We start from the raw sequence: 360,917 nt of genomic DNA, 5'->3' as shown, positions 1-360,917 counted from the left end.
TCCCAGTGTGGCCGATCACCCTCTCAGGTCGGCTACGCATCGTTGCCTTGGTGAGCCGTTACCTCACCAACTAGCTAATGCGACGCGGGTCCATCCATAAGTGACAGCCGAAGCCGCCTTTCAATTTCGAACCATGCGGTTCAAAATGTTATCCGGTATTAGCCCCGGTTTCCCGGAGTTATCCCAGTCTTATGGGCAGGTTACCCACGTGTTACTCACCCGTCCGCCGCTAACTTCATAAGAGCAAGCTCTTAATCCATTCGCTCGACTTGCATGTATTAGGCACGCCGCCAGCGTTCATCCTGAGCCAGGATCAAACTCTCCAATAAAGTTAGTTTGTCTAGCATCTAAAATAAAAATTGACGTTTCACGTTGTTTGTTTCGTTTAGTTTTCAAAGTTCAATATCGCGTTTCAGCGACTTTTATAATATATCATAGTATATTATTTTCGTCAACAAGTTTTTTCGATAAGTTGTATCTCTCATTTGCTGACTCTGCCTATTATATAGGCTTTCTCTTCCCTATGCAAGTATTATTATAAAAAAATAAAGAGAGGGAAAATCCCCTCTCTTATTCTTCTGAAGAAACCTCTTCACTCGTTTCTTCCTCTTCATCTTTTTGTGCTTTTGCTACCGTCGCTACCTCTTGGTCTTCCTCTAATCGAATTAGACGAACACCTTGTGTATTACGTCCCATTTGAGAGATTTGATCAACTGGCATACGAATAATAACGCCTGCCGCTGTAATTAACATAATATCTTCTTCACCTGTAACAGACTTAACAGCTACTAATTTACCGTTCTTATCTGTAATGTTACAAGTTTTCAGACCTTTACCACCGCGACTTTGCAGACGGTATTCATCAATCGGCGTACGCTTTCCGTAACCATTTTTCGTTACAATTAGAACATTTACATCCTCTTCGACAATTTCCATACCTACAACTTGGTCTTCATCGCCCAACGTAATAGCTTTAACACCTGCAGCATTACGTCCCATAGAACGAACATCTTGTTCATTGAAACGAATTAGCATACCGTTACTTGTCCCGACAATAATATCCTTATCACCCGATGTTAAACGTACAGATATTACTTCATCCTCTTCACGAAGAGAAATTGCAATTAAACCATTTGTACGTATATTTGCAAATGATGAAAGTGGTGTTCTCTTAGAAACCCCTTGTTTTGTCGTAAAGAATAAGAACTGATCGTCACCAAATTCACGAATCGGAATAATAGCGTTAATCCACTCACCCTTATCTACCCCTAATAGGTTAATAATTGGTAGTCCTTTTGCAGTACGACTATACTCTGGAATTTCATATCCTTTCGTACGGTATACTTTACCCTTGTTTGTAAAGAATAAAATATGATCATGAGTAGACGTTGTTAATAAATGTTCAACAAAGTCATCATCATTCGTACCCATTCCTTGCACACCACGTCCCCCACGGTTCTGTGTTTTGTACGTAGAAGCCGGTAACCTCTTAATATAACCGTTATGAGTTAACGTAATCGCAATGTTTTGTTCAGGAATTAAATCTTCATCTTCAATAAATTCCATACCGCCAATTGTAATTTCTGTTCGTCTCTTATCATTGAAACGCTCTTTTACTTCTGTTAATTCTTCACGAATAATCTCAAGAACTTTTTCTTCATCTGCTAAAATCGCTTTTAATTCAGCAATTAACTTCATTAAGTCTTGATATTCTTGCTCAATTTTTTCACGTTCTAATCCAGTTAAGCGTTGCAGACGCATATCTAAAATCGCTTGCGCTTGTTTCTCACTTAAACCAAAACGTTCCATTAAGCCTTGCTTTGCAATATCTGCCGTTTTTGAACTACGAATTAACGTAATAACTTCATCAAGATGATCTAAAGCAATTCGTAATCCTTCTAAAATATGAGCACGTGCTTCTGCTTTTTCTAATTCATAAGCAGTACGTCTACGAATTACTACCTTCTGATGCTCTAAATAATGATATAGATTTTGTTTTAAATTTAGTACTTGTGGCTCCCCATTTACAAGAGACAACATATTAATACCGAAACTTGTTTGAAGCGCTGTATGTTTATATAGATTGTTTAATAGTACGTTTGCATTAGCATCACGACGTACTTCCATGACAATACGCATACCATTACGATCTGATTCATCACGTAAATCTGTAATACCTTCAATTTTCTTATCGCGAACTAATTCTGCGATTTTTTCAATTAATCGTGCCTTATTAACTTGATAAGGTAGTTCAGTTACGATAATAGATTGTTTACCGTTTGACTTCTCTTCAATTTCAACCTTAGCACGAAGCATAATGGAACCGCGACCTGTTTCATAAGCTCTTCGAATTCCACTTCTTCCTAAAATTAAACCTGCCGTCGGAAAGTCTGGACCTGGAATGTATTCCATTAATTCCGCGATAGTAATATCAGGATTATGACTTAATGCCAGCACACCATCAATTACTTCGCCAAGCTGATGCGGCGGTATATTTGTTGCCATACCAACAGCAATACCTGTTGTACCGTTTACTAATAAATTAGGGAAACGCGCTGGTAGTACTATCGGTTCTCTTTCGGAACCATCATAGTTATCTTGATAATCAATTGTATTTTTTGAAATATCACGTATTAATTCCATAGAAATCTTAGACATTCTTGCCTCTGTATAACGCATTGCAGCTGCTGAATCTCCATCTACAGAACCGAAGTTACCATGCCCATCTACAAGCATATAACGTTGACTAAAATCTTGCGCCATACGTACCATTGTTTCATAAACGGCTGAATCACCATGAGGGTGATACTTACCGATTACTTCACCGACAATACGTGCTGATTTCTTATACGCTTTATCAGCTGTAATTCCTAAATCATTCATCGCATATAAAACCCTACGATGCACAGGTTTTAATCCATCACGAACATCTGGTAATGCACGAGATACGATAACACTCATTGCGTAATCTAAAAATGAGGTACGCATTTCATGACTAATATTAATTTCTCGAATTCGTGCTTGTTGTTGATTGTCTGACATCAACGAGCACCTCCTCTTACATTTCCGTTACACATACATTGATTTATATGTAGAAGACAGGAATACTTAGATTCCTGTCATTACTCATTTAAATATCAAGGTTCTTCACGTATTTTGCATTCTCTTGGATAAAGTTACGACGTGGCTCTACTTTATCTCCCATTAAAATTTCAAATGTTTCGTCTGCTTCAATTGCATCTTGAAGGGAAACTTGAAGTAATGAACGTACTTCTGGATCCATTGTCGTCTCCCATAGCTGAGTTGGATTCATCTCCCCAAGACCTTTATAACGTTGAATTCCTGGTTTCGGCTGGGCTGGTAGCTCAGCTAAGATTTTTTCAAGTTCCTTATCGTTGTAAGCATATTGAATTTTTTTACCTTGTTGTATTTTAAACAATGGCGGCTGTGCAATATAGATATAACCACACTCAATTATTTGACGCATATAACGATAGAAGAACGTTAATAATAGGGTACGAATATGTGCACCATCAACATCGGCATCGGTCATAATAATAACTTTATGATAGCGTGCTTTTTCAATATCGAAGTCTCCACCAATATTTGTACCGATTGCCGTAATAATTGTACGAACTTCATCATTTGATAAAATCTTATCTAAGCGCGCCTTTTCCACATTAATAATTTTACCCTTCAGCGGTAAAATTGCTTGGAAATGACGATCGCGTCCTTGTTTTGCAGATCCACCCGCAGAGTCACCCTCTACGATGTAAATTTCACTAATTGCTGGATCTTTCGAAGAGCAATCAGCTAATTTACCAGGTAAACTTGAAACTTCTAACGCACTCTTTCGACGTGTCAATTCACGCGCTTTTTTCGCAGCTACACGTGCACGTGCAGCCATCGTACCTTTTTCTACAATTTTTCGCGCTACATTAGGATTTTCTAGTAAGAACTTTTCAAATGCCTCTGAGAATACAGACTCTGTAATTGTTCTCGCTTCACTATTCCCAAGTTTTGTCTTCGTTTGTCCTTCAAATTGTGGATTTGGATGCTTGATTGATACAATTGCTGTTAAACCTTCACGAACATCCTCACCAGTTAAATTACTGTCCGCATCTTTTAAAATGCTATTTTTACGACCATAGTCGTTGATTACACGAGTTAAAGCTGTTTTAAAACCTACCTCATGTGTACCACCTTCATACGTATGGATGTTATTCGTAAATGAGTAAATATTATTTGTGTATCCTTCGTTATATTGAAGAGAAACCTCAACCTGAATACCATCTTTTGAACCTTCTACGTACACAGGCTCTTCATGAATCGGTTGTTTTGAGCGATTTAAATGCTCAACGTATGATTTAATTCCACCTTCGTAATGGAATTCTTTCTTTTGCTTATGTTCACGTTTATCTTCAATTGTTAATTTAATATTACGATTTAAAAACGCTAATTCACGCATACGAGTTGCTAGCGTATCAAAATCGTATACTGTTGTTTCTTGGAAAATTTCCGGATCTGGTTTAAATCGAGTTATTGTTCCTGTTTGATCTGTGTCACCAATGACTTTTAAATCCGCAACCGGAATACCTCTTTCATATTTTTGGTAATGGATTTTACCTTCACGATGTACAAATACTTCTAATTCTGTTGATAGAGCATTTACAACCGATGCCCCAACACCATGTAAACCACCAGAAACTTTATAACCGCCACCGCCAAATTTACCACCGGCGTGGAGAACAGTCATAATAACTTCTACAGCTGGACGTCCCATTTTTTCTTGTATACCAACCGGAATACCACGCCCATTATCCGTTACACGAATACTATTATCTTCTTCGATACTAACATTAATTTCATCACAATAACCTGCAAGTGCTTCATCAATACTATTATCTACGATTTCCCAAACAAGATGGTGAAGCCCTTTTCCACTTGTAGATCCAATATACATACCAGGGCGTTTCCGAACTGCCTCTAGTCCTTCAAGCACCTGTATCTGACTTTCATCATATGCATTTTCTTGCATTTGCTTTTGTTCCATTGACACAAAGATCACCTACTTTTCCATTTAAACAGGGGTTATTCCCTATCTATTTCACAATCTACAGTGCCGTTCGTTACATGAATTGTTTTCGCTTCTTTTAATGTTTCGTGTTCAATTCCGTCGACACTCGTCGTTGTAACAAATGTTTGCACTTTTCCTTGAATTGTATTTAAAAGATGTGATTGACGATAATCATCTAATTCTGATAAAACATCATCCAACAAAAGGATTGGATATTCTTTAACCTCTGAATAAATCAATTCAATTTCAGCTAATTTTAGGGATAGTGCGGTCGTTCGTTGTTGTCCTTGCGAACCAAAGACTTGAACATTTTTACTATTAACGAAGAATTGTAAATCGTCACGATGAGGACCAATCAAAGTCGTACCACGGAAAATTTCACGTTGTTTCACAGATTGAAAACTTTCATAGTATACTTCTTTTATTTTCGACAAATCCATTGATTCTGATACATCTACACTTGGTTTATAGACAATTTCTAACTCTTCTAATCCACGGCTTATACCTCGATGAATTGGAGCTGCCCATTCCTGTAGCAAATGCAAAAATTCAAAACGTTTTTGCAGTATTTTCGCACCATGCTCAATTAGTTGAAGTGTAAATACATCCAACATCGTTTCCTCATTCTTACTATTCCCTTGCATTTTTTTCAACAAGTGATTTCGTTGCGTGAGCACCTTTTGATATTGACTTAATTCATACAAATATACAGGAGCTATTTGTCCTAATTCCATATCTAAAAAGCGTCTTCTTACTTGAGGGCTTCCTTTTACAAGATTTAAATCTTCTGGGGCAAACATGACAACGTTCATCACGCCAATATATTGACTTAACTTTTGTTGTTCAAGTTGATTTAATTTTGCCTTTTTACCTTTTTTCGAAATATTTAATTCCAAAGACAAAGAACTGTTTCTTTTTTGTAATTTCCCTTTTATTTGACCAAAATCTTCATCCCAGCGGATAAGTTCGCGATCATTAGAGGTTCTATGAGATTTCGCCATCGCTAAAACATAAATAGCTTCCATCAAATTTGTTTTCCCTTGCGCATTTTCGCCGATAATTACATTTACCTTATCTTCAAAGGAAAGCTCTAATTTTTCATAATTGCGATAGTTTTTTAATTGTATTTCTGAAATAAACAAAGGGCTCCCCCTTTATGCCTGAACTTGGAAAGTTCCGCTTCCTGGAATTTCAATAACATCATTCGCATATAGTTTGCGACCTCTTCTATTTTCAAGTTCGTTGTTCACGTACACTTCATATTCTTGTAAAAACCATTTTACAGCGCCACCTGTATCAATTACATCAGCTAACTTTAAAAATTGTCCTAGTGTAATATACTCTGTTGAAATTTTAATACGTTTCATAAAATCGCTCACTTTCTGAAAGTGTTCATTCTTTCATTGTACTAAATAAACTAGCATTAGGAAAGTAATACCCAAAAATCAAATAAGGGCCACTAGCATCTTTAAACTAGCAACCCTTATTCCTTACCTAGTAAGTACGAACCGGTAAAATTAATTGAATAATTGAATCATCATTTACTGTACGAATTAAGAACGGTCTCATCGCCCCAGTAAAGCTAACTTTAATCTCTGTACTATCCAAAGCTTTCAATGCATCCATCATATATTTTGCACTAAAAGATATTTTTAACTCTTCTCCATCTACTTTTTCGCATTGTACTTCTTCGACAACTTTTCCGATTTCTGGTGAATTCGAAGAAATCTCTAGCATTTCTTGCTCTAAAGTTGATAATTTAACAACGTTATTGCGGCCATCTCTTGCTAATAGTGAAGCACGATCAATTGCTTGTAGGAATTCTTTTGTATTCACAAAAATATCCGTTTTACTCTCTGCCGGAATTAAACGTGTCGTATCAGGATAATTCCCTTCTAACAATCTTGAGAAGAATAATAAATGTTTTGTACGGAATAATACTTGATACTCCGTAATAACGATATCTACCATTTCTTCAGACTCATCTAAAATTTTACTTAATTCATTTAAGCTCTTACCTGGAATAACAACATTAGCTTGGAATTCATCTGCAATATTATGTCCTTCAATTTTTGCTTTTCGAAGTGCCAGCCTATGACTATCTGTTGCAATACAAGTTAACTCGCTGTTATATACCTTCCAGTTTACACCTGTCAAGATTGGTCTTGTTTCAGAAGTAGAAACTGCAAATACAGTTTGTCTGATCATATGTTTAAGTAAATCTGTTGGTATCTTAAATACATGATGTTCTTCAATCTGTGGCAATAACGGATATTCTGCAGAATCTAAACCATTTAAGTTAAACTCTGATTTTCCAGATTTTATTTTTGTCATAAAATGATTTTCTACAGAAATTTCGACAGTGTCTTTAGGTAGTTTTTTTACAATCTCACTAAAATATTTTGCCTGTAAAACAATGCTTCCTGATTGAGCTATTTCTACAATTTCTTTTCCATCTTCTTCGACTGGAATAAACGATTCAATAGAAATATCAGCATCGCTTCCTGTTAATGTAACTCCTTCTTCAGTCGCTACAACTTTAATTCCCGTAAGAATTGGGATTGTTGTACGAGAAGAAACTGCCTTCATTACATCTTGTACACCTCTTACAAGATAGTCTTTTTGTATTGTAAAACGCATAAAGAAAAACCTCCGGTAAGTATAAGATTTTATTTAATTAATAAAGATAAAAAGTAGTAGTAATAGTAATAGGGCTTGTGGATATGTGGATAACTCCGCTAAAGGATGTAAAAACAGTCTATCTACATGTGGATAGACTGTGCGTAAAACAAGGTAAGTTATTCACACTATTCAGCTACTACTTTAAAATACCATTAATTTCTTCAACTTGCTTTTGTAATTGCGTATCGGTTTTTAGTAGTTTAGAGATTTTTTCATGGGCATGGATAACTGTTGTATGATCACGTCCACCAAATTCTTCACCTATTTTTGGTAAAGAGGAATCTGTAAGCTCGCGCGATAAATACATTGCAATTTGGCGAGGAAACGCAACTGATTTTGTACGTTTTTTCGCTTTAAAATCTTCTAATTTCACTTGATAAACGTCCCCGACAGCTTTTTGAATATCATAAATAGAGATAATTTTCGGCTTAGAATTTGGAATAATATCTTTAAGTGCTTCAGCTGCTAAATCAGCATTAATATCTTTATTAATTAAAGATGAATAAGCTACAACTCGGATAAGTGCACCTTCTAATTCACGAATATTTGAATCAATTTGATTTGCGATATAAAGCATAACTTCATTTGGTATATCAAGCCCTTCAGCTTTTGCTTTTTTGCGTAAAATCGCAATTCGTGTCTCTAAATCTGGCGGCGTAATGTCTGTAATAAGTCCCCATTCAAAGCGGGAACGAAGACGATCTTCTAAAGTTGGAATTTCTTTTGGTGGTCGGTCACTAGAAATTACAATTTGTTTACTTTCTTCGTGTAATGCATTAAATGTATGGAAAAACTCTTCTTGAGTCTGTTCTTTTCCAGCAAGAAATTGAATATCATCTATCAATAAAACATCTACGTTGCGATATTTATTACGAAAATCAACAGCTTTATTATCACGAATAGAGTTAATAAATTCATTTGTAAATTTTTCTGATGATAAATATACAACTTTTGCATTTGGATTATGTTCAATTACATAATGACCAATTGCGTGCATTAAATGTGTCTTTCCAAGTCCAACTCCTCCGTAAATAAAGAGTGGATTATACGCTTTAGCTGGCGCCTCAGCTACAGCTAATGAAGCTGCATGGGCAAAACGGTTACCAGAGCCAATAACAAATGTATCGAATGTATATTTTGGATTTAACATGCTCTGTGGTAAATGAGCTGAATCATCTTGTGCTGGATTCGGCTTAACTGGAGGCAGATCAATGTCCTCTTCAGCTTGACTTTGGGGAATAATAAAGCGAATTGCTAATTTTGCCCCTGTTAAATCGTATAGTGTTTCTGAAATTAGTTCGGAGTAATGAGATTCTAGCCAGTCACGAGCAAATTCATTCGGAGCTGTAATCGTTAATACGTCTTTCTTCAAGTTATGAGCCGTTGTGGATTTTAACCATGTCTCATAACTAGGCTTGCTTACCTTTTTTTCTAATTCTTTTAAGGCACTATTCCATAAATCAGAGATATTTTCCAAAGGTGTCCCTCCTTTACTAAGTTGGTAAAAGAATAAGGTTGTGCAACAAATGTACAACCTAATAAATATAAAATGTATATTTATACGAAACGTATTTTAAAACCTAAAAACGTCGTTTGTATATGAGATAGGGTTTTCGACAAAAAAAGCAAATGTGGACAACTATTTACCCACATGTGATTAAAACTGTCCACATGTTATACACAAATTGTGGATAAGGTAAAGATGTGGAAAACTTATTCAAAGTGAAAACACAACTATAATATCAAAAAAAAGTGGCTATAGCAATGAATTTAAGAAAGTTATCCACAAAATCAATACCTTGTGGAATAAACTTGTCCACAACACGATATACTGTGTAAAAGTGTGAAAAAAGTTTGTGGATATAAAAAACGCGAAAAAATATTTATCCACAAGGAAATATAGGTGCTGTGAAAAAGTATGTGAATAGGTTCAAAATGAATATTTGATGAAAATTTCTAGAACCATTGACATTTTCCTAGTTAATTAACTATAATTTATAGGACTGTCTTTAACAGATATTCCTCAGGGAGGTGTCATATAATGAAAAGAACTTACCAACCAAATAAACGTAAGCGCAGCAAAGTACATGGTTTCCGCAGCCGTATGAGCACAGCGAACGGACGTAAAGTGCTAGCAGCTCGTCGTCGTAAAGGAAGAAAAGTATTATCTGCGTAGACCACTGATCGTTCAGTGGTCTTTTTTTCTAATAATAGTGAATTTCCGCTGATGAAATACAGGAGTGTCAATTGATATGAAGAAAAAACATCGTATAAAGAAGAATGATGAATTCCAGGCGGTTTTTCAAAAAGGAAAATCAAATGCAAATCGTCAGTTTGTTGTATACCAATTAGATAAAGAAGAACAGCCAAACTTTCGCATCGGCCTTTCTGTTAGCAAGAAAATAGGAAATGCAGTAGTTCGTAATCGAATTAAGCGCATGGTCCGTCAGGCTATTACAGAGTTAAAAGATGAGATAGATTCTGGAAAAGATTTTGTTATAATAGCAAGGAAGCCTTGTGCAGAGATGACATATGAAGAAGTAAAGAAAAGCTTAATTCATGTCTTTAAACGCTCTGGTATGAAAAGAATAAAAAAGTAGCGTAAGGAAATGAATTACACTATATACATACCGATACAAGGAGGAGTAGGCTTTGAAAAAGAAATTAGGTTTACTAGCCATGGTCGTTGCATTAATGGCGATTGCCACCGGTTGTAGTGAAACGGGTCAGCCGATTACATCGAAAAGTACTGGGATTTGGAATGAATATTTCGTATATCCGCTTTCTCAGTTAATCACGTATTTTGCCGACTTATTTAACAGTAATTACGGTTTAGCAATTGTTATTACAACTCTTATCATTCGTTTTGCATTATTACCATTAATGATTAAACAAACAAAGAGTACAAAGGCAATGCAAGCGTTACAACCAGAAATGGTGAAGTTAAAAGAGAAATATAGTTCTAAAGATCAAGCAACACAGCAAAAACTACAACAAGAAATGATGCAGTTATATCAAAAGAATGGTGTAAATCCATTGGCAGGATGTTTACCGATATTTGTTCAGATGCCTATTTTATTCGCGTTTTATCATGCGATTATGAGAACAGCTGAAATTAAACAACATAGTTTCTTATGGTTCGATTTAGGACATGCAGACCCGTTCTATATCTTACCAGTCGTTGCAGCAATTACGACATTTATTCAGCAAAAGCTTGCAATGGCAGGAACAGCTGGTCAAAATCCACAAATGGCAATGATGCTTTGGCTTATGCCGATTATGATTTTAATCTTTGCAATTAACTTCCCAGCTGCATTATCACTTTACTGGGTTGTTGGTAATATCTTTGGTATTGCTCAAATGTACTTTATTAAAGGGCCAGAGATTAAGGCTAGTAAGGCTGGTAAAGCTGGAGGCTCAAGCAAGTGAGTGTAATTACTGCTAAAGGACAAACAGTCGAGCTGGCAGTAGAGGATGCTTTAAGGCAATTAAATACATCAAAAGATCGAGTAGATATAAATATTGTCGATGAGGGTAAAAGGGGATTCTTAGGTTTATTTGGGAATCGCCCTGCAGTAGTAGAAGTTGTATTGAAGAAAGATCCAATTCAAGAATGTGAAGAATATTTAAGAAATGTTATTCACGATATGGGTGTGGAAGTCGAGATTAGTAAAATTGTAAAAGGACGCGAAATCGAATTCACAATTTCTGGTGATAATGTAGGTGTTTTAATTGGGAAAAGAGGTAATACATTGAACTCTTTACAGTATTTAACAAAACTTGTCGCCAATCGTAACACGAAGCAGTATATCGGTATTACACTAGATGCTGAAAATTATCGTAGTAAAAGAAAAAGTACGTTAGAATCACTTTCTTATCGATTAGCGAAACAAGTATTTAATACGAAAAAAAGAGTTATTTTAGAACCGATGCCATCTTTTGAACGAAAAATTATTCATCAGGCATTATCAAATCATCAAGGTATCAATACAACTTCTGAAGGAAATGAACCACATCGGCATGTTGTAATATCTCCTAAATGACCGGTTGCTCAAATGAGTGCCGGTTTTTTTGAGCGGAAAATAGATGTGGATAACTAAAAAACACTAAACTTATCCACTGTGAATAAGTTTAGTGTTTTTTACATGGGGATATAATAAAATGAGTTATTCTTCTTTTGTAGATAGGTTCGTTATGGTATCCTAATAATTTAGTGAAAGAAATAATCATGTTGAAATAGAGATAAATAAGCAAGTGAGGTGAAAGGACATGGAATTTGATACAATTGCTGCGATTTCCACAGCGCTTGGAGAGGGTGCAATTGCCATTGTTCGAGTAAGTGGGGATGATGCGGTTGAGAAAGTTGATCGTATTTTTAAGGGGAAGGATTTAACAGAGGTTCCTTCTCACACTATTCATTATGGTCATATTGTTGATTTAGATACAAATCAAGTTATTGAAGAAGTTATGGTGTCTATTATGCGCGCACCAAGGACTTTTACACGTGAAAATATAGTGGAAATTAACTGTCACGGTGGACTTGTTTCAGTAAATAAAGTATTGCAACTTATTCTAGCACAAGGAGTACGATTGGCAGAACCGGGCGAATTTACAAAACGTGCTTTTTTAAATGGACGTATCGACTTATCACAAGCAGAAGCTGTTATGGATTTGATTCGAGCAAAAACAGATCGTGCGATGAATGTAGCAATTAATCAAATGGAAGGGCGATTATCTAAATTAATTGGTCTTTTGCGTCAAGAAATATTAGAAACATTAGCTCATGTTGAGGTAAATATAGATTATCCAGAATACGATGATGTAGAAGAGATGACACATAATATTTTAATTGAGAAAGCGACGCATGTTCGTTCGGAAATCGAAAAAATATTAGAAACATCAAAACAAGGGAAAATTTTACGTGAAGGTATTGCTACAGCAATTATCGGTAGACCTAACGTTGGGAAATCATCGTTATTAAATAGTCTTGTTCAGGAGAAAAAGGCAATTGTAACTGATATTGCAGGAACAACTCGTGATGTTATTGAAGAGTACGTTAACGTGCGTGGTGTACCTCTTAAACTTATAGATACAGCCGGTATTCGGGAGACAGAAGATGTTGTTGAACGAATTGGTGTGGAACGTTCAAAAGAAATGATGAGCCAAGCGGATTTAGTATTAGTTGTTGTCAACTATAGCGAGGCTTTGACAAATGAGGATGAAGATCTATTCCGTGCGGTACAAGGAAAAGACTTTATTGTTATTGTGAATAAGACTGATTTACCGCAAGCGATTGATATGGAACGTGTTACAGAGTTAGCCGCGGGAAATCGTGTTATTACAACATCCTTAATTGAGGAACAAGGAATAGATGAACTCGAAAAGGCAATAGCTGATTTATTCTTTGAAGGAACAATCGATTCTGCAGATATGACATATGTTTCTAATGCGAGACATATTGGATTATTAACACAAGCAGGAAAAACAATCGGTGATGCAGTTGAGGCGATTGAAAATGGTGTACCAATTGATATGGTACAAATTGATTTAACAAGAACGTGGGAAATACTTGGTGAAATTACTGGGGACACAGTGCATGAAAGCTTAATTGACCAGTTGTTCTCTCAATTTTGTTTAGGAAAATAATATAGTGAAGTTGTAGAAAGATAGAGATTATTAGGAGGAATAAACAATGGGATACAATGCCGGTTCATACGATGTCATAGTAATCGGTGCAGGTCATGCAGGATGTGAAGCTGGTCTTGCGGCAGCACGAATGGGCTCAAAAACATTAATGTTAACAATTAATTTGGATATGGTAGCATTCATGCCATGTAACCCTTCTGTTGGTGGACCAGCAAAAGGGATTGTTGTTCGTGAAATTGATGCATTAGGCGGAGAAATGGGACGTAATATTGATAAAACTCATATTCAAATGCGTATGCTAAATACAGGTAAGGGACCAGCCGTACGTGCACTTCGAGCGCAAGCTGATAAATTCGCTTACCAACATGAATTAAAGAAAACAATTGAAGAAACACCAAACTTAACGTTGTTCCAAGGAATGGTAGAGCGTTTAATCGTTGAAAAAGGTGTATGTAAAGGGGTAGTTACACAAGCTGGTGCAGAATATACAGCAAAAACCGTTGTAATTACAACTGGAACATTTTTACGCGGCGAGATTATCATGGGCGACTTAAAATATTCAAGCGGTCCAAATAATCAGCAACCGTCTATTACATTATCTGAGCATTTAGAAGAACTTGGATTTGATCTTGTTAGATTTAAAACAGGGACACCTCCGCGTGTAAACAGTAATACAATTGACTACAGTAAAACAGAAATTCAACCAGGTGATGATAAGCCACGTGCGTTCTCTTTTGAAACAACGAAATTTATTATGGATCAAATTCCATGTTGGTTGACATATACAAGTACAGAAACACACCGTTTAATAGATGAAAATTTACATCGTTCAGCTATGTATTCTGGTATGATTAAAGGAACAGGCCCTAGATACTGTCCTTCTATTGAAGACAAAGTAGTAAGATTTAATGATAAACCACGTCATCAAATTTTCTTAGAGCCAGAAGGGCGTAATACACAAGAAGTATATGTACAAGGTTTATCCACAAGCTTACCAGAAGATGTACAACGTGACATGCTTAGAACAATTCCAGGCCTAGAAAATGTTGAAATGATGCGTACAGGTTATGCAATTGAATATGATGCAATTGTGCCAACACAACTATGGCCAACACTTGAAACGAAAAAGATTAAAAATTTATATACAGCAGGACAAATTAATGGAACTTCTGGTTACGAAGAGGCGGCCGGACAAGGGCTTATGGCTGGAATTAATGCAGCATGCCGTTCTTTAGGTAAAAAAGAAGTTGTTTTAGGTCGCGAGGATGCTTATATTGGCGTCTTAATTGATGATCTTGTAACGAAAGGTACAAATGAACCATATCGTTTATTAACGTCTCGTGCAGAATACCGTCTATTATTACGCCACGATAATGCTGATCTTCGTTTAACTGAAGTTGGTCGTGAAATTGGACTAATTAAAGAAGAGCGCTATGAGCGATTTACAAATAAAAAATTACAAATTGAACAGGAAAAGGAACGTTTAAGCAGCATTATTATTAAACCACGTCCTGAAGTTCAAGAATTAATTCGCAATATTGGCGGAAGTGAATTGAAAGATGGAATACGTGCAAGTGACTTATTACGTCGTCCAGAGATGACATATGAGCATATTCATCTTTTAGTACCAAGTGAAGTAGAATTAAGTGATGAAGTTAAAGAACAAGTTGAAATTCAGATTAAGTATGAAGGGTATATTGAAAAATCTTTACAGCAAGTAGAGCGTATGAAGAAAATGGAGAGTAAAAAAATCCCTGTAGATATTGATTATGATGCGATTTCTAGCCTTGCTTCAGAAGCTAGACAGAAATTGAAAGATGTTCGTCCACTTTCAATGGGGCAGGCTTCACGTATTTCTGGCGTAAATCCAGCGGATATTTCCATTTTACTTGTGTATATAGAACAAGGAAAAATTGCACGCGTATCGAACCAATAAATAGTAAGGAGATATTGCTAGATGAACATAGAACAATTTCAATCTATGCTAGAAGAGAAGGGAATCACCCTCTCTTCTAGACAGTTAGAGCAGTTCAAAATCTACTTTGAAACATTAGTAGAGTGGAATGAAAAAATGAACTTAACGGCTATTACAGAAAAAGAAGAAGTATATTTAAAACACTTTTTTGATTCCATTACAGCTGCTTTTTATTATGATTTTTCAAAACCATTCTCAATTTGTGATGTTGGTGCAGGGGCTGGATTCCCAAGTATTCCTTTAAAAATCTGTTTCCCGCACTTAAAAGTAACAATTGTAGATTCATTGCAAAAACGTATTAATTTCTTAAATCACTTAGCCCAAAAGTTAGAATTAAGTGATGTTGCATTTTGTCACGATCGTGCTGAAACATTTGGGAAAAAAGAAGGTGTACGTGAATCATACGATATTGTAATGGCACGTGCAGTTGCGCGTCTTTCTGTATTAAGTGAGCTATGTTTACCACTTGTAAAAGTTGGAGGAACATTCATTGCAATGAAAGGTGCAGCAGCAAACGAAGAAATTGAAAATGGCAAGTATGCTTTAGAGGTGCTAGGCGGAGAGTTGAAAGAGATGTCTACTTTCCAATTACCATTTGAAGAGAGTGAACGTAATATTTTATTAATCGAGAAAAAGCGCAAGACACCAAAGAAATATCCACGCAAACCGGGAACACCCAATAAATTACCTATTGAAAAATAAATCTTATTAGACGTAAGATTAAATTATATAAATGAAAACGTAAATGTTTCATAGGAAACATTTTATGGAGAATAGTCAATAGGCCTAAAAGGTGGTGGAATATGTATGAAAAATACGTTTTCTCGTTTATTTGGCTTTGGAGATAAAGAGAGCGAATTCGAATTACAAGACGAAAGCCATGAAGAGATAGATAAAAAGGTATATGAAGAAATACAAGAAATTCCGATAGTAAATATTACCCCTAACCGTTATCAACCAAGAACAGTTTTTGATGATGCGCGTATTGATGAGTTAGCATTAACAATTCGTACACATGGACTTATTCAACCGATTGTTGTAAGGCAATATGAGGATGATAAGTACGAGATTATTGCTGGAGAAAGACGTTTTCGCGCGGCAACAAAGTTAGGTTGGGAAAAGGTTCCTGCAATTATAAAGAATTTAAATGATACAGAGACAGCTTCTGTAGCTTTAATTGAAAACTTGCAACGTGAGGAACTAACGGCAATCGAGGAAGCTGTGGCATATCAAAAGCTGATTGAGTTACATAATTTAACACAAGAAGCATTGGCACAACGACTTGGAAAAGGACAATCTACAATCGCAAATAAGTTGCGCTTGTTAAAGTTGCCTGAAGAAATAAAAAGTGCATTATTAGAAAAAAGCATTACAGAACGTCATGCCCGCGCTCTCATTCCTTTAAAAAATGAGGAATTACAACTGAAGGTTTTACAGGAAATTGTGGAGAAACAACTAAATGTAAAGCAAACAGAAGAACGAATTGCGAAGTTACTAGAGGAAGCGAAACCGAAGCGTAAGGCAAAGCAAAAAGCAGTAAGTCGAGATACGAGGATTGCTATGAATACAATTAGACAATCTTTACAAATGGTTACTGAAAGTGGTTTGAATGTTAATTCTGAGGAAAAAGAATTTGATGAGTACTATCAAATTACAATTAAAATTCCAAAGAAAAAATAATAATGACGTGCTAGAGACCTTATCCTATTGGAGAGGTCTCTTTTACTATATTTTCTTGTTAAATGAAGAAGGAGTTTAGAAATAAATTTTGAAGTTTAATAAAGGACGTAAAAGAAAAAGTTTTATTTCATGTTACAATAAACGTAATTGTTACTAGAATAAGATAGAAAGGTTGAAAGTAGGTGACATCATGGGAAAAATCATTGCTATTGCTAATCAAAAAGGCGGTGTTGGAAAAACAACAACATCTGTTAATTTAGGGGCTGGATTGGCGCAAGTAGGTAAAAAAGTCCTTCTTGTAGATATTGATGCTCAAGGAAATGCAACGACTGGTGTGGGAATTGAAAAATCTGAATTAGATCAATGTATTTACAACGTTCTTGTGGAAGATGCAGATGTTCAAGGGGTTATACAGAAAACCGCAACTGAAAACTTAGATGTTCTACCCGCTACAATTCAATTGGCTGGTGCTGAAATTGAATTGGTACCGACTATTTCCCGGGAAGTACGTTTGCAAAGAGCATTACAGCCAGTTCGTGATGAATATGACTATATTATTATCGACTGTCCCCCATCTTTAGGGTTATTAACGATTAATGCATTAACAGCAGCAGATTCTGTTATTATTCCTGTACAGTGTGAATATTACGCACTAGAAGGGTTAAGTCAGCTATTAAATACAGTTCGACTTGTACAAAAACATTTAAATAAAAATTTAGCAATTCAAGGTGTATTGTTAACAATGTTGGATGCCCGTACAAATTTAGGGATTCAAGTTATAGATGAAGTGAAAAAGTATTTTAGGGATAAAGTATATCGCTCGATTATTCCGCGTAATGTACGCTTGAGCGAGGCTCCAAGTCATGGGAAACCTATTATGCAGTATGACGCTAAATCAAGAGGAGCAGAAGTGTATATAGATTTAGCAGAGGAAGTGATTGCAGGTGGCTAAAGGATTAGGAAGAGGAATTAATGTGTTTTTTCCTGATTTAGATGTGAAAGAAGAGGAAACAATTCAGGAGATTCTTGTAACTGAATTAAGGCCGAATCCATATCAACCGCGTAAACACTTTAATAAAGAGGCGATTCAGGAATTAGCAATTTCGATTAAGGAACACGGTATTCTACAACCATTAATTGCTAGGAAGAGTATTAAAGGATATGAAATTGTTGCAGGTGAAAGACGGTTTCGTGCTGCAAAAGAGGCTGGTTTAGAAAAAGTACCTGCGGTTGTAAGACAATTAACTGAACAGCAAATGATGGAATTTGCTTTGTTAGAAAACTTACAACGAGAAGATTTAAATCCTATGGAAGAGGCAATGGCATACCAGATGTTAATGAATGAGCTAAATGTAACGCAAGAACAATTAGCGAAACGTCTTGGTAAAAGCAGACCTTACATTGCAAATTATACTCGGTTATTAAGCCTACCTTCTTTCGTACAAGATATGATTGCAAATGGTCAACTTTCAATGGCTCATGGGAGAACTTTACTTACGATAAAAGATGAAGAACAATTGAAGTCCTTATTGAAACGCATTGAAAAAGAAGGATTAAATGTTCGTCAATTAGAGAAAATCGTCCAAGAGATTAATCAACACGTTTCACGTGAAACAAAAAAAGTGAAAAAAGAGCGAAATATATTTTTCGTAGAACGTGAAACGTTCTTAAGAGAAAAGTTTGGCACAGATGTGAAAATTAAAGAGACGAAAAAAGAAAAAGGTAAAATCGAAATTGAATTTTTTAATAAAGAAGATTTAAATCGTATTTTAGAACTATTAGCACAGAAAAATTAAAAAGCAAACCATCTTATTATTTATAGATGGTTTGCTTTTTTTAATGCGGATAATTTTTGATCCGTCTCTTTTATACTTTTTGCGATTACATCAGCCATTTTCATGACTAAACTTAACCTTGTATTTTGAAGAACGAAAAACTCCATAAACCCATTTAGATTGACGATACCGTGTATGTGCAAATCACCAACTGCAGGTAATTTCTTATTCATAGCAGCTCCAGGTTTACTAGGTCCCTTTCCAGTAGTGATTGATCCGATATTTTGGGACTTTCCTAAACATGCATCAACAGCAATTATAAATGCAGTAGGATATTCTTTCTGTATATTCTGAATTTTCTCTTCTAAATTTAGCGCATGTACTGGCTCATCTAGTGTACCGAATACTTGGAGGTTTTGGATGTCTATTTGTTCAAGTTTTGTACCAACTAATGGGCCGAGTGCGTCACCTGTAGAGCGATCTGTGCCGATACAAACGAGAATGAGTGGTATATTAGTTTTAATAGGAATATGGGTAAGTAAGAAATTACTGATTATCTCAGAGGCTTCTAGATCTTGGTGCATAACGTTTTGAGTTTCTTTCTCAAAAAATGGTAAGCGAAAACTTCCAATATTCATGAAGCACCCATCCTTTTAATAAATTTTCAATATATGTTATATGGTGAGGAAAATGGAAAGTTATAAGTGCGTAATTTTTGCAAAATGTGAATGAAAACGGAAATAATAGTACTAGTATATATATATTCGTTCCATTTTATACCTGGATGTCGGGGATAAAATAGGATTAAAATCATAAAATTTTTTCAGCAATTAGGGGACTTCTGATACAATAATAAGGGTAACTAAAAAGAAATTTTAGCTAGAGAGGTAGAGGTACATGGATTTATTAGCGAAGTGGTTTAATTCTATGAAACAGTATTTATTAGATGCTGATCGTTGGGCTCATATTGGAGTTGCGACATTAAAAATATGTATTATTTTAACAATTGGTGCAGTTGTTGTGCGAATTGCAAGGGCGGTTGTACGAAATGCGTTTCGTATGGGGAGTCGTTCTCCAATTCAAATTTCAGAACGTCGTACAGTTACAGTAGCGAAATTACTTGAAAATATTGTAGCGTACGTTGTTATGTTCATTATGCTAATTGCGATTTTAGGTGTGTTTGATATTAATGCATCAGGTTTATTAGCGGGTGCTGGGGTAATTGGTTTAGCAGTCGGATTTGGTGCTCAAAGTTTAGTGAAAGACGTTATTACAGGTTTATTTATTTTGTTAGAAGATCAGTTTTCAGTTGGCGATTATGTTAAAATCGGTCAATTTGAAGGAGTCGTTTTAGAAATTGGACTTCGTACAACGAAAGTAAAGAGTTGGACAGGTGAAATTCATACTTTACCAAATGGAAGTATTATTCAAGTTACTAACTACTCAGTTAGTAATAGTGTAGCGTTTGTTGATGTATCTATTTCATATGAGGCTGATATTGCGAAAGCAGAGCAAGTTATTGAAGATTTATTAGTAGAATTACCTTCAAAGTACGAAAAAATGGTAACAACGCCTCAATTATTAGGTGTGCAAACATTAGCAGCATCAGAAGTTATATTACGTGTTATTGCTGAAGTAGAACCGATGCAACATGCAGTTATTGCAAGGGCACTTCGTAAAGAGATTAAAAATCGTCTTGATTTACATGGAATTGAAATTCCATATCCACGTATGGTTTTATATAATCGTGAAGAATTAGTTAGTAGAAAAGCAATTTAGTATGGAGAGGAGTTTGGAGAATGGAGCAAAAGGAATATAACTTGTATGATGTTGTGGAAATGAAGAAAGCCCATCCATGTGGCGAGAATCGTTGGAAAATTATTCGTATGGGAATGGATATCCGCATTAAGTGCGAGGGGTGTGACCATTCAGTAATGATTCCTCGAAGAGAGTTTGATCGTAAGGTGAAAAAAATACTTGTGAAGCACGAAGAATAGAGGGAGAGTAACAGTTACAGTAGGTAACTGTTACTTTTTTTCGTTTGGCGGAAACTTGTCATTTTTTTCGTTACTATCTATAATGATGAAAGATTGAGACATAGGAGTGAAAAATATGGGATTAACGGCTGGGATTGTTGGATTACCTAACGTAGGGAAGTCCACTTTATTTAATGCAATTACACAAGCAGGAGCAGAATCTGCGAACTATCCATTCTGTACAATTGATCCAAACGTAGGGATTGTAGAAGTACCAGATGAGCGTTTAAATAAATTAACGGAATTAGTAGAACCGAAAAAGACTGTTCCGACTGTATTCGAGTTTACTGATATTGCAGGTATCGTAAAAGGTGCTAGTAAAGGTGAAGGTTTAGGAAATAAATTCTTATCTCACATTCGTCAAGTAGATGCAATTTGCCAAGTTGTTCGTTGTTTTGAAGACGAAAATATTACGCACGTTTCAGGGAAAGTAGATCCAATTGATGATATTGAAACAATCAATTTAGAGCTAATTTTAGCGGACTTAGAGTCTGTTGATAAGCGTATCGAGCGTGTTGCGAAATTAGCAAGACAAAAAGATAAAGAAGCGGTATATGAGCATGAAATTTTAGTTCGTTTAAAAGAAGCTTTTGAAGAGGGAAAACCAGCTCGTACTGTTGAATTTACAGAAGAGCAGATGAAGATTGTTAAAGGCCTTCATTTACTTACAACAAAAGAAATGTTATACGTAGCGAATGTAAGTGAAGACGATATTATCGATCCTTCGGAAAATAAATACGTACAAATGGTAAAAGAATTTGCAGCAAATGAAAATTCTCAAGTAATCGTTGTATGTGCAAAAATCGAATCAGAAATCGCTGAATTAGACGAAGAAGAGAAAAAAGTATTCCTTGAAGAATTAGGAATTGAAGAGTCTGGTTTAGATCAATTAATTCGTGCAGCATATGACCTATTAGGACTTGCTACTTACTTTACAGCTGGCGTTCAAGAAGTACGTGCTTGGACATTTAAACAAGGAATGAAGGCACCACAATGTGCTGGTGTTATTCATACAGACTTTGAGCGTGGATTTATTCGTGCAGAAACAGTTTCTTACGATGACTTAATGACAAACGGTTCTATGACAGCTGCAAAAGAAGCTGGAAAAGTACGTTTAGAAGGAAAAGAATATATCGTAAAAGACGGAGATGTTATGCACTTCCGTTTTAACGTTTAATTTAATATTTCCTAGGAAAAATAAAGATATGAGCTTGGCAAATATATTATATGTTTGCCAAGTTTTTTATGTATTGGTGAGTTGATTCATATAACTTACTATGATATAATCTAAACTCGTGAGTAATTACTATAAATTAATTGCTCCTTGCCCATTACGGGCCGTTTAGACCAAAAGGAGGTGAAAGTGTAATGAGAAAGTACGAAATTATGTACATCATTCGTCCTGGCGTTGAAGAAGAAGCTCAAAAGGCTTTAGTTGAACGTTTTGCAGGTGTTTTAACAAACAATGGTGCAGAAATCATTAACACGAAAGAGTGGGGTAAGCGTCGTTTAGCTTACGAAATCAACGACTTACGTGAAGGTTTCTACATGATCTTAAACGTGAAATCTAACGCAGAAGCGATTAACGAATTCGACCGTTTAGCTAAGATCAACGAAGACATCCTTCGTCATATCGTTGTTAAAGAAGAAGAAAAATAATTGATATATAAGGGAGAGTGGTTCGATTGATGAATCGTGTTATCCTCGTTGGTCGTTTAACTAAGGACCCTGACTTACGTTACACGCCCAATGGTGTCGCAGTAGCTACTTTTACGTTAGCTGTGAATCGCGCATTTGCCAATCAGCAAGGTGAGCGTGAAGCTGACTTTATTAATTGTGTAATATGGCGTAAACAAGCAGAAAACGTAGCAAATTATTTGAAAAAAGGTAGCTTAGCAGGCGTAGATGGACGTCTTCAAACTCGTAATTACGAGGGACAAGATGGTAAACGTGTATACGTAACAGAAGTTCTTGCGGAAAGCGTGCAATTTTTAGAGCCGCGTAATGGCGGTGGGGAGCAACGTGGTTCATTTAATCAGCAACCATCAGGAGCTGGTTTCGGTAACCAAGGCTCTAACCCATTTGGTCAATCTAGTAATTCAGGTAACCAAGGTAACTCTGGATTTACGAAGAATGACGATCCATTTTCAAATGTAGGTCAACCGATCGACATTTCCGACGACGATTTACCGTTCTAATACAGTAAATTTGTTAGTTTTAACAAAGAATGGAGGGAAATAGACATGGCAGGACGCAAAGGTGGACGTGCGAAACGTCGTAAGGTGTGTTTCTTCACAGCTAACGGCATCACTCGCATTGACTATAAAGATGTTGATTTATTAAAACGTTTCGTTTCTGAACGTGGTAAAATTTTACCTCGTCGTGTAACAGGAACAAGCGCGAAATACCAACGCAAACTTACAGTTGCAATTAAACGTGCTCGTCAAATGGCACTTTTACCATATGTTGGTGAATAATAGCGTATGAAATGCACAGTAGAGTGGGACTCTACTGTGCATTTTGCTATGCTTTTCTTTTTGAAAGAGAGGTTAAAATGTGAAACAAACAAAGTTTATTACAGAAGGTGCAGCATTATTAGCTATATATGCAATTTTATTGCTTATATCTATGTATGTTCCGATTTTGGGTACAGTTGTAACTTTTGCGTTGCCGTTACCATTTATACTATTAATGATAAGACATAAACTATCTAATGTGCTCGTGGTTTTTGTAGCAGCACTTTTTGTTACTATTATTGTGAGTCAACCGCTGAATTTAGTGAAGACAATTATGTTTGGATTGATAGGGATTGTTTTAGGATATATGTATAAAACAAGAAAAAAGCCAGTGGAAATCTTAATAGCGGGGACGCTTGCATACTTAATTGGTTTTGTACTTATTTATGTTGCGAGTATAAAGTTTTTCAACATAGATATAATGAAGCAAATGCAAAGTATGTTTAGTGAAAGTATGGCGAAAAGCGAAAAGATAGTAAGTGCTACTGGCATGCCGATTAGTAAGGAACAAAAAGAGTTACTCGCACAAATGAATGATATATTACAATCGTTACTTCCAAGTATACTTGTGCTAGTTTCAGTATGTTTTTCTTGGATTACAGTGATAATATCAGGTAGTGTTTTGAAAAAGTTAAAACATGAAGTTATATCTTGGCCTAAATTTAAAGATATACAATTACCAAAGAGTATCATTTGGTATTACGTTATATTTATTTTGTTAGCAACTTTTATAAAAGTAGAACCAACATCATATTTACATATGGTATTTTCTAACCTAAATGTCATATTTGCACTATTGCTTGTACTGCAAGGTCTGACATTTATCGCCTTTTTAGCGTATAGAAAAGGTTTTACTAAAGGGGTTCCTATTATTAGTTTTATTGCATGCATGTTTATTCCGATGCTGTTTCCTCTTGTGACAATCTTAGGTATAATTGACTTAGGGATTTCATTGCGTTCTAAAATAGGGGGATAAAATAATATTCCTTATACTATTTTAATCTGTTTAACTAACTGGAAGGTAAGTTAGTTTTACTTTATAGGAGTTGTATACATGCCTGAATTTGATAAGAAACAGTGGTTTTTATATCCTGTTTATGTATTGGCATTTTTTGTTTTTGTGCTCATTTTAATTCTCTGTTATTTTCATTTAATTATGGGTATAGCTGCTTTTGTCATTTTTTGTATCGTATTCTTTATCGTTATACGATTTGAACTTAATTTTCAAAGGAATTTCGAAAAGCATACGACAGATATGATTACAAGAGTAAAGAAAGTAAGTAATGAAGCATTTAACCAAATGCCGATTGGTATTTTGTTATACAATAAGGATTATGGGATTGATTGGGCAAATCCTTATTTATCTTCATGTCTGGGACAGCACGCATTAGCTGGATGGCACCTTTACGATGTATCAGAAACATTACTTCTTTTCATTAAAGGAGAAACTTCTGATGATATAGTCTCTTTAAATAATCGAAAGTTTCGCGTTTTTGTAAGGAAAGAAGAAAAGTTAATTTATTTCTTTGATGTAACGGAACAAACAGAAATCGAAAAGATGTACGAGGATCAAAGGACTGTTTTAGCTGTCATCTATTTGGATAATTATGATGAAGTTACACAAGGATTAGATGATCAATTACGTACGAATATAACAAGTCTTGTGACATCGCGACTAAATGAATGGGCACTTAAGTATGGTGCTTATTTAAAACGTGCATCTTCAGAAAGATTCTTCGTTGTGCTAAATGAAAGTATTTTGACGCAGATGGAGAAAGGGAAATTTAGCATTTTAGATCAGGTGCGTGAAGAAACATCTAAAAGGAATATACCACTTACATTAAGTGTGGGTGTCGGATCAGGTGATTTACCTTTATCAGAGCTTGGAGCAATGGCTCAATCTGGTTTAGATCTTGCGCTTGGGCGCGGGGGAGACCAAGTAGCTATTAAACAAGCGACAGGTAAAGTTAAGTTCTATGGAGGTAAGACAAATCCGGTTGAAAAACGTACCCGTGTACGTGCCAGGGTCATTTCGCATGCGTTAAAGGATTTAGTATTAGAAAGTAGTAATGTCATTATTATGGGGCATAGGGCTCCCGATATGGACGCAATTGGTGCTGCGATTGGTATTTTAAAAGTGGCTCAATTAAATGAGCGTAAAGGATATATTGTGTTAGATGAAAATGATTCCGATAAAGGAATTAAGCGTTTGATGGACAAAGTGAAACAAAATGAGGAGTTATGGTCTCATTTTATTACTCCAGAGCAAGCGATGGAATTTGCAAACGATGAGTCGTTACTTGTTGTTGTCGATACGCATAAACCTTCTATGGTGATGGAGCAAAAACTGTTACATAAAATTGAAAATGTGGTAGTTATTGATCATCATCGCCGTGGAGAAGATTTTATTGAAGACCCATTGCTAGTTTATATGGAACCATATGCTTCTTCAACAGCAGAATTGGTTACAGAATTACTTGAGTATCAACCTAAAAATTTAAAGATGACAATGTTAGAAGCGACGGCATTGTTAGCGGGTATTATTGTCGACACGAAAAGTTTCACATTCCGGACAGGGGCTCGTACATTTGATGCTGCTTCTTATTTACGCTCACATGGTGCAGATACTGTACTTGTACAAGAACTTTTAAAGGAAGATATGGATCAGTATTTACGGGTTGCAAAAGCTATAAAAAATGCGTACATTTATAAAAATGGAATTGCGATTGCTAAAGTTGATAGTGATGATTACTACGATCAAGTGCTTATTGCGCAATCGGCAGACACGTTATTAACGATGACAGGGATTATTGCATCATTTGTTGTTGCGAAACGTGGCGAGAACCTCATTGGAATTAGCAGCAGGTCTTTAGGTGAAGTGAATGTGCAGCTAATTATGGAAAACTTAGGCGGTGGCGGGCATTTGACGAATGCAGCCACACAGATGAAAAATGTTACAGTAGATGAAGCTGAGGAGAAGCTTCGATTTGTTATTGATGACTATTTACAGGGAGGCACACAATCATGAAAGTAATTTTTCTAAAAGACGTAAAAGGTAAAGGTAAAAAAGGAGAAGTAAAAAACGTACCAGATGGCTATGCAAATAACTTCTTACTGAAACAAGGATTAGCTGCTGAAGCAACAAATAGCAGTATGAAAACTTTAGAAGCTCAAAAGCGTAAAGAAGAAAAAGATGCAGCAGCAGAGCTTGAAAATGCAAAAGAGTTAAAAGAGACTTTAGAGAAATTAACTGTAGAATTAAAGGCGAAATCTGGAGAAGGTGGCCGTTTATTTGGTTCTATCACAAGCAAACAAATCGTAGATGCAATGCAAAAATCACACAAGATTAAACTTGATAAACGTAAATTTGAAATGGACGATGCAATCCGCGCGTTAGGTTATACAAACGTTACTGTGAAATTGCATCCACAAGTAACAGCAACAGTAAAAGTTCATGTTAGTGAACAATAAAAATAAATTAAGCAAGGAGGATTGCGTATGAGTGATGTACTTGCTGATCGTACCCCTCCGCATAATATAGAGGCTGAGCAGGCGGTTTTAGGGGCCATATTGATTGATCAAGATGCGTTAACTTCAGCATCAGAGTTATTGGTACCTGATTCGTTCTATCGAACGAAACATCAAAAGATTTTTGAAGTCATGCTTGGGCTATCTGATAAGGGAGAGCCGATTGACTTAGTAATGATGACATCAGCAATGGCTGATCAAGGATTACTAGAAGAGGTTGGTGGGGTTTCTTACTTAGCAGAGTTAGCAGAAGTTGTGCCAACTGCAGCTAACGTAGAATATTACGCACGCATCATCGCTGAAAAGGCGCTTTTACGTCGTTTAATTCGCACGGCGACTCATATTGTATCGGATGGATACGAGAGAGAAGATGATGTGGATGGTCTTTTAAACGAGGCTGAGAAAAAAATATTAGAAGTATCCCATCAAACGAATGCAAAAGCATTCCAAAACATTAAAGATGTTCTTGTAGATGCTTATGACAAAATTGAACTTTTGCATAATCAAAAGGGTGAAGTTACTGGGATACCAACTGGGTTTACTGAATTAGATAAGATGACAGCAGGCTTCCAACGAAATGATTTAATTATCGTGGCAGCACGTCCATCAGTAGGGAAAACGGCATTTTCATTAAATATTGCACAAAACGTAGCGACGAAAACGGATGAAAATGTAGCGATTTTTAGTTTGGAGATGGGTGCTGATCAGCTTGTTATGCGTATGCTTTGTGCAGAAGGGAATATTGATGCACAAAGACTTCGTACTGGTTCATTAACTTCCGATGATTGGGCAAAATTAACAATGGCAATGGGGAGTCTCTCAAATGCTGGTATATATATTGATGATACGCCAGGTATTAAAGTAAATGAGATTCGAGCAAAATGTCGTAGATTAAAGCAAGAACAAGGTCTTGGTATGATTTTGATTGACTATTTGCAGCTTATTCAAGGAAGTGGGAAATCAGGTGAGAACCGTCAGCAGGAAGTATCTGAGATTTCTCGTACCTTAAAAGGGATTGCGCGTGAATTGCAAGTGCCTGTTATTGCTTTATCACAGTTATCTCGTGGTGTAGAATCTCGTCAAGATAAACGCCCGATGATGTCTGATATTCGTGAATCTGGAAGTATTGAGCAGGATGCTGATATTGTAGCTTTCCTATATCGTGAAGACTACTATGATCGAGAAACGGAAAACAAAAATACAATTGAAATTATTATTGCAAAACAACGTAACGGTCCAGTAGGTTCAGTGGAACTTGCATTCGTCAAAGAGTTCAATAAGTTCGTTAACTTAGAACGTCGTTTTGAGGATGGACATGCTCCACCGGCATAAAGGCAGTATAAAAAAGAAACACATTTCTTATAATAAGATGTGTTTCTTTTTTTTTATAAGAAAGATAAGGCTTTCATAAGTTAAATATATAATTCTTACGAACGAAAATGTTTTTTTGTGAAAAAATGTTCGCTTTTCGGTTGACTTCTCTTTCGGTTTTGGTACAATTATATTGTTTGAATAGATCGTTTGAAAATTGCGGAGGTGCTTTAATAATGTCTTCAGTAGTAGTTGTAGGAACACAATGGGGCGACGAAGGAAAAGGTAAAATCACTGATTTTCTTTCTGAGCATGCGGAAGTAGTTGCAAGATATCAAGGTGGAAATAACGCGGGACATACAATTGTTTTCGGCGGAGTTAAATATAAATTACACTTAATTCCATCTGGTATTTTCTATAAAGAGAAAATTTGTGTAATCGGAAACGGATTAGTAGTAGATCCAAAAGCATTACTTGAAGAGTTAAAATACTTACACGATCGTGGTGTAAGTACTGATAATTTACGTGTAAGTAACCGTGCACATGTTATTTTACCTTACCACTTAAAACAAGATGAGTTAGAAGAAGCAAGTAAAGGTGATAACAAAATCGGTACAACGAAAAAAGGTATCGGTCCTGCATATATGGATAAAGCTGCTCGTATCGGTATTCGTATGGCTGATCTTTTAGACCGTGAAGCATTTAAAGAGAAGCTTGAGCGCAATTTAGTAGAAAAAAATCGTTTATTTGAAAAAATGTACGATACAGAAGGTTTCACTGTAGAAGAAATTTTCGAAGAGTACTTCGAGTACGGGCAACAAATCGCGCAATATGTATGTGATACGTCTGTTGTATTAAATGATGCATTAGATAATAATCACCGTGTATTATTTGAAGGTGCGCAAGGTGTTATGCTTGATATTGACCACGGTACGTACCCGTTCGTTACATCTTCTAACCCAATTGCTGGTGGTGTAACAGTTGGAACTGGAGTTGGTCCTGCGAAAGTTACTCGCGTTGTAGGTGTATGTAAAGCATATACAAGCCGCGTTGGTGATGGTCCATTCCCTACTGAGCTTCATGATGAAATTGGTCATCAAATTCGTGAAGTTGGTCGCGAGTATGGAACGACAACTGGTCGTCCACGCCGCGTAGGTTGGTTCGATAGCGTTGTTGTAAGACATGCACGTCGTGTTAGTGGTTTAACGGATCTATCATTAAATTCTATCGACGTTTTAACAGGTATTCCAACTCTTAAAATTTGTGTAGCTTACAAATACAATGGCGAAGTTATTGATGAAGTTCCAGCTAACTTAAACATTTTAGCGAAATGTGAGCCTGTATATGAAGAGCTTCCAGGTTGGGAAGAAGATATTACTGGTGTAAAATCATTAGATGAACTTCCTGAAAATGCACGAAAATACGTAGAACGTGTTTCTGAGTTAACAGGAATTCAAATATCTATGTTCTCAGTTGGACCAGATCGTAACCAAACAAATATTGTTCGTAACGTATACGAAGCTTAATTAACATTTTTTAGAAAAAACTCATGTCTGCATGAGTTTTTTCTTATTCTTTTATAAAAAAACAAAAAAAGTATTGCAATAAATACAGAATACATGTTATGATAAATCTTGTCGTCACGAAAATATGACGTTGGTGAGTATGAGCCATTAGCTCAGTTGGTAGAGCATCTGACTTTTAATCAGAGGGTCGAAGGTTCGAGTCCTTCATGGCTCACCATTTTATTTTTCGTGGCCCGTTGGTCAAGTGGTTAAGACACCGCCCTTTCACGGCGGTAACACGGGTTCGAATCCCGTACGGGTCATGTTTTTTTTTGCTTATTTTTGGTCCCGTGGTGTAGTGGTTAACATGCCTGCCTGTCACGCAGGAGATCGCCGGTTCGACCCCGGTCGGGACCGCCACTTTTGTTTATACCACCATTAGTGGTTTTATATATAGTTTTGGCTCGGTAGCTCAGTCGGTAGAGCAGAGGACTGAAAATCCTCGTGTCGGCGGTTCGATTCCGTCCCGAGCCACTCTCAGGATATTAAGTGGGCCCACTTAATATCCTTTTTATTTATGTAATTTTACAAAACTGAGTAGTTATTTTAAAATAGAACGAGGAGCCTCTAGCAGTTGAAGCTAGAGGTTTTTCTATAGATCGTATAGGATGCCGTGTAAAAGTGGATCATACATGAGTCTATGAGAATAGAGGAGAAAATACTTAAACAAAGGATGCGGTCATATAGGACATACTATGTAAACATCAATATGTTTAGGGATTATTGACCATATTTTTATAAGGAGGAAATAGACGATGATGGGAAAGAAAATTTTAGTAGTTGATGATGAAAAGCCGATTGCAGATATTTTGAAGTTTAACCTAGAAAAAGAAGGTTTTGAAATAGTAATGGCGCATGATGGTGATGAAGCAATTGAAAAGGCTAATGAAGAGCAACCAGATATGGTTTTATTAGATATTATGCTACCAGGTAAAGATGGCTTAGAGGTTTGCCGTGAAATACGTAAAAGCTCAGAAATGCCGATTATTATGCTTACAGCAAAGGACTCTGAGATTGATAAAGTATTAGGGCTTGAGCTTGGGGCAGATGATTATGTAACGAAGCCATTTAGTACAAGGGAATTACTTGCTCGTGTGAAGGCGAATTTACGCCGCCATCAACAAGGTGGTGCTGCGGAAAAAGAAGAAAATACAGAAATGGTTATTGGACCAATTGTGATTAATCCAAATGCATATAGTGTAACGAAGCGTGAGGAAAATATCGAGCTTACACATCGTGAATTTGAGTTGCTACATTATTTAGCGAAACATTTAGGACAAGTTATGACACGCGAACATTTATTACAAACAGTTTGGGGTTATGACTATTTTGGAGATGTGCGCACAGTAGACGTTACAGTACGTCGTTTGCGTGAAAAAATTGAAGATAATCCAAGCCATCCTACTTTAATTGTAACTAGACGTGGAGTAGGGTATTACTTGCGTGACCCAGAGCAGGAATAGTATATGAAGAAAGTTGGTTTTTTTCAATCTATTCATTTAAAATTTGTGCTTATATATATGCTATTAATATTAATAGCGATGCAAGTTATTGGAGTATATTTCGTAAGGGAATTAGAGAAGAGCTTAGTACAAGGTTTTAGGGATTCTTTAACGCAGCAAACAAACTTATTATCATATAATTTGAAGCAAGAGTTTAAAAAAAGTTATACAAAAGCAGAAACAGAGTCAACAGATGAAACGATTAAAACTTCAATTCGAAAATTTGCCTCTGATCAGAAGAAAGTTATACAAGAGGTAAGTGTATTTGATTCGCACAGAAAGTTACTGGCTATTTCAGATGAATCAAAGCAGAATAAGGTGAATCGAACATCAACTGATATAGCTGTTCAGCGAGTGTTAGTACAAAAAAAGCCGGAAGTGAAAATTGAGAAGGATGGTAGTACAGGTCATCGTGTTCAAGTTATGCTTACTCCGATTCTAGATGATAACGGTAAGGATGCGCTTGGTGTTATTTACATTGTGGCATCTATGGAAGATGTATATAAACAAATGAAGGATATAAATCAAATTTTTGCTACGGGAACAGTAATTGCTTTATTAGTAACGGCCGTACTTGGGATTTTATTGGCTCAAACAATTACAAGACCAATTTCAGATATGCGGAGACAAGCAATCGAAATGGCAAAAGGAAATTATTCGAGAAAAGTAAAAGTGCATAGCCATGATGAAATTGGACAACTGGCATTATCCTTCAATAATTTATCGAAAAAATTACAACAAGCTCGTTCTTCTACAGAAAGTGAAAGGCGTAAATTATCATCTGTTTTATCACATATGACAGATGGAGTAATTGCTACTGACCGAAAAGGGGATATTATTTTACTAAATGATCCTGCGGAAAAGATGTTAAATGTTTCTCGTGAAACAGCGCTCGATCAATCTGTTTTAGAGGTATTAGGAATACAGGAAGAATTTACGCTCGATCATTTATATGAAGAGCCAGATTCTGTTTTATTAGATTTTAGTACGAGAAACGAACCATATATTTTACGTGCTAGTTTCTCTGTTATTCAAAAAGAAACAGGGAAGGCAAATGGCTTAATTGCTGTACTATATGATGTAACAGAGCAGGAGCGTATAGAACGGGAACGCCGTGAGTTTGTAGCGAATGTCTCTCATGAATTAAGGACGCCATTAACAACGATGCGCAGTTATTTAGAGGCACTTACAGATGGAGCATGGCAGGATCCAAATATTGCACCACAATTTTTAACGGTTACACAAGAAGAAACAGAAAGAATGATTAGACTTGTAAATGCGTTGTTACAGCTATCTAAACTTGATAGTACAGAGCATCGTTTAATGAAAGAATGGGTCGACTTTACTGATTTCTTTAATAATATTATTGATCGCTTTGAAATGTCTAAAGAGCAAAATGTAAGTTTCAAACGATCTTTCTCTAAGAAATCTAGATTTATTGATATGGATACTGACAAAATTACTCAAGTGCTGTATAACATTATTTCTAACGCATTAAAGTATTCACCAGAAGGTGGAACAGTAACATATCGTTTACGTGATCGCGGTGATTTATTAGAAATTAGTGTAAGTGACCAAGGAATGGGTATTCCAAAAGAAAACGTTGATAAAATCTTTGAACGTTTTTATCGCGTAGATAAAGCTCGTTCAAGACAAATGGGTGGTACTGGGCTTGGATTAGCAATTGCAAAAGAAATGATTGAGGCACATGGTGGCTCTATTTGGGCGAAGAGTGAAGAAGGAAAAGGGACAACTATTTATTTCACGTTACCAATGGCAGCAGATGAAGAGGACGATTGGGAATGAGTATGGAAAACTTTAAAACAATAGTTTTAATTAACCTGGTTGTAATTAGCCTATTTCTTACTTTTAACCTATGGACGTATGTGCCAGATTCTACATCCATGCAAAACGCGAAATTTGTGCAGGGAAATGAAGGAATGAACCAAACTAAAATTTCCGATGTTGTCCGTCCTACTTCTATCATCGTGCATAAAGATAAAAATCATTATGGGAGCAGAAGAGAGGCAGATATAGAATCAATCTATAAGCCTCTGGAAGTAGGGGAACTACATGATTTTAAAGAGATATCAATCACTAAGGGGGATTTCCTTTCATATGTGCATGGTGAAGGGAAAGTTGAACTTGTTTTCCCTACCGATATCCCATTTGATGCAGTAAAATCCATGTTTAACATGAAAGAGAAGAGTACAGATAAGCCTAAACATTTTAATCGTATTCTCCTCGATCCTTCTCGAAGTAAGGATCAAGAAATTAAAATTAACTTTGTTTCTGATGGTGATAACTTTAAAATATACGAGGCAAAATTAAGTGGCGTGTATTTAAAAGATATTGTAAATGCCCAAAATCAATTTATAGTATCAGCAAAGCCTTATTTTGATTATCAACTTAATGATATGAAAAAGTTATTTTTACCAGATGGAACGACAGAGTTAAACAATATAACATATATTTCATCTAATTTAGCAGTTGATACGTTTAAGAATGCTCTGTTTAGTGATCCTCGTTATTTAAGTCCGATTACCGAGATGTCGAAAGAAACATTTACAGATGGTATTAGATCCATGGAAATTGAAAACGATCGTCACATGCTAAAGTATAAAAACTCTTCTGTCTTAACTGAGAAAACGATAGATAATTTAATGCTTTTACAAAAAAGCTTTGAATTCGTAAGTGGTCACAGTGGAAGTTTGGATTCATATCGTTTGGACTATATGAATAAAGGAGAGACAGTATTTCGTTTAAATGAAGATGGATATTCAGTATTCAATGAAGATGGATTAGCTGAATTGAGACAAATATGGGGATCAGAAGAAGTAATGGAATATGAAAGACCGTTGCTGTCTTTAAATACTAAAGGTATAGAACAGAAGGTTACTCTTCCGTCAGGGCATGTTGTAATAGCATCTCTAGAAAATAATCCAGAGATAAAGAAACAAGTAATTAAGGATATTGGTATTGGATACAAGTTATCACTAGATGGACAAGTAGTTCGATTACAACCAATTTGGTATGTAAAGCTTGTTGAAGATGAAACAGGTAAACAGAAAATCTATGAGTGGAGTGAGGGAGGACTAAATGGATTGGGATCGGATTAAAACCATATTTATTGTGACCTTTTTTGTTTTGGACCTCTTTCTCATTTTCCAATTCATTCAAAAGCAAGATAGTAATCAATTGGAGCTTATTGCAGAAACAAAGATAGATCAAGAATTAAAAGCAAACAAAATTACGATGGGAAATATCCCTAAAGAACCGAAAAAAGAGTCATTTATTAGAGCGGAAAATAAAGCTTTTAAAGAAGAAGATATACAGTCTTTGAAAAATCAAACAGTGCATATACAAAATATGTACAAGATAGAAAGTAAGCTAAAAGAGCCTTTTTTAAATACGAAATCATTATCAAAAGATAAGTATAATGAATTTTTGAAGAACTATGTATTGGATGGACAAAAGTATGAATTTGGAGCGGTGAAAGACTCTAAAATTTATTTCTTCCAAAAATATAAAGATAAGCCTATTTTCTATAATAATCAGGCGATGATTGTTGTGGAATTAAATGAAAAAAATGAACTTGTTTCATATACGCAGACAATGCTAACTGATTTAAAAGAAATGGGCGAAGGTGAAAAAACGAAAGAGCAAGAAATTATTACGGCTCAAACAGCTTTAGAAAATTTGTATTTAAAAAATAAAATTCATGGAAATACGCATGTTAAAGAAGCGCAAATTGGTTATGCCACTCTTACCGCATCTACTTCTAATAACCAAGTACTGGCTCCAACGTGGAATTTGAAAACGGAGCAGAAGCAGGACTTCTTTGTGAATGCAATTGAAGGACAAGTTATGGAATTAGGAGAAAAGGAAAATCAAGTGGTTGATGAACATACTGGAGTGAGAAAGAATGGGGTTGCATTTTAGCGTACTTGCAAGTGGAAGTACAGGAAATATGCTATACGTAGGAACCGATGAAAAAAAATTACTAGTCGACGCAGGTTTAAGTGGTAAAGCAACAGAGGCTTTATTTAAACAAGCAGAACTGAATATAAATGATGTATCAGGTATTCTTGTAACGCATGAGCATAGTGATCATATTAAAGGATTAGGTGTACTGGCACGTAAATATGATTTACCTGTTTATGCGAATGAGAAAACATGGAATGCAATGGAACATTTAATAGGAAATATCCCAACTGAACAAAAGTTTATTTTCTCAGTTGGTGATGTGAAAACCTTTGGTGATATTGAAGTCGAGTCATTTGGAGTTTCTCATGATGCGGCAGAACCGATGTTTTATGCTTTCCATAACAATAATAGGAAGTTAGCGCTTATTACAGATACGGGATACGTAAGTGACCGTATGAAAGGCGTTATTAAGGGAGCTAATGCTTTCGTATTTGAAAGTAATCATGATGTAGAAATGCTTCGTATGGGACGTTATCCATGGAGCATTAAACGACGTATTTTAAGTGACGTTGGGCATGTTTGTAATGAGGATGCTGCATTAGCGATGGCAGATGTAATTACAGATGAGACAAAGCATATTTATTTAGCCCATTTAAGCTTAGATAATAACATGAAAGAACTAGCGCGTATGTCAGTATCACAAGTACTAGAGGAAAAAGGATTTGGAGTGGGTGAATCCTTTGAAATTCACGATACAGATCCAAAAATGCCTACAAAAATTCAATACGTATAATTCTTCATTTTAGTAAACAATAAAGGTGAATATAGTTGTTTTCAGGAAGATAGGTGAACAAATATGTCCTTTATTGATGAAGAAAATTATCGTATGAAACGTGCAGGAAAAAAGAAGCATAAAGGTATAGTTCTTTCTAGTATAGCGGGAACAATTGTAGGAGCTTCTTTATTCGCGTTTGGAGCGCCTTTATTTTCAAATTCTGCTGATACGCTTCCGCAAGCTGAAGCAAGCGGAAGTAATATGGCCGAAGCTCAAGGGATTAAACAGATTAGCTTTGTAGATGCTGTTGATCGTGCATCTGAAGCTGTTGTGGGTGTTATTAACATTCAACGAGATAACTTTTCAGAGGCAGATTCAGAGGCCGGTACAGGATCAGGAGTAATTTATAAAAAGACAGATGGTCAAGCTTATATTGTAACGAATAATCATGTTGTAGCTGGAGCGAATCGTATTGAAGTAAGTCTAAGTGACGGTAAGAAGGTTCCTGGAAAAGTATTAGGAACCGATGTAGTCACAGACTTAGCTGTATTAGAAATAGATGCAAAGCATGTGAAAAAAATAATTGAAATTGGCGATTCTAATACTGTTCGCAGAGGAGAGCCAGTTATTGCGATTGGAAACCCACTTGGACTGCAATTTTCTGGAACAGTTACACAAGGTATTATTTCAGCTAATGAACGTATTGTCCCTGTAGATTTAGATCAAGATGGACATTATGATTGGCAAGTAGAAGTGTTACAAACAGATGCAGCGATTAATCCGGGGAATAGTGGCGGTGCGCTTGTAAATGCAGCAGGACAATTAATTGGTATTAATTCAATGAAAATTGCTGCAAAAGAAGTAGAAGGAATCGGCCTTGCTATTCCGGTGACTAGAGCTGTTCCGATTATGAATGAACTTGAGAAGTATGGAAAAGTAAGAAGACCATATGTTGGGATTGAACTTAGGTCATTAAATGAAATTCCAAACTATTATTGGTCAAAAACATTACATTTACCAGGTACTGTAACAGAGGGAGTTTGTATTTTGGATGTGAAAAGTCCTTCGCCAGGTGCGGATGCTGGTTTAAGAGAACATGATGTTATTGTGGCGGTAGATGGAAAACCGATTCGCGATATTATTGGATTCCGTACGGCCTTATATGATAAGGAAATTAATGATAAAATGACTCTTACGTTTTATCGTGGCACAAAAAGAGTAACAACAACAGTGAAATTAGGCATTCAAAAGTATTAAAAACAGGAGGGCCTACCTCCTGTTTTCTATTGTAGAAAAGTGAGGTGAAGAAAATGAATTTACCTTGTTGTTTAGAGCATGTTGAATTAGCGTTAGATATTATTGTGGATGAGTGTGAAGTTGCGCCAGTTATCAACAATGTGGATAACTCGGAAAAAGAGAAAAAAACATGTGAATTTTGTCAAAATGAGGCGACATATGTTGTATCGAACACAGATTCTCACACAATATGTGGGTAGTATTTGTGGATATGTGGATAAGTTTTGTGGATAACATGTTTGTAAGGTGGAGGATACGTGTGAATATCTCGATTATTTCAATTGGGAAATTAAAAGAAAAATATTTGAAACAAGGTATAGCAGAATACTTAAAACGATTATCTGCATACGCAAAAGTAGAAGTAATTGAATTGCCTGATGAAAAGGCGCCAGAAAATTTAAGTGAAGCAGAAATGTTAATTGTAAAGGAAAAAGAAGGTATACGTATACTGGATAAAATTTCTGATGACACGCATGTGATTGCATTAGCTATAGAAGGAAAGCAAAAGTCATCAGAAGAATTCGCGATAAGTCTAGATCGCCTTGCTACATACGGAAAGAGTAAAGTCGCATTTGTAATTGGTGGATCACTTGGACTAAGCTCAGAAGTGATGAAGCGTTCAAATGAATCACTTTCTTTTTCAAAGATGACATTACCACACCAATTAATGCGATTAGTGTTGCTTGAGCAAGTGTATAGAGCGTTTCGGATTAATCGTGGGGAACCGTATCATAAGTAATGTATTCTATATAAAACACTGATATTATCATATTTATTTTATTATGCCTATAACTGGAGGCTATGTGAATGGTAAGTGATCAGACGAGATATTCTAGGCTCGCGAATATAACAAAAATAATAAATACGAAATTAGAACTACGTGACGTATTGCAGCGTGTGACAATGGCGATATCAGAGGAGATTGTTAGGTGCGATGCTGTTGGAATTTATTTACCCCAGGAAGATGGAACATTTAGAGGGTTTGCAGGAAAACCAGAGACTATAAATGGTGTAACGCTCGATACTCAAGTAATTGATCCTGAAATAGACTTACTGGCAAAAGAAGTTATTGAAACGAAAAGAACCATCTATATTCCTGATACCTCAAAGGATCATCGACCAGATCCGAGACCGGTTAATGCATTCAAAATTAAGTCCTTATTAGCTCTGCCTATCTCATTTGGGCAAGAGTTATTTGGTCTAGTTTTTTTATTTGATTATGGAATTCCGATGAACTTAACAGATTCAGAAATTCAAAGTGTTGAAGCTTATGTAAATATGGCTGCGGTTGCAATTCAAAACGCAAATAATTTAAAACAAAAGGAAAACCTTATTGCTGAGAAACAACTGTTACTAAATGTTACACGTGATTTATCGATGTGTTCCTCGATACAGGAGAGTTTTGATAAATGCTTTTTTTACCTAGAACAGATTTTAGAGAGTAAAAATATGACTGCTCATCTTCTAGATCCGCTAGATAAAACAACAATTAAAACAACGAAATTAAGTAAGGACTGTCATTGGACAGAAGCGGATTGGACAGAGAAAAGCTATGAAGCCAAGATCCAAGAGGTTATTCAAACAAAAAATATAGATAGTAAGGGTCTATTGATGATTCCATTGGTTTCAATGGGAGAAGTATTAGGGGTAATCGTCGTTGGCAAAGAAGGAAAAGCTCACAATTATGATGATTCCCAACTTCAACTAGCAAAATCTATCGTTGATGCCACAGCCCCTACGTTTTCGAATTTGTTGTATATGGATCAACTAGAGAGCATAGTGGAAGAGCGAACGAGAGAGTTAGCTGCTGCTAATGAAAAAGTTACAAGTGTGATTGAATGTATTACGGATGGATTTTTTATTTTAAATAATAAATGGGAATTTACGTACGTAAATAAGTACCAATATTTTCCGCAAAGAAAAACAGCAAAAGATGTATTAGGAAAGAATATATGGAATGTTTTCCCGAGTGAAATTGACACAGTTATGTATAAGGAATTTCATCGTGCGATGTCAGAGCGAACTACAGTTCATTTCGAATTTCTTTCTACTGCAGATGAATATTGGCACGAAGTTATTGCATACCCATATGATGATGGTATTTGTTGTATTTTTAAAAACATAACGGAAAAAAAGAAATATGAACAGGAATTGAAAAGATTATCCAATATAGATTTAATAGGGCAAATGGCAGCAGGTATCAGCCATGAAATTAGAAATCCAATGACAACAGTACTGGGATTTTTACAGTTATTAAAAGAAGAGAATACCTATGAGAAACATAATAAGTACTTTTATTTAATGATTGAAGAACTTAACCGTGCCAATTCTATTATTACTGAATTTCTCTCAATGGGTAATACAAGGAAATTGGATTTGCAGATGTTAGATTTAAATTCAATTATCCGCGATATTATTCCTTTAATAAAGATTGATACGTACAATCAAAATAAATATATTCAAGTCGATACAAATGACATTCCAGAATTACTTTTAAATCGTAATGAGATACGGCAATTATTAATGAATCTATATCGTAATGGCTTAGAAGCGATGAATACAGGGAAAGTTCTAACCATTAGCACTTACAAGGAAGGTCAAAATTGTGTGGTGCTTGCAGTGCGGGATCAAGGAAAAGGTATCAGGCCTGAAGTATTAGAGAAACTGGGTACGCCGTTTTACACGACCAAAGATAATGGAACTGGATTGGGGTTAGGTGTATGTTATGCCATCGCTGCCCGCCATAATGCAAAAATAGAAATTCAAACAGGATCGGAAGGCACTACCTTTTTTGTTAAATTTAATTATGAAAATAATAAAAAATAACCTTATTTAGAATAGTTACGATGAACCGTATCATAAATAAATTTATTCTTTGTATATAAAAGGATAAAAAGACCATTGGACAAAAATTACCGATGGTCTTTTAAATATTATTAGATGGTATGTAGATTTCCTAAAATAAGTATGTTTCTATTTCCATAAAAATATGCTGTAATATGAAGAGGAAAAAGTATAAGTAGTTAGAGAAGTGAGGAATTAAAGGTGAAGAAGTTTAAGAAGTTTTACTTGGAGATTACGAGTGTATGTAATCTTGCGTGTAGCTTTTGTCCGCCGACGGAAAGGCAGAAGCAATTCATTTCTGTGGAGGATTTTGCTAAAAGATTAGACCAAATTAAACCTCACACAGACTACATTTATTTGCACGTGAAGGGTGAGCCGTTGCTCCATCCGAAAATAGATCAACTATTAGACTTAAGTCATGAAAAAGGGTTTAAAGTTAATATTACAACGAACGGAACGTTAATTAATAAGAGAAGACATAGGCTGTTAAATAAGCCTGCGTTAAGACAAATGAATTTTTCACTGCATAGTTTTGATGGACATCCAGGTTCGCAAGATAAAGAGGGCTATGTAAGGAGTATACTTTCCTTCATTAGGGAAGCGACAAGTCAATCAGATTTAATTGTATCGTTAAGGTTATGGAATTTAACTCAGGATAATAAAACAAATGCTGAAATCCAGAAAAATAGAGAGTTATTATCTATAATTGAAAATGAATTTGATCTATCTTATCAAATTGAAGAGAAGCTTACACCAGGAAAAGGTATAAAAATTGCAGAACGTGTCTTTATTAATCAAGACTATGAATTCCAGTGGCCAGCATTACATGAGGAAGAGGATGATGGGAAAGGATTCTGTCATGGACTTCGTAATCAAGCGGGTATTTTAGCAAATGGAACAGTTATTCCTTGTTGTTTAGATGGTGAAGGGATTATTAACCTTGGGAATATTAATAATGATTCATTTTCTAACATTATTGAAGGTGAAAGAGCAACAAACATTGTCGATGGATTTTCGAAAAGAGTTGCGGTTGAAGAACTTTGCAGGAAATGTGGATATCGCAAACGGTTTGGGAAGTAAATATGAAATAAGCCCTCATTAAAGCGAGGGCTTATTTTTTTATTCTTGATAAGAATGCTCTAATTCATCAATTAATGAACCAACGTAAGAAACAGCTTTACGGATTGCATCTGGTTTTGACATATCTACTCCGGCATGTTTCATTAGTTCAAGTGGTTTCATTGTACCACCAGCACGAAGCACATCTAACCAGCGATCAATAGCAGGTTGTCTTTCCTCTTTAATCATTTGAGCTACTGCAGTGGATGCAGTGAGGCCTGCGGAATATGTATAAGAATATAGACCCATATAATAATGAGGTTGACGCATCCAAGTTAAGCCTGCACCTTCATCGATTTCTACAGAATCTCCCCAGAATGTCGATAGGACATTCGTTTTGATTTCAGTTAAAGTTGTAGCTGTAAGGGCCTGTCCTTCTTCTGCTAGAGCATATACTCTACGTTGATATTCACCCTCAAGTAAGTGAGTAACAAAGTTGTGATAATATGTGCCAAGTAGTTGCAGAATAACCCATCTGCGCATTCTCTTATCGTCAGTAGTCGCTAGTAAATGCTGAGCTAATAGTAATTCATTCATAGTTGATGGTGCTTCAACAAAGTACATAGATGGGCGTACGTTCATAATACGTTGATTTTTATTTGCTAAATAAAAATGACCAGCATGTCCAAATTCATGTGCTAATGTAAAGCATCCGCGCATCGTATTTTGCCATGTAATTAAAATATAGGGATGAGAGCCGTATGGACTTGAGCAAAATGCTCCTGTTGATTTACCTACGTTATCTGCAAGATCTACCCATCTTTCTTTGAATCCTTTTTCGATTATGGAACTATATTCATCGCCTAATATTTTTAAAGAATCTTGAATGAGCGTGCCTGCGTCTTCATAAGTAATCGACGGATTAAATTCGGGATCTAAAGGTGCATGTAAGTCACAGAAAAGCATTTGATCGAGTCCTAATACTTTCCTTTTTAAATCTGCAAAACGGCGCATATGAGGTGCTAGTTCTTTATAAATAATATCAAGTTGGTTGTTATACATTTCAAGTGGAACCTTTTGTGGTTCTAATAGCATATGGGTAACGGATTCATATTTACGTAAACGAGAAAGTGTTACTTGTTTTTTTACTTCAGTAGCATATGTTGTGGCAATTGTATTTTTATATCGGTTTAGTGTGGAAACAAATGATGAATATGCTTTTCGACGTATATATGTGCTTGGAGAAAATTCATATTTGCTTTCAACTAATGAGAATGAAACAGGAAGTTCGTTTCCTTGTTCGTCTTGTATAGAAGTGAAATCCATATCGGCCAATTTAGTCATGCCGTAAATTTTGTATGGAGAACTATGAACTTCGCCAAGTGCAGCAAGTGCTTCTTCTGTTTCAGGAGAGAGTGTGTGCTGTCTTTTTTGTAGTATTTCTAGTAACGATTTACGGAAAGGTTCAAGTTTTGTTTCTTCAGTTAAATATTTTTCAATTGTTCCTTCGTCGAATGAGAGGATTTCATTATGAATAAAGGATAGTGCAGTATGTACTTTCGTCCATAAAGCAGAAATTTTGGAAGAGTTCGCTTGAATACTTGGATTTGTACGATCAGTAGATTCTTTTAAATTTGCATATGAGTATAGTTTTGTTAACGTCATTAAAAGCTCTTCTTCTAAAAGTAGGCAATTTAATAAAGTGTGGGAGCTAGTATGTAAATGCCCTTTAAATGAATCAAGTTTCTGTATATCATTTTCCAATGCGTTTAATGCAGCATGCCATTCGGCATCAGAATTATACAAATCGGATAAATCCCATGTTAGTTCAGCAGGTACCTCTGCGCGATTAAGGCGATTTTCCATTACATTTTTCAAGTCGTATCTCCTCCTTATTAAGACCATCTAAACACATAATACTAGAAAATTCAGTTAATTAAAATGTTTTACATTTTTATATACAAAAAAGAAGGACAAGCATGAAAATGCTTGTCCTTCGAGTTAATTTAAGAATTAATATACTTTGTCACCATTGAAAATCGAGTTTTTCACGACAACATAATCTACAGTACGAATAGCGTCTAATTTTGTTCCGCCAGCGTAAGAGATAGAAGATTGAAGATCTTGTTCCATTTCGATTAACGTATCTTCTAAAGAACCTTTATGCTCAACGAACATTTTCTTACCTTCAACGTTTTTCTTCTCACCCTTTTGGAATTCAGAAGCAGAACCGAAGTATTCTTTATAAAGTTTGCCATCTCTTTCAATTGTTTCCCCTGGAGACTCTTCGTGACCAGCGAATAGAGAACCGATCATGACCATAGTTGCCCCAAATCGAATAGATTTAGCTACGTCGCCGTGTGTACGAATACCACCATCAGCGATAATTGGCTTACTTGCAGCTTTTGCACACCAGCGAAGTGCAGCTAGCTGCCAACCACCAGTTCCGAAGCCTGTTTTAATTTTAGTAATACAAACTTTACCAGGTCCAATACCAACTTTTGTTGCATCGGCACCAGCATTTTCTAATTCTCTTACCGCTTCTGGAGTTCCAACGTTTCCAGCGATAACGAAGCTCTCTGGTAAATGTTTTTTAATATGTTGAATCATGTTGATCACAGCATTAGAATGACCGTGTGCGATATCAATCGTGATATATTCAGGTGTAAGTTGCTCAGCAGCTAATTGTTGTACGAATTCATATTCGTCCTCTTTTACACCAACGCTGATAGAAGCGATTAATCCACGTGATTGCATATCTCTAATGAATGAGATTCGTTTCTCTGGTTGGAAACGATGCATGATATAAAAGTAGTTGTTCTCAGCTAAATAAGTTGCAATTCTTTCATCAATAATCGTTTGCATATTTGCAGGCACGACAGGTAATTTAAATTTATGTTTTCCTAAAGTGACAGTTGTATCACATTCAGAGCGGCTATTTACAATACATTTTGCAGGAATTAATTGAATATCTTCATAGTCAAATACGTTTTCCATCATTTACACCCCTAAAATACGAATATTTTATTTTTATTAATCAAAAATGTTCGTCCATAGGATAATTTACATTATTTTTATTAAGAAGTCAAAGGATTTCTTAACATTTTTTAAAAAAGTAGATTTTACATCTAAAAAAAAACGTTAAAAACGAATTTAAAACGTTTTTTTGTTTTTATTGTTCGTTTATGGGAAGGGTTGAAAAATTAAGATAATTATACAAGGTTGTATGTATTCTTTTTATTTTTTTGAGTGGATGTAGGATACTATAATAAGGTTAATGCTAACAATACGAGAAAAAGATGTTATCAAGTAGTTGAACAATATATGAAATGAAAAGGTTTATTTCTATATAAAAAGATGAATCTGGCATGATTCACCTTTTATGTGAGGTTTCAAGTATAATAAGTAGGGTGATAGTAACGTATACAAAAGATAAAAAAGAAAATAATACAGAATAAAATGAGGTTAATATATGAGTAAAAAAAGTTTTTCTGATTATAAATTAAGTAAGGAAATTGTAAGGGCACTTACTGGGTTAGGGTATGATCATCCAACGGAAGTACAAGGTGAGGTTATTCCAGTTGCATTACAAAAGAAGGATCTTGTTGTGAAATCCCAGACTGGAAGTGGAAAAACAGCGTCATTTGGTATTCCACTTTGTGAAATGGTGGAGTGGGAAGAGAATAAACCACAAGCATTAGTTTTAACACCAACGAGAGAGCTTGCGGTACAGGTAAAAGAAGATATTACAAATATAGGTCGATTCAAAAGGATTAAGGCTGCGGCAGTTTATGGGAAATCTCCATTTGCAAGTCAAAAATTAGAATTAAAGCAAAAGACACATATTGTAGTTGGGACTCCTGGTCGTGTGTTGGATCATATTGAGAAGGGTACCCTTTCTTTAGAGTGTTTGAAGTATTTAGTTATTGATGAAGCAGATGAGATGCTAAATATGGGCTTTATCGATCAAGTAGAGGCAATTATTGATGAATTACCTACAAAAAGAATGACAATGTTATTTTCAGCAACACTTCCAGAAGATGTTGAGAAATTGTCTCGTACATATATGAATTCACCAACTCATATTGAAATTAAAGCGGCTGGGATTACGACGGATAAAATTGAACATACTCTTTTTGAGGTGATAGAAGACGAGAAGCTTTCACTACTTAAAGATGTAACAACGATTGAGAATCCTGATAGCTGTATTATTTTCTGCCGTACACAAGAAAATGTAGATCATGTATATAGACAATTAAAACGAGCTAACTATCCTTGTGACAAAATACATGGTGGTATGGTACAAGAAGATCGTTTTGAAGTCATGGATGATTTTAGAAAAGGAAAATTCCGTTATTTAGTAGCAACAGATGTAGCTGCGAGAGGAATTGATATTGATAATATTACACATGTTATTAATTATGATATTCCACTTGAAAAAGAAAGCTATGTACATCGTACTGGAAGAACGGGACGAGCTGGAAATAGTGGAAAAGCTATTACATTTATAACACCATATGAAAATAGATTTTTAGAAGAGATTGAGGAGTATATTGGATTTGAAATTCCAAAGGCAATTGGACCTTCAAAAGAAGAAGTTATGAAAGAGAAAGCTGCATTTGAAGAAAAGATACATGCTAAACCAATTATAAAGAAAGATAAAAATGCAGACATCAACAAAGGCATTATGAAGCTGTACTTTAATGGCGGGAAGAAAAAGAAAATTAGGGCGGTAGATTTCGTCGGTACAATTGCTAAAATTAAAGGTGTTACAGCAGAAGATATAGGCATTATTACGATACAGGATAATGTTTCTTACGTTGAAATATTAAATGGAAAAGGACCACTTGTCTTGAAAGTCATGAAGACTACAACGATTAAAGGGAAACAACTAAAAGTTCATGAAGCAATTAAGTAAATAAAAAACTATCCACTTTAATAGGTGGATAGTTTTTTATTTATGATTCTTTTAAATCATCCACTAGTTGCTCCGCTAAACGTCTATACATATTACTCATAGTCACGAAGGATGTTAGTAGTAGAAATTTTTCTAGCTTTGTATCTTCTAAGGAAGAAATCTCATTTACTTCTGTAACACGGTTATTTACGTCTTGTTTAAAGCTTTCGACATTGCTTTCAGTAAGAGCAAGATAATTTTTGTATAACGTATTTAATTCGAATGAATCATCATTTAATAAGGAGTCATTTATAGTTTCTAATGAACTTTTTATGTCGTTAATGGAGAGAGCTCCCTTTAATTGATAAATTAGGCTAATTAAAATCATATGCTCTTTTGAATACTTTTTATTTTTGATGGGGATGAATAGTTTTCCTTTTGCGTAATTATTAATCATCGTTTTGGTTAATACTTTTTCATCATCAGTTCTCGTTGTATCTGCATAAGTATTCTCAAATAGTTGAACAACTTGATCTACATATAAGTCAACATTTGGAATATCCTCAAGTTTAATGTTTTTTTCTAAATGCAATGTCTCAAGTAATTCATTTATATTTTCCACGTAGAATCCCTCACTTTTATAACTTAGTGGAACTTAATGTTTAATATATCTTTAAATATGGTATTACGAAACAAATGAATTGTAAATGTTGACCTTAAAAAGAAATGTGTATATAATTACATGTAGTTATTAAAACTACATGTAATTATATGAGGGGTGTTATTATGAATGCTTATGTAAGGGAACCAGTTAATGCATTTACTCACTTAGGTGGAGCGATATTATCATTTATTGCCTTATTAGCTATGCTTGTGAAAGTTTCTATCAAGATGCCATCATTTGCTGCAATTACAGCTGTTATTTTGTTTGGTATTGGAATGATGGTCCTTTATACGGCGTCAGCTGTGTATCATAGTGTTGTGGCCAATGAACGTGTTATTTACTTCTTTAGGAAGCTAGATCATTCTATGATTTTTATATTAATTGCAGGTACATATGCACCCTTTTGCTTAATTACATTAAATTCAGCAAGTGGTTTACTATTATTTTGTTTAGTCTATGCAACTGCGATTTGTGGCATTGTATTTAAAATGTTTTGGTTTAATTGTCCAAGATGGTTATCGACAGCAATTTATATTACGATGGGTTGGTTAATTGTGTTATTCTTTGCACCGTTAGCTGAGAATTTAAGTACAGGAGGCATTATTTTCTTAGTACTTGGGGGCATTTTTTATACAATTGGTGGATTTATTTATGGAACAAAGCCAAAATGGTTAGAGTTTAAATATATGGGGCATCATGAAATTTTTCATGTTTTTGTATTATTAGGTAGTCTTGCGCATTTTCTAAGTGTATATTGTTATGTAATTTAATAAAAAAACGCCACATAATAAAAATTATGTGGCGTTTTTTTATTAACTGATTAGAATCGTATATGTTATAAAATCATTATGGGATAAAATGTAAGTTTCTGTGTTCGCATGTTAAACATAGGATAAGAAATATGTGATATACTTTGAGAAGTTTATAATGAATGAAATATGGAGGACTATAATTATGGCAATACTTGTAACAGGTGGAGCAGGATATATTGGTAGTCATACATGTGTAGAATTACTAAATAGCGGTTACGAAGTTATAGTAGTGGATAACCTTTCGAATAGCTCGGTAGAATCTATAAATCGAGTGAAAGAAATAACAGGAAAACAATTTAAGTTTTATAAAGAAGATGTTTTAAATCGCGAAGCGCTTGACGCAATTTTTGAAGAAAATGCAATTGAAGCAGTTATTCACTTTGCAGGATTTAAAGCTGTAGGGGAGTCAGTAGCGATTCCATTAACATATTATCATAACAACATTACAAGCACGTTAGTGCTATGTGAAGTAATGCAGAAACATAATGTAAAGAAGATAATCTTTAGTTCATCTGCAACTGTATATGGTATCCCGGAAACGTCACCGATTACGGAGGAGTTTCCATTAAGTGCAACAAATCCATATGGTCAAACGAAATTAATGATTGAGCAAATTATGCGTGATGTAGCATTTGCAGATGCAGAATGGAGTATCGCGTTACTTCGCTATTTCAATCCATTTGGTGCACACGAAAGTGGGCGTATCGGAGAAGATCCAAATGGAATCCCAAATAACTTAATGCCATATGTAACGCAAGTAGCGGTAGGTAAGTTAAAAGAATTAAGCGTATTCGGAAATGACTATCCAACGAAAGATGGAACAGGAGTCCGTGATTACATCCATGTTGTGGACTTAGCAAATGGTCACGTAAAGGCGCTTGAGAAAGTACTGAGTACAACGGGAGTAGATGCTTATAACCTGGGCACAGGTATGGGCTATAGTGTACTAGAGATGGTTGAAGCGTTTGAAAAAGTTTCGGGTAAGAAAGTTCCTTATAAAATTACAGAGCGTCGCCCAGGTGATGTGGCAGTATGTTTTGCTGATGCATCGAAAGCAAAGCGTGAATTAGGCTGGGAGGCAACACGCGGATTAGAAGAAATGTGTGCAGATTCTTGGAAATGGCAATCAAATAATAAAAATGGCTATTTAGAAGTTTAATGATGAATATAAAAAAATGACCTTTGCATAAAAGCAAGAGGTCATTTTTTATTAATTTTATTAGCGAACCTAGAAAAGAACGTTCGCTGTTTTAAATGATGTGATTTTACAATATCTTATGCTAGAAGGTAGTAGAATGAGATAGAGGAATGTATTATTTTATTAATTTTTTATAGAAATTGAAAGCGTATTATTGAAAAGTATTCCAACACTTGTATCATTGCTAGAGTCCGTTTATAATCAAGGAATCCTAGTTCATGTTTTAATAGGATTATTTATTATTGAAAGCGTTTTAAGTTCGCTCCTTTTTGAGGTAGGAGGTCTGACTTATTTGGATGAAAAATTATGTATGTAGTTTTAAATGGGAAGAAAAATAATATAAGTATCACTTTATAGTGTGGGGAGGTTAAAAGTGTGAAAGGTAAAGATTTTCACACGAATATATATGGGTTATGTAGGATTATTACTTTCAGGGGCAGCTTTATTTTTAAATAGTCTTGTTATATTAGGGAAAGCAGAGATGAAAAGTGCGGGTGTTTTTAATTTATTTGTGGGTGCACTACAAATTATTATTCCGTTTTATTTGATCATGATTTCTGACCAAAGCAATTGGACAGTGTATTCATATGCGGCTACTTTCTTATTTGGATTAACTTATTTATATGTAGGTGTTACTTTTATAAAAGGAATGGATAGTAGTGGTCTAGGATGGTTTTGTATTTGGGTAGCAATTATAGCCTTATTCTATATGGTTGTTTCATTTGTTCAATTCCATGATGTTGTTAATGCGTTAACGTGGTTTATGTGGGCATTACTTTGGTATTTATTCTTTGTATTAAATACACAAAAGAAGAACATTAATCAATATCTTGGAAGGATTGCCTTCGTACAATCATGGGTAACATTGACTTTACCTTCACTCTTTTATTTTATGGGAGTGTGGGGAGAGGGATTTGTATATGAACTATGGGTTTATGTATCAGTAATTTCTATTTTGTACTTCTGTTATTGTATTTATAAATATCGAGTACGTTAATATATTTTCTGTAGAAAAGCATGGAATCGTTAAACGAATTCCATGCTTTTTATATGTTGGCACTTATAATAGAGAGGTAGTATTTTACAATTTGCTAAAATGGGGATGATGAAGTTGAAAAAAGTATTGGTGCTAGGGGGAACAAGATTTTTTGGTAAACATTTAGTAGAAGCACTTTTGCAAGAGGGGCACGATGTAACGATTGCGACGAGGGGAGTTACTGAAGATTCTTTTGGTAGCGCAGTAAAAAGAATAATTATTGATAGAGAAGATGGAAAGCTACTAGAAAAGCGTCTAGAAGGAAAAAGTTATGATATTGTATACGATAATTTATGCTATAGCTCGAATGCAGCGAAGATAATATGTGAAGTGTTACGAGGGAAAACGAAGAAATATGTTATGACATCTTCAATGGCCGTCTATGAACCTGCCCTAAGCTTATCAGAAGAAGACTTTAATCCGTACGATTATGCAATCGCGTATGGAGATAGGAATGACTTCAATTATGGTGAAGGAAAGAGATTAGCTGAAGCCGTTGTATTTCAACAAGCAACATTCCCAGTTGTTGCAGTTCGTTTTCCAGTTGTTATTGGAGAAAACGATTATACGAAAAGGTTACAATTTTACGTTGAATGTATTGTGAACCAAAAACCTATCGTTGTGGATCATGTAGATGGAACTTTGTCATTTATACATGAAAAAGAGGCAGGAGAGTTTCTAGCTTGGTGCGGAATGGAAAATGTGAAAGGGCCAATTAACGCCTGTAGTAACGGGGTAGTTTCTACGGAAGAAATTATTCATTTCATAGAAGAGAAGACAGGAATAAAAGCACTCATTCAGAAAGCTGGGGAAAATATAGCTCCTTATAATGAGGTAACTAACTGTACATTACATAATGGAAAGGCTCGTGAATTCGGATTTTTGTTCCGAGAGCTGAAACTAGAAATGAAAAATGTTTTAAAACATTATATAAATACAATGAAGTAATCATAAATCCCCCGGTGGCAATCCGGGGGATTCTGGAGGATTTCGACAATACTGATTTTACATTACCAAATTTACCTTATACGTACGACTAATGTTTTTGTGATTGAATTGCTTGTAAATACTTCTCGTTTACTTGGTCCCAGTTTACTGTATGCCACCAGTTGGTAACAAACTCTGGGCGCCTATTTTGATACTTTAAATAATAAGCATGTTCCCATACATCAATTACGAGTAAGGGGATTTTCCCTTCTTGCAAAGGCGTATCTTGATTTGGTGTACTCATAACAGAGAGTTCCTCACCGTCAAGAACAAGCCATCCATAGCCACTTCCAAAACGACTAATAGCTGCTTTGGAAAGTTGATCTTTTAAGTTGTCAAAGGTATTGAAATAATAATCAATTACTTTTGCAACGTCTCCATTAGGCTCACCGCCACCTCGTGGGCTCATCACTTCCCAAAAAAGACTATGACAATAGTGACCACCACCGTTATTTCGTACAGCTGTAACAATTTCCTTCGGTAAAGCATCTAAATTACATAGCAATTCTTCTAAAGATTTATTATGTAATTCAGTATAATTTTCTAAAGTAGCATTTAAATTGTTTACGTATGTCGCATGGTGCTTTCCATGATGAATGGAAAGTGTATTGCTATCAATATGTGGCTCTAGTTCATCATAGTCATATGAAAGCTTTGGCAATTGAAATGAAGACATAACATTACCTCCTTTCCACTTAAAAAGTTGGTCTAGGTAAAAATACTTTACCTGAGTCAAAAATACACCCATTTTCCATATAAGTCAATAGTAAGTCCATTAATTTTCTGAAAAATATTACAATAAAAGTAACACTCTCACTTTCATTTGTGACTCCTATCCTTTTTGCTTATACTGTAAAGTAGCAGGGTTTTGTTGAAATAGAAGGAGATTGTTTATGAGTAAAACGAAACAATTAATAGAGGAAGCAAGTAATTTTATTACGATTTGTTATAAGGAGCTTCATAAAGAACAATTGATAGAAGAACGTATAAAAGAAATTCAAATTGAGATAGAAAAGACAGGGACATATGAGCATACATTTGAAGAACTTGTTCATGGTTCACGAATGGCATGGCGTAACAGTAATAGATGTATTGGAAGACTATTTTGGAGTAAGATGCACATATTAGATGCGCGCGAAGTAAATGATGAAGAGGGTGTATATAATGCATTAATTCATCATATTAAATATGCAACGAACGACGGGAAAGTTAAACCAACCATTACGATTTTTAAGCAATATCAAGGTGAGGAAAATAATATAAGAATTTATAATCACCAATTGATTCGATATGCAGGATATAAAACAGAAACGGGAGTGATTGGTGATTCTCATTCCGCTACATTTACGGACTTTTGTCAGGGGCTTGGTTGGCAAGGAGAAGGTACGAATTTCGATGTATTGCCACTTGTGTTCTCTATAAACGGGAAGGCGCCTACATATAAAGAAATTCCGAGAGAAGAAGTAAAAGAAGTGCCAATTGAACACCCAGAATACCCTATTTCATCACTTGGAGTAAAATGGTATGGTGTTCCAATGATTTCAGATATGCGTTTAGAAATTGGCGGTATTTCTTATACAGCCGCTCCGTTCAATGGATGGTATATGGGAACAGAAATTGGGGCGCGTAACTTAGCAGATCATGATCGTTATAATTTACTTCCGGCTGTTGCGGAGATGATGGATTTAGATACATCGAGAAACGGTACCTTATGGAAAGATAAGGCGCTAATTGAGTTGAATATTGCCGTACTACACTCCTTTAAAAAACAAGGAGTTAGTATTGTTGATCACCATACTGCTGCACAACAATTTCAGCAATTTGAGAAGCAAGAAGCTGCTTGTGGTCGTGTTGTAACAGGTAATTGGGTATGGCTTATTCCGCCATTATCTCCAGCTACCACTCACATTTATCATAAACCGTATCCGAATGAAATTTTGAAGCCAAATTTCTTTCATAAATAATATTTAGTGTAGGTTTTTTCTGTGAAATATAATTTTTTTTAATTACTGTTATGTAGCAAATGGAAGCCTTTACTCTCGGTTATTTTTGGAAGAGGCTTTTTGAACCAAGGAGTACCTTATGTTATAATCAAATTTCTGTTTCGAAGACCTTATAGAAATATAAGGTCTTTTGTTTTGCTTTTTTATGTAAGAGGAAGAGGATTTTTCTTTTTAATAAGGGATTTGGCATATTTTTAGGGACAACATAAGTATGTGGGAAGTCGATAAAATGTTATGCATATATAATTATTATGTTTTGGGTTTAAACAATAAAACATAATAAAGTTGTTTTTTTTGATTGCTGAGGAAGGAGGAAGTATAAATGAGGATGAAGAGTCGAAAAACTGATTGGCCTGTATTTATTATTAGTGGTGGTTCACTTTTATTATTTGTAATTGCAGTTTTTTTGAACAAGGATTATGTAGAGAGTGCGATTAATAAAAGTTTCGCTTTTTCAATTAAATATTTCGGTGCCTTCTGGCAAGTTTTATTATTAGGTACATTTATTGTTGCGATGTGTATGGCTTTCTCCAAATATGGGAGAGTTAAGCTTGGGGGATTAGAAAAACCTGAGATTAGTACGGCAAAATGGCTTGCTATTATTATGTCTACATTACTTGCTGGAGGTGGCGTTTTTTGGGCAGCAGCAGAGCCAATGTATCATTTGATGACGGTGCCACCAATACATGATGGTATATCTGCTGGAACGAAAGAAGCAGTCATGCCTGCTTTAGCACAAAGTTATATGCATTGGGGATTTTTAGCATGGACGATTTTAGGTACAATTAGTGCGGTAGTTATGATGTATGGACATTATCATAAAGATATGCCGCTAAAACCTCGAACACTTTTATATCCTATTTTTGGGGAAAAATTAAGAAAGAGCCTGCTTGGAACGATAATTGATGCAGCTGCAATTATTGCAGTAGCTGCAGGTACAATTGGCCCAATTGGATTTTTAGGTTTACAAGCAAGTTATGGATTACAAGAATTATTTGGAGTTTCTGATGTGTTTATTACTCAATTAGCAATTATTGTTTGTGTGGTGGCCGTGTCTACCATATCGGCAGTAACAGGTATTGATAAAGGGATTCAAATTATAAGTAATTTAAATGTTAGATTAGCAATTGTGTTAATGGCATTCATATTACTATTTGGGCCAGGTGGATTTATTATTGATTCGTTTGTTTCTTCGTTTGGATTTTATGTAAATGAGTTTATACCGATGAGCACATACCGTGGTGATACAAGTTGGTTAGGATCTTGGACAATCTTTTTCTGGGGATGGTTTATTGGATACGGACCAATGATGGCAATTTTAGTGAGTCGAATTTCAAGAGGGAGAACGATTCGAGAAATCATCGTTGCAATTGGAATTATCGCACCTATTATTACAACATTTTGGTTTACTATATTAGGTGGATCAGGCGTGTTTTATGAGTTGATGAATCCTGGGTCTATCTCGGACGCATTAAGTGAATCTGGTATGCCGGCAGCTATGATTGCAATTACAGGGCAATTGCCACTTTCTAATATTATTGGACCAGCATTTCTTTTATTAACAATTTTATTTGTAGTGACAACAGGAGATTCAATGGCGTATTCCATTTCAATGGCAGTGACTGGAGACGGAGATCCTAGAATTAGTTTGCGAATTTTTTGGTCGCTTATTATGGGCGCAGTTGCAGCAATTCTTTTATATATGGGTGAAGGAAGTATTAATGCGCTACAATCGTTTATCGTGGTGACGGCAGTTCCGGTATCAATTTTGTTATTCCCAATGCTATGGTTAGCGCCTAAAGTTGCGGGAGAATTAGCATTAAAACAAGGTATTGTAAAAGAAGAAGATAAAACTGCATTCTTATTTCAGAAGGCTAGTAAATCAAAATAAATAAAAACGTAAAAGAGGAAGCATCTTAAATGAGATGCTTCCTCTTTTACGTTTAATCTAATACTTTTCCCTTTGTTTCTGGTACACATAGTAGCATTGTAATTAACCCGATTGGGTAGATGATAAAAATCAAGGACAATGCTCCAAGTAGGTTGCCACCTGTAGCAAGTAAGCCAATAATAACAGGCCCAAATCCAGCTAACCCACGTCCTGTACCGAAAATAAAGTTTTCGGCGGTAGAGCGAGCTTCAGCAGGATAGTTTTCAGCTAAAATTGCTCCAAATCCTCCCATCATTCCATTTGCAAAGAATCCAAGCAATGCACTTCCCCATAATAATAATGTTGAATCTGTGAATAAGAAGAAGTAAATGAGACAGTATACTGTACCGCCAATATAATAGATTGCAAAAGTTTTACGGCGACCAATTTTATCAGCTAGAATACCAAAGATTGCAATTCCAATTAGCATACCGATGGTAGAAATGAACATCCAGCCACTTGCTTTTGCTAATGTATAGTTATATTTATTTGCTAAAATAGTGGGCATCCATGTGAAGATTCCGTAATATCCGAAGTTTTGGATGAACGACATAATAATAAGACCAATTGTTGTAATTGTTACTTTTTTATTGGCAAATAACTTTCGAAGTGGAAATTTTTTTATATGTTTTAGTTGTTCTGCTTCAGTAGTTGTTAATTTACCTGCAGCTTCTTTTTGCAATAGTTCCTTTTTGTAGCGTTGTTTTTGCTCCCATATTTTCGGTTCACTTAAACTTTTACGGACATAGACAGCTAGTAAAGCTGGAATTAATCCAAATAAGAAAACGGCTCTCCATCCAAAGTGTGGGACAATAAATGCTGGAAGGAGTGAAGCAATCAGTACACCAAATTGCCATCCAAGTGCAACAACAGATGTCGCTTTAGCGCGCATTTCTTTAGACCATGTTTCTGTTACGATGGCCATTCCGATTCCGAATTCACCACCAACTCCCATTCCAACTAAAAAGCGCAGAATTAATAATTGCCAGTAGTCTGTTGCGAAATAAATGAGTGCGGTTGCTAGTGAAAACAGTAAGATTGTGAAGGCCATTGTACGAATACGGCCAAATAAATCAGCAATAAATCCAAATAAATAAGAACCAATTAACATTCCTATTGTGGTAGCTAAAGTTAAGTTTCCACCTTCAACAGGACTTAAGTGAAACTCTTTTAAAATATAGACAAGTACGAAAGATAATAGCAACATATCTAAACCTTCTGCTGCATATCCTAGCGCAGAACCAAATAATGTTTTATATCTTTTCGCTTTTGTCTCCTCTGTTGTTTGTTGTACATCAGTAGTGACGTTCATTATTACTCCTCCTTATTTTCTACAGTCGCTATGGAAGAATAACAAAAGGCCTTCTCACCTGATATGATGAGAAGGCCAAAAAAGCATACGTATCCCCAAGAAAAGAACATACGTATATTGTATTCCGACTTCCTTCTCAACCTCACGGGGTTGGGTTAAAGGACTGTATTATATTACTTTATTTTTAGCACTCTTCTATATGTATTGTCAAATAAAGAGGAAGTTATTATGTGTAAAATATTTCAAAAAACATTTCGTTCTTCTTGACGCCGACTTCATTATTTTCCCATAATAAAACTAACTAAATAAAAAGGAATGAATCAAAGATGCTAAATTTAGTACTCATGATGATTGAACGAGTCGGACTTATAGTTATTTTAGGATTTTTACTCTCTCATATTAAAACTTTCAGACGCCTCCTTCATAAACAGGATGGCTATGTAGATAAGCTTAAGCTTATTTGTATTTTTTCGGTATTTACAATTGTAAGCAATTACACTGGGATTGAAATAGCAGGAAATACGATTATGAATGAAAATTGGTTACAAGGTGTTTCATCATCGAGTACCATTGCAAATACACGTATTATGGGTGTTGGAATTAGTGGATTGCTTGGTGGTCCTATCGTCGGAATTGGGGTAGGATCAATTGCTGGTATTCACCGTTATATGCTTGGAGGGACGACAGCTCTAAGTTGTGCAATCTCTTCAATTTTAGCAGGCGTTATAACTGGTTATATCGGATACATTTTTAAAAAATATAACCGTACAATTACCCCTAAGTTTTCAGCGATTTTAAGTGTTTTTATCGTTTCTTTAGAAATGATTATGATCCTATTAATTGTAGAGGATGGAATGAGCATTGTGAAAACAATTGCGATACCAATGATCCTTGTAAATAGTTTTGGAAGTTTTATTTTACTTTCTATGATACAAGCTATTTTGCGTCAGGAAGAGAACGCAAAGGCACTTCAGACTCATAAGGTATTACGTATTGCAGATAAAACGTTACCATATTTTCGCCAAGGCTTAACAGAAGAATCGTGTAAGCATGTGGCACAAATTATTCACCGCTTTACAGGAACAGATGCGGTATCCTTAACAGATACAGAGAAAATATTAGCTCATGTTGGATTAGCATCAGATCACCATATTCCGTCACATAGTTTAATAACTGGTTTGTCGAAAGAAGTGTTACACACAGGGAAAATAATGAAAGCAAAATCACGTGAGGTTATTAATTGTCAACATGAAGGCTGCCCTTTGCAAGCGGCGATTGTTATTCCACTAACTTCACATGGAAATACAATAGGGACATTAAAACTGTATTTCAAAAATCCTAACCAGTTAAGTCGTGTGGAAGAGGAATTAGCAGAAGGATTAGCAAAAATATTCTCTACACAACTTGAATTAGGTGAAGCTGAGTTGCAAAGTAAATTATTGCAAGATGCGGAAATAAAGGCATTACAAGCACAAATTAACCCGCATTTTTTATTTAATGCGATTAATACAGTATCAGCTTTATGCCGAACAGATGTAGAAAAAGCAAGGAAGTTATTATTACAGCTTAGCGTATATTTCCGATGTAATTTGCAAGGGGCACGTCAGTTATTGATTCCACTAGAACAAGAATTAAACCATGTACAGGCATATTTATCCTTAGAACAAGCAAGGTTCCCAAATAAGTATGAGGTAAAGATGTATATTGAGGACGAGCTAAAGACAACTTTAGTACCACCATTTGTTCTTCAACTATTGGTTGAAAATGCATTGCGACACGCTTTTCCGAAGAAGCAACCAGTATGTGAAGTAGAAGTGCATGTTTTTGAAAAAGAGGGTATGGTTCATTTTGAAGTAAAAGATAATGGGCAGGGAATTGAGGAAGAACGTTTAGAACAATTAGGAAAGATGGTAGTTTCGTCAAAGAAAGGGACTGGAACAGCTTTATATAATATTAATGAACGTCTTATTGGATTATTTGGAAAAGAAACGATGCTTCATATCGAAAGTGAATTAAATGAGGGGACAGAGATTACTTTTGTTATTCCAAAAAAAGTAGGGGAGGAAGAGCAGATTGTTAAAAGTATTAGTAGTTGACGATGAAATGTTAGCACGTGATGAACTAAAGTATTTATTAGAGAGAACGAAAGAAGTTGAGATAATTGGTGAGGCTGATTGTGTGGAAGACGCATTAGAAGAACTAATGCAAAGTAGACCAGATATTGTGTTTTTAGATATTCAATTATCCGATGATAACGGATTTGAAATCGCCAATATATTAAAGAAGATGAAAAATCCACCTGCAATTGTATTTGCTACTGCCTATGATCAATATGCACTGCAAGCATTTGAAGTAGATGCGTTAGACTACATTTTAAAACCATTTGATGAAGAGCGTATTGTGCAGACATTAAAGAAGTATAAAAAACAAAAACAATCGCAAATAGAAACGAAGCACGAAATAAAGGGGACAGATGTAACAGTAGAGATGCATAAATTAGCATTACCAATTGAAGAATCAATCGTACTTGTTAATATTGAAGATATTGTATATGTAGGACTTGTGGACGGAAAAGTGACAGTAAAAACAATGAGGGAAACATATGTAACACACGATACACTTGTGATTTTGGAAAAGAAGTTGCCGCAAGTAAGTTTCATGCGCATCCATCGTAGTTTTATTGCGAATATTAATCATATTACTGAAATTCAGCCATGGTTCAATTCTACTTATAATTTAATCATGAAAGAAGGATCAAAAGTACCTGTTAGCCGTACATATGCAAAAGAACTCAAGAAGCTGCTTCGTATTTAAGGAGCAGCTTTTGTATTTCATCCTTTTATATTTGTAACTGATTCTGTATATTTGACGCTCTGTTATGTAAACGCTTACTCGGGCGGTTATATCCTATACAATAAAGGTACCAAATCGAAAGAGGTGGCCAAAATGAGTACGAAAAAAGTATATAGTTTCTTATCACAAGCATTCATATTCTCAGCTATTATGTTAATTTCTAATATTATTGCAACACATTTACCAATTCCAATGCCTTCATCGGTAATCGGGTTAGTTATTTTATTTAGTCTATTATGTTTAAAAGTTATTAAATTGGAGCAAGTTGAATCACTCGGAACAGCTTTAACAGGTATTATTGGATTCTTATTCGTCCCATCAGGTATTTCAGTTATTAATTCTCTTGGTGTAATGGGACAATACTTTGTACAAATTTTAACTGTAATTGTTGTAGCAACAGTTATTTTACTCGCTGTAACAGGATTATTTGCACAATTTATTTTAGGAAAAGATGAAAAAGAAACAGAAGATACAAAAGAATTGAAAGTAGTAAATAAAGGACGCAAGCACGGAAAGGTTGCGTAACCATTGTATTTATATATTGTTGGGAGGTAATGAACATGGCAAGCACAATGACTCCATATTTCGGAATCGTCGTTTCATTAATCGCATACGGAATCGGAACATTATTATTCAAGCATTCAAAAGGGTTCTTCCTATTTACACCATTATTCGTGGCGATGGTATTAGGGATTGTATTTCTAAAGGTAGGTAACTTTACTTTTGAAGAATATAATACTGGCGGAAAAATGATTAGTTTCTTCTTAGAGCCAGCAACAATTGCATTCGCTATCCCACTATATAAACAAGTTGATAAGTTGAAAAAATATTGGTGGCAAATTTTATCAGCTATCGTGGTTGGATCTATTTGCTCAGTAATTGTCGTGTTCATTGTTGCAAAAGCAATCGGTTTAGATACAGCAGTAATGAATTCAATGCTACCACAAGCAGCAACAACAGCAATTGCGTTACCAATTTCAGAAAGTATTGGTGGTATTCCAGCAATTACATCGTTTGCAGTTATTTTCAACGCAGTTATCGTATACGCATTAGGAGCATTATTCTTAAAAACATTTAGAGTGAAACATCCGATTGCAAAAGGTTTAGCACTTGGAACAGCGGGTCATGCATTAGGAGTTGCAGTAGGAATTGAAATGGGTGAGGTAGAGGCAGCGATGGCAAGTATTGCTGTAACGGTAGTTGGGGTTGTAACAGTAGTTGTCATCCCAATGTTCATGCCATTCATTGGATAGTAAAACTTACTTAAAAAATAAGAAAAGCAAGCTATTTGTAGGACAGATTTCTACTGATAGCTTGCTTTTTATGTTACAGTAGTGGTAAGACCTATTAAAAAATGTAAGTTTCCTTAAATCTTCATTAATACTATGTAGAATACGTTTTGAATTAGGTCATTGTATTGTAAAATAAGAAGTAGGCTACTATATACCTGGTAAGGTAGGCATATAATGAGTTTATAAAAATCTTAATATGAATGAATAATTAAAAGTAGAAAAGAGAGAGAAATCTACTTATTAACGTTTTAGTTTATAGGACAGGAGAGAGTATTCGTCGATTATGCAAATAAAAAACCTGTTTCAAAGCAAAGGATTCCAGAGGTTACTCGTATTAGTAATACTTGCTCTCGTGTTATACGGGCTGCAAAGTATGTTGAATTTAATATTAATTACGTTTATTCTCACGTATTTAATGGATCGATTCCAAAAGTTTATTTCACGCAAATTAGATCATTTCATGCCTATTAATCGAAAAATTATTATAGCGTTTCTATATGTAATGTTAATTGGTGGAATTGCTATTACGCTATTTAAATATTTACCAGTATTGACGATACAAATTTCACAACTGATTTACCAATTCAATGTATTTTTAAGAAACCCACCAGATAGTGAACTAATTAAGTATGCAGTTAATGCTGTCAATCATATGGAGCTTTCTAAATATGTAGGACAAGGCGTAGACATTTTGTATAAATCGATTACGAATGTTGGTAAATTTGGCCTTCAAGTTTTACTTTCTTTAATTTTGAGTTTGTTTTTCTTATTAGAAAAATCTCGTATTGTCGGTTTTACTGCAAAGTTTAAAGAAAGCAGGCTTGCAATTTTCTATACTGAAATTGAGTACTTCGGAAAGAAATTTGCACGTTCATTTGGAAAGGTAATCGAAGCGCAATTTTTAATTGCTGTTGTTAACTGTGTTCTTTCAGTTATCGCATTATGGATATTAGGATTCCCACAATTATTAGGTTTAGCGTTAATGATTTTCTTGCTTGGCTTAATTCCAGTAGCAGGGGTTATCATTTCGTTATTCCCACTTTGTATGATTGCTTACAATATTGGCGGTATCATGTACGTTGTTTATATTTTGGTTATCGTAACAGTGATTCATGCGCTTGAAAGTTACGTATTAAACCCGAAGTTTATGTCGCAAAAAACAAATTTACCGATTTTCTATACATTTATGGTATTAATCTTCTCAGAACACTTCTTAGGTGTATGGGGATTAATTATCGGTATTCCAATCTTCATCTTCTTATTAGATGTTTTAGACGTGACAAGTGATGAAATGGAGAAGGATGTTGGAAAAAATAAAGTGAAGTAAAGAAAAAGCATCGATGTTCGGTGCTTTTTCTTTTATAATATGATGTTTCTTATGCCATACTGTAAGCAGAACATAGAATAGGGGTGAAGTAATGGCTGTAAATGAAAAGGTAGAATTGGCTACATTTGCTGGAGGGTGCTTCTGGTGTATGGTTTCGCCATTTGAAGAGATGGAAGGGATTATAAAGGTTGTTTCTGGCTATACAGGTGGTCATAAAGAGAATCCAACGTATAAAGAAGTATGTTCAGAAACGACGGGACATTATGAGGCAGTACAAATTACATTTGATGCAAATAAAATGCCGTATGAGGAATTGTTAAATATATATTGGAGACAAATTGATCCGACTGATATTGGTGGACAATTCCACGACCGCGGACAGTCTTATGAAACGGTGATTTTTTATCATAATGAAGAACAACATAAAAAAGCAGAGACCTCAAAAGAAGAGCTTGAGCAGAGTGGACGCTTTTCAAAACCAATTGCGACAAAAATACTACCAGCAGCTACATTTTATCCAGCTGAAGAATATCACCAAGGATACCATAAGAAAAACACATTCCGCTATGAGTTATATCGTAAAGGCTCAGGACGAGATGCTTTTATTAAGCAACATTGGCCAAAGGATAATGCTCATTTAAAAGAAAAACTCAATGAGATGCAGTATTATGTAACACAGGAAAATGGTACAGAACCACCATTTCGAAATGAGTATTGGAACCATAAAGAGGAAGGTCTTTATGTAGACATCGTTTCAGGTGAGCCGTTGTTTACTTCTCTAGATAAATTTGATAGTGGATGTGGATGGCCTAGTTTTACAAAACCAGTGATGTCAGCAAGTGTGAAAGAAAAGATGGATGTGAGTCATAATATGACACGTACAGAAGTGAGAAGTAAAGAAGGAGATTCACATCTTGGGCACGTATTTCCAGATGGTCCAGGACCAAATGGCCTTCGTTACTGTATTAATTCCGCAGCTCTTCGATTTATTCCAAAAGAGGAATTAGAGAAAGAAGGCTATGGCGATTTCCTAATCTTGTTTGGAAATAAAAAATAACCTCGCAGTTAGCGAGGTTATTTTTTTGTTATTTTGTTTTTTTCTTTTTAAATTTGCTTAATACTTCATAAACGATTGGAACAATAAGAAGTGTTAATAACGTTGAACTTGTTAATCCACCAATTACCGTTACGCCAAGTCCTTTAGAAATTAAGCCACTACCTTCAAATCCTAATGCAAGCGGGATAAGAGCACCGATTGTTGCAATTGCAGTCATTAAAATTGGACGAAGGCGTGTTGCACCAGCTTCTAATAAAGCTTCACGTGTTGATAGTCCTTCATTTTCCTTATGAATAACGCGGTCGATAAGCACGATTGCGTTTGTTACAACGATACCGATTAACATAAGCGCACCAATCATTGCAGATACACTTAATGTTTCACCAGAGATTAATAAGGCAACAAGAGCCCCAATAATTGTAAATGGTAGCGAGAATAAAATTGCGAATGGTGCTAGGGCACCACCAAATGTAACGACAAGAACGAAGTATACAATGGCAATCGCAGCTAACATCGCTAGGCCAAGTTGCTTGAATGATTCTTGAATATCTTTAGTAACACCGCCCATAGAAACATCTACACCAGAAGGAAGATCCATTTTATCTACTTCTTTTTGTACTGCAGCAGATGCTTTTGAAACGTCATCAGATGTTAATTTGGCACTAACCTCTGCATAAACACGTCCATCTCGGTGTGTTACTGTATTCGATGTTTCACCTTCTTTTACAGTCATAACATCTTTCACAGCTACTTCATTACCAAGTGGTGTTGTAATTTTTCGATTTGTTAAGTCATCGATTGTTTCATAATTTTGTTTTTCAGCTTCTACATATACATTGATATCTTTACCGTCTTTTTTAATTGTTGTCAGAACAGGGCGATCATGTTGATTAGAAAGTCCCATTCCAATTTGAGCAGCCGTTAAGCCCATTTTACTCAGCTTTTCTTGATCTGCGACTAAAGTGTACTCTGCATATGTTTTTGCAATACTAGAATCTATATCTTTTAAGTCTTTATTTTTCTTCATGATATTTTGAATATCTTTTACGACAGGCTTAATGTCTTCTGAGCTATCTCCATAAACGTATAGTTTAATTTCGTTACTACCGCCACTTGCTCCGAAGTCTTGGTTTTTCCATTTGCCTTTGCCAGACATCTTCTGTAAATCTTTAACGACTTGTTCTTTCTCTTTTTCAAAGTTTTTCGTGTCGTTATCATATTGCACGAAGAACATTGCTTGGTTTGATTGACCAGGACTCATTGGATTCTCTCCACCTAATGAGAACTGAATTGTTTTGACGTCTTTATTATCTTGGAAGTGCTTCTCAGCTTTTGTTGCAATTTTTTCAACGTCTTCTAACGTTTGACCTGGTTCAGGATTATATGTTGCAATAATCATTTTTTCTTCTTCAGAAGGTAAGAAACTTACACCGATAACTGGTACAAGTGCAAGACTACCAACTAATAGAAGGACAGCGATACTTGATGTAATAATTTTGTGATTTAAAGCCCATGCAAGTATGCGTTTATACCCATTTGCTAATTTACTTGGTTTTTCTTCATGATGTACTTCTTTTTCCCTCATGCTCTCTTTCTTAAATAAGGAATGAGCTAGCATCGGTACGATTGTAACTGCTACTAGTAATGATGCTAATAAAGCGAAGACGATAGTTAAGGCGAATGGTAAGAACATTTCACCAATCATACCTTTTACTAGTCCAAGCGGTAAAAATACAGCAATTGTTACAATGGTGGAAGACATAATCGGGATAAACATTTCTTTCGTAGCTTCACGAATTAAATCTTTTCCACGTAATTTCTCTTCTGATAACGACATACGTCGGTAAATATTTTCAATAACAACAATTGAGTCATCGACAACGCGGCCTATAGCAACGGTCATTGCTCCAAGTGTCATAATGTTAAGCGTAATATCCATTTGCTTTATGACTAAAACAGCAATTAATAAAGAAAGTGGTATTGAAACGACAGAAATTAACGTTGTTCGAATATTTCGTAGGAACAGCATAATAATAACAATCGCAAAGATAGCACCGAAAATTGCTTTGCTCAGCATTGTTTCAACTGATTTTTCAATAGGTGCACCTTGGTCGAATGTTGAAATGATCTCTAAATCTTTATATTTTTTCTCAAGATCTTTTACTTTATCTTTTACTGCATTTACAACATCAACTGTATTTGCATCAGAGGCCTTCACAATTTGAATTCCAATTGCTTCTTTTCCATTTGTTCGAGAAATAGATTCTGCTTTCCCAACTTCTTTAATGTCAGCAATTTCGTCTAATGTAACTGTTGGAATCCCGTTCATAGCAGCTGGATTCATTTGCGGCGTTTGTGCACCAGCGCCAGCATTTTGACTACCTTGACCGTTAGGTGAGGAAGGTATAGCTGGGATTTTAAGTTCTTTTAACGCTTTAATCGTTGTAATATTGCCATCTACAACAACTGATTTTTCCGTGTCTTTAAATGTGTATAAGCCAAGTGGTAAAGATACATCCGATCCCTTAATCACATTTTTTACGGTATCTTCACTTAGTCCTAGTTCTTTCATTTTATCTTTCTTGAAGACAAGCTGTACTTCATCTACTTGTTGGCCAGCAATTTGAACAGATGCAACACCATCAAGTCCTTTTAATCCTGGTACAACATTTTTTTCTACATTTTCAGTTAAGGTAGCTAAAGATTCATTCTTACTTGCCACGCTTAACGAAATAACTGGAAAGGCATTGAAGTTTACTCGTGAAACTTTAGGATCTTTAACACCTTCTGGGAGTTTTACATGTGTGAGAGCTTCTTTAATTTCTGTTTCTGCTTTTTCCATATTTTTATCAAAATCGTATTCTACTTGAATAGAAGATGCGTTTTGAAAAGATGATGAACTCACAACGTTAACACCGCTTAAATTTTGTAGTTGTTCTTCCATCGGCTTTGAAACTTTATCAGCTACTTCTTCTGGTGTAGCACCAGGATAGACCGTAGTTACTGTCACAATCGGTGTTGTAATATCAGGGATTGTTTCCAGCTTCATATTGAGTCCAGAGTAGATCCCCGCAATAGTAACAATAATGGTTAGTAGCCAAACTGCGAACTTATTTTTTAACGAGAAATTGATGATTTTGTTCATGTTTGCGCTCCCTTTTTATTATATTGACCAACTGGTCAGTCTAATACATAATATAACTGACCGTTCGGTCAATCGTCAATAAAAAGAGATGGTATAATACATTTATAATAAGATGCGAGATTAAATTTAGGAGAGAAGATATGAAAGAAAAAGAGCGTTTAATTATAGAATCGGCTATGAAGTTATTTGCTACTAAGGGTGTAAATGCGACATCAGTGCAGGAAATTGTGACAGCTAGTGGTATATCTAAGGGAGCTTTTTACTTATATTTTAAATCGAAAGATGAGCTTTTATTAGCGACACTTCGATATTATTATGACAAAATCCAAAAGAAAATGCTGGATATTGAACAAGAGTCTTTATTACCACGTGAAAAATTTGCAAAACAATTACATTGTCAGTTTAATGATATACAAAAGCATAAAGAATTTATTATTATGCATGCGAGAGAAAATGCGATTCCGTTTAATAAAGAAGTAGAAGAATTTATGATGCGGATGAAGTTAGAGTCTCATGCATTTTATCGGAATAGTTTATTGTCCATTTATGGTGAAAAGGTTATGCCATATTTATTGGATTTAGTAATTATGGTAGAAGGCATATGCCGTGGGTATTTAGAATTAATTATTTTACAAGCACCAGAAATTGATTTATCGTATGTAGCTGCTTTTATTTTAAAAAGAGTAGATAATTTAGTAGATGGCTTAGTAGAATCTTCGGAAGAACCTATTTTACATGAAGAAAAGCTTGGAGAATTCCTTTGTAAATCAGAGCTTATTAAGGAACAAGTTAAAGAACATTTTTTAAAAGAGATTATTGTATTTAAGCGCACTTTAGCTGATCAATTAGAGGATGATGAGCTGTTGGTTACATTAGATGTTTTAGAGGCGGAAATACGATTGCTTAATCCAAGAATTCCGGTAATTAGAGGTATGTTAGCAAATTTAGAGGCGTATCCGGAATTAAAAGAATTTCGATTACGCCTTATAGGATACTACAATATAAAAAATTCTTAATAAAAATAAGTAAAAAACTCCTTGTCTACACAAGGAGTTTTTTCTTAAAGACTACTTACTATTTTGAGACCATTCTTCAACATCCCAAACTTTTGTGATCCAATCTTCATAGAAGTCCGGTTCGTGACATACAAGGAGAATTGTTCCTTTATATGCTTTCATAGCCTTCTTAAGTTCCGCTTTTGCTGTAACATCAAGATGGTTTGTCGGCTCATCAAATAATAGCCAGTTACTTTCCTCACCCATTAGCTTACATAAACGAACTTTTGCTTGTTCTCCACCACTTAATTGGCTTAATGGGCGAGAAATATGTTCATTTTTTAATCCGCATTTTGCTAACATCGCACGAATTTGATGCTGGTCTAGGCCAGGGAATGTATTCCATACATCATCAATTGGTGTTATATTATCAGCTTTAACTTCTTGTTCAAAGTATGCAGGCTCTAAGAAGTCACCAAGACTTGTTTTACCGCTTAAAGGTTTAATTTTACCTAAGATTGTTTTTAGCAACGTTGATTTACCAACACCGTTACATCCAACAATAGCAATTTTTTCACCACGTTCAATCGTCATTGATAGCTTTGGTAGTAGCGGATGTGTATATCCGATTTCTACATTTTCACCTTCAAAGACGAAGCGACTACTTGCACGACTTTCTTTAAATGAGAATTCCGGTTTAATTGCTGTTTCCGGACGATCAATAAGCTCCATGCGATCAAGTTGTTTTTGACGACTCTTTGCACGACCTGTCGTTGAATAACGAGCTTTGTTCTTTGCAATGAAGTCTTCTTGCTTTTTGATAAACTCGCGCTGTTTTTCATAAGCGTTTATATGTTGATTTTTATTGATTTCTGCTAGTTCTAGGAATTTTTCATATGTCGCTGTATAGCGTGTCATTTTTGTGAATTCTAGATGGAAAATAACATCAACACATTTGTTCATAAATTCCGTATCATGAGAAATTAATAAGAATGCATGTGGATATTCTTTCAAATAATTTGTTAACCAATGAATATGTTCAACGTCTAAATAGTTAGTAGGTTCATCAAGCAATAACACTTCTGGCTGTTCAAGTAATAGCTTTGCAAGCAATACCTTTGTACGTTGTCCACCACTTAATGCTGAAACATCACGATCTAAACCAATTGCATCAATTCCAAGACCACGTGCAGCCTCTTCAATTTTCATATCTAGTAAGTAGAAACCACCTGCTTCAAGTGCATCTTGTATTTCTGCCATTTGCTCAAGAAGTTCTTCTAGTTCTTCTGGTGTAGCAGTTCCCATTTTTTCTGTAACTTCATTTAAAGCTTTTTCCTTTTCGAATAACGGTAAAAATGCATCCGCTAGTACGTCACGGATTGTACGCCCAGGTGTTAAAACAGTATGCTGATCTAAGTAGCCGTAATGTGTGCCCGGTGTCCATTCTACGCGACCTTGGTCATGAATAAGCTGACCAGTAATGATATTCATGAATGTTGATTTACCAACACCGTTTGCACCAACTAATCCAACGTGCTCACCTGCTAATAATCGCATAGATACATCTTTAAATAATGTACGATCGCCAAATGTATGTCCTAATTTTTCAACTGTTAATAAGCTCATAGTATCCTCCGTCCAACTTGAAATAGTACCTTGAATCATGATACTAAATTCTTTCATATAATGCTATCATTTCAAAATGTATATTTTTTCAAAAGAAGTGTTTGTAAATGTTAGTATATAAAAAAGTTACTTCTCCTACAGAAGTAACTTTTTGGTTATGCCTTTTGTTTAACTTCACTAACTTTCTTTTCAGCTACAATAAAATGCGGTCTACGTTTTGTTTCATAATAAATACGACCGATATATTCACCAATAACACCTAGGAATATGAGTTGAATACCGCCAATAAATAGTATAGCGGAAATGAGAGTAAAGTAACCAGGAACTTCCACACCACCGAGGATGATTTGAACGAACGTAGTGATTACGTATAAAAGTCCTAAAATGGTTGTTAGTAATCCAAGATATATAGATAGACGTAACGGTTTATTATTGAATGAAATTACACCATCAATTCCATAATTTAATAATTTCGAGAAGGTCCATTTACTTTCTCCATCAGAACGTAATACATTTTCATATTCAATGATTAATTCGTTATAACCGATCCAAGAAAATAAGCCCTTTGAAAATCGGTTGTATTCACTTAAAGATAATAAAGAATCTACTGCTCTTCGACTTAAAAGTCTAAAGTCACCAATACCGTCTACTAATTCAATATCTACAAATTTATTCATCACTTTATAGTAAAGACGAGAGACGAAAGAGCGAACGGGTGAATCACCAGTTCTTGTTCTTTTTGCAATGACTTGGTCGTAGCCGTCGTTATATCCTTCTAACAGTTCTTTTATTAACGTAGGAGGGTGTTGTAAGTCAGCATCCATAATAACAATTGCATCGCCTGTAGCATATTTTAAACCAGCTAACATTGCAGCTTCTTTTCCGAAGTTTCGACTAAATGATATGTAGTGTACCGATGAATCTGCACTAGCTAAATCACGTAAAATATTTAAAGTATCATCTTTACTACCATCATTAACAAAAACAAATTCATAATCGGTAGTTAATTTATGAATTTCAAGGGAAGTCTCTGAATAAAAGGCTCGAAGCACCTTTTCTTCATTGTAGCATGGTACAACTATTGAAAGGGTCATGTTTGACACTCCTTGTTTGTAGTGGATTAAAATAATATTTAGATATTATTTTAGGAAGCTATCTAAATAGATAGCTTCATGATTCATTAAGTGCTCATTATTGCTTTTTAAAAGAAAATTTTCGTCGTGCTTTTGGATTTTTGAAAATTAGTAAAGCTATACAGATAATTAGTGAGATGATTGATATAGTCATACCTAATTTGAAGTAAGGTGTAACGTAAGTCATTTCGATTACATGTGAACCTTTTGTAATTGGAACACCGATAAAGGCAGAATTCGCTTTCGTAAATTCTGTTTCTTTCCCATCAATTTTTATAGTCCAGCCTTTACTATATGGGACAGATAAATATAAGAGCCCGTCTTTATTTGATTTGATATCCCCTTTTAAATAATTGTTCTTATAATAAATATTTTCAAGCCTATTTTCAGTTAGTTTTTTTGTTTCTTTTTGTATACTTTCATAGTTTACAATATTTGCTTGCAAGTCACCTAATTCATACTCACCTGCCATATCAATAGAGATAGTTAGGTTTTCTGGACGCTCATTGCCCAAATTGTAAACAAACCTTTCTAACGGATAAGAGTATGCACCAGCATCGTCCCCTTTTCCTATCGTTTTTCCATTAACAGTTGCATTGAATGTGCCTGCATTTTTTAATTTTAATTCTATCAGTAGATCACCAGGTGTATCAGGATAATTGATAGGTACAATCATATTTCCAAAGCCATGAACAATTAGTTTATTTTCTTGTTTTTCCATGTTTTCGAATTTTGTTTTTTCCGTTTTAATAGATACTGCCTTTGATTTAAGGTCTTGTTTATTAAAATGGTTTAATGAAAATTCTTTTGTATTATTAACGACAACAGCATGTAATAATAATTGATCACGCTGAGCGAAGTTTAATTTAGAAAATTCTTCTTCACTTATAGCCGAATCATATACATATCCTAACGGTAAAGCATAGTCATTTTTGTAAATATTATATGGTCCTACTTGCTGTAATAGTTTATATCCATAAGGTACATTCTTTGAATCTGTATCAGCACTTAATACGCGATATTTTATACCTAGCATATTTTCGAGTAGTAGTCGACTATCAGCTTGATAAAACATTGAAGGTGTATCGTACATTTGGAATACGCCATATTTATTTTTCATAAAGTCATGGACATAATAATTAACCAAGCTTTGATACGTACTTACGCCATGATATCCTTGTAGCATTGGTGTGTTATATTCGCTATATGGATTAAGAATACGATAAAAGTCTTTATCATTTTCTTGTATGTAGCGAATTGCAGCAATTTCTTCTTGATTATCATAGCCTGGTTCGTGTAACTTTTCAGTTGAAATCTGGCTCTGTCCGTAAACTGTGCTAAGTATATTATTCGCATACATATAATTCATAGAAATTGTGCTAATGAGTACGTTCAATACAACTAAAAATTGTATGAAAGGTTTAGAAATATAACGCCATAAACATACTGTAATAACAGAAAGAACGACAGTTCCGAGTAAAATGTTATCAACGTCTTGTAAAGGTTTATCAGTTACATTTATATTTGCCTTTCTATAAAATGCATAAATGAATAATCCAATAGACACTAATAAACTTATTAAATAAGGTAATTTGTAGTCTTTCTTATGAATAATCATCCAATCTAGAATGTATGCAATTGTTTGGGTAATTACAAATACAAATAAATAAAACCATCTAGATTGCATTGCTGAAAAACCATTAAACATAGAATATGTATATGGAAGCATAAACAGAATGAACATGAATAACGTAAAGAATACTTTATTCTTAACGAGTTTATCACGTATAAACATTCCAAATACGATTAAGAATAAAATTAAAGCTGGTAAAGCTAATTGATGATTTTCAGCATTATACATGAAGAAAATATTTTCCATTAAATCTTTATAAAATTTATCTTCAAATAATAATGGTATCTCAAACTTTTTTGATAGTCGATCAGCGCTAAATACGGCATTAACTGATGGGAGGAAGCAAACGGCGGCTAAACCGAGTGATAATCCGTACAATAAACCGATTCTAATATAATAAGTTAGAAAAGAGACAATCGTTTTATTTTGTTGTGTCGCAAAGTATTGGAATAATGCATAAATAAATATGAAAATACTTGTGATAAAAGCAAAATAAAAGTTTGATGCTAACATTAAAGTAGCAGCGATTAGGAAAAGGCCGTGCTTCTTTTCAATAATATATTTATCAAGTCCCCATATTACTAATGGTAAAAATACAATGGCATCAGCCATGAAATCCCATAGTAAAGAGTGGCGGATGAAAGTAATACAGCCACCATATATAATAGCAGCAACAAAAGATGAGAATGCTGTTTTATTATGGTAACGTAAAGAACCATACATGAATACCATAGCTAAAAAGTTTTTTAAAATACTCATGTATAATTTCACGTCATATACTTGCTCAAGACTTAGTTTAGGTAGTAACAGTGTAATCCAGAAAAACGGTGATGTGCTGTAATAATAACTAAACTCTCCAAATAAATCTCCACCTAATCCATAATCAAAAGACCAAAAAAGGTTGCCATCTTTAAAGGCATGTTGTAGAAGAAACGTAAAAAAGCCAAATTGACGTAACGCATCCCCTGTACCAGAAAAGGCTTGATTAGATGTTAAAAAGAAATAATGAAAAGCAAAAGCGCACAATAATAATATTGGTATAATTATCATTGTTTTCTTGGAAAAGAATTTATTATTCGGCTTTATGCTCATAAAAATTGATAATCCTCCTTTGAAAGTCGTTACATGTAGCAACTAGTTTTTAGGTAGCATATAAAAACACACCAATTTTTAAAGGTGTGTTCTTTAGTTTTAACATGAGAAAATATATATTTTTGTTGAAGCATATATATTTTTACAAGCGTTGAATTTCATAGTTTATATATAATTTAGTATAAGGCATTTTCAGAAAGTAAGTCAATTTGAGCTGGAATATATAGCATTTTTTTACTGAAGAAAAATGATGGTATATAAAAAAAGCAAAAAGCTTTTCCATTTTTAAATAGGAAAAGCTTTTTGCTTTTAAGCATGTTTGCGAATGAGCTTTTGTTTTATAAACCCTAAAACAAATCCACGTATTTGAGGATCAATTCCAATTCCAATTATACCGTATAGTATACCAGTAAGAGTTAAAGCAATTAGTGGCGGTAAGTTGATTAATGCAATTCGGTATATACCGTAACTAATAATAAAGGCTAAGGAATTAAATATAATTCCTTTAACTAATAATTGCATGCCTTTACGAATAAAGAGGGTAAATCCGATTAATAGTGTAATTTCGGTAAGGATAGCTGCGGCAGCTGCTCCCATCATTCCATATTTACTACCTAATACAATATAACCTATGATGGCAACAACCAATCCAATAGTCATTGTTGTTGCACGTTTCCATTGCTGGCCAATCGTTGTTAAATTATCGGCTAGTGGATAGTTAATTGATTGTAAAATAACCATAAACGCTAAAATAGCAAGAGCGTCACCAGCGGGAGCGTATTTTTCTCCTAATAAACTAACAATCCAGAAACTTGGATCAGCAATAAAGGGGATAGAAATTCCCATTCCTAAAAAAGACATAAGTTTTAGTTCAAAGCTTGATAATTTTCTATGTTCTTCAATATTTTGCTCATTACCAAAAGCAAAAAGCCTTGGATAAAAGGCAGCTGCAATTACTCCAGGTATTTGATATAGTACGGCAGGTATTTTATATGCAGCACCAAAGAATCCAACTTGCTTATATGTTGAAACTTTTTCTAATATAATAGGCCCTAATTGTGGTAAGAGCATAATGATGATTCCATTGATTGTGAAAATAAGTAGTTGATCTAAAATACCTTTATCCCAACCCTTATGTACTTTCGTATAGCGTATTGTCATTATAAAGGCAATAACACCTGTTACAAGACTAGATACCCCGTACATGGCAGCAACCATCATAAGTGACCATTGAAAATACATCCCTAATAATAGGGCAGCAGCAGCTGTTACACCTTGTAGTACAGAAATAATAGCTGTAAATTGCATGCGCTCTGTAACTTGGAAGTAAGCCATACCAACACCTTGTAAGGTTGCTCCGAACATCGTTGGTAGAACAACCCAATATACCATCGCACGTAAGTAAGCGTCGGGATAGAAGAACTGGGCAAAAATAGCGAAAAGTACAGAAATTACGATAGCTAATATTAAACGAATACGCAAATAACTACTTATGAGTACGCTAATATTAGCATCGCTTCTTGTTCCTTCACGCATAAATGTATGTGTTAAACCTGCATCTGTAAAGTAACAAATAACAGCTGAAACAGCTAATGCAGTTGTAAACATACCGTAATCCTCTGGAGAAACATATCGTGCAAAGAGAATTGTTGCAATAGCCAGTACAAAACGGACAGTAATGTTTCCTACAAAGAGGTAGGATGCGTTTTTTAGAATTTTATTTGTTTTCATGAGAAAAGACCTTTCTATTCTTTAGGACCTGGTTAGCTTGTCCTATTTGTAAATTTGATTTGTTCACAGAAAGAGAGAGTATCGTTATATTTTCAGTTTAAGAAAACAGAAATTTAATTCGTACAAACCAAAGCATTGCATATAGTTTTTTACTACGCTTTCCATTCTTTGAATAGATTTTACGGCAATATTTCCTTATATCTTTTTTGATTAATTGAACTTGTGATTTATCTAATCGAGAGTTTTCTTTAATATATATACAAGCGTTATTGATGACTGTATAAGGGAATAAATAAGTCTCAAGAATCTCAATCAGTGACTGAGGGTCTTTTGTAATGAAATCTTGAGATTTATTATGTACCCAATCTTTCATACGATTGAATACTTCTAGCTCTTTTGTCGTTTTTAATTCATAATCTTTATACTTAGAAGAAAGATTTCCTTCTGATAAGATTCTATAATAAGTTAAGTATTCATCGACATAACATACATTTGTCACACTCATAAGTTTAAATAAAAACTCTAAATCTTCGCCCCAACTACATCCTGGTGTAAAACGAATGTTATGATTCATTACGATGGATCGTTTGAAAATCCAAGTACTTGTTTGAGCAACAACTTGATGTGTTAGGAATGCTTTTGCCATATCACCTTTAATAAAGTTTGTTGTATGTTCAACCTTCTCGCCTGTTTCTTCGTAGAAATTCATATAACCACAATAGCACGCGTCCATTTCGTTTTTATGCATACTTTCGACTTGCTTCTCAATTTTAGTTGGATGCCATAAGTCATCACTATCAAGAAAAGCGATATATTCTCCGCTAGCATTTTCGATACCTGTATTACGGGCTACCGAAACACCTTGGTTTTTTTGATGAACGTATTTTACTTGCCCTGGGTATTTTTCAGCAAGGTTTTTCACAATAGAAGGTGATTGATCTTTACTTCCATCATCTACAATTACAATTTCAATGTTTTTATATGTTTGATCTAGTATTGACTGCATCGTTTCTTCAATATATTTTTCCGTGTTATACAGGGGTATGACAACAGAAACAAGTTGCTTTTGTTCCATCATAGAATTTTTATCTCCTCAAGTTTTTTATGTCTTGCATCATATATACAAGCCTTTTGGAAGGAAGAAGATTACAAGAACATCTGTATAAGTTTAACGCATATAAACTTTGTAAATCAACTTTCTATTGTTGTACTTTGTATAAAAAGTATTTATTATAGAACGTATTGTGTTGTAAAAATATAGAAATATATTTTGAAAATTATGTATCTGAAGGGAGAAGATGAGATGTTAGGGCGATTTACTCGCAAATCTAATATAATCCTTTTAGGGATTATTATGATAGTCGGTTTTGCACTTCGTTTTGCAACTTTACAAACACATGGTGCAGATCTATCTATAGCTAGCGATGATATAGGTTATCAAAAAACGGCAAATATTTTATTGGAAACAGGGATGTTAACATATCATGAACCAGATAAACCAACGATTCATATTATGCCGGGTTTTCCAGCTTTATTAGCTGTTGTATTTTATTTTTTTGGAAATGGCAGTGAAGGTCTTTTTGTAGCAAAATTAATTATTATCCTATTAGGGGTACTTAGTATTTTGCTAACTTATAAGATTGGTACTTATTTATTGAATTCTGCTGCAGGATTAATAGGTGCTTTCTTATTAGCTGTGTATCCTCCAGAGATTGTTATGGAAAATTTAACTTTAACAGAAGGGCCGTTTCTATTCCTTTCATTAGGATTAGTATATTGGAGTTTAAAATTAGCTGATACTCATAAAACGAAACATCTTCTGATTGTATTAATTTTCTACTTTTTAGCACTGTACCTCCGTGTACAAATTGCCTTATATCCAATCTTACTATTTGGGTATCTTTTAATGAAACGCTACCCATTCCGTATTATGATGAAGCAAGCGATTATAAGCATAGGAATAGGACTTATCGTACTTGGACCATGGTGGGCTCGCAATTACATTCAATTTGATAAATTTATCCCACTAACTGCTGGGGCAGGGAATCCGTTATTACTTGGAACGTATCAAGGGAAAGGTTACCCAGAAGGTAAGGATATGGGGGAACTTGAAATAGAGTTACATGCAAAATACCCTAATCTTGAAGCACATGAATTTATGGAATTAGAAGAAAAAATAGCGATTGATAAAATGAAGGAATGGTGGAAAACTGATAAGGAATCTATGATAGAGAGTTATTTAGTTTTGAAGCCAGAAATTCTTTGGAAAAAACCGTATTATTCTATAGAACATAATATTGAAGTATTCAATGTTTCTGCAAAGGATATGAATGAAATATATAATTTTATTAAGACGACGTTTTTAATATGTACAGTACTTTCATTTATTTTCCTTTTAAAAAGGTGGAGAGAGACTACATTTTTATGGTCAATCCTTTTATTGCAAACAGCTTTAACATGTTTTTATGTTGCATATGAACGATATGCATTACCGTTAATACCATTCTTATTTATTATAATTGGAGTTGGGACCGTGGCAACTGTTATGAAAATTAGTAAATTATTAATTAGAAAAAAATAGTTTGCAATAAAAAACATCTTAATTTTTTTAAAAAAATTAAGATGTTTTTTTGTATATATTCATATTTGAATGGAAATCTATTTGTTATCAGTTTCAGTTTGTGTTTGTGTTACTTTTAATTTTTGCTTTAATAACGCATAATCTTGCGTTAACGTTACAAGTTGATGATGTAATTTAGAAATTTTTCTTGTTAAGTCAAAAATTAATATGAAACAGAATAATAGTCCAAATAAGAATAAAACAGATGGAGGATATTCTACGTGTAATAGTTGGCCAATCCAATTTATAATTTTTTCAGTAGAACTTAAAATAGCCATTGCAACACAAACAAAAATCCATAAAATAGCATATTTAGTTTCTAAAGCTCCACGACGAATGGAATTAATAATTAATAAAAATAATAATAGAATGAAGATAAATGAAAAGGTAATTATAGGCATTTATTATCAACCTTTCACAATTTTTTGCATCAATATAGCAAGGCTTACTTTAATCATGTAATATGCAGATTTAAGAGGTGTGATAGAAGATTGTCCCCCTTGACGCTCTTGCATATTTACGGATATTTCATTAATGCGTAATTTTTTCTTTTTTAAATGAATAAGGACTTCTGGTTCTGGATAATCTTTTGGATAATTATGTGCAAAAATCTTAATTACTTCTCTATTGATAGCACGATACCCAGAAGTTGGATCCATAAAGGTTTGTTTTGTTAGTACTTTCAGTAGAGCAGTAAAATAAAAAATACCAATTCTTCTGGAAATACTACCTTTATAGGCTGTTTTCTCTGTAAAACGTGAACCTAGCACCATATCGCATTGGTCTTCAGCAATAGGTTTTATAATTTTGTACAAATCATCAGGATTATGTTGCCCATCAGCATCGAACTGAATCGCAATATCATATCCATTCTCATAAGCGTATTTATAACCAGTTTGTACAGCTGAGCCAATACCTAGGTTATATGGTAAGTTCACAAGGTGAACAGGAAAATCATTTACGATTTGAGCTGTTTTATCATGTGATCCATCATTAATAACGCAAATGCTTAATTCTGTAAAATGTTGTTTTAGTTTTAATAATCTTGTTAATGTATCTGCAATTGCTTCTTCCTCGTTATACGCAGGAATAATAATTAACGTTTTTGGTATTGAAATTGGTACCTCAATAGACATTATCGCACCATCCCTTATATACTTAATTATATTATAGTTATTTTTAAACGAACCTTATCTAATATACCATTAATAGTATAGCAAAATAAAGGAAAAACTGGTGGATTATTTTAGGAGACAAACAGTAAATAAAAGATAAGAGGTGGAATTTTTTACAATAAAAAATACATGCAAGGATGAAATAAACCTGTGCATGTATGAAGTGAGGGTATTGTATTAAATATTCCAAGGTTTATTTAAAGTTAAAACCTCAGCCATTTCTTTGCTTTTTAAACGTCCTTTTTTTCTATTTTCCGCACGTTCTGAACCGGTTGTGTATAACCAATGTTCTTCCTCAGTTTCAGGTAGTACTTGTGGTACCGACGAAGGTTTTCCATCTTTTATTGCTACAAATGTAATGAAGCAAGTAGCAGCAATTCTACGCTCGCCTGCTAATAAATTTTCTGCGATTACTTTTACGAAAACTTCCATTGAAGATTTCCCTGTATAACATACAAATGCTTCATAACAAACAGAATCAGCCTGGTGAATTGGAGTTAAAAAATCAACTGAATCAATAGATGCTGTTACGCAATGTTTACGACTATGTCTTGCAGCCGCAATCGAAGCAATACTATCAATTTCTGCTAATAATTTCCCTCCAAAAAGTGTTTGGTGATTATTTAAATCGTTAGGAAAAACACGTGTTGTCTTAATTGCTTTAGATTCTCGCATGAATTTCTTTTCCATATATTCAGCCCCTATAGTCTGTTTTCAATCAGAATAATATGTGTAAGCAGATTACTCATATTAGATATTTAATGAAGTAAAGTGTATTCCAAAAGAAGATTATTTAAACTTCTGTATTTGTATTCATGTAACTGAAAGAAAATTTATTTTATCTAAAATGTAGTGTAAAAGAGGATTCGCTTACATTGCAAGTAAAAAGTAATGACTATGTATTTGTCATAGAAATTCTCTATCAGCCGTGTACTCATTCATGATAGAATCGTTTTGTTATGAATGGAAATAGAGGTGCAATGGACATATGAATCATATACAAACAAATTTTTCATCTTTCTTTAATAAAATTACAATCGGTGCGATGCTCGCATTTTTTGTTTATAGTTGTTGGGCAGCATTTGAGACAAGTAAGCAATTTTTTGGAGGAAGTACAACAAGTGTAACAATCATATTAGCAATTTTTATCATACTCATTTTGTTAGTGGCATCAATTCTACAATATCGTTTTACAGATAAACAATTTCTTATTTTTCTTATAAGTATATCTATAGTTGTGAGACTTAGTATGCTGTTATTTGTAGATGCTCCAATAATTGGTGATATGAAAGTGATGTATGAGTCTGCAAAGCAGATTGCAATTGGTAATAATATAGAGACTGTAACTCATTTGCCTTTTATTATATATGAGTCAGTAATTATTCGTATATTTGGTGATACATTATTCGCTTTACAACTATTTAATGTGTTATTTTGCGCAGGAACCGCATTTTTTATTTATCGTATTGCAGCAATGGTTTTTGGAGAAGAATGCGGTCGTATTGCTTCTATCTTTTATGCTCTGTATATTCCAAATATATTCATGAGTTCCGTATTAACTCCTGAGTCACTTGCAATATTTTTATTTTATTTTGCTTGTTACATACTTTTATATAAAGGATTAGATCATCCTTATATGTGGGTGTTTTCAGCGATTTTATTTGCATTTAGTAATATGATTTTCCCAATGGGATTATTTCTTCCTATTTTTATCACGTTATATGTATTATTAATCGAAGTATTTCAATCAGCAACGAAACAAAAGGTGTTACTAAAGATGATGGGGATACTTATTCTATTTTATAGTGCCCATTTTGGTGTGAATTATGGAATTAAGACAATGGGAATGTCACAATATACGATTGCGAATGAGACGTATGTTCAATCTGTTTTAATTGGAAAAACGCAACATGAAGAAAAAATATCGAAAAATCAAAGTGTAACAGAGCATATTGATCAAAAGTTAAAAGAGATTGAGGGAGAAAGATTTAAACTTTTAGAACCGATGATAAATCAGTTTTCAGATGAGGGGATAAATTCTATTCTTTTCAAATGTGAAAAACTGATATATATAGCCGTAACATTGTTTATGACTATAGCTCTATTACACTTCCTTATTAAGAAACAACAAAATGAGGGATATATGTTGTTCTTATTTTTAATTAGTGGCTACGTATTGCTAAAGCTCTTCCAAGTAGATATGGCATATTACAATGTAATTATGCCGGCATTGTTTATTTTGCAGAGTTTTGGTGTTTATATGAGTTATGTGTATTGTCAAAAAATATTTTTCAGAAAATAAAAAGAATCCATTCTGGATTCTTTTTTTGATGGAAGTTGAAATTTAGTAGTCAGTGCAGATGAAAAGTATGCCTGACCTGAATTTTATCCCGTTATTTTCCAGGCAGTAAGCCAGTAAGCCCCCACCTCAAAATTCAGCAAAAGCAAAGAAGTTAGGTGGGGGCGGGCTGCCTGTAAAAGCCCGATTGGTGAGGGCTGATTAAAGTTTCACTTTATCTTATCGATTTAGTTCTAGTTGTAAATTATCGGCTGTTAGAGCCATTTGTGAGGAATCATCTTGAATTCCTTTCATTACTTGTGAAATAGCTTGTAGTTCGTGTTCAATTTTCTTATTCTGTTCTTTTGAGTTAGACATATCTTTTACGATTTCTTGGAAGTATCGATCTGTTGCCGACATACTATCTGTTCCTTCCGATACGAGAGAGCTAATTTGTTTCACAGAAGACGAGACACGAGTAATTTGTTCATTTGTTTTTTCGACGAGCTTTGTAACGTTAAATATAGATTCTTTCGTTTGCTCTGATAATTTTCGGATTTCGCCAGCAACAACAGAAAACCCTTTCCCAAATTCTCCAGCACGTGCCGACTCAATAGCAGCATTTAGTGCGAGTAAATTTGTTTGCTCCGCAATCGATTTAACAATATCTATGATTTCATTAATTTTGTTAGAAATATTGAGAAGTTCATGAGTATCTGTAATAATCGTTTCCATATTCATTTGAATAGATCCCATTCGTTTGTTTTGCTGGTTTAATTGTTCTTTCCCTTTATTCGCTTTTTCTTCAGATGTTGTAGCTAATGATGTACCTGTTTTAGCAATCTTTACAATAGTTTCAGATTTGGCGGTTAGTTTTTGAATAGAAGAGCTTGTTTTTTCAGATACAGCAGCTAGTTCTGTTGCGATATGCGTAATTGTCATAGCAGTTAATTCTTTTTCTTTCTCATGCTCTTTTTGCATTCTTTCATATTCAGATTCATAAGCTGCAAGAACAAGTTCTTGTTCAAGAGTGAATAATTTATTTATAACATTTATAGAATATGAAAAATCATCGATTGTCGTTATTTTTGTTTGCAAAATCTTCATGATAGAGCGGAATAATTCTTGATAAGCAGCAGTATACCATTTTCGATGTAAACCAATTTGTACATGCCTTTTGGCAATCCTAACACGCTGTTCAATAAAATCTTCATGCATATTGCCGCTGAATAATTCTTTAATATGTGTTTTTAAAGTTTGTTTTAGTTTTGAAATAGAGCTGTAACGCTCAATAATAGTAATTAAATTAGGTTGTTTTGTAATGTTGGCATAGAATTTTTCAGTAATCCAATCAATTTCTGCATAAATAAAAGGCTGTAGTACTTTTACAACTTGTAAATCTTCTTTTGAAATATGTAGCATATCCATTTGAATTTTTAATTCAGAATTAGTAGGTACATTAAAAGTTATTTGTTGGTTCTTACTTAATTCGATTATACTGGCATTTGTTTTATTAATATTTTTTTTGAAAATCCCAAGCATCATTCTTCCCCCTGTATATAAAACGTTTTCAATTTTAAAACTAATATAGAGTAATTATATATGCTTATATATAATTACTCTATATTAGTTCGTTGAATAGTATATAAATTAAGAGAATTCTATCTAGAATTCTCTTAATGGCCTTTATTAATTTTAGCATGTGTTTTAAAGAAAACAGGGAAATGCACATTATATATTACAGTGACGACACGAATAACGAATGTTACTAATAAACAAACATAGAAAGCTAATACGTGCGCCCCCATAGCGTGTGTGATTAGGAAGCTAATTGCTCCTAAGATAGAAGCGATTGCGTAAATCTCTTTTCGGAATACGTAAGGGATATCTTGAGCACAAATGTCACGCAAAATACCGCCTCCAATACCTGTAATGACTCCCATTGAAACAACTAGAAATGAGGCGTCAACATGATGTGACATTGCCGCATTTGCACCAATAGCTGTAAAAACGCCTAAGCCAACAGCATCAGAAAGCATAATAACGACTTGAAGTTTATTGATACGCTCAAAAAACATACAAGTAAATAATGCTGATAATACACTTACGAAAAAGTAAATGGGTTTTACAAATGCGACAGGGGGCAGGTTACCAATCATGATATCACGAATAATACCGCCGCCGAGCGCAGTGGCTACAGCTAAACAAAGGACACCAAATAAATCTAAATCTTTTTTTAAACCAACTAATGTACCAGAAATGGCAGCGGCGATAATGCCAAGAAACGTAAATATATCGATTAATAACATGGCCTTAATCCCTTCCTCTTAAAGATGTTCCAGAGAAAAAATATACACTAAAGTATTGGAAATAACAATTACTTTTCGCTACATGTAGAAAAACGGATAAAATTCATAAAGAAAGCGTTTGAAAATGTTTGGAAAATAACCATAAAGTAATCTGAAAAAGATATGAAAAGATTAATTTTACATTTTTTGATGTTGTTCATTTGGTAAAATATCACAATTAGAGGTAGGATGTTTATATTTGTATAAAATGATAAAAAAATATGTATATACTGACAAAAATAAGGGGATGGTTGTTAGATAGATTTTGTAAAAATAGGGGAGTATAGCTAAAGGACGATGATTTCTATTACTTATTAATACTTGTCCTGGCTAGTTTTAGCTGGAAAAATAGTTCTCGATTTGAATATGAGTTATGTTATAATTGCTAGGTGTGTTTGAATGATAAAAAATTATGATTAAAAGATAATGTTAAGATTTTGTATGGAGGTCTTGGAATGTTAGCAAATCAAGCTAGGGTTAGATTTGAGCATTTTTTGCTCTTTTTTATTATTTTACAGCCTGTTTTAGATTTATTAACGTCTCTTAGCATCACTTTATTAAAGTCAAATGCTACCGTTGGAATTTTAGTAAGATTCCTTATTATGGCTGTTGGTGGTATTTACATTTTAATTCAGGCAAAAGAGAAGGAAAATAGAAAGTTTTTAATTTATCTTATATTATTAGCCGGAGTTTTAGGGATAGGGTTTATTAATAACAAACTAGTTAAAAATCCTATTGTACTTGGTGAAGAGGTTAAATTCGTTGCGAAAGCATTATATATATATATCATGCTGGGATCATACATTTTAGCTTTAAAATCATTGAAAAAGACAGTTAATATTAGTGATAAGGTTCGAAATAGTATTGTATATTCTACATTAATCATTAACGCAATTATGGTTATTTCTATTTCAACATCTACTGACTTTGGTAGTTATGAATGGATGAAGGTTGGTTCTCGAGGTTGGTTCTATGCAGGGAATGAACTAGGTTCAATCTTAGCTATTATTTTCCCTATTGTGGTACTATATTCTATTCAAAAAACAAAGAGCTGGAAACACATTTTATATTGGATTCCATCACTTTTAATGATTTATTCGCTAATTCAAGTCGGTACAAAAGTTGGAATGGGCTCAATTGGTGCTACGTTAGGGGCAGCAATCGGAATCATTGTACTACAATTATTATTTGATAGAAAAAATCCGAACAAAAAATCCCTTGCGCTTAATGCAGTAATTGCTATGGTCCTATTAGCTGGTGTAGTTGGGACGTTTAAACAAACACCATTAGCACAAAATATGGGTATTCACAATAATTATTTATCAGAGCAAAATGTGGCACAGCAAGGTCAAAAAGAAAAAGAAATTAAAGAGAAGCTGAAAAAAGAGCAAGAACTTAAAGCAAAAGAAGAAAATCATCATAAAGTTGAAAAGCCAGAAGAAAAGGCGAAGATAGAAGAGGAAGTTAAGAAAGAGCTTGAGAAAGAGCAAAAGAAAGAAAATCAAGAAAATCTTATTTTCAGTGGACGTCAAGTATATGAAGAAAGACATAAGCAGTTCTTTAAAGAAGCGCCAATGTCACAAAAGTTATTAGGAATGGGTTATGCAGGTAACTTTAAATACAATGAACAAAAGCAGCCAGATCCAAAACTAATTGAAATGGACTTCCATGATTGGTTTTATGATTTCGGGATTATTGGCTTTGTATTACTAATGATTCCATTTATTTATTACGGGCTAAGAATTTTACTAGCATTTGCTACGAGATTTAAGGACATATTCAATATAAAATATGGAATGATTTCAGCAAGCTTATTGTTAGCGTTAGGTATTGCTTATATTGCAGGACATATTTTAACAGCACCAGGAGTTGGGATTTACTTTGTAGTGGTGTTAGCTTATCTAATAGTAGACCTAGAAATTGAATGATAAAAATAAAAGCTAACTTTTGTTAGCTTTTATTTTTTAGTACAGTAAAATAAAAATAGATGGAAACGTAGCGAGGATTTAAAGGAGGAAAAAATATGAGAATATTGCATATGAATGCAGGAGCAGAAGATGGGGGAGGGAAAACACATATTATTTCACTTCTCGATCAGTTTCCAACTGGTGAAGTAGAATTAGCAGTATTTGAAGATGGAATTGTTGCGAAGGAAGCAAGGGAGTTAGGGATAAAAGTCCATGTGTTTTCACAAAAATCGCGCTATGATTTATCCATTTTAAAGAATATAAGTGAATTTATTAATAAAGAAAAATTTGATGTAGTTCATACACATGGCCCTAGGGCTAATTTCTATGTTTCTTTAATGAAAAAGAGAATAAAAGCAAAATGGGTAACGACTATTCATAGTGATCCATTTCAAGACTTTACTAAACAGGGCTTAAAAGGTTGGATTTTTACGAAATTAAATTTGAAAGCCTTAAAAAATATAGACTTATTTTTCGTTGTAACAAATAGATTGAAAAAAAGCCTGGCAGCATTAGGTATTTCAAATGAAAAGATGCATGTTATTTATAATGGAATTGAATACGATAAGGAAAAAGCAGAAGGCTATAATAAAAAAGAAATGTTCAATATTGATGAAGATGTATTTACGGCAATTCAAGTAGCACGATTACATCCTGTCAAAGGACATGAAGTTTTATTCGATGCGTTACAACAAACAAAATTAGAGAAAATTAAAGTATTATTAGTTGGCGATGGCCCATTAGAAGAAAATCTAAAGTCATTAGCTACTGAAAAAGGGATTAACGATAAAGTAGAGTTTTTAGGACATCGTCAAGATGTAAAACAATTATTTGCGTCGTCACATGTAAATTTATTAACTTCCCATAGTGAAGGGTTCCCACTAGTTTTATTAGAAGCGGCAAATCAACGCGTACCATCAATTGTGACTAGGGCTGGAGAAATTGAACCATTAATCGTAGATGAAACTTACGGATGGATTGTGCCAACAGGTGATGGAAAGGCATTAGCATTAGCTTTAGAAGAAGCGTATGATAAGTGGAAAACTGGAGAGTTAGCAGCAATGGGTAAACATATTTATGAGCATGCTACTATGAACTTCTCACTTCAAAAACTATATGAAGATACAAAGGAAACATATAAGCAATTAATAGCGAAAAACTTGTAATGATAGAGAGGATAGTTAACTATGGCAGTACAAACAGTTGATATTCTAGGCGTTCCTTTTTCTACAATGACAATGGATGAAACGGTCCAATATTTAAAAGAACAACTAGAAGCGGAGCGAACTCATACGTTTCAGGTAGTAACAGCAAACCCTGAAATTGTTATGTGCGCAAAAAAGGATGAAAAGTTCTATCAAACATTATTGAATACAGATTTAATTACACCTGATGGTATTGGGGTTGTAAAGGCAAGCGGGATGCTTGGTACACCTTTAAAAGAACGTGTAGCAGGTTTTGATTTAATGTGTAATTTACTTGCGAAGTTATCAGAAGATAGTAAGCCGGTATCTGTTTTCTTATTAGGTGCAAAGCCGCATGTTGTACAAGCTGCAGCAGATCATTTAACAAAGACATATTCAGCTGTATCCATCGCCGGTATACAAGATGGTTATTTTAAACAAGAAGACGAAGAGAATATTATTTCTCGCATTCAAGAAGCAAAACCAGATTTATTACTTGTTGCACTTGGTTTCCCGAGACAAGAGAACTTTATCCAAAACAATAAGCATCGTTTAGAAACGAAAATGGCTGTTGGAGTGGGTGGAAGTTTAGACGTATGGGCTGGAGAGGTAAAACGTGCACCAAAATGGATTCAAGCGATTCATTTAGAGTGGTTTTATAGATTATGCAGTAATCCAACACGCTGGCGTCGTCAGTTAGTATTAGCGGAATTTTTAAAAGAAGTAATGCGTTCGAAAAAGTAGCGAAATATCGCTGCTTTTTTTATTTGTTCATTTTTAATAAATTGAAACTTTAATCAGTGAGGCATCCCCACTGATTATTAGCTCTCACCAATCGGGATAGACGTTTTACTTTTTGGGAATGATGAAGGAGAATTTTTTACACAAAAGTATTTTACTTATACAATTCACACATGTAAAATGATGTGTAAAGACACCTGTGTGAGGAGGACTTCTAGTGGGCAAGGTAAAAGAAATTTCGAAGCGCAAACTACTTGGTATAGCTGGGCTTGGATGGCTATTTGATGCAATGGATGTTGGAATGCTTTCATTTGTAATGGTAGCCTTGCAAAAGGATTGGGGATTAAGTACGCAAGAAATGGGCTGGATAGGCAGTATTAACTCAATCGGTATGGCAGTAGGAGCGCTTATTTTTGGGATACTATCAGATAAAATAGGGCGAAAATCAGTCTTTATTATTACATTATTATTATTTTCTATCGGTAGTGGTTTAACTGCATTAACAACAACACTTGCGATGTTTCTCGTTTTACGCTTTTTAATTGGTATGGGGCTTGGCGGAGAGCTTCCGGTTGCCTCTACACTAGTATCAGAGAGTGTTGAAGCGCATGAGCGTGGGAAAATTGTTGTTTTATTAGAAAGTTTTTGGGCAGGTGGATGGCTAATTGCAGCTCTTATCTCGTATTTTGTTATTCCTAAATATGGTTGGGAAGTTGCGATGGTATTGAGTGCAGTTCCAGCATTATATGCTTTATATTTAAGATGGAATTTACCGGATTCCCCAAGGTTCCAAAAAGTTGAAAAAAGGCCATCTGTTATTGAAAATATAAAATCAGTTTGGTCTGGGGAATATCGTAAAGCAACAATTATGCTATGGATTCTATGGTTTTGTGTTGTTTTTTCCTATTATGGAATGTTCCTTTGGTTACCGAGTGTAATGGTGCTAAAAGGATTTAGTTTAATAAAAAGTTTCCAATACGTACTTATTATGACATTAGCTCAACTTCCAGGATATTTCACAGCTGCTTGGTTTATTGAACGTCTCGGTCGTAAATTTGTTTTGGTTACGTATTTAATCGGGACAGCTTGCAGTGCTTATTTGTTTGGGGTTGCGGATTCATTAACAGTATTAATCGTGGCAGGTATGTTACTATCCTTCTTTAACTTAGGTGCTTGGGGAGCATTATACGCCTATACACCTGAGCAGTATCCAACGGTTATTCGTGGTACAGGTGCAGGAATGGCAGCAGCATTTGGTCGTATTGGTGGTATTCTTGGGCCACTATTAGTGGGATATTTAGTTGCCTCAGAAGCTTCACTATCATTAATATTTACGATTTTCTGTGGATCAATTTTAATTGGTGTGTTCGCTGTAATAATACTTGGACAGGAAACGAAGCAACGAGAATTAGTATAAAGTGAAAATTTAAACGTATCCTGGATCGTTTATCATCCTACACTACTCGGCTCTTTATAGGCAGTTAGTACGGGATAAAGGGGGAGAGGAAACCGAAGTGGTTTCCTTTTTTCTGTTTTTTTAGATAAATAATGGTATAGTAAGAAAAAGGGATTATTTCTTATAAAAGCGAATGTATACAACAGGACATATGGACAAAGAATTAGGTGGTTGAAGAAATGAAAATTTTACTGATTATGGAAGAGGCAGAAGAGAGAAGAGAGTTAGCTGAAAATTTCACTGAAAATATGAGAAATGTAGAATGTTTTGAAGCAAAGACAGGAACAGAATCTTTATTTATGATGAAAAAACATATACCAGACTTTGTTTTTTTAAGTTCCAAATTACTAGATGGTACTGGTTTTGAATATGCAAGTTTATTACGAGAAATAAATTGCTATACAAAATTTATTTTTGTAGGTGAAAACATAGAAGAATCTATTACAGCTTTTCGTTTCCAAGCATTTTATTATTTATTGCGACCATTTCGTGAAGAAGATTTACAATTTCTTTTATATAAAATAGGTAAAGAACAAGGTGAGAAAGCAAAGAGTTATTTGCGAAAACTACCGATAGAAAGTCAAGAGGGCATACGATATATTCTTCCAGAAGATATCGTATATGTAAGTAAAAATAAAGAAAATAAAACTGTTTCAATTTACACAACGAATAATCAGTATATTTCAACATATACACTTCAGGAATTAGAAAATAAGCTAAATGCATATGATTTTTTACGTGTACATAAAAGCTATTTAATTAATATGTCATATGTAAAAGAACTGAAACCTTATTATAATGGCACGTATAATTTGTATTTAGATAGGTATGATGAGCAACCGATTCCAGTCAGTCGTAATTATGTAAAACGCCTTCGAAATAACATTGAATTATAGTAGATAATGAGAGTATTTTAACATGATAAACTGAAAATCCTTCATGATAGGGAGGATTCAAGTTAAATATTCAGAAAATTTAGTACAATCTCCACTAAGAAATAGTATTGGGGGAATTGTATGTGAAGACATTGAAATCGATCTTACTTTGGGGCGTTATTACAGCAGTAGGAGCAGGTGCTTTTGGGGTAATAGCTTTATCACAAGGTGAAACCATTAATGCTGTATGGCTCTTAGTAGCTGCCGTATGTGTATATGCAGTTGCTTATCGCTTTTATAGTAGATTTATAGCGAGAAAGGTTTTTAATTTAGATGATAATCGGCAAACACCAGCCCATACATTAAATGATGGGAAAGACTATGTTCCAACAAATAAGTGGGTATTGTTTGGACATCACTTTGCAGCGATTGCTGGAGCGGGACCTTTAGTAGGACCGATTTTAGCGGCACAAATGGGGTATTTACCAGGGACCATTTGGATTATTGTTGGGGTAGTTGTTGCGGGGGCTGTCCAAGATTTTGTTATTTTATTTGCTTCAATGAGACGTAATGGTAAATCGTTAGGAGAAATGATTAAAGATGAGATTGGACCTGTTACAGGACTAATTGCAATGATAGGTATTTTAGGAATTATGATTATTTTATTAGCAGTATTAGCGTTGGTCGTAGTAAAGGCACTAATCGGAAGTCCTTGGGGAATGTTTACGATAGCAGCAACGATTCCTATCGCTATTTTAATGGGAGTTTATATGCGCTATATTAGGCCTGGTCGTGTTGGAGAAGGATCAGTAATCGGTATTATCCTACTTATTTTATCTCTTGTTGGAGGACAGTATGTAGCAGAAAATCCAACACTTGCAAGTATGTTCACATTTAGTGGTGAAACAATTGCTATTATGCTTATTGTATATGGATTTATTGCATCTGCATTACCAGTTTGGATGCTTTTAGCACCACGTGATTATTTAAGTACATTTTTAAAAGTTGGAACAATTGTAGGGTTAGCAATCGGTATCTTAATTGTAGCACCAGATTTACAAATGCTAGCAGTTTCGAAATTTATTGATGGAACTGGTCCTGTGTTCTCTGGAAACTTATTCCCATTCTTATTTATTACTATTGCTTGTGGTGCAGTGTCTGGATTCCATGCTCTCGTTTCATCAGGTACGACGCCGAAGATGATTGAGCAAGAGGGACACGCACAGCCAATCGGTTATGGAGCAATGTTAATGGAGTCGTTTGTAGCAGCGATGGCGATGATTGCAGCTTGTGTATTAACACCGGGAACGTATTTTGCAATTAATAGTCCCGCAGCACTTATCGGTACAGATGTCTCGCAGGCAGCTCAAGTTATTTCCTCATGGGGATTTGCTATTACACCAAATGAACTAAAAGATCTTGCTGTAAATGTTGGAGAGCAAACGATTTTATCACGTACAGGTGGTGCGCCAACATTAGCGATAGGTATGGCATATATTTTCTCACAAGTAATAGGTGGAACGGCCATGATGGCATTTTGGTATCATTTTGCGATTCTCTTTGAAGCCCTATTTATTTTAACAACGATTGATGCCGGAACGCGTGTCGGCCGATTTATGATTCAAGATATTTTAGGGCATGTATATAAGCCATTTGGGAAAACGGATTCTACATTAGCGAATGTAATCGCTACAACGTTATGTGTATTAGGGTGGGGATATTTCTTATACCAAGGGGTAATAGATCCGCTCGGTGGAATTAATACATTATGGCCACTTTTCGGTATTGCAAATCAAATGCTAGCAGGTATTGCGTTATTACTTGGAACGACAATTTTGTTCAAAATGGGAAAAAAGGCGTACGTTTGGGTAACACTTATTCCAACTGTCGGGTTGCTGATTGTAACAATGACGGCGGGGTATCAAAAGCTATTTCATGAAAATCCTAAAATTGGATTTCTATCGCATGCAAAGGTATTTCAGAGAGCATTAGATGAGGGAAAAGTGTTAGCGCCAGCTAAAAATGTCGCTCAAATGAAGCAAATTATTTTCAATGATTATATTGATGCAGCGCTTTGTGGGATTTTTATGATAGTTGTAATCGCTGTGTTAATTTCAGCACTTCGAATTTGGATACAAGTATTAAGAAATAAGCCAATGCCGTTAAAGGAGGCACCATATATTCCGAGAGATGAAAGTGAGTCGAGGAACTATGCTTAAAAAGCTGTGGCAAGTATGGAGGGAAAGAAAACGCTTTATTAGTTTGCTCGTTGGGGTACCAAGTTATGAAGTATATGTGGAGCATATGAAAAAGCATCATCCTGAAGAAGAGGTTTTATGTCAAAAGCAATTTTTTGCTGAGGCACAAGAAGCAAGATTTAACGCAAAGGGTGGAAAAATATCACGCTGTTGTTAATGAAAAAGGGCGAGTTTTCGCCCTTTTTATTTTTTTGCTGTTTCACGTGGAACAGCAAAAAATAAATAAAAACTTTGGGAATTATAGGGATTTCGTATACAATAAAGTAAGGAAAGGGATAGATAGAAAAGTAAGGAGATCATTTTATGTTAAAGGACTTATTTGTAAATACAACAATTATTCTTTCCTTTATTTTTGTTGGAGGTCAGCTTTTAAGAGATAAGCCGTTAAAAGAAGGATTCTCTTTTGGGCAGAAATGTGTAGTAGGCATTTTTACTGGGATACTAGGTATATTACTAATGTATTTCGGTGTTCGTGTTGGTACCATCCTATTGGATTTACGCTACTTAGCTGTTATTCTAGCTGTTATTATTGGAGGGCCGATAGCGAGTACCATAACAATTATTATGATTTTAGTAACTAGACTGTTGTTTATGGATTATTCATTAGCTTCTCAAGTGGCCTTTTATACAATCATTGCGATAGGAATAGGGAGTATCTTTATTTCGCGTATGAAGCTTTCTTTAGGGGAAAAGTGGGTATGGTTACACGCATATATTTTATCTATTCTAATCCCAGCGTTATATATATGGTTAATTAAAGAGATCCACATAGTGGGATTATATTTAATTTCTAGTATTATTACAGGTTACATAACATTCATAAGTGCAAATTATGTTTTACAATCCAATGAGCTATTTCAAACGATGAAGCAATACGCAACGATAGATGCATTGACAGGTCTAGGAAACGTAAGACAGTTTGATTTAGAGATGAATCGTCATATTAGTAATAAACACTTGAAAAACGATTCACTTTGTTTACTACTTATAGATATTGACCATTTTAAGCATGTAAATGATACGTATGGGCACCCAGCGGGAGACGAAGTGTTAAAACAAGTAGGGCATATTTTGCGAGAAATGTCAGCATTTCCGGATTTGGTTTTTCGAAAGGGTGGAGAGGAGTTTGCGCTTTTGATACCAAGGAAAGGAATAGCTTATGGAATTCATGTTGGGGAACAAACTCGTATAGCTGTTGAAAAACATTCATTTGAATTGTTAGATGGAACAAAAATAAAAATTACAGTTTCGGTAGGGGTTTCAGAGTATGAAGGGGCATCAGAGCAATTTATTCAAGCGGCGGATGATGCGTTATACTACTCGAAACGAAATGGTAGAAATAAGGTCAGCTCTGTATCTTAAAGATAAGATGACCAGAAGACATAAAGCTTATAAAAAACACTCACAGAGGCAATGTATGAACTTTGTGAGTGTTTTTTATTTATATATTAGACAAGCTCTTTTGATACAACAAATTTACGATATGCACCATGGTGAGTTGGACCTACGTATTCGTTAATTTTGAATGAGTAACGAATAGCAGCCGTGATGAATTCTTTAGCAGTTTTTACTGCTTCTTTCACAGGTTTTCCTTTTGCAAGTTCTGCTGTAATTGCAGCAGAATATGTGCAACCTGCGCCGTGTGTATTTGTCGTATCAATTTTTTCTGATTCTAGAAGGTCGAATGTTTCTCCATCATATAGGACGTCGATTGCAGTTTCCGTACCAAGTTTGCTACCGCCTTTAATTAGGACGTATTTCGCACCTAAAGCATGGATCTTTTTCGCTGCTTCTTTCATGTCTTCAAGAGAATTAATCTTTACGCCACTTAATTGGTAAGCTTCAAATAAGTTTGGTGTTACAACTAATGCCTTTGGAACAAGAACGTCACGTAAGCAGTCATTCGTTTCAGGATGTAATGCTTCATCAGCACCTTTACATACCATAACAGGGTCAACTACTACATTATTGAAATTGTGCTTTTCGATTGTTTCTGCAACCATTTCAATAATTTCTACTGATCCAAGCATACCTGTTTTTAAAGCGTCTACGCCAACACCTTCAATTGTTGTTTCTAATTGTGGTTTTAATGTAGAAGCTGGGATTGGAAATACGTTATGTGCCCAACCGTTATGTGGATCCATCGTTACGATTGTTGTAAGAGATGTCATTCCGTATACGCCCAGTTCTTGGAATGTTTTTAAATCTGCTTGTATACCAGCACCGCCACTTGTGTCAGAACCAGCGATAGTAAGTGCTTTATTTAATGTCATTATGAAAGCCCCCTCGAGTGATATAATGAAAACTATGTTCTCACCATTATATCAATGTTACGAATAAGTACAAAGTGAAAAGTAGATGATTTATTTTAAGAGCTATTTAAAATCTTGTATGCAGGAGACTGAGTATGTTTCGAGATAATCGTACAAATGAATTAGTTATATTAAAGGAAATTGCAGAAACATTAAATACATCAAATGATACATATCATGTATTGCAAGCTGTCCTAGAGAAATTACTAAGTGTAACAGGTTTAACGACAGGATGGATTTTTCTTGCGGATGAAAATGGGAAGTATACGAAGTTAATTGACTATCAATTACCAGAGGCACTGACATATGAAAATAAACGCCCGATGTGCGAAGGTGAATGTTGGTGTTTACGAGGTTTTGTAGATGGAAAATTAGAGAGAGCCGTTAATATTATTGAATGTAAAAGAATTAATAATGCAATTGAATATAATTGGGGAGATACGGAGGGCATTCTTCATCATGCTACGGTTCCTTTAAAAGCTGGGGGAGAAAAATTTGGGGTGTTAAATGTTGCAAGTCCGGGTAAAACACATTTTTCAGAAGAAGAATTAGTATTACTCCAATCGGTTGCTTTCCAAATTGGTACGGCTTTAAAGCGAACAAAATTATATGAAAATGAAAAGAGAAGAGCACATTATTATGTGAAATTAGAGCGTTTCATTCAAGATTTAAAAACGATTCATAAGTTTAATGTACTACCTGAAAAAGTGGTAAATCACGTAGGTGAAGTATTTCAATGGAATCAAGTAGCGCTTTTTATTAGGGAGGAAAAAGAATTATCTCTGCGAGCGTCTTACGTTCAGGAAGAGTTACAAGAGGATGTAAAAGAGGCGGCCAAGAGGGCGTTAGAACAAGATGAACCAGTTCTAATAAAACATCAAATAGGACATAATGTACATCTAAATCGAGCTGTTATTGCTACACCAATACATATTCAAAACCATATATTTGGTGTTTTATGTGTTAGCTTGAATAATGGAGAGTTTGATGCTAATACAATAGACGTAATTCAAGCATTATCGAACCATGTTTCGTTAATAATAGAGAATTTGAGGTTAAACGAGCAGCGCCGTGAACTTGTACGAATGGAAGAAAGAAATCGGTTAGCAAGAGATTTACATGATTCTGTTTCGCAAAAATTATTTTCATTAACCTTCATGACAAAAGGCGCCGAGGCAGTTTTAAAAGGTAAAAATGAAAAGGTAGATCAATCTTTGCATGAGATGCGTGAACTTGCGCAAGGAGCTTTGAAAGAAATGAGGACATTAATTTGGCAGCTTCGTCCGGCGGGATTAGAAAAAGGATTATTGCCAGCTCTAAAGCAGTACGGTGAAAATTTGGGACTGAAAATTAGGGAGCAAGTTACGGGTGTTCGTGATTTACCTCGTGTAGTAGAAGAAGCTTTGTGGCGCATAGGCCAAGAAGCACTGAACAATGTAAGTAAGCATGCAGGTGTAAAAGAAGCGACGATTTATTTTACAGTGAATGAGAAAAATGTATCATTAGAAATAGTTGATCAAGGAAAGGGATTTGTGGAAAAGAATATAAAAGAAAAGAAATCACTAGGTATGACTACGATGCGTGAAAGAGTAGAATTAGTTGGTGGAACAATTAAAATTGTAAGTAGTAATAAACGAACGAGCGTAAAAGTAAATGTACCATTATGATGTGAAAATGAGGGAAGTTTGTGAAAATAAAAGTATTGTTAGTTGATGATCATACAGTCGTTTTAAAAGGATTAGCATTTTTCTTAAGTACACAGGAAGATTTAGAGTTAGTTGGAGAAGCGAATAATGGGAAAGAAGCGTTAGTGAAAGTAGGAGAAACAAATCCCGATGTTATATTAATGGATTTATATATGCCTGAAATGGATGGTGTTGAGGCGACGGCATATATAAAAAAAGAGTATCCAAATGTGAAAGTAATTGTATTAACTAGCTTTTCTGATCAGGCGCATGTGTTACCTGCATTAAGGGCTGGAGCAAGTGGGTATATTTTAAAAGATGTAGAACCAGATCAGCTTGTTGAGGCTATTCGAAGCGCATATAAAGGTAATATTCAATTACATCCGGATATAGCAAATGCTCTTCTCTCTCAAACATTACCTGTAGAAGAAAAGGAAGAAGAACCTTCTATTCAAGTGGATGTGCTAACAGCGAGAGAAAATGAAGTATTGCAGCTATTAGCGAAAGGGATGAGCAATAAGGAAATTGCATCTGTTTTAGTTATTACAGAAAAGACGGTTAAGGCGCATGTAAGTAGCATTTTGAGTAAGTTGAATTTATCTGATCGTACGCAAGCGGCATTATATGCAGTTAAAAATGGAATTGTATAAGACGAAAGTCGTAAGACCAAGTTCGCCTTTAGAAGGTGGACTTTTTTTATGGAAAAATACGTCTATGTGAGGACGAAATTGTCTTTATATAAAGATAAAATATGTTTGTAAGCAACAAAACAACAATTACAAGGGATACCTTTTTTGAAAGCATATAACAACATAAGAGTGAGTACTAGGAGGAATAAATAATGGCAACAGTTTTATTCGTTAAAGCAAATAACCGTCCAGCGGAACAAGCAGTTAGTGTAAAATTATATGAGGCATTTTTAGTGAACTATAAAGAAGCACACCCAAATGATACAGTAGTAGAACTTGATTTATATAAAGAAGAATTACCATACGTAGGCGTAGACATGATCAATGGTACATTCAAGGTAGGTAAAGGATTTGATTTAACAGAAGAAGAAGCAAAAGCAGTAGCAGTTGCTGATAAGTATTTAAATCAATTCCTAGAAGCTGATAAAGTTGTTTTCGGCTTCCCATTATGGAACTTAACGATTCCAGCAGTATTGCACACATATATTGATTATTTAAACCGTGCTGGTAAAACGTTTAAATATACGCCAGAGGGTCCAGTTGGCCTAATTGGAGATAAGAAGATTGCATTATTAAATGCAAGAGGCGGCGTATATTCAGAAGGTCCAGCAGCTGAGGTAGAAATGGCTGTTAAATATGTAGCAAGTATGATGGGCTTCTTCGGCGCAACAAACATGGAAACAGTAGTTATTGAAGGGCATAACCAATTCCCAGATAAAGCAGAAGAAATCATCGCTGCAGGTCTTGAAGAAGCAGCTAAAGTAGCAAGTAAATTTTAATTAAAATTATAATCGTCACTCGAAAAAAGCAGCATTAACATGTAAACGTTAATGCTGCTTTTTTATATTTTTAGTTCATCAGCAAGCTTTTCTAATGTATTTCGATCTTGTATATAATATGTTCGGCCTTCTTTTCTTAAATAATTTTGTTGGCAAAACTGATTTAATACATATAAAAGATGACGGTAGCTGACATTTAAATATTCCGAGGCCTCGGTATGCTTTTCTATATAACAATTATTTTGCTCTGTTAATAAAATAAAAGCAGCTAATCGATTTTCAAAAGGATAACTATAGTTTTTTGCGTAATTTTCAGTGCGAGTAATTGTCTTTTCTCCAATAAATTTACATAAGTGCTGTAAAAACGTTGCATCTTGTAATAAAAGTTGCTGACAATCTTTAAGAGGAAGTGCCAAACACACACAATCTTCTAGTACTTCAACGGACTTAGTAATATTTTCTACTCCTATTAATCCTAATTCTCCGATAAAAGATGGTGCTTGAATAAAATTAATTAATGAAACCTTCCCGTTTTTATGACTCATATATATTTTGGCTCTCCCAGAAATTAAGTAATAGAGATAAGGAAGAGCATTTCCTTCGCTACATATCATCTCTTTCGTTTGAAAAGAATGCAGCTCTACATATGGCAAGACATGAAATGAAAATAGGGTATGGAATTGATGGATTCGCATGTATTGATAAATTTCTTCCTCATTTTTGCTGATTTTCATATTTTCACCCCTATGTATAGTATGAGATATCTCCTATTATCTTTACAAGAAGGAATGATACGATTTATGTAAATTTGTTTTTGTAGAAAAGAGAGTGTGATGAATTTATGAAAAAATATAAAACATTGTTATTTGATGTAGATGATACATTACTAGACTTCCAAAAGGCTGAAAAAGTGGCTTTACGGGTACTTTTTGAAGAGAAGGGAATCCCTTTAACAGACGAGATAGAGACTCGTTATAAAAAAATAAATAAAGGTCTTTGGGATGCTTTTGAAAAAGGTGAACTATCACGCAATGAAGTTGTAAATACACGATTCTCTCTGTTGTTTAAAGAGTATGGAGAAGAAGTAAATGGAATATTATTCGAAAATAATTATCGTAACTACTTAGAAGAAGGAAATCAACTCATGCAAGGTGCGTTTGAATTTATAAATCAAATTCAAGGGGAGTATGAATTGTATATAGTGACAAATGGTGTTTCTAAGACGCAAGATAAACGTTTGCGTAATGCAGGGTTACATTCATTATTTAAAGATGTCTTTGTTTCGGAAGATACAGGTTTTCAAAAACCGATGAAAGAGTATTTTGATTATGTTTTTGAACGGATTCCTAACTTTGCACCTGAAGAAGGGCTGATTATTGGGGATTCATTAAGCGCTGATATTAAAGGTGGATATGTAGCGGGAATTGATACTTGTTGGTTTAATCCAGAAAGGAAATTAAATGATAGTGGGATTATACCGACATATGAAGTGCATAATTTTGAGGAGTTAGAAGCGTTATTAAAGCAGCATGTGTAATAAAAATAGGCAGTGGAGCTTTCGTCCCCACTGCCTATTTTTATTAATTTTTATTTTCGTTATGTTTTGGGAGTGGAAAGGCATTCCCGATAGCAGCTGCACCAAGCATGGGCAATAGTAAATTAAGCGGGAAAAACATAAGTAATAGTAATGTTATAGCTATTGGCTTTCGTAACGCATAGCTTGAAATTGCTGTCGTTACGATGGCAACAGATGCTACTGGATCTATAGGAAGAATAGATGCTACTGCGTATCCGATACTTGAACCAGAAAATATAATTGGGAAGATATGTCCACCTCGCCACCCTGTGTTCAAACAAACGGCAGTAATGCACAACTTTAAAATCCCTGAAAGAAGTAGTATCCAAAAAGATAAATGGCTCCATTCAACAACTAATTCTTTTAATTGATGTTCCCCTGAAAATAATGTGTACGGAAGAAAAGTTCCCCCAATTCCTAATAAAATACCACCGATAATTCCGAGTGTCAGCTTGTATTCTCTAAAAGGGTGAATTAACTTTTCTAATGTGAATTCTAACTTGAAATAAAAGAAACCAACTATAGCGCCGATACTAGCAAGTGGAAGAAATGCGATCCATTCATTGAAAGAAAGTGCACCTTCCCCGAAATCAACAATAAAGGATCCACGATTATCAAGTTTACTCAGTAGTAAATAAACAGAAAAACCTGCGAAAGTAGTAGCTAAGTATACAATCGCTTTTTTTCCTTTAGAAAAAGCAGCAATTTGTTCCCCCTCATTTTCATTTGGTGCTAAATAACCGAATAATGGTGCGTTAAAAATGACACTTAAAGTAGCGCCAATTCCGATCTCGGTTAGCTCATTCATACCCTTTAAGGCAAATTTAAAGCGATCCCCTACCCATGTGCACAGTCCGCCTATAATTCCAACTAGTGCGGCTTCTGGACCAAGACTAGCACCGAAAATTAAAACAATAATCGCTGTTAAAGTAGCCCGATGGACAAAGCGATATTCGATTCGACCAGTTTTTTTATATTCAGCCATCACTTCAGGCATAAGGCGTGGGTATGTACCGAAATGTTTTTGTGATAGACCAACAAGGACCCCGCCAATTATTGTTACGCAAAGGGTGTAATAAGAGGGAAAAGAGAGAACTTCAGGCAAGTATCCCCAAATAAAGTGGATTCCAATATTTATTGTGACTAAAAATAACCAGACTGTAGCTCCTACTATAGATCCTAGAAGAATGCCATATAGAGCAAGTATGTAATGCATATCTTTTTTATTTGTCATGTTATACCTCCGTTATGTAAATCTTAGTAGGGAAAAAAGTGAAATATACTAGTGAAAAATGGATTGAATATATATAGTATCTTTTTGAGAAGATGGCCTATTCAACATATAGGCTAACTTTTGGGGAATTTGAATTTATAGGTTAAATTACTTATTTAATTTTATAGACTGATTTGAGGTTTTTAAAGGTCTTTTTTGAAATAGACTAGAATATATTTCTTTTGTTGCTTTATATGAAACTGTTAACATTTATTTTAGAACATTCAGAAAAACTGTTTGACATTAGGAAATTATTGCTATAAAATCAACGGTAATTGCATAGTCTTATCAAGAAAAGGTGGAGGGACAGGCCCGATGAAACCTTGGCAACAGCCGTATAACGGAATTGTGCCAAATCCTGCAGGTAGTAATCCTGAGAGATAAGAAAGAGCCTTTAGAGCGTGTTTTCAAACTGCTCCTTTCTTGTTTTCAGGAAAGGGGCAGTTTTTTATTTTGTATAAAAGAAAGGAGAATGAGAGATGGGAGAATCATGGGGAAAAGGAACAATTTGTGTGCAAGGTGGCTATACACCAAAGAATGGTGAACCACGTGTTTTACCACTTTATCAAAGCACAACGTATAAATACGATACTTCGGATGATTTAGCAGCTCTATTTAACTTAGAGGCAGAAGGATATATTTATACACGTATTGGAAACCCTACTCTAGCAGCATTTGAGCAGAAGTTATCAGATTTAGAAGGCGGTGTAGGAGCTGTTGCAACGGCTTCTGGGCAAGCAGCTATTATGCTCGCAGTTTTAAATATTTGTAGTAGTGGAGACCATTTACTTTGCTCTTCAACTGTTTACGGGGGAACGTTTAATTTATTTGGGGTGAGTTTACGTAAGCTTGGCATTGATGTTACGTTCTTTAATCCAAATTTAACGGCAGATGAAATCACGGCGCTTGCTAATGACAAGACGAAACTTATCTATGCAGAATCGTTAGGAAATCCAGCGATGAATGTTTTAAATTTTAAAGAATTTTCAGCTGCCGCTAAAGAATTAGAGGTACCTTTTATCGTTGATAATACATTAGCAACTCCTTATTTATGCCAGGCGTTTGAACATGGGGCAAATATTATTGTTCATTCTACGACGAAGTATATCGATGGGCATGCGAGCTCCTTAGGCGGTATTGTAATTGACGGTGGAAACTTTGATTGGACAAATGGAAAGTATCCTGAACTTGTTGAACCAGATCCAAGTTATCACGGTGTAAGTTACGTTCAAAACTTTGGTGCAGCAGCGTATATTGTGAAAGCACGTGTTCAGCTATTAAGAGATTATGGAAATTGTATGAGCCCATTCAATGCATATATTAGCAATATTGGCTTAGAAACATTGCATTTACGAATGGAACGTCATAGTGAAAATGCTCTTGCAGTTGCTAAGTGGCTTGCTAATCATGAACGTATTGAATGGGTGAATTATCCAGGCTTAGATAGTAATGAAAATTACTCATTAGCACAACAGTACTTGAAAAAAGGTGCTAGTGGTGTTTTAACTTTCGGTATTAAAGGCGGATTAGAAGCAGCAAAAGAATTTATCGCAAATGTAAAACTAGCAACTCTTGTAACGCACGTAGCTGATGCACGAACTTGCGTTATACATCCTGCTAGTACGACGCATAGACAATTAAATGCTGAAGATCAGCGTTTAGCGGGTGTTACATCTGATTTAATTCGTTTATCGGTTGGTATAGAAGATGTTTCTGATATTATTGCAGATTTGGAAGCAGCTCTAGTTGGAGGCAAAACACATGCCGATCATAATTGATAAAGATTTACCGGCTCGCAAAGTGTTGCAAAAAGAAAATATTTTTGTAATGACGAAGGAGCGGGCAGAAACACAAGATATACGTGCTTTAAAAATTGCTATATTAAATTTAATGCCAACGAAACAAGATACAGAGGCGCAATTATTTCGCTTAATTGGAAACACACCGTTACAATTAGATGTTCATTTGCTTCATATGGAATCACATCTATCGCGTAATGTAACGCAAGAACATTTAACAAGCTTTTATAAAACGTTTCGTGATATTGAAAATGAAAAGTTTGATGGGCTCATTATTACAGGAGCGCCAGTGGAGACCCTTGCTTTTGAAGAGGTAGATTATTGGGAAGAGCTTAAACATATTATGGAGTATTCAAAAACGAATGTAACATCTACGCTCCATATTTGCTGGGGGGCACAGGCTGGCTTGTACTATCATTATGGTGTTCCAAAGTATCCCCTTAAGGAAAAAGTGTTCGGTGTATTTGAACATGAAGTTTGCGAGCAACATGTGAAATTATTACAAGGATTTGATGAATTGTTTTTTGCTCCGCATTCTCGTCATACAGAAGTACGAGAGAATGATATTAGAGGAGTGAAAGAATTAACATTGTTAGCAAACTCTGAAGAAGCAGGTGTTCACCTTGTTATTGGGCCAGAAGGAAGGCAAGTGTTTGCCCTTGGACATAGCGAATATAGTTGTGAGACGTTAAAACAAGAATACGAACGAGATCGTGACAAGGGATTAAATATTGATGTGCCAAAAAACTATTTTAAACATAATAATCCAGATGAAAAGCCGCTTGTTAGGTGGAGGAGTCATGGTAATTTATTATTTTCTAATTGGTTGAATTATTACGTGTATCAAGAAACCCCTTATATATTGTAAAGAAAGATTGTGTAACACGTGGCAACGTTTTCCTTGTAAAGATTAACCTTTATTTTTCCGAATGTTCAAAATACATTGTTTTTCATATTTTTTACTCATATAATTTCATCTAAACACAATTTTTGAGGGGTGGACAGTACTATGAAAGAAATTCAAGTTGGGTTATTAGGTCTTGGGACAGTTGGCAGTGGTGTGGTTCGTATTATTACGGATCATCAAGAACGACTCATACACCAAGTAGGTTGTCCAGTGAAGGTAACGAAAGTATTAGTGCAAAACATTGAGAAAGAGAGAGAGGTAGAGGTACCTTCTACTCTATTAACACAAGATGCAAATGAAATTTTAGATAATCCAAATATTGATGTTGTTATTGAAGTGATGGGTGGCATTGATGATGCAAAATCATATATTTTACAAGCTTTAAAAAGCGGAAAGCATGTTGTAACTGCAAATAAAGACTTAATGGCATTACATGGAGCTGAATTATTAGCGACAGCAAAAGATAATAAGGCTGATTTATTCTATGAGGCGAGTGTGGCAGGGGGAATTCCAATTTTACGCAGTATCGTAGAAGGACTTTCTTCAGATCTTATTACGAAAGTAATGGGAATTGTAAATGGAACAACAAATTTTATTTTGACGAAAATGTCAGACGAAGGGAGAGCATATAACGACGTGTTAAAAGAAGCCCAACAACTTGGATTTGCAGAAGCAGATCCAACATCAGATGTAGAAGGTTTAGATGCAGCAAGAAAAATGACGATTTTAGCTACCCTCGGTTTCTCTACAAATGTAGAGCTTGGAGATGTGAAAGTAAAAGGTATTACCTCTATTACAGAGGAAGATATTGAATACAGTAAGAGCTTAGGTTATACAATTAAATTAATCGGTCTTGCAAAACGAGATGGTGAAAAATTGGAGGTTACAGTTGAACCAACTTTACTTCCAAATACACATCCTCTTGCAGCAGTACAAAATGAATATAACGCTGTGTATGTGTATGGTGAAGCAGTTGGGGAAACGATGTTTTATGGACCAGGCGCAGGAAGTTTACCGACAGCTACAGCTGTTGTTTCGGATTTAGTTGCTGTAATGCAAAATATTAGATTAGGGGTAACAGGAAATAGTGCTGTAGTCCCACAATATCAAAAAGTATTAAAAGAGCCAGACGAAATTGTCGTGAAAAAGTTTTTAAGACTGCATGTAAAAGACGAAATTGGTGTATTTGCAAAAATTACTTCATTGTTCTCTGAGCGCGGAGTTAGCTTTGAGAAAATTATTCAAATGCCGCTTGAAGAGAAAGGAAAGGCTGAAATTGTAATTGTAACGCATCGTGCGTCTCTTGCTGATTATGATTATATTCTACATACGTTGCAAGGGTATGTAGAAATAGATTGTTTGAAAGCGAACTATCGAATTGAAGGGGATGCTAAGTAGTATCTCTTACCATAAAACAGAAAGAGCCTATTAAGCAGCTTGCTTAATAGGCTCTTTTCTATTTAAAATCTGCGTACCAACTTGAATAAATGCTTGGATAATCCAACCTGTTGTAAAGGATAAGATGATTGTTCCAAAATAGATAGGTCCATCTAATAAAAAGCTTAACGTTAAAAATAAAAAGGCTAATGAAATCTCTGTTCTTCTAAACGTCCATTTTTTCTTCTCGGCAACCGTTAAAACGAAAGCTTCTTGAGGCGCTGCACAAAGGTTTGTAGAGACGTAAAGACCAATTCCAGCTCCAACGAATAGATTTCCGCAAATAAGTGTTATATATTTTGGAAGAGAGCGGATAGCGTCCATAATAGTTGTAATGGAACCAATCCAATCAACAAAAAGAGAAATAAGAACCATCGTTATAATTGTACCGATTGTAATTTGTTTTTTATTCCAAAAGAGTACGATAAGTGTAAAGGCAAAGTTAATCATGAAAATCCAAAAACCAATACTTATCCCAAAATTTTGATATAGTGCAATAAAGAAGGAATCATAAGGGCTAAGTCCAAAGGAAGTAATTGTCGTCATCATATTAATACCGATGGCAAGAATGAGTAAACCGCCAATGAAAAATATATATTCTAATTTGAATCGAAGCATAGTTGTATATCCTTTCTAAATGTATTTGCTAGGAAAGGATATATTGTGGAAAGCTTACCAGGTCAAGGGAGAATTTTTGTGAAAAGGGGAAAATGAGATGACAAATATAAGAAAGATTGCTGAACTTGCTGGAGTATCTGTTTCAACTGTTTCACGTGTACTAAATAATCATCCGTACGTAAATGAACAGAAACGAAAAGAAATTTTAGCGATTATAGAAGAATTAAATTACACGCAAAACGTGAATGCAATTCATTTAGTGAAAGGAAAAACGAATGTAATTGGCGTTTTATTGCCACACGTAAATGATCAATATTATAGCGCTATTATCGAGGGGATATCAAAAGAGACAGCAAAGAATAATTATAATATGATGCTTTGCCAGACGAATTATAGTGAAGAAAGAGAACTAGAAATTTTGAATATGTTAAAAATGAAAAAGCTTGATGGGGTTATTATTTGTTCTCGGACAAATAGTAAGGAGAAGCTTGAAGAATATACGAAATTCGGCCCGATTGTTATGTGTGAAGAAATAGATTCAAAATGCATTTCAAGTGTACATATCGATTACTACAAAGTATTTTCACGTGGGATGAAAAGCTTAATAGATGCCGGTCATACACGTATTGGATATTGTATTGGAAGAAGTAATAGTGTTAATAGCCAAAGACGAAAGAAGGCGTATGAAGATTCGCTTCAACAGAGTATCGTAACACCGTTAGAGACCTGGAAATTTGAAGGTTGTTTTACAGTGGAAGATGGACGCAATGTAATTAGAGAATGGGCTCATATGTCAGTAAAACCGACAGCGTTCCTTGTATCTTGTAACCATATTGCAGCGGGGATGGTTACAGAAGCAAAAAAACAAGGAATTCGTATTCCAGAGGATATTACGATTATCGGGTGTGATGATCAAGAGGTGGCAGATATATTGGGTATAACGACGATTTCGCATTCTAGTAAAAACGTTGGAGTAAAAGCGTTTGAATTATTATATGAAAAGATTAATGAAGAGAAATTAGATGTGAAGCATATAGAGTTATTACCAGAGTTAATAGATAGAGAAACGACATAATTGAGAAGGTGTGAAAATCGCTTTTCAAAATTTCGTTTGGTATAATTATGGACAATCTATGAGGGCTAAAAGGGGTTTTGATATGAGATCAAAAGTAGTAAAAGTAATTCTACTCATTACAATTGCATCTTTCTGTTTATTTGCATATGGCTTTGTTTCAGGTGTAAATGATGTATTAAATCCGAAAGCTTCAAATTTAATTAAAAAGACCGATGTAGTGGCAAAAGAGAAAAAGAAAACGGGAACGTTACAAATCGTTAGTTTAGGTGATTCATTAACGCGTGGCGTTGGTGATAAAGAAGGAATTGGCTATGTTGGGCGAATGAAAGAGGATTTACAAAAAGATTATAAGCAAAAAATTGCATTAACAAATTTAGCAGTTAGTGGTGCAAAAATGCCCGATTTATTAAAACAAATTGAAAGTAATGGCGCTCAATATTCAATTAAGCAAGCAGATGTAATTGTGTTAACGATTGGTGGAAATGATTTGTTCCCAGGCTGGGAATCACTTGGGAAAATAGATTTAGAGACGTATCGTCCTGACACAGAGACGTTTCAAAATGAAGCAAAGAAAATTATAGAAGAAATTCGTAAATTAAATACAGATAGTCCGATTTTTTGGCTTGGTTTATACAATCCTTTTGAAGATGTAGAAGATTTAAAAGGGTCTTCAAACATTGTTGTGGACTGGAATGCATCTTTAGAGAAATTAGCGCTAAACGATAAAAATGTGTATATTACACCGACATTTGATTTATTCCAAAACCGCGGGAAAGATTTATTATACTCTGATCATTTTCATCCGAACGAAGTAGGTTATACGTATATGGCAGAACGTTTAGTTCAAAATGTTGTAAGTAAATTAAAACTAGAACAAGGAGGGGTAAAATGACGATGATACTTTCCGTACGAGACTTGAAGAAGGTAATTGGAAAGAAGACTCTTGTAGAGAATATTTCCTTTGATGTAAAGCAAGGAGAAGTGTTCGGGTTCTTAGGACCAAATGGTGCTGGAAAGACGACTACCATTCGAATGTTAGTCGGATTGATTAAGGCGACAGAAGGTACGATTTCTATCGGTGGTTATTCGATTAAGGAAAATTTCAGAGAAGCGATGCGTCAAATTGGGAGTATCGTTGAAAACCCAGAGTTGTATACATATTTAACGGGATGGGAAAATTTAAAGCAATTTGCTCGTATGTTAGGTGATATATCAGATGAACGTATTATTGAAATTGCTGAAATGGTTCATTTAGATGAAAGAATTCATGACAAGGTAAAAACGTACTCACTTGGTATGAAACAACGCCTTGGAATTGCGCAGGCGCTCCTTGGAAATCCGAAATTGCTCATATTAGATGAACCAACGAATGGTTTAGATCCAGCAGGGATTAGAGAACTTAGGGAATTTATACATAAGCTTGTAAAAGAAGAAAATATGAGCGTGTTTATTTCAAGCCACTTGCTAAGTGAAGTGCAAATGATATGCGATCGCGTTGCTATTATTCATAAAGGAAAGATGATAACAGTTGCCAAGGTTGAAGAATTAATTAAAACAGCAAGTGATCGTGTAGAATGGATTGTTACACCGATTTCTAAGGCGAAAGATATGCTAGAAGCGGCCGAAGAAGTAAGGGAAGTGAGTGTAGAAGGCGATCGATTACTATGCCGCATGGATATTGCATCTATAAGTAGTTGGAATAAACACTTTGTCGCAAATGAAATAGATGTACATAGCGTTAAGGAGCTTGTATTTACGCTAGAAGATTTATTTATTGAACTCACAAGGGGTGAGCAGCATGCGTGAATTTGCGAATCTAGTTTTAAATGAATCAGAAAAGATTTACCGCAAGAAACGTATTTTTGTTGTCATGCTTATTTTAGCAATCTTGATCCCGCTTTTTGTGTATGCGCAGTATCGTGAAATAGAAACGACACAAAAAAGACTCGGTACAACTGATTGGAAGGTTTCATTGCAACAGCAAATTGTTGATTCTCAGAACCGGTTGAACAATTCTAGGTTGCCAGAAGAATGGCGTGATTGGTTAAAGGTAAGAGTTGAGCAACAACAATATTATTTAGATCATGATATTAATCCGATGGCACCGGGTGCACCGACTTTTGTCAGAGCATTTATTGAACAAGGAATTACATTATTTATTCCGCTTCTCGTAATGATTGTCGCCATTGATATCGTTTCAGGAGAACGAAGTGATGGGACGATGAAGATGTTACTTACGCGGCCGATTCGGCGCTGGAAAATACTCCTTAGTAAATACGTGACGATGTTATTTTTCATTTCGCTCATACTGTTTCTTGTAGGTTTGTTTGCTTACATATTATCAGGGCTTGTATTTGGGTACTCGGGATGGAATTTACCTGTTTTAACAGGATTCGTCATTGATAAGGAAACGTTAAATACGAACTTTGTGCATCTTATTCCGCAGTGGCAATACATCTTAATGGCGTATGGACTAGCCTGGTTTGTTGCTATCGTTGTCGGAACTATATCATTTATGGTCTCTGTTTTAATTCGTAATACACCAGCTGGTATGGGCGTTATGCTAGCTGCATTAATTGCAGGCGGTATTTTAAGCTCGTTCGCAACATCTTGGGAAGGCGCCAAATATATTTTTAGTGTGAATTTATCATTAACGGATTATTTATCAGGAAAATTACCTGCATTACAAGGTTTATCGATGGGATTTTCTTTGATGAATTTAACTGTTTGGGCAGTTGTTTCTCTTGTTATTTCGTTCGTAGTATTTACAAGACAGGATATGGTGAATTAATTAGACAGGAAGTGACAGTATGGAAAATGTTTTAAAGAATGATTGGGAGCCACTATTGGCACCAGAATTCGAGAAAGAGTATTATCTTACTCTATCCAGTTTTTTGACAGAAGAATACAGCACGCATGTTGTTTATCCGAAGGTAGAAGATATTTTTAACGCTCTTCAGTATACAAGTTATGAAAATACAAACGTTGTCATTTTAGGGCAAGATCCATATCATGGACCGAATCAAGCGCATGGTTTAAGCTTTTCTGTGCAACCTGGTGTTAAAACACCACCGTCATTGTTAAATATGTATAAAGAACTTCGAGATGAATATGGTTATGAAATCCCGAATAACGGTTATTTAGTAAAATGGGCGGAACAAGGAGTATTATTACTAAATACCGTATTAACAGTTCGTCAAGGCGAAGCAAATTCTCATAAGGGAAAAGGATGGGAGCACTTCACAGATCGTGTAATTGAACTGTTGAACGAACGTGAAAAGCCAGTTATTTTCATATTGTGGGGGCGCCATGCGCAGGCGAAGAAGAAATTAATTACGAATCCGAATCATCATATTATCGAATCTGTACATCCAAGCCCATTATCGGCAAGACGTGGTTTCTTTGGTAGTAAGCCATATTCTAAAATAAATACGATTTTAGCTAATATGGGCGAAAGAGAAATTGATTGGGAAATTCCAAATTTATAAATAGAAAAGGTAGTTAACAGTTGTTAACTACCTTTTTATTATCATTGTTGCTCGTTCTTTAATTTTGCATCTAGTACAAAAGTACCAAATGGGATAACTGATGAAACGAATGCTCCAAGTGCCCATAAAATTGATTTACGGTGTACGATTGTTACTTGAATTACTGCAAAGATGAATAGAATAAATAGAACACCATGAGCCATGCCTGTAATTTTAACAGCTGTTGCAAATCCTGCGAAATATTTCAATGGCATTGCTACAAATAATAGTAATAGGAAAGAAATACCCTCAACTAGTCCAATTGCTCTTAATCGTCCGATTGGTGTAGATAACATAAAGTAGCCTCCTTTAACGTATGCTTGTATATAGTAAATTTGTATTCTTTTTCAAAATAAAATAGTCTATTTTGTTTCATTATATACAAAAAGAAAGTTTACACTACGAGAATAGTGCAAAGTTCAAAATATAGTCACAAAAGCATGAGAATTTAAATAAAAACCTATTTGAAGTATTTGACTTCAAATAGGTTTTGTGAATGAAAATATTAAACAAGTACATCCGTTTTTAAAACGAATTTCTCTACAACTTTTGCAACACCATCGTTCATATTTGTATCTGTTACGTAGTTTGCAATTTCTTTAATATCCTCAGGTGCATTTCCCATTGCAACGCCAAGACCAGCAAATTCAATCATTGCTTGGTCGTTATAGCTATCGCCCATTGCGATAACTTCTTCACGCTTAATGCCAAGCTTTTGAATCAGTTTGTTTAAGCTCGTTCCTTTTGTAACACCGGCTTCTGTAAATTCTAAGAAGAATGGTTTCGAACGCATCACGCTTAATTGGCCTTCTAGTTGTTTTTGTAGTTTCTTTTCAACTTCAACAAGGCGTTCAGCCTCTTTATTCATTAATACTTTTACTACAGGCTCTTTAACTGCGGCTTTAAAGTCATCTACTACAACAATTGGCATACCGGTAATATCGCCCTCAATTTCAGTATAAGGATTATTTTCTTCCGTTACGATATCATCGCCCATATAAGTATGAATCCATACATCTTCAGTTTGACTAATTTCAAATAGGTTGTGAACGATTTCAGGAGATAGCGTACTACTAAAGATTTCTTCGTTTGTTTTACAGTTAATAATTTTTGCACCATTAAAAGATAGAATGAAACTGCCGTATTCTTCTAAACGAAGTTCTTTGGCTACATTGCGCATACCAAACGTTGGACGTCCAGAAGCAAGTACAACCTTTACACCTTGCTCTTGTGCAGTCATTAACGCTTCTTTCGTACGAGGTGAAATAGTATGGTCATCACGTAATAAAGTATCATCTAAATCTAAAACAATCATTTTATAAGTCATATAGAAAATTCCTTTCTTTAATTGAAATCAAAATACATGTTCATGAAGATGTTGAGGAATAATAGTAAGACATCAAACCTCTTTGAAAAGAAGTAGATAAATTATTATGAGTTGTTGCTCATAATATTGGTTAATAATCATTGGGGAAGAATAAAACCCCAATGATTAAAGTTTGATTTTATCGTAACAACTCTAAAGGTAGAGTGCAATAATGGAAGTTTTCCAATTTAAGATATTTGTTTTGCAGCGGAACGAGAAAATAGTATTTCTAGCAAGATTGCCATTACAGATCCAAGAACGAGACCATTACTTAAAAACGATGCTAGAAATGGTGGAAGTGTGGAATATGCTCCTGCTGGAACAAACATAACTCCGACTCCTGTAAAGATTGAAAGACCGGCTACTTTAAATAATCGTTCTTTATCCTGGACAGTTTCGTATTCTCGAAAGGCGAGACCAATCATGCTTGCGAATACAGGATAAATAGCGGCATAACCAACTGCAACAGGGATTGCTGCAAAGAATGAAGTAATCTTTGGAAATATACTAACGACAATAATAAAGCTTGACCCTAATATAAACGGGAGACGTTTATAAATATTAGTCGTTGCAATAAAACCTGCTGATCCAGAAATAGCGACAGGCCCAATAGCTGAAAATAGGCCGCCTAGCAATTGGTTGATTCCTGTTATAATGCCAGCTTGTTTAAAACGATCTGATGCAGCGTTTTCTTCATATTTAGAGACAACCTTTTGTACAACGCGAATGCTTGCTAACATATTTGTTAGAAGTAAGAGTGTAACGAAAATGACCGTAATTACCATGTTCCATTCAACACGAGGCATTCCGAAAACAAATAAGGATGGAAAACGGATTATGTCTGTCACTGGTGTTATTGGATTAGATAATCCGAAACATGCGAATAATATCCAGCCGCATACGATACTGAAAAGAACGGAATATTGTCCAATAATAGGTAGCTTCATGATGAAAAAGGATAGTAAAATAACAATGAGTGAAAGAATAAATACGTTAGGTTGTACTTCTGTATATTTTCCATCAAGGCCAAACATTCCCTTTAAGAAGGAGCCACTAAGCTGCGCGACAAGAAGAAATAAATACGTTCCAATGACTGTCGGTGTAAAATAGCGAACAAGTTTATCAATAAGTCCAAAAACGCTAAGAATAATACAAATAATACCGCTTAATAAGAAAGCATATTGAAGAACTTTAAGTGTCTCATTGCTTGATCCAAATAGCACGACGCCTAAACTTGCGTAAAGGGAGAAAATTCCCCACCAAAGGCCAGCAGGACCTTCTTGAATAGGAAGTTTATGCCCAAATATAGCTTGCAAGAGACCAGCAAAACCTAGAACAAATAACGTTCTTTGTACGAATGCGATAGCTTCAGCACCATCAAGACCATAACTAGTTGCGACACTAATTGGTACAATAAGGCTTCCAGCTAAAATAAATAGTGCCCATTGTAAGGCGGAAAGAAATGTCTTCATTATATCAACCTCTTTCATAGATTCCGTATCTAGTATATACGTATTTTATTTCCACTGGCAAAGATTGTAGATAGAGAAAAGAGTTGAAACACGGTATGAATGCACGTAAGCAATTATGGATAGCAGTTATATGTATGACTTTTGTTGTAATTCTAGGAACGATAGGATTTATGACGATTGAAGAGATTAGTTTGTTTCAAGCATTTTGGATGACAATGATTACTGTATTGACTGTTGGATACGGAGATGCCGTTCCTGTAACGCAAGCGGGGAAAGTATTTGCGCTTCTTATTATTCCTGTTGGCGTAGGTATTGTTACGTATGCAATTGGGGTAGTGGCAGCTATGATTATTGAAGGGAATTTATTTCATGCAGTACGGAGGAAGAAGATGGATAAACAAATAGCGCAGTTGAAAAATCATATTATAGTATGTGGTTGCGGTAGAGTGGGGCTTCAAGTTGTACATGAATTGCAAGAAAAGAATATTCCATTTGTCGTTGTTGATAAAGATGAAAGTATATTGGAGCAGGAAAAGCTTTTATTTGTACATGGAGATGCAACGGAAGATCAAGTATTACATAATGCCGGAATTTTAAAAGCGGCTGGTTTAGTTGCTATTGTTGCAAATGATGCCGAAAATGTATTTATTACATTAACAGCAAGAGGATTAAACGATACGATTAAAATTGTTGCGAGATCTGAAAAGCCAGAAACTGAAGAGAAATTAAGGCGCGCCGGTGCAAATAAGGTTATTAATCCATCTAGTATGGCAGGTATTCATATCGCAAAAGGTATTGCAAATCCATTAACCGTTCATTATATTGATACAGTGTTGTATGGAGTAGAACAGTCATTTGTCATTGAAGAAATTCTAGTTGGAAAAGATTCAATATTAGTTGGTAAATCGTTACTAGAGAGTAATGTAAGGAATCAGTTTGATGTAACAATATTAGCGATTTCAAGAAATGGGAATATTATACATAATCCGACAGGGCAGGAAAAATTGAAAGAACGTGATATGATAATAGTATTTGGTTCAGTAGAGAAATTGGGACAATTCGAGAAAGAATTACAAAGTACGAGGTGATAAGGAATGCAAATATCTAGCGACAAGATTTTAAATAAAATGGCGAATGAAATTGCGAAGGCGAAAAGTAGTGAAGGACAAAAGTCAAAAGAACATTTATTAGTTGTGCGTGCTTTATGTGACTTATTATTAGATGAACAAGTTGAAACATCTACATATAGAGAACCGCAAATTCCATCGCAAGTAATTGGATCACAACCAGTAACAACTATGCAACCAATTGCACCTGTTTCTGGGGAGCCGGTATATATAAAAGAAAGTGATGCAAACGGTAATTCTTTATTTGATTTTTAGAAGATAAATCGTTTGGCTTATATGCAAAAATTGCTTATGATAAAGGTAAAAAAGGGGAATTAAGATGAAAATTTTCTTTTTACTAGGTTGTATTGCAGCGGGGCTATCTGTTGCATTAGGGGCCTTTGGAGCACACGGTTTAGAAAATAAAATTTCTGCAAAAATGTTAGAAGTGTGGAAAACAGGCGTTACATATCAAATGTTTCATGCAGGTGGACTATTCGTAGTTGCTTTATTGATGGATAAGGTTCAATCATCACTTTTAACTACTGCTGGTTGGCTAATGGTAGCTGGAATTATTATGTTCTCAGGTAGTTTGTATGCATTAAGTACGACAGGTATTAAGTTCTTTGGTCCAATTACACCTCTTGGTGGTGTAGCGTTTATTGTGGCGTGGATTCTAGTAGGGACTGCAGTTGTAAAAGGATTATAAAAAAACAAAAGCTGGCATTTGCCAGCTTTTTTTATGGTCTTGGAGTATAAGTTGCTTGTTGACTAGGTAAATACGTAATTTCTTCTGGAAATTCTACGTAATCTAAGTAGATCATTAGTAGTAAATAGCGTTTTCCTGATTGCGGTTCACTAATAACGATATGGTCACGGCCAGCTGCTTCAATAATACCTGTATAAGATTGTGTGCCAAGGGAACTGCCACGTTCATAGGTCATTACAACCGTAGCTTGCTTACCTTTGTTTAAACGAAGGATATTTTCAATATAGGATTGCTCTAGAGGTAACATGCCTTGAGAAATTGCATATTGAGCTTGCGCAGCTTGAGCTGTTTGTTGTTGCATCGCTTGCTGCTGTTGTTGAGTCATTTGTTGCGGTTGTACATAAGTTCCAGATGGTTGATAAAAACCTGTTCCATAGTACGGATTTTGTTGCTGTGCCATTCAAAAATCCCTCCTCATTTTTATTCCTTAATATACGCTAGGGCAGTCTCCAGCAGATGGCTGGAAGAAGCAGTGCTTTTTAAAGCGACCAGAGTTTTGTTGGTTATACCAAGTTGGTGGACATGCACCTTCAGGTCTAAAGAACCATAAGGCAAAGTTGGCAGGCCAAAAACGTTGCCCTTGAATGGTCCGTCTCGCTAGGGCAATATCTTGTTCGCGTGCCCGTTGATAAAAATATCCTTTTTGCGTTGCTTCAAAACCGCCGGGGTTTTGATAAACCATTTGACGTAAATTACGAATGCTTTTAAAGTCTAAACAATTTCCGCGGACACGATTTACCCCAACGTTTCCGACCATTAACATTCCTTGTTGCCCTTCTCCTTCGGCTTCAGCACGCATCAGTCTAGCCAACAACTTTACATCTTCTTCGTTATAAGCAATAACGCCCATTATGTGTCACCTCTCTTTTTGTAATACCTTTTGGAAAGAGGTTTATCCCGCATTAACGGGCAGTAAGACTCCTGCCCTAAAATTTGGTTGAAGTAAAGAAATTAGATGGGAGATCAAACTGCCCGTAAACGCCCGATTGGTTCAACTAATAATCAGCGGGGGATTCCCCCACTGATTAAAGTTTCACTTTATCTCTAGATGAAGTGTGTAACAATTACTAGTTCATACGTATGAGGAAAAGGACTCAGATATGACAACCAAACGAAGTTTTACATTGAGAGTGGAAAATAAAAAAGCTAGCGTGAGCCAGCTTTTTTATTAAAAAACTTTAGACCATAAGTTTGAGAAGAAATCACCAATAGAGCGCATTGTTAACACAAACCAATTTGCTTTTTCAACTTCCTCTGTCGTTTTTGCAGTAACTTTCATACTTTTACTACCGTCTAAGAAACCATATTTATCAGTTGATTCTAAAGTAATTGAGCCTACTTTGGTGTCTTTCTTAATAGGAGCAACTAAATGTCCATCTTCAGAAAGAGATTTATCTAATTCAGTTCCAATTTTATAAGGCTCTTTGCTACCTTTTTTCGCAATTACTGTTATTTCTTTTTCGGGTGCAACAGTTACTTGGTCTTCTTTCCCTTTTACTACAGAGATTGTATTGTTTTTATTAACTTTTAGTTTTTGTTTTTCAAAGTTATTAAATCCATATTCGATTAATTCACGAGATTCCGTGAAACGTTCATCCATTGATTTTGTTTTAATAATAACCGAGATAAGACGTACATCACCACGTTTAGCAGTAATGGTAAATCCGTATCCAGCTGTATCAGAACTTCCGGTTTTTAAACCATCAGTACCTTCATAAGCGAAAGCAGCTCCTGGTAACATCCAATTCCAGTTTTCCATACGAATTGGTTTTGGGTGATTGTCTGGGAAGTTTCTAAATCTTTGTTTTGTATCCTCTAGCATTTCTGGATACTTTGTAATCATTGCTTTTGAAAGCATACCCATATCACGAGCTGACATAGAGTTTTCTGCATTTGGATCAGTACCCTCAGGATGTTTTCCTTTTAAGTCAGCGTTATTTAAGCCAGTAGCGTTTACAAATTTATATTTCTTTAATCCTAGCTTTTTAGCATGTTCATTTGCAAGATTTAAGAAGTTTTTCTCACTTCCTGCAAGAAGTTCTGCTAAAGCAATACTAGATCCATTTGCAGAGAATATAACAATAGAATGATATAATTCTTTTACAGTATATTGACGTCCTTTTTCGAACGGTACATTAGAGAATTCATTATTACGAGAGACTTCATAAGCGTAATCAGAAATATTTACTTTCGTATCCCATGTGATTTTTCCTTCTTTAATTGCTTCTAAAACAGCGTAAACAACAATTAATTTTGACATACTAGCAATAGCTAGCAATTCATCTGGATTTTGCTCGTGAAGTATTTTTCCTGTATCTGCATCAAATAAAAGTGCAGCCGCCGCCTCAATATGTATTTTTTCTTCCGCATGGGATGTTGTTACTCCTAAGGAAGAAATTGACAATACAAGCAATAGTAAAATAGACAAGATTTTTTTCATATAGATTATCACCTTCGCATCGTTATTTAGCATATAGCTCGTATCATTTTAGCATATCTTTACATATAAAAAGGTTACAATTTTACAAGAAATTTGAAAAAATGTTGGTTTTTCTTCAAAAGTGCAGAAAAAAGGAGATTTTTGAGGATAAATATAGAGAAGAATAAAAAAAGGAACGAATTTCGTTCCTTTTCACCATTTATATGTGTAAAAATTTCTCTACTTTTTCGTCTTGTAAAATGTTTCCAACGAAGAATGTTCCAAATTCACCATAACGAGCACTTACTTCATCGAAGCGCATTTCGTATATAAGTTTCTTAAATTGAAGAACATCGTCAGCGAATAATGTTACGCCCCATTCGAAATCATCGAATCCAACAGATCCTGAAATCACTTGGCGTACTTTACCTGCGTATTGACGACCAATTTTACTATGGCTGTACATCATTTTTTTACGTTCTTCCATAGGAAGCATGTACCAGTTGTCATCACCTTGGCGACGCTTATCCATTGGATAGAAGCAAATATGATTTGCTTTCGGTAATTCAGGATATAAACGAGCTAAAATTTGCGGATTTTGGTATGGATCCTCATCAGCTGGAAGGTAGTTGCTTAATTCAACAACAGATACGTAAGAATATGCAGGAACCATATATTCAGCTAAAGTTGTTTTATTCAATTCTGTCTCAATTTCATTTAACTCTTCCATTGTTGGACGTAAAATCATAAGCATAATATCAGCTTTTTGGCCAACAACTGTATACATTGCGTGACTACCTTTTTTCGCAGTAGCTACTTCGTTCCATTTTTCAACGACATTTAAAAATTCAGACACTGCTTGTCCGCGTTCGTCGCTAGATAATGTTTTCCATGCAGCCCAATCAATAGAACGTAAATCATGTAAACAATACCAGCCATCTAACGTTGTTGTTGCTTCACTCATTCTATTCACCTCAGTTAATGATAGTTTTACACGTTAACTATAGCATATATAGTTTTAAAATCATCTATATAAAACCTTGGCGCATAAAATTGTCACATTTAAGTGTTTAAGCAAGGTGAATTTAACGGCTGAATTTTATGAAAATATAATCATTTTTATTTTATCTATTTTTTGGGAGCTATAAGTTTAAAATATAGAAGAAAAGCAGTATTCTTAAAGATAGAGTTTTTTTAACATATGTAGGAGGGTTTATTCGTGAGCAACTTATTTACAACAGTAAAAGAAAAAGTTCAAGGAAAAGGCATTTCTATCGTACTTCCTGAAGGAACTGATGAAAGAATTTTAGGCGCTGCAGAGCGTTTAGCAAAAGAAGAGTTAGTAAAACCAATCTTAGTTGGTAATAAGGAAGAAATTAGCGCAAAAGCTGCTAGCATGAATTTAACATTAGCAGGCGTTGATATTTACGACCCAGCTACATACGAAGAAATGGATGCAATGGTAGCATCTTTCGTTGAACGCCGTAAAGGTAAAGCAACTGAAGAAGACGCTCGCAAAATCCTTAAAGACGAAAACTACTTCGGTACAATGCTTGTATACATGGGCAAAGCACACGGTTTAGTAAGTGGTGCAGCTCACTCTACAGCTGATACAGTTCGTCCAGCACTTCAAATTATTAAAACAAAACCAGGCGTTACAAAAACTTCTGGCGTATTCATCATGGTACGTGAAGAAGAGAAATATGTATTCGCTGATTGCGCAATTAACATTGCACCAAACAGCCAAGATTTAGCTGAAATCGGTATCGAAAGTGCGAAAACTGCTGAGTTATTCGGCATTGATCCACGTGTTGCTATGTTAAGCTTCTCTACAAAAGGTTCTGCGAAATCTCCAGAAACAGAAAAAGTTGTAGAAGCAACTCGCATTGCAAAAGAAATGGCTCCTGAGTTAACTTTAGATGGAGAATTCCAATTCGATGCTGCATTCGTACCATCTGTAGCTGAGAAAAAAGCTCCAGGTTCTACAATTAAAGGTGATGCTAACGTATTCGTATTCCCAAGCTTAGAAGCTGGCAATATCGGCTACAAAATCGCTCAACGTTTAGGTAACTTCGAAGCAGTAGGACCAATCTTACAAGGCTTAAACATGCCTGTAAATGATCTGTCTCGTGGATGTAACGAAGAAGAAGTGTACAAGTTAGCTTTAATTACAGCAGCTCAAGCACTTTAATTCTATAATGAATTGAAATAAAGACCGTCGCTATTATAGCGACGGTCTTTATTTTTCTAAGCCAAGTGCTTTATTATTACGATCAATAATACGTTGTAAATTCGTCTCATATAAAGGAATCTCGTCTATTGTTAATTGAGATGTTGTTAACTTTGGAGCGAATTGCTGCAATGTTTTTAAAAGACGCATCATTAAATCTTGTACTGTAATGGTTTCGCCAAGTAATTCTGAGAGTGAGGCCATCGTACTTGGTACAATTTCAGGGTACGTAAAGCGTGTTTCTTCCCCTTGAATTGCTAGGTTGTAGAAATCACGAACGAGTGCGGCACGCTCAGAGCCACTTCCGGTAGCACAGAGGTAAATTTGGACAGCGACACCCCCGCGAATACGACGTTGTGAAATACCAGCGAATTTTTGATCGCGAATACTTAAGTCATAACTACCAGGACAGTAAGAGCCAACAATTTCTTTTGCCTCGATAGTAACGTCGTAATCCTTTAACATCTCCTTAATCAAATGCCACATTGTATCGTATCCAAGATCGATATCGATACCTTTTTCTGTTTCTTGAAATAAAAGTGATACATTTAAAACACCTTCATCAAGCACGACCGCAAGCCCGCCAGAATTACGAACAATGACATTGAAGTTGTTTTGTTTTAAAAAAGAAATACCTTCTTCTAAATGCGGAAGGCGTGAATCTTGAATGCCAAGGACAATTGTATTGTGATGAATCCAAGAACGCATTGTTGCGGCTGACTTGCCATTTCCAATGCTTGTGCATAATGTGTCATCCATTGCGAATGACTGAAGTGCATGGAATGTTGGTCCTAAACTAGATTGATCTACAATGCGCCACTCTGGCTGAGATAAAATGGAACGGGAATTGCTCATATAACTAACCCCTTATCTTTAAAATGACAATCTCTATTATAGCAAAAAATGAAGAATGGAGTTTTCTCACATATAAAGGGGGAGCTTAGAGGTGAAATAATAAAAAGGATGCATTACATGCATCCTTCTTATTCTGCAATTTTTTCTAAATTACCGTTTCGGTCCATTCGGAAAGATGTTTGAGAACGTTCTTCGTCATCCATGACTGCCAATTTACGAGCACGGTTCATAATGTTCATAAGTGTTTCGTAATCTTCTTGTACAGTATGAGATTGCTTTTCTAATTTTTCTAGTTTCTTTTCTAGTTCCTCATTCCGAAGGATTTGTGCTTTAATTTCTTGTTTCAATCTCGTATTCTCGTTTTCAAGAGCTGTCACTTTTATATTTGAAGATCCGACTGTTTGTAAAAAATAAATAACATCTTGCATTGTCATAGAGCTTCTTGCAGCAGGAGCAGTAGATTCTTGATATGGAATAGCTTCTTTATATTGTACGATTGATTCTTCTTGTACTAATTCTTCATAATCAGTTATCGAATCTGAAGCTGGTGGTGTATAAAGTAAACGTTTTTTCGCTTGTTCACCGCTTGCAGCACGCATTTTATCTTTACGATGTTTTTTTGCTAGTTGAAGAGCTTGTTCATAGCTATAGCGAACAACAGCATTCCAGCGGAAACCACAAGCAGCAGATGTACGATTTAACTGATCCCCTACTTCCTCAAATGCATTTAATTGCGTACTTCCTTCTCTAACATGACGAAGTACCGTTTCAGCAAGTAATAAATCATCCTCATCTGTCCAAGCATCTTGTCTTACTTTCATAGATTCAACTCCCTTTCTTTTTATGAACTTCCTATTTTTATAATGGGCAAAAAAATAAACTTTTATACAAAGCTTTTAAAAATATGGTAGATTTCGATGAAAGGTAAAAATTTTCCCATGAATGGTGAGCGCTTCTGTAGGAGAGCATATAAATATGTAGCAATATGTAGAGAATAGGCTTTGTAGGGAAACTTGCAACGAGCTTCAAAGAGCGGTAAAATACCATTTAGTGTTTATTTTTAAATGTACTTGAGAAAAGTTTAAAATAGAGGAAGTGTTATATAATGGGAAACGAGTTTCGCGTGTGCGATGACTGTCAGGCAACGAACGTTAAAACGTTAGTTCCGAAGCTAAAAAAAGTAGATTCATGTGCAACGATTGAAGTTGGATGTCAGTCTTACTGTGGTCCTGGTCGTAAAAAATCATTCGCATTTGTAAATAACCGTCCAGTTGCGGCTCCAACAGAAGATGAGTTAATCGTGAAAATTGAAGCAAAGTTAAATAAGTAAGAAAAAGAAGAGTGAAAAGATTCCTCTTCTTTTTTTATGCCCATAAGAGGAATGGTTTATTCTGCGAAAGTAATCTTGTGTGGATGAACGTTTTCTAAAGGATGGACATAACTTTTGTATTAAAATTCCAATTTATATAAATTTATATTTCAAAATAATGGTTGACAGTCTTTTAAAGCGATAGGTAGAATAGAAGTGTCTGATTCTGAGAATCATTATCAGGGGAATAACAATTCACCTAATTTTTTTATTACTATTTGAGAATAAATTTCATTTCAATAAATATATGTTGTTGGTTAGGATGGTTGAGGGATGGAAGCGAGCGCAAGCAGTATAGAACAGCAAGAAGAGAATGTTAAAGAGATTAAGAGCAGACCGCTCATCGCTTCTATTATTTTAGTAGCGGGTACAATTTTGTTAGCTTTAAGCATGGCAGTTTCTATTTCTTTTGGGGCTGCAGATATTAGTTTAAAGACTGTATGGCAAGCTGTATTTCAGTTTGATGGATCTATTACACATCATAACGTAATTCAAGAGCTTCGCATGCCTAGAGCAATAGGGGGCGTAGTTGCAGGTGCCTTTTTAGCGGTATCAGGAGCAATTATGCAAGGTATGACGCGAAATCCACTTGCTTCACCATCGTTAATGGGGATTACAGATGGAGCTGTATTTGGAATTGCAATTATGTATGCATTTTTCCCTAATTCACCTTATTTAATGTTTGTTATCGCATCTTTTATTGGAGCTGCGTTTGGTGCAAGCATTGTATATGGAATTGGATCTTCTTCACCAGGTGGATTAACACCTGTGAAATTAGCTTTAGCAGGTGCAGCTATTAGTGCTTTATTAGGGGCAATTTCATCTGGAATCGCATTGTATTTCAATCTTGCCCAAGAGGTGAGTATGTGGAATGCAGGCGGAGTCGCTGGAGTGAAATGGCAAAGTATTAATATGTTAGTGCCAATTGGCCTTGTTTGTCTTTTTATCGCAATTATGATGTCGAGATATATTACAATTTTGAGCTTCGGTGAAGAAATTGCAATTGGACTTGGTCAAAATACGACATTGATTAAATTTATAGGAACAGTACTTGTTCTTGTTTTAACGGGTTCCGCAGTTTCCATGGCAGGATCAGTTGGATTTGTTGGTCTTGTAATTCCGCATATGACTCGTTTCCTCGTAGGCTCGGACTATAGATGGGTTATTCCATGTTCTGCGGTCTTAGGTGGGCTGTTAATTGAATGTGCAGATATGTTATCTCGCGTTATTAACCCGCCATTTGAAACGCCAATTGGAGCAATTACAGCGCTAATTGGGGTTCCATTCTTCCTCTACTTAGCACGTAATGAAGGGAGAGGAAAGATGTGAGGACGAGTGTCTTAACAAAAAAGAACATTTCTATATTAACGATTTTAGTAGGACTAATCGTTTCTATATTTCTTATTAGTTTAAATACAGGAACTTTTAAAATCCCGCCAATGGACGTATTAAAGTCATTGGTTGGACTAGGGGCTGAAGATCAGTCTGTTATTTTATTTGAATTCCGTATGCCGCGTATGGTAATTGCTATACTAGTCGGATCTGCTTTAGCTATGTCAGGCGCGATTTTGCAAGGTTTATCACGAAATCCGCTTGCTGATCCAGGTATTATAGGTATTAATGCTGGAGCGGGATTAACAGTTGTTATATTCGTCTACTTCTTCTTCGGAAAAGTAGGGACTGGTACATTTTTATCTGTATTCATTCTTCCATTCTTCGCACTAGTTGGAGCGATATTAGCAGCGGTAATTATTTATTTACTAGCATGGAAAGACGGCGTTTCATCGACTCGATTAATACTAGTCGGTATTGCCGTTGCAGCTGGATTTGGAGCTGTTAGTTTAATTTTCTCTATGAAGATGACATCTAACGATTTTCGTTTTGCTACGATTTGGCTGGCGGGAAGTCTATGGGGGACAGATTGGAAATTCGTATTAAGTGTACTTCCATGGATGGTTATTTTCTTACCGCTTGCTATAAGTAAAGCACACATATTAAATGTAATGAACCTAGGCGATTCTACAGCAGTTGGCCTTGGTGTAAACGTAGAAAAAGAAAGACGTAAATTATTATTTATTGCAGTTTGTTTAGCAGGTGCATCTGTTGCTGTTGCCGGCGGAATTGGCTTTATCGGTTTAATGGCCCCGCATTTAGCAAGGCGCCTTGTTGGTGGTAAACATCAAATTATGTTGCCCACAGCTGCGCTAATAGGAACGTTTTTACTTTTATTCGCAGACGTAATTTCAAGAAGTGTACTAACAACTTCAGAAATACCAGTCGGTCTTGTTATTTCTGTAATTGGTGCACCGTATTTCATTTATTTACTTATGAGGACAAAATAAAGGGAGGCTTTTCGTATGGCAACTTTAGCGGTGGATGCGGTATCTGTTGGCTATAATGAAGGTTTAATTATTGATGGGTTAACAGTTGAAATTCCGGAAGGGAAAATTACAACAATTATTGGACCAAATGGTTGTGGGAAGTCCACATTATTAAAAACGGCGTCTCGTATTTTGAAGGCAAAGCAAGGTACTGTTTATCTTGACGGAAAAGCAATTGAGAAACAGCCAACGAAAGAAATTGCAAAGAAAATGGCGATTTTACCACAAACTGCAGAAGTACCAACGGGTCTTACTGTATTTGAGCTTGTGTCATATGGAAGATTCCCTCATCAAAAAGGGTTTGGCACGTTGAAAGAAGAGGATTATCGCTACATTAACTGGGCACTTGAAGTGACAGGAATGAAAGAATTTGCGAATCGTCCAGCAGAAGCGCTATCAGGCGGTCAACGTCAACGTGTTTGGATTGCAATGGCTCTTGCACAAGGAACAGAATTACTTGTATTGGATGAACCAACGACGTACTTAGATATGGCTCATCAATTAGAAGTATTAAACTTATTGAAAAAGTTAAATGAAGAAGAAGGTAGAACGATTGTTATGGTTATCCATGACTTAAATCACGCTTCTCGTTTCTCAGATCATATGATTGCATTAAAAGCAGGTAAGTTAATGAAACAAGGAACGCCAGATGAAGTTATGACAAGTGAAACACTTCGTAACGTATTTGAGATTGAAGCTCAAATCGTTCCATGTCCAGTAAACTGTAAGCCAATTTGTTTAACATATGATTTAGCGATGATTAGTAATCAATTGCGTAAAAAAGCATAAGTAGAACCCCCTCGTGAAGAGGGGGACTTCTAATGGACGTTGAGCTTCTTATATAAGAATGGGAAGTTGAACGCCCGTTAGAATGGGTTATTAACAACAATTAATAAATATATATTGATTAATTGTTATCTTTGTTTCTTATAGTTCGTTGTAACTTATAAGATAAATACAGCTAGAAGGAGTGGGAACATGAAGAATTTTAAAATGGCACTATTAGCAATGGTACTAGTTGTGACTTCTGTACTATTTGCAGCTTGTTCTAACAAAGAAGAAGAAAAGAAAGCAGATGCAAAGACTGAAGAGCGCACTGTAAAACATGCAAAAGGGGAAATTAAAATTCCTGCAAACCCAAAGAAAATTGCTGACCTTAGTGGTTCAACAGAAGAATTATTAATTTTCGGTATGAAACCGGTTATTACTGCTAATACATCTCAAGAAAAAATTGATGCACATATTGAAAAGAAACTAAAAGACGTTAAACCAGTTGGTTCTGCTTGGGGCGATAAAATTAACATCGAAGCAGTAGCTGCTGCAAAACCAGATTTAATTCTTGTAAATAATCGTCAAGAAAAGATTTATGATCAATTATCTAAAATTGCACCAACAGTTATGTTAAACACTCCATTAGATCAATGGCGTCCAAAATTTGAAGAAGTAGGTCAAATCTTCGGTAAAGAAAAAGAAACAAAAGAATGGTTCAAAAAGTATGATGAAAAAGCAAGCAAATTACATGACAAAATCGTCGCTAAAACTGGTGAAGCAACATTTATGAAAATGGCTGCATATCCAAATGCTTTCCGCGTATACGGTGACTACGGTTACGGTAGCGTAATCTTTAATGATTTAAAACTACCAGCAGTTAAAGGTACACCAACTGATAAACCGTTAGTACAAGTACAAAAAGAAGCTTTAATCGATTACAACCCAGATTACTTATTCGTGTTTACAACTGGTGACGGTTCTCAGCGCTTGAAAGAATTCCAAGAAGAATCAATTTGGAAAAACATGAACGCTGTTAAAAACAACCACGTATTTACAATTAAAAATGAAGACTTAAACAAAGGTTACTTCCCACTTGGGAAAGATATGATCTTAGACGAAGTTGCTGAATTCGTTTTAGGTAAATAATGTATAAAGGAAATCACTTTTACTTCGGTAAAGGTGATTTTTTCTTTTTATAAAGGGAATTAATACAGTCTTTCATTTCTTTCTGTTTCTCATTTCGTTTATAATATAAAGTAAGAATGTAGTAAAGAAAGGGGGATGTCGGAAAGTGGTATATTTAAACGACAAACTCAGCGAAACAAAAGTGTTTAAAGACCCAGTACATAAATATGTGCACGTGCGTGATCGTGTTATTTGGGATTTAATCGGAACGAAAGAATTTCAACGCTTGCGCCGTATTAAGCAGCTTGGAACGACATTTTTTACATTTCACGGTGCAGAGCATAGTCGCTTTACTCATTCGTTAGGTGTATACGAAATTATTCGTCGTATGATTGATGATGTGTTTGATGGCAGACCAAATTGGAATGCTGAAGATAGATTGTTATGTTTATGTGCGGCATTACTTCATGATGTCGGCCACGGCCCATTTTCTCACTCGTTTGAAAAAGTATTTTCATTAGATCATGAGAAATTTACGCAAAAGATTATCGTTGGCGATACGGAGATTAATGATGTATTAAGTCGTGTTGATAAGGAGTTTCCACAAAAGGTAGCAGATGTAATTGCAAAAACGTCTACTAATAAATTAGCGATTAGTATGATTTCGAGTCAAATTGATGCGGATCGTATGGATTATTTATTAAGAGATGCTTATTTTACAGGCGTAAAGTACGGAAACTTCGATATGGAACGTATACTGCGTGTAATGCGTCCGTATGGGAATCAAGTAGTCATTAAAAATAGTGGTATGCATGCTGTTGAGCATTACATTATGAGTCGTTATCAAATGTATTGGCAAGTATATTTCCACCCGGTAACGCGAAGTGCAGAAGTTATTTTAATGAAGATTTTACACCGTGCGAAATCACTGCACGAGAAGTATTATACATTTAAAAATCATCCTGTTCATTTCTATTCTTTATTTGAAGAAGAAGTAACAGTAGAGGATTATTTAAAGTTAGACGAGAACGTTATGTATTACTACTTCCAAGTATGGCAGGAAGAAGAAGATCCAATTTTAAGCGATTTATGCCGCCGTTTTATGAATCGAAATCTATTTAAGTATGTAGAGTTTACAGATAAACACGGTTTAGATAATTGGATGGAATTAAGTAGTTTATTTAAAAAGATTGGACTTGATCCGGAGTATTATTTAGTAGTTGATTCAACATCAGACTTACCGTATGACTTTTATCGTGCAGGAGAAGAAGAAGAGCGTCTACCAATCCTACTTCTTATGCCAAACGGAGAGCTTAGAGAGCTTTCACGTGAGTCGGATATTGTTGAGGCGATTACAGGTAAGAAAAGAACGGATCAAAAGCTATTCTATCCACATGATTTAATCTATGAAGATGGAAGAAAAGGAAAATATAAAGAGAGAATTATTGAGTTGTTAGAAGGAAAGAAATAAGAAGCAGCTAATGGCTGCTTCTTATGAAAAAACTTGAAATTATTTGTCGCTTAAGCGTTTTCCGCCAACTGCATAATGGTTTTTAGACATTTCTTCGATGAAAACAACGATGTTTTCTTCAGGAGCACCAGTTGTTTCGCTTACTGCTGCTGTTACTTTCTCAGCAAGAGCTTTCTTTTGTTCTTCTGTGCGTCCTTCTAGCATTTTCACTGTTACGTATGGCATGTACAATCGCTCCTTTTATGTAAGTTACACTCTTATTATAGCGGATTATGGGGAAGAACAATCGAAAAAACAAATAATTTCTTTTTTTGACATATGGAAGAGGAGATGAAGTATGGATCAGTTATTTAGATATCCATTGCACGAAATTCCGTTAGTAGCAATGGCAATTATTATTGCACTATCCGTTCATGAATTTGCACATGCATATGTTGCATATAAATTTGGGGACGATACAGCAAAGAGACAAGGGCGTTTAACGTTATCACCGATGGCCCATTTAGACCCTATCGGTTTGATTGCAGTATTAATTCTTGGATTCGGTTGGGCAAGACCAGTTCCTGTTAACCCATATAACTTTAAAAGACCGCGTCTGGCAGGTATATTAGTTTCAATTGCAGGGCCGATTAGTAACTTAATTTTAAGTGCAATTGGTTTAATTATTTGGTATAGCTTATTAAAATTTGGTGTATTATACTCAATTCCATCTGCAGTGGCAGATACGTTAGCGCAATTTTTCCAGATTTTTATTATGCTGAATATCGTTTTACTTGTATTTAACTTATTACCAATCCCGCCACTTGATGGATATCGAGTTGTGGAAGATTTAGCGCCAGCAAATATTCGCGCGAAAATGACACAGTATGAAAAATACGGGGCAATTGCGTTATTAATTCTCGTTATTACACCGCTTAGTAATTATACAATTCAACCTATTTTTCAGGTAGTTATTCCGCATGTATTTGTATTTTTAGATAGCATCATTGCGCCTATTTTTGGCCTTTTATAATTTTTAAGTGAGGAGGATTTTACATATGACAGAGAAAAAGAAAAAAATCGGTTTTAATATCGTGAAAAATGATTCAACAGATGGACATGGTGGATTTGGTGTTGGGGCATTAAGCTTAGAAAACATTTCACCTGTATTTGTTGATGTACTAGAGAAGACTGCATTCGTTGATATCGGTGCGATGCATGCGCGTAGTACAGTAGAAAAAGGTATTAAGTTTTTAACAAATAAAGATGAAGTTCCAAATGGAAAACCATTTTGGCTTGTTTGGGTAACAATTGAAAGAACTGCGACAGGTGCGTATTACGCAGGTGTAACAGCTTGTGAAATGACAGTTGACCGTGAGATTCGCCGCGGATATAAATCACTTCCAGAACACGTAAATAAAATGGATAAATCATTGAAGCGTCACATTATGGTTGACCATATGGATGAATCATCTAAAAAGGTACTTGGTACGTTCTTGAAAGAACATAATGAAGCGATTTGGAACGAATCTAGTGAAGAATTGCGCCGTGCATTATTAAGTGAATAAAAAATAGCTGACGGGTGCCCGTCAGCTATTTTTTTTACCAAGGAAGATATTTTTTCCACCAACTTGTTTTTTTCTTTTCTTCAGTCGTTTTTTCAAATTCTTCTTTATCATCGACGTGATCCATACAATATTCAGTCGGTTCAGTACCTTTAGCGAAATACATTTTCACAGAAATAGGACAATTTTTTGTAGCAATTTTACCGTTCTCTGGATTGATATTAACCGCTACGACGTCACTTGGTTGTTTAAATTCTTTTTTAGGCTGTCCATCTAAGCCTTTCTCCATCGTATCAGTCCATATTTTCTTCGCATATCCTTGTTCTGCTACGTTTGAAATAGATTTAGGTTGATCATATCCGACCCATACACCTGTTACGATTTGCGGAGTAAATCCGATCATCCAACTATCCGTTTCAGTAGAACCAGATTTGCCGGCATATGTTCTTGATAATTTTGATAACATCGATTGGCCAGTTACAGCAGCATAACTGCTTAGTTTCTTATTAAACATACCAGTCATCATTTCTTCCATTACAAACGCTTTGCTCTTGTCGAGAACTTGTTTACTCTCTAAATGAGCATCGTATAATATATTTCCTTCATGATCCATAATGCGGCGAATGAAAGTAGGTTTTACTTCTTTTCCACCGTTTGCGAACATGCTATAAGCGTTAACCATTTCAATTGGTTTTACTGGTGATGTACCGAGAGCTAGAGAAGGTACATCTTTTAATGCACTTGTAATTCCAAATTGTTTCGCTGTTTTTGCAAGCGCGTCATCTCCTAAAAACAAATTCGTTTTCACAGCATATATGTTATCAGAGACTGCGAGAGCTTGTGCCATCGTTACGAAATCATCTGCATAATAATCTTTATAGTTCTTCGGTTTATACTTTGAAACGCCGTCACCTAAGGTGAATACAGTATATTCGCTTTTTAAGCGCGTAGCAGGCGTGAATCCTCGTTCTAATGCCGCATAATATAGAAATGGCTTAAATGTAGAACCAGGCTGACGAATGGCCTGTGTAGCCCTGTTAAATTGACTCGTAGTATAATCGGTTCCGCCAACAAGAGCAGCCACTTCACCTGTCGTTGGATTCATAGAGACGAGAGCAGTTTGTATGTTTGTTGTGTCAGGTATATGATCCTTTACAGCTTGTTCTGCTACAGCTTGTAGTTTAGGGTCTAGCGTTGTATAAATTCGTAAGCCACCTCGTTGTAAAGCTTGTTCGTCTAATCCGACATCACGAAGAAGCGAAGCTTGTACAGCATCTTGGAAATATGGTGCGACCTCTGCTACTTTTTTCGTATCTAATGAGGCAAAAGTTAGTGTTTCTTTCTTCGCTAAGGCTGCTTTTTGCTTCGTAATATATCCTTGCTTTACCATTTCATCTAATATGAGAGCTTGTCGTCCTTTAGCACGATCCTCTTTCAAAAAGGGAGAATAGACACTTGGCCCTTTCGGGATACCTGCCAGCATACTAGCTTCTGCTAATGTTAACTCTTTTGCCGTTTTATCGAAATATAGACGGGACGCAGCTTCGATGCCATAAGCGCCATGTCCGTAATAAATTGTATTTAAATATCCTTCTAAAATATGATTTTTATTATAGTTTACTTCAAGGCGGATAGTGTACATTGCCTCTAACAATTTTCGTTTCCACGTTTTATCATGATCTAAATACAGATTACGCGCGTATTGTTGTGTAATTGTACTAGCTCCTTGTACCTTTGCCATCGCTTTTAAATCAGCAACAATTGCACCTGCAATCCGTTTCAAATCGAAGCCGTGATGTTTATAAAATCTTTGATCTTCAATAGAAAGGGTCGCTTCTTTTACATAAGGTGAAATTTCATTAAGAGAGACATTGTAACGTTTTTGAATTTCGTTACTTTGTCCAATAACAGTATCATCGTTTGCGTAAAAGACGCTTGTTTGCGGGACCGCAACAGGAGGAGGTCCCATAATTTTTGCAACTATAATAATAACAAAAAAAGAAAAAACGAAGAAAAGGACGCACGAAAACATTGCGGTGAAGAAAAGACGTTTATATTTTTTAAGTTTTGGATTCATAGTTTGATCCATCTTTTTTCAGCCCCTCATTAATACAAGCGTTATTGTATTAGTATTGAGGGTTTTCGTTTATTTTAAACAATGAAATTTCGAAAATAAAAAAGCCCTTTCCATTAAGAAAGGAGCTCAAAGGCACGTGCTGGCCAATCGGTAATGATGACATCTACACCATAATCAATCATAGTTTGTAAATCTTTGTATTCATTAATTGTATATGGACGGAAAACATATCCTTGCTCTTGTGCTAACTGCACAAATTCTTTCGTTAATAACTGGAAGTTTGGATGTAATCCACTTGCTTCTCTATGTTTTGCTTCGGAAATTGGATCAGCAAGTGGTGTATCATATAAAATTGCTCTTGGGATTTCAGGAGCAATTTCTGCTAATAATGAAACAGAGTCATGGTTAAATGATGAAAATACAATTTGATTAGAAAGATGATATTCACGTACAAGTGCAACAGCTTTTTCCTCAATATTTGGGTAATGAATAACATCTGTCTTTAATTCAATATTTAGTTGTAAGTTCGTTGTGGAAAGCCAAATGAAAACCTCACGCAACGTTGGGATTTTTGCTTCATGGAAAGAAGGGTCTTTATAGCTACCAGCGTCCAATAATTGTAGTTCCTCTACCGTTTTTTCAGAAACAAGTCCAACGCCATTTGTTGTACGATCGACGGTTTCATCGTGAATTACGACAAGTTCACCATCTTTTGATAAGTGGACATCGAGTTCAATTCCGTGAGCACCAATGCGTTCTGCTTCTTGGAAGGCAATCATCGTATTTTCGGGATGTGTTCCTTTTACTCCGCGGTGAGCGAAAATAAGTGGTTTACTCATGTGAAATTCTCCTTATTATCTCTTTTCTTTTATTATGAAACTGCTTTAGTGAAAATACAATTGAATATGACAAACATTTACAAAAGTCTAACAGTTGCAGAAAAGTTAACGTTAACGTAAAATGTAATAATCAAGTGAAGGGAGGAATAAACATGTATAAAATTGATGAAGTAACAAAGCAAGTCGGTTTAACAAAACGTACACTTCGTTATTATGAGGAAATTGGTTTAATTCATCCCCCAGAACGTAGTGAGGGAAATATCCGTCTGTATACGGATGAGGATATTGCCAGAATTAAAAGAATTGTAGAAGCGAAAGAAGTGCTAGGAATCACACTTCAAGAAATGCAGCATTTCTTATCACTAAAAGAAAGAATGGAGCAAAGAAGAAATAGCGAAAACCCTCGTGATCGTGAAGTGATTCAAGAAATTAAAGATATGCTTGAAAAACAAGTGCAAACGTTAGACGAAAAAATGGAGCAAATGCAACGTGTAAAGGCAGAACTAGAAGATAGTTTACATCGTGCAGTAACATTTTTAGAGAGCACAAAAGGAGAGTAATCAAAATGGAGAGCAAACAAAAACTAGGGAGATTGATTACAGTGGTGGCTACCTTCCTTGCCTTTTCGGGTATAGGAGTAGTCGACCCAATTTTGCCGATTATTGCAGAGAAAATTGGTGCATCGCATTGGCAAGTTGAAATGTTATTTACCGCTTATATTTTAACGATGGCAATTATGATGTTACCAGCTGGTATATTTGCATCGAGATTTGGTGATAAACGGATGATGACAATCGGTCTTGCGATTGTGACTGTATTTGCGTTTATATGTGGTATATCGCAAACGATTGCTCAATTATCTCTTTTCCGCGCTGGATGGGGATTAGGGAATGCGATGTTCTTCGCGACGGCGATGACTTTATTGATTGCATTAAGTAAAGAAGTTCATGAAGCAGTAGGATTATACGAAGCAGCTATCGGCTTAGGTATGGCTGGCGGACCGTTATTAGGTGGGATATTAGGTGGTCATTCTTGGCGTTATCCGTTTTTCGCGACGAGTATTTTAATTTTCTTAGCATTTATTTTAGTATTCTTTTTTGTAAAAGAACCAGAACGAAAAGTGAAGCGTAAGGCTGCTGGCGTAGGGGAATTACTTAACCTGGTGAAGTATAAACCATTTATGCAAGGTGCCATTTCAGGGATGCTATACTACTACGGATTTTTTGTCGTGTTAGCATATTCACCACTTATTATGCATTTATCAGCTATTCAATTAGGCTTTGTATTTTGCGGATGGGGACTCGCGTTAGCTTACGGTTCTGCAATTTTAGCACATAAGCTAGAAGGGAAATATGAACCAAAAACATTATTGAAGGGTAGTTTACTCGTATTTGCGATTTTCTTAATTGCACTATTCTTTGTGAAAATTATGTGGTTACAAATTACTCTTATCGTTTTATCAGGGTTGGCATCTGGCTTAAACAATGCATTATATACAAGTTATGTAATGGATATTTCACCTTATGAAAGATCTGTTACGTCAGGTGTTTATAACTTTGTTCGTTGGTTAGGTGGTGCGATTGCTCCGATTTTATCAGGAATTATCGGTCATACTGTTTCACCACAAAGTCCGTTTTTAGTAGGTGGAATTGTTGTGTTAGTTGGTTGTATTATGATCCTAATTCCAATTCGTAAACCATTAGAAATAGAGACAAAAACCCTTTCTTAAGAAAGGGTTTTCTTTCCTTTTACGGTGCAAACCCTTTCCACACATATGTTAGAACCCTCTGACTAAAATATATTTTCGGTATTTTTGTACTTTTAACTATACATTTTGGATGTTTTGTTTTATTTTTGTTAGGGGACATTAATGATGTCCCTATTATAAATTTGCATTGAAAGGCGTGATTGTACGATGGAACTATGGTTCACTGAGAAACAAACAAAACATTTTGGGATTACGGCGCGTATTAACCGCACATTACATACGGAGCAAACAGAATTCCAAAAACTTGATATGGTCGAAACGGAAGAGTTCGGAAACATGCTTATTTTAGATGGCATGGTTATGACAACAGAAAAGGACGAGTTCGTTTATCACGAAATGGTAGCACACGTACCTTTATTTACACATCCAAACCCTGAAAACGTATTAGTTGTTGGTGGCGGTGATGGTGGTGTTATTCGTGAAGTGTTAAAACACCCAAGTGTAAAGAAAGCAACTCTTGTTGAAATCGATGGAAAAGTAATTGAGTACTCTAAACAATACTTACCATCAATTGCAGGCGCATTAGATAATGAGCGTGTAGAAGTAAAAGTAGGAGACGGTTTCCTACATATCGCAGAAAGCGAAAATGAATACGATGTAATTATGGTAGATTCTACTGAGCCAGTAGGACCAGCAGTAAACCTATTTACAAAAGGCTTCTACGCTGGAATTTCAAAAGCGTTAAAAGAAGATGGTATTTTCGTTGCACAAACGGACAACCCTTGGTTTACACCAGAACTAATTACAACTGTGTTTAAAGACGTAAAAGAGATCTTCCCAATCACTCGTTTATACACAGCAAACATTCCAACTTACCCAAGTGGTCTTTGGACGTTCACAATTGGATCTAAAAAACATGATCCATTAGAAGTAAGTGAAGAGCGTTTCCACGAAATCGAAACGAAATACTACACAAAAGAATTACACAATGCAGCATTCGCATTACCGAAATTTGTTGGCGATTTAATTAAGTAAGAGAATTGTATCAAACAAATAAAGTGTAAGTAGCTCATTTAAGGTGTTTGTCCAGAAGACTTGAACATGCTAGCTACTTACACTTCTGTAGAGAAAATCGTCTTCTTGTTGTTAAAAAGAAGACCCGGTAAATCGAGAAAGAGGAGCAATTCGCTCCAAATTTGAGAAATAGTGAAAGGTTGGGATACCTTAAGTTCCACATAAGGAGGAAAAGAATATGCGTTTTGATGAAGCTTATTCAGGTAAAGTATTTATTAAAAGTCATCCAAGTTTTGAAGAGTCAAAGGTAGTTATTTATGGGATGCCTATGGATTGGACAGTAAGTTACCGTCCGGGATCTCGTTTTGGCCCTGCACGTATTCGTGAAGTATCAATCGGTCTTGAAGAATATAGCCCGTATTTAGATCGTGAACTAGAAGAGGTAAAATATTTTGATGCGGGTGATATCCCATTACCATTCGGAAACGCACAACGCAGCTTAGACATGATTGAAGAGTATGTATCAAAACTTTTAGATGCCGATAAGTTTCCACTAGGTCTCGGCGGTGAGCACCTAGTGTCTTGGCCAATTTTTAAGGCAATGGCAAAAAAATATCCGGATTTAGCAATCATCCACATGGATGCTCATACTGATTTACGTGAATCGTATGAAGGGGAGCCTTTATCCCACTCTACACCAATTCGTAAAGTGTGTGATTTAATTGGTCCGGAAAACGTATATTCTTTCGGAATTCGTTCTGGAATGAAGGAAGAATTTGAATGGGCGAAAGAAGTAGGTATGAACTTATACAAATTTGACGTATTAGAACCGTTAAAAGAAGTATTACCGAAACTTGCTGGCCGCCCAGTCTATGTCACAATCGACATTGATGTATTAGACCCAGCTCACGCTCCAGGAACAGGAACGTTAGAAGCTGGTGGTATCACATCTAAAGAATTATTAGATTCCATCGTAGCAATTGCAAATTCAAATATAAATGTAGTTGGAGCAGACTTGGTAGAAGTAGCTCCAGTCTACGACCATAGTGATCAAACACCAGTCGCAGCAAGCAAATTCGTGCGGGAAATGCTGCTCGGTTGGGTGAAGTAAAAGCGGAATCGGCTCGCCCAGAATGTGAGGGGGATGGAGCTTCAGACATAGAGGCGTTTTTTGCCTCGAAGGAAGAAGCGAAGCCACCGATCATTCTAGCCGATGCAGCTAGATAAAATAAAAGTGAAGCCGACTGTTTAGGCCCAGTGGCTAAGGTTCTTTCCTGCAAAAGGCGCTTTTTGCCTCGAAGGAAGAAGTGAAGCCACCGATTATTCTAGCCGATGCAGCTAGATAAAGTAAGAGCCCTCTATATGATTAGAGGGCTCTTATTTTGTCGTTAGGTGCCGGTAAGTCGATATATTAAAAAAATCGCTGATATAATTCGAGTTGCGCCGATATATTAAAAAAACCGCCGATATAATTTCATTTGCCGTTACGCGATACAAAAAAGAGCTATTCCTAAACGATGGGAATAGCTCTTTTTCTTATGCAACCTTCTCTTCCGAAGTAACTCCGCGAATTTCATCAGCAGAGCGGATCGGATATTTACGGAACACAATAGATCCGATGTATCCGACAATAGTGGTAACGATTCCACATAATATAGCAGCAATTGTTACTTTTACAACGTCATTAAATCCGAATAAGACAAGAAGTCCTGGGATTGGTGATGCTGTTCCTGGTGCATTATTAACGAGCTGGAACAGAGAGGTAATAATACCAGCAAGTGCACCGCCAACGAAGTTTGTCGCATAAATTGGAATCGGATTTGCTGAAACAACATCGGCTTGTGTTAAAGGCTCGATTGCTACAGCAATTGTATCTTTCTTTGAACAAATTTTTAAGCGTTTAAAGAAAATAAAGTTCATTGGGGCTGAAGCTGCTACAGCCAGACTACCAATTGCCATTGGTAAACCTGTTAATCCAAGCATTGCAGTTAGTGCCATAGAACTCAGTGGAGAGGTAGAAATAACTGTTATTAATCCACCAAGCATAATACCCATAATGATAGGACTTTCTGTAGTTGCAACTGAAATCATAGAACCGATTTTACCAAGTGTGGCGTTAACGAGCGGATCCATAAGCATTGCCATTCCGCGTGAGATTGGTGCAGCGATAAATAGGATTGCTAAAAATTCCACACCAGCTGGTAATTTCTTTTCGAGAAATTTCACGACGAAGGCACAAACGTATCCAGCGAAAAATCCTGGTAAAATACCGAATCCACTAGTAGCGATACCAATTAAAACAGCATATACGGGGGAAACACCGATTGCTAATGCGACTAAAATCGCTGCTGCGACACCGCTCATACTACCGGAAGCTTCTCCTACTGATTGTAAAAAGTCATTATGAAACATTTCTCCACCTATATAACGGTGAAATGCTTCAATAAGAAAACTTGCAATTGCTGCATTAGCTAAAGCACCCATCGCCTTCATTCCGTAAGGCGCACGGTAACTGAAAAGTGTAAATAGACAAAGTACAACAAGTAATAGTGCTAAACCTTGCAAGATAGCCATTTGAAAACTGTCTCCTTTGATTTTTGTAATAAAAATTCGTATCATTCAATAATAATATAAAAGTGTATGAAACGGAAAAATTTTTTCTTGGGAACTGGCTGTAAGAAAAAATCCCTTACAATAATGTAAGGAAAGTGTAAGACTTTTAGATAGAGTATAGTATGCTCTTTTCCGTATAATACAAGTATAGATATAATACTAGCGAGAAAGAAGTGCAAACAGGAGGTTCATGTATGAAATTGGTAATTAAAGTTTTAGCTGTATTCGCCATTATTCTAGGTGGAACAGCGTATTATTTGAACACAAAAACAGAAGGTGTACATGCTTTTGTAGACAACTTCTTTTCAAATAAAGAAATACAAGATTATTATGCGGTTATAGATAAAGGTGAGAAAAAAGACGGAGAATACTTGTATACTTTTAAAGGGTATACAGAAGATGGAAAGTTACAGGTTATTAAAAGAATGATGAACCGTGAATTGCATACGGGGGCGTTTATAAAAATTTATGCAAAAGGTATGCAAGGAAAAGGATGGGCTGAAATCCCGAAAGAATCCATTCCGCAAAAAGCGTTGGAAAAAATAGAAAAACCATAAAAGGAGCGACTCATTCGCTCCTTTTTTAGTACGTTAAAATAGTGATAGATGTCTTCTCTTTGTGAGAAATAATTTTTGCACGTCCACCAATTGGAAAAGTGAAAATCGGGGTTGTATGCCCGAAACTTGCGTTTGCAATGATAGGGATATGTGCAAGTTCAGGTTTTGAAGCAATCATTTCTTGAATGTCTTCTATCGTACATTCTGCACCTTTTTGCATCTTTCCTATAACGATTCCCTTTATGTATTCAAAACCTTGCTGCTGCATAAGGGAATGTAAATAACGATCAAAAGTTTTAAGAGTAGATGTTCCAGTTAAACTATCTTCTTCAATAAATAAAATTTTCTCCTTTAAATTTGGCATATATGGTGTACCTTGCAGTAAGTTAAATGTGCTCATATTGCCACCGATAATATCTCCCGTAGCTTCTCCTTCTTGAATTGAAACATATCCTTCATTTTTAATAAATTCTCGATTTTCCTGATCTATATACCAAGAATCATCGCTCCATGTTTCAGATGGAAGGACTTCAATAGGCTCATTAGAAGTTAAGCACTTTAAAAAGTAATCGGTTGTATACCCGAGCCCTTTCTCCATTCCAAACGAAGAGAAATGGGGTCCTGAGTATGTAACAAGCCCTGTTTTTGCGTAAATTGCATTATTTAAGGCAGTAATATCAGAATAACCACAGAAAAATTTCGGGTTTTCACGAATTAAATCATAATCGAGATGTTTCAATAAACCATTTGAGTTGTATCCGCCAAGTGTAGTCAAAATAGCTTTTACATTAGGGTCTCGAAATGCTTCATGGAGGTCTTGAATGCGGGAAGAAATAGAGGAGGAAGCAAATCGATCTATCTCATCAGCATATTTTGAGAATGTAACTTGAAAGCCCATGTCAGTTAATCTTTTTATAGCAAGTTTTCTATTTTCATTTGAAACAATACTTAAACTACACGATGGTGAAATCACTCGTATTTCAGCACCCTTTTTTAACTTTGTTGGTATCACTACATTCACCTCTTTAATTGAAAGAATATTTAGATTTAAAAAATATTTTATCATATGAAATAAAGTAGAAGTGAATTATTTTTTGAAATGGAGTTTTCCTGATTTTTCAGCAGACAGACAGAGTCTTTTTTTGATATGATAGGAAAAGTGATTTATTATAAGTAGTATTTAATATCTATAACATTTGAAAGGTGTGCAAGACGTGGAGAAACAACTTGCAGGCTTGCCGGTACACGTTCATTTCGTAACAGAAATCCGTGAAGGGGCGAGGAAGGAAACCGTTGCTTTTGAAGCAAATGGTCAATACTATGTAAAAGGTCAAGGTACATATGTAACATTCCAGGAGCCGAACGAACAAGGCGAAGTGAAAACAATTATTAAAATTCAAGATGAACAAGTTCTCATTATGCGTTCAGGTGCTGTTTCTATGCGTCAGACGCATGCGAAAGGTGAATGGACAACTGGTACGTATACGAGTGAACTTGGTACGTTTGCATTGCAAACAAAGACTGATAACGTTCTTTTTAAATGGTCGGATGAAAAGAAAAAAGGACAACTCTTCTTAACGTACGCATTGCTTCTAAGTGAACAAGAAGCTGGCAGATATACTATTACAATTAATTTGAAGGAGGCAAAATAATGAATTCCTTAGAACAGGTAAAAGGATTGATTAAAGAAGAAATTCAGGCTGCTGTATTAAAGGCAGAATTAGCGACAGAAGAACAAATTCCAAACGTTGTATTAGAATCTCCAAAAGATAAAACAAATGGTGACTTCTCTACAAATATGGCAATGCAACTTGCACGCGTTGCGAAAAAAGCACCTCGTATGATTGCAGAAGAACTAGTTGCAAACTTCGATAAAGCAAAAGCTTCTATTGAAAAAATCGAAATCGCTGGTCCTGGTTTTATTAACTTCTATATGGATAATAGCTACTTAACAGATTTAATTCCAACAATCGTAAACGCTGGTGAAGCTTACGGTGAAACGAATACTGGTAAAGGTGAAAAAGTACAAGTTGAGTTCGTATCTGCGAATCCAACAGGTGACCTTCACTTAGGACATGCACGCGGTGCGGCAGTAGGTGACACTTTATGTAACCTATTAGCAAAAGCAGGATACGATGTATCTCGTGAGTACTACATTAATGACGCTGGTAACCAAATTCATAACTTAGCTCTTTCTGTTGAAGCTCGTTACATGCAAGCTTTAGGCTTAGAAAAAGAAATGCCAGAAGACGGATACCATGGTGCGGATATCATTGGAATTGGTAAACGTTTAGCAGAAGAATTCGGTGATCGTTATGCGAAAGCTGATGAAAAAGAAAGCTATGAATTCTACCGTGAGTACGGTTTAAAATATGAATTAGCAAAACTTCAAAAAGACTTAGAAAGCTTCCGTGTTAAATTTGATGTATGGTTCTCAGAAACATCATTATACAAAAACGGGAAAATTGATCAAGCACTTGCTGTATTAAAAGAGCGCGATGAGATCTTTGAAGAAGACGGTGCAACTTGGTTCCGTTCAATGACTTACGGTGACGATAAAAACCGTGTATTAATTAAAAATGATGGTTCTTACACATACTTAACGCCAGATATCGCGTATCATCGTGATAAATTAGAGCGTGGTTTCGATAAGTTAATTAACATTTGGGGTGCTGACCATCACGGTTATATTCCACGTATGAAAGCTGCTATTCAAGCACTTGGTTACGATAAAGACACGCTTGAAGTAGAAATCATCCAAATGGTACAACTATACCAAAATGGTGAAAAAATGAAGATGAGTAAGCGTACGGGTAAAGCAGTTACACTTCGTGAGCTTATGGAAGAAGTAGGCGTGGACGCAATGCGTTACTTCTTCGCAATGCGTAGCGGTGACTCTCATTTAGACTTCGATATGGACTTAGCTGTATCAAAATCTAATGAAAACCCAGTATACTATGCACAATACGCTCACGCTCGCGTATGCAGCATCCTTCGCCAAGGTGAAGAATTAGGATTAGCTACAGGCGGAGATGTGAACTACAAACTTGTTACTTCTGAAAAAGAAGTAGAGTTACTGAAAAAACTTGGTGAATTCCCAGCGGTAGTTGCGGATGCAGCACAAAAACGTCTACCACACCGTATTACAAACTATGCATTTGAATTAGCAGCAACATTACACAGCTTCTACAATGCAGAAAAAGTATTAAACCAAGATAATTTAGAATTAAGTAAAGCTCGTTACGAGTTAATGAAAGCAGTACGCACTACACTTCAAAATGCATTAGCAATCGTAGGAGTATCTGCACCAGAAAAAATGTAATTAAGAAAAGCGGAAGCGGCTCGTTTAGAATAGGAGGGGGATGGAGCTCCTGACAGAAAGGCGTACTTTGCCTCGGAGGAAGGCGCGAAGCCACCGAGTATTCTAGCTGCTGGAGCTAGACAATAAAGAAAAGCGGAGCCGACTGTTTAGTCCCGAAGGCTAAGGTTCTTTCCCACAGAAGATGCATTTTATCTTCTAGTGGGGAAGGTTCTTAGACAGAAGGGGCTAGGAGGCAGAGCTGGACATAAAGAAAAGCGGAAGCGGACTTTCGTTTTTAAATAAAAGGCAATCACACGATGTTGTGATTGCCTTTTTATGTGGAGATAATAAAAAAATAAAATTTTATCAAACAAAAAGGGAATTTGCGTCGTCTTATATAAATGACAGGAGGCTTATGATGGAAGAAAAGGTAGAAGAATTAATTGATATATATAAGAAGCAAATATATTCCTTATGCTATAAGTTAGCGAAAACGAAAGAAGATGCGGAAGATATTTTTCAAGAGACGTGGATAAAGGTTTTTTCATCAAGGCACCAACTTTCTTATGTGGATAAAGGAGTTAAAGGAAATCTGTGAATCGAAAAAAGGTAGTTTTACAGTTACTTTAAAAGCAAATGAAGAGTATGTATTGAATATAAGTGGATTAAAAGTGAAAGATGGATTCGTAAAAGTGAATTGGCAAGAGAAATAAAAGGGGCCCTATAAAGGACCTCTTTTTTATTGAATAGTATAAGTAACAGAAAAACTAACAGGACTATAGTAAACGTAAGGTGCATGAAATTGAACATACATATTTCCATCTGTTTTTGCAGTGAAAATTCGGCCGTAACCATCAGAATAACGTCCAATTAGGTTATGATTTGAGTCATAAACACTGTAACTAGGAGTTTTGCTGTTAGGATGAATTGTTAGTTCTTGTCCTTTTTGAAGGAAAATAGGTTCTTGTTCAGAACTACCTCCAGTTTGCAAAGAATAAAATTTTGTAAAGCTTTGTTCTTGAGCGGCAGCAGCGACTTTTGTTTCAGGAATAAACGCAGTAGCTCCAGTAATTCCTGCTAAAGTTAATGCACCTGCTAAAATCATTTTTTTCATAATAGAAAAAGCCTCCTTATTAGTTGTAATCGGTGTTGTTACAGTTAATATTGTATACGATAATGGGTAGGATAAAATATGCTTTTATGCATATATATTTTTTCTCAATAAAAGACCACTGATAAAATCAGTGGTCTTTTAAATGATTAAGCAGCTTTCTGTTCAGTTTGAGGAACAGGTTTTTGAAGCGAGTTATAAACTCCTGTTCCGATAACGTCTAATGCCATTCTCATTCGTTCAGGTGAAATGTTTTCTAATACGTTATCTTGAGGTGTATGGTATACCTTCTCAATATGATAGATTAATGGATTCCAACTATCCACACCCATCCAAATGAATAGAGCAGCAGGAATACCAGCTTCAGCAAATGGAACATGATCACTAGAACCGAATTTACCTTGTAGGACGAGGTCATTATTTAGTTGTTTACCTGCTTGCAAGGCAGCGTCTGTTACAAAGTTTGTAGAGCCATCAGGTGTCATAGCGTATAAATTCTTTGCTTTATCATAATTTGTTGCAACCATGTCGGCGTTAAAGACACCTAAAATACGGTCGCGTTCTTTTTGGGATAGACTATTCACGTAATAATCCGAACCAAGTAATCCAGTCTCTTCAGAACCAAAGGTAATAAAGCGAATTTCTTTATCAGTTTCTACATTTTGAAAAGCACGAGCTAGTTCTAATACTAATCCAGTTCCAGAAGCATTATCATTTGCGCCAGGTGCTCCGACAACACTATCATAGTGCGAGCTTACAACGACTGCTTTTTCATTACCTGTACTCTTTTTTGGTTTCTTTTTGGCGATAACATTTAGAGATGTTAATTTAGATTCATGTCTCGCTTTTAGGGAAAGAATTGTTGTCCCTTTTTTAGCGATTTCTTCTTTAAATGCATTTCCTTGCGCATAAGCAAGACCAAAGACAGGGATAGATTGCTTTTTCGTTAGGCGGGGATTGAAGGTTTGTCCATAATTTCCGCGTCCGCCAATTAAACTGTATAAAAGAACACCTTTTGCACCTTTGCTAACAGCATTTTCAACTTGTTTATTATAGTCTGTAACTGTCGTTCCTCTTTCAAATAAAACAATTTTACCGTTTACTTCATTTGGAATATCTTCTAATTTTGTCCCACCTTGAACAAAGATAAGGGGAGCTGTAACAGCTTCTGTAGAAATGAGTGCATTAGGAGCAGCACCAGCTTGCCAATTACGTTTTGTTGATAGTGGTGATTCAATGAATCCAACGTATTGATCGGGCACCTGAAATGGTTGATATTCTACGTCATAGCCCATTGATTTAAGCTGCATACCAATGTAACGAGAAGCCCATTCTTCGGATTTTGTTCCACCGGGGCGAGGACCAATTGTTTCAGATAAGAAACGAACATGTTCAATCGCGCGGTTTGGATCAATCTGTTTTGTAATAGATGGAGTTTGTGTAACCTCTGACGTGGAATCCGCTTTTGCTTGCCCAATTGGAGCTAAGCTAACAGCGAGTGATACAGCAAGCAAAGAGCTTACTATTTTTTGTTTCAATGATTTTCTCATTTTTTCCTCTCCTATTCTTCTATTCTCTCTGACTGACAAAAGAAGACGGATAATGACTTTATTTTACCTTTGCACCTTTTATTTTTCAATATTCAGACATTGAGAAATAAAAACGATATATGCATATTTGCATATTTTTGAGGGAGATATGTATGCTATCATTTTAAACGAAGGTTCGCTTTCTACTCTGAAAGCTCCTACATTGCATGAATCTAGTGTACCCAAACTTTAGATTATGTAGAGGAATGGAATCACTGTAGGGTTTCATTTCTCATGTTTGAATCAGTTGATGGTAATTATGTTTCCGCATTTCATAATTATTATCAGTGATATATGTAAGGCATCCATATGAAAATAAGAGGCTGTTCAAAGGTTTTCCGTACTTTTGGGCAGCCTCACCCCGTTAAAAGGACGATACTTTATGTATCGTCCTTTTTGTATAAAAAAACATCCAATCAATTAAGAAATTGATTGGATGTGAAAAAATTATTAATAATTTTTTTTGCGTTTTGTAGCCAAAATACTTAATAATCCAGCTAGTAGAAGAAGGATACCTACTGTTTGTGTAGGGTCTTCTTTATGACCTGTATTTGGAAGGTGTTTATCCGTATTTCGATCATCTTGCTGTTTGTTATCTGTTTTATTCGATGTTTCTTCGGAAGTTCCGTTTTCGTGTTTCTCAGATATTTCATTGCCTTTGTTTTCTTCTTTATTTGGAGGAGTAACTGGCTTGTCATCCCCACCTGAAGAAGATTCAATTTTTTTATTTGAAACTGTAATTTGTAGTGGCGTAGCTTGGGCTTTATCAATTGTAAAGTTTATTGGTGATGCATCTAATTGATAGCCTTTAGGAGCCTTTGTTTCTACTAATTGATAAGTACCAGGTTTCAAATCATTTACGATTACTTTTCCGTGTTGATCTGTTTTTAAACCTTCTCGGATGAATTTTCCATCTTGGTCTAAAATATTGAAAATGGCACCTTCAAGTGTTCCATGGTGATCAATATCAACTTTAGTTAACTCAATTGAACCTGCTGTTAAACTATTTAAAGCTGTAACAGAGGTAACCTGAGATTGTCCTTTCGTAATTGTGAAAGGAATTGGTTTAATGTTTAAATCATAGCCAGTTGGAGCTTTCGTTTCAATAAACTGATAATCTCCTGGACGTAAATCAGAAACAGAAATCTTACCATCTTTATCAGTAGTTAGATCAGAACGAACATCCTTGCCGACCATATCTACAATTTTAAAGATAGCCCCTTCAAGAGTAGTACCATCGATGTCATCAACTTTAGTTAATTCAACTGCGCCTTTAGTTAAGCTGTTAGTAGCAGTAACAGAGGCGATTTTTTCTTGGCCTTTTTTAACTGTGAACTTAATAGGTGTGTCGTTTAAGTCATAGTGTTCAGGAGCTTTTGTTTCAATAAACTCATAGTCTCCTGGTGGTAATTCATCCACAACTAAACGGCCGTTTTTATCAGTAGTTAAATCGGTACGAACATCGTGTCCATCCTTATTAACAATTTTAAATACTGCACCTTCAAGTGTTGTGTTTTGCTTGGTATCATCAACTTTAATTAACTCCACACTACCTTTCGTTAAGCTATTAATAGCTGTAACGAAGACATGCTTTGTTTGACTTCTTTCGATTGTGAACTTAATTGGTTCTTCATTTAAGTCGTAATGTTTAGGAGCTTTCGTTTCAATAAATTGATAGTCTCCTGGTTGTAGGTCTTTCGCGATGATTTTACCATCTTTATTTGTAACTAAATTCGTACGAATGTCGTTACCATTCATATCAGTAATTTTAAATACCGCACCTTCTAGCATCTCTTTTTTATCTACAGAGTCAATTTTCGTTAATTCCACGCCACCTTTTGTTAGGCCGTTCTTAGCAGTAACAGAAACGTGAGTTAGTTGACTTCTCTCGATAGTGAAATCGATAGGTGTTTTATTTAAATCGTAATCTTTCGGAGCTTTCGTTTCAATGAACTGATAATCTCCCGGACGTAAATCAGAAACAGAAATCTTTCCATCTTTATCAGTAGTTAAATCAGAACGAACAATTTTACCCTTCGCATCGATGATGTTAAACACTGCATCAGAAAGTTTTGTATCTGGATTTATATCATCCACTTTTATTAATTCTACAGTACCCTCAGTTAAGCTATTTGTAGCAGTAACTTGGAGCTTTTCTTTTTGGCTTTTCTTAATTGTAAACTTAATAGGTGTACTATCTAATTTATAGTGTTCAGGAGCTTTCGTTTCAACAAACTGATAGTCCCCAGGACGTAAGTCAGAAACAGAAATTTTTCCATGTACATCTGTTGTAAGCTCAGTGCGAATGTCGTTACCATTCATATCAGTAATTTTAAATATCGCATCTTTAAGAGCAGTACCATCTACATCATCTACTTTAGAAAGTTCCACAGCGCCTTTCGTTAAGCTATTTGTAGCTGTAACGGAGATAGGATCAGCTTGGCTCTTTGTAATTGTGAATGGAATTGGCTCTTTGTTTAAATCATAGTGTTTCGGAGCCGTTGTCTCGATGAATTGATAATCACCAGGACGTAGGTCAGAAACGCTAATTTTACCTTGTTGATTCGTAACAAGATCTTTGCGAATTACAGTGCCATTCATATCCACAATTTTAAATACTGCGCCTTCAAGAGTAGTGCCATCGACATCATCCACTTTAGAAAGTTCCACGCCACCTTTTGTTAAACTATTTTTCATAGTAACGGTAGCAATATCTTTCTGGCTTTTTTCAATTGCAAATATAATTGGTTTTTTGTCTAAATCATAGTGTTCAGGAGCCGTTATTTCAACGAATTGATACGTACCAGGACGTAAGTTTTCGATAACGATTTTACCTTCACTGTTTGTTTTTAAATCTGTTTTAAGTACTTTGCCATCTTGATCTAGTAAATTAAATACCGCATCGGCAAGTTTTGTTTGAGTGTTTAAATCATCAACTTTAAGTAATTCGATACTACCTTGTTTTAAGCCATTTGTAGCAGTTAAAGAAATAACTTTCTTCTGTCCTTTTTCAATAGTGAATTTGATTGGTGTTTCATCTAAAACGTAATGCTTAGGAGCTTTCGTTTCGATAAATTGGTAATCACCAGGACGTAGGTCGTTAATTTCGATTATTCCTTGTTCATTTGTAACAAGGTCTTTATGAACTACATCACCGTTCATATTAACAATTTTAAATACTGCATCTTTAAGAACAGTGCCATCAACATCGTCTACTTTAGAAAGTTTAACTGCACCCTTTGTTAAAGCATTTGTAGCAGTGATATGAAGAGTTTCAGTTTGGCTCTTTTTAATTGTAAATACGATAGGTTTTTTATCTAAATCGTAATGTTCAGGAGCAATTGTTTCAACGAATTGATACGTACCAGGACGTAGATTTTCAACAACAATTTTACCTTCATCATTTGTTTTTAAGCCTTCTTCAACTAGCTCCCCGTCTGCATCTAATAAATTAAATACGGCGTTAGCAAGTTTTGTATTCATATCAATATCGTCAATCTTTGTTAGTTCAACGCTACCTTTTTTCAAAGCATTTTTGCCTGTAACATTGATCTCTTTCGTTTGACTTCTTTCAATTGTAAATGGAATCGTTGTTTCATCTAATACATAGTGCTCAGGAGCAATTGTTTCAATGAACTGATAGTCTCCAGGGCGTAAATCAGAAACAGAAATTTTACCGTTTTTATCTGTAACAAGATTCGTATGAACTTCCTTACCATTCATATCAACAATCTTAAAGATTGCACCTTCGAGCATCGTACGATCGATGTCATCAATTTTTGTTAATGTTACTGCACCTTTCTTTAAACTGTTAGTAGCAGTAACAGTAATATTCTCTTTTTGACTTTTTTCGATAGTAAACGGAATAGAGTCTTTGCTTAAGCTATAGTCTTTTGGAGCTTTTACTTCAACAAATTGATAGTCTCCAGGACGTAAATCAGAAGCAGTAATTTTACCGTTTTTATCAGTCGTTAAACCTTTGCGAATTACCTTTTTAGTATCATGAGCGTCAACGATTATAAATTCTGCACCTTCAAGAGTAGTGCCATCAACATCATCAACTTTTGTTAAAGTGACGCCACCTGTAAGTAAACTATTTTTTACAGTAACAGGGATAGGAAGATCTTCCTTACTACCTTTTTTAATTGTGAACTTAATAGGTGTTTTGTCTAATTTATAATGTTCAGGGGCTTTTGTTTCGATAAATTGATAATCCCCTGGTGCTAAATCAGGAATAACTAATACTCCGTGATCATCTGTTGTTAAATCTTTCATAATTTCTTTGCCAGTTGCGTCTTGCAATGTGAATACAGCGCCGGCAAGAGCTTTACTACTTTCCACATCATCTTCTTTAATCAGTTTAACTTTTCCTTTCGTTAAACTATTTTTAAATGTAAGTGGAAGAAGTTTTTGTTGTCCTTTTTCGATTGTAAATTCAATTGGTTCTACATTTACATCGTAATAAGTTGGAGCCTTTGTTTCGATAAGTTTATAGTTACCAGGACGTAAGTCATCTACAACTAGCATTCCTTTACTATTCGTAACAAGGTCCGTACGAACATCTTCATTAGTATCTCTATTAACGATTTTAAATACTGCACCTTCAAGTGTTTCCTTTTCATCTGCAGCATTCACTTTTGTTAACTCAATACCGCCTTTTGTTAAGCTGTTTTTAGCGGTAACAGTAGCCTGAGTTGTTTGACTTTCTGTAATCGTAAATTTAATTGGTTTTGTATTTTTGTCGTAATACTTCGGTGCTGTTACTTCGATAAATTTATAATCGCCAGGGCGTAAGCCAGTAGCGATAGCTTTACCATCGGCACCAGTTTTTACATTTTCGCGAATAACTTTCTTTTCATCATTTGCATCAACAATTTTAAATACAGCACCTTCAAGAGCTGTACCATCGATATCATCAACTTTTGTTAATTCAACATCTCCTGGTTTTAAAGCATTTTCAGCTTTCACAAGTAGAGTTTCTTTCTGACTTCTATCGATTGTAAATTCAATAGGTTCTGCTCGTAAAACGTAATGTTCAGGAGCAGCTATTTCAATAAATTTATACGTACCAGGACGTAGGTTACTAACTTTAACTTTACCGTGTTTATCAGTAGTTAAGTTAGTGTGAGGGGAAACGTCATTATTATTTGTATCGACAAGTTTGAATACAGCACCTTCTAGTGGTTTTTTCTCACCAAACTCATCAACTTTTAATAATTCAACCTCGCCCGTTTTTAAGCTGTTATTTGCCGTAACAGTAGCAAGAGCTTGTTGGCTTTTATCAATTGTAAACTCGATAGGGTTTGTACTTAACGTATAATCCTTAGGAGCTTCTGTTTCGATAAATTTATAAACACCAGGCTCTAGATCTTTAACGGTAACTTTTCCATCTGAACCTGTTTTTATATTTTCACGAATTACTTGTTTCTCGTCATTCGCATCGACAATTTTAAATACAGCACCTTCAAGGGCAGTGCCATCGACATCATCGACTTTTGTTAAAGTGACACCACCTTTAATGAGGTGATTCGTCGCAGTAACAGTAACTGCTTTCTTTTGACTTTTTATAATTGTAAACTCAATTGGTTTTTTATCTATGTCGTAATCTTTAGGTGCTTTTTCTTCGACAAATTGATAGTCTCCAGGGCGTAAATCTTTTGCTTCGATTTGTACTTGATCATTTGTCGTTAATTTTTCATATCCACGAATTACTTTGTTATATCGATCGCGTACACTGAACTCCGCACCTGCTAAAGTTTTTCCATCTTTATCGAATTTTGTTAAAATGGCCGATCCTGGAATCAAACTGTTTATTGCAGTTCGGTTTATTACTGTTGTTTGATCTTCTTTGATTGTGAATTGAATAGGTGTACTGTCTAATTTATAATGCTCAGGAGCAGTTGTTTCTTGTAAGTAGTAAGTTCCTGGTTTTAAATTATCTACAGTAATTTGTCCTTGATCATTTGTTGTTAATTTTTCGTGTTCTGAAATTATTTTTTTGTCTTTATCAAGTAGTGTGAAAACGGCACCTTGCAGTGTGACGTTTTTATTCAGGTCATCAGACTTTGTTAAAACTACTTTACCGACAAACTTCTTATTTGCAAGTTTATATGTTGTAGTCTCTTGTGTACCAAGTTCAACAATTTTCCCTTGTTTTAAATCCCAGCTAATTACATAGCCTTCAGGAGCCTTTGTTTCTTTTAATAAATATTTATCGCGTTTTAAATTATTAAATTTAGCGATACCGTCTTTGTCTGTTGTAATTTTACGGATAACAGTTTTACCTGTACGATCGTATAAAGTAAATTCTGCCCCAGCTAATAGTGCGTTCTTATTGTCGTTATCTACCTTTATAATTTCAAGGTTTCCACGGCCTTTAGTAGCAGATCCTCCGCCTGAACCAGAAGACATTCTCACTTCAATCGTTTCAGTAGTTTCTGTGTTTTTAACTGTCAACTTATTGCCTGTGATTTTCGCTTTATTACTTACTTTTTCTTTATCGTCTGCATTAATAAGTGAGCGATATTCTAAAATATAAGCTCGATCAATTTTTTTCAAGAAGGCAATTTCGAAATGTTGCTTTCCGGTATTATTGTCTGTTGTTATTTTGAGTTTATAGTCTGTTCCTTCTTTTAATTCGTTTACTGTATCTTTTGTTAAATTTCCATATGGATCAACAGTTGTAGGATATAAGTGGAATGAATCTTCCACAATTACCTGATTTTCGGTTGGGTCATCTGTTACAACGGCATCTGCAATGGTTGATTGGCTTTCGTTAATTGCGATACTCCAATTAATATAGTTGTCGTCTTGCACAGCTTTTTTAGTAACGAAGCTACCACCTTTATTTACTTGAGTGTCACCTGTAAGGGTGTTTACGATTTTAGAGCCATCTTTTAAATCTGCCTCGTTTTTGTAGGTGCCTTGGATAAGTTCACCATCAAGGCTTGTTTTAAAGATAATATAGTAAGGTGAATTAATTGATTGTTTGAAATGAACCTTTAGGGTGTTTTTATTTTTCTCTGTAGGTTCTTCAAGTTCATATTTCTCAGTTGGTACAGCATTACCAGGTTGTGCATTATCAGGATTTCCATTTAGAATCATATCGCGCACTTCAATGGATCCAGGCACTAATTTTTGTTTATCTTGTATTACGTCTATAACATAAGGATCTTTAATCTCAACATTATTATAGTTAAAGCCTATTATCCAAGTAATTTCCTTCGTTTGGGCGTTATAAGAACCGTATTTATAACCATTTGCCTTTGTGAAAGTATCAGGATCGAAATTAGCTTCAACTTTATTTGATTGTGGATTAGAATCCGTATCTATCCAAGAAAGGTTACCTGTATTTTTAAATGAAGTTTTACCACTTTCTAGCTTTGTATAATCAAAGTCTGTCGTATATTTTACGACTAATGTCTTTGTCATATTAGACTGATACGTACCTATAAGAGTAATTTTGAAGCCTTTATCTGTTACATCTAAAACATAGTCAGTCCCAGCTTGAAGGGTATAATTTCCGTCTTTAATTTCTAGTTTCTTATCTTTTAATTGTAATCCACCATAATCAAAGGTGTCCGTAATAATCGCGTTGCTTAATGGATAGTTGTTATTATTTACTATAATTGTCCAAGTTGTTGTTTTGTCTTTATAATTTGTTTCAGCTTTATTATTAGATTTAATAATATTTTGCTGCTTGAAGCTAGCTTCATTTTCTTTACTTGAATCATTATCAGCTGTAACTTTATTTTTTACTTTTCCATCTTCTATAACTTTATTAGTTGGCTTGGTTTTATAGGTAATCACATAAGCACTATTAATATCATCATTAAACTGTAAATCGAATCCATTCTTCTTGTTACTTACAGTGTAATTATTAACAGCGTCTCCTGTTACAAGCGTTCCTTTTTCATTATATGAAGCGTTTTTTACAACAATAGAATTTGCATCTAGTTCGTGTGTATCGTCAAAAATATCTTTTAAAATCGCATCTGCTTTTTTGATCTCTCTTTGATCACCATTGTAAGTAATTGTCCACTCAATTGTTTGCGTCTTTGGATCATATTTACTTGTTTTATTTAAGTGTGTACCACGAGAAACCGTTACAGTAGAACTTGCGTTTTGTTGCTTTTGATTATCACTCGTTATCGTAACGTTATTTCGGAAACTTTTAATATTTTCATCAGTAATTTTTGTGGCATATTCGATTTGATATGCTTTATTGATAGAATCTTTGAAAGCAATCTCCAATTTTGAGCCATCTGATGAAATAATATTGTAATCTGTTGGCTCAGCTTCTGCACCACGCGTTACATTCCCATTAACATCAACTTCTAAATAATAAACTTTAATAGAATCTTTATTTAAGCTTGTACCCTGTGGAATGTTATCTTTAAAAACAGCGTTTTTAAGGGTGTCTTTCGTTTTGTTCATCTCTACTTTCCAATTAATTTCATTTGTATTAATTGGTCTATCAGGTAAACCCTTTTTATTCGTAGCTGTTTGTACATTAGGCTTAAAGTCAACTGTAATAGAAACATCCTTATCTTTAATCGGGAAAGGAATTTCTTGTGTTGTTGTACCTTTAATTTCAGCTTTATTAAATTCTGTCTTTAATTGTAGGTTACCAGCAACATCTGGATGCTCTTCAACATAATCGTTGAATGTCATCGTGACTTTTCCATCTTTTGTAACAGTAAAATTACCAATTTGATGGTTTTCACTATCATATAAAGGACTGTTAATTGTATTGTAAATCTTAAAATGTTTAGGAAGATCAAAAATATAGTAATCTCCATTTTTCACATTCATTGATTTTAAAAGTTCCCATGTAAACTCAATATTGGCAGGGGAATCTGTACTTGGACGGTTATCCTCTGTAAATGGTTTTCCGTCTTTATCCGTCAATTTTACACTGGTTAAAATGTTTGTTGTTATTTGCTTTGGACCTGAATTTGTATTCTCAGCAGGGTCGCTTGATAGCTTTTGTTCTGGATTGTCAGTAGCAATTTTAGCTGCTGGGTTTTGTTCCGGATTATCAGTGGCAGTTTTAGCTGCTGGGTTTTGTTCCGGATTATCGGTAACAGTTTTAGTTGCTGGGTTTTGTTCCGGATTATCAGTGGCAGTTTTAGCTGCTGGGTTTTGTTCCGGATTATCAGTAACAGTTTTAGTTGCTGGATCTTGCTCCGGATTGTCAGTAACAGGTTTAGTTACTGGATCTTGCGCTTGTTTATTAGTATCCTGTTTGGTGCCATCTTCTTTAGAGTTTTCTACTTGAACAGGAACTGATATAGGCTGAACCATTGTTCCTAAAGGAAAAGCGATTTGAACTGATTTTTCCCCAGGTTTTAAAGTTGAGTTAAACACGGTATCAACTTTAATTTTTCCTTTAGCGTCTTTCAAATTTTCTACTTGATCATTAAATATTAATTTTAATTTATTATCTTTAGCTGTTATAAAATATTGACCAATATTTTTTTGATCTGTTACTAAATCCCCTTGCAAATCTTTAGATACTTTTAATGCAAGTGGTATTTGAACTACTGCTGTATCATTTGCGTGTGCAACTTGTTGATCTTTTATTGACCAAGCGTATTCTACTTGAATGGTTGATCCTATCTTTATTAAATTGTTAGGATTTTTTGATTCGTCAATAATATGATTCGTTGCATCTTTCATTTCAACAGTGTCAAATAAGGAATCTCCTGTTAAGGTTTCCGCTCTTACTTGATTGTATGGAAAACTAGCAAGTTGCGAAAATAGTACGAATACAATTAAACATACATTAAAAAGTTTTTTCATTTTTCCTCCTCTGAACATTCATTTGTCCATTGGGGACTTATTCCACATGAACAAATGGAATATTAAAAGTATTTGTTATAAGCTATTTATTTTTGTTATCCCTCCGTTTCTATACGCGTTCTCAGACAAACAGAATTATGTTCAAAGCAATATTATTTAACGTAAAACAAAATGTATATTTACACAGTTCTATGGAAATATACACAATTCGACAAAAAATGTCGAAAAAAATACTGATATAAATAATGATATCAGACCTTTATATGTGAGATAGTTTTCATGTATATCTAGTAAAAAAGAATGGTTATAAAGGTAAGTTTTACGATACATACTAACCAAGGTAGTGTATCCCTTTGTGAAGGCTTATTTTTGCCTTAAAGTTATGTGGAAATAAAAATCTAGATAGGGTTGGTTTTGGTCAGAATGAAGACAATATGTACTTTGAAAATAGTCATTTATTTTGTCTAAAGAGAGTTGTGCGACTAGTGGACCGAAGTTGAAAGGTGATAGTTTCTTACATTGTTAGAGAAATATAAGGATTACAGAATATTCGACTAACACGTTACTACGGTCATTTTTGAGCCTGTTTAAACAATAAGAAAGAAGGTGTTTTACTCCTTAGTTACAATATCTTTTTAGTAAAGATAAGCTTAAGTAACCTCCGCTAAAGATTATATACTTAAATGATAAAGAGTTCAACAATGGTTCACATATTTTCCCAAAAATAAAAACGGCTGTTTTATGTGGAATAAATCTACAAAACAGCCGTTTTTGGTATTAGATTTCTGTTAAGATTATTGGCTCGCCGCGTGTTACGACAACAGTATGTTCACATTGTGCAACAAGACTTTTATCAGGTGTAACGAATGTCCAACCGTCGTCACCACGTTCAATAATATGATCAGCTTTCATAGAGATGAACGGTTCTACAGCGATAACAAGACCGTCTTTTAGAAGCGCATTATCCATTGGATCATAGTAACTTAAAATGTGATTTGGTGCTTCATGTAAGCTAAGACCAATGCCGTGACCAGTTAAGTTTTGAATAACATTGTATCCACTTTTATGTGCGAAGTTTGAAACAGCACGACCAATTTGATTTTGTTTTGAGCCAGCTCTAACCTTTTTCATTGCTGCCCAAAATGCATCAACTGCTGCTTGGCAAAGTTTTTCTTTTGCCTCGTCTTCTCCAAGAACAAATGAAATGCCTGTATCTGCATAATAGCCATCAAGTGCAGCAGATACATCGACGTTTACTAAGTCGCCTTCTTTTAATACACGATCTCCTGGAATACCATGAGCAACTTCCTCATTTACACTAATGCAAGTTACACCTGGGAAATCATATTCTTTTTCAGGTGCAGAAATAGCACCATGCTCATCTAATATTTTTTTACCGATCAAATCAAGCTCTTTCGTTGTCATACCTGGCTTCGCTTGTTTTTTCATTTCTTCACGTGCAAGCGCAACGATGCGGCCGATTTTTCGTAAGCCTTCTAAATCTTGTTCATTACGAATAATCATGAAAACCACTGTCCTTCCTCGAATATATATCTTATCCGATTGTATCATGTTTATTTTCGTCCTGCTACTCGCTTGCGGTATGCGGGTTGATTCCTCTCATAAAGAATACATGACAATTGTCATATCGATGTCATGACGCATCATACTGTTTCCTAAGTTTTCCAAGTAATACAATGTAAATATAAGAAACAGCGGGGGTGGAGAGATGGAAAAGATTATTGAAGTAAATGGTGTTTCTAAAACATTTAAACATAAAAACGCAGTAAATAATGTTTCATTTCATGTAAATAAAGGGGAAATAGTAGCGTTACTTGGTCCGAATGGTGCGGGGAAAACAACGACGATGTCGATGATGCTTGGATTAAAGGACCCAACAGAAGGTAAGGTCTTTATATTTGGAAAGAGTCCAAAGCATAGAGATGTTCGTAATAGCCTCGGTGCGATGCTGCAAGAAGTAAGTGTCATTGATAGTATTACGGTGGAAGAGGCAATTGAGTTATTCCGTAGTTATTATACGAATCCTATAGCGAAAGAAACGTTACTGCAGTTATCAAATTTAGAATCAGAGCGAAAGCAAAGATGTGAGAAGTTATCAGGTGGGCAAAAAAGAAGGTTAAACTTTGCGCTTGCACTTGCGGGAAATCCAGATTTGTTATTTTTAGATGAGCCGACAGTCGGAATGGATATTACGTCTCGAAGAACGTTTTGGGAAACGATTCGAAAGTTAGCAAGTGAAGGGAAAACGATTATTTTAACGACGCATTATTTAGAAGAAGCAGATGCTTTAGCAAATCGTATCTTATTATTTGCGAACGGAAAGATTATCGCAGATGGTACACCAGACGAAATGAAAGCAACAATTTCGAGAAAAACAATCACATTTTACTCAAAGGAAAGCATTCCTACAAAATTACTAAAGGAATTACCAAATGTAACAGAAGTAAAGTCAAACGAAGGACGCTTCATTTTAACAACGGAGGATACGGATGCAACTTTAAAAGCCATTTATCAAAGGAGTTTACCTGTAACAGATGTTTCAGTTGAACGTGGAAGTCTTGATGAGGCATTTGAACAATTCGTTGCAAATCAGAAGGAGGAAATCGCATGAGAGCGTTATGGACGCAGTGCAAAATAGAAATTTTACGTACATTCCGCAATAAATTATTTATCTTTTTCTCATTATTAATGCCTGTTATGTTTTACTACATTTTCACAAATGTTGTTCAAGTACCACAAAACGGAGATGCGTGGAAAGCACATTATTTAATTTCGATGGCAACTTTCAGTATTGTAGGGACTGCACTCTTTAGTTTCGGTGTGAGACTTTCTCAGGAAAGAGGGCAAGGATGGACACATCTTCTAAAAATTACACCGCTTCCAGAGGGAGCATATTTAACAGCAAAAATTATCGCTCAAACAGTAGTAAATGCTTTTTCAATATTAGTTATCTTTATTGCAGGGATACTAATTAATCATGTTGAGTTAACGGTAGGGCAATGGATTGGTGCGGGGTTATGGTTATTGTTAGGGGTAACACCATTTTTAGCGTTAGGAACAGTAATAGGTTCCATTAAGAAGGCGGACGCAGCTGCTGGCTTAGCAAATATTTTAAATATGAGTTTAGCTATAGTTGGCGGGTTGTGGATGCCGATTGAAGTATTCCCAAAAATATTAAGAACGATTGGTGAATGGACACCGACATACCATTTCGGAAGTGGTGCGTGGGATATTGTAGCTGGAAAATCAATTGGATGGGAAAATATCGCGGTATTAGGAGGTTATTTCCTTATATTTGTTGTAGTATCAATATATATAAGAAAAAGACAGGAAGCGGTATAAATGATAGAGAAGAAGAGGATTGAGATTTTTCCGAAACATATGGGATTTTTTCCGTACATGTGGCTTGTGTATTTATTATTTCCAATTTATCATTTAGCACAAGCATCAGGATGGAAGCTTGTGCTAGGAAGCGGTATGTTGATACTTTTTATTATCACATACCGTCAGCTATATTTTGTTCAGAAGACGTTTATTTTATGGGCATGCATTCAAATGATACTCATCTTTTTATTTGCTTTATTTTATAATCCTTTTATGATATTTTTTGGCTTTTTCACAGCAAGTGCGATGGGGTTTGCGCCAAATAAGAAAGTATTTCGAGTGCTGTTATGCTCGTTAGTTATAATGCTTGGAGCATTTTTATTTGTAAATATGAATCAAATAACAACTACAAGTTTAGTAAATATCGTTCCTATGTTTATTTTAATGCTTCTTACGCCATTTGGTATGCGTAATTTTAATCAGAAAAAGATGTTAAGAAATCAATTAGATGAGGCGAACGAGCAAATTAAAGATTTAGTAAAACGTGAAGAACGGCAGCGAATTGCAAGAGATCTTCATGACACATTAGGGCATACCTTATCTCTTATTACTTTAAAAAGCCAGCTCGTTGAGAAGTTAATTGTGAAAAATCCAGAGCGTGCAAGTGCGGAAGCTAAGGAAATTACACAAACTTCTCGTACAGCTTTAAAACAGCTGAGAGAATTAATTTCTGATATGCGTATGATTACGGTAGAAGAAGAGCTAGAGCAAATAAAAGCGATCTTACAAGCAGCTAATATTGAATTAGAAGTGAGGCAAGAAGCAAGATCGAGCTCGTTATCACCAATTGAACAAAATATTGTCGGGATGTGTTTACGTGAGGCCGTTACAAATGTTGTAAAACATAGTAAGGCAACGCGGTGCGCAGTTTCTGTATTAGAATCACAAGGTGAACTGATTTTGAAAGTAGAAGATAACGGAATCGGTTTAACAGATCAAAATCATGATGGAAATGGTATTCGCGGCATGAAAGAACGAATTGCTCTTATTGATGGATTTGTTGAACTAGGTACAATCAATCCAGGGACGTTATTAACGGTAAAAGTTCCAGTTGTTATTAGAACAGGAAAAGATGAGGTGAGGGCATGATTCGAATTATTATTGCAGAAGACCAGCGGATGCTTCGTGGTGCATTAGGGGCCCTGCTTGATCTAGAAGATGATATCGAAGTAATTGGGCAAGCTGCGAACGGGGAAGAGGCGTTAAAATTAATTGAATCGTTAAAGCCAGATGTAAGTATTATGGATATTGAAATGCCGATTCAAAGTGGATTGGATGTCGCTGAGACTTTAAAGAAAGAAAAATCATCATGCAAAGTAATGATTTTAACAACATTTGCACGGCCGGGATATTTTGAAAGAGCAATGAAAGCTGGTGTGCACGGCTATTTATTAAAGGATAGCCCAAGTGAAGATTTAGCGGCAGCAATTCGTAATGTAATGAAGGGGAAACGAGAGGTCTCCCAAGATTTAATGTTTGGCTTATGGCAGGAGCAAAATCCGTTGTCAGATCGCGAAAAGGAAGTACTGTTGCTTGCGAAAGAAGGAAAGACGGCAAACGAAATTGCGAAGGCACTTTATCTTTCGCCGGGTACAGTACGTAATTATATTTCTGAAGTATTAGCGAAGCTTGATGCGAAAAATAGAATTGAGGCAATTACAATTGCGGAAGAAAAGGGTTGGATATAAAAAGAAGGTTACCTATGAGAGGTAACCTTCTTTTTATAATTATTGTACTTCTATTACTTGATTTACTTTTTGTAACGGTTTGTAACCGTGTGCTTCAAATGCCTTTGCAAATTCATTTGATACGGCAGTGCCATATAAATCTTTTGCAGCTTGTACGATATGAGATTGAAGTGATTCAAAGTCTTCAGCGGAAGTTGCATAATTTTGCAATGCACGCATAACAACTTTACTTACTTTTTCATTTCCTTGTTTTTGAACAGCAACACCGTTATATGTTTTACCTTCAGCTAATTGATATAATACGTGACTGATAATACCAGAATTCACGTGTGATTCTTGATTATTACCATCGTTATAGAAATCTTGTAAATTTGTATATAGTTTATGACCGCCGTCACCAATTTCCCTTGGGATATCACGAATTGTTAGGCCACCTAATGTATCGCCCATAATCCAGTTTCCTTTATCTTTCTTTACGTAATATTCGATTTGTGTACCCCAGAAATCCGCTAATCCCTCGTTTAGTGCAGATGTTTCAGCGCTTGGATATCTCACGACTTTATTTTTCGTCGTGCCACTGAATACAGCATGTCCAAATTCATGAGCTGTTACATCAAGAGCGGATGTTAGTTTTCCGTCTAAACCATCACCAAATACCATTTGGTTCCAAGCGGGATGCCAAAATGCATTTACATAGTCTTCTTTTACACCATCACTAACTTCAGTAGAATCAAAACCGTGTACACTAGCAACAACTTTTGAATCTTTATTGTCGTAACTTTTTAGATTATGTTCTTTCTTAAAGTAATCGTAAATATCACTCATGTTCTTCATAGCGCCCGCGGCTTCTTTATCTGCAAAATTAGGATTGCTACTTGAAATTAGTGTCCCTGGATAACCAGCTTGACTATATCCTCCGAGAGAATCGGCGTAGTTTGCATTATAAATATAAATACCATTTCCGCGTGATAAATCTGCTAAATAAAACTTCCCATCAGTTCCTTTGGCAATATTGAAAGAGATGTTTTCTTGAAGTGCATTTTTCCCAGTTCCTTGCTCACTTGCAGGGGATAATCTAGGTGATGTTACTTGATTTATAGTCTTATTCTCTTTGTTTTTAATGAATTTTTCTTGGAAAAGTACTTCGCCAGTTTTTAAATCAACGATAGCATTGCCGTTTATAATTTGTTCATTGTTTTCATAAGTAAATGTAATAACAGTTGCGAATGTATAATAGCCATCTTTTTTCTTATAAACAACGGTTTCGCTAGAGAATTCTGTCTCAACTGCATCACTTGGAATTTGAACTATATCGCGTAATTTAGATTTTACTTCATTTTTCGACAAAAAATTTGTTATAGTAAGATTAGGTTGTTGATTTAAATTTTGAACAACTTTACCACTAACAGTTGTGATCACTCCATTTTTATCTACTTTTACAATGAGATCTTGGCCATATACTTTATAGTTTTTATATGTTTGTGCAAGGCGAACTTCGGTTTGATTTTCTTTGGTTTCTTTATTTGTAGGTTGGAAATCTACATTTTTTTCAGTAGTGACTTGTTCTTGTTGAGCTTTAGCCCCGTTTACCTCACCTTTTAAATACTTTTTCGCAATATTTTCTTTCGTATCATTTTGAGGTTCTGTTAATTTTCCAATTGTTAAACCAGGCTGAGCAATTTCAACTTTGACTTCATTTTTATCTAATTCTTGGGCATGAATAGCTTTTGTTGATAAAGGACAAAGGAGACCGAACGTAACGAAAGCACTAGCAAATTTTCTATAATTCATCTATAACACTCCTAATCTATTATTGTATGTGAGATGAATTGTATGAAAAATTTGCCGAATTATATATATATTATGCATTATTTCATATCAAAAATTGTCGAATTCACATTATTGTAGTGGTATGACAACTTAAAAAACTAGATTGTTATAATGGGATGGTGAGTAAGTATGCACGCAGAAAAATTAGGAAGTGAAATTAAGAAAATTAGGGTGATGAGAGGATTAACACAAAAACAGTTATCCGAGAACATATGTCATCAATCGGAAGTAAGTCGAATTGAATCGGGCGCGGTATACCCAAGTATGGATATATTGCAAGGTATTGCAGCAAAATTACAAGTTCCCATCATTCATTTTTATGAGGTACTCATTTATTCTGATATTGAGAGGAATAAGCAGTTAAAAGATCAAATTATTCTACTTTGTAAGCAAAAAAAATATAAAGAAATTTATAATAGAGTATGCAATGAATTGAAAAAGGAAGAATATCATCCCGAGCTTCAGCAATTTCTTCAATGGCAATATTATGTAGCTGCTTACGTATTGAAAAAAATCGATTACGAATATTGCATTTTAGAATTAAAGAAATTGCTCAATCAACAACTGGTAGGAATAGATGTATATCAGAACCTTTATATTGAAAATGCAATTGCAAACATTTATGCTGAAAACGGCTATTTGAAGCAGGGTATTGATTTGTTTGAAAATATATTAAAACAATTAGAGGCATTGCATGATAATAAAGAGTTTGATGTGAAGGTGAGACATAATCATGCAAAAGCATTATACATAGACAATCAATACGAAGAAGCGCTTTGTCACGCAAATAAAGCCATTGACCTATCGTGTCGAATTAACAGTATGACATTGATTGGACAGTTATACTTTCGAAAAGGTGAATGCCTAGCAAAACTTGGGTGTGATAGAGCAGAAATTGAAGATGCTTACGAAAAAGCATGCTTCTTTTTTGATATATTAGGAAACCATGAATTAAAAGAATCACTTATAAAAAAAATGAAGAAATAAAAAAGACATAAAGAACAAATATGCATAATTGCATAAAGTCTGGATAATTTTTCATGATATATTTAAAGAAAAAAATGCGGGTGATGGAATATGAAAAAACTACTTATTGGTAGTTTACTAACGTTAGCGATGGCATGGGGTATTTCATTAGGAGATACAGCATTAGAGAAAAACCAAATAATTTCTCATAATAATCAAGAGGTACAATTAGCTAATGAAGTACCTTTTGAGTTCTAAAAAACAACCGTCTTACTTAGACGGTTGTTTTTTTATGGAGTAACATCCAAACGTCTTTACTAGAGACAGGTTTGCTAATAAAGAATCCTTGAATGTGATCACAATTTTGTTTATGTAAAAATTCCCATTCTTCTTCCGTTTCTACACCTTCTGCAATCACTTTTAAATTTAGTTCTTTTGATAGTGTAATAATGGAAGAGACAATTGCTTCTTCTAAAGGGCTAGTTGTAATTCCACAAATAAACTCTCGAGCGATTTTTAATGTGTTGATTGGATATTTTGTTAAATAAGCTAAAGAACTATAACCAGTTCCAAAGTCGTCGATTGAAATTTGAATACCGAGATTTTGAAGTTGTTCTAGTTTTGCAACTACAGATTGATTTTGATTAATTGCGATGCTTTCCGTAATTTCAATATCTAGTGCTTCGGGTTTCAGTTCTGTTTCTTCCAATACCTTTGAAATAGTTGGGATTAAATCTGCATGGTTAAATTGAACAACAGATAAATTTACACCAACTTTTAAGTGAGAGAAACCTTGATTATGCCATCTTTTTGCCTCTAAACAAGCAGTACGTAAAATCCAATTGCCAAGTTCAATAATAAAACCAGTTTCCTCTGCTAGAGGGATAAATTGGGCAGGAGATACGATACCGAGTTTTGGATGCTTCCAACGTATTAATGCTTCAAAACCGATAATTTGTTTTGTTTTTGTGCTTACTTGTGGCTGGTATTCAAGGAAAAATTCATTTTGTTGTAATGCTTTTGAAAGTTCACCTTCTAAGAATTGAATTTCATTTTGAGCGATACTCATTTCTTTTGAGAAGAAAACAAATCTGTTTTTTCCATTTGCTTTCGCACGATACATAGCCATATCAGCATTTTTCATTAACTCATTTACATCAGTTCCATAATCAGGGTACATCGCAATTCCGATACTTGGTGTAATAGAGAGTTCTTCGCCTTGAATGAAGAATGGTTTGTTTAAAATAGTTAAAATCTGTTCAGCTATAAAAATTGCACTTTTTTCTGAGTACATTTCTGGTAATAGAATTGTAAACTCATCTCCACCTTGGCGAGCGACGATATCTTTTGAACGCAAGCAACCGCGTAATCTTTTTGCTACTTCAATTAATAATAAATCTCCAACGTCATGGCCAAGTCTATCGTTAATTTTTTTAAATCGATCTAAATCAAGGAATATGACGGCGACATCATTTGCGTTAGTTTGGGCTGTATTTAAAATGGCTTTTAAATCTTTTTCGAACTTTCGACGATTTGGTAATCCAGTAAGTGCATCGTGAAAGGCTAAATGTTCTACTTGTTTTTGTTTTTCATATAAGGTGGTAATATCACGTGCTATCCCAAACATTCCGACCACTTCTTTGTTTATAAAAGTAGGGATAAGTGTAATATGGAGATAATAATAATAGCCTTCTTGTTCTTTTGTACGAACTTCTAACGTTTGTGGCCTACCTTCCTTTGTAATTTGTAAAGCCTTCTTTAGTAGTTCGTGGTCTTTTGAATCAATGAAGTGTACCAGAGAATAGCTTGCCACTTCGCAATAATAGGCAGTAAATAAGCTTTCGCACGCCTTATTAGATTGTTGAAAAATGCCATTCATATTTAAAGAGAAAACGGCATCGGGATGGTCCTCGAATAAAGATTTATAACGTTGTTCACTTTTTGATAATGCAAATGCACCTTCTTCAACTTCGTCCTCTAGTTGTGTAGTCAACTGTTCATATGTATGAATTAGTGCTTGATTATCTTTCCACATGTAAAGTTGCCGCAAGAATAACAAAATAAGTGATAATACGAGACCGATTAACATGAATTTATCATCCCAAGGTTGAATGATAATAAAAGAAAAAGTAATAATTATACTAAAATAAGGCAGTATAAAACGTACATAATCGAATCGATAATATTTTGTTTTCGTTTCATGCTGCATTGGTTTATCTAAAATATATAGTATGGAAGAAAGTCCAATTAATAAAATAGAAGCAGTGTGTATTAAATAATTAATTTCAGCAGAAGTTTTCATCCCAAAATTCAATTGAAACAGATGAATATAACCGTATACGAGTATAATAGTGAAACCGATAATTAATGCAATTCTACTAGAAGAATATTGTTCTCTTCTATATAGGCTAATAACGGCGTAAATTACTAATGATTGTGCAATGAAATACCCAATTAAAATCCAAGTATCCTTTGTTAACATGTGGAAGCTTGAAAGGTCTAAGATAAAAGTTAAGGTGAAATAAATGTTCATAATAATAATAAAGATGCTATCGAATGAAAATTGAGAAAGCCCCTTAATAGAATAATTTTTTATAAACTTTATAGCAAATCCAACAAAGAGCAAAATATATTGTATGATAAAAAAAGGTAATGCTTTATATGAAAATATAGATTGATCATGTATAGAAAGTGAACTAAGAAATAGGGTTATCTCCATAACTAATCCACATAGGCAAGTACATAGTAATAAAATCCAAAATAGTTTATCACTGCGTTTCATTCTCTTAATAGCTTTATATAAACAGTGACAAGAAAAAAGTGCAGCGAAACAGAATAAGAAAAGAATTCCAATCTCCTTTATATGCGACTCATTTGGAATAAAGAGTATCCAAAGAGCAAATATAGATATGTATATTATGACAAATTGTACATATTTTTTTTGATTAATCATATTATGACTCCGTTTCAATAAAGTTGAATCTCGAGGGAATGCTAATTTAAATAATAGCATATAAAATAGGATGTTTTTTACTATAAAAATTACTTTTTTGAAAAAATGGTGCAAAGTTACAATTTACCACTGTAACATTGCACCACTTATTCTTTTAATTCCTCTTATAGCAGAAAGTTCATCTATTAATTGGAATAATGCTAAGTCTTTTTGTTTACTTTCAATCATAATATCGAAATTATGATTGTGTTTTTTTGCAATGTGTAAGAAAGGCTTAATAAACTCTAAATCGATATATTCAGCATGAGCCCTAAATTCTTTTTCCGATCTCGGGGAGGAAATGTGAACTTTAGGAGAGATATTTGTATGTGACCAAGTTTCAAAAATTGCAGGAAGCAACTCTTCTAGTGGTTCCTCGCAAAGATTGGCCATATGATGATGATAATCAAATACAAATGGAATATTTTCTTTTTGGCAAATTGATAAAGTTTCAGCGGTTGTATAGGTTTTATCATCATTTTCAAGAGTCATTTGTTTTTTTATATGTGTAGGAAGTTTTTTTATGTTTTCATGGAAGCGCTCAATTGCCTTTTCTTTATTTCCATAGGCTCCACCTACATGAATATTAATGTAAGAAGAATCTGCAATGCCTATAGCATCCAATATTTTATAATGATAAGTCATATCCGTAATAGCGTTAGTAGTAATATGTGGCTTGTCGCTTGTAAATAGCGTAAATTGATTTGGATGAAAACTTATTCGTAAATTGTGTTCTTTAATTAAAGCCCCTATTTTACGCCAAAGTGGTGTGAATACCCCAATATAGTCAAACTCGACTTCGGGATGTGTTGCAAGTGGGACGATGGAAGACGATAGGCGATATAGTGGGATTTCATGCGCTATATTGTAATGAAGGATACGTATTGTGTGCTCTAAATTTTGCCTTATAACATGGTACAGTTTGTCTTCTCGCTCTTGCTTGCTGAGTTTCTTAAAGCTTGTAAACGTCATTGTTTTGGCAGGAGAACAGTCCCAGAGTGCCATTGCATGTGAGACATATCCAAACCGTATAAGCATATGAGATACACCTCTTTTATTCATTGTCTTTCCTATAAAAAGAAAGCAAACATTGTTCCAATCCATTCCTTTCCTCTATCGATAAGAGAAGGCGGGTTTACATCGCTATAGGAAAGTACAGATGCATTCTCTAGATCTTCATGGAATTTCTTTTTTACTGTTTGAATGAAATGTTTATTATATAACAGGCAGTTTATTTCATGGTTAATATATAAACTTCTCATATCAAAGTTTGCTGTTCCGATATCGCAAATATCATCGTCTACTATAATAATTTTGGCGTGAAAAAAACCTTGTTGAAATGCATAAATATTGCAACCAGCCTGTATTAATTTTCGGCAGTACGGAAATTTGGCTTCTCGAACAAGAGGGTGATCAGCTTTTTCTGGAACAAGAATTGTGATTTGAACCCCTCTTTCTCTTGCTTTTAATAAAGCATTCATAATTTTTTTTCCAGGAATGAAATATGGTGTACCGATACAGATTTCTTTTTTTGCCGCGTTAATTAAATGTAAAAAAGTATGCTGTAAATAAGCCCCATCAGTCGGAATAAATTGATGCAGGATGGTACCTGGGTTTTGTTTTGGAAAATAAAGAGAAGCATCTAATAAATTTTGTTTCGTATCATCAAACCAGTCATGCAAAAATTGCTTTTGTAAATCTTGAACCCCTTCTCCTGTAAGACGTAAATGGTAGTCTCGCCATAATCCTAAATATTCATTATGCCCTAGATACTCTTCACCGATATTAAATCCCCCGATATAGCCGGTTTTCCCATCAATCACTGTAATTTTCCTATGATTTCGTTGATTGGCAGAAAAGAAAGGCAGAGGAAATTTTACCTTATGACAAAATGAAAAAGATACACCATGTTTTTGCAGGGAGCGAATAGCTTCGTTTGATAAAGAATGGCTGCCAAATCGATCAAGTAAAAGTCGTACTTCAATTCCTTCCTGAGCCTTATCAATCAGCAATTTTAAAAATTCACGACTGATTTTATCGTTTTTTACAATGAAGAATAAAATATGAATGTGATGCTGTGCTTGTTTTATATCAGTAAATAAAGCGTCATACAAATCTTTCCCGTATGTATAAAGGTGAAAATCACTTTGACGTAAAGGGAAAGTGCGAGAGCTTACTCGTTTTAAATGAAGAAGTCTCCCGTATGAAAGGTCAATTGTAATCCAAAGAGCAACGGATATTAACAAAAGAGATAAGTAGAGCATTAGTGAATTCCCTCCTTCGCATTCTTTTCACCTTCAGTGTGTTACAAATGATACGGGTAGCGCGGCTGTTATTATAAATTTCTTTAGAGGATAGATCTTGTACTGGTTAAAGTGTCACTTTATCCCGCTTTAACGGGCAGTAAGCTTCCTATTTCAAAAATTGATGAATAAGCAGAAGCTAGTTTGGAAATCAACTGCCCGTAAAAGCCCGATTGGTTCAATTAATAATCAGCGGGGGATGAACCACCCCTGCTGATTAAAGTTTCACTTTATAGTTTCACCGAAATAAACAGCTTTATGAAAAAATGTGTTGTTCTATAACAAAAAACTGTTGACTGAATGCTCACTCATTATATAATGGGGATAGGGGATATAATTCAGAAAATTATATATTTTTGAAGATTCAAAAAAGAAAGAAGGCTTACAAAGAGAGGGGTAGCATAAAAATGAATAGCTTACTGATCATTAATTGGCTGGCTGCCATTGCTGTTATTGCTTATGCAGGATATTTGTTTGTATATCTTATACGGACGAGAATGGCCTACATACAGTTAGGGAAAAAGATTGAATTTGACCGTCGTTTTAAAGAGCGTTGGGATCTCCTTAAGGTCAATGTTTTCGGTCAGAAAAAGCTGCTGAAAGATAAGAAAAGCGGCATCATTCACGTTATGTTCTTTTACGGATTTATTCTTGTCCAATTTGGAGCAATTGACTTCGTTTGGAAAGGACTCGCACCAGGATCACATCTTCCACTTGGACCACTATACCCTGCATTTACATTCTTCCAGGAAATTGTCACACTTGTTATTTTAATTGCAGTATTTTGGGCTTTTCATAGACGTTATGTAGAAAAGCTTGTTCGTTTAAAACGTAACTTCAAATCAGGTCTTGTTCTTATCTTTATCGGTGGCTTAATGATTTCTGTGCTACTTGGTAACGGTATGGGACTTATATGGCATGGCGAGGAGCTTTCATGGAGTGAACCAATTGCTTCTGCAATCGCTTACGTTTTTAGCGGGATAAATGAAACCGTAGCCATTTCAGTGTTCTATTTTTCTTGGTGGGTGCATTTACTAATTTTGTTAACGTTTTTAGTGTATGTTCCACAATCAAAACATGCACATTTAATTGCAGGACCAGCTAATGTATTCTTCGGTCGTCTTTCAAACCCAGGGAAGCTTGAAAAGATTGATTTTGAAGATGAAACGCAAGAAACATTTGGTGTTGGTAAAATTGAAGACTTTAGACAAAATCAACTTATTGACTTATACGCTTGTGTAGAGTGTGGCCGTTGTACAAATATGTGTCCGGCAACAGGAACAGGAAAAATGTTATCGCCGATGGACTTAATTTTAAAACTTCGCGATCATTTAACTGATAAAGGAGCTGCGGTAACATCAAAAGCACCGTGGGTTCCAGTAGTTGCCTTCAATAATACACAAGGAAATCAGTTAGCGATGATGGCAGCTGGAAAAGGACAACAAGAATCAGCGTCTACAACGCTCGCTTACGATCCGAGTTTAATCGGAGATGTTATTACAGAAGAAGAGATTTGGGCATGTACAACGTGTCGTAACTGTGAAGATCAATGCCCAGTTATGAATGAGCATGTTGACAAAATTATTGATTTACGTCGATATCTCGTTTTGACTGAAGGAAAAATGGACGCGGAAGCACAACGCGCGATGACAAATATCGAGCGTCAAGGAAATCCGTGGGGGCTGAACCGTAAAGAGCGTGAAACATGGCGCCAAGGTGATGATGAAGTAACAGTTCCAACTGTAAAAGAAAAATCAAAAGCTGGGGAGGAATTCGAGTATTTATTCTGGGTTGGTTCAATGGGATCATACGACAATCGTAGTCAGAAGATTGCGATATCGTTTGCGAAGTTAATGAACGAAGCAGGCATTTCATTCGCAATTCTCGGTAATAAAGAAAAGAATTCTGGAGATACACCACGCCGCCTCGGAAATGAATTTGTATTCCAAGAGATGGCGACAAAGAATATCGAAGAATTTGAAAAGGCAGGAGTGAAGAAAATCGTTACGATTGATCCTCATGCTTATAACACATTTAAAAATGAGTATCCGGACTTTGGCTTGCAAGCAGAAGTCTATCATCATACAGAATTGTTAGCTCAGTGGGTGAAAGAAGGGCGCTTAAAGCCTGTTCACGCTATTGAAGAAACAGTTACGTACCATGATTCCTGTTATTTAGGAAGATACAACGAAGTGTACGAAGCGCCACGTGACATTTTGAAAGCGATTCCTGGAGTGAATCTTGTAGAAATGGCACGTAACCGTGAAACTGGAATGTGCTGTGGCGCAGGTGGTGGCTTAATGTGGATGGAAGAAACAACAGGTTCTCGTATTAACGTTGCTCGTACAGAACAAGCATTAGCTGTACAACCATCTATTATCGGTACAGGTTGTCCATATTGCTTAACGATGATCAGTGATGGAACGAAAGCAAAAGAGGTAGAAGAGAAAGTTCAAACTCTTGATGTGACAGAGATTTTAGAACGATCTGTTATCGGACAGAAAAAAGAAGCGATGTAGTTTGTAAGAATGTATACAACTTTAGAAAGAGGTGCAATGATTGCACCTCTTCTCAACGTAGGGATACCGAGCGAGCGCTCAGTGTAAAAAAATGAAATGGGGGAAAGAAAAATGAGTAAAACAGTTATTTTAAGTGCTGCAAGAACACCAGTTGGAAAATTTGGAGGATCTTTAAAGGATGTAAAAGCGACGGAACTTGGAGGAATTGCAATTAAAGCAGCGCTTGAAAGAGCAAATGTTGCGGCTAGTGATGTTGAAGAAGTTATATTTGGAACGGTTATTCAAGGTGGGCAGGGACAAATTCCATCGCGCCAAGCTGCGAGGGCTGCTGGAATCCCTTGGGAAGTGCAGACGGAAACAGTGAATAAAGTTTGTGCATCAGGGCTTCGTGCGGTTACGTTAGCGGATCAGATTATTCGTACTGGCGATCAATCACTGATTGTAGCTGGCGGTATGGAGTCGATGAGTAACAGTCCTTACATTTTACGTGGAGCAAGATGGGGATACAGAATGGGCAACAACGAAGTTATTGATTTAAACGTTGCTGACGGTTTAACATGCGCATTTTCAGGTACACACATGGGCGTTTATGGTGGAGAAGTTGCAAAGGAAGATGGAATTTCTCGCGAAGCGCAAGATGAATGGGCATATCGTAGCCATCAGCGTGCGGTTTCAGCGCATAAAGAAGGGCGTTTTGAAGAGGAAATCGTGCCAGTAACGATTCCGCAAAGAAAAGGCGATCCTATTGTCGTTGCAAAGGATGAGGCGCCACGTGAAGATACAACGATTGAAAAGTTAGCAAAGTTAAAACCTGTATTTGATAAGACAGCGACGGTGACAGCTGGTAATGCGCCAGGACTAAACGATGGTGGTGCCGCACTTGTATTAATGAGCGAAGACAGAGCGAAGCAAGAAGGAAGAAAGCCATTAGCGACAATTTTGGCGCATACAGCAATTGCAGTGGAATCTAAAGATTTCCCAAGAACTCCAGGTTATGCAATTAACGCATTGCTTGAAAAAACAGGAAAGACAATTGAAGACATTGATTTATTCGAGATTAATGAAGCCTTTGCAGCGGTAGCAATTGCAAGTACAGAAATCGCAGGAATTGATCCGGAAAAATTGAATGTAAATGGCGGCGCGGTAGCGATGGGACATCCAATTGGAGCAAGCGGAGCGCGCATTATCGTTACACTAATCCATGCACTTAAGCAGCGCGGCGGCGGAATTGGAATTGCTTCGATTTGTAGCGGTGGCGGTCAAGGGGATGCAGTGATGATTGAAGTTCACTAATTAAAGTTCGAGGGTATAAAATTTATTAACAATTAAGGGGGAAGAAAAAATGGGTGTACAAAACATTGTTGTAATTGGTGCAGGGCAAATGGGATCAGGAATTGCACAAGTATGTGCAATGGCAGGATATGACGTGAAGGTACAAGATTTAAAGCAAGAGCAATTAGATAGAGGATTGGCTATCATTACGAAAAACTTAGCACGCCAAGTAGAAAAAGGACGTATGAAGGAAGAAGAGAAGGAAGCCACATTGAATCGTCTTACAGTAACGCTTGATTTAGATTGTGTGAAAGAAGCGGATCTTATTATTGAAGCAGCTGTTGAGAAAATGGATATTAAAAAGAAAATCTTTGCGAATCTAGATGAAATTGCTCCAGAACACGCAATTTTAGCGACGAATACGTCATCTCTGCCAATTACAGAAATTGCAGCGGTAACGAAGCGTCCGGAAAAAGTAATCGGTATGCACTTTATGAATCCAGTTCCAGTTATGAAGCTTGTTGAAATTATTCGTGGTTTGGCTACCGATGATGCGGTATATGAAGCAATTGAAGATATTACGAAAAAAATTGGGAAAGTACCAGTTGAAGTGAATGATTTCCCAGGTTTTGTATCAAATCGCATTTTGCTACCGATGATTAACGAAGCAATTTATACGTTATATGAAGGTGTAGCGACGAAAGAAGCAATTGATGAAGTCATGAAGCTTGGTATGAACCATCCGATGGGGCCTTTGACACTCGCCGATTTTATCGGTTTAGATACGTGTTTATACATTATGGAAGTGTTGCATGAAGGATTAGGAGATAGTAAATATCGCCCATGTCCGTTATTACGTAAGTATGTGAATGCAGGATGGTTAGGGCGTAAAACAGGTCGTGGATTCTACGTTTACGAATAAATGCCCCCTTTGTTACAACATAGTGGTCTTACCAAATTATTTAAAGGATATATAGCAAATGGAGGCGGAATATATGAACTTTCGTTTTAATGAAGAGCAGCAAATGATGAGGAAAATGGTTCGGGATTTTGCACAGAAGGAAATAGCTCCCTTTGTTCCTAGTATGGAACAAGGGGTGTTCCCGAAAGAGATTTTGCAAAAGATGGGTGAGCTTGGATTAATGGGTATTCCAGCGCCTGCAAAATACGGCGGGGCAGAAATGGACTTTATTTCTTACATTCTAGCAATTGAGGAAATCTCAAAGGTAAGTGCAACAGTTGGTGTAATTTTAGCTGTACATACGTCAGTTGGAATGAATCCGATTTTATATTTTGGAACAGAAGAACAGAAGAAAAAATATGTTTCTAAACTTGCAACCGGGGAATATTTAGGTGCATTTGCTTTAACAGAGCCAAATGCAGGATCAGATGCAGGGAGTTTGAAATCAAGAGCTGTGAAAAAAGGTGATCATTATATTATTAATGGATCGAAAGTGTTTATTACAAATGGTGGTGAAGCAAGTACATACATTGTATTCGCTTCTACAAATCCAGAGGCAGGAAAAAGTGGTATTTCTGCATTTATAGTAGAGAAAGATACACCTGGTTTAATCATTGGAAAAGATGAACATAAGATGGGACTTCTCGGTTCTCGTACAGTACAACTTACTTTTGAAGATATGAAAGTGCCAGCTGAGAATTTACTTGGGGAAGAAGGACAAGGATTCAAAGTGGCGATGGCGAATTTAGATGTTGGGCGAATTGGAATCGGTGCGCAGGCTTTAGGAATTGCTGAAGCGGCGCTTGGCTGTGCAATTGATTATGCAAAAGAAAGAGAGCAATTCGGGAAGCCAATTGCGGCGCAGCAAGGGATTGGCTTCAAGCTTGCAGATATGGCAACAAGTGTCGAGGCAGCAAGGTTACTCGTATATAGAGCGGCATCTCTTAGGGCACAAGGATTACCATGCGGTAAAGAAGCATCTATTGCGAAATTATTTGCTTCTAAGACAGCGGTTGAAGTCGCGATTGAGGCGGTGCAAGTATTTGGTGGTTACGGTTATACGAAAGACTATCCAGTAGAACGATTTTTCCGTGATGCGAAAATTACGCAAATATATGAAGGAACAAGTGAAATACAGAAACTTGTTATTAGCCGTGCTTTATAAAAGGGCGAGGGGGAGACGGAGATGCATTTTAAACTATCAGAAGAACATGAAATGATAAGAAAAATGGTTCGAGATTTTGCTAAAAATGAAGTGGCACCAACAGCAGCTGAGCGTGATGAAGAAGAGCGATTTGATCGAGAGTTATTTGATCAAATGGCAGAGCTTGGTTTAACTGGTATTCCATGGCCTGAAGAGTACGGTGGAATTGGAAGCGATTACTTAGCATACGTAATCGCTATTGAAGAATTATCTCGCGTTTGTGCTTCAACAGGTGTAACACTGTCTGCGCATACTTCACTTGCGGGATGGCCAATTTTTAAATTTGGGACGGAAGAGCAAAAGCAAAAGTTTTTACGGCCGATGGCTGAAGGGAAGAAAATTGGTGCATACGGCTTAACGGAACCAGGATCTGGATCGGATGCTGGTGGAATGAAGACAATCGCAAAGAGAGATGGCGATCATTATATTTTAAATGGATCAAAAATTTTCATTACAAATGGCGGTATTGCTGATATTTATGTTGTTTTTGCGCTAACTGATCCTGAATCGAAGCAGCGCGGTACGAGTGCATTTATTGTAGAAAGTGATACACCGGGATTTTCAGTTGGGAAGAAGGAGAGCAAGCTAGGGATTCGCTCTTCACCAACGACTGAAATTATGTTTGAAGATTGCCGTATTCCTGTAGAGAATCTACTTGGAGGAGAGGGGCAAGGGTTTAAAGTTGCGATGCAAACATTAGATGGAGGTCGTAACGGTATTGCGGCGCAAGCTGTTGGGATTGCACAAGGGGCTTTAGATGCTTCTGTAGAATATGCAAGGGAGCGCCATCAGTTTGGAAAACCAATTGCGGCGCAGCAAGGGATTGGCTTTAAACTTGCGGATATGGCAACAGATGTAGAAGCAGCACGCCTTTTAACATATCAAGCGGCTTGGCTTGAATCAGAAGGGCTTCCGTATGGAAAAGAATCAGCGATGTCAAAAGTATTTGCAGGCGATGCAGCGATGAAGGTGACGACTGAAGCGGTGCAAGTATTTGGTGGTTACGGTTATACGAAAGATTATCCAGTAGAGCGTTATATGCGAGATGCAAAGATTACACAAATATATGAAGGAACACAGGAGATTCAGAGGCTTGTAATTTCTCGTATGTTAACGAAGTAGGAACGAAAGCGTAGGTATTTTCCTACGCTTTTTCCTTCCAAAAAATAATAGAGAGAGGTGAAGAGAATGGTTAAACATAATGTGCATGCATCGGTGAAAGATGAAAAATTAGTTGCGTTAAGACGTGAACAAATGATTAAAGGTGCGGTGCAACTGTTTAAACAAAAAGGATTTCCGCGTACAACAACGAGAGAGATTGCAAAAGCGGCTGGGTTTAGTATAGGGACACTTTATGAGTACATTCGTACCAAAGATGATGTTTTATATTTAGTTTGTGATAGTATATATGAACATGTAAAAGAAAGATTAGAGGAAGTAGTGTGTACAGAAAAAGGGAGTATAGAAAGTTTAAAGATAGCAATAACGAATTACTTTAAAGTGATGGACGAATTACAGGAAGAAGTATTGATAATGTATCAAGAGGTACGCTTTTTACCGAAAGAATCACTTCCGTATGTATTAGAAAAGGAGTTTCAAATGGTAGGAATGTTCGAGAATATTTTAGAACAGTGTACGGAAAATGGAACATTTACATTAAATAAAAAAGAAATACAGCTTCTTGCGCATAATATTTTTATACAAGGACAGATGTGGGGATTTAGACGCTGGGCGCTGCAAAAACTGTATACGCTCGAAGAATATACAGAAATGCAAATTAGGTATGTATTGCAAGGGGCCCATATGCTTCCGAAATAAGGAACAGACAAATTATAATTTTACTACCCTATAAAAGTTTCCCGTTTTTTTTGTAGCATATTTGTGCGACTTTTGTTTATAATGAATAGTATGGATTTTTTTAAGCAGGCCGTTATATATAAGGTTATATTTGATGAAAGGAAGTGCCGCATAAGTGGATTTTAAGCAATATTCACCAGAAGAGCTAAAAGAATGTTCAATGATTGAAGTTGTACATAGCGTTTTAGGGGATAAAAAACAAGCAACGACATTCAACGAGTTGGTTCAAGAAATCGCTCAAGTGCTGGGACTATCTCAAGAGCAAGTTAATGCGAAAATCGCACAATTTTATACAGACTTAAACATCGATGGACGTTTCATTAATTTAGGAGAAAATCGTTGGGGACTACGCAGCTGGTACCCATATGAGCAAATTGATGAAGAAATCTTGCCTCAACCAAAACCGAAGAAGAAACGTAAAGTTGAAGAAGACGGTTTTGACGACTACATTGAAGAAGACGAAGATGACTTCGACGATGCAGACGTAAGTGAAGATGAAGACGATGTAGAAGATTTGGACAAGGTTCTTGAAGAAGAAGACGGAGATGACGACGATCTTGATGATTTAGACGAAGATGACGACGACTTCGCTGAAGAAGAACTTGAGTATGATGAAACTGAAGAAGAAGAAGAGGAAGAACTGTAGTTCTTGACTTTTCATTATCGTCCATGTAGAATCATTTTTGGGCTCTTTAAAAAAGGACGATAATACTTTTAAAGTGTAAATATAAAAGAAAATTGCTCCCTACTTATTACTTTTTGTGATGAGGGGAGCAATTTTCTTTTTTGTTTTTTGTTTAGAAAATAAAAAGAGTCTAACAATAAGATGGATACAGTGTTATCTACATACGTTGCGCTTTGCAACGGTGATTATATAACAGCAAAATAGAAGGGAGCTTTTTCATGACTAAGTATATTTTTGTAACAGGCGGTGTAGTATCGTCTTTAGGAAAAGGTATTACAGCAGCATCTCTTGGAAGACTTTTAAAAAATCGTGGTTTAAACGTAACGATTCAAAAGTTTGATCCATACATTAACGTAGACCCAGGGACTATGAGCCCATACCAACACGGTGAGGTATTCGTAACAGATGATGGCGCTGAAACTGACTTAGACCTTGGTCACTATGAGCGTTTCATCGACATTAACTTAAACAAATACAGCAACGTAACAACAGGTAAAATTTACTCTTCAGTTCTTCAAAAAGAGCGTCGCGGTGAATATTTAGGAGGAACAGTTCAAGTTATTCCTCACATTACTAACGAAATTAAAGAGCGCGTATATCGTTCTGGCCGTGAAACAAATGCGGATGTTGTTATTACAGAAATCGGTGGAACTGTTGGTGATATCGAGTCTCTACCATTCTTAGAAGCAATCCGTCAAATTAAGAGCGACATCGGTCGTGACAATGTAATGTACATTCACTGTACGTTAATCCCGTACTTAAAAGCAGCGGGTGAAATGAAGACAAAACCAACACAACATAGTGTTAAAGAACTTCGTAGCTTAGGTATTCAACCAAACATTATCGTTGTTCGTACAGAAATGCCTGTTTCTCAAGATATGAAAGACAAGCTTGCATTATTCTGTGACATCGATACAAAAGCAGTTATCGAAGCTCGCGATGCAGATACTTTATATGCGGTTCCATTATCTCTTCAAGAACAAAACATGGACCAAATCGTTTGTGATCACTTAAAATTAGACAATCCAGCTGCAGATATGACAGAGTGGACTGCGCTAGTTAACAAAGTGCGTAATCTTTCTAAGAAAACAAAAATCGCTCTTGTTGGTAAATATGTAGAACTTCAAGATGCTTATATTTCTGTTGTAGAAGCACTTCGTCATGCTGGTTACTCATTCGACACAGATGTAGAAGTAAAATGGGTAAATGCTGAGCATGTAACAGCAGAAAACGTAAAAGAATTAGTTGGCGATACAGATGGTATCCTTGTACCAGGTGGCTTCGGCGATCGTGGTGTAGAAGGTAAAATCGTTGCGATTCAATATGCTCGTGAAAACAAAGTTCCATTCTTAGGAATTTGCTTAGGTATGCAACTTGCATCAATCGAATTCGCACGTAATGTATTAGGTTTAGAAGGTGCTAACTCTTCTGAAATCAACCCTGACACACCATATGCAATCATCGACTTATTACCAGAACAAAAAGATGTAGAGGACCTAGGTGGTACACTTCGTCTTGGTCTATACCCATGTAAGCTTGCTGAAGAAACAAATGCTTACAATGCTTATAATGAGCCGGTTGTATATGAGCGTCATCGTCATCGTTATGAGTTCAACAACCAGTTCCGTCCTGATATGGAAAAAGAAGGATTTGTATTCTCTGGTACAAGCCCAGACGGCCGTCTAGTTGAAATCATTGAATTAAAAGACCACCCTTGGTTCGTGGCAGCACAGTTCCACCCAGAACTTGTTTCTCGTCCAAACCGTCCACAACCATTGTTCCATGACTTCGTAAGAGCTTCTATTACGAATAAAGAGAGCAAGTAATAAAAAAAGCGCCTGAAATAAGGCGCTTTTTTTAATATTCATTTAACATTTCATCGATTGTAAATTTGATTCCGTGATAAGCAAATAAAGCTACTATTAAACTTGGGAATCCGTAGCGATTACCTTCATCGTCTGGAATAAGACCTTTTAACAGTTTTGTATCAATATGTACGTCTGTATATCGTTCGAGTGATTCCGTACCTTCTTGAAGAGCAGAAATGCCGACAATAGAGTGTCCCTCTTCTTGTAGTTTTTTTGCAATTTCTACAACCGCTTCATCTGTTGAAAAACGGCTAATAAGAAGTACACGATCTGCAGAAGTTACTTCTACTTCTTTACCATTTTCAAATAAGCGTTTTGCTTGCTTCATTGGTTCAGCACCGAATAGTGCCTCGGCAACAACGCCCTCCATTTCATTTGTACCATGTAAATAAATGAAACCATCGCCAACTAGTGCTTGAGCAAGTAAACGAGCGCTATCTTCTATATTCATTTCTTCTTTTTGAGAAACTCTGGAGAAATAACCACTTAATTGAGTTGAAAAAATTTTTAACATAATGTTACTCCCTTCGTACGTGTTTGCCGGCTTTCATTATAATTTATTTTTTTAGAAAGGTGAAATCGTAGGGTAGCATAACAAAATAGGAAACGGTAAAATAAGAAAGAATAGGAAGGAATTTGCCAAAGAATAGCGAAAATAAATCGTTAAGATATAAGAAGCTTTAAATCTTGTACTTACACAGAAAGGTTGGGAATTATGGAAGGTAAAATTTTAATCGTTGATGATCAATATGGGATTCGTGTGTTATTACATGAAGTGTTCCAAAAAGAAGGTTATCAGACATTCCAAGCAGCGAATGGATTTCAAGCTTTAGATATCGTGAAAAAAGATAATCCAGATTTAGTAGTGTTAGATATGAAAATTCCAGGCATGGATGGTATAGAGATTTTAAAGCATGTAAAAGAAATTGATGAGAGTATTAAAGTAATTTTAATGACTGCTTATGGAGAGCTTGATATGATCCAAGAAGCAAAAGATTTAGGAGCTTTAATGCATTTTGCTAAACCATTTGATATTGATGAAATTCGTCAAGCTGTGAGAAATGAGCTCGCTGTAGAGGCGTAAAAATGAATTTTTTATAAAAAATATGGAAAAAAGCGTTTACATGGACTATTGTGCAGGTGAATACGGTTGAGTTTTTGAGTACAAGTTGTTATCCTATTGAGTGTAGAAAAAAGTCCGGTATGTAGATATACATATTTTACCTTATTCTGGTCATACTACCAGCGATAAGAACTTATCGGATACAAAAAACGTTTTTTAGGAGGATTCACCATGCCTTTAGTTTCTATGAAAGAAATGCTAAACAAAGCACTAGAAGGAAAATACGCAGTTGGTCAATTCAACATGAACAACTTAGAGTGGACTCAAGCTATCTTAGCTGCTGCGGAAGAAGAAAAATCTCCTGTAATCCTAGGTGTATCTGAGGGTGCAGCTCGTCATATGACTGGTTTCAAAACAGTTGTAGCTATGGTTAAAGCTTTAATCGAAGAAATGAACATCACTGTTCCTGTAGCGATTCACCTTGACCATGGTTCAAGCTTCGAAAAATGTAAAGAAGCAATTGATGCAGGTTTCACATCTGTAATGATCGACGCTTCTCACCACCCATTCGAAGAAAACGTTGAAACTACTAAACAAGTAGTAGAATACGCACACGCTCGTAACGTATCTGTTGAAGCTGAGCTTGGAACAGTTGGCGGACAAGAAGACGACGTAATCGCTGAAGGCGTAATTTACGCTGACCCAGCAGAGTGTAAGCACCTTGTTGAAGCAACAGGTATCGATTGCCTAGCTCCAGCTTTAGGTTCTGTACACGGTCCTTACAAAGGTGAGCCTAACTTAGGATTCGCTGAAATGGAACAAGTTCGTGACTTCACTGGCGTACCTTTAGTATTACATGGTGGTACTGGTATCCCAACTGCTGATATCGAAAAAGCTATCTCTTTAGGTACTTCAAAAATCAACGTAAACACTGAGAACCAAATCGAGTTTACAAAAGCTGTTCGTGAAGTATTAAACAAAGACCAAGAAGTTTACGATCCTCGTAAATTTATCGGACCTGGCCGCGACGCTATCAAAGCAACTGTTATTGGTAAAATTCGCGAATTCGGTTCTAACGGTAAAGCGTAAGAATAAAATTCCGTTTTGGAAACCGTCTAGTCTTTTAGACGGTTTCCTTTCGTTGTATAATGAAAGCGTGAACAAGTCTAAAGATTTTATCATTTTTGGTTTTTAAATAGAAAATAATGTGCATAGTCCTATTAATAAATGTGATAACGTATCTAAATTGATAAAGTGAATTCGATGAATAGTTGATCTTTATCTATTCGTGCTACAGGAGAAATGAAGATAATGGTTTCCTATTTATTGAGTTTTGGGATGGAAAGAGTAATTGAGATTCTTAAGGGGAGCTTTCTATAAAAAGATAGAAAGTAAATACATTCACAAGAAGGGAGCTCAATATGGAAAAATTGCTAATTGAAGGCGGAAGAGCTTTAAATGGAACAATTCGAGTAAGTGGTGCAAAGAACAGTGCCGTTGCATTAATTCCAGCGACAATTTTAGCAGATACTCCAGTAACTATTGGTGGTGTCCCTAATATTTCGGACGTGAAAATGTTAGGAGACTTACTAGAGGAAATTGGAGGGAAAGTAACTTATGGACAGGAGGAAGAGATGGTAGTCGATCCTTCTAACATGGTTGCAATGCCTTTGCCGAATGGAAAAGTGAAAAAATTGCGCGCTTCTTATTATTTAATGGGTGCAATGCTTGGCCGTTTTAAAAAAGCTGTTATTGGGCTTCCGGGTGGATGTCATTTAGGACCGAGGCCGATTGATCAGCATATTAAAGGGTTTGAAGCGCTAGGTGCACATGTTACGAATGAACAAGGTGCCATCTATTTAAGAGCAGATGAGCTACGCGGGGCACGTATTTATTTAGATGTTGTTAGTGTAGGAGCTACGATTAATATTATGCTAGCAGCTGTACGAGCGAAAGGTAGAACTGTTATTGAAAATGCAGCGAAAGAGCCTGAGATCATTGATGTAGCTACATTGTTAACAAGCATGGGAGCACGTATTAAAGGTGCTGGTACTGATGTAATCCGAATAGATGGTGTTGACTCTTTACATGGTTGTCACCATACTATCATTCCAGATCGTATTGAAGCTGGTACGTATATGATTCTAGGAGCTGCATCAGGAGGAGAAGTAACGGTTGATAACGTTATTCCTCAGCATTTAGAATCAGTTACTGCAAAGCTAAGAGAAGCTGGTGTTCAAGTTGAAACGAACGATGATCAAATTACGGTGAACGGTAATAGAAAGTTAAAAGTAGTTGATATCAAAACGCTTGTATATCCAGGTTTTCCAACGGATTTACAACAGCCGTTTACGACGCTTTTAACAAAGGCACACGGGACGGGAGTTGTAACAGATACAATTTACGGTGCCCGTTTCAAACACATTGATGAATTACGTCGTATGAATGCTCAAATTAAAGTAGAGGGTCGTTCGGCAATTGTAACTGGTCCTGTGTTACTGCAAGGTGCAAAAGTGAAGGCGAGTGATTTACGAGCAGGAGCGGCACTTGTTATTGCAGGGTTAATGGCAGATGGAATTACAGAAGTAACAGGACTTGAGCATATTGATCGAGGTTATGAGAATATAGTGGACAAGCTTAAAGGGCTTGGTGCAAACATTTGGCGAGAACAAATGACAAAGCAAGAAATTGAAGAAATGAAGAACGCATAAGTGATACTTCCGCAAGGGGGAAGCGAAGCATCACTACTTGCGGAAGTGCACTTTATAGAAAAACACGGTTCACAAAATACGGCAGAAATATAAAGGCTTAAAGGAGAGGGATTATCGTGGAAAGAAGTTTATCTATGGAGTTAGTACGTGTAACAGAGGCTGCAGCTTTATCATCAGCGCGTTGGATGGGGCGCGGGAAAAAGGATGAGGCAGACGGTGCAGCAACATCAGCTATGCGTGATGTATTTGATACAATTCCGATGAAAGGTACAGTTGTAATTGGTGAAGGTGAGATGGATGAAGCACCAATGCTATATATCGGAGAGAAATTAGGTACAGGATATGGACCACGTGTAGACGTTGCGGTTGATCCTTTAGAAGGGACAAACATCGTAGCAGCTGGTGGCTGGAATGCTCTTGCTGTCATTGCAATTGCAGACCACGGTAATTTGTTACATGCCCCTGACATGTACATGGATAAAATCGCGGTTGGCCCAGAAGCAGTTGGGGCGGTCGACATTGATGCGCCTATTATTGATAACTTACGTGCAGTTGCGAAAGCGAAAAATAAAGATATTGAAGATGTTGTAGCGACAGTTTTAAATCGTCCACGTCATCAAGAAATTATCGAAGAAATTCGTAAAGCTGGTGCGCGCATTAAATTGATTAATGATGGAGATGTAGCTGGAGCGATTAATACAGCGTTTGATCGTACAGGTGTAGATATTTTATTTGGATCTGGTGGAGCACCTGAAGGTGTATTAGCAGCAGTTGCTTTAAAATGTTTAGGTGGAGAAATTCACGGAAAACTATTGCCACAAAACGAAGCTGAATTAGCACGTTGTAAAAAAATGGGCATAGAAGACATTAATCGTATCCTTCGCATGGAGGACTTAGTAAAAGGTGACGATGCAATCTTTGCAGCAACAGGCGTAACAGATGGAGAACTATTACGCGGTGTTCAATTTAAAGGTAGCGTAGGAACAACGCAATCCCTTGTTATGCGCGCAAAATCAGGCACAGTTCGCTTCGTAGATGGTCGTCATAGCTTAAATAAAAAACCGAACTTGGTTATTAAGTAAAAGGTGGAAGCGGCTCGCTCAGAATCGCAGGACACTTTCAACTCTCGACCTTGAAGCGCTCTTTGCTTCGAGTGAGAGAGTAAAATGACCGGAGCTGGATTAAATGAAAGGCGTAAGCAGCTTGTTCAGAATGGGAGGGGGATGGAGCTTCTGACGTAGAGGCGCTTTTTGCCTCGCAGGAAGAAGTGAAGCCACCGACCATTCTAGCTGCTGAAGCTAGATTAAATAAAAAGCGTAAGCAGCTCCTTCAGAAAGGTTAAAATGGTCGATCTTTCTAACTATCGGAGCTGGAACTAAATTAAATAAGAAGCGAAGACAAATTTTCTTGTCTTCGCTTCTTGTATTTGTGTTCCAACGTATTGATTAAAACTAGATAAAAGGGTTACAATAGTGAATATTACCCTACTTGAACTTATTGCCTTTCATTATTAATTATTTGCCTTCCGTATTTTTTCCCTTTACCCATGAAAAAAGAGAATAACGTTAAAGTGTGGTGTCTGAATGAATTTGTCAATTGCAGCATTAGAAAACATGAAATTAAAAGAGTTATACGAGCTTGCGAAAGAATTTAAGATTTCGTATTATAGCAAGTTAACGAAAAAAGAGCTGATTTTTTCTATTTTGAAAGCTCGAGCAGAAAAAGAAGGTTTCTTTTTCATGGAAGGCGTATTAGAAATTATTCAATCAGAAGGATTTGGATTCCTACGTCCTATCAACTATTCTCCAAGCTCAGAAGATATTTATATCTCAGCTTCGCAAATTCGTCGTTTCGATTTACGTAATGGAGATAAGGTTTCTGGTAAAGTACGACCTCCGAAAGAAAATGAACGCTATTTTGGGTTATTACAAGTTGAAGCTGTAAACGGAGATGATCCAGATTCAGCAAAAGAGCGTGTGCATTTCCCTGCATTAACACCATTATACCCAGATCGCCAAATGAAATTGGAAACGGAACCGAAAAAGTTACCGACACGCATCATGGATTTAATCGCACCAGTTGGATTTGGACAACGTGGTTTAATTGTTGCGCCTCCAAAGGCTGGTAAAACAAGTCTATTAAAAGAAATCGCGCACAGTGTTACAACAAATCATCCGGAAGCAGAACTAATTGTACTTTTAATTGATGAGCGTCCAGAGGAAGTAACAGACATTGAACGTTCTGTTAAAGGAGATGTTGTAAGTTCTACTTTTGATGAAGTACCAGAAAATCATATTAAAGTAGCTGAGCTTGTGTTAGAACGTGCGATGCGTCTTGTAGAGCACAAGAAAGATGTTATCATTTTAATGGATAGTATTACCCGTTTAGCTCGAGCTTACAACCTCGTTATTCCACCAAGTGGTAGAACATTATCAGGTGGTATCGATCCAGCTGCCTTCCATAGACCGAAGCGTTTCTTTGGAGCTGCACGTAATATTGAAGAAGGCGGTAGCTTAACAATTTTAGCAACAGCCCTTGTTGATACAGGATCACGTATGGACGATGTTATTTACGAGGAATTTAAAGGAACTGGAAATATGGAACTTCACTTAGATCGTTCATTAGCTGAACGTCGTATCTTCCCAGCGATTGATATTCGTCGTTCTGGTACACGTAAAGAAGATCTATTAATTCCAAAAGAACATTTAGACAAGTTATGGGGCATTCGTAAGACAATGCGTGATACACCAGACTTTGTTGAAAGTTTCTTACGTAAGCTTCGTCAAACGAAGACAAATGAAGAGTTTTTACAAAACATTGTTGCAGACTCGAAAAGGTATGTAACAACTAAGTAAAGGGAAAAAAATCAGGACTCGCTTATTTTATAGTAAGCGAGTTTTTTATGCTGTTTAGGTGATATTAAAGAGAGAGATAAGTGAAAGAACCTTAGCCAGTCAGAGCTGGATGAGCTCCCTCCAGCGGCTAAAATCTCCGGTCATTTCACTCTCTCGCATGAAGCAAAAAGCGCTTCATGGTCGAGAGTTCGAAGTGTCCTGGATTCTGAACGAGCCGCTTCTGCTTTTAGATGATATCCAGCTCCGGTGGCTAGCTCTTCGCATCTAAGAACCTTCCGCCCGAAAGGTAAAAAGCACCTTTAGGGCGAAAGAACCTTAACTGGTCAGAGCTGAGCGAGCCACCTCCACTTTTAAGATAATATCCAGCTCCAGGGCTAGAATGGTCGGTGGCTTCGCGTCTTCCTACGAGGTAAAAAGCACCTCTACGTCAGAAGCTCCATCCCCCTCCCATTCTGAACGAGCCGCTTCTGCTTTTAAATTGTATCTAGTTCCGACGGCTAGCTCTTCGTGTCTAAGAACCTCCCGCACTAAAGGTAAAAAGCACCTTTTGTGCGAGAGAACCTTAGCCAGTCAGAGCTAAACGAGCCGTCTACACTTTTAATTTCAAAAGACAAAAACAGGTAGTTGCAAAATGAAGTTAGCCTTGTTATAATTTCATCATATGTGTTTCATCAATATAGTTGTGTATGCAGCTGAAGATGAAAAACTCTGTTTCGAAAATGATTCAGGGCGGAAGGAGATGAAAAGAATGAAAGCAGGAATTCACCCAGATTACAAGAAAGTTGTATTCATGGACACAAACACAGGCTTCAAATTCTTAAGCGGATCTACTAAAGGATCTAACGAAACTGTTGAGTGGGAAGATGGTAACACTTATCCATTACTAAAAGTTGAGATCAGTTCTGATTCTCACCCATTCTACACTGGACGTCAGAAGTTTGCTACTGCAGACGGACGCGTTGACCGCTTCAATAAGAAATACGGTCTTAAGTAATAAAAACATAAAACAGGCAAGTGTATGTATTCGCTTGTCTGTTTTTTTTGCGAAAATATTATACCTTTACCCTACTTTTAACTGAAAAGTAGATGAAAGGAGAGCTTCATGTACTTAATAAATCAAAATGGCTGGATTGAAGTGATTTGCGGTAGTATGTTTTCTGGCAAGTCAGAAGAGCTAATCCGCCGTGTGCGCCGTACGCAATTTGCAAAACAACATGCAATTGTATTTAAACCATGTATTGATAATCGATATAGTGAAGAAGATGTTGTATCACATAACGGATTAAAGGTAAAAGCAGTTCCTGTTTCAGCTTCAAAGGATATATTTGAACATATTACAGAAGAGCTGGATGTTATTGCAATCGATGAGGTGCAATTTTTTGATGGGGACATTGTGGAAGTGGTGCAAGTATTGGCAAATCGTGGCTATCGTGTCATTGTAGCTGGTTTAGACCAAGATTTCCGTGGTCTACCATTTGGACAAGTTCCTCAGCTGATGGCGATTGCTGAACATGTGACAAAACTACAAGCAGTATGTTCTGTATGTGGATCTCCAGCAAGTCGTACACAACGATTAATTGATGGCGAACCAGCGGCATTTGATGATCCAATTATTTTAGTTGGAGCTTCAGAATCGTATGAACCACGTTGTCGTCATTGTCATGCAGTACCTGCAAACAAAGATAAGTAAAACTCGCTGCGCAAGGCGGGTTTTTTTCAAAATAGAGAGAATGAGCGGTTTGAGCCGCTTGCGCTTTTAAATATATCTAGTTCCGGTGGCTAGCTCTTCGCATCTAAGAACCTTCCGCCCGAAAGGTAAAAAGCACCTTTAGGTCGAAAGAACCTTAGCTGGTCAGAGCTGAACAAGCCACCACCACTTTTAAATATAATTTGCGTTTTTTTGAGTAAGTACCATATACTATTTGTATTAGATACTAGGATGTAGAGGTGAATGATGTGTTAGATCGTTTGCAAGCTGTAGAAAATCGTTATGAGAAGTTAAATGAATTGTTAAGTGATCCAGCGATTATTAGTGATTCAAATAAGCTTCGTGAATATTCAAAGGAACAGTCTGATATACAGGAAACGGTAGAGGTGTATCGTGAGTATAAGAATGTTCGTGAGCAATTAAAAGATGCGAAAGCAATGTTAGAAGATAAGTTAGACGCAGAAATGCGTGAAATGGTAAAAGAAGAAGTTTCTGAGTTAGAATCACAAGATAAAACATTATCAGAGCGTCTGAAAATTTTACTTGTTCCAAAAGACCCTAATGATGATAAGAACGTTATCGTTGAGGTTCGTGGAGCTGCTGGTGGAGACGAGGCAGCTTTATTTGCTGGTGACTTATACCGTATGTATAGCCGTTACGCTGAGGTACAGGGCTGGAAAACGGAGATTATTGAGGCTAGCTATACAGAGTTAGGTGGATATAAAGAGATTATCTTTATGATTAATGGTAAAGGTGCTTTCGCGAAGCTGAAATTCGAGAATGGTGCTCACCGTGTACAACGTGTTCCTGAAACGGAATCTGGTGGACGTATTCATACATCTACAGCAACTGTAGCTGTATTACCAGAGGCAGAAGAAGTAGAAATTGATATTCATGAGAAAGATGTTCGTGTTGATACATTCGCTTCTAGTGGACCTGGTGGACAGAGCGTTAATACAACGATGTCAGCGGTGCGTTTAACGCATTTACCGACTGGTGTAGTTGTATCTTGTCAGGATGAGAAATCACAGATCAAGAATAAAGAAAAAGCGATGAAAGTATTACGCGCACGTGTTTATGATAAGTTTAGACAAGAAGCGCAAGCTGAGTATGATCAAAACCGTAAACAAGCTGTTGGTACGGGAGATCGTTCAGAGCGTATTCGTACGTATAACTTCCCGCAAAACCGTGTTACAGACCATCGAATCGGTTTAACGATTCAAAAGCTAGATCAAATCTTACAAGGTAAGTTAGATGATTTCATCAATGCCTTAGTGATGGAAGATCAGGCTCAAAAGATGGAGGCAGCTGAGTAATGCGTGTCTATGAAGCCCTGAAATGGGCTTCTTCTTTTTTACAGGAAAATGGACGAGATGAAAATGCGGGAGAAATTGTCCTTTGTCATGTATTAAAGGTGAACAGAACAGGATTACTTATGAATATGCGTGAAGAAATAACTGAGGAACAAGAGAAAAGCTTTACGGAGTTTATCCATAAGCATGTAGAAGGTATTCCTATTCAATATATGATTGGTTATGAAATGTTTTATGGACGGTCTTTCTTTGTGAATGAAGAAGTATTAATACCAAGGCCGGAAACAGAAGAGCTTATAGTGGGAGTATTAGAAAGAATCGAGCGCCATTTTGGTGATGAGAAACTACATGTAGCAGATATAGGTACAGGTAGTGGAGCGATTTCTATTACGCTTGCTTTAGAAAATAAAAATCTTCATGTGTATACAGTAGATATTGCACAAGAGTCGATTGAAGTTGCAAAAGAAAATGCAAAAGCTTTAGGTGCAGAAGTAACGTTCTATCATGGTGATTTATTGTCACCATTTCATAAAACGGGTCAAAAGCTAGATGTTGTTGTTTCAAATCCTCCATATATACCGGAAGAGGATTGGCGTGGTCTTTCTCCTGTTGTGAAAGAGCATGAGCCGAAGAGAGCACTTGTTGGTGGTGAAGACGGATTAGATTTCTATCGCCGTTTTATGGAAGAATTGCCGAATGTGTTGCAGAAGAAAGCGATTGTGGCGTTTGAAATTGGAGTAGGACAAGGTGAGGATGTAAAAAGATTGTTACAACAAGCTTTTCCACATGCTCATGTTGAGGTTGTTTTCGATATTAACGGAAAAGATCGTATGGTATTTGCAGAGATAGAGTAAGGTTCACACCTTACTCTATTTTTTTGTGGGAAAATTCATATAGATTTTGAATTTAATAGTTTAGAAAGATGAAAGTCTGTCCACACTGTTTGTAGAAGGGACGGTGGAGGAAATGAAAAAACAAGTTATTGCTTATCTTCTTATACTATTAATTGGTGCACAGTTACTTGTGCAGTTTGGATATATGAAAGCTGATGCGAAAGGGCCTTCAGTTATTCCGAAAGAGGCCGTTCGATTACGAATTTTAGCAAATAGTGATTCAGATAAAGACCAGGCATTGAAGCGTAAAGTGCGTGATGAAGTAAAAGCACAAATTGATGGATGGGTAGCGGATTTAACTTCATTTGAAGAGGCACGCAAAGTAATTCAAAGTCATATTCCAGAAATCGAGAAAACGGTGGAAAATACGTTAAAAAGAGAAGGAAGTAAAGATTCATTTCAAGTGAAATTTAGTAAGAATGTAAAGTTTCCTACAAAGGTATATGGGAATTTTATTTATCCGGCAGGGGAATATGAAGCAGTCTTAATTACAATTGGGGAAGGTGAAGGGGCAAACTGGTGGTGTGTATTATTTCCACCGATGTGTTTCTTAGATTTTTCAAGTGGTACAGCTGTAAGGAAAGAAGAACATGTTGTGAAGGCTGAATCTCCTGAAGAGGAGCAAGTAAAACAAATAGATAATGAAGAAGTAGTAAATGTAGAAGAGAAAAAAGAGGATGAGGTAAAAGAAACGAAAGTTGTAAAGCGGGAAGCAGTAAAAAAAGTAACAGCTTCTGAAAAGAAAGTAGTGAAAAATGAAACAAAAGTCGAAGAGCAGCCTGTAAGTAAAGAAGAAACAAAAAATGTGGAAAAAGTGGAGAAACCTGTGGAGAAAAAACAAGAAAAGCAAAATGAGTATGTAAAAGTAGAAGAGGAAGAAAAAAAGCCAGAAGTTAAATTGTTTATTGTAGAAGCTTTTACATCTTTATTCTCTAAATAGTACTATTAATAAATCCCTCCTCATATATAAAAATGAGGAGGGATTTATTATGAAGAAAGTGTATTTTGCTACGAAAGCAGATGTGGAAAGATTACATTCTTTTTTCGGACAAGCTAATAAAAAAGATGATAAAATAAATGAGTTGTACGCACAATTTATGATTTTGGAAGAGGCGGAAGAAATACGAGCTGTAATTGGTTATGAACAAAGTGGGGAAGATGTACTTATTCGTTCTTGTTTATTCACACCTCATGTGGATAAACAGACTTTCTTATATTTTTTTGAAATGTTTTTGCAGTATATGAAAGAAAAAAGTGTTCAACAATTGTACTTACTAACAAATCATCCACAATCTGTACCGATCTTTCAGTTCTTTGACTTTTTTACTATAGAAAAGGATGAGGTTCCAGAGGGAATTCAACAGCTAGAACATTTTTGTAAAAATATAAAAGAGCAGAATGCAATAATACTAAATTGTCAGCTATTCACAAAGTTATCCACGGATTAATTAGGTTTATCCACATTTTGTGGATAAACCTTGTTTGTCTTTTGGATAAATCTCATAGTAAACTAAAAATAGACAAGTATTTAAGGCTAGAAAAGGACGTGGAAAAAAATGCATACAAATATGTGGGTTGTGGATAATGTTGTGGAAAGAAAAAAATATTATCCACAGTTACAAGAAGCAGCAAAATTATTAAGAGAAAATGAGGCGGTTGCTTTCCCTACGGAAACAGTATATGGGTTAGGGGCAAACGCGATGGATGATGAAGCAATCGCGAAAATTTTCGAAGCGAAAGGAAGACCGAGTGATAATCCACTCATTGTCCACATAGGTACAAAATCTCAGTTAGATGGGATTGTGAAAGAAATTCCACCAGTTGCAGAGAAGTTAATGGCGCATTTTTGGCCAGGACCATTAACAATTATTTTGCCGAGAAAAGAAGGAATTTCAGAGAAGGTGACGGCAGGACTTAATACGGTTGGAGTAAGAATGCCTGATCATCCAATTGCACTTGCTCTTATTGAAGAGGCGAATGTACCTGTTGCGGCACCAAGTGCGAATCGTTCAGGGCGTCCAAGTCCAACATTAGCTTCTCACGTATATGAAGATTTGAATGGGAGGATTGCAGGTATTGTTGATGGTGGTGCAACTGGAGTAGGCGTTGAATCAACTGTAATTGATTGTACAAGCACGGTTCCAACAATATTACGTCCAGGTGGGATTACGAAAGAACAATTAGAAGCGGTGATAGGTACTGTTTCTTTAGATCCAGCTTTAAAGGATGAGAAGGAAAAACCGAAATCGCCTGGAATGAAATACACACATTATGCGCCGAAAGCACCACTTAGTATTGTTGAGGGCTCACGTGAGTTTATTCAGCATCTTGTGGATGAGAAGAAGAAAGAAGGATTTAAAGTAGGCGTATTAACGACAGAAGAGTACCAGTATGTATATAGTGCAGATGTTATATTATCTTGTGGTGTTAGAAGTGACTTAGCTAGCGTTGCGACTAAATTATATGATGTACTTAGAACATTTGATGCAAGTGAAGTGGATGTTATTTTTAGTGAGTCATTCCCTAATGAAGGAATAGGGAATGCAATTATGAATCGTTTAACAAAAGCGGCAGGACATCATATTATTATTGAATGATAAGGTAAGATTAGCAAACAGAATATTTCTCCTTGGATAAGCATATTGTGAAGTAGCACGTCCAAGGAGGGGCATGAATGACGTTTGAACAGCTAATACCTTTAATAATTATGGCATTCGCCTTAGGGATGGATGCGTTCTCGGTGAGTCTTGGTATGGGGATGATGCCCCTAAAGTTAAGACAAATCCTGTATATTGGTATGACGATAGGTATATTTCATATTATTATGCCGTTTATAGGAATGGTACTAGGTCGTTTTTTATCAGAGAAATATGGAGATATCGCACATTTTGCGGGTGCTATTTTATTAATCGGACTAGGGCTTTATATTGTATATTCGACCATTTTACAAAATGAAGAGACTCGAACTGCCCCTATTGGAATTAGTTTATTCGTATTTGCATTTGGCGTCAGTATAGATAGTTTCTCAGTAGGGCTTAGTCTTGGTATTTATGGAGCACAGACAATTATTACGATTTTACTGTTTGGATTTGTTAGCATGTTATTAGCGTGGATTGGTTTATTAATTGGGAGACATGCGAAAGATATGCTCGGTACATACGGTGAGATAGTAGGTGGTATCATTTTGGTTGGGTTTGGATTATATATCCTTTTTCCTATATAATTTTATGTAGGAGGGAATTATGAACAAGCTATTGGAATGGTATGTTAAATTTTTAACCTTCTTTCCTCGATGGCTAAGAAGACTTATAATTTGGGGTATTATTTTGCAAATTTCGATGTTAGGTTGGATTAAGTTAATTCGTGAATGGTGAGATAGTTCCTTTCTGTGAATATTTTGTTTGTACTATATTTATTACGCTAAAAATTACAGATATAGAAAGGATGAGATGAATGACGAGATTGAAGCAAGTTTTTGGTATTATTATTAGTTTTTTTGTTTTTTGGTTTAGTATGCTCGGTGTACAAATGTTTGCTGAGTTTTTAGATATTGAGTCATTGAAATTTGTTGCGGGAAAGACTGAGGCGGCGCGTGCCTTTTACTCTCCGTACCCGTTTTTAATTGTTTTTCTTATTACATTGCTTTCCCTATACTTCTTCGTAATTAAGCTAGGGAAGCCGAAAAAAGAGAAAATGCCTACTTTAGAGGAAAAGAAGGAAGAATTACAATGATAAAATCCCCTGCTAAAAAGCAGGGGATTTTATATTTGAGTGATGGGAGGAATCTAGCCCCATTGCTTTTAAATATATCCAGTTCCAGCGGCTAGCTCTTCGCATGAAGCAAAAAGCGCTTCAAGGTCGAGAGCTCCAATGCCAGCCGCTTCCGCTTTTAGATATATCTAGCTCCAGCGGCTAGAATGGTCGGTGGCTTCGCGTCTTCCTGCGAGGCAAAAAGCGCCTCTACGTCAGAAGCTCCATCCCCCTCCCATTCTGAGCGAGCCGCTTTCGCTTTTAAACTGGCCTAACTAATTCAAATTGTTCTCCTAATTTTGCATAGTTGTGTCCTGCTAGGCGGCTTATTGGTTTGAGTCCTTCGGCGTGAATGCGCCCTTTTTCATATAGATGTTCGGCAACGTGGAAACGAACGACGCGTCCAATTAGTAGATCACAAGCTGGTGAGTCTTCCGTTCCGCCAAGTGGAATTGCACGTTCTAATACGCATTCCATTCGAATATTTGCTTCTTTTACACCTGGAACAGAGATGACTTCACTTTCGATTGGTGTTAGTTTTGCTAGTTCAATTTCACTTTCATTTGGCGGGAGATTAGCTGCTGTTTCATTAATTGCTGCTACATATGATTCGTCAGAAATATGTACGACAAATTCACCTTTTTCAATTGCGTTTCGGGAAGTGTCCTTTCTTTCTCCGGCTTTTCGTTGTACAGATACTGAGATAAGTGGTGGATTAGCAGCGACAATATTAAAATAACTATATGGTGCGCCGTTTAATACACCGTCTTTTGTTAAAGAAGTAACGAATGCGACAGGGCGAGGGATGATACTTCCAGTAAGTAATTTGTAATTATCTTTTTCAGTTTGTTCATTTGGATTAATGGATAACATGCTTGTAATCCCCTTTCTAAATATGAATACTTATTGTTTGTTTACAAGATAACGATGAGAAAATCCTGCTGGAAATAATATTTTGTTTCATAAAAAGAACTTACTTCAATTGTAATGAAGTAAGTTCTTTTTCAAGAATCTCAAATTTGAGATAAAAATTAAAGTAAAACGTATGCGCCAGGTCCGATTAAAGCTACACCAACAGCAACAGCGATTAACATTAAGTTATATTCATATCCGTTTTGTGTTACCCAGTAACCATTTTTTCCGTGAACAGTGAAGATAGCCATTAACATTGTTCCAACGATAAATAATGAACCAACTACAATGAAAATACCTGATGCGAATAAGAAACCACCTAGTAATTCAGTTGCGCCAGCCATAAATGCCATAAATACACCAGGACGTAAACCGATTGACTCCATCCAGCCACCTGTTCCTTTTAAACCGTAACCGCCGAACCAACCAAATAATTTTTGAGCGCCATGACCCATGAATGTAATTCCTATAATAAGACGAATAATAAGTAGACCGAAATCCATCATTTTTAAAAACCTCCTAAAAGTTATTAACTTACCTTACGTAAGTAATAATAAAATAGTTACTTACTATAGTCAAGTAGATTTTGAAAAAAGTTTGAATTAAATTTTACAAATTAACAACAAAAAATAAAATGTAGTAAAGACCTCTAGACAAGTTGGGCAAAAAAAGAGAAAATATAAATAGAAGTTAACTTCTAATTGTTATTCAGACAATCAGAATTGACTGGAATTTTGTGAAGCGCTACAATAAGAGTCTATTAGTAATGACATAATTTATTTCGAAAGCGTTTTTACAGTATAATATTCGAAGTATGAAGTCTTACATGTATCCCGAGTTTTACTAGGGATTGCCCTATAAACTTTTAGGTAAATTATAAGGAGGACTATCCTATGTTTAAAAAATTATTCGGTCTTGGTTCAAAAACAAATGAAGAAACAATCGTAGCTCCATTAACTGGAGCAGTGAAAAATATTGAAGAAGTACCAGATCCAGTATTTGCTGGTCGTATGATGGGTGACGGTGTTGCAATCGATCCTACTGAAGGTGTAGTTGTATCTCCAGTTGATGGTGAAATCGTACAATTATTCCACACAAAACATGCTATCGGAATTAAAGCGAAAAACGGTACAGAAATTTTAATCCACGTTGGATTAGAAACTGTAAAAATGGAAGGCGAAGGTTTCGAAGCTCACGTTTCTGAAGGCCAAGCTGTAAAAGCTGGAGATAAATTAATCTCATTCGACTTAGAATTAATCCGTGAAAAAGCGAAAAGCACAATTACTCCAATTGTTATTACAAACACAGATGCAGCTGAGTCTATTAAGACAACTGTAGGCGTAGCAGCTACAAAAGGTTCAACAGAAGTAATGAAAGTTACAATGAAATAATTGCAATATAAGAGGAATCCGTTTCGTATGAAATGGATTCCTTATTTTTGTTGCGTGTTCAGTATGTATGTTAAAATACTCTAGGCACTTGGAAATAGGGTTTCACATATATGTGGATAAGGCGCATTTTTCTTAGAAAAAATATAAGAGAAATGCGCCTTTTGTATATTCACATTTCTTTTGTTCTATTCTAATGTAAGTTATGATGAATGATAAGAAATCGAATATAGGGGTGGGTTTGAATGAAACGAGTGTTATTTGTTTGTACTGGCAATACATGTCGTAGTCCAATGGCTGAGGCGTTGCTTCGTCATCACGGAGGAGATAAGTTTGAAGTGCAATCTGCTGGTGTTTTCGCCTATCCTGGGAGCGATGCATCGGTACATGCGAAGGAAGCTTTAGCTGAAAAAGGAATTTCAATTGATCATGCGGCGCAGCAAGTAAATGAAACTTTGCTTGATTGGGCTGATATTGTCGTAACGATGACAGAAAACCATAAGCAAATTGTACTTGGGCATTATCCGAGCGTTGAAAAGAAATTAAATACGTTATATGGATTAACTGAAGGTATAGGCAAGGACATTTCAGATCCATTTGGAGGCTCGCTTTCTATTTATAAAGAAACGTTAGATGAGATGGAAAAACTTGTACAAACTTTACTGAAAAAACATTCAGTAGGTTGATGTTTGGTGTATAATACGATATTGGAGATCACTTCTTCCTATATGAGGTAGCGAGTGTGAAATGAAGATAATTGATTGAAACTTTGGAGGGGTAAAAATGAAAGTAGTAATAGCATCTGATCACGGCGGTATGAATATCCGCAAAGAACTTGTAAGTTTATTAGAAGAGTTAAATATTGAATATATTGATTTAGGTTGTGAATGTGAAGCTGGTTCTGTTGATTACCCTGACTTTGCGTTTCCAGCAGCTGAAATGGTAGCGAATGGTGAAGTAGATCGTGGTATTTTAGTTTGTGGGACAGGCATTGGTATGTCAATCGCAGCAAACAAAGTAAATGGTATCCGTTGTGCGTTAGTTCATGATACTTTCAGCGCGAAAGCGACGAGAGAGCATAATGACACTAACATGCTAGCAATGGGAGAGCGTGTAATTGGTGCTGGTCTAGCGCGTGATATCGCGAAAATCTGGTTAACAACTGATTATGAAGGTGGTCGTCACGAAAACCGCGTAGGAAAAATTAAAACATACGAAACAAAGTAATAGATTCTAACTATCAGTAGTGTGAAATATAATTTGGTGAACCAACCTGTGAAAGGAAGAGGCGTAATGACAGAAATCGTAAAGGTAAGAGAACAGCTACAAATGTCGCTTTCTGATTTCCAAGAACAAGCTTCATTACAAAGCGGTCAAGTTTTTGTAGTGGGTTGTAGCACGAGCGAAGTGCTAGGCGAAAGAATTGGAACATCAGGAACGATGGAAGTAGCAGAGGCGATTTTCTCTGAGTTAAAACAATTTCAAGAGCAAACAGGTATTGAATTAGCGTTTCAATGTTGTGAGCATTTAAACCGTGCTTTAGTAGTTGAGAGAGAAGTAGCGATAAAATATCAATTTGAAATTGTAACAGTTACGCCTGTTAGATCAGCAGGTGGTGCATTGGGGACATACGCGTATCACAATTTGAAAGATCCGGTAGTAGTTGAGTTTATTAAAGCTGATGCAGGAATGGATATTGGTGATACATTTATCGGTATGCATTTAAAGCATGTAGCTGTTCCGGTTCGTACAAGTGTGAAGGAAATTGGAAGTGCGCATGTAACGATGGCCAAAACACGTGGAAAACTAATTGGTGGAGCACGTGCTGTCTATGCGGCAGTGGAAGAGACTACCACTTGCCGTTAAATATGAGAAATTAGGAAGTCATATAGTACCTGTTTATCATAAGGTAAAAGGTATGTTGTCTGACTTTATAATAGAAGAAAGAAAAGACCGATTTTCGGTCTTTTTTTTCTTTTATGATATAGAAAGTCATGTTAGAATGTAGTTGAAAACATGAAGGTTCGAAAGAATTACAACCTGAATTTTCGTTTTTTCTGAATAAATAAGAAAAAACTGTTGGGAATCGATGTAATTCGTTCAGAAAAGGGGGATTTTGGTGGATCATTTAAAACGTCAAGATGAAAAGGTATTTGCTGCAATTGAGGCAGAACTAGGAAGACAGCGTTCAAAGATTGAGTTAATTGCTTCGGAAAACTTCGTAAGTGAAGCAGTAATGGAGGCACAAGGTTCTGTTTTAACGAATAAGTATGCTGAAGGATATCCTGGAAAACGTTACTATGGTGGCTGTGAACACGTAGACGTAGTAGAAGATATCGCACGTGATCGCGTGAAAGAAATTTTCGGCGCAGAGCACGTAAATGTTCAACCACACTCTGGTGCACAAGCGAACATGGCAGTATACTTCACGATTTTAGAGCAAGGCGATACAGTACTTGGTATGAACTTATCTCATGGTGGTCACTTAACACACGGAAGCCCTGTTAACTTCAGTGGAGTACAATATAATTTCGTAGAATATGGCGTGGATGCTGACTCTCACCGTATTAATTACGATGATGTATTAGCAAAAGCGAAAGAACATAAACCAAAATTAATCGTTGCAGGTGCAAGTGCATACCCTCGTGTTATCGATTTCAAGCGATTCCGTGAGATTGCAGATGAAGTGGGCGCTTATTTAATGGTTGATATGGCACATATCGCAGGTTTAGTAGCTGCTGGTTTACATCCAAATCCAGTACCACATGCACATTTCGTTACAACGACAACACATAAAACGTTACGTGGTCCGCGTGGTGGTATGATTTTATGTGAAGAGCAATTTGCAAAACAAATTGATAAATCAATCTTCCCTGGTATTCAAGGTGGTCCACTTATGCACGTAATCGCTGCAAAAGCTGTTGCATTTGGTGAAGCACTTCAAGATGATTTCAAAACATATGCACAAAATATCATTAACAATGCGAACCGCTTAGCTGAAGGTCTTCAAAAAGAAGGACTTACACTTGTTTCTGGCGGAACAGACAATCACTTAATCTTGATTGATGTTCGTAACTTAGAAATCACAGGTAAAGTAGCAGAGCACGTATTAGATGAAGTTGGTATTACAGTGAACAAAAATACAATTCCATTTGAAACAGCAAGCCCATTTGTAACAAGTGGTGTACGTATCGGTACAGCAGCTGTAACATCTCGTGGTTTCGGTTTAGAAGAAATGGATGAAATTGCGTCACTTATTGCTTATACATTAAAAAATCATGAAAATGAAGCTGCGTTAGAAGAAGTACGTAAGCGTGTAGAAGCGTTAACTAGCAAATTCCCAATGTATCCAAATCTATAATAGATTGAAGAAGACTGCCGAGACTTAATTGTTTTGGCGGTCTTTTTTTTGGACATATATTATTTTTAAAGTATGTATACAAATGATGAATAAATTTTGGCGATATAATGAAGGATACAGCTCCCATAATTGGTAAAGATACTAGATAGATTCATTGTAAAATCATGATTTTGCCAAATTTGCCCTTGAATATTAGTAGCGTTTTCTTTACAATCGTAAATAGTGTAAAAAAGCGTGCAAACGCATGAATATCATCTAAAGGAGAGATTCACATGGGAAAACTGTATGTATTTGATCACCCGTTAATTCAACATAAGATTACATATATTCGCGATAAGAATACAGGTACGAAAGATTTTCGTGAATTAGTGGACGAAGTAGCAAGCTTAATGGCTTTCGAAATTACTCGCGACCTTCCACTTAAGGACATTGAAATTGAAACACCTGTAAGCAAAGCGACAACAAAAGTGATCGCTGGTAAAAAACTTGGTTTAATTCCGATTTTACGTGCAGGTTTAGGAATGGTTGATGGAATTCTGAAATTAATTCCAGCAGCAAAAGTAGGACACGTTGGTTTATACCGTGACCCTAAAACATTGCAACCGGTAGAATACTATGTGAAACTTCCAACGGATGTAGAAGAGCGTGACTTTATCGTACTAGATCCGATGCTAGCAACAGGTGGTTCTGCGGCTGAAGCAATTAACTCTCTGAAAAAGCGCGGTGCGAAACAAATTAAATTAATGTGTATCGTTGCAGCTCCAGAAGGGGTAAAAGTAGTACAAGAAGAACATCCTGATGTTGATATTTATGTAGCAGCATTAGATGAGAAATTAAATGACCACGGATATGTAGTACCAGGTCTTGGTGATGCTGGTGACCGTTTATTCGGAACGAAGTAAGACAACTGACGAGCAGGGGAGATTCCCCAGCTCGTCTTTTTTGCTGTAAGCAAGTAGGGGAGGGGGAGAGGATAAATATACATCGTATATACAACATAAGTTGCATACACCTCACATATAATATAGAAGTCTTACGTCTGAGGAACACTATATTATGGAAGAAAAGCGTTATATCTCGAAAATATAATAGTGACAAACTTGTGAACATTTCCTTCTATTATAAAGAGAAAACTGTTAGAAATTGCATATATGTAACCAGTATTTAGAAGGGGAACGTTTTCATTTTTGGGAGGAAATGCCTAATACTCAAATTTTTAGATTTTTTACGATTTCTCGTTGACACTGTTAATACCCTATTGTATGCTAACAACGGGGATAGATGGTAGGGCTTTCAGTGACAAAATTACATCTATTCCGTGACGAAAATGTAAACTTTTTGTTTTGTATAGGATTTATGCAAAAAAATGAGTTATTATTAACACATCGTGAATGAGGGTTACATATTGGAGGGATGAATCCTTGCAAAAAAACGATCGCAGCCATATAAAAGCTTATGCTTTAATGTCAGGTATTCTTGCTCAATTAGTCGGTTCTATTCTTGTTGGAATCTTTGGTGGGCAGTGGATTGATAATAAGGTTGGAACGTTTCCGTTGTTTCTTATTATAGGGTTATTACTCGGACTAGGAACAGGGGTATACGCAATGATTCGACTCATTCGACATTACTATTCGGGAGAGCAATGATGATAGACGTACATGGACTTGTCCAAAGACAAAAGAAATATATGTACTACTTGCTTGCGCTTCTAGTGCTAGGATGGGGATTTACCTCTTACAAGGATGTATTTCTTGGACTGATTATCGGGACGATTTTCAGTTTTCTTAGTTTGCGCATCATTGCACGTAGAACAGACAAGCTGCTAGATCGCGTAACAAATGGAGAAAACGTGAAGTTCAAGGCAACAGCGGTAAGTACATATTCAAGATTCGCCACGATTGGGTTATTAATTTTATTTGCAGCCAAATATCAAGAGTTAATCGCGATGTGGGGCCTAGGTGTAGGATTGCTGACAGGATACCTTGTCATGATCATAGATTTTCTTTATTTAGAGTATAAGAGCAGGGAAGAGAGGTGAATTACTAGTGGAACACGGTAAATTAGTTGAATTTCTAGGTTTAACGTTCGATTTGTCATCAGTTATGATGGTTACTGTAGCAGCAGTTATTGTTTTCTTAATCGCTGTTATCGGAACTCGCAGCTTAGCTCTTCGCCCAACCGGGATGCAAAACTTCATGGAATGGGTGTTTGACTTCGTGAAAGGGATTATCAATAGTACGATGGACTGGAAAACAGGTGGACGTTTCTTAACGCTTGGCGTTACGCTTATCATGTTTATCATCGTATCGAACTTCCTTGGTTTACCATTCATGTATTCAGCAACTGAAGCTGGCGAACATATTGCATGGTGGAGATCACCAACGTCTGATCCAGCAGTTACATTAACATTAGCCGTGATGGTAGTTACCCTCACCCATTATTATGGAATTAAGATGAAGGGTACGAAAGAGTACGTAAAAGGTTATTTCCAACCTATGAAATTCTTATTCCCATTAAAGGTTATTGAGGAGTTTGCTAACACATTAACGTTAGGTCTTCGTTTATTTGGTAACATTTATGCAGGTGAGATCTTATTAGGATTACTTGCTAAGTTGGGCGGAGCATCAGTCCTTGGGGCATTAGGTGCGCTTGTACCAATGTTAGCATGGATGGGATTCAGTGTATTCGTTGGATCAATCCAAGCATTTATTTTCGTTATGTTAACGATGGTTTATATGGCTCATAAAGTAAGCCATGACCATTAATATAATTTAAGTAAGAAAAAATTTATTTTTTTATAATACAAAGGAGGACAAATTAAATGAGTTTAGGTGTAATCGCAGCTGCAATTGCAATTGGTTTATCAGCATTAGGTGCAGGTATTGGTAACGGTCTTATCGTATCACGTACAATCGAAGGTGTTGCTCGTCAACCAGAATTAAAAGGCGCACTTCAAACAATTATGTTCATCGGGGTTGCTTTAGTTGAGGCACTTCCAATCATCGGTGTAGTTATTGCATTCATCGTAATGAACAAATAAGGGAGACTCCCCTTACATAGATGGCGAAGAGTGTTTTTCCGAACTTTCTTCGCCATTGCTTTATGAATGAAACGTATGTCTTTTTTTTTCATATGATCAATTTAGATATTTTGAAGGGAGTGAATCCTTGTGCCAACTTTATTATTAGGTGCTGCCATTCCATTTGGAACGATTGCTTATACATTGTTCATTTTCTTACTTCTATTAGTAATGCTACGCAAATTTGCGTGGGGTCCTTTAATGGGAATTATGAAAGAACGTGAAGAGCATGTTACTAATGAAATCGACGCTGCAGAAAGAAGTAATGCTGAGGCGAAGAAATTAGTAGAAGAACAACGTGAAATGTTAAAACAATCACGTGTTGAAGCACAAGAGTTAATCGAAAGAGCGAAAAAGCAAGCTGTAGATCAAAAAGATGTTATTGTTGCTGCTGCGAAAGAAGAAGCAGAATCAATTAAAGCATCTGCTGTACAAGAAATTCAACGCGAAAAAGAGCAAGCAATTGCTGCTTTACAAGAACAAGTTGCTTCTTTATCTGTTCAAATTGCTTCTAAAGTAATTGAAAAAGAGTTAAAAGAAGAAGATCAAGTGAAGTTAATTCGCGATTATATTAAAGAAGTAGGAGAAGCGCGATGAGCAATGGGATTGTAGCAAAACGTTATGCTGTCGCTCTTTTTAAAATTGCTAAAGAAAAACACGTATTAGAAATGTTTGAAGAGGAATTACGCCTTGTACAAAACGTTTATGTAAAGAACGGAGAACTACATAGCTTTTTAACGCAACCGAACATTTCAAAGGAACAAAAGAAAACGTTTCTTGCAAACGTATTCGGATCTGTTTCTGAATCTATTTTAAATACGTTATATATTTTAATTGATAACAAACGCATTGATATCTTACCTGAAATTGCAGATGAATATGTTGTTCTTGCTAATGAAGAACGTAACGTAGCGGACGCAACTGTATATTCTACTCGTCTTCTATCAGAAGAAGAGAAGCTTAACATTGCAGAAGCATTTGCGAAGAGAACAGGAAAAGATGCAATTCGCGTGAAAAATGTTGTAGATGAAGATTTACTAGGCGGCATTAAAGTACGTATTGGAAATCGCATTTATGACGGAAGTTTACAAGGAAAATTAGCACGTATTCAGCGTGAATTAATGAAGAATAGATAGGGGTGAAGCACATGAGCATCAGAGCTGAAGAAATTAGCGCACTGATAAAGCAACAAATCGAGAACTATCAGTCTGAAATCGAAGTTAGTGATGTTGGTACAGTTATCCAAGTTGGTGACGGTATCGCGCGTGCTCATGGTCTTGATAACGTTATGGCTGGTGAACTTGTAGAGTTCTCTAACGGCGTTATGGGACTAGCACAAAACTTAGAGGAAAACAACGTAGGTATTATCATTTTAGGACCTTACACAGAAATTCGTGAAGGTGACGAAGTTCGTCGTACTGGTCGCATCATGCAAGTACCGGTAGGAAAAGAACTAATTGGTCGTGTTGTAAACCCATTAGGTCAACCAGTTGATGGTTTAGGCCCAATCAATACAACAAACACTCGTCCAATTGAAAGTCCAGCACCAGGTGTAATGGATCGTAAATCTGTTCATGAGCCACTTCAAACAGGTATTAAAGCGATCGATGCTCTTGTACCAATTGGCCGTGGTCAACGTGAGTTAATCATCGGTGACCGTCAAACTGGTAAAACAGCGGTTGCACTTGATACAATCATTAACCAAAAAGATGAAGATATGATTTGTATCTATGTAGCAATTGGACAAAAAGAATCAACTGTACGTAACGTAGTAGAAACACTACGTAAGCACGGTGCATTAGAGTACACAATCGTTGTAACTGCATCTGCTTCTCAACCAGCTCCATTATTATACCTAGCTCCTTACGCTGGTGTAACAATGGGTGAAGAGTTCATGTACAATGGTAAACACGTATTAGTAGTATATGATGACTTATCAAAACAAGCAGCGGCTTACCGTGAGCTGTCATTACTATTACGTCGTCCTCCAGGTCGTGAAGCTTACCCAGGGGATGTATTCTACTTACATTCTCGCTTATTAGAGCGTGCAGCAAAATTAAGTGATGCAAAAGGCGGCGGTTCTTTAACTGCACTACCTTTCATCGAAACACAAGCAGGGGACGTATCAGCATACATCCCAACAAACGTAATTTCTATTACGGATGGACAAATCTTCTTACAATCTGACCTATTCTTCTCTGGCGTACGTCCAGCGATCGATGCGGGTACTTCTGTATCTCGTGTAGGTGGATCTGCTCAGATTAAAGCAATGAGTAAAGTATCAGGTACACTTCGTCTTGACCTTGCATCTTACCGTGAGTTAGAAGCGTTCGCTCAGTTCGGTTCTGACCTTGATAAAGCAACTCAAGCGAAATTAAACCGTGGTGCTCGTACTGTTGAGGTATTAAAACAAGGATTACACAAACCATTACGTGTAGAGAAACAAGTTATCATTCTTTACGCTTTAACACGTGGATTCCTAGATGATATCCCAGTAGTAGATATCACTCGTTTTGAAGAAGAATTCCATGCTTGGTTAGATTCTAATGCGACTGACTTATTAGAAGAAATCCGCACAACTAAGAAACTTGCGGATGACGACAAATTTGCAGCAGCAATCAATGGATTTAAAAAAGTATTCGTAGCTTCTGAATAATAATAAAAAGTGAAGCCGACTGTTCAGCCTCATCGGCTAAGGTTCTTTCTCACAGAAGGTGCTTTTTACCTTCTTGTGGGGAAGGTTCTTAGACGAAAGGGGCTAGGAGGCGGAACTAGATTAATAAAAGCGGAAGCGGCTCGTTCTGAATGTGAGGGGGATGGAGCTTCTGACGAAGAGGCGGTGTTTGCCTCGTAGGAAGAAGTGAAGCCACCGAGCATTCAAGCCGCTGGAGCTAGATAGTATATATAAAAGGCATCTCGGGCTCTGAGATTGCTAAAGGTCATGTAAAGGAAAAGAGTAGGTGCACCTATTCTTTTCCTTCAATCATGAGCAAGAATATCTTGCAACGTAGATTAGGAAGAGGATTCTTACTAATCGTGCCAACTTCCGGAAAAAAGGTGGTGAAAACCTGTGGCATCTTTACGCGATATAAAAGCGAAGATTAACTCGACAAAGAAAACGAGTCAAATTACGAAAGCGATGGAGATGGTATCTGCATCTAAGTTAAACCGTGCAGAGCAAAATGCTAAATCTTTCGTTCCGTATATGGAAAAGATTCAAGAAGTAGTAGCGAGCATTGCGCAAGGAAGCAAAGGGATTAATCATCCAATGCTAAATGCGCGTCCTGTAAAGCGTACAGGATACATCGTTATTACGTCTGATCGCGGACTAGCAGGTGGTTATAACAGTAACGTATTACGTACAGTAAGTAACGTAATTCGTGAACGTCATAATATGGATTCAAACCAATATTCTATTATTGTGCTTGGACGACTAGGACGTGATTATTTAAAACGTCGCGGCTTTAACATTATTGATGAAGTAGTTGGATTATCTGACCACCCATCATTTACTGATATTAAAGACCTTGCTTCTCGAGCAATTGCGATGTTTGCAGATGGTGCTTATGATGAGCTGTACATTTACTACAACCATTACGTAAGTAAAATTTCACAAGAGGTAACGGAAAATAAAATTTTACCGCTTACTGATGTGGCGTCTGACAAACCGACGACAGCTTATGAATTCGAACCTTCTGAAGAAGAAATTTTAAAAGTACTATTGCCACAATACGCAGAAAGCTTAGTGTACGGTGCATTACTAGACGGTAAAGCAAGTGAACACGCAGCGCGTATGACAGCAATGAAGAGTGCTACAGACAACGCAATGGAAGTTATCGATTCACTTACACTTTCATTCAACCGTGCGCGTCAGGCAGCGATTACGCAAGAAATTACGGAAATCGTTGGTGGAGCAGCAGCGTTAGAATAGTATTAAAAAGCGGAAGCGGCTCTGTCAAAAGAGTCGCGTAAGCTATAAACCAATAAAAAATTAAAAGCTAGCTGCTCGTAGAAAGTTGGCTAATTAAAAGAAAGCTAGGAGGGAACCCGATGAATAAAGGGCGCGTTACGCAAATCATGGGTCCGGTTGTAGACGTTAAGTTTGATGGCGGAAAGCTACCAGAAATCTACAACGCCCTTACGGTAAAACAAAGCAACGAAAACGGAAGTATTAACTTAACATTTGAAGTTGCACTTCATTTAGGTGATGATACAGTTCGTACAGTTGCAATGTCTTCCACAGATGGACTTGTTCGTGGCACAGAAGTAGAAGATACTGGTAAACCAATCTCTGTACCAGTTGGTGATGTAACACTTGGTCGCGTATTTAACGTATTAGGTGATGCAATTGACTTAGATGGTGAGGTTCCTGCAGATGTACATCGTGATCCAATTCACCGTCAAGCACCTGCATTCGAAGAATTATCTACTAAAGTAGAAATTCTTGAAACTGGTATTAAAGTAGTAGACTTACTTGCTCCTTACATTAAGGGTGGTAAGATCGGTCTATTCGGTGGTGCCGGCGTAGGTAAAACAGTATTAATTCAGGAATTAATTAACAACATCGCACAAGAGCACGGTGGTATCTCTGTATTCGCTGGTGTAGGTGAGCGTACTCGTGAGGGTAATGACTTATACCACGAAATGAGCGATTCTGGCGTAATCAAGAAAACTGCGATGGTATTCGGACAAATGAACGAGCCACCTGGAGCACGTCAACGTGTTGCATTAACAGGTTTAACAATGGCTGAGCATTTCCGTGATGAGCAAGGACAAGACGTACTTCTGTTCATCGATAACATCTTCCGTTTCACGCAAGCGGGTTCTGAAGTATCTGCCCTTCTTGGTCGTATGCCATCTGCGGTAGGTTACCAACCAACACTTGCAACAGAAATGGGTCAATTACAAGAGCGTATTACATCTACAAATAAAGGGTCTATCACGTCTATCCAAGCGGTATATGTACCAGCCGATGACTATACTGACCCAGCACCAGCTACAACGTTCGCTCACTTAGATGCAACAACAAACTTAGAGCGTCGTTTAACGCAAATGGGTATTTACCCAGCCGTAGATCCATTAGCATCTACATCTCGTGCACTTTCTCCAGAAATCGTAGGAGAAGAGCATTATGAAGTAGCTCGTCAAGTACAGCAAACTTTACAACGTTATAAAGAACTTCAAGATATCATCGCTATCTTAGGTATGGATGAGTTATCTGAAGAAGATAAGTTAGTTGTACATCGTGCTCGTCGTATTCAATTCTTCTTATCTCAAAACTTCCACGTAGCTGAGCAGTTCACAGGTCAAAAAGGTTCTTACGTACCTGTAAAAAATACAGTTAGTGGTTTCAAAGAAATTCTAGAAGGAAAATATGATGACCTTCCAGAAGATGCATTCCGCTTAGTAGGTGGCATTGAAGAAGTTATTGAAAACGCGAAGAAAATGATGGCGTAAGGCCTTAGGAGGGACGAAGTATGAAGACATTTCCAGTCAGTATTGTAACTCCTGATGGACCGGTTTACGAAAAAGAAGTAGAAATGGTAAGTGTAAAAGCAGAGAGTGGGGAAATGGGGATCTTACCAGGTCACATTCCAACTGTTGCACCATTAAAAATTAGTGCAGTTCGTCTGAAAAATGGTGGACACACTGATTATGTAGCAGTAAGCGGTGGCTTTATCGAAGTTCGTCCAGATAAAGTGACTGTATTATCATCATCTGCTGAAGAAGCAAACCATATCGATATCCATCGTGCAAATGAAGCGAAGCGTCGCGCTGAGCAACGTCTGCAAGATAAACAAGCACATGTTGACTTTAAACGTGCAGAAATGGCATTACAACGTGCTGTGAACCGTTTGAACGTTTCCGATATGAAGTAAAAAAATCCGTAAGGGCTTTGCCTTTACGGATTTTTTTTGTGTATTTTATGGATAATTTTACAAAACTGGTATAATTATATTGATGCTTGTATAAGTAGAAGTGTACAACAATTTATATTTCATAAAGGGGATGGATCAATGATTGGTGAAATGAAGCGAGAAGCATTGTACTCTTTAAAGGGAAAATGGGGACTAGGTGTTGGATCAACAATTTTATATTTTATTTTAAGTTATGTTGTTTCGCTGGCTGCAATGCTTATACTATTAATTCCAGGAATTATTATATTTCTCTCAGTTGTAAGCTTAACTGGATCATTTGAAGAGGAAACGATGTCAATTGGAGCAGGTATTACCTTTGGGATTTTTTATTGCATTATGATAATTTTGAGTAACGCATCGTATGGGATTACGTCATATGGTTATACAAATGTATTTTTACAGATTAGTAAACGAGAAGATGCTAAAGTAGATTACTTATTCGAAGGATTTCGTGGCTTTAAAAGAATGATGAAAACAATGTGGGCAATGCTTGCGATTTTGTTATATACAGGTACATGGATTCCGATGCTGTTAATAGGCTTATTTGCATTGTTAGGTGAAGAAGGGAATACGTCATTTGCAATAGCTTTCTTCGTACTATTAGCAATTTCAATTGTTGGTATGATTGTGATGTATTTTTCTTATGCACTGACGTACTATGTGATGATTGAAAATCCAGAATATAGTGTTTCGCAGGCGATGAAGGAAAGTAAGAATCTTATGAAGGGTCATAAGTTAGATTTGTTTCTTTTATGGCTGAGCTTCATAGGATGGGCTATTTTAGCGCTGCTTACTTTTGGAATAGGATTTCTTTGGCTTAGTCCGTATATGAGTACGACGACAGCACACTTTTATCGCTACATTTCAAAAGGTGAATTTCAATAGGAACATGCTATACTAATAGAATTATTGTGTATAGGAGGCGAGGCTACGCATGATTAGTGATTTAAAAGGAGAAGCACTAGATTCATTAGAAGGGAAATGGGGATTAGCTGTTGGAGCTACACTACTCATTTCAATTCTTATCACGGCTTTTAGTTTTAGTGTTGATTGGGGATTTTCTTTAATTTTCGGTTGGCAAAAAACAAATGGTTCACTTTCAACGAATATTCTTTCATTTTTTGTTACTGGACCGTTAACTTTAGGTGGATATTACCTTGGTTTAAATATCCTTCGTGAAAAGCAAGCTAGTATTGGTAATGTATTCATTTGGTTTTCAGAGGGAAAGAGATTTCTAAAATCATTTTTATTATATTTATTAGTAAATCTTTATCTTTTCTTATGGACGTTATTGTTCATTATTCCAGGTATTATTAAATCATTTTCTTATGCGATGACATACTTTATTATAAACGATCATCCTGAGTATTCACTGAACCAAGCTATTACAGAAAGTCGTCGTATGATGGATGGACATAAGATTGAGTATTTCATTTTATGTTTAAGTTTTATTGGCTGGTTTATATTAAGTTGTATTACGTTAGGGATTGGATTCTTATGGTTAATTCCATATTTCTATACGACATCTGCAGCTTTTTACGAAGAGATTGCAGAAGAATATTATGAGAAAAAAATTTAGCACTATAAAACCCCCAGTATGAATTATTTGTTCATACTGGGGGTTTTTTGTAGAAATTTTATAAATTGATTACTAGTAAGTGGTTTACTGAAATAGTAACCTTGCATATATTTACAGTTATGTTTTTGCAGAAACTTAAGTTGTTTTTCGGTTTCGATTCCTTCGGCAACGACTGAAAGATTTAAAGTATTTGCGAGGGAAAGTATTGTAGAAACGATGGCTCGTTCTTCAGGACGATGATCAGCTAATTGTGTAAATTCTCTCGGTACTTTTAATGTGTCGATTGGAAAAATTGATAAATAAGCAAGAGAAGAATACCCAGTACCGAAGTCATCAATGGAAGTTTGGATACCGTACTCTTTTAATTGCTTCAGTCTCAATAACGTTTCTTTCTCGTCAATCATTGCAATTCTTTCTGTTAACTCAAGTGTTACATATTTTGGGTCGACTTGCACGTCGTTTAATATTTGTGAAATGTTTTCGATTAATTGATCTTGCCGGAATTCTTTTGCGGATAAATTAACACTTATTTTTAAATTTTGGTAGCCAAAGGTATGCCATATTTTTAATTGGAGACAAGCTTCTTGTAATACCCAATGTCCAAGTGGGACTACTTGTGGCGTCTCTTCTACAATTGGAATAAACTCACATGGTGAAATGTCACCTAATAGCGGGTGTTTCCATCGTATTAAAGCTTCAGCACCGATAATTTTATTTGTTGTCGTATCAATTTGTGGTTGATAAACGAGATAAAATTCTTTGTTTACTAAAGCGATTGGCAAATCTTTTTCAATTCGAGCTTTTCGTTCCATTTTTTTATATAGTTCTTTCGTGTAAAGAGAGCTACCGTTTTTTCCTTTATTCTTTGCCTCGTACATGGCCATATCAGCATGCTGCAAAATGGATAGCGCATCTTCACCTGCTTCAGGATATATTGCAATTCCGATGCTCGGTGAGATTTGTAAATGTTGATTTTCGATTTCAAATGGCTCATTCATGGCCGCTACAATCCTATCAGCTATTTTTTGGACATCTGGCTTTTTTTTGTAATTCTCGATAAGGATTGTGAACTCATCCCCAGCTAGCCGCGCGAGTTTCATATTTGATGTTGCTATTCTTTCGAGCCTTTTTGCTACTGCGATGAGCAATAGGTCTCCTACTCGATGACCGAGGGTATCATTAATAACTTTAAAACGGTCTAGGTCGAGAAACATAACAGCAAAAGGCTTTTTCGATATTTTTGCTCGTGCAATTGCCTGTTCTAAATGTTGATGAAATGCACGTCGATTTGCAAGCTCTGTTAAAGTATCATGGTATGCTAGGAAGTTGATTTGTTCTTGTTGTTGTTTGCTTTCCGTAATATCTTTAATCATTAAATAAACCCCAGAAATTTTCTCCTTTAAAAAGATCGGTACGGCGGTAACGTGCAAGTAGTAAATATCTCTGTTTTTATGGTAAGCCCGTATTTCTAAAGAAATAGAATATCCCTTTTTCACGCGATGAAAGGCGTTAATCATTTCTTCTAAATCTTCTTCGTATATGAGTGAATAGTAAGGCTGGTTTAATAATTCATTCGTTTGATAACCGAGTAAAGTAGTACCAGCGTTATTTACTTTGAGAAAATTACCGTACAAATCTAATGTGAAAATTGGATCTGGATGATGCTCGTATAAAGATTTAAACATTTGTTGATTATGATAGAGTTCATTTTTCTGTTCTACTAAATCTTCTGTACGTAGTTTAATTTGTTTCTCGAGTTCTGAGTTGAATTGCATTTGAGCGATCAATAATATTTTATTTTGTTTTCGAACTAAACTATGACGTATGAGAACGAAAGAAAAAGTTATTATAAGTCCGATTACTATAATAGGCGCAAAAACGTATTCAACTAATATAAAAACAATAAGCATTACTACCGAAATATACGGTAATGATAATCGGATTGATTCGCCAATTTTAGGTGTTAGTAGTACTTGTTCTTGTTTTTCAGGCTTTTTTGTATGGAGAATACAGGCGATTGCTACTAGTACTAAGGTTACTTGATAGAAAGGAGTAACTGTAAACATAGAATACTCTGGTATGAAGTATTTTATATAAGCATAAATCGCATCTGTAGTAGCATATAAAATTAAAGCACTGCCAAGAAGTGCACCGACCTTTTTAGGTAATAAGGATAGTGGTTTGAATAAAAGGTTGATTCCTATTAAGAGAAAGAGTAAATCAGCCATTGGATAGGTAAGTTGAACAAATATGTCGATATAGGATGTTGTAAAGATATGAATAGTTCGTTCAATAAGTAAGTAGTAACTTAAAGTAAATTGGGCTGTAACGATAATACAAATATCACATAGCATAAAAAGTTTTTCTAATAAATCTCGGTTATAAATGATTTCGTATAGAAAGGCAAACGTAAAGCTAACTAAAAAAAGTAAGTAAAAAAAGTCAGATGGATCAACGAACGTATAGAAGTCCTTTACAATTAAACGCTGATAGGCAACGACTATATCACCGATAAAATAAGAGAGAGCTCCAACAGATAATATGATCCAAAATAAACGAGATAGCCCTTCTTTCATGTTTGAAAAATAAAGTATATAACTACAAGCGATAATATCAATTAATAGGGTGCTCGTTCCGATTAATAGCTGAAAAGGAAATGAGTATTCATATACAAAAGGCATTGCTACATAGTGAAGCGTTATAGACAGCAATACAATGCTTATAAGAATACTTACATGTGTTTGTTTTTTCATTTATATCACCTACGGTTTCTTGAAAAGCATATATAAGTTTTATATTTATTTTGCACAATTATAGCAAGTTGTAAAGATAGATTTTAATAATTCTTGTTTCTGTCTCCCAACATATCGACATAGGAATTTGAAGTTTGCTATAATGATTAGAATAGTTGCATTATTTAGAAAAATTTAAAAATAATAATTACTGCAACTAGGACATATTGTTTACTATGTGAACTTGTTCTTAATTTAGGGGGGAGGGTTTCACAATGGCAAGTGTATATGAAAATAGTTATATGATCGTTTTGATTTTCTTGCTATTAGGTATATTGCTGCCGGTAGTGGCTCTTACATTAGGAAGGATGCTGCGCCCAAATAAACCAAGTGCAGCAAAGGCGACGACGTATGAGAGTGGAATTGAGCCTTTTCATGATGCAAATATTCGGTTTCATGCTCGTTATTATATTTTCGCTTTATTGTTTGTGATCTTTGATGTAGAAACTTTATTTTTATATCCTTGGGCTGTTGCGTATGACAAGCTAGGTTTATTTGCATTAATTGAAATGCTCATCTTTGTTGTAATGTTGCTAGTTGGATTAGCGTATGCTTGGAAAAAGAAGGTGTTACAATGGTTATAAATTTTGAGGAATTACATCCAAATGAGCGAGCAGAATTAGAACGAAATATCTTTTTTTCTACATTGGAACAGTTGAAAGGATGGGCGAGGAGCAACTCTTTATGGCCGATGACATTCGGACTGGCATGCTGTGCAATTGAAATGATGGGGGTAGGCTCATCACATTACGATTTAGATCGATTTGGGTCATTTTTTCGAACTTCACCAAGACAATCGGACGTCATGATTGTATCGGGAACAGTAACGAAGAAGATGGCTCCTATTGTTCGGCGTTTATATGATCAAATGCCCGAACCGAAATGGGTTATTGCGATGGGATCTTGTGCGACAGCAGGTGGTCCGTATGTGAATTCATATGCTGTTGTGAAAGGTGTAGACCAAATCGTACCAGTTGATGTGTATATTCCTGGTTGTCCCCCAAATCCAGCTGCTTTAATCTATGGAATTAATAAATTAAAAGAGAAAATTCGTTACGAGGCAAAGACCGGAAAGCAGGTGACGAATAAATGAGTAATCCAAATAAAGATTTAGAGGATCTGAAAAAAGAAGCAGCTAGGCGTGCGAAAGAAGAAGCGAGAAAACGCCTTGTAGCGAAACACGAGGCGGAAATAAGTGAACTTGAGGAGGAAGATCGAGAAAAAGAGAAAGCGCTACCAAAAAATGATGATATTACTATAGAAGAAGCAAAGCGACGTGCAGCAGCTGCTGCAAAGGCAAAAGCGGCGGCGTTAGCGAAACAGAAAAGAGAAGGAACCGAAGAAGTAACGGAAGAAGAAAAAGCGAAAGCCAAGGCGAAGGCAGCAGCAGCCGCAAAAGCAAAAGCGGCGACGTTAGCGAAACAGAAAAGAGAAGGAACCGAAGAAGTAACGGAAGAAGAAAAAGCGAAAGCCAAGGCGAAGGCAGCGGCAGCCGCAAAAGCAAAAGCGGCGGCGTTAGCGAAACAGAAAAGAGAAGGAACCGAAGAAGTAACGGAAGAAGAAAAAGCGAAAGCCAAGGCGAAGGCAGCAGCAGCCGCAAAAGCAAAAGCGGCGGCGTTAGCGAAACAGAAAAGAGAAGGAACCGAAGAAGTAACGGAAGAAGAAAAAGCGAAAGCCAAGGCGAAGGCAGCAGCAGCTGCAAAGGCAAAAGCGGCAGCGTTAGCGAAGCAGAAAAGAGAAGGAACCGAAGAAGTAACGGAAGAAGAAAAAGCGAAAGCCAAGGCGAAGGCGGTGGCGGCCGCCAAGGTAAAAGCGGCAGCATTGGCGAAGCAGAAAGCCTCGCAAGGTGATGGGGATTCGGGAGATGAAAAGGCAAAGGCAATTGCAGCGGCAAAAGCGAAAGCAGCAGCGGCTGCAAGAGCGAAGACAAAGGGAGCTGAAGGTAAGAAAGAGGATGAGCCGAAGCAGGAAGAACCGTCCGTAAATCAGCCGTATTTAAATCAGTATGTTGAGGCTATTAGGGAGAAGTTAGGAGAGGGTGCATTAGTAGATTCCTACATTAATAAACTGTCAAAGGATGTGCCAACTCTTGTGGTGGATCCCGAAAAGTATTATGAAGTGATGGAGTCACTGCGATTCCATGAGGGACTTGCTTTTGATTATATGTCAGAGCTACATGCGACGGATTTTGTGACACATATGGAAGTGTATGTTCATTTGTTTTCATATGGCAAGAAACAATCGGTAGCGGTGAAGGTAAAGCTAGACCGGGAAGCGCCGCAAGTCGAATCTGTGACAGCGCTTTGGAAAGGAGCTGACTGGCCGGAGCGAGAAGCATACGATTTGCTCGGCATTGTATTTAAAGGGCATCCGAATTTAACGCGTATTTTAATGCCAGATGATTGGGTAGGATATCCGCTTAGAAAAGACTATGAACCGTATGATGTGGAGGTGTAGCTATGATCCGCACGGAAGAGATGCTTTTGAATGTAGGACCTCAGCATCCGAGTACACATGGTGTGTTCAGGCTCGTAATTAAGATTGACGGAGAAATTATTAAAGAAGCTACACCTGTTATTGGATATTTGCATCGCGGGACGGAAAAGATCGCTGAGAGCTTACAGTATACGCAAATTATCCCTTATACAGATCGAATGGACTATTTATCAGCCATGACGAATAATTACGTCATTTGCCATGCTGTAGAGACGATGATGGGGCTTGAAATTCCAGAGCGTGCCGAATACTTGCGAGTACTTGCGATGGAGCTAGGAAGAATTGCGAGCCATCTCGTTTGGTGGGGGACGAATCTTCTTGATATAGGAGCGGTCAGCCCGTTTTTGTACGCGTTTCGTGAACGAGAGATGATTATAAATTTATTAAATGAATTATGCGGGGCACGGCTTACTTTTAACTATATGAGAGTTGGCGGTGTGAAGTGGGATGCGCCAGATGGTTGGATTGAAAAGGTGGAAGAGTTTGTTCCGTATATGAGGGAGCAATTAGCAGGTTATCATGATCTTGTTAGCGGTAATGAGATTTTCTTAAATCGTGTGAAAGGCGTTGGTATATATAGCGCGGAAGAAGCGATCTCGTATTCTTTAAGCGGAGCAAATTTGCGGTGCACTGGAGTAAACTGGGATCTTCGCAAAGATGAGCCGTATTCGATTTATGATCGTTTTGATTTTGATATTCCTGTTGGAAGCGTGGGAGATGCTTGGGATCGCTACGTTTGCCGAATGCAAGAAATCGAGGAGTCTTTAAAGGTTGTTGAGCAAGCGGTTCAGCAGTTCCCGAAAGATGGAGCTGTGCTGGCAAAAGTACCGAAAATTATTAAGGCACCTAAGGGAGAAGCATTTGTACGTATCGAATCGCCGCGCGGAGAGATTGGTTGTTATATCGCAAGTGACGGAAAGAAAGAGCCGTACCGTTTGAAGTTTCGTAGGCCATCTTTTTATAACTTGCAAATTTTACCGAAGTTATTGAAAGGTGAAAACATCGCTAATTTAATTACGATTTTAGGTGGAGTTGATATTGTACTTGGGGAGGTTGATGGCTAATGATTGAGACGCTCTTACAATCACCTTCAAGCTGGACGAATTTCTTCATTTTTTTCGGATTAGCGGTACTTCTACTATTTGCAGTCCTTGGCTTCGTTACATATGGAATCTTGGCAGAACGGAAAGTGATGGGATTTATGCAAGGGCGGATTGGACCAAACCAGGTTGGAGGCCGATTCGGTTTACTGCAAACGGTAGCTGATGTTTTAAAACTATTATTGAAAGAAGATAGTATTCCGAAAGCAGCAGATAAACCGCTGTTTATATTAGCGCCTGTCATTGCATTTGCACCAGCATTTATGGTGCTTGCGGTTATCCCGTTCACTGATAAATTTCAATTTGCAGATATTGGAGTCGGGCTACTTTATTATATTGCTGTTTCCGGTATTACGACGATAGGTGTTGTAACTGGGGGATGGGCATCGAATAATAAATATTCCCTTTTAGGAGGGATGCGTGCGGCGGCGCAAATGATTTCTTATGAGATTCCGCTCGTAATGAGTGTAATTGGTATCGTTTTGCTAGCTGGTAGTCTGAATTTAAATGAGATTGTAGCGGCGCAGGAGAAGGTCTGGTACATTTTCGTACAGCCAATTGGCTTCGTCGTTTTCTTAATCGCAGCAGTTGCAGAGTTAAATAGGACGCCATTCGATTTGCCGGAAGCGGAGTCAGAACTTGTTTCTGGATATCATACAGAATACTCAGGTTTTCGCTGGGCGTTTTTCATGCTTTCAGAGTACGTATATTTCTTCGGGATGGCATCGTTAATTACAGTGCTCTTTTTAGGCGGATGGAATCCAGTCATGTTTCTTGGATTTATCCCAGGTGCCGTATGGTTTGCTTTGAAATTTAGCAGTGTAGTCTTTCTATTAATTTGGTTCCGCGTTACGTTCCCGCGTATAAGAGGTGACCAGTTAATGGAGTTTGGATGGAAAGTATTATTGCCGATTGCACTTGCAAATATTTTCTTAACGGCATTGATTAAGGAGTTATTCTTCTAATCTATGAGGGGGGTGCCAGTAAGAGATGAAAGGACTATTTAAAGGGTTAAAATATACATTAAGTAATTTGAGCAAGAAGAAGGTAACGTATGATTATCCAAATCAACCGTTGCCGTTGCCAGACCGTTTTCGGGGGATTCAAAAATTTTATCCGGAGAAATGTATTGTTTGTAATCAGTGCTCTAACATTTGTCCGACAGACTGTATTCAGTTAACAGGAAAGAAACATCCGGATCCTACGAAAAAAGGAAAAATTATCGACACGTATGATATTAATTTTGAAATTTGTATTCTTTGTGATTTATGTACAGAAGTTTGTCCGACAGAGGCAATTGTCATGACAAATAACTTTGAACTCGCGGAATATTCACGTGATGACTTATTTAAAAATTTGCAGTGGCTTGACGAAAACGACGAAAACGTCAGGAAGGAGAATAAGGCATGAATGGCGAGTTTGTAGCATTCTTTATACTATCCTTGTCTGCAATTATCGGCGGTGTTCTTATGTTGAACTTAACGAAAGTTATGCACATGATGCTAGCTCTCGTTCTGACATTTCTCAGCATTGCAGGTTTGTATTTTCTTTTGTCAGCCGAATTTATAGGCGTTGCACAAATTTTACTTTACTCTGGTGCAATCACAATTATTATGATTTTCGGCATTATGTTAACGAAACATAACGCGGAAAATGAATCGCGTCTTACTCTTCGAAAATGGATTATCTTCTTTGCAGTTGTAGCATTTGGAGCGGTTATGTATTTCGCTGTTAATAATGTTGATTTTGCAAATGAAAGCACACAAGGAAGTTTACCTCTCCATGAAAATAACACACTTCAAATCGGTACACTTCTCTATTCAAAATATATTATTCCATTTGAACTAACTTCAGTTATTTTACTTGTAGCACTTGTTGGCGCAATTATACTTGCGAAAAAGGACGAGAAAGAGGAGGATTCCAATGAGTAGCGTTCCAGCTTCTGCATATTTAACACTTGCGATTATTTTGTTTTGCATCGGTCTATTTGGAGCTTTAACAAAGCGGAATACAGTAATCGTATTAGTTTGTATCGAATTAATGCTGAATGCTGCCAATTTAAACTTAGTGGCGTTTAGTAAATTAGGCTTATTTCCGAATTTAACAGGTCAAATTTTCTCACTGTTTACGATGGCTGTAGCGGCAGCGGAAGCGGCGGTAGGACTCGCTATTTTAATTGCTTTATATCGTAATCGTACGACAGTTCAGGTGGATGAAATGGATACGCTCAAAGGATAGCATTGTGACCGAAAAAGGGGGAAGGAAACAATGATCGATTATGCATGGCTCATACCGCTTTTCCCACTCGTTTCGTTTTTGTTACTTATTATATTCGGGAAGAAAATTAGAGAAGGAAGCAGCGTACTTAGTATTTTTTTCGTCTTTCTCTCCTTTATACTTGCGGTACTTGTGTTAATAGAAAGGTTTTCAGAAGCAAGCGTGAAGCATAAGTGGGTGTGGCTTAGAGCTGGAGATGTGGATATATCATTCGGCTTTGAAGTGACTGCATTAGGAGCTTTAATGTTATTTATCGTGACGCTTGTGAGTCTACTTGTACATGTGTATTCGAAAGGTTATATGAAAGGTGATGAACGATTACCGACCTTTTACGCATATTTAGGACTCTTTACATTTGCGATGTTAGGGCTTGTTATATCAACGAATTTATTACAACTTTATATATTTTGGGAATTAGTTGGCCTTGGCTCATTTTTACTTATCGGTTTTTATTTCTTTAAAGAAGAAGCGAAGGCTGCTGCAAAAAAGGCTTTTATTATGACCCGTATTGGGGATGTTGGTTTATTTATCGGGATGATTTTAATTTTTTGGTACGCAGGTAGTTTTGAATATGACGCAATATTTAGGGCGATTTATACAGGGGATCTACCTCCTTACATGATTACAATAACAGCGATATTAATTTTTATCGGGGCGATGGGGAAATCAGGGCAGTTCCCGCTTCATACGTGGTTGCCAGATGCAATGGAGGGGCCAACGCCCGTTTCGGCACTTATTCACGCGGCGACGATGGTCGCAGCTGGCGTATATTTAGTAGCGACGATGTTCCCTCTATTTTCAGCAAGTACAGTGGCGATGCAGACAGTGGCAATCGTTGGAGCTTTCACTGCAATCTTTGCGGCCTCTATCGGTCTTGTGCAAACAGATATAAAGAGGGTGCTTGCTTATTCTACAGTTAGCCAGCTCGGGTACATGATGCTCGCGTTAGGTTCTGCCGGTTATGTAGCTGGTATATTTCATTTAACGACACATGCTTTTTTTAAAGCACTACTATTTTTGGCGGCAGGAAGTGTAATTCATGCTGTGCATACGCAAAACATTAATAAAATGGGCGGTTTACAGAAGAAGATGAAAGTAACTGGTACGCTATTTTTAATAGGTACCCTTGCCATTAGCGGTGTTCCGCTGCTTTCCGGTTTTTTCAGCAAAGATGAAATTTTAGCGGCGACGTGGATGAATGGCAATTACGTTTTATTTACTTTAGCGGTAATTGCGGCGTTTTTAACAGCGTTCTATATGTTCCGCCTATACTTTCTTGTCTTTACTGGAGAAACGAAGACGAAGGAAGAAGTGCATGAATCGCCTCGCGTTATGACGTATCCAATGATTGTTCTCGGCGTTCTCGCAGTAGTGGTAGGATATATAAATACACCATGGTTTGGGACGTTTCTCGGAGATTGGTTGACGAAAGATGTAGGGTTTAAGGTTGAAGAAGCGCATGGACCAGTTTGGATTATGATTGTTGCGACACTCGTTTCATTTGCGGGAATCGCTCTTGCATATTTCATATATGGCAAGAAATCAATTTCTAGGAATTGGGCTGGGGGTACGGAAACATCGCTTTATAATCTTTTGAAAGAAAAATATTATGTGGATGAACTATACAACATGACGGTGATCCCTATTACGAAAGGAATCGCTCATGTGCTTCGCTTATTTGAAGTGTATGTAGTCGAAGGAATTGCAGTTTTAATTGCAAGTGTAGTGAAAGGCACAAGTAACCTTGGATCGAAACTTCAAAACGGGAATGTACAAGTGTACGGTACTGTAACGGCGGTTTCGCTCGCTGTACTCGTCATTATTTTGCTCTATACGGGAGGGGATTTACGATGAATGATTTGTTGTTAACGTTCTTCATTTTTTCCCCGCTTTTAGGAATTTTATTGCTTGTATTAACACCGAAAAAGGAATTGCGTACAGTGCGAGCGCTTGGCTTATTTGGGACGGCACTTCCATTTGGAATCGCTATCGTCCTCGCTTGTACATATGCTTCTGGAAAGAATTTGTCACTATTCGATGAAAAGATGAAATGGATTAAGTTCGGCGATTTTACAGCGGTAGATAAAAGGTGGTTTTCTATTTATTACGAGCTCGGTATTGATGGTTTGTCGCTTGTCATGATGGTACTGACGGCTCTTCTAGCAACGCTTGCAGCAATTGCAGCCTTTTCTATTAAAAGAAATTTAAAAGCATTTTATATGCTGTTACTCATGCTAGAAATAGGAATGCTCGGCGTCTTTGCTGCTCAAAACTTAATGTTGTTTTTTATCTTCTTTGAAATTACGTTGCCACCAATGTTCTTATTAATTGGAAAGTGGGGAAAATTGTCGAGTGAAAAGGCTGCGTATAGTTATTTAATATATAACGGTATTGGCTCAGCTATTTTGCTCATTGTTTTCTCAATTTTGTTCGCGAAAACAGGTACAACAAATATTGTGGAGCTGAAAGAGATATTAAGAAGCGTAAACGCAGAGGGAGCACTCGTCATCCCAAGTAGTTTGCAGCTTAGTGTATTTATTGCCATAATGATTGCTTTTGCAATTAAACTACCTGTTTTTCCGTTGCACCGCTGGATGGTCAATGTACACATAGAAGCGCATCCAGCTGTAGTTATGCTTCATGCGGGTGTTTTGCTGAAGATTGGGGCGTACGGTATTATTCGCTTCGGGAAAGGGCTATTCCCGGAATATTTTCACGATGTTGCAACACTAATTGCGATATTAGGCGTAATTAATTTATTATACGGTGCCTTTTTAGCGCTCATCCAAACAGACTTTAGGAAAGTACTGGCTTACTCTAGTATTTCGCATATGGGAATTGTGTTAATGGGACTTGCGTCACTTAATGCACCTGGTACACAAGGAGCGTTATTCCAGGTTGTATCGCACGGTTTAATTGCAGCCTTGCTGTTTTTCTTACTCGGTGTTATAGAACAACGTTTCGGAACATCAGACATTACAGCGCTTGGTGGACTCGCAAAAAGTGTCCCAGTACTTAGCGGCTTCTTCTTAGCAGGAGGAATGGCATCGCTCGGATTACCAGGGATGTCTGGGTTTGTTAGTGAATTTCTTGCCTTTCTCGGTTTATTTCAAGGAGAGCCCGTCATTGCTGCAGTCGGTGTGATTGGCATCATTTTAACCGCTGTGTATGTATTAAGGGCGACACTTCAAGTGACATTTGGAAAGAAAGAGTGGGAAGCAAAATCTGATATACACGGATGGGAGTATGTCCCTGTTTTACTACTTATCTTTTGTATTATTGCAATTGGAGTTATGCCAGAGATACTAGGAGATCCGCTTCAAAATACATTGAAAACATTGGGGGTGAAGTAGGATGGATATGAATACGTTACTTAGCTTATCGTGGCATCTAATGGTGCCAGAATTTATTATTCTCGGCGCCGCCATCCTTCTTTCCATATGTGATTTGTTTTTTAAGCTGAACCATAGATATGTAGCTCTTGGTGCGATTGCTGCCATCGTATTAGCAATCGTGTCATTAATTACTCTATATAGCGAACCGGCAGGAGATATTTTAAATGGATCGTTTGTGTTAGATGGATTTTCAAAAGGGTTTAAAACGTTGCTATTAGGCGCCTCAGCTCTCATTTTATGCACCGCGATGAGCGATGATAAGAAGAATCCAATCGAAGATAAGGGCGAATATTATTATTTATTTTTAATGGCGCTTCTTGGTGCGATGTTCATGGCTTCTAGTGTTGATTTTATTACCCTTTTCGTTGGTTTGGAGTTACTTTCACTTTCTTCTTATATTTTAGTAGGAATACGAAAAAAGAGCCGTGCATCAAATGAAGCGGCAATGAAATATGTCATTAGCGGAGGAATTGGAACGGCGATTACGCTCTTCGGAATGAGTTATTTATACGGTATTACAGGTTCAACTAACATTGTAGATATGCAAAAGGTACTCACTGGGGAGCTCGCTAGTGGTATTCAGTTATTGTTAGCTCTCGCATTTCTTTTATTGCTAGTTGGTCTCTCATTTAAAATTGCCACAGTGCCGTTTCATATGTGGGCACCTGATGTGTATGAAGGAGCGACTACACCTGTTACTGCTTTTCTTGGAACGATTTCTAAAATTGCTGGGTTCCTACTCATTATTCGTTTGTTCCTTATGATCTTTGCAAGTGTATTAATACAAGGAGATATGCAATCTTTATATGGGCATATGAGTATATATATTGCAGTGCTAGCAAGTATTACGATGATTGTTGGGAATGTAGTCGCGTTAAAACAATACAATATAAAGCGTTTATTTGCTTATTCAGGTATTGCACATGCGGGGTATTTACTCGTTCCACTTGTGGCATTATCACCATTTACGATGGATAGCATGTGGTTTTATATGCTGGCATACATGCTTATGAATATAGGCGCATTTGCCATTATCCACGGCTTAATCTTACAAAATGATGAGGAAAATATAACAATTTTCACAGGTTTATATAAAAGGTCGCCATTTACAGCGATAATGATGACAATTTTTATTTTATCGCTGGCTGGGATACCAGGAACGGCTGGATTCATTGGAAAGATTAACATCTTTTTAGGCGCACTTCATGTAGAGCCAGCACATTACGTACTAGCTTCGATTATGATGGGTACGACAGTTGTTTCATTCGTATATTATTTCCGTATTTTACAACAAATGTTTTTCCGCACCGGAGAGACAGAAGAGAGAATACGGTTACCGTTAAATATAAAGGTTGTTATGAGTCTTTGTGCAATTTCGATTGTAATACTAGGGATTATGCCGATGATTGGGTACAATTTCTTTTATGAATATTTTCCATTGATGAAAGATTTCTTCTTCTTAGGGAACGTGGTACAATAGTGAAAATAAAAGGTGTGGAGTCAGTACTCTGCGCTTTTTATTTTGTGTTAACTTGTAATGTAGATATACGTTTTTGGAAAGAAAATCACGATGTAAAATGTAAGATGTCTATGTGCATTTGAAAAAGTGTAGCTCCTACTTATTATGGTATCGTTTTTATATTCTTTCATAAGTAGTAGCTGAGTAAAAAGGGGTCGATTTTTTGGCACAACTTTTAGGGCAACAAGCACTGATTGCCATTGTTTCGCATTTATTGTTTATTACCATTACGTGGTGGGCCTTACAAGGCATTCACATTGAGCGTTTAATGAAGTCCGGAAAAGTGCTGCAGACGCGAGTATTACTCATCTTAATTACAATTGCAATTGGGACATCTGTAAGTAACTTTTTCCTTGATTATTTAGGCTATTCGAAGAGTTTAACGTATTTAGTAAAGTAAGTGTATAGAACCTCAAATCTCCGTTAACAATGGGGATAGGAGGGGATGAAATTGAAGCTTAAAGCCATTCTTATTGTTGCACTTAGTGTTGTTTTATTTTTGGTTGGATATAGAGAGATGAAACCGATAAGCGATGAACAGAAAATGGAGAGCATGATCAAGGCTTTAGAGAAAAATGATGCTAAAGTAGAAAAATGGTCATGGTTAGCGAGAGAAACAAAAACAATTTCTAACATACATACGTTTCAAAAGTTGTTAAACGATGTGAAGGAAAAGGCAAATATTCAAAAGTGGGAAGTAGAGCAATCTCCAGATGGATATAAAGCTACATCCTATAAAAAGCTTTCTTCTTATGAAGAACGAGTAGTAGTAACTTGGAGTAAAGAAAATACTAAAGAAAACACTTTCATTATCTTTGAATTAAGTGGGGCGAAATGGGACCCGAAGTATGTTCAAAACATGAATAAAATTTTTAGTGAAAAACCTATAATTTACACTTGTGTTCAAGGTGTACTGAATGATAAGATTGAAGGTGTTTTGCAAAATAAAACCAATCAGGTTTTGAAAGATCTTTCAGCAAGAGCGATCGAACAAGTAGAAGAAAGAGCATTTGTGTCAGTCTCCGCATACAATAAAAAGTGGGATGACGCTCTTTCAACAAATAGAGAGAAAATAAATGTGCAAATAGCAATACGTTCTACAGACAACAAAGATACAATTGTGGTTGGCACACCGATCATAACTTCTGAGTATTGAGTGAATAGATACTGAAAAAAGGACACGGAGGGGAATAATTTGGAAAAGATCATCGTCCGTGGCGGAAAGCGGTTAAACGGCACAGTGCGTGTTGAGGGCGCAAAAAATGCTGTATTACCTATAATCGCTGCAGCCCTATTAGCGAGTGATGGAAAGAATGTACTATCTGAAGTACCAGTTTTGTCTGATGTATACACAATTAATGAGGTATTACGTCATTTAAATGCTGAAGTCGTATTTGAAAATAATCAAGTAACAATCGATTCTTCTAAAGAACTAAACATTGAAGCACCATTTGAATATGTACGTAAAATGCGTGCATCTGTTCAAGTAATGGGACCATTATTAGCACGTAACGGTCGTGCTCGTATTGCACTTCCTGGTGGATGTGCAATTGGTTCACGTCCAATTGACCAACATTTAAAAGGCTTCGAAGCAATGGGAGCAAAAGTACAGGTTGGTAACGGTTTTGTTGAGGCATATGTTGAGGGAGAACTAAAAGGAGCTAAAATCTACTTAGACTTCCCAAGCGTAGGCGCGACAGAAAACATTATGTCTGCAGCTACATTAGCAAAAGGGACAACAATTCTTGAAAACGCAGCGAAAGAACCAGAAATCGTTGACTTAGCTAACTTCTTAAATGCGATGGGAGCGAAAGTACGCGGAGCTGGAACTGGAACGATTCGTATCGAAGGCGTTGATAAATTATATGGTGCAAACCACTCTATTATTCCTGACCGTATTGAAGCGGGAACATTCATGGTTGCAGCAGCAATTACTGGTGGAGACATCTTAATTGAAAATGCTGTACCTGAACATTTACGCTCAATTACAGCGAAAATGGAAGAAATGGGTGTTAAAATTATTGAGGAAAACGAAGGTGTACGTGTTATCGGCCCAGATAAGTTAAAAGCGGTTGATATTAAAACTATGCCTCACCCAGGTTTCCCAACAGACATGCAATCACAAATGATGGCATTATTACTACAAGCTGATGGAACAAGCATGATTACAGAAACGGTATTCGAAAACCGCTTTATGCACGTTGAAGAATTCCGTCGTATGAATGCTGATATTAAAATTGAAGGTCGTTCTGTTATTATGAACGGTCCAAACAGCTTACAAGGTGCTGAAGTAGCAGCAACTGACTTACGTGCTGCAGCTGCATTAATCTTAGCTGGTTTAGTATCAGAAGGTTATACTCGTGTAACTGAGTTAAAACATCTTGACCGTGGCTATGTAAACTTCCATAAGAAATTAGCTGCATTAGGTGCAACTATTGAACGTGTAAACGAAAAAGTAGAAGAAGTGAAAGAACAAGAAGTTTCTGATCTTCACGCTTAATTGAAATAGTCTCTATGTCTTTTGACATAGGGGCTATTTTTTTGGGTTATTACTGTTATAGTCAATAAATTCTATACTTATGCACGTACCAGTAAAAATATTTAGAAAATTTCCGTTTTATACTCTTCCCCTTAAGTATGTTCTAAAAGAAAGAGTTGTTCCATAAGAATGAATGGAGTAAAGCTTTTATATTGGGGGAAAATAGGATGAAATTTTCAAAGCCACTTTTTATTACAGTAGCGCTCTTAATAGCGCTCGTTATCATTGTACCTGCAGCCCTTGTTATTCCATTTGCGAAAGCAAAAGTAGGGGAAGAAACGGCCTCTAAAACTCCTCCAGCGATAGAAAGCATACCAGCTCCAGGAAAAGTAGATACAGCTGTTCAAGTTGCTGTATATCGCGAAAAACAGAAGAAGGTAGAAACATTACCAGTGGAGGAGTATGTGACAGGTGTAGTAGCTTCTGAGATGAATGCCAGTTTTGAAATAGAGGCACTAAAGGCGCAGGCATTAGCAGCGAGAACATTTGTAGTACAACGTATGCTAAGCGGAGGAAAGAAAAATAATGCGGACGTGACAGATACGGTGAAAGATCAAGTGTACAAAAGCAAAGATGAATTGAAGAAGCAATGGGGTAATAACTACGAAAATAATTTGAAGAAAATCGAAGAAGCCGTTTCGAAAACAGCAGGACAAGTTTTAACGTATGATGGAAAACCAATTTCAGCATCCTTCTTTTCAACGAGTAATGGCCGAACAGAAAATGCAGCTGACTATTGGGGAAATGATTATCCGTACTTGAAAAGTGTAGATAGTCCGTGGGATCAAGCCTCTCCAAAGTTTACGAGCGAGCAAACATTTACAGTAGCTGATTTTCAAAAACGTCTCGGTGTGAAAGTGCTAGCAGACGGGAAGGTTGGAAATATTAAAGACCTTACGGAAGGAAAGCGCGTAAAGGATGTAGCTTTTCAAGGAAAAACATTAACAGGAAAAGAAGTTCGTGAAAAGTTAGATTTACGTTCTTCTGATTTTACGTGGAAACAACAAGGAGATAAAATCATCGTTACGACGAAAGGCTTCGGTCACGGCGTTGGTATGAGTCAATATGGGGCGAACGGCATGGCAGCGGAAGGAAAGAAATATACAGATATCGTCGCTCATTACTATAAAGGCGTTGAAATAAAGACGATGAATGATTATGAAGGAAAATTGATGGTGAAGAAATAGGTGTCAGAACTCTGGCACCTATTTTTTCTGTTTAAAATATCATAATTTTCCATTAACTGTTTGATATAATAGGATAAAAAGGCATTTGGGGGAAATGAAATGGCGTTACTAGAGTTGAAACAGTTAGGGAAGGCGAACCAGTTACCGGAAATTGAGCTAAAGGTTGAGAAAGGACAATGTATTGTTTTGCAATGCAATAATCATACAGCTAAAGTGTTACACCGCATTATTATTGGTGAAGAAGAAGCTTCAACTGGCAATGTACTGTTTGAAGGAGAAGCAATTGGAAAGAAAAATTATTCCCGCATCGGTTTTTGTTTTTTGAAAGATGAGGCATATGATCGTTTGAAGGTGAAAGAATACTTTAAGTTGTTAATAGGGCTTTATGAATCAAATATGAGTACGGAAGAAGTTGTACAATATGTTGGTCTCTTAGATAAGTTAAACGTTAAAATAGAAAAACTATCATTTTCAGAGAAACGTCGTCTTCATATTGGGCGAGTGATGATTCATAATCCGGATTTAGTCGTTTTGGAAGAGCCAGAGCAAAATGTAGATATAGAGAGTACGGTTATTATTCGAAAAGCGATTATGAAAATGAAAGAACAAGGAAAAGCAATTTTTATTACGTCATCTTTCCTATCGGATGCTCTTTCGTTAACGGAAGATGTATACATACTAAACAATGACGGTGTGAAAAAAGTAGAAATTGAACAAGAGGAAGCTGAAGAAGTCGATGAAGAGAAGGTCGTTCAAATAATTCCGCAAATGAAGTTAGAAAGAATACCTGCGAAAGTGAACGATAAAATCATTTTACTTGATCCGATGGAAATCCATTTCATTGAAACGCAAAACGGAGTAACGCATATTCACGTTCGTGAAGGTGATTTCGTATGTGCATTAACATTAAGTGAACTAGAAGCAAGATTAACAGGTTTTGGTTTCTTTAGATGTCATCGCTCGTATCTTGTGAATTTACAAAGAGTACGAGAAGTGATTACTTGGACTCGTAACAGTTTTAGTTTAATTTTGGATGACGAAAGAAAAAGTTCAATTCCGCTTTCAAAAGGACGCATGGATGAATTAAAAGGCGTGATTGGGCTATAAAAAGTGCTCCAATAAGCTTAACATGCGATCCATTCACCGGTAAAAATACTCCTTTTACCGGTATTTTACTGCGTAAACCCTTTGTTTTTCATATGATTGAGTCAAGAAAAGTGAAACAAACGAACGAAAAGCGCTAAAGCGACTTTCATCTATAAAGAAGAAAAACAAAGGGGATGAAGAAATGACATTGGCAATTGAAATGAAAGATGTAATGAAAAGTTTCGACGGAAAAACGGCACTTCGAAATGTAAATATTGAGGTGAAGCGAGGAGAGATATTCGGATTCCTCGGACCGAGTGGATCTGGTAAGACGACAACAGTAAAAATTTTAACTTCTCAATTGCTTCATAGTGTTGGAACAGTAAGAGTATTAGGGAAAGATATTACAGGACCAAGTAGCATCGATTATAAACGAATTGGTATTTTAACAGATAACAGCGGCTTATATGAAAGACTTAGCATTTATGATAACTTACTATTATTTTGTGACTTATACGATTGTAAAAAAGAACGAATCGATGAAGTACTAGCACAAGTAAATTTATTAGATGATAAAAAAACACCAGTAAAAAAATTATCAAAGGGAATGAAGCAACGCGTCACACTAGCGAGAGCAATCCTTCATAAACCAGATATCCTCTTCTTAGATGAACCAACATCTGCACTTGATCCAGTAAACGTACAAAACATTCATAAAATCTTAAAAGACTTAAATGAAGAAGGAACGACGATTTTCTTAACGACTCACAACATGGATGAAGCAGAAACGCTTTGTAACCGTATTGCCTTCCTTTGTGGCGGAGAAATTGTAGCGCTTGATACGCCAGAGAACCTGCGCTTAAAATACGCTAAGGATCATATACAAGTCGTATTAAAGGATAAGCAAAAAGAAGTAGTGCAAAAAGATGAATTAGGTGCAAAACGTATTTCAGAATGGATGAACAAAGGAGAATTACTATCCATTCATTCACACGAACCAACTTTAGGCGATATTTTTATTGAAGTTACTGGGAGGGGATTATAATGACATTTTCAATGAGACGTGTATCAGCTATTTTTAGAAAAGAAGTACAAGATTTTAAGACAAATTCACAAGTGTTGTTAATGGCATTTTTACCAATTATACTTTCATTTTTGTTTAGCAGATTTGGAGTGGGAAAGGAAATGTTAGGTATTACTACTATAACGGCCTTCCTATTTGTCGCAGGCTTTGTTCAATCTATGGTAATTGCAGAAGAAAAAGAAAAACATACATTGCGTGTATTAATGCTATCACCGGCATCTTCGGTTGAAGTTCTACTTGGAAAGAGTTTATTAACATCGGGTCTGACGATGGTCATTTGTATTGCAAATTTATTCATTTTAGATCAGTTAAATATTAATCTTCCATTGGTAGGATTGATATTCTTATGCGGAACTATTTTGTTTATCGTACTTGGAACAATGATCGGATTACTTGCATCTTCTGTACCACAAACATCAATAATTGGAATGCCGATATTAATGACGATGTATTTGGCTGTACAGTTTGAGCCAATGGTTGAAAATAAAGTAATTAAGACGATGATTGGATATCTTCCAACATCTCATATTGTGAAAGCACTTAAAAGCTTAGTAGGTGGGGCGGGATTTAGTAGTATTAGTGGGCATGTATTAAATGTTGCAGTTTGGCTTATTATATCGCTCGTTGTATGTTTAATCGTATATAAAAAGAAACAATTAGACTAAAAACTGAGCCAAAAGTGCTCAGTTTTTTCTTTTTTCTATCATTTCCTCGGAAATTTTACAGTTCTTATACATATTTTTACAGATTTTGTCGAAAAGTAATTAGTTATACGTTGTATAGGATACGTGAATATTGTTCAAAATGATTGCTGAGGTGATGATGGAATGCGAGGAAGAAATAATAAAAAGTCGCAAAAGGTAGTACATTTATTTCAAAAAAGATGGGTGTTTCCGGCACTATACATTGCTTGTGCAGCGGTAATCTTAATGGTTGCGCTATGGTTCCAAGGAGCTAATCCGAAGAAGACTCCAAACCAGGATCAAGCAACACCGTATACACAATCGGAAGATCCAGCAGTACCAGTAACGAAATCTTCAGAAGTAGTGAAAATGCCAGCTGCCGCGAATGCGGAAGTAGTCGTACAGAAGAAATTCTATGAAGATGCAGCAACTGAGGCGGAACAAGAAAAAGCACTTGTCTTTTATAACAACACATATTCCCCAAACAAAGGAATTGACATTGCTGCGAAGAATGGAAAAGAATTCAATGTTGCTGCTGCTTTAAGTGGTACAGTAACGAAAGCTGAAAAAGATTCACTTCTTGGTTATGTTGTAACAGTTGATAGTGGAAATGGTGTAGCGATATCTTATCAAAGCTTAGGCAGTGTGAAAGTAGAAAAAGGTGCAAGAGTTGCACAAGGTGAAGTATTAGGAACATCCGGTCTAAGTGCAATGAATAAAGAGGCAGGCTCTCACGTTCACTTTGAAGTACGTAAAGACAATGTGGCTGTGAACCCTGAACGTTACTTAAATAAATCAGTAACAGAAATTAAAGCTGATGCAGGTGCTGCAAAGGCTACGAATGCTTCTGGTAAAAAAGCTGATGACAAATCTCAAAAAGAAGAGAAGTCAACGAGCACGAAACCTGAAAGTAAAACAGAAGACAAGTCTCAAAAAGAAGAGAAATCAACAAGCGGTTCAACTAGTGACAAAAAAGAAGAACCGAAGAAAGAAGAAAAATCAACAAATGGTTCTACAGAATCATCTAACGATTCTTCTTCACAAGAATAAGAAAGTGAAAAGATCAGTTCCCACTAGGGGAGCTGATTTTTTTATTTTTATATAAAAATACTTAATTTCGAGAAAAAAGTTGCAAAAACAAGGAAAAATGACGAGATTCTCGAATATATATTACAAAAGGGAGGGGATACTGTGTCATTTTTATTTGTTCTGTCGACTGCTATTATTTTATTGTTTGTTTTATTCACCTTATATTATTATATTGCCGGTAAGAAAGAGGTTCCCCACCATCAATTATTAGAAGAAGAGTTTGAAAGAGAAGAATGACGCCTTATACATAAGGTGTCATTTTTTTTTCGTCAAAATAGTCACTGTTAACGTATTTCTCACAAAAAAACGTAATTTTTCTTAACTTAGTCCGCAAAAATAGTGAACATGTAGCATATATCAGTAGTGCGGGCAATACAATGGTATAAACCAAAGCAAAGAGAGTGTTTGAGGTGAGAAATCGTGAATCATTTCATTATAAATCCAAGAATGTTTAACGCTTACAAACAGCACTCACACTTACTTCTTAGTCGTATGCAGCGAGGCTCATTTCACCCTTCTCACATCCAAATTAGGGAGGCGAGTGGTGTGCACGATTACATCAAAGAGAGAACTATCAAGATTGGTAAGTATATCGTGGAGACAAGAAAGACAGTGCGTGTCATTGCAAAGGAATTTGGGGTATCAAAGAGTACAGTCCATAAAGATTTAACAGAGCGTCTACCAGAAATTAATCCAGAGCTCGCAAATGAAGTGAAAGAAATTCTTGATTATCATAAGTCTATTCGTCATTTAAGAGGTGGAGAAGCAACAAAGCAAAAGTATAGAAAAGAAGATGTAGAGAAGCCTGTACGTCAATAATGTTACAGTAGCAAACATTCCGTTCACATTCGGTAATATTTTTCAGAAGAATTCTTTTTGCGAATATTACGTTTCTGTTAAATTTATGATAAAATCAGAAATTAGGTGAAAAGAATTCGGGTGTAACCTGATTTTGAATATCGAGGAGGAAAAAACGGGAATGTTTGCGCGAGATATCGGAATTGACCTAGGTACGGCTAACGTATTAATTCATGTTAAAGGTAAGGGTATTGTATTAAATGAGCCATCTGTTGTGGCAATCGATCGTAATAGTGGTAAAGTATTAGCAGTAGGTGAAGAAGCGAGAAGCATGGTGGGACGTACGCCTGGTAATATTGTAGCAATTCGTCCGCTTAAAGATGGTGTAATCGCAGACTTCGAAATTACAGAAGCAATGTTAAAGTATTTCATTAACAAATTGGACGTAAAGAGCTTCTTTTCAAAACCTCGTATTTTAATTTGTTGTCCAACAAATATTACATCAGTAGAACAAAAAGCAATTCGTGAAGCTGCTGAACGTTCAGGTGGTAAAACAGTATTTTTAGAAGAAGAACCAAAAGTAGCCGCAGTTGGTGCTGGTATGGAAATCTTCCAACCAAGCGGTAACATGGTTGTTGATATTGGTGGAGGTACAACAGATATCGCTGTACTATCTATGGGTGATATTGTTACCTCTTCCTCTATCAAAATGGCTGGCGATAAGTTTGATATGGAGATCTTAAACTATATTAAACGTAAGTATAAGCTATTAATCGGAGAACGTACTTCAGAAGATATTAAAATTAAAGTTGGTACAGTATTCCCAGGTGCACGTAGCGAAGAACTTGAAATTCGCGGACGTGACATGGTAACAGGCTTACCACGTACAATTACAGTATGCTCTGAAGAAATTACAGAAGCATTAAAAGAAAATGCAGCTGTTATTGTACAAGCTGCAAAAGGCGTATTAGAGCGCACACCACCAGAATTATCTGCAGATATCATCGACCGCGGTGTTATTCTAACAGGCGGTGGAGCTTTACTACACGGTATCGACATGCTTCTAGCAGAAGAACTAAAAGTACCAGTATTAATTGCTGAAAACCCAATGCACTGCGTTGCGGTTGGTACAGGTATTATGTTAGAGAATATCGACAGATTACCAAAGCGTGCTTTGAGATAATTTGAAAGAACTAAGGCTGACGCCTTAGTTCTTTTTTTTGTTTTTATATTTTTTTATTTTGTTTTTTTGCGAAAATGGAAGGAAAATAGAGAAATATGAAGGAAACAGGTAAAATATTCATATATATGGTTAAATTTAATATTTCCTTAATTGAAAACGTTTATAATATAATGAGTCGAATACGACATTAAGGCAAATAATGTTTCAATACATATTGCCTTTCCCTAATTTGGGCATACACTCTTTTCCACCTCCGTGTCAGTTGCAAAAATGTGCAACTATTTTAATGGAATAGAGTGTGTGCATTTTTTTTAGGAAGTTGTACTAAATATAAAATGTTACTTTGTAATGACAAACAATAAACAAAATGGGATAATAGCAATATGTCCAAGTGGTAAGACCAATATTACAAAAGGGGCGATTGTTACATGCTAAATATAGAACAAATTAAAGAAATCATTCCTCACCGCTATCCATTTTTACTTGTTGATAAAATATTAGAAGTAGATGAAGGCAAAAGAGCGGTTGGGATTAAAAATGTATCCGCAAACGAAGAATTCTTTAACGGACACTTCCCTGACTATGCAGTTATGCCTGGTGTACTTATTGTAGAAGCATTAGCACAAGTCGGAGCAGTTGCAGTATTAAAGAAAGAAGAAAACCGCGGAAGACTTGCTTTCTTTGCAGGTATCGACAATTGCCGTTTCAAAAAACAAGTACGCCCAGGTGATCAGCTTCGTCTAGAAGTAGAAATGACACGCGTACGCGGCCCAATTGGAAAAGGAAAAGCAATCGCAACAGTAGATGGTGAAGTTGCATGTGAGGCAGAAATTACATTTGCAATTGGTGATAAAAAAGAATAGATAGTACTAAAAAATCTCCTTGTGAAAAAGACAAGGGGATTTTTTTAATTTATGCTATATAACGATGAAACGATAATATACAAACTAATCAGAAAATACCTTGTAAATAGATGGTAATTACCATATACTTACTTTATTATTTATCTAAAAAACAGGATAAGTGATAAAGGTAATAAAGAAATAAAGGCATTGTCATATTGTTAAGGTACTTAAGTAAGACAAAGTAGAATGTTATTGATTATGATGAGATATGGGGAAATCAGCAAAAATATTAATTAGACGTATGAAATCGAGCATAAAAGAGAGAAAAGGGAAATGTCGCATTTCACAAAAGGAGATTATGAATATGTTCGGGAGAAAGAAAAGAAAACCATTACGACAATTAATTACACATAAAGAGCCTAAATCGCGTATTACAGAACAATACCGTAACATTCGTACAAACATTGAATTTACATCTGTAGATAATCATGTTCGTTCTATTATTGTTACTTCAGCCGATCCAGGTGATGGGAAAACAACAACAATCTCAAACTTAGCAGTTGTTTTCGGACAACAAGGAAAGAAAGTTTTATTAATTGGAGCTGACTTGCGTAAGCCGACGATACAAAACTTATTTGCCATTCATAGTTCAAATGGGTTAACAAACTTATTATCAGGACAAGCAAAACTTATGCAATGCATTCAAAAAACAGATATAGAGAACGTATACTTAATGGCAGCAGGTCCAATCCCGCCAAACCCAGCAGAACTATTAGGAAGCCGGGCAATGGACGAGGCGTTGCTAGAAGCATATAACATGTTTGATATTATATTAATTGACACACCACCTGTCCTTGCGGTTACGGATGCACAAATACTTGCAAATAAATGTGATGGAATCGTACTCGTTGTACGAAGTGAAAAGACGGAAAAAGATAAAATCGTAAAAGCGAAACAAATATTAGATAAAGCATCAGGCAAACTACTTGGAGTCGTTTTAAACGATAAAAGAGAAGAAAAAGAGCAGTATGGTTATTACTAAAATATAAAAAGCCAACAAAATTTTTGTTGGCTTTTTTGTTTTCTGAAAATTATTTATCAAGTTATACAGTGTAAAAAGCATGATATGATAAAATTTTTGGGAAATCATTGGAATGTGTTGTCATATTTAAGATTATTTTGTAAGATTAAACTTGTTTCTTGTGAACAAATATAGAACTGAATTATTAAAAATAAAAAATGTAAGATTTATATGTTATAATTTTTCCTATGTGTAAATTTTAGAAAGTTGGAGGAACCTATGGAAGAAACAATTAGTCTAAAAGAGTTATTTCATATCTTAAAAAAACGTTTAGCAATGATCCTCGTAATCGCCTTTGGTGCAGCTATTGTAAGTGCTATCATTAGCTTTTTCTTTATGACACCAATCTATCAATCTTCGACGCAAATTCTTGTTAATCAGAAGAAGCAAGAAGGTACAGCCATTCAGTTGGGGGAAATTCAATCAAATATTCAATTGACGAATACATATAAAGTTATTATTAAAAGTCCGGTTATTTTGGATCAAGTGAAAGAAAAGTTGGGATTAGATCTTACGACTCAAGATTTAAATGGGAAAATTGAAGTAGTAAATGAAAAGGATTCACAAGTCGTAACTGTAACAGCAATAGATAAGGATCCAAAACTTGCTCGGGATATTGCTAACACAACTGCAGAAGTATTTAAAGGTGAAATTGCAAAAATCATGAGTGTTGATAACGTAACAGTATTATCTAAAGCAGAAGTTGCAGAAAATCAATCTCCAATTAAACCGCGTCCAATGTTAAATGTGGCAATCGCTTTCGTTGTTGGTTTAATGGCTTCAGTTGGCCTTGCATTCTTACTAGAGTACTTAGATAACACAGTGAAAAAAGAAGAAGATGTGGAAAACTTACTTGGCTTACCGGTATTAGGGATTGTAGCTCGTATGGATGAAGAAACAATGAACGTGAAATCACACGCTCCAGCATCAAGAAAAGTGAGGGGACAAACAATTGGCTCTTAATTTATTTAAAAAGAAAAAAAATCATCGTCAACGCCGTCAATTAATTGCTCATCAACAACCGAAATCACCAATTTCAGAACAATATCGTAATATTCGAACGAATATTGAATTTGCAGCTATTGATACGAATTTACATTCATTAATGGTCACGTCTGCAAACCCAAGTGAAGGGAAAACAACAACGACAGCTAATATGGCAGTTGTGTTTGCTCAACAAGGAAAGAAAGTATTATTAATTGATGCTGATATGCGTAAGCCGGCGATGCATCAAATGTTCCAAGTAGATAACATTTTTGGCTTAACGAATGTATTAACACATAGTGAACGTTTAGAGAAATGTGTGCAAACAACATTAGTTGATAATCTACACTTTTTAGCTTGTGGTCCAATTCCGCCAAATCCGGCCGAATTGCTAGGGTCGAAATCAATGAAAGAACTTCTTGGACAAGCATACAGCATGTACGACTTAGTTATTTTTGATATGCCACCTATTTTAGCTGTTACCGATGCGCAAATTATGGCAAATGTATGTGATGCTTCTATTCTTGTTGTTCGTAGTGAATCAACAGAAAAAGAAACAGCAGTAAAAGCAAAAGGTTTGTTAGAATCGGCTAAAGGTAAATTGTTAGGTGTTGTTCTAAATGATCGTGAACGTGAAGAAGGCTTATATTATTACTACGGTGCAAACTAATTTTAAAGTGAGATATGATAAAAACATATCTCCTTTTTTCCCTTGAATATGAGCAATATCTCATATTCAAGGGAAAAAAGATCTTTATAGGAGAGAGGGAGGATGAAACAAATGATAGATTTACATTGTCACATTTTACCTGGTATCGATGATGGTGCACAGACAGTAACCGATAGTTTAGCAATGGCACAACAAGCCGTGTCAGAAGGAATACATACCATTGTCGCAACGCCGCACCATCAAAATGGCAAATATGTAAATGAACGTACCTCAATTATTCATCACGTAAAACAACTAAATGATGAACTACAACAACATAATATTCCACTTACTATTTTACCGGGGCAAGAGGTCAGGTTATATGGTGATTTATTAGAAGACTATGAGGCTGGTAAAATCGTTACTTTAAATGAAACAAATAAATACATATTCATTGAATTTCCATCGAATCATGTACCTCGTTATACCGAACAATTATTATACGAATTACGTGTAAAGGGAATGATTCCAATTATCGTTCATCCAGAACGTAATGCCGAGTTAATCGAGCGGCCAGATAAGTTATATAACCTTGTTAATAAAGGTGCATTAACACAAGTGACAGCAGGTAGTTTGCTTGGGAAATTTGGTAAAAAGATTAAAAAATTCTCACTACAGCTTGTGGAACATAATTTAACACATATGATCGCATCAGATGCGCATAACACGACATCGAGAGGATTTCATTTAGCGGAAAGCTATGAACTAATTGAGAAAGAATTTGGAATGAGTGTTATGAGTGATTTGAAAGAAAATCCGTACTTATTAATTAGCGGGAAGGCAATTTACAAAGAAGATCCAGAACAAATTCGTCGTAAAAAATTGTTTGGTATTTTTTAAATAAAGAACTGGTGATGTCTCCTAACCGTTATCAATGGGGGCACTCGGTCGTGCTGTGGGTAGAAATTTTTATTTCGCACCTACCTTAGACGCTTGTCGTCGGGAGTATGACGTGAGGATGGGTTAGATGCCCATAATTTATTTATGATAGAAACTCTACTTATGGAGTTGTAAAGACGACCCTATAAGTAGGGTTTTTGTTATTGCTACATACAAATATAATAATTTATTTTTGGGGGTACTAGATTTGAAAAAAGTAAGAAAAGCAATTATTCCAGCTGCTGGACTGGGGACAAGGTTTTTACCAGCAACGAAAGCAATGCCGAAAGAAATGTTACCTATCGTCGATAAACCAACAATTCAATACATAATAGAAGAAGCGATAGAATCAGGAATTGAAGATATTATTATTGTTACTGGAAAAGGAAAACGCGCGATTGAAGATCATTTTGATCATTCATTCGAATTAGAACAAAACCTTTTAGAAAAAGGAAAGTATGAAATGCTTGAAAAGGTACAAGCTTCTTCAAGAATTAACATTCATTACATAAGACAAAAGGAACCGAAAGGACTTGGACATGCGGTATGGTGCGCGCGTAAATTTATAGGAAACGAACCATTTGCAGTATTACTTGGTGATGATATTGTACAAGCAGAAACGCCATGTTTACGTCAATTAATGGATCAATATGAAGGTACACAATCATCGGTTATTGGTGTACAAACAGTGCCTGAAAATGAAACACATCGTTACGGTATTATCGATCCAGTTGAACAAAATGATCGTCGTTATCAAGTGCGTCAATTTGTGGAGAAACCAGTAGAAGGCACAGCTCCATCAAATTTAGCAATTATGGGACGTTACGTATTAACGCCAGAAATTTTTATGTTTCTTGAAAATCAACAAACGGGTGCAGGTGGGGAAATTCAATTAACAGATGCAATTCAACGATTAAATGAAATTCAACGTGTATTTGCTTATGACTTCGAAGGCACTCGTTACGATGTTGGGGAGAAATTTGGATTTATTAAGACGACGATTGAGATGGCACTTCAGAATGAAGAGATTAAAGAAGTTTTAATAGAATATATGAATGAGGTTGTACAGCAAAAAAAGATTAAAATATAGGTAGATCTATTGTAGTAGTAAGAAACGAAAATGAGAGTTTAAATGGAGGGTTTTATGGCAAGGGTCACTGTTTTGATGCCAGTATATAATGGAGAAAGCTATTTAGGTGAAGCTATAGAAAGTATTTTAAATCAAACATATAAGGATTTTGAGCTTTTAATAATTAATGATGGCTCGACAGATAAGTCACTAGAGATTATAAATTCATTTCAAGATTCTAGGATTAGATTAGTGAATAATGAAGTAAATTTAAAATTAATTCGTACTCTTAATAAAGGACTGGATTTGGCTACAGGAGAATATATCGCACGGATGGATAGTGATGATATTGCACATCCTCGAAGATTAGAATTACAAGTAAAAACAATGGACGAGGACAAGGAAATTGTAATTTGTGGAACCAGTTTAAGATTTATTGGTAAGAGGTTTTCTTTTCCATTTTTAGTAGAGGGTACGGAAAATATAAAAAACTATCTAGTTGTGAAAAACTGTTTAATACACCCTTCAGTTATGATAAGAAATTCGATATTCAAAAAAGAGAATATCCGTTATGATGAAGCGTTTATACATGCGGAAGACTATGAATTATTTCAGAGAGTTAGTAGCAGGTATAAGATTGTAAATCTAAAACAACCTTTATTATTTTATCGTTTATCTTCAACGGGGATTAGTAGAGTACATGAGGTTGAACAAAAAAAAATGGAAATATCAATCTCAATGAAAGCTCTACAGGGAATTGGAATTAATTTCAATAGAAATAAATATGATAAGACCTATCTTTCTAAAAAAGAAATAGTACAAGCAAAAGAAGAATTGGAAATGGCATATAATTCAAATAATATATCTGACGGACATGATGTGGCAAAAATCATTCAGCTATTATGGATAGATATTTGCAGAAAAGGTTCAAAACATGGGATATGGATGGCAAAAAATATTTTTAGTCTCCCTATATTGGATTTAAAAGATAAATTATTAAGAAGATTAGTAGCAAGGGTATTCTTTAAGTGTATCTTGAAGAAATAGTTAAATTAATTATGAGGGGATTAGAATTATTTAATTGAAAATATAAAAGGAGGAGTAAAAATAGTGCAGCCTCAGAGATATAATAGAGTCCAAGATGTAACATGGGAATTGAAAAAAGAGAGATTATATAATAGAGAGACTGGGACAATTTATGGATCTATAAAAAGATGCTTAGAAATTATTTTTTCATTATTACTTCTCATTTTAACTTCTCCACTAATTCTATGTATAGGAATACTAGTTAAAATGGAGTCACCTGGCCCTATTTTTTATAAGCAAGAGAGGATTGGAATGGGGAATAAACCTTTTATGATTTTAAAAATTAGATCCATGCGAAATGATGCAGAAAAAAAAGGACCACAATGGGCAAATCAAAATGATCCACGTGTGACTAAAATGGGTGCATTTATAAGAAAGACGAGAATTGATGAATTACCACAACTAATAAATGTTTTAAAGGGTGAAATGGCTATCATTGGACCTAGACCTGAAAGGAAAATATTTATTGACCAATTTGAAAAAGAAATTCCAGATTTTCAAATGAGAATTTTAGTTAAACCGGGTTTAACAGGTTGGGCACAAATTAATGGTGGGTATAATATTACGCCAAGAGAGAAATTTGAATTAGACATGTATTATATTGAAAATGAAAGCCTAAAATTAGATGTTTTAATATTTATTAAAACAATAAAGGTAGTATTTACGGGAAACGGAGCAAGGTAACGCTTGATGACAGATATCTCCACTTTGGCCGTGGAATATGGAGAATAAAAAGTGTTTTTCTAGTTAGTTAAAAAGCCAGTATATACACACTATACAGTAATAATTTAGGGATATTAATATTATAGAATCATTCCAATTAAAAGCAATAGTATAATAATTAATGTATTAAGGTATATTGTGAATTTGGTTGTTCAATTGAATTGGCATAATCTCATATTAAGGATAATGGTTAAGTTTGGATTCATAGATTTTTTAGCGTTTTTATTCTAAATAATATCTTTATACAAATTGAAGGTTATGGAACTATTAAATGAATATAAGTTAATTCGGAATAGTTTTTTCGTGAGAATAACTGTTTATTTAATGCAAGGGTTTGTTGTAGAATTTTTGAGTTCAAGGTATTTTTGGATGTTTTTAGGATTATATAATTGTTTAACTAATATAAAGTATGAGAGTAACAAATGAATATAAATAGTCTATGGATTTAATTAGATTGGAGGAGTTTTTTTTTGTTTGAGAAGTTTGATAGTTTTACTTTCTTTCCAGCCCAACATTGGTCTCATGCTTGGGAGAGACAACATGAACTTGTTTATAGATTTGCAAGATCTATAGATAGAGAAATTAATATATTTCCCCCTTTAGGTTTAATTAATTATAATGTCTTTTCAGCAGAATTCATTAAAAAGGTATGTAATAAATTAAAAAAACAGAAATCTATTAATAATTCACAAAAAACAGCGGAGAATATGAATTTTATTAATAGTTATTATATTCATCGTTTTGATAAGTTATCTACAAGAATCAATTATTCAATCCTTAATTCGAAGGCGAAATTGGGCGAGAAAAATTTTTTTTGGGCCACTTATATTAATCCAACTAATTATTTGTTTTTTCAACAATCTAGTTTTAAAGTAATAGATTTAGCGGAGCGTAGGCAAGCTAATCCGAAATTGAGTAACCAAATGAAAGAGTTGGAAAAAAAAGCCGTTTCGGAGGCTGATATAGTGTTTGTTGATAATTTAGCAACCTTTGAAGATTATAAACATTTAAATTCAAATATAAAATATGTCCCCCAGGGATATGATGCTACAAAAATTTTATTTGAAAAAGAACAAGATAGAGAATTAGTTGGATATGTAGGCCATTTACATCCACATATTGATTATGAGTATTTATTTCGATTAATAGAAATGAATCCAATGCTCACGTTTCTTATAGTTGGTGGTGTACTAGATAAAACTGCATTGCAATTAAAAAAATATAAAAATGTTATTATGACTGGTCAAGTATCTAAAGATGACTTACAACAATATTTGGAGAAAATGAAATATGGATTAATTCCTTATAAAGTGAATGAATTTACTAAGGGTGTTTTTCCTACTAAGTTATTTGAATATTTGGGAGCAGGTGTACCAGTGATTTCAACACCAATTCCAGAAGTTTTAAATTATCAAAACAATAATTATGTTTTTATTGAAGAAGAAGCAAAAGAAATAAATTATTCGGTTTGCTTAGATGGAATAGAAGATTTTTTAATTGATAATACATGGGATAGTAGGTTCAATCAATATTTAAGGTATATAGGAGAGGAGCTAAGATGAAAGTACTTTATTTTGTTTCAACTCTAGAGAGATGCGGTCCAGTAAATGTTATTTATAATATTATTAATAATATGGATAGGGAAAATTTTGAGCCAATAATATTAACCTTTTCGGAAGAAAAGGTTAATTCTCGTAAGGAAGAATTTGAAGCGTTAGATGTAAAAGTTTTTACATTGGATATAGATGGAATGATGGGGGCATTTACTAAAAAAAAATATATCAGAAGTGTTTTAGCTGAATTGGATCCAGATGTAATTCATTCTCATGGAATAAGAGCAGATATCTTTTCAGCAGTATACCTATCAAATTATTATACTGTATCTACTATACATAATTATCCATATGAAGATTATGTATTAGCATATAAGAAAATACTAGGGACAGTAATGGCAATTACTAATTCGTGGTCATTTAAGAAAATAAAAGAACCAATTGCATGTTCATATTCAGTAAGTAAAAAGATTAAAGAAAAGACTAAAAAAGAGTACGAAGTTATCCAAAATGGTATTGATACCAATGTTTTTAATTACACAACAACTGAAGAAAAAATGAAAAAACGAAATATGTTAGGTATATCACAAGAGAAAAAAGTTTTTTTATATTTAGGGGCACTAATTCCTAGAAAAAATCCATTAATGGTCATCGATGCATTTAAAAGTATTAATAAAAATGAGGATAATGTGTTGTTGATAGTTGGTGATGGTAATTTGTATGAAGAGTGTAAGGAATATATAAATGGGGATAATAATATCAAACTAGTTGGTAAAGTTAATAATCCAATAGATTACTATAAGGCTTCTGATTTCTATGTAGCTAGCTCGTATTCAGAGGGTTTACCAATGGCTGTTATGGAGGCATTATCAACAGGATTACCAGTAATATTATCAGATATTGACTCACATCGTGAAGTGTTGTCTGTAGATAAAACTGCTGGTTTTTTATTCTCGACAGGGGACTATAAAGATTTAGCGAGAAAAATGCAAGATACTATAACTAAGAACTATACTGATATGTCACTTGCGGCAAGTAATATCATAATTAATTACTTGTCAGCGGAAATTATGACAGAGAAATATCAGAGGATATATCAAAAAAATACTAATTACAACAATAAGAAAGGAGAGTGAGTATGCAATATTCAGTATTAATGTCTGTATATCAAAAAGAGGTACCTGAATATTTAGCTATTTGTTTAGAGAGTTTAATAAATCAAACTATTGTGCCTGATGAAATTGTAATAGTAAAAGATGGGAAATTAACTAGGGAGTTAGATAATATAATTTTAAAATATCAAGAATTAAAGCCTAATCTATTTAAAATAGTAGAATTGGAAGTAAATCAAGGATTGGGTAAGGCGTTAGGGATTGGATTGAATTCTTGTAGCCACGAAATAGTCGCAAGAATGGATAGTGATGATATATGTGTTCCTACCAGGTTCGAAAAACAATTGAATTTTTTATGTGAAAACCCAGATATATCTATAGTAGGAACATGGATAAGTGAATTTGAGAAAGATGCTAAAGAAATCGTTTCAGTTAGGAAGGTCCCAACTTCGCATGAAGAAATTTTTAAGGCAGCTAAAAAAAGAAATCCACTTAACCATATGTCAGTTATGTTTCGTAAAGAAGCGGTTATTAATTCAGGAGGATATCGACACTTTTTATGGAATGAAGACTATTATTTATGGGTAAGGATGTTGAAATCGGGATATCGATTTGCAAATATAGAAGAATCTCTAGTGTTAGTTCGAGCAGGTGTGTCTTTATTTGAACGAAGAGGTGGAATTCAATATTTAATAAAAGAATTAGAACTACAAAAAGAATTTGTGGAAATGCAATTTATTACTAGGTCTGAATTTGTTGTAAATTTATTTATTAGATCAATTTTTAGGATTTTACCTAATCGCATTAGAGGGATGATGTATAAGTATCTTCTGCGAGAGAAAGAAGTGAATTTGTAGGTTATGTCAATGGTTACTAGGTTATTGATTTAAATGGTGATAATAAGTGTAATACCTTTTTTATTTGGATAAATTATAACGATATATGAAGGACCAAATGTAATAATTTAGAGGCTTTATGCCAATAAAATCTGTGAAAGTATTAATAAAGAATAAGGAGTATATTTTTATATGACAGAAAGTAATTTGCATCCTATGGAAAGATTAAAAAGAGAATTAGAGCAGATTTTAACTGCTATTCCAAGGAAATCAAGAATTATATATATGGAGTACCCTGTTTATAATAATGTTGGCGATTTATTAATTATGAAGGGAACAGAGAAGTTTTTTAAAGATAATGAGATTGAGGTAGTGGCAAGATACAGTTTTATGAATTTTAGAAAAAAAGTGAAATTACCTCAAGATTGTATAATTGTTTGTCAAGGTGGAGGTAATTTTGGTGATTTATATAGGGGGCCTCAACAATTAAGAGAGTACTTAGTTGGAAATTATCCAGATAATAGGATAGTTATTTTACCCCAAACAATCTATTATAAGTCCAAGGAAAATTTAAAAGAAACAGCTGCGATCTTTAATAAGCACAAAGATGTGCATTTATTTGTAAGGGATGAAAAATCTTATGAGATAATCAAAAATGAATTTAATGTAAATGCATATCTATCTCCAGATATGGCTCATCAATTATGGCCTATTCATGTGGAAGAAGTGGCTAAAAAAGAAGTGTTACATTTTATTCGTACGGATGATGAGATAAACTTAAAATTAGAGGGAACAGGGAGTCCTGAAGGTGATATTTTAGATTGGCCTGTTTTATTATCAAAATTGGACCATAAGACAGTGAACATGTTTCAATTTATAAGCAAGATCGATAGAGTAATGTTTAATATATTACCTATTCATAAATTATGGGAACTTTATAGCGATTATTTAGTAAATAAATCTATTAAAGTATTTGGGGAGTATCAGTGTATAAGCACATCTAGGTTACACGGACATATTTTGTCTTGTTTAATGAATAAAGAAAATGTGGTAATTGATAATTCTTACGGGAAGAATTCTACTTATTATGATCGATGGACAAAAATCTGTGACAATGTAACGTTGAAAAAGTAGATCATTAAAACATAGATGAAAATATGAAAGAAGGGGAAATATATTAATTCCAAGTTCAAAGATTTGTTAAAGAATATAATAGTTTTTGCCTTTGGTTCCTTTGGTACTAAAATTATAGCCTTTCTTTTAATACCGCTATACACACACACTTTGACAAAAGGAGAATTTGGTTATATAGAGCTTATTAATGTACTTGTATTTATTTTGGTACCGATTATTAGTTTTCAATTGTCTGATGCAAGTTATAGATTTTTGTTAGATGCCTCGGACGATAAAGAGCGGGGAAAAATAATATCGTCTACTATAATAGTTATTTTATTTTCAACTATTATATTTGGAATAGTATCATATTTTATAAGTCAGTCTTCTGTTAATGATGATATTTTACAAGATAGGTCAATATTGGTATTTTGGGTTTGTATTAGTGCTATGTTTATTGGTGTTTTTAAACAAATCGCGCGAGGGATTGAGAAATCTATGGCCTTTGCAGCCACAGATATTTTACAAACTACTCTCCTTGCTAGTGGGGCAATTTATTTACTGCATACAAAGGGAATGGGGGTAGATGGATATTTTTATTCCCTTATTTTTTCTAACGTTTTCAGTATATGTATATTAGTGACCTGGATTAAAATATGGCGTTATGTGCGATTAAGCCTTTATAGTAGTGTATATGCTAAGGAAATGCTGAAGTATGGGGCCCCATTAGTTCCAAATGTTTTAGCATGGTGGTTTATAAATGCTTCTGATAGATTTATTTTGGTTGAATATACAAATTTTGATACGGTAGGATTATATGCTTTAGCTTTTAAATATGCAAGTATATTAATGATATTTTCAAGCATATTTACTTTGGCATGGCAAACCACTGCTAATCAATTATATAAATCAAGTGAAAATAAAGCTATTTTTTCCAAGGTATTCAAGGTGTATTATGTGTTTTTCGTGGCAGTTTCAATTTTTATGTTACTAGTACAAAAGCCTATAGTTAAAGTTATTGCTACTCCGGATTACTTTGGATCATGGGTATATATACCATTTTTGTTAGGCGCTAATTTTTTTGTTGTTATGGCAGGGTTTTATTCAGTAACACATCTATTAGCTAAAAGGACTGCCAGTATATTTTATAGTACCCTAGTGGTTGGGCTGTTAAATATAATATTAAATATTGCTTTTGTACCGAAATTTGGTGCTGTGGCATCAGCAGTCGGTACTTGTATATCTTGTTTTGCAATGTGGATTATTAGGATTATTGACACTAGGAAGTATATTGATGTAGTAATAGATAAGATACATTTATCAAAAAATCTAGTTCTATTTGCAATAGCAGGGGTAATTCAGTATCTAAATATGGATATTATGGTATACATCATGATATCATGTATGATAGTTATTATGATGTTGTTAACAAATTATAGCCTTTTAAAGGAATGTGTCTCTATAGTTAAGGAATTGATTTTAAAGTTAAAGGCACGACTTGGTTGAAGGTTAAAATATATTAAAGGTGAACCAGATTTTAGAAAGAAGGTATGATAATGAAAAAGAAGGTTACCTTATGGATTCTTGGAATTATGGGGGCAGTCATTATAGGTGGTGGAATTTACGCTTATACTATATATTCTTCTGTTTCAAAAACATTAGATGAAGTTCATAAACCATTAAAGCGTGATGAAGGTAATAAACAAGAAGAAAAAATTAATAAATCCCAACCAGTATCTATCTTATTATTAGGAGCTGATGAGCGTGGTGAGGATAAAGGCCGTTCAGATTCCCTAATGGTTATTACTTTAAATCCTAAAAATAATTCAATGAAAACAGTAAGTATCCCTCGTGACACATATACAGAAATCGTTGGAAAAGGAAAAAGTGATAAAATCAACCATGCGTATGCATTTGGTGGAGTAGATATGTCTGTCGCAACTGTAGAAAAGTTCTTAAATGTACCTATTAATTACTACATTGAAGTAAATATGGAAGGATTTAAGGATATTGTCGATGCAGTAGGCGGTGTGGATGTTAATAATGATTTAGAGTTTTCTCTAGAAGGAAAGCACTTCCAAAAGGGGACTATCCACTTAACTGGTGACCAAGCTCTGGCGTATACACGTATGCGTAAAGAAGACCCACGCGGTGACTTCGGACGTCAAATGCGTCAACGTCAAGTTATGCAAGCTGTAATTAAAAAGGGCGCAAGCTTCTCCTCTTTAACAAGTTATGGGGATGTACTTACAGCAATTCAAAAGAACGTGAAAACAAACTTAACACAAGATCAAATGTTTGATATGCAAAAGAACTATAAAGATTGTTTGCAGAACAGTGAGGATATCCAAATCTCAGGAGACGGACACAAAGCTGCCGACGGTATTTGGTATTACTATGTTCCGGATGCAGCAAAACAAGATTTAACGAATAAGTTAAGAGCGCATCTTGAAGTGACTAAGTAATATGTAATAACCCAACTCCTTTGGAAGGAGTTGGGTTTATTTTTGCATGGATTTATATTAGTATTATATATTGTGAGATTAATAGATGAGGTGAATCGATGAATAAGAAAGCGGTACTTGTCCTTGTTATTTTTGTATTGTTTGTTGCTTCGGTTGTGAGTGGTAAACTGTACTGGAATAAGAAGATTGCGAATGCAACAGGACAAACGAGTGAAGTAACGAAAACAAAGGCTGAAGTGAAAGATAGCGGAGCGAAGAAAGAAGAGAAAAAGGAAGAGAAAAAACAAGATGCGAAGTCATCTTTTAATGAAGCATACGCGAAGAACTTGCCAGATGCAGTGAAAGAGAAGTTAAAGAAAGCTGCTGAGGATAAAAAGGCAGTAAATCTTGTTATTGTTGGTGATGAAGCTTCTTCATCTGAAAAAGGTGCTTGGGCAGCTAAGTTAACGTCTAATTTAGAAACTGCTTACGGTAAAGGTTTATGGAATGTGACTGTAAAGGAATATAAGGGTGAAAGCACAGAAGAGTTAATCGCGAATAAGCGTGATAAAGAGATTGCGAAAGAGAATCCAGATGTAATTTTATTTGAGCCACCATTTATTACTGATAACGGTAAAACTGGTAATGGGAACTCTGTTGCGAGTACACAGAAGTTTGTTCAAGCACTTTCTACTAGTGCGAAGGGCGCCACGATTATGATTCAACCATCAAATCCAGTTTATGGTGCGAAGAATTATCCGAAAGCGATTGAGGCATTAAAGCAATTTGCGACGCAAAATGGTTATACATATGTGGATCATTGGGGTGCTTGGCCCGATGCAACAACAAAGGCTATTTTACCTTACTTAAAAGAAGAGTTTGGTTTCCCGAGTGATAAAGGGCATGAAGTTTGGGCGCAATATGTAACGGATTATTTTATCGCTAAATAAAATCTGTGAGGAGGAAATCATTTGTTTTATAAAAGATAAATGATTTTCTTTTTTATTAATATTTAATAGTACTGGAGGTATATTTATGGCAATACTTGTAACGGGTGGAGCAGGATATATTGGTAGTCATACATGCATAGAATTACTGAACAATGATTATGAAATTATTGTAGTAGATAATCTTTCAAATAGCTCAATAGAGTCTATCGATCGAGTGAAAGAGTTAACAGGAAAACAATTTAAGTTTTATAAAGAGGATCTTGTGAATTACGAGGTACTGAATAAAATTTTTGAGGAAAATAAAATTGAAGCTGTCATTCACTTTGCAGGTTTAAAAGCTGTAGGAGAATCGGTAGCAAAGCCATTAATGTACTATAATAATAATATTATTAGCACATTAGTATTATGTGAAGTTATGCAAAAGCGTAATGTGAAGAAGATGATTTTTAGTTCATCTGCAACAGTATATGGTATTCCAGAAACATCACCAATTACGGAAGAATTTCCATTAAGTGCAACAAATCCATATGGTCAAACGAAATTAATGATTGAACAAATTATGCGTGATGTGGCATTTGCGGATACAGCATGGAGTATCGCGTTACTTCGCTACTTCAACCCATTTGGTGCACATGAAAGTGGACGCATTGGAGAGGATCCAAATGGAATTCCAAATAACTTAATGCCATATGTAACGCAAGTGGCAGTAGGTAAGCTAAAAGAATTAAGTGTATTTGGAAATGACTACCCAACGAAAGATGGAACAGGCGTCCGTGATTACATTCATGTTGTAGACTTAGCAAAAGGTCACGTAAAAGCACTAGAGAAAGTACTGAATACAACAGGAGTAGATGCTTATAACCTGGGCACAGGTATGGGCTATAGTGTACTAGAGATGGTTGAAGCGTTTGAAAAAGTTTCGGGCAAAAAAGTTCCTTATAAAATTACAGAACGTCGCCCAGGTGATGTGGCAGTATGTTTTGCTGATGCATCGAAAGCAAAGCGTGAATTAGGCTGGGAGGCAACACGCGGATTAGAAGAGATGTGTGCAGATTCTTGGAAATGGCAATCAAATAATAAAAATGGCTATATGGATAGTGAAGCATAAAGAGTTTTGAGCTAAATGATTATGGTTTAATCTACTAGAGTTAATGATTCTTAATTTACAAGACTAGATGTATAGAAAGTAGGGGCAAAATGAATTCAATCTTAATCTGTGGCGGAGCTGGCTACATCGGTTCTCACGCTGTAAAAAAATTAGTAGACGAAGGTTTATCTGTAGTAGTAGTAGATAACTTACAAACTGGTCATGAAGATGCAATTACGGAAGGCGCGAAGTTTTATAATGGCGACCTTCGTGATAAATCATTTTTAAGGGATGTTTTTAAACAAGAAAATATTGAGGCGGTTATGCACTTTGCAGCTGATTCTTTAGTTGGAGTTAGTATGGAGAAGCCCCTTCAATATTATAATAATAATGTGTATGGTGCCCTTTGCTTGTTAGAAGTGATGGATGAGTTTAAGGTAGATAAGTTCATTTTCTCTTCTACTGCGGCAACGTACGGTGAGGTAGATGTTGATCTTATTACTGAGGAAACGATGACGAATCCAACGAATACGTATGGAGAGACGAAGTTAGCAATCGAGAAGATGCTTCATTGGTATAGCCAAGCTTCAAATTTACGTTATAAAATCTTTAGATACTTTAACGTGGCTGGTGCAACTCCAAATGGTATTATTGGGGAAGATCACCGTCCAGAAACACATTTAATTCCTCTTGTGCTGCAAGTGGCTTTAGGTCAACGTGAGAAGATTATGATGTTTGGTGATGATTATAATACACCAGATGGTACTTGTATCCGTGATTATATTCATGTTGAAGATTTAGTAGCGGCTCATTTCCTAGGGCTTAAAGATCTACAAGGTGGCGGAGAGAGCGATTTTTATAACTTAGGAAATGGTAATGGTTTCAGTGTAAAAGAAATCGTTGATGCAGTTCGTGAAGTTACAAATCATGAGGTTCCAGCTGAAGTAGCACCTCGCCGTGCAGGCGACCCAGCGCGTTTAGTTGCTTCTTCTCAAAAAGCGAAAGAGAGGTTAGGATGGGATCCTAAGTATGTAAATGTGAAAACAATTATTGAGCATGCTTGGAATTGGCATCAAAAGCAACCGAATGGATATGCTAAATAAATATAATAAGTGAAAGAGAGGGTATCGTCGACAAAATATGTTCGACAATACCCTCTCTTTTTTTGTACGATTTTTGCTATACTAAACTGTACTATAATACATGATGGAAGGAGGAGAATAATGAAAATACTTGTGGTTGATGATGAATCGAGTATTCGTAATTTGATTCGGATGCAGTTGGAGATGGAAGGTTATGAAGTATTGGCAGCGGCTGATGGGAGAGAAGCTTTAGAGAGATGGAATGAAGGGCCGGATGTATTGATTTTGGATGTTATGCTTCCGGATACGGATGGGTATGAGTTGCTTCGTTTGTTCCGTGAGAGGGATAGGGATATTCCGGTGCTTATGTTAACGGCAAAGAGTCAGATGAATGATAAGTTGCTTGGCTTGCAGCTTGGTGCTGATGATTATGTGACGAAGCCGTTTAATTATGCGGAGCTTATTCTTCGGGTTAAGAATATGGCGCGGCGTGTAAAGAAGACGGAGGCGGCTGTAAGTCATGAAGTAATTGAGGCTGGAGAGATAGTGATTTGTCCTAAGGAAAGAAAGGTACATGTGAGTGGACAGGAGATTCAGTTAACGTACCGAGAGTTTAATTTATGTCAGTTGTTTGTTTCAAATCCGCAGCGTGTGTTTATGAGGGATGAGTTGCTTGAGAAAGTATGGGGGTTTGAGTATATCGGAAATACGAGAGCAGTTGATATTATGGTGCAGAGACTTCGCAAGAAGCTTGGGACGAGCGGAGAATATATTAAGACAATTTATGGCGTTGGCTATAAACTGGATTGTTAAGTGGTGATGGTATGTCTTTAAAGCGAAATATGGTGTTCGGAATAGTTGGGCTGTTAATTCCGATTTTTGTTCTTTTATATGCAGTTGTTTATATTACGTTAGAAAAGAATATGTATCATAACGCAGCAGATTCTTTAGAAAAGTTAAGTGTAGAAGCACAAATTTATACGATGAATTATTTAGAGAAGGAAGCAGAAGTGGATACGCTTGGTCCGAATTCACTTTTAATTGCGTCGTATTTAGCAAAGCGTATGGATGTCCGTGTGCAGATGATCGGGAAGAATGGCGATGTTGTTGCAGATACACAAAAAGGAGCATTGCTTCACCGTAACATCGACATTGAGAGTTCCTTGAAGGGAAAGAAGTCTTATGTTTTTGAGGAGGCGGATCCAGCTCCTATTCTTTTGTTTTCAAGCCCAGTATATTATGGAAACGATGTCATTGGAAGTATTCGTTTTATAAATGAGTTAACGGGTGAGAAGGAAGTTTTAACAAATGTGAGTTGGACGTTCTTAATGACATCTCTTTGCCTAGTAGCTACCGGTATTTTCTTTGCGATTCGTTTGGCGAAGTCTCTTCATAAACCAATTGATCAGTTGAGACAAATGGCACAGAGGCTCGCGAATGGTGATTATAAGAGTAAGATTGAGTTAAATGAGTACGTAGAAATCGCTCAGCTTTCAGCATCTTTTAACGCGATGGCCGATGGAATTGAACTGCATATTAAGCAATTGCAGGAGGAGAAGGAGAAGCAGAAAGATTTCCTAGATCGCATTACGCATGAGTTAAAAACCCCGCTAACGGCAATTATCGGTTATGTTGATTTAATTCCGAAGTTACATTCGAAAGAAGATGTACAAGAAAGTCTTCGTTATGTGGCTGTGGAAAGTGAGCGTTTATTATCACTTGTAGAGGAATTGCTTAAGTCCTCGAAATATGGAACGAGTACGTTTGAAGTGTCTCCTACAGTTGTGAATATAAAGGAATTGGCAGAGGAAGCAGTTTCAATTGTGAAGCCTCGTCTAAATCAATTTGAAATTGAAGTGATAAATGAGTTAACAGATGTACATGTTGTTGCGGATTTTGATAAGACGAAGCAAATTTTCTTAAATGTGCTTGATAATGCAATTAAGTATAGTGATGCTTCGCACATTCGTATGAATGTAATTGTAAATGAGCATGAAGCGAAGGTTTTTGTTCATGATGATGGGATCGGTATAGATGAAGTGGTGCTTGCAGAGTGGAATGAGTCTCCGAAAGGAAAGGCACTTCCTTCTAGTTACGGGAATGGTTATGGTTTGTATATTTGTCAGGAGATTATGAGTAAGCAGGGCGGAGGCATGCGGATTGAGAGTAGTGAAGAAATAGGTACTACAATATTCATTACATTTTTGCTTCCGAGAAGGATGGAAGACATAAAAAACTTGAAAGCGGTTAAATGATACATTTATGAAACAATTATGCGGTATTTTCGAAACAACGTTTTTTTATCTTGGAGGTAGGCAGAAATGAAAAGGCTATCATTTCAAATTCTTATGTTTGTCATTTGTATGATTGTTTCTCTTGTTTTGTTTTATGTTATGGAGAAGCAAATCTATAATCGAATCAACATTGTAAATGATAAACAAGCCGTTTTACAAAGGGTGAATGAATCTCTTCCAATTGAAGTGAAAGTAAGACATGAAAAGTGGGGAGAAATTGTTGTAACGGATGAAGTTCGTTTGCATACGATTGTTTCATTCTTTGACCGAATTCGAATAGAGCCTGAGGGCGTTAAGAGCCAAGAACAAGTATTTACTGGAGAAGTAACGTACTTGAATGGACATAAGCGTACTTTTGCAGTAGGTGACTTGTTCCAGTATGGGGAAAATGTATACGGAAAGAATGGCATGGATCCGATGATTTCAGCACTTCAAACGTATTTATTAAGCCTGTATTACACGCCAGAGCGTATTAGTGATTTCTTTGCTTCAGCAAAGGATGTCGTAGTACGTCAAGGTGATGTGGTACGTACTATCAATCTTACGCACATACTTGATTCTATTCGGTACGCAAAGCAAATTACAGATTACGGAGAAATTCAGAAGTTATTACAATCGCAGAATGAACCGATTGCTTATATTACAGCTTATAAAACAGGTAAGCGTGTAAAGAATGATCGTGAAGATATTCTTACGATTTCTGTGTATCCATCGTACTTTGTTGTGCAATATCTCGGTGATAATAACGGAAATGTCATGTATATGAAAAGCTCTCTAGCAGAGTTATTCGTAAAGGAGAATGCGTCATGAGAAAGATAGCCTTTTTCTTCTTTTTGCTAGTAATTGGAGGAGCGATGTCTAGTTGCTCTCGAGATACAACCTCTATTAAATATAGTAAAAATGGTCTCCCTATTTTGGATGATCGTCATATTGTTGCGTATGTAGCGGCTCGTGAGGAAGTTGGTGAAGCGTTACTTTCATCATTTTGTAAGCCGCGCGGATGTACGTATGAATTTATTCGTCTTTCAACAGAAGAACTTCTTCGTAGAGTGGAAGAAGAAGCTGGAAATCCGAAGGCGGATATTATTATTGGCGGTACAGTAGATGCGCATCAAATGATGAAGCAAAAAAATCTTTCTATTCCTGTGATAAGCCAACATGCAAATCGTATTTCAAAAACTGTTAAAGATAAAGATGGTTATTGGTACGGTTATGAAGTGGAGAAGCTGGCAATTGCGATTAATAAAGAGCGGTGGAACGAGGAAATAGCGCCGCTCGGTCTCTCGTATCCGTTAAGATGGAAAGATTTATTGAATCCAGTATATAAGGGAAAGATTGTCATGCCCGATCCAAATGTTTCAGGTACAGCATATACGTTTTTCCAGTCACTTATTGATACGTTAGGTGAAGAGGAAGCGAAGGAATATGTGAAGAGTCTGGCAGAACAAGTTGGAGAAGTAACAGTGAATGGTTACATTCCAGCAGAACTTGTTGCGAGCGGTGAATATATGATAGGCATCAACTTTATGGGAGATCAGAGAATGCTTCAAAAACAAGGCTTTCCGATTTTAAGTAACGAACCTGAGCAAACAGGGTTATCTGTTAATGCGATTTCGAAACTAAAACGTGCACCGATTGGTATTATCGCGGATTTATTTATTGATTATTGTTTATCAGAAGAAGCGGGGCATATTTTAGAAAAAGTGTCGTTTGGCGTACCAACGATGTTTGCGAAGAATGAGAAAGAAATAGAAGGACAGCCGGTTAGAAGGACGAACCAAAATATATCAAATAGTGGAATAATCGAGATATGGAATAGACAGCGTCTCTCTCTGAAGTGAGAAAAGGAGACGAAAATATATGTTTAAATGGCTTAAGCCAGCACCTGCAATTGAAAGATTGCCAGCGGATATGATTGATCGTGTATATCGATTACTACGTATTCGTGTGTTAATCGGGATTTCAGTTGGATATGCTGCTTATTATTTAGTTCGTAGTAACTTTAATTTATCTACTACGTATTTAGTAGACGAGTTCGGATTTAGCACTACACAAATCGGATTATTAGGTGCAGTAATGGCTGTTGTTTACGGACTTAGTAAATTCTTTATGGGTAATTTATCGGATAAGGCATTTGCTCAACGATTTATTGCAGTAGGTTTATTTTTATCTGGGCTTGTTAATATTTGTTTCGGTTATGCATCTTCCTTTGGGATGATCTTAACATTACTTGTTCTAAACGGTATTGTACAAGGTATGGGAGCACCACCTTGTAGTATTGTTATGACGAAATGGTTTTCAAAGAAAGAACGTGGGACGAAAACAGGTCTTTGGAATATTTCACATAACGTTGGTGGATTACTTGTTCCACCATTCATTGGAATTGGTGTAGGTATCTTCGGTGAAAGTCATTGGCAAGGTGGCGTATTTATTTTCCCAGCGATTATCGCAATGGTAATTGCCGTTCTTGTTTGGATTAATGCGAAAGATACGCCAGAATCTGAAGGTCTTCCGCCAATTGATGAGTATCGTAATGACTATGAAAATCTTGAAAAAGCAGATAATGCTAATAAGATGTCACCAAAAGAAATTTTAATGAAGTATGTAGTGAAAAATAAATTTGTTTGGTTCTTATGTATTGCAAATGCATTTGTTTATTTAATTCGTTTCGGTGTTATTAACTGGGTACCGATTTACTTAACAACAGTTAAAGGTTTTACGAAAACAGAAGCACATGCAGCATATTCAATATTTGAAGCAGCAGCGATTCCAAGTTCTTTAATTGTCGGTTTTTTAAGTGATAAATTATTCAAAGGAAAACGTATGCCATTATGTGTTATGAGTATGGCTGGAGTTGTTGTTGGTACGATTGTATATTGGCAAGCAACTAGTATACTTGTTGTAAGTATTGCAGTTTCTGTAATTGGCTGTTTAATTTATGTGCCACAGTTCTTAATCGGTTTAAGTGCAATGGAATTAGTACCGAAGTTTGCAGTAGGTACAACAGTTGGTATGTGTGGTCTGTTCGGTTATGTTGGAGGTAGTTTCGTAGCTAACGCAGCAATTGGTATTATTGTTGATCGTTCTGGCTGGGATGGTTGCTTCATGTTACTGTTAGCAGGCGGTATTTTATCAACAATATTCTTACTGATTGTTCAAATGGGACATGAGAGAAAATCTTCTAAAGTAGTATAATATTTTATTTGAAAAAGCTATCCAATTGTTATATTGGATAGCTTTTATATTTTTATTTAGAAAAAACAAACAGTATGTAAAATTGGAGTTTAATGTGTAAAAGGTTTTTGTTACTTAATATAATTTTTTTAGATTTAATAAACCAATCACGTACATAGTTAGACCGAAAAATCCACCGCCACAGATGAAAATTACAACCTTAAATAAAGAAATAGAGATTTCTTCTGAACCTACATAGGGAAGGATATAATTCATAAAAACAAACATTTGAAAGCCCCAAAGCACACCTGCTTTTAAGCCAGCTTTTCTTAATTTTTTCTTGTGTTGTAAATATTCTTCTTTTGTTGCACATTCAGTATCACTTAAACCTTTTTTCTTGAATTTAAAGACTAAATAATTAGCATAAATCATATTAGATAGAAAAATGAATATTGTTCCTATAGATATTGTGTGGTTCATAGTATCAACAAGTAACATAATAAGCATTACCAACATATTTAGCCACCATAAACCAATTCCAGCTACAGATAATTCTTTATTGATTTCTTGTTTTTGATATTCATCTCTCTCACTCAGTGTTCCAACAAAACTATTATAAACTCTTTCTTTCCATTCAATTTTCATCATTTAATCTCCCTCCCAAAATAGACTGTTTAAATCTGTTTTTAGTGCTTTTGCTAATTCGATACATAAGGCTAAAGAAGGGTTATATTTATTATTTTCAATTAAATTTATTGTCTGTCTCGCCACGTTAACTTTTTTAGCTAACTCTAGCTGCGATAGCCCTTCAGATTTTCGATATTGTTTAACGTTATTCAAATATAACCCTCCCATTTATGGTTGTAGACCTCGTGTACCAAAATGTCATATATATTTGACATTTTATAATTGAATAAATGAAATGTCAAATATATATGACAAAAATGATAGTAGTACAATTAGGAAAATGATTTTAATAATTTATCTTGGTAAGAAGTTTATTAATAAAAGATGGCTTACATTCATATAAAAAGTACTTGAAAATTCAATTTAAATTATCCTTTTTCCTTTCCTTAAATCTATCTTAAAAGATATAATGTCATATTTCTAATCATTGGAATTTTTGTTACAATATAATTGGATGTGTAAAACTTTGTAAAAATAATGTAATAATATGTAATATATTTTCAGAAAGTTTTATACAATTTTATATTAAACTATTAAGTTGTAAAAAGGAGAGAGACTATGTTACCAAATACGGTTCGTACTCCAAACAAGAAGAAGAAATGGATTATTATTGGGGTTATTGCACTAATTGTTATTGTAGCGGCAATTAATATTTTTGTTATGCAAGGTAAGAAGAAGGGTGCATCAACAAATGCTGATGCTGTAAGTTTTGAGAAAGTGACAGAGCGTAAGCTGAATAATACGAAGTTAATTTCTGGTCAGGTGAAGCCTGGTAATATTGAAAGCTTCTATGCAGATCCGGCCAAAGGGAAAGTGAAAGATATTGAGGTAAAAGAAGGGCAAGAGGTAGAGAAAGGCACGAAGTTATTCTCTTATGATAATGAAGAGATTAACCTTCAAATGAAGCAAGCTGAGCTTGATCAGAAGATGGCGGATATGCGTTATGATCAAGGGAAAAAGAAGATTGATTCGTTGAAGAAAGAAATTAAGAAGGCGAAAGATAACGGAGCTGGGAAAGAAGTAACAGATCCGATGGACGAGCAAGTAAACGAGTTAGAGATAGGACAAAAAACAATTGACCTTGAGAAAGAAAAAGGAAAGTTGCAGAAAGAAGAGTTAAGTAAGAAGCAGAAAGAACTTACGATTTATAGCAATTTTGCTGGTGTTGTTCAAAAGTTAGATAAAGATGCGGCACAAAGTTCATCTCAAGCGTTAGGTGGTCAAGGAAAAGCGTTTTTACAAGTAGCTTCTAAAGATCCATTCCAAGTTCAAGGTACGTTAACTGAGCTTCAAAAGTCACAAATCCAAAAGGATCAAACATTCACTGTAACTGCAAAAGCAAATAATAAGAAGAAGTGGACAGGTAAGATTACAGAGGTAAGTGAGTTCCCAACAAGTGCAGAGATGGCGCAAGCTGGCGGCATGGGTGAAGCAACTCAAAATATGTCTCAGTATACATATAAAGCTAGCCTTGATAGTCAAGATGGTTTATCTCCAGGTTATCACGTTTCTCTGCAAGTAAACTTAGAGAATAAGACGATGATTGCTGTTCCAAGTAAAAGCATTGTAGAAAAAGGCGATGATGCATTTGTTTATGTTGAGGAAAAAGGAAAGCTTCGTAAACAAAATGTGAAAAAAGGTTCTACTGATGGAGACTGGACAGAGATTACTGAAGGCGTAACAGTGGGGCAAAAGGTGGTTAAAAATCCTTCCGACGATGTGTATGACGGAATGGAAGTGAAAGAGAAATGATTACGTTAAACCATATTGCTAAAACGTATTATCAAGGAAAATTGGCAGTGCCGATTTTGCATGGTATTAGTTTAACAATTCAGAGCGGTGAGTTCGTTTCGATTATGGGACCGTCTGGTTCTGGTAAATCAACGCTTATGAATATTATCGGTTGTTTAGATCGTCCAACAGAAGGCGAATATATGCTGAACGATGTGAATATCTTAACAGCAGACGAGTCAAAGCTTGCTTTAATTCGTAATGAATATATTGGCTTTGTATTCCAGCACTTTAATTTGCTTCCGCGTCTTTCGGCAGTGGAAAATGTTGAGCTTCCGCTCGTATATGGTGGCGTGAAGAAAGCGGAGCGTCGCAAGCGTGCTTTGGAGGCACTAGGTAAAGTTGGATTGGCAGATCGCGTGCATCATTTACCAAATGAGTTATCAGGTGGACAGAAGCAGCGTGTAGCGATTGCAAGAGCGATTGCGAATAATCCAACGTTCATTATGGCCGATGAACCGACTGGTGCACTTGATACGAAGTCTGGTGAGCAAGTTATGGATATTTTCACGAAGCTTAATGCAGAAGGTACGACGATTGTTATGGTTACGCATGAAGAGGAAGTAGCAGCTTATTCTTCCCGCCGCATTGTACTGCGAGACGGGAAAGTTACAGAAGATAGAAGGTGTGCGGTATGAGTTTACTAGATAGTATAAAAATTGCCCTTTCTTCTATTTTAGCTCATAAACTGCGTTCAGCTCTTACGATGCTCGGTATTATTATCGGGGTAGGTTCGATTATTACTGTCGTTGCAATTGGGCAAGGCGGAGAAGCGATGCTGAAGTCGAAAATCGCTGGTTCTGGTAATAATCTTATGCCAATTCAATTTAAACCGGATATTAATGATGAGTTCAGTATGGGTGGGCATCAAGTACCGAAATTAACAGAAGAAGATATTATGGAAGTAAAGCAAGTTAAAGATGTTTCCCATGTTATTACGACGAATAATACGATGGAAACAATGGACATTAATGATAAAAAATCAATGATTAATGTTATTGGACTTGATAGTGAGTATTTTGAAGTAAATAAAGTGAAAGTGGTTAAAGGCCGTTCATTAAATGAATCTGATATTTCACAAGGAAATAACGTTGTTATGATTAGTACGAAATCAGAAGAGACGTTATTTAAAGATGAAAATCCAGTAGGGAAAATTATTGAAATGAAAGGACAACCGATGCAAATTATTGGTGTCTATAAATCAGATAATGAGTTTATGGGATTCGAGGCTGAGGAAATGTTAATTCCTCTTACTTTATGGCCCGTCTTATACGGAACAGATGAAATTCAAAGTATCGCCATTCAATCTAAAAACGTAGATAATTTAGAAACGGCAGGGAAAAAAGCTGTTGATGTATTAAATGGTCGTAAACCAAGTGATATTCCAGGTAAATATGAATTGGTGAATTTAAAAGAATTCCAAGAAGGTGTTTCTAAAGTTACTAATATTATGACGATGATCATCGGTGGTATTGCTGGTATTTCACTAGTTGTTGGTGGTATTGGTGTTATGAATATTATGCTCGTATCTGTAACGGAGCGTACACGCGAAATAGGGATACGTAAAGCACTCGGAGCAACACGTAGTAAAATTTTATTACAGTTTTTAATTGAAGCTGTTATGTTAACACTTCTAGGTGGTTTAATCGGAATTGGTCTTGGGTATGGCGGAGCATATATCGTTTCTACATTCGCAAAATGGCCACCACTTGTTTCATGGGAAGTTGTCGTTGGAGGCGTACTGTTCTCAATGACACTCGGTATTATTTTTGGATTAATTCCAGCAAATAAAGCTGCGAAATTAGATCCAATTGAAGCATTGCGTTATGAGTAATTAATAATGTAGTAGAACTACACATTACCGTTCTAGTGGGCGGTTCGTAGCCTCTATATGAGGAAGTGAACCGCCCGTTAGAACGGGTTATATAAATAGAAGGAGGCGTTATAATGGAAGCAAATATTAATACGCAAGATGTAGGTGCGAAGAAGCCATCATTATTTGGAATGATTACTTCTCCAGGTGAGCAGTTTGAGAGAATGAAGACGAAAAGTCCGGTTTGGGGAGTATTTTTCTTATTTGTTATATTAGGAACGATTATAGCAACAGCAGTGTCTTACTTAACATTAATTAGTACTCCAGAATTGGCAAAAGAATTAAATGGTGAAGCAGGGGCAATGGTAAAAGGATTTACCCTTGGTGGAGGCGCACTTGTTGGTCTATTAGGAACACCTATAGGTCTCTTTATTGCGGCAGGTTTTTATAAAATTATTATGATGTTTATGAGCAATGATACACCGTACATGAAAATATTATCGATTTACTTATATGCTAATCTCGTTTATTATATCGGCGGATTGTTAAATGCAGGATTAGGCTTTATTTTTGATGGAAATGGCACTGATGTTTATACAAGTTTAGCTCCTTTATTTGAACAAGGGACAGTAGCACATGGAATTGCCTCTTCAATTGAAATTTTTAATATTTGGAGCCTCATTCTAACAGGACTAGGCTTACACATTGTAGCTGGTTTAAGTAAGAAACAAGCTACGATTTTAATTGTAATCTTCTTTATCCTAACAATTGGATTAGGCGTTGTAAGAGGGTTAGCTGGCATTGGTGCATGATATATTTGTTAAGAAAGGTGGCTCTCCCATAATCTGTACTCTTTGTAAAGGACATTAAAAAAAGTTATGTGCCATAAAGAAGATAATTTCTGTATCCTGGTCTTACCCCTGTTAAGTAGACAGTAATAGATTAGGTATCTTTTCATTAAGTAGCCTTAGTTCTAATTTCAATAGGACTAAGGTTGTTTAATATTTTTTGAAATCTTTTATTATTGAAAAAGCTTATATATCTTTTAATAGTTTTACAGACTTCTGTCTTTTCATAAAATGTATGTCTATAAAAGCATTCCGCCTTAAAATTATCAGAAACCCTCTTTATACACGCATTATCATGACAATTTCCTTTTCTAGATATACCCACAGTTATTTTGTGCTTTTTAAGTAATTGGTTATATTTTTTTGACGTATACTGATAAACACGGTCGTTATGTAATACTATTTCGTGGGCCGCTCTTTTTTAGGCTTTATTGAATGTGTCTGTAACTAATTTTAAATTGTTGTATTTGCTCATTTGATAGACCACACCTTCGTTATTGTAAAAATCGAATATCATTGAAAGATATATGCGCTTATTATTAAAGGTAAGATAGATTATATCTGAAACCCATTTTTCATTTGGCCGTGTAGCTGAAAATTCTTTATTTAACAGATTTTCCGACACGATGGATTGTTTCTTCAAAGTAAAATTTCGCCACTTTTTTTGAATCTTAGCTTGTAGCCCCATTTTTCTATTTTAGACATGATAAATTGGTCCCCTTTCATTTTTTCAGAGGGATTGTTGATTCTTTTTTCACTTATAATAGCCACTTCTTGAAACACCTGCAATTTTACAGGGAAATCCAATTAAAAAACTCCGTTTTAAGGTATGAATGATCTCTCATGCTACTGATTTACTCTCTTTAATTTCAGCCCTTTTTTCGTATCTAATAGCTTTTTTAAGTATGCATTTTCCGCGTTTAATTGTTGTATTCTAGCATCTTGACTTATTTCATATATTGGTTTAGATCCTCCCCGTTTTTCTTGTAGGCCCAGAATACCTAAAGTTTTGTGTGTGATGGGAACGGAATGACAAACACAAGAGGTTTTATTTTTACGGGACGTATTCGAAAAAAGATTGTAATAATATCGAAATTGTTAACTTTGTAGTTAAAAATATGTATTAATTCGGAATTCATTTCTATAAAGTAGAAGATTACACGCCGAACAATCTAATATTCGAAACGTTAACTCACAGTACCGGAATCGCTATTACTTTAACTCGGTCTAAAAGAGGAAAAGTAAATAACATTATCTGTAAATATGTTCTAGGAGATAATATTGAGATTAACGCTTGCGCAGATTTAGAAATTACAAACGTCAATATTGATGGTGTCGGGAAACGTCCTTTTTTATTTGAGGTGATAATACTGGATTTTATAGAGTTTACATTAAAAATGTTATATTAAGATAATAAAAACTACATCCACTGAGAGTATATTGGTTAACTTCTTGAAGAATAGTGAAATGGTAAAATGCAACCTTGATAGAACCTTAATAATACAAGAGAATATTCCTTCTGAAAATTTTCTTTTTGTTGATTGTGTTTTTGGGTGGCGATATCCTAGCATTAGTTGTTTATTATAACGAATTTAAATTCATAAACACTAAGTTTTCCAATGTTCTTATTCAAATATTAGAAAACACAACAGGTGAATTTAGAATTATTAACAATTATAAAAGTGTTAATAATGGTTCAGTGTTAAATATGCCTGTTTCTAAGTTTGAAAAAAGTACAGGTGGTTCTTCTGTAGGTCGTCTGTGTGTGTTGTCATCATTTTCCGATAACTCTGCATAAGCAACTTATCAAGAATATCTTTTGTATCATACGGAACAACTTTAAACATAGCAACACTTACATCTGTGGATGGTGCACTTTCAAGAAAAATCACTATCACTGAAGATGGAGCGAACAAACAATTTGTATTAACTAATTCAACAGATGTAAATTTAGTGGTTAAATGGAACATAATTATTCAATTAGCAGCTTAATTAAATAAAAAGAGCGATTTGCTCTTTTTATTGTAAACATTATGTTGTTTTGGAGAACAAAGGATTTGAATTTCCCTCATTTGATCCATACTTTTTTTCAAGGATGTAAATGATTGCAAATATACAATAGAGATACGTAATTGCATGACCAGCCAAAGACATCCCTGCTAATAAGAATGGTAGCATAACAATTCCTGCTTTAAATTTAGTTTTTTTAAGTATTCTCCACCAGAGTACAAATAAAAGGATGAATCCTATTAAACCAGACTCTATTAAGTATGTAATCATGAAATTATGTGCACCTATTCTTAGGTATTCAAAAGAATTACCAAACCCAATACCAAGTAAAACATTACTCATAGTTGTATCACTTAAAAACTCAAAAGCCCTATCTACAATTTCGATTTTTGATAAGAAACTTATGTCCGAATTCATATAACCGAAAATGAAGGTAGCCCCTGTGATAATTGCTGTAATGGATAATAAAATTTTCATTATTTTTGTTTTGAACCCTATCAAGATATAAAATGCAATCAGCGTAAATATAGCAGCTCTTGAGAAAGTAAGTACGCATAAAATGGTTAACATAAACATCTGCCATTTAAGCGATATTGCTTGGTAACGTCTTAAGTAGATACAAAAGAAAAACAAAGTTACTATAAAAATCCCTACAAAGTTCGAATCTTGGTACATTATGCTATTCATTTTGTACTTATAAAAACTTGAATCCACTTGCATGAATTGCCATGTTGTTTGCGGTTGCCATGGATGCGTAAGCCTCCAAATAGTTTCTATTATTACAAGCAATATTGATATGTTAATGAACTTAACTGATATATTCAAAATCTTATCAGAACTTAAACTATACAAAACTTGAAAACTAAAAACAAAGTATATAAGTGATAATATCACGTTATACAACGCATTGGTCTTTTCTGGAATAATCATTAACTGTGTAACTAATAAGTAGCATAAAAGGACCATTGTTATACTAATTAAAGAATTGAACACCAATTTTTTTCTTTTTAAGGTCTGTAGAAATAGCCCTACAAATGACAGTGTGAAAAAAAGATAAATTGGACTTATTGGTAAAAAATTAATAAAGAAACCGGAAAATACAATCAAAAGAAATGCCGTTTTATACATTTTAAGTAACTCCTCTAATATTAAAAATATGACAACTATTAATATAACATTTTTCACTTAATATTGGCAGGATTATACTAATGTACTTTTGAATAAAATACGGCTTTTATTCAAAAAAAGGATGTTTAACTGTCTCTCCAGTAATTGAATTGTTATCTGAAACACTCGTAAAAAATCGAAAAAATAATAAATCTAAATAAAAGAAATTTAAGCCGAAAGGTGGTATAGTCAAAAGAAAAATTGAATGTTAGAAAACAGAAGATGTTATAAAAAGAATTTTATAAAATTAATAAGGAAAGGCATGTAAAAACTAAAGATTTTAAAATACAATTCATAAATCCCAAAGATATTATTGCTATTAATGAAACTTATAATTATCTAGATATACTTAATGATTATAAAATGGGGAACTTGAAATCAAAGAGTGCTGTCAATAGATTTATTAAAAGCTAACATCACGAAAGTAATGTACTTTGATTAATTAAAAGAATAAAAATGGAAAAGGAGGGAGCGCGGTATGTCTCCTTTTCATTTTTCTTAAAGGGGAGCCGAAATGGATCATATTAATGTATTAATGAAAGTAGTTATAACTACTTTTAGTGAATTCTGTGGATATTTCTTGGGGGGATGAAATACAATATTGAAAGTTCTAGTTATTTATCATGGAGGCTGTTAACTATATCACAGGAGTATTAGCATCAGATTATAACAAGAAGTTAAAAAGTAAAGTTGGTTTCAAAAGTATTGCCAAAAAGGTGATGCTTTTTCTTTTAACCGTAGCAGTGACTCAAGCCTATGCAATTATGAGTATTCCGCTTCCAAAAGCTATTTTTATTTTACACATATGCCTGACCATATTCCTTAGGTTATATTTTATGATGACAGAACGAATCAAGAGAAATTCCTGACTAAGTGATAGTGTTATTTCCTTTTCATCCTCTCTTCCATAAGTTTAATTTTTTAGCAATTCATTTTCTGCCTTTAGTAAGTTTAGTTTGGCTTTTAAACAGGCATACTTTTCTTCTAACATAAGCTCTCTCTCAAGGTTTTTTCAGCACATTCTATACACAAGTTCAATAAAGTGAATATGCCATTTTCCAGATAATTAGCGTGCCATCTACTTCCTAATGAAATAACCCGTTTCATTCCAATTATATCTATATGTCAAATTCATACTCTTCAAAAATATGTCGAGGTAGCTTTCCTTTTTCATTTTCCTCAATAAAAATATGCTTAAATTCCTCTGTAAAAGTGATACCTTTTGATTTATAGATTTTACGTATGGATTATTTGATAGAAATTTAATTTCTCTTTCTGTAAATAGATTTTGTCATTTTGGACATTCTCTGATTCAAATTACCCTTTTATTATAAAAGAAATATCCTATAGAATAGACTTTACCTGAGAATCACCTTTTTTATTTTTACCCTTACTTCAAATACCACCAACAGAATTTCAAATTCTATATAGTGTAATTTCAAATTCCGTCGGTAGTATTTGAAATGACTCACAGTGAAATCTTTTCTTTATTTTTATATTGTGAAGGTACCGCGGAATACTAGAAAGGTATACCTTTTAGAAACGGGTACTGTGTGAAGCCAGCGACTTTTAAAGAGGCAGTTGTTTTGTATGAAGGGATGATTGTAAATCAAATAAAGAAATTAGGTATTCGTAAAGATTATGAAGAGTATTATCAATGTGGTTTAATCGGTCTTTGGCATGCGTATGAAAGATTTGATGAAAAGAAGGGGTATTTCCCTGCATATGCAGTTGTCACGGTGCGAGGTTATATATTAGAGAGATTGAAGAAAGAGTTCGCAGTGCAGGAGATATGTGTATGTGTAGGAGAGTATGAGGATATCTTTCATTTTGAGGATGTTGAAATAAGAGTGAAGGATTTTATGAGCGTGTTAGATGAGAAGGAGAAGTATATTATTTTTGAACGTTTTTTTGTAGGGAAGACTATGGGAGAAATCGCGTTAGAGATGGAAATGACATATTATCAAGTAAGATGGATGTATCGGCAAGCACTCGAGAAAATGCGAGATAGTGTAAGAGGATAAAAATAGAAAATAGAATGGAAGGTAAGGAAATACTACCTTCCATTCTATTTGTTATTAAGGTGATGAATCTTGCATGTTCATTTGGGATAATACATATCCAGCTTTCCATAATTGCTGGCTTAACTTATGGGGACTAATTTGTATCGTTACGGTAGCTCCGTTTGAAAAATGAATTTTAGCTCGTTTAGCTTTTTTGAAAAACTCTATTGTATGAACATGTTTGAAGAAAAGCCAAATACAATTTGGAGAAGCAGGAGATTCTGTTGGGAAAGCACAAATATATTCTCTATGATTGATTGGAATTGGAACGTTTTGTTTAAATTTAAATTTTGTTTTTACAGCATTACGTCTCCCTTGATAAGTAGAATGAATATTTGTTAGACAAGATTTCTGTATAAGTTGGAGAGCAGTTTGACAGGAGTAAAGATGGTTTCCGCTACTGTCAATAATTTTTGTACGGTAATAAGGGTGTTTACATGGTTCAAGCATCATTGTAGAACTAGAAATAAAAATGTTGTTTTCATTATCCATAATTCTATATCCTCCCTTATAATTTTCATTCCGAATATAATTATATATAAATTAAGTAAATTTACTGTTAATATTCTATTTCATATTGTAAATTTTGGCTATTCGTTTACAATCAATAGGTGATAGTCTTTCTAATTTGCATCGCTTGTACATATATATGAAAATAGAAAAGAGTAGGCGGTGATATAGTATGAAGAAAAAGTATATTATTATGGCTTTAGTTGTCGTTCTCCTAGTATATTTAGCAAACAGTAATCCGAGTAAAGGAGAATATACAGAATGGGCAGCGAAGCAGTTTATGAAGCGTAATGATGTGAGTAAGAAGCTAGATGAAGTTCAAAAAGAGAATGAAGAGGGTCTCCTTGGCGACTTGGCATCGGCCGGTAAAAAGTTAGCGAAAAAGTATGTTGAGCCACAAGTTGGGTTATTAATCGATCATTATACGAAGCGAAATGATTATATATTCTTCTCAACATATACGACTGAGTTTGATATAGGGGAAGAACATTATAAGTATGTATGCGTCGGTTTTTCAAAGATTTTTATCCCGATTGAAATGCCGAAGAAAAAAGACGAATCTGCAAAATGATGCAGATTCGTCTTTTTTATTTTATAAAGTAATTTGAACTTCAGATACATTTTTTTCTATAAGGCGAGCTCCCTTTTTTCTTGTATTTTCATCAATGGATGAAAATACAGATGAGGCAAGGATTGTATCCATTACTTGATTTACGACTTGTGCATCGATTGGTGTGATGGGCGTATCGATAGAAAAAACGACTGTTTTTCCATCTTCTTTTGCGAAAATCAACTCTAGTACTTGCATGTGTTATTCCCTCCTTTGTGTTTATCCCGCTATTTACGGGATTTGGGTCTGCCGGTTAAATTGCGGGCTAATAATCAGCGGGGATGAATAAAATCCCCACTGATCCGAGTTTTACTTTATAGTTTAGAAAGATCTGATGTGCTTACAAGTTGTACAGCGTGAAGTGGTGATGCTTGTAAGGAAGCTAGAGCATGAGCTACGTTGTGTACTTGATCTAAGCTCGCATTTGTTTTAACACGTTTAAATTGTTTGCTCTTGAAAACTGTTTTGCCGTTCTTATCTAATCCGTTGTTTAAGACAAGACGTAAAGTTAAATCCATTACGATTGTTTCAATTGCCATGTGTATCACCTCCTTTCACTTTATAAATAGAGTACAAATGTCATGTTTTGGCGTGAAATTTTTTCTTTTTTTTGGTACCCTTAAAAGATTAAGAGAGGAGAATTCTGGATAATGAATCGTAAATGGTTATTTTGGATTCCTGTATTACTATGGATGGGGCTGATTTTCTATTCTTCGGCACAACCATATAAAAAGCAGGATATGCGTTCAGATATTGAACAATATGTAAATGTTGAATTTGTGAAAGAGCATTTTTCATGGGTATCTATTGATTATGGTGGAGGAACCCCTGTTAGTATTGCGAATAAAGGTGTAGGCGGATTTATTGAGTTTTTCCTTCGTAAAGGTGCTCATTTTATGGTGTTCTTTATGCTAGGTTCATTGATTTATTACGCTTTTCATCGATCAGGTCATTCGAGGAAAAGATGTTTTATATATGCCCTTCTTTTCGTTGCGGGTTATGCAACATTTGATGAAATTCACCAATGGTATACGGGAGACCGCACACCAATGTGGCAAGATTCATTGCTTGATACGTGCGGCGGATTAACGGGAATTATAATAAGTAATTGGTTTTGGAATAGAAAGAAGCGCTAATCTCAAATAAGATTAGCGCTTTTTTTGCGGGGAGTAAAACCTCCACTGATTAAAGTTTCGCTTTATACACCAAGTAATTCTTTTAGTTCGTCTGTTGATAGTTCAGTCATCCAGCTATCGCTTGTGATGACCGCATTGTTTAGAGATTGTTTTCTTTCTAGCATTTCATCAATTTTTTCTTCTAATGTTCCTGTTGTAATGAGTTTGTGAACATGAACAAATCGTTTTTGACCAATGCGATATGCGCGGTCTGTTGCTTGATTTTCCACAGCTGGGTTCCACCAACGATCGTAGTGAATGACATGGTTGGCAGCGGTTAAGTTTAATCCTGTTCCGCCAGCTTTTAAGGATAAGATGAAAATGTCATACGTTCCGTTTTGGAACTCCTCAATCATCTTGTCGCGATCTTTTTTCGGCACACTACCGTTTAAGAAGAGGACACGCTGGCCGAATTTTTCTTCTAGCACACGTTTTAGCATGTTCCCCATGCCGATATATTGAGTGAAGATGAGGCAACTTTCATTTTGATCTTTTATATTTTCGATGAGCTCCATTAACGTTTTTGTTTTCATAGAGCGTTCAACGACATTTTGTGGCTCTTCTTCTTTTAAATAAAGAGCTGGATGATTACAAATTTGTTTTAGCTTGTTCAGCATAAGTAATATAAAGCCGCGTCTTTCAATTCCACTTAATCCTTCGACATTTTGCAGTGTATCTTGAACAAGTTGTTCATATAAGGAAGCTTGTTCACCAGTAAGAGGACAGTAAGCTTTTTGTTCTTGTTTATCTGGTAAATTTAATGCGACTGTTTGATCTTTCTTCGTTCGGCGCAGTAAAAATGGTGAGATAAACCGTTGAACTTGCTGAATTTTTCCTTCATCACGATCTTTTTCAATCGGTGTGACGAAGCGACGTTGGAATTGCCCTAAGCTTCCGAGATATCCATGATTAATAAAGTCGAAAATGGACCAAAGTTCAGCGAGGCGATTTTCCATCGGCGTACCAGTTAAAGCGATTTTGTGATTTGCTTGTAAGTTTCGTACTGCTTTTGACTGTTTCGTATGTGGGTTCTTAATATTTTGTGCTTCATCCAAAATAACAGCATCCCAGCATAATGAAGTTAGTTCTTCCTCATCGAGCTGAGCCAATGCATAAGATGTTAATACAACATCTGCCGATTGAAGGAAATCTTCAAATGAATTGCCTTTATCTCTATTACTTCCGTAATGTAATTGAACACGTAAATTCGGTGCGAAACGCTCAAATTCTTTTTGCCAATTTCCAAGAACAGATGTCGGCGCAACGATTAATGCAGGGCCTGTTTTGAGATTGTTTTCTTTTATATATAGTAAGTAAGAGATTGTTTGAATACTTTTCCCGAGTCCCATATCGTCAGCTAGCAATGCTCCAAATCCAAGCTTTCGTAAATATAATAGCCATTCAATGCCGTGTTGTTGATACGGACGAAGTGTTGCGTTTAGTGAAGTAGGGACATCTACTTTTGGAATATCTCCAATATGAAGTAGCTTTTGGAATAGTTCCTCATAATATCCATCTAGTTCGATTTCAATATCAGTAAACGGACTATCATCTTCTACAATTTCTGTTTCAGCCGTATTTGATAAATGTTGTTGCAAAACATCTTTCATCTCTAGTCCGTATTTATCGGCACGGTTCATGAGTTTCCTTACTTCTTCGATAAAGGCTGGATCTAGTCGCATCCATTGACCGTTTATATTAAATAGACGTTTGTTTTGTTCAACGAGTTCAAAAAACTCGCTTTCTGATAAATCAATGCCGTTCGTCGAAATTCGCCAGTCAAAATTAACGAGCGTATTCATACCGAAGAACGATTGTGTTTGTACTGTATTTTGCTTCAGCTGGACACGTAATTTCGGTTTTGTTGCTTTTAAATTTTGCCACCATGATGGTAGTAAAATTGTAATGCCGGCTGCAAGTAATTCATTGCTTGCTTCTGTTAAGAAGTTCCACGCTTCGCTTTCAAAGAGCTCATTTCGGAACGTATCTCCTTCTTTTAACCACGGTATGAGCTTACTAAAACCTTCTTGTGTTTCTGTAATACGTTCTTCGTAATCGTGCCATCTTTTCGGTAAGGAATCGATGTTTTCGTATACATATATGCGATGCGCCCCGCGCTTTGGTGTCACGATTGTTTCAAGCTTCCACATTTCAAATTCTTCTTGTGGTTCTTGCAGTCTTAGTCCGATTGTAAACGGAAGATCATCTTCAATATAACCAATTTTTCGAAGCCAATCTTCTTCATGTAGTGCTGTTTCCAATTGTCTTTTCGTAAAGTCGTAATGTTCATATAGTCTTTTAGCATCTTCCCAGCCGTCATTTGAGCGATTATCTTGTAATATGCTTTCATTAACTGCTGCTGAGAAAAGAGATGCTAATGTGTCATCTTCAATTGGCGTATTTTGAACTTTCCAAGATGGTTGCTTGGGCCAGTGCTCCATATCTGGTACGAAGCTACCACTCGTAAAGGCATCCCATAATTCATTTGCATCTTTTGTAAGTGCTGTAATAGGGCCGTTCAGTTGAATATGTGCAAAGGAATTCATCGGTTTGTTTGCAATGTATTCAAAGGCTTGTGCATTTGTTAGTAGCACACCTTGTTTTCCTTCGAAGGTTGCTTCTTTTAGAAACGTACCGTAGAAAGAAGTGGAGTGCCATGTGAATGCATTTCGTTTCCAACTTGTTACGGATAATGGAGTACCGCTGTCATCTTCTCCCCAAAGGAACCAACCTTGACTAACATGCTGGAGCCTAATTGTTACTTCAGTTTGATTGATCATCGATTAATTTTCCTTTCCGTAATTCCTCTTGTAGTGCACGCAGACGTGAATGGAGATTGGCGATGTGAATAATGAAAGCATCCCATTCATCGGTGCGTTTTAATCGTTTATATAATGTACGTAATTTCTTTAAGTAACGAACTGCGCGTCTATATGATTTACGATTTCGTTCTTCAATTGCCTCTACAGCAGCAAGATGATAAAGAGGAAGTGCTGCTTCTGGCGCTTCTTTCTCAATATCTTTCAGTGGTTCTTTTAACAGTTCAATTGCTTCAAACCCATATAAGAGATGAAGCTCTGCCCATGTGTGATACTGTTTTTTCGCGAGTACGTACTGTTCATAGTTTGTGAAACTATACGGTAATAGTTCTTGTAAAATCATTTCAAAACCAGCTTGTTCATTTGTATGTGTTGCGTATGTTTCATACATGATTACAAATAGCCGAACGATATCTTTTATGAAAATCGTATTTTCGTGATCTTGGAGCGTTTTCTTTACTTGTTTATACGTAAAGGAAAGCCAGTTTTTTGCACGATCCCACTGCATGGCACTTAATAGTTCTTCTAACCAATAGAAGTATAGACTCACAACAGAAGCAGGCTGTTTTTTTAGTAAGTCCATCGCTAGTAGATCTTCTTCATTTAAAAAGAGAAGGTGAGAAGACGCTAATGCTTTAGATAGTGGATTGATTTTCGTATCGATTCGTTTTTCTTCCTCTTGTATTTTCTCTTTATTGTTTAAAAGTTCACTCCATATGTGGCGATAAATGAAAAATCGCTCTTGTGTATAAGCGTCGGTAGAGAAGAATACTTCATGAACAAGACGAGCTGTTTCTTGCAAAATTATTTCAGACTCTGAAGGAATCGCTTCTGATTGTAAGTCCCGAACGATGGATTCCACTTTGTCTACAAATAGGCGAACGACATTAACAGGTTGGTGATAAGAATACGTTTTGTTTGCTTCGAATGCCTGGATTTCTTCTAATAATTTTTGAAAGCAGTAAAGTGCTGCATGTAACCTGAATAATTCATGTATGGCGATGACGCGCGGAGCTTTCCGCTCAAGCTTCGTATAGAAATCTGTAAAGATACTCATAAGAAAATACATTTGTTTATAAGTAAGGCGAGCTTGTTCTTTTTTAAATGATTCATATTCTTTTTCAAAATATGATTCCCAACTTTTATAATCCGTTTCTTCAAAAGCTGATGATTGCAATACTTGTCTTGCAGTTCGAATAGGAGGAAGGGAAGGTTTCGTATTATTTTTAAATAAAGTTAATACATCTCCTACTTGCCCGAAACTAGACGCTGCAGATAGTAATACAGCGAGCATATGCTCACATTGTGTTGGTGCGAAGCAATCACAATAACTTTCAGCGACATTACGAATCGGAATATGAACGCTATATACGTTGCCTTCCGCATCTACAGTTCCTGATAGTGTATAACCATCAAAGTCAACGTTGTAGACAACACCACTACGATATAGGTGCCGAGCTGTAGCGACATGTTCCTGATCAGCTGTTTGCTGTGGATCTAGTCCTTGAACGAACTCATTCGCAATCATCATAATTTCATCTTTCGTAATTGAGTGTTGCAGCATAATATTCCTCCGTACACATATTTCTTTCCTTTACCATTATAAACAAAAAATGCTCAAAACAGAAAAAATGAAATTTGGATTACATAACTTGAAAATCATGGTAATATATAAAATGTTAATTTCATATATGAATATATATTTATAGGAGGAGAAATGATTTGTCGGATTTACAGACGAAGTTAGGTAGTGGAATGAATAAGTTACAAGAAGGAATAGAACAAGGGAAAATGAAGTTGCAAGTTGCACAAGAAATTGCTCAATTGAAAAAGGGAATGCAAGTGCAAATGCAGAAAAAAGCAGAGGTTCTATTAGAGGTTGGACAGCAAGTGTATGTTCAATTAAGAGGAAGTGGAGTAAATGAAGCGAGCTTAAAAGAAATGATTGCTCCAGTTCAAGAATTTGATGTAGCTATTTATCAAGCAAGAAAGCGCATTGTTGAATTGCAAAAACAACAAGGTGAAAAAGCTACATGCGAATGTGGTGGACCTTTATCAATAAATGATAAGTTTTGTGGTTCGTGTGGAAAGCCTAACCCGATGTTAGCAGTAGAAAATGAAGGTGAAACGGTAAATTGTATTTCATGTAATGAGCATATCGATAAAAACTCTACTTACTGTCCAGTTTGTGGAATTAAGCAAAGTGGGGAGTGAATTAAATGTATTGTCGCACATGTGGAAAACAACATGGTGAAGAAGTAAATTATTGCCCAAATGAAGGTAGTATGGAGATTGCAGGAGCTATAGATGCAGTAACATTAGAAAAAGATACTGCAAAATACTGCAGAGGTTGTGGCAGTGAAAATGCTCAAAAAAATTTATATTGTCAAAAGTGTGGGTATTCTTTATCTGTTGTGAAGAAAAAAGAACAAACTGTAAAATTGCCTACAATGGATGGTGCTCCTAAAGTTGAATTTAAAGCAGATAAAGCCGTTTTACAAAAAGGTTTTATTGGTGGGGCTGTTGCAAGTATTCTCATGTTAATTGCTGGTTGGATTGGTAGTTTATTATTTGCCTCTATGTTAAGTGAGATGTTTAGCAAATTTGCGAAAGAATTAGAAATGTTGCCAAGTTTTTATTCGAGTGCAACTTCTACGATGTTAAGTTACCATTTACTTGGTTTTACAGCTAACGATGATAGTGGATTGATATTTTCTTTATCTTGGCATACTCCATTTACATTATTATTAATCATTCCATTTATTATTTTCGCTGGTACAGGAATTTGGTTAGGGAAACAGCATGTTGCGAAAACGATTAAAGATCAAATCTTTATGGCAGCAACAGTTGGTATTATTTATGGAGTCTTTTTATTCATTATAAGTTTTATAGCATCACAATCTTTTGCAATCCCATTCTCAGAAGCAGGTAAGATTACGGTTGGCTATTCAGCGATGAAGAGTTTATTGAGTGGTTTTGTATGTGGGACATTATTTACCTTATTAGGATTTATTGCTCATACAAGCAAAAACAATATGGCGGCAGCATTTCAAGAGTTAATGCCATATGGAGCGTCTGTTTATTACGGTGTTTCGGCTATGATAAAAGGACTTTTAGTAACAGCAGTAGCGGTTTGTATTATGGCGTTAGTAAGTAAGGAAGACGGTATTGAACCATTAAAAGAAATAACAACTTTAAAATCTGAAAGTACATTATTAGCATTAGAGTTAACACCTCAATTATGGAGTATGGCTCATTTTGCGCCGTTAGAAGTATCAAGTCCAGCACTTAGTAAGGAATTTACTAGAATTGGTAAGAAATCAAATGCATATGAGAGCACACTATCGTTTTCATTTATATCAGGCGTCTCTGTAAATGGCGTAGAGCTTAGAGAGATATTGATTTCAAAAGGAGCAAATGAGGGAAGCCTTGCAGAATTTGATAAAGTGAATAACGTATTCCATTACGGTTTATTACTGCTTATTATTCCATTGTTCTTTATGTTTAGAGCGGGAAGAAAGTTAGCTAAATTACTGACTGCCAATATATATATTACATTAGCGGTATGCAGTGGTTCTTACACAATTATGATGATTGTAATGAATATGATTTCTAAGTTCCAAATTAATGTTTCAGGAACTGTAACAAGTTTATTTGGAACAAGCGGAACAGTACTATCTATGCAAAATTCATTTACATATTTAATTTTGTTTAGTTTTATTGTGACATATGTAGCGGCATTTGCTGGAATGAAATTAGCTAAGAAATAGGAGGAGAGCACGTTGAAGTTTTGTGGAACATGTAAAAAGAATGTTGCAGACCATTTGAACTTTTGTCCTGAGTGTGGGAGTAAAGTAGAAGTAATCGTTGATAACACTGCTGCTTCATATACAGAATTACAAAGCGAGACAAAACCAGTGAAAAGTAAAAAAAATTTATTTTTAATCATTGGTTTTGCCATTATTGCTGCATTATTATTTGGGGCATATAAATTTGGAGCATATAAGTTTTCAAAAGAAAAGCAAGTAAATGTAATGATTGAAGCATTCCAAAAGAAAGATATTAATGCAATTGATGAGTTTGTAAAAGCAAATGATTCAAGCTTAAAGATTAAGACAGAGGATCTTAAAGCGTACATGCGTTATTTAAAAGAGAATCCTTCTTACAACAAACAATTACTGTCTTATTTACAGAAAGAGACAGTAGATCAAAAGTTAACAAAAGATAAATCTTCATTTAAGGACGGGGAAATAGTAGAAGAGGGAAAAGAGTGGTTCTTATATCCAAAGTATAAGTTCAGCATGAAATCTTATTATATGAGCGTTAGTACAACTGCAAAAAATGCAGAAATATATGTGAATGACAAAAAAGAAGCAGAGCTTTCTAGTGATAAAACTTCGAAAGAGTTGGGGCCATACTTCCCAGGTACATATGTTGTAAAGGCAACGGCGAAGACAGAACTTACTGAATTAGAAACAGAGAAAGAAGTAGATCTAGCGGATGAACAGAGCGAGAAGGTGAAAGTGGATTTATCGCTTGAAGGCAAGTATGTAAGCATTTCTTCTGATGAAAGTGATGCAACTGTATTTGTGAATGGGAAAAAACGTGGAAAATTAAATTATGGAAGTTATAAACTTGGTCCTGTACCAACAGATGAAACAGTAGAAGTACATTTAGAGAAAACTACTGATCTTGGTGTGATGAAATCTGAAAGTGTTAAAATTGGAGACCAAAGCACATATTACTTAAAATTCCCGAAAGAAACATCAAGTTCAGCAGTGGGCGAATTTGTAAGAAATCATATTTATGATAACGTACGTGCAATTTCATTAAATGATTTTAGTTTAATTGAAAATAATTATGATAAGAGCGGGAAATCGTATAAGGAAGACCGTGATTATATACAGTATTTACACAAAAAAGGAATTACAGAAGACTTATTAACGATGGAAGTTCGTAATGTAGAGCGTCAAAGTGCTACGAAATATAAAGTAACGACATATGAAGAGTACCATATTCGTTACGGTGATGGATCTGTGAAGTTCAAAAGTTTTAATAACGAACATATTATAACTGTGAATGGAAATGGAAAGATGTTGTATCATTCTCTTGGTGCAAATAATACGTTGAAATCAGAAGATGTATCTGGTCCAACTCGTTAATATGAGAGAAGCTGTTCAATATTTGAACAGCTTCTTTTTTGTAGCTAAATCGATATTTCGTGTCGAACCGTTGATATATCGTAAGTTATGATAGATATAATCGAAAAATCGTTGATATATTGCGATTTATGATAGATATAATTGAAAAATCGTTGATATATTTTTTTACAATTATGAGTGTGTTTCCTTTAGTATCGCTTGTACATATGGATCATGTAATATTTGTTCTATAATTGGTAACATGTTTTGTTCAAATGGAATGTCGATAGGAAATGGCTTTTGAGAGCCTGGTTTTATTCCATATTGCACAATTTTGTAATGTGTATTGTTTTCAGACTTGAGCACAATTAACTTATAGCGGTTATCATCGCCAGCGAGTGAAAAATCAATAGAAGTAGCGTTATATGTCACTTCATCTTTATATATGTACGGTTTTGGCGTACCAATCCAGTCTACTTTTGCTTGTAAATTCATGGGCGTAGCCTCCTTATATGTATTATAAATAAATAAAAGCCAGCTCTCAATAAAGAGAACCGGCTTGTAATTTAGCAGTCATTGGTTATTTTAAAATTTTCACTTTAACAGTTTTGCGTCCCCATTTTTGAGCAGCGCTATCTGATCCAAGTAAGATATCAATACGGTTACCTTTAATTGCACCACCAGTATCTCCAGCGATAGCTTCTCCGTAACCTTCTACCCATACTTTAGATCCTAATGGGATTACTTTCGGATCAACAGCGATCATTTTCATATTTGGATTCGCAGTTAAATCATGACCCATTGCAGTTAATACACGGCCGCCATATGTGCCACCGTTTTCGCTCGGGTGAGCTGTATATGCTGTAGCTACAACTGTTAACTCACGACCACCAGAAGGTGTGTTAGTTTCAGCAGCTTTCACAGCAGGCTTAGCAGCTGGTTTTGCTTGTGCTACAGGTGCTTGAGCCTTAGCTGGTGCTGCAGCTTTAGCAGGAGCAGTTGTTTCTTGTTTCTCAATTACAGGTGCTGTACCTGTTAAGAAAGGAACATGAACATAAGCTGTTTTCCCGTTATATTCAAATTGTAACCACTCATTTTGTACTTGGTTCGTTGTTTCGATTACATCGTCTTTCTTCAACTTTCCAAGAACCTCTGAGTTTGTGTTCGCTTCAGCACGTACGTTTAATACGTTAGCTGTTACGTAGTAGATGCTTTTTGTGAACTCTGCACTTACGAATGCGTCTTTACCGTCTAAAGTAATTTTTGACCATCCGTTCTCTGTATTTTGAACATCTATTTTATTACCGTTTAGTAATTTACCGACAACTTTTGATTCAGTAGTAGGGTTTTCGCGTACGTTTAGTACGTCTGTTGTTACAACAGTTTCTGCATTAGCAGATGATGTGAAAATCCCAAGACCAAAAACTGCTGCTGTTGCTATACCAATTAATTTTTTCATGATAGCCTCCATTGCGTTTGTTTTCGTGTCCTCATTATAGCAACAGATTTTTTCGGATTTGGGGAAAACACACAATTACAAACCATTCGTAATAAGTCGTTAACATCCTGTAATATAACAAAAAATATAGGAAAGCGTTTTTCATTCTATATGACTCATAGGTTTCTAGTTATATTCAAAATATTTAATACAACATGTTTTTTTCGACGTAAATAAAAATATTACAGGAATGTTACATAATGTTTACTAAACGATTACATTCCTTGAGTATTTTACCGTTTTATGGGTAATATAGTTATATAAACATAAACATTTTGTTTGTGAAGCTATAAACACGTGCTATATACTAGCAAAAAAACCGCATAATTGTTACAAAACGAAAGGGTTGCAAGGAAGAACTTTGCCCTTTTTTACATATGTAACACATCCTTTTTTAGGAAAATACATTCCTATCCGCGTTTTTCTCACACAATTTGACAGCAGTATTTCTAACTTGTAGCTCTTGCAGAGTGAAAAGGTTATACGAAAGGTAAGGCTGTCCATAAGAATTCGAATTGGTGAAGGTGAAAGTTAGAAAATCACCGCAAAATTATAGTTTTCTATCCGATTTTACATATCGGAATTTATGTTGTTTACAAAAACGAAACCTACGAAGGGGGATTTGATGAGGAAACTGACAAAAACATTCATCGTTTCATTAACATTATGTATTGCATTTACAATTTGGGGGATTATTCCCGAATCTATTATTGGAAAAGGTAGCTTAGGAAATGTAACAACCGCAATTCAAACTGCATTAGTTAGTAAGTTTGGATGGTTTTATATTATTTCCGTTTCTATTATTTTAGGTGTATCTATCTTTTTAATTGTTTCGAAATACGGTTCTATTCGTTTAGGTAAAGATGATGACGAACCTGATTATAGTTATATGACATGGTTTGCTATGTTATTTAGTGCTGGTATGGGTATTGGCTTAGTTTTCTGGGGCGTTGCCGAACCATTAAACCATTTATACGCACCTCCGTTTGGAGAGAGTGCAACTGAGGAAAGTGCGCGCCTTGCACTGCGTTTTTCATTTTTCCATTGGGGATTACATCCTTGGGGACTATATGCGTTTGTAGCGTTATGTATTGCTTACTTTACCTTTAGAAAAGGAAAAGCAAGTACGATTAGTGCGACAGTAGGTTCGTTATTTAAGGGCGGGGAACACGGGCGTATTGCTCATTCATTTGATGTGTTAGCTGTTTTCGCAACTGTGTTTGGTGTTGCAACATCATTAGGTCTCGGTGCAAAACAAATTGCAGGTGGTGTTAGTTATCTAACATCTATCCCGAACTCATTAACGACTCAGTTAGTTATTATTGCAATCGTAACAGTATTATTTATGTTATCTGCGCAAACAGGTCTTGATAAAGGAATTAAATATTTAAGTAATACGAATATTATTTTTGCGTTTGCACTTATGATCATTGTATTATTTGCGGGTCCAACAAACTTTATTATGAATTACTTCACTTCAACAATCGGTTCTTATATTCAGGAATTACCAAGCATGAGCTTCCGTTTAAGTCCATTAGACGAAGGTGGAAACCAATGGATTCAATCGTGGACAATTTTCTATTGGGCATGGTGGATTGCATGGTCACCATTCGTAGGTACGTTTATTGCTCGTGTTTCACGAGGTCGTACGATTCGTGAGTTTGTTATCGGTGTGTTACTTGTGCCGACCGTAATTGGTGCACTTTGGTTCTCTGTGTTCGGCGGGACTGGTATTCATATGGAGCTGTTTGGTGATGCACATATCTTTGAAAAAATTAAAGAGATGGGAACAGAAGTAGGATTATTTGCTATGTTTGATCAGATGGGAAGCTTTGGATCAGCTTTATCTGTTTTAGCGATTCTTCTTATTTCTACATTCTTTATTACATCTGCAGACTCTGCAACATTCGTTTTAGGGATGTTAACGACACATGGTAGTTTAAACCCACCAAATCGTATTAAAATGATTTGGGGTATCGTTCTAGCCGCGATAGCTTCTACGCTATTATATATTGGCGGATTAGAAGCCTTACAAACGGCAGCTATCATTGCAGCATTCCCGTTCGTCTTTGTTATTTTCTTTATGATGGCAGCATTATTTAAAGAGTTACAAAAAGAAGGACGTATGAAGCGTCATTAATAATAGAAGGAAAAGAGCTGATTTCATATCAGCTCTTTTTTTATCCCTCTATTTGCTGAGCAGTAAGAACCCCACCTCAAAATTCAGCAAAAGCAAATAAATCGAGCTGCTTGTAAAAGCCCGATTGGTGATGGGTAATGAAAGTTTCACTTTATATAGAAGGAATTTGAAATGCGGGTAGGGGAAATAAAATACTTTACCATATAAGTAGTATGCCTTTTATACGAAGAAAAAACGATAGGTTTCGACAATATTCGATACCTTACGAATTCTATTCGTATTTTTGTCAAAAATATGTCGGAAATGTGTTGTCACGTTTATATATATGTGCTATATTATTTCCTGTAAGCGATTTCAAATAGTTTTAAAGCGCATTCAAGGGGGACATCTAGAATAATGAAACGTTACGAAAGAAAGTGGAAGCATATTTGTTTGAAACGTGTGGCACATCGTAGTGTCCAAGAAAGCACGGAACCTAAGACTGAAACGCGCAAAGAACAGCAAGAGAAGCAATTGGTTCTACAAAAATAGCAATCACTTTTTCGTATATAAATGAAGGTCGATCGTTCGTTGGGGGATGGACGTGAAATTACTTTCAGCTAAGGGGTATTGTCTGATATATAATTTATACGGCAATAAATAAGCACAGAGCATACGGCGCTCTGTGCTTATTGTTATTATTTATCTTTTTTGAATCGAACTGTCTTATCCCAGCCAATGACTTGTTTCTTGCTCTTTGCACGTAAGTATAAGATTAAGCTACGAATAAATAAGTACGTAAAGAGCTGTGCGTACGTAAAGTACATAATAACGCTAATAAAAATATTAGTCGGTGTAAAGGTTCGTTCGACACTCTGGGCACTAAATAATTGAGAAACATATGTAATATATGCGACATACCACATAAATAGTAGCGGAATGCTATATTGAATTTGGAATATCCCGAGTAGCCCAATTACAAACCAAACGTTTGAAATGATTAGGAATAGCCAAAATACAACATACACTAGAACTTGTTGTAAGGAATGAACAAGCAGCTTTCCTTTAAAGAAACTTAATGACGAGAACATTTTTTCTAAAATGTATAAATTCCCTTGGAGCCAACGTGTACGTTGTTTAATAAGAATTTTTAAATGCTCTGGTTCTTGTTCCCAAGTAACTGATTCTGGGACGATTGGTAAGAGATAACCTTTTTGTGTAATTCTTAATGTTAATTCAGCATCTTCTGCAATTGCATAAGGATCATAGCCACCAAGCTCTTCTAGTGCGGAGCGACGAAGAAGCATATTTGTTCCTGTCAGTGAGCCTGTTTGGAATAGTAACCAGCGTCCAGATTGCATAAGGAGCTGGAAGATTTGAAATTCCAGTGAAATCATTCGCGTCAGCCAGTTTCGCTTTTCGTTTACTGTACGAACGTGTCCAACAGCTCCAACAGCATCTTCAGTTGTTTCAGCGTGCTCTACAAGCATTCGCAGTGCGTGTGGTTCAGGTTGGTTATCTGCATCGTACACACAGAAGTATTCACCATCTGAAATACTAAGCCCATAGTTTAGTACACGTGATTTACCCTTCGGTTCACCGGGGGGAACACGAATATGGCGAATATGAGCATAAGCTTTGTCGAAATCATCGCCGATTTCAGGTGTTTCATCTTGAGAGTTATCATTTAATAAATAAATAGTTAGCTTTCCAGGATATTCAATCTTCGCCATCGCCTCTAAAGTATCTTTAATAACGACGCCTTCATTATGGGCAGGTATGAAAATATCGACGCTCGGATAATGTTCTAGCGTACGATCTTTTCGTTTGCTATTTCGATGAATTAAGCCCGCAATTGTTAAGAAAGAGTAGTAAACGAGTAAGCCGGAGAATAGAAAGGCCGTAAAAATCAGTACATATTTAATTGAAAATGTGATGCTGATCCAAAAAACGAGTACGCAAAACAGAAGGAATAAAAGAAGTATAACGAGAGTCATCATAACAGTGTCTGTCCTTTGTTTCCAATGTGCTCGCGTGAAATTTTTATATCTCGGATTGCTTCAGCAGCAAGCCATTGCTCCATTTTTGGTTTTAGGCGGTTCATTACAATGTCAGCACCAGCTTCATTTGTGTTTTGTAATAAAATAACTAGCGTATTATTATCATATTCAGCAGCAAGGTCAAAATCATTCCTTACCGTTTCAACTAATAAGGAAGCTACACGGTCCATAACACTTTCCTTCGTATATTTACTAAAGGAAGTGAAATCAAAGTAAATGATAACGCCTGTTTCATTACGACGATTCATTGCAGTTGTTAATAATGCTTGGCGTCTCTCGAATTCTTGTCTTGTTAGTAATTTTGATTCTCCAATATATTGTTCTAATGTTCTCACACGCTCAGTTAAAGTTTTATTTTCATGAATCACTTTTTTCAATAGGTGAGTTGTTATATATACAATGAAGAAGTTAGCTGCCATCAGGAAGTGGATAATCATATATTGCCATTGATCTGATGTACTCCATAAATGAAGCCATGCTTGATAGAACAAATAAAATACGGAAATAATGGTTCCTAGTATGAAGAAAACAAATGCTGTTTTGTCAGCTAAAAATAAGAATAGTACATTTACGATTACGTATATTATTGTAAAAATGAGCGCATGCTCATATTTCGTCACATGTACAGTAGTAAAATAAAATACAATTTGTAAAATCCACATAGAGAGGATTTTATAGAACTTATCTTTCACAAACCTTTCCTCCTTAAAGCTATTTCATCAATAGATACTTGTAGTATGCACAATTATTAAGAAATTGACCATGTCGTTACATTCTTTTGAAGGGCAACGACAAGTAGTATCGCTATTTTTATTAGAAAAATAAAAAGACTTAAACATTATTGTATCATAATGTTATTATATTTGGCATAAAGTGATTAATAGATGCACAAAAGACGCTTGGATTGTATGAAAAAAGTCTCCTCTTGTAGAAAGAGAAGACTCTATATAAGTTTATAGGAACATCATACCTGCAACTGCTGCATTTAAGAAGTTCGCTAATGTACCAGCGATAACTGCTTTAATCCCTAATTGTGCAATTTGTTTACGGCGAGTAGGAGCTAACGTTCCTGTTACACCTAATTGAATTGCGATAGAAGAGAAGTTTGCGAATCCACAGATTGCGAATGTTAAAATTAGATTTGTTTTGTCAGAGAACTCTGCCATGTGTGGTCCTAAGTTTGCGTATGCAACGAATTCGTTGATTGCAAGTTTTTGACCAATAAAGCTTGCTGCTTGTACAGCTTCACCAGGAGAAACTCCGATTAAGATTGCAAATGGTGATAATAAGTAACCGAAGATTAAATCAAGGCTAAGTTTAATATCGAACAGAGAACCAATCAATCCTAATAATCCATTTAATAAAGCGATTAATGCGATGAAAGCCATTAACATTGCTGCTACGTTAATAACAAGTTGCATACCTTCAGATGCACCGCGTGCAGCTGCATCGATAACGTTTGCGTCTTCACGTTCTGTAGAAAGTTCAACGTTATTATCTACTTTTTCTGTCTCTGGCATAATCAATTTCGCAATTAATAAGCTTGATGGAGCTGCCATTATTGCAGCTGCTAATAAGTGCTCTAACGGAATACCCATTGCTGCATAACCGACGAGAACAGATCCAGCAACAGCTGTCATACCGCTTACCATAATAGCGAAGAATTCACTATTTGTTAAACGTGCTAAGTAAGGTTTAATTAAAATTGGAGCTTCAGTTTGTCCTAAAAATACAGTCGTTACTGAGTTTAAGCTTTCTGCTTTAGAAGTTCCAAGAAGTTTACTTAATGCGCCACCAACGACGCTAACAAATTTCTGCATAATACCAAAATGATATAAGATTGCTACTAATGAACTAATAAATACGATTGGAAGTAGTGCTTGAATAAAGAATACAAATCCCCAAGGTCCTTTTGCGTTGACTAAATCCCCAGCAACGAACTTAATTCCCTCGTAAGAAAAATTAATTAATCCTTGAACACCGTCAGCAGCGTGTTTTAAACCTGCTTTACCAGCATCCCATCGTAATACGATAAATGAAAATGACATTTGTAATGCTAGCGCAATTAAAATTGTGCGCCAATTAATAGCTTTGCGGTTGGAAGATAGTAAGAATGCAATTGCTAATACTCCAATCACGCCGCCAATTCCCCATAAAAGATTCATGCAGTGTATGCTCCTTCCTCATAGTAAAAACAGTGTATAAACCAGTTGTCTATACGTTTACGAATATAACATCTTAAGTAACTTATCATAATGGACATCGGAGGTCAAACGTCTAATGAAAAGTTTAAATAAAAAGAAAATTCTTCAAAAAAACACATATGAAATAAATAGACATGAAATAGGTTATGTTTTTTATGGGAATATATACATTATGATAACGTTATGCATTGTTTTTGCAGAATAAAGTGTATGAAATGGAAGAATGGATACATTATTTTTGTAGAGAGAAGGTAGGAGAAAGGGAGTAATATGTTGAACTCATAGCAAAAAAGCCTTCTAGTAAACTAGAAGGCTTTGAAACTATTAATTAAGGTGCTTTCGTGTATCCTAAGAAGTGGCTCTTCCAATAAGATTTACTTAATGAATCGATTGCTACACCGTTATCTCCAGCTTGGATAAATGATCCGCCCCCAAGGTAGATACCCATGTGAGAAGGACCAGATTTATAAGTGTTTTGGAAATAAATTAAGTCACCAGGTTGTGGACTTGAAGTTTTTGGTAGGCTACTCCAATATCCTGCAACACTTTGGCGGTTAATGTTATGACCAAATTTCTTAAATACGTGGTAGATGTAACCACTGCAGTCAACACCGTTAGCAGAACTTCCGCCCCAAACGTATGGTACACCTTGCATTGATTTTGCATATGCAAGTACGGAAGAACTGTCGCCGCTATTGTTGCCTGTATTATTATTGTTGTTATTGTTTTGATTGTTATTTTGGTTATTGTTAGGCTTATTATCTACTGCGCCTCCAACTGGTGTTTTAGATAGGTAACGTGTTCCGATATAACCAGTTTGACCGTTGTAGTTAATTTTGCTCCATCCAGAGTTTTCAGAGATTACTTGAACCTTCTGACCTTGTGGAAGTGCGCCTATGATTCTATAATTTGTACCTTCGCCGCTACGTACATTTAGTGCAGAAGCATTAATGTAGTAGTCACCAATTGCACCTTGGTTAGGCTGTTCAGGTTGTTTTGGTTGCTCAGGAGTAGTAGTGCCACCTTTAACGAATTTTACAAATTCGCTACTAACAAAGCCTGTTTTTCCTTGGTAATTTACCTTAAACCAACCGTTTTCAGATCCAACTACGTTTAATGTTGTACCGTTTAAAACGCCACCAATTACACTATGGTAAGCGGCAGGGCCTGTACGAACACGTAAAGATGTAGCGTTAACTACGTAAGAACCACCAGTTTGAATAGTTCCATTATTGTTTTGCTCTTGTTTGTTGCCTTCTGTAACGTTTTCGTTAGAACCACCTTTTGTTACGTAGTCTTTGCTTATATAAGCAGTTTGTCCTGCGTAATTGATTTTGAACCAATCTTGAACTTCGCCAACAACTTGTACTACTTGTCCTTTTTTGACAGAACCTACAGTTGTGTGAGAAGTGCTAGGACCAGTACGAACACGAAGGGAAGATACATTTACTGTATAGTTTCCGCTTGCTGGTTTTACTTCTTGGTTGTTATTATTCGTATTGTTGTTTGAAGAACCTGCATTAGAAGAAACGCCAGATACGAATTCGCCACTTACATAACCTACTTGTCCATTATGGTTAATTTTCACCCAACCATTTTCTTGTCCAATTACGTTTAATGTTTGTCCTTCATATACACGTCCAGAAACAGAACTAGAAGTGTTAGGAGCTGTACGTACACGTAATACATCAGCGGTAACTTTATTATTTCCACCTGTGCTTACATTGTTGTTTGCTGCTCCACTTTTTGATACAAATTCGCCACTAACAAAGCCTGTTTTTCCGTTAATGTTAATTTTGAACCAACCATTTTCTTCGCCAATCACGTTTAGTGATTGACCGTTATAAACGCGTGAGATGATGTCGTGAGAAGTGCTTGATCCCGCACGAACATGTAATACGCTCGCGTTTACCGTATAAGATGAGTTGTTTGACGCAGAAGCTTGGACAGTTGTAGCAGCCTTTTGTGTATTTTGTTCAGGTGCAGCTTGAACACTATCAAGTGTAGGTGCTGCTCCTCCTGCTACAGACACTGCCGCAAGACCGGCAAGATACTTTTTCATAATTTGTCGATTCCTTTCTGTCTGTAATGTAGTGAAGAAATATTTACCAACTGTTAAAAATTCTAAAGAGCATGTCGATTACTGTCAAGGCTTATGTGGGAATCTGAATATGACAAAAAGATTACAAGAAAAAATCAAGGCATAAATTTACACCTTGATTTCCATTTAAATGCATATATTGAATGTGAAAGGACAGAAATTATTCGGGTTTAAGAAGATGCCATATTGGATTGTAACAAGATTTGATTAAATGATTTTTGCAGTTTTTTGGTGATAGGCCCAACTTGCCCATCTTGAATCGCGGTTCCATCAAGGTGGGTCATTGGTAAAATTTCAATCGTTGTGCCTGTAAAAAAGCATTCATCTGCTTGATAAACGTCACGAACGCTGAAAAGTTCTTCCTGTACAGGTATGTGAAGAGTATTCGCTAAAGAAAGGACATATTGACGAATAATGCCATTTAAAATAAGGTGATTGGCTGGATGTGTGTAAAGAGTTCCGTTTTTAATTAAAAAGAAGTTGGAATGGCTTCCTTCCGTTACAATACCATTCCTTACGAGAAGTGCCTCTTTACAGCCTTTTCGTTCAGCTTTCGTAGCAGCTAGTACGTTTGGTAATAAATTTAATGATTTAATGTCACAGCGTAGCCATCGAGTATCGGGTTCTGATATAGCGCGTATACCATATTCAATCCATAACGCTGGTCTTTCTTTTTTTGTAATATAGGCATAAATTGTTGGAGGGTTGTCATATGAAAATATATGTGTGCGAGCTTGTACACCACGAGATACTTGCAAATAAATTGTGCCATCTTCATGGAAATGATTTCGTTCAATTAATTTGTAAAGTAAAGTGATGAGCTCAGCTTTTGAGAAAGGGAGCGATAATTCTATTTCTTCCATGGATCGATATAATCTCGTTATGTGCGGATCTAATAAATGAAAGTTCCCTTTATATAGGCGAATAACCTCGTAGACACCATCTCCGAACTGCGAACCTCTCTCTTCAAGTTCTATGTACGTTTGTTGTTTTGTTGTATCAATAACTTCATCATTCCAAAGTACAAATTTTTCGTATGCCAATTTCCGTCCCATCCTTTCGTAAGTACGTAAGTAACGTGAAACTTTCATTCATGCGAGATAAAAATTACTATAGTAATTTTTATGTAAGTAATTCTCTACATATGACCGTATATGTATTTGTAAATCATAGAGAAGTAAGGATGATTTACCCCGCATTCACGGGCAGTAAAACTTTCACTTAAAAATTAGGGTGGAGCAAAGAAGTGAATTGGGCGAATAACTGCCCGTAGCTGCCCGATTGGTGAGGGCTGATTAAAGTTTCACTTTACAGCATTTTGTATATACAAATTCGAAAATAAGAATGAGAATCCTGCTTTTAAATAAAAAAAAGCAACATTCTTATGGAATGCTGCACAAGGAGGGTAGCTATCTTTCATAGGGACATTGTCTCGTTGAATGTTTTGTGTATGGAAACAAAACATGTTGAAAGACAATTATAAGAAAGTAGAAACAAAAGATTTACACACTTCTTTAAGGGATCTTACGAAAGATGAGAGATAAGAAATATGTAGAACCTCGTTTACATATTTTATTATAGAGATTCTTCATTAACACTATGTGAATATTTGGTAAAGGTTATGTAATTTTAAAGTTAATGAATATAAGTAGTTGTATGGAAGAAAATAAAAAAAGAGGCTGAGATTACTCAGCACTCTTCTTTTCTTCTTTAATAACTGTTTTTACTTCACCAGTTTTGATCTTATTACTTTCAGAGAAGCGAAGTAAGTCACCTTCAATGATTTTATCAGACATGTTCAATTCATTTTGGGCGCGATCAATTAGTGGTTGAGATTCTTCTTTCGGTAATTGTACAACTTCGCCAGTAGCACGGTCATAGAATGTACTGTTTGTGTACATGTATTTATCTGTAACGAAGCTACCGTCACGAAGAACAACGAATCCTTTATTATCAGGTGAGAATACATCATGACCGAATCGAACGTCATTTGTAGAATCTACACCAAGTAAGTTTAGAATAGTTGGTTTAATGTCAATTTCACCAGTTGGTTTCGAAATTGTTTTACCTTCTTTTTGACCTGGAACGTGAATAAACATCGGTGTTTTTTGTAAGTTCATATGGTCAAATGCAGTGATTTCTTCTTTTCCTAAGAACTGTGCCATTGCACGGTTATGGTTTTCAGAAATACCGTAGTGGTCACCGTAGAATACGATTACTGAGTTGTCGTAAATACCTTCTGCTTTTAGACGCTCAATAAAGTGTTTCATTGCTTCGTCTAAGTAACGAGCGGTTACCATGTAACGGTCAAATACTCCATCACCAGAATTGTATTCGTCGATTAATTTTGTACTGTCATCGTAAGTGAATGGGTAGTGATTCGTTAAAGTAAGGAAGCGAGTATAGAATGGTTGCTTCACTTGTTTTAACATATCAATAGATTGATCGAAGTACTCGATATCTTTTAATCCCCAATTTAATTTTGTTTCTGGCGTAATCTTGTAGTCAAGCTCGTTGTAGTAACGATCATAACCAAGTGCTGGATACATAATGTTACGGTTCCAGAATGTTGCGTTGTTTGCGTGGAATACCGACGTGTGATACCCTTGCTGACGTAAAATTTCTGGAGTTGCTGTATATTCATTGTTACCGTGTGTGAAGAATACAGCACCACGGTCTAGTGGATATAACGAAGTATCTACTAGGAATTCAGCATCAGATGTTTTACCTTGACCTGTTTGATGGAAGAAGTTATCAAAGTAATAACTTTCTTTCGTAAATTGGTTTAAGAATGGTGTAACTTCTTGTCCGTTAACTGTTGCACCAATTAAGAATGTTTGTAATGACTCAAGAGAGACAACAATTACGTTTTTCCCTTTTGCAGTACCGAACATATTTGGATCTGGTTTACTTTGTGTTGTTTTTACGTAGTTCTCTGTTTCTTGTAATTTACTACCGTCAGCGAATGCTTTTTGTGAACTTGATTTTGCTTGTAAGCCAAGATCGTATACTTGGTGTACATATAATCCTAAGTTTTTAACAAGCATAACGCGGTCGAATGAACGTGTTAATAGTTCTGGGCGTTCAGCTTCTGCAAGTCCTAAGTTTGCGAAGAAAATAGCAACTGTTGATACGAAGTATAGAGAACGCATCGGGCGTGCTACACGCTCTGTAGGTGCAAAGTTCTTCATTTTCTTCAATAGAACGAAGAAAATGATAATGTCTGCAAATGCAAGGATAATTTTGTAGTTAAATAATTCTTTCACACTAGAACCTAAACTTCCGAAGTTAGATGTTTGTCCTAGCACCGGTAATGTAACGAAGTCATTGTAGAATCCGTAGAACATTACGTTACCAACAAGAACGATTGTTAAGACAAAATTAATTCCAAGTGCTATATAGTTACGTTTTTTCCCTTTTGCAAATAATGCAAGACCAACAAGCAGTAATGATGCTGCTAATGGGCTAAGGAATAAAATGAATTCTTGCATGAAAGATTCAAGTTTTAAGTCAAAGCTTGTGCGTGTAATAAGGTAAGTTTTCAGCCATAAGGCTAAAGCTACGAATACAGTGAAACGCACATTTTGAAATTGTGATTTCAAGGTTTCTTTCATTCATTTCCACCCTTTCTCTATCAGGCTTGGTCGATTTTGGAGCGAAAAATGCTAAAATAAAAAATACATAGTTTTCTTGGCCATAATTAAAGGTTCTATATTCACCCATATACGACTATAACTATGCATACCCTTTTGGTTTCTTTTGTTGCTCATAAGCATAACGTCATTTCTGTATTATACAACAAAATTCATTTCTGAGAAACACTATAACATTTTACATTTTTTGTATAAGATTTGTCACTACCAGAGAAAACTTTAACATTCGTTTATATGTCCGTCAACTAGAAAATATAACAAAGGTAGAGCAGAATGTTAAGTGGAAGTGAAAATTTTCTTTGTTGAGAAATAAGAAACGAAGATGGGTAAGGGTTATCTAGAAATCTATTATATGAAGGAAATCGTGTGAAAATTAACGAACACTTGTTCTTTTTTAGTTTGTTTGTTACAATGAAAGTTCATTGATAGGTTTTGTGTAATTTCCATGAACTTTTACTGATAACATATTGTAGCTTATTTCTTTTTAAAAATAGGGAGGCTTTTTACATGAAACAAAAATTTTCAGTTGAAGCGTTTTGGAAGAAAGTAAAACATGTTGCAAAGCAAGCAGGGCAGTCGGTCATTTATGCAAGTTTATTACTGTTTTACGTTTTGCAAAGACCCGATGTTCCAAAACGAGTGAAAATTATTGTAATTGGAGCACTTGCTTATTTTATTGCACCGATTGATGCGATTCCAGATTTCATTGCTGGAATTGGCTATACGGATGATTTAGGGGCGTTAACGGCCGCACTAATACAGGTGTCGTTATACGTCAATGAAGATGTGAAAGATAAGGCACGAGTGAAGTTGGCAGAATGGTTTGGTTCGGATATAGACACAACATTTATCGATCAGAAATTAGGTCAATAGGTGAAATCTGTCATGAGGTGACAGGACGAACGTAAGCGAGGAAGTGCATTATGCCATCAGGAAGAACGCATACGAAAATAAACTTAATATCCCTTCCGGTTGTTTTGTTTTTGCTCTTTTCGTATGGATTAACAAATTTTGATTTTTTATTAACTTTTGCAATTGGTTTTTTAGTAGGTACTTCATTTTTAACACCAGATTTAGATACGTACAGTAATGCTTATAACAAATGGGGTTTCTTACGTATATTTTGGTATCCTTATAAGAAAGTAATGCCACATCGATCTTTCTTTACGCATACGATTATACTTGGTGATGTGATTCGTATTGCGTACATGTTAATTGTCTTTTCTCCATTTTTATTACTATTAAATGTAATCGCATTGGATGGTAATTTAATAGAAATTGCGCAGAAACATGAGGTTGAAATTGTAACATTCTTAATGGGAATTGTTGTGGCAAGTACGCTCCACATTATAGCGGATAAAGTGAATACACGCCGAAAGAAAATGATGAGAAAAAAGAAGAAACGCAGAAGATAAAGTGAACGAATTAGGAAAAGGGCCCCTTGCAATTTGCAAGGGGCCCTTTTTAAACAAACATTTGTTTAAAATTAAGCTTTCAGCACTTTAATTCCTTTTACAATGTTCCAGATGAAGTAGTATAAGCTGATGATTCCGCAAATAGCTAAGACAATCATTGATCCAATTCCAAGTGTTACATCTGGTTGATCAGATCCAAGACCCATAATTCCTAAAATAGTTACGCCAATGAATGTAGCGATACTTGGAATGATGTGTGTCCATAGAGCACGTTTTGCATGTGGTTTTGTTTCAGCGTCTCCTACAATCCAAACGATAATAGGGAATAAGATAGGGGCAAATAGTACACTAAAGTATGATAACGCAGCTAATATTTTATTTCCGTTCATATATATCACCTCATAAATAATTTCTGTTGTTATACTATTATTATGCAATAATTTTGGCAAACTTCCTATCGATGAACATTACAAGAACGTGACGATTTTGTAAGATTTTCTGTTAAATAATAAAATTTTCAAAAAAATCTTTTTTAATAGAAATTGTTATGGTACAGTATAAATGAAAGTTGTTGAAAACGTTTTCTTAAACGTTTTTTTATTTTAGACTTAAAGGTATGATGACCTGATAGTCTATTGATGGGGTTATTCTATTCAAAAGGGGATTCTTTAGGGGGAGAGAACAATGAACACATGGACACAAGTTTATGATCCATTCGGAAACATTTGGATTTCGGCAGCGGTAGCACTTATTCCGATTATCTTTTTTTTCTTAGCTTTAGCAGTTTTCCGCATGAAAGGGTATGTGGCAGGATTTATTACAGTTGTACTTACAGTTTTAGTAGCGTTATTCGCTTATAAAATGCCGTTCACGATGGCAATGGCAGCGACCGGATATGGTTTCTTATACGGATTATGGCCAATTGCTTGGATTATCATTATGTCGGTATTTTTATATAAAATTTCTGTGAAAACAGGTCAATTCGATGTGATTCGTGCATCGGTATTATCGATTACGAATGATCATCGTCTACTCGTTATTTTAATTGGATTTTCATTTGGAGCATTTTTAGAAGGAGCGGCAGGATTTGGGGCACCAGTAGCGATTACAGCAGCACTTCTTGCGGGGCTTGGGTTAAATCCTTTATACGCAGCAGGTCTTTGTTTGATTGCAAATACTGCACCAGTGGCGTTCGGAGCGATGGGAATTCCGATTACAGTTGCTGGACAAGTAACAGGTATTGATCCACATAAAATTGGACAAATGGCTGGGCATCAATTACCGTTCCTATCATTATTTGTGCCATTCTTTATCGTATTTTTAATGGATGGATTTAAGGGGATACGACAAACGTGGCCTGCGTTATTTGTAGCGGGTAGTTCATTTGCGATTACGCAGTTCATTACAGCGACATTTTTAGGACCAGAACTTCCGGATATTACATCGGCACTTGTAAGTTTAATTAGTTTAGCGCTGTTCTTAAAAGTTTGGCAGCCGAAAGAAATTTATCAATCTGGGCAAGCAAATAGTGAAGTAGCAGCAACAACGACAGCGGCATCGATGCCGAAATTAACGTTTGGAAAAGTAGTGAAGGCATGGTCCCCATTTATCGTATTAACGGTTATGGTAGTCATTTGGAGCCAAAGTTTCTTTAAGGCATTATTCACTCCAGGAGGGGCTTTAGCAAGTCTTGTATTTAAGTTTGAAATTCCAGGTCTGCATAATCTAGTAATGAAAGCAGAGCCAATTGTAAATAAACCAACGCCTTACGAGGCAATTCTGAAGTTTGATGTATTATCGGCAACTGGAACAGCGATTTTAATTGCTTGTATCATTTCCATGTTTATTTTGAAAATGAATGTAAAAGATGCAGTAGTGACATTTAAAGAAACGTTAAGCGAATTAAAAATGCCAATTCTATCTATCGGATTCGTACTAGGATTTGCATTTATCGCAAACTATTCTGGTCTATCTTCCACGTTAGCGTTAGCATTAGCCGGAACTGGCGGCCTATTCCCGTTCTTCTCACCATTCTTAGGCTGGATTGGCGTATTCCTAACAGGGTCTGATACGTCTGCGAATGCACTGTTCTCAAATTTACAAGCCATTACAGCGCAGCAAGTCGGCGTATCTGAAGTGCTTCTCGTTGCAGCAAATACAACAGGCGGTGTAACAGGTAAAATGATTTCCCCGCAGTCGATTGCGATCGCTTGTGCAGCGGTTGGTCTTGCTGGAAAAGAATCGGATTTGTTCCGTTTTACAGTGAAGCATAGTTTGTTCTTCGTAATTATTGTTGGTATTATGACTTATGTTCAGGCTTATTATTTAACGTGGATGATTCCATAAACAACAAAAGAAATAAACTTTTAATTTTCCAAATTATGGTGTATGATAGAAAAGTATTGAAAATTAAATCAGTGATAAACTAGGGGTGCCTAACGTATGCGTAGGCTGAGAGAGAAGCGCGTGAACTTCTTAACCCTTTGGACCTAATCTGGCTCGTACCAGCGTAGGGAAGTTAACGGCTTTACATAATGATGTCTTTATGAGCCAGGTCCTTATTTTTTTATGGACCTGGCTCTTTTTATGGAAGATGCGCAAATTGGGAATACCGACAGTAGTGGATAGGGTTGTTCAACAAGCAATCAGTCAAGTGCTTGGTTCAATATTTGAAAAACAATTTAGCGAATCTAGTTACGGCTTTAGACAAGGGCTCTTTTATGTTTGTATTTCGGAACTTCATCATATTTCTTTAAATAATAAGCACGGTAAGTAGCTTCAGGAAATTGTACAGAGTTGGCAGCTTCAACCATGTAATAACGAAGATACTGGTTTCCCGTTCGTGTCATGGGTGTTCGTTCCGATTCAAAGTTTCCAGATTGCGATTTTTTCTAGTAAAGACCGGTGTATTTGGCCAATTGTGCTTCGTTCTCAAAGCGTTCAATTTGTCCAACTTCCGCAATGATTCCCGCGGCGTATACGACTCCAATGCCTGGAACACTTGTTAAATATCTCGCTTCTGGAATGGCTTAGAATAAAGCAGTAATGCTTTTTTCTATCTCTTTGATTTGTTTTTTCAATGTTTGAATCAATCGTGCATAAGTGGCTAATACAACGTCCACAGAGTCTTGAACGACCTTACCTAGTCGGTAGGAGTCACGTATGGCTTTCTTGATGGTTTTCGCTAAATCTTCCGGGTCGCTAAAGCGTCCTTTCCCCTTTTTCTGAAGAAGAGTAGCGAGTGCTTCTAGATCCATTTCTGCGATTTCATCCAACGAAAGGGAATCTGAGAGTATTTCCATCATCGTCGCACCAAAAACAGAGGTATTTAACTCTTTCGATAACGTATTACATTTGTAGTAAAGGTTCTTCAGAAAGTGTTGCTTACATTCTGTTTGCTGGTGAACGAGTTGATATCTAGATCGTGTTAAACGTTGAAGGGCAACGTATTTTTCCTCCTTGATAAGAAACTTATTATACCGTCCGATTCGTAAAAAATCGGCAATACGGAAAGTATCTATTTTATCGGTCTTATCTTCTTCAAAGAGTTTTTTATACCGATGGATGGCTTTTGGATTTTGTACGACCACTTCCACGTCTAAAGCCCTCAAATCCTTATCTTCCGTTAGGAACATGGAAGGACGGAAACTATAGACGGAAGTAGATTCCATACCAATGACAATTTTTTTATAGTTGTACAACTGATGAAAATGGAGAACATCCTCCTTAATGGCGTTGGCACCATTCACATCGTTTGAAAGACAAATTTCTTTCAAAACAGTGTCATGACTGTCAAGAAAACATACATCAAGTTTTTCAGAGCTTACATCAATAGCTACGAATAATCTCAAAGAAAGGACCTCCTTTCTTTGAATAGTATTTGGAATGAGCTTGGATACTGTGGGATCTCCCTAGAGTCAAAAACATAGCCACAACCTCGCGTATGAGTATTCAATGATTGCCTTCATCTAAGCTGCCCCTCCCACCATTATGAGAGGTAAGTGAAGGAAACCGATACAGCTTGTGCGTATGCAGTGCATTTTGGTCTGGGTCACAGTCTTTTAACGTGGTCGAACTACAGGAGGAGTAAGCATATTCCCGATGGATCCATTTCCATACTTCCATTATCTAGGGAAATCCCCCAGTATCCAAGACTAAATTTTACCCATACATCATTTTTTTGATGTAGCTCTTGAAGATAAAAACTATTTAATTTTCAAGGAACAGTTATTAACTTAAAACTTATTATACGAGGAGGGTGTATCATGAAAAAAATATGCTTTGTATTAATTGTCGACGCTGGTATAAATTATGGTTCAATATTTTCTCTACCATTTTTAAGGAATCAGGATGATTTGAAGGGATATTTTTCTAAGTATTATGATGTTTCAATTAATTATATTAGGGATAAAAACTCAGTTGACTATTTGGTAGTTCCCAAACCGTGTCCAGCTTTTGATAATGAAAATAATCTTCCAATAATTGAAGTACCAGCAATCTTATTTATGGAAAAGAATTTTGAAAAAATAAAGACTTATATAGACAATTATTTTTCTAATAACTCATAAAGAAAATAAAAGTACAGTAAAAAGAAGTCCGATAAAAAACGGGTGGTGTAGAATATTTCTATTAATCATTCGTTTTTTATTATATTTACATATATTTTTTAAAAGAGGATTATAGACGTTCTGAAAAAAAATAATTATAACAAGAACAGTGTTCGTGCTAATATCTACGGTTATTTTTTGTACTAAGTACCCCTTTAACTAACAAGACAACAAAAAAAATTAACATATTAAGGGAATTACATTACAATAAATGTAAGAGATTTTTCTTTGAGTTTTAGCTCTGAATAATAAAGATAGTTAAATCACTAAATGGAGGAGCAGGTCAATTTTGTTCCTTGTATAGTAAATTGTTACCTATCTCTATTGCAGGTTGTATGGCAGGTAACAGTAGCAGTTGTAGCGAAATACAGCAGAGACAAAGGCTCTTTGGCAAACGGGACTGATGAATGTATTTGGCAAGTAAAAAATGGTTCTTCCCGGAGTTAATTGAAAAGTTTCATTCTCTCCAAAAGTAGAATCTTTGTCCGCAATGTGGAGAATTTGCATCGACCATACATGATTCTTTTAATAAGCTTTAACTTGTTTATGCTCCCTTCGGTAAGACCATTATTATTCTCATAAGTTACCGCATTTCTGACAGCTTCAATATCCCGGGCTAATCCATTCGTAAAGCTCTTAAACTCTTGTATATTAGTATTCTTAATTTTCTTAATACAATGGTTAAGATTCTCAACACTCTTTGTGGTGAAGATGTTTTTAAACTCCCATGTTAAATCATAAACTATTTTTACAATAGGGTGTTCTTCGTAATTATTGTTGGTATTATAACGTATGTTCAAGCATATTATTTAACGTGGATGATTCCATAAAGAGAAAAAGAAATAACCTTTGCATTTTTCAGATTATCGTGTATGATGGGAAAGTATTGAAAATTAAATCAGTGATAAACTAGGGGTGCCTAATGTATGCGTAGGCTGAGAGAGAAGCGCGTGATCTTCTTAACCCTTTGGACCTGATCTGGCTCGTACCAGCGTAGGGAAGTTAACGGCTTTACATAATGATGTCTTTATGAGCCAGGTCCTTATTTTTTTATGGACCTGGCTCTTTTTATTTTGGCATGCGCTGGCCATATCTCGTCCTTGTCACGAACAGGGGAGGCAACAAAGGTTATGAAACAGTCTGTTTCAGCTGAGCAAATTGAATTGAAATCGAGTTTACCAGGGAGTAAGAAAGTATATGTGGATGGACCACGCGCAGGCATGAAAGTGCCGATGCGTGAGATTGAACAAAGCGAAACGAACGGCATCCCAAATCCTCCAGTCCGTGTGTATGATACGAGCGGTCCTTATACGGATCCGGAGTATAAAGTGGAGCTGGAAAAGGGAATTCCAACGCCGCGTCATTCTTGGATCATGGAGCGCGGGGATGTAGAGGCATATGAAGGGCGCGAGGTGAAACCAGAGGATGATGGTGTGAAAGTGGCTTCGAAACATACACCTGTTTTCCCGCAAATGGATCGCCAGCCGCTTAGAGCGAAGCAAGGTGCAAATGTTACGCAAATGCATTATGCGCGTAATGGCATTATTACGTCTGAGATGGAATACGTTGCAATTCGTGAAGGAGTAGAGCCGGAGTTTGTTCGTAAGGAAATCGCAGAAGGCCGCGCTATTTTACCAGCGAATATTAATCATCCAGAAGCAGAACCGATGATTATCGGGCGTAATTTCCACGTGAAGGTAAATGCAAATATCGGAAACTCTGCTGTATCTTCTTCTATTGCAGAAGAAGTAGAGAAGATGACGTGGGCAACGCGCTGGGGTGCAGATACAATTATGGATTTATCTACAGGTAAAAACATTCATACGACGCGTGAGTGGATTATTCGTAATGCGCCTGTACCAGTTGGAACTGTGCCGATTTATCAAGCGCTTGAAAAGGTAAATGGAATTGCAGAAGATTTAACATGGGAAGTGTACCGTGATACGTTAATTGAGCAAGCGGAGCAAGGCGTTGATTACTTTACGATTCACGCTGGTGTATTGCTTCGTTACATTCCAATTACTGCAAAGCGTACGACAGGTATCGTTTCGCGTGGTGGTTCGATTATGGCGCAGTGGTGTTTATTCCATCATAAAGAAAACTTCCTATATACTCATTTTGAAGAGATTTGTGAAATTATGAAGCAGTACGATGTTTCGTTCTCTCTTGGAGATGGATTACGTCCAGGATCGATTGCAGATGCAAATGACGAAGCACAGTTTTCTGAGCTTGAAACACTTGGTGAATTAACCAAAATTGCTTGGAAACATGATGTGCAAGTTATGATCGAAGGACCTGGACACGTACCGATGCACTTAATTAAAGAGAATATGGAGAAAGAGCTTGATATTTGTCAGGGTGCGCCGTTTTATACACTTGGGCCGCTAACGACAGATATTGCACCCGGTTATGACCATATTACATCGGCAATTGGAGCTGCGATGATCGGTTGGTTTGGAACGGCGATGCTTTGTTATGTAACGCCGAAAGAACATTTAGGTTTGCCAAACAAAGATGATGTACGCACGGGTGTTATTACGTACAAAATTGCAGCGCATGCGGCTGATCTTGCGAAAGGACATAAAACGGCTCATCAGCGTGATGATGCACTTTCAAAAGCACGTTTCGAATTCCGTTGGCGCGATCAATTTAATTTATCTTTAGATCCTGAACGTGCGATGGAATATCACGATGAAACGTTGCCTGCAGAAGGGGCAAAGACAGCTCACTTCTGTTCAATGTGTGGACCGAAGTTTTGTAGTATGAGAATTTCACATGATATTCGTGAATATGCAAAAGAAAATGATTTAGAAACGACAGAAGCAATTGAAAAAGGAATGAAAGAGAAAGCAGAAGAATTTAAAGAAGCTGGTAGTCATTTATATCAATAACACGTTACACCTCTTTACTTGATTGATCACACTGTAGTACCTAACTTTATTATAGAAGAATCCCCATTTGCTAAGACGGTAGCAAATGGGGATTCTGTTGTTTATAAGGCAAAGAAGAGATGTACCCAGTAGAATAAGAGGAATAGTGTGACGACTGTTGTGAGCGGGATAACGATAAGGGATACACTTAAATAGTCTTTCCATTTTACTTTAATTTTGTTTTGTTTCAGAATATACATCCAAATGAGTGAAGCTAGTGTACCAATTGGTAGTAATAGTGAACCGATGTCACTACCAATGATGTTTGCAAGATAGATTGTTTTTAATGTGACTGGATCTAGTCCCATTTCTGTTAATGTGATTGTACCAATCATAAGGGCAGGATGGTTATTGAAGACGTTAGAGAGGATGGATACAAGTCCGCCCATTGCAAAGCTAGCATAGAGTAGATGCTGATTCACAATTGGCTCGAGCCATTGTACAAGTGCAGCTGTTAATCCTGCGTTGTGGAGTCCGTAAATAATGACGTACATAGAGAAGGCGAAAATTAAAATGTGCCACGGTGTCTTTTTCAAAATGTCGACAGGGTTTGTTCGTAAGTAGTACCATCTCCAAATGAGAAGAACGAGTGAACCAAGTACTGCAACGATTTCAATTGGGATGGATAAGAAGGATGCAACGAATAGAAGACAGCGCATCAGGAAGACGAAACCTAATACTTTTAACATGAATCTTGTCCGTTTTTGTTTCGTATCAACAGAATTATTTCCTTTTAGTGGATGGAAGTTTTTCGTGAAGAAAATTTCTTCAATATCATATGAAGAAACAGGTAATTTTTTCGGAAGTTTTTTCTTCAAAACTGTATACATGAGCCATGACATAAATAATAAGCCTAATGTTGCAGGTACAAACATCATAGCAGTATGCATATAAAGAGTCATATTAACGATATTTAATGCAATTAAGTTTACGATATTACTTACACCAATTGGTGCACTAGATGCGGTAGCGATTAAAGCTCCGCTTAATAAATAAGGAATTTGTTGATGTGGTTTTAATTGAAGGTTTTTTAGAAGAAGAATTAAAATGGGAGTTGTAATTAAAATACTACCGTCGTTATTAAATAAAAGAGTCATAAGAAAACATAATAATTGAATATACCAGTATAGACGGCGTCCAGAACCTTTCGCTAGATTTGCCAGTTTCGCTGCGGACCAATGGAAGAAGCCGAAGCTTTCTAATATAACTGCCATGACGATGGTCGCTAATATTGTTATGGAAGCACCGCCAATTTTACTTATAATATCCATGACGTCTGGTTTTGATACAAGTCCAGTAATTATGATGATACCAGCTCCGATTGCTGCTGGCCACGCCTCATTCAAACCTCGAGGCCGCCAAAAGATAACGATCATCGTTAAGAAGAATACAATAATAGTAATCCATATTTCAATGCTCATATTTTGCCTACCTTTCTATTTTCCCTTGAACAGATGTAGCTTGTCTCAAGTTTATATTGGTAGTATATTCAGCAAAAAATAAGAAGAACTAGACGTATAACGAGATGAAGCGAATATGTGTTTTTCAAGCTAAAGGACAAGTGTCACGAATAGTGAAATAACTATTATGAGAGGAGTCTATAAATTATTGGGGCAGTAAAATAGTAAATGAAATTTATATGGGCAATTATGGAGATATATTGACGCAACTTAAAATATATCAGCGATTATTGAAATATATCGGCGCAACTTAAAATATATCAGCGATTATGGAGATATATTGGCGCAACTTAAAATATATCAGCGATTTTTAAAATATATCGACTTATCGACAAAACATGACAAAAGGAGTCTATTCCAAAATGCCTTTTGGGACAGACTCCAAGACTATATTATTTTTCTTTCAAAAAAGTACGATCCTTCAAGAATAAATTCCAGAAGAAAATAAATCCTGGTAATAAAATTGCAATCCCAATTGCGTATAGAATGAGCAGTGCATAGAACGTTTCTGTCGTTGTGAAGCTTGTAAATACAGTTACGTCAGGATAAATAATATACGGTAAATGCGCGACACCGTAAGCGTAGCTTGCAAATGCATATTGAGCGACGACAGCTAAAACGGCAATGCGAGGGTATCCTAGTGTATTGTATTTTTTGTTTGTCCACCAAAGGGACGAGTATCCGATAACGAATAAAACAATAGAAACTGTAAACCACGGGAATTGCTTTATTAATCCTTGCATAAGCCAATGTGTTTCTGGGTCCATTACAACGAGGGCGATGATTGCTGTAACGAGCGTTGCAGGACCAAGAATGATAGCATTTCTTCTATAAATTCTATACGTATCTTCTGAACTTTGTTCTCTCGCAAAATCAGCAAGAAAGAGAGAGGAGAGAAATAGTTCAGACGTTAGTCCGAAAAGCATATAACAGTAGATAACCGGGCTAGAAAGAAGTTTTCCATACAGGAGTACTTCTTTTCCTTCAGACATTGTAATATAGGCTCCCTCTGTAACGGGTAAAACGGTAATTAATAGTGCTGGAATTAAAAGACCAGTAATACCTGAAATAACCCGAAGAAGGTACTGATATTTTGGCAAGGAGTAAGCAAATACCATAAACGTACTACGTACTGCAACGAGCACTAAAATTAACATAACTGGTACGAACATTACTGTCGCAAGAGTAAAGGCCGCTTTCGGAAAGAAGCCGAGAAATGCGACAACGACGAAGACGAGAAACGTATTTGTTACCTCCCAAGTTGGTGATAAGTACCGATTCGCAAGTTTAGCAGCGAGCGTCGGATGTTTTGCGTATACCATGCCCCAAAAACCAGCTCCAAAATCAATGGACCCTAGTATACTGTATACGAAAATAAGGGCCCATAAGATGATGATTGCAATACTTTCCTCATGCATGAGAATCGCCTCCTTGGTGTTGTAAATCATTCTTTAATGGATGTCTTCTAAAGAATGTCCGTAGAACAATGACTGTTAAAATAGCGAGTCCAATATATAAAATGATGAACAAAACAAATAAAGGACCGACGAAATCGGCGCGTGTAGATGCATCGACGGTACGTTGCATACCATAAATTGTCCATGGTTGACGACCGCTACAACTGAAAATCCATCCGAATTCAATACCGAGCATCATAATTGGTCCGCATGCGGCAGCCCCCCAAAGTAGCCACTTCGGTAGTTCTGTTCCCTTTTTTCGGTAAACGAAGTACCAATATAAGAGCGCAATTGCTGCAACTGCAAAGGTAAACGCAGCGGTGCCGACCATTAAGTTGAATAGTGTATGTGTATAAAATGGTGGCCATGTTTCTTGGGGAAATTCCTTTAGACCTTTTACGACAGTGCTAGGGTCTAGTCCCACTAATAAGCTAAGCATGTTGGGAATTTCAAGTGCATAGTTTAGTTCAAGTGTATTGGGATCCACAACGCCGCCAATGGATAGCGGTGCGTGTGATGTCGTTTCAAATAAAGCTTCAGCAGATGCAAGTTTTTCAGGTGAGTGTTTATGTAAGGCGATCGCTGATTCATGTCCTGAAAGCCACATCGTAGCGCCTGTAATAAATGTAACGACAAGCCCTAATAGCAGCCCTTTTTTATGATAAGCAATTTCACGTGTACTTAAATTTTTCTTCAATAATTTAAATCCAGCGATAGAAGCAATGACAGCCGCACCAGTTGCATAAGCCGTAATAACGACATGGAATGCACTTGTACCAAAACTCGGATTAAAGAAAGCTTTCCAAGGATCAACATTAAAAACAGATCCATCTGGATTCATTGAAAAGCCTGCTGGTGTATTCATCCATGTATTTGCTGATGTAATAAGCACGGCGGATGCCGTGGCACCAAGCATGACGAAAAATAGCGATATTAATCTCATAAATGGAGGAAGTTTATCGGCTGCATATACGTAAATTGACATGAATAAAGCCTCCAAAAAGAAGGCGAAAATCTCAATTTGGAAGGGAACAGAAATAACTTGCCCAACAATTTTGGCGAAACCAGGCCAAAGAAGTGAGATTTGCACACCAACGATTGTTCCAGTTGGAATTGCTACACCGAGAAGAATAGCAAACGCCTTTGTCCATCTTTTCGCCATAATGGCATAGTCGGAGTCTTTCTTCCAGTGATAGAGTATTTCGCTTATAAAAATCATCAATGAAAGTCCGACCCCAAGTGTTGCAAAGATAATGTGGAATGCTAATGAAGAACCGAAAAATGCTCTTGCTAATGTTACCGTATCCATATGTAAACTCCTCTTCTTTTTTGCCATTATTTTCTGATTGAATTGGAAGATTTATTCAAAAAAACTACCAAAAATATATATGTATTTAAAAAGTGAATATGATAATATAATGTTGTAATATTTTGAATAGAAAGAAATAAATAGTTGGTCATGTTTTGTTTGTTTTTTGCTCAGGAATCTTTTATAATCTTTTATGCGAACGTAAGTTCTGTTTTTGGAATGAAGAAGTTTATGTGAAATGGAGAGGGTGTTTTATGTATCCTGAAGTCATTAAAAAGATGGCATTTTCAAAAGAGCATAGAGATTTATTATTGAAGCTATATAATAAAGAAATTACACGTCGTGAATATGATCGACTTGTACAATCGCTATATAAACCTTCTAAAGAGGTTTGCGAGGGATAGAAATGGGGGGAGACAATCTAATAGATTGTCTTTTTTAAATTTATGTATGTTCTGATAAAATTAAGGTTAGCCTTACTAGGGAGGTGAAAAGATTGCGGAAACGTTTATATATAGGGATTGGAGTTATCTTCTTAATCGCTTTAGGTGGAATTGTATTTTGGTCAGCTTTACAAGGAAACCGTACAGAAAATTTTATTTTAAGACATATGGTGAATGACAATGGAACACTTGCCACGTATCGTTTAGTAGATACTAAGGCAGGTACGGGTGAAGCTAAGGGACGTGAAGCTTTATCAGAATCGGCGGGATTATGGTTACAGTATACACTTGATAAAGATGATCAGGCGTTATTTGATGAGCAAGTAAAGGTTATTCAAGATAATTTCATATATAAGAATCATATCGTTTTATGGAAACTCTCTGAAAAGGGAGAGAGACAGTCAGCTACAAATGCACTTATAGATGATCTTCGTATTATAGAACAATTATATCGTGCTTATGAAATGTATAAGGAAGAGCGTTATAAAAACCTTGCCGATCAATTAAGTGATGCTGTACTTCGTTATAATAAAAAAGATAATTATTATGTTGATTATTATGATGCAGATGCAGGGAAACAAAATAATTTTGTAACAACATCATACATAAATCCGCGTGCATTCTCCTATATGAAGAAGTACGGCAAAGTTTCTGCTCAGCAATATCAGGAAGTCGTTCAATTTTTAGCAGATTATCCAAGGCATGGCTGGGCATTCCCAAAAGAGTATAAAGAAGATGGTACATTTACGTACGATAAAGAAGTGAATCTTATTGACCAATCATACGTTGCATATCATCGAAGTTTAGGTGGTCTTTCATCAGCTGCTTATTTGGAATTTATAAAAAAGAAGTTCCAGGAGGATGGAAAGCTATACGGTCGTTACAATTTAGAAACGGGAAAACAAACTGTGAATTATGAATCGCCGGCCGCGTATGGACTAACGATTTTGTACGTACTACAAACAGGTGATACAAAGTTTGCGAAGGAATTGTATGATCATATGGCCACATTCCGAAATGACAACGTATTTAGTAGATATTACGGTGGATATGTAACAGGTGAAAATAATAATACGCATATTTTTGATAACGTACTACCACTTTTAGCTGAAATGGAATTAAAAAAGAGTGAACAATAAAAGGTGCCACCATATGAGGGTGGCACCTTTTATTTGTTCATATAATTTTACGTCCTAATATTAGAGAAGTAGTCAATCACGAATTCACGGAATTGCTGAGCTGTTTTTGATAAGTAGCGTTTTTTTGACCAACTTAATCCGATGGTTCGCTGACAAGTGGGTTCAATAATACGCAACTTGCTCGATGCTAAAGTAGAGTTTTTTAATAAAGTTAAACTTGGAACAAAAGCGATGCCGAGACCTTGCTTAATGAGGTCGCTAATCACGGTCGGTTCATCGACTTCAAAAGCAATATGTGGAGTGAAACCAGCTTCTTTACAAAATTCATCCGTTAAGTGCCGAAATCCATAGCCAGTGTTCATACTAATAAACGGTTCGTCCTTTACTTCATGCAGGTGGATATTTTCTCGGCCTGATAAACGATGGCCTGAAGGGACGACTAAGAAAATTTCTTCTGTAATAAGTGGTTCCCAAACAATTTCTTCCCCTTCAATTGGCACAGAGGAGATACAAAAGTCAATTTCTATATTATCTAGTTGTCGTTTCATAGAAGGAGTGGATGCAAGAAATTGTTGGAACCGAACGTTAGGATGTTCTAGTAAAAAAGAGCCAAGTAGTTCTGGTAATATTCTCGGAATAGAAACGGCTAGTGTAATAGAGCTTTGTTGTAATTCGGCTAAATCTTTAATTTCTCGTTCCCCTTCGCTTAATTCATGAAAAATACGTTCTACTCGTTTTAAAAATACTTTTCCGAAAGAATTTAAAGTAATCTGTCGGCCTTGGCGATCAAATAAAGGGACGCCTAAATCCTTTTCGAGTCTAGCTATTGTTTTGCTGAGTGAAGGTTGTGCGATATGCAATTCTTCAGCTGCCTTTGTCATATGTTCTAGTCGTGCCACTGTCTGAAAGTATTTTAACTGGAGCAGTTCCATTTCGAGTCTCCTTTCTATAGACCAAAAGGAATGAATTAATAATTAAAGATGTATTATACAGTATGGAAAGTGACGTGTATAGTAAATCTGTTAAACCATTCTAATGGTGTTAAATTCGGAGAAGGAGTATGTTTCATGAAGGGAATTCAACTTGTATTTAAAGATTGGAAAGCGATGTGGCACCATAAACATGGACGTATCGCTTTAATTTTTTTATTAATCGTTCCGTTAATTTATTCAGGATTCTTTTTAGCTGGATATTGGGATCCGTACGGAAAATTAGATAAATTACCTGTTGCGGTTGTGAATTTAGATAAAGGTGCTGCGATGGATGAGAAAATAATTCATGCAGGAGACGATTTTGTAAAAAATTTAAAGGAGAATAAAGAACTGGCTTTTCATTTTGTATCAGAAAAAAATGCTGATGAAGGGCTAAAAGAAGATAAGTACTATATGGTTGTTACGATTCCAGAAAATTTCTCTAAAAAGGTAAGTACACTTATGGATGAGAAACCAGAGCCGGCAACGTTGCAGTACAAAGTAAATCCAGGTAAAAACTTTGTAGCGGCTCAAATTGGAACGACAGCTGTTGAAAATATGAAAACAAAAATCTCAAATAGTATTACGAAATCTTATACAGAAGGTGTCTTTTCAAAGTTTCAAGATTTGGCACAAGGATTGAGTGATGCAAGTAATGGTGCTGAGAAGTTACATGAAGGAACGACCGATGCAAAAAATGGAGCGAATCAGCTTGCGGATGGTATTGATCGTTTAAGTAATGGGACATCGAAATTGAAAGAAGGAAGTGAAAAGCTTGCATCTAGTCAATCTGCTTTAACCGGAGGAGCAAATGAGCTGAGTCAAGGAGCGACATCACTTCATAGTGGTATGGAGTTATTAGCACAAGGTGAAAAAACGTTACAATCAGGAGTTAGTGAATTAAGTGCCGGTACAAATGAATGGGTGAGCGGAAGTGAGAAGCTTGCTGAGGGCCAAGTAAAAGCGGATGGTGCAGCTAATAGTATAAAACAACAATTAGAAGAGTACGTGAAAAATCATCCAGAAGTGCAGCAAGATCCCGCTTTTCAAAAAATTGTTGCTACATCTAACGGACTAGCTAAAGCAACAAGTACTTTAAATAATAGCCAACAACAATTGACACAAGGTGCGAAGAAGCTTACTGACGGTCAACATAAGATTGAAGAAGGCATAAATACATTCGGAGTTAAGTTAAATGAAGCTACTGCTGGAACGAAAAAGATAGCAGATGGTGCATCGAATTTGGCTGATGGATTTACGAAGTGGGGAAATGGATTTACATCATTACAAGAAGGTGTAAATCAACTTGCGAGTGGCGGAACAGAGCTGAATCATGGTGCTGATCAGTTAACGAACGGACTTGTTAAACTTGATGATGGTGCGAAAGAACTTTCTAGGAAATTAGGAGAGGGCGCAGAGAAGATAGCGGATATTCGTAATGATGATGCACGCAATACGATGTTCTCAGAGCCAGTTCAGTTAGTGAAGTCAACAGTTTCTGACGTTCCTAACTACGGTTCAGGCATTGCACCATATTTCTTATCGCTTGCATTTTATGTTGGCGGAATTATGGCATCGAATATTTTACCGCTTGGCCGCAGACAAAATATGAAGGTAAGCGGAACGGTACATTTTATTAATAAACTAGGATTGGTATATTTAATTGGACTTATTCAAGCGCTACTCGTAGATGTAGTTGTGCTAGGTGTTATGAAATTAGAAGTCGCAAGTGTGCCACTTTTTGTTTTATCAAGTATTGTTATTTCCTTTACGTTCATGACATTTATTCTTATGCTAGTAACAGTATTTGGTCTTGTTGGAAAGTTCTTAGCGGTAACCCTTCTTGTCCTGCAATTGGCGACGAGCGGAGGTACTTTCCCAGGAGAATTAAATATAGTTGTTCTTAGTAAAATTGGACAGTTTCTCCCAATGTCTCATTCTCTTAGAGGATTACAAGATGTTATCTCTTTAGGAGATTGGTCGCAATTACAAATGCAAATTTTAATATTGTTATGTTATCTCGTTGTTGCCGGTGGAATTGCTTGGATTACGAGTTATATACAGCATAGAGAAACGAATGTAGAACAAGTTTCTTAAGATGAAATAAGCTATCCGATTTTTTCGGATAGCTTATTTTTTATTTACGTTCCATTACTGCAAAGTAATTATTTTCATTATCAGCAAAGTTGAATGCTCTACCAGTAGGTAAATCTACAACCTGTCCAACTGTGACATTTTTCTCAGAAAGATCTTTATATAGACGGTCTAAGTCATTTGAGAAGAACATAAGTGAAGGTGTATTTAGGTTTAGTTCAGGTTGCATCTTCGCGATTAACGCTTTATCGTGAAGGACGATGCTTGTTCCTGCTTCTTTCGCCGGTGCAATTTCAATCCAGCGGAAGCCATTTCCGTTATTTTCTTCCGCAATGATTTGGAACCCTACTTTTTCTGTCCAAAATTGTACTGTTTCGTCTTGGTTATTTACATATAGCATAATTTGTCCAACTTGATTAATCATAGGTGTCTCTCGCTTTCTTTTTATATGCGTATTATTATATCAAATATATGGCTTGAATAGTTTTTTATGATTTTTTCGGAATACAACCTTCGTCCATTTCATCTTTGTTGTAGGAGAAGGTCCTGTAATCCAAGTATGAAATGGTATTGTGCTACAAATGACCATTGTTGAAATAGAGATAATGGCCGTTAACACAAATAGTAATAGGGTATATAATATAGTATTTTCTTGCAGCGTGAATAAGGAAAGAAGTTTTGTGCATAGTTGCAAGAAGAATAAATGAGCTAAATAAGCACCATACGTGTAATTTCCAATGAAACGTAACGTTTTATATAAGAAACCACGACGCTGTACTATCATAATAGATAACACATACAGTATGATAATTTCGCATACGATATATAAAAACATAGATGGCTTTAAATAGGTAGAAACAGTTAAATGAATAGAGTTTGCTCCGTAAAAACTAAACAACTCATAATTGATGAATAAAAATAAGATGAAAAATAATATTGTTATAAGCGGGATATGTTTCATGACGAATAGCCGCCAAGTTTTTAGTGCTACAGCGGCAATGCCACCCATAACGAAATAGAATGAGTAGAATAGAAATGATCGATCTGTATAATGTAAAATTGTTGAACTTGTTAATTTTTCTCCATTAAAAATATAGTGGGAAGAGAACCACATTAATAGAAAATATAGGCAAGCGAAAAAGGTCATATATTTATATATGTCTTTTTTATTTTCTGTTCGTTTTTGAAACCAATAAAAAAGTGTGCATAGTAAAGGGAACAATAAGTGAATTTGGAACATCATAATAACGTACCAAAGATGGGGCGCGGCTGTTCCGAGTAATAAACTTTTTATTCCACTTTGTAATGTAATAAGATCGTTTGTTGTTAATAAGTAAAGAATAGACCAAAAGAAATAAGGAATGAGTAAGTGTGTCGCTTTTTCAGAAATATATTCTTTATATACTAATTGCTTCGTATAGTGACGAATTAAGTGAAATCCAACGATAAATATGAATGCTGGTGCTGAGAATTTTGCAAGATTAAATAGCATACCCATAATGAGGGATTGCTCAAGTAAGACATTTCCTTGATTCATTGTATATAATAACGAACTTTGCAAAACGACAGCGAGAAATGCAATGCTTTGCAAAACTTTAAATTCAGGTGCGCTTTGTGTCATCGTTTCCATCTCCTTTTCCATACATGATTATAGTACGGAGAATGGATCAAGGATGTGGAATATTTGTGAAGATTGTAACAAATTTGTGGCGAGAGGAGATATCAACTTATCAACAAATAAAGAAAGAGGATGCTCTAAACGAGCATCCTCTTTCTATCTATTAAGCAAATTTGTTTTTGATCCAATTCTTACCTTCTACAAGGCGAGCTGTCATTACAGCACAAGCATTATCTGCTGTTACGTTTAACATCGTTGCAGGTGGATCAATGATTGTACTAATTGCTGCGATAATTGGCAGTGCTTCTGGCGGGAAACCGTATAGAGATACGATTAACATTTCACCGATCATACCGCCGCCTGGAATAGCACCCATTACTGTTCCTACTAATAGAGAAACAACAAGTGCGATTGCTAATGTTTTCGGTCCTTCGAATTCCATGTTGAAAATACCGAATAAGAAAGCAATTTTTAATACGCCACCTAAAACAGAGCCGTCTTTATGAAGTGTAGAACCAAGAAGGACAACTGTTTCACGAACGTCTGAAGAAATACCCATTTTCTTCGTTGCTTCTAAGTTCGCTGGAATACTTGCGGCACTACTACAAGTTGCAAGTGATGTAACTGTAGGAGAGACCATGTTCTTCCAAAATACTTGTACACCTTGTTTGCGACCTGCAAGGTATGCATAGAATGTGAAGAATACAAAGAAATAAATTAGAGAAGCTGGATAGTATACCATTGCTGCTCGGAAGTAAGTTCCAAGAAGTTGTGGTCCGAATTCACCAACTAATGCTGCGAAGTAAGCAGCAAGTCCGATTGGAGCGTAGTACATAATGAAAGATACAACCTTCATTGAAATCTCTGCACCAGCTTGTAGGAATGTAGCGAATGGTTTTCCTTTTTCGCCAACTGCTGAAGTTGCAATCCCCATTAAGATAGAGAAGAAAATAAGAGCTAACATATTTTCACGAGATAGTAACTTCGAGAAGTCAGATACTGTTAAAATACCGACGATTTGATCTGCAACACTAACAGCTTTGCCGGCTTTGTCAGGTTGTGTTAGTTCTAGTACAACACCTTGTGCTGGCGGGAATACTTTCACGACAATAATCATAAAAATAGCAGCTAAAATACTTGTAAATAAGAAAGTCCCAGCCATACTAGACATAATTTTACCGAAACGTTTTAATCCATCCATATTAGCAATAGACGATGCGATGCTAAAGAACACTAGAGGTACAACAATCGTAAACATTAAGTTTAAGAAAATGTCACCAAGCGGCTTTAAAGCAACTGCATCGGCACCCATGAAATAACCAATGAAACCACCAATTAGGATAGAAGATAATAAAATAAGTGGAAAGCGATATGCCTTCATAAATATATCCTCCTATCAATTAAAAAAAGTCATACTGAATCATTATAGCGAGTTAGAGTTCTCTTTACTAGGAGAATACGGATAGATGGAATAGCGCGAAAACCAAGAAATTTTTGTTTTTAAGCTCGGCATACAGCAGGAAATCTAGACATATATATTTGTAACCTAGTGGTGGCAAGGAGTGCACCATAATTTAGGTAGAGAAAAAAGGGGAGGGAAGCGGGATGAATATTTTACTTTGCTGTGCAGCGGGAATGTCTTCCAGTTTGATTGTTACAAAGATGGAGAAAGCAGCAGAGACAAGAGGGATAGAAGTAACAATCTGGGCAGTATCAGGTTCTGAAGTGAATAGTCATATTGATAAAGCTGATGTCCTTTTACTTGGACCGCAAGTACGTTATTTATTACCGAAAATGAAAGAATTATGTAAGGATAAAGGGATACCTGTTGATGTCATTCAATCTGTTCATTACGGACTTTGTAATGGAGAAGCTATCTTGCAAGCAGCTTTGTCAATGAAACCATGAGGAGAGTGGGATAGATGATACGGTTTTTAGAGAAGTATGTGATGCCGGTAGCAGGGAAGGTTGCAGAGCAGAGGCATTTACAAGCAATTCGAGATGGAATTATTTTAACGATGCCATTCTTAATTATTGGATCGTTTTTCCTCATTATTAGTGCACTGCCGATACCCGGATATAACGAGTTTATGGCAGGTTTGTTTGGTGAGAATTGGCAGAGAGCTTTAGGGTATCCAGTTAGTGCAACTTTTAATATAATGGCTTTAATAGCTGTTTTTGGAATCGCTTACAGGCTTGGAGAGTATTATAAAGTGGATGCTTTAGCATCCGGGGCATTGTCGCTTGTGACGTTTTTACTTGCGACTCCATTTCAAGTTGCATATATTATACCAAGTACAAAAGAAAGTGTACTTGTAGAAGGCGCTATCCCAGCTGCATTAATGGGAAGCCAAGGGTTATTTGTAGCAATGATTATTGCACTTATATCTACTGAACTGTATCGATTTATTGTACAAAAAAAGATAATTATAAAGATGCCAGAGACAGTTCCACCAGCTGTCACGCGTTCATTTGCAGCACTTGTTCCAGGATTTATTGTTGTAACAGTTATTTGGATTTTACGCTTAATTATAGAAAATACTTCTTTTGGCAGTATCCATAATATTGTAGGACAAATTTTACAGGAACCACTTAGTGTACTTGGTGCTAGTCTTTGGGGCGCAATAATAGCAGTTATTCTCGTTCATGTTCTTTGGTCGTGTGGAATTCATGGTGCTACTATTGTTGGTGGTGTAATGAGCCCCGTTTGGTTGTCGTTAATGGATCAAAACCGAGTTGCTTTTCAAGCTGGGCAAGATGTACCAAATACGATTACGGCACAGTTTTTTGACTTATGGATTTATATGGGCGGTTCTGGTGCAACGCTTGCTCTAGTTGTCGGAATGTTACTATTTGCACGAAGTCAACAATTAAAAAGTTTAGGGAGATTGTCAATTGCACCTGGTATATTTAATATTAATGAGATGGTAACTTTTGGTATGCCGATTGTAATGAACCCACTTTTACTAATTCCATTCATATTAGTTCCAGTTGTGTTAACAATTGTTTCTTACTTTGCAATGGAATGGGGATGGGTCGCACGTCCGAGTGGGGCCGCTGTACCTTGGACGACACCTATTCTTTTTAGTGGATATTTAGGATCGGGCGGGAAAATTTCAGGTGTTATTTTGCAACTTGTTAACTTTGCGCTAGCATTCTTCATTTATTTACCGTTCTTAAAAATATGGGATAAACAAAAACTGGCGGAAGAAAAGGGGGAGTAAAGAACTAAAATGGATACGATAGAGACGAAAGCTTTTCATTTAATCTTGCATGGGGGAAACGCGAGAAGTTGTTCAATGGAAGCAATTGATTGTGCGAAGCGTGGGGAGTTTACAGAAGCTGAAGCTAAATTACAAGAAGCACTAGAGGAATTAAAAGAGGCGCACCGTGTACAAACGGAGCTTATCCAGAAAGAAGCTGGTGGCGAAAAGACCGAAGTTACTCTTTTAATGGTACACGCGCAAGATCATTTAATGAATGCAATTACGGTGAAAGAATTAGCGAGTGAGTTTGTAGAGTTATATAGGAAGATGTCGGTGGATGAATGAACCTTGCTTATGCAAGGTTTTTTTATCTTGAATTAACGGGCAGTAAAACACCCACTAATTAAAATTTCATTTTATGTATGTGCCTGTACCATCAGCGAAATGTTCATCCCGCTGATGGTATTTTACAATCCTCCTTTTTTCGGATGAGTAAGAGTTATAATTAATCGGCAGTAACAATTTCTCCTATACCACGAATTAATCTTTTTATATGCATCCGCTCCGGTTTTAATATATTTACGATATAATCAATCGATATTTGTGGTTCAACGGTTGTACCGCAAGTATAACAGTCAATAGCTGCAAAATTTTGTTCCGGGTAAGTGTGAATGGAAAGATGGCTTTCTGATAATAACACTAATACAGTAACACCATATGGCTGGAACTCTTTTTTACTTACGTTTAAAACATGGGCACCAGAGTAATCTGCAGCTGTAACTAGATGATATTCTAAAAATTGCATATCATCTAATAGGGAAAAGTCCACTCCCCACAAATCTACTATTATATGCTTGCCAAAAGTAGAATATTCCATAGGGTAGCACTCCTTATTATAATATTGTCAAAACTTCATTTCCTGTTTGTAGCATTGATGTAAGATAAGATTTGATTCTGAATTTAAAAGAGCGAGGTTACGTTGTTCTAAATGTTCTTCTTTAAATTGAAATAAAGGAAAAAGAAGAGCAGGCAATGTTCGAGGAGTTGGTACTACATATAATTGTTCAATTTGATCGAGTACATGTGCAGAATTAGTAGCAAGATGAAATCCCCAGTCAGTTCCGAAAGAAGGAACGATTGTATGATAACTCTTCACAGTTAATCCAGCGTGTTCAATTGTATTACCGATACTCCAATATACTAGAGGTGCATCAGCAGGTGAATTAGATTGACAGACGAAAGCACCATCTTCTGTTAAGAATGTAGCTATACGAGCAAATAGTTCGCTTGTATATAAAGTACTTAATAATTCTGTCGCTGGGTCTGGAAAATCAATAATGATTACATCGTATAAAGATGAAGGTGAATTTAGAAATTCTTTTGCATCGCATACGTGCACGTTCACACGATTATCAAAAAAAGCATTTTTGTTTAAAGATACTATTTCTGGAACATTACGTGCCATATTAATCATTGCCTCGTCTAAATCAACAAGGTCTACATGTAGCACAGTTTCATATTTCAAAACTTCTCGTAAGGCAAGGCCATCGCCACCACCTAATATGAGAACACGTTTTGGATCAATTACTTTTGCCATAATCGGATGTACAAGTGCTTCATGATAAATTTGCTCATCAACGGAACTGAATTGTAGTTGCTTGTCCAAGTATAAGCGAACATCGTTTACTTGGACTAAATTAATATTTTGATAATTACTCTTTTCTTCAAATAGGCTCGTATGTTCACCAGCTTGTATTTCCTTTAGAGAAATTTCATCCCACACATCTAAGCTGTGTGAATCTGTAGGTACTATAGTTACATTTTCCGATTGTACTTGCTTATCTTGCTTATTCTGCTCATCCTGTTTGTCTTGTATATCATGCTTGTCCTGCTGTTCTAGTTCAAATTTGTCAGAGTCTAATTCAGAACGCTTGTCTTTTTTATAGCTTGTTATTCTATAAATCTTTATTTTGCTTTTTTTTCTATGTTTTGGCATAGGAATCCCCTTTCGAATTGTGTTATTTTATTCTATTTTATTTTATGTAATCTAGTAGAGTTTGCTTGGACAATAGAATAGATAGAAGACTGAGCCCAAGAAAATGTTGTTTTTTACTAGATTCCTACGATAAAAAAGTTTTTTTAGTGTTTTTTCATATTAAACACAACTAGACAACTAAACACTAATCTATTTTCATACAGTTATGTGTTAAAAGCGTGTTGTTTTATAACACACTGTGTGTTTTTTGGACGACACACTAATTGAAAGCGTTAACACACAAAGAAAATAGTCGAAAAAGTGCTGATTTTAGTGGTTTTAAAAAGTTGGCACGCTAATTGCATTAATAAATAGCGTAAAGAAAAATAAATAAAACATAAATTTTTTATACTACACAAGGGGGATTTTCAAATGAATATTTTATTATGTTGCTCAGCAGGGATGTCTACAAGTTTACTAGTTACAAAAATGGAAGCGGCTGCAAAAGCTCGCGGTTTAGAAGGCAAGATTTGGGCTGTATCTGGGGATGCAGTAAAAACGAATATCGATCAAGCAGATGTATTATTACTAGGACCACAAGTTCGTTACATGCTTTCTTCAATGAAAACGCTTGCTGATGAGAGAAACGTTGGAATCGACGTTATCAATCCAATGCACTACGGCATGATGAATGGAGAAGCAGTTTTAGATCACGCATTAACACTTAAAAAATAATTAGGGGGGAAGCGAAATGCAAAAGTTTATTGCATTTATGGAGAAATATTTAGTTCCAATCGCAGGTAGAATTGGGTCGCAGCGTCACTTAGTTGCGATCCGTGATGGATTTATCGCAGTTATGCCTCTTATCTTAGTTGGATCATTTGCAATACTTGTTAATAACTTACCAGTGGATGCATTCCAAAAATTTATGAAAGGTGCATTCGGTGACGTTTGGAAAGATATCGGCGGTGGTATGTGGGCAGGTTCCTTCGCTATACTCGCCCTCATAGTCGCAGTAGGGATAAGTTATAATTTAGCGAAATCTTACGGCGTTGACGCATTGTCAGCAGCAATTATTACATTCGGTGCATTAATTATTATTTCTCCGACAACGCCAAAAGAAGGCGGTATTGATTTAGCGTGGACAGGATCACAAGGTTTATTCGTTTCTATCATTGTAGCTCTTCTTGTAACAGAGGCATTTAGGTTCTTCGTTCAAAGAGATATTACAATTAAAATGCCAGATGGTGTTCCACCAGCAGTAATGAAATCATTCGCAGCGTTAGTTCCAGCATTCGTTATTTTAATCGTAACAGCAAGTATTCAATTAGCAGTGAAATTAGCAGGAACAAGTATTCATAAAATCGTATTTGAAACAATTCAAGTACCATTACAAGGTTTAGCAGGTACATTACCAAGTGCAATTATTGTAGCGTTACTTATTCATGTATTATGGTTCTTCGGATTACATGGTCCTAATATCGTTGGTGGTATTATTGACCCGATTTATTTACCAGCATTAGAAAAAAATATTAAATTATTTAACGATGGTATGTCTGCATATGATGTACCACATATTTTCACAAAACCATTCTTTGATGTATATGTGTACATCGGTGGATCAGGTGCAACATTAGCATTCCTAGTAGCGGTAATGCTTGTTGCAAAAAGTGCGCAGCTTCGCGGTGTGGGGCGCGTATCTATCGGTCCTGGTTTCTTCAACATTAACGAACCAGTTATTTTCGGTACACCAATTGTATTAAACCCAGCGTTAATCATTCCATTCGTACTTACACCAGTTGTATTAGTAATTACTTCTTATACAGCAATTTCTTTAGGATGGGTGCCAAAAACAGTTGCTTTAGTTCCATGGACAATGCCACCAATCTTTAGTGGTTATCTTGTAGCGGGCGGAAGCATCGCTGGTGCAGCATTACAAGTAGTAAACTTTGCAATCGCGGTAGTAATTTACTATCCATTCGTATTAATGTGTGACCGTACTTATGTACAGGCTGCAAAAGCTGAAACAAAAGGAAGCGACAATTCAGTATCACTTTAAAAAATATTATTCTGGCGAGTTCCTATAGCTCGTCAGAATAATTACCTTTATATCATGTTCAAAAAGATGAAAAACATCTATATGAACACTAAACTATCATTAATAAATTCATACTTTAATAGACATGTTCAAACTGAAGGGGTATTTAAATCGGTTGAACCTTATAGAGAGGGCGGTAATTATGATGACTACAGCAGAACAAATTCCATTCCAATTGATTTTAAATAGTGGTAACGCACGAAGCTTTGCGATGGAGGCACTTCAATTTGCCAAACAGGGGAAAATGGCAGAAGCAGATGAAGCGATGGTAAAGGCAAAAGAAGCGATTAATGAAGCGCATCATTTCCAAACAGAGCTCATACAATCAGAAGCAAGAGGAGAAAAAACAGAGGTTAGTGTTCTTTTAATTCACGCACAAGATCATTTAATGAATGCGATTACAGTGAAAGAATTAGCAGCAGAGTTTATCGATCTTTATAAAAAGCTTGAAGCGAAAGGGGAATAAAGCATGACTGGAATTAAAATTGCTACAATCGGCGGTGGATCTAGTTATACACCAGAGTTAATTGAAGGATTTATTAAGCGTTATGATGAGCTTCCTGTTCGTGAAATTTGGTTAGTAGATATTGAGGCAGGAAAAGAAAAGTTAGAAATCGTTGGTAACTTAGCGAAACGTATGGTGAAAAAATCAGGCTTACCAATCGAGGTACATTTAACACTTGATCGCCGTGAGGCATTAAAAGATGCTGACTTTGTAACAACACAACTTCGCGTTGGTTTATTAGAAGCACGTGCAAAAGATGAAGCAATTCCGTTAAAGTATGATGTAATCGGTCAGGAAACGAATGGTCCTGGTGGTTTATTCAAAGCGTTGAGAACGATTCCTGTTATTTTAGATATTTGTAAGGATATGGAGGAGCTCTGTCCAAATGCATGGTTAATTAACTTTGCAAATCCAGCTGGTATGGTAACAGAGGCAGTTCTTCGTTATACAAATATTCAAAGAGTAGTTGGTCTATGTAACGTTCCAATCGGAATTCGTATGGGTCTTGCAAGATTACTTGAAGTAGATGCGAGTCGTGTTCACGTTGATTTCGCAGGTTTAAATCATATGGTATACGGACTAGATGTATACTTAGATGGCGTAAGTGTAATGGACCGTGTGTTAGAGCTTGTGACAGATCCAGAAAAACAAATTACGATGGAAAATATCGCAGCGCTTAACTGGGAGCCAGACTTTATTCGCGGACTTCGTGCGATTCCATGTCCATACCATCGTTATTACTACAAAACACGTGAAATGTTAGAAGAAGAGAAAGAAGCTTCTGTTGAAAAAGGTACACGTGCAGAAGTAGTAAAACAATTAGAAAATGATTTATTTGAGTTATATAAAGACCCGAACTTAGATATTAAACCACCACAATTAGAAAAACGTGGCGGAGCTTATTATAGTGATGCAGCATGTAGCTTAATTACGTCTATTTACAATAATAAAGGTGATATCCAGCCTGTTAATACACGAAACAACGGAACAATTGCAAGCTTACCACATGATTCAGCTGTTGAAGTGAACTGTATTATTACGAAAGAAGGCCCCAAACCAATTGCAGTTGGAGACCTTCCAGTACCAGTTCGCGGTTTAGTACAACAAATTAAATCATTCGAGCGCACAACAATTGAAGCTGCTGTTACAGGGGATTATCATAAGGCGCTGCTTGCTATGACAATCAATCCACTTGTACCATCAGATAAAGTTGCAAAACAAATTTTAGATGAAATGTTGGAAGCACATAAAGAGTATCTTCCGCAGTTCTTTAAAAAGGTAGAGAAGTAAAAGCGGCGCTATTTAGCCCGCTTTTTTTATTCTATTAGGAGGTATTATGATGATTAAGTTAATTGTAAATGCAGATGATTTCGGTCTTACAGAAGGTACAAATTACGGCATTATTGATGGGCATATAAATGGACTTGTAAATTCAACGACGATGATGATGAATATGCCAGGAACAGAGCATGCGGTACGCTTAGCGAAAGAGTACAACCTACTCGGAGTAGGCGTACATCTCGTATTAACGGCAGGAGAACCACTGTTAAAGGATGTACCGTCACTCGTAGGGGAAAACGGATCGTTTCATAAACAAAGTGTTGTAAGGGAAGGGAATATAAATCCAGAAGAAGTTGAGAGAGAATGGACTGCTCAAATTGAGAAGTTTTTATCTTACGGATTAACACCAACTCATTTAGATAGTCATCATCATGTGCATGGTTTACCGATTTTACATGATGTTCTTAAGAGATTAGCGGCTAAATATAATGTTCCGATTCGTCGTTGTGAGGAAGATAGAGCGGTGCATCCATTTTCTGATGTGTTTTACAGTGACTTTTATGCGGATGGTGTGACGGAAGATTACTTTGTGAAGTTAAAAGAAAGAGTACAAGGTGAACAAACGGTAGAAATTATGGTTCATCCAGCATATATTGATCCAGAGCTTGTGAAGCGTTCTTCTTACGTAATGGATCGTGTGAAGGAATTGCGTATTTTAACAGAGAGTGAGTTGCCAGAAGGCATAGAGCTTGTGAAGTTTTAATAGAAAAAACGACGGCTACATCATGCCGTCGTTTTTTATTTATAAAATGGACAGAATATATCCGCCAAAGGCTCCCAGTATAACGATAACCCAAGGTGGTGTTTTCCAAAAAGCTAGTAAGCAAAAAAGAAGCGAAGCGAAAACGAAATCTGAAGCATTTATAACTGTACTCGTCCAAATAGGATCGTAAAAAGCGGCAATTAAAATACCAACAACTGCGGCGTTAACACCAAGTAGTGCGCCTTGTATGAATGATATTTTTCTCACACTGTTCCAAAATGGTAAAACACCAATAACGAGTAAGAAAGCAGGGAGGAAAATCGCAATTGTTGCGAGTGTTGCCCCAAGCGTCCCGTTTAATACTGCTCCTATATAAGAGGCGAATGTAAATAGTGGTCCTGGTACTGCTTGTGTTAATCCGTATCCAGCTAGGAACTGTTCTTTCGTCATCATTCCGTTTTGTACGAACTCACCTTCAAGAAGGGGCAGCACGACGTGTCCTCCTCCAAATACAAGTGCGCCAGAGCGATAGAAACTATCAAATAAAGCGATGTAATAAGAAAACGGTCTTAATATCGGTAGCAGCAGTAATAGTCCAAAGAATAAGACGAGACAAGAAACTGCTATCTTTTTTGAAATAGGTACTTTTATATTTTGTGATTGGCTAATTGGTTGGTTGCGATATAAAAACCAGCCGATAAAGCCACATATTATAATAAGGATGACTTGTGTCCAACTACTTGGCCATAATAAGGCAATTGCGGCAGTTACAATCGCAATCGTCGCACGGTTGCGATCTGGAGTTAACTTTCGCGCCATTCCCCATATGGCATGAGCGACAATAGCTACTGCTACAAGTTTTAGTCCATGAATCCAGCCAGCACTTCCAAGATCGAACTGATTAAGGAATGAGGCGAAGAAAACCAAAACAAGTACAGACGGTAAAGTGAATCCAATCCATGAAATAATAGCTCCTAATAGTCCGCCTCTTAATAATCCAACCCCCATACCGACTTGACTGCTGGCAGGACCAGGAAGGAATTGACATAGCGCTACTAAATCTCCATAGCTTCGTTCATCCATCCATTTTCTTTTTTGCACGTATTCGTGGTGAAAATAGCCGAGATGAGCGACAGGACCGCCGAATGAAGTAAGTCCTAATTTAAATGAGACGAGAAAAATCTCTAATAATGTGTGAAAGATGTGTTTGTTTTTTTTCAAAATAACCTCCTATAATGTTTTTCTATGTGCATTATACAAGAGACTTTCAATCTACAGGAACGATTTTAATGTAAAGATTTTGTGAATCTTTTCTTTGTAATTAAAATTGAAAAAGTCATAAATGATTATGTCTAAACCATAAAGTAGTAGAAGTAGTGCTGGGAAATTTATATAAGGAGAATGCCTTATGACAACACATTTCTTTGCCAGGTTAACAGGTAAGAGGGAAGTGCCTCCTGTAAATACAGAAGCTTTTGGGGTAGCAGAGTTTATTTTTAGTGATGATTTAACGAAATTGCATTACAGAGTAATACTAAAAAATATAGAAAAGGTTACATCGTGTCAAATTCATTTAGGGAAGTCTACTCAAATTGGTCCTGTTGTTTTATATTTGTATGGTCCACTGGAGCAAGGGATTAGTTTGAACGAGGGAAGTATTACTGGTGTAGTGAATGTAGAGGATTTTGAGGGACCTTTACAAGGGAAATCATTTGTACATTTACTTCAAGAAATTATTCAAGCAAATGTATATGTTAATGTTCATACGAAATCACAAAAAAGAGGAGAAATAAGAGGGCGAGTTAGAAAAGTAAAGAAGTAGAGGAAAAGGCTGTCCATATGTTGGAACAGCCTTTTCTCATTATATAAGGTGCTAGTTTTAGCGATTATTGTCGGTAAATCGATATGTTTTGAAAATCGCCGATATAACTCACGTTACGGTCGATATTTTTAAAAACGGCCTCAATTAATTTTTAACAGGCTGATTTTTAATAAAGAAGTCCATAACGTAAAATACTTCGTCATCAGGTATTTGTATTTCAAATGTATTTTCAATCGGTTGCAATGCTTTTTTTACTTTCATATACATCCAGTATTCATCTTGTCTTCTTTTCTCTTTATCAGGGTGAGGAAGAAGGCTTTCTCCTTTTTGAAGACGGTCAACCATACAGCTCATATGCAGAATAACCCCCATTAAGCTATCAGGAGTTAGCTGTAAGGAAATTAATTCTTGAATTGTATTTAATGCGTAACGAATTGTTTTAATCAGTAATGCCCCATCGTTACGCTGCATTTGTTGTTCAAGAATATCCGCCATTTTTGCATATGTTTCTTCATACGTAATTAATTCTTGAATGGGCTGAATCGCTGTGTAGTTTACGATGTCTTGGAAATGATATGTTAAGCACGGCACTTGCACATCGAAATTCGTGACGATACAAATGATATTACGCTCTTTTTTTATGTTCTCGATCATTTTCGTTAAATCTTTTTCATGGACGATACTAATCGGAATAATTTCAATTAAGTCTTTATCAAATCGTAAATAGTTCTCTAACATTTTTTGAATAGCTAAAGCACTTCCTTCACCAGTTAAACAAGCTGTTAAAATAACAGATTTCATTGGAGAGAGAGGTTTTTTCTTTTCTTCTTGTACGTTTAAGTAAAACGGTGTTAAATTTTTTACTGTTTCATACAGCGCATCTAATGAATAACCGAGCTGAGCTTTTCGAGCTGCTTCTAGTGCATGTGGTGTGCTCGTCATCGAGAGAACACGTACAGGGATTTTGAACTCCGTTTCTAATATGTCACCGATATAAGCAAGTGACCCCATATCGACAAGTAAGAGAAGCCCATTTACATTTTGTAGTGTTTTCATATACACTTTCACACGTTCCAAGAAATCTTTCGGTGATTCGTGTAACGGCATATCAATACCGGTTACTTCCTCAATGCCGAGAAGTTCGTTTGCAACGTTTGCCATTTCAGTTGCGATGCCATTACCGTGTGCTAATATTAATACTTTTACTTCTGTTTGTGAGGCAGGAATTGGATCAACAACGAAGAACATTGTTAAAAAGCCAGCTTCATCAATAGGCATTGTTATTTTTAATTCTTCCTCCAGTAGTTGAATGCATTGCATAGCTACGGAAAAAGCTTCTTTATATTTCGTACGAATTTGATTTAATTGTGGGTGATGTATTTGTTTTCCGCTTTGTAAACGTTGTAGAGTTGTCTGTACATGTAAACTTAAAGCAAGAAATACTTTTTCATCAAACGTCTTAGATAAATGCTTTTCAGCAAGTTCCGCTATTTTTTCACATACGGAAACGATATTACGATCCACAATTTTAAAAACATTTTCATGGCTTGTTTTTTTGGATATTTGGTTAAAATATTGTACGAAAAAGCTTTGAACATCATTTTCTATTAGTAATTCTAATTCTTCCTCTTCAATACCACGTGCTTGAAGTTCTTCGTATTTATAGTCAATATAATCGTAAATAGAAGAGCGTTTTTCATCTTCTGTTTTATGATTACTCCAACCTTCCTCACCTGTAAATACAAATGTTTCATTTGGTATTTGGTATAAGTGACGGCTCTTCCTTTCAATGAACAACCCTTCTTTCATATACCAAGGTAAATCTGTACTTGAAACATAGACAGAATCACGTTTCTTTGTGACCAAATCAGAATAGGCTTTCGCACAGGCAATTTGAACATCTGTTTTTAATTGACCGATGTTATTGGGACAATTGTAAAAGACGAAAGCACGCATTGCATTTGGGCTAACGTGAATGTCTTTTCGCAGACGAATTGCTTCATTTGTGAAAAATAGCTGTAGTAAAGCAAAGCGCTCTTTATGTGTACGCTCACGAAGTGGTGGCAGCGTAACAGTCATCGGTATACGTCTTGTAAATGTTTTTAATAAAAATGAATTTGGTTCTTCTGTTGTTGCAGTAATGATTAATACTTGTGCTTTACGTTCGTTCTCTGTTTCTCCAAGGCGGCGGTATACTCCGCGGTCAATAAAGGTGAAAAGCATTTCTTGTCCCTCTGGAGGCAGGCGATGTACTTCATCTAAGAAAAGAATTCCTTCATGTGCTTTTTCAATTAACCCTTTTTGATCACTTGCTCCTGTATAAGCTCCTTTTTTAATCCCAAATAATTGCCCGAGTAGTAACTGTGGATTATTTGCATAATCAGCACAGTTAAAGACGATAAATGGTGCATCTTTGGGAAGCTGTTCAACTTCAATTGCATATTCGTGCATTAAAGAAGCAAACATAGACTTTCCGACCCCTGTTTCTCCCAGTAGTAAAGTATGCATACCGTTTGGAGGATAGAGAATAGAAGCTTTCGCTTTTTCAATTGCAATTTTAAGGCTCGTATTTTCAATTGCAAATGTATCCAATGAAGTTATGTCTTTTGAATGCGTTTCCACCGAAGTGTTCGTTTCTATGTAAAAACGAACAGGTCGCGTATTTGTTTTTAATAAACGTTTATCTTTTACAAGTTTGTTTAAATCGCTACTTACATTGGCACGATCTAGTTGCAGAAATGTAGCGAGTTCTGATGCGGTTACACCTTCTGTATAATTGCCTTTTTGTATTGCGTTAAAAATGAGATCTATTCGTTTCATTTCTATTCACCTCGAAACTTCATCACTATTTAAAATTTTACACAAAAATGGGAAGGGTGGGAAGAGAAAAATAAAACAGCTTTAGCATATAGGCACTAAAGCTGTTACAATCTTGTGTCTTTCCAAAAATTTACCTTGAGATGAGAAGAAGGATTATAGGGAAGAAGTTTGTATCCTTGTGACTGTAAATAATCAATTACTTTTGGCAGTATTTGTACGGTTACACTCGAATCATGCATTAAAATGACTTCGACTTGTTCATCACTTTGATTACGTACTCTTTCGAGTATGGCAGAAGGGTTGTCATAGCTTTTCCAGTCGTATGTATCGATCGTCCAATCCCACATTTTATACTGGGCCGATACAAGTGCGTCACGGTAATTCTTTTTTAAGTAAGGCATACTACCATATGGAACGCGAACGAGATGTGTATTTAATTTCGTAACTTGCTGGACAATGCTTTGTGTTTGCTCCATTTCTGCAATTAAAGTGGAAGGGTCACCAGTGTAAAGGCGTTTTACATCATGTGACATACTGTGAAGTCCGATATAATGTCCGTCTTTAATTAATCGTTGCATTGTCTTTTTATAATGTGGTACTTTTCCACCAATAACAAAGAAAGTTGCTTTTCCGTTCTTTTCTTTTAAGATGTTTAAAATTTGTGTAGTATATTTGTTTGGTCCGTCATCAAATGTTAAGTACGCAATTTTTTGTGTAGGAGAAGTTGTTCCAGTATTTGGATGATATTCAGCAGGAATAATAGTTGTTGCTTCAGTATTAGATGATACGTACATAGTAATCGTTAAAAATAAAATAATACATTGAAATACTCGCTTGATCATAACATTCACCCTCAGTTTGACAATCAAGATGTAAAAAAGAAAACTTGATACTTTTCTTATTATGTATATCTTTCTCCAATAGAGGAACTCTCAAACAATCTATATTTTGGAAATATAAAATGAGAATAAAAAATAGCATCCTCTTATAAGAAAGAGGATGCTATTTGAATATTTCATAATTGAAAAGGCTATACTACAATTAGTCTTCGCGTTTTTTCACTTTTTTATAAAAGGAAATGATTGGTTTGTAGCGTTCATGTACAAGCCCGATTATTTCAGCAATGATTTCTGTGAAGAAAATCAAAGCGAAAAGAAGAATAATGGATAACCATAACGTTGCAGTAGTGAAAATAATGGCATTTACACTAAAGAAAATACCGAATGCGTATATAATTAGTACCGTTTTGCGATGAGAGAATCCCATTGCAAGTAAGCGGTGATGTAAATGCGATTTATCTGGTGCTGAAATAGGTTTTTTATTTACGATACGACGGATGATTGCAAATATCGTATCAAATATAGGTACACCTAAAATGATAATTGGAACGATAAAACTGAATAACGTTACACTTTTGTATAATCCAAGTAACGATATAACAGAAATACAGTATCCTAAAAATAGTGCTCCTGTATCTCCCATGAAAATTTTTGCTGGATGGAAGTTGTAGAATAAAAATCCAATTGTACTTGCTAATATAATTAATGCGAGTGGCAAGATAATAGCTGTTCCAGTACCCCATGGGCTAGTAAAGGCCATATATGCTAGCGTTGCAAGTACGATAGATGAAATCCCAGCAGATAATCCATCTAAGCCGTCAATTAAGTTGATTGCATTCGTAATACCTACAAGCCAAAATACTGTAATTGGATAAGCAAGCCATCCAAGTTCAGTATCCCCAAAGAATGGGATATATAATACTTGCACTAATAATCCACTTTTTACAATCATAATGGCAACTAACAGTTGTCCACCGAATTTTACTCTCGCAGATAACTCGTACATATCATCTAAAATTCCGATGATTACAATGATAATTGCACCTAGCGTTATCGATAACATTCTTTGCTCATATAAGCCGCCGACAACAAATCCTACAGCTACACCAATAAATATTGCTAACCCGCCAAGACGTGGCATAATCTTTTGGTGCACTTTACGTGCGTTTGGCTTATCTGTCGCTCCTATTTTAAAAGCTAATTTAATAACTAAAGGAGTAACGACAAGTACAGTGATGAAAGATGCCAAAATGGCATAAATCACTTGTGAGTCCATTAATACCCCACCCTTTATAGTCTAACGTAATTTTTTTTTTGAAAATATATTTATCTGAAAATTATGATGTTTATTTACAGGCTCATAACATATGGTATCACAAAAAGATTAGAATTCAATCTTTTTTTCTTTTTACGGTTAATGGAAGCGAATAGAATATATGACAATTGTATATAGAATGTTGAATCATATGAGAAGGTTAATCGTACTGAACCTTGGAATGTGACATTTCCTCTTTTTCTTCGATAGTGAATACTTTTATTTCAGTATTATAAGTGTTGCACGTAGAAATAAGTAAGTCTCGTGTTAAAATGTGGGAATTTATCACGCGTGAACTGGCAGCCTCATTTTTACTAATTAAGTTTTACTTTATAGTACATTTAATTTTACAAAAACTTTAAAAAAAGTAAGGGAAGTAATTCATATAATGAAGAAGGAAAAGGGTTTTCACATTTTTAATATGAGAGGGGGAAGCGCAGGGAGAGTTCTATATTTCATATCTTTTCTATTGTAAATTCCTGTGCGAAAAGGAAATGAAAATTACGATAGTAGGTACTGGATATGTTGGATTGATTACAGGAGTGGGATTGGCAAAATTAGGGTATTCAGTTACATGTTTTGATATAGATGATGAAAAAATTGAACGGATAAAACAAGGGGATTTACCTATTTATGAGGTTAGATTACATGAATTAATAAATTATGCATATGAGAATAATGCTTTAATTTTTACATCAAATAAAGAAGAGGCATTTGATGATGTAGAGTTTATATTTATTGCAGTTGGAACACCACCTTTATTAGATGGGACGGCAGATTTAACGTATATTCAGAGTGCTTGTAACGATATTGGATTATATGCGACGAACGATATTATTGTTGTTACGAAAAGTACAGTTCCAGTAGGTACAAATGATGTAATGAAGGGATGGATTGAGGAGAAGTTAAAAGGGAGGCATACAGTACATATCGTATCGAATCCAGAGTTTTTGCGTGAAGGTTCAGGTATTTATGATTTCTTTCATGGAGATCGTATTGTAATTGGAGCGGATAGTGAGGAAGTAGCAAGAAGAGTAGAGAGTTTGTATAGTGAATTATGTTTAGAAACGTATGTTACAGATATTAAAAGTGCAGAGATGATTAAATACGCGTCGAATGCCTTTTTAGCTACAAAGATTAGTTTCATTAATGAAATTTCAAATATATGTGAGAAGGTAGGCGCGAATGTATTAGATGTTGCCAAAGGGATGGGAATGGATAAGAGAATTGGCGCATCTTTTTTAAATGCGGGCATTGGCTACGGAGGGTCGTGTTTTCCGAAAGATACGAAAGCGCTGGTGCAAATTGCGGGAAATGTTGCTCATGATTTTCGTTTGTTAAAAGCGGTTATTGAAGTAAATAATAAGCAACAGCTGCTATTGATTGAAAAAGCGAAAAAAGTTATGAACATGAGTAAAAAGCGGATTGCAGTTCTTGGCGCATCCTTTAAACCGAATACGGATGATATTAGAGAGGCATCATCTCTTATTATAATAGAAGCATTACTTAATATAGGTGCAGAAATTGTTCTTTACGACCCAAAAGCAATTCAATATGTGAAAAATATATTTGGAGATGCTATACAATATAGTAGATGTATAGATGAATCGATTAGAGATGCGAGTGCGGTTTTTATCGTAACAGAATGGGAAGATATTCAAACTTATCCGTTAGAAAAGTACGTACAACTTATGAGGGAGCCTATTTTATTTGATGGGAGAAATTGTTATACTGATGAAGATGTTAAGAAACAAAAGATAGATTATTACTCGGTAGGAAGAAAAAGTATTTGTAATAGAAAAGTTTCTGTTATGCGTTAAAAAGGGATGTACTCATGCATATTTTTATATGTCATAATAGAAGCTGTAATTAGTGAAAGAAAAGAGGCAATCACATGACTGAACGTTTAAAAGTAATGACAATTTTCGGGACACGTCCAGAAGCAATTAAAATGGCACCTCTTGTATTAGAGTTGCAAAAACAACCAGAAAAAATTGAATCGATTGTGACTGTAACAGCACAGCATCGCCAAATGTTAGATCAAGTATTAAGTATCTTTGGAATTACGCCAGATTTCGATTTAAATATCATGAAAGACCGCCAAACTTTAATTGATGTTACAACGCGTGGTTTAGAAGGTTTGGATAAAGTAATGAAAGAAGCGAAGCCGGATATTGTACTTGTACATGGTGATACAACAACAACATTTATTGCAAGCTTAGCTGCTTTTTATAATCAAATTCCAGTAGGTCATGTTGAGGCGGGCCTTCGTACGTGGGATAAGTATTCTCCATACCCAGAAGAGATGAATCGTCAATTAACAGGTGTAATGGCGGATCTTCATTTCTCACCAACAGCAAAATCAGCAACGAACTTACAGAAGGAAAATAAAGATGAGTCACGTATTTTCATCACAGGAAATACAGCGATTGACGCGCTACAAACGACTGTAAAAGAAACATATAGTCATCCTGTACTAGAGAAACTTGGAAATGATCGTCTTGTACTTATGACAGCTCACCGCCGTGAAAACTTAGGTGAACCGATGCGTAATATGTTCCGTGCAATTAAGCGTCTTGTTGACAAACATGAAGATGTACAAGTTGTGTACCCTGTTCATATGAACCCTGTTGTTCGTGAAATAGCAAATGAAATTTTAGGTGAACATAACCGTATTCATTTAATTGAGCCGCTAGATGTAATTGATTTCCACAATGTTGCAGCTCGTTCATACTTAATGTTAACGGATTCTGGTGGTGTACAAGAAGAAGCTCCATCCCTTGGTGTACCAGTTCTTGTTCTTCGTGATACAACAGAGCGCCCTGAAGGTATTGAAGCAGGTACGCTGAAATTAGCAGGAACAGACGAAGAGACAATCTTTGGTCTTGCTGATGAGCTGTTATCAGATAAAGAAGCTCATGATAAGATGGCGAAAGCATCTAACCCTTACGGTGATGGTCGTGCATCAGAGCGTATTGTAGAAGCAATTTTACAGCACTTTAATAAGTAAATAAAAAAGGCCCAATCGAATAGATTGGGCCTTTTTGTTACGGCTGATTGCGCATAATCCACTCTGCATGAGCATTTGTAGAAGGTGGCGGATCAGTTGGTGTTTTATTTTTGTTTGTTGCTTTTTTTGTTTGTTCGTTAGAATTAGAACTTGAATTTGAATCAGGATTTGAGTTGTTTTTTGTAGTTAGGTTTTTTGCTTTTTCTCCTAATTCTTTTTCAATTTCGTTACGCACCGTTTCTACACTGATTGGATCTGGAAGGAAGTAATAAATACCGCCTATCTTTTTGTCTTCGCCTTCAAGCTTTAACGTTTGCATTGTAGAAGGATCAAATCCAGAAAGTTTATTGTAAAGAGCAAGTCCGTCTGAAATAGGGATGTCGGTTTTTATATATTTTCCAACGACAGCTGTTAAATCTTTAATTTTAAATACAGTAGAGGTGGAGTTTAGTTTATGAGCAACAGCGGCCAGTAATTGTCTTTGTCTAGCAGCTCGACCATAATCGCCATTTGGATCTTGCTTTCGCATACGGACGTAAGCAAGTGCTTCTTCACCGTTTAAGTTTTGCTGTCCTTGCTTAAATTGAATTTTTTTGTAGTAATCCACGTCAGAGCGCTCCCAGAAATCGAAGGGTACGTCAACGGTAACGCCGCCAACAGCATCAACGATACCTTTAAAGCCTTGGAAATCAATTTTCAGATAATGGTCTACAGGAACTTTTAGAAAGCCTTCGACAGTTTTGATTGCCATTTCTTCTCCGCCGTAAGCATGGGCAGCGTTAATTTTGTCTTCCTTATTTTTGCCAACAATTTTAACTCGAGAATCACGAGGAATACTCATAAGTGAAATCTTTTGCGTTTTTGGATTGACTGTTGCAAACATTAATGAGTCTGTACGACCATTTTGACCATCTGTCGCATAATCTTCTATACCCATAATGAGAATTGTAAAAGGTTCTTTTGTAATTTCTACATCTTTGTTTCTTAAATCTGATTTTTCACGAGTAAAACCACTATACATCCCCATAAGAGAAGAGTAAGAATTTAACACATAAACTCCTATGCTGCCAAATAAAAATGCGAAAATAAGGAAGAAGAAAAGTTTCCTTCTTCGCTTCTTTTTTATTCTGCTATTTTGGAGATGATAATAACGTTCTTCCATATATAATCTCCTTAGTTCGTTAGTTCATTTGTAGGGAAGTAATTCACTACATTAATCTTTGAAGGTGATAAATGGGTTATGCTTAGATAACATCTTGTTCTAAGTACAACATATCTCCTTCTGTAATTGTACATTTCCCGTTTGTTAATTCAATCATCCAATCTGTAAATGCTTGTTTGCCGTCTTCTTCTACATACGTATCAAATGTGACATTTTCTAGATAATGAATATCTTTAATGGCATATTTTGAATTGCGTAATTCATTTTCCACTTTGCCAAGTAATGTGTAATCAATCTCGGTTTGCATCACACGCATTAGTTTTCGCTGGACAACACCGACATGATTAATGCCTTCGCTTGTACACTTTCCATATGCACGAATTAATCCACCTGCACCAAGTTTAATGCCACCAAAATAGCGTGTTACGACAACGACGGTATCTTTTAGTCCACGTTTTTTAAGTACTTCCAGCATTGGTACGCCAGCTGTACCGCTAGGCTCGCCGTCGTCATTTGCTTTTTGAATATGATCTTGTTCGCCAATTAAATAAGCGGAACAATTATGTGTTGCATTCCAATGTTGTTTTTTTATTTTTTGTATAAATTTTTGAGCCCCTTCCTCAGTCGTTGCTCGGCTAATATAACAAATAAATCTTGATTTTTGAATGACGATTTCGTGTTCGCCGTAGTCTTTGATTGTTAAATATTGTAATAGCACTTGTGTACGCCCCTATCTATCAAAATGACTAGTACTTTCCATTTTAAAAGCGAGCCTTTTTATATTCAAACATTTTTTCTAAATATGCTGAAGTTTTTGGTGAGTATTTTATCTTTTTGTTGTAATTTGTCGAGATGGTAGGTATAATTTCAACCGGCATTTTCATGTATGGATGCACCATTTGTAGTTTTCGTGTAAAATTAGGAAATAAAACTTTTTATAAGGCAGGTACGAAAATGAAAATAGCTATTGTTACTGATAGTACGGCATATATACCGAAGCAAATTCGTGATGAACTCAATATATATATGATTCCATTAAACGTTGTGTTTGGAACAGAATCTTATCAAGAAGAAGCTGAAATTTCAGCAGATGATTTTTATGTGAAAGTACGTGAACAAGAGGAACTTCCAAAAACTTCTCAACCAGCAATCGGAAAGTTTGTTGAGCTATATGAAGAACTAGCTAAAGATTATGATGCAGTTATTAGTATTCACCTATCAAGTGGAATTAGTGGTACATATCAAACATCAACGACAGCTGGACAGATGGTAGAGGGTATTGATGTATACACGTATGACTCTGAAATTAGTTGTGAAGTACAAGGATTTTATGTGCGTGAAGGTGCAAAGTTAGCAAGTGAAGGAAAGAACCCAAAAGAGATTATCGCTCGTTTTGATGAAATGAAGAAAACGATGGACGCCTATTTTGTAGTTGATGATTTACATCATTTACAACGTGGTGGTCGATTGAATAGCGCGCAAGCTTTCATCGGCAGTCTGTTACAAGTGAAGCCAGTTTTATATTTTAGAGATAAAATCATTATTCCGTTTGAAAAGATTCGTACACGTAAAAAAGCATTAAAACGTATCATTGAAATTTTTGATGAGCAAGCAAGTAAAGGTGTACCTATGGAAGCAGTTATCATTCATGCACAACGTGAAGAAGAAGCGAATGAATGGAAGAAAGAATTAGAAGCAAAATATCCTCACGTCACAATTCGTACAGGTTATTTTGGAGCTGTAATTGGTACGCACTTAGGTGAAGGTGCATTAGGTCTTGGATGGTATACGAAGTAATAAAGATATAAAAAGCTCTCTTTTTAAGAGGGTTTTTTTACGGGTATGTTACGTTTAGTTGACAAGTTAATATTTGGAAATGGTAAAATGTACGTAAAATAAAATAATGAGGAAAGTTTTATAACTTACTTTTTACAAGAAACTATATTATAATAGAAGAGAGGTGAAACATATGGAGCATAATTCTTGTTTATGTCCAAAGTTTGAGTCAGCTTTTACTCTGCTTAGTAAGAAGTGGACTGGCTTAATTATTAAATCTTTGCTTGAAGAGTCGAAACGTTTTAGAGAAATCGCAGATATTATCCCAAATATGAGCGATCGTATGTTGTCAGAGCGTTTAAAGGAATTGGAAAGCGAGGGCATTGTAGTTCGTAATGTCTATCCAGAAGTACCAGTTCGAATCGAGTATGGCTTAACTGACAAGGGAAAAGCGTTAGAAAGTGTTATGGATGAGGTCCAAAATTGGGCTGAGAAATGGATGAAGTAGTATTTCATTTGTATTCGTATTCGTATATTTAATAAAACGTAAGGGATTCCTTACGTTTTTTCTTTGTTTATAGAAGTGAGAAAAGTATATAAATTTCTACACATACATACAAAAATATACGCATTTTGCGCTAGAGCTACATATAATATTACATTTGTTTTACAAAAACGTAACATTAGCAAAAAAAATCCCGAATTATGGTATAAATTTTATAGGTTATATACGGAAAAAGAAAAAAGAAAGCGGTGTAAAAAATAAAATGAAAAAGCTAAAAATGGCATCTTGTGCATTAGTTGCAGGATTAATGTTTTCTGGGCTAACACCAAATGTATTTGCAGAAGATAAAATTTCTGACGTGAAATCACAAATTAACACACAAAATGACACTTTACATAAACAACAACAAGAACGTGATGAATTACAAAAGCAAATGAATGACTTAAACAAAACAATTCAAGGTTTAGATAAATCTGTTCAAGAGAATGCTGCAAAGCTTGATGAAACAATGAAAAAAGTTTCTGATACTGAGCAATTAATTGAAAAGAAAAATAAAGATATTGCAGAATTACAAACAAAGATTGCAAAACGTGAAGAGCTATTAAGAAAGCGTTTAGTTGCACTTCAAGAACAACCAAATACGAACGTTGTAACAGAAGTTCTTGTAAACTCTAAAAACGTTGCAGATTTAGTTGATCGTTTAACTTCTGTTTCTAAAATTCTTGAGTCTGATGAAGATATCATGAAAACACAACAAGAAGACCAAGCTAGTGTGAAAAAAGATGTTGCAACGGTAAAAGAGAAACAAAAAGAATTAAAAGAAGCACAAGCTCAAATTGAAACTGCTAAGAAAGAACTTGACGCTGAAAAAGAGAAAAAAGCAACAGCAGTAAACGATTTAAGCGGTAAAATGGATACAGTTGTAACTTCAATGACAAGTACGGAAGGTCAATTGAAAGAGCTTGAGAAACAAGCACTGCAATTACAACGCATTGCAGAAGAAGAAGCACAAGCAAAAGCTGCACAAGAAGCTGCTGCTCAAAAACAAGCAGAGCAAGCTGCTAAAGCTGCGCAAGCTCAGCCAGCACAAGCACCTGCAGAGCAAGCTGCACCAGCAAACAATGGTGGACAAGCTCAAAAAGAAGAGCCTAAAAAAGAAGAACCAAAAAAAGAAGAGCCTAAGAAAGAAGCACCTAAACAAGAAGAGAAAAAGGCAGCTCCAAATGTGGGTGGCGTAATTGGTAAAGCACAAAGCTACTTAGGTTTACCATATGTTTGGGGAAGTGCATCCCCATCAAACGGTGGTTTTGATTGTAGTGGATTCATTTCTTACATCTTTGGTGTAGGTCGTCAAGACGTTAGGGGTTACTGGAACTCAGTTTCTAAAGTAGATAGCCCACAACCAGGAGACTTAGTATTCTTCCAAGGTACTTATAAAGCAGGTCCATCTCACATTGGTATTTATGTTGGTAATGGCCAAATGATTCATGCTAGTGATAAAGGAATTGCGTACGGTGATATTAACAGTTCGTATAACCAAAAACATTTCTTAGGATACGGTCGATTCTAGGATTTATAAAAGAATAAAAAACGTGTATAAAGTCGATAGCTTACTATTTTATAAGTAGGTTATCGGCTTTTTTGAGTTTTTACGAGATGATGAGAAAGGTTTATAGTAGTGCTGGAGGTGATTGTTGATGGTAGCGGGGAAACAGTTGCTATTAGAAGAACTTTCTTCAGATTTACAGAGGAAATTAAACGATTTGAAAAAGAAGGGAGAGATTGTATGTGTACAAGGTGTAAAAAAGAAGAATTCTAAATATATGTGCCAACGCTGTGGAAATGTAGATCGGCGGCTATTTGCGTCGTTTTTATGTAAAAGGTGCAGTAAAGTGTGCACATATTGCCGGAAGTGTATAACGATGGGGAGAGTAAGTGAATGTGCTGTACTTGTTCGCGGGATTGCTGAAAGAAAGAGAGAAAAGAATTCAAATTTGTTACAGTGGAACGGGACGTTGTCTACTGGCCAGAATTTGGCGGCGCAAGGAGTTATAGAGGCTATTAAGCAAAAAGAATCATTTTTTATTTGGGCTGTATGCGGGGCTGGGAAAACAGAGATGTTGTTTTACGGTATTAACGAAGCGCTTCAAAAAGGAGAAAGAGTTTGTATCGCAACGCCAAGAACGGATGTTGTTTTGGAATTAGCACCGAGATTACAAGAAGTATTTCCATATATAAAGGTAGCGGCTTTATATGGAGGGAGTGTAGATAAAGAAAAAGATGCAGTATTAGTCGTTGCGACCACGCATCAATTATTACGTTATTATAGGGCGTTTCATGTCATAGTTGTAGATGAGATAGATGCTTTTCCATATTGTGCAGATCAAATGTTACAGTACGCGGTAAAACAAGCGATGAAAGAAAAAGCGGCGCGTATTTATTTAACTGCGACTCCAGATGAAACGTGGAAGCGAAAATTTAGAAAAGGTGAACAAAAAGGTGTTATTGTTTCTGGACGATATCACCGTCATCCGTTGCCAGTTCCTCTATTTTGCTGGTGCGGAAATTGGAAGAAAAGCCTCAACCGTGAAAGAATTCCTCGAGTTTTACTACAATGGTTAAAGATGCACTTAAACAAAAAGTATCCTGTTTTTTTATTCGTTCCCCATGTACGATATATAGAAGAAATAAGCTCGTTATTGAAATCATTGCATAATAAAGTTGAAGGGGTACATGCAGAAGATCCGATGAGAAAAGAGAAAGTCGCAGCGTTCAGAAAGGGAGAAATCCCATTATTAGTTACAACGACAATTTTAGAGCGAGGCGTAACGGTGAAAAATTTGCAAGTTGCAGTTTTAGGGGCGGAAGAAGAAATATTTTCAGAAAGTGCGCTCGTACAAATTGCGGGCCGAGCAGGGCGGAGCTTTGAAGCACCGTATGGAGAGGTCATTTATTTTCACTATGGCAAGACAGAGGCGATGGTGCGCGCGAAAAAACATATTCAAGGTATGAATAAAAATGCGAAAGAACAAGGATTGATCGATTAATGCATTGTTTACTTTGTGATGAGTGTTTTGTAGAAAAGGTTAGTTGGTACACTTTTTTTGTAAAGTGTCATAGAAAATATATATGTGATAGATGTGAGCAGAAACTTTCCTATATTATAGGAGAAATTTGCATGGAGTGCGGGCGACCTTTAGAATTTGTTCCTGCCTCATTTCAAGAAGACGGTATTTGTATAGATTGTATAAGGTGGATGAAAGAGGAGAAGTATCGTTCTTTTAAAAACCGTTCGTTATATATGTATGATGATGAGATGAAAGAAATAGTAGCGCAGTTTAAGTTTCGGGGGGATGCAGAGTTAGTGCACATTTTTTATCGTCCTTTTCGAAGTTTATTTCAAAAGTGTTTTGCCAATGTTTCAACTGTTATCGCTGTTCCGCTTAGTAAGGAAAGGGAAGTTGAACGTGGTTTTAATCAAGCTGAGTTATTAGCAACTTGTTTGCCTGTCAAAATTTCTTATCCATCATTAAGAAGAAGGGAAACAGAAAAGCAAAGTAAGAAGACACGTAAAGAAAGGGTGTCAGGAAGCAATCCTTTTTATTTTCAGGGAGAAGAGATGTTTTCTGGGCAACATATTTTACTCGTTGATGACGTGTATACGACAGGGATTACAGTTAGGCAAATCGGAAGTTTGTTATATGAAAGAGGGGCAAGGGAAGTATCTAGTTTGACACTTTGTAGAAGTTAATATGACAGTGTCGAAAGGGATAATAAAAAGGCGATAAGTCTTCTTTGACTTCATATGTTGTCATTCGTTATAGTCAAAATATGGGGCGAATGCCCTGATTTTTAGAGTGAAGGGAATGGAATGAACATGCAAGGAAGAGTGAAATGGTTCAATGCAGAAAAGGGATTTGGGTTTATTGAGCGTGAAGATGGTGACGATGTATTTGTCCATTTTTCTGCTATTCAACAAGATGGGTATAAGTCATTGGAAGAAGGGCAACAAGTAGAGTTTGACATTGTAGATGGAGCACGTGGGCCACAAGCAGCTAATGTTGTGAAACTGTAGGGTATATTGTTTTGGGAAGAGAAAGCTGCGTTTGTGGCAACGTTATATATATGTAGTAGAACCTCTTGTTTTTCGCAAGGGGTTTTTGTTATAGGGTAAGTTGTCAAAAAGTTGTTTCTTTTCTGTAACGAATTGTCCACAGAAATATTCGTTATTCACGATGTTAATAGGATAAAATAAAGATAGAAACGATGCATCTTTTCATTTCAACAAAAAACGATAAAAAAATCGCAATTCCACTAATTTTTTTAAAAAAGTTAGAAGGAGTTTTTAAGCCAATGTCGAAATTATAGTACATAGGCTTGAAAGGAGGAATTCATCTATGAAATTCAACATTCGTGGTGAAAATATTGAAGTAACTCCAGCATTAAAGGAATATGTAGAGAAAAAACTAAGTAAGTTAGAGCGTTATTTTGATACATTCCCAGAGATTAAAGTTAATTTAAAAGTATACTCTGACAAGCAACGTGTCGAGGTAACAATTCCATTTACTGATTTATTACTTCGTGCAGAAGAAACTAATAGCGATATGTACGCTGCTATCGATTTAGTAGTTGATAAAATTGAGCGACAAATTCGTAAACATAAAACAAAAGTAAATCGTAAGTTACGTGAGAAAGGTTCTATAAAAACGAACTTTATCCTTCCGGAAGCAGTAGCTGTTTTGGATGAGGTAGAAGAAGATGAATTAGAACTTGTACGTACAAAACGATTCGATTTAAAACCGATGGACGTTGAAGAGGCAATCCTACAAATGGATATGCTAGGACATAATTTCTTCGTCTTCACAAATGCTGATACAAACGAAACTAATGTTGTATATGGCCGTAAAGATGGGAAATACGGTTTAATCGAAACTAAATAATAATTCGAAAGCGCAGCCAAATGAGGCTGCGCTTTTTTTGCTGAAAATAGATTTTTAAAAAACTTTTCTTAATTTAGAACGAGACAATCGGCCGATTGTTGTCATAGTTATAAGACAAGTGTTACAATTATCATTAGGTATATACATTTTAGTTTTTTTAATTAGGAGAAAAATTGGCATAACATACATTTGATTTTTATAACGACTGATTGTAATAGAGAAAAAGAAAAACAATCGGAAGTTTTATTTTAATAAAAAGAGGAGCGTATTTCCTATGATCGGTATTTTAAAAAAGGTGTTTGATGTAAATCAACGCCAAATTAAACGTATGCAAAAGACAGTTGAGCAAATTGATGCATTAGAGTCATCTATTAAGCCACTAACTGATGAACAATTAAAAGGAAAGACGCTTGAATTTAAAGAACGTCTAACAAAAGGTGAAACAGTAGATGATTTACTACCTGAAGCTTTTGCAGTTGTTCGCGAAGCGGCAACTCGTGTTCTTGGAATGCGTCCATATGGCGTACAGTTAATGGGTGGTATTGCCTTACATGAAGGGAATATTTCTGAGATGAAAACGGGTGAAGGTAAAACGTTAACATCTACATTACCTGTATATTTAAATGCTTTAACAGGAAAAGGTGTTCACGTTGTTACAGTCAATGAATATTTAGCACAACGTGATGCGAGCGAAATGGGACAACTTCATGAGTTCCTTGGCTTAACGGTAGGAATTAACTTAAATAGTATGTCACGCGAAGAGAAACAAGAGGCTTATGCTGCTGATATTACGTATAGCACAAATAATGAGCTTGGATTCGATTACTTACGTGATAACATGGTTTTATATAAAGAGCAGTGCGTTCAACGTCCACTTCACTTTGCTATTATCGATGAAGTCGATTCTATTTTAGTCGATGAAGCACGTACGCCGCTTATTATTTCAGGACAAGCTCAAAAATCAACAGAGCTATACATGTTTGCAAATGCATTTGTTCGTACGTTAGAAAATGAAAAAGATTATTCATTTGATGTGAAAACGAAAAATGTAATGCTAACAGAAGATGGTATTACGAAAGCAGAGAAAGCTTTCCATATTGAAAACTTATTCGATTTAAAACATGTAGCACTTCTTCACCATATTAATCAGGGGCTTCGTGCACACGTTGTTATGCATCGTGATACAGATTATGTTGTACAAGAAGGCGAAATCGTAATTGTAGACCAATTCACTGGTCGTCTTATGAAAGGTCGTCGTTATAGCGAAGGATTACACCAAGCGATTGAAGCAAAAGAAGGTGTAGAAATTCAAAATGAAAGCATGACGCTTGCAACAATTACATTCCAGAACTACTTCCGTATGTATGAAAAATTATCTGGTATGACTGGTACAGCGAAAACAGAGGAAGAGGAATTCCGTAACATTTACAATATGAACGTTATTGTAATTCCGACAAACAAACCGATTATTCGTGATGATCGTGCCGATTTAATCTTTAAATCAATGGAAGGTAAGTTCAATGCTGTTGTTGAGGATATTGTAAATCGTCATAAAAAAGGACAACCTGTTCTTGTAGGTACAGTTGCAATTGAAACTTCAGAGCTTATTTCAAAAATGTTAACGCGTAAAGGTGTACGTCATAACATCTTAAATGCGAAAAACCATGCTCGTGAAGCAGATATCATTGCAGAGGCTGGTATGAAAGGTGCTGTAACAATCGCGACGAACATGGCAGGTCGTGGTACAGATATTAAGCTTGGAGACGATGTGAAAAACGTTGGTTTAGCAGTTATCGGTACAGAGCGTCACGAAAGTCGTCGTATTGATAATCAGTTACGTGGTCGTGCTGGTCGTCAAGGGGACCCTGGTGTTACGCAATTCTACTTATCGATGGAAGATGAATTAATGCGCCGATTTGGTTCAGATAATATGAAAGCAATGATGGACCGCCTTGGTATGGATGATTCTCAGCCGATTGAAAGTAAAATGGTTTCTCGTGCGGTAGAATCTGCACAAAAACGTGTTGAAGGAAATAACTATGATGCACGTAAGCAGTTACTGCAATATGATGATGTACTTCGTCAGCAACGTGAAGTTATTTACAAACAGCGTCAAGAGGTAATGGAGTCTGACAACTTACGCGGCATTATTGAAGGTATGATGAAATCTACAGTAGAACGTGCTGTTGCTCTTCATACACAAGAGGAAATTGAAGAAGATTGGAACATTAAAGGTCTTGTTGACTACTTAAATACAAACCTTCTTCAAGACGGAGATGTAAAAGAAGAAGAATTACGTCGCCTTGCTCCTGAGGAAATGAGCGAGCCAATTATTGCGAAATTAATTGAGCGATACAATGAAAAAGAAAAGCTTATGCCAGAAGAGCAAATGCGTGAGTTTGAGAAGGTTGTTGTATTCCGCGTTGTAGATACGAAATGGACAGAGCATATTGATGCGATGGATCACCTTCGTGAAGGTATTCATTTACGTGCTTACGGTCAAATCGATCCACTTCGTGAGTACCAAATGGAAGGATTCGCGATGTTCGAGTCAATGGTTGCTTCTATTGAAGAGGAAATTTCTCGTTACATTATGAAAGCTGAAATTGAACAAAACTTAGAACGTCAAGAAGTTGTTCAAGGTGAAGCTGTTCATCCTTCTAGCGATGGTGAAGAAGCAAAGAAAAAGCCAGTTGTAAAAGGTGACCAAGTGGGCCGCAACGATTTATGTAAATGTGGTAGCGGTAAAAAATATAAAAACTGCTGTGGTATCGTTCAGTAATATAGGACGGTAGCTTAGGCTGTTTTGCAAACTTTTATATCAAAAATGTATAATTAAGAAGGATTAAACTCTCTCCGTAATAAGTGGAGAGAGTTTCCCTTGTTTTCATACGAAAGTAACAGCAATTACATAGAGGTGAAGGAAATGGAATTAGTAGAAATTAGACAGGAATTAGAGAAAATGGCTAAGCGATTAGCGGCTTTTAGGGGGTCTCTTTGACCTCCCTACTAAGGAGAAACAAATTGCAGAATTAGAAGAGAAAATGATGGGCGCAGGATTTTGGGATGACCAACAAGGCGCACAAGCTGTAATTAATGAAGCGAATGCGTTAAAAGATATGGTTGGAAAGTTCCGTCAGTTAGATGAGACGTTCGAAAATTTAGAAATCACGCATGAGCTTTTAAAAGAAGAGTATGATGAAGATTTACATGAGGAATTAGAATCAGAAGTAAAAGGCTTAATTCAAGAAATGAATGAGTATGAGCTTCAGTTACTATTAAGTGATCCTTATGATAAAAATAATGCGATTTTAGAATTACATCCAGGTGCAGGTGGGACTGAGTCACAAGACTGGGGTTCTATGCTATTACGTATGTACACACGCTGGGCTGAAAAACGCGGATTCAAAGTAGAAACGGTTGACTATTTACCAGGTGATGAAGCTGGTATTAAGAGTGTAACTTTATTAATTAAAGGTCATAACGCTTACGGTTACTTAAAAGCAGAGAAAGGTGTACATCGTCTTGTACGTATTTCACCATTCGATTCTTCAGGGCGTCGTCATACATCATTCGTATCTTGTGAAGTTGTACCAGAGTTCAATGATGAAGTTGAAATCGAAGTACGTACAGAAGATTTAAAAATTGATACGTACCGAGCAAGTGGAGCTGGTGGACAGCACGTAAATACGACAGATTCAGCAGTTCGTATTACACATACACCGACAAATACGGTTGTAACATGTCAGTCGGAGCGTTCTCAAATTAAAAACCGTGAGCATGCGATGAAAATGTTAAAAGCGAAATTATATCAAAAGAAACTAGAAGAGCAACAAGCAGAATTAGATGAAATTCGCGGAGAGCAAAAAGAAATCGGATGGGGTAGCCAAATCCGTTCTTACGTATTCCACCCGTATTCTCTTGTAAAAGACCATCGTACAAATACGGAGGTTGGTAACGTACAAGCTGTTATGGATGGAGAGATTGATCCATTTATTGATGCTTACTTACGTTCTCGCATCTAATAAGCGAAAAAAAGCCAACGAAATTGTTGGCGCATGCTGAGGACAATAGAGGATATAAAGAATTTGATTTTATTTTTATAGATGAAGTAAAGAGGAAGAGAAGTTGGAAACGACAACTTCTCTTTTTGATGGGATTATATGTAGATTACAATGCTGTATATTGTTTTGTAAAAAGTAGAGAATAGTAAAATAGAGCGGTAATATGGTAAAGATTTATATAGAACTTTTCTAATTTTCCTTTTAAAAAGGATGCTTTATAGAAGTTTTTTAAGTTGTTCACAGAATTGAAACAACTTATGAAAGCTTTATTTTATCAAGGTTCTCACTGTATTTTTGAGGAATATGAAATACACCTTAGTTTTTCTATATAAAGATAATGCTTATAATGAAAATGAGTGTGTTAGGAATAAAAAGAATATCAACAATGGGGAGCGATAGAAGTGAAAAAGAAATTGTTGGCTATTGCGCTAGGGACATCGGTTGTTTTTGCTTTAGGAGCATGCGGAAATAAAGAAGAGAGTAAGTCTTCGAAACAGTCTGCAAGTACAGACAGCGCAGAACAAATTTTCCAAAGAAGTTGTGCGGGATGTCACGCAACAGATTTATCAGGGGCAACTGGACCTGATTTAAGAAAAGTAGGCGGTAAGTACGACGCTGCAGATATCGAAGAGATTATTAAAAAAGGCCGCGGTTCAATGTCACCAGGACTTATTCAAGGTGAAGATGCGAAAAAAGTGTCTGAATGGTTAGCTGAACATAAATAAAAAAGGTGAAATGGACGAGTTGATAATATAGTCAACTCGTTTTCCTTTTTTCTGGTATGTAACATAACTGTAACAAAAATGTATCCAAATTGGAAACCGTTTGATGTTACAATGGGGTTTGTAGAATTTTGCTGAAATATATTACATAGAGTGGTATTGCTTATGAGAAAGCATAAGTAAACTATCTTCAACAAGGATGACTAAATGAAAATGAAGGATGTCTTTTGTTTTCAGATGTACAGAAAAGTATTTCGAAAAAAATCATTAAGTATTGGGTGATAAATAATGATAAAAATGACGAATGTTTATAAGGAGTACCCGAATGGTATGAAAGCCATTGCTGGTCTTACAGTTAACATTAAACAAGGTGAATTCGTATACGTAGTTGGACCGAGTGGAGCCGGAAAATCTACATTTATTAAAATGATGTATCGTGAAGAGAAACCATCTACAGGATCTATTAATGTAAATGGACTTACTATCGAAACATTGGCAGAAAGAGACGTTCCGTATTTTCGTCGTCAATTAGGCGTGATTTTCCAAGATTTCAAATTGCTACCTAAGTTAACGGTATATGAGAATGTTTCGTTTGCTTTAGAAGTAATTGAAGAAGAACCGGATGCAATTCGTGAGCGTGTAACAGAAGTTCTAGGTCTTGTAGGCCTTGAAGATCGTGCAGACGCACTTCCAAGTGAGCTTTCGGGCGGGGAGCAACAACGTGTGGCTATTGCAAGAGCAATTGTAAATAGACCAAAGGTTGTAATTGCCGATGAGCCAACAGGTAACTTAGATATTGAAACAGCTCTTGATATTATGAATATTTTTACTCGCATTAATGAGCGCGGCACAACGATTGTTATGGCGACGCATAATGCAGATATCGTAAATACAATCCGTCATCGTGTAATCGCGATTGAAGGCGGAAAAATTGTTCGAGATGAGATTGAGGGAGGATACGGATATGAAGGCTAAGACCCTTAGTCGACATTTGCGAGAAGGTGTAAAGAATCTATCACGTAACGGATGGATGACATTTGCTTCTGTTAGTGCAGTAACAGTTACATTATTACTTGTAGGTGTCTTTTTAACAGCGATTATGAATATGAACCATTTTGCGACGAAAGTAGAGCAAGATGTAGAGATTCGTGTACACATTGATCCAGCTGCAAAAGAAGCGGATCAAAAGAAATTAGAAGAAGATATGAGTAAGATTGCAAAAGTAGATTCTATTAAATATTCTTCTAAAGAAGAAGAGTTAAAACGTTTAATTAAAAGCTTAGGTGATAGTGGAAAAACGTTTGAGTTATTTGAACAAGATAACCCACTTAAAAACGTATTCGTTGTAAAAGCAAAAGAACCAACCGATACAGCGACAATCGCGAAGAAGGTTGAAAAAATGCAGTTTGTTAGTAATGTTCAGTACGGAAAAGGACAAGTTGAACGATTATTTGATACTGTAAAAACTGGTCGTAACATTGGGATTGCGTTAATTGCTGGTCTTTTATTCACAGCGATGTTCTTAATCTCTAATACAATTAAAATTACAATTTATGCTCGTAGTACAGAAATTGAAATTATGAAACTTGTTGGTGCAACAAACTGGTTTATTCGTTGGCCATTCTTGCTAGAGGGATTATTCTTAGGAGTATTAGGATCAATTATTCCAATTGGCCTAATTCTAATTACGTATAATTCGTTGCAAGGTGTGTTTAATGAAAAACTTGGCGGAACAATTTTCGAGCTTCTACCATACAGTCCGTTCGTATTCCAATTAGCTGGTTTACTAGTGTTAATCGGTGCTTTAATCGGTATGTGGGGAAGTGTAATGTCAATTCGTCGCTTCTTAAAAGTATAAAAAGTTGCAAACATAATTCGTACAAGCTTATCATATAGTAGAAATAGGTAAAGGCATCACACACTGTGTGATGCCTTTTGCTACACCACCTGTGTGTTTTGGAAAGGGGAATTCCGCATTGAAACGTAGAGTTGCAATTATTGGAATGGTTGTTGCATTTTTAATTGGTGCTGGCGGAATGTTTGCAGGCATGTCTGTATTTGGGGTTAACCCATCAGAAGTAACGCAAACAATTTCGAGTGGGAATGCTAGCACTGCGCAAGGGAATTTGGCAAAAATTAATGAGGCGTATGCACTAATTGATTCACGTTATGTGGAAGACGTGAAAGATGAAAAGTTAGTTGAAGGTGCAATACAAGGTATGTTGTCTACGCTGAAGGACCCTTATTCCACGTATATGGATAAAGAAACAGCCAAACAGTTTAGTGAATCGCTTGATCCCGAATTAGAGGGGATTGGGGCTGAGGTGAACAAGACGGACGGTAAGCTTATTATCGTATCGCCAATTAAAGGTTCACCAGCAGAAAAGATAGGAATTAAACCGAATGACCAAATTTTATCTGTAGATGGAAACAGTGTGAAAGACTTATCACGTGAAGAAGCAGTATTAAAAATTCGTGGTAAAAAGGGAACGACTGTCGCAATTGAAATTAAACGTGCGGGAGTAACTGATCCGATTGTATTTAAAATTAAGCGTGAAAAGATTCCGATCTTTACAGTGTTTAGTTCTGTGAAGCAAGAGAGCGGAAAAGATATCGGTTATATGCAAATCACTTCTTTTGCTGAAAATACAGCGAAAGAATTTAAGGATCAGTTAAAAGAGTTAGAGAAGAAAAATATAAAAGGCTTAGTTATTGACGTGCGTGGTAATCCTGGTGGCTACTTAAATAGTGTAGAAGATATACTAGGGGAAATTATGACGAATAAAAAGCCGATGCTACAAGTAGAGCAGCGAAATGGTGAGAAGAAGAAATTCTCTACGGAACTGAAAGAGAGAAAACCATATCCAATTTCAGTATTAATTGATAATGGAAGTGCTTCTGCTTCAGAGATTTTAGCGGGTGCGCTAAAAGAAGGAGAAGGATACGATTTAATTGGTGAAAAGACATTTGGTAAAGGTACTGTCCAGCAAGCTGTTCCATTTAAAGACGGCAGCAACATTAAATTAACGATGTTTAAATGGTTAACGCCGGATGGGAACTGGATTCATAAAAAGGGAATCGCGCCAACAGTAGAAGTGAAGCAACCAAATTATTATCATGCGACACCAATTCAAATTGAAAAAACACTTTCATACAATTCAAATGATGTACAAGTAAAACATGCTCAGGAAATGCTTAAGAGCTTAGGTTATGTACCAGGTCGTGAAGATGGATACTTTAGTAAAGAGACAGAATCGGCTTTGAAAGCATTCCAAAATGCAAATGAAATGGAAGCGACAGGACAGCTTGATAAAAAGACAGCTGAAGCGATTCAAACTAAAATTATCGAAAAAATCCGTTCTGGAGAAAATGATTTACAATTACAGTCAGCATTAAAATTAATGGCAAAATAAGAAGAAATACAGGCAGTTTGCTGCCTGTATTTTTTTGTGTTAAACAAACGTTTGTTTAGTTATGATAATATAAAAAGAAAGAATGATATAAATGGTGGTGAATGAGTTCGTGGAGGCGTGGATTTTTGAAATAATGCGGGCAGTTGGACGTTTTTTCTTACACCCTGCTGTCTATATATTTGTAATAAGTAGTATCTTCGTTGGATACTTACGTATGTTAAGAGAACGAAAAGATTTTTCTTTTAAAGTTTATGATATTTGGTTTGAACTGCGAACCTCTCTATTTGCAGGGATTGGATACGGATTAGTAGTATCTATTATTACGATTGGGCTTGGACTTGTTGTTTCTAAAGCAAGCTTATGGGCCATTTTAATTTGGACGTTACTATTTGGATTAACGGCTATGTATCGATGTTTATCGGCGGCTTATACATTTAGCATTGCGATTGTATGTGTTCTATTATCTTCTAAGCTACCAGTTTCCTTTTTACAGCTTCGAGAAGGTGAAGAGAGTACCATTGTATCCCTTGTTATTTTACTAGGCGTTATGCTTATTGTAGAAGGCTTATTGATTTCTAAAAACGCAGTAGGATATTCGACGCCGAGGATTAGGCAGGGGAAGCGTGGATTAAAGATTGGTTTACACGAATCAAAGCGTTTATGGATCGTTCCTATTTTTATTCTTGTACCGGGTGATGCGGTAACGCAGTTTATTTCATGGTGGCCTGTCGTTTCAATAGGTTCAAATACATATTCTCTATTCCTCGTTCCATTTTTAATTGGATTTATGAGAAATATTAAAAGTTATGAGCCGACGGAAGCTTTATTATTTACAGGAAGACGTGTTTATGGGTTAGCAGGACTTGTGCTCGTTTTAGGAATTGCAAGTTACTGGTGGCACGTACTTGCAATTATCGCGATGGGAGTCGCTATGCTTGGGCGTTTCACAATTTCGATGCAAGAAAAAATTGCCGATGAAACAAGACCAGCGTATTTTGCTGCACGCAATGATGGGCTCGTTGTACTAGATACAATTCCAAATACAATTGGAGCAGAGCTGAAATTACTGCCTGGAGAAATTATTACGAAAGTAAATGGAGTCATTCCAAAAAGCGCCGAGGAATTTTATGATGCGCTTCAAACGAAGACGACAGGAGCATTTTGTAAATTAGAAGTATTAGATACAAATGGTGAGCTTCGTCTTGCACAAACTGCATTATATGCTGGTGGACATCACGAATTAGGTATTGTATTCGTTGAACAGGAGCATGAGTGGGATTCGGAAGCGATGTAATAGAAGGAATGGTATCACCTTGTGGTGGTACCTTTTTTGTTTTTGGGAGATGGGAGAGTAGTTAGTAAATGAAATTTATATCGGCGATTTTCCGAATATATCAGCGCAACTTGAAATATATCGGCGATTTTGCAAATATATCAGCGCAACTCGAAATATATCGGGAATTATTCGAATATATCGACTTTCCAGCAAAAAACGACAACTATCGCAAAGCTTATTTTCAGTTTCATAGACGGATAACTTGAATAATTATTTGATAATGGTTATCATTTAGGGAGTCTTTTTAATTTTGGAAAATGGAGGTAAGATATGCTGCGTAAATTTTTCTCGTACTATAAACCGTATAAAGGTTTATTTATACTCGACTTTTCTTGTGCGGTTGTCGCAGGATTATTAGAACTCGGCTTCCCGCTTATCGTAAATCAATTTATTGATAAGTTATTGCCAGGGCAAAACTGGACGCTTATTTTATGGGCTTGTTTCGGTTTACTCGCAGTTTATATGTTAAATGCAGGCTTACAATATGTCGTTACATATTGGGGACATATGCTTGGTGTTAACATTGAAACAGATATGAGGCAGAAATTATTTGATCATATTCAAAAGCTATCATTCAGATTTTTTGATAATAATAAAACAGGTCATTTAATTTCACGCCTTACAAACGATTTAATGGAAATTGGGGAAATTGCTCACCATGGACCAGAAGATCTATTTATCGCCGTAATGACTTTAGTTGGGGCATTCTCATTTATGATGATGATCAACTGGAAGTTAGCGTTATTAACGTTCTTCGTCATTCCATTCCTATTATGGTTAGCACTTTACTTTAATAAAAAAATGACAGGTACATTTAGACGTTTATTCTCAGACGTTGCTGATTTTAATGCATGCATTGAGAACAATGTTGGTGGTATTCGCGTTGTACAAGCATTCGGAAATGAAAAGTTTGAGAAAGAGCAATTTGCTGTTAACAACGCTCGTTTCCGTACAACAAAATTAATGGCGTATAAAATTATGGCGTTAAATTCGTCGATTAGTTATATGCTCATGCGTCTCGTAACGCTCTTCGTCTTAATATGCGGTACATGGTTTGTGCTGCAAGGAGAATTAACGTACGGTGGATTTATCGGATTCGTTCTATTAACGAATATTTTCTTCCGCCCAATTGAAAAAATTAACGCGGTAATCGAAAGCTATCCGAAAGGAATCGCCGGTTTTAAAAGATATGTAGAGCTTCTTGAAACAGAGCCTGACATTGTAGACTCTAAAGATGCAATGGAAGTGAAGCATGTACACGGTGATATTCAATATAACAACATTACGTTTGGATATGAAAACAAAGAACCGATTTTAAATGACATTAGTTTGAAAATACATGCAGGTGAAACAGTTGCGTTCGTTGGACCATCAGGAGCTGGGAAAACGACGTTATGTAGCCTATTACCACGTTTTTATGAACAATCATCTGGATCGATTCAAATTGATGGAATTGATACGAAAGATATGACATTATCTTCACTTCGTAAGCAAATTGGAATTGTGCAGCAAGACGTGTTCTTATTCTCAGGAACAATTCGTGAAAATATCGCTTACGGAAATTTAAAAGCATCAGAAGCTGAAATTTGGCAGGCAGTAAAACGTGCGCAATTAGAAGATTTAATTTACTCACAGCCGGACGGTTTAGATACTGTTATCGGTGAGCGCGGCGTGAAACTTTCAGGTGGACAAAAGCAGCGTCTAGCTATTGCTCGTATGTTCTTGAAAAACCCTCCAATTTTAATATTGGATGAAGCAACTTCTGCATTAGATACAGAGACAGAACTTGCGATTCAAAAATCGCTTGCGGAGCTATCTGTTGGCCGTACAACATTAGTTATCGCTCACAGACTTGCAACGATTAAAAATGCAGATCGCATCGTCGTTGTAAATAAAGATGGTATTGCAGAACAAGGTTCACATAATGAATTAATTGAGCAAGGTGGAGGATACAGTAGGTTATACGAAGCTCAGTTTAGTTCGTAAATATAATTTGTACAGAATTAGTGCACCATAAGTAGGTAAAAATCTCATATGGGAGGCTATAAAGTATGATTGTAACAACAACGTCTACAATTCAAGGAAAAGAAATTATTGAGTACATCGATATTGTCAATGGAGAAGCGATTATGGGCGCGAATATCGTTCGTGACCTTTTCGCCTCCGTCCGTGACGTTGTCGGCGGTCGTGCGGGTGCTTATGAAAGTAAATTAAAAGAAGCACGCGACATCGCAATGGAAGAAATGAAAACTTTCGCAAGACAAAAAAATGCAAATGCAATTGTTGGTATCGACGTGGATTACGAGGTAGTTCGCGAAGGAATGCTAATGGTTGCTGTGAGCGGGACTGCTGTCCGTATCTAAAATGAAAAGCCGTGCTGATGCACGGCTTTTTGTATTCTATGTCGAAGATTCAATATTTCTTGGGAAATGTGGAATGCCCCGTCGATATATAGGGAAGACATTAGAGTGCTTCTTTACACTTTTGAATTTGAGTTAATAATTTTGCGTATTCTTGTTCGAGAGATGTGATGTCATCGTGATGATTTGGAATGGAAATCCGGCCGATGACTTCTGTTAATTTTGTTTGTAATCGTAACATTTCTTGCTCAGTAACGTTTACAGAATCTCCGGTGGTTCTTTTTGTGTATTGCTCGTAATTACCGTGGAAGATTCTTGGTTCATTCTCATCTACGTGTAGAATATGGTCTGCAACAGAGCGAATAAAGGCACGGTCATGGCTAATGAAAAGTATTGTGCCAGGATATTCTTGTAACATGGTTTCTAATTCTTCTTGCGTCGCTAAGTCTAAATAGTTTGTCGGTTCATCTAGCAGAAGCATATTATAGTTTCCTAAAAATACTTTTGCGAGTGCAACCTTCATTCGTTCACCCCCGCTTAGAACGTGCACAGGTTTATGAACATCCTCACGGCGGAATAGAAGTCGTGCAAGTATTGTGCGAACGAATGCTTCTGTATAGTTTGTTTCTTCTAGAACATTTTCTAAAATGGTTTTATCTGTTTTTAAAATAGATAATGTTTGTTCGAAGTATCCAATTTTACAACTTTTCGATAGCTGCATGCCACGCTCGTTTGTGAGAAGCATGTTGAACAAAGTGGTTTTGCCGCTTCCATTTGCCCCTAAAACGGCAAGCTTTGCACCAGGGGCAATAGTTCCATTCATATTTTTAAATAGTATACGGTCGCCTATTTTCTTTGTTGCTTTATTGAATTGTACTGCCACCTTACTATGAATGGGTGTATGGTATTGCACGTCAAATTGAGCTTGAGAAAGATCCTTTGGCTTTTCCTTCTTTTCTAGTTTTTCGAGACGTGTCTCTAATGCTTTCGCTGCTTTACTAACCTGTTCTTGGCCATGAGCCCCACTTAACCTATAAAGTCTAGATTCAGATGAACTGAACCGTGTTGGGATTTTTTTCATGTTAGAAGCACGTTGCTTTCTTTGTAGAATGGACTGTTCTAAACGATTTTTTTCTTGTATATATTGCTCATATTCTGCTTGTTTTTGTATTCGTTCACGTTCTTTTTGTTTTCGATAGTTTGAATAATTACCTTTGTACTCTTGAATAATACCGTCTTCAATTTCAATAATTTTGGTACATATATTATCTAGAAATTCACGGTCATGCGATATTAAAACAAGTGCCCCTTTATAAGATGAAAGTGCCTTTTCTAATTGCTCTGTACCGACCATATCTAAGTGGTTTGTTGGTTCATCAGCGAATAAAATGCCTGCATTTTGTTCGAGAGCATGCGCAATCTTTAGTCGCATTCGTTCACCGCCGCTCATTGCGTCGGTAACGTTTGAAATACTCCATTTTCCTTTTGCGAGAGAAGAAGCGGTTTCCGGTAGTTCTTCGCTGAGCTGAGGAATGATGGCGATAGAACTATGATGAGTTACTATGCCTCTGTCAGCTTCTATTTCTTTACTTAATATTTGTAATAACGTAGATTTACCAGCTCCGTTGACTCCGACAATTCCTATGCGATCCTGTGCTTGAATTTCCAGTGATGGTAATGTAAATAGTGTGCGATCACCAAAGCTCTTTTCAATATTACGTGCGAATAAAATAGTCATAAAAAAACCTCCCTAGTTTCACTAGAGAGGATAAACGTCGCCCTTGTATGTAAAAAATCGTACATAAATAAACGATTTTTTACATGATCGTTTCGAAAGAAAGTATCGACAAATGGACAGACTAATCCCCTGCTAGTTTTCATCATTTTTGTTCACTATTTGTGATGGATGAAATAAATAAGAGAATTAGAACTTCATTGGTCAAAGTACCTTCCTTTCATAATATTACTTTTATTGTATGCGCATACAAAAGGGTTTGTCAAACTTATTTCTGTTCGCTATTTTTGAATTTATTATTATACAATTGTGCTTTTGCCAGCGCCTCAGCATCGTTTTTAATTTCATCCAGTCCATTCGCATCTCCAATAACATAACCTTCAAATGAAGAACCAACAAAATCAAAGATATATTGGAATTGAGCAATAAGCGGTAATGCTTTTAGCTTTGGATTATCCCCGCCAACGATGACAACATACATTTTTTTGCCTTTCATTTTTTCTTTGAAATGAAGAGATGTATCGCGCAAGCTTTGTGACCAGCGATCAACAAAGTTTTTCATATGTCCACTCATTCCGTACCAATATAATGGTGTAGCAAAGATAATCGTGTCGTGCTCTAGCATGCGTTTGGTTAACTGCTCATAGTCATCATTTACGGATTGGAATCCTTCTGCATCATGACGTTGGTCTGTAATAGGATAGACGGTATGATCACGCAAATAAATTTGTTCTGTTTCAATGTCCTCTATCATCATATGTGTTAAAGCTTCTGTATTTCCGTTTTGTCTTGAACTGCCATGTATAACAAACATGTAATCATTCCTTTTCTTTTGCATGTTTTAGGAGTGAAACGTGTTTTTGCAAATTCGTTTGGATGTTGGAAAGTAATGTGATTTGCTTTGTTACTTCATTGAGTTTATCTTCGTAAAGCGTAAGGATACTGCTGCACGGATTGTCGTACAGGTGCGGTTCAATTTCAAGGCAGCGCAACATCCTTGCCGTCTCTTCTAAATTTAAGCCAATTTGTAAGTACATTTGAATAAGCTCCACTTTTTCGATGGCACTTTCATCAAAATCACGGTAGCCATTTGCAAGGCGCTTAGAAGGGAGTAAGCCCTTTTCTTCGTAATGTCTTAGTGATCTTTCACTAACGCCAGTTTCTTTTGATAATTCTCCAATTCGCAATGTATTTCACTCCTTTTACATGTATTGTAAACCTTCACACTAATGTGAAGGTCAACTCTGTTTTTTCGCAAAAGAATCTACATGATTTAAGAACACTTGAATGGCTTTAGATGGAATGAAATATTTACCGCGCACGATGGAAAACGGACGGATTAGTTGTTCATTTGGAACTTCGACGTGGAATAGTTCTTTTGCTAATAGCTCTTTCCGTACAGTCCAATCAGAAAGGATAGCGATGCCAAGCCCGGCACTAACAGCTTCCTTTACGCTTTGGATACTACTGAATGTAAAGAATCGTTTCATTTTTAAATGGTGTTGATGAATAAAGCGGTCACTATAAGCGCGTGTACCAGAACCACTTTCTCTTAATACCCATACTTGATCTTGGAGTGTACTTTCATTTATTTCATTTGTGCGGAGTAATGGATGATTTGGCGGGACGACGAGCTTCATTTCATCTTGCATAAATGTTTCAACATCTACGTCGGCGTATACGACTAGTCCTTCCACTAGGCCGATATCAATTTGATTAGAGCGAAGGCTTTGCAAAACGTCTTCTGTATTTGAGATGAAAGTATGAACTTCGACGTGTGGATTTTCATTCGCATAGTTAGCCAGTATTTTTGGAAGTAAGTATTCGCCAATTGTAAAACTAGCACCAATGCGAAGTGTTCCTGTTACAACGTTATGTAGTTCATTAATTTCTTGTTTAGCATCTTCGTAAAGAGAGAGCATTTGCTTTGCATGTATATATAATATGTTTCCAGCTTCAGTAACTTGGACGTGCTTCGGGGAGCGTTGAATAAGCGTAGTGCCAAATTCGTTTTCTAAGTTGCGTATATGCATACTTACTCCAGGCTGTGAAAGGTTTAATAATTCTGCTGCACGGGAGAAGTGTTTCTGTTCAACGACAGTAACAAAAATTTTTAAAATGTCTACGTTCATATAATGGGCTCCTTTCTTTTTCTATCATCTTATCATAAGTATTTCTGATGATAGAGATTTGGTATTGGTATTAAACTTATTATAGAAACTCTCTTATAATGTAAGTAGAAAGAACATGCATGTTCCAATACGATTATTGGAGTGGTTCAAAATGGAACAAACACTTGTTATACAAAAGAAGAAGCGTTTTGGATTTTCGCAAGGAATTGGGATTACATTATTAATCGCAATTGCCGCGAAATATTTAGCAGAGCTTCCATTTTTAAATATTATGGGACAATTAGTAATTGCTATTCTAATTGGGATGGTTTGGCGCGCTGCAATTGGAGTTCCTCACGAGGCGATAGCAGGAACGAACTTTGCGAGTAAGAAGTTGCTGCGCTTTGGGATCATCTTACTTGGAATGCGATTAAATCTTGTTGATATTGCGAAGGCGGGACCGAAAGTATTGGTCATCGCGGCGGTTGTTATTACATTTACTATTTTTGTTGTATACGGACTAACGAAAGTATTTAAAGTAGAAAAGAAACTTGGGATTTTAACAGCATGCGGTACGGCAATTTGCGGCGCAGCCGCGGTCGTGGCAATTGCACCGCAAGTGAAAGCGAAGGACGATGAAACAGCAGTTGGGGCAGCAATCATCGCGATTTTAGGTACCATATTTACGCTTATTTATACGTTATTATATCCAGTGCTTGGTTTATCTCCGTACGGTTATGGTGTATTCTCAGGTGCGACGCTTCATGAAATCGCTCATGTCATCGCAGCTGCGGCGCCAGGAGGAAGTACTGCTGTAGACATCGCAGTTATTGTGAAGTTAACGCGCGTAGCAATGCTTGTGCCAGTAGCGATTTTAATTGGTCTATGGTTTGGTAAGAGTGAAGGTAGCAAAGAAAAGAAATCGTGGCGCGAACTTCCAATACCATGGTTCATTTTCGGGTTCTTAGCGATGAGTGCAGTGCATTCACTCGGGATTATTCCAGAAGTTGTTGCGGGATACATTGTTGTTCTTGCTTACATGCTTATCGCAATGGCGATGGCAGGGCTCGGTTTAAATGTAGAGTTTAAAACGTTCCGTAAATTAGGAAGTAAAGCATTCGTGGCAGGGCTGATTGGCTCGGTTTGCTTATCGGTTCTTGGATACGTTCTTGTATATGCGTTAGGATTTATGTAGTAGAGGAGAAAGCTGTTCCCGAAGGTATTTGGGGACAGCTTTTTCTTATGATTATAGTAGCGCTACGGATGTCGATATATTTGAAAAATCGCCGATATAAATGGAGTTGCGCTGATATATTTGGGAAATCGCCGATATAATTTAAGTTGCGCTGATATATTTAAAAAATCGCTGATATAAATTGAATTACTCTTGTACTTTGTTAGAGTAGATGTTCAATGAAATGTTTTTCTAAAATTTGTAAAGATATCTTTACTTGTAACTGGAAAATATTTATAATTCAAGTAAAGATATCTTTACTTTTGAAGGTGGATCCTATGGGTGTAAAAAATAAAATAAAAGAGTTAAGAAAGCAACATCATATAACGCAAGTTGAAATGGCAAAGGCGATGCAAGTGACGCGGCAGACGATAGTGGCGATTGAAAATCATCATTACAATCCGAGTCTAGAGTTATCTTTAAAAATTGCCAAATATTTTGGAGTGAAGGTGGAGGAAATATTTACGCTGGAGTAAGGGGAGAGAAATGGTAGGAAAACGAGCATAGCGATAGGGGGAATAAAAAATGCAGGATGAGTTTGAGAGATTTCAGTCAGATAAAGCGTTTAAATATGTAGGATTATTTTTTACGATTAGTTTAGCGATATGGAGTTTATATAATTTAATTGTTGATGGAAATGCTGGTATGCCGTTTGTTTTATTTGTACTAGGGCAGTGGGGGTATTTTCTTGTGAACTATTGGCCGAAGTGGAAATATAGAAATCGAAAAGAGGCTGATCATGTATGAGTAAGAGAGGTCATGAGATTCGTAGAGAGTTTGCTTGTAGCAGGAATTCTTTTAAATACGAGTTTAATGATTTTAAGTATTTCGTGGGGAACTATTTTTATATCGAATGTAGCGCTAGTCATTTTATATGGAATTTCGGAATATAAAGAGCAGAAGCGTTTGAAAGAAGAGGGAGTACCATCAATTGATGAGCGAGTTGTGAACAAGATGAAGTCATATTTTATGATTTGTATTACAAGCTTCGTTTTCTTGTTTATTATGTATCTTTGTGTAAATAAGTATTTAGATAGGCAAGCAGTACATGTAACTGAGCTATTATATATTGCTATTTTTGGTGTATTAATTAGTATCGCATCAACGAGTGTGTTAGCAACAAGGAATAATAGATAGAAAAAGGGGAACTGGGATGGGATTACCGGTGTTATGTGTCGCTACAGCTATATTTTCGCTTCTTTGGGGAATGCAAAACTTTTCTCGTAATCCAGTGCCGAGCATTTGTATTATGATTGGTACTGTAGGTTTATCGTATTATTTATTATTATTAGCCCATTATCATAAAACGGCAACGAGTGTTGTTGTTGGAGCACTTATTTTATTTTGTGGGCGCGCCATACAAAAGGGGTTATTTCCATAAAAGCTGTTTATACATTTTGTATAAACAGCTTTTTGTATTTTTTTTACAAAACGCTTGAAAGTTACGTAACGTCATCTTTTATAATGAAAGGGAAGAGGTGATGGTAGTGATTTCAATACAACAATTTACGAGAGAAACAGGGGTTACAGTACGTACACTACGTTATTATGATCAAATAGATTTATTAAAGCCGAGCGGAAAAACAGAGGGTGGACATCGGTTATATAGTGAAAATGACGTTATTCGTTTGCAACAAATTTTATTTTTAAAAGAAATGGGATTTTCATTAAAAGAAACTGCGAATATGTTAGTAAAAGGTGAGCTGGATTTAAAAAATTCGCTTGAAAAACAACTTCGGTTTGTACAGGAAGAACAAAAGAAATTTAATCGAATGGAGAGTGTTTTACAAGCAGTTGTTTATTCGGTAGATGTGGAGGGAGAACTCGATTGGAAAGTTATGTTTGAACTGATTCAGCTTTCGAAGCAGTCTTCTCGTATACGTGAAATATTTCAAAATGAAGTGTTTTCAAAGGAAGAACAAAAATTGCTTCATAATTTACCAAACATGAGTAAGGAAGATCCGAATGTTTTAGAATGGGTAGATTTATTAAAGCAATTACGCACTTTTATGAAAGACGGTAAAGAAGCTGCTAGTGATGAAGTACAAGGGGCAATGAAGAGATTAATGCAGAAGTGTTTAGAAATGGCCAATGGTGATGAAGCGTTTTTAGATAAGTTATGGGAAGTTAGAAAATCGAAGGAAGATTCACAGAAAATGAGCATGTATCCAATTGAAGAAGAACTTTTAGTGTATATGGATGAGGCTTTTCGTATTTATGATGAAAGGGAGAAGGATAAATGAGTATACTCGCAGAATATCGTTGGTATTTTTTAATTGGGGCAGAAATTGTATTTTGGTTATCAGCTATCGGTTTCTTTTTACTTCGCTACGGATTCCGTTTGAAAAAGGCGAGTTTTATTATCGGAATTGTACTCCTCGTAAATGAAGTGTTTATTTTAACTTTAGGAGTAGTGGACTATTATCAAACAGGAAAGTTCTCTAACTTTCAAATTATTACTGTAATTATTTTATTGTATGCAGTTTTCTACGGGAAAAAGGATTTGAAGAAGCTTGATATATTTGCACAAAAATCAGTTGCGAAATGGCGTAATGAACCGGCGCCTATTATTGAAGAACAGGTAGAATTAACAGGCATGGCCTATGCAAAGCAGGAAATAAAAAATTGGGTATTACATCTTGTTTTATTCGTTGGTGTGCACATATTCTTTTTCTTCGCGTATGGATTTATTCCATTTGAACAATGGGGTAATTGGTTAGAATCGGGAATCGTTTTAAATAAAGCTGCAAGTCGCGTGAGCCAAGTGTGGGCGATTGTATTTTTAGTTGATACAGCAATTTCATTTTCATATGTGATTTTTCCGAAGAAGGAGAAAGGAAAAGAAAAGCTACTTTCATAGTTGAAAGTAGCTTTTCTGGTATACAAATAATTTTTATAGGAGAGGATGACAATAGAAAAAGAATCAGCTGTATATGTCTATTTCTCTTTAGTTTAGTAGCATGTTCACCATCTAGCACTACAATTGATAAGAAGAATGATGTCATTGTAAAGGGAGTAGGAACTTCCAATCTAGATAAATTCGAACAGTTCGTTATGAACGTTGATCAAGGGGAAGTTGATAAAATAAGAATTGTACAGTATACCGATGAAGGTGACCCGGTTTTTCAAACGTTAGAGCATAGTGGGAAAGATATCCTTTATGTGTTAGATAGTAGACAAGACAAGTTTGCTGGTGACCATAAAGGATTACATAAAGATAGTTGTAAAAGTATTGTTAAAGAGCTGCGCGAATCAGAAAGTACTTATCGGTTAACAGATTGTATGAATGAAGCTGGGCGCAATGGATATGACTTATTATATGTATCAAAAAAATAGAGTTGGTAGAGGAAGGAAGTATTTACTCCTTCCTTTTTCTATGTGTATATTGTCGAAAACTTTACCGAATATCTGTTCGTTTTTTTAGGTTTTTTATAGGTATTCGTGGTAAAATAATAATACAGATTTTTATGAGGAGGTCGGATTTTCTTGGAACGTCAATTTGAAATTGTCTCAGCGTATTCCCCGCAAGGTGATCAGCCGGTAGCTATAGAGAAGCTTGTAGAGGGAATTAATAGTGGAAAGAAAAAGCAAGTGTTGCTTGGAGCAACAGGAACGGGTAAGACATTTACGATTTCAAATGTCATTAAAGAAGTGCAAAAGCCAACACTTGTTATGGCTCATAATAAAACGTTAGCAGGGCAGTTATATAGTGAGTTGAAAGACTTTTTCCCGAATAATGCAGTTGAATATTTTGTTAGTTACTACGATTATTATCAGCCAGAAGCGTATGTACCACAAACAGATACGTTTATTGAAAAAGATGCGCAGATTAATGATGAAATTGATAAATTGCGTCACTCGGCAACGTCTGCATTATTTGAACGGGACGATGTAATTATCGTTGCGAGTGTTTCGTGTATATATGGCTTAGGTTCTCCAGAAGAATACCGCGAGCTAGTTGTTTCGCTTCGAGTTGGTATGGAAAAAGACCGTAATCAATTGCTTCGTGAACTTGTTGATGTACAGTATGGACGTAATGATATTGATTTCAAGCGTGGTACATTCCGTGTGCGAGGAGATGTAGTTGAAATCTTCCCGGCATCACTTGATGAGCATTGTATTCGAATCGAATTTTTCGGTGATGAAATCGATCGTATTCGTGAAGTAAATGCGTTAACAGGTGAAGTATTAGCAGAACGTGATCATGTAGCAATCTTCCCAGCATCTCACTTCGTTACACGTGAAGAAAAGATGAAGGTCGCTATTGAAAATATCGAAAAAGAATTAGAAGAGCGTTTAAAGGAATTAAATGATAACGGCAAGTTGTTAGAAGCGCAGCGTATAGAACAGCGTACACGTTATGATTTAGAAATGATGCGCGAGATGGGATTTTGTTCAGGTATTGAAAACTACTCCCGTCATTTAACACTTCGTCCAGCGGGGGCAACGCCGTATACGCTATTAGACTATTTCCCGAAAGATTTCTTAATCGTTATGGATGAATCGCACGTATCAGTACCGCAAGTAAGAGCGATGTATAACGGGGACCAAGCGCGTAAGCAAGTGCTTGTGGATCATGGATTCCGTCTGCCGTCAGCTTTAGATAATAGACCGCTCACATTCGATGAGTTTGAAGAGAAAACGAATCAAGTTATTTATGTTTCAGCAACGCCAGGACCGTATGAGTTAGAGCAGTCGCCAGAAGTAATAGAACAAATTATTCGTCCAACAGGGCTTTTAGATCCACCAATTGATATACGACCAATTGAAGGGCAAATTGACGATTTATTAGGAGAGATTCAAGATCGTATTGCAAAAAATGAACGTGTATTAATTACGACGTTAACGAAGAAAATGTCAGAGGATTTAACGGATTACTTAAAAGATGTAGGAATTAAAGTTAACTATCTTCACTCTGAAATTAAAACGTTAGAACGTATTGAAATTATCCGCGATCTTCGCCTCGGTAAATTTGATGTACTTGTCGGCATTAACTTATTGCGAGAAGGATTAGATATTCCGGAAGTATCACTTGTAGCTATTTTAGATGCTGATAAGGAAGGGTTCTTGCGTTCAGAACGTTCATTAATTCAAACAATCGGTCGTGCCGCGCGTAATGAAAACGGCCGCGTTATTATGTATGCAGATCGTATAACGAAATCTATGGGAATTGCGATTGAAGAAACGAAGCGTCGTCGTAGTATACAAGAAGCTTACAATGAAGAGCATGGTATTACGCCGAAAACGATTCAAAAAGGCGTTCGTGATGTTATCCGTGCAACGACAGCTGCTGAAGAGACAGAAACATACGAAGCAACTCCTGCTAAGAAAATGACGAAAAAAGAGCGCGAAAAGACAATTGCGAAGATGGAAGCAGAAATGAAAGAAGCAGCAAAAGCGTTAGACTTCGAGCGTGCAGCTGAACTAAGAGATTTACTATTAGAATTAAAAGCGGAAGGGTGAAAAAAGTGAGTAAGAGCAAGGATTTTATCGTTGTAAAAGGTGCTAGAGCACATAACTTAAAAAATATTGATGTAACCATTCCGAGAAATCAGCTTGTCGTTGTAACGGGATTGTCTGGTTCGGGGAAATCATCATTAGCATTTGATACGATTTATGCAGAAGGGCAGCGCAGATACGTAGAATCGTTATCTGCGTATGCGCGCCAGTTTTTAGGACAAATGGATAAACCGGATGTGGACACGATTGAAGGATTATCACCAGCAATTTCAATCGATCAAAAAACGACGAGTCGTAACCCACGTTCAACTGTTGGAACGGTAACGGAGATTTATGATTACTTACGTTTATTATTTGCACGAATTGGTACGCCAATTTGTCCGAATCATGGCATTGAAATTACGTCACAAACAGTAGAACAGATGGTAGACCGCGTTCTTGAATATCCTGAACGTACGAAATTACAAGTGTTAGCGCCTATCGTTTCTGGGCGTAAAGGTGCGCATGTAAAAGTACTTGAAGATATTAAGAAGCAAGGTTATGTTCGTGTTCGCGTTGACGGTGAAATGCTTGATGTATCTGAAGATATTGCGTTAGATAAAAACAAGAAGCATTCCATTGAAGTTGTAATTGACCGTATTGTTGTAAAAGAAGGGATCGCAAGCCGTCTTGCTGATTCACTTGAAAGTGCATTAAAGCTTGGCGGGGGACGAGTGTTAATCGATGTTATGGGAGAAGAGGAACTTCTGTTTAGTGAACATCACGCTTGTCCGCATTGTGGTTTTTCAATTGGAGAATTAGAGCCGCGTATGTTCTCATTCAATAGTCCGTTCGGAGCATGTCCTTCTTGTGATGGACTTGGTTCAAAGCTAGAGGTAGATTTAGAGCTTGTTATCCCGAACTGGGATTTATCATTAAATGAACATGCGATTGCACCTTGGGAACCGACAAGTTCACAATACTATCCACAACTTTTACAATCTGTATGTAACCACTACGGCGTTGATATGGATATGCCTGTGAAAGATATACCGAAAGATTTATTTGATAAAGTGTTGTACGGAAGCGGAGAAGAGAAAGTTTATTTCCGCTATGTAAATGAATTTGGTCAAGTAAAGGAAAATGAGATCTTATTTGAAGGTGTTATTCCAAACATTGAACGTCGTTATCGTGAAACGAGTTCCGATTACATTCGTGAGCAAATGGAAAAGTATATGGCAGAACAAGCTTGTCCAAAGTGTAGAGGTGGACGCTTAAAGCCTGAGAGTTTAGCTGTATTTGTTGGCAATAAAACGATTGCTGACGTAACGAAGTATTCAGTTCAAGAAGTACAAGAATTCTTCTCGAATGTAGAGCTAACGGAGAAGCAACAAAAAATAGCTCATTTAATTTTAAGAGAAATTCAGGAGCGCGTTGGGTTCTTAGTGAACGTTGGTTTAGATTATTTAACGTTAAGTCGTGCGGCTGGTACGTTATCAGGTGGTGAGGCGCAGCGTATTCGTTTAGCGACGCAAATTGGTTCTCGTCTAACTGGCGTACTTTATATTCTTGATGAGCCTTCAATTGGTTTACACCAGCGTGATAACGATCGTCTTATTCGTACATTGCAAGAAATGCGTGATTTAGGCAATACGTTAATCGTTGTTGAACATGATGAAGATACGATGATGGCTGCTGACTATTTACTTGATATAGGGCCTGGTGCAGGTATTCATGGTGGACAGGTCGTTTCAGCAGGGACGCCGGCTGAAGTTATGCAAGATGAGAATTCATTAACAGGGAAGTATTTAAGTGGTAAAGAGTTTATTCCAGTTCCACTTGAAAGACGTAAAGGTGATGGACGTAAAGTAGAGATTGTCGGCGCAAAAGAGAATAACTTAAAGAATGCGAAAATGTCATTCCCACTCGGTACGTTTGTAGCGGTAACAGGGGTATCTGGTTCTGGTAAAAGTACGATGATTAATGAAGTACTATATAAATCGTTAGCTCAAAAGTTATATAAAGCGAAAGCGAAGCCAGGTACTCATAAAGAGATTAAAGGTCTTGAACATTTAGATAAGGTAATTGATATTGATCAATCACCAATTGGTCGTACACCACGTTCTAATCCAGCGACGTACACAGGTGTATTCGATGATATTCGTGATGTGTTTGCACAAACGAATGAAGCAAAAGTGCGCGGATATCAAAAAGGACGTTTCAGCTTTAACGTAAAAGGTGGCCGTTGTGAAGCGTGCCGTGGTGATGGAATTATTAAAATCGAAATGCATTTCCTACCAGATGTGTATGTTCCGTGTGAAGTTTGTCACGGTAAACGATATAATCGTGAAACGTTAGAAGTGAAATATAAAGATAAGAATATTTCTGAAGTGTTAGGGATGACAATTGAAGATGGAGTAGAGTTCTTCGCTAATATCCCAAAAATTAAGCGTAAACTTCAAACGCTTGTAGACGTTGGGCTTGGTTATATGAAATTAGGGCAACCAGCTACGACGTTATCTGGTGGTGAAGCGCAGCGTGTGAAATTAGCTTCTGAATTACATCGTCGTTCTACAGGACGTACGTTATACATTTTAGACGAGCCAACGACTGGTTTACATGCGCATGATATCGCGCGTCTTCTAGAAGTGCTGCAACGTCTTGTTGAGAGCGGTGAGACGGTACTTGTAATTGAACATAATTTAGATGTAATTAAAACAGCTGATTATATCGTTGACCTTGGACCAGAGGGCGGAGATAAAGGTGGACAAATCGTTGCTTCCGGAACGCCAGAGCAAGTAGTGAAAGAAGAGCGCTCATACACAGGTAAGTATTTAAAAGAGATTTTAAATCGTGATAAAGCAAGAATGAAAGAGAAAATAAAAGAAGTAGAGTTATCGCAATAAGTTTATTGATGAAAACCGAGTGGAAATGACGCTCGGTTTTTATTGTATAGGGGGAGAAGATGGAGTTTTTAGAGGTGTTAAGGAAGAAACATATGAAGGTAAGAGAGTTTCAAAGTTGGGGTGTATATTTTCGAAAGCGCTGGGAGGATCACTTTGCAAATCATTTAAGTGATAAAGAAAAAGAAGATATTTTTCTTTATGGAGATAAGTATGCATGTGGTTATCTATGGCACATATTTAGTTATGAGAAAAAGAAGTGTTTAGAGGGTAAAGAAGCGGAAAACGCGTTTCATAATGAAGTGAAAAAGGATTGCTACATTTTCTATCAACACTGTGATGAGGTACTGTTAATAAAGGATGCGAGTTTGTTACATATGGATGATATATTGTGTGAGACAGACGATGCATATAAAGGTGATATCTATATCGTAGATAAAGATTTCACTTGGACCTTTGTAAAAACTCATGAACATAGGTGGTGTGGTCCTTATTTTGCGAGGAAGTGTTAGTAGGTATACAAGCATGAAAGATAGAATAAGTTGATATAAGTGTTCGTATCATACTTGCGTTTATTATCTATTAGCGTATGATGAAATATATATGTTTAAAAGGATGTGTGACGAAATGAGATGGATTGTATCACTTCTTGTAAATAGCGTTGTGTTAATCGCTGTATCGGGACTTTTAAAAGGGATTGCACCAGATGCATTTTACGTAGCAAATATACAAACTGCAATTATTGCTAGTATTATATTGGCGGTTTTAAATGTGTTCGTAAAGCCGTTTTTAATTTTAATTACGCTACCAATTACTGTTGTAACTTTCGGCTTCTTCTTAATTGTTATTAATGCGATTACGTTAAAAATAGCAGATTCATTATTAGGAGATGCTTTTAATATATCAGGATTTGGTGTAGCGATTGTTGCGGCAATTTGTATTTCAATTTTTAATATGATAATTGAAAAGGCAATTGTTGAACCTCTATATGAAAAAAAGAGAAAGTGACAAAAAGAAAAACATTTCATTATTCGTATGAAATGTTTTTTTCTATTTATTAGAAACCGTATTTCTTGTTTCCAGAAAAAAATGGTACAATATCCGATAGAATGGAATTTTACATCAAACGAGACTGAACCCGCAGCGGAGTGGAGGTTTATACATATGCCGAAAGTAAGGACAAAAGATTTAATTGAACAATTTCAATTGGAGTTAATCAGTGGTGAAGAAGGCATTCATCGTCCGATTGATACAAGTGATTTATCACGACCTGGAATTGAAATGGCAGGATTTTTTACATATTATCCAGCAGATCGCGTGCAGCTTCTTGGAAAGACGGAGCTTACGTTCTTTGACACGTTAACGTCAGAGCAAAAACAAGAGAGAATGAAAGCGCTTTGTACTGAGGAGACGCCATGTATTATTGTAACTCGTAATCAAGATGTACCAGATGAGTTATTACAAGCATCACGTGAATCAGGTATGCCTTTATTACGTTCTTCTCAAACGACAACTAGATTATCAAGTCGTTTAACAAACTATTTAGAAGGTAAGT

332 protein-coding genes, 4 tRNA genes, 1 rRNA gene, 8 pseudogenes and 3 riboswitches (1 of these 348 cut by a window edge) are annotated in these 360,917 nt (G+C 36.0%); of the genes and pseudogenes, 249 read left to right on the top strand and 96 right to left on the bottom strand.

Translation table 11 applies throughout. The features are described from left to right. The 7 genes from GBN91_RS16560 to dnaA all read right to left on the bottom strand — a co-directional run. Window positions 1–329 (bottom strand): 16S ribosomal RNA (locus GBN91_RS16560); the annotation flags it as partial. Between the two features lie 241 nt (window positions 330–570). After that, window positions 571–3,042, bottom strand: a complete 2,472-nt coding sequence (gene gyrA, locus GBN91_RS16555) for a DNA gyrase subunit A (protein ID WP_001282864.1) — start codon at window positions 3,040–3,042, stop codon at window positions 571–573. Window positions 3,043–3,130: 88 nt separating this feature from the next. After that, complete coding sequence (gyrB, locus tag GBN91_RS16550; protein ID WP_000435982.1) at window positions 3,131–5,053, bottom strand: DNA topoisomerase (ATP-hydrolyzing) subunit B; 1,923 nt, start codon at window positions 5,051–5,053, stop codon at window positions 3,131–3,133. A gap of 38 nt (window positions 5,054–5,091) precedes the next feature. Then, entirely contained in the window at window positions 5,092–6,219 is a 1,128-nt protein-coding gene (gene recF / locus GBN91_RS16545) for a DNA replication/repair protein RecF (RefSeq protein ID WP_000470745.1), read from the bottom strand. A 12-nt stretch (window positions 6,220–6,231) separates the two neighbouring features. After that, window positions 6,232–6,444, bottom strand: coding sequence for a S4 domain-containing protein YaaA (yaaA, locus tag GBN91_RS16540; RefSeq protein ID WP_000821364.1), 213 nt, complete (start codon window positions 6,442–6,444; stop codon window positions 6,232–6,234). Window positions 6,445–6,571: 127 nt separating this feature from the next. Beyond that, window positions 6,572–7,717, bottom strand: coding sequence for a DNA polymerase III subunit beta (dnaN, locus tag GBN91_RS16535; RefSeq protein WP_001212884.1), 1,146 nt, complete (start codon window positions 7,715–7,717; stop codon window positions 6,572–6,574). Between the two features lie 178 nt (window positions 7,718–7,895). Then, window positions 7,896–9,236, bottom strand: a complete 1,341-nt coding sequence (gene dnaA / locus GBN91_RS16530; RefSeq protein ID WP_000428017.1) for a chromosomal replication initiator protein DnaA — start codon at window positions 9,234–9,236, stop codon at window positions 7,896–7,898. 564 nt (window positions 9,237–9,800) lie between these two features. Here dnaA and rpmH point away from each other — a divergent pair. The 10 genes from rpmH (at window position 9,801) to spo0J (ending at window position 18,856) form a co-directional block, all read left to right on the top strand. Then, a complete protein-coding gene (gene rpmH, locus GBN91_RS16525) occupies window positions 9,801–9,935 on the top strand; it encodes a 50S ribosomal protein L34 (protein WP_000831901.1) in 135 nt (44 codons plus the stop codon). Between the two features lie 76 nt (window positions 9,936–10,011). Then, complete coding sequence (gene rnpA, locus GBN91_RS16520; RefSeq protein WP_000726621.1) at window positions 10,012–10,359, top strand: ribonuclease P protein component; 348 nt, start codon at window positions 10,012–10,014, stop codon at window positions 10,357–10,359. 52 nt (window positions 10,360–10,411) lie between these two features. Continuing rightward, window positions 10,412–11,188, top strand: coding sequence for a YidC family membrane integrase SpoIIIJ (gene spoIIIJ, locus GBN91_RS16515; RefSeq protein ID WP_000727738.1), 777 nt, complete (start codon window positions 10,412–10,414; stop codon window positions 11,186–11,188). Next, window positions 11,185–11,802 carry an RNA-binding cell elongation regulator Jag/EloR gene (gene jag / locus GBN91_RS16510; protein ID WP_000111516.1) on the top strand — a complete coding sequence of 206 codons (618 nt, stop codon included), beginning with the start codon at window positions 11,185–11,187 and terminating at the stop codon, window positions 11,800–11,802. The genes spoIIIJ and jag overlap by 4 nt, the downstream gene beginning before the upstream one ends. A 226-nt stretch (window positions 11,803–12,028) precedes the next feature. Continuing rightward, on the top strand, window positions 12,029–13,405 hold the full coding sequence (gene mnmE / locus GBN91_RS16505) for a tRNA uridine-5-carboxymethylaminomethyl(34) synthesis GTPase MnmE (RefSeq protein WP_000393757.1): 1,377 nt from the start codon (window positions 12,029–12,031) through the stop codon (window positions 13,403–13,405). Window positions 13,406–13,451: 46 nt separating this feature from the next. Further along, a complete protein-coding gene (gene mnmG / locus GBN91_RS16500; protein ID WP_152121783.1) occupies window positions 13,452–15,341 on the top strand; it encodes a tRNA uridine-5-carboxymethylaminomethyl(34) synthesis enzyme MnmG in 1,890 nt (629 codons plus the stop codon). Window positions 15,342–15,362: 21 nt separating this feature from the next. Further along, window positions 15,363–16,082 carry a 16S rRNA (guanine(527)-N(7))-methyltransferase RsmG gene (gene rsmG / locus GBN91_RS16495; protein ID WP_001019628.1) on the top strand — a complete coding sequence of 240 codons (720 nt, stop codon included), beginning with the start codon at window positions 15,363–15,365 and terminating at the stop codon, window positions 16,080–16,082. Between the two features lie 105 nt (window positions 16,083–16,187). Next, window positions 16,188–17,060, top strand: coding sequence for a nucleoid occlusion protein (gene noc, locus GBN91_RS16490; RefSeq protein ID WP_152121780.1), 873 nt, complete (start codon window positions 16,188–16,190; stop codon window positions 17,058–17,060). A 190-nt stretch (window positions 17,061–17,250) separates the two neighbouring features. After that, a complete protein-coding gene (soj, locus tag GBN91_RS16485) occupies window positions 17,251–18,012 on the top strand; it encodes a sporulation initiation inhibitor protein Soj (RefSeq protein ID WP_000516114.1) in 762 nt (253 codons plus the stop codon). After that, complete coding sequence (spo0J, locus tag GBN91_RS16480) at window positions 18,005–18,856, top strand: stage 0 sporulation protein Spo0J (protein ID WP_001051832.1); 852 nt, start codon at window positions 18,005–18,007, stop codon at window positions 18,854–18,856. Before soj ends, spo0J begins: the two co-directional genes overlap by 8 nt. Window positions 18,857–18,876: 20 nt before the next feature. Here spo0J and yyaC read toward each other — a convergent pair whose 3' ends face one another. Next, window positions 18,877–19,473 carry a spore protease YyaC gene (gene yyaC / locus GBN91_RS16475; RefSeq protein WP_001020714.1) on the bottom strand — a complete coding sequence of 199 codons (597 nt, stop codon included), beginning with the start codon at window positions 19,471–19,473 and terminating at the stop codon, window positions 18,877–18,879. A gap of 259 nt (window positions 19,474–19,732) precedes the next feature. Here yyaC and GBN91_RS16470 point away from each other — a divergent pair, with 259 nt between their 5' ends. From GBN91_RS16470 to GBN91_RS16350, 25 genes are all read left to right on the top strand, one after another. Next, entirely contained in the window at window positions 19,733–20,614 is an 882-nt protein-coding gene (locus tag GBN91_RS16470) for a mechanosensitive ion channel family protein (RefSeq protein WP_152121778.1), read from the top strand. Window positions 20,615–20,634: 20 nt separating this feature from the next. Next, entirely contained in the window at window positions 20,635–20,832 is a 198-nt protein-coding gene (locus GBN91_RS16465) for a DUF951 domain-containing protein (protein WP_000435485.1), read from the top strand. 115 nt (window positions 20,833–20,947) lie between these two features. Next, entirely contained in the window at window positions 20,948–22,048 is a 1,101-nt protein-coding gene (gene ychF / locus GBN91_RS16460; RefSeq protein ID WP_000524657.1) for a redox-regulated ATPase YchF, read from the top strand. 191 nt (window positions 22,049–22,239) lie between these two features. Further along, window positions 22,240–22,530 (top strand): 30S ribosomal protein S6, encoded by a 291-nt coding sequence (gene rpsF / locus GBN91_RS16455; protein WP_001233778.1) that lies wholly within the window; start codon window positions 22,240–22,242, stop codon window positions 22,528–22,530. Between the two features lie 26 nt (window positions 22,531–22,556). After that, window positions 22,557–23,069 (top strand): single-stranded DNA-binding protein, encoded by a 513-nt coding sequence (ssb, locus tag GBN91_RS16450; protein WP_000981966.1) that lies wholly within the window; start codon window positions 22,557–22,559, stop codon window positions 23,067–23,069. Window positions 23,070–23,114: 45 nt separating this feature from the next. Then, the gene (gene rpsR, locus GBN91_RS16445) at window positions 23,115–23,348 is read left to right on the top strand and encodes a 30S ribosomal protein S18 (protein ID WP_000918873.1); all 234 of its coding nucleotides are present in this window, start codon (window positions 23,115–23,117) and stop codon (window positions 23,346–23,348) included. Window positions 23,349–23,427: 79 nt separating this feature from the next. Next, the gene (locus GBN91_RS16440) at window positions 23,428–24,363 is read left to right on the top strand and encodes a YybS family protein (protein WP_000814840.1); all 936 of its coding nucleotides are present in this window, start codon (window positions 23,428–23,430) and stop codon (window positions 24,361–24,363) included. Window positions 24,364–24,441: 78 nt separating this feature from the next. Next, window positions 24,442–26,415 (top strand): DHH family phosphoesterase, encoded by a 1,974-nt coding sequence (locus GBN91_RS16435; protein ID WP_001113778.1) that lies wholly within the window; start codon window positions 24,442–24,444, stop codon window positions 26,413–26,415. Further along, window positions 26,412–26,858 (top strand): 50S ribosomal protein L9, encoded by a 447-nt coding sequence (gene rplI / locus GBN91_RS16430; protein ID WP_000864228.1) that lies wholly within the window; start codon window positions 26,412–26,414, stop codon window positions 26,856–26,858. The genes GBN91_RS16435 and rplI overlap by 4 nt, the downstream gene beginning before the upstream one ends. 27 nt (window positions 26,859–26,885) lie before the next feature. Beyond that, complete coding sequence (gene dnaB, locus GBN91_RS16425) at window positions 26,886–28,247, top strand: replicative DNA helicase (RefSeq protein ID WP_001286148.1); 1,362 nt, start codon at window positions 26,886–26,888, stop codon at window positions 28,245–28,247. A gap of 215 nt (window positions 28,248–28,462) precedes the next feature. Next, window positions 28,463–29,752 (top strand): adenylosuccinate synthase, encoded by a 1,290-nt coding sequence (locus tag GBN91_RS16420; RefSeq protein ID WP_000100238.1) that lies wholly within the window; start codon window positions 28,463–28,465, stop codon window positions 29,750–29,752. A 141-nt stretch (window positions 29,753–29,893) separates the two neighbouring features. Continuing rightward, window positions 29,894–29,969 (top strand) — tRNA-Lys (locus tag GBN91_RS16415). Window positions 29,970–29,982: 13 nt separating this feature from the next. Beyond that, a tRNA-Glu gene (locus tag GBN91_RS16410) sits at window positions 29,983–30,054 on the top strand. 21 nt (window positions 30,055–30,075) lie between these two features. Further along, window positions 30,076–30,151: transfer RNA gene (locus tag GBN91_RS16405), tRNA-Asp, on the top strand. A gap of 41 nt (window positions 30,152–30,192) precedes the next feature. After that, window positions 30,193–30,265 (top strand) — tRNA-Phe (locus GBN91_RS16400). Between the two features lie 281 nt (window positions 30,266–30,546). Then, a complete protein-coding gene (gene walR / locus GBN91_RS16395; RefSeq protein WP_000971865.1) occupies window positions 30,547–31,254 on the top strand; it encodes a cell wall metabolism DNA-binding response regulator WalR in 708 nt (235 codons plus the stop codon). 3 nt (window positions 31,255–31,257) lie between these two features. Beyond that, complete coding sequence (gene walK, locus GBN91_RS16390; protein ID WP_000755367.1) at window positions 31,258–33,099, top strand: cell wall metabolism sensor histidine kinase WalK; 1,842 nt, start codon at window positions 31,258–31,260, stop codon at window positions 33,097–33,099. Next, window positions 33,096–34,412: a YycH family regulatory protein gene (locus tag GBN91_RS16385; RefSeq protein ID WP_000061560.1), complete on the top strand. Its 1,317-nt coding sequence runs from the start codon at window positions 33,096–33,098 to the stop codon at window positions 34,410–34,412. The genes walK and GBN91_RS16385 overlap by 4 nt, the downstream gene beginning before the upstream one ends. Continuing rightward, window positions 34,393–35,235, top strand: coding sequence for a two-component system regulatory protein YycI (locus GBN91_RS16380; RefSeq protein WP_000383740.1), 843 nt, complete (start codon window positions 34,393–34,395; stop codon window positions 35,233–35,235). The genes GBN91_RS16385 and GBN91_RS16380 overlap by 20 nt, the downstream gene beginning before the upstream one ends. After that, on the top strand, window positions 35,219–36,013 hold the full coding sequence (locus GBN91_RS16375) for an MBL fold metallo-hydrolase (protein ID WP_000522837.1): 795 nt from the start codon (window positions 35,219–35,221) through the stop codon (window positions 36,011–36,013). The genes GBN91_RS16380 and GBN91_RS16375 overlap by 17 nt, the downstream gene beginning before the upstream one ends. Before the next feature lie 63 nt (window positions 36,014–36,076). Then, on the top strand, window positions 36,077–37,252 hold the full coding sequence (locus GBN91_RS16370) for a S1C family serine protease (RefSeq protein ID WP_000008031.1): 1,176 nt from the start codon (window positions 36,077–36,079) through the stop codon (window positions 37,250–37,252). 53 nt (window positions 37,253–37,305) lie between these two features. After that, window positions 37,306–37,491 (top strand): CxxH/CxxC protein, encoded by a 186-nt coding sequence (locus GBN91_RS16365; RefSeq protein WP_001052827.1) that lies wholly within the window; start codon window positions 37,306–37,308, stop codon window positions 37,489–37,491. A 59-nt stretch (window positions 37,492–37,550) separates the two neighbouring features. Beyond that, on the top strand, window positions 37,551–38,030 hold the full coding sequence (rlmH, locus tag GBN91_RS16360; RefSeq protein WP_001027000.1) for a 23S rRNA (pseudouridine(1915)-N(3))-methyltransferase RlmH: 480 nt from the start codon (window positions 37,551–37,553) through the stop codon (window positions 38,028–38,030). Between the two features lie 68 nt (window positions 38,031–38,098). After that, the gene (locus GBN91_RS16355; RefSeq protein WP_000253117.1) at window positions 38,099–40,117 is read left to right on the top strand and encodes a GAF domain-containing sensor histidine kinase; all 2,019 of its coding nucleotides are present in this window, start codon (window positions 38,099–38,101) and stop codon (window positions 40,115–40,117) included. 219 nt (window positions 40,118–40,336) lie between these two features. Continuing rightward, the gene (locus tag GBN91_RS16350) at window positions 40,337–41,215 is read left to right on the top strand and encodes a radical SAM/SPASM domain-containing protein (protein WP_000713633.1); all 879 of its coding nucleotides are present in this window, start codon (window positions 40,337–40,339) and stop codon (window positions 41,213–41,215) included. Window positions 41,216–41,254: 39 nt separating this feature from the next. Here the strand turns inward: GBN91_RS16350 and pepF are convergent, their stop codons facing one another. Together pepF and guaC are read right to left on the bottom strand one after the other, a co-directional pair. After that, window positions 41,255–43,072: an oligoendopeptidase F gene (gene pepF / locus GBN91_RS16345; RefSeq protein ID WP_016123914.1), complete on the bottom strand. Its 1,818-nt coding sequence runs from the start codon at window positions 43,070–43,072 to the stop codon at window positions 41,255–41,257. 135 nt (window positions 43,073–43,207) lie between these two features. Beyond that, the gene (gene guaC, locus GBN91_RS16340) at window positions 43,208–44,191 is read right to left on the bottom strand and encodes a GMP reductase (RefSeq protein ID WP_000432447.1); all 984 of its coding nucleotides are present in this window, start codon (window positions 44,189–44,191) and stop codon (window positions 43,208–43,210) included. A 475-nt stretch (window positions 44,192–44,666) separates the two neighbouring features. Here guaC and GBN91_RS16335 point away from each other — a divergent pair, with 475 nt between their 5' ends. After that, window positions 44,667–46,112: a DEAD/DEAH box helicase gene (locus GBN91_RS16335; protein ID WP_152121776.1), complete on the top strand. Its 1,446-nt coding sequence runs from the start codon at window positions 44,667–44,669 to the stop codon at window positions 46,110–46,112. Window positions 46,113–46,152: 40 nt separating this feature from the next. On the opposite strand, the gene GBN91_RS16330 is transcribed toward GBN91_RS16335, so the two are convergent. Then, window positions 46,153–46,713 carry a DUF1836 domain-containing protein gene (locus GBN91_RS16330; protein ID WP_000427879.1) on the bottom strand — a complete coding sequence of 187 codons (561 nt, stop codon included), beginning with the start codon at window positions 46,711–46,713 and terminating at the stop codon, window positions 46,153–46,155. Window positions 46,714–46,877: 164 nt separating this feature from the next. Between GBN91_RS16330 and trhA the strand changes: the two genes are divergently transcribed. The 4 genes from trhA to GBN91_RS16305 all read left to right on the top strand — a co-directional run bounded on the left by trhA (window position 46,878) and on the right by GBN91_RS16305 (window position 50,749). Then, the gene (gene trhA / locus GBN91_RS16325; RefSeq protein ID WP_000995363.1) at window positions 46,878–47,525 is read left to right on the top strand and encodes a PAQR family membrane homeostasis protein TrhA; all 648 of its coding nucleotides are present in this window, start codon (window positions 46,878–46,880) and stop codon (window positions 47,523–47,525) included. 184 nt (window positions 47,526–47,709) lie between these two features. Next, the gene (gene galE / locus GBN91_RS16320) at window positions 47,710–48,726 is read left to right on the top strand and encodes a UDP-glucose 4-epimerase GalE (protein WP_000996540.1); all 1,017 of its coding nucleotides are present in this window, start codon (window positions 47,710–47,712) and stop codon (window positions 48,724–48,726) included. Window positions 48,727–49,171: 445 nt separating this feature from the next. Continuing rightward, window positions 49,172–49,762, top strand: coding sequence for an AmiS/UreI family transporter (locus GBN91_RS16310; protein ID WP_000542569.1), 591 nt, complete (start codon window positions 49,172–49,174; stop codon window positions 49,760–49,762). Between the two features lie 99 nt (window positions 49,763–49,861). Beyond that, window positions 49,862–50,749 carry an NAD-dependent epimerase/dehydratase family protein gene (locus tag GBN91_RS16305; protein ID WP_002025132.1) on the top strand — a complete coding sequence of 296 codons (888 nt, stop codon included), beginning with the start codon at window positions 49,862–49,864 and terminating at the stop codon, window positions 50,747–50,749. Window positions 50,750–50,837: 88 nt separating this feature from the next. On the opposite strand, the gene sodA is transcribed toward GBN91_RS16305, so the two are convergent. Next, window positions 50,838–51,464 carry a superoxide dismutase [Mn] gene (gene sodA, locus GBN91_RS16300; RefSeq protein WP_000094037.1) on the bottom strand — a complete coding sequence of 209 codons (627 nt, stop codon included), beginning with the start codon at window positions 51,462–51,464 and terminating at the stop codon, window positions 50,838–50,840. Between the two features lie 217 nt (window positions 51,465–51,681). On the opposite strand from sodA, the gene GBN91_RS16290 reads away from it, so the two are divergent. Further along, complete coding sequence (locus GBN91_RS16290) at window positions 51,682–52,752, top strand: nitric oxide synthase oxygenase (protein WP_000047627.1); 1,071 nt, start codon at window positions 51,682–51,684, stop codon at window positions 52,750–52,752. A 361-nt stretch (window positions 52,753–53,113) separates the two neighbouring features. Continuing rightward, complete coding sequence (locus GBN91_RS16285) at window positions 53,114–54,682, top strand: BCCT family transporter (RefSeq protein ID WP_016123913.1); 1,569 nt, start codon at window positions 53,114–53,116, stop codon at window positions 54,680–54,682. A 52-nt stretch (window positions 54,683–54,734) separates the two neighbouring features. On the opposite strand, the gene GBN91_RS16280 is transcribed toward GBN91_RS16285, so the two are convergent. Further along, window positions 54,735–56,033 (bottom strand): MFS transporter, encoded by a 1,299-nt coding sequence (locus GBN91_RS16280; protein WP_001103412.1) that lies wholly within the window; start codon window positions 56,031–56,033, stop codon window positions 54,735–54,737. A 326-nt stretch (window positions 56,034–56,359) separates the two neighbouring features. Here GBN91_RS16280 and lytS point away from each other — a divergent pair, with 326 nt between their 5' ends. From lytS to msrB, 7 genes and pseudogenes are all read left to right on the top strand, one after another. Further along, complete coding sequence (lytS, locus tag GBN91_RS16275; protein WP_000933561.1) at window positions 56,360–58,129, top strand: two-component system sensor histidine kinase LytS; 1,770 nt, start codon at window positions 56,360–56,362, stop codon at window positions 58,127–58,129. Continuing rightward, complete coding sequence (locus tag GBN91_RS16270; RefSeq protein ID WP_000921842.1) at window positions 58,107–58,847, top strand: LytR/AlgR family response regulator transcription factor; 741 nt, start codon at window positions 58,107–58,109, stop codon at window positions 58,845–58,847. The genes lytS and GBN91_RS16270 overlap by 23 nt, the downstream gene beginning before the upstream one ends. Before the next feature lie 132 nt (window positions 58,848–58,979). Continuing rightward, on the top strand, window positions 58,980–59,411 hold the full coding sequence (lrgA, locus tag GBN91_RS16265) for an antiholin-like murein hydrolase modulator LrgA (protein WP_000104901.1): 432 nt from the start codon (window positions 58,980–58,982) through the stop codon (window positions 59,409–59,411). A 35-nt stretch (window positions 59,412–59,446) separates the two neighbouring features. Next, entirely contained in the window at window positions 59,447–60,139 is a 693-nt protein-coding gene (lrgB, locus tag GBN91_RS16260) for an antiholin-like protein LrgB (protein WP_000168869.1), read from the top strand. 322 nt (window positions 60,140–60,461) lie between these two features. Continuing rightward, complete coding sequence (locus GBN91_RS16255) at window positions 60,462–61,505, top strand: AI-2E family transporter (protein WP_001166010.1); 1,044 nt, start codon at window positions 60,462–60,464, stop codon at window positions 61,503–61,505. A gap of 91 nt (window positions 61,506–61,596) precedes the next feature. Continuing rightward, a pseudogene (gene msrA, locus GBN91_RS29260) lies at window positions 61,597–62,064 on the top strand (peptide-methionine (S)-S-oxide reductase MsrA); the annotation flags it as partial. Window positions 62,065–62,109: 45 nt separating this feature from the next. After that, the gene (gene msrB, locus GBN91_RS29255) at window positions 62,110–62,562 is read left to right on the top strand and encodes a peptide-methionine (R)-S-oxide reductase MsrB (RefSeq protein ID WP_224201069.1); all 453 of its coding nucleotides are present in this window, start codon (window positions 62,110–62,112) and stop codon (window positions 62,560–62,562) included. Window positions 62,563–62,590: 28 nt separating this feature from the next. Here the strand turns inward: msrB and GBN91_RS16245 are convergent, their stop codons facing one another. Beyond that, a complete protein-coding gene (locus tag GBN91_RS16245; protein ID WP_152121774.1) occupies window positions 62,591–65,707 on the bottom strand; it encodes an efflux RND transporter permease subunit in 3,117 nt (1,038 codons plus the stop codon). Window positions 65,708–65,847: 140 nt separating this feature from the next. Here GBN91_RS16245 and GBN91_RS16240 point away from each other — a divergent pair, with 140 nt between their 5' ends. Next, entirely contained in the window at window positions 65,848–66,723 is an 876-nt protein-coding gene (locus GBN91_RS16240; RefSeq protein ID WP_000659648.1) for a TetR/AcrR family transcriptional regulator, read from the top strand. 51 nt (window positions 66,724–66,774) lie between these two features. On the opposite strand, the gene GBN91_RS16235 is transcribed toward GBN91_RS16240, so the two are convergent. From GBN91_RS16235 to GBN91_RS16215, 5 genes are all read right to left on the bottom strand, one after another. Then, window positions 66,775–68,328 (bottom strand): ABC-F family ATP-binding cassette domain-containing protein, encoded by a 1,554-nt coding sequence (locus GBN91_RS16235; protein WP_000055410.1) that lies wholly within the window; start codon window positions 68,326–68,328, stop codon window positions 66,775–66,777. Between the two features lie 155 nt (window positions 68,329–68,483). Continuing rightward, complete coding sequence (locus GBN91_RS16230) at window positions 68,484–69,422, bottom strand: glycosyltransferase family 2 protein (RefSeq protein ID WP_000175825.1); 939 nt, start codon at window positions 69,420–69,422, stop codon at window positions 68,484–68,486. A 97-nt stretch (window positions 69,423–69,519) separates the two neighbouring features. Next, window positions 69,520–72,186, bottom strand: coding sequence for a YfhO family protein (locus tag GBN91_RS16225; protein WP_152121772.1), 2,667 nt, complete (start codon window positions 72,184–72,186; stop codon window positions 69,520–69,522). A gap of 309 nt (window positions 72,187–72,495) precedes the next feature. Then, a complete protein-coding gene (locus GBN91_RS16220) occupies window positions 72,496–73,917 on the bottom strand; it encodes an oligosaccharide flippase family protein (protein ID WP_006919811.1) in 1,422 nt (473 codons plus the stop codon). 97 nt (window positions 73,918–74,014) lie between these two features. Further along, window positions 74,015–74,995, bottom strand: a complete 981-nt coding sequence (locus GBN91_RS16215; protein ID WP_000970522.1) for a glycosyltransferase family 2 protein — start codon at window positions 74,993–74,995, stop codon at window positions 74,015–74,017. Window positions 74,996–75,220: 225 nt separating this feature from the next. Between GBN91_RS16215 and GBN91_RS16210 the strand changes: the two genes are divergently transcribed. Continuing rightward, complete coding sequence (locus tag GBN91_RS16210) at window positions 75,221–76,498, top strand: glycosyltransferase family 39 protein (RefSeq protein ID WP_000901470.1); 1,278 nt, start codon at window positions 75,221–75,223, stop codon at window positions 76,496–76,498. A gap of 77 nt (window positions 76,499–76,575) precedes the next feature. Here GBN91_RS16210 and GBN91_RS16205 read toward each other — a convergent pair whose 3' ends face one another. From GBN91_RS16205 to GBN91_RS16195, 3 genes are all read right to left on the bottom strand, one after another. Next, the gene (locus GBN91_RS16205) at window positions 76,576–76,938 is read right to left on the bottom strand and encodes a DUF2304 domain-containing protein (RefSeq protein WP_006919810.1); all 363 of its coding nucleotides are present in this window, start codon (window positions 76,936–76,938) and stop codon (window positions 76,576–76,578) included. Between the two features lie 6 nt (window positions 76,939–76,944). Further along, on the bottom strand, window positions 76,945–77,673 hold the full coding sequence (locus tag GBN91_RS16200) for a glycosyltransferase family 2 protein (RefSeq protein ID WP_000021476.1): 729 nt from the start codon (window positions 77,671–77,673) through the stop codon (window positions 76,945–76,947). A 216-nt stretch (window positions 77,674–77,889) separates the two neighbouring features. Continuing rightward, window positions 77,890–78,402, bottom strand: coding sequence for an acyl-CoA thioesterase (locus GBN91_RS16195; RefSeq protein ID WP_000412123.1), 513 nt, complete (start codon window positions 78,400–78,402; stop codon window positions 77,890–77,892). Between the two features lie 298 nt (window positions 78,403–78,700). On the opposite strand from GBN91_RS16195, the gene GBN91_RS16190 reads away from it, so the two are divergent. Beyond that, a complete protein-coding gene (locus tag GBN91_RS16190) occupies window positions 78,701–80,014 on the top strand; it encodes an ArnT family glycosyltransferase (RefSeq protein WP_152121770.1) in 1,314 nt (437 codons plus the stop codon). Between the two features lie 216 nt (window positions 80,015–80,230). Here GBN91_RS16190 and GBN91_RS29715 read toward each other — a convergent pair whose 3' ends face one another. From GBN91_RS29715 to GBN91_RS16180, 3 genes and pseudogenes are all read right to left on the bottom strand, one after another. Continuing rightward, on the bottom strand, window positions 80,231–80,932 hold the full coding sequence (locus GBN91_RS29715; protein WP_481747375.1) for a methyl-accepting chemotaxis protein: 702 nt from the start codon (window positions 80,930–80,932) through the stop codon (window positions 80,231–80,233). A 54-nt stretch (window positions 80,933–80,986) separates the two neighbouring features. Then, window positions 80,987–81,532 (bottom strand): annotated as a pseudogene (locus tag GBN91_RS29710) (protoglobin family protein); the annotation flags it as partial. Window positions 81,533–81,666: 134 nt separating this feature from the next. Then, window positions 81,667–82,299, bottom strand: a complete 633-nt coding sequence (locus GBN91_RS16180; RefSeq protein ID WP_000924371.1) for a trimeric intracellular cation channel family protein — start codon at window positions 82,297–82,299, stop codon at window positions 81,667–81,669. 494 nt (window positions 82,300–82,793) lie between these two features. Here GBN91_RS16180 and GBN91_RS16175 point away from each other — a divergent pair, with 494 nt between their 5' ends. The 8 genes from GBN91_RS16175 (at window position 82,794) to GBN91_RS16135 (ending at window position 92,181) form a co-directional block, all read left to right on the top strand. Beyond that, window positions 82,794–84,266 carry an O-antigen ligase family protein gene (locus GBN91_RS16175; RefSeq protein ID WP_000880755.1) on the top strand — a complete coding sequence of 491 codons (1,473 nt, stop codon included), beginning with the start codon at window positions 82,794–82,796 and terminating at the stop codon, window positions 84,264–84,266. 95 nt (window positions 84,267–84,361) lie between these two features. Then, window positions 84,362–85,471, top strand: a complete 1,110-nt coding sequence (locus tag GBN91_RS16170) for a glycosyltransferase family 4 protein (protein ID WP_001221227.1) — start codon at window positions 84,362–84,364, stop codon at window positions 85,469–85,471. Between the two features lie 21 nt (window positions 85,472–85,492). Continuing rightward, on the top strand, window positions 85,493–86,233 hold the full coding sequence (locus GBN91_RS16165) for a WecB/TagA/CpsF family glycosyltransferase (RefSeq protein ID WP_000290748.1): 741 nt from the start codon (window positions 85,493–85,495) through the stop codon (window positions 86,231–86,233). A 214-nt stretch (window positions 86,234–86,447) separates the two neighbouring features. Beyond that, entirely contained in the window at window positions 86,448–87,647 is a 1,200-nt protein-coding gene (locus tag GBN91_RS16155; RefSeq protein ID WP_000521077.1) for an MFS transporter, read from the top strand. Window positions 87,648–87,865: 218 nt separating this feature from the next. Beyond that, entirely contained in the window at window positions 87,866–88,582 is a 717-nt protein-coding gene (locus GBN91_RS16150) for a LytR/AlgR family response regulator transcription factor (RefSeq protein ID WP_000698256.1), read from the top strand. 122 nt (window positions 88,583–88,704) lie between these two features. Then, window positions 88,705–90,780 carry a carbon starvation protein CstA gene (gene cstA, locus GBN91_RS16145; protein WP_152121766.1) on the top strand — a complete coding sequence of 692 codons (2,076 nt, stop codon included), beginning with the start codon at window positions 88,705–88,707 and terminating at the stop codon, window positions 90,778–90,780. Next, window positions 90,773–90,976, top strand: a complete 204-nt coding sequence (locus GBN91_RS16140; RefSeq protein WP_000914505.1) for a YbdD/YjiX family protein — start codon at window positions 90,773–90,775, stop codon at window positions 90,974–90,976. The genes cstA and GBN91_RS16140 overlap by 8 nt, the downstream gene beginning before the upstream one ends. Before the next feature lie 146 nt (window positions 90,977–91,122). Further along, complete coding sequence (locus GBN91_RS16135) at window positions 91,123–92,181, top strand: GGDEF domain-containing protein (protein WP_000910191.1); 1,059 nt, start codon at window positions 91,123–91,125, stop codon at window positions 92,179–92,181. An 86-nt stretch (window positions 92,182–92,267) separates the two neighbouring features. Here GBN91_RS16135 and pdxK read toward each other — a convergent pair whose 3' ends face one another. Beyond that, window positions 92,268–93,092 carry a pyridoxine/pyridoxal/pyridoxamine kinase gene (pdxK, locus tag GBN91_RS16130; RefSeq protein WP_000174264.1) on the bottom strand — a complete coding sequence of 275 codons (825 nt, stop codon included), beginning with the start codon at window positions 93,090–93,092 and terminating at the stop codon, window positions 92,268–92,270. A 134-nt stretch (window positions 93,093–93,226) separates the two neighbouring features. Here pdxK and GBN91_RS16125 point away from each other — a divergent pair, with 134 nt between their 5' ends. From GBN91_RS16125 to GBN91_RS16115, 3 genes are all read left to right on the top strand, one after another. Next, window positions 93,227–94,798 (top strand): GAF domain-containing sensor histidine kinase, encoded by a 1,572-nt coding sequence (locus GBN91_RS16125; RefSeq protein ID WP_000488144.1) that lies wholly within the window; start codon window positions 93,227–93,229, stop codon window positions 94,796–94,798. A gap of 20 nt (window positions 94,799–94,818) precedes the next feature. After that, complete coding sequence (locus tag GBN91_RS16120; protein ID WP_000695799.1) at window positions 94,819–95,466, top strand: response regulator; 648 nt, start codon at window positions 94,819–94,821, stop codon at window positions 95,464–95,466. A 191-nt stretch (window positions 95,467–95,657) separates the two neighbouring features. Next, window positions 95,658–96,284, top strand: coding sequence for an FMN-dependent NADH-azoreductase (locus GBN91_RS16115; RefSeq protein ID WP_000246744.1), 627 nt, complete (start codon window positions 95,658–95,660; stop codon window positions 96,282–96,284). 62 nt (window positions 96,285–96,346) lie between these two features. On the opposite strand, the gene GBN91_RS16110 is transcribed toward GBN91_RS16115, so the two are convergent. Then, complete coding sequence (locus tag GBN91_RS16110) at window positions 96,347–97,018, bottom strand: transcriptional regulator YeiL (RefSeq protein WP_000703327.1); 672 nt, start codon at window positions 97,016–97,018, stop codon at window positions 96,347–96,349. Between the two features lie 107 nt (window positions 97,019–97,125). Between GBN91_RS16110 and GBN91_RS16105 the strand changes: the two genes are divergently transcribed. Continuing rightward, window positions 97,126–97,821 carry a YjjG family noncanonical pyrimidine nucleotidase gene (locus tag GBN91_RS16105; RefSeq protein WP_069604551.1) on the top strand — a complete coding sequence of 232 codons (696 nt, stop codon included), beginning with the start codon at window positions 97,126–97,128 and terminating at the stop codon, window positions 97,819–97,821. Window positions 97,822–97,864: 43 nt separating this feature from the next. Here GBN91_RS16105 and GBN91_RS16100 read toward each other — a convergent pair whose 3' ends face one another. Further along, on the bottom strand, window positions 97,865–99,094 hold the full coding sequence (locus GBN91_RS16100; RefSeq protein WP_046393124.1) for a chloride channel protein: 1,230 nt from the start codon (window positions 99,092–99,094) through the stop codon (window positions 97,865–97,867). Window positions 99,095–99,415: 321 nt separating this feature from the next. After that, window positions 99,416–99,520: riboswitch (SAM riboswitch) on the top strand. A gap of 92 nt (window positions 99,521–99,612) precedes the next feature. Between GBN91_RS16100 and GBN91_RS16095 the strand changes: the two genes are divergently transcribed. The 3 genes from GBN91_RS16095 (at window position 99,613) to GBN91_RS16085 (ending at window position 103,237) form a co-directional block, all read left to right on the top strand. Then, window positions 99,613–100,911, top strand: coding sequence for a bifunctional O-acetylhomoserine aminocarboxypropyltransferase/cysteine synthase (locus tag GBN91_RS16095; RefSeq protein WP_000504780.1), 1,299 nt, complete (start codon window positions 99,613–99,615; stop codon window positions 100,909–100,911). Beyond that, window positions 100,895–101,800: a homoserine O-acetyltransferase MetA gene (gene metA / locus GBN91_RS16090; protein WP_152121764.1), complete on the top strand. Its 906-nt coding sequence runs from the start codon at window positions 100,895–100,897 to the stop codon at window positions 101,798–101,800. Before GBN91_RS16095 ends, metA begins: the two co-directional genes overlap by 17 nt. A 141-nt stretch (window positions 101,801–101,941) precedes the next feature. Then, entirely contained in the window at window positions 101,942–103,237 is a 1,296-nt protein-coding gene (locus tag GBN91_RS16085) for a homoserine dehydrogenase (RefSeq protein ID WP_017672913.1), read from the top strand. 30 nt (window positions 103,238–103,267) lie between these two features. Here the strand turns inward: GBN91_RS16085 and GBN91_RS16080 are convergent, their stop codons facing one another. Further along, a complete protein-coding gene (locus GBN91_RS16080; protein ID WP_149150095.1) occupies window positions 103,268–103,894 on the bottom strand; it encodes a YczE/YyaS/YitT family protein in 627 nt (208 codons plus the stop codon). A 97-nt stretch (window positions 103,895–103,991) separates the two neighbouring features. Between GBN91_RS16080 and GBN91_RS16075 the strand changes: the two genes are divergently transcribed. The 5 genes from GBN91_RS16075 to GBN91_RS16055 are packed head-to-tail and all read left to right on the top strand — an operon-like array spanning window position 103,992 to window position 108,457. Further along, the gene (locus tag GBN91_RS16075; protein WP_000181975.1) at window positions 103,992–104,969 is read left to right on the top strand and encodes a LacI family DNA-binding transcriptional regulator; all 978 of its coding nucleotides are present in this window, start codon (window positions 103,992–103,994) and stop codon (window positions 104,967–104,969) included. Window positions 104,970–104,979: 10 nt separating this feature from the next. Next, complete coding sequence (locus tag GBN91_RS16070) at window positions 104,980–105,861, top strand: SGNH/GDSL hydrolase family protein (protein ID WP_002022849.1); 882 nt, start codon at window positions 104,980–104,982, stop codon at window positions 105,859–105,861. Continuing rightward, a complete protein-coding gene (locus GBN91_RS16065; RefSeq protein ID WP_000177827.1) occupies window positions 105,858–106,775 on the top strand; it encodes an ABC transporter ATP-binding protein in 918 nt (305 codons plus the stop codon). The genes GBN91_RS16070 and GBN91_RS16065 overlap by 4 nt, the downstream gene beginning before the upstream one ends. Further along, entirely contained in the window at window positions 106,768–107,760 is a 993-nt protein-coding gene (locus GBN91_RS16060; RefSeq protein ID WP_001206477.1) for an ABC transporter permease subunit, read from the top strand. Before GBN91_RS16065 ends, GBN91_RS16060 begins: the two co-directional genes overlap by 8 nt. A 19-nt stretch (window positions 107,761–107,779) precedes the next feature. After that, on the top strand, window positions 107,780–108,457 hold the full coding sequence (locus GBN91_RS16055; RefSeq protein WP_152121761.1) for a uracil-DNA glycosylase: 678 nt from the start codon (window positions 107,780–107,782) through the stop codon (window positions 108,455–108,457). 41 nt (window positions 108,458–108,498) lie between these two features. Here GBN91_RS16055 and GBN91_RS16050 read toward each other — a convergent pair whose 3' ends face one another. The 3 genes from GBN91_RS16050 to GBN91_RS16040 all read right to left on the bottom strand — a co-directional run bounded on the left by GBN91_RS16050 (window position 108,499) and on the right by GBN91_RS16040 (window position 111,334). Next, complete coding sequence (locus tag GBN91_RS16050; RefSeq protein ID WP_000953396.1) at window positions 108,499–108,792, bottom strand: DUF3817 domain-containing protein; 294 nt, start codon at window positions 108,790–108,792, stop codon at window positions 108,499–108,501. Window positions 108,793–109,001: 209 nt separating this feature from the next. After that, window positions 109,002–109,823, bottom strand: a complete 822-nt coding sequence (locus tag GBN91_RS16045) for a Cof-type HAD-IIB family hydrolase (protein WP_000221397.1) — start codon at window positions 109,821–109,823, stop codon at window positions 109,002–109,004. Between the two features lie 227 nt (window positions 109,824–110,050). Then, window positions 110,051–111,334, bottom strand: a complete 1,284-nt coding sequence (locus GBN91_RS16040; RefSeq protein WP_152121760.1) for a purine/pyrimidine permease — start codon at window positions 111,332–111,334, stop codon at window positions 110,051–110,053. A gap of 95 nt (window positions 111,335–111,429) precedes the next feature. Here GBN91_RS16040 and GBN91_RS16035 point away from each other — a divergent pair, with 95 nt between their 5' ends. The 3 genes from GBN91_RS16035 to GBN91_RS16025 all read left to right on the top strand — a co-directional run bounded on the left by GBN91_RS16035 (window position 111,430) and on the right by GBN91_RS16025 (window position 113,149). Continuing rightward, window positions 111,430–112,422: a potassium channel family protein gene (locus tag GBN91_RS16035; protein ID WP_000993984.1), complete on the top strand. Its 993-nt coding sequence runs from the start codon at window positions 111,430–111,432 to the stop codon at window positions 112,420–112,422. Between the two features lie 6 nt (window positions 112,423–112,428). After that, window positions 112,429–112,716 (top strand): YwdI family protein, encoded by a 288-nt coding sequence (locus tag GBN91_RS16030; protein WP_001167352.1) that lies wholly within the window; start codon window positions 112,429–112,431, stop codon window positions 112,714–112,716. Between the two features lie 64 nt (window positions 112,717–112,780). Then, window positions 112,781–113,149: a DUF423 domain-containing protein gene (locus GBN91_RS16025; protein WP_000688315.1), complete on the top strand. Its 369-nt coding sequence runs from the start codon at window positions 112,781–112,783 to the stop codon at window positions 113,147–113,149. Window positions 113,150–113,180: 31 nt separating this feature from the next. Here the strand turns inward: GBN91_RS16025 and gerQ are convergent, their stop codons facing one another. The 4 genes from gerQ to hemQ all read right to left on the bottom strand — a co-directional run bounded on the left by gerQ (window position 113,181) and on the right by hemQ (window position 116,592). Then, window positions 113,181–113,609: a spore coat protein GerQ gene (gene gerQ, locus GBN91_RS16020; protein WP_000068652.1), complete on the bottom strand. Its 429-nt coding sequence runs from the start codon at window positions 113,607–113,609 to the stop codon at window positions 113,181–113,183. A gap of 27 nt (window positions 113,610–113,636) precedes the next feature. Further along, complete coding sequence (cwlJ, locus tag GBN91_RS16015) at window positions 113,637–114,059, bottom strand: cell wall hydrolase CwlJ (protein ID WP_000538167.1); 423 nt, start codon at window positions 114,057–114,059, stop codon at window positions 113,637–113,639. 318 nt (window positions 114,060–114,377) lie between these two features. After that, the gene (locus tag GBN91_RS16010; protein WP_000722870.1) at window positions 114,378–115,649 is read right to left on the bottom strand and encodes a serine hydrolase; all 1,272 of its coding nucleotides are present in this window, start codon (window positions 115,647–115,649) and stop codon (window positions 114,378–114,380) included. Between the two features lie 199 nt (window positions 115,650–115,848). Further along, the gene (gene hemQ / locus GBN91_RS16005; protein WP_001287598.1) at window positions 115,849–116,592 is read right to left on the bottom strand and encodes a hydrogen peroxide-dependent heme synthase; all 744 of its coding nucleotides are present in this window, start codon (window positions 116,590–116,592) and stop codon (window positions 115,849–115,851) included. Between the two features lie 255 nt (window positions 116,593–116,847). Here hemQ and pta point away from each other — a divergent pair, with 255 nt between their 5' ends. Next, the gene (gene pta, locus GBN91_RS16000) at window positions 116,848–117,819 is read left to right on the top strand and encodes a phosphate acetyltransferase (protein WP_000067215.1); all 972 of its coding nucleotides are present in this window, start codon (window positions 116,848–116,850) and stop codon (window positions 117,817–117,819) included. A gap of 48 nt (window positions 117,820–117,867) precedes the next feature. On the opposite strand, the gene lipL is transcribed toward pta, so the two are convergent. Continuing rightward, a complete protein-coding gene (gene lipL, locus GBN91_RS15995; protein WP_152121758.1) occupies window positions 117,868–118,713 on the bottom strand; it encodes an octanoyl-[GcvH]:protein N-octanoyltransferase in 846 nt (281 codons plus the stop codon). A gap of 128 nt (window positions 118,714–118,841) precedes the next feature. Continuing rightward, complete coding sequence (locus GBN91_RS15990; RefSeq protein ID WP_000868358.1) at window positions 118,842–119,534, bottom strand: RsfA family transcriptional regulator; 693 nt, start codon at window positions 119,532–119,534, stop codon at window positions 118,842–118,844. A 284-nt stretch (window positions 119,535–119,818) separates the two neighbouring features. Here GBN91_RS15990 and GBN91_RS15985 point away from each other — a divergent pair, with 284 nt between their 5' ends. The 6 genes from GBN91_RS15985 to GBN91_RS15960 all read left to right on the top strand — a co-directional run bounded on the left by GBN91_RS15985 (window position 119,819) and on the right by GBN91_RS15960 (window position 125,830). Further along, entirely contained in the window at window positions 119,819–120,043 is a 225-nt protein-coding gene (locus tag GBN91_RS15985; RefSeq protein ID WP_000526079.1) for a YuzB family protein, read from the top strand. 312 nt (window positions 120,044–120,355) lie between these two features. Then, entirely contained in the window at window positions 120,356–121,411 is a 1,056-nt protein-coding gene (locus GBN91_RS15980) for a FecCD family ABC transporter permease (RefSeq protein WP_000388294.1), read from the top strand. Continuing rightward, window positions 121,408–122,424: a FecCD family ABC transporter permease gene (locus tag GBN91_RS15975; RefSeq protein ID WP_001260757.1), complete on the top strand. Its 1,017-nt coding sequence runs from the start codon at window positions 121,408–121,410 to the stop codon at window positions 122,422–122,424. Before GBN91_RS15980 ends, GBN91_RS15975 begins: the two co-directional genes overlap by 4 nt. 15 nt (window positions 122,425–122,439) lie before the next feature. After that, the gene (locus tag GBN91_RS15970) at window positions 122,440–123,252 is read left to right on the top strand and encodes an ABC transporter ATP-binding protein (RefSeq protein ID WP_000212068.1); all 813 of its coding nucleotides are present in this window, start codon (window positions 122,440–122,442) and stop codon (window positions 123,250–123,252) included. Window positions 123,253–123,441: 189 nt separating this feature from the next. Continuing rightward, window positions 123,442–124,380: an ABC transporter substrate-binding protein gene (locus GBN91_RS15965; protein ID WP_000787724.1), complete on the top strand. Its 939-nt coding sequence runs from the start codon at window positions 123,442–123,444 to the stop codon at window positions 124,378–124,380. A 145-nt stretch (window positions 124,381–124,525) separates the two neighbouring features. After that, window positions 124,526–125,830: an HD domain-containing protein gene (locus GBN91_RS15960; protein WP_152121756.1), complete on the top strand. Its 1,305-nt coding sequence runs from the start codon at window positions 124,526–124,528 to the stop codon at window positions 125,828–125,830. Between the two features lie 39 nt (window positions 125,831–125,869). Here the strand turns inward: GBN91_RS15960 and GBN91_RS15955 are convergent, their stop codons facing one another. Beyond that, on the bottom strand, window positions 125,870–126,055 hold the full coding sequence (locus GBN91_RS15955; protein ID WP_001147171.1) for a 2-hydroxymuconate tautomerase: 186 nt from the start codon (window positions 126,053–126,055) through the stop codon (window positions 125,870–125,872). A 112-nt stretch (window positions 126,056–126,167) separates the two neighbouring features. On the opposite strand from GBN91_RS15955, the gene GBN91_RS15950 reads away from it, so the two are divergent. Further along, window positions 126,168–126,842 (top strand): site-2 protease family protein, encoded by a 675-nt coding sequence (locus GBN91_RS15950; RefSeq protein WP_000372445.1) that lies wholly within the window; start codon window positions 126,168–126,170, stop codon window positions 126,840–126,842. A gap of 25 nt (window positions 126,843–126,867) precedes the next feature. After that, complete coding sequence (locus GBN91_RS15945) at window positions 126,868–127,377, top strand: YwhD family protein (RefSeq protein WP_000136678.1); 510 nt, start codon at window positions 126,868–126,870, stop codon at window positions 127,375–127,377. A gap of 34 nt (window positions 127,378–127,411) precedes the next feature. Here the strand turns inward: GBN91_RS15945 and GBN91_RS15940 are convergent, their stop codons facing one another. Both GBN91_RS15940 and GBN91_RS15935 read right to left on the bottom strand, forming a co-directional pair. Further along, window positions 127,412–129,463 (bottom strand): transglycosylase domain-containing protein, encoded by a 2,052-nt coding sequence (locus GBN91_RS15940; protein WP_152121754.1) that lies wholly within the window; start codon window positions 129,461–129,463, stop codon window positions 127,412–127,414. 101 nt (window positions 129,464–129,564) lie between these two features. Further along, window positions 129,565–130,290, bottom strand: a complete 726-nt coding sequence (locus tag GBN91_RS15935) for a glycerophosphodiester phosphodiesterase (RefSeq protein ID WP_017656744.1) — start codon at window positions 130,288–130,290, stop codon at window positions 129,565–129,567. A gap of 152 nt (window positions 130,291–130,442) precedes the next feature. Here GBN91_RS15935 and GBN91_RS15930 point away from each other — a divergent pair, with 152 nt between their 5' ends. From GBN91_RS15930 to speB, 4 genes are all read left to right on the top strand, one after another. Further along, entirely contained in the window at window positions 130,443–130,850 is a 408-nt protein-coding gene (locus GBN91_RS15930; protein WP_000276560.1) for a MerR family transcriptional regulator, read from the top strand. Between the two features lie 5 nt (window positions 130,851–130,855). Further along, the gene (locus GBN91_RS15925) at window positions 130,856–132,019 is read left to right on the top strand and encodes an MFS transporter (RefSeq protein ID WP_152121752.1); all 1,164 of its coding nucleotides are present in this window, start codon (window positions 130,856–130,858) and stop codon (window positions 132,017–132,019) included. 186 nt (window positions 132,020–132,205) lie between these two features. Further along, window positions 132,206–133,033 (top strand): polyamine aminopropyltransferase, encoded by an 828-nt coding sequence (gene speE, locus GBN91_RS15920; RefSeq protein ID WP_000424696.1) that lies wholly within the window; start codon window positions 132,206–132,208, stop codon window positions 133,031–133,033. A gap of 217 nt (window positions 133,034–133,250) precedes the next feature. After that, window positions 133,251–134,123 (top strand): agmatinase, encoded by an 873-nt coding sequence (speB, locus tag GBN91_RS15915; RefSeq protein WP_001209831.1) that lies wholly within the window; start codon window positions 133,251–133,253, stop codon window positions 134,121–134,123. A gap of 425 nt (window positions 134,124–134,548) precedes the next feature. On the opposite strand, the gene GBN91_RS15910 is transcribed toward speB, so the two are convergent. Beyond that, the gene (locus tag GBN91_RS15910) at window positions 134,549–135,586 is read right to left on the bottom strand and encodes a PTS sugar transporter subunit IIC (RefSeq protein ID WP_000996319.1); all 1,038 of its coding nucleotides are present in this window, start codon (window positions 135,584–135,586) and stop codon (window positions 134,549–134,551) included. A gap of 233 nt (window positions 135,587–135,819) precedes the next feature. On the opposite strand from GBN91_RS15910, the gene GBN91_RS15905 reads away from it, so the two are divergent. Continuing rightward, entirely contained in the window at window positions 135,820–136,182 is a 363-nt protein-coding gene (locus GBN91_RS15905; protein ID WP_000779921.1) for a YxeA family protein, read from the top strand. Between the two features lie 25 nt (window positions 136,183–136,207). Here the strand turns inward: GBN91_RS15905 and GBN91_RS15900 are convergent, their stop codons facing one another. Next, window positions 136,208–137,194 carry a S66 family peptidase gene (locus tag GBN91_RS15900; protein ID WP_006922030.1) on the bottom strand — a complete coding sequence of 329 codons (987 nt, stop codon included), beginning with the start codon at window positions 137,192–137,194 and terminating at the stop codon, window positions 136,208–136,210. Window positions 137,195–137,396: 202 nt separating this feature from the next. Between GBN91_RS15900 and GBN91_RS15895 the strand changes: the two genes are divergently transcribed. From GBN91_RS15895 to GBN91_RS15880, 4 genes and pseudogenes are all read left to right on the top strand, one after another. Further along, window positions 137,397–137,834, top strand: coding sequence for a YwiB family protein (locus GBN91_RS15895; protein ID WP_000414865.1), 438 nt, complete (start codon window positions 137,397–137,399; stop codon window positions 137,832–137,834). Continuing rightward, window positions 137,834–139,504 (top strand): arginine--tRNA ligase, encoded by a 1,671-nt coding sequence (gene argS, locus GBN91_RS15890; protein ID WP_001086454.1) that lies wholly within the window; start codon window positions 137,834–137,836, stop codon window positions 139,502–139,504. The genes GBN91_RS15895 and argS overlap by 1 nt, the downstream gene beginning before the upstream one ends. 334 nt (window positions 139,505–139,838) lie before the next feature. After that, a pseudogene (locus GBN91_RS15885) lies at window positions 139,839–140,057 on the top strand (sigma factor); the annotation flags it as partial. Next, window positions 140,056–140,196: pseudogene (locus GBN91_RS15880) on the top strand (anti-sigma factor); the annotation flags it as partial. The pseudogenes GBN91_RS15885 and GBN91_RS15880, both read left to right, overlap by 2 nt. Window positions 140,197–140,222: 26 nt before the next feature. Here the strand turns inward: GBN91_RS15880 and GBN91_RS15875 are convergent. From GBN91_RS15875 to map, 4 genes are all read right to left on the bottom strand, one after another. Further along, window positions 140,223–140,597 (bottom strand): hypothetical protein, encoded by a 375-nt coding sequence (locus tag GBN91_RS15875; protein WP_000738221.1) that lies wholly within the window; start codon window positions 140,595–140,597, stop codon window positions 140,223–140,225. A gap of 146 nt (window positions 140,598–140,743) precedes the next feature. Further along, the gene (locus tag GBN91_RS15870; protein ID WP_001232218.1) at window positions 140,744–142,144 is read right to left on the bottom strand and encodes a M28 family metallopeptidase; all 1,401 of its coding nucleotides are present in this window, start codon (window positions 142,142–142,144) and stop codon (window positions 140,744–140,746) included. Between the two features lie 489 nt (window positions 142,145–142,633). Beyond that, window positions 142,634–151,987 (bottom strand): SpaA isopeptide-forming pilin-related protein, encoded by a 9,354-nt coding sequence (locus GBN91_RS15865; RefSeq protein WP_152121750.1) that lies wholly within the window; start codon window positions 151,985–151,987, stop codon window positions 142,634–142,636. Between the two features lie 777 nt (window positions 151,988–152,764). Next, window positions 152,765–153,559, bottom strand: coding sequence for a type I methionyl aminopeptidase (map, locus tag GBN91_RS15860; RefSeq protein ID WP_100617878.1), 795 nt, complete (start codon window positions 153,557–153,559; stop codon window positions 152,765–152,767). Between the two features lie 157 nt (window positions 153,560–153,716). Between map and GBN91_RS15855 the strand changes: the two genes are divergently transcribed. From GBN91_RS15855 to GBN91_RS15840, 4 genes are read left to right on the top strand one after another with little or no spacing between them, the layout of a single operon-like run. Beyond that, window positions 153,717–154,619 (top strand): ABC transporter ATP-binding protein, encoded by a 903-nt coding sequence (locus GBN91_RS15855; RefSeq protein ID WP_000411129.1) that lies wholly within the window; start codon window positions 153,717–153,719, stop codon window positions 154,617–154,619. Beyond that, on the top strand, window positions 154,616–155,350 hold the full coding sequence (locus GBN91_RS15850; protein ID WP_152121748.1) for an ABC transporter permease: 735 nt from the start codon (window positions 154,616–154,618) through the stop codon (window positions 155,348–155,350). The genes GBN91_RS15855 and GBN91_RS15850 overlap by 4 nt, the downstream gene beginning before the upstream one ends. Further along, window positions 155,351–156,481, top strand: a complete 1,131-nt coding sequence (locus GBN91_RS15845; protein ID WP_000570624.1) for a sensor histidine kinase — start codon at window positions 155,351–155,353, stop codon at window positions 156,479–156,481. Next, window positions 156,478–157,080, top strand: coding sequence for a response regulator transcription factor (locus tag GBN91_RS15840; protein ID WP_000619259.1), 603 nt, complete (start codon window positions 156,478–156,480; stop codon window positions 157,078–157,080). Before GBN91_RS15845 ends, GBN91_RS15840 begins: the two co-directional genes overlap by 4 nt. A gap of 39 nt (window positions 157,081–157,119) precedes the next feature. On the opposite strand, the gene GBN91_RS15835 is transcribed toward GBN91_RS15840, so the two are convergent. Further along, on the bottom strand, window positions 157,120–158,871 hold the full coding sequence (locus tag GBN91_RS15835) for a M4 family metallopeptidase (RefSeq protein WP_089607761.1): 1,752 nt from the start codon (window positions 158,869–158,871) through the stop codon (window positions 157,120–157,122). A gap of 168 nt (window positions 158,872–159,039) precedes the next feature. Here GBN91_RS15835 and GBN91_RS15830 point away from each other — a divergent pair, with 168 nt between their 5' ends. Both GBN91_RS15830 and GBN91_RS15825 read left to right on the top strand, forming a co-directional pair. Then, window positions 159,040–159,897 (top strand): helix-turn-helix domain-containing protein, encoded by an 858-nt coding sequence (locus tag GBN91_RS15830; protein WP_000542925.1) that lies wholly within the window; start codon window positions 159,040–159,042, stop codon window positions 159,895–159,897. Window positions 159,898–159,987: 90 nt separating this feature from the next. Further along, window positions 159,988–160,134 carry a quorum-sensing peptide PapR gene (locus GBN91_RS15825; protein WP_000734727.1) on the top strand — a complete coding sequence of 49 codons (147 nt, stop codon included), beginning with the start codon at window positions 159,988–159,990 and terminating at the stop codon, window positions 160,132–160,134. A gap of 16 nt (window positions 160,135–160,150) precedes the next feature. Here the strand turns inward: GBN91_RS15825 and GBN91_RS15820 are convergent, their stop codons facing one another. From GBN91_RS15820 to cls, 3 genes are all read right to left on the bottom strand, one after another. After that, window positions 160,151–162,829 carry a DUF4084 domain-containing protein gene (locus tag GBN91_RS15820; RefSeq protein WP_152121746.1) on the bottom strand — a complete coding sequence of 893 codons (2,679 nt, stop codon included), beginning with the start codon at window positions 162,827–162,829 and terminating at the stop codon, window positions 160,151–160,153. A 123-nt stretch (window positions 162,830–162,952) separates the two neighbouring features. Beyond that, window positions 162,953–163,906 (bottom strand): UV DNA damage repair endonuclease UvsE, encoded by a 954-nt coding sequence (gene uvsE / locus GBN91_RS15815; protein ID WP_011110499.1) that lies wholly within the window; start codon window positions 163,904–163,906, stop codon window positions 162,953–162,955. Between the two features lie 32 nt (window positions 163,907–163,938). Continuing rightward, complete coding sequence (gene cls / locus GBN91_RS15810) at window positions 163,939–165,132, bottom strand: cardiolipin synthase (protein WP_000966423.1); 1,194 nt, start codon at window positions 165,130–165,132, stop codon at window positions 163,939–163,941. Window positions 165,133–165,578: 446 nt separating this feature from the next. On the opposite strand from cls, the gene GBN91_RS15805 reads away from it, so the two are divergent. From GBN91_RS15805 to pyrG, 8 genes are all read left to right on the top strand, one after another. Beyond that, complete coding sequence (locus tag GBN91_RS15805; protein ID WP_001086776.1) at window positions 165,579–167,690, top strand: (Fe-S)-binding protein; 2,112 nt, start codon at window positions 165,579–165,581, stop codon at window positions 167,688–167,690. 96 nt (window positions 167,691–167,786) lie between these two features. Then, window positions 167,787–168,983, top strand: a complete 1,197-nt coding sequence (locus GBN91_RS15800) for an acetyl-CoA C-acetyltransferase (protein ID WP_226800160.1) — start codon at window positions 167,787–167,789, stop codon at window positions 168,981–168,983. A 49-nt stretch (window positions 168,984–169,032) separates the two neighbouring features. Further along, entirely contained in the window at window positions 169,033–169,884 is an 852-nt protein-coding gene (locus GBN91_RS15795; RefSeq protein WP_000538874.1) for a 3-hydroxybutyryl-CoA dehydrogenase, read from the top strand. A 73-nt stretch (window positions 169,885–169,957) separates the two neighbouring features. Further along, window positions 169,958–171,088: an acyl-CoA dehydrogenase gene (locus GBN91_RS15790; RefSeq protein WP_001011179.1), complete on the top strand. Its 1,131-nt coding sequence runs from the start codon at window positions 169,958–169,960 to the stop codon at window positions 171,086–171,088. Window positions 171,089–171,109: 21 nt separating this feature from the next. Further along, entirely contained in the window at window positions 171,110–172,249 is a 1,140-nt protein-coding gene (gene acdA, locus GBN91_RS15785; protein WP_000545545.1) for an acyl-CoA dehydrogenase AcdA, read from the top strand. A 66-nt stretch (window positions 172,250–172,315) separates the two neighbouring features. Beyond that, window positions 172,316–172,945 carry a TetR/AcrR family transcriptional regulator gene (locus GBN91_RS15780; protein ID WP_000238599.1) on the top strand — a complete coding sequence of 210 codons (630 nt, stop codon included), beginning with the start codon at window positions 172,316–172,318 and terminating at the stop codon, window positions 172,943–172,945. A gap of 154 nt (window positions 172,946–173,099) precedes the next feature. Further along, entirely contained in the window at window positions 173,100–173,630 is a 531-nt protein-coding gene (rpoE, locus tag GBN91_RS15775) for a DNA-directed RNA polymerase subunit delta (protein ID WP_000346280.1), read from the top strand. 257 nt (window positions 173,631–173,887) lie between these two features. Then, window positions 173,888–175,495, top strand: coding sequence for a CTP synthase (pyrG, locus tag GBN91_RS15770; protein WP_000170460.1), 1,608 nt, complete (start codon window positions 173,888–173,890; stop codon window positions 175,493–175,495). 31 nt (window positions 175,496–175,526) lie between these two features. On the opposite strand, the gene GBN91_RS15765 is transcribed toward pyrG, so the two are convergent. Then, window positions 175,527–176,051, bottom strand: a complete 525-nt coding sequence (locus GBN91_RS15765; protein ID WP_000912404.1) for a DUF2529 domain-containing protein — start codon at window positions 176,049–176,051, stop codon at window positions 175,527–175,529. A 201-nt stretch (window positions 176,052–176,252) separates the two neighbouring features. On the opposite strand from GBN91_RS15765, the gene spo0F reads away from it, so the two are divergent. The 15 genes from spo0F (at window position 176,253) to GBN91_RS15690 (ending at window position 189,812) form a co-directional block, all read left to right on the top strand. Beyond that, window positions 176,253–176,621, top strand: coding sequence for a sporulation initiation phosphotransferase Spo0F (spo0F, locus tag GBN91_RS15760; protein WP_000398594.1), 369 nt, complete (start codon window positions 176,253–176,255; stop codon window positions 176,619–176,621). A 210-nt stretch (window positions 176,622–176,831) separates the two neighbouring features. After that, window positions 176,832–177,689 (top strand): class II fructose-bisphosphate aldolase, encoded by an 858-nt coding sequence (locus tag GBN91_RS15755; RefSeq protein ID WP_001131855.1) that lies wholly within the window; start codon window positions 176,832–176,834, stop codon window positions 177,687–177,689. Window positions 177,690–178,021: 332 nt separating this feature from the next. Continuing rightward, entirely contained in the window at window positions 178,022–179,311 is a 1,290-nt protein-coding gene (gene murA, locus GBN91_RS15750) for a UDP-N-acetylglucosamine 1-carboxyvinyltransferase (protein ID WP_000413254.1), read from the top strand. Between the two features lie 116 nt (window positions 179,312–179,427). Continuing rightward, window positions 179,428–180,393 (top strand): class II fructose-bisphosphatase, encoded by a 966-nt coding sequence (gene glpX / locus GBN91_RS15745; protein WP_000442340.1) that lies wholly within the window; start codon window positions 179,428–179,430, stop codon window positions 180,391–180,393. A gap of 501 nt (window positions 180,394–180,894) precedes the next feature. Continuing rightward, window positions 180,895–182,166, top strand: coding sequence for a transcription termination factor Rho (gene rho / locus GBN91_RS15740; RefSeq protein ID WP_001053903.1), 1,272 nt, complete (start codon window positions 180,895–180,897; stop codon window positions 182,164–182,166). Window positions 182,167–182,914: 748 nt separating this feature from the next. Further along, complete coding sequence (locus GBN91_RS15730; RefSeq protein WP_000643433.1) at window positions 182,915–183,160, top strand: type B 50S ribosomal protein L31; 246 nt, start codon at window positions 182,915–182,917, stop codon at window positions 183,158–183,160. 108 nt (window positions 183,161–183,268) lie between these two features. Continuing rightward, window positions 183,269–183,856, top strand: a complete 588-nt coding sequence (locus tag GBN91_RS15725) for a thymidine kinase (RefSeq protein WP_000280859.1) — start codon at window positions 183,269–183,271, stop codon at window positions 183,854–183,856. A gap of 266 nt (window positions 183,857–184,122) precedes the next feature. Next, window positions 184,123–185,190, top strand: coding sequence for a peptide chain release factor 1 (gene prfA / locus GBN91_RS15720; protein WP_152121786.1), 1,068 nt, complete (start codon window positions 184,123–184,125; stop codon window positions 185,188–185,190). Beyond that, window positions 185,190–186,041, top strand: coding sequence for a peptide chain release factor N(5)-glutamine methyltransferase (gene prmC / locus GBN91_RS15715; RefSeq protein ID WP_001267064.1), 852 nt, complete (start codon window positions 185,190–185,192; stop codon window positions 186,039–186,041). The genes prfA and prmC overlap by 1 nt, the downstream gene beginning before the upstream one ends. A gap of 112 nt (window positions 186,042–186,153) precedes the next feature. Next, window positions 186,154–187,020, top strand: a complete 867-nt coding sequence (gene spoIIR, locus GBN91_RS15710; protein WP_016125750.1) for a stage II sporulation protein R — start codon at window positions 186,154–186,156, stop codon at window positions 187,018–187,020. 49 nt (window positions 187,021–187,069) lie between these two features. After that, window positions 187,070–187,528: a GNAT family N-acetyltransferase gene (locus tag GBN91_RS15705; RefSeq protein WP_000758437.1), complete on the top strand. Its 459-nt coding sequence runs from the start codon at window positions 187,070–187,072 to the stop codon at window positions 187,526–187,528. A gap of 108 nt (window positions 187,529–187,636) precedes the next feature. Then, window positions 187,637–188,677, top strand: a complete 1,041-nt coding sequence (locus GBN91_RS15700; protein ID WP_152121744.1) for an L-threonylcarbamoyladenylate synthase — start codon at window positions 187,637–187,639, stop codon at window positions 188,675–188,677. 77 nt (window positions 188,678–188,754) lie between these two features. Further along, window positions 188,755–189,303: a manganese efflux pump MntP gene (locus GBN91_RS15695; protein WP_152121743.1), complete on the top strand. Its 549-nt coding sequence runs from the start codon at window positions 188,755–188,757 to the stop codon at window positions 189,301–189,303. A 19-nt stretch (window positions 189,304–189,322) separates the two neighbouring features. Further along, window positions 189,323–189,454 (top strand): hypothetical protein, encoded by a 132-nt coding sequence (locus GBN91_RS29470; RefSeq protein ID WP_001037634.1) that lies wholly within the window; start codon window positions 189,323–189,325, stop codon window positions 189,452–189,454. Between the two features lie 79 nt (window positions 189,455–189,533). Beyond that, window positions 189,534–189,812, top strand: coding sequence for a DUF3935 domain-containing protein (locus GBN91_RS15690; RefSeq protein ID WP_000197472.1), 279 nt, complete (start codon window positions 189,534–189,536; stop codon window positions 189,810–189,812). Window positions 189,813–190,091: 279 nt separating this feature from the next. Here GBN91_RS15690 and GBN91_RS15685 read toward each other — a convergent pair whose 3' ends face one another. Beyond that, the gene (locus GBN91_RS15685; protein ID WP_000949046.1) at window positions 190,092–190,703 is read right to left on the bottom strand and encodes a flavin reductase family protein; all 612 of its coding nucleotides are present in this window, start codon (window positions 190,701–190,703) and stop codon (window positions 190,092–190,094) included. A gap of 158 nt (window positions 190,704–190,861) precedes the next feature. Then, window positions 190,862–191,248 (bottom strand): DoxX family protein, encoded by a 387-nt coding sequence (locus GBN91_RS15680; RefSeq protein ID WP_000968616.1) that lies wholly within the window; start codon window positions 191,246–191,248, stop codon window positions 190,862–190,864. A gap of 387 nt (window positions 191,249–191,635) precedes the next feature. On the opposite strand from GBN91_RS15680, the gene GBN91_RS15675 reads away from it, so the two are divergent. The 20 genes from GBN91_RS15675 (at window position 191,636) to GBN91_RS15585 (ending at window position 206,067) form a co-directional block, all read left to right on the top strand. After that, window positions 191,636–192,133: a PTS sugar transporter subunit IIA gene (locus tag GBN91_RS15675; RefSeq protein WP_000473665.1), complete on the top strand. Its 498-nt coding sequence runs from the start codon at window positions 191,636–191,638 to the stop codon at window positions 192,131–192,133. Window positions 192,134–192,375: 242 nt separating this feature from the next. Then, window positions 192,376–192,816, top strand: coding sequence for a low molecular weight protein arginine phosphatase (locus GBN91_RS15670; protein WP_000832373.1), 441 nt, complete (start codon window positions 192,376–192,378; stop codon window positions 192,814–192,816). A gap of 97 nt (window positions 192,817–192,913) precedes the next feature. Continuing rightward, a complete protein-coding gene (rpiB, locus tag GBN91_RS15665) occupies window positions 192,914–193,357 on the top strand; it encodes a ribose 5-phosphate isomerase B (protein ID WP_000869542.1) in 444 nt (147 codons plus the stop codon). 66 nt (window positions 193,358–193,423) lie between these two features. Continuing rightward, entirely contained in the window at window positions 193,424–193,996 is a 573-nt protein-coding gene (locus GBN91_RS15660; protein WP_000136386.1) for a TIGR01440 family protein, read from the top strand. A 253-nt stretch (window positions 193,997–194,249) separates the two neighbouring features. Further along, window positions 194,250–195,491 carry a serine hydroxymethyltransferase gene (gene glyA, locus GBN91_RS15655; protein WP_000349806.1) on the top strand — a complete coding sequence of 414 codons (1,242 nt, stop codon included), beginning with the start codon at window positions 194,250–194,252 and terminating at the stop codon, window positions 195,489–195,491. Window positions 195,492–195,763: 272 nt separating this feature from the next. Beyond that, window positions 195,764–196,393 (top strand): uracil phosphoribosyltransferase, encoded by a 630-nt coding sequence (gene upp, locus GBN91_RS15650; RefSeq protein WP_000517539.1) that lies wholly within the window; start codon window positions 195,764–195,766, stop codon window positions 196,391–196,393. A gap of 379 nt (window positions 196,394–196,772) precedes the next feature. Beyond that, window positions 196,773–196,886, top strand: a complete 114-nt coding sequence (locus GBN91_RS15645; protein ID WP_000232962.1) for a DUF4024 domain-containing protein — start codon at window positions 196,773–196,775, stop codon at window positions 196,884–196,886. A gap of 26 nt (window positions 196,887–196,912) precedes the next feature. After that, window positions 196,913–197,137, top strand: coding sequence for an AtpZ/AtpI family protein (locus GBN91_RS15640; RefSeq protein ID WP_001171223.1), 225 nt, complete (start codon window positions 196,913–196,915; stop codon window positions 197,135–197,137). Beyond that, the gene (locus GBN91_RS15635) at window positions 197,137–197,529 is read left to right on the top strand and encodes an ATP synthase subunit I (protein ID WP_000567600.1); all 393 of its coding nucleotides are present in this window, start codon (window positions 197,137–197,139) and stop codon (window positions 197,527–197,529) included. The genes GBN91_RS15640 and GBN91_RS15635 overlap by 1 nt, the downstream gene beginning before the upstream one ends. Before the next feature lie 7 nt (window positions 197,530–197,536). After that, window positions 197,537–198,256 carry a F0F1 ATP synthase subunit A gene (gene atpB, locus GBN91_RS15630; protein ID WP_000399871.1) on the top strand — a complete coding sequence of 240 codons (720 nt, stop codon included), beginning with the start codon at window positions 197,537–197,539 and terminating at the stop codon, window positions 198,254–198,256. Between the two features lie 56 nt (window positions 198,257–198,312). Further along, the gene (atpE, locus tag GBN91_RS15625; protein ID WP_000052064.1) at window positions 198,313–198,531 is read left to right on the top strand and encodes a F0F1 ATP synthase subunit C; all 219 of its coding nucleotides are present in this window, start codon (window positions 198,313–198,315) and stop codon (window positions 198,529–198,531) included. A 129-nt stretch (window positions 198,532–198,660) separates the two neighbouring features. Beyond that, window positions 198,661–199,167 (top strand): F0F1 ATP synthase subunit B, encoded by a 507-nt coding sequence (gene atpF / locus GBN91_RS15620; RefSeq protein ID WP_001142618.1) that lies wholly within the window; start codon window positions 198,661–198,663, stop codon window positions 199,165–199,167. Beyond that, on the top strand, window positions 199,164–199,706 hold the full coding sequence (gene atpH, locus GBN91_RS15615; RefSeq protein WP_000064683.1) for a F0F1 ATP synthase subunit delta: 543 nt from the start codon (window positions 199,164–199,166) through the stop codon (window positions 199,704–199,706). The genes atpF and atpH overlap by 4 nt, the downstream gene beginning before the upstream one ends. A gap of 11 nt (window positions 199,707–199,717) precedes the next feature. Next, complete coding sequence (gene atpA, locus GBN91_RS15610) at window positions 199,718–201,226, top strand: F0F1 ATP synthase subunit alpha (RefSeq protein WP_000027518.1); 1,509 nt, start codon at window positions 199,718–199,720, stop codon at window positions 201,224–201,226. A 75-nt stretch (window positions 201,227–201,301) separates the two neighbouring features. Beyond that, a complete protein-coding gene (locus GBN91_RS29465) occupies window positions 201,302–201,424 on the top strand; it encodes a hypothetical protein (RefSeq protein WP_000521150.1) in 123 nt (40 codons plus the stop codon). Window positions 201,425–201,640: 216 nt separating this feature from the next. Beyond that, window positions 201,641–202,501 carry a F0F1 ATP synthase subunit gamma gene (atpG, locus tag GBN91_RS15605; protein ID WP_000157696.1) on the top strand — a complete coding sequence of 287 codons (861 nt, stop codon included), beginning with the start codon at window positions 201,641–201,643 and terminating at the stop codon, window positions 202,499–202,501. Window positions 202,502–202,620: 119 nt separating this feature from the next. Beyond that, window positions 202,621–204,027 carry a F0F1 ATP synthase subunit beta gene (atpD, locus tag GBN91_RS15600; protein WP_001032593.1) on the top strand — a complete coding sequence of 469 codons (1,407 nt, stop codon included), beginning with the start codon at window positions 202,621–202,623 and terminating at the stop codon, window positions 204,025–204,027. 20 nt (window positions 204,028–204,047) lie between these two features. Then, window positions 204,048–204,449, top strand: a complete 402-nt coding sequence (gene atpC / locus GBN91_RS15595; protein WP_000847211.1) for a F0F1 ATP synthase subunit epsilon — start codon at window positions 204,048–204,050, stop codon at window positions 204,447–204,449. 138 nt (window positions 204,450–204,587) lie between these two features. Beyond that, complete coding sequence (locus GBN91_RS15590) at window positions 204,588–205,373, top strand: DUF975 family protein (RefSeq protein WP_000578820.1); 786 nt, start codon at window positions 204,588–204,590, stop codon at window positions 205,371–205,373. Window positions 205,374–205,422: 49 nt separating this feature from the next. Continuing rightward, on the top strand, window positions 205,423–206,067 hold the full coding sequence (locus GBN91_RS15585) for a DUF975 family protein (protein ID WP_152121741.1): 645 nt from the start codon (window positions 205,423–205,425) through the stop codon (window positions 206,065–206,067). Window positions 206,068–206,090: 23 nt separating this feature from the next. Here the strand turns inward: GBN91_RS15585 and GBN91_RS15580 are convergent, their stop codons facing one another. After that, complete coding sequence (locus GBN91_RS15580) at window positions 206,091–208,820, bottom strand: EAL domain-containing protein (protein ID WP_000745011.1); 2,730 nt, start codon at window positions 208,818–208,820, stop codon at window positions 206,091–206,093. A gap of 254 nt (window positions 208,821–209,074) precedes the next feature. On the opposite strand from GBN91_RS15580, the gene nuoA reads away from it, so the two are divergent. The 44 genes from nuoA to pgtP all read left to right on the top strand — a co-directional run bounded on the left by nuoA (window position 209,075) and on the right by pgtP (window position 252,337). Then, a complete protein-coding gene (gene nuoA, locus GBN91_RS15575; RefSeq protein WP_000179273.1) occupies window positions 209,075–209,443 on the top strand; it encodes an NADH-quinone oxidoreductase subunit NuoA in 369 nt (122 codons plus the stop codon). Beyond that, window positions 209,434–209,952 (top strand): NADH-quinone oxidoreductase subunit NuoB, encoded by a 519-nt coding sequence (gene nuoB / locus GBN91_RS15570; RefSeq protein ID WP_000236331.1) that lies wholly within the window; start codon window positions 209,434–209,436, stop codon window positions 209,950–209,952. Before nuoA ends, nuoB begins: the two co-directional genes overlap by 10 nt. Next, window positions 209,949–211,316: an NADH-quinone oxidoreductase subunit C gene (locus tag GBN91_RS15565; RefSeq protein WP_152121739.1), complete on the top strand. Its 1,368-nt coding sequence runs from the start codon at window positions 209,949–209,951 to the stop codon at window positions 211,314–211,316. Before nuoB ends, GBN91_RS15565 begins: the two co-directional genes overlap by 4 nt. Before the next feature lie 2 nt (window positions 211,317–211,318). Then, on the top strand, window positions 211,319–212,419 hold the full coding sequence (gene nuoD, locus GBN91_RS15560) for an NADH-quinone oxidoreductase subunit NuoD (protein WP_152121737.1): 1,101 nt from the start codon (window positions 211,319–211,321) through the stop codon (window positions 212,417–212,419). Then, the gene (gene nuoH, locus GBN91_RS15555; RefSeq protein WP_000573426.1) at window positions 212,419–213,420 is read left to right on the top strand and encodes an NADH-quinone oxidoreductase subunit NuoH; all 1,002 of its coding nucleotides are present in this window, start codon (window positions 212,419–212,421) and stop codon (window positions 213,418–213,420) included. Before nuoD ends, nuoH begins: the two co-directional genes overlap by 1 nt. Window positions 213,421–213,445: 25 nt before the next feature. Then, window positions 213,446–213,865, top strand: coding sequence for an NADH-quinone oxidoreductase subunit NuoI (gene nuoI, locus GBN91_RS15550; protein ID WP_000677191.1), 420 nt, complete (start codon window positions 213,446–213,448; stop codon window positions 213,863–213,865). Next, entirely contained in the window at window positions 213,862–214,386 is a 525-nt protein-coding gene (locus tag GBN91_RS15545) for an NADH-quinone oxidoreductase subunit J (protein WP_001012812.1), read from the top strand. Before nuoI ends, GBN91_RS15545 begins: the two co-directional genes overlap by 4 nt. After that, window positions 214,379–214,693, top strand: coding sequence for an NADH-quinone oxidoreductase subunit NuoK (gene nuoK, locus GBN91_RS15540; RefSeq protein ID WP_000100079.1), 315 nt, complete (start codon window positions 214,379–214,381; stop codon window positions 214,691–214,693). The genes GBN91_RS15545 and nuoK overlap by 8 nt, the downstream gene beginning before the upstream one ends. Before the next feature lie 30 nt (window positions 214,694–214,723). Further along, on the top strand, window positions 214,724–216,586 hold the full coding sequence (nuoL, locus tag GBN91_RS15535) for an NADH-quinone oxidoreductase subunit L (protein ID WP_152121735.1): 1,863 nt from the start codon (window positions 214,724–214,726) through the stop codon (window positions 216,584–216,586). Continuing rightward, window positions 216,583–218,085 (top strand): NADH-quinone oxidoreductase subunit M, encoded by a 1,503-nt coding sequence (locus GBN91_RS15530; protein WP_000998925.1) that lies wholly within the window; start codon window positions 216,583–216,585, stop codon window positions 218,083–218,085. Before nuoL ends, GBN91_RS15530 begins: the two co-directional genes overlap by 4 nt. Window positions 218,086–218,092: 7 nt before the next feature. Continuing rightward, on the top strand, window positions 218,093–219,607 hold the full coding sequence (nuoN, locus tag GBN91_RS15525; RefSeq protein ID WP_342761920.1) for an NADH-quinone oxidoreductase subunit NuoN: 1,515 nt from the start codon (window positions 218,093–218,095) through the stop codon (window positions 219,605–219,607). Between the two features lie 202 nt (window positions 219,608–219,809). Continuing rightward, a complete protein-coding gene (locus GBN91_RS15520; protein ID WP_000057889.1) occupies window positions 219,810–220,046 on the top strand; it encodes a DUF1146 family protein in 237 nt (78 codons plus the stop codon). 51 nt (window positions 220,047–220,097) lie between these two features. Then, window positions 220,098–220,802 carry a YwmB family TATA-box binding protein gene (locus GBN91_RS15515; RefSeq protein WP_481747374.1) on the top strand — a complete coding sequence of 235 codons (705 nt, stop codon included), beginning with the start codon at window positions 220,098–220,100 and terminating at the stop codon, window positions 220,800–220,802. A 39-nt stretch (window positions 220,803–220,841) separates the two neighbouring features. Continuing rightward, entirely contained in the window at window positions 220,842–222,146 is a 1,305-nt protein-coding gene (gene murA / locus GBN91_RS15510) for a UDP-N-acetylglucosamine 1-carboxyvinyltransferase (protein ID WP_000411274.1), read from the top strand. Between the two features lie 206 nt (window positions 222,147–222,352). Further along, window positions 222,353–223,372 carry a stage II sporulation protein D gene (spoIID, locus tag GBN91_RS15505; RefSeq protein WP_000672663.1) on the top strand — a complete coding sequence of 340 codons (1,020 nt, stop codon included), beginning with the start codon at window positions 222,353–222,355 and terminating at the stop codon, window positions 223,370–223,372. A gap of 99 nt (window positions 223,373–223,471) precedes the next feature. After that, window positions 223,472–224,479, top strand: a complete 1,008-nt coding sequence (locus tag GBN91_RS15500) for a LytTR family transcriptional regulator DNA-binding domain-containing protein (RefSeq protein ID WP_152121730.1) — start codon at window positions 223,472–223,474, stop codon at window positions 224,477–224,479. Between the two features lie 181 nt (window positions 224,480–224,660). After that, entirely contained in the window at window positions 224,661–225,503 is an 843-nt protein-coding gene (locus tag GBN91_RS15495; RefSeq protein WP_152121728.1) for an ABC transporter ATP-binding protein, read from the top strand. Then, the gene (locus GBN91_RS15490) at window positions 225,503–226,207 is read left to right on the top strand and encodes an ABC transporter permease (protein WP_000144450.1); all 705 of its coding nucleotides are present in this window, start codon (window positions 225,503–225,505) and stop codon (window positions 226,205–226,207) included. The genes GBN91_RS15495 and GBN91_RS15490 overlap by 1 nt, the downstream gene beginning before the upstream one ends. A gap of 162 nt (window positions 226,208–226,369) precedes the next feature. Continuing rightward, window positions 226,370–227,275, top strand: coding sequence for a stage II sporulation protein SpoIIQ (gene spoIIQ / locus GBN91_RS15485; RefSeq protein ID WP_152121726.1), 906 nt, complete (start codon window positions 226,370–226,372; stop codon window positions 227,273–227,275). 141 nt (window positions 227,276–227,416) lie between these two features. After that, complete coding sequence (locus GBN91_RS15480) at window positions 227,417–227,551, top strand: hypothetical protein (RefSeq protein ID WP_000008901.1); 135 nt, start codon at window positions 227,417–227,419, stop codon at window positions 227,549–227,551. A 309-nt stretch (window positions 227,552–227,860) separates the two neighbouring features. Further along, window positions 227,861–228,133 (top strand): sporulation transcriptional regulator SpoIIID, encoded by a 273-nt coding sequence (spoIIID, locus tag GBN91_RS15475; protein ID WP_000544012.1) that lies wholly within the window; start codon window positions 227,861–227,863, stop codon window positions 228,131–228,133. A gap of 160 nt (window positions 228,134–228,293) precedes the next feature. Next, window positions 228,294–229,295, top strand: a complete 1,002-nt coding sequence (gene mreB / locus GBN91_RS15470) for a rod shape-determining protein (protein WP_000457978.1) — start codon at window positions 228,294–228,296, stop codon at window positions 229,293–229,295. Window positions 229,296–229,723: 428 nt separating this feature from the next. Then, window positions 229,724–230,158 carry a 3-hydroxyacyl-ACP dehydratase FabZ gene (gene fabZ / locus GBN91_RS15465; RefSeq protein ID WP_000931959.1) on the top strand — a complete coding sequence of 145 codons (435 nt, stop codon included), beginning with the start codon at window positions 229,724–229,726 and terminating at the stop codon, window positions 230,156–230,158. A gap of 346 nt (window positions 230,159–230,504) precedes the next feature. Continuing rightward, on the top strand, window positions 230,505–231,182 hold the full coding sequence (locus GBN91_RS15460) for a CpsD/CapB family tyrosine-protein kinase (protein WP_000467956.1): 678 nt from the start codon (window positions 230,505–230,507) through the stop codon (window positions 231,180–231,182). A 258-nt stretch (window positions 231,183–231,440) separates the two neighbouring features. Next, on the top strand, window positions 231,441–232,184 hold the full coding sequence (locus tag GBN91_RS15455) for a YveK family protein (protein WP_086401090.1): 744 nt from the start codon (window positions 231,441–231,443) through the stop codon (window positions 232,182–232,184). Then, window positions 232,174–232,875: a CpsD/CapB family tyrosine-protein kinase gene (locus GBN91_RS15450; protein ID WP_001207147.1), complete on the top strand. Its 702-nt coding sequence runs from the start codon at window positions 232,174–232,176 to the stop codon at window positions 232,873–232,875. Before GBN91_RS15455 ends, GBN91_RS15450 begins: the two co-directional genes overlap by 11 nt. 111 nt (window positions 232,876–232,986) lie before the next feature. Next, the gene (locus tag GBN91_RS15445; RefSeq protein ID WP_152121723.1) at window positions 232,987–233,754 is read left to right on the top strand and encodes a tyrosine-protein phosphatase; all 768 of its coding nucleotides are present in this window, start codon (window positions 232,987–232,989) and stop codon (window positions 233,752–233,754) included. 247 nt (window positions 233,755–234,001) lie between these two features. Then, window positions 234,002–234,883 carry a UTP--glucose-1-phosphate uridylyltransferase BpsC gene (gene bpsC, locus GBN91_RS15440; protein WP_152121721.1) on the top strand — a complete coding sequence of 294 codons (882 nt, stop codon included), beginning with the start codon at window positions 234,002–234,004 and terminating at the stop codon, window positions 234,881–234,883. Window positions 234,884–234,937: 54 nt separating this feature from the next. Then, entirely contained in the window at window positions 234,938–235,909 is a 972-nt protein-coding gene (locus tag GBN91_RS15435) for a glycosyltransferase family 2 protein (RefSeq protein WP_152121719.1), read from the top strand. A gap of 60 nt (window positions 235,910–235,969) precedes the next feature. Beyond that, the gene (locus GBN91_RS15430; RefSeq protein ID WP_152121717.1) at window positions 235,970–236,632 is read left to right on the top strand and encodes an exopolysaccharide biosynthesis polyprenyl glycosylphosphotransferase; all 663 of its coding nucleotides are present in this window, start codon (window positions 235,970–235,972) and stop codon (window positions 236,630–236,632) included. 509 nt (window positions 236,633–237,141) lie between these two features. After that, window positions 237,142–238,233, top strand: a complete 1,092-nt coding sequence (locus GBN91_RS15420; protein WP_152121715.1) for a glycosyltransferase — start codon at window positions 237,142–237,144, stop codon at window positions 238,231–238,233. Continuing rightward, window positions 238,230–239,360, top strand: coding sequence for a glycosyltransferase family 4 protein (locus tag GBN91_RS15415; RefSeq protein ID WP_152121713.1), 1,131 nt, complete (start codon window positions 238,230–238,232; stop codon window positions 239,358–239,360). Before GBN91_RS15420 ends, GBN91_RS15415 begins: the two co-directional genes overlap by 4 nt. A gap of 2 nt (window positions 239,361–239,362) precedes the next feature. Next, on the top strand, window positions 239,363–240,193 hold the full coding sequence (locus GBN91_RS15410) for a glycosyltransferase family 2 protein (protein WP_152121711.1): 831 nt from the start codon (window positions 239,363–239,365) through the stop codon (window positions 240,191–240,193). A 171-nt stretch (window positions 240,194–240,364) separates the two neighbouring features. Then, window positions 240,365–241,306 carry a polysaccharide pyruvyl transferase family protein gene (locus tag GBN91_RS15405; RefSeq protein WP_152121709.1) on the top strand — a complete coding sequence of 314 codons (942 nt, stop codon included), beginning with the start codon at window positions 240,365–240,367 and terminating at the stop codon, window positions 241,304–241,306. Between the two features lie 63 nt (window positions 241,307–241,369). Next, window positions 241,370–242,791: a lipopolysaccharide biosynthesis protein gene (locus GBN91_RS15400; RefSeq protein WP_152121708.1), complete on the top strand. Its 1,422-nt coding sequence runs from the start codon at window positions 241,370–241,372 to the stop codon at window positions 242,789–242,791. A gap of 50 nt (window positions 242,792–242,841) precedes the next feature. Next, window positions 242,842–243,750: a polyisoprenyl-teichoic acid--peptidoglycan teichoic acid transferase TagU gene (gene tagU, locus GBN91_RS15395; RefSeq protein WP_152121706.1), complete on the top strand. Its 909-nt coding sequence runs from the start codon at window positions 242,842–242,844 to the stop codon at window positions 243,748–243,750. A gap of 98 nt (window positions 243,751–243,848) precedes the next feature. Then, entirely contained in the window at window positions 243,849–244,679 is an 831-nt protein-coding gene (locus GBN91_RS15390; RefSeq protein ID WP_152121704.1) for an SGNH/GDSL hydrolase family protein, read from the top strand. A gap of 85 nt (window positions 244,680–244,764) precedes the next feature. Beyond that, entirely contained in the window at window positions 244,765–245,787 is a 1,023-nt protein-coding gene (gene galE, locus GBN91_RS15385) for a UDP-glucose 4-epimerase GalE (RefSeq protein ID WP_152121702.1), read from the top strand. Between the two features lie 89 nt (window positions 245,788–245,876). Further along, window positions 245,877–246,869, top strand: a complete 993-nt coding sequence (gene galE, locus GBN91_RS15380; RefSeq protein ID WP_152121700.1) for a UDP-glucose 4-epimerase GalE — start codon at window positions 245,877–245,879, stop codon at window positions 246,867–246,869. 120 nt (window positions 246,870–246,989) lie between these two features. Beyond that, window positions 246,990–247,661: a response regulator transcription factor gene (locus GBN91_RS15375; RefSeq protein ID WP_000699553.1), complete on the top strand. Its 672-nt coding sequence runs from the start codon at window positions 246,990–246,992 to the stop codon at window positions 247,659–247,661. Between the two features lie 11 nt (window positions 247,662–247,672). Beyond that, window positions 247,673–249,103 (top strand): HAMP domain-containing sensor histidine kinase, encoded by a 1,431-nt coding sequence (locus GBN91_RS15370; protein WP_049108198.1) that lies wholly within the window; start codon window positions 247,673–247,675, stop codon window positions 249,101–249,103. Window positions 249,104–249,169: 66 nt separating this feature from the next. Next, window positions 249,170–249,952 carry a DUF3919 family protein gene (locus tag GBN91_RS15365; RefSeq protein ID WP_006925814.1) on the top strand — a complete coding sequence of 261 codons (783 nt, stop codon included), beginning with the start codon at window positions 249,170–249,172 and terminating at the stop codon, window positions 249,950–249,952. Further along, window positions 249,949–250,983, top strand: coding sequence for an ABC transporter substrate-binding protein (locus GBN91_RS15360; RefSeq protein ID WP_152121698.1), 1,035 nt, complete (start codon window positions 249,949–249,951; stop codon window positions 250,981–250,983). Before GBN91_RS15365 ends, GBN91_RS15360 begins: the two co-directional genes overlap by 4 nt. Before the next feature lie 19 nt (window positions 250,984–251,002). Continuing rightward, window positions 251,003–252,337, top strand: a complete 1,335-nt coding sequence (gene pgtP, locus GBN91_RS15355) for an MFS transporter (protein ID WP_025709692.1) — start codon at window positions 251,003–251,005, stop codon at window positions 252,335–252,337. Between the two features lie 114 nt (window positions 252,338–252,451). Here the strand turns inward: pgtP and GBN91_RS15350 are convergent, their stop codons facing one another. Together GBN91_RS15350 and GBN91_RS15345 are read right to left on the bottom strand one after the other, a co-directional pair. Beyond that, window positions 252,452–252,964 carry a DUF3278 domain-containing protein gene (locus tag GBN91_RS15350; protein WP_069603967.1) on the bottom strand — a complete coding sequence of 171 codons (513 nt, stop codon included), beginning with the start codon at window positions 252,962–252,964 and terminating at the stop codon, window positions 252,452–252,454. Beyond that, window positions 252,965–253,156, bottom strand: a complete 192-nt coding sequence (locus GBN91_RS15345) for a helix-turn-helix transcriptional regulator (RefSeq protein ID WP_001067016.1) — start codon at window positions 253,154–253,156, stop codon at window positions 252,965–252,967. Between the two features lie 405 nt (window positions 253,157–253,561). On the opposite strand from GBN91_RS15345, the gene GBN91_RS15340 reads away from it, so the two are divergent. From GBN91_RS15340 to yknW, 4 genes are all read left to right on the top strand, one after another. Then, a complete protein-coding gene (locus tag GBN91_RS15340; protein WP_152121696.1) occupies window positions 253,562–254,755 on the top strand; it encodes an efflux RND transporter periplasmic adaptor subunit in 1,194 nt (397 codons plus the stop codon). Continuing rightward, window positions 254,752–255,432, top strand: coding sequence for an ABC transporter ATP-binding protein (locus GBN91_RS15335; protein ID WP_000631603.1), 681 nt, complete (start codon window positions 254,752–254,754; stop codon window positions 255,430–255,432). The genes GBN91_RS15340 and GBN91_RS15335 overlap by 4 nt, the downstream gene beginning before the upstream one ends. Next, window positions 255,429–256,628, top strand: coding sequence for an ABC transporter permease (locus GBN91_RS15330; RefSeq protein WP_152121695.1), 1,200 nt, complete (start codon window positions 255,429–255,431; stop codon window positions 256,626–256,628). The genes GBN91_RS15335 and GBN91_RS15330 overlap by 4 nt, the downstream gene beginning before the upstream one ends. A 113-nt stretch (window positions 256,629–256,741) precedes the next feature. Beyond that, complete coding sequence (yknW, locus tag GBN91_RS15325; RefSeq protein ID WP_152121693.1) at window positions 256,742–257,419, top strand: YknW family membrane protein; 678 nt, start codon at window positions 256,742–256,744, stop codon at window positions 257,417–257,419. 145 nt (window positions 257,420–257,564) lie between these two features. Here the strand turns inward: yknW and GBN91_RS29705 are convergent, their stop codons facing one another. After that, window positions 257,565–257,780 (bottom strand): IS3 family transposase, encoded by a 216-nt coding sequence (locus tag GBN91_RS29705; RefSeq protein ID WP_193222118.1) that lies wholly within the window; start codon window positions 257,778–257,780, stop codon window positions 257,565–257,567. A 1,209-nt stretch (window positions 257,781–258,989) separates the two neighbouring features. Between GBN91_RS29705 and GBN91_RS28900 the strand changes: the two genes are divergently transcribed. Then, on the top strand, window positions 258,990–259,253 hold the full coding sequence (locus GBN91_RS28900) for a hypothetical protein (RefSeq protein WP_193222117.1): 264 nt from the start codon (window positions 258,990–258,992) through the stop codon (window positions 259,251–259,253). A gap of 233 nt (window positions 259,254–259,486) precedes the next feature. Here the strand turns inward: GBN91_RS28900 and GBN91_RS29250 are convergent, their stop codons facing one another. Continuing rightward, entirely contained in the window at window positions 259,487–260,593 is a 1,107-nt protein-coding gene (locus GBN91_RS29250; protein WP_152121691.1) for a hypothetical protein, read from the bottom strand. Window positions 260,594–261,146: 553 nt separating this feature from the next. Between GBN91_RS29250 and GBN91_RS15305 the strand changes: the two are divergent. Continuing rightward, window positions 261,147–261,384 (top strand): annotated as a pseudogene (locus tag GBN91_RS15305) (phage holin family protein); the annotation flags it as partial. A gap of 20 nt (window positions 261,385–261,404) precedes the next feature. Here the strand turns inward: GBN91_RS15305 and GBN91_RS15300 are convergent. After that, window positions 261,405–261,936: pseudogene (locus GBN91_RS15300) on the bottom strand (HTH domain-containing protein); the annotation flags it as partial. Window positions 261,937–262,185: 249 nt separating this feature from the next. Here GBN91_RS15300 and GBN91_RS15295 point away from each other — a divergent pair. Further along, window positions 262,186–262,656 carry a sigma-70 family RNA polymerase sigma factor gene (locus tag GBN91_RS15295; protein WP_152121689.1) on the top strand — a complete coding sequence of 157 codons (471 nt, stop codon included), beginning with the start codon at window positions 262,186–262,188 and terminating at the stop codon, window positions 262,654–262,656. 54 nt (window positions 262,657–262,710) lie between these two features. On the opposite strand, the gene GBN91_RS15290 is transcribed toward GBN91_RS15295, so the two are convergent. Further along, window positions 262,711–263,187, bottom strand: a complete 477-nt coding sequence (locus GBN91_RS15290) for a competence protein ComK (RefSeq protein ID WP_000368312.1) — start codon at window positions 263,185–263,187, stop codon at window positions 262,711–262,713. 190 nt (window positions 263,188–263,377) lie between these two features. Here GBN91_RS15290 and GBN91_RS15285 point away from each other — a divergent pair, with 190 nt between their 5' ends. Continuing rightward, window positions 263,378–263,776 carry a DUF4359 domain-containing protein gene (locus GBN91_RS15285; protein ID WP_000731405.1) on the top strand — a complete coding sequence of 133 codons (399 nt, stop codon included), beginning with the start codon at window positions 263,378–263,380 and terminating at the stop codon, window positions 263,774–263,776. A 21-nt stretch (window positions 263,777–263,797) separates the two neighbouring features. Here GBN91_RS15285 and GBN91_RS15280 read toward each other — a convergent pair whose 3' ends face one another. Together GBN91_RS15280 and GBN91_RS15275 are read right to left on the bottom strand one after the other, a co-directional pair. Then, a complete protein-coding gene (locus GBN91_RS15280; protein ID WP_001197591.1) occupies window positions 263,798–264,013 on the bottom strand; it encodes a DUF2922 domain-containing protein in 216 nt (71 codons plus the stop codon). 116 nt (window positions 264,014–264,129) lie between these two features. Next, entirely contained in the window at window positions 264,130–264,354 is a 225-nt protein-coding gene (locus GBN91_RS15275) for a DUF1659 domain-containing protein (RefSeq protein ID WP_000963861.1), read from the bottom strand. Window positions 264,355–264,465: 111 nt separating this feature from the next. Here GBN91_RS15275 and GBN91_RS15270 point away from each other — a divergent pair, with 111 nt between their 5' ends. Then, a complete protein-coding gene (locus GBN91_RS15270) occupies window positions 264,466–264,951 on the top strand; it encodes a VanZ family protein (RefSeq protein ID WP_001080707.1) in 486 nt (161 codons plus the stop codon). Between the two features lie 62 nt (window positions 264,952–265,013). Here the strand turns inward: GBN91_RS15270 and GBN91_RS15265 are convergent, their stop codons facing one another. After that, window positions 265,014–267,770 (bottom strand): DEAD/DEAH box helicase, encoded by a 2,757-nt coding sequence (locus GBN91_RS15265; RefSeq protein ID WP_000610115.1) that lies wholly within the window; start codon window positions 267,768–267,770, stop codon window positions 265,014–265,016. After that, entirely contained in the window at window positions 267,754–269,373 is a 1,620-nt protein-coding gene (locus GBN91_RS15260; RefSeq protein WP_016123792.1) for an SWIM zinc finger family protein, read from the bottom strand. Before GBN91_RS15260 ends, GBN91_RS15265 begins: the two co-directional genes overlap by 17 nt. A gap of 158 nt (window positions 269,374–269,531) precedes the next feature. Between GBN91_RS15260 and GBN91_RS15255 the strand changes: the two genes are divergently transcribed. The 3 genes from GBN91_RS15255 to GBN91_RS15245 are packed head-to-tail and all read left to right on the top strand — an operon-like array spanning window position 269,532 to window position 272,971. Then, a complete protein-coding gene (locus GBN91_RS15255) occupies window positions 269,532–270,023 on the top strand; it encodes a zinc ribbon domain-containing protein (protein ID WP_001281753.1) in 492 nt (163 codons plus the stop codon). 5 nt (window positions 270,024–270,028) lie between these two features. Beyond that, on the top strand, window positions 270,029–271,579 hold the full coding sequence (locus GBN91_RS15250; RefSeq protein ID WP_152121686.1) for a zinc ribbon domain-containing protein: 1,551 nt from the start codon (window positions 270,029–270,031) through the stop codon (window positions 271,577–271,579). 12 nt (window positions 271,580–271,591) lie between these two features. After that, window positions 271,592–272,971, top strand: coding sequence for a zinc ribbon domain-containing protein (locus GBN91_RS15245; RefSeq protein ID WP_016123791.1), 1,380 nt, complete (start codon window positions 271,592–271,594; stop codon window positions 272,969–272,971). 171 nt (window positions 272,972–273,142) lie between these two features. On the opposite strand, the gene GBN91_RS15235 is transcribed toward GBN91_RS15245, so the two are convergent. Together GBN91_RS15235 and GBN91_RS15230 are read right to left on the bottom strand one after the other, a co-directional pair. Next, on the bottom strand, window positions 273,143–273,445 hold the full coding sequence (locus GBN91_RS15235) for a DUF3910 family protein (protein WP_152121684.1): 303 nt from the start codon (window positions 273,443–273,445) through the stop codon (window positions 273,143–273,145). 85 nt (window positions 273,446–273,530) lie between these two features. After that, window positions 273,531–274,409, bottom strand: a complete 879-nt coding sequence (locus GBN91_RS15230) for a cell wall-binding protein EntA (protein ID WP_000733326.1) — start codon at window positions 274,407–274,409, stop codon at window positions 273,531–273,533. Between the two features lie 664 nt (window positions 274,410–275,073). Here GBN91_RS15230 and opuD point away from each other — a divergent pair. Then, window positions 275,074–276,588, top strand: coding sequence for a glycine betaine transporter OpuD (gene opuD / locus GBN91_RS15220; protein WP_152121682.1), 1,515 nt, complete (start codon window positions 275,074–275,076; stop codon window positions 276,586–276,588). 677 nt (window positions 276,589–277,265) lie between these two features. Here the strand turns inward: opuD and GBN91_RS15215 are convergent. From GBN91_RS15215 to GBN91_RS15190, 6 genes are all read right to left on the bottom strand, one after another. Further along, entirely contained in the window at window positions 277,266–278,567 is a 1,302-nt protein-coding gene (locus GBN91_RS15215; RefSeq protein ID WP_000988751.1) for a glycosyltransferase family 2 protein, read from the bottom strand. Beyond that, on the bottom strand, window positions 278,564–279,319 hold the full coding sequence (locus tag GBN91_RS15210) for a diguanylate cyclase domain-containing protein (protein ID WP_000653220.1): 756 nt from the start codon (window positions 279,317–279,319) through the stop codon (window positions 278,564–278,566). The genes GBN91_RS15215 and GBN91_RS15210 overlap by 4 nt, the downstream gene beginning before the upstream one ends. Before the next feature lie 261 nt (window positions 279,320–279,580). Next, window positions 279,581–280,792 carry a NupC/NupG family nucleoside CNT transporter gene (locus GBN91_RS15205; RefSeq protein ID WP_001051015.1) on the bottom strand — a complete coding sequence of 404 codons (1,212 nt, stop codon included), beginning with the start codon at window positions 280,790–280,792 and terminating at the stop codon, window positions 279,581–279,583. A 367-nt stretch (window positions 280,793–281,159) separates the two neighbouring features. Continuing rightward, window positions 281,160–282,893, bottom strand: a complete 1,734-nt coding sequence (locus GBN91_RS15200; protein WP_000760273.1) for a C40 family peptidase — start codon at window positions 282,891–282,893, stop codon at window positions 281,160–281,162. A 209-nt stretch (window positions 282,894–283,102) separates the two neighbouring features. After that, window positions 283,103–283,987 (bottom strand): D-amino-acid transaminase, encoded by an 885-nt coding sequence (locus GBN91_RS15195; protein WP_074618720.1) that lies wholly within the window; start codon window positions 283,985–283,987, stop codon window positions 283,103–283,105. 630 nt (window positions 283,988–284,617) lie between these two features. Next, the gene (locus tag GBN91_RS15190; protein ID WP_000665350.1) at window positions 284,618–286,546 is read right to left on the bottom strand and encodes an LTA synthase family protein; all 1,929 of its coding nucleotides are present in this window, start codon (window positions 286,544–286,546) and stop codon (window positions 284,618–284,620) included. Between the two features lie 546 nt (window positions 286,547–287,092). Between GBN91_RS15190 and GBN91_RS15180 the strand changes: the two genes are divergently transcribed. Further along, window positions 287,093–287,458, top strand: coding sequence for a YkvA family protein (locus GBN91_RS15180; RefSeq protein WP_000810369.1), 366 nt, complete (start codon window positions 287,093–287,095; stop codon window positions 287,456–287,458). 50 nt (window positions 287,459–287,508) lie between these two features. Further along, the gene (locus GBN91_RS15175) at window positions 287,509–288,000 is read left to right on the top strand and encodes a metal-binding protein (RefSeq protein WP_001139061.1); all 492 of its coding nucleotides are present in this window, start codon (window positions 287,509–287,511) and stop codon (window positions 287,998–288,000) included. 71 nt (window positions 288,001–288,071) lie between these two features. Here the strand turns inward: GBN91_RS15175 and GBN91_RS15170 are convergent, their stop codons facing one another. Continuing rightward, window positions 288,072–288,389 (bottom strand): magnetosome magnetite crystal formation protein family, encoded by a 318-nt coding sequence (locus GBN91_RS15170; protein WP_001014099.1) that lies wholly within the window; start codon window positions 288,387–288,389, stop codon window positions 288,072–288,074. A 295-nt stretch (window positions 288,390–288,684) separates the two neighbouring features. Here GBN91_RS15170 and lldP point away from each other — a divergent pair, with 295 nt between their 5' ends. Both lldP and GBN91_RS29700 read left to right on the top strand, forming a co-directional pair. Then, window positions 288,685–290,346: an L-lactate permease gene (lldP, locus tag GBN91_RS15165; protein ID WP_152121680.1), complete on the top strand. Its 1,662-nt coding sequence runs from the start codon at window positions 288,685–288,687 to the stop codon at window positions 290,344–290,346. A 71-nt stretch (window positions 290,347–290,417) separates the two neighbouring features. Then, a riboswitch (TPP riboswitch) is annotated at window positions 290,418–290,533 on the top strand. A gap of 87 nt (window positions 290,534–290,620) precedes the next feature. After that, on the top strand, window positions 290,621–290,776 hold the full coding sequence (locus GBN91_RS29700) for a hypothetical protein (protein WP_457550088.1): 156 nt from the start codon (window positions 290,621–290,623) through the stop codon (window positions 290,774–290,776). Here the strand turns inward: GBN91_RS29700 and GBN91_RS29695 are convergent. Both GBN91_RS29695 and GBN91_RS15155 read right to left on the bottom strand, forming a co-directional pair. Next, window positions 290,703–290,963: pseudogene (locus tag GBN91_RS29695) on the bottom strand (transposase). The gene GBN91_RS29700 and the pseudogene GBN91_RS29695 sit on opposite strands and share 74 nt — an antisense overlap. A 66-nt stretch (window positions 290,964–291,029) precedes the next feature. Beyond that, the gene (locus GBN91_RS15155; protein ID WP_414826872.1) at window positions 291,030–291,851 is read right to left on the bottom strand and encodes an IS110 family transposase; all 822 of its coding nucleotides are present in this window, start codon (window positions 291,849–291,851) and stop codon (window positions 291,030–291,032) included. A gap of 414 nt (window positions 291,852–292,265) precedes the next feature. Here GBN91_RS15155 and GBN91_RS15150 point away from each other — a divergent pair, with 414 nt between their 5' ends. Continuing rightward, on the top strand, window positions 292,266–292,568 hold the full coding sequence (locus tag GBN91_RS15150; protein WP_000717619.1) for a hypothetical protein: 303 nt from the start codon (window positions 292,266–292,268) through the stop codon (window positions 292,566–292,568). Between the two features lie 482 nt (window positions 292,569–293,050). Here the strand turns inward: GBN91_RS15150 and GBN91_RS29690 are convergent, their stop codons facing one another. Next, a complete protein-coding gene (locus GBN91_RS29690) occupies window positions 293,051–293,320 on the bottom strand; it encodes a transposase (protein ID WP_371410331.1) in 270 nt (89 codons plus the stop codon). 45 nt (window positions 293,321–293,365) lie between these two features. Here GBN91_RS29690 and GBN91_RS29685 point away from each other — a divergent pair. Both GBN91_RS29685 and thiC read left to right on the top strand, forming a co-directional pair. Continuing rightward, window positions 293,366–293,437, top strand: a pseudogene (locus GBN91_RS29685) (L-lactate permease); the annotation flags it as partial. 71 nt (window positions 293,438–293,508) lie between these two features. After that, window positions 293,509–293,624: riboswitch (TPP riboswitch) on the top strand. A gap of 113 nt (window positions 293,625–293,737) precedes the next feature. Further along, window positions 293,738–295,498 carry a phosphomethylpyrimidine synthase ThiC gene (thiC, locus tag GBN91_RS15140; protein ID WP_152121676.1) on the top strand — a complete coding sequence of 587 codons (1,761 nt, stop codon included), beginning with the start codon at window positions 293,738–293,740 and terminating at the stop codon, window positions 295,496–295,498. Window positions 295,499–295,599: 101 nt separating this feature from the next. On the opposite strand, the gene GBN91_RS15135 is transcribed toward thiC, so the two are convergent. The 3 genes from GBN91_RS15135 to cydA all read right to left on the bottom strand — a co-directional run bounded on the left by GBN91_RS15135 (window position 295,600) and on the right by cydA (window position 299,763). After that, on the bottom strand, window positions 295,600–296,958 hold the full coding sequence (locus GBN91_RS15135; protein WP_000021123.1) for an arsenic transporter: 1,359 nt from the start codon (window positions 296,956–296,958) through the stop codon (window positions 295,600–295,602). Between the two features lie 431 nt (window positions 296,959–297,389). Then, on the bottom strand, window positions 297,390–298,415 hold the full coding sequence (locus GBN91_RS15130; protein ID WP_000544187.1) for a cytochrome d ubiquinol oxidase subunit II: 1,026 nt from the start codon (window positions 298,413–298,415) through the stop codon (window positions 297,390–297,392). Beyond that, a complete protein-coding gene (gene cydA, locus GBN91_RS15125; RefSeq protein WP_000381978.1) occupies window positions 298,408–299,763 on the bottom strand; it encodes a cytochrome ubiquinol oxidase subunit I in 1,356 nt (451 codons plus the stop codon). Before cydA ends, GBN91_RS15130 begins: the two co-directional genes overlap by 8 nt. 254 nt (window positions 299,764–300,017) lie before the next feature. On the opposite strand from cydA, the gene GBN91_RS28890 reads away from it, so the two are divergent. Next, window positions 300,018–300,167: a hypothetical protein gene (locus tag GBN91_RS28890; protein ID WP_000283179.1), complete on the top strand. Its 150-nt coding sequence runs from the start codon at window positions 300,018–300,020 to the stop codon at window positions 300,165–300,167. A 92-nt stretch (window positions 300,168–300,259) separates the two neighbouring features. After that, complete coding sequence (locus tag GBN91_RS15120) at window positions 300,260–301,345, top strand: hypothetical protein (RefSeq protein ID WP_001231662.1); 1,086 nt, start codon at window positions 300,260–300,262, stop codon at window positions 301,343–301,345. Between the two features lie 47 nt (window positions 301,346–301,392). Here the strand turns inward: GBN91_RS15120 and GBN91_RS15115 are convergent, their stop codons facing one another. Beyond that, window positions 301,393–302,277 (bottom strand): LysR family transcriptional regulator, encoded by an 885-nt coding sequence (locus GBN91_RS15115; protein ID WP_000421926.1) that lies wholly within the window; start codon window positions 302,275–302,277, stop codon window positions 301,393–301,395. 135 nt (window positions 302,278–302,412) lie between these two features. On the opposite strand from GBN91_RS15115, the gene GBN91_RS15110 reads away from it, so the two are divergent. Next, window positions 302,413–304,413, top strand: a complete 2,001-nt coding sequence (locus tag GBN91_RS15110; protein WP_152121674.1) for a YhgE/Pip domain-containing protein — start codon at window positions 302,413–302,415, stop codon at window positions 304,411–304,413. A gap of 40 nt (window positions 304,414–304,453) precedes the next feature. Here the strand turns inward: GBN91_RS15110 and GBN91_RS15105 are convergent, their stop codons facing one another. The 3 genes from GBN91_RS15105 to GBN91_RS15095 form a co-directional block, all read right to left on the bottom strand. Beyond that, a complete protein-coding gene (locus GBN91_RS15105) occupies window positions 304,454–304,834 on the bottom strand; it encodes a VOC family protein (RefSeq protein WP_000610162.1) in 381 nt (126 codons plus the stop codon). Window positions 304,835–304,873: 39 nt separating this feature from the next. Then, entirely contained in the window at window positions 304,874–306,031 is a 1,158-nt protein-coding gene (locus GBN91_RS15100) for an acyltransferase (RefSeq protein ID WP_000194344.1), read from the bottom strand. A 160-nt stretch (window positions 306,032–306,191) separates the two neighbouring features. Next, window positions 306,192–307,409: a dicarboxylate/amino acid:cation symporter gene (locus tag GBN91_RS15095; RefSeq protein ID WP_000649376.1), complete on the bottom strand. Its 1,218-nt coding sequence runs from the start codon at window positions 307,407–307,409 to the stop codon at window positions 306,192–306,194. Window positions 307,410–307,633: 224 nt separating this feature from the next. On the opposite strand from GBN91_RS15095, the gene GBN91_RS15090 reads away from it, so the two are divergent. The 3 genes from GBN91_RS15090 to GBN91_RS15080 are packed head-to-tail and all read left to right on the top strand — an operon-like array spanning window position 307,634 to window position 309,579. After that, window positions 307,634–307,936 carry a PTS sugar transporter subunit IIB gene (locus tag GBN91_RS15090; RefSeq protein WP_001023557.1) on the top strand — a complete coding sequence of 101 codons (303 nt, stop codon included), beginning with the start codon at window positions 307,634–307,636 and terminating at the stop codon, window positions 307,934–307,936. A gap of 14 nt (window positions 307,937–307,950) precedes the next feature. Continuing rightward, complete coding sequence (celB, locus tag GBN91_RS15085) at window positions 307,951–309,252, top strand: PTS cellobiose transporter subunit IIC (RefSeq protein WP_000617789.1); 1,302 nt, start codon at window positions 307,951–307,953, stop codon at window positions 309,250–309,252. A 9-nt stretch (window positions 309,253–309,261) separates the two neighbouring features. Next, on the top strand, window positions 309,262–309,579 hold the full coding sequence (locus GBN91_RS15080) for a PTS sugar transporter subunit IIA (protein ID WP_000379645.1): 318 nt from the start codon (window positions 309,262–309,264) through the stop codon (window positions 309,577–309,579). Between the two features lie 160 nt (window positions 309,580–309,739). Here GBN91_RS15080 and speD read toward each other — a convergent pair whose 3' ends face one another. After that, the gene (gene speD / locus GBN91_RS15075) at window positions 309,740–310,111 is read right to left on the bottom strand and encodes an adenosylmethionine decarboxylase (RefSeq protein ID WP_000456823.1); all 372 of its coding nucleotides are present in this window, start codon (window positions 310,109–310,111) and stop codon (window positions 309,740–309,742) included. A gap of 27 nt (window positions 310,112–310,138) precedes the next feature. Beyond that, entirely contained in the window at window positions 310,139–311,230 is a 1,092-nt protein-coding gene (locus tag GBN91_RS15070) for a polyamine aminopropyltransferase (protein WP_044306535.1), read from the bottom strand. Between the two features lie 411 nt (window positions 311,231–311,641). On the opposite strand from GBN91_RS15070, the gene GBN91_RS15065 reads away from it, so the two are divergent. From GBN91_RS15065 to chbG, 5 genes are all read left to right on the top strand, one after another. Beyond that, window positions 311,642–311,944, top strand: coding sequence for a PTS sugar transporter subunit IIB (locus tag GBN91_RS15065; protein ID WP_001023569.1), 303 nt, complete (start codon window positions 311,642–311,644; stop codon window positions 311,942–311,944). Between the two features lie 16 nt (window positions 311,945–311,960). Further along, complete coding sequence (gene celB, locus GBN91_RS15060) at window positions 311,961–313,268, top strand: PTS cellobiose transporter subunit IIC (protein WP_149214742.1); 1,308 nt, start codon at window positions 311,961–311,963, stop codon at window positions 313,266–313,268. A gap of 181 nt (window positions 313,269–313,449) precedes the next feature. Beyond that, on the top strand, window positions 313,450–313,773 hold the full coding sequence (locus GBN91_RS15055) for a PTS lactose/cellobiose transporter subunit IIA (protein WP_000989055.1): 324 nt from the start codon (window positions 313,450–313,452) through the stop codon (window positions 313,771–313,773). Between the two features lie 3 nt (window positions 313,774–313,776). Beyond that, window positions 313,777–315,102, top strand: coding sequence for a 6-phospho-beta-glucosidase (gene celF / locus GBN91_RS15050; protein ID WP_000145762.1), 1,326 nt, complete (start codon window positions 313,777–313,779; stop codon window positions 315,100–315,102). Window positions 315,103–315,151: 49 nt separating this feature from the next. Beyond that, window positions 315,152–315,856 carry a chitin disaccharide deacetylase gene (gene chbG / locus GBN91_RS15045; protein ID WP_016123775.1) on the top strand — a complete coding sequence of 235 codons (705 nt, stop codon included), beginning with the start codon at window positions 315,152–315,154 and terminating at the stop codon, window positions 315,854–315,856. Between the two features lie 39 nt (window positions 315,857–315,895). On the opposite strand, the gene GBN91_RS15040 is transcribed toward chbG, so the two are convergent. Next, window positions 315,896–317,077 carry a chromate transporter gene (locus GBN91_RS15040; protein ID WP_000739648.1) on the bottom strand — a complete coding sequence of 394 codons (1,182 nt, stop codon included), beginning with the start codon at window positions 317,075–317,077 and terminating at the stop codon, window positions 315,896–315,898. Between the two features lie 187 nt (window positions 317,078–317,264). Here GBN91_RS15040 and exsM point away from each other — a divergent pair, with 187 nt between their 5' ends. Next, window positions 317,265–317,678 (top strand): exosporium regulatory protein ExsM, encoded by a 414-nt coding sequence (gene exsM / locus GBN91_RS15035; protein ID WP_000207046.1) that lies wholly within the window; start codon window positions 317,265–317,267, stop codon window positions 317,676–317,678. A gap of 144 nt (window positions 317,679–317,822) precedes the next feature. Here exsM and GBN91_RS15030 read toward each other — a convergent pair whose 3' ends face one another. From GBN91_RS15030 to GBN91_RS15020, 3 genes are all read right to left on the bottom strand, one after another. Continuing rightward, the gene (locus GBN91_RS15030; RefSeq protein WP_152121672.1) at window positions 317,823–320,498 is read right to left on the bottom strand and encodes a sigma-54-dependent transcriptional regulator; all 2,676 of its coding nucleotides are present in this window, start codon (window positions 320,496–320,498) and stop codon (window positions 317,823–317,825) included. Window positions 320,499–320,602: 104 nt separating this feature from the next. Further along, complete coding sequence (locus GBN91_RS15025) at window positions 320,603–321,340, bottom strand: polysaccharide deacetylase family protein (RefSeq protein WP_000597148.1); 738 nt, start codon at window positions 321,338–321,340, stop codon at window positions 320,603–320,605. Window positions 321,341–321,539: 199 nt separating this feature from the next. Then, window positions 321,540–322,613 carry a glycosyltransferase family 4 protein gene (locus GBN91_RS15020; protein WP_006917642.1) on the bottom strand — a complete coding sequence of 358 codons (1,074 nt, stop codon included), beginning with the start codon at window positions 322,611–322,613 and terminating at the stop codon, window positions 321,540–321,542. A gap of 533 nt (window positions 322,614–323,146) precedes the next feature. Between GBN91_RS15020 and GBN91_RS15015 the strand changes: the two genes are divergently transcribed. Then, window positions 323,147–324,472 (top strand): UDP-glucose dehydrogenase family protein, encoded by a 1,326-nt coding sequence (locus GBN91_RS15015; RefSeq protein ID WP_006917643.1) that lies wholly within the window; start codon window positions 323,147–323,149, stop codon window positions 324,470–324,472. 74 nt (window positions 324,473–324,546) lie between these two features. Continuing rightward, window positions 324,547–325,662 carry a non-hydrolyzing UDP-N-acetylglucosamine 2-epimerase gene (gene wecB / locus GBN91_RS15010; protein WP_137074688.1) on the top strand — a complete coding sequence of 372 codons (1,116 nt, stop codon included), beginning with the start codon at window positions 324,547–324,549 and terminating at the stop codon, window positions 325,660–325,662. 37 nt (window positions 325,663–325,699) lie between these two features. Here wecB and GBN91_RS15005 read toward each other — a convergent pair whose 3' ends face one another. Further along, the gene (locus GBN91_RS15005; protein ID WP_152121670.1) at window positions 325,700–326,824 is read right to left on the bottom strand and encodes an LCP family protein; all 1,125 of its coding nucleotides are present in this window, start codon (window positions 326,822–326,824) and stop codon (window positions 325,700–325,702) included. Between the two features lie 82 nt (window positions 326,825–326,906). After that, entirely contained in the window at window positions 326,907–327,542 is a 636-nt protein-coding gene (locus GBN91_RS15000) for a YigZ family protein (protein WP_152121668.1), read from the bottom strand. 236 nt (window positions 327,543–327,778) lie between these two features. On the opposite strand from GBN91_RS15000, the gene GBN91_RS14995 reads away from it, so the two are divergent. The 16 genes from GBN91_RS14995 to GBN91_RS14915 all read left to right on the top strand — a co-directional run bounded on the left by GBN91_RS14995 (window position 327,779) and on the right by GBN91_RS14915 (window position 345,943). After that, window positions 327,779–328,621, top strand: coding sequence for a DegV family protein (locus GBN91_RS14995; RefSeq protein ID WP_000684725.1), 843 nt, complete (start codon window positions 327,779–327,781; stop codon window positions 328,619–328,621). A 172-nt stretch (window positions 328,622–328,793) separates the two neighbouring features. Then, a complete protein-coding gene (locus GBN91_RS14990) occupies window positions 328,794–329,108 on the top strand; it encodes a winged helix-turn-helix transcriptional regulator (RefSeq protein WP_000400857.1) in 315 nt (104 codons plus the stop codon). 154 nt (window positions 329,109–329,262) lie between these two features. Beyond that, window positions 329,263–330,675 carry a C40 family peptidase gene (locus GBN91_RS14985; protein WP_044306533.1) on the top strand — a complete coding sequence of 471 codons (1,413 nt, stop codon included), beginning with the start codon at window positions 329,263–329,265 and terminating at the stop codon, window positions 330,673–330,675. A gap of 127 nt (window positions 330,676–330,802) precedes the next feature. Then, on the top strand, window positions 330,803–332,152 hold the full coding sequence (gene comFA / locus GBN91_RS14980; RefSeq protein ID WP_048534568.1) for an ATP-dependent helicase ComFA: 1,350 nt from the start codon (window positions 330,803–330,805) through the stop codon (window positions 332,150–332,152). After that, a complete protein-coding gene (locus GBN91_RS14975) occupies window positions 332,152–332,856 on the top strand; it encodes a ComF family protein (RefSeq protein WP_033666421.1) in 705 nt (234 codons plus the stop codon). Before comFA ends, GBN91_RS14975 begins: the two co-directional genes overlap by 1 nt. A 126-nt stretch (window positions 332,857–332,982) precedes the next feature. Next, complete coding sequence (gene cspC / locus GBN91_RS14970; protein ID WP_001990088.1) at window positions 332,983–333,180, top strand: cold shock protein CspC; 198 nt, start codon at window positions 332,983–332,985, stop codon at window positions 333,178–333,180. 322 nt (window positions 333,181–333,502) lie between these two features. Further along, the gene (gene hpf / locus GBN91_RS14965; RefSeq protein ID WP_000671185.1) at window positions 333,503–334,045 is read left to right on the top strand and encodes a ribosome hibernation-promoting factor, HPF/YfiA family; all 543 of its coding nucleotides are present in this window, start codon (window positions 333,503–333,505) and stop codon (window positions 334,043–334,045) included. Between the two features lie 274 nt (window positions 334,046–334,319). Beyond that, a complete protein-coding gene (secA, locus tag GBN91_RS14960) occupies window positions 334,320–336,827 on the top strand; it encodes a preprotein translocase subunit SecA (protein ID WP_000579387.1) in 2,508 nt (835 codons plus the stop codon). A gap of 144 nt (window positions 336,828–336,971) precedes the next feature. Continuing rightward, window positions 336,972–338,070, top strand: a protein-coding gene (gene prfB, locus GBN91_RS14955) for a peptide chain release factor 2 (protein WP_096001716.1) whose coding sequence is annotated in 2 segments (ribosomal slippage) — window positions 336,972–337,043 and window positions 337,045–338,070 — 1,098 coding nt in all. Because the reading frame shifts where the segments join, the coding sequence is not laid out codon by codon here. A gap of 440 nt (window positions 338,071–338,510) precedes the next feature. Then, window positions 338,511–338,834 (top strand): cytochrome c551, encoded by a 324-nt coding sequence (cccB, locus tag GBN91_RS14950; RefSeq protein ID WP_000727971.1) that lies wholly within the window; start codon window positions 338,511–338,513, stop codon window positions 338,832–338,834. A gap of 285 nt (window positions 338,835–339,119) precedes the next feature. Then, window positions 339,120–339,806 (top strand): cell division ATP-binding protein FtsE, encoded by a 687-nt coding sequence (gene ftsE, locus GBN91_RS14940; protein WP_000594321.1) that lies wholly within the window; start codon window positions 339,120–339,122, stop codon window positions 339,804–339,806. Beyond that, window positions 339,796–340,689, top strand: coding sequence for a permease-like cell division protein FtsX (ftsX, locus tag GBN91_RS14935; RefSeq protein ID WP_000645027.1), 894 nt, complete (start codon window positions 339,796–339,798; stop codon window positions 340,687–340,689). Before ftsE ends, ftsX begins: the two co-directional genes overlap by 11 nt. Window positions 340,690–340,807: 118 nt before the next feature. Then, window positions 340,808–342,244 carry a S41 family peptidase gene (locus GBN91_RS14930; protein ID WP_000830313.1) on the top strand — a complete coding sequence of 479 codons (1,437 nt, stop codon included), beginning with the start codon at window positions 340,808–340,810 and terminating at the stop codon, window positions 342,242–342,244. 91 nt (window positions 342,245–342,335) lie between these two features. Next, window positions 342,336–343,538, top strand: coding sequence for a PDZ domain-containing protein (locus GBN91_RS14925; RefSeq protein ID WP_033692799.1), 1,203 nt, complete (start codon window positions 342,336–342,338; stop codon window positions 343,536–343,538). Between the two features lie 312 nt (window positions 343,539–343,850). Next, window positions 343,851–345,566 carry an ABC transporter ATP-binding protein gene (locus GBN91_RS14920; protein ID WP_000944620.1) on the top strand — a complete coding sequence of 572 codons (1,716 nt, stop codon included), beginning with the start codon at window positions 343,851–343,853 and terminating at the stop codon, window positions 345,564–345,566. A 65-nt stretch (window positions 345,567–345,631) separates the two neighbouring features. Further along, on the top strand, window positions 345,632–345,943 hold the full coding sequence (locus GBN91_RS14915) for a heavy metal-binding domain-containing protein (protein ID WP_000637523.1): 312 nt from the start codon (window positions 345,632–345,634) through the stop codon (window positions 345,941–345,943). 100 nt (window positions 345,944–346,043) lie between these two features. Here the strand turns inward: GBN91_RS14915 and abc-f are convergent, their stop codons facing one another. The 4 genes from abc-f to GBN91_RS14895 all read right to left on the bottom strand — a co-directional run bounded on the left by abc-f (window position 346,044) and on the right by GBN91_RS14895 (window position 349,807). Continuing rightward, complete coding sequence (gene abc-f, locus GBN91_RS14910) at window positions 346,044–347,678, bottom strand: ribosomal protection-like ABC-F family protein (RefSeq protein ID WP_152121666.1); 1,635 nt, start codon at window positions 347,676–347,678, stop codon at window positions 346,044–346,046. A gap of 265 nt (window positions 347,679–347,943) precedes the next feature. After that, complete coding sequence (locus GBN91_RS14905) at window positions 347,944–348,489, bottom strand: flavodoxin family protein (RefSeq protein WP_000497611.1); 546 nt, start codon at window positions 348,487–348,489, stop codon at window positions 347,944–347,946. A gap of 4 nt (window positions 348,490–348,493) precedes the next feature. After that, a complete protein-coding gene (locus GBN91_RS14900) occupies window positions 348,494–348,862 on the bottom strand; it encodes a MerR family transcriptional regulator (RefSeq protein WP_001219205.1) in 369 nt (122 codons plus the stop codon). Window positions 348,863–348,913: 51 nt separating this feature from the next. Then, window positions 348,914–349,807: a LysR family transcriptional regulator gene (locus GBN91_RS14895; RefSeq protein WP_152121663.1), complete on the bottom strand. Its 894-nt coding sequence runs from the start codon at window positions 349,805–349,807 to the stop codon at window positions 348,914–348,916. A 151-nt stretch (window positions 349,808–349,958) separates the two neighbouring features. Between GBN91_RS14895 and GBN91_RS14890 the strand changes: the two genes are divergently transcribed. The 13 genes from GBN91_RS14890 to hprK form a co-directional block, all read left to right on the top strand. Next, a complete protein-coding gene (locus GBN91_RS14890; RefSeq protein WP_006918442.1) occupies window positions 349,959–350,981 on the top strand; it encodes a YeiH family protein in 1,023 nt (340 codons plus the stop codon). Between the two features lie 317 nt (window positions 350,982–351,298). Then, on the top strand, window positions 351,299–351,496 hold the full coding sequence (locus GBN91_RS14885) for a helix-turn-helix transcriptional regulator (protein ID WP_000538359.1): 198 nt from the start codon (window positions 351,299–351,301) through the stop codon (window positions 351,494–351,496). A gap of 49 nt (window positions 351,497–351,545) precedes the next feature. Beyond that, the gene (locus GBN91_RS14880) at window positions 351,546–351,767 is read left to right on the top strand and encodes a hypothetical protein (protein ID WP_048558326.1); all 222 of its coding nucleotides are present in this window, start codon (window positions 351,546–351,548) and stop codon (window positions 351,765–351,767) included. Between the two features lie 12 nt (window positions 351,768–351,779). Then, entirely contained in the window at window positions 351,780–352,157 is a 378-nt protein-coding gene (locus tag GBN91_RS14875; protein ID WP_049108173.1) for a hypothetical protein, read from the top strand. Between the two features lie 16 nt (window positions 352,158–352,173). Then, complete coding sequence (locus tag GBN91_RS14870) at window positions 352,174–352,401, top strand: hypothetical protein (RefSeq protein WP_000524139.1); 228 nt, start codon at window positions 352,174–352,176, stop codon at window positions 352,399–352,401. A 100-nt stretch (window positions 352,402–352,501) separates the two neighbouring features. Beyond that, window positions 352,502–353,263 (top strand): MerR family transcriptional regulator, encoded by a 762-nt coding sequence (locus tag GBN91_RS14865; RefSeq protein WP_044306530.1) that lies wholly within the window; start codon window positions 352,502–352,504, stop codon window positions 353,261–353,263. Continuing rightward, a complete protein-coding gene (locus GBN91_RS14860; RefSeq protein WP_076875996.1) occupies window positions 353,260–353,880 on the top strand; it encodes a hypothetical protein in 621 nt (206 codons plus the stop codon). The genes GBN91_RS14865 and GBN91_RS14860 overlap by 4 nt, the downstream gene beginning before the upstream one ends. A gap of 35 nt (window positions 353,881–353,915) precedes the next feature. Further along, window positions 353,916–354,356, top strand: a complete 441-nt coding sequence (locus GBN91_RS14855) for a DUF4362 domain-containing protein (protein WP_152121661.1) — start codon at window positions 353,916–353,918, stop codon at window positions 354,354–354,356. Window positions 354,357–354,506: 150 nt separating this feature from the next. Then, window positions 354,507–356,483 carry an excinuclease ABC subunit B gene (gene uvrB / locus GBN91_RS14850; protein ID WP_000441059.1) on the top strand — a complete coding sequence of 659 codons (1,977 nt, stop codon included), beginning with the start codon at window positions 354,507–354,509 and terminating at the stop codon, window positions 356,481–356,483. A 5-nt stretch (window positions 356,484–356,488) separates the two neighbouring features. Continuing rightward, window positions 356,489–359,365: an excinuclease ABC subunit UvrA gene (uvrA, locus tag GBN91_RS14845; RefSeq protein WP_130813671.1), complete on the top strand. Its 2,877-nt coding sequence runs from the start codon at window positions 356,489–356,491 to the stop codon at window positions 359,363–359,365. A 59-nt stretch (window positions 359,366–359,424) separates the two neighbouring features. After that, a complete protein-coding gene (locus GBN91_RS14840; RefSeq protein WP_152121659.1) occupies window positions 359,425–359,874 on the top strand; it encodes a DUF4275 family protein in 450 nt (149 codons plus the stop codon). 115 nt (window positions 359,875–359,989) lie between these two features. Continuing rightward, on the top strand, window positions 359,990–360,370 hold the full coding sequence (locus GBN91_RS14835; RefSeq protein WP_001267308.1) for a phage holin family protein: 381 nt from the start codon (window positions 359,990–359,992) through the stop codon (window positions 360,368–360,370). Between the two features lie 156 nt (window positions 360,371–360,526). Next, window positions 360,527–360,917, top strand: the start of a protein-coding gene (gene hprK, locus GBN91_RS14830; RefSeq protein WP_001127250.1) for an HPr(Ser) kinase/phosphatase. The gene runs 539 nt beyond the window's last position; only the first 391 of its 930 coding nucleotides appear in the window; the start codon lies at window positions 360,527–360,529; its stop codon lies off the right edge, out of view.

It is taken from the genome of Bacillus sp. B1-WWTP-T-0.5-Post-4, from assembly GCF_009183795.1.
Taxonomy (GTDB): Bacteria; Bacillota; Bacilli; order Bacillales; family Bacillaceae_G; genus Bacillus_A; species Bacillus_A cereus.
This window is presented reverse-complemented; position numbering and strand designations above follow the sequence as displayed.

What these genes read in the sequence shown, in the direction of transcription:
- gyrA (WP_001282864.1), bottom strand. Translation starts at nt 3,042, where the DNA reads ATGTCAGACAATCAACAACAAGCACGAATTCGAGAAATTAATATTAGT.
- gyrB (WP_000435982.1), bottom strand. Translation starts at nt 5,053, where the DNA reads ATGGAACAAAAGCAAATGCAAGAAAATGCATATGATGAAAGTCAGATA.
- yaaA (WP_000821364.1), bottom strand. Translation starts at nt 6,444, where the DNA reads ATGAAACGTATTAAAATTTCAACAGAGTATATTACACTAGGACAATTT.
- dnaN (WP_001212884.1), bottom strand. Translation starts at nt 7,717, where the DNA reads ATGCGTTTTACAATACAAAAAGACTATCTTGTAAGAGGTGTACAAGAT.
- rpmH (WP_000831901.1), top strand. Translation starts at nt 9,801, where the DNA reads ATGAAAAGAACTTACCAACCAAATAAACGTAAGCGCAGCAAAGTACAT.
- rnpA (WP_000726621.1), top strand. Translation starts at nt 10,012, where the DNA reads ATGAAGAAAAAACATCGTATAAAGAAGAATGATGAATTCCAGGCGGTT.
- mnmE (WP_000393757.1), top strand. Translation starts at nt 12,029, where the DNA reads ATGGAATTTGATACAATTGCTGCGATTTCCACAGCGCTTGGAGAGGGT.
- mnmG (WP_152121783.1), top strand. Translation starts at nt 13,452, where the DNA reads ATGGGATACAATGCCGGTTCATACGATGTCATAGTAATCGGTGCAGGT.
- rsmG (WP_001019628.1), top strand. Translation starts at nt 15,363, where the DNA reads ATGAACATAGAACAATTTCAATCTATGCTAGAAGAGAAGGGAATCACC.
- noc (WP_152121780.1), top strand. Translation starts at nt 16,188, where the DNA reads ATGAAAAATACGTTTTCTCGTTTATTTGGCTTTGGAGATAAAGAGAGC.
- soj (WP_000516114.1), top strand. Translation starts at nt 17,251, where the DNA reads ATGGGAAAAATCATTGCTATTGCTAATCAAAAAGGCGGTGTTGGAAAA.
- yyaC (WP_001020714.1), bottom strand. Translation starts at nt 19,473, where the DNA reads ATGAATATTGGAAGTTTTCGCTTACCATTTTTTGAGAAAGAAACTCAA.
- GBN91_RS16470 (WP_152121778.1), top strand. Translation starts at nt 19,733, where the DNA reads ATGGATTTATTAGCGAAGTGGTTTAATTCTATGAAACAGTATTTATTA.
- GBN91_RS16465 (WP_000435485.1), top strand. Translation starts at nt 20,635, where the DNA reads ATGGAGCAAAAGGAATATAACTTGTATGATGTTGTGGAAATGAAGAAA.
- ychF (WP_000524657.1), top strand. Translation starts at nt 20,948, where the DNA reads ATGGGATTAACGGCTGGGATTGTTGGATTACCTAACGTAGGGAAGTCC.
- rpsF (WP_001233778.1), top strand. Translation starts at nt 22,240, where the DNA reads ATGAGAAAGTACGAAATTATGTACATCATTCGTCCTGGCGTTGAAGAA.
- rpsR (WP_000918873.1), top strand. Translation starts at nt 23,115, where the DNA reads ATGGCAGGACGCAAAGGTGGACGTGCGAAACGTCGTAAGGTGTGTTTC.
- GBN91_RS16435 (WP_001113778.1), top strand. Translation starts at nt 24,442, where the DNA reads ATGCCTGAATTTGATAAGAAACAGTGGTTTTTATATCCTGTTTATGTA.
- rplI (WP_000864228.1), top strand. Translation starts at nt 26,412, where the DNA reads ATGAAAGTAATTTTTCTAAAAGACGTAAAAGGTAAAGGTAAAAAAGGA.
- dnaB (WP_001286148.1), top strand. Translation starts at nt 26,886, where the DNA reads ATGAGTGATGTACTTGCTGATCGTACCCCTCCGCATAATATAGAGGCT.
- GBN91_RS16420 (WP_000100238.1), top strand. Translation starts at nt 28,463, where the DNA reads ATGTCTTCAGTAGTAGTTGTAGGAACACAATGGGGCGACGAAGGAAAA.
- walR (WP_000971865.1), top strand. Translation starts at nt 30,547, where the DNA reads ATGATGGGAAAGAAAATTTTAGTAGTTGATGATGAAAAGCCGATTGCA.
- walK (WP_000755367.1), top strand. Translation starts at nt 31,258, where the DNA reads ATGAAGAAAGTTGGTTTTTTTCAATCTATTCATTTAAAATTTGTGCTT.
- GBN91_RS16385 (WP_000061560.1), top strand. Translation starts at nt 33,096, where the DNA reads ATGAGTATGGAAAACTTTAAAACAATAGTTTTAATTAACCTGGTTGTA.
- GBN91_RS16380 (WP_000383740.1), top strand. Translation starts at nt 34,393, where the DNA reads ATGGATTGGGATCGGATTAAAACCATATTTATTGTGACCTTTTTTGTT.
- GBN91_RS16375 (WP_000522837.1), top strand. Translation starts at nt 35,219, where the DNA reads ATGGGGTTGCATTTTAGCGTACTTGCAAGTGGAAGTACAGGAAATATG.
- GBN91_RS16370 (WP_000008031.1), top strand. Translation starts at nt 36,077, where the DNA reads ATGTCCTTTATTGATGAAGAAAATTATCGTATGAAACGTGCAGGAAAA.
- GBN91_RS16365 (WP_001052827.1), top strand. Translation starts at nt 37,306, where the DNA reads ATGAATTTACCTTGTTGTTTAGAGCATGTTGAATTAGCGTTAGATATT.
- GBN91_RS16355 (WP_000253117.1), top strand. Translation starts at nt 38,099, where the DNA reads ATGGTAAGTGATCAGACGAGATATTCTAGGCTCGCGAATATAACAAAA.
- guaC (WP_000432447.1), bottom strand. Translation starts at nt 44,191, where the DNA reads ATGGAAAACGTATTTGACTATGAAGATATTCAATTAATTCCTGCAAAA.
- GBN91_RS16335 (WP_152121776.1), top strand. Translation starts at nt 44,667, where the DNA reads ATGAGTAAAAAAAGTTTTTCTGATTATAAATTAAGTAAGGAAATTGTA.
- trhA (WP_000995363.1), top strand. Translation starts at nt 46,878, where the DNA reads ATGAATGCTTATGTAAGGGAACCAGTTAATGCATTTACTCACTTAGGT.
- galE (WP_000996540.1), top strand. Translation starts at nt 47,710, where the DNA reads ATGGCAATACTTGTAACAGGTGGAGCAGGATATATTGGTAGTCATACA.
- GBN91_RS16310 (WP_000542569.1), top strand. Translation starts at nt 49,172, where the DNA reads ATGGGTTATGTAGGATTATTACTTTCAGGGGCAGCTTTATTTTTAAAT.
- GBN91_RS16305 (WP_002025132.1), top strand. Translation starts at nt 49,862, where the DNA reads ATGGGGATGATGAAGTTGAAAAAAGTATTGGTGCTAGGGGGAACAAGA.
- sodA (WP_000094037.1), bottom strand. Translation starts at nt 51,464, where the DNA reads ATGTCTTCATTTCAATTGCCAAAGCTTTCATATGACTATGATGAACTA.
- GBN91_RS16290 (WP_000047627.1), top strand. Translation starts at nt 51,682, where the DNA reads ATGAGTAAAACGAAACAATTAATAGAGGAAGCAAGTAATTTTATTACG.
- GBN91_RS16285 (WP_016123913.1), top strand. Translation starts at nt 53,114, where the DNA reads ATGAGGATGAAGAGTCGAAAAACTGATTGGCCTGTATTTATTATTAGT.
- GBN91_RS16280 (WP_001103412.1), bottom strand. Translation starts at nt 56,033, where the DNA reads ATGAACGTCACTACTGATGTACAACAAACAACAGAGGAGACAAAAGCG.
- lytS (WP_000933561.1), top strand. Translation starts at nt 56,360, where the DNA reads ATGCTAAATTTAGTACTCATGATGATTGAACGAGTCGGACTTATAGTT.
- lrgA (WP_000104901.1), top strand. Translation starts at nt 58,980, where the DNA reads ATGAGTACGAAAAAAGTATATAGTTTCTTATCACAAGCATTCATATTC.
- lrgB (WP_000168869.1), top strand. Translation starts at nt 59,447, where the DNA reads ATGGCAAGCACAATGACTCCATATTTCGGAATCGTCGTTTCATTAATC.
- GBN91_RS16255 (WP_001166010.1), top strand. Translation starts at nt 60,462, where the DNA reads ATGCAAATAAAAAACCTGTTTCAAAGCAAAGGATTCCAGAGGTTACTC.
- GBN91_RS16245 (WP_152121774.1), bottom strand. Translation starts at nt 65,707, where the DNA reads ATGAACAAAATCATCAATTTCTCGTTAAAAAATAAGTTCGCAGTTTGG.
- GBN91_RS16240 (WP_000659648.1), top strand. Translation starts at nt 65,848, where the DNA reads ATGAAAGAAAAAGAGCGTTTAATTATAGAATCGGCTATGAAGTTATTT.
- GBN91_RS16235 (WP_000055410.1), bottom strand. Translation starts at nt 68,328, where the DNA reads ATGAGCTTATTAACAGTTGAAAAATTAGGACATACATTTGGCGATCGT.
- GBN91_RS16230 (WP_000175825.1), bottom strand. Translation starts at nt 69,422, where the DNA reads ATGACCCTTTCAATAGTTGTACCATGCTACAATGAAGAAAAGGTGCTT.
- GBN91_RS16225 (WP_152121772.1), bottom strand. Translation starts at nt 72,186, where the DNA reads ATGAGCATAAAGCCGAATAATAAATTCTTTTCCAAGAAAACAATGATA.
- GBN91_RS16220 (WP_006919811.1), bottom strand. Translation starts at nt 73,917, where the DNA reads ATGAAAACAAATAAAATTCTAAAAAACGCATCCTACCTCTTTGTAGGA.
- GBN91_RS16215 (WP_000970522.1), bottom strand. Translation starts at nt 74,995, where the DNA reads ATGATGGAACAAAAGCAACTTGTTTCTGTTGTCATACCCCTGTATAAC.
- GBN91_RS16210 (WP_000901470.1), top strand. Translation starts at nt 75,221, where the DNA reads ATGTTAGGGCGATTTACTCGCAAATCTAATATAATCCTTTTAGGGATT.
- GBN91_RS16205 (WP_006919810.1), bottom strand. Translation starts at nt 76,938, where the DNA reads ATGCCTATAATTACCTTTTCATTTATCTTCATTCTATTATTATTTTTA.
- GBN91_RS16200 (WP_000021476.1), bottom strand. Translation starts at nt 77,673, where the DNA reads ATGTCTATTGAGGTACCAATTTCAATACCAAAAACGTTAATTATTATT.
- GBN91_RS16195 (WP_000412123.1), bottom strand. Translation starts at nt 78,402, where the DNA reads ATGGAAAAGAAATTCATGCGAGAATCTAAAGCAATTAAGACAACACGT.
- GBN91_RS16190 (WP_152121770.1), top strand. Translation starts at nt 78,701, where the DNA reads ATGAATCATATACAAACAAATTTTTCATCTTTCTTTAATAAAATTACA.
- GBN91_RS29715 (WP_481747375.1), bottom strand. Translation starts at nt 80,932, where the DNA reads ATGACAATTACGCATATCGCAACAGAACTAGCTGCTGTATCTGAAAAA.
- GBN91_RS16180 (WP_000924371.1), bottom strand. Translation starts at nt 82,299, where the DNA reads ATGTTATTAATCGATATATTTACGTTTCTTGGCATTATCGCCGCTGCC.
- GBN91_RS16175 (WP_000880755.1), top strand. Translation starts at nt 82,794, where the DNA reads ATGTTAGCAAATCAAGCTAGGGTTAGATTTGAGCATTTTTTGCTCTTT.
- GBN91_RS16170 (WP_001221227.1), top strand. Translation starts at nt 84,362, where the DNA reads ATGAGAATATTGCATATGAATGCAGGAGCAGAAGATGGGGGAGGGAAA.
- GBN91_RS16165 (WP_000290748.1), top strand. Translation starts at nt 85,493, where the DNA reads ATGGCAGTACAAACAGTTGATATTCTAGGCGTTCCTTTTTCTACAATG.
- GBN91_RS16150 (WP_000698256.1), top strand. Translation starts at nt 87,866, where the DNA reads ATGAAAATTTTACTGATTATGGAAGAGGCAGAAGAGAGAAGAGAGTTA.
- GBN91_RS16140 (WP_000914505.1), top strand. Translation starts at nt 90,773, where the DNA reads ATGCTTAAAAAGCTGTGGCAAGTATGGAGGGAAAGAAAACGCTTTATT.
- GBN91_RS16135 (WP_000910191.1), top strand. Translation starts at nt 91,123, where the DNA reads ATGTTAAAGGACTTATTTGTAAATACAACAATTATTCTTTCCTTTATT.
- pdxK (WP_000174264.1), bottom strand. Translation starts at nt 93,092, where the DNA reads ATGACATTAAATAAAGCACTTACTATCGCTGGTTCTGACACAAGTGGC.
- GBN91_RS16125 (WP_000488144.1), top strand. Translation starts at nt 93,227, where the DNA reads ATGTTTCGAGATAATCGTACAAATGAATTAGTTATATTAAAGGAAATT.
- GBN91_RS16115 (WP_000246744.1), top strand. Translation starts at nt 95,658, where the DNA reads ATGGCAACAGTTTTATTCGTTAAAGCAAATAACCGTCCAGCGGAACAA.
- GBN91_RS16110 (WP_000703327.1), bottom strand. Translation starts at nt 97,018, where the DNA reads ATGAAAATCAGCAAAAATGAGGAAGAAATTTATCAATACATGCGAATC.
- GBN91_RS16105 (WP_069604551.1), top strand. Translation starts at nt 97,126, where the DNA reads ATGAAAAAATATAAAACATTGTTATTTGATGTAGATGATACATTACTA.
- GBN91_RS16100 (WP_046393124.1), bottom strand. Translation starts at nt 99,094, where the DNA reads ATGACAAATAAAAAAGATATGCATTACATACTTGCTCTATATGGCATT.
- GBN91_RS16095 (WP_000504780.1), top strand. Translation starts at nt 99,613, where the DNA reads ATGGGAGAATCATGGGGAAAAGGAACAATTTGTGTGCAAGGTGGCTAT.
- metA (WP_152121764.1), top strand. Translation starts at nt 100,895, where the DNA reads ATGCCGATCATAATTGATAAAGATTTACCGGCTCGCAAAGTGTTGCAA.
- GBN91_RS16085 (WP_017672913.1), top strand. Translation starts at nt 101,942, where the DNA reads ATGAAAGAAATTCAAGTTGGGTTATTAGGTCTTGGGACAGTTGGCAGT.
- GBN91_RS16080 (WP_149150095.1), bottom strand. Translation starts at nt 103,894, where the DNA reads ATGCTTCGATTCAAATTAGAATATATATTTTTCATTGGCGGTTTACTC.
- GBN91_RS16075 (WP_000181975.1), top strand. Translation starts at nt 103,992, where the DNA reads ATGACAAATATAAGAAAGATTGCTGAACTTGCTGGAGTATCTGTTTCA.
- GBN91_RS16065 (WP_000177827.1), top strand. Translation starts at nt 105,858, where the DNA reads ATGACGATGATACTTTCCGTACGAGACTTGAAGAAGGTAATTGGAAAG.
- GBN91_RS16060 (WP_001206477.1), top strand. Translation starts at nt 106,768, where the DNA reads ATGCGTGAATTTGCGAATCTAGTTTTAAATGAATCAGAAAAGATTTAC.
- GBN91_RS16055 (WP_152121761.1), top strand. Translation starts at nt 107,780, where the DNA reads ATGGAAAATGTTTTAAAGAATGATTGGGAGCCACTATTGGCACCAGAA.
- GBN91_RS16050 (WP_000953396.1), bottom strand. Translation starts at nt 108,792, where the DNA reads ATGTTATCTACACCAATCGGACGATTAAGAGCAATTGGACTAGTTGAG.
- GBN91_RS16045 (WP_000221397.1), bottom strand. Translation starts at nt 109,823, where the DNA reads ATGACTTATAAAATGATTGTTTTAGATTTAGATGATACTTTATTACGT.
- GBN91_RS16040 (WP_152121760.1), bottom strand. Translation starts at nt 111,334, where the DNA reads ATGAAGACATTTCTTTCCGCCTTACAATGGGCACTATTTATTTTAGCT.
- GBN91_RS16035 (WP_000993984.1), top strand. Translation starts at nt 111,430, where the DNA reads ATGAATGCACGTAAGCAATTATGGATAGCAGTTATATGTATGACTTTT.
- GBN91_RS16030 (WP_001167352.1), top strand. Translation starts at nt 112,429, where the DNA reads ATGCAAATATCTAGCGACAAGATTTTAAATAAAATGGCGAATGAAATT.
- GBN91_RS16025 (WP_000688315.1), top strand. Translation starts at nt 112,781, where the DNA reads ATGAAAATTTTCTTTTTACTAGGTTGTATTGCAGCGGGGCTATCTGTT.
- gerQ (WP_000068652.1), bottom strand. Translation starts at nt 113,609, where the DNA reads ATGGCACAGCAACAAAATCCGTACTATGGAACAGGTTTTTATCAACCA.
- cwlJ (WP_000538167.1), bottom strand. Translation starts at nt 114,059, where the DNA reads ATGGGCGTTATTGCTTATAACGAAGAAGATGTAAAGTTGTTGGCTAGA.
- GBN91_RS16010 (WP_000722870.1), bottom strand. Translation starts at nt 115,649, where the DNA reads ATGAAAAAAATCTTGTCTATTTTACTATTGCTTGTATTGTCAATTTCT.
- hemQ (WP_001287598.1), bottom strand. Translation starts at nt 116,592, where the DNA reads ATGAGTGAAGCAACAACAACGTTAGATGGCTGGTATTGTTTACATGAT.
- lipL (WP_152121758.1), bottom strand. Translation starts at nt 118,713, where the DNA reads ATGAGCAATTCCCGTTCCATTTTATCTCAGCCAGAGTGGCGCATTGTA.
- GBN91_RS15990 (WP_000868358.1), bottom strand. Translation starts at nt 119,534, where the DNA reads ATGAAAGTAAGACAAGATGCTTGGACAGATGAGGATGATTTATTACTT.
- GBN91_RS15985 (WP_000526079.1), top strand. Translation starts at nt 119,819, where the DNA reads ATGGGAAACGAGTTTCGCGTGTGCGATGACTGTCAGGCAACGAACGTT.
- GBN91_RS15980 (WP_000388294.1), top strand. Translation starts at nt 120,356, where the DNA reads ATGGAAGCGAGCGCAAGCAGTATAGAACAGCAAGAAGAGAATGTTAAA.
- GBN91_RS15970 (WP_000212068.1), top strand. Translation starts at nt 122,440, where the DNA reads ATGGCAACTTTAGCGGTGGATGCGGTATCTGTTGGCTATAATGAAGGT.
- GBN91_RS15965 (WP_000787724.1), top strand. Translation starts at nt 123,442, where the DNA reads ATGAAGAATTTTAAAATGGCACTATTAGCAATGGTACTAGTTGTGACT.
- GBN91_RS15955 (WP_001147171.1), bottom strand. Translation starts at nt 126,055, where the DNA reads ATGCCATACGTAACAGTGAAAATGCTAGAAGGACGCACAGAAGAACAA.
- GBN91_RS15950 (WP_000372445.1), top strand. Translation starts at nt 126,168, where the DNA reads ATGGATCAGTTATTTAGATATCCATTGCACGAAATTCCGTTAGTAGCA.
- GBN91_RS15945 (WP_000136678.1), top strand. Translation starts at nt 126,868, where the DNA reads ATGACAGAGAAAAAGAAAAAAATCGGTTTTAATATCGTGAAAAATGAT.
- GBN91_RS15940 (WP_152121754.1), bottom strand. Translation starts at nt 129,463, where the DNA reads ATGGATCAAACTATGAATCCAAAACTTAAAAAATATAAACGTCTTTTC.
- GBN91_RS15935 (WP_017656744.1), bottom strand. Translation starts at nt 130,290, where the DNA reads ATGAGTAAACCACTTATTTTCGCTCACCGCGGAGTAAAAGGAACACAT.
- GBN91_RS15930 (WP_000276560.1), top strand. Translation starts at nt 130,443, where the DNA reads ATGTATAAAATTGATGAAGTAACAAAGCAAGTCGGTTTAACAAAACGT.
- GBN91_RS15925 (WP_152121752.1), top strand. Translation starts at nt 130,856, where the DNA reads ATGGAGAGCAAACAAAAACTAGGGAGATTGATTACAGTGGTGGCTACC.
- speE (WP_000424696.1), top strand. Translation starts at nt 132,206, where the DNA reads ATGGAACTATGGTTCACTGAGAAACAAACAAAACATTTTGGGATTACG.
- speB (WP_001209831.1), top strand. Translation starts at nt 133,251, where the DNA reads ATGCGTTTTGATGAAGCTTATTCAGGTAAAGTATTTATTAAAAGTCAT.
- GBN91_RS15910 (WP_000996319.1), bottom strand. Translation starts at nt 135,586, where the DNA reads ATGGCTATCTTGCAAGGTTTAGCACTATTACTTGTTGTACTTTGTCTA.
- GBN91_RS15905 (WP_000779921.1), top strand. Translation starts at nt 135,820, where the DNA reads ATGAAATTGGTAATTAAAGTTTTAGCTGTATTCGCCATTATTCTAGGT.
- argS (WP_001086454.1), top strand. Translation starts at nt 137,834, where the DNA reads ATGAATTCCTTAGAACAGGTAAAAGGATTGATTAAAGAAGAAATTCAG.
- GBN91_RS15875 (WP_000738221.1), bottom strand. Translation starts at nt 140,597, where the DNA reads ATGAAAAAAATGATTTTAGCAGGTGCATTAACTTTAGCAGGAATTACT.
- GBN91_RS15870 (WP_001232218.1), bottom strand. Translation starts at nt 142,144, where the DNA reads ATGAGAAAATCATTGAAACAAAAAATAGTAAGCTCTTTGCTTGCTGTA.
- GBN91_RS15865 (WP_152121750.1), bottom strand. Translation starts at nt 151,987, where the DNA reads ATGAAAAAACTTTTTAATGTATGTTTAATTGTATTCGTACTATTTTCG.
- map (WP_100617878.1), bottom strand. Translation starts at nt 153,559, where the DNA reads ATGATACAATCGGATAAGATATATATTCGAGGAAGGACAGTGGTTTTC.
- GBN91_RS15855 (WP_000411129.1), top strand. Translation starts at nt 153,717, where the DNA reads ATGGAAAAGATTATTGAAGTAAATGGTGTTTCTAAAACATTTAAACAT.
- GBN91_RS15850 (WP_152121748.1), top strand. Translation starts at nt 154,616, where the DNA reads ATGAGAGCGTTATGGACGCAGTGCAAAATAGAAATTTTACGTACATTC.
- GBN91_RS15845 (WP_000570624.1), top strand. Translation starts at nt 155,351, where the DNA reads ATGATAGAGAAGAAGAGGATTGAGATTTTTCCGAAACATATGGGATTT.
- GBN91_RS15840 (WP_000619259.1), top strand. Translation starts at nt 156,478, where the DNA reads ATGATTCGAATTATTATTGCAGAAGACCAGCGGATGCTTCGTGGTGCA.
- GBN91_RS15835 (WP_089607761.1), bottom strand. Translation starts at nt 158,871, where the DNA reads ATGAATTATAGAAAATTTGCTAGTGCTTTCGTTACGTTCGGTCTCCTT.
- GBN91_RS15830 (WP_000542925.1), top strand. Translation starts at nt 159,040, where the DNA reads ATGCACGCAGAAAAATTAGGAAGTGAAATTAAGAAAATTAGGGTGATG.
- GBN91_RS15825 (WP_000734727.1), top strand. Translation starts at nt 159,988, where the DNA reads ATGAAAAAACTACTTATTGGTAGTTTACTAACGTTAGCGATGGCATGG.
- GBN91_RS15820 (WP_152121746.1), bottom strand. Translation starts at nt 162,829, where the DNA reads ATGATTAATCAAAAAAAATATGTACAATTTGTCATAATATACATATCT.
- uvsE (WP_011110499.1), bottom strand. Translation starts at nt 163,906, where the DNA reads ATGCTTATACGGTTTGGATATGTCTCACATGCAATGGCACTCTGGGAC.
- cls (WP_000966423.1), bottom strand. Translation starts at nt 165,132, where the DNA reads ATGCTCTACTTATCTCTTTTGTTAATATCCGTTGCTCTTTGGATTACA.
- GBN91_RS15805 (WP_001086776.1), top strand. Translation starts at nt 165,579, where the DNA reads ATGAATAGCTTACTGATCATTAATTGGCTGGCTGCCATTGCTGTTATT.
- GBN91_RS15800 (WP_226800160.1), top strand. Translation starts at nt 167,787, where the DNA reads ATGGGGGAAAGAAAAATGAGTAAAACAGTTATTTTAAGTGCTGCAAGA.
- GBN91_RS15795 (WP_000538874.1), top strand. Translation starts at nt 169,033, where the DNA reads ATGGGTGTACAAAACATTGTTGTAATTGGTGCAGGGCAAATGGGATCA.
- GBN91_RS15790 (WP_001011179.1), top strand. Translation starts at nt 169,958, where the DNA reads ATGAACTTTCGTTTTAATGAAGAGCAGCAAATGATGAGGAAAATGGTT.
- acdA (WP_000545545.1), top strand. Translation starts at nt 171,110, where the DNA reads ATGCATTTTAAACTATCAGAAGAACATGAAATGATAAGAAAAATGGTT.
- GBN91_RS15780 (WP_000238599.1), top strand. Translation starts at nt 172,316, where the DNA reads ATGGTTAAACATAATGTGCATGCATCGGTGAAAGATGAAAAATTAGTT.
- pyrG (WP_000170460.1), top strand. Translation starts at nt 173,888, where the DNA reads ATGACTAAGTATATTTTTGTAACAGGCGGTGTAGTATCGTCTTTAGGA.
- GBN91_RS15765 (WP_000912404.1), bottom strand. Translation starts at nt 176,051, where the DNA reads ATGTTAAAAATTTTTTCAACTCAATTAAGTGGTTATTTCTCCAGAGTT.
- spo0F (WP_000398594.1), top strand. Translation starts at nt 176,253, where the DNA reads ATGGAAGGTAAAATTTTAATCGTTGATGATCAATATGGGATTCGTGTG.
- GBN91_RS15755 (WP_001131855.1), top strand. Translation starts at nt 176,832, where the DNA reads ATGCCTTTAGTTTCTATGAAAGAAATGCTAAACAAAGCACTAGAAGGA.
- murA (WP_000413254.1), top strand. Translation starts at nt 178,022, where the DNA reads ATGGAAAAATTGCTAATTGAAGGCGGAAGAGCTTTAAATGGAACAATT.
- rho (WP_001053903.1), top strand. Translation starts at nt 180,895, where the DNA reads ATGAATTTGTCAATTGCAGCATTAGAAAACATGAAATTAAAAGAGTTA.
- GBN91_RS15730 (WP_000643433.1), top strand. Translation starts at nt 182,915, where the DNA reads ATGAAAGCAGGAATTCACCCAGATTACAAGAAAGTTGTATTCATGGAC.
- GBN91_RS15725 (WP_000280859.1), top strand. Translation starts at nt 183,269, where the DNA reads ATGTACTTAATAAATCAAAATGGCTGGATTGAAGTGATTTGCGGTAGT.
- prmC (WP_001267064.1), top strand. Translation starts at nt 185,190, where the DNA reads ATGCGTGTCTATGAAGCCCTGAAATGGGCTTCTTCTTTTTTACAGGAA.
- spoIIR (WP_016125750.1), top strand. Translation starts at nt 186,154, where the DNA reads ATGAAAAAACAAGTTATTGCTTATCTTCTTATACTATTAATTGGTGCA.
- GBN91_RS15705 (WP_000758437.1), top strand. Translation starts at nt 187,070, where the DNA reads ATGAAGAAAGTGTATTTTGCTACGAAAGCAGATGTGGAAAGATTACAT.
- GBN91_RS15700 (WP_152121744.1), top strand. Translation starts at nt 187,637, where the DNA reads ATGCATACAAATATGTGGGTTGTGGATAATGTTGTGGAAAGAAAAAAA.
- GBN91_RS15695 (WP_152121743.1), top strand. Translation starts at nt 188,755, where the DNA reads ATGACGTTTGAACAGCTAATACCTTTAATAATTATGGCATTCGCCTTA.
- GBN91_RS29470 (WP_001037634.1), top strand. Translation starts at nt 189,323, where the DNA reads ATGAACAAGCTATTGGAATGGTATGTTAAATTTTTAACCTTCTTTCCT.
- GBN91_RS15690 (WP_000197472.1), top strand. Translation starts at nt 189,534, where the DNA reads ATGACGAGATTGAAGCAAGTTTTTGGTATTATTATTAGTTTTTTTGTT.
- GBN91_RS15685 (WP_000949046.1), bottom strand. Translation starts at nt 190,703, where the DNA reads ATGTTATCCATTAATCCAAATGAACAAACTGAAAAAGATAATTACAAA.
- GBN91_RS15680 (WP_000968616.1), bottom strand. Translation starts at nt 191,248, where the DNA reads ATGATGGATTTCGGTCTACTTATTATTCGTCTTATTATAGGAATTACA.
- GBN91_RS15675 (WP_000473665.1), top strand. Translation starts at nt 191,636, where the DNA reads ATGTTTAAAAAATTATTCGGTCTTGGTTCAAAAACAAATGAAGAAACA.
- GBN91_RS15670 (WP_000832373.1), top strand. Translation starts at nt 192,376, where the DNA reads ATGAAACGAGTGTTATTTGTTTGTACTGGCAATACATGTCGTAGTCCA.
- rpiB (WP_000869542.1), top strand. Translation starts at nt 192,914, where the DNA reads ATGAAAGTAGTAATAGCATCTGATCACGGCGGTATGAATATCCGCAAA.
- GBN91_RS15660 (WP_000136386.1), top strand. Translation starts at nt 193,424, where the DNA reads ATGACAGAAATCGTAAAGGTAAGAGAACAGCTACAAATGTCGCTTTCT.
- upp (WP_000517539.1), top strand. Translation starts at nt 195,764, where the DNA reads ATGGGAAAACTGTATGTATTTGATCACCCGTTAATTCAACATAAGATT.
- GBN91_RS15645 (WP_000232962.1), top strand. Translation starts at nt 196,773, where the DNA reads ATGGTAGGGCTTTCAGTGACAAAATTACATCTATTCCGTGACGAAAAT.
- GBN91_RS15635 (WP_000567600.1), top strand. Translation starts at nt 197,137, where the DNA reads ATGATAGACGTACATGGACTTGTCCAAAGACAAAAGAAATATATGTAC.
- atpE (WP_000052064.1), top strand. Translation starts at nt 198,313, where the DNA reads ATGAGTTTAGGTGTAATCGCAGCTGCAATTGCAATTGGTTTATCAGCA.
- atpH (WP_000064683.1), top strand. Translation starts at nt 199,164, where the DNA reads ATGAGCAATGGGATTGTAGCAAAACGTTATGCTGTCGCTCTTTTTAAA.
- atpA (WP_000027518.1), top strand. Translation starts at nt 199,718, where the DNA reads ATGAGCATCAGAGCTGAAGAAATTAGCGCACTGATAAAGCAACAAATC.
- atpD (WP_001032593.1), top strand. Translation starts at nt 202,621, where the DNA reads ATGAATAAAGGGCGCGTTACGCAAATCATGGGTCCGGTTGTAGACGTT.
- atpC (WP_000847211.1), top strand. Translation starts at nt 204,048, where the DNA reads ATGAAGACATTTCCAGTCAGTATTGTAACTCCTGATGGACCGGTTTAC.
- GBN91_RS15590 (WP_000578820.1), top strand. Translation starts at nt 204,588, where the DNA reads ATGATTGGTGAAATGAAGCGAGAAGCATTGTACTCTTTAAAGGGAAAA.
- GBN91_RS15585 (WP_152121741.1), top strand. Translation starts at nt 205,423, where the DNA reads ATGATTAGTGATTTAAAAGGAGAAGCACTAGATTCATTAGAAGGGAAA.
- GBN91_RS15580 (WP_000745011.1), bottom strand. Translation starts at nt 208,820, where the DNA reads ATGAAAAAACAAACACATGTAAGTATTCTTATAAGCATTGTATTGCTG.
- nuoA (WP_000179273.1), top strand. Translation starts at nt 209,075, where the DNA reads ATGGCAAGTGTATATGAAAATAGTTATATGATCGTTTTGATTTTCTTG.
- nuoB (WP_000236331.1), top strand. Translation starts at nt 209,434, where the DNA reads ATGGTTATAAATTTTGAGGAATTACATCCAAATGAGCGAGCAGAATTA.
- GBN91_RS15565 (WP_152121739.1), top strand. Translation starts at nt 209,949, where the DNA reads ATGAGTAATCCAAATAAAGATTTAGAGGATCTGAAAAAAGAAGCAGCT.
- nuoD (WP_152121737.1), top strand. Translation starts at nt 211,319, where the DNA reads ATGATCCGCACGGAAGAGATGCTTTTGAATGTAGGACCTCAGCATCCG.
- nuoH (WP_000573426.1), top strand. Translation starts at nt 212,419, where the DNA reads ATGATTGAGACGCTCTTACAATCACCTTCAAGCTGGACGAATTTCTTC.
- nuoI (WP_000677191.1), top strand. Translation starts at nt 213,446, where the DNA reads ATGAAAGGACTATTTAAAGGGTTAAAATATACATTAAGTAATTTGAGC.
- GBN91_RS15545 (WP_001012812.1), top strand. Translation starts at nt 213,862, where the DNA reads ATGAATGGCGAGTTTGTAGCATTCTTTATACTATCCTTGTCTGCAATT.
- nuoK (WP_000100079.1), top strand. Translation starts at nt 214,379, where the DNA reads ATGAGTAGCGTTCCAGCTTCTGCATATTTAACACTTGCGATTATTTTG.
- nuoL (WP_152121735.1), top strand. Translation starts at nt 214,724, where the DNA reads ATGATCGATTATGCATGGCTCATACCGCTTTTCCCACTCGTTTCGTTT.
- GBN91_RS15530 (WP_000998925.1), top strand. Translation starts at nt 216,583, where the DNA reads ATGAATGATTTGTTGTTAACGTTCTTCATTTTTTCCCCGCTTTTAGGA.
- nuoN (WP_342761920.1), top strand. Translation starts at nt 218,093, where the DNA reads ATGAATACGTTACTTAGCTTATCGTGGCATCTAATGGTGCCAGAATTT.
- spoIID (WP_000672663.1), top strand. Translation starts at nt 222,353, where the DNA reads ATGAAATTTTCAAAGCCACTTTTTATTACAGTAGCGCTCTTAATAGCG.
- GBN91_RS15500 (WP_152121730.1), top strand. Translation starts at nt 223,472, where the DNA reads ATGGCGTTACTAGAGTTGAAACAGTTAGGGAAGGCGAACCAGTTACCG.
- GBN91_RS15495 (WP_152121728.1), top strand. Translation starts at nt 224,661, where the DNA reads ATGACATTGGCAATTGAAATGAAAGATGTAATGAAAAGTTTCGACGGA.
- GBN91_RS15490 (WP_000144450.1), top strand. Translation starts at nt 225,503, where the DNA reads ATGACATTTTCAATGAGACGTGTATCAGCTATTTTTAGAAAAGAAGTA.
- spoIIQ (WP_152121726.1), top strand. Translation starts at nt 226,370, where the DNA reads ATGCGAGGAAGAAATAATAAAAAGTCGCAAAAGGTAGTACATTTATTT.
- mreB (WP_000457978.1), top strand. Translation starts at nt 228,294, where the DNA reads ATGTTTGCGCGAGATATCGGAATTGACCTAGGTACGGCTAACGTATTA.
- fabZ (WP_000931959.1), top strand. Translation starts at nt 229,724, where the DNA reads ATGCTAAATATAGAACAAATTAAAGAAATCATTCCTCACCGCTATCCA.
- GBN91_RS15460 (WP_000467956.1), top strand. Translation starts at nt 230,505, where the DNA reads ATGTTCGGGAGAAAGAAAAGAAAACCATTACGACAATTAATTACACAT.
- GBN91_RS15455 (WP_086401090.1), top strand. Translation starts at nt 231,441, where the DNA reads ATGGAAGAAACAATTAGTCTAAAAGAGTTATTTCATATCTTAAAAAAA.
- GBN91_RS15445 (WP_152121723.1), top strand. Translation starts at nt 232,987, where the DNA reads ATGATAGATTTACATTGTCACATTTTACCTGGTATCGATGATGGTGCA.
- GBN91_RS15435 (WP_152121719.1), top strand. Translation starts at nt 234,938, where the DNA reads ATGGCAAGGGTCACTGTTTTGATGCCAGTATATAATGGAGAAAGCTAT.
- GBN91_RS15415 (WP_152121713.1), top strand. Translation starts at nt 238,230, where the DNA reads ATGAAAGTACTTTATTTTGTTTCAACTCTAGAGAGATGCGGTCCAGTA.
- GBN91_RS15410 (WP_152121711.1), top strand. Translation starts at nt 239,363, where the DNA reads ATGCAATATTCAGTATTAATGTCTGTATATCAAAAAGAGGTACCTGAA.
- GBN91_RS15405 (WP_152121709.1), top strand. Translation starts at nt 240,365, where the DNA reads ATGACAGAAAGTAATTTGCATCCTATGGAAAGATTAAAAAGAGAATTA.
- tagU (WP_152121706.1), top strand. Translation starts at nt 242,842, where the DNA reads ATGAAAAAGAAGGTTACCTTATGGATTCTTGGAATTATGGGGGCAGTC.
- GBN91_RS15390 (WP_152121704.1), top strand. Translation starts at nt 243,849, where the DNA reads ATGAATAAGAAAGCGGTACTTGTCCTTGTTATTTTTGTATTGTTTGTT.
- galE (WP_152121702.1), top strand. Translation starts at nt 244,765, where the DNA reads ATGGCAATACTTGTAACGGGTGGAGCAGGATATATTGGTAGTCATACA.
- galE (WP_152121700.1), top strand. Translation starts at nt 245,877, where the DNA reads ATGAATTCAATCTTAATCTGTGGCGGAGCTGGCTACATCGGTTCTCAC.
- GBN91_RS15375 (WP_000699553.1), top strand. Translation starts at nt 246,990, where the DNA reads ATGAAAATACTTGTGGTTGATGATGAATCGAGTATTCGTAATTTGATT.
- GBN91_RS15370 (WP_049108198.1), top strand. Translation starts at nt 247,673, where the DNA reads ATGTCTTTAAAGCGAAATATGGTGTTCGGAATAGTTGGGCTGTTAATT.
- GBN91_RS15365 (WP_006925814.1), top strand. Translation starts at nt 249,170, where the DNA reads ATGAAAAGGCTATCATTTCAAATTCTTATGTTTGTCATTTGTATGATT.
- GBN91_RS15360 (WP_152121698.1), top strand. Translation starts at nt 249,949, where the DNA reads ATGAGAAAGATAGCCTTTTTCTTCTTTTTGCTAGTAATTGGAGGAGCG.
- pgtP (WP_025709692.1), top strand. Translation starts at nt 251,003, where the DNA reads ATGTTTAAATGGCTTAAGCCAGCACCTGCAATTGAAAGATTGCCAGCG.
- GBN91_RS15350 (WP_069603967.1), bottom strand. Translation starts at nt 252,964, where the DNA reads ATGATGAAAATTGAATGGAAAGAAAGAGTTTATAATAGTTTTGTTGGA.
- GBN91_RS15340 (WP_152121696.1), top strand. Translation starts at nt 253,562, where the DNA reads ATGTTACCAAATACGGTTCGTACTCCAAACAAGAAGAAGAAATGGATT.
- GBN91_RS15335 (WP_000631603.1), top strand. Translation starts at nt 254,752, where the DNA reads ATGATTACGTTAAACCATATTGCTAAAACGTATTATCAAGGAAAATTG.
- GBN91_RS15330 (WP_152121695.1), top strand. Translation starts at nt 255,429, where the DNA reads ATGAGTTTACTAGATAGTATAAAAATTGCCCTTTCTTCTATTTTAGCT.
- yknW (WP_152121693.1), top strand. Translation starts at nt 256,742, where the DNA reads ATGGAAGCAAATATTAATACGCAAGATGTAGGTGCGAAGAAGCCATCA.
- GBN91_RS29250 (WP_152121691.1), bottom strand. Translation starts at nt 260,593, where the DNA reads ATGTATAAAACGGCATTTCTTTTGATTGTATTTTCCGGTTTCTTTATT.
- GBN91_RS15290 (WP_000368312.1), bottom strand. Translation starts at nt 263,187, where the DNA reads ATGGATAATGAAAACAACATTTTTATTTCTAGTTCTACAATGATGCTT.
- GBN91_RS15285 (WP_000731405.1), top strand. Translation starts at nt 263,378, where the DNA reads ATGAAGAAAAAGTATATTATTATGGCTTTAGTTGTCGTTCTCCTAGTA.
- GBN91_RS15280 (WP_001197591.1), bottom strand. Translation starts at nt 264,013, where the DNA reads ATGCAAGTACTAGAGTTGATTTTCGCAAAAGAAGATGGAAAAACAGTC.
- GBN91_RS15275 (WP_000963861.1), bottom strand. Translation starts at nt 264,354, where the DNA reads ATGGCAATTGAAACAATCGTAATGGATTTAACTTTACGTCTTGTCTTA.
- GBN91_RS15270 (WP_001080707.1), top strand. Translation starts at nt 264,466, where the DNA reads ATGAATCGTAAATGGTTATTTTGGATTCCTGTATTACTATGGATGGGG.
- GBN91_RS15265 (WP_000610115.1), bottom strand. Translation starts at nt 267,770, where the DNA reads ATGATCAATCAAACTGAAGTAACAATTAGGCTCCAGCATGTTAGTCAA.
- GBN91_RS15260 (WP_016123792.1), bottom strand. Translation starts at nt 269,373, where the DNA reads ATGCTGCAACACTCAATTACGAAAGATGAAATTATGATGATTGCGAAT.
- GBN91_RS15250 (WP_152121686.1), top strand. Translation starts at nt 270,029, where the DNA reads ATGTATTGTCGCACATGTGGAAAACAACATGGTGAAGAAGTAAATTAT.
- GBN91_RS15235 (WP_152121684.1), bottom strand. Translation starts at nt 273,445, where the DNA reads ATGAATTTACAAGCAAAAGTAGACTGGATTGGTACGCCAAAACCGTAC.
- GBN91_RS15230 (WP_000733326.1), bottom strand. Translation starts at nt 274,409, where the DNA reads ATGAAAAAATTAATTGGTATAGCAACAGCAGCAGTTTTTGGTCTTGGG.
- opuD (WP_152121682.1), top strand. Translation starts at nt 275,074, where the DNA reads ATGAGGAAACTGACAAAAACATTCATCGTTTCATTAACATTATGTATT.
- GBN91_RS15215 (WP_000988751.1), bottom strand. Translation starts at nt 278,567, where the DNA reads ATGATGACTCTCGTTATACTTCTTTTATTCCTTCTGTTTTGCGTACTC.
- GBN91_RS15205 (WP_001051015.1), bottom strand. Translation starts at nt 280,792, where the DNA reads ATGAATCTTTTATGGGGAATTGGCGGCGTGATTGGAGTATTAGCAATT.
- GBN91_RS15200 (WP_000760273.1), bottom strand. Translation starts at nt 282,893, where the DNA reads ATGAAAAAGTATCTTGCCGGTCTTGCGGCAGTGTCTGTAGCAGGAGGA.
- GBN91_RS15195 (WP_074618720.1), bottom strand. Translation starts at nt 283,987, where the DNA reads ATGGGACGGAAATTGGCATACGAAAAATTTGTACTTTGGAATGATGAA.
- GBN91_RS15190 (WP_000665350.1), bottom strand. Translation starts at nt 286,546, where the DNA reads ATGAAAGAAACCTTGAAATCACAATTTCAAAATGTGCGTTTCACTGTA.
- GBN91_RS15180 (WP_000810369.1), top strand. Translation starts at nt 287,093, where the DNA reads ATGAAACAAAAATTTTCAGTTGAAGCGTTTTGGAAGAAAGTAAAACAT.
- GBN91_RS15175 (WP_001139061.1), top strand. Translation starts at nt 287,509, where the DNA reads ATGCCATCAGGAAGAACGCATACGAAAATAAACTTAATATCCCTTCCG.
- GBN91_RS15170 (WP_001014099.1), bottom strand. Translation starts at nt 288,389, where the DNA reads ATGAACGGAAATAAAATATTAGCTGCGTTATCATACTTTAGTGTACTA.
- lldP (WP_152121680.1), top strand. Translation starts at nt 288,685, where the DNA reads ATGAACACATGGACACAAGTTTATGATCCATTCGGAAACATTTGGATT.
- GBN91_RS15150 (WP_000717619.1), top strand. Translation starts at nt 292,266, where the DNA reads ATGAAAAAAATATGCTTTGTATTAATTGTCGACGCTGGTATAAATTAT.
- thiC (WP_152121676.1), top strand. Translation starts at nt 293,738, where the DNA reads ATGAAACAGTCTGTTTCAGCTGAGCAAATTGAATTGAAATCGAGTTTA.
- GBN91_RS15135 (WP_000021123.1), bottom strand. Translation starts at nt 296,958, where the DNA reads ATGAGCATTGAAATATGGATTACTATTATTGTATTCTTCTTAACGATG.
- GBN91_RS15130 (WP_000544187.1), bottom strand. Translation starts at nt 298,415, where the DNA reads ATGCATGAGGAAAGTATTGCAATCATCATCTTATGGGCCCTTATTTTC.
- cydA (WP_000381978.1), bottom strand. Translation starts at nt 299,763, where the DNA reads ATGGATACGGTAACATTAGCAAGAGCATTTTTCGGTTCTTCATTAGCA.
- GBN91_RS28890 (WP_000283179.1), top strand. Translation starts at nt 300,018, where the DNA reads ATGTATCCTGAAGTCATTAAAAAGATGGCATTTTCAAAAGAGCATAGA.
- GBN91_RS15115 (WP_000421926.1), bottom strand. Translation starts at nt 302,277, where the DNA reads ATGGAACTGCTCCAGTTAAAATACTTTCAGACAGTGGCACGACTAGAA.
- GBN91_RS15110 (WP_152121674.1), top strand. Translation starts at nt 302,413, where the DNA reads ATGAAGGGAATTCAACTTGTATTTAAAGATTGGAAAGCGATGTGGCAC.
- GBN91_RS15105 (WP_000610162.1), bottom strand. Translation starts at nt 304,834, where the DNA reads ATGATTAATCAAGTTGGACAAATTATGCTATATGTAAATAACCAAGAC.
- GBN91_RS15100 (WP_000194344.1), bottom strand. Translation starts at nt 306,031, where the DNA reads ATGACACAAAGCGCACCTGAATTTAAAGTTTTGCAAAGCATTGCATTT.
- GBN91_RS15095 (WP_000649376.1), bottom strand. Translation starts at nt 307,409, where the DNA reads ATGAAGGCATATCGCTTTCCACTTATTTTATTATCTTCTATCCTAATT.
- GBN91_RS15090 (WP_001023557.1), top strand. Translation starts at nt 307,634, where the DNA reads ATGAATATTTTACTTTGCTGTGCAGCGGGAATGTCTTCCAGTTTGATT.
- celB (WP_000617789.1), top strand. Translation starts at nt 307,951, where the DNA reads ATGATACGGTTTTTAGAGAAGTATGTGATGCCGGTAGCAGGGAAGGTT.
- GBN91_RS15080 (WP_000379645.1), top strand. Translation starts at nt 309,262, where the DNA reads ATGGATACGATAGAGACGAAAGCTTTTCATTTAATCTTGCATGGGGGA.
- speD (WP_000456823.1), bottom strand. Translation starts at nt 310,111, where the DNA reads ATGGAATATTCTACTTTTGGCAAGCATATAATAGTAGATTTGTGGGGA.
- GBN91_RS15070 (WP_044306535.1), bottom strand. Translation starts at nt 311,230, where the DNA reads ATGCCAAAACATAGAAAAAAAAGCAAAATAAAGATTTATAGAATAACA.
- GBN91_RS15065 (WP_001023569.1), top strand. Translation starts at nt 311,642, where the DNA reads ATGAATATTTTATTATGTTGCTCAGCAGGGATGTCTACAAGTTTACTA.
- celB (WP_149214742.1), top strand. Translation starts at nt 311,961, where the DNA reads ATGCAAAAGTTTATTGCATTTATGGAGAAATATTTAGTTCCAATCGCA.
- GBN91_RS15055 (WP_000989055.1), top strand. Translation starts at nt 313,450, where the DNA reads ATGATGACTACAGCAGAACAAATTCCATTCCAATTGATTTTAAATAGT.
- celF (WP_000145762.1), top strand. Translation starts at nt 313,777, where the DNA reads ATGACTGGAATTAAAATTGCTACAATCGGCGGTGGATCTAGTTATACA.
- chbG (WP_016123775.1), top strand. Translation starts at nt 315,152, where the DNA reads ATGATTAAGTTAATTGTAAATGCAGATGATTTCGGTCTTACAGAAGGT.
- exsM (WP_000207046.1), top strand. Translation starts at nt 317,265, where the DNA reads ATGACAACACATTTCTTTGCCAGGTTAACAGGTAAGAGGGAAGTGCCT.
- GBN91_RS15030 (WP_152121672.1), bottom strand. Translation starts at nt 320,498, where the DNA reads ATGAAACGAATAGATCTCATTTTTAACGCAATACAAAAAGGCAATTAT.
- GBN91_RS15025 (WP_000597148.1), bottom strand. Translation starts at nt 321,340, where the DNA reads ATGATCAAGCGAGTATTTCAATGTATTATTTTATTTTTAACGATTACT.
- GBN91_RS15020 (WP_006917642.1), bottom strand. Translation starts at nt 322,613, where the DNA reads ATGGACTCACAAGTGATTTATGCCATTTTGGCATCTTTCATCACTGTA.
- GBN91_RS15015 (WP_006917643.1), top strand. Translation starts at nt 323,147, where the DNA reads ATGAAAATTACGATAGTAGGTACTGGATATGTTGGATTGATTACAGGA.
- wecB (WP_137074688.1), top strand. Translation starts at nt 324,547, where the DNA reads ATGACTGAACGTTTAAAAGTAATGACAATTTTCGGGACACGTCCAGAA.
- GBN91_RS15005 (WP_152121670.1), bottom strand. Translation starts at nt 326,824, where the DNA reads ATGGAAGAACGTTATTATCATCTCCAAAATAGCAGAATAAAAAAGAAG.
- GBN91_RS14995 (WP_000684725.1), top strand. Translation starts at nt 327,779, where the DNA reads ATGAAAATAGCTATTGTTACTGATAGTACGGCATATATACCGAAGCAA.
- GBN91_RS14990 (WP_000400857.1), top strand. Translation starts at nt 328,794, where the DNA reads ATGGAGCATAATTCTTGTTTATGTCCAAAGTTTGAGTCAGCTTTTACT.
- comFA (WP_048534568.1), top strand. Translation starts at nt 330,803, where the DNA reads ATGGTAGCGGGGAAACAGTTGCTATTAGAAGAACTTTCTTCAGATTTA.
- GBN91_RS14975 (WP_033666421.1), top strand. Translation starts at nt 332,152, where the DNA reads ATGCATTGTTTACTTTGTGATGAGTGTTTTGTAGAAAAGGTTAGTTGG.
- cspC (WP_001990088.1), top strand. Translation starts at nt 332,983, where the DNA reads ATGCAAGGAAGAGTGAAATGGTTCAATGCAGAAAAGGGATTTGGGTTT.
- hpf (WP_000671185.1), top strand. Translation starts at nt 333,503, where the DNA reads ATGAAATTCAACATTCGTGGTGAAAATATTGAAGTAACTCCAGCATTA.
- secA (WP_000579387.1), top strand. Translation starts at nt 334,320, where the DNA reads ATGATCGGTATTTTAAAAAAGGTGTTTGATGTAAATCAACGCCAAATT.
- ftsE (WP_000594321.1), top strand. Translation starts at nt 339,120, where the DNA reads ATGATAAAAATGACGAATGTTTATAAGGAGTACCCGAATGGTATGAAA.
- ftsX (WP_000645027.1), top strand. Translation starts at nt 339,796, where the DNA reads ATGAAGGCTAAGACCCTTAGTCGACATTTGCGAGAAGGTGTAAAGAAT.
- GBN91_RS14925 (WP_033692799.1), top strand. Translation starts at nt 342,336, where the DNA reads ATGGTGGTGAATGAGTTCGTGGAGGCGTGGATTTTTGAAATAATGCGG.
- GBN91_RS14920 (WP_000944620.1), top strand. Translation starts at nt 343,851, where the DNA reads ATGCTGCGTAAATTTTTCTCGTACTATAAACCGTATAAAGGTTTATTT.
- GBN91_RS14915 (WP_000637523.1), top strand. Translation starts at nt 345,632, where the DNA reads ATGATTGTAACAACAACGTCTACAATTCAAGGAAAAGAAATTATTGAG.
- abc-f (WP_152121666.1), bottom strand. Translation starts at nt 347,678, where the DNA reads ATGACTATTTTATTCGCACGTAATATTGAAAAGAGCTTTGGTGATCGC.
- GBN91_RS14905 (WP_000497611.1), bottom strand. Translation starts at nt 348,489, where the DNA reads ATGTTTGTTATACATGGCAGTTCAAGACAAAACGGAAATACAGAAGCT.
- GBN91_RS14895 (WP_152121663.1), bottom strand. Translation starts at nt 349,807, where the DNA reads ATGAACGTAGACATTTTAAAAATTTTTGTTACTGTCGTTGAACAGAAA.
- GBN91_RS14890 (WP_006918442.1), top strand. Translation starts at nt 349,959, where the DNA reads ATGGAACAAACACTTGTTATACAAAAGAAGAAGCGTTTTGGATTTTCG.
- GBN91_RS14885 (WP_000538359.1), top strand. Translation starts at nt 351,299, where the DNA reads ATGGGTGTAAAAAATAAAATAAAAGAGTTAAGAAAGCAACATCATATA.
- GBN91_RS14880 (WP_048558326.1), top strand. Translation starts at nt 351,546, where the DNA reads ATGCAGGATGAGTTTGAGAGATTTCAGTCAGATAAAGCGTTTAAATAT.
- GBN91_RS14875 (WP_049108173.1), top strand. Translation starts at nt 351,780, where the DNA reads ATGAGATTCGTAGAGAGTTTGCTTGTAGCAGGAATTCTTTTAAATACG.
- GBN91_RS14870 (WP_000524139.1), top strand. Translation starts at nt 352,174, where the DNA reads ATGGGATTACCGGTGTTATGTGTCGCTACAGCTATATTTTCGCTTCTT.
- GBN91_RS14865 (WP_044306530.1), top strand. Translation starts at nt 352,502, where the DNA reads ATGGTAGTGATTTCAATACAACAATTTACGAGAGAAACAGGGGTTACA.
- GBN91_RS14860 (WP_076875996.1), top strand. Translation starts at nt 353,260, where the DNA reads ATGAGTATACTCGCAGAATATCGTTGGTATTTTTTAATTGGGGCAGAA.
- GBN91_RS14840 (WP_152121659.1), top strand. Translation starts at nt 359,425, where the DNA reads ATGGAGTTTTTAGAGGTGTTAAGGAAGAAACATATGAAGGTAAGAGAG.
- GBN91_RS14835 (WP_001267308.1), top strand. Translation starts at nt 359,990, where the DNA reads ATGAGATGGATTGTATCACTTCTTGTAAATAGCGTTGTGTTAATCGCT.